This window comes from Streptomyces tatrensis (genome assembly GCF_049310065.1).
Classification (GTDB): domain Bacteria; phylum Actinomycetota; class Actinomycetes; order Streptomycetales; family Streptomycetaceae; genus Streptomyces.
This window is the reverse complement of the sequence record NZ_JBMDLB010000007.1, coordinates 961,374-1,419,023: the sequence shown is the minus strand read 5'-3', so window position 1 is coordinate 1,419,023 and position 457,650 is coordinate 961,374. Positions and strand designations below refer to the sequence as shown.

The 457,650-nt window shown below is 71.6% G+C and carries 389 protein-coding genes, 4 tRNA genes, 17 pseudogenes and 3 riboswitches (2 of these 413 running past the window's edge); of the genes and pseudogenes, 214 read left to right on the top strand and 196 right to left on the bottom strand.

Annotation, left to right across the window (positions count from 1 at the left end; genetic code table 11):
* The 6 genes from ACODT5_RS10220 to ACODT5_RS10195 form a co-directional block, all read right to left on the bottom strand.
* Positions 1-511, bottom strand: partial view of a MaoC family dehydratase gene (locus ACODT5_RS10220; protein ID WP_053681718.1) — the 5' portion only. The gene continues 2 nt to the left of window position 1, outside the view; only the first 511 of its 513 coding nucleotides appear in the window; it begins with the start codon at positions 509-511; its stop codon straddles the left edge of the window (only 1 of its three bases is visible, at position 1).
* 5 nt (positions 512-516) lie between these two features.
* Positions 517-1,491, bottom strand: a complete 975-nt coding sequence (locus tag ACODT5_RS10215) for an HpcH/HpaI aldolase/citrate lyase family protein (RefSeq protein ID WP_422518854.1) — start codon at positions 1,489-1,491, stop codon at positions 517-519.
* Positions 1,488-3,584, bottom strand: a complete 2,097-nt coding sequence (locus ACODT5_RS10210) for a protein meaA (RefSeq protein ID WP_422518853.1) — start codon at positions 3,582-3,584, stop codon at positions 1,488-1,490. Before ACODT5_RS10210 ends, ACODT5_RS10215 begins: the two co-directional genes overlap by 4 nt.
* A gap of 31 nt (positions 3,585-3,615) precedes the next feature.
* Complete coding sequence (ccrA, locus tag ACODT5_RS10205) at positions 3,616-4,953, bottom strand: crotonyl-CoA carboxylase/reductase (RefSeq protein ID WP_422518852.1); 1,338 nt, start codon at positions 4,951-4,953, stop codon at positions 3,616-3,618.
* Between the two features lie 414 nt (positions 4,954-5,367).
* Positions 5,368-6,201 carry a TetR family transcriptional regulator gene (locus ACODT5_RS10200; protein WP_422518851.1) on the bottom strand — a complete coding sequence of 278 codons (834 nt, stop codon included), beginning with the start codon at positions 6,199-6,201 and terminating at the stop codon, positions 5,368-5,370.
* Positions 6,202-6,388: 187 nt separating this feature from the next.
* Positions 6,389-8,221, bottom strand: coding sequence for a 3-hydroxyacyl-CoA dehydrogenase family protein (locus tag ACODT5_RS10195; RefSeq protein ID WP_422518850.1), 1,833 nt, complete (start codon positions 8,219-8,221; stop codon positions 6,389-6,391).
* 515 nt (positions 8,222-8,736) lie between these two features.
* Between ACODT5_RS10195 and ACODT5_RS10190 the strand changes: the two genes are divergently transcribed.
* On the top strand, positions 8,737-9,309 hold the full coding sequence (locus tag ACODT5_RS10190) for a HEAT repeat domain-containing protein (RefSeq protein WP_422518849.1): 573 nt from the start codon (positions 8,737-8,739) through the stop codon (positions 9,307-9,309).
* Here ACODT5_RS10190 and ACODT5_RS10185 read toward each other — a convergent pair.
* The 3 genes from ACODT5_RS10185 to ACODT5_RS10175 all read right to left on the bottom strand — a co-directional run bounded on the left by ACODT5_RS10185 (position 9,287) and on the right by ACODT5_RS10175 (position 11,984).
* Positions 9,287-9,799: a RidA family protein gene (locus tag ACODT5_RS10185; RefSeq protein WP_422518848.1), complete on the bottom strand. Its 513-nt coding sequence runs from the start codon at positions 9,797-9,799 to the stop codon at positions 9,287-9,289. The genes ACODT5_RS10190 and ACODT5_RS10185 overlap by 23 nt on opposite strands.
* Positions 9,800-10,022: 223 nt before the next feature.
* Positions 10,023-11,627, bottom strand: coding sequence for an alpha/beta hydrolase (locus ACODT5_RS10180; RefSeq protein ID WP_422518847.1), 1,605 nt, complete (start codon positions 11,625-11,627; stop codon positions 10,023-10,025).
* Positions 11,628-11,750: 123 nt separating this feature from the next.
* Positions 11,751-11,984: a hypothetical protein gene (locus ACODT5_RS10175; RefSeq protein ID WP_422518846.1), complete on the bottom strand. Its 234-nt coding sequence runs from the start codon at positions 11,982-11,984 to the stop codon at positions 11,751-11,753.
* A 152-nt stretch (positions 11,985-12,136) separates the two neighbouring features.
* Between ACODT5_RS10175 and ACODT5_RS10170 the strand changes: the two genes are divergently transcribed.
* The 6 genes from ACODT5_RS10170 (at position 12,137) to ACODT5_RS10145 (ending at position 19,134) form a co-directional block, all read left to right on the top strand.
* On the top strand, positions 12,137-13,744 hold the full coding sequence (locus tag ACODT5_RS10170; RefSeq protein WP_422518845.1) for a hypothetical protein: 1,608 nt from the start codon (positions 12,137-12,139) through the stop codon (positions 13,742-13,744).
* 223 nt (positions 13,745-13,967) lie between these two features.
* Positions 13,968-14,411 (top strand): SRPBCC family protein, encoded by a 444-nt coding sequence (locus ACODT5_RS10165; RefSeq protein ID WP_385382781.1) that lies wholly within the window; start codon positions 13,968-13,970, stop codon positions 14,409-14,411.
* A 205-nt stretch (positions 14,412-14,616) separates the two neighbouring features.
* Positions 14,617-15,450, top strand: coding sequence for a M55 family metallopeptidase (locus tag ACODT5_RS10160; protein ID WP_422518844.1), 834 nt, complete (start codon positions 14,617-14,619; stop codon positions 15,448-15,450).
* Between the two features lies 1 nt (position 15,451).
* Positions 15,452-16,825 carry a M20/M25/M40 family metallo-hydrolase gene (locus ACODT5_RS10155; protein WP_422519618.1) on the top strand — a complete coding sequence of 458 codons (1,374 nt, stop codon included), beginning with the start codon at positions 15,452-15,454 and terminating at the stop codon, positions 16,823-16,825.
* Positions 16,822-18,867 carry a prolyl oligopeptidase family serine peptidase gene (locus tag ACODT5_RS10150; protein WP_422518843.1) on the top strand — a complete coding sequence of 682 codons (2,046 nt, stop codon included), beginning with the start codon at positions 16,822-16,824 and terminating at the stop codon, positions 18,865-18,867. The genes ACODT5_RS10155 and ACODT5_RS10150 overlap by 4 nt, the downstream gene beginning before the upstream one ends.
* 33 nt (positions 18,868-18,900) lie before the next feature.
* Positions 18,901-19,134, top strand: coding sequence for a LapA family protein (locus ACODT5_RS10145; RefSeq protein ID WP_243341673.1), 234 nt, complete (start codon positions 18,901-18,903; stop codon positions 19,132-19,134).
* A 28-nt stretch (positions 19,135-19,162) separates the two neighbouring features.
* On the opposite strand, the gene ACODT5_RS10140 is transcribed toward ACODT5_RS10145, so the two are convergent.
* A complete protein-coding gene (locus ACODT5_RS10140) occupies positions 19,163-19,738 on the bottom strand; it encodes a hypothetical protein (RefSeq protein ID WP_422518842.1) in 576 nt (191 codons plus the stop codon).
* A 243-nt stretch (positions 19,739-19,981) separates the two neighbouring features.
* Positions 19,982-21,472 (bottom strand): oxidoreductase, encoded by a 1,491-nt coding sequence (locus ACODT5_RS10135; protein ID WP_422518841.1) that lies wholly within the window; start codon positions 21,470-21,472, stop codon positions 19,982-19,984.
* 149 nt (positions 21,473-21,621) lie between these two features.
* On the opposite strand from ACODT5_RS10135, the gene ACODT5_RS10130 reads away from it, so the two are divergent.
* Positions 21,622-22,521: an arginase family protein gene (locus ACODT5_RS10130; protein WP_422518840.1), complete on the top strand. Its 900-nt coding sequence runs from the start codon at positions 21,622-21,624 to the stop codon at positions 22,519-22,521.
* 94 nt (positions 22,522-22,615) lie between these two features.
* Here the strand turns inward: ACODT5_RS10130 and ACODT5_RS10125 are convergent, their stop codons facing one another.
* Complete coding sequence (locus ACODT5_RS10125) at positions 22,616-23,167, bottom strand: DinB family protein (RefSeq protein WP_422518839.1); 552 nt, start codon at positions 23,165-23,167, stop codon at positions 22,616-22,618.
* A 113-nt stretch (positions 23,168-23,280) separates the two neighbouring features.
* Between ACODT5_RS10125 and ACODT5_RS10120 the strand changes: the two genes are divergently transcribed.
* Complete coding sequence (locus ACODT5_RS10120) at positions 23,281-25,251, top strand: DUF5107 domain-containing protein (protein WP_422518838.1); 1,971 nt, start codon at positions 23,281-23,283, stop codon at positions 25,249-25,251.
* 97 nt (positions 25,252-25,348) lie between these two features.
* Here ACODT5_RS10120 and ACODT5_RS10115 read toward each other — a convergent pair whose 3' ends face one another.
* The 4 genes from ACODT5_RS10115 to ACODT5_RS10100 form a co-directional block, all read right to left on the bottom strand.
* Complete coding sequence (locus ACODT5_RS10115) at positions 25,349-28,624, bottom strand: hypothetical protein (RefSeq protein ID WP_422518837.1); 3,276 nt, start codon at positions 28,622-28,624, stop codon at positions 25,349-25,351.
* Positions 28,625-28,738: 114 nt separating this feature from the next.
* Complete coding sequence (locus ACODT5_RS10110) at positions 28,739-29,245, bottom strand: dihydrofolate reductase (protein WP_422519617.1); 507 nt, start codon at positions 29,243-29,245, stop codon at positions 28,739-28,741.
* A gap of 56 nt (positions 29,246-29,301) precedes the next feature.
* Positions 29,302-30,099 carry a thymidylate synthase gene (locus ACODT5_RS10105; protein ID WP_243341679.1) on the bottom strand — a complete coding sequence of 266 codons (798 nt, stop codon included), beginning with the start codon at positions 30,097-30,099 and terminating at the stop codon, positions 29,302-29,304.
* Positions 30,100-30,152: 53 nt separating this feature from the next.
* Entirely contained in the window at positions 30,153-30,599 is a 447-nt protein-coding gene (locus ACODT5_RS10100) for a nuclear transport factor 2 family protein (protein ID WP_422518836.1), read from the bottom strand.
* A 112-nt stretch (positions 30,600-30,711) separates the two neighbouring features.
* On the opposite strand from ACODT5_RS10100, the gene ACODT5_RS10095 reads away from it, so the two are divergent.
* Positions 30,712-31,281 carry a PadR family transcriptional regulator gene (locus ACODT5_RS10095; protein WP_422518835.1) on the top strand — a complete coding sequence of 190 codons (570 nt, stop codon included), beginning with the start codon at positions 30,712-30,714 and terminating at the stop codon, positions 31,279-31,281.
* Positions 31,268-32,065: an SGNH/GDSL hydrolase family protein gene (locus ACODT5_RS10090; RefSeq protein WP_422518834.1), complete on the top strand. Its 798-nt coding sequence runs from the start codon at positions 31,268-31,270 to the stop codon at positions 32,063-32,065. Before ACODT5_RS10095 ends, ACODT5_RS10090 begins: the two co-directional genes overlap by 14 nt.
* A 23-nt stretch (positions 32,066-32,088) precedes the next feature.
* Here the strand turns inward: ACODT5_RS10090 and ACODT5_RS10085 are convergent, their stop codons facing one another.
* Entirely contained in the window at positions 32,089-32,949 is an 861-nt protein-coding gene (locus ACODT5_RS10085) for a class I SAM-dependent methyltransferase (RefSeq protein WP_422518833.1), read from the bottom strand.
* Between the two features lie 213 nt (positions 32,950-33,162).
* On the opposite strand from ACODT5_RS10085, the gene ACODT5_RS10080 reads away from it, so the two are divergent.
* The 3 genes from ACODT5_RS10080 (at position 33,163) to ACODT5_RS10070 (ending at position 36,267) form a co-directional block, all read left to right on the top strand.
* Entirely contained in the window at positions 33,163-33,735 is a 573-nt protein-coding gene (locus ACODT5_RS10080; RefSeq protein WP_422519616.1) for a TIGR03086 family metal-binding protein, read from the top strand.
* Positions 33,736-33,832: 97 nt separating this feature from the next.
* Positions 33,833-35,107 carry an aminotransferase class I/II-fold pyridoxal phosphate-dependent enzyme gene (locus ACODT5_RS10075; RefSeq protein WP_422518832.1) on the top strand — a complete coding sequence of 425 codons (1,275 nt, stop codon included), beginning with the start codon at positions 33,833-33,835 and terminating at the stop codon, positions 35,105-35,107.
* 59 nt (positions 35,108-35,166) lie between these two features.
* Complete coding sequence (locus ACODT5_RS10070) at positions 35,167-36,267, top strand: MBL fold metallo-hydrolase (protein ID WP_422518831.1); 1,101 nt, start codon at positions 35,167-35,169, stop codon at positions 36,265-36,267.
* Positions 36,268-36,640: 373 nt separating this feature from the next.
* On the opposite strand, the gene ACODT5_RS10065 is transcribed toward ACODT5_RS10070, so the two are convergent.
* Together ACODT5_RS10065 and ACODT5_RS10060 are read right to left on the bottom strand one after the other, a co-directional pair.
* Entirely contained in the window at positions 36,641-37,264 is a 624-nt protein-coding gene (locus ACODT5_RS10065) for a DedA family protein (RefSeq protein WP_422519615.1), read from the bottom strand.
* A 5-nt stretch (positions 37,265-37,269) separates the two neighbouring features.
* Positions 37,270-38,055 carry an MBL fold metallo-hydrolase gene (locus ACODT5_RS10060; RefSeq protein WP_422518830.1) on the bottom strand — a complete coding sequence of 262 codons (786 nt, stop codon included), beginning with the start codon at positions 38,053-38,055 and terminating at the stop codon, positions 37,270-37,272.
* Between the two features lie 307 nt (positions 38,056-38,362).
* Between ACODT5_RS10060 and ACODT5_RS10055 the strand changes: the two genes are divergently transcribed.
* From ACODT5_RS10055 to ACODT5_RS10035, 5 genes and pseudogenes are all read left to right on the top strand, one after another.
* Complete coding sequence (locus ACODT5_RS10055) at positions 38,363-38,767, top strand: hypothetical protein (protein ID WP_422518829.1); 405 nt, start codon at positions 38,363-38,365, stop codon at positions 38,765-38,767.
* A 158-nt stretch (positions 38,768-38,925) separates the two neighbouring features.
* On the top strand, positions 38,926-41,007 hold the full coding sequence (locus tag ACODT5_RS10050; protein ID WP_422518828.1) for a phage holin family protein: 2,082 nt from the start codon (positions 38,926-38,928) through the stop codon (positions 41,005-41,007).
* 114 nt (positions 41,008-41,121) lie between these two features.
* The gene (locus tag ACODT5_RS10045; RefSeq protein WP_422518827.1) at positions 41,122-41,571 is read left to right on the top strand and encodes an SRPBCC family protein; all 450 of its coding nucleotides are present in this window, start codon (positions 41,122-41,124) and stop codon (positions 41,569-41,571) included.
* Positions 41,572-41,682: 111 nt separating this feature from the next.
* A pseudogene (locus tag ACODT5_RS10040) lies at positions 41,683-42,743 on the top strand (ATP-binding protein).
* Positions 42,686-44,467 (top strand): annotated as a pseudogene (locus ACODT5_RS10035) (vWA domain-containing protein). Before ACODT5_RS10040 ends, ACODT5_RS10035 begins: the two co-directional pseudogenes overlap by 58 nt.
* A gap of 21 nt (positions 44,468-44,488) precedes the next feature.
* Here ACODT5_RS10035 and ACODT5_RS10030 read toward each other — a convergent pair.
* The gene (locus tag ACODT5_RS10030) at positions 44,489-46,063 is read right to left on the bottom strand and encodes an RNA polymerase sigma factor (protein WP_385376681.1); all 1,575 of its coding nucleotides are present in this window, start codon (positions 46,061-46,063) and stop codon (positions 44,489-44,491) included.
* A gap of 213 nt (positions 46,064-46,276) precedes the next feature.
* Entirely contained in the window at positions 46,277-47,038 is a 762-nt protein-coding gene (locus ACODT5_RS10025) for a methyltransferase domain-containing protein (RefSeq protein ID WP_422518826.1), read from the bottom strand.
* A gap of 113 nt (positions 47,039-47,151) precedes the next feature.
* Positions 47,152-47,251: riboswitch (ZMP/ZTP riboswitch) on the top strand.
* Between the two features lie 28 nt (positions 47,252-47,279).
* Here ACODT5_RS10025 and ACODT5_RS10020 point away from each other — a divergent pair.
* From ACODT5_RS10020 to ACODT5_RS10010, 3 genes are all read left to right on the top strand, one after another.
* Complete coding sequence (locus ACODT5_RS10020) at positions 47,280-48,170, top strand: bifunctional 5,10-methylenetetrahydrofolate dehydrogenase/5,10-methenyltetrahydrofolate cyclohydrolase (protein ID WP_422518825.1); 891 nt, start codon at positions 47,280-47,282, stop codon at positions 48,168-48,170.
* 135 nt (positions 48,171-48,305) lie between these two features.
* Positions 48,306-49,832, top strand: coding sequence for a peptide MFS transporter (locus tag ACODT5_RS10015; protein ID WP_422518824.1), 1,527 nt, complete (start codon positions 48,306-48,308; stop codon positions 49,830-49,832).
* A gap of 184 nt (positions 49,833-50,016) precedes the next feature.
* Positions 50,017-50,439: a hypothetical protein gene (locus tag ACODT5_RS10010; RefSeq protein WP_422518823.1), complete on the top strand. Its 423-nt coding sequence runs from the start codon at positions 50,017-50,019 to the stop codon at positions 50,437-50,439.
* Here ACODT5_RS10010 and ACODT5_RS10005 read toward each other — a convergent pair.
* Positions 50,425-51,261 (bottom strand): helix-turn-helix domain-containing protein, encoded by an 837-nt coding sequence (locus ACODT5_RS10005; protein ID WP_422518822.1) that lies wholly within the window; start codon positions 51,259-51,261, stop codon positions 50,425-50,427. The two genes, ACODT5_RS10010 and ACODT5_RS10005, sit on opposite strands and share 15 nt — an antisense overlap.
* Positions 51,262-51,299: 38 nt before the next feature.
* Positions 51,300-53,099 (bottom strand): hydroxysqualene dehydroxylase, encoded by a 1,800-nt coding sequence (locus tag ACODT5_RS10000; RefSeq protein WP_422518821.1) that lies wholly within the window; start codon positions 53,097-53,099, stop codon positions 51,300-51,302.
* Positions 53,100-53,380: 281 nt separating this feature from the next.
* Here ACODT5_RS10000 and ACODT5_RS09995 point away from each other — a divergent pair, with 281 nt between their 5' ends.
* Positions 53,381-53,686, top strand: coding sequence for a 4a-hydroxytetrahydrobiopterin dehydratase (locus ACODT5_RS09995; RefSeq protein ID WP_383954560.1), 306 nt, complete (start codon positions 53,381-53,383; stop codon positions 53,684-53,686).
* A gap of 23 nt (positions 53,687-53,709) precedes the next feature.
* A complete protein-coding gene (locus ACODT5_RS09990) occupies positions 53,710-54,462 on the top strand; it encodes a class I SAM-dependent methyltransferase (protein ID WP_422518820.1) in 753 nt (250 codons plus the stop codon).
* Between the two features lie 57 nt (positions 54,463-54,519).
* Here ACODT5_RS09990 and ACODT5_RS09985 read toward each other — a convergent pair whose 3' ends face one another.
* From ACODT5_RS09985 to ACODT5_RS09950, 8 genes are all read right to left on the bottom strand, one after another.
* Positions 54,520-54,960, bottom strand: a complete 441-nt coding sequence (locus tag ACODT5_RS09985; protein WP_422518819.1) for an RICIN domain-containing protein — start codon at positions 54,958-54,960, stop codon at positions 54,520-54,522.
* A 7-nt stretch (positions 54,961-54,967) separates the two neighbouring features.
* On the bottom strand, positions 54,968-55,816 hold the full coding sequence (locus ACODT5_RS09980) for an aldo/keto reductase (RefSeq protein WP_422518818.1): 849 nt from the start codon (positions 55,814-55,816) through the stop codon (positions 54,968-54,970).
* 152 nt (positions 55,817-55,968) lie between these two features.
* Entirely contained in the window at positions 55,969-56,742 is a 774-nt protein-coding gene (locus ACODT5_RS09975; RefSeq protein WP_422518817.1) for an ABC transporter ATP-binding protein, read from the bottom strand.
* Positions 56,739-59,678, bottom strand: coding sequence for an ABC transporter permease subunit (locus ACODT5_RS09970; protein WP_422518816.1), 2,940 nt, complete (start codon positions 59,676-59,678; stop codon positions 56,739-56,741). The genes ACODT5_RS09975 and ACODT5_RS09970 overlap by 4 nt, the downstream gene beginning before the upstream one ends.
* Positions 59,679-59,694: 16 nt before the next feature.
* On the bottom strand, positions 59,695-60,960 hold the full coding sequence (locus ACODT5_RS09965; protein WP_422518815.1) for an ABC transporter substrate-binding protein: 1,266 nt from the start codon (positions 60,958-60,960) through the stop codon (positions 59,695-59,697).
* Positions 60,961-61,104: 144 nt separating this feature from the next.
* Entirely contained in the window at positions 61,105-62,928 is a 1,824-nt protein-coding gene (locus ACODT5_RS09960) for an AMP-dependent synthetase/ligase (protein ID WP_422518814.1), read from the bottom strand.
* A 143-nt stretch (positions 62,929-63,071) separates the two neighbouring features.
* Positions 63,072-63,719, bottom strand: a complete 648-nt coding sequence (locus ACODT5_RS09955; protein ID WP_422518813.1) for an NADPH-dependent F420 reductase — start codon at positions 63,717-63,719, stop codon at positions 63,072-63,074.
* Positions 63,720-65,085: 1,366 nt separating this feature from the next.
* A complete protein-coding gene (locus ACODT5_RS09950; protein ID WP_422518812.1) occupies positions 65,086-65,937 on the bottom strand; it encodes a LysR substrate-binding domain-containing protein in 852 nt (283 codons plus the stop codon).
* 163 nt (positions 65,938-66,100) lie between these two features.
* On the opposite strand from ACODT5_RS09950, the gene ACODT5_RS09945 reads away from it, so the two are divergent.
* The 3 genes from ACODT5_RS09945 to ACODT5_RS09935 all read left to right on the top strand — a co-directional run bounded on the left by ACODT5_RS09945 (position 66,101) and on the right by ACODT5_RS09935 (position 68,018).
* The gene (locus tag ACODT5_RS09945; RefSeq protein WP_422519614.1) at positions 66,101-67,162 is read left to right on the top strand and encodes a bile acid:sodium symporter family protein; all 1,062 of its coding nucleotides are present in this window, start codon (positions 66,101-66,103) and stop codon (positions 67,160-67,162) included.
* 9 nt (positions 67,163-67,171) lie between these two features.
* A complete protein-coding gene (locus ACODT5_RS09940; protein ID WP_422518811.1) occupies positions 67,172-67,603 on the top strand; it encodes a (2Fe-2S) ferredoxin domain-containing protein in 432 nt (143 codons plus the stop codon).
* A 145-nt stretch (positions 67,604-67,748) separates the two neighbouring features.
* Positions 67,749-68,018 carry a hypothetical protein gene (locus tag ACODT5_RS09935; RefSeq protein ID WP_422518810.1) on the top strand — a complete coding sequence of 90 codons (270 nt, stop codon included), beginning with the start codon at positions 67,749-67,751 and terminating at the stop codon, positions 68,016-68,018.
* Between the two features lie 89 nt (positions 68,019-68,107).
* Here the strand turns inward: ACODT5_RS09935 and fdhD are convergent, their stop codons facing one another.
* Positions 68,108-68,941 (bottom strand): formate dehydrogenase accessory sulfurtransferase FdhD, encoded by an 834-nt coding sequence (fdhD, locus tag ACODT5_RS09930; protein WP_385376626.1) that lies wholly within the window; start codon positions 68,939-68,941, stop codon positions 68,108-68,110.
* 205 nt (positions 68,942-69,146) lie between these two features.
* Here fdhD and ACODT5_RS09925 point away from each other — a divergent pair, with 205 nt between their 5' ends.
* Positions 69,147-70,088, top strand: a complete 942-nt coding sequence (locus ACODT5_RS09925) for a beta-ketoacyl-ACP synthase III (protein WP_243338920.1) — start codon at positions 69,147-69,149, stop codon at positions 70,086-70,088.
* Here the strand turns inward: ACODT5_RS09925 and ACODT5_RS09920 are convergent.
* Positions 70,075-71,283, bottom strand: coding sequence for a low temperature requirement protein A (locus ACODT5_RS09920; RefSeq protein ID WP_422518809.1), 1,209 nt, complete (start codon positions 71,281-71,283; stop codon positions 70,075-70,077). The genes ACODT5_RS09925 and ACODT5_RS09920 overlap by 14 nt on opposite strands.
* Positions 71,284-71,492: 209 nt before the next feature.
* On the opposite strand from ACODT5_RS09920, the gene ACODT5_RS09915 reads away from it, so the two are divergent.
* Together ACODT5_RS09915 and ACODT5_RS09910 are read left to right on the top strand one after the other, a co-directional pair.
* Entirely contained in the window at positions 71,493-71,957 is a 465-nt protein-coding gene (locus tag ACODT5_RS09915) for a hypothetical protein (RefSeq protein ID WP_422518808.1), read from the top strand.
* A gap of 174 nt (positions 71,958-72,131) precedes the next feature.
* Positions 72,132-72,216: transfer RNA gene (locus tag ACODT5_RS09910), tRNA-Leu, on the top strand.
* Positions 72,217-72,542: 326 nt separating this feature from the next.
* Here ACODT5_RS09910 and ACODT5_RS09905 read toward each other — a convergent pair.
* Positions 72,543-74,189, bottom strand: coding sequence for a penicillin-binding transpeptidase domain-containing protein (locus ACODT5_RS09905; RefSeq protein ID WP_422518807.1), 1,647 nt, complete (start codon positions 74,187-74,189; stop codon positions 72,543-72,545).
* Positions 74,174-74,482, bottom strand: coding sequence for a hypothetical protein (locus tag ACODT5_RS09900; protein WP_422518806.1), 309 nt, complete (start codon positions 74,480-74,482; stop codon positions 74,174-74,176). Before ACODT5_RS09900 ends, ACODT5_RS09905 begins: the two co-directional genes overlap by 16 nt.
* Before the next feature lie 373 nt (positions 74,483-74,855).
* Between ACODT5_RS09900 and ACODT5_RS09895 the strand changes: the two genes are divergently transcribed.
* Positions 74,856-75,077 (top strand): helix-turn-helix domain-containing protein, encoded by a 222-nt coding sequence (locus ACODT5_RS09895; RefSeq protein WP_422518805.1) that lies wholly within the window; start codon positions 74,856-74,858, stop codon positions 75,075-75,077.
* Here the strand turns inward: ACODT5_RS09895 and ACODT5_RS09890 are convergent.
* From ACODT5_RS09890 to ACODT5_RS09875, 4 genes and pseudogenes are all read right to left on the bottom strand, one after another.
* Positions 74,999-75,211 (bottom strand): hypothetical protein, encoded by a 213-nt coding sequence (locus tag ACODT5_RS09890; RefSeq protein ID WP_422519667.1) that lies wholly within the window; start codon positions 75,209-75,211, stop codon positions 74,999-75,001. The genes ACODT5_RS09895 and ACODT5_RS09890 overlap by 79 nt on opposite strands.
* Before the next feature lie 221 nt (positions 75,212-75,432).
* A pseudogene (locus ACODT5_RS09885) lies at positions 75,433-76,245 on the bottom strand (IS5 family transposase).
* Between the two features lie 287 nt (positions 76,246-76,532).
* The gene (locus ACODT5_RS09880) at positions 76,533-77,348 is read right to left on the bottom strand and encodes a triphosphoribosyl-dephospho-CoA synthase (RefSeq protein ID WP_422518804.1); all 816 of its coding nucleotides are present in this window, start codon (positions 77,346-77,348) and stop codon (positions 76,533-76,535) included.
* Between the two features lie 3 nt (positions 77,349-77,351).
* On the bottom strand, positions 77,352-78,311 hold the full coding sequence (locus tag ACODT5_RS09875) for an intradiol ring-cleavage dioxygenase (RefSeq protein WP_422518803.1): 960 nt from the start codon (positions 78,309-78,311) through the stop codon (positions 77,352-77,354).
* Between the two features lie 178 nt (positions 78,312-78,489).
* Between ACODT5_RS09875 and ACODT5_RS09870 the strand changes: the two genes are divergently transcribed.
* Positions 78,490-78,723: a hypothetical protein gene (locus tag ACODT5_RS09870; protein ID WP_422518802.1), complete on the top strand. Its 234-nt coding sequence runs from the start codon at positions 78,490-78,492 to the stop codon at positions 78,721-78,723.
* A gap of 104 nt (positions 78,724-78,827) precedes the next feature.
* On the opposite strand, the gene ACODT5_RS09865 is transcribed toward ACODT5_RS09870, so the two are convergent.
* Both ACODT5_RS09865 and ACODT5_RS09860 read right to left on the bottom strand, forming a co-directional pair.
* Positions 78,828-79,238 (bottom strand): DUF1003 domain-containing protein, encoded by a 411-nt coding sequence (locus tag ACODT5_RS09865; protein WP_422518801.1) that lies wholly within the window; start codon positions 79,236-79,238, stop codon positions 78,828-78,830.
* Between the two features lie 28 nt (positions 79,239-79,266).
* The gene (locus tag ACODT5_RS09860) at positions 79,267-80,004 is read right to left on the bottom strand and encodes a pyridoxamine 5'-phosphate oxidase family protein (protein ID WP_422518800.1); all 738 of its coding nucleotides are present in this window, start codon (positions 80,002-80,004) and stop codon (positions 79,267-79,269) included.
* A gap of 183 nt (positions 80,005-80,187) precedes the next feature.
* Between ACODT5_RS09860 and ACODT5_RS09855 the strand changes: the two genes are divergently transcribed.
* Positions 80,188-80,598, top strand: a complete 411-nt coding sequence (locus ACODT5_RS09855) for a nuclear transport factor 2 family protein (protein ID WP_422518799.1) — start codon at positions 80,188-80,190, stop codon at positions 80,596-80,598.
* 73 nt (positions 80,599-80,671) lie between these two features.
* On the opposite strand, the gene ACODT5_RS09850 is transcribed toward ACODT5_RS09855, so the two are convergent.
* The 7 genes from ACODT5_RS09850 to ACODT5_RS09820 form a co-directional block, all read right to left on the bottom strand.
* A complete protein-coding gene (locus ACODT5_RS09850; RefSeq protein ID WP_422518798.1) occupies positions 80,672-81,817 on the bottom strand; it encodes an agmatine deiminase family protein in 1,146 nt (381 codons plus the stop codon).
* Positions 81,818-81,893: 76 nt separating this feature from the next.
* Positions 81,894-82,805 carry an ABC transporter ATP-binding protein gene (locus ACODT5_RS09845; protein ID WP_422518797.1) on the bottom strand — a complete coding sequence of 304 codons (912 nt, stop codon included), beginning with the start codon at positions 82,803-82,805 and terminating at the stop codon, positions 81,894-81,896.
* Positions 82,802-83,842: an ABC transporter ATP-binding protein gene (locus ACODT5_RS09840; RefSeq protein WP_422518796.1), complete on the bottom strand. Its 1,041-nt coding sequence runs from the start codon at positions 83,840-83,842 to the stop codon at positions 82,802-82,804. The genes ACODT5_RS09845 and ACODT5_RS09840 overlap by 4 nt, the downstream gene beginning before the upstream one ends.
* Positions 83,839-84,693: an ABC transporter permease gene (locus ACODT5_RS09835; RefSeq protein WP_422518795.1), complete on the bottom strand. Its 855-nt coding sequence runs from the start codon at positions 84,691-84,693 to the stop codon at positions 83,839-83,841. The genes ACODT5_RS09840 and ACODT5_RS09835 overlap by 4 nt, the downstream gene beginning before the upstream one ends.
* Positions 84,690-85,649 (bottom strand): ABC transporter permease, encoded by a 960-nt coding sequence (locus ACODT5_RS09830; RefSeq protein ID WP_422518794.1) that lies wholly within the window; start codon positions 85,647-85,649, stop codon positions 84,690-84,692. The genes ACODT5_RS09835 and ACODT5_RS09830 overlap by 4 nt, the downstream gene beginning before the upstream one ends.
* Positions 85,646-87,394, bottom strand: coding sequence for an ABC transporter substrate-binding protein (locus ACODT5_RS09825; RefSeq protein WP_422518793.1), 1,749 nt, complete (start codon positions 87,392-87,394; stop codon positions 85,646-85,648). The genes ACODT5_RS09830 and ACODT5_RS09825 overlap by 4 nt, the downstream gene beginning before the upstream one ends.
* Before the next feature lie 121 nt (positions 87,395-87,515).
* On the bottom strand, positions 87,516-88,529 hold the full coding sequence (locus ACODT5_RS09820; protein WP_422518792.1) for an agmatine deiminase family protein: 1,014 nt from the start codon (positions 88,527-88,529) through the stop codon (positions 87,516-87,518).
* Positions 88,530-88,782: 253 nt separating this feature from the next.
* On the opposite strand from ACODT5_RS09820, the gene ACODT5_RS09815 reads away from it, so the two are divergent.
* Both ACODT5_RS09815 and ACODT5_RS09810 read left to right on the top strand, forming a co-directional pair.
* Complete coding sequence (locus tag ACODT5_RS09815) at positions 88,783-89,355, top strand: TetR/AcrR family transcriptional regulator (protein ID WP_422518791.1); 573 nt, start codon at positions 88,783-88,785, stop codon at positions 89,353-89,355.
* Positions 89,352-89,963 (top strand): GNAT family N-acetyltransferase, encoded by a 612-nt coding sequence (locus tag ACODT5_RS09810; RefSeq protein ID WP_422518790.1) that lies wholly within the window; start codon positions 89,352-89,354, stop codon positions 89,961-89,963. The genes ACODT5_RS09815 and ACODT5_RS09810 overlap by 4 nt, the downstream gene beginning before the upstream one ends.
* On the opposite strand, the gene ACODT5_RS09805 is transcribed toward ACODT5_RS09810, so the two are convergent.
* The 3 genes from ACODT5_RS09805 to ACODT5_RS09795 all read right to left on the bottom strand — a co-directional run bounded on the left by ACODT5_RS09805 (position 89,960) and on the right by ACODT5_RS09795 (position 93,687).
* On the bottom strand, positions 89,960-91,639 hold the full coding sequence (locus ACODT5_RS09805; protein WP_422519613.1) for an urease subunit alpha: 1,680 nt from the start codon (positions 91,637-91,639) through the stop codon (positions 89,960-89,962). The two genes, ACODT5_RS09810 and ACODT5_RS09805, sit on opposite strands and share 4 nt — an antisense overlap.
* Before the next feature lie 80 nt (positions 91,640-91,719).
* Entirely contained in the window at positions 91,720-92,439 is a 720-nt protein-coding gene (locus ACODT5_RS09800; RefSeq protein WP_422518789.1) for an urease subunit gamma, read from the bottom strand.
* A gap of 72 nt (positions 92,440-92,511) precedes the next feature.
* On the bottom strand, positions 92,512-93,687 hold the full coding sequence (locus ACODT5_RS09795; RefSeq protein WP_422518788.1) for an agmatine deiminase family protein: 1,176 nt from the start codon (positions 93,685-93,687) through the stop codon (positions 92,512-92,514).
* Positions 93,688-93,786: 99 nt separating this feature from the next.
* Here ACODT5_RS09795 and ACODT5_RS09790 point away from each other — a divergent pair, with 99 nt between their 5' ends.
* Positions 93,787-94,098 (top strand): hypothetical protein, encoded by a 312-nt coding sequence (locus tag ACODT5_RS09790; protein ID WP_422518787.1) that lies wholly within the window; start codon positions 93,787-93,789, stop codon positions 94,096-94,098.
* Here the strand turns inward: ACODT5_RS09790 and ACODT5_RS09785 are convergent.
* Complete coding sequence (locus tag ACODT5_RS09785) at positions 94,064-94,621, bottom strand: TetR/AcrR family transcriptional regulator (RefSeq protein WP_422519612.1); 558 nt, start codon at positions 94,619-94,621, stop codon at positions 94,064-94,066. The two genes, ACODT5_RS09790 and ACODT5_RS09785, sit on opposite strands and share 35 nt — an antisense overlap.
* Positions 94,622-94,706: 85 nt before the next feature.
* Positions 94,707-97,814, bottom strand: a complete 3,108-nt coding sequence (locus tag ACODT5_RS09780) for an NACHT domain-containing protein (RefSeq protein ID WP_422518786.1) — start codon at positions 97,812-97,814, stop codon at positions 94,707-94,709.
* A gap of 123 nt (positions 97,815-97,937) precedes the next feature.
* On the opposite strand from ACODT5_RS09780, the gene ACODT5_RS09775 reads away from it, so the two are divergent.
* The gene (locus tag ACODT5_RS09775) at positions 97,938-99,656 is read left to right on the top strand and encodes a serine/threonine-protein kinase (protein WP_422518785.1); all 1,719 of its coding nucleotides are present in this window, start codon (positions 97,938-97,940) and stop codon (positions 99,654-99,656) included.
* A gap of 508 nt (positions 99,657-100,164) precedes the next feature.
* Here the strand turns inward: ACODT5_RS09775 and ACODT5_RS09770 are convergent.
* Positions 100,165-100,881, bottom strand: a pseudogene (locus tag ACODT5_RS09770) (IclR family transcriptional regulator domain-containing protein); the annotation flags it as partial.
* Between the two features lie 845 nt (positions 100,882-101,726).
* A complete protein-coding gene (locus ACODT5_RS09765; protein ID WP_422518784.1) occupies positions 101,727-102,254 on the bottom strand; it encodes a sigma-70 family RNA polymerase sigma factor in 528 nt (175 codons plus the stop codon).
* A 324-nt stretch (positions 102,255-102,578) separates the two neighbouring features.
* On the opposite strand from ACODT5_RS09765, the gene ACODT5_RS09760 reads away from it, so the two are divergent.
* Both ACODT5_RS09760 and metG read left to right on the top strand, forming a co-directional pair.
* Positions 102,579-104,822, top strand: a complete 2,244-nt coding sequence (locus ACODT5_RS09760; RefSeq protein WP_422518783.1) for a hypothetical protein — start codon at positions 102,579-102,581, stop codon at positions 104,820-104,822.
* Between the two features lie 286 nt (positions 104,823-105,108).
* Positions 105,109-106,824, top strand: coding sequence for a methionine--tRNA ligase (gene metG, locus ACODT5_RS09755; protein ID WP_422518782.1), 1,716 nt, complete (start codon positions 105,109-105,111; stop codon positions 106,822-106,824).
* An 86-nt stretch (positions 106,825-106,910) separates the two neighbouring features.
* On the opposite strand, the gene ACODT5_RS09750 is transcribed toward metG, so the two are convergent.
* Complete coding sequence (locus ACODT5_RS09750) at positions 106,911-108,176, bottom strand: FAD-binding protein (protein WP_422518781.1); 1,266 nt, start codon at positions 108,174-108,176, stop codon at positions 106,911-106,913.
* A gap of 255 nt (positions 108,177-108,431) precedes the next feature.
* Here ACODT5_RS09750 and ubiG point away from each other — a divergent pair, with 255 nt between their 5' ends.
* The 9 genes from ubiG (at position 108,432) to ACODT5_RS09705 (ending at position 116,810) form a co-directional block, all read left to right on the top strand.
* Positions 108,432-109,169 (top strand): bifunctional 2-polyprenyl-6-hydroxyphenol methylase/3-demethylubiquinol 3-O-methyltransferase UbiG, encoded by a 738-nt coding sequence (ubiG, locus tag ACODT5_RS09745; RefSeq protein WP_422518780.1) that lies wholly within the window; start codon positions 108,432-108,434, stop codon positions 109,167-109,169.
* Entirely contained in the window at positions 109,166-110,059 is an 894-nt protein-coding gene (locus tag ACODT5_RS09740; protein ID WP_422518779.1) for a 1,4-dihydroxy-2-naphthoate polyprenyltransferase, read from the top strand. Before ubiG ends, ACODT5_RS09740 begins: the two co-directional genes overlap by 4 nt.
* A gap of 17 nt (positions 110,060-110,076) precedes the next feature.
* Complete coding sequence (locus ACODT5_RS09735) at positions 110,077-111,561, top strand: flavin-containing monooxygenase (protein ID WP_422518778.1); 1,485 nt, start codon at positions 110,077-110,079, stop codon at positions 111,559-111,561.
* 48 nt (positions 111,562-111,609) lie between these two features.
* Positions 111,610-112,080, top strand: a complete 471-nt coding sequence (locus ACODT5_RS09730; RefSeq protein ID WP_422518777.1) for a DUF2834 domain-containing protein — start codon at positions 111,610-111,612, stop codon at positions 112,078-112,080.
* Positions 112,077-112,859, top strand: coding sequence for a 2,3-dihydro-2,3-dihydroxybenzoate dehydrogenase (locus ACODT5_RS09725; RefSeq protein WP_422518776.1), 783 nt, complete (start codon positions 112,077-112,079; stop codon positions 112,857-112,859). The genes ACODT5_RS09730 and ACODT5_RS09725 overlap by 4 nt, the downstream gene beginning before the upstream one ends.
* 111 nt (positions 112,860-112,970) lie before the next feature.
* A complete protein-coding gene (locus ACODT5_RS09720; protein WP_422518775.1) occupies positions 112,971-113,657 on the top strand; it encodes an isochorismatase family protein in 687 nt (228 codons plus the stop codon).
* Positions 113,654-115,594 (top strand): anthranilate synthase family protein, encoded by a 1,941-nt coding sequence (locus ACODT5_RS09715; protein WP_422518774.1) that lies wholly within the window; start codon positions 113,654-113,656, stop codon positions 115,592-115,594. The genes ACODT5_RS09720 and ACODT5_RS09715 overlap by 4 nt, the downstream gene beginning before the upstream one ends.
* On the top strand, positions 115,591-115,725 hold the full coding sequence (locus ACODT5_RS09710; RefSeq protein ID WP_422518773.1) for a hypothetical protein: 135 nt from the start codon (positions 115,591-115,593) through the stop codon (positions 115,723-115,725). Before ACODT5_RS09715 ends, ACODT5_RS09710 begins: the two co-directional genes overlap by 4 nt.
* Entirely contained in the window at positions 115,707-116,810 is a 1,104-nt protein-coding gene (locus ACODT5_RS09705) for a polyprenyl synthetase family protein (RefSeq protein WP_422518772.1), read from the top strand. Before ACODT5_RS09710 ends, ACODT5_RS09705 begins: the two co-directional genes overlap by 19 nt.
* 21 nt (positions 116,811-116,831) lie before the next feature.
* Here ACODT5_RS09705 and ACODT5_RS09700 read toward each other — a convergent pair whose 3' ends face one another.
* Both ACODT5_RS09700 and ACODT5_RS09695 read right to left on the bottom strand, forming a co-directional pair.
* Complete coding sequence (locus tag ACODT5_RS09700) at positions 116,832-118,343, bottom strand: YfcC family protein (RefSeq protein WP_422519611.1); 1,512 nt, start codon at positions 118,341-118,343, stop codon at positions 116,832-116,834.
* Positions 118,344-118,378: 35 nt separating this feature from the next.
* Positions 118,379-119,779 carry a M20/M25/M40 family metallo-hydrolase gene (locus tag ACODT5_RS09695; RefSeq protein WP_422518771.1) on the bottom strand — a complete coding sequence of 467 codons (1,401 nt, stop codon included), beginning with the start codon at positions 119,777-119,779 and terminating at the stop codon, positions 118,379-118,381.
* Between the two features lie 358 nt (positions 119,780-120,137).
* Here ACODT5_RS09695 and ACODT5_RS09690 point away from each other — a divergent pair, with 358 nt between their 5' ends.
* Both ACODT5_RS09690 and ACODT5_RS09685 read left to right on the top strand, forming a co-directional pair.
* The gene (locus ACODT5_RS09690; RefSeq protein ID WP_422518770.1) at positions 120,138-120,722 is read left to right on the top strand and encodes a hypothetical protein; all 585 of its coding nucleotides are present in this window, start codon (positions 120,138-120,140) and stop codon (positions 120,720-120,722) included.
* Between the two features lie 48 nt (positions 120,723-120,770).
* A complete protein-coding gene (locus ACODT5_RS09685; protein ID WP_422518769.1) occupies positions 120,771-121,547 on the top strand; it encodes a bestrophin-like domain in 777 nt (258 codons plus the stop codon).
* A 23-nt stretch (positions 121,548-121,570) separates the two neighbouring features.
* On the opposite strand, the gene ACODT5_RS09680 is transcribed toward ACODT5_RS09685, so the two are convergent.
* The 3 genes from ACODT5_RS09680 to ACODT5_RS09670 form a co-directional block, all read right to left on the bottom strand.
* On the bottom strand, positions 121,571-122,749 hold the full coding sequence (locus tag ACODT5_RS09680; RefSeq protein WP_422518768.1) for an MAB_1171c family putative transporter: 1,179 nt from the start codon (positions 122,747-122,749) through the stop codon (positions 121,571-121,573).
* Positions 122,746-123,303: a toxin-antitoxin system, toxin component gene (locus tag ACODT5_RS09675; RefSeq protein ID WP_422518767.1), complete on the bottom strand. Its 558-nt coding sequence runs from the start codon at positions 123,301-123,303 to the stop codon at positions 122,746-122,748. The genes ACODT5_RS09680 and ACODT5_RS09675 overlap by 4 nt, the downstream gene beginning before the upstream one ends.
* Before the next feature lie 64 nt (positions 123,304-123,367).
* Positions 123,368-124,036: a helix-turn-helix domain-containing protein gene (locus ACODT5_RS09670; protein ID WP_243338946.1), complete on the bottom strand. Its 669-nt coding sequence runs from the start codon at positions 124,034-124,036 to the stop codon at positions 123,368-123,370.
* A 224-nt stretch (positions 124,037-124,260) separates the two neighbouring features.
* Between ACODT5_RS09670 and ACODT5_RS09665 the strand changes: the two genes are divergently transcribed.
* The 4 genes from ACODT5_RS09665 (at position 124,261) to ACODT5_RS09650 (ending at position 129,601) form a co-directional block, all read left to right on the top strand.
* On the top strand, positions 124,261-125,250 hold the full coding sequence (locus ACODT5_RS09665) for an MmyB family transcriptional regulator (RefSeq protein ID WP_422518766.1): 990 nt from the start codon (positions 124,261-124,263) through the stop codon (positions 125,248-125,250).
* 55 nt (positions 125,251-125,305) lie between these two features.
* On the top strand, positions 125,306-126,655 hold the full coding sequence (locus ACODT5_RS09660) for a 6-phospho-beta-glucosidase (RefSeq protein ID WP_422518765.1): 1,350 nt from the start codon (positions 125,306-125,308) through the stop codon (positions 126,653-126,655).
* Between the two features lie 65 nt (positions 126,656-126,720).
* The gene (locus tag ACODT5_RS09655; RefSeq protein ID WP_422518764.1) at positions 126,721-128,799 is read left to right on the top strand and encodes an MDR family MFS transporter; all 2,079 of its coding nucleotides are present in this window, start codon (positions 126,721-126,723) and stop codon (positions 128,797-128,799) included.
* Between the two features lie 142 nt (positions 128,800-128,941).
* Positions 128,942-129,601, top strand: coding sequence for a GOLPH3/VPS74 family protein (locus ACODT5_RS09650; RefSeq protein WP_422518763.1), 660 nt, complete (start codon positions 128,942-128,944; stop codon positions 129,599-129,601).
* 25 nt (positions 129,602-129,626) lie between these two features.
* Here the strand turns inward: ACODT5_RS09650 and ACODT5_RS09645 are convergent, their stop codons facing one another.
* Positions 129,627-130,115, bottom strand: a complete 489-nt coding sequence (locus ACODT5_RS09645) for a nucleotide triphosphate diphosphatase NUDT15 (RefSeq protein WP_422518762.1) — start codon at positions 130,113-130,115, stop codon at positions 129,627-129,629.
* The gene (locus tag ACODT5_RS09640; protein ID WP_422519666.1) at positions 130,112-130,300 is read right to left on the bottom strand and encodes a hypothetical protein; all 189 of its coding nucleotides are present in this window, start codon (positions 130,298-130,300) and stop codon (positions 130,112-130,114) included. Before ACODT5_RS09640 ends, ACODT5_RS09645 begins: the two co-directional genes overlap by 4 nt.
* Positions 130,301-130,346: 46 nt before the next feature.
* Here ACODT5_RS09640 and ACODT5_RS09635 point away from each other — a divergent pair, with 46 nt between their 5' ends.
* From ACODT5_RS09635 to ACODT5_RS09610, 6 genes are all read left to right on the top strand, one after another.
* Positions 130,347-131,858: a recombinase family protein gene (locus tag ACODT5_RS09635; RefSeq protein ID WP_422518761.1), complete on the top strand. Its 1,512-nt coding sequence runs from the start codon at positions 130,347-130,349 to the stop codon at positions 131,856-131,858.
* A gap of 118 nt (positions 131,859-131,976) precedes the next feature.
* The gene (locus ACODT5_RS09630) at positions 131,977-132,156 is read left to right on the top strand and encodes a hypothetical protein (protein WP_422518760.1); all 180 of its coding nucleotides are present in this window, start codon (positions 131,977-131,979) and stop codon (positions 132,154-132,156) included.
* Positions 132,153-132,578 carry a hypothetical protein gene (locus ACODT5_RS09625; RefSeq protein ID WP_422518759.1) on the top strand — a complete coding sequence of 142 codons (426 nt, stop codon included), beginning with the start codon at positions 132,153-132,155 and terminating at the stop codon, positions 132,576-132,578. Before ACODT5_RS09630 ends, ACODT5_RS09625 begins: the two co-directional genes overlap by 4 nt.
* Positions 132,579-133,709: 1,131 nt before the next feature.
* Complete coding sequence (locus ACODT5_RS09620; protein WP_422518758.1) at positions 133,710-134,042, top strand: helix-turn-helix domain-containing protein; 333 nt, start codon at positions 133,710-133,712, stop codon at positions 134,040-134,042.
* A gap of 110 nt (positions 134,043-134,152) precedes the next feature.
* Entirely contained in the window at positions 134,153-135,115 is a 963-nt protein-coding gene (locus tag ACODT5_RS09615) for a major capsid protein (RefSeq protein ID WP_422518757.1), read from the top strand.
* A 60-nt stretch (positions 135,116-135,175) separates the two neighbouring features.
* Complete coding sequence (locus ACODT5_RS09610; RefSeq protein WP_422518756.1) at positions 135,176-135,622, top strand: hypothetical protein; 447 nt, start codon at positions 135,176-135,178, stop codon at positions 135,620-135,622.
* 732 nt (positions 135,623-136,354) lie between these two features.
* Here ACODT5_RS09610 and ACODT5_RS09605 read toward each other — a convergent pair.
* The 9 genes from ACODT5_RS09605 to ACODT5_RS09565 all read right to left on the bottom strand — a co-directional run bounded on the left by ACODT5_RS09605 (position 136,355) and on the right by ACODT5_RS09565 (position 141,499).
* Entirely contained in the window at positions 136,355-136,750 is a 396-nt protein-coding gene (locus ACODT5_RS09605) for a hypothetical protein (RefSeq protein ID WP_422518755.1), read from the bottom strand.
* Positions 136,751-136,833: 83 nt separating this feature from the next.
* Positions 136,834-137,052 (bottom strand): hypothetical protein, encoded by a 219-nt coding sequence (locus ACODT5_RS09600; protein ID WP_422518754.1) that lies wholly within the window; start codon positions 137,050-137,052, stop codon positions 136,834-136,836.
* Between the two features lie 386 nt (positions 137,053-137,438).
* On the bottom strand, positions 137,439-137,912 hold the full coding sequence (locus ACODT5_RS09595) for a hypothetical protein (RefSeq protein WP_422518753.1): 474 nt from the start codon (positions 137,910-137,912) through the stop codon (positions 137,439-137,441).
* A gap of 77 nt (positions 137,913-137,989) precedes the next feature.
* On the bottom strand, positions 137,990-138,214 hold the full coding sequence (locus tag ACODT5_RS09590) for a DUF397 domain-containing protein (protein ID WP_422518752.1): 225 nt from the start codon (positions 138,212-138,214) through the stop codon (positions 137,990-137,992).
* A gap of 52 nt (positions 138,215-138,266) precedes the next feature.
* Positions 138,267-138,491: a hypothetical protein gene (locus tag ACODT5_RS09585; protein ID WP_422518751.1), complete on the bottom strand. Its 225-nt coding sequence runs from the start codon at positions 138,489-138,491 to the stop codon at positions 138,267-138,269.
* Positions 138,492-138,771: 280 nt separating this feature from the next.
* Positions 138,772-139,602, bottom strand: coding sequence for a helix-turn-helix domain-containing protein (locus ACODT5_RS09580; RefSeq protein ID WP_422518750.1), 831 nt, complete (start codon positions 139,600-139,602; stop codon positions 138,772-138,774).
* Positions 139,602-140,120, bottom strand: coding sequence for a DUF6879 family protein (locus ACODT5_RS09575; protein WP_422518749.1), 519 nt, complete (start codon positions 140,118-140,120; stop codon positions 139,602-139,604). The genes ACODT5_RS09580 and ACODT5_RS09575 overlap by 1 nt, the downstream gene beginning before the upstream one ends.
* Complete coding sequence (locus ACODT5_RS09570) at positions 140,107-140,298, bottom strand: hypothetical protein (RefSeq protein WP_422518748.1); 192 nt, start codon at positions 140,296-140,298, stop codon at positions 140,107-140,109. The genes ACODT5_RS09575 and ACODT5_RS09570 overlap by 14 nt, the downstream gene beginning before the upstream one ends.
* 109 nt (positions 140,299-140,407) lie before the next feature.
* Entirely contained in the window at positions 140,408-141,499 is a 1,092-nt protein-coding gene (locus ACODT5_RS09565; protein WP_422518747.1) for an ATP-dependent DNA ligase, read from the bottom strand.
* Positions 141,500-141,574: 75 nt separating this feature from the next.
* Here ACODT5_RS09565 and ligD point away from each other — a divergent pair, with 75 nt between their 5' ends.
* On the top strand, positions 141,575-142,594 hold the full coding sequence (ligD, locus tag ACODT5_RS09560; RefSeq protein WP_422518746.1) for a non-homologous end-joining DNA ligase: 1,020 nt from the start codon (positions 141,575-141,577) through the stop codon (positions 142,592-142,594).
* 28 nt (positions 142,595-142,622) lie between these two features.
* Here the strand turns inward: ligD and ACODT5_RS09555 are convergent, their stop codons facing one another.
* Positions 142,623-144,059, bottom strand: a complete 1,437-nt coding sequence (locus tag ACODT5_RS09555; protein ID WP_422518745.1) for a S41 family peptidase — start codon at positions 144,057-144,059, stop codon at positions 142,623-142,625.
* Positions 144,060-144,303: 244 nt separating this feature from the next.
* Here ACODT5_RS09555 and ACODT5_RS09550 point away from each other — a divergent pair, with 244 nt between their 5' ends.
* Both ACODT5_RS09550 and ACODT5_RS09545 read left to right on the top strand, forming a co-directional pair.
* Positions 144,304-145,194, top strand: coding sequence for an alpha/beta hydrolase (locus ACODT5_RS09550; protein WP_422518744.1), 891 nt, complete (start codon positions 144,304-144,306; stop codon positions 145,192-145,194).
* On the top strand, positions 145,191-146,639 hold the full coding sequence (locus tag ACODT5_RS09545; protein ID WP_422518743.1) for a DHA2 family efflux MFS transporter permease subunit: 1,449 nt from the start codon (positions 145,191-145,193) through the stop codon (positions 146,637-146,639). Before ACODT5_RS09550 ends, ACODT5_RS09545 begins: the two co-directional genes overlap by 4 nt.
* On the opposite strand, the gene ACODT5_RS09540 is transcribed toward ACODT5_RS09545, so the two are convergent.
* The gene (locus ACODT5_RS09540; RefSeq protein ID WP_422518742.1) at positions 146,602-147,330 is read right to left on the bottom strand and encodes a TetR/AcrR family transcriptional regulator; all 729 of its coding nucleotides are present in this window, start codon (positions 147,328-147,330) and stop codon (positions 146,602-146,604) included. The two genes, ACODT5_RS09545 and ACODT5_RS09540, sit on opposite strands and share 38 nt — an antisense overlap.
* Positions 147,331-147,431: 101 nt before the next feature.
* Here ACODT5_RS09540 and ACODT5_RS09535 point away from each other — a divergent pair, with 101 nt between their 5' ends.
* A complete protein-coding gene (locus ACODT5_RS09535) occupies positions 147,432-147,686 on the top strand; it encodes a WhiB family transcriptional regulator (RefSeq protein WP_422518741.1) in 255 nt (84 codons plus the stop codon).
* A 31-nt stretch (positions 147,687-147,717) separates the two neighbouring features.
* On the opposite strand, the gene ACODT5_RS09530 is transcribed toward ACODT5_RS09535, so the two are convergent.
* The 6 genes from ACODT5_RS09530 to ACODT5_RS09505 all read right to left on the bottom strand — a co-directional run bounded on the left by ACODT5_RS09530 (position 147,718) and on the right by ACODT5_RS09505 (position 152,334).
* Positions 147,718-148,482: a hypothetical protein gene (locus ACODT5_RS09530; protein WP_422518740.1), complete on the bottom strand. Its 765-nt coding sequence runs from the start codon at positions 148,480-148,482 to the stop codon at positions 147,718-147,720.
* Positions 148,479-149,624 (bottom strand): hypothetical protein, encoded by a 1,146-nt coding sequence (locus tag ACODT5_RS09525; protein ID WP_422518739.1) that lies wholly within the window; start codon positions 149,622-149,624, stop codon positions 148,479-148,481. The genes ACODT5_RS09530 and ACODT5_RS09525 overlap by 4 nt, the downstream gene beginning before the upstream one ends.
* Positions 149,617-149,928 carry a hypothetical protein gene (locus ACODT5_RS09520; RefSeq protein ID WP_422518738.1) on the bottom strand — a complete coding sequence of 104 codons (312 nt, stop codon included), beginning with the start codon at positions 149,926-149,928 and terminating at the stop codon, positions 149,617-149,619. Before ACODT5_RS09520 ends, ACODT5_RS09525 begins: the two co-directional genes overlap by 8 nt.
* A 106-nt stretch (positions 149,929-150,034) precedes the next feature.
* Entirely contained in the window at positions 150,035-151,009 is a 975-nt protein-coding gene (locus tag ACODT5_RS09515) for an acyl-ACP desaturase (RefSeq protein WP_422518737.1), read from the bottom strand.
* Positions 151,010-151,175: 166 nt separating this feature from the next.
* Positions 151,176-151,415 carry a hypothetical protein gene (locus ACODT5_RS09510; RefSeq protein WP_422518736.1) on the bottom strand — a complete coding sequence of 80 codons (240 nt, stop codon included), beginning with the start codon at positions 151,413-151,415 and terminating at the stop codon, positions 151,176-151,178.
* 67 nt (positions 151,416-151,482) lie between these two features.
* Positions 151,483-152,334, bottom strand: a complete 852-nt coding sequence (locus ACODT5_RS09505) for a helix-turn-helix domain-containing protein (protein ID WP_422518735.1) — start codon at positions 152,332-152,334, stop codon at positions 151,483-151,485.
* Positions 152,335-152,546: 212 nt separating this feature from the next.
* Between ACODT5_RS09505 and ACODT5_RS09500 the strand changes: the two genes are divergently transcribed.
* Positions 152,547-153,014 (top strand): ATP-binding protein, encoded by a 468-nt coding sequence (locus ACODT5_RS09500; RefSeq protein ID WP_385371605.1) that lies wholly within the window; start codon positions 152,547-152,549, stop codon positions 153,012-153,014.
* Between the two features lie 90 nt (positions 153,015-153,104).
* On the opposite strand, the gene ACODT5_RS09495 is transcribed toward ACODT5_RS09500, so the two are convergent.
* The 3 genes from ACODT5_RS09495 to ACODT5_RS09485 all read right to left on the bottom strand — a co-directional run bounded on the left by ACODT5_RS09495 (position 153,105) and on the right by ACODT5_RS09485 (position 155,923).
* A complete protein-coding gene (locus ACODT5_RS09495) occupies positions 153,105-154,745 on the bottom strand; it encodes an ABC-F family ATP-binding cassette domain-containing protein (RefSeq protein WP_422518734.1) in 1,641 nt (546 codons plus the stop codon).
* Between the two features lie 184 nt (positions 154,746-154,929).
* Positions 154,930-155,346: a spore wall synthesis regulator SsgD gene (gene ssgD, locus ACODT5_RS09490; RefSeq protein ID WP_422518733.1), complete on the bottom strand. Its 417-nt coding sequence runs from the start codon at positions 155,344-155,346 to the stop codon at positions 154,930-154,932.
* A gap of 277 nt (positions 155,347-155,623) precedes the next feature.
* Positions 155,624-155,923, bottom strand: a complete 300-nt coding sequence (locus ACODT5_RS09485) for a YciI family protein (RefSeq protein WP_422518732.1) — start codon at positions 155,921-155,923, stop codon at positions 155,624-155,626.
* 26 nt (positions 155,924-155,949) lie between these two features.
* Here ACODT5_RS09485 and ACODT5_RS09480 point away from each other — a divergent pair, with 26 nt between their 5' ends.
* Entirely contained in the window at positions 155,950-156,630 is a 681-nt protein-coding gene (locus tag ACODT5_RS09480; RefSeq protein WP_422518731.1) for an endonuclease V, read from the top strand.
* A 31-nt stretch (positions 156,631-156,661) separates the two neighbouring features.
* Here the strand turns inward: ACODT5_RS09480 and ACODT5_RS09475 are convergent, their stop codons facing one another.
* Positions 156,662-157,867, bottom strand: a complete 1,206-nt coding sequence (locus ACODT5_RS09475) for a saccharopine dehydrogenase family protein (RefSeq protein ID WP_422518730.1) — start codon at positions 157,865-157,867, stop codon at positions 156,662-156,664.
* 194 nt (positions 157,868-158,061) lie between these two features.
* On the opposite strand from ACODT5_RS09475, the gene ACODT5_RS09470 reads away from it, so the two are divergent.
* The 7 genes from ACODT5_RS09470 (at position 158,062) to ACODT5_RS09440 (ending at position 166,111) form a co-directional block, all read left to right on the top strand.
* Positions 158,062-159,045: an IS481 family transposase gene (locus ACODT5_RS09470; protein WP_422518729.1), complete on the top strand. Its 984-nt coding sequence runs from the start codon at positions 158,062-158,064 to the stop codon at positions 159,043-159,045.
* Between the two features lie 209 nt (positions 159,046-159,254).
* Entirely contained in the window at positions 159,255-159,680 is a 426-nt protein-coding gene (locus ACODT5_RS09465) for an MmcQ/YjbR family DNA-binding protein (RefSeq protein WP_422518728.1), read from the top strand.
* A 104-nt stretch (positions 159,681-159,784) separates the two neighbouring features.
* Positions 159,785-160,966, top strand: coding sequence for a CaiB/BaiF CoA transferase family protein (locus ACODT5_RS09460; protein WP_422518727.1), 1,182 nt, complete (start codon positions 159,785-159,787; stop codon positions 160,964-160,966).
* Positions 160,966-161,433: an LLM class flavin-dependent oxidoreductase gene (locus ACODT5_RS09455; protein ID WP_422518726.1), complete on the top strand. Its 468-nt coding sequence runs from the start codon at positions 160,966-160,968 to the stop codon at positions 161,431-161,433. The genes ACODT5_RS09460 and ACODT5_RS09455 overlap by 1 nt, the downstream gene beginning before the upstream one ends.
* Positions 161,434-161,446: 13 nt before the next feature.
* Positions 161,447-162,589: an acyl-CoA dehydrogenase family protein gene (locus tag ACODT5_RS09450; RefSeq protein ID WP_422518725.1), complete on the top strand. Its 1,143-nt coding sequence runs from the start codon at positions 161,447-161,449 to the stop codon at positions 162,587-162,589.
* An 82-nt stretch (positions 162,590-162,671) separates the two neighbouring features.
* A complete protein-coding gene (locus ACODT5_RS09445; protein ID WP_422518724.1) occupies positions 162,672-163,886 on the top strand; it encodes an acetyl-CoA C-acetyltransferase in 1,215 nt (404 codons plus the stop codon).
* Between the two features lie 53 nt (positions 163,887-163,939).
* Positions 163,940-166,111 (top strand): 3-hydroxyacyl-CoA dehydrogenase NAD-binding domain-containing protein, encoded by a 2,172-nt coding sequence (locus ACODT5_RS09440; protein WP_422518723.1) that lies wholly within the window; start codon positions 163,940-163,942, stop codon positions 166,109-166,111.
* A 73-nt stretch (positions 166,112-166,184) separates the two neighbouring features.
* On the opposite strand, the gene ACODT5_RS09435 is transcribed toward ACODT5_RS09440, so the two are convergent.
* Positions 166,185-166,874: a maltokinase N-terminal cap-like domain-containing protein gene (locus ACODT5_RS09435; protein WP_422518722.1), complete on the bottom strand. Its 690-nt coding sequence runs from the start codon at positions 166,872-166,874 to the stop codon at positions 166,185-166,187.
* A complete protein-coding gene (locus ACODT5_RS09430; protein WP_422518721.1) occupies positions 166,837-167,613 on the bottom strand; it encodes a MerR family transcriptional regulator in 777 nt (258 codons plus the stop codon). The genes ACODT5_RS09435 and ACODT5_RS09430 overlap by 38 nt, the downstream gene beginning before the upstream one ends.
* A gap of 120 nt (positions 167,614-167,733) precedes the next feature.
* Here ACODT5_RS09430 and ACODT5_RS09425 point away from each other — a divergent pair, with 120 nt between their 5' ends.
* From ACODT5_RS09425 to ACODT5_RS09410, 4 genes are all read left to right on the top strand, one after another.
* Positions 167,734-169,590 (top strand): AMP-dependent synthetase/ligase, encoded by a 1,857-nt coding sequence (locus tag ACODT5_RS09425; protein WP_422518720.1) that lies wholly within the window; start codon positions 167,734-167,736, stop codon positions 169,588-169,590.
* Positions 169,591-169,710: 120 nt separating this feature from the next.
* Positions 169,711-171,393, top strand: a complete 1,683-nt coding sequence (gene aspT / locus ACODT5_RS09420; protein ID WP_422518719.1) for an aspartate-alanine antiporter — start codon at positions 169,711-169,713, stop codon at positions 171,391-171,393.
* Between the two features lie 45 nt (positions 171,394-171,438).
* Positions 171,439-173,142 carry an aspartate-alanine antiporter gene (gene aspT / locus ACODT5_RS09415; RefSeq protein WP_422518718.1) on the top strand — a complete coding sequence of 568 codons (1,704 nt, stop codon included), beginning with the start codon at positions 171,439-171,441 and terminating at the stop codon, positions 173,140-173,142.
* Positions 173,143-173,221: 79 nt separating this feature from the next.
* Positions 173,222-174,880: a bifunctional aspartate transaminase/aspartate 4-decarboxylase gene (locus tag ACODT5_RS09410; protein ID WP_422518717.1), complete on the top strand. Its 1,659-nt coding sequence runs from the start codon at positions 173,222-173,224 to the stop codon at positions 174,878-174,880.
* A 104-nt stretch (positions 174,881-174,984) separates the two neighbouring features.
* On the opposite strand, the gene sph is transcribed toward ACODT5_RS09410, so the two are convergent.
* On the bottom strand, positions 174,985-175,974 hold the full coding sequence (sph, locus tag ACODT5_RS09405; protein ID WP_422518716.1) for a sphingomyelin phosphodiesterase: 990 nt from the start codon (positions 175,972-175,974) through the stop codon (positions 174,985-174,987).
* Between the two features lie 141 nt (positions 175,975-176,115).
* Positions 176,116-176,364, bottom strand: a complete 249-nt coding sequence (locus ACODT5_RS09400) for a hypothetical protein (RefSeq protein WP_422518715.1) — start codon at positions 176,362-176,364, stop codon at positions 176,116-176,118.
* 95 nt (positions 176,365-176,459) lie between these two features.
* Here ACODT5_RS09400 and ACODT5_RS09395 point away from each other — a divergent pair, with 95 nt between their 5' ends.
* Positions 176,460-177,323: an oxygenase MpaB family protein gene (locus tag ACODT5_RS09395; RefSeq protein WP_422518714.1), complete on the top strand. Its 864-nt coding sequence runs from the start codon at positions 176,460-176,462 to the stop codon at positions 177,321-177,323.
* A 34-nt stretch (positions 177,324-177,357) separates the two neighbouring features.
* On the opposite strand, the gene ACODT5_RS09390 is transcribed toward ACODT5_RS09395, so the two are convergent.
* A complete protein-coding gene (locus ACODT5_RS09390) occupies positions 177,358-178,878 on the bottom strand; it encodes a M1 family metallopeptidase (RefSeq protein WP_422518713.1) in 1,521 nt (506 codons plus the stop codon).
* 293 nt (positions 178,879-179,171) lie between these two features.
* Between ACODT5_RS09390 and ACODT5_RS09385 the strand changes: the two genes are divergently transcribed.
* The 6 genes from ACODT5_RS09385 (at position 179,172) to ACODT5_RS09360 (ending at position 186,097) form a co-directional block, all read left to right on the top strand.
* A complete protein-coding gene (locus ACODT5_RS09385; protein WP_422518712.1) occupies positions 179,172-179,747 on the top strand; it encodes a cysteine hydrolase family protein in 576 nt (191 codons plus the stop codon).
* An 86-nt stretch (positions 179,748-179,833) separates the two neighbouring features.
* Positions 179,834-180,697 carry an SCO6745 family protein gene (locus ACODT5_RS09380; protein ID WP_422518711.1) on the top strand — a complete coding sequence of 288 codons (864 nt, stop codon included), beginning with the start codon at positions 179,834-179,836 and terminating at the stop codon, positions 180,695-180,697.
* A 145-nt stretch (positions 180,698-180,842) separates the two neighbouring features.
* The gene (locus ACODT5_RS09375) at positions 180,843-183,344 is read left to right on the top strand and encodes a Tex family protein (protein WP_422518710.1); all 2,502 of its coding nucleotides are present in this window, start codon (positions 180,843-180,845) and stop codon (positions 183,342-183,344) included.
* Positions 183,345-183,585: 241 nt separating this feature from the next.
* Positions 183,586-184,107, top strand: coding sequence for a hypothetical protein (locus ACODT5_RS09370; RefSeq protein ID WP_422518709.1), 522 nt, complete (start codon positions 183,586-183,588; stop codon positions 184,105-184,107).
* A complete protein-coding gene (locus ACODT5_RS09365; protein WP_422518708.1) occupies positions 184,097-185,278 on the top strand; it encodes an MAB_1171c family putative transporter in 1,182 nt (393 codons plus the stop codon). The genes ACODT5_RS09370 and ACODT5_RS09365 overlap by 11 nt, the downstream gene beginning before the upstream one ends.
* Positions 185,279-185,317: 39 nt before the next feature.
* Entirely contained in the window at positions 185,318-186,097 is a 780-nt protein-coding gene (locus ACODT5_RS09360; RefSeq protein WP_422518707.1) for an SDR family NAD(P)-dependent oxidoreductase, read from the top strand.
* An 18-nt stretch (positions 186,098-186,115) separates the two neighbouring features.
* On the opposite strand, the gene ACODT5_RS09355 is transcribed toward ACODT5_RS09360, so the two are convergent.
* The 3 genes and pseudogenes from ACODT5_RS09355 to ACODT5_RS09345 all read right to left on the bottom strand — a co-directional run bounded on the left by ACODT5_RS09355 (position 186,116) and on the right by ACODT5_RS09345 (position 191,027).
* Positions 186,116-188,017 (bottom strand): HEAT repeat domain-containing protein, encoded by a 1,902-nt coding sequence (locus ACODT5_RS09355; RefSeq protein WP_422518706.1) that lies wholly within the window; start codon positions 188,015-188,017, stop codon positions 186,116-186,118.
* Positions 188,018-188,045: 28 nt separating this feature from the next.
* Complete coding sequence (locus tag ACODT5_RS09350) at positions 188,046-189,683, bottom strand: ABC-F family ATP-binding cassette domain-containing protein (protein WP_422518705.1); 1,638 nt, start codon at positions 189,681-189,683, stop codon at positions 188,046-188,048.
* 109 nt (positions 189,684-189,792) lie between these two features.
* Positions 189,793-191,027 (bottom strand): annotated as a pseudogene (locus ACODT5_RS09345) (SLC13 family permease).
* Between the two features lie 187 nt (positions 191,028-191,214).
* Here ACODT5_RS09345 and ACODT5_RS09340 point away from each other — a divergent pair.
* Both ACODT5_RS09340 and ACODT5_RS09335 read left to right on the top strand, forming a co-directional pair.
* The gene (locus tag ACODT5_RS09340; RefSeq protein ID WP_422518704.1) at positions 191,215-192,177 is read left to right on the top strand and encodes a GlxA family transcriptional regulator; all 963 of its coding nucleotides are present in this window, start codon (positions 191,215-191,217) and stop codon (positions 192,175-192,177) included.
* A 107-nt stretch (positions 192,178-192,284) separates the two neighbouring features.
* Positions 192,285-192,923, top strand: a complete 639-nt coding sequence (locus ACODT5_RS09335; protein WP_422518703.1) for a DJ-1/PfpI family protein — start codon at positions 192,285-192,287, stop codon at positions 192,921-192,923.
* Here ACODT5_RS09335 and ACODT5_RS09330 read toward each other — a convergent pair.
* Entirely contained in the window at positions 192,898-193,647 is a 750-nt protein-coding gene (locus ACODT5_RS09330; protein WP_422518702.1) for an enoyl-CoA hydratase/isomerase family protein, read from the bottom strand. The two genes, ACODT5_RS09335 and ACODT5_RS09330, sit on opposite strands and share 26 nt — an antisense overlap.
* Positions 193,648-193,819: 172 nt before the next feature.
* On the opposite strand from ACODT5_RS09330, the gene ACODT5_RS09325 reads away from it, so the two are divergent.
* Positions 193,820-194,473, top strand: a complete 654-nt coding sequence (locus ACODT5_RS09325; protein ID WP_422519610.1) for an HdeD family acid-resistance protein — start codon at positions 193,820-193,822, stop codon at positions 194,471-194,473.
* 130 nt (positions 194,474-194,603) lie between these two features.
* Positions 194,604-195,122: an ATP-binding protein gene (locus ACODT5_RS09320; protein ID WP_422519609.1), complete on the top strand. Its 519-nt coding sequence runs from the start codon at positions 194,604-194,606 to the stop codon at positions 195,120-195,122.
* A gap of 45 nt (positions 195,123-195,167) precedes the next feature.
* Here the strand turns inward: ACODT5_RS09320 and idi are convergent, their stop codons facing one another.
* Together idi and ACODT5_RS09310 are read right to left on the bottom strand one after the other, a co-directional pair.
* On the bottom strand, positions 195,168-195,767 hold the full coding sequence (gene idi / locus ACODT5_RS09315; protein ID WP_422518701.1) for an isopentenyl-diphosphate Delta-isomerase: 600 nt from the start codon (positions 195,765-195,767) through the stop codon (positions 195,168-195,170).
* Positions 195,768-195,928: 161 nt separating this feature from the next.
* Positions 195,929-197,161: a methyltransferase domain-containing protein gene (locus ACODT5_RS09310; protein WP_422519608.1), complete on the bottom strand. Its 1,233-nt coding sequence runs from the start codon at positions 197,159-197,161 to the stop codon at positions 195,929-195,931.
* 517 nt (positions 197,162-197,678) lie between these two features.
* On the opposite strand from ACODT5_RS09310, the gene ACODT5_RS09305 reads away from it, so the two are divergent.
* The 15 genes from ACODT5_RS09305 to ACODT5_RS09235 all read left to right on the top strand — a co-directional run bounded on the left by ACODT5_RS09305 (position 197,679) and on the right by ACODT5_RS09235 (position 215,061).
* Entirely contained in the window at positions 197,679-199,481 is a 1,803-nt protein-coding gene (locus tag ACODT5_RS09305) for a DUF5941 domain-containing protein (RefSeq protein WP_422519607.1), read from the top strand.
* Positions 199,478-200,230, top strand: coding sequence for a phosphocholine cytidylyltransferase family protein (locus ACODT5_RS09300; RefSeq protein WP_327256157.1), 753 nt, complete (start codon positions 199,478-199,480; stop codon positions 200,228-200,230). The genes ACODT5_RS09305 and ACODT5_RS09300 overlap by 4 nt, the downstream gene beginning before the upstream one ends.
* Positions 200,218-201,279 carry an iron-containing alcohol dehydrogenase family protein gene (locus ACODT5_RS09295; protein ID WP_422518700.1) on the top strand — a complete coding sequence of 354 codons (1,062 nt, stop codon included), beginning with the start codon at positions 200,218-200,220 and terminating at the stop codon, positions 201,277-201,279. Before ACODT5_RS09300 ends, ACODT5_RS09295 begins: the two co-directional genes overlap by 13 nt.
* Complete coding sequence (locus tag ACODT5_RS09290) at positions 201,257-202,036, top strand: CDP-alcohol phosphatidyltransferase family protein (protein WP_385371499.1); 780 nt, start codon at positions 201,257-201,259, stop codon at positions 202,034-202,036. The genes ACODT5_RS09295 and ACODT5_RS09290 overlap by 23 nt, the downstream gene beginning before the upstream one ends.
* A gap of 35 nt (positions 202,037-202,071) precedes the next feature.
* Entirely contained in the window at positions 202,072-202,953 is an 882-nt protein-coding gene (locus ACODT5_RS09285) for a glycosyltransferase family 2 protein (RefSeq protein WP_422519606.1), read from the top strand.
* Between the two features lie 96 nt (positions 202,954-203,049).
* Positions 203,050-203,979 carry an ABC transporter permease gene (locus ACODT5_RS09280; RefSeq protein WP_422518699.1) on the top strand — a complete coding sequence of 310 codons (930 nt, stop codon included), beginning with the start codon at positions 203,050-203,052 and terminating at the stop codon, positions 203,977-203,979.
* Entirely contained in the window at positions 203,972-204,748 is a 777-nt protein-coding gene (locus ACODT5_RS09275; protein ID WP_385371494.1) for an ABC transporter ATP-binding protein, read from the top strand. The genes ACODT5_RS09280 and ACODT5_RS09275 overlap by 8 nt, the downstream gene beginning before the upstream one ends.
* A gap of 416 nt (positions 204,749-205,164) precedes the next feature.
* Entirely contained in the window at positions 205,165-206,085 is a 921-nt protein-coding gene (gene hpnC / locus ACODT5_RS09270) for a squalene synthase HpnC (protein WP_422519605.1), read from the top strand.
* Complete coding sequence (hpnD, locus tag ACODT5_RS09265; protein WP_422518698.1) at positions 206,082-207,089, top strand: presqualene diphosphate synthase HpnD; 1,008 nt, start codon at positions 206,082-206,084, stop codon at positions 207,087-207,089. Before hpnC ends, hpnD begins: the two co-directional genes overlap by 4 nt.
* 91 nt (positions 207,090-207,180) lie before the next feature.
* Entirely contained in the window at positions 207,181-208,554 is a 1,374-nt protein-coding gene (hpnE, locus tag ACODT5_RS09260; RefSeq protein ID WP_422518697.1) for a hydroxysqualene dehydroxylase HpnE, read from the top strand.
* 119 nt (positions 208,555-208,673) lie between these two features.
* The gene (locus tag ACODT5_RS09255; RefSeq protein WP_388497705.1) at positions 208,674-209,768 is read left to right on the top strand and encodes a polyprenyl synthetase family protein; all 1,095 of its coding nucleotides are present in this window, start codon (positions 208,674-208,676) and stop codon (positions 209,766-209,768) included.
* 115 nt (positions 209,769-209,883) lie between these two features.
* Positions 209,884-211,950 carry a squalene--hopene cyclase gene (shc, locus tag ACODT5_RS09250; RefSeq protein ID WP_422518696.1) on the top strand — a complete coding sequence of 689 codons (2,067 nt, stop codon included), beginning with the start codon at positions 209,884-209,886 and terminating at the stop codon, positions 211,948-211,950.
* 11 nt (positions 211,951-211,961) lie between these two features.
* Positions 211,962-212,642, top strand: a complete 681-nt coding sequence (locus tag ACODT5_RS09245; protein WP_422519604.1) for a phosphorylase family protein — start codon at positions 211,962-211,964, stop codon at positions 212,640-212,642.
* Between the two features lie 5 nt (positions 212,643-212,647).
* The gene (gene hpnH / locus ACODT5_RS09240; RefSeq protein ID WP_422518695.1) at positions 212,648-213,682 is read left to right on the top strand and encodes an adenosyl-hopene transferase HpnH; all 1,035 of its coding nucleotides are present in this window, start codon (positions 212,648-212,650) and stop codon (positions 213,680-213,682) included.
* Positions 213,679-215,061: an aspartate aminotransferase family protein gene (locus ACODT5_RS09235; RefSeq protein ID WP_422518694.1), complete on the top strand. Its 1,383-nt coding sequence runs from the start codon at positions 213,679-213,681 to the stop codon at positions 215,059-215,061. Before hpnH ends, ACODT5_RS09235 begins: the two co-directional genes overlap by 4 nt.
* A 24-nt stretch (positions 215,062-215,085) precedes the next feature.
* Here ACODT5_RS09235 and ACODT5_RS09230 read toward each other — a convergent pair whose 3' ends face one another.
* Positions 215,086-215,907, bottom strand: coding sequence for a tyrosine-protein phosphatase (locus ACODT5_RS09230; RefSeq protein WP_422518693.1), 822 nt, complete (start codon positions 215,905-215,907; stop codon positions 215,086-215,088).
* A 374-nt stretch (positions 215,908-216,281) separates the two neighbouring features.
* Positions 216,282-216,478: riboswitch (cyclic di-AMP (ydaO/yuaA leader) on the top strand.
* Between the two features lie 2 nt (positions 216,479-216,480).
* Between ACODT5_RS09230 and ACODT5_RS09225 the strand changes: the two genes are divergently transcribed.
* The 4 genes and pseudogenes from ACODT5_RS09225 to ACODT5_RS09210 form a co-directional block, all read left to right on the top strand.
* Positions 216,481-217,491, top strand: a complete 1,011-nt coding sequence (locus ACODT5_RS09225; RefSeq protein WP_422518692.1) for a M23 family metallopeptidase — start codon at positions 216,481-216,483, stop codon at positions 217,489-217,491.
* Positions 217,492-217,557: 66 nt separating this feature from the next.
* The gene (locus ACODT5_RS09220) at positions 217,558-218,712 is read left to right on the top strand and encodes a winged helix DNA-binding domain-containing protein (protein ID WP_422518691.1); all 1,155 of its coding nucleotides are present in this window, start codon (positions 217,558-217,560) and stop codon (positions 218,710-218,712) included.
* Between the two features lie 129 nt (positions 218,713-218,841).
* Positions 218,842-219,336 carry a hypothetical protein gene (locus tag ACODT5_RS09215; RefSeq protein WP_422518690.1) on the top strand — a complete coding sequence of 165 codons (495 nt, stop codon included), beginning with the start codon at positions 218,842-218,844 and terminating at the stop codon, positions 219,334-219,336.
* A pseudogene (locus ACODT5_RS09210) lies at positions 219,337-219,609 on the top strand (hypothetical protein); the annotation flags it as partial.
* A 34-nt stretch (positions 219,610-219,643) separates the two neighbouring features.
* Here ACODT5_RS09210 and ACODT5_RS09205 read toward each other — a convergent pair.
* The 3 genes from ACODT5_RS09205 to ACODT5_RS09195 all read right to left on the bottom strand — a co-directional run bounded on the left by ACODT5_RS09205 (position 219,644) and on the right by ACODT5_RS09195 (position 222,701).
* Entirely contained in the window at positions 219,644-220,843 is a 1,200-nt protein-coding gene (locus ACODT5_RS09205; protein ID WP_422518689.1) for a S8 family serine peptidase, read from the bottom strand.
* 244 nt (positions 220,844-221,087) lie between these two features.
* Entirely contained in the window at positions 221,088-221,546 is a 459-nt protein-coding gene (locus ACODT5_RS09200; protein ID WP_422518688.1) for a hypothetical protein, read from the bottom strand.
* A 240-nt stretch (positions 221,547-221,786) separates the two neighbouring features.
* Positions 221,787-222,701, bottom strand: coding sequence for a helix-turn-helix domain-containing protein (locus ACODT5_RS09195; RefSeq protein WP_422518687.1), 915 nt, complete (start codon positions 222,699-222,701; stop codon positions 221,787-221,789).
* A 261-nt stretch (positions 222,702-222,962) separates the two neighbouring features.
* On the opposite strand from ACODT5_RS09195, the gene ACODT5_RS09190 reads away from it, so the two are divergent.
* Positions 222,963-223,145, top strand: coding sequence for a hypothetical protein (locus ACODT5_RS09190; RefSeq protein ID WP_422518686.1), 183 nt, complete (start codon positions 222,963-222,965; stop codon positions 223,143-223,145).
* A gap of 169 nt (positions 223,146-223,314) precedes the next feature.
* On the opposite strand, the gene ACODT5_RS09185 is transcribed toward ACODT5_RS09190, so the two are convergent.
* Positions 223,315-224,649, bottom strand: a complete 1,335-nt coding sequence (locus tag ACODT5_RS09185; RefSeq protein ID WP_422518685.1) for a M20/M25/M40 family metallo-hydrolase — start codon at positions 224,647-224,649, stop codon at positions 223,315-223,317.
* Positions 224,650-224,765: 116 nt separating this feature from the next.
* Between ACODT5_RS09185 and ACODT5_RS09180 the strand changes: the two genes are divergently transcribed.
* Positions 224,766-225,614, top strand: a complete 849-nt coding sequence (locus ACODT5_RS09180) for an MBL fold metallo-hydrolase (protein ID WP_422518684.1) — start codon at positions 224,766-224,768, stop codon at positions 225,612-225,614.
* A 3-nt stretch (positions 225,615-225,617) separates the two neighbouring features.
* Positions 225,618-226,388 carry a class I SAM-dependent methyltransferase gene (locus ACODT5_RS09175; protein ID WP_422518683.1) on the top strand — a complete coding sequence of 257 codons (771 nt, stop codon included), beginning with the start codon at positions 225,618-225,620 and terminating at the stop codon, positions 226,386-226,388.
* A 3-nt stretch (positions 226,389-226,391) separates the two neighbouring features.
* On the opposite strand, the gene ACODT5_RS09170 is transcribed toward ACODT5_RS09175, so the two are convergent.
* A complete protein-coding gene (locus ACODT5_RS09170) occupies positions 226,392-227,450 on the bottom strand; it encodes a PP2C family protein-serine/threonine phosphatase (RefSeq protein ID WP_422518682.1) in 1,059 nt (352 codons plus the stop codon).
* Between the two features lie 357 nt (positions 227,451-227,807).
* Here ACODT5_RS09170 and ACODT5_RS09165 point away from each other — a divergent pair, with 357 nt between their 5' ends.
* Both ACODT5_RS09165 and ACODT5_RS09160 read left to right on the top strand, forming a co-directional pair.
* Positions 227,808-228,701, top strand: a complete 894-nt coding sequence (locus ACODT5_RS09165; RefSeq protein WP_422518681.1) for an SGNH/GDSL hydrolase family protein — start codon at positions 227,808-227,810, stop codon at positions 228,699-228,701.
* A 157-nt stretch (positions 228,702-228,858) separates the two neighbouring features.
* Entirely contained in the window at positions 228,859-230,058 is a 1,200-nt protein-coding gene (locus tag ACODT5_RS09160) for an MBL fold metallo-hydrolase (protein ID WP_422518680.1), read from the top strand.
* A 149-nt stretch (positions 230,059-230,207) separates the two neighbouring features.
* On the opposite strand, the gene ACODT5_RS09155 is transcribed toward ACODT5_RS09160, so the two are convergent.
* Entirely contained in the window at positions 230,208-230,633 is a 426-nt protein-coding gene (locus ACODT5_RS09155; protein WP_422518679.1) for a hypothetical protein, read from the bottom strand.
* Positions 230,634-230,929: 296 nt separating this feature from the next.
* Between ACODT5_RS09155 and ACODT5_RS09150 the strand changes: the two genes are divergently transcribed.
* From ACODT5_RS09150 to ACODT5_RS09125, 6 genes are all read left to right on the top strand, one after another.
* Positions 230,930-232,699, top strand: a complete 1,770-nt coding sequence (locus ACODT5_RS09150) for a sensor histidine kinase (RefSeq protein ID WP_422518678.1) — start codon at positions 230,930-230,932, stop codon at positions 232,697-232,699.
* A gap of 38 nt (positions 232,700-232,737) precedes the next feature.
* Positions 232,738-233,196 carry a roadblock/LC7 domain-containing protein gene (locus ACODT5_RS09145; protein WP_422518677.1) on the top strand — a complete coding sequence of 153 codons (459 nt, stop codon included), beginning with the start codon at positions 232,738-232,740 and terminating at the stop codon, positions 233,194-233,196.
* A complete protein-coding gene (locus ACODT5_RS09140) occupies positions 233,193-233,612 on the top strand; it encodes a DUF742 domain-containing protein (RefSeq protein WP_422518676.1) in 420 nt (139 codons plus the stop codon). The genes ACODT5_RS09145 and ACODT5_RS09140 overlap by 4 nt, the downstream gene beginning before the upstream one ends.
* Positions 233,590-234,291 carry a GTP-binding protein gene (locus ACODT5_RS09135; protein ID WP_422518675.1) on the top strand — a complete coding sequence of 234 codons (702 nt, stop codon included), beginning with the start codon at positions 233,590-233,592 and terminating at the stop codon, positions 234,289-234,291. The genes ACODT5_RS09140 and ACODT5_RS09135 overlap by 23 nt, the downstream gene beginning before the upstream one ends.
* Entirely contained in the window at positions 234,209-234,760 is a 552-nt protein-coding gene (locus ACODT5_RS09130) for a GAF domain-containing protein (protein ID WP_422518674.1), read from the top strand. The genes ACODT5_RS09135 and ACODT5_RS09130 overlap by 83 nt, the downstream gene beginning before the upstream one ends.
* A 74-nt stretch (positions 234,761-234,834) precedes the next feature.
* Entirely contained in the window at positions 234,835-235,248 is a 414-nt protein-coding gene (locus ACODT5_RS09125; RefSeq protein ID WP_422518673.1) for an MmcQ/YjbR family DNA-binding protein, read from the top strand.
* Here the strand turns inward: ACODT5_RS09125 and ACODT5_RS09120 are convergent.
* Both ACODT5_RS09120 and ACODT5_RS09115 read right to left on the bottom strand, forming a co-directional pair.
* The gene (locus ACODT5_RS09120; RefSeq protein WP_422518672.1) at positions 235,235-236,134 is read right to left on the bottom strand and encodes a transketolase family protein; all 900 of its coding nucleotides are present in this window, start codon (positions 236,132-236,134) and stop codon (positions 235,235-235,237) included. The genes ACODT5_RS09125 and ACODT5_RS09120 overlap by 14 nt on opposite strands.
* Positions 236,135-236,175: 41 nt before the next feature.
* Entirely contained in the window at positions 236,176-236,880 is a 705-nt protein-coding gene (locus ACODT5_RS09115; RefSeq protein ID WP_422518671.1) for a transketolase, read from the bottom strand.
* A gap of 155 nt (positions 236,881-237,035) precedes the next feature.
* Here ACODT5_RS09115 and ACODT5_RS09110 point away from each other — a divergent pair.
* Positions 237,036-237,112: transfer RNA gene (locus tag ACODT5_RS09110), tRNA-Pro, on the top strand.
* A 29-nt stretch (positions 237,113-237,141) separates the two neighbouring features.
* Here ACODT5_RS09110 and ACODT5_RS09105 read toward each other — a convergent pair.
* From ACODT5_RS09105 to ACODT5_RS09085, 5 genes are all read right to left on the bottom strand, one after another.
* A complete protein-coding gene (locus tag ACODT5_RS09105) occupies positions 237,142-238,542 on the bottom strand; it encodes a tyrosine-type recombinase/integrase (RefSeq protein WP_422518670.1) in 1,401 nt (466 codons plus the stop codon).
* A gap of 915 nt (positions 238,543-239,457) precedes the next feature.
* Positions 239,458-239,865 (bottom strand): DUF3052 domain-containing protein, encoded by a 408-nt coding sequence (locus tag ACODT5_RS09100; RefSeq protein WP_422518669.1) that lies wholly within the window; start codon positions 239,863-239,865, stop codon positions 239,458-239,460.
* Between the two features lie 859 nt (positions 239,866-240,724).
* On the bottom strand, positions 240,725-241,870 hold the full coding sequence (locus ACODT5_RS09095) for a glycine amidinotransferase (RefSeq protein ID WP_422518668.1): 1,146 nt from the start codon (positions 241,868-241,870) through the stop codon (positions 240,725-240,727).
* A 417-nt stretch (positions 241,871-242,287) separates the two neighbouring features.
* Positions 242,288-242,986: a HalD/BesD family halogenase gene (locus ACODT5_RS09090; RefSeq protein ID WP_422518667.1), complete on the bottom strand. Its 699-nt coding sequence runs from the start codon at positions 242,984-242,986 to the stop codon at positions 242,288-242,290.
* A 14-nt stretch (positions 242,987-243,000) separates the two neighbouring features.
* Complete coding sequence (locus tag ACODT5_RS09085; protein WP_422518666.1) at positions 243,001-243,543, bottom strand: EF-hand domain-containing protein; 543 nt, start codon at positions 243,541-243,543, stop codon at positions 243,001-243,003.
* A 207-nt stretch (positions 243,544-243,750) separates the two neighbouring features.
* Here ACODT5_RS09085 and ACODT5_RS09080 point away from each other — a divergent pair, with 207 nt between their 5' ends.
* The gene (locus ACODT5_RS09080) at positions 243,751-245,157 is read left to right on the top strand and encodes an NAD(P)/FAD-dependent oxidoreductase (RefSeq protein ID WP_422518665.1); all 1,407 of its coding nucleotides are present in this window, start codon (positions 243,751-243,753) and stop codon (positions 245,155-245,157) included.
* Positions 245,158-245,272: 115 nt separating this feature from the next.
* Here ACODT5_RS09080 and ACODT5_RS09075 read toward each other — a convergent pair whose 3' ends face one another.
* Positions 245,273-246,403: a site-2 protease family protein gene (locus ACODT5_RS09075; RefSeq protein ID WP_422518664.1), complete on the bottom strand. Its 1,131-nt coding sequence runs from the start codon at positions 246,401-246,403 to the stop codon at positions 245,273-245,275.
* A 239-nt stretch (positions 246,404-246,642) separates the two neighbouring features.
* The gene (locus tag ACODT5_RS09070) at positions 246,643-247,197 is read right to left on the bottom strand and encodes a nucleoside-triphosphatase (protein ID WP_422518663.1); all 555 of its coding nucleotides are present in this window, start codon (positions 247,195-247,197) and stop codon (positions 246,643-246,645) included.
* A gap of 116 nt (positions 247,198-247,313) precedes the next feature.
* On the opposite strand from ACODT5_RS09070, the gene ACODT5_RS09065 reads away from it, so the two are divergent.
* The 7 genes and pseudogenes from ACODT5_RS09065 to ACODT5_RS09035 all read left to right on the top strand — a co-directional run bounded on the left by ACODT5_RS09065 (position 247,314) and on the right by ACODT5_RS09035 (position 253,375).
* Positions 247,314-247,766 carry a YbhB/YbcL family Raf kinase inhibitor-like protein gene (locus ACODT5_RS09065; protein ID WP_422518662.1) on the top strand — a complete coding sequence of 151 codons (453 nt, stop codon included), beginning with the start codon at positions 247,314-247,316 and terminating at the stop codon, positions 247,764-247,766.
* 442 nt (positions 247,767-248,208) lie between these two features.
* Positions 248,209-248,577, top strand: coding sequence for a VOC family protein (locus tag ACODT5_RS09060; RefSeq protein WP_422518661.1), 369 nt, complete (start codon positions 248,209-248,211; stop codon positions 248,575-248,577).
* Positions 248,578-249,718: 1,141 nt separating this feature from the next.
* The gene (locus tag ACODT5_RS09055; protein WP_422518660.1) at positions 249,719-250,237 is read left to right on the top strand and encodes a YbaK/EbsC family protein; all 519 of its coding nucleotides are present in this window, start codon (positions 249,719-249,721) and stop codon (positions 250,235-250,237) included.
* 30 nt (positions 250,238-250,267) lie between these two features.
* Entirely contained in the window at positions 250,268-251,467 is a 1,200-nt protein-coding gene (locus ACODT5_RS09050) for a pentapeptide repeat-containing protein (protein ID WP_422519603.1), read from the top strand.
* Between the two features lie 17 nt (positions 251,468-251,484).
* Positions 251,485-251,730 (top strand): annotated as a pseudogene (locus ACODT5_RS09045) (histidine phosphatase family protein); the annotation flags it as partial.
* Positions 251,634-251,984 carry a histidine phosphatase family protein gene (locus ACODT5_RS09040; protein ID WP_422519602.1) on the top strand — a complete coding sequence of 117 codons (351 nt, stop codon included), beginning with the start codon at positions 251,634-251,636 and terminating at the stop codon, positions 251,982-251,984. The pseudogene ACODT5_RS09045 and the gene ACODT5_RS09040, both read left to right, overlap by 97 nt.
* 854 nt (positions 251,985-252,838) lie before the next feature.
* The gene (locus ACODT5_RS09035) at positions 252,839-253,375 is read left to right on the top strand and encodes a hypothetical protein (protein WP_422518659.1); all 537 of its coding nucleotides are present in this window, start codon (positions 252,839-252,841) and stop codon (positions 253,373-253,375) included.
* 41 nt (positions 253,376-253,416) lie between these two features.
* On the opposite strand, the gene ACODT5_RS09030 is transcribed toward ACODT5_RS09035, so the two are convergent.
* The 6 genes from ACODT5_RS09030 to dhaM all read right to left on the bottom strand — a co-directional run bounded on the left by ACODT5_RS09030 (position 253,417) and on the right by dhaM (position 259,916).
* A complete protein-coding gene (locus tag ACODT5_RS09030; protein WP_422518658.1) occupies positions 253,417-253,725 on the bottom strand; it encodes a hypothetical protein in 309 nt (102 codons plus the stop codon).
* Positions 253,726-253,941: 216 nt separating this feature from the next.
* The gene (locus ACODT5_RS09025) at positions 253,942-255,978 is read right to left on the bottom strand and encodes a serine/threonine protein kinase (protein WP_422519601.1); all 2,037 of its coding nucleotides are present in this window, start codon (positions 255,976-255,978) and stop codon (positions 253,942-253,944) included.
* 546 nt (positions 255,979-256,524) lie between these two features.
* Positions 256,525-257,976, bottom strand: a complete 1,452-nt coding sequence (locus ACODT5_RS09020; RefSeq protein ID WP_422518657.1) for an RNB domain-containing ribonuclease — start codon at positions 257,974-257,976, stop codon at positions 256,525-256,527.
* 265 nt (positions 257,977-258,241) lie between these two features.
* Positions 258,242-259,213, bottom strand: coding sequence for an aldo/keto reductase (locus ACODT5_RS09015; protein WP_422518656.1), 972 nt, complete (start codon positions 259,211-259,213; stop codon positions 258,242-258,244).
* A 39-nt stretch (positions 259,214-259,252) separates the two neighbouring features.
* The gene (locus ACODT5_RS09010) at positions 259,253-259,537 is read right to left on the bottom strand and encodes an HPr family phosphocarrier protein (protein ID WP_422518655.1); all 285 of its coding nucleotides are present in this window, start codon (positions 259,535-259,537) and stop codon (positions 259,253-259,255) included.
* A complete protein-coding gene (gene dhaM / locus ACODT5_RS09005) occupies positions 259,521-259,916 on the bottom strand; it encodes a dihydroxyacetone kinase phosphoryl donor subunit DhaM (protein WP_422518654.1) in 396 nt (131 codons plus the stop codon). The genes ACODT5_RS09010 and dhaM overlap by 17 nt, the downstream gene beginning before the upstream one ends.
* A gap of 57 nt (positions 259,917-259,973) precedes the next feature.
* Between dhaM and ACODT5_RS09000 the strand changes: the two genes are divergently transcribed.
* The 7 genes from ACODT5_RS09000 (at position 259,974) to ACODT5_RS08970 (ending at position 270,112) form a co-directional block, all read left to right on the top strand.
* Positions 259,974-260,750 (top strand): IclR family transcriptional regulator, encoded by a 777-nt coding sequence (locus ACODT5_RS09000; protein WP_422518653.1) that lies wholly within the window; start codon positions 259,974-259,976, stop codon positions 260,748-260,750.
* Positions 260,751-261,120: 370 nt separating this feature from the next.
* On the top strand, positions 261,121-261,891 hold the full coding sequence (locus tag ACODT5_RS08995) for an MIP/aquaporin family protein (RefSeq protein WP_422518652.1): 771 nt from the start codon (positions 261,121-261,123) through the stop codon (positions 261,889-261,891).
* Positions 261,888-262,886 carry a dihydroxyacetone kinase subunit DhaK gene (gene dhaK / locus ACODT5_RS08990; protein WP_422518651.1) on the top strand — a complete coding sequence of 333 codons (999 nt, stop codon included), beginning with the start codon at positions 261,888-261,890 and terminating at the stop codon, positions 262,884-262,886. Before ACODT5_RS08995 ends, dhaK begins: the two co-directional genes overlap by 4 nt.
* 129 nt (positions 262,887-263,015) lie before the next feature.
* Positions 263,016-263,639: a dihydroxyacetone kinase subunit DhaL gene (gene dhaL / locus ACODT5_RS08985; protein ID WP_422518650.1), complete on the top strand. Its 624-nt coding sequence runs from the start codon at positions 263,016-263,018 to the stop codon at positions 263,637-263,639.
* A complete protein-coding gene (locus ACODT5_RS08980; protein WP_422518649.1) occupies positions 263,639-265,324 on the top strand; it encodes a phosphoenolpyruvate--protein phosphotransferase in 1,686 nt (561 codons plus the stop codon). The genes dhaL and ACODT5_RS08980 overlap by 1 nt, the downstream gene beginning before the upstream one ends.
* Before the next feature lie 360 nt (positions 265,325-265,684).
* The gene (locus tag ACODT5_RS08975; RefSeq protein ID WP_422518648.1) at positions 265,685-267,532 is read left to right on the top strand and encodes a glycoside hydrolase family 18 chitinase; all 1,848 of its coding nucleotides are present in this window, start codon (positions 265,685-265,687) and stop codon (positions 267,530-267,532) included.
* Positions 267,533-267,745: 213 nt separating this feature from the next.
* On the top strand, positions 267,746-270,112 hold the full coding sequence (locus tag ACODT5_RS08970; protein WP_422519600.1) for a chitinase C-terminal domain-containing protein: 2,367 nt from the start codon (positions 267,746-267,748) through the stop codon (positions 270,110-270,112).
* A 95-nt stretch (positions 270,113-270,207) separates the two neighbouring features.
* On the opposite strand, the gene ACODT5_RS08965 is transcribed toward ACODT5_RS08970, so the two are convergent.
* Positions 270,208-270,522, bottom strand: a complete 315-nt coding sequence (locus ACODT5_RS08965) for a hypothetical protein (protein ID WP_422518647.1) — start codon at positions 270,520-270,522, stop codon at positions 270,208-270,210.
* Positions 270,519-271,091, bottom strand: coding sequence for an RNA polymerase sigma factor (locus tag ACODT5_RS08960; RefSeq protein ID WP_422518646.1), 573 nt, complete (start codon positions 271,089-271,091; stop codon positions 270,519-270,521). Before ACODT5_RS08960 ends, ACODT5_RS08965 begins: the two co-directional genes overlap by 4 nt.
* Positions 271,092-271,379: 288 nt before the next feature.
* Between ACODT5_RS08960 and ACODT5_RS08955 the strand changes: the two genes are divergently transcribed.
* The 3 genes from ACODT5_RS08955 to ACODT5_RS08945 all read left to right on the top strand — a co-directional run bounded on the left by ACODT5_RS08955 (position 271,380) and on the right by ACODT5_RS08945 (position 274,201).
* A complete protein-coding gene (locus tag ACODT5_RS08955) occupies positions 271,380-271,682 on the top strand; it encodes an ArsR/SmtB family transcription factor (RefSeq protein WP_422518645.1) in 303 nt (100 codons plus the stop codon).
* Positions 271,679-272,071, top strand: a complete 393-nt coding sequence (locus tag ACODT5_RS08950; RefSeq protein WP_422518644.1) for a VOC family protein — start codon at positions 271,679-271,681, stop codon at positions 272,069-272,071. The genes ACODT5_RS08955 and ACODT5_RS08950 overlap by 4 nt, the downstream gene beginning before the upstream one ends.
* A 237-nt stretch (positions 272,072-272,308) precedes the next feature.
* Positions 272,309-274,201: a hypothetical protein gene (locus tag ACODT5_RS08945; protein WP_422518643.1), complete on the top strand. Its 1,893-nt coding sequence runs from the start codon at positions 272,309-272,311 to the stop codon at positions 274,199-274,201.
* A 64-nt stretch (positions 274,202-274,265) separates the two neighbouring features.
* Here ACODT5_RS08945 and ACODT5_RS08940 read toward each other — a convergent pair whose 3' ends face one another.
* On the bottom strand, positions 274,266-275,342 hold the full coding sequence (locus ACODT5_RS08940; RefSeq protein WP_422518642.1) for an NUDIX domain-containing protein: 1,077 nt from the start codon (positions 275,340-275,342) through the stop codon (positions 274,266-274,268).
* A gap of 262 nt (positions 275,343-275,604) precedes the next feature.
* Here ACODT5_RS08940 and ACODT5_RS08935 point away from each other — a divergent pair, with 262 nt between their 5' ends.
* A complete protein-coding gene (locus ACODT5_RS08935) occupies positions 275,605-275,757 on the top strand; it encodes a hypothetical protein (RefSeq protein WP_422518641.1) in 153 nt (50 codons plus the stop codon).
* On the top strand, positions 275,754-276,332 hold the full coding sequence (locus ACODT5_RS08930; RefSeq protein ID WP_422518640.1) for a universal stress protein: 579 nt from the start codon (positions 275,754-275,756) through the stop codon (positions 276,330-276,332). Before ACODT5_RS08935 ends, ACODT5_RS08930 begins: the two co-directional genes overlap by 4 nt.
* Here the strand turns inward: ACODT5_RS08930 and ACODT5_RS08925 are convergent.
* Positions 276,298-276,933: a LysE/ArgO family amino acid transporter gene (locus ACODT5_RS08925; RefSeq protein WP_422518639.1), complete on the bottom strand. Its 636-nt coding sequence runs from the start codon at positions 276,931-276,933 to the stop codon at positions 276,298-276,300. The two genes, ACODT5_RS08930 and ACODT5_RS08925, sit on opposite strands and share 35 nt — an antisense overlap.
* A 70-nt stretch (positions 276,934-277,003) precedes the next feature.
* On the opposite strand from ACODT5_RS08925, the gene ACODT5_RS08920 reads away from it, so the two are divergent.
* The 5 genes from ACODT5_RS08920 (at position 277,004) to ACODT5_RS08900 (ending at position 281,548) form a co-directional block, all read left to right on the top strand.
* Positions 277,004-277,900 carry a LysR family transcriptional regulator ArgP gene (locus ACODT5_RS08920; protein WP_422519599.1) on the top strand — a complete coding sequence of 299 codons (897 nt, stop codon included), beginning with the start codon at positions 277,004-277,006 and terminating at the stop codon, positions 277,898-277,900.
* An 88-nt stretch (positions 277,901-277,988) separates the two neighbouring features.
* Positions 277,989-278,381 (top strand): TOBE domain-containing protein, encoded by a 393-nt coding sequence (locus tag ACODT5_RS08915; protein ID WP_422518638.1) that lies wholly within the window; start codon positions 277,989-277,991, stop codon positions 278,379-278,381.
* Positions 278,382-278,646: 265 nt separating this feature from the next.
* Positions 278,647-279,735 carry a magnesium and cobalt transport protein CorA gene (locus ACODT5_RS08910; RefSeq protein ID WP_422518637.1) on the top strand — a complete coding sequence of 363 codons (1,089 nt, stop codon included), beginning with the start codon at positions 278,647-278,649 and terminating at the stop codon, positions 279,733-279,735.
* A gap of 120 nt (positions 279,736-279,855) precedes the next feature.
* Positions 279,856-280,482, top strand: a complete 627-nt coding sequence (locus tag ACODT5_RS08905; protein WP_422518636.1) for a GNAT family N-acetyltransferase — start codon at positions 279,856-279,858, stop codon at positions 280,480-280,482.
* A 259-nt stretch (positions 280,483-280,741) separates the two neighbouring features.
* Complete coding sequence (locus ACODT5_RS08900; RefSeq protein WP_422518635.1) at positions 280,742-281,548, top strand: chitosanase; 807 nt, start codon at positions 280,742-280,744, stop codon at positions 281,546-281,548.
* Here the strand turns inward: ACODT5_RS08900 and ACODT5_RS08895 are convergent.
* Entirely contained in the window at positions 281,496-282,953 is a 1,458-nt protein-coding gene (locus tag ACODT5_RS08895) for a glycosyltransferase 87 family protein (RefSeq protein ID WP_422518634.1), read from the bottom strand. The genes ACODT5_RS08900 and ACODT5_RS08895 overlap by 53 nt on opposite strands.
* Before the next feature lie 114 nt (positions 282,954-283,067).
* Between ACODT5_RS08895 and ACODT5_RS08890 the strand changes: the two genes are divergently transcribed.
* Together ACODT5_RS08890 and ACODT5_RS08885 are read left to right on the top strand one after the other, a co-directional pair.
* Positions 283,068-284,270 carry a molybdopterin-dependent oxidoreductase gene (locus ACODT5_RS08890; RefSeq protein WP_422518633.1) on the top strand — a complete coding sequence of 401 codons (1,203 nt, stop codon included), beginning with the start codon at positions 283,068-283,070 and terminating at the stop codon, positions 284,268-284,270.
* The gene (locus ACODT5_RS08885) at positions 284,267-284,692 is read left to right on the top strand and encodes a hypothetical protein (RefSeq protein WP_422518632.1); all 426 of its coding nucleotides are present in this window, start codon (positions 284,267-284,269) and stop codon (positions 284,690-284,692) included. The genes ACODT5_RS08890 and ACODT5_RS08885 overlap by 4 nt, the downstream gene beginning before the upstream one ends.
* Positions 284,693-284,704: 12 nt before the next feature.
* Here the strand turns inward: ACODT5_RS08885 and ACODT5_RS08880 are convergent.
* Positions 284,705-285,573, bottom strand: a pseudogene (locus ACODT5_RS08880) (AraC family transcriptional regulator).
* Positions 285,574-285,659: 86 nt separating this feature from the next.
* On the opposite strand from ACODT5_RS08880, the pseudogene ACODT5_RS08875 reads away from it, so the two are divergent.
* Positions 285,660-286,773 (top strand): annotated as a pseudogene (locus ACODT5_RS08875) (serine hydrolase domain-containing protein).
* Positions 286,774-286,832: 59 nt separating this feature from the next.
* On the opposite strand, the gene ACODT5_RS08870 reads toward ACODT5_RS08875, so the two are convergent.
* From ACODT5_RS08870 to ACODT5_RS08860, 3 genes are read right to left on the bottom strand one after another with little or no spacing between them, the layout of a single operon-like run.
* Positions 286,833-287,534 carry a class I SAM-dependent methyltransferase gene (locus ACODT5_RS08870; protein WP_422518631.1) on the bottom strand — a complete coding sequence of 234 codons (702 nt, stop codon included), beginning with the start codon at positions 287,532-287,534 and terminating at the stop codon, positions 286,833-286,835.
* The gene (locus ACODT5_RS08865; RefSeq protein WP_422518630.1) at positions 287,531-288,154 is read right to left on the bottom strand and encodes a TIGR04282 family arsenosugar biosynthesis glycosyltransferase; all 624 of its coding nucleotides are present in this window, start codon (positions 288,152-288,154) and stop codon (positions 287,531-287,533) included. Before ACODT5_RS08865 ends, ACODT5_RS08870 begins: the two co-directional genes overlap by 4 nt.
* Positions 288,151-288,903, bottom strand: a complete 753-nt coding sequence (locus ACODT5_RS08860; RefSeq protein WP_422518629.1) for a glycosyltransferase family 2 protein — start codon at positions 288,901-288,903, stop codon at positions 288,151-288,153. The genes ACODT5_RS08865 and ACODT5_RS08860 overlap by 4 nt, the downstream gene beginning before the upstream one ends.
* A 204-nt stretch (positions 288,904-289,107) precedes the next feature.
* Between ACODT5_RS08860 and ACODT5_RS08855 the strand changes: the two genes are divergently transcribed.
* Positions 289,108-289,815, top strand: coding sequence for a response regulator (locus ACODT5_RS08855; protein WP_422519598.1), 708 nt, complete (start codon positions 289,108-289,110; stop codon positions 289,813-289,815).
* A complete protein-coding gene (locus tag ACODT5_RS08850) occupies positions 289,812-290,957 on the top strand; it encodes a sensor histidine kinase (protein WP_422518628.1) in 1,146 nt (381 codons plus the stop codon). Before ACODT5_RS08855 ends, ACODT5_RS08850 begins: the two co-directional genes overlap by 4 nt.
* Positions 290,958-291,030: 73 nt before the next feature.
* Here ACODT5_RS08850 and ACODT5_RS08845 read toward each other — a convergent pair whose 3' ends face one another.
* Positions 291,031-292,035 (bottom strand): NAD-dependent epimerase/dehydratase family protein, encoded by a 1,005-nt coding sequence (locus tag ACODT5_RS08845; protein ID WP_422518627.1) that lies wholly within the window; start codon positions 292,033-292,035, stop codon positions 291,031-291,033.
* A gap of 272 nt (positions 292,036-292,307) precedes the next feature.
* Here ACODT5_RS08845 and ACODT5_RS08840 point away from each other — a divergent pair, with 272 nt between their 5' ends.
* Positions 292,308-292,661 (top strand): DUF805 domain-containing protein, encoded by a 354-nt coding sequence (locus ACODT5_RS08840; protein WP_422518626.1) that lies wholly within the window; start codon positions 292,308-292,310, stop codon positions 292,659-292,661.
* A gap of 245 nt (positions 292,662-292,906) precedes the next feature.
* Entirely contained in the window at positions 292,907-295,126 is a 2,220-nt protein-coding gene (locus ACODT5_RS08835; RefSeq protein ID WP_422518625.1) for an NADP-dependent isocitrate dehydrogenase, read from the top strand.
* A 138-nt stretch (positions 295,127-295,264) separates the two neighbouring features.
* Here the strand turns inward: ACODT5_RS08835 and ACODT5_RS08830 are convergent, their stop codons facing one another.
* Positions 295,265-295,684 (bottom strand): hypothetical protein, encoded by a 420-nt coding sequence (locus tag ACODT5_RS08830; protein WP_422518624.1) that lies wholly within the window; start codon positions 295,682-295,684, stop codon positions 295,265-295,267.
* A 333-nt stretch (positions 295,685-296,017) separates the two neighbouring features.
* Here ACODT5_RS08830 and ACODT5_RS08825 point away from each other — a divergent pair, with 333 nt between their 5' ends.
* The 4 genes from ACODT5_RS08825 to ACODT5_RS08810 all read left to right on the top strand — a co-directional run bounded on the left by ACODT5_RS08825 (position 296,018) and on the right by ACODT5_RS08810 (position 301,739).
* The gene (locus ACODT5_RS08825; protein ID WP_422518623.1) at positions 296,018-297,733 is read left to right on the top strand and encodes a glycoside hydrolase family 71 protein; all 1,716 of its coding nucleotides are present in this window, start codon (positions 296,018-296,020) and stop codon (positions 297,731-297,733) included.
* 104 nt (positions 297,734-297,837) lie between these two features.
* Positions 297,838-297,979: riboswitch (cobalamin riboswitch) on the top strand.
* A 43-nt stretch (positions 297,980-298,022) separates the two neighbouring features.
* Positions 298,023-299,801: a ribonucleoside triphosphate reductase gene (locus ACODT5_RS08820; RefSeq protein WP_422518622.1), complete on the top strand. Its 1,779-nt coding sequence runs from the start codon at positions 298,023-298,025 to the stop codon at positions 299,799-299,801.
* The gene (locus ACODT5_RS08815; RefSeq protein ID WP_422518621.1) at positions 299,798-300,421 is read left to right on the top strand and encodes an anaerobic ribonucleoside-triphosphate reductase activating protein; all 624 of its coding nucleotides are present in this window, start codon (positions 299,798-299,800) and stop codon (positions 300,419-300,421) included. Before ACODT5_RS08820 ends, ACODT5_RS08815 begins: the two co-directional genes overlap by 4 nt.
* 91 nt (positions 300,422-300,512) lie before the next feature.
* The gene (locus tag ACODT5_RS08810) at positions 300,513-301,739 is read left to right on the top strand and encodes an aminotransferase class V-fold PLP-dependent enzyme (protein ID WP_422518620.1); all 1,227 of its coding nucleotides are present in this window, start codon (positions 300,513-300,515) and stop codon (positions 301,737-301,739) included.
* A 9-nt stretch (positions 301,740-301,748) separates the two neighbouring features.
* Here the strand turns inward: ACODT5_RS08810 and cobF are convergent, their stop codons facing one another.
* The gene (cobF, locus tag ACODT5_RS08805; RefSeq protein WP_422518619.1) at positions 301,749-302,501 is read right to left on the bottom strand and encodes a precorrin-6A synthase (deacetylating); all 753 of its coding nucleotides are present in this window, start codon (positions 302,499-302,501) and stop codon (positions 301,749-301,751) included.
* An 18-nt stretch (positions 302,502-302,519) separates the two neighbouring features.
* Here cobF and ACODT5_RS08800 point away from each other — a divergent pair, with 18 nt between their 5' ends.
* The 4 genes from ACODT5_RS08800 to ACODT5_RS08785 are packed head-to-tail and all read left to right on the top strand — an operon-like array spanning position 302,520 to position 305,782.
* Entirely contained in the window at positions 302,520-303,275 is a 756-nt protein-coding gene (locus ACODT5_RS08800; protein ID WP_422518618.1) for a (Fe-S)-binding protein, read from the top strand.
* Positions 303,272-304,759 carry a lactate utilization protein B gene (locus tag ACODT5_RS08795; RefSeq protein ID WP_422518617.1) on the top strand — a complete coding sequence of 496 codons (1,488 nt, stop codon included), beginning with the start codon at positions 303,272-303,274 and terminating at the stop codon, positions 304,757-304,759. The genes ACODT5_RS08800 and ACODT5_RS08795 overlap by 4 nt, the downstream gene beginning before the upstream one ends.
* Entirely contained in the window at positions 304,756-305,388 is a 633-nt protein-coding gene (locus tag ACODT5_RS08790; RefSeq protein WP_422518616.1) for a LutC/YkgG family protein, read from the top strand. The genes ACODT5_RS08795 and ACODT5_RS08790 overlap by 4 nt, the downstream gene beginning before the upstream one ends.
* A 4-nt stretch (positions 305,389-305,392) precedes the next feature.
* Positions 305,393-305,782: a VOC family protein gene (locus ACODT5_RS08785; protein WP_388496957.1), complete on the top strand. Its 390-nt coding sequence runs from the start codon at positions 305,393-305,395 to the stop codon at positions 305,780-305,782.
* Between the two features lie 8 nt (positions 305,783-305,790).
* Here ACODT5_RS08785 and ACODT5_RS08780 read toward each other — a convergent pair whose 3' ends face one another.
* Complete coding sequence (locus ACODT5_RS08780) at positions 305,791-306,318, bottom strand: DUF309 domain-containing protein (RefSeq protein ID WP_422518615.1); 528 nt, start codon at positions 306,316-306,318, stop codon at positions 305,791-305,793.
* 118 nt (positions 306,319-306,436) lie between these two features.
* On the opposite strand from ACODT5_RS08780, the gene ACODT5_RS08775 reads away from it, so the two are divergent.
* Positions 306,437-306,510: transfer RNA gene (locus ACODT5_RS08775), tRNA-Pro, on the top strand.
* A gap of 108 nt (positions 306,511-306,618) precedes the next feature.
* Here ACODT5_RS08775 and ACODT5_RS08770 read toward each other — a convergent pair.
* The 4 genes from ACODT5_RS08770 to ACODT5_RS08755 form a co-directional block, all read right to left on the bottom strand.
* A complete protein-coding gene (locus ACODT5_RS08770; RefSeq protein WP_422518614.1) occupies positions 306,619-308,172 on the bottom strand; it encodes a fused MFS/spermidine synthase in 1,554 nt (517 codons plus the stop codon).
* Between the two features lie 88 nt (positions 308,173-308,260).
* Positions 308,261-309,496 (bottom strand): PP2C family protein-serine/threonine phosphatase, encoded by a 1,236-nt coding sequence (locus ACODT5_RS08765; protein WP_422518613.1) that lies wholly within the window; start codon positions 309,494-309,496, stop codon positions 308,261-308,263.
* Between the two features lie 147 nt (positions 309,497-309,643).
* Positions 309,644-312,178: a phosphoinositide-specific phospholipase C-related protein gene (locus ACODT5_RS08760; RefSeq protein WP_479685664.1), complete on the bottom strand. Its 2,535-nt coding sequence runs from the start codon at positions 312,176-312,178 to the stop codon at positions 309,644-309,646.
* 257 nt (positions 312,179-312,435) lie between these two features.
* Positions 312,436-314,073 (bottom strand): phosphocholine-specific phospholipase C, encoded by a 1,638-nt coding sequence (locus ACODT5_RS08755; protein ID WP_422518611.1) that lies wholly within the window; start codon positions 314,071-314,073, stop codon positions 312,436-312,438.
* A gap of 612 nt (positions 314,074-314,685) precedes the next feature.
* On the opposite strand from ACODT5_RS08755, the pseudogene ACODT5_RS08750 reads away from it, so the two are divergent.
* Positions 314,686-315,657: pseudogene (locus tag ACODT5_RS08750) on the top strand (ABC transporter transmembrane domain-containing protein); the annotation flags it as partial.
* 634 nt (positions 315,658-316,291) lie between these two features.
* Here the strand turns inward: ACODT5_RS08750 and ACODT5_RS08745 are convergent.
* The 4 genes and pseudogenes from ACODT5_RS08745 to ACODT5_RS08730 all read right to left on the bottom strand — a co-directional run.
* Positions 316,292-316,735 (bottom strand): annotated as a pseudogene (locus ACODT5_RS08745) (type III PLP-dependent enzyme domain-containing protein); the annotation flags it as partial.
* A gap of 78 nt (positions 316,736-316,813) precedes the next feature.
* Positions 316,814-317,578, bottom strand: a complete 765-nt coding sequence (efeU, locus tag ACODT5_RS08740; RefSeq protein ID WP_422519597.1) for an iron uptake transporter permease EfeU — start codon at positions 317,576-317,578, stop codon at positions 316,814-316,816.
* A gap of 39 nt (positions 317,579-317,617) precedes the next feature.
* Positions 317,618-318,322 (bottom strand): annotated as a pseudogene (locus tag ACODT5_RS08735) (SRPBCC family protein); the annotation flags it as partial.
* A 251-nt stretch (positions 318,323-318,573) separates the two neighbouring features.
* Positions 318,574-320,208 (bottom strand): matrixin family metalloprotease, encoded by a 1,635-nt coding sequence (locus ACODT5_RS08730; protein ID WP_422518610.1) that lies wholly within the window; start codon positions 320,206-320,208, stop codon positions 318,574-318,576.
* A 424-nt stretch (positions 320,209-320,632) separates the two neighbouring features.
* On the opposite strand from ACODT5_RS08730, the gene ACODT5_RS08725 reads away from it, so the two are divergent.
* Positions 320,633-321,661 (top strand): neprosin family prolyl endopeptidase, encoded by a 1,029-nt coding sequence (locus ACODT5_RS08725; protein WP_422518609.1) that lies wholly within the window; start codon positions 320,633-320,635, stop codon positions 321,659-321,661.
* On the top strand, positions 321,648-321,944 hold the full coding sequence (locus tag ACODT5_RS08720) for a hypothetical protein (RefSeq protein WP_422518608.1): 297 nt from the start codon (positions 321,648-321,650) through the stop codon (positions 321,942-321,944). Before ACODT5_RS08725 ends, ACODT5_RS08720 begins: the two co-directional genes overlap by 14 nt.
* Here the strand turns inward: ACODT5_RS08720 and ACODT5_RS08715 are convergent.
* From ACODT5_RS08715 to ACODT5_RS08655, 13 genes are all read right to left on the bottom strand, one after another.
* Positions 321,941-323,248 (bottom strand): Ig-like domain-containing protein, encoded by a 1,308-nt coding sequence (locus ACODT5_RS08715; RefSeq protein ID WP_422518607.1) that lies wholly within the window; start codon positions 323,246-323,248, stop codon positions 321,941-321,943. The two genes, ACODT5_RS08720 and ACODT5_RS08715, sit on opposite strands and share 4 nt — an antisense overlap.
* 42 nt (positions 323,249-323,290) lie before the next feature.
* On the bottom strand, positions 323,291-324,244 hold the full coding sequence (locus ACODT5_RS08710; protein ID WP_422518606.1) for a WD40 repeat domain-containing protein: 954 nt from the start codon (positions 324,242-324,244) through the stop codon (positions 323,291-323,293).
* Complete coding sequence (locus tag ACODT5_RS08705) at positions 324,241-325,965, bottom strand: hypothetical protein (protein ID WP_422518605.1); 1,725 nt, start codon at positions 325,963-325,965, stop codon at positions 324,241-324,243. The genes ACODT5_RS08710 and ACODT5_RS08705 overlap by 4 nt, the downstream gene beginning before the upstream one ends.
* Before the next feature lie 2 nt (positions 325,966-325,967).
* Positions 325,968-330,605 (bottom strand): hypothetical protein, encoded by a 4,638-nt coding sequence (locus ACODT5_RS08700; RefSeq protein ID WP_422518604.1) that lies wholly within the window; start codon positions 330,603-330,605, stop codon positions 325,968-325,970.
* Positions 330,602-334,165: a hypothetical protein gene (locus ACODT5_RS08695; RefSeq protein ID WP_422518603.1), complete on the bottom strand. Its 3,564-nt coding sequence runs from the start codon at positions 334,163-334,165 to the stop codon at positions 330,602-330,604. Before ACODT5_RS08695 ends, ACODT5_RS08700 begins: the two co-directional genes overlap by 4 nt.
* Positions 334,162-336,828, bottom strand: a complete 2,667-nt coding sequence (locus ACODT5_RS08690) for a DUF6603 domain-containing protein (RefSeq protein ID WP_422518602.1) — start codon at positions 336,826-336,828, stop codon at positions 334,162-334,164. The genes ACODT5_RS08695 and ACODT5_RS08690 overlap by 4 nt, the downstream gene beginning before the upstream one ends.
* 223 nt (positions 336,829-337,051) lie before the next feature.
* Entirely contained in the window at positions 337,052-338,002 is a 951-nt protein-coding gene (locus ACODT5_RS08685) for an MvdC/MvdD family ATP grasp protein (protein WP_422518601.1), read from the bottom strand.
* Complete coding sequence (locus ACODT5_RS08680) at positions 337,999-338,763, bottom strand: hypothetical protein (protein ID WP_422518600.1); 765 nt, start codon at positions 338,761-338,763, stop codon at positions 337,999-338,001. The genes ACODT5_RS08685 and ACODT5_RS08680 overlap by 4 nt, the downstream gene beginning before the upstream one ends.
* 8 nt (positions 338,764-338,771) lie before the next feature.
* Positions 338,772-339,863 (bottom strand): hypothetical protein, encoded by a 1,092-nt coding sequence (locus ACODT5_RS08675; RefSeq protein ID WP_422518599.1) that lies wholly within the window; start codon positions 339,861-339,863, stop codon positions 338,772-338,774.
* A 60-nt stretch (positions 339,864-339,923) separates the two neighbouring features.
* Positions 339,924-343,748, bottom strand: a complete 3,825-nt coding sequence (locus tag ACODT5_RS08670; protein WP_422518598.1) for a hypothetical protein — start codon at positions 343,746-343,748, stop codon at positions 339,924-339,926.
* Between the two features lie 3 nt (positions 343,749-343,751).
* Positions 343,752-347,333: a PLL family lectin gene (locus tag ACODT5_RS08665; RefSeq protein ID WP_422518597.1), complete on the bottom strand. Its 3,582-nt coding sequence runs from the start codon at positions 347,331-347,333 to the stop codon at positions 343,752-343,754.
* A 49-nt stretch (positions 347,334-347,382) separates the two neighbouring features.
* Entirely contained in the window at positions 347,383-348,459 is a 1,077-nt protein-coding gene (locus ACODT5_RS08660; protein ID WP_422518596.1) for a ferritin-like domain-containing protein, read from the bottom strand.
* Between the two features lie 65 nt (positions 348,460-348,524).
* Positions 348,525-349,265, bottom strand: coding sequence for an AfsR/SARP family transcriptional regulator (locus ACODT5_RS08655; protein WP_422518595.1), 741 nt, complete (start codon positions 349,263-349,265; stop codon positions 348,525-348,527).
* A gap of 202 nt (positions 349,266-349,467) precedes the next feature.
* Between ACODT5_RS08655 and ACODT5_RS08650 the strand changes: the two genes are divergently transcribed.
* The 3 genes from ACODT5_RS08650 to ACODT5_RS08640 are packed head-to-tail and all read left to right on the top strand — an operon-like array spanning position 349,468 to position 352,572.
* Positions 349,468-350,331, top strand: a complete 864-nt coding sequence (locus ACODT5_RS08650) for a hypothetical protein (protein ID WP_422518594.1) — start codon at positions 349,468-349,470, stop codon at positions 350,329-350,331.
* 46 nt (positions 350,332-350,377) lie between these two features.
* A complete protein-coding gene (locus tag ACODT5_RS08645; RefSeq protein ID WP_422518593.1) occupies positions 350,378-351,607 on the top strand; it encodes a neprosin family prolyl endopeptidase in 1,230 nt (409 codons plus the stop codon).
* A 47-nt stretch (positions 351,608-351,654) separates the two neighbouring features.
* The gene (locus ACODT5_RS08640) at positions 351,655-352,572 is read left to right on the top strand and encodes a YncE family protein (protein ID WP_422518592.1); all 918 of its coding nucleotides are present in this window, start codon (positions 351,655-351,657) and stop codon (positions 352,570-352,572) included.
* 38 nt (positions 352,573-352,610) lie between these two features.
* Here ACODT5_RS08640 and ACODT5_RS08635 read toward each other — a convergent pair.
* The 5 genes and pseudogenes from ACODT5_RS08635 to ACODT5_RS08615 all read right to left on the bottom strand — a co-directional run.
* Positions 352,611-353,006 (bottom strand): annotated as a pseudogene (locus ACODT5_RS08635) (agmatine deiminase family protein); the annotation flags it as partial.
* Between the two features lie 31 nt (positions 353,007-353,037).
* Positions 353,038-353,400, bottom strand: a complete 363-nt coding sequence (locus ACODT5_RS08630; protein ID WP_422518591.1) for a helix-turn-helix domain-containing protein — start codon at positions 353,398-353,400, stop codon at positions 353,038-353,040.
* A 115-nt stretch (positions 353,401-353,515) separates the two neighbouring features.
* Positions 353,516-353,686: pseudogene (locus tag ACODT5_RS08625) on the bottom strand (YnfA family protein); the annotation flags it as partial.
* A gap of 97 nt (positions 353,687-353,783) precedes the next feature.
* Positions 353,784-354,017: a hypothetical protein gene (locus tag ACODT5_RS08620; RefSeq protein WP_422518590.1), complete on the bottom strand. Its 234-nt coding sequence runs from the start codon at positions 354,015-354,017 to the stop codon at positions 353,784-353,786.
* Positions 354,014-355,177 carry a tyrosine-type recombinase/integrase gene (locus ACODT5_RS08615; protein WP_422518589.1) on the bottom strand — a complete coding sequence of 388 codons (1,164 nt, stop codon included), beginning with the start codon at positions 355,175-355,177 and terminating at the stop codon, positions 354,014-354,016. The genes ACODT5_RS08620 and ACODT5_RS08615 overlap by 4 nt, the downstream gene beginning before the upstream one ends.
* A gap of 88 nt (positions 355,178-355,265) precedes the next feature.
* On the opposite strand from ACODT5_RS08615, the pseudogene ACODT5_RS08610 reads away from it, so the two are divergent.
* Together ACODT5_RS08610 and ACODT5_RS08605 are read left to right on the top strand one after the other, a co-directional pair.
* Positions 355,266-356,168 (top strand): annotated as a pseudogene (locus ACODT5_RS08610) (ABC transporter ATP-binding protein); the annotation flags it as partial.
* 275 nt (positions 356,169-356,443) lie between these two features.
* Complete coding sequence (locus tag ACODT5_RS08605; protein ID WP_422518588.1) at positions 356,444-357,028, top strand: DUF6434 domain-containing protein; 585 nt, start codon at positions 356,444-356,446, stop codon at positions 357,026-357,028.
* Here ACODT5_RS08605 and ACODT5_RS08600 read toward each other — a convergent pair.
* Entirely contained in the window at positions 357,009-358,244 is a 1,236-nt protein-coding gene (locus ACODT5_RS08600; RefSeq protein WP_422518587.1) for an MFS transporter, read from the bottom strand. The two genes, ACODT5_RS08605 and ACODT5_RS08600, sit on opposite strands and share 20 nt — an antisense overlap.
* A gap of 126 nt (positions 358,245-358,370) precedes the next feature.
* On the opposite strand from ACODT5_RS08600, the gene ACODT5_RS08595 reads away from it, so the two are divergent.
* Together ACODT5_RS08595 and ACODT5_RS08590 are read left to right on the top strand one after the other, a co-directional pair.
* Entirely contained in the window at positions 358,371-359,123 is a 753-nt protein-coding gene (locus ACODT5_RS08595) for an AraC family transcriptional regulator (RefSeq protein WP_385368435.1), read from the top strand.
* 100 nt (positions 359,124-359,223) lie between these two features.
* Positions 359,224-360,975 (top strand): FAD-dependent monooxygenase, encoded by a 1,752-nt coding sequence (locus ACODT5_RS08590; protein WP_422518586.1) that lies wholly within the window; start codon positions 359,224-359,226, stop codon positions 360,973-360,975.
* Here ACODT5_RS08590 and ACODT5_RS08585 read toward each other — a convergent pair.
* Positions 360,972-361,538, bottom strand: a complete 567-nt coding sequence (locus ACODT5_RS08585; protein ID WP_422518585.1) for a dihydrofolate reductase family protein — start codon at positions 361,536-361,538, stop codon at positions 360,972-360,974. The genes ACODT5_RS08590 and ACODT5_RS08585 overlap by 4 nt on opposite strands.
* Positions 361,539-361,601: 63 nt before the next feature.
* Between ACODT5_RS08585 and ACODT5_RS08580 the strand changes: the two genes are divergently transcribed.
* Positions 361,602-362,651 carry an enoyl-CoA hydratase/isomerase family protein gene (locus ACODT5_RS08580; RefSeq protein WP_422519596.1) on the top strand — a complete coding sequence of 350 codons (1,050 nt, stop codon included), beginning with the start codon at positions 361,602-361,604 and terminating at the stop codon, positions 362,649-362,651.
* Between the two features lie 96 nt (positions 362,652-362,747).
* Here ACODT5_RS08580 and ACODT5_RS08575 read toward each other — a convergent pair whose 3' ends face one another.
* Both ACODT5_RS08575 and ACODT5_RS08570 read right to left on the bottom strand, forming a co-directional pair.
* Positions 362,748-363,365, bottom strand: a complete 618-nt coding sequence (locus tag ACODT5_RS08575) for a DinB family protein (protein ID WP_422518584.1) — start codon at positions 363,363-363,365, stop codon at positions 362,748-362,750.
* A 17-nt stretch (positions 363,366-363,382) separates the two neighbouring features.
* Positions 363,383-363,595: a VOC family protein gene (locus ACODT5_RS08570; protein ID WP_422518583.1), complete on the bottom strand. Its 213-nt coding sequence runs from the start codon at positions 363,593-363,595 to the stop codon at positions 363,383-363,385.
* On the opposite strand from ACODT5_RS08570, the gene ACODT5_RS08565 reads away from it, so the two are divergent.
* Positions 363,588-364,265: a TetR/AcrR family transcriptional regulator gene (locus ACODT5_RS08565; protein ID WP_422518582.1), complete on the top strand. Its 678-nt coding sequence runs from the start codon at positions 363,588-363,590 to the stop codon at positions 364,263-364,265. The genes ACODT5_RS08570 and ACODT5_RS08565 overlap by 8 nt on opposite strands.
* A 56-nt stretch (positions 364,266-364,321) precedes the next feature.
* Here ACODT5_RS08565 and ACODT5_RS08560 read toward each other — a convergent pair whose 3' ends face one another.
* Entirely contained in the window at positions 364,322-365,248 is a 927-nt protein-coding gene (locus ACODT5_RS08560) for an SDR family oxidoreductase (RefSeq protein ID WP_422518581.1), read from the bottom strand.
* Positions 365,249-365,483: 235 nt separating this feature from the next.
* On the opposite strand from ACODT5_RS08560, the gene ACODT5_RS08555 reads away from it, so the two are divergent.
* Positions 365,484-366,707, top strand: coding sequence for a cytochrome P450 family protein (locus ACODT5_RS08555; RefSeq protein WP_422519595.1), 1,224 nt, complete (start codon positions 365,484-365,486; stop codon positions 366,705-366,707).
* Here ACODT5_RS08555 and ACODT5_RS08550 read toward each other — a convergent pair.
* Both ACODT5_RS08550 and ACODT5_RS08545 read right to left on the bottom strand, forming a co-directional pair.
* Positions 366,684-367,754 carry an alpha/beta hydrolase gene (locus tag ACODT5_RS08550; protein WP_422518580.1) on the bottom strand — a complete coding sequence of 357 codons (1,071 nt, stop codon included), beginning with the start codon at positions 367,752-367,754 and terminating at the stop codon, positions 366,684-366,686. The genes ACODT5_RS08555 and ACODT5_RS08550 overlap by 24 nt on opposite strands.
* 174 nt (positions 367,755-367,928) lie before the next feature.
* Positions 367,929-368,501: a DoxX family membrane protein gene (locus ACODT5_RS08545; protein ID WP_422518579.1), complete on the bottom strand. Its 573-nt coding sequence runs from the start codon at positions 368,499-368,501 to the stop codon at positions 367,929-367,931.
* A 291-nt stretch (positions 368,502-368,792) separates the two neighbouring features.
* Here ACODT5_RS08545 and ACODT5_RS08540 point away from each other — a divergent pair, with 291 nt between their 5' ends.
* Positions 368,793-369,575 carry a hypothetical protein gene (locus ACODT5_RS08540; protein WP_422518578.1) on the top strand — a complete coding sequence of 261 codons (783 nt, stop codon included), beginning with the start codon at positions 368,793-368,795 and terminating at the stop codon, positions 369,573-369,575.
* Positions 369,572-370,591, top strand: coding sequence for a metallophosphoesterase family protein (locus ACODT5_RS08535; RefSeq protein WP_422518577.1), 1,020 nt, complete (start codon positions 369,572-369,574; stop codon positions 370,589-370,591). The genes ACODT5_RS08540 and ACODT5_RS08535 overlap by 4 nt, the downstream gene beginning before the upstream one ends.
* Before the next feature lie 67 nt (positions 370,592-370,658).
* Here the strand turns inward: ACODT5_RS08535 and ACODT5_RS08530 are convergent, their stop codons facing one another.
* From ACODT5_RS08530 to ACODT5_RS08515, 4 genes are all read right to left on the bottom strand, one after another.
* On the bottom strand, positions 370,659-372,254 hold the full coding sequence (locus ACODT5_RS08530; RefSeq protein WP_422518576.1) for a molybdopterin-dependent oxidoreductase: 1,596 nt from the start codon (positions 372,252-372,254) through the stop codon (positions 370,659-370,661).
* 42 nt (positions 372,255-372,296) lie between these two features.
* Positions 372,297-372,584 (bottom strand): hypothetical protein, encoded by a 288-nt coding sequence (locus ACODT5_RS08525; protein WP_422518575.1) that lies wholly within the window; start codon positions 372,582-372,584, stop codon positions 372,297-372,299.
* A 222-nt stretch (positions 372,585-372,806) separates the two neighbouring features.
* Positions 372,807-375,143: an alpha-N-acetylglucosaminidase gene (locus ACODT5_RS08520; RefSeq protein ID WP_422518574.1), complete on the bottom strand. Its 2,337-nt coding sequence runs from the start codon at positions 375,141-375,143 to the stop codon at positions 372,807-372,809.
* A gap of 110 nt (positions 375,144-375,253) precedes the next feature.
* Complete coding sequence (locus ACODT5_RS08515) at positions 375,254-376,975, bottom strand: ricin-type beta-trefoil lectin domain protein (protein WP_422518573.1); 1,722 nt, start codon at positions 376,973-376,975, stop codon at positions 375,254-375,256.
* A gap of 192 nt (positions 376,976-377,167) precedes the next feature.
* Between ACODT5_RS08515 and ACODT5_RS08510 the strand changes: the two genes are divergently transcribed.
* Positions 377,168-377,812, top strand: a complete 645-nt coding sequence (locus ACODT5_RS08510) for a TetR/AcrR family transcriptional regulator (protein WP_422518572.1) — start codon at positions 377,168-377,170, stop codon at positions 377,810-377,812.
* Positions 377,813-377,867: 55 nt separating this feature from the next.
* Positions 377,868-378,908, top strand: coding sequence for a serine/threonine dehydratase (locus ACODT5_RS08505; protein ID WP_422518571.1), 1,041 nt, complete (start codon positions 377,868-377,870; stop codon positions 378,906-378,908).
* A gap of 55 nt (positions 378,909-378,963) precedes the next feature.
* Here ACODT5_RS08505 and ACODT5_RS08500 read toward each other — a convergent pair whose 3' ends face one another.
* The gene (locus tag ACODT5_RS08500) at positions 378,964-379,413 is read right to left on the bottom strand and encodes a universal stress protein (protein WP_422518570.1); all 450 of its coding nucleotides are present in this window, start codon (positions 379,411-379,413) and stop codon (positions 378,964-378,966) included.
* Positions 379,414-379,626: 213 nt separating this feature from the next.
* Between ACODT5_RS08500 and ACODT5_RS08495 the strand changes: the two genes are divergently transcribed.
* Both ACODT5_RS08495 and ACODT5_RS08490 read left to right on the top strand, forming a co-directional pair.
* Complete coding sequence (locus ACODT5_RS08495) at positions 379,627-379,983, top strand: hypothetical protein (protein WP_422518569.1); 357 nt, start codon at positions 379,627-379,629, stop codon at positions 379,981-379,983.
* Between the two features lie 48 nt (positions 379,984-380,031).
* Positions 380,032-380,994: a universal stress protein gene (locus ACODT5_RS08490; protein WP_422518568.1), complete on the top strand. Its 963-nt coding sequence runs from the start codon at positions 380,032-380,034 to the stop codon at positions 380,992-380,994.
* A 60-nt stretch (positions 380,995-381,054) separates the two neighbouring features.
* On the opposite strand, the gene ACODT5_RS08485 is transcribed toward ACODT5_RS08490, so the two are convergent.
* The gene (locus ACODT5_RS08485; protein ID WP_422518567.1) at positions 381,055-381,717 is read right to left on the bottom strand and encodes a response regulator; all 663 of its coding nucleotides are present in this window, start codon (positions 381,715-381,717) and stop codon (positions 381,055-381,057) included.
* Positions 381,692-382,864: a sensor histidine kinase gene (locus tag ACODT5_RS08480; RefSeq protein ID WP_422518566.1), complete on the bottom strand. Its 1,173-nt coding sequence runs from the start codon at positions 382,862-382,864 to the stop codon at positions 381,692-381,694. The genes ACODT5_RS08485 and ACODT5_RS08480 overlap by 26 nt, the downstream gene beginning before the upstream one ends.
* A gap of 175 nt (positions 382,865-383,039) precedes the next feature.
* Between ACODT5_RS08480 and ACODT5_RS08475 the strand changes: the two genes are divergently transcribed.
* Positions 383,040-385,310: an MMPL family transporter gene (locus ACODT5_RS08475; protein ID WP_422518565.1), complete on the top strand. Its 2,271-nt coding sequence runs from the start codon at positions 383,040-383,042 to the stop codon at positions 385,308-385,310.
* A gap of 54 nt (positions 385,311-385,364) precedes the next feature.
* Here ACODT5_RS08475 and ACODT5_RS08470 read toward each other — a convergent pair whose 3' ends face one another.
* From ACODT5_RS08470 to ACODT5_RS08460, 3 genes are all read right to left on the bottom strand, one after another.
* Positions 385,365-386,858 carry a hypothetical protein gene (locus tag ACODT5_RS08470; protein WP_422518564.1) on the bottom strand — a complete coding sequence of 498 codons (1,494 nt, stop codon included), beginning with the start codon at positions 386,856-386,858 and terminating at the stop codon, positions 385,365-385,367.
* A gap of 2 nt (positions 386,859-386,860) precedes the next feature.
* Positions 386,861-386,933 (bottom strand) — tRNA-Cys (locus ACODT5_RS08465).
* An 88-nt stretch (positions 386,934-387,021) separates the two neighbouring features.
* On the bottom strand, positions 387,022-388,113 hold the full coding sequence (locus ACODT5_RS08460; protein WP_422518563.1) for an ABC transporter ATP-binding protein: 1,092 nt from the start codon (positions 388,111-388,113) through the stop codon (positions 387,022-387,024).
* A 396-nt stretch (positions 388,114-388,509) separates the two neighbouring features.
* On the opposite strand from ACODT5_RS08460, the gene ACODT5_RS08455 reads away from it, so the two are divergent.
* The 5 genes from ACODT5_RS08455 to ACODT5_RS08435 all read left to right on the top strand — a co-directional run bounded on the left by ACODT5_RS08455 (position 388,510) and on the right by ACODT5_RS08435 (position 395,751).
* On the top strand, positions 388,510-389,844 hold the full coding sequence (locus ACODT5_RS08455) for an ABC transporter substrate-binding protein (RefSeq protein ID WP_422518562.1): 1,335 nt from the start codon (positions 388,510-388,512) through the stop codon (positions 389,842-389,844).
* 50 nt (positions 389,845-389,894) lie between these two features.
* On the top strand, positions 389,895-390,947 hold the full coding sequence (locus ACODT5_RS08450; protein WP_422518561.1) for a carbohydrate ABC transporter permease: 1,053 nt from the start codon (positions 389,895-389,897) through the stop codon (positions 390,945-390,947).
* Positions 390,944-391,819, top strand: a complete 876-nt coding sequence (locus tag ACODT5_RS08445) for a carbohydrate ABC transporter permease (protein ID WP_422518560.1) — start codon at positions 390,944-390,946, stop codon at positions 391,817-391,819. The genes ACODT5_RS08450 and ACODT5_RS08445 overlap by 4 nt, the downstream gene beginning before the upstream one ends.
* Before the next feature lie 103 nt (positions 391,820-391,922).
* Positions 391,923-394,946, top strand: a complete 3,024-nt coding sequence (locus ACODT5_RS08440; RefSeq protein ID WP_422518559.1) for an alpha-mannosidase — start codon at positions 391,923-391,925, stop codon at positions 394,944-394,946.
* Positions 394,947-395,076: 130 nt separating this feature from the next.
* On the top strand, positions 395,077-395,751 hold the full coding sequence (locus ACODT5_RS08435; RefSeq protein WP_422518558.1) for a DUF4328 domain-containing protein: 675 nt from the start codon (positions 395,077-395,079) through the stop codon (positions 395,749-395,751).
* A 34-nt stretch (positions 395,752-395,785) separates the two neighbouring features.
* Here the strand turns inward: ACODT5_RS08435 and ACODT5_RS08430 are convergent, their stop codons facing one another.
* Complete coding sequence (locus ACODT5_RS08430; protein ID WP_422518557.1) at positions 395,786-396,499, bottom strand: alpha/beta fold hydrolase; 714 nt, start codon at positions 396,497-396,499, stop codon at positions 395,786-395,788.
* Positions 396,500-396,727: 228 nt separating this feature from the next.
* Between ACODT5_RS08430 and ACODT5_RS08425 the strand changes: the two genes are divergently transcribed.
* The 4 genes from ACODT5_RS08425 (at position 396,728) to ACODT5_RS08410 (ending at position 401,752) form a co-directional block, all read left to right on the top strand.
* Positions 396,728-398,761: an oxidoreductase gene (locus tag ACODT5_RS08425; RefSeq protein WP_422518556.1), complete on the top strand. Its 2,034-nt coding sequence runs from the start codon at positions 396,728-396,730 to the stop codon at positions 398,759-398,761.
* A 58-nt stretch (positions 398,762-398,819) separates the two neighbouring features.
* A complete protein-coding gene (locus ACODT5_RS08420; RefSeq protein WP_422518555.1) occupies positions 398,820-399,236 on the top strand; it encodes a PaaI family thioesterase in 417 nt (138 codons plus the stop codon).
* Entirely contained in the window at positions 399,233-400,528 is a 1,296-nt protein-coding gene (locus ACODT5_RS08415; RefSeq protein WP_422518554.1) for an MFS transporter, read from the top strand. Before ACODT5_RS08420 ends, ACODT5_RS08415 begins: the two co-directional genes overlap by 4 nt.
* 123 nt (positions 400,529-400,651) lie before the next feature.
* On the top strand, positions 400,652-401,752 hold the full coding sequence (locus tag ACODT5_RS08410; RefSeq protein ID WP_422518553.1) for a glycoside hydrolase family 18 protein: 1,101 nt from the start codon (positions 400,652-400,654) through the stop codon (positions 401,750-401,752).
* 4 nt (positions 401,753-401,756) lie between these two features.
* Here the strand turns inward: ACODT5_RS08410 and ACODT5_RS08405 are convergent, their stop codons facing one another.
* A complete protein-coding gene (locus ACODT5_RS08405; protein ID WP_422518552.1) occupies positions 401,757-402,569 on the bottom strand; it encodes a DeoR/GlpR family DNA-binding transcription regulator in 813 nt (270 codons plus the stop codon).
* Between the two features lie 127 nt (positions 402,570-402,696).
* Here ACODT5_RS08405 and galT point away from each other — a divergent pair, with 127 nt between their 5' ends.
* The 3 genes from galT (at position 402,697) to ACODT5_RS08390 (ending at position 405,858) form a co-directional block, all read left to right on the top strand.
* Positions 402,697-403,764: a galactose-1-phosphate uridylyltransferase gene (gene galT, locus ACODT5_RS08400; protein ID WP_422518551.1), complete on the top strand. Its 1,068-nt coding sequence runs from the start codon at positions 402,697-402,699 to the stop codon at positions 403,762-403,764.
* Entirely contained in the window at positions 403,761-404,927 is a 1,167-nt protein-coding gene (gene galK / locus ACODT5_RS08395; protein WP_422518550.1) for a galactokinase, read from the top strand. Before galT ends, galK begins: the two co-directional genes overlap by 4 nt.
* Before the next feature lie 88 nt (positions 404,928-405,015).
* The gene (locus ACODT5_RS08390; protein ID WP_422518549.1) at positions 405,016-405,858 is read left to right on the top strand and encodes an alkaline phosphatase family protein; all 843 of its coding nucleotides are present in this window, start codon (positions 405,016-405,018) and stop codon (positions 405,856-405,858) included.
* Between the two features lie 75 nt (positions 405,859-405,933).
* Here ACODT5_RS08390 and ACODT5_RS08385 read toward each other — a convergent pair whose 3' ends face one another.
* From ACODT5_RS08385 to ACODT5_RS08375, 3 genes are all read right to left on the bottom strand, one after another.
* Entirely contained in the window at positions 405,934-407,118 is a 1,185-nt protein-coding gene (locus ACODT5_RS08385) for a cytochrome P450 (protein ID WP_422518548.1), read from the bottom strand.
* The gene (locus tag ACODT5_RS08380) at positions 407,108-407,815 is read right to left on the bottom strand and encodes a cyclodityrosine synthase (RefSeq protein WP_422518547.1); all 708 of its coding nucleotides are present in this window, start codon (positions 407,813-407,815) and stop codon (positions 407,108-407,110) included. Before ACODT5_RS08380 ends, ACODT5_RS08385 begins: the two co-directional genes overlap by 11 nt.
* Positions 407,816-408,072: 257 nt before the next feature.
* Complete coding sequence (locus tag ACODT5_RS08375; protein WP_422518546.1) at positions 408,073-409,701, bottom strand: carboxylesterase/lipase family protein; 1,629 nt, start codon at positions 409,699-409,701, stop codon at positions 408,073-408,075.
* 297 nt (positions 409,702-409,998) lie between these two features.
* Here ACODT5_RS08375 and ACODT5_RS08370 point away from each other — a divergent pair, with 297 nt between their 5' ends.
* The 6 genes from ACODT5_RS08370 (at position 409,999) to ACODT5_RS08345 (ending at position 415,092) form a co-directional block, all read left to right on the top strand.
* The gene (locus tag ACODT5_RS08370; RefSeq protein ID WP_422518545.1) at positions 409,999-411,180 is read left to right on the top strand and encodes an ABC transporter substrate-binding protein; all 1,182 of its coding nucleotides are present in this window, start codon (positions 409,999-410,001) and stop codon (positions 411,178-411,180) included.
* Position 411,181: 1 nt separating this feature from the next.
* On the top strand, positions 411,182-412,060 hold the full coding sequence (locus ACODT5_RS08365) for a branched-chain amino acid ABC transporter permease (RefSeq protein WP_422518544.1): 879 nt from the start codon (positions 411,182-411,184) through the stop codon (positions 412,058-412,060).
* The gene (locus ACODT5_RS08360; RefSeq protein ID WP_422518543.1) at positions 412,057-413,109 is read left to right on the top strand and encodes a branched-chain amino acid ABC transporter permease; all 1,053 of its coding nucleotides are present in this window, start codon (positions 412,057-412,059) and stop codon (positions 413,107-413,109) included. Before ACODT5_RS08365 ends, ACODT5_RS08360 begins: the two co-directional genes overlap by 4 nt.
* A complete protein-coding gene (locus tag ACODT5_RS08355) occupies positions 413,106-413,879 on the top strand; it encodes an ABC transporter ATP-binding protein (RefSeq protein ID WP_422518542.1) in 774 nt (257 codons plus the stop codon). Before ACODT5_RS08360 ends, ACODT5_RS08355 begins: the two co-directional genes overlap by 4 nt.
* Complete coding sequence (locus ACODT5_RS08350) at positions 413,876-414,583, top strand: ABC transporter ATP-binding protein (RefSeq protein ID WP_422518541.1); 708 nt, start codon at positions 413,876-413,878, stop codon at positions 414,581-414,583. Before ACODT5_RS08355 ends, ACODT5_RS08350 begins: the two co-directional genes overlap by 4 nt.
* Before the next feature lie 80 nt (positions 414,584-414,663).
* Positions 414,664-415,092 carry a protein-tyrosine phosphatase family protein gene (locus tag ACODT5_RS08345; protein WP_422518540.1) on the top strand — a complete coding sequence of 143 codons (429 nt, stop codon included), beginning with the start codon at positions 414,664-414,666 and terminating at the stop codon, positions 415,090-415,092.
* A gap of 409 nt (positions 415,093-415,501) precedes the next feature.
* On the opposite strand, the gene ACODT5_RS08340 is transcribed toward ACODT5_RS08345, so the two are convergent.
* A complete protein-coding gene (locus ACODT5_RS08340) occupies positions 415,502-415,903 on the bottom strand; it encodes a hypothetical protein (protein WP_422518539.1) in 402 nt (133 codons plus the stop codon).
* 167 nt (positions 415,904-416,070) lie between these two features.
* Here ACODT5_RS08340 and ACODT5_RS08335 point away from each other — a divergent pair, with 167 nt between their 5' ends.
* The 6 genes from ACODT5_RS08335 (at position 416,071) to ACODT5_RS08310 (ending at position 422,926) form a co-directional block, all read left to right on the top strand.
* A complete protein-coding gene (locus tag ACODT5_RS08335; protein WP_422518538.1) occupies positions 416,071-417,615 on the top strand; it encodes a phage tail sheath family protein in 1,545 nt (514 codons plus the stop codon).
* Between the two features lie 25 nt (positions 417,616-417,640).
* On the top strand, positions 417,641-418,159 hold the full coding sequence (locus ACODT5_RS08330) for a phage tail protein (protein ID WP_422518537.1): 519 nt from the start codon (positions 417,641-417,643) through the stop codon (positions 418,157-418,159).
* 3 nt (positions 418,160-418,162) lie between these two features.
* Positions 418,163-418,888 carry a hypothetical protein gene (locus tag ACODT5_RS08325; RefSeq protein ID WP_422518536.1) on the top strand — a complete coding sequence of 242 codons (726 nt, stop codon included), beginning with the start codon at positions 418,163-418,165 and terminating at the stop codon, positions 418,886-418,888.
* Positions 418,889-419,388: 500 nt separating this feature from the next.
* The gene (locus ACODT5_RS08320) at positions 419,389-419,796 is read left to right on the top strand and encodes a hypothetical protein (RefSeq protein ID WP_422518535.1); all 408 of its coding nucleotides are present in this window, start codon (positions 419,389-419,391) and stop codon (positions 419,794-419,796) included.
* A complete protein-coding gene (locus ACODT5_RS08315) occupies positions 419,793-421,055 on the top strand; it encodes a Pvc16 family protein (RefSeq protein ID WP_422518534.1) in 1,263 nt (420 codons plus the stop codon). Before ACODT5_RS08320 ends, ACODT5_RS08315 begins: the two co-directional genes overlap by 4 nt.
* The gene (locus ACODT5_RS08310) at positions 421,052-422,926 is read left to right on the top strand and encodes an ATP-binding protein (protein WP_422518533.1); all 1,875 of its coding nucleotides are present in this window, start codon (positions 421,052-421,054) and stop codon (positions 422,924-422,926) included. Before ACODT5_RS08315 ends, ACODT5_RS08310 begins: the two co-directional genes overlap by 4 nt.
* Positions 422,927-422,951: 25 nt before the next feature.
* Here ACODT5_RS08310 and ACODT5_RS08305 read toward each other — a convergent pair whose 3' ends face one another.
* From ACODT5_RS08305 to ACODT5_RS08255, 11 genes are all read right to left on the bottom strand, one after another.
* Positions 422,952-426,623: an eCIS core domain-containing protein gene (locus ACODT5_RS08305; RefSeq protein ID WP_422518532.1), complete on the bottom strand. Its 3,672-nt coding sequence runs from the start codon at positions 426,621-426,623 to the stop codon at positions 422,952-422,954.
* 4 nt (positions 426,624-426,627) lie between these two features.
* Complete coding sequence (locus tag ACODT5_RS08300) at positions 426,628-429,372, bottom strand: DUF6519 domain-containing protein (protein WP_422518531.1); 2,745 nt, start codon at positions 429,370-429,372, stop codon at positions 426,628-426,630.
* A 1-nt stretch (position 429,373) separates the two neighbouring features.
* Positions 429,374-431,581: a phage tail protein gene (locus tag ACODT5_RS08295; RefSeq protein ID WP_422518530.1), complete on the bottom strand. Its 2,208-nt coding sequence runs from the start codon at positions 431,579-431,581 to the stop codon at positions 429,374-429,376.
* Complete coding sequence (locus ACODT5_RS08290; protein WP_422518529.1) at positions 431,578-434,148, bottom strand: putative baseplate assembly protein; 2,571 nt, start codon at positions 434,146-434,148, stop codon at positions 431,578-431,580. The genes ACODT5_RS08295 and ACODT5_RS08290 overlap by 4 nt, the downstream gene beginning before the upstream one ends.
* A complete protein-coding gene (locus ACODT5_RS08285; protein ID WP_422518528.1) occupies positions 434,145-436,610 on the bottom strand; it encodes a baseplate J/gp47 family protein in 2,466 nt (821 codons plus the stop codon). Before ACODT5_RS08285 ends, ACODT5_RS08290 begins: the two co-directional genes overlap by 4 nt.
* Before the next feature lie 83 nt (positions 436,611-436,693).
* Positions 436,694-437,104, bottom strand: coding sequence for a GPW/gp25 family protein (locus ACODT5_RS08280; protein WP_422518527.1), 411 nt, complete (start codon positions 437,102-437,104; stop codon positions 436,694-436,696).
* A complete protein-coding gene (locus ACODT5_RS08275) occupies positions 437,101-437,418 on the bottom strand; it encodes a hypothetical protein (RefSeq protein ID WP_422518526.1) in 318 nt (105 codons plus the stop codon). Before ACODT5_RS08275 ends, ACODT5_RS08280 begins: the two co-directional genes overlap by 4 nt.
* Complete coding sequence (locus ACODT5_RS08270) at positions 437,418-437,924, bottom strand: phage baseplate assembly protein V (RefSeq protein WP_422518525.1); 507 nt, start codon at positions 437,922-437,924, stop codon at positions 437,418-437,420. Before ACODT5_RS08270 ends, ACODT5_RS08275 begins: the two co-directional genes overlap by 1 nt.
* Positions 437,924-439,060 carry a hypothetical protein gene (locus ACODT5_RS08265; protein ID WP_422518524.1) on the bottom strand — a complete coding sequence of 379 codons (1,137 nt, stop codon included), beginning with the start codon at positions 439,058-439,060 and terminating at the stop codon, positions 437,924-437,926. The genes ACODT5_RS08270 and ACODT5_RS08265 overlap by 1 nt, the downstream gene beginning before the upstream one ends.
* A gap of 21 nt (positions 439,061-439,081) precedes the next feature.
* Positions 439,082-439,387 (bottom strand): LysM domain-containing protein, encoded by a 306-nt coding sequence (locus tag ACODT5_RS08260; RefSeq protein ID WP_422518523.1) that lies wholly within the window; start codon positions 439,385-439,387, stop codon positions 439,082-439,084.
* Position 439,388: 1 nt separating this feature from the next.
* Positions 439,389-440,045 carry a hypothetical protein gene (locus ACODT5_RS08255; RefSeq protein ID WP_422518522.1) on the bottom strand — a complete coding sequence of 219 codons (657 nt, stop codon included), beginning with the start codon at positions 440,043-440,045 and terminating at the stop codon, positions 439,389-439,391.
* 246 nt (positions 440,046-440,291) lie between these two features.
* On the opposite strand from ACODT5_RS08255, the gene ACODT5_RS08250 reads away from it, so the two are divergent.
* The gene (locus tag ACODT5_RS08250; protein WP_422518521.1) at positions 440,292-441,098 is read left to right on the top strand and encodes an AfsR/SARP family transcriptional regulator; all 807 of its coding nucleotides are present in this window, start codon (positions 440,292-440,294) and stop codon (positions 441,096-441,098) included.
* A gap of 48 nt (positions 441,099-441,146) precedes the next feature.
* Here ACODT5_RS08250 and ACODT5_RS08245 read toward each other — a convergent pair.
* Together ACODT5_RS08245 and ACODT5_RS08240 are read right to left on the bottom strand one after the other, a co-directional pair.
* Positions 441,147-441,444 (bottom strand): annotated as a pseudogene (locus tag ACODT5_RS08245) (IS982 family transposase); the annotation flags it as partial.
* 1 nt (position 441,445) lies between these two features.
* Positions 441,446-441,556, bottom strand: a pseudogene (locus ACODT5_RS08240) (IS982 family transposase); the annotation flags it as partial.
* 770 nt (positions 441,557-442,326) lie between these two features.
* Between ACODT5_RS08240 and ACODT5_RS08235 the strand changes: the two are divergent.
* Positions 442,327-442,719, top strand: a complete 393-nt coding sequence (locus tag ACODT5_RS08235; protein ID WP_422519594.1) for a transporter associated domain-containing protein — start codon at positions 442,327-442,329, stop codon at positions 442,717-442,719.
* Here ACODT5_RS08235 and ACODT5_RS08230 read toward each other — a convergent pair.
* Positions 442,640-443,185 carry an EF-hand domain-containing protein gene (locus ACODT5_RS08230; protein ID WP_403720095.1) on the bottom strand — a complete coding sequence of 182 codons (546 nt, stop codon included), beginning with the start codon at positions 443,183-443,185 and terminating at the stop codon, positions 442,640-442,642. The two genes, ACODT5_RS08235 and ACODT5_RS08230, sit on opposite strands and share 80 nt — an antisense overlap.
* A gap of 731 nt (positions 443,186-443,916) precedes the next feature.
* Here ACODT5_RS08230 and ACODT5_RS08225 point away from each other — a divergent pair.
* Positions 443,917-444,219, top strand: coding sequence for a hypothetical protein (locus ACODT5_RS08225; protein WP_422518520.1), 303 nt, complete (start codon positions 443,917-443,919; stop codon positions 444,217-444,219).
* A 458-nt stretch (positions 444,220-444,677) separates the two neighbouring features.
* Here the strand turns inward: ACODT5_RS08225 and ACODT5_RS08220 are convergent, their stop codons facing one another.
* Positions 444,678-445,763, bottom strand: coding sequence for a TerC family protein (locus ACODT5_RS08220; protein ID WP_422518519.1), 1,086 nt, complete (start codon positions 445,761-445,763; stop codon positions 444,678-444,680).
* Positions 445,764-446,009: 246 nt separating this feature from the next.
* On the opposite strand from ACODT5_RS08220, the gene ACODT5_RS08215 reads away from it, so the two are divergent.
* The 4 genes from ACODT5_RS08215 (at position 446,010) to ACODT5_RS08200 (ending at position 452,109) form a co-directional block, all read left to right on the top strand.
* A complete protein-coding gene (locus tag ACODT5_RS08215; RefSeq protein WP_422518518.1) occupies positions 446,010-446,240 on the top strand; it encodes a hypothetical protein in 231 nt (76 codons plus the stop codon).
* An 854-nt stretch (positions 446,241-447,094) separates the two neighbouring features.
* Positions 447,095-447,505 (top strand): hypothetical protein, encoded by a 411-nt coding sequence (locus ACODT5_RS08210; RefSeq protein ID WP_422518517.1) that lies wholly within the window; start codon positions 447,095-447,097, stop codon positions 447,503-447,505.
* Positions 447,506-447,512: 7 nt separating this feature from the next.
* A complete protein-coding gene (locus ACODT5_RS08205) occupies positions 447,513-448,460 on the top strand; it encodes a hypothetical protein (RefSeq protein ID WP_422518516.1) in 948 nt (315 codons plus the stop codon).
* A 49-nt stretch (positions 448,461-448,509) separates the two neighbouring features.
* A complete protein-coding gene (locus ACODT5_RS08200) occupies positions 448,510-452,109 on the top strand; it encodes a CHAT domain-containing protein (protein WP_422518515.1) in 3,600 nt (1,199 codons plus the stop codon).
* Between the two features lie 116 nt (positions 452,110-452,225).
* On the opposite strand, the gene ACODT5_RS08195 is transcribed toward ACODT5_RS08200, so the two are convergent.
* Entirely contained in the window at positions 452,226-453,419 is a 1,194-nt protein-coding gene (locus tag ACODT5_RS08195) for a tetratricopeptide repeat protein (protein WP_422518514.1), read from the bottom strand.
* A gap of 1,162 nt (positions 453,420-454,581) precedes the next feature.
* Between ACODT5_RS08195 and panD the strand changes: the two genes are divergently transcribed.
* Positions 454,582-455,001: an aspartate 1-decarboxylase gene (gene panD / locus ACODT5_RS08190; protein ID WP_422518513.1), complete on the top strand. Its 420-nt coding sequence runs from the start codon at positions 454,582-454,584 to the stop codon at positions 454,999-455,001.
* Positions 455,002-455,015: 14 nt separating this feature from the next.
* Positions 455,016-455,378: a GNAT family N-acetyltransferase gene (locus ACODT5_RS08185; RefSeq protein ID WP_422518512.1), complete on the top strand. Its 363-nt coding sequence runs from the start codon at positions 455,016-455,018 to the stop codon at positions 455,376-455,378.
* 498 nt (positions 455,379-455,876) lie between these two features.
* On the opposite strand, the gene gndA is transcribed toward ACODT5_RS08185, so the two are convergent.
* Positions 455,877-457,322 (bottom strand): NADP-dependent phosphogluconate dehydrogenase, encoded by a 1,446-nt coding sequence (gene gndA / locus ACODT5_RS08180; protein ID WP_422518511.1) that lies wholly within the window; start codon positions 457,320-457,322, stop codon positions 455,877-455,879.
* Positions 457,323-457,529: 207 nt separating this feature from the next.
* On the opposite strand from gndA, the gene ACODT5_RS08175 reads away from it, so the two are divergent.
* Positions 457,530-457,650, top strand: the 5' end (the start) of a protein-coding gene (locus ACODT5_RS08175) for a transglycosylase family protein (RefSeq protein WP_422518510.1). The gene runs 1,133 nt beyond the window's last position; 121 of the gene's 1,254 nt are visible here — the first part of the coding sequence; the start codon lies at positions 457,530-457,532; its stop codon lies beyond the right edge, outside the window.

Here is a 457,650-nt window from a genome sequence, read left to right as displayed (position 1 = left end):
ACTTCCCCTGTTCCTTCAGCGTGGGGCGGCCGGGCTGCTCGCCGCCGCGCTCCTTGATGTACGTCTCGGTCGGGACCATCACCTTGCGCCGGAAGACGCAGACGAGGGTGCCGTCCTGCTTGTAGCCCTTGGTCTCCACGTAGACGATGCCGCGGTCGTTCTTCGACTTCGACGGGGTCTTGTCGAGGACCGTGGTCTCGCCGTAGATCGTGTCGCCGTGGAAGGTCGGCGCCACGTGACGCAGCGACTCGATCTCCAGGTTGGCGATGGCCTTGCCGGAGACGTCCGGCACCGACATGCCCAGCAGCAGGGAGTAGATGTAGTTGCCCACGACCACGTTCTTGCCGAAGTCGGTCGTGTTCTCCGCGTAGTTGCTGTCCATGTGGAGCGGGTGGTGGTTCATGGTCAGCAGGCAGAAGAGGTGGTCGTCGTACTCGGTGACCGTCTTCCCGGGCCAGTGCTTGTAGACCGCGCCGATCTCGAACTCTTCGTAGGTGCGTCCGAACTGCATGGTGCCTAGCCCTCCGGGATCTCGAACTTGGTGGTGCGCTGCATGCCGGCGGCGCGGCCCTTGCCCGAGATGACCAGTGCCATCTTGCGGCTGGCCTCGTCGATCATCTCGTCGCCGAGCATCGCCGAGCCCTTCTTGCCGCCGGCCTCGGAGGTGCACCAGTCGTACGCGTCGAGGATCAGCTCGGCGTGGTCGTAGTCCTCCTGGGAGGGGGAGAAGACCTCGTTGGCCGCGTCGACCTGGCCGGGGTGCAGCACCCACTTGCCGTCGAAGCCCAGGGCCGCGGCGCGCCCGGCGACCTCGCGGTAGCCGTCGACGTTCTTGATCTGGAGGAAGGGGCCGTCGATCGCCTGGAGGTCGTGCATGCGGGCCGCCATCAGGATCCGCATCAGGATGTAGTGGTAGGCGTCCGCGCCGTAGCCGGGCGGCTGCATGCCCACGACCAGGGACTTCATGTTGATCGAGGCCATGAAGTCGGCCGGCCCGAAGATGATGGTCTCCAGCCGCGGCGAGGCGCCGGCGATCTCGTCGACGTTCACCAGGCCCTTGGCGTTCTCGATCTGCGCCTCGATGCCGATCTTGCCGACCTCGAAGCCCATCGTCTTCTCGATCTGCGTCAGCAGGAGGTCCAGCGCCACGACCTGCTGGGCGTCCTGGACCTTCGGCAGCATGATGCAGTCGAGGTTCTGGCCGGCGCCCTCGACGACCGTGATCACGTCGCGGTACGTCCAGTGCGTGGTCCAGTCGTTGACGCGCACCACGCGGGTCTTGCCGGTCCAGTCGCCCTGGTTCAGCGCGTCCACGATCGTGTGGCGGGCGCCCTCCTTGGCGAGCGGGGCGCAGGCGTCCTCCAGGTCCAGGAAGACCTGGTCGGCCGGGAGGCCCTGGGCCTTCTCCAGGAACCGGGGGTTGGAACCCGGCACCGCGAGGCAGGAGCGGCGCGGCCGCAGCCGGTTGACCGGGGAAGAGGGCGTGGTCATGCGGGGACCTCCGTGCTTGCAAGGGTGTCAGTGTCGATGATCTCGTCGGCGTCGCCGAGCGGGTGGAGCTTGTTGGCCCTGCGGATCTCGTCGACGATTTTGCCGATGATCTCCGTGATGCCGAAGTCCTTCGGGGTGAAGACCGCCGCCACCCCGGCCTCCTTGAGCGCCACGGCGTCGGCATTCGGAATGATGCCCCCGAGGACGACGGGGATGTCACCCGCCCCCGCGGCGCGCAGGCGTTCCAGCACGTCAGGGACGAGCGCGCTGTGCGAGCCGGACAGGATGGACAGTCCCACGCAGTGCACGTCCTCGGCCAGCGCCGCCGAGGAAATCTCCTCGGGGGTCAGCCGGATGCCCTGGTAGACCACCTCGAAGCCGGCGTCGCGGGCCCGTACGGCGATCTGCTCGGCGCCGTTGGAGTGTCCGTCGAGGCCGGGCTTGCCGACCAGCAGGCGCAGCCGGCCGGAGCCCAGCTCGTCGGCGGTACGGGAGACCTTCGCGCGGACGAGGGCCATGGGGGTCCCCTCCTCGGCGGTCACGGCCACCGGGGCCGAGGAGACCCCGGTCGGAGCCCGGAACTCGCCGAACACCTCGCGCAGCGCGCTCGACCACTCGCCGGTGGTGACACCGGCGCGGGCGCACTCCAGGGTGGCCTCCATCAGGTTCTCGTCCCCGGCGGCGGCCTCCTTCAGACGGTCCAGGGCCTGCCGAGCCGTGGGGAAGACGAACGGGTCGCCGCCGCCCTGCCGGTCCGAGGACTCCTGGCGCTCGGCCTTCCAGCGGCCGATGCGCTCGACGGTCTGGGCCTCCAGGGCCCCGTCCACCGTCATGATGGCGCCGTCCAGGTCGGCGGTGAGGGGGTTCTCCTCGGTCTGCTGGAAGCAGTTGACGCCGACGATCTTGTCCTGGCCGTCCTCGATCCGGGCCCGCCGCGCGGCGTGCGAGGAGACCAGCTCGCCCTTGAGGTACCCGGACTCGACGGCCGCCATCGCGCCGCCCATCTCCTGGATCCGGTCGATCTCGGCCAGGCACTCGGCCACCAGGGACTCGACCTTGGCCTCGATCACGTGCGAGCCGGCGAAGATGTCCTCGTACTCCAGCAGGTCGCTCTCGTGGGCCAGGACCTGCTGGATGCGCAGCGACCACTGCTGGTCCCAGGGCCGGGGCAGGCCCAGCGCCTCGTTCCAGGCGGGCAGCTGCACCGCGCGGGCGCGGGCGTCCTTGGAGAGGGTGACCGCGAGCATCTCCAGGACGATCCGCTGGACGTTGTTCTCCGGCTGCGCCTCCGTCAGGCCCAGGGAGTTGACCTGGACCCCGTAGCGGAAGCGGCGCTGCTTGCCGTTCTCGATGCCGTAGCGCTCGCGGGTGACCTGGTCCCAGATGCGGCCGAAGGCGCGCATCTTGCACATCTCCTCGATGAAGCGGACGCCCGCGTTCACGAAGAAGGAGATCCGGGCGACGACCTCGCCGAACCGCTCCGGCGGGACCTGGCCCGAGTCGCGCACCGAGTCCAGGACCGCGATGGCCGTGGACATCGCGTACGAGATCTCCTGGACGGGGGTGGCCCCGGCCTCCTGCAGGTGGTAGCTGCAGATGTTGATCGGGTTCCACTTGGGGATGTGGTTGACCGTGTACGCGATCATGTCCGTCGTCAGGCGGAGCGAGGGCCCGGGCGGGAAGACGTGCGTCCCGCGCGAGAGGTACTCCTTGACGATGTCGTTCTGGGTGGTGCCCTGGAGCTGGGCGATGTCCGCGCCCTGCTCCTCGGCGGCCACCTGGTAGAGCGCCAGCAGCCACATGGCGGTGGCGTTGATCGTCATCGAGGTGTTCATCTGTTCCAGGGGGATGTCCTGGAACAGCCGCCGCATGTCGCCCAGGTGGGAGACCGGGACCCCGACCCGGCCGACCTCGCCGCGGGCGAGGATGTGGTCGGGGTCGTAGCCGGTCTGCGTCGGCAGGTCGAACGCGACCGACAGGCCGGTCTGGCCCTTGGCGAGGTTGCGGCGGTACAGCTCGTTGGACGCCTCGGCCGTGGAGTGGCCGGCGTACGTCCGCATGAGCCACGGACGGTCCTTCTGGCGCTCTGTCATCTCAGGCTGTCCCTTTGGCCTTTGAGGGGTCTCAGATGTTGCGGAAGCGGTTGATCGCGTCGAGGTGCGTCGCGCGCATCTCGTGGTCCCGGACGCCGAGGCCTTCCTCGGGGGACAGGCAGAGCACGCCGACCTTGCCCTGGTGGAGGTTGCGGTGGACGTCGTAGGCGGCCTGGCCGGTCTCCTCCAGGGAGTAGACCCGCGAGAGCGTGGGGTGGATCTTGCCCTTGGCGACCAGCCGGTTGGCCTCCCAGGCCTCGCGGTAGTTCGCGAAGTGCGAGCCGACGATCTTCTTCAGGGACATCCACAGGTACCGGTTGTCGTACTCGTGGTTGTAGCCCGAGGTCGAGGCGCAGGTGACGATCGTGCCGCCCTTGCGGGTGACGTACACGGAGGCGCCGAAGGTCTCGCGGCCCGGGTGCTCGAAGACGATGTCCACGTCCTCGCCGCCGGTCAGCTCGCGGATGCGCTTGCCGAGGCGCTTCCACTCCTTCGGGTCCTGGGTGTGCTCGTCCTTCCAGAACTTGTAGCCCTCGGCGTTGCGGTCGATGACCGCGGTGGCGCCCATCGCCCGGCAGATGTCGGCCTTCTCCGGGGAGGAGACCACGCAGATCGGGTTGGCGCCGCCGGCCAGCGCGAACTGGGTGGCGTACGAGCCGAGCCCGCCGCTGGCGCCCCAGATCAGGACGTTGTCGCCCTGCTTCATGCCGGCGCCGTTGCGCGAGACCAGCTGGCGGTACGCGGTGGAGTTGACCAGGCCGGGGGAGGCGGCCTCCTCCCAGCTGAGGTGGTCGGGCTTGGGCATCAGCTGGTTCGACTTGACCAGCGCGATCTCAGCCAGGCCGCCGAAGTTGGTCTCGAAGCCCCAGATGCGCTGCTCGGGGTCGAGCATCGTGTCGTTGTGGCCGTCGGAGGACTCCAGCTCGACCGACAGGCAGTGGGCGACGACCTCGTCGCCCGGCTTCCAGGCGTTCACGCCGGGACCGGTGCGCAGCACGACGCCCGCGAGGTCCGAACCGATGATGTGGTACGGCAGGTCGTGGCGCTTGGTGAGCTCCGAGAGGCGCCCGTAGCGCTCCAGGAAGCTGAAGGTGGACACCGGCTCGAAGATCGAGGTCCACACGGAGTTGTAGTTGACCGAGGAGGCCATGACGGCCACCAGGGCCTCGCCCGGGCCCAGCTCGGGGAGCGGGACCTCGTCGAGGTGCAGGGACTTGCGGGGGTCCTTCTCACGGGTGGTGAGCCCGGCGAACATCTCCGTCTCGTCCTTGTGCACGGTGATCGCGCGGTACGAGTCGGGGAGCGGCAGGGCAGCGAAGTCGGCGGCCGTCGCGGCCTGTGACTGGATCGCGTCCAGGATGTCCTTCACGGTGTTGCCTCCGGCCGTGCGCTGATGAGGGTGCGCTGAGGGAAACGGGTTGCGTGGAATGGCGAAGCGGTGTGGTGAGCGGTGCTGCTCGGGCGCCGTCGATTCGGCTGGGGTGGAGCTGCGCGTTGCCTGTGGTGGGGCGGTGCGGGGGCCTGGTGACGCAGGCATCCGGGGCGCGTTCCGTGCCGAGTGGGCTGGACCGCGGGGACATCCGGACGAGATTCAACGTATGGCACCCCGTGTCACTCAGCAAGGCACCGCGTGCCAAAACTTTCTCTCATTTGCCGATTGACCTGCACGGATGAGCGATGATCGATCAGAGTTACCCGCGAGTAGGGGCAACTCGGACAAACGAAAGCGGCCGCCCCCGGAAGGGGAGCGGCCGCTGTGACCTGTGTCGCGTCCTGTTGTCGCCTACTTGTTTCTGAGCGCCTCTTCGATGGTCCGCATGACCTCGTCCAGCGGGGCGTCCGTACGGGCCACCGCGACCAGCACCTCGCCCTGCGTGCGCACCGTGGCGGGCGCGGCGGCGGGCTCCGGCGCCGGCGGCGGAGCCGTGCTCAGCGTGCGCCCCGCGCCGATCCCGGAACCGAAGGTCTTGCGCACGATCGAGAAGGCGTGGTCCAGCTGGGCCTCCACGTCGCCCTGACCGCCCGCCCGCAGCCAGCGCCGCAGCACGTGGTTGTGGGCCGTGACCACCGCCGAGGCGGCGACCTCCGCCAGCAGCGGGTCGTCGTTGCCGTCGTGGTGGTCGGTCTCGTCGAAATGGGCGAGCAGGTAGCGGGTGAACAGCCGCTCGTAGCGGGCGACCGAGGCGATCTCCCGCTCCCGCAGCGCCGGCACCTCGCGGGTGAGCCGGTAGCGCTCCACCGACACCGCCGGCGAGGCCGCGTACATCTTCATGACTTCCTTGATCCCCCGGCACACCGTGTCGAGCGGGTGCTCGTGCGCCGGGGCCACGTCGAGGACGGCCTCGGCGCGGGTCAGGGTGTCGTCGTGGTCCGGGAAGATCGCCTCTTCCTTGGACCGGAAGTGCCGGAAGAAGGTCCGGCGCGCGACCCCGGCCACCGAGGCGATCTCGTCGACCGTCGTGGCCTCGTACCCCTTGTTCGCGAAGAGCTCCATGGCGGCCGCCGCGAGCTCGCGGCGCATCTTGAGCCGCTGCGCGGCCGCCTTGGTACCGGCCGGGGTCTCCGGGGCATCGGAGACCGCGGAGGCGCGGGGTGAGGTCTTGGCGGGCTGGGACATAGAGCGAAAGTACTTCATTCGCGCGGGAGAGCGCTCCCGAGGGGGGTGGGACGGGAAGGGATGCGGGGGAGGGCCGGCACTGGGCACACAGTGCTCTTCGGGAGGGTTCGTCCGCCGTGAGGGTCCGGCGGACCCGAGCAGCCCTCCCCACGCATCCTGCTCTTGGGGCTCCTGCGCCTGCCGCGGATTACCGGCGGGGGGCGTACTCACGGAATCCGCGGCCGGTCTTCCGGCCCAGGCAGCCCGCCGCGACCAGGTGCTCCAGCAGCGGGGACGGGGCCAGGCCCGGGTCGCGGAACTCCTTGTGCAGGACCTGCTCGATGGCCAGCGACACGTCCAGGCCGACGACGTCGAGGAGCTCGAAGGGCCCCATCGGGTAGCCGCCGCCCAGCTTCATCGCCGCGTCGATGTCGTCGATGCCCGCGTAGTGCTGGTCGACCATCTTGATCGCGTTGTTGAGGTACGGGAACAGCAGCGCGTTCACGATGAAGCCGGCCCGGTCCCCGCAGTCCACCGGGTGCTTGCGGACCTGCCGGCAGATCCCGCGGACCGTGGCGTGCACGTCGTCGGCGGTCAGGACGGTCCGGACCACCTCGACCAGCTTCATCGCCGGGGCCGGGTTGAAGAAGTGCATGCCGATCACGTCCTCGGGCCGCGAGGTCGCGCGGGCGATCGCGATCACGGGGAGCGAGGAGGTCGTGGTGGCGAGCACCGCACCGGGCTTGCAGGCCTTGTCCAGCGCCCGGAACAGCTCCTGCTTCACCTCCAGGTCCTCGGCGACGGCCTCCACGGCCAGGTCCACGTCGGCGAAGGCGTCCAGCGAGCCCGCCGCCGTGATCCGGTCGACGGTGGCGGCGGCGGCCTCGGCCGTCAGCCGGCCCCGGTCCACCGCGCGGGCCAGCGACTTCCCGATCGCGGCCTTCGCCGCGTCCGCCTTCTTCTGGCTGCGGGCCGCCAGCACCACGGGGAAGCCGGCCTGCGCGAAGACCTGCGCGATGCCGCTCGCCATCGTGCCCGAGCCGGCCACGCCGACCGAGTTCACCGGACGGCTCGCCCGGACCAGCTCCCCGTCCGGCGGGGTCTGCAGGTCACGCACGACGACCTGGCTGCCCGGAGCCTCGTACGTGTAGAAGCCGCGCCCGGACTTCTGCCCGGTCAGGCCCGCCTCGGCGAGGTGGCCGAGGATCGGGGCCGGGGCGTGCAGCCGGTCGCCCGAGGAGGTGTACATGGCCTCCAGGACCGTGCGGGCGGTGTCCACGCCGATCAGGTCGAGCAGCGCGAGCGGGCCCATCGGCAGGCCGCAGCCCAGCTTCATCGCCGCGTCGATGTCCTCGCGGGAGGCGTACTTGGCCTCGTACATGGCGGCGGCCTGGTTGAGGTAGCCGAACAGCAGGCCGTCGGCGACGAAGCCCGGGCGGTCGCCGACCGCGACGGGCTCCTTGCCGAGCTCGCGCGCCAGCGCGGTGACCGCCTCGACGGCCGGCGGGGCCGTCAGCACGCTGGAGACGACCTCGACCAGCTTCATCGCCGGGACCGGGTTGAAGAAGTGCAGGCCGACCACGCGCTCCGGGTGCTGGGACTCGGCGGCCATCCGCGTCACCGACAGGGCGTTGGTGCCGGTGGCCAGGATCGCGGTGGGCCGGACGATCGCGTCGAGCTCGCGGAAGATCCGCTGCTTGAGCTCGTAGGACTCGGGGACCACCTCGATGACGAGGTCGGCGTCGGCGGCGGCGCCCAGCTCGGAGAAGGTGCGGAAGCGGGCGAGCACCGCCTCGCGCTCCTGCTCGGTGAGCTGCTCGCGCACCACGGAGCGGGCGGTGGCCGCCGCGAGGGCCGCGGTGGCCCTGCGGGCGGCGGCCTCGCTGACGTCGATGCCGATGACCTCGCGGCCGGCCCGGGCGAGGACCTCGGCGATGCCGGAGCCCATCGTGCCGAGACCGACGACGGCGATGGTCTGCAGGGCCGGGCGGGCGGGCTGGGAGGAGGGGGAGGGCTGACCGGACGTGGACGGAAGGTCCATCGCGGGACTCCAGTGGAAGAGGGTGACGACTGAGGGGAGCACGCGGCGCACGGCGCGCGCGGAGGCCGTACGGACGTCCGTACGGAGACTCCGAGCCGAAGGGCATGCGGAGAACCGTGCGGAAGCCGTGCGGAGAAGCCCGGGGCTCCCCGGGAAACCGGGGATCGCGGCGGAACAGGGGGAACCCTGAGGAACCGGGGAACCCGGCAGTGAGAAGCCCGTGGGGCGCAAGCGGCGGAGCCCTGTCCCGGGGTCACGCCGTGAGGTGGTGCAGAAGTCGTGCAGAACCGACTGGCACGAGGTGGCTGCGTCACCAGGCCGCCCTCGTACGTGTTGTAGGGACAGTAGCCCGTCGCCAACTGGTCCGCCAGAGCGCGCAGATGTGACCTGTACCGCCCAAATGTACCGATCATCGATCATCGATCAACCGGCTGTTCGAAGGCCCGCCCGCGGGGCGGTCACGCGTGTCGGGGAACCCGGCCCCGGCGGCCGACGGGGCCCCCTAGGGTGGCCGGGTGAACGACGTGTTGGAGCGCCTGCGGGCGGAAGCCGCGCAGGCACCGGAGTACGAGGCGCTGCTCGCGGCGGACCCGGACGGGCTGGCGGCCTCCCTGACCTCCGCCGGGCTGCCGCTGTGGGCCCGCGAACTGGCCGCGTACCGGCTGGGGCTGGCCGGCGACCGGCGCGCCTTCGAGGCCCTGGTGCTGCTGCTGAACCACCGGGACCCGCCGCGCTGCGAGGCCGCCGCGCAGGCGCTGGCCGTCCTCGGGGACCCGCGCACCGCCCGCGCGGCGGCGGCGCTGGCCACGAACGAACTGCGCACGGCCTACGCCCTGCACCCGGTCCGGCTGCTGGCGGCGCTGCGCGCCCCGGAGTCAGCCCCGGCACTGATCCGCACGCTGTCGCGGCTGCTCGCGCCGCACGACCCGTACTGGCGGGTGGCCCTGGCCTGTGTGGAGGGGCTGGGCGCGCTGGCGGACCAGCGCGCCCGGGAGGTCCTGACCCGGGCCCAGTCGCACCCCCGGCTGGCGGTGGCGGCGACGGCGGCCCTGCGGGGGCTGGACCTCAGCGACCGAAGCCGGTCTTGAACCCGGTGCCGAAACCGGCTCCGGATCCGGTCCGGAACCCGGTCTCCTCGGCCGCGGACCCCGACCCGGTCCCGGTCCGCTCGGGGAGCACGGCGAAGGCCTCGATCTCCATCAGCAGTTCGGGCCGGAACAGCGCCGCCACCTGGACCGCCGAGGAGGCCGGGAGGCGGTCCGGGGCGATCAGCTCGTCACGGGCCTCCCGTACCGCGGGGAGGTGGGCGACGTCCGTGACGAAGTACGTCAGCTTCACCACGTCGTCGAAGGTGGCCCCGGCCGCCGCCAGGCACAGCCGCAGGTTCTCGAACACCTGCCGGGCCTGGGCGGCGGCGTCGCCCTCGCCGACCACCTCGCCCTTCTCGTCGAAGGCGCACTGCCCGGACACGGCGACGAACCGCCCGGTGCCCCAGACGACGTGGTTGTAGCCGGTGCCCGGGGCCACGCCCTCGGGAGCGGCGACGCGGGTGAGGTGGTTGTCCTGTGAGGTGCTCATGGGCACGATCTTGCCCGCTGTGGCGCGGGCCTGACCGACAAGCTCCGAAAGAGACGGCCTAGGCCGTCTCTTTCGGAGCTTGCCGGGTCCGCGCCGTCCGGCACCGCACCTCGCCGCGCTGCCGGGGCACCCGAGTACGTCCAGTACGCGGGAGCCCCGGCAGCGCGCCGAGGCACGGCACCGGACGACGCGGACCTGACCGACAAGATCCGAAAGAGACGACCTAGCCCCGGAAGCCCAGCAGCCCGTGGAGCGCCGCACCGCCCGCCGACGGCGGGACCGCGCGGGTCGCCGGGATCGGGGTGGGGGCCGGCTGGGCGGGGCAGACGGCGTCCGCGGCCTTGCCCGTCAGCAGGTAGGCGGACAGCTTCTCGTCGAGGCACTTGTTGCCGCTCAGGGCGATGCCGTGGTTGCCGCCGCCCTCCTCGACCACCAGCGCCGAGCCCGCGAGCTTGCGCCGCATGCTCACCGCGCCCTCGTACGGGGTCGCCGCGTCCTCGGTCGCCTGGAAGAGGAGCGCCTGCGGGAGCGCCGAGTTGGTGACGTCCGGGGCCTGGAGCGGCTCGGTCGGCCAGAACGCGCACGGGGCGTTGTACCAGGCGTTGTTCCAGGTCATGAAGGGCGCCTTGGCGTGCGTGCGCCACATGTCGGCCCGCCACTGGTTCCAGTTCCTGGGCCACGCCGAGTCCCGGCACTGCACGGCCGTGTAGACGCTGTAGCTGTTGCTCGCCGAGGGCTCCACCGCGCCGAACTTCTCGTACGCGGAGACCAGCGGCTTCGGGTCACCGTCCACGGAGTACGCGGCGAAGGCCGTCGCGAGGTGGGGCCAGTAGCCGTTGAAGTAGCCGCCCGGCATGAAGGTGTCCTCCAGCTCCGCCGGGCCCACCTTGGCGCCCGCCGGGGCGGTGCGCAGCGCGGTCCGCATCTCGTACCAGCGGGACTCGACCTCGGCCGGGTCGGTGCCCAGGTGGTACGTGGAGTCGTACTGGGCCACCCAGGCCAGGAAGGCCTTGTGGCGGGAGTCGAAGGCCTGGTCCTGGGCGAGGTTGTCCTCGTACCAGACCCCGGCCGGGTCGACGACGGAGTCCAGGACCAGGCGGTGCACGCGGTCGGGGTGGAGCTTGGCGTACACCGCGCCCAGGTAGGTGCCGTAGGAGTAGCCGAAGTAGCTCAGCTTGTCCGCGCGCAGGGCGGTGCGCAGCACTTCGATGTCACGGGCCGCCGACACCGTGCCGATGTACGGGAGTACGTCGGCGTGCTTGGTCTGGCAGGACTCGGCGAAGGCCTTCACCCGCTCCAGGTTGGCCCGCTCGGTCTCCTCGTCGCGCGGTACGGAGTCGGGCCGTACGGGGGTGAAGTGGCCCGCGCCGCAGTCCAGGGCGGGCTCGCTCTTGCCGACGCCGCGGGGGTCGAAGCCGATGACGTCGTACTGGCCCGCGACCTCCTTGGGCAGCGCGGAGGCGATGAACCCGGCCAGGGTGCGTCCGCTGCCGCCGGGCCCGCCGGGGTTGACCAGCAGCGGGCCCTGGGAGCGGGCGGCCGTGTGGGGGACCCGGGTCAGGGCGAGGGAGATCTGCCGGCCGGCCGGGCTGTCGTGGTCGAGGGGGACCTTGAGGGAGGCGCACTGGAGCGTCGGGTAGCGGGAGGTCGCGCAGCCGGACCACTTGAGCGCTTCGGCGGCCGGAGCGGGCGCCGCCGCTGCCGGGGCCGCGGCCGTGACCGGGCTCGCCAGGGCGGCGGCGAGGGTGGACACCGCCAGCAGGACGGCGGCGCGCCTCAGGGCGGGACCGGGCTTGTTCTTCATCGGGTGCAGCATCGGATGCAGCATGGGGCCTCCCAGCCGAGGGTTCTGGGCGGAATCGTCCCGGAACCTGCGCTCGGAAAGGGGGATTGGGGCCCCGATTGGCCCGATGTGATGACCCTTCAGTCGGTCGTACGGTCGTACGGGTGCTCAGAGCAGGCTGAGCTGGGTCGCCCCGGGCGTGGGCGCGGGCCCGTCCGGCCGCTCCGGTACGACGATCCGGCGGGCCGGTTCAGGGCCGCCGGGGCCGATGCCGAATTCTGCGGCAAGCTCGTGGACTTGGCGGGTAGCCAGCTGTTGATTCGATTGTTGGTCGTGGTTGTTCATCGAGTAGCTCATACGGGTGAACGTGGGGCCCTGTCGGCCTGCGGTCTTGGTGAACACGTCAGTCTCGTTGGAGAGCGTCAGTGCCGTTGTGGGGGATGGAGAGGGGGCGGCTGATGGTACGTGGTGGGGGTCGGCGGAAGCGTGAGCTGCGGACGCTGGCCGCCCCGTTCGCGGTGTCGGCTCCTGCGGGTGCACGTATCCGGGATCGGTTGCGGCTGACCGTCGCCGATGCAGAGGTTCTGCGGATGGTCGGCGGGCATCTGGGCCGCTATGCCCGTGCTGATCTGGCTGAGCGTGTCCGCATCGGCAGAGTGCCGGTGAAGGAGAACGGGCGGGCAGATCGCAAACGTGCGCTGACGAGGGTGTCGTCGTCCCGCTGGGCGGGCGCGATGACCCGCATGTCGGAGGACCAGTACCAGCTCTCCCTGCGCTGCCTCTTCGATGAGCGAACCTCGCTGCGTCGGGTCATCACGAAGATCAGTCAGCGTCTGGCCGTGCCCTGTGGTCGGCGTGTGGGTGGTGTTCGCGGTTATCCGAGCCGGGCCGAGCGGGCGCAGAAGCAGTGCCGGTTGCAGGTCCTCACGACGCGGCTGGCGGGGGTGGAGCGGCGGATCGAGGCCGGGCATCCGACGATTGTGGTCGGCGGCCGTCGCATGGCGAAGGTCCGGCGCAACCTCGCCGGCGCCGGGCTCACCGAGGCCCAGTGGCGGGAACGCTGGGACGCGCAGCGCATGTTCCTGACCGCTGACGGGGAGTCGGGGGCGCCCTACGGGAACTACACGATCACTGTGGACCCGGCCGATGGGACGGTCGCGATCGTCCTGCCCGAACCGCTCAGGCACCTCGCCAACGCGCCGCGCGGCCGGTATCGGCTCGCCTGCGCCGTCAGTTTCAACCACCGACAAGGCGAATGGCTGGACCGGGTCACGGCCAACCGTTCTGTGCGCTACGACATCGTGTGCGACCCGGAACGCGGGCGCTGGTACCTCGACGCCTCCTGGTCGACGTCGGTAGCGCTTCTCCCGACCTCTGCCGAGCTGGCCGCAACCGGCGTCCGTCTCCTCGCCGTGGACCTCAACGCCGGCCACCTCGCCACCTGCGTCATCGATGCACACGGCAATCCGGTCGGCCGGCCGATCACCGTAACCACCGACCTGACCGGCCCCACATCCCAACGCGACGGACGCCTCCGGCAGGCGATCAGCGACCTCATCCGCCTCGCGAGACTCCACGGCTGCGCCGGTCTGGCGATCGAGAACCTCGGCTTCACGGACGCCCGAGCCATCGGCCGCGAAACCATGGGCCGGGGCACGCGCGGTAAGGCGTTCCGGCGCACCGTCGCCGGACTGCCCACCGCACGCTTCCGCGAGCGGCTGTCCGGCATGGCCCACCACGCCGGACTCGTCGTGATCGCGGTCGACCCCGCCTACACCAGCCGCTGGGGCGCCCAACACTGGAAGCAGCCGCTTCAACAGCAATCGAAGACCACGATCGTCACCGGCCACCATGCGGCCTCGGTGGCGATCGGCAGACGTGCTCTTGGGCACGGGACACGGCGTCGGCCAGGTGTGACCGCACACGACCAGAGGATCGTCGCGCGGAGAGCTACCGGCCAGACCGTCACCGTACCGAGGGCACGCGGGAACACGAGCCCGCCCAGGACCGCAGGCACACCCCACCAAGGTGGCAAGACCTGCCGGGACCGAAGCGACCAGCTCGCACTGTTCCCCGTCTCCCAGGACCGTTCGGGGAGACAACCGGCCAGCCCGGTATACGGCGATGTGGCCAGCAGTGGCCGACATCGCCAGGAACGGTGATCATCCGCTGGTACCAGGTGGGCGGCTACGAGCCGCCCGCGTACATCCGCTTGCAGCTCGCCCCCAGCCGTAGAACAAACGCTCCCGTGATCGTGCGGGCCGTCGTCCGTGGCCCCGAGGACCGCCCGCCGCGCACCCCGCCCCCGCGACCCAGATTTGGGCGCCCGCCCCGGAGGTGGTTGGCTTCGCGGTGACGAGCGAACACAACTGCTGGAGGAACGCCATGGCGCAGGTCGAGGCCACCACGGAACGCATCATCGGGGCGGACGCGGAGACCGTGTTCGACGCGCTGGCCGACTACACCGGGACCCGGGGCAAGGTGCTGCCCGAGCACTTCAGCGAGTACGAGGTGCGCGAGGGCGGCGACGGCGAGGGCACCCTCGTCCACTGGAAGCTCCAGGCCACGAGCAAGCGGGTCCGCGACTGCCTGCTGGAGGTCACCGAGCCCACCGACGGCCAGCTCGTGGAGAAGGACCGCAACTCCACCATGGTCACCACCTGGACCGTCACCCCGGCCGGCGAGGGCAAGTCCAAGGCCGTCGTCACCACCGTGTGGAAGGGCGCCGGCGGCATCGGCGGCTTCTTCGAGCGCACCTTCGCGCCCAAGGGCCTGGCCCGCATCTACGACACCCTCCTCGCCAACCTGGCCGCCGAAGTCAAGGGCTGAGCAAGGCCGTTGCCGGTGGGTAGCCCGTGAGTTGCCGGTGGGGCCGGGGATCGGGCCTCACCGGATCGGGTGAAATGAGCCCGCCCGCGACCGGGCGCCCCCCGTCCCGGACCGACCCGACACGGCCCGGGCGTGGCCACGAGGTCCGGCGGGGGCCGGAGGGCTAGGGTGGGGCCCTGAGCGCTACCGACCGCCCGGGGGCCCGATGAAGATCCTCATCTCCGCCGACATGGAAGGCGCCACCGGCGTCACCTGGCCCGCCGACGTGCTGCCCGGGACTCCGCAGTGGGAACGCTGCCGGACCATGTTCACCTCCGACGTGAACGCCGCCGTCCTCGGTTTCTACGACGCGGGCGCCGACCAGGTCCTCGTCAACGAGGCCCACTGGACCATGCGCAACCTGCTGCTGGAGCGGCTCGACGCGCGCGTCGAGATGCTGACCGGCCGCCACAAGTCCCTCTCCATGGTCGAGGGCGTCCAGCACGGGGACGTCGACGGCATCGCCTTCGTCGGCTACCACACGGGCGCCGGCGCCGAGGGCGTGCTCGCCCACACCTACCTCGCCAACTCCATCACCGGGGTCTGGGTCAACGGGACCCGAGCCAGCGAGGGCCTGCTCAACGCGCACGTGGTCGCCGAGTACGGAGTCCCGGTCGTCCTCGTCACCGGAGACGACCTGACCTGCGTCGACGCCGCCGGCTACGCCCCGGACGCGGTGACCGTCGCCGTCAAGGACCACGTCTCGCGCTACGCCGCCGTCTGCCGCACCCCGGCCCGTACGGCCGCCGACATCCGGGCCGCCGCCAAGGAGGCCGCCGCCCTCGCCGTCCGGTACGAACCGGTGCGGGGCGGGCCGTTCGCGGTGGAGCTGGAGTTCGACGCCGAGCACCTCGCGATGGCCGCCACGGTGGTGCCCGGAGTCGAGCGATCGGGTGAGCGTAGGGTCGGGTACACGAGCGGGACGATGTACGAGGGGATCCGGACCTTCAAGGCGGTCACCACGATCGTCTCGGCAGCGGTGGAGGAGCAATATGGCTGACATGTCCGGTCCGGGTGGACCCGGGAGCGGCCCCGCCGCCCCTGCCGCCCGCGTCACCCCCGTTGACGGGGTGGCGCTCGACGAGGCCGTCGAGTTCACCTCCGGCCTGATCCGCATCGACACCACCAACCGCGGCGGCGGCGACTGCCGGGAGCGCCCGGCCGCCGAGTACGTCGCCGAGCGGCTGGCGGACATCGGGCTCGAGCCCGCGCTGCTGGAGCGCACCCCCGGCCGCACCAACGTGGTGGCCCGGATCGCCGGCAGCGACCCGACCGCCCCCGCCCTCCTGGTCCACGGCCACCTCGACGTGGTGCCGGCCGAGGCCGCCGACTGGAGCGTGGACCCCTTCTCCGGCGAGGTCCGGGACGGGGTGGTGTGGGGCCGCGGCGCCGTCGACATGAAGAACATGGACGCGATGGTGCTCGCCGTCGTACGGGCCTGGGCGCGGGCCGGGGTGAAGCCGCGGCGGGACATCGTGATCGCCTACACCGCCGACGAGGAGGACAGCGCGATCGACGGCTCGGGCTTCCTCGCCGACCACCACCCCGCGCTCTTCGAAGGCTGTACCGAGGGCATCAGCGAATCCGGTGCCTTCACCGTGCACGCCGCCCCCGGGCAGGCCCTCTACCCGATCGCCGCCGGCGAACGCGGTACCGCCTGGCTGAAGTTGACCGCGACCGGCACCGCCGGGCACGGCTCCAAGCCCAACCGGGCGAACGCGGTCAGCCGGCTCGCCGCCGCCGTCGCCCGCATCGGCGAGTACGACTGGCCGGTGCGCCTCACCGACACCGTCACCGCCTGCCTCACCGAACTCGCCGCCCTGCAGGGCATGTCGGTCGACCCGCGCGCCCCCGGATTCCAGCTCGACCAGATCCTCAACAAGCTCGGCCCGGCCGGCGCCCTCGTCGAGGCGACCGTCCGTAACAGCGCCAACCCGACGATGCTCAGCGCCGGTTACAAGCTCAACGTCATCCCGGGCACCGCCACCGCGTACGTGGACGGCCGGATGCTGCCCGGCGGCGAGGACGAGTTCACCGCCACCCTCGACGAGCTCACCGGGCCCGACGTGCGCTGGGAGTTCCACCACCGGGAGGTGGCCCTCGAAGCCCCCGTGGACGGGCGGACGTACGGGATCCTGCGCGAGTCCGTCGAGGCCTTCGACCCCGAGGGGCACGTGGTGCCCTTCTGCATGGCGGGCGGCACCGACGCCAAGCAGTTCTCCCGGCTCGGCATCACCGGCTACGGCTTCTCCCCGCTCAAGCTGCCGCCCGGCTTCGACTACTGGTCCCTCTTCCACGGCGTGGACGAGCGGGTGCCCGTCGACGCCCTGCACTTCGGGGTCCGCGTCCTCGACCGAGCCCTGCGCGCCCTGTGAGAACCCCGCGCGGCGACGGCACCGCCCCCTACGGCAGCTGGCCCTCGCCCATCGGCGCCGCACTCGCCGCCTCCCTCGACGGGAGGCCGGAGTACGTCGGCGCGATCGGCGCCGAGGTGTGGTGGACGGTGCCCCGGCCGGCCGAGGGCGGCCGCCGCGCCCTGGTCCGCCGGCCCGCGGACGGCGGGCCCGCGCTCTGCGCGCTGCCCGCGCCGTGGAACGTGCGCAGCCGGGTCACCGAGTACGGCGGCCTGCCCTGGGCGGGCGCCGAACGGCCCCTGGACGGACCGCTGGTGGTGTTCGTCCACTTCGCCGACCAGCGGCTGTACGCGTACGAGCCGGACGCGCCCGGCAGCCCGGCCCCGCGGGCGCTGACCCCCCTCTCGGCGGTCGGCGGCGGGCTGCGCTGGGCCGACCCGGTGCTGCGCGAGGGTGAAGTCTGGTGCGTGCTCGAGGAGTTCACCGGAGCCGGGCCGACCGATGTGCGCCGCGTACTGGCCGCCGTACCGCTGGACGGGTCGGCCGCCGAAGACCGGTCCCGGGTGCGGGAGTTGACCGACGACCGGTACCGGTTCAGCTCCGGGCCCCGGCTCTCCCCGGACGGGCGGCAGGCGGCCTGGCTGGTGTGGGACCACCCCCGGATGCCGTGGGACGGCACCGAGCTCCGGCTCGCGGAGGTCACCCCGGACGGCCGGCTCGCGCGGGCCCGTACCGTGCTCGGCGGACCCGAAGAGGCCGTCGCCCAGGTCGAGTGGACCACCGGCGGAAGCCTCCTCGCGGTCAGCGACCGCGGCGGCTGGTGGAACCCGTACCGGGTGGACCGGGACACGGGCGAGGCCGTCAACCTGTGCCCCCGGGAAGAGGAGTTCGGCGGGCCGCTGTGGAAGCCCGGCCTGCGCTGGATCGCGGCGCTCCCCGACGGACTGGTGGCCGTCCTGCACGGCCGGGGCTCCTCGGTGCTCGGCGTGCTCGACCCGGAGAGCGGGGACCTGGTCGACGCTGCCGGGCCGTGGACGGCCTGGCAGCCGACGCTCGCCGTCAGCGGCACCAGGGTCTACGGGGTCGCGGCCAGCCCGCGCAGCGCGTACGAGGTGGTGGAGCTGGACACGGCCACCGGGCACGCCCGGGTGGTGGGCGGCCGGGGCTGCGCGGAGGCGGAGGGCTGGGTGGGTGTCGCCGGTGAGGCCGGGTCCGCCGACCGGGCGGACGCCGCGTACTACCCGGAGCCGCAGAGCAGGACCTTCTTCGGCCGGGGCGGCCGGGAGATCCACGCCCACGTGTACCCGCCGCACCACCCCGTACTGCGTGCCAGGGCCGACGAGCTGCCCCCGTACGTGGTGTGGGCGCACGGTGGCCCCACCGACCACGTGCCGCCCGTACTCGACCTGCACATCGCCTACTTCACCTCCCGCGGCATCGGCGTCGTCGAGGTCAACTACGGCGGCTCCACGGGCTACGGGCGCGCCTACCGGGAACGGCTGCGCGAACAGTGGGGCGTCGTCGACGTGGAGGACTGCGCCGCGGTGGCGCGGGCCCTGGCCGCCGAGGGCACCGCCGACCCGGACCGGCTCGCGATCCGGGGCGGCAGCGCGGGCGGCTGGACGGCGGCGGCCTCGCTGGCGTCCACCGACCTGTACGCGTGCGCGGCGATCATCTACCCGGTACTGGACCTGACGGGCTTCGCCGCCGAGACCCACGACCTGGAGTCCCGTTACGTCGACGGCCTCGCCGGCCCCCCGCAGACCCTGGCCCTGCTCAGCCGCGAGCGCTCCCCGGTGTCCCGCGCCGACCGGATCACCGCGCCGTTCGTCCTGCTCCAGGGCCTGGACGACCCGGTCTGCCCGCCGGCGCAGGCGGAGCGGCTGCTGGCCGCGATGCGGGGGCGGTCGGTACCGCACGCGTACGTCGCCTTCGAGGGCGAGGGGCACGGCTTCCGGCGCGCGGACACGATGGTCCGGGCGCTGGAGGCGGAGCTGTCGCTGTACGCGCAGGTGTTCGGGTTCGAGCGGGAGGACATCCCCCGTTTGGCCCTGTCCGACTGAGTCCCCGGGCCGCCGCGAGCGGACGATGGGGGCATGAGCTCCCACACGTCCAAGAACCGCGGCAAGGGCCGCGGGTCGATCACCCCGGGCCGCGCCGGCATTGCCGCGCTCGCGGTGCTCACCCTGGTGTTCATCTTCGAGAACACCCGCTCCACCAAGATCCGCCTGCTGATCCCGCAGGTGACGATGCCGCTGTACGTCGCCCTGCTGATCGCGGCGGTGCTGGGCGGGCTGTGCGGGGCCTACTTCGCCCGGCGCCGCAAGTAGCGGGAGCCGCGGGGGCCCGGGGCCGCGATCAGCCCGGGTGGACCCAGACGCGGAGCGGGCCGATGGCGGTGAAGCCGTGGCGCAGCGCCGTGTCGAGGTCGTCGCCCGACTCGTAGCCGACGACCGCGAGGCCGGGCCAGAGCGAGGCGGTCAGGGTCAGCGCGCCCGTCCAGGCCTCGTCGTCCGGGGTTGCGTCGGCACTGAACACGTTGGAGATGCCCACCACCTCGCCGGTGCGGTTGACGGCGGCTCCGGCGAGGATCCGCCCCTGGGCGTCCCGCCCCGCGAGGAAGGCGATCGCCGGGGTCCCTTCCGCCTCCGCGTCGAGCAGCCCCGGGTGGAACAGCCCGGTGCTCTCCTCGCCGTCCCAGGCCGTCTCCCACGCCTCCAGCTCCTCGGGGCCGGCGATCCGGCTCCACTCCAGGGCCGGGACGGCGCCGGGAGCGCCCGCCGCGCGGTGGATCCACTCGGCGCCGAAGAGCACCTCGAAGCCCGCCGGGGCCAGGTCGAGCACGGCGAAGCTGTCCTTGACCGAGGCGTGCGGCGCGGCGGTGTCGATCCCGGCGAGCAGGGCGGCCGTGTCGGTGTCCCGGGTGAGGGTCACGGCGTCCGGATAGTAGAGCGGCGTCCGGCGCGGGCTGCTCCAGGCCCGGTCGGTGAAGCCGCCGTCGCGGCAGACCGCGGCGCACCACGCGGCGTTGTTGTACGCGGCCGCGAGGAGCAGTTCTTCGGTGTTCGGGGGTGATGATCACATCGGGATCCTGCCACAGGCCCCGGTCCCGGGCGATGCGATAAGTCCCGTACCTCCTGAGGGAGGCGCGGGCCGGCCGCGGCCCGTGCGGGCGCGTCAGTTCCTGTTCAGCGTACGGGAGATGCCGGCGACCACGGTCGTGGTGAGGAGCCAGCCGACGGCGATCAGCAGGTACGCCAGCCACTGCGTCAACCCCGTCCAGTGCCAGGCGCTGCGCTGCCCGAAGTCGCCGATGGGGAAGAGCAGGTCGACGGTGTAGATGAACGGATTGAACGGGGCGCCTTCCCCGGCCTTCGTCTGGACCGGCGAACGGGTGCTGAACGCCAGGCCGCAGAGCAGGCAGAGCGTGGTCATCCACACGGCGGACAGCCAGGGCCGGTAGCCGTAGCCGACGGCGGCATCGAGCAGGTACCCCCACAGGCGTCCGAGCGGGTTCAGGGTGCGGCGGTGGTGGCGCTGCTTCTCCAGCAGCACCCTCCGGGCGATGTCGTCGTGGCCGGCCTGGCGGTAACAGGCGGCGAGCTGTTCGTACGGCTGCGGTGCGTAGCCGGGGTTCCGGCGGATCCACGCGACCCGGTGGGCCACACCCTCGTGCAGGGGCGTCCGGTCGGAGCGCAGGGATCCGTAGACGAAGCCGTCCAGGAGCACCACCTTCGGCCAGCTCTGCTCACGGTCGTGCAGGACGGCCGCCGTGGCGCCCTGGAGGTCCACCGCTCCCACGGGCTCGGCGGCGAGGCCGAATTCGAAGGTCCCCACCTGCATCCCGACGCCGAACAGCGCCGTGTCCCTGCCGCCCAGGGTGGCTCCATCGAGCGTCAGCAGATCCGATATCCGCGCACCCCGCAGCCGCACGGTTCCCGCCGCGCTGAAGCCCTCGGACAGGTTCACCACCGTGGCCGTCACGTTGTCCGCGGCCAGCGCCGTGCCGCCCGGGTTCTCCAGGCGCGCGCCCCGCATGAACAGGCCACCGGGCAACTGTGCGCCCAGCAGCCGCACCCCACCGCGGGTGGTGAAGCCCTTCTGGCAGAAGACCCCGCCGCCCATGATCAGGCCCCCCGCCCACACCGCCCACGGCCCGGACGCCGATATCCGCGCCCCGTTCAGGTCCAGCTCCCCGGTCACTCGGGCGTTCATGAGCGAAAGACGGCTCGATTCCATCACGCACCCGTTCAGGTCGAGATGACCCTCGATCCGGGCCAGTTCGGCGTCCACGCCGGGGACCCGGCTGCCCGTGATCCGCACCGTCCGCGCCGAGACCGAGCGGAGATCGACCTCCTGCTCCAGCCGGCATTCCCGCAGCCAGAGCAGGTGGCCGATCTCCGCACCCGCCAGGTCGAGGCGGCCGGTGATCCGCGCCCCGGCGAGACACAGGGCGGGGACACTGCTCGACCGCTCCGTGTTGCCGCCCAGCAGGAGGGCGGCGACCACCTCGGCGCGGACCGTGCGTTCGGGCCCCCACTGGTCTCCTCGGGCGGGATCGTCCTCCTCGGGCGCCCGGGTGCGCAGATCCACCCACCGCCCTTCGGAGAAGGCGTCCCACAACGCACGCTCGGGCGGGGTGAGTTCGTCGTAGTTCAGCACCGCCACAGGCTACGAGTGGATCACGGGCGCCGCGTGTGAGGGAGATGATCCCGCGGTACCGGTGTGATCACGGTGGCGCCCGGCCGGACCGCGACCCCGGGCGATCGCGGCCGAAATGCCTCCTCCCGGGGCCCCGCATCGCACAGGATGAGTGCATGCGAACCCTCGTGCTCCTCGACGCACCGTCCAACCTCGGGCTCCGCCCCCCGGCCCCGGGCGCTGTTCCAGGTGTCTACAAACTGGCCGGGGCCCTGCGCGAACAGGGCCTGCTGGCCCGCCTCGGCGCGCGCGAGGGCGGGGTGGTCGTCCCGCCGCGCTACGACCGCGGGGACTGGAAGGAGGGCGACGGGGTGTTCCACGCCGGGCCGCTGGCCGCCTACACCGTCGCCCTCGCCGACCGGATCGAGCACCACCTGCGCTCCGGGGAGTTCCCCGTCGTCCTCGGCGGCGACTGCTCCATCCAGCTCGGCGCATCCCTCGCCATGCGGCGCCTCGGGCGGTACGGCATCGCCGCGATCGACGGCTCCGCCGACTTCCGCCACCCCGGCAACGAGGCCGTCAACGGGCCCGTCGGCGCGGCCGGCGGCGAGGAGCTGGCGCTCGCCACCGGCCGTGGCCAGGCGGACCTCGCGGACCTGGAGGGCCTCGGGCCGTACGTGCGCGACGAGGACGTACGGCTCTTCGGACTGCGCGACGGGGACCCGGACCTCCCCGAGCTGCGCGCCGCAGGGATCTTCGCCGCCACGGTCGGGGCGATCCGCGACCGCGGCGCCGGGCCGGTGGCCCGTACCGCACTGACCGGGCTGCAGCCCCCCGCCACCGCCGGGTTCTGGGTCCACCTGGACGCCGACGTACTGGACCCGTCCGTGATGCCGGCCGTCGACAGCCCGGACCCCGGGGGCCTGATTCCCGACGAACTCGCCGAACTGCTCGGGGTGTTGATCAGTTCCCCGCGCTGCGTCGGGCTCAACGTCACCATCTACGACCCGGACCTGGACCCGGACGGGCGCGCGGGCGCGCTGCTCGCCGACCTGGTGGCGGGGGCGTTCGCGTAGGCCGTCCCTCAGTCCGGATCCCGCCGGGCCCGCGGGCTCGTGCGCCGGCGGGCTCCCCGGACTCCCGCGCCCGGGGGCCCCGGGCGCCGGCCCGTCAGACCCCGATCGCGCCGTCGATCCGTTCGCGCAGCAGGTCCGCGTGGCCGTTGTGCCGTGCGTACTCCTCGATCATGTGGATCAGCACCCAGCGCAGCGAGACCTCGCCCCGCCACGCGTCCTTCCCGGAGACCTCCAGGTCGGGCGCCCGCTCCGTGAACCCCTCCGCGAACTCCACCTCCGCGCGCCACGCCTCCCAGGCTTCCCGGATCACCCCGGGCGCGGACACCGCGCCGTCGAAGTCCCCGTCGGGGGCGGCCGCGGACCAGAACAGGAGCGGAACCTCCTGCCCGTCCAGCACCTGACGGAACCAGCGGCGCTCCACGTCCGCGAGGTGGCGGACCAGGCCCAGCAGCGACAGCGTGGACGGCTCCACCGCCCGCTCGGCCAACTCCGGTCCCAGGCCTGCGCACTTGAGCCTGAGCGTCGTGCGCTGCGCCCCCAGCATGTCCACGAGCATCCGTCGTTCGTCGCCCGTCGTCGGCCCCGTGAACCGGTCCTCGGACTCTTCCCCGTCGAAGAACCGACCTCTTCTGATCACGTCACTCATGAGGTCCATGATCGGACAGCGGCCCGCGCCGGAGAAGGTTTTGCGTAATCCTGACCGGTGGTGATCCGCCGAATCCCTGTGCACCGGCGCCCGTGGCGTGTTCCATTTCCCTCATGGCCACCACCGTCCGCCGCTCCGTACTGACCCTTCCCGCAGCGCCGTTGGGTCCCGAGAACCCGCTGCCCGCCCTCCGCGAATCCGGCGGGGTACACACGCTGGACGAACGCTCCCGCGAGGGCCTGCCGCGCGACATGGCACGTCAGATCGGGTACGAGCCGCTGCGTTCCCTGCTCCCCGTCCGGATCCGGGACGGCTACCAACGGCGGCGCACCGAGCAGGACTTCGAGACGATCGTCATCGAGAACGCACACCTGCGCGTCACCGTCCTGCCCGGCCTCGGCGGCCGGATCCATTCGCTCGTCCACCTCCCCACGGGACGCGAACTGCTCTACCGCAACCCGGTGTTGCAGCCCGCCAACTTCGCGCTGAACGGCGCCTGGTTCTCCGGCGGCATCGAGTGGAACCTCGGCGCCACCGGCCACACCACCCTGTCCTGCGCCCCGTTGCACGCCGCGCTCGTCCCGGCGCCCGACGGGGGAGTGATGGTGCGGCTCTGGGAGTGGGAGCGGCTGCGCGACCTGCCCTTCCAGGTGGACCTGTGGCTGCCCGAGGACTCGGAGTTCCTCTACGTCGGCGTCCGCGTGCGCAATCCGCACGAGCGGCCCGCACCCGTCTACTGGTGGTCCAACATCGCCGTGCCCGAGGAGGCCGGCACCCGCGTCCTGGCCCCGGCCGACGAGGCCTGGCACTTCGGGTACGAGCGCTCCCTGCGGCGCATCCCCGTACCCGGATGGGAGGGCGCGGACCGCACGTACCCGCTGCGCAGCACGTACCCCGCCGACTTCTTCTACGAGGTCGAAGCCGGGACCCGGCCCTGGATCGCCTCCCTCGACGCAGACGGGCGCGGACTCGTCCAGACCTCCACGGCCCGGCTGCGCGGCCGCAAGCTCTTCGTCTGGGGCGCGGGCGAGGGCGGCCGGCGCTGGCAGGAGTGGCTGACCGAGCCCGGCACGGCCGGGTACGCGGAGATCCAGGCCGGGCTCGCCCGCACCCAGCTCGAACACGTACGGCTGGAGGCGGGCGCGGAGTTCAGCTGGCTGGAGGCCTACGGGGCCCTGTCCGCGGACCCGGTGGCCGTGCACGGGGACGACTGGGCGGCGGCCCGCGCCGCGGCCGGGACGGCGCTGGAGTCCGCGCTGCCCGGGGCGGCCGTGGACGCGGCGTACGAGGCGTGGCGCGGGTGCGCCGACACCGAACCGGGGGAGCGGCTGGCGGCCGGCTCGGGCTGGGGCGCGCTGGAAGTACTGTGCGGGGGCCACAAACTGCCCGGCACCCCCTTCGCGGAGGACACCCTCGAAGAGGACCAGGCCCCCTGGCTGGAGCTGTGGCGCACCGGGGTCTTCCCCGCCCCGCGCCGGGTGGCCCCGCCCGGCCCGAGCCTGGTCGCCCCGCACTGGCGGGACATGCTGGAGACGGCCCCGGCGGACCCGCTGACGGAGTACCACCTCGGGGTCGCCCAGTGGCACGCCGGGGACATCGCCCAGGCGGTACGGAGCTGGGAGCGCGGGCTGGCGCTGGCCCCCTCGCGGTGGCCGCTGCTGAGGTGCCTGGCGGTCGCCGACGACCTGGCCGGCGACCCGGCCCGGGCGGCCCGCTGGTACGCCGAGGCCTTCGAGGACCTGACCGATGAGAGCCGGGGCGGCACGGGGTGGCTGGCCGCGGAATCGGCGCTGGGCCGGGAGGCGCTGGCCTCCCTGCTGGCGGCGGGGCTGCTGGCGGAGGCCCGCTCGGTGTGGGACCGGCTGCGCCCCGCGCTGCGCGAGGAGGGCCGCTTCCGGCTGTCGGCGGCCCGGCTGCTCGCGGCGGAGGGGCACGTGGGCGCGGCCCGGCGGGTCTTCGAGGAGGGCTTCGAACTGCCCGACCTCCGCGAGGGCGAGGAAACCCTCTCGGAGGTCTGGGCCACCCTCACGGACCGCCCGCTGCCGGCCGCGTACAACTTCCGGATGCGCCCGCCGGGGGACTGAGGCCGGGGGTGCGTCTGCGGTGGCGGCTCCTCGACGCGAACAGCCCCCGGGCCGGCCGTGTGGCCGCCACCGGGGGCTGTTGCGTCGAGCGGGCGGGTCAGCCGGCTACCGGCCCCCTCGCAGCGCTCGTCGCGGTGCCGGTCAGGTGACCGGTCCGGTAGGCCGTCACCTTCACGGTGATGCGCTTGCCGCGCTGCGCACTGGTCGGGGTGAAGGTGGTCCGGGTCGCGCCGGTGATCAGCTTGCCGTCCGCGTACCACTTGTAGGCGTACGAGCTCGGTGTGGGAGTCCACGTGCCGCGGCTCAGGGTCAGCACGCTCCCGACCTTGGCCGTTCCCGTGATGGAGGGGGCCTTCGTCGCCTTGGGGGCGACTCCCTTGACGAGCACGGCGGCGCTGGTGGCCTTCGCCGCCGGGTGCCCGGCCTTGCGGGCGGTCACCACCACGGTGAGCTGCTTGCCCTGCAGCGTGGAGGTCAGGGTGTACGACGCGGCCGTGGCACCCGAGATCGACTTGCCGTCGGCGTACCACCTGTAGGTGTGGGAGTCGGCGACCGGCGACCAGGAGCCGGTCGTCGCCGTCACCGTGCCACCGACGACCGCGGTGCCCTTGACGGTGGGGGCGGCTGTCGAACGGATCGGTGCGACGACGGTGACGGTGCCCTTGACCCACTCGTCGCCGCGCGCAGTCACTCTCACGGACAGCGGGCCGAGCGGGGCCTTCGTGAGGTCCAGGGCGACCGTCATGCTGCGCCGGTCGGAAGCGATGGAGACGGTTGTCGACTGGACTCCGAAGCTGTCGTTGGTCACCTCGACCGAAACGTCCTCGTTCAGACCGGTGCCCGTGACGGTCATGGTGACCTTGCCCCGGCCTACCGTGGACGGCCCCACCGTGCTGGGGGCCGGGTCCTCCTGACCGCAGGGGGAGTGGGAGCACGTGGCTTCGACCCGTACCGCGGTGGAGGCCTTCGCGGGCTTCTCCGGCAGACCGATCACGATCGTGCTCGGCCGGGAAACCTTCGGAGGGGCGGCAGCTGCCAGATAGCAGGAGTAGTACTGGCCTCCCCAGCACCTGCTCTGCAGATCCGAGCGGTCGTACAGCCAGAGCGTGGGCGACTGCTCCAAGGGCTCGGCGGGGGTGAACCGCAGGTCGAAGTAGTCGCCCGTCACGGTCGGGAGCACGGCGCAGATCGCCGTCTTCTGCTCGCTCAGGGTGCCGGTCAGCGGCCCGAACCCGTTGCTGACGTCCGAGACCTTGACGCACTCGTTGGCGGGCCCGGCCGCCGTGCCGATGCGCAGCGTGTCCAGCCGGTAGGCGGGTGCCGCCGTCTTGCCCTCCGGAACCTGTACGAGGACCTGGTAGCGGGTGGAGCCGGTGACGGCGCAGCCCGCGTCGAAGTAGTCGCAGACGCCTTCGCCGTTCGCCTTGAAGCCGAGCAGGTGGACGGAGCCCTGCGCGTCACGGGCGTTCAGGTGCAGGGTGTCCGCAGCGTCGGCCGTGGTCACCTGGTGGCACAGGAACGTGCCGGGCTTGGCCGGTACGCCGCCGGTGGACGGGCCGCCCACTGCGGTGGCCGGGGTCGGGACGCAGCCGCGCGCGGTGGAGGTGACGTCGAGGCGGGTCAGGGCGAACTCGGCGGGCACGTTCCGGCTCTGCACCAGGGCAGTGTGCGCGACCTTGGCCGTCAGGGAGCAGGTGGAGAAGGAGCCGGAGGCCGTACTCATGGAGCAGACCGGCTTGCCCTTCGCGTCGAGGACGTTGACGGTCACCACCGAGTCACCCGAAACCCGCTGGATCTGGAGGAGCTCGTTCGCGGAGTGGTCCCCGGCCGCAATGGACAGGCAGTCGGCGAACACCTCCGCGCTGGTTTTCACGCTCATCCGGACCGGCTTCCCCGTGAAGTCGCCGGGCAGGAAGGTGCGGCAGGCGCTCGGTGCGTCCGTGCGGTGGACGACGAGACGGTAGACGTCGCTCTCCGCGGTTGGGTCGAGCTTGGAGACGAGGGCTCGGTACGGAGCGGTGCCGCCCAGGGCGCAGCTGCCGTCCTTCAGAACGTTCTCGCGCTCACAGAAGGCGGCCCCCTTGGAGTCCACGACGGTGATGGATGCGGCACCGTCGGACAGGACGGCGATGTGGGCCCCTTGGGGTACCGGGAGGTTCAGGCAGTCGACCTCACCGGGTGTGGCGAATGTGCCCTTCTGGTCGCGCGCCAGCGCGACCCCGTTCTCACAGCCCGCCGTGGCCGTGCGGGACAGGATCCGCACGGCGTGCTCCGTGAGCAGGATGTAAGGGGTGCCGGCGGTGAGCCGGCAGTCACGCCCGGCCCCGCAGACGGTGGATCCGTTCGCCGCACGCACTCTGATGGAGGAGGCCCCGCCCTGCGCATCGATGGCATCGGCGTCGTAGCGTCCGGTCACGGCCGGGGTGAACGTCCTGCACCCGGTCAGGGGGGCTCCCTGCGCGGGCGGGGAGCTGTACGCCGTCGCGGCGACCGGAACGCAGCCCTCGGGGTTCGACAGACGCCGGACCTTCAGGCTGTAGGGGCCGGGGGAGGCGACCTCGGTGAGGACGCGGTAGCCGCCCGTCCCTGCGGGCAGCACACACTCAGCGCTGTCCTCACAGATGCGCTTGCCGGTGCCATCCGTGATCCAGCGCACGAAGCCTTCTCCGCGCTCGGTCAGCCGGAAGTCCGTGGTGATCCGCTCGCCGGGAGCGGCGGTGAAGGCGTGGCAGATGATGCCCAGACTGTCCGTGGCGGTCCCTGTGGTCGGGGCGGAGTCGTAGCGGGTGCCGGCAACGGCCGGACATCCGGGAGCGGTCATCAACGGGACGAGGGCGACACGGTTGGTGATGGGCTCCCAGTGGCTGTTGTGGACCGAGAGCGTGTACGTACCGGCCGCGAGCTCGCACCAGGAGTGGGTCAACGGTTCCCCGCAATCGACCCGGCTCTCGCCGGAGCTCAGCGAAGCGTAGGCGGACTGGTGGGACACCAGGAGCCGGTGCATGCCCGGCTTCCTCACGACAACCGTGAAGCAGGCGGTGGCCTGGGACCCGATCGTGGCGCTGCCGACGGCGCTGCCGGGGTCACCGAGCGGCGCGAGCGCGAGCGGCGTGCAGTCCTCCTCGGCCGAACCCGCGGAGACCGGAACCGGCGCCGCGACCTTGTCCGTGCGGACCGTGCCCGCCGGGGGGCGCACCGGGTCGGCCTTTTGCGCGGGTGCGGGGTCGGCCTTCGCGGACGCGGTCGCGGGCGGCGTCGCGGCGAACGCGTTCGCGGCCGGGACGGCGGGCGTCAGCAGCGCCGCCAGCAGAGCGGGGACCAGCAGGGTCCTCGCGGATCTGAACCGTGCACGCGAACGCGCGGAGTTGGGCACTTCGTTCCCCCCGGAGCGATGTCGGCCATGTGAGCGTCACATGGGCGGCACACTCTACGGTCAGCCTCCGACAGGCCTTGCACCGCCATCCCCCCAGGTGAACGGGGCCTTCGCCTACCGGGTGTAGGTGCGGATGCGGTAGCGCAGGCCGGTGACCGAGGACTGCCAGCCGCCGTCCTCGGTGACGGCCCACGCCGGTTCCAGCTCCGGGGCGTGGGTGTCGCCGACCACCTTGGTGTCGACCTCGGTCACCGAGAGCATGACGGCGCGGGCCAGCGCGCCGCGGTAGACCTCTCCGCCGCCGATCACCCAGCAGGCGGCCGCGGAGTCTGCCGCGTCGGGCCGCGCCGCAGCCAGCTCCAGGGCCTCGTCGATGGACCCCGCGCGCTCCGCGCCCTCGGCGGCCCACTCGGGATCGCGCGTCACCACGATGTTGCGCCGCCCGGCCAGCGGACGGAACCGTACCGGGAGCGAATCCCAGGTCTTGCGGCCCATCACCACCGGATGGCCGAGGGTGGTGGCCTTGAAGTGGGCCATGTCCTCGGGCAGCCGCCAGGGAATGCCGTTGTCCGCGCCGATCACGCCGTCGGGGCTCTGCGCCCAGATCAGCCCGACGTTCATGCCGGCGTTCGGGCCGGCGTTCATGTCGGCGTTCATGCCGGCGTTCGTGTCGGGGGTCATACCGCTACCGGGGCCTTGATGGCCGGGTGGTGCTGGTAGCCGGCCAGCTTCACGTCGCCGTAGGCGTAGTCGAAGAGCGAGTCGGCCCGGTGCAGCTTCAGCTCGGGGAACTCGAACGGGGTGCGCGAGATCTGCTCGGTCACCTGGTCGACGTGGTTGTCGTAGATGTGGCAGTCGCCGCCGGTCCAGATGAAGTCGCCCGGCTCCAGGCCGGCCTGCTGCGCCACCATGTGGGTGAGCAGGGCGTAGCTGGCGATGTTGAACGGTACGCCGAGGAACAGGTCCGCGCTGCGCTGGTACAGCTGGCAGGAGAGCTTGCCGTCGGCCACGTAGAACTGGAAGAAGGCGTGGCACGGGGCGAGCGCCATCTTGGACAGCTCGGAGACGTTCCAGGCGGAGACGATCATCCGGCGGGAGTCCGGGTCGCGGCGCAGCGTGTCGAGGACCTCGGTGATCTGGTCGATGTGCCGGCCGTCCGGGGTGGGCCAGGAGCGCCACTGGGCGCCGTAGACCGGGCCGAGGTCGCCGTTCTCGTCGGCCCACTCGTCCCAGATCGTGACGCCGTGCTCGCGCAGCCAGCCGACGTTCGACTCGCCGCGCAGGAACCACAGCAGCTCGTACACGATCGACTTGAGGTGCACCTTCTTGGTGGTGACCAGGGGAAACCCCTGCGACAGGTCGTAACGCAGTTGGTGCCCGAAGACACTCCGGGTGCCGGTGCCCGTCCGGTCGGCCTTGGCCGTCCCGGAGGTGAGCACCAGCTTCAACAGGTCTTCGTACTGGGTATCCGCCACGGGCACCGAGTCTACTGGGCTGCCGCCGGAGGTCCTGTCAGCCGGTGGGCCGGTCAGCCGGTCACCACGCCGTCGGTGAGCAGGCCGGCCAGGACCGCCTCACCCACCGCCACGACCGCCGTCTGGGGGCGGAGCATCACGGTGATCTCGTCGATCAGGCCCTCGGGCGTGAGGTGCAGCATGTCGATCCCGTGCACCTGCCGGTCGCCCACGGTGGTCCGGAACGGCAGTACGGTCGCCGGTCCCTCGGCTCCCTCCGCCCCGAAGGGGACGCCCGCGGACTGGACGCTGCCGTCGAAGTGGCCGACGTAGTGGAATCCCTCGAACGTGCGCAGGAGGACCCGGAAGAGGGCCAGTACCGCCGGCTTGCCCTCGAAGGGCTTCGACTTCACCGGGCTGTTGAGCCGGACGTCGTCGGTGAACAGCGCGTCCAGTGCGGCGAGGTCATGGCCGGCTACGGCGGCGCGGAAGTGGTCGGCCGGGCTGGTGTCGGTACTCATGAGGGCTCCTCGATAGTCACCGATGTGATTAGTCAGTTTCTTGACTATCATGGTCCGGGCGCCCTGAGGAAGAGGGCGCCGTGAACGGACACGGACCCGAGGAGACCTCCCGATGGCTTTGCGTCACGCCGTACTGGCGGCGCTGCTCGACGAGGAGCTGAGCGGCTACCAGCTGGCCAAGGCCTTCGGCACGGGCGTGGCCAACTTCTGGCACGCCCTGCCCCAGCAGCTCTACGCCGAGCTGGCCAGGCTGGAGCGCGAGGGCTTCATCGCGGGCCGCGAGGTCGTCCAGGACACCCGGCCGAACAAGCGGCTGTTCCAGGTCACCGACACCGGACTGGCCGAGCTGGAGCGCTTCACCGCCGCCGAGACCAAGCCCTGCGTGATCCGCGACGACCTGCTCGTGAAGGTCCAGGCGGCCGAGTACGTCGACACGGGGGCGCTGATCGCGCAGCTCGCGGAGCGGACCGCCTTCGCGACGGCCAAGGCGGAGCTGTTCGAGAAGCTGCTGCGCGCGATGCGCGGCGAGCACACGGAGGAGGAGTTCCTGCGCCACGGCGCACGGATCGGCCCCTACCTCACCTGCCTGCGCGGCTTGGAGTTCGAGCGGGCCAACCGCGCCTGGTACGAGCGCACCACGATCATTCTGAACGAGAGGCGGGCATCCCGTGGAGAGCAGTGAGCAGCGACGGCCGACCCGGTACGTGGCGCTCGGCGACAGCCAGAGCGAGGGCGTGGGCGACGGCGACGACCGCACCGGGCTGCGCGGGTGCGCCGACCGGCTCGCCGAGATGATCGCCGTGCACGAGCCCGACGTGCTCTACGCCAACCTGGCCGTACGGGGCCGCCTGGCGGCGGGGGTCCGCGAGGGGCAGCTCGGGCCGGCCCTCGCGCTCCGCCCCGACCTGGCCACCGTGGTCGCCGGGGTCAACGACGTGCTGCGGCCCCGCTTCGACGCCGACGAGGTCGCCGGGCACCTGGAGGCGATGTTCGCCGCGCTCACCGCGCAGGGCGCCCGCGTCGCCACCGTCACCTTCCCCGACATCGCCAAGCTCGTCCCGCTCGCCAAGGGAGCGGCCCCGCGGGTCACCGCGCTCAACGAGCGCATACGGCGCGCGGCGGAGCGGCACGGGGTGGCCGTCGCGGACTTCGAGCGCCACGAGGCCTCCACCGACCCCCGGATGTGGAGCGCGGACCGGCTGCACGCCGCGCCGTCCGGCCACGCGATGATCGCCGCCGGCGTCGCGCACGCCCTCGGACTGCCCGGCAGCGACGACGCCTGGACCCGCCCGCTGCCCGGCCCGCCGCCCGCCGCTCCTGCGGGCCTGCGGGGCGTCGCCGGGGAGCTGCGGTGGGCCGTGGGCTTCGCCGGGCCCTGGATCGGGCGCCGGCTGCGCGGGCGCTCCTCCGGAGACGGCCGTACGGCCAAGCGGCCCGAGCTGCTCCCCGTACGCCTGGCGGCCTGAACCGGAAGGCACCCCCGCAGGGGTCAGGCGCGGCAGATGATCTCGCCGTTCAGTACCGAGAACCAGGCGTCCGGCTCCGCGCCCCAGGCGTGCCAGGCCTCCGCGACGGCCGCCAGCTGCGCCTGCGTCGCGTGTCCGCCGCCGGTCGCGATCCCCGCGTAGGCCGAGGCCGTCGTACGGTCCGCCCACAGCGCGGACCACCAGGCGGCCTCCTCCTCGGTCGCGTAGCACCACGAGGTCGCCGTGCAGGTCACGTCCGTGAAGCCCGCCGCCCGCGCCCACGCGCGCAGGCGGCGCCCGGCGTCCGGCTCGCCGCCGTTGGCGCGCGCCACCCGCCGGTACAGGTCCAGCCACTCCTCCAGCCCCGGGGTCGCGGGGTACCAGGTCATCGCCGCGTAGTCCGCGTCCCGCGCCGCGACGATCCCGCCCGGCCGGCACACCCGGCGCATCTCGCGCAGCGCCTGCACCGGATCGCCCACGTGCTGCAGCACCTGGTGGGCGTGGACCACGTCGAAGGAGTCGTCGGGGAAGTCCAGCGCGTGGACGTCGGCCGTGGCGAACTCGATGCCGGTCAGCCCGCGTTCCCGCGCGTACGCGGCGGCCTGGTCGATCACGTCCCGCGCCGCGTCCACCGCCGTGACCCGGCCCTGCGGCCCCACCAGCTCCGCCAGGTCCGCCGTGATCGTGCCCGGGCCGCAGCCCACGTCCAGGACGCTCATCCCGGGGCGCAGCTCGCCGATCAGGTACGCGGCGGAGTTCTCGGCGGTGCGCCAGCGGTGCGAGCGCAGCACCGACTCGTGGTGGCCGTGGGTGTATACGGCGGTCTCGTGCGCAGCCGCCGTGTGAGCGGCATCCGTGGCGTCTGTGGCGTCCGTGGCGTTCATGGGACATGGCTCCTTCGTCGTCGAAGTGCTGTCGAAGTGCTGTCGAGGCGTTGGATTCACCGTAAGGGATCAGTTCGGCATCTGAGATATGCGTTTTGACATGTGGACACCATCCTTGCCTGCCAAGGGGATTGGGTGAGCGGGTGGCAGGGCGTGGTGGGGGCGAGGACAGTGATTCCGGAGGAACGAAGGACGGTGAGACGGATGTCATCCATGCCGGACCCGCTGCTCGAGCGGCACGCCGAGGCGCTGCGGCTCTTCGGCCAGTACGTCCACGCGGTCTCGGACGCGCAGTGGGACGCGCCGACGCCCTGCAGCGAATGGAGCGTGCGCGACCTGGTCAACCACGTCACCGCCGAACAGCTGTGGATACCGCCCCTGGTGACCGACGGCCGCACCGTCGAGGACATCGGGAGCACCTTCAACGGCGATGTCCTCGGCACGGACCCGGCCGCCGCCTGGGACGAGGCCTCGGCCGCCGCGCACACCGCCTTCGAGATCCCCGGGGCGCTGGAGCGCACCGTCCGGCTCTCGTACGGGCCCGCGCTCGGATCGGCGTACTGCTCGGAGCTGACCGCCGACTGCGTCGTCCACACCTGGGACCTCGCGCGGGGCATCGGCGCCGACGGCCGGCTGCCGGACGGCCTCGTCGAGTTCTCCATCAAGGAGGTCATGCCCTACGCCGACGGGCTGGCCGCGAGCGGCATGTACGCCGCCCCGCTGGCGATCCCGGCCGGGGCGAACGCCCAGACCCGGCTGCTCGCGCTGCTGGGGAGGGACGGCTGACGCACAACGGGCGATCGTGGACGAATAACCGTATAAAGGCATGGGTCGGGAGTAGGAGCGCGGAGACGGCAGGGAGAGGTGGCGCGCGGTGTCGGGGATGCAGCGCACGACGGCCGAGGGCCGGGGCCCGGTCCGCTACGGCCCGCCCCCGCCCCAGCCCGGCCTGCCCGTCCTGCCCGAACTCACGGCCGTCCTCGCGGCGGCCGCCTGGCGTTCGGCCCCCGAGCCGGCCGGCGGGGGAGTGCCCGTACGGGCCGCCGCGGCCCGCCACTGGGGCCGTCGGGGGCTGCCCACCGACCCCGACCACGTGGCCGCCGGACCCGGCGCGCCCGCCCTGCTGCTCGCGCTGCTCGGCGCCTACGGCGGCGACGTCATGCTGCCCCGGCCGTGTCCCGCCTGGTGGACGCCGCAGGTCCGGCTGCTGGGACGGCGGGCCTACCACGTCCCCACCCCGGCCGAGTGCGGCGGCGTACCCGACCCGTACGCCCTGCTGGAGACCGTGCGCCGGGTGCGCGCCGAGGGCGGCGACCCGCGGGTGCTGCTGCTGTCCGTGGCCGACGACCCGACCGCTACCGTCCCGCCGCCCGAACTGCTCCGGGAGGCCTGCGAGGCCGCCGAGTCCGCCGGGCTGTTCGTCGTCAGCGACGAGACCTGGCGCGACACCGTCCACCGTCCGGCCCACGGATCGGCCCACGGAGGCCCGGGCTCCCACGGCTCCGGCGGCTCCCACGACCGGCTCGTCGTGCTCAGCCCAGCCGAGATGCTGCCGGACGACACCGCGGTGCTCCTGGACCTCTCCGGCGCGCTGCTGCCCGCCGGCTGGCCCGCCGCCGTCATCCGCTTCCCCGGCACCCCGCACGGCACCTGGCTGCGGGCCCGGACCCTGGACGTGCTCACCGCCACCGGCGGGCTCGTCGCGGGCCCCGTCGCCGGGGCGGCCGCGCACGCCCTCGACGAGCCCGCCGCCGTCGCGGGACGCACCGCCGCGGCCGCCGCCCTGCACGGCGCCGTGGCCCGGGCCGCACACCGGGAACTGCTCGCCGCCGGGGCGCTGGCCCGGCCCCCGCAGGCCGGCCGCCACCTCTACGCCGATCTGACGCCGCTGCGCTCGGGGCTCGCCCGGCAGGGGGTCGCGGACGCGATGGAACTGGAGGACTGGCTGGGCGGACGGCTCGGCGCGCCGACGCCCGGCGGGCAGCGGTTCGCGGACGAGCCCGTCGCCCCGCGGGTCCGGCTGTCGACCGGACCGCTGCTCGGCGCCACCCCGGAGGAGCAGCTCGCCGCGCTCACCGCGACCGACCCCCTCGCGCTGCCCCACGTACGGGACTCCCTGGCCCGGCTTCGGTCGGTCCTGGCCGGGCTGTCCGACTGAGACCCGCCCGCGAACCCGCCCGGAAATACCGAATGCCGCCGGTGAACGGAGACTTCTCGATGAGGGATCAGACGGACGCCCCCTCGGCTTCCCGGGCCGAGGTCAGGGCCGACGTCCGGGCCGAGACCGGCTCGGACGTCCCGGCGGCTTCCCGGGCCGGTGCCGACGCCGGTACCGGCGTCCGGCACGCGCGGCCACGGCCGCTCGGCGAACACCGGCTGTGGCCGCGCTCGTTCGCGGACCGGCTGACCACCCCGCTGCCGGGGCTGCGCGCCTTCGCCCGGCTGGCCCGCGAAGGCGCCTTCCGGCCCGGTCCCGAAGGGCTGCGCGGCATCCCCGACCTGCCGTACGCGCCCGCCCCGCTGCCCGCCGTGGCCGCCGGGACGGTGTCCGCCACCTGGGCCGGACACGCCAGCTGGATCCTGCGGATCGGCGGACTGACCGTCCTGACCGATCCCGTCTGGTCCCGGCGGATCCTCGGCACCCCGGCCCGGATGACCCCCGTCGGGGTGCGGTGGGAGGAACTGCCGCCGGTCGACGCCGTGGTGATCAGCCACAACCACTACGACCACCTCGACGCCCCCACCCTCAAACGCCTCCCGCGCTCGACACCGCTCTTCGTCCCGGCCGGTCTCGCGCGCTGGTGCCGGCGGCGGGGGTTCACCCGGGTCACCGAACTCGACTGGTGGGAGTCGGCCGAACTGGGCGGCGTACGGTTCGAGTTCGTGCCGGCGCACCACTGGTCGAAGCGGTCGCTGCTGGACGCGTGCCGGACGCTGTGGGGCGGCTGGATGCTCAGCGCCACCGCCGCCGGGGGCGGGCCCGAGAAGAAGGTCTACTTCGCGGGCGACACGGGCTACGGGCACTGGTTCGGCGAGATCGGGCGGCGGCACCCCGGCATCGATCTCGCGCTGCTCCCGATCGGGGCGTACGCCCCGCGGTGGTGGCTGCGGGACGTCCACGCGGATCCGGAGGAGGCCGTGCAGGCCTGCCTGGACCTGGGGGCGGTCCGGATGGCTCCGATGCATTGGGGGACCTTCGTGCTCTCCTCGGAGCCCGTGATGGAGCCCTTGCAGCGGGTCCGGGCCGCGTGGGCCCGTACCGGGCTGCCCCGGGAGCACCTCTGGGACCTCCCGGTCGGGGCGTCCCGGGCCCTTTAGCCGACGGCTGAGAGTGCCCGCTGCGCGGAGCGAAGTCCCCGCAGCGACCTTTGCCGCTGCACGGAGCAGAGTCCCCGAGCGGCCCTTGCCGCTGCGCGGGGCCAAGTCCCCGCAGCCCCCTTTGCCGCTGCGCGGGGCGAAGTCCCCTACCCGCCCTTCCACCGTTCCCCGGGCTCCGCCCGGACCCGTCCTGGGGCTCCGCCCCAGACCCCGGTCCTCAAACGCCGGACGGCTGAAAGCGCCCCGTGTCGGCCTGCACGTGAATGCCGTGGTCTGGGGAAACCAGCCCCGCCGGCGTTTGAGGCGCGGGGGTCCGGGGGCTGGTCCCCGGGAACGGCGCCGCACATGGCATCGGGTTCCCCGACCGGCCGGGTCAGCCGCCAGGTCGGATGCGGCGCCACAGGGCCGGGGCCGCGCTGATGAGGACGGTGAGGGCCACCGCCAGGGCCACGCCCTTCCAGGGCTCCGCGAAGAGGGAGCCGCCCACGATGCCGATCAGGCCGTACGTCGCCGCCCAGGCCAGGCAGGCGGGGCCGTCGCCGCGGGCGAACCGGCGCAGGGGGAGCTCCGCGAGGAGGCAGGCCAGCATCACCGGGATGCGGCCGCCCGGGAGGAGGCGGGAGACCACCAGGACCAGGACGCCGTGCTCGTCGAGCTTGCGCTGCGCCTGGGAGAGGCGTTCCGGGGTCGCCCGCCGGCGCAGCGCTTCGAGCCAGCGCGATCCGTTCCGGGAGTGCACCCCGCGCCGGCCCAGCCAGTACAGCGCCAGGTCCCCGGCGAAGGCGGCCAGCGAGGACACCCCGAAGACCAGCAACAGCCCGAAGGGCAGCGAGTCCTGGTGGAACGCCACCACCGCCGCCGTACTGACCAGCGCGCCCGTCGGAATGACCGGCACCAGCGCGCCCAGCGCCACCAGCACGAAGAGGGTCGGATAGCCGATCGCCTGCTGGGTGGATTCCGGCGGCACCTGCGCGGCCGCCTCCGCGAGCTGGGACAGGGCCCTCACGGCAGCCGCACCCGTTCACCGTGCGCGGGCACCCGGACCGTCACCTTCGGTGCCTCCCGCCGCGCACACCGTACGAACTCCTCGCCCGGCGCGTGGAACTCGTGCGGCCGCACCATGTCCATCCCGATCGGCCAGTACGTACCCCAGTGCACCGGAACCGCCGCCGCCGGCGCCAGCAGGGCCAGCGCCCGCGCCGCACCCGCCGCGTCCAGGTGCCCGGGACCCAGGTAGGGCCCCCAGCCGCCCACCGGCAGCAGGGCCACGTCCACCGGTCCGACCTCGTCGGCCATCGAGTCGAACAGGCCGGTGTCCCCGGCGAAGTAGGTCCGCGACGAGCCCTCGATCACGTACCCGAGCGCGGGAGCGACCCGCGGTCCGAACGGCAGCCGCCGCCCGTCGTGCCGCGCGCCGACCGCCCGGACCCGTACGCCGCCGTCCCGTACGCCGTCCCCCACCGTCACCGTGTCGCCCGGCGCCACCTCCGTGACCTCCAGCCCCCGCACCCCGGCTATCCGCGCCAGCCCCGGCACCGCGCCCGGCGCCCCGCGCGGCACCAGCAGCCGGGTGCCGCGCGCGAGGCGCGCCAGCGAGGGCAGGTGCAGATGGTCGGCGTGCAGGTGCGAGACGAGCACCGCGTCGGCGACCGCCGCCTGGGGCGGGGGCACCGCCCCGCGACGGCGCCGCAGGTGCGCCAGCCGGCGTGCGAAGAGCGGGTCCGTGAGCAGCCGGACACCGGAGTCCTCGACCGTGCACGTCGCGTGGCCCCACCAAGTGATCTCCACCGGCCCCTGATCTCCTCCCTCGTCCCGCTTGCCACCGGGTCCCGTCCGAGCCTAAAGGCTGCCCGCCCAAACCGCCCGGAACCAGGAAACCGGGCTGGGCCGTCTCTTCGGATCTTGCCTGGCCCGCGCCGCCCGGCACCGCGCCTCGCCGCACTGCCGGGGCACCCGAGTACGTCCAGTACGCGGGAGCCCCGGCAGCGCACCGAGGCACGGCACCGGACGACGCGGGCCTGACCGGCAAGATCCGAAAGAGACGGCCCCCACGCCCCCTCCTCCCCGGCGCCGGATCGGAGTAGGGTCGGGCGGCATGGATGAGCTGCGCGTGGCCGCGATCGCCAGCCTGGCCCCGCTGGAGGATCTGGACGCGGATCCCTTCGCCGTCGACACCCGGAGCCAGCACGCCATGTGCGCCCGCTGGGCCGCCGACCGGGGCTACGTGGTGACCCGCCAACTGTTCGTCTACGGGCTGCGCGCCGACCACTGCGGGCTGTGGAGCGACATCGACGCCGGGCGCGTCGACCTGTTCGTCACCGCCAACCACCGGGTGCTGACCCGTGCGCTGCGCTCCGTGGGGGAGTTCACCGCGGAGTGCGAACGACGCGGCGTACGGCTGGAAACCGCCGGTCTCGACGAGCCGCGCTACACCTCCGCGATGAAGGCCGAGGTGCACCGCCGGCTCTCCATGCCGACCGCCGGATACGACGGCACGTAGCCCCCGCTCACCATCGCCGGCCCCCCCGCCGCGCCCCCCGTACGCACATCCGCCGCCCGTGTCACCCGGCCGGTCGGGCGCCGCTGTGCGAGCCTGGACAGCGTGGGGACGGGGGCCCGTCGGCGCGGTGCGGGCCACGGTGGTGAGGCGGGTTCGGCGTGTTGCGAGGCCGGTGGCGGAGTACGGGCGGCGCCCTGGTGCGGGTGGTCATCGTTTGGGCGGTGTCCACCCTCACCATGCTCGCCCTGGCCGGAATCCTCCCCGACTTCAGGCTCCAGGCGGGCGCGGGCGGCGACCGCGACAGCATCACGCAGATAGGCCTGACGGCCGCCCTCGGCGCCGGCGCGTTCGGTCTGCTGAGCGCGCTGGTGTGGCCGGTTCTCGTACGCGCCCTGCTGCTCGTGCCGGCCCTGGTGCTCGGCCTGCTCGTCTTCTTCCTCAACGGCTCGCTGCTGCTGATCGCGCTCAGCCTGATCCCGGCCGGCCGCGGCGAGGCGGACCCCGAGACGGCGGTGGTGGTCGCCGCCGTGATGTCCGCCGTCGCCTCCGCGACCTCCACCGCGCTCGCCGTCCGGGACGACGAGGCCTACCGGCGCCGGCTCTACCGGCTCTCCGACCGCCGCCGGCGCCGCCAGCGCCGCGAGGGCCTGCCCGGGGCCGACGAACGCACCCCCGCCGTGGTGTTCCTGCAGCTCGACGGGGTCGGGTACGAGGTGCTGCGCCGCGCTGCCGGCAGCGGCCTGATGCCGACGGTGGCCGAATGGCTCGACCGCAGCCACCGCATCACCTCCTGGCGCACCGACTGGTCCAGCCAGACCGGCGCCAGCCAGCTCGGCATCCTGCACGGCTCCAACTTCGACGTGCCGGCCTTCCGCTGGTACGAGAAGGACACCGGCGAGGTGGTGGTCTGCAACCGGCCCACCAGCGCCGCCGAGCTCCAGCGGCGGGCCGTCGAACGCACCGGGAACGGGGGCCTGCTCACCCTCGACGGGGCCAGCCGCGGCAACCTCTTCAGCGGCGGCGCCGGCCAACTGGCGCTCGTCCTGTCCGTCTCCGCCCGGCGCAGCCCCCACAACCGCTCCCGCGCGGGCTACTTCGCGTACTTCTCCGACCCGGCCAACGCGGTCCGCACGGCGCTCTCCTTCGTCGCCGAGGTGGCCCGCGAGATCACCCAGTCGCTGCGCGGCCGCCTGCGCGGGGACCGGCCGCGGGTCGCCCGCGGCGGGCTGTACCCGCTGATCCGGGCCTTCGCGACGGTGGTGGAGCGCGACGTCGTGGTCGCCGCGGTGATCGGCGACATGCTGGCCGGGCGCGCCGCGGTCTACGCGGACCTGGTCGCCTACGACGAGGTCGCCCACCACTCCGGCCCGCGCTCCCGGGACACCGAGCAGGTGCTCGCCCGGCTCGACCGCAGCCTCGCGCTCATCGCCCGGGTCGCCGAGCACGCGCCCCGGGAGTACCGGATCGTGCTGCTCTCGGACCACGGCCAGAGCCCGGGGGAGACCTTCCTGGCCCGGTACGGGCTCACCCTGAAGGACCTGGTCCGCGCGGGCTGCGGGCTGCCCGTGTCCCGGAAGGCCGGCCGTACCCACAGCGGCTCCGAGGCGCGGGCCGCCGTACTGGCCGCCCTGCACCGGCCGGTGGAGGAGACGGACGAGGAGGTGCGCCCCGGGGCGGGGCCGGACCCGGTGGTACTGGCCTCGGGCAACCTCGGGCTGATCTCCTTCCCGGACCTGCCCGGCCGGGCGTCGAGGGAGCGGATCGAGCGCGCGCACCCGGCGCTGCTCCCCACCCTGGCGAACCACCCCGGGGTCGGGTTCCTCCTCGTCGACGGGACCGTCCTGATGGCGGACGGGGCCGAGGCGCGGCTGGACGAACCGGGCGCGGCGGAGGCACTGCTGGCCCCCTTCGGCCCGGGCGCGGCGCGGGCGGTCCGGCGGACCGACACCTTCCCGCACGTGGCCGACGTGATGGTGAACTCGGCCTACGACCCGGAGACGGGTTCGGTGCACGCCTTCGAGGAGCAGATCGGCTCGCACGGCGGCCTGGGCGGGGAGCAGGGCCACCCCTTCCTGATGTGGCCGGTGGAGCTGTCCGAGCCGGTGTACCGCCCCGACGGGGAGCTGGTGGGTGCGGAGGCCGTCCACGAGGTCCTGCGCCGCTGGCTCACCGAGGCGGACGGCCCCCAGGTCCCGGTCTCCCCGGAGATCTCCGTCGCCCCGGGCACGGACCCGGCCTAGACCGTCCCGCCGAAGACATCGCGCCGAAGGCATCGCGTTGAAGGCATCGCGCGGCCGCCCGGCCGGGGCGTACGTTGGAAGCAGAGTCCATCAGGGGGGCTCCAAGGGGTCGCCATGTCCGCGATCAGCAAGAGCATCGACATAGACCGCAGTCCCGAGGACGTCTACTCGTACATCACGGACCCCACGCACCTGCCGGAGTGGCAGGACAGCGCCGTGTCCGCGGTGCCGATGGGGGACCTCCCCGTCCACGTCGGTTCGAAGGTCCTCGTCACCCGGCAGATCGGCAGGCGGCGGGTCCCCACGACCATGCAGGTCATGGAACTCGACCCGCCGAGGAGCTGGCACTTCCACGGCCTGGACGGGCCGGTCCGGCCGGACGTGCGGGGCCACATCGAACCCCTCGACGGCGGCGCCCGCTCGCGGGTGACCATCGCCGTCGACTTCGAGGGCCACGGTCTGGGCAGGGCGCTGGTACCGCTCGCGGTCAAGCCCATGGTCCGCAAGGAGATGCCGCGCAGCGAGGAGAAGCTGAAGCACCTGCTGGAGCACTCCGCTGCCTGAGCACAAGGGGCGGAGGGCCATCGGAGGCACGGAAAAACCGGGTGCTCCGGGACATGCGGTGTGTTCACACTGGGCGCACCGCATACCCGGACCCCTAAGGACACCCCTCCCGTGCAGGCCGCCGTCACCGTCACCCCCGCCCAGCTCCCCGACCTGCTCCTCGGGCTCGCCACCGTGCGGCCCGTGTTCCTGTGGGGCGCGCCCGGCATCGGCAAGTCCTCGCTCGTGCGCAAGTTCGCCGACTCGCTGGGGCTGGGGTGCGTGAGCCTGCTCGGTACCCAGCTGGCGCCCGAGGACCTGATCGGCGTACCGCAGATCCGTGACGGGCGTTCGGTGTCTGCCCGCCGGAGGCCATCGCCCGCGAGGAGCCGTACTGCCTGTTCCTCGACGAGCTCAACGCCGCGAGCCCGGACGTGCAGAAGGCCTTCTACTCGCTGATCCTCGACCGGCGGATCGGCTCCTACGAGCTGCCCGCGGGCTCCATGGTCATCGGCGCGGGCAACCGGGCCACCGACAACGCCCTGGCCCGGCCCATCGCCTCCGCGCTGGTCAACCGGCTCACCCACGTCCACCTGACGGCCTCGGCCGGCGACTGGCTGGTCTGGGCGGGCGAGAACGGCATCCACCCCTGGGTGACCGACTACCTCACCGACCGCCCCGACCACCTCTGGTCGCAGCCGCCCAAGAGCGAGGAGCCGTTCTCCACGCCCCGCTCCTGGCACATGCTCTCCGACGCCCTGCACTCCTTCGGCCAGGACCTCGACGAGCAGACCCTCGGCGTGCTCGCGCACGGCACCCTCACCCCCGCGCACGCCGTCTCCTTCCGCGGCTACGCCAAGATCGTCCGGCACACCTTCGGCATCGACGCGGTCATCAAGGGCGACGCCTCCTGGCCCGCCCGCACGGAGGACCGCGACCTGCTGTACTACCTCGCCGAGGCCTTCCGGGGCCGGCTGGTCAAGGAACTGCCGACCCGCAAGGAACACGTCTCGCCGGGCGTCCGCCAGACCGCCTACCGCGCGAAGTCCCTGCTCGTGCAGCTCGCCGAGATCTCCGTGGAGGTGGCCCAGACCGTCATCGCCGACGACGTCGACGGCCTGCCGGTGCTGCCCGCCTGGTTCCTCATCGAAGCCGCCCGCGACATGCCGCGCCTGGTCGAGGCCCGCCGGTGAGCAGCAAGGCCAAGCAGGGCAAGGAGCCCAAGCCCGACCCGGCCACCCTCGCCTACGAGGCGGGGCGGGCCGCCGTCCGGCAGAACCCCGCGCTGAACGCCGTGTCCGCCACCCACTGCCGCAGCCCGAAGTGCGCGCACTGCGCCACCGCCGGGCTCGCCGTGGTCACCTCCAACGGGGTGATCCACGCCCACCCGACCCGCCCCCATAGCCCTTCGGGCATGGGGGGACCCCCGGCCGAGCCCGCCGAGTGGGCCTGGGCCCTGGCGCACGGCCTGCTCCACCTCGGCTTCGGGCACGTACCCGCCGCCAAGGAGGACGACCGGCCACAGCCCGACCGCGCCGAGACCGCCGCCCGCTGCGTCGTCGTCAACCGCTTCCTGCAGAACTTCCCCGTCGGCCGGGCCCCCGACCGGCTGCCCGACCAGTACCCCGGCGGCGACGAGGAACAGCTCGCCCGCGCCTGGCGGCAGGACGGCGTCCCGCCCCGCTACATCCTGGAAGCCTGGTCGCACTGGAGCGCCGTCCCCGACTGGCAGACCGGCTTCGCCCACGCCCTCACCCGGTCCGTGTCCGCCACCATGGACCTGGCCGGCGGCGTGAAAGCCGCCGGCCCCAACCGTACGAGCCCTGAACTGGCTCGTCTCCTCCTACCGTTCCTTGGAGAGGTGGCCATAATCGGCCGCATCGCCACGAGCCAGGCATTTCCGCCTGGTGCCCCGCGAACGGTCTTCGGGGCGCAGGGGCCGGGTTCGAGCTCGGCGTACTCGCGTCTTGTCCGCTTGCTGCGGTGCGCGGCATCCTCGCAAGTCCGGTAGTCCCTGCATGCCGTGGCCATTGGCTGGGGCCCGCGGGGTAGCTCTCTCTGCGCGATCCATCTGGTCGTGCACAGTCACACCTACGCGATAACAGCCGAAGCCTGGAACCACGATCGCTAGACAGCGTAGCGCCGAAACCGTTGCCCCACTTGACCAAGCGTGGCCAACGGTTCACGGAGCAAGAGCCGATCTGCTGACCCACCCGTCCACCGACCTGGACGAGTTCTACCGCGGCGGCCTGGTCCAGGGCTTCGACCTGCACGGATACGGGGAGCGCGGACTGCTGCCCGCCGGGCTGGTGCAGGAGATCCGGGCGCTGGCCCACCCTCCCCCATAGCCCTTCGGGCATGGGGGGACCCCCGGGTGCCCTGGGACGCGCGCCTGGCCCGCTGGTTCGACGAGTACGTGCCCCGCCCGGAGCCGGTACGCAGCTTCGCGCGCCCGGCCCGCCGCCAGGCCTCCACCCCGGACATCCCGCGCGCGGGACGGTACTTCCCGCTCGAGGAGACCGCCCGCTGCACCTTCGGCGTGGTCCTCGACACCTCGGGGTCGATGGACACCGCCCTGCTCGGCAAGGCGCTCGGCGCCATCGCCTCGTACGCCGAAGCCCGCGACGTGCCGGCCGCCCGCGTCGTGTTCTGCGACGCGGCGCCGTACGACGCGGGCTATCTGCCCCCGACCGAGATCGCGGGCCGGGTGAAGGTGCGCGGCCGGGGCGGGACCGTGCTGCAGCCGGGCATCGACCTGCTGCTGCGGGCGGAGGACTTCCCGCCCGGGGCCCCGGTCCTGGTGATCACCGACGGCTGGACCGACACCCTGCGGATCCGGCGCGAGCACGCCTTCCTGGTTCCGCAGGGCGCCTGTCTGCCGTTCACGCCCCGCGGGCCGGTCTTCCGACTGGCCTGAGGGGCGTGCGACCCGACTTTTTTAGTCGAGGTAGTCGCGCAGCACCTGCGAGCGCGACGGGTGACGGAGCTTCGACATGGTCTTCGACTCGATCTGGCGGATGCGCTCACGGGTGACCCCGTACACGCGGCCGATCTCGTCGAGGGTCTTCGGCTGGCCGTCGTTGAGGCCGTAGCGCATGGAGACCACGCCCGCCTCGCGCTCCGAGAGCGTGCCCAGGATGGACTGGAGCTGCTCCTGGAGGAAGGTGAAGGAGACCGCGTCGGCCGGCACGACCGCCTCGGAGTCCTCGATGAGGTCACCGAACTCGCTGTCGCCCTCCTCACCCAGCGGGGTGTGCAGGGAGATCGGCTCGCGGCCGTACTTCTGGACCTCGATGACCTTCTCGGGGGTCATGTCGAGTTCCTTGCCCAGCTCCTCCGGAGTGGGCTCCCGGCCGAGGTCCTGGAGCATCTGGCGCTGGACGCGGGCCAGCTTGTTGATGATCTCGACCATGTGGACGGGGATGCGGATGGTGCGCGACTGGTCGGCCATGGCACGCGTGATCGCCTGCCGGATCCACCAGGTCGCGTACGTGGAGAACTTGAAGCCCTTGGTGTAGTCGAACTTCTCCACGGCGCGGATCAGACCGACGTTGCCCTCCTGGATCAGGTCCAGGAAGAGCATGCCGCGGCCGGTGTAGCGCTTGGCGAGGGAGACCACGAGGCGGAGGTTGGCCTCCAGCAGGTGGTTCTTGGCCCGGCGGCCGTCCTCGACGAGGATCTCCAGCTCGCGCTTGAACGCGGGCTTGTGGTCCTCCTCCTCTTCGAGCTTGTACTCGGAGAAGAGACCGGCCTCGATGCGCTTGGCGAGCTCCACCTCCTGCTCGGCGTTGAGCAGCGGCACCTTGCCGATGAGCTTGAGGTAGTCCTTGACGGGGTCGGCGGTGGCACCGGCGACCATGACGGTCTGCGCCGGGGCGTCGTCCTCGTCGTCGTCGGACAGGACGAAGCCGGCGCTGCCGCCCGTCTTGGGCGTCTCCTTCTCGTCGCCCTCGTCCAGGTCCTCGGCCGCCCAGTCCTCGCCCTCGGCCACGGGGGCGTCGCCCTCGTCGCCGTCCTTGGCGGTCTTCTTCGTGGCGGCCGTCTTCTTCACGGCGGTCTTCTTCACGGCGGTCTTCTTGACCGCACGCTTCTTCGGCGCGGCGGCGGCCTCGGCCGCCACCTCCTCCTCGGTCCCGGAGGCCGACGGATCGGATATCGCCGCGGCGGGGGTGGTGGCAGCCGTCTTGCGCGCACCGATGAGGCGCGGCGGGGCGGCGGCCTTCTTGGCGACGGTGCGCGCCGGGGCGGCGGCCGCCTTGCGCGCCTTCTTGGCGGGAGCCTTCGTGGCGGGGGCGGCGCTGACGTGCAGCGCGACGCCCTCCTCGTCCAGGACCTGGTTCAGGCTGCGCAGGACCCGCTTCCACTGGTCCACCGGGATGCGGCCGGCCTCGAAGGCCTGGCGCACGTCATCACCGTTGATGTGACCCTGCTCGCGGCCACGCTCGACAAGCGCGACCAGGGCCTCGGATTCGGCGATCTCCGTGGGGAACGTACGGGACGGGCTGAGCGACACAAGGAGCCTCTCGTTGCGAACAGATAAGGGGTGGCGGGACATCATCGCGCGAACTCGGGAAACAGACCCGAGGGGGGTCTGTATTCCGGGCCGCACGAGGACACCTGTCGGTTCATCGCATGCCCGAGTAGATTCGTTACGCGCTGAATTGAGTGACCTGCGCCACGCTGTGACCGGGGAGCCGGTCGCGGGTGGTCGCGTCCGCCCGTTTTGTCAGCCCGTTTTGCGGGCCTCGATGAGAAAACGGGCGGTGTGTGCGACGAACGGGCCTTCGCGCTCGATCTGTTCGTGCAGCTCGCGCAACCGGTCCCGATGCTGCCCGACCGTGAAGCCCGGCACCATCCAGATCACCTTCCGTAGAAAGTAGATCACGGCTCCGATGTCGTGGAACTCCGTCCGCAGCCGCTCGGAGCGCAGATCGATCACCTCCAGTCCCGTCTTCGTGGCCTCGGCGACCGCGTCGTCGGGGTGCCGGCCCCGCCGGACCTCCTCCGGTTGCGGTCCCAGGAAGTACTCCACGAGCTCGAAAACGCTCGCCGGGCCGACCTGCTGGGAGAGGTACGTGCCGCCGGGCTTCAGCACCCGCGCGATCTCCTCCCACCAGATCGTGACCGGATGCCGGCTGGCGACGAGCTCGAAGGCCTCGTCGCCGAACGGCAGCGGCGGCTCGTCGGAGTCCGCGACCACGACCGCGCCGAGCGGGTGCAGCAGCCTTGTCGCCTTGTCGATGTTCGGCGGCCAGGACTCGGTGGCCACCGTCAGCCGCGGCAGGGGCCCGGCTCCGGCGAGCACCTCCCCGCCGCCGGTCTGGATGTCCAGGGCGGAGCCGGCCTGCGCCAGGCGCCGCGCCAGGAGGCCCTGGTAGCCCCAGGAGGGGCGCTGCTCGGTGGCGCGGCCGTCGAGCCAGGAGAAGTCCCAGCCGTCCACGGAGACCGATTCTGCTTCCGCGACGAGATGGTCGAAAGTGCGCGTCATGTCTCGATCGTCCCAGGTCCGGCCCCGGTCATCCACCGGATTGCCGGGGCCGGGGCGCCCTCCCGGCCCGCCGGACCTGTCGGGAGGGGGGCCGCGGGGGTCGCCTACACTGGGCGGCGGGCCGTGACTGGCGTTCGGGTGGATCACCACCGGGGAGCGGCCCGGCGTACTCCCGTATCCGTACGCCGACTGCCGCGCGCCTGGGCGAACCGCGATCCCGCAGCGACGCTCAGGAGCCCCGATGACAACTCAGACGACTGCCCAGCCGGCACGGACCGCCACGCTGATGGACGGCACCGCCCTCGCCCGCCGCATCTCGGAGCAGACCGCCGAGTACGCCGCGAAGATCACCGAGCGCACCGGCACCGCGCCCTGTCTGGCGACCGTGCTCGTCGGCGAGGACCCCGCGTCCGTCACCTACGTCCGCATGAAGCAGAACCGCTGCGCCAAGGCCGGGATCACCTCCCGCCACGTGGAGCTGCCGGCCAGGGCGACCACCGAGGAGCTCGTCGCCACCCTGACCGCGCTCTCCGAGGACCCGGAGATCAGCGGCATCCTGCTCCAGCACCCCGTCCCGCACCACATCGACGAGCGCGCCGCCTTCGAGGCCATCGCCCCGGGCAAGGACGTCGACGGGGTCACCATGCACTCCTTCGCCGCCATGGGCTTCGGACTGCCGGGCTTCGTCTCCTGCACCCCCGGCGGCATCATGCGCCTGCTGGCGGCCTACGACGTGGACCTGACCGGCAAGCACGCCGTGGTCGTCGGCCGCAGCGCGATCCTGGGCAAGCCCGCCGGGATGCTGCTGCTCGAGCAGAACGCCACCGTCACCTACTGCCACTCGCGCACCGTGGACCTGCCGTCCATCGTCCGCCAGGCGGACGTGCTGGTCGCCGCCGTCGGCAAGGCCGAGTTCATCCGCGGCGAGGACATCAAGCCGGGCGCCGTGGTCCTGGACGCCGGCTACAACGAGGGCAACGTCGGCGACGTCCACTTCGAGTCGGCCGCCGCCCGCGCCTCGCTGATCACCCCGGTACCGGGCGGCGTCGGCCCGATGACCATCGCGGTGCTGCTGGAGCAGACCGTCCAGGCCGCCGCAGCGCAGGCCGGCCTGGCCCTCGCGGACCTCTGACCCGGTCCGCACCCCTGCCGCAAGGCGAACGCCCCGGGCCCTTCGGTCCGGGGCGTTCTGTTTCCCCCGGTAACCGGCCGAAAGGACGATCCGGGTCCGGCCCGGGAGGGCTCCACTGAATATGTGAAGCCTTCGATGGATATGCAGAAGCCCCCGGCGTCGGACGCAGCACCGGACGCGGCGGCGGTGGGCAGGAAGCGCCACCCGCGCGGGCTCGCCACCCTCGTCCTCGCCGAGCTGTGGGAGCGCTTCAGCCTCTACGGCATGGTCGCCATCCTCGTGCACTTCCTCGCCGCCTCCCGCGGCCACGGGGGCATGGGCCTCCACGAGGGCACCGCGGAGGCCGTGGAGGGGGTTTACATGGCCATGATCTCGTTGCTGGCGCTCCCCGGCGGCTGGATCGCCGACCGGTTCCTCGGCGCCCGGCGGGCCGTCCTGTGGGGCGGTGTGGTCATCATGGCCGGCCACGTCCTGATGGCCGTCCCGAACCCGGTCTTCGTCTGGCCCGGCCTGGTCCTCATCGTCATCGGCACCGGGCTGCTCAAGCCGAACATCTCCGCGCTGGTCGGCCGGCTGTACGCCGCCGACGACGACCAGCGGCGCGACGCCGGCTACTCGATCTTCTACATGGGCATCAACCTCGGCGCCGTCATCGCCCCGCTCGTCGTCGGCTACCTCGGCGAAGAGGTCAACTGGCACCTCGGCTTCGGCGCCGCCGCCGTCGGCATGGCCCTCGGCCTGGTCCAGTACGTCCTCGGCGGCCGCCACCTGTCCGAGCAGCTGCGGGCCGAGCCCGTGGTCCGGCTCACCGCTGCCGAGCGGACCAAGATCCGCAAGTCCTCCTCGTACGGCCTGGTCTTCACTGCCGTACTGATCACCCTGCTGGTCGCCGCGCACGCGCTGAGCATCGACAACATCACCTTCGTGCTGACGATCGTCGCCGTGGTGGTCCCGGCGGGCGTGCTGCTCTCGATGTACCGCAGCCCCAAGATCGACCGGGTCGAGAAGACCCGGCTGCGGGCCTACGTCTGGCTCTTCCTGGCCGCCACGCTGTTCTGGCTGGTCTACGACCAGATGGGCAACGAGCTGAACCTGTTCGCCGCCCAGAAGACCGACCTGTCCCTGCTCGGATGGCACATCCCGGCGAGCTGGACCCAGTCGCTGCCCTCGCTGTTCGTGATCATCCTGGCCCCCGTCTTCGCCGCCTTCTGGGTGCGCCGGGGCAAGCACATGAGCACCCCGTTCAAGTTCGGCCTGGCCCTGCTGCTGACCGGCGCCTCCTTCGTGGTCATGTCGGGCGCCGCGGCCATCGCCTCCAGCGGGGTCAAGGTCTCGCTGATGTGGCTGGTCGGCGTGTACGTGATCCAGGTGATGGGCGAGATGTGCCTGAGCCCGGTGGGCCTCTCGGTCACCACGAAGCTCGCCCCCCGGGCCTTCACCAATCAAATGATGGGCGTATGGTTCCTCGCCGCCGCCACCGGAGACGCGATCGGCGCGCAGCTGCCCCGGCTCGACGCGGTGATCGGCCAGAGCTGGAACTTCCTGTGGCAGGGCGCCATGGTGATCGCGGCGGGCGCGGTGATGGTCTTCTTCACCAAGCGGCTCAAGGTCCTGACGGGCGAGGCGGCCGCGGCCCGCGAGACGGTGGCGGTGGCGGCCTGAACCGGGGCGCCCGAACCGGTTCGGCCCGGTCGCCAGTGCGCGCATTACCTGCGAGGTAATCGACCCCGTGGGGCTCCGGCGGCACAGTGGAGTCATCGGGTTCCGGGGCCGCGCACTCGGCTCCGGGGCCCGGGTCGTCCGTACTCCACCAGCGCAATCGACCCTCGACGGAGGCTGATCCGCCATGTCCGCAACCCTGCTCACCGCCGTAGCCCGCACTGCCGTCCCACAGACCGCGCTACGCCGGTTCCTCGCCCTCGACGCCGTCGTCACCAGCGGCAACGGGCTCGCCTACGTCGCCTTCTCCGCGCCCCTCGGCCGGCTGCTCGGCATCGACCAGGGGCTGCTGCTGGGACTCGGGGTGTTCCTGCTGCTCTACGCGGCGGGCGTCGGCCTGCTGGCCTTGCGCCGGCAGCCCCCGGTCTTCCCCGTCAAGCTCGTCATCGAAGGCAACTACGCCTGGGCCGCGCTCAGCCTCGTCTCCCTCGTCGTCTGGTTCACGCCCACCACCGCCGGGGCGGTGTGGATCCCGGCGCAGGCGCTCACCGTCGGCTCCTTCGCCCTCTTCCAGCAGCTCGCGCTGCGCGCGGGCTCAGGGCGCCAGTGACCGCAGGTACTTCACCGTCGCCGGGTCGGCCGGCAGGAGCGTCTCGATGGCCAGCTCGGCGACCGTCACGTCCATGGGGGTGTTGAAGGTGGAGATGGAGGACACGAAGGAGAGCAGGTGCCCGTCGTGCTCGATCCGCAGCGGGAGCGCGAGGTACGCCACGGCCTCGTGCGGCCCGTCCGCGTCCAGACCGGCCGCGTGCCGCTCGCCCTCGATGGTCCCCGCCGCCGCCGCGGGCAGCGGATAGGCGGCCACCTCCTCGTACAGCGCGCGCAGCGGCGCCGAACGGGCCAGGGCGATCTGCCGCTCCATCTGGGCCAGCAGGTGTCCGCGCCACTCGCGGAAGTTGCGGATCCGGGGGGCGAGGCCCTCCGGGTGCAGGGTCAGCCGCATCACGTTGAGGGGACCGGCCAGCAGGTGCTCCGGCATGCCCTCCATCAGCATCAGGATGCCCCGGTTGGCGGCCACCACGTCGTACGTGGCGTCCACCACCAGCGCCGGATACGGCTCGTAGCCGGTCAGTAGCCGCTCCAGCCCCTCGCGCAGCACCTCCATGGAGGGGTCGCTGAGCGGGGTGTGCGCGTACCGGGGTGCGTAACCGGCCGCCACCAGCAGGGCGTTGCGGTCCCGCACCGGGACTTCCAGGTGGTCCGCGAGCCGCAGCACCATCTCCTCGCTCGGCCGGGACCGGCCCGTCTCCACGAAGCTGATGTGCCGGGAGGAGGAGTCGGCGCGGCCCGCCAGATCCAGCTGGCTGAGACCTCGCCGCTCCCGCCAGTTGCGCAGCAGGTTGCCCACCGTCAAGGGCGCAGCAGTCGTCATGCCTCGACGTTAGCCCAGCCGGACGCCCCGCGGCCGGGTCACCCCACGTCGAAGACGTTCCGCAGACCGAGGCGGTAGCGCCACAGGTCGTGCCGCTTGGCGGACTCCACCTCGGGTGCTCGGTACAGCGACCGCACCGTGCACCGCGCGGCCTGCGAACCATCCCTGTCCAGGAGGGAGTTGACCGCCGCCCGGGCCGAGGCGTTCGCCCCCTCCATCGTCGCCAGGTCGATGTCCACGGACACGTAGTCCCCGCTGAGGAAGAAGTTCGGGATCCGGGTGCCCGCGCTCGGCCGGTTGTGGAAGGTCCCGGTCGGGTGGATCAGCAGCTCGTCCTGGTTGGTCGGATGCGGGGTGCCGGTCCCCTCCACCCCCGGGTCCAGGAACCACGAGTGCAGCTTCCCGTCCGACAGCACGGTCTTCCCGGTGTCGTTGAGCGAGGCCTTCAGCTGCGCCCACACCTCGCGGGCGACCTCCTCGCGGGTGCACTGCTTGGCCGTCTTCCCGTAGAGGATCCCCGGCTTGTCCCACTCGGAGATGTCCACCGACAGGCAGTCCACGGCCGCGCCGTCCCCGTAGTCGGCGGGGAAGTCGCGCGACGGCCAGTGCTCTGCCTGCTGGATCGCCGTCAGCGACCAGGGCGAGTCGATGCAGTTGAGGTGGCCGTGTACGAGGGGTGCGCGCTCGCTGAGGTAGAACTGGATGCCGGTCATCCAGTCGGTCCGCAGCAGGTCGCACCGCCCGAGCATCGGGTCGGCCGCGCGCAGCGCGGGGCTCCAGGTGCGGCGGGCGTGCTCGACGGGCAGCGCACTGACGTAGTGGTCGGCGGTGACGGTCCGCACGGCTCCGGCCGGGTCCTCGACGAGGACACCGCTCACCCGGCCGTCCCCGTACCGCACTTCGCGCACCGTCCACCCGATCCTGAACTCCACGCCCAGCGAGCGCAGATGGGCCTCCCACGGGTCGATCCACGCCTCGTTGGTGGGCAGGTTCAGGATCCGGTCCGGAGGGCCGTCGGCGCCGCGGCCCAGCAGGTTGAAGACAAAGGCCTCGCCGAGCGTGCCGACGGTACGGGTCGAGGCCTCCTCGGCCTTGGTGGCCACGATGTTGCGGGTGACGCCGATCGCGAGGATCCGCTGGTACTCGCTCGACATCCGCGCGGCCCGGGTGAACTCCCACCACGGCGTGCGCTCCCACTGCCCGTCGCGCCGCTCGTCGCAGCTGGTGAGGAAGACCAGGGCGCGGTCGACGAAGTACGCCGTCTCGTGGAGCGGGAGGCGGACCAGCGACTGGAGGATGCCGGTGAGGGCCCGGCGCAGCTCGTCGGGCGTCAGCTCGGCGGGGGAGTGCTCCGGCCAGGGGATGGGCGCGCGCAGGTCCTCGCGGCCGGCCGCCCGGGCGAACATCATCTCGCGCGGGGCGACCAGGTTGTCCCAGACGCCGTTCGCGTTGCCGGGGAAGGGGATACGCCGCATCGTGTCCGGCAGGTTGTGGTAGATCCCCGGGATGAAGCGGAAGCCGTGCTCGGCGGGGAGCGGCCGGCGGCCGCCCCGGGCGCTGCCGGGGACGTCCATGCTGCGGGCCTTGCCGCCGAGGGCCCGCCGCTCGTACACGGTGACGGCGTAGCCGCGTTCGGCCAGTTCGTGCGCGGCGGTGAGGCCGGCGACCCCTCCGCCGAGGACGGCCACGCGGCGCGCGTCGGCCGCCGCCGCGGCGGGCCGGGGGGTGGCCGCTGCGGTCGCGGCCTCGGCCGGGAGGGTCCCGGCGGCCGATAACGCGCCCGCGGTGGCGGCGGCCCCCGCGATGAAGGTGCGCCTGGAGTTTCCTGTGCGCGTCACGGTGATGCTCCCTCGATGTCGTCGGCACCCGGCGGTGTCACCGGCGGTCTCACCGGTGGCGTCACCAGTGATGCCACCCGTCGTATTACCGGCGGTAACAGTCACGTCCGGCGCAGGAGCATAGGGGCGGCGCGGTGGCCACGGAAGGCAGGGAAGCACCCGCACGCACTATGGCGCGAAACCTTCCCTCCCGCCCGAGCTGTGGGAACCTTGACTCCACGTCAGGTCAATCGGGCAGTCGTGTACGCCGTGTACGTCGTCTACGGGGAAGGAGCCTGCGGGTGTCGAGAGAGCCGCTTTCGCAGAAGGAGATCGAGGACCGGCTGAGGGAACTCCCCGGCTGGGCCTTCGAGGACGACCGGATCATCCGGACCTACCGGCTGGGCAGCCACTTCGCGGCGAGTGCGCTGGTCAGCCACATCGCCAGCGTGCAGCAGGAGTTGAACCACCACTCCGACCTCACCCTCGGCTACAACACGGTCCGCCTCTCCGTGAACACGCACGACGCCGGAGACTCCGTGACCGACGCCGACTTCGCCCTCGCCGAGCGCGTCGAATCCCTGGCCCCCGCCCACGGCGCCGCCTGATGCCGGAAGCACCACCCATGCCCATGCCGAGACCGCTCCTCGACTACGACGCCGAAGCCGAGGCCTACGACGCCACCCGCGGCGGGGTCCCGCGCGCCGAGGCCGCCGCCGCGGCGGTCCTCGGCCTGCTCCCGCCGGACACCGTCACCCTGCTCGACCTCGGCTGCGGCACGGGCATCGTCACCACCCGCATCGCCGCCGCCCGCCCGGGGCTGCGCGTCCTCGGCGCGGACGCCTCGTACGGGATGGCCGCCATGGCGCGCTCCCGGGGGGTCCCGGTGGTCCTCGCCTCCGGGACCCGGCTCCCGTTCCGCCCGGGTTCGCTCGACGCGGTCAGCGCGGTCTGGCTGCTGCACCTGCTGCGCTCACCGGGCCTGGTGGCCGCCGTGATCGCGGAGGCCGGGCGGGTGCTGCGGCCCGGCGGGGTGTTCGTCACCACCGTCGACAAGGACGTCGCCCACGACGTGGGCAGTGACATCGACGCGGTGCTCGCCGAGCACCTCACCGCCACCCCCGCCGACTCCGCCCAGGCCGTCACCGGCCACGCGGCCGCGGTGGGCCTGTACCCCGCCGGCGAAACCCTCTTCACCGGCCACGGCCAGGGCCGCACCCCGCGCGGGGCCGCCGAGGCGCTGCTCGCCGGCCGGTACGCCTCCCGGGTCCACCCGCGCGGCATCACCCCGCGCGAACTCGCGGACCGGCTGGAACTCCTGCCCGGACCGGACACCCCGCGCGCGGAGCCGACGTACCGGCTGCGCGGCTTCGTACGGGCCTGACGGGCGGGCGGGGGACAGGGGGCTTCGCTGCCCCCGCCCCCTGTCCCCGCCCACGCCTCAGGCGGGTTCCAGGCGCCACCACTGCGCCGGGGAGTCGGTGTCCTCGCACTGCCGGGCCCGGCCCTCCGCGTCCGCCTCCAGCGGCAGACCGCTGATGGCGGCGATCAGCGAGACCACGCCGGGATCGTCGAGGTGCTCCTCCACGACCCACTCCTGCGCCCCGAAGGCGTTCGCCCTCCACACCTGGACCCGGGTGCCGCTCTCGGTCGAGGCGTTCGCGACATCGAGCCGCTTGCCGTTGTGGACGCTGACCAGGTGGAAGATCCCGCCGCCGCTGTGCACCGGGGTGATCTCCCACCGCCGGGCCGCGGCCGGCTCGCCGTCCGGCCCGACCCAGACCCGGTTGCCGCCCTCGACCTGGAGCAGCAGCCCGCTGGCGGCATTGCGGATCAGGTACACGCCGTCGGGCGCCTTCGTCCCTCTCGTCGGCTCGCTCACCGGCGGCTCAGTAGTCGAACTCGGCCGGGTCGGGACCGATCCGGCGGCCCGCCGAACCCGCACCGAGCGCGTCCAGCGCCGCCACGTCCCCGGCATCCAGCTCGAAGCCGAAGACGTCCAGGTTCTCCCGGATCCGCGCCGGGGTCACGGACTTCGGGATCACGACGTTGCCCAGCTGGAGGTGCCAGCGCAGGACCACCTGCGCGGCCGAGCGGCCGTGCTTGGCGGCGATCGCGGTGACGGCGGGCAGGGTGAGCAGGTCCTTGCCCTGGCCGAGCGGGGACCAGGCCTCGGTGGCGATGCCCAGGCGCGCGTGCAGGGCGCGCAGCTCGGTCTGGGGGAGCAGCGGGTGCAGCTCGATCTGGTTCACGGCCGGCACCAGGGAGCTCTCGGCGCCGAGCCGATCCAGGTCGGCGGGGCGGAAGTTGGACACGCCGACGGCCTTGGCGCGGCCGCTCTGCGCGATCTCCTCGAAGGTCTTCCAGATGGCGAGGAAGTCGTCGCGCATCGGGCGCGGCCAGTGGATCAGGTACAGGTCGATCTCGTCGAGGCCCAGCTTGGCGAGCGAGGCGTCGAACTCGCGGAGCACGTTGTCCCGGCCCCAGGTCTCGGACTTCCCGTTCCACAGCTTGGTGGTGACGAAGAGCTCCTCGCGCGGCACCCCGGCGGAGGCGATGGCCTTGCCGGTGCCCTCCTCGTTGCCGTAGATGGCGGCCGTGTCGATGCTGCGGTAACCCGCCTCCAGAGCCGTCCGGACGGCCTGCTCGGCCTCGGCGTCCGGAACCTGCCAGACGCCGTAGCCGAGCTGGGGCATGAGCGTGCCGTTGTTGAGCTTGATGCCGGGGACCTGATTCACGTCGGTCGTTCCCTCTGGTCGTCGCTGGTGCGGGTGCTGAATGCCGTACGGACACTGGTGCGCATGCCCGTACGACCGGCGACAACCGGGCCCCGGCGTGGCCTATTCCCGCCGTACGGGTGAATTCGTACGGCGGAAACAAACGCGCGGCGCTACGCCCCCAGGTACGCCTCCCGGACCAGCGCGTTGGCCCGCACCTCGGCGGCCGTGCCCTCGGCGAGCACGGTGCCCAGGTCCAGGACCACCACCCGGGTGCAGAGGTCCATCACGAAGGCGACGTTGTGCTCGACCAGCAGCACCGCGCAGCCCTCCTCCCCGGCCAGCCGGCGCACGACCGCCGCCAGCTGCTCGCGTTCGGGCGCGGACATGCCCGACGCGGGCTCGTCCAGGAGCAGCACCCGGGGCGGATCGGCCACGGCGCGGGCCAGCTCCACCATCCGGGCCCGCCCCACCGGCAGACCGCCGGCGTACGCGTCCCCGAGCGCGCCGATGCCGCAGTCGGCCAGCACCTGCGCGGCCCGCTCCCGCCGCTCCCGCTCCCGGCGGCGCCGGGTGGGCGAGGCGACCAGATCGGCGGCGAAACCGCCGCCCCCGCCCCGCCACTCCTGCGCGACGAGGACGTTGTCGGCCACGCTGAGCTGCCCGAACAGCTGCTGGCGCTGGAAGGTCCGGCGCATCCCGTGCCGGGCCCGCCAGACGGGGGAGCGCCGGGTGACGTCCACCCCGTCGAGCAGCATCCGGCCCTGGTCGGGCCGCCGGATCCCGGACAGCACGTCGAACAGGGTGGTCTTCCCCGCCCCGTTCGGCCCGATCAGCCCGCACACCTCGCCGGCCCGGATCCCGAGGTCCACGCCCGTCAGCGCCCTGACCCCGCCGAACCGGACACTGACGCCGCGGGCCTCCAGCACATAGGGGTCCTCTCTCATGTCGCCATCCCCAGGTAGGCCTCGGTCAGCCGGTCCGCCTCCACCTCGGAGCGCGGGCCGCACCAGGAGACCCGGCCCTGCGAGAGGTAGGCGACGGTGTCGGCGATCCCGAGGATCTCGGCCGCCTTCTCCTCCACCAGCAGTAGCGCGGTGCCGGCGGCGCGGAGCTCCATGAGGAGCCCGTACACCTCGTCCACCACGCGCGGGGCGAGCCCGAGGGAGGGTTCGTCCGCGATCAGCACTGCGGGTGGTCGCTGCAACAGCGGTGCGAGGGCCAGCATTTGCTGTTCCCCGCCGGACAACGACCCGGCGGAGAGGGTGCGCCGCTCGCGGAGCCGGGGGAACCGGTCGTAGACGGCGTCCCGTTCGTCCGCGTTCCCCAGGTAGAGGGCGAGGTTCTCCTCGATGCTGAGCGAGGGGAAGATCCCCCGGCCCTCGGGCGCGAGCAGCACTCCCGCCCGGGAGCGGCCGACTGCGCCGTCGCGGGTGGCGTCCCGCCCGCCCACGTGGACGGTCCCGCCGGCGACGGCCAGCGCTCCGGCCGCCACCCGGCAGGCGGTGCTCTTCCCGGCCCCGTTGGGCCCGAGCACGGCGAGGATCTCCCCGCGCCGCACGACGAGGTCCACCCCGTGCAGGACGAGCCCCCCGTCGTACCCGGCGGTGATGCGGCGCAACTCCAGCGCGGGCAGCTCCGCGGACGGCTCCGCCGGTGGCGCCGGGGTGCCCCCGGCTGCGGGTGCTCGCCCTGCGGGCGGCGGTTCCCCCCAGCCCCCGGCGAGATCAGCCTCGCCGGCGTTTGAGGCGCGGGGGTCCGGGGGCGGAGCCCCCGAGGGGTCCGGGCGGAGCCCGGTTTCGGGAAGGGGCGGGGTGGGGGAAAGCCCCGCAGGGCCAACCCCGACTCCGCCGCCGACCCGAGCCGCGGGAACGGCTCCGGCTCCGGCCCCGGCTCCGGCACCGGCGGCCAAGGCGACGGCCCCGGCCCCGGCGGAGGCCAAGGCAACGGCTCCGGCTCCGGCGGAGGCCAAGGCAACGGCCCGCCGCCGGGCCAGCCGCACCGGCACCGCCGCGCAGTACCCGTCGGGATCGTTGGCCAGGGCCAACCCCGCCAGGCCGAACAGGATCACCGGCAGGTGAGCCGACTCCGTCACGTAGTCCGCCATCACCCGCGGAGCGACCGCGAAGACCAGCCCCGCCACCACCGCGTACTGCGGCCTGCGCACGCCCGCCGCGACGACCACCGCCAGCCACACCAGCCCGGTCATCGCCGTGAAGTCCGTAGCGGTGATGCGGGTGTTGTACGAGGCGTACATCACGCCCCCGAAGCCGGCCAGCCCCGCCGACAGCGTGAACAGCAGCAGCTTCGTCCGCAGCACGGACACCCCGGAGGCCATCGCGGCCGCGGGGGCCGACCGCACGGCGAGCATCGCCCGGCCCGAGGGGGAGTTCCGCAGCGCGCTCAGCCCGGCGGCGACCGCCGCGACCAGGACGAGCAGGGCCACCCCCAGCGCCCGGTCGTCGGACAGGTCCACCGGCCCGATGACGGGGCGCGGGATCGACCACCCGGAGTCCCCGTTGCGCAGCCACCGCATCTGGAAGAGCACCTGGTCCGCCAGGAAGGCCAGGGCCAGCGTCGCCAGCGCCAGGGAGCGCCCGCCGAGCCGTAGCGCGGGCAGTGCGACCAGTGCGCCCAGCAGGGCGGCCACGCACGTGCCGACCGCCAGCGCCGCGAAGAACGGCCAGCCGCGGCTCATCAGCAGTCCGGCCACCAGCGCGGCCCCGGTCACGAAGGTGCCCTGGGCCAGGGACACCATCGCCCCGAGCCCGGTCACCACGGTGAAGGACATGAACACCAGGGCCAGCGCGAGCCCTTGGGCGAGGAGCCCGCTCCAGAAGGGGGTGGTCACGGTGTAGAAGGCCGTGCCCAGCAGGACCGCGCCCGCGGCCCACACCCCCCAGCGCCGCATCCACGGGGCCCCGGCCAGATGGTCCGGCGAGGCCACGTCCACGGCGGCGGTCCCGGCGGCCCGGGCCCGCCGGGTGAGCACCAGCAGCCCCCCGAAGAGGATCAGGAAGGGTACGGCCGTCCTGAAGCCGGTGATGGAGTCGGCGAAGGACGCGTAGCCGACGACCAGGTTCTGCAGGACCCCGAGCCCGAGCCCGCCCGCGAAGGCGAGCGGGACGGAGGCGAACCGCCCGATCACGGCCGCGGTGGCCGACACGAACAGGAACAGCGTGAAATCGTGCGCGGACAGCCCGAGCAGCGGGGTCGCCAGGACCCCCGCCAGCCCGGCCAGCCCCGATGCGATCATCCACGCCACCGAGGACAGCCGGTCGGCGTCGATCCCGCGCAGCTCGGTGAGCGAGCGGTTGTCGACGGCGGCCCGCAGCCGCAGCCCCAGCCGGGTGTGCCGCATCAGCACCCACAGGGCGACGGCCACCAGGGCCGTGGCCACCCAGGTGATCAGCTGGTCGGAGTCGATGCCCACGTCGGAGGTGAGCTGCCAGGAGACGGCGGGGCTCGGCCCCACCCCCGGCAGCCCGAACTGGTTCTCCGCAGGCTTGAGCGGCGCTCCCGCGTCCGTCAGGAGCTCCACCGTCCAGAGCCCGGCCGCCGGCAGGGCCACCAGGAGCCCGATGGTGGCCACGATCTGCGCCGTCTCGCCGACCTGCGCGAGCCGACGGAACATCAGCCGGTCCAGCGCCCACCCGAGACCGGGCGCCAGGACGAGGACCACCAGCAGCGCCGCCGGGACGGCCGGCCAGCCGAGCCCGGAGTGCAGCTCGTAGAAGGTGAGCGCGCACAGGTAGGCGGTGGCCCCGTGCGCGAAGTTGAACAGCCCGGACGCCGAGTACGACAGCACCAGCCCGGTGGCCAGCAGTGCGTACAGGGCGCCGGACACCAGACCGCTCAGTACGAAGGCGAGCAGATCTCCCATTCGGTTTCCCGTACCCCTACTTGAAGGGGATGGGCTCGTAGCACTTGAACGGTACGGAGACCTCGTACGCGCCGTTCCTCAGCTGGACGAGCGCCCCGCAGCCGAAGCTGTCCTTCTGGCCCTTGGGCTCCGCGCGGTTGCCGACGAGGGTGTCGGTGTCGGAGAAGCCCTGCGCGGCGGCCTGGAAGGACTCGACGGTCAGGCCCTTGCCCGCCTTCTGCGCGATGGACACGAACAGGTCGGCCGACATGTACCCGGTCATCATGTGCATGTTGAGCGGCACGTCCAGCCCGCCCGACGCGGCCTTGATGTCGGCCTTGAACTGGGCCATCTTCGGGTTCGTCGACTCGAACGGCTCGAACTGGAGCAGGACGTGCACGCCGTCGAGGGCCTGCTTGGTGGCGTCCTTGGCGAGCAGACCCGGGTCGTAGTCGGTCGGGTCGGAGAGCAGGCCCTTGTACCCGCTGCGCTTGAGCGAGGTGAACAGCCCGATGTTGTTGGGGGTCTGCATGACGGAGACGACCGCGTCCGGGGCCTTGCCGTCGTTGCTCTCGAGGATCTCCTTGACGTACGCCGACCAGTCGCTCGGCACGGCGGTGCCGGGCACCGAGGCCTTGGCGTAGGAGACCTTGAACCCGGCGCTGGTGAAGCCCTGCTGGAAGGTGCGCACGCCGAACTTTCCGGCGTCGCTGTCGTTGGCGATGATCGCGACCGACTTGCCCGCGGCGCCGCCGAGGATCTGGCCGATGCCCTCGGGCCAGGTCTGGTTGATGGTGCCGCCGGGGGTGGGGACGAGGCAGCCGTTGAACCCGTAGATGTACTTGGGTCCGCAGAAGGAGGGGAGCGTGCCCCAGCCGAAGGTGGGTACCTTCTCCTGCTCCAGGAAGTCGGCGCCGGTGAAGGTGACCGAGCTCATGGGGGCGATCGCGAAGACCTTGTCCTGCTGGACGAGTTTGCGGGCCGCGGCCAGGTTCTTGGCGGGGTCCTGCCCGTCGTCCTCGGCGCCGATGTAGTCGATCTTGAGGCCGTTGATCCCGCCCTCGGCGTTGGCCCTCATGTAGCGGGCCTTCGCCCCGAGGTCGGTGGCCTTCTTGCTGTAGCCGCTGGCGCTGGTCATCGACACGATGCCGCCGACCTTGACCGAGTCGGCGGTCACCCCGCGGGAGTTGCCGCCGGCCACTCCCGGCTTGTCGGTGGAGGCGCCGTTGGAGGCGGAGTTGCAGGCGGAGACGAGCGCGAGCGCTGCCGCCGCGGCGGCCAGGGTGCGGATCGGTCGCAACATGTGTGGATCCCCTCCGGTCGGAATCCCCGCATTCTGTGCGCGACCTGACGCATCGTCAATATCAACGACAAGTAAAGTGACGGCCCGTCAGGTAACGGTTCGGACTGTCGGCGTGATCGCGCAGCACCGTGCCGGTGGCGTCCGTCAGGACTGGTAGAGGGCCGCCACCTCCTTGGCGTAGACCTTCTCTATGGCCCGGCGCTTCAGTTTCAGCGAGGGCGTCAGCAGCCCCCGCTCCTCGGTGAACTGCTCGGCCAGGACGCGGAACGTGCGGATCGACTCGGCCTGGGAGACCAGGGTGTTGGCCGCCACCACCGACCGGCGGACCTCCGCCGTCAGATCGGGGTCCAGCACCAGGTCCGCCGCCGGCAGCTGGGGGCGGCCCCGCATCGCCATCCAGTGCGCGACCCCCTCCATGTCCAGGGTGAGCAGGGCCGCGATGTACGGCCGGTCGTTGCCCACCAGCACGCACTGGGAGACGAGCGGGTGCGAGCGGACCCGCTCCTCCAGGGCGGCCGGGGCCACGCTCTTGCCGTTGGAGGTCACGAGGATCTCCTTCTTGCGCCCCGTGATCGTGAGGTACCCGTCCGAGTCGAGACGGCCCAGGTCCCCCGTCGCCAGCCAGCCGTCCCGCAGGACGGCCTCCGTGGCGGGCGGGTCGTTCAGGTACCCGGAGAAGACGTGCGCGCCGTACAGCCAGATCTCCCCGTCGCCGGCGATGTGCACCGTACCGCCGGGGATCGGCTGCCCGACGGTGCCGTACTTGACGGCCCCGGGCGGGTTCGCGGTGGCCGCCGCGCAGGATTCGGTGAGCCCGTACCCCTCGAAGACCGTCACCCCGGCGCCGTCGAAGAACAGCCCCAGTCGGCGCGACATCGCGGAGCCGCCCGACATGGCGTGCCGCACCCGGCCGCCCAGCGCCTCGCGGACCTTCCCGTACACCAGCTTCTCGAAGAGCTGGTGCTCCATGCGCAGCTTTGCCGAGGGCCCCGGCCCGGTGCCGAACGCCTTCTGCTCGCGCGCCTCCGCGTACCGTACGGCCGTCTCCACCGCCCGGTCGAAGGGCCCCGTCCGGCCCTCCGTCTCCGCCTTGCGGCGGGCGCCGGCGAAGACCTTCTCGAAGACGTGCGGCACACCGAGCACGAACGTGGGCCGGAACGCGGCGAGGTCCGGCAGCAGTTCGGCCGCCGCCAGCACCGGCTGGTGCCCCAGCTTGACCCGGGCACGGACGGCCGCCACCTCCACCATCCGCCCGAAGACGTGGGCGAGCGGCAGGAAGAGCAGGGTGGACGGCTGCTCACCGGGCCCGGCCCGGAAGACGGACTCCCAGCGGGTCACCATCGTGTCGGCCTCGAACATGAAATTGCCGTGGGTCAGCACACAGCCCTTGGGGCGTCCGGTGGTCCCCGAGGTGTAGATGACGGTGGCCGTCGCATCGGGCGTCACGGCGCCGCGGTGGCGGTGCACGACGTCCTCGGCGACCTGGAGCCCGTCCTCGACGAGCCCGTCCACGGCGCCCGCGTCCAGCTGCCACAGCCGGCGCAGCACCGGCAGCCGGTCGATCACCGACCCGACGGTCATGGCCTGGTCCTCGTCCTCCACCACACAAGCCGTGCACTCGGAGTCGTAGAGGATCCAGTGCACCTGCTCGGCGGAGGACGAGGGGTAGACGGGGACCGGCTGGGCGCCGATCGCCCACAAGGCGAAGTCGAAGAGCGTCCACTCGTACCGGGTACGGGACATGATCGCGACCCGGTCCCCGAAGCGGATGCCCTGCGCGAGCAGCCCCTTGGCGAGCCCGAGCACCTCGGAGGCCAGTTCGCCGGAGGTCACGTCCTCCCAGACCCCGCCCGACTTGCGGCCGAGCACGACCCGGCCGGGGTCCTCGTGTGCGTGCTGGAAGACGGCGTCGGCCAGACCGCCGACGGGTGAGCCCGTGACGACCGGTGGGACGGTGATCTCGTGCAAGGCCCGCTCCTCTCCGTACGGCGCGGCGACGCTATCCCACGCCCACGCACTGGTGATCACGGAAGGGAGACCTCCACAAGACCTCCCCAGCGGCGCGCCCGGGGCGCGTCCTGAGCGCCTCCTGAGCGCGTCAAGGGCGCGTTCTAGGCGGTGACCACGGAAAGGTTGAAGTCCACCGGGCCGAGCACCCCGTAGAGGCGCAGCCACAAGGCCATCAGTGCTTCGGTGGCGCGGGCGCTCGACAGGTCGCCGAGATCGGTGATCTGCTCGGGCGCCCAGCCGAAGGAGCGCAGCAGCGCGGTGGTCTCGGCCTTGGCGTCGGCGTCGTCCCCGCTCACGAACACGGTGTGGTGGCCCGGCACCCGGCCGGGCTCGACCATGACGGCGTTGTTCATGGTGTTGAGCGTCTTGACGATCCGCGCCCCGGGAAAGGCCTTCTGGAGCTGCTCGGCGACGCTGTGGCCGTCCGGGGTGACCACCTTGGGCGGGAACCCCTCGGAGAAGTCCAGCGCGTTGGAGACGTCGACGACGGTCTTCCCCCGGAGGTTGCCGGCCCCGGCGGCCTCCAGCACGGCGAGCGAGACCAGCCCGCCGGTCGCGTTGACGACGAGCTCGGCGGTGGCGGCGGCCTCGGCGAAGGTCCCGTGGGCACCGCCCGTTCCGGCAGCCCACCGTGCGGCATCGGCGTTGTCCGCCGTACGGGACCCCATCGTGACCTCGTGCCCGACCTCCACGAGCTTCCCCGCCAGCCGCTGCCCGACCTCACCCGTCCCCAGCACCGCGATCTTCACGTGGGTCCCCCTGCTCGTTCCGTACGAATTCCCGCCGAACCACGACTGGTTGGCGTACGCAGACCCTAAACGCACGCCGCCGCGAACGGCAGCACATCCGGCCCGCCGGGGCGTCCTGGCTCCCAGGCCGGGGGATCCTCGGGGCGGGCTTGGGGCGGCGATCGACTCCATCGCGGAGGCGCCCGGCCAGCGGCGTACGGCCACGGCGTCCGGGCGGCTCCGCCCGGGCCGGCCGGCTTGGGCCGTCGGCGACGCTCACCGCGGCGGGCGCGGCGGGCGCGGCGCCGCGGAGGGCGCGGCGGGCGCGGCGGACTCGACGGGCGCGGCGGGCGCGGCGCCGCGGAGGGGCCACGCCCGCGGGGCTCCCGCGCGGACGCGTACCCTGCGGGGCCGGTCCCCTACCCGCCCTTCCACCGTTCCCCGGGCGCTGCCCGGACCCGGTCGGACGACTGGAGATTCCCCCCGTGACTCCGCCCCGGCCTCCGGCCCGGCCCCGGCCTCCGGCCCGGCCCCGGCCTCCGGCCCGGCCCCGGCCTCCGGCCCGGCCCCGGCCTCCGGCCCGGCCCCGGCCTCCGGCCCGGCCCCGGCCTCCGGCCCGGCCCCGGCCTCCGGCCCGGCCCCGGCCTCCGGCCCGGCCCCGGCCTCCGGCCCGGCCCCGGCCTCCGGCCCGGCCCCGGCCTCCGGCCCGGCCCCGGCCTCCGGCCCGGCCCCGGCCTCCGGCCCGGCCCCGGCCTCCGGCCCGGCCCCGGCCTCCGGCCCGGCCCCGGCCTCCGGCCCGGCCCCGGCCTCCGGCCCGGCCCCGGCCTCCGGCCCGGCCCCGGCCTCCGGCCCGGCCCCGGCCTCCGGCCCGGCCCCGGCCTCCGGCCCGGCCCCGGCCTCCGGCCCGGCCCCGGCCTCGGGCCCCGGCCTCCGGCCCGGCCCCGGCCTCGGGCCCCGGCCTCCGGCCCGGCCCCGGCCTCGGGCCCCGGCCTCCGGCCCGGCCCCGGCCTCGGGCCCCGGCCTCCGGCCCGGCCCCGGCCTCGGGCCCCGGCCTCCGGCCCGGCCCCGGCCTCGGGCCCCGGCCTCCGGCCCGGCCCCGGCCTCGGGCCCCGGCCTCCGGCCCGGCCCCGGCCTCGGGCCCCGGCCTCCGGCCCGGCCCCGGCCTCGGGCCCCGGCCTCCGGCCCGGCCCCGGCCTCGGGCCCCGGCCTCGGGCCCCGGCCTCCGGCTACGTGGCTTCGGTGCCGTGCCCGGCCCCGGCTCGTGGTCCCGGATCTCGGATGGGGGTCCATTCGCCTCCGGCACTTTGGTTCCGCCCCGTCTGCGCGGCCCCCGGCGCCTTGCGTGCGGCCCCGGCTGCGAAGCCGTGCCCCCCGCTGCGCGAGCCCCCTACGCCGCCCGCGTCAGGCGGTCCGCGCCCGACAGGATCGCCGCGGCCAGGGCTTCCGCGGCGGCGGAGCCGCGGGCGCCCCGCAGGAGGGCGAACTCCACCGTTCCAAGGTCCGGGAGGCCGCCGATGCGGACCAGCCCCGGCGGGATCAGGCCCCGGGTGTGGGCCATCACGCCCAGTCCCGCCCGCGCCGCCGCGATCAGGCCGCTCAGGCTGCCGCTCGTACAGGCGATCCGCCACGGCCGCCCGTCCGCCTGCAACACGTCCAGCGCCCGCGCCCGCGTGATCCCCGGCGGCGGGAAGACGATCAGCGGCACCGGCCGGTCCGGGTCCACCCGCAGCCCCTCCGCCCCGATCCACACCATCCGGTCCCGCCACACCAGCCGGCCCCGCTCGTCCCCGTCCCCGCGCCGCTTGGCGAGTACGAGGTCCAGCCGCCCCGCGTCCAGCCGCTCGTGCAGGGTCCCCGACAGCTCCACGGACAGCTCCAGCTCCACCTCGGGGTGCTCGTGCCGGAAGGCCTCCAGGATTTCCGGCAGCCGGGTCAGCACGAAGTCCTCCGAGGCGCCGAAGCGCAGCCGGCCCCGGATCCGGGTGCCCGCGAAGAAGGCAGCCGCGCGCTCGTTCGCCTCCAGGATCGAGCGGGCGAAGCCGAGCAGCGCCTCGCCGTCCTCGGTGAGTTCCACGCTGTGCGTGTCGCGCAGGAAGAGGGGCCGGCCCGTGGCCTCCTCCAGCCGGCGCACGTGCTGGCTGACCGTGGACTGGCGCACGCCGAGCCGGGCGGCGGCCTGCGTGAAGCTCAGGGTCTGGGCGACGGTGAGGAAGGTGCGCAGCTGAACGGGGTCGTACACACCGCCCACCCTACTCCCGCTCATCACGTTCCGTGATGACAGTGAGAGCGGTGTACGGGTTTCCCGATCACCACCCCGCCCCCGAGAATGAGAGGGATCAGTCGAGGCCGGTCCCGCCCCGCCCCGCCCCGCCTCCCGCCGACCTCAGCAAGTGAGCATCCCCATGCGCCGCCCGCACCTCCCCGCCCGGCTCCCCGTGGACCCGTTCATCATGGGTCTGCTCGCCACCGTCGGCCTCGCCGCCCTGCTGCCCGCCCGCGGCGCGGCCGCCTCCGCGGCCGAGGTCACCTCCACGGCGGCCGTGGCCCTACTCTTCTTCCTCTACGGCGCCCGGCTCTCCACCCGCGAGGCCCTCGACGGCATGCGCCACTGGCGGCTCCACCTCACCGTGCTCGCCTCGACCTTCCTCCTCTTCCCCCTCCTGGGCCTCGCCGCGCACGCCCTGGTGCCCAGCGTCCTCACCCCGCCGCTCTACAGCGGCCTGCTCTTCCTCTGCCTGGTCCCCTCCACCATCCAGTCCTCCATCGCCTTCACCTCGATCGCCCGCGGCAACGTCCCCGCCGCGATCTGCGCGGGCTCCTTCTCCAGCCTCATCGGCATCTTCCTGACCCCCCTCCTCGCGGCCGGCCTGCTCGGCAACAGCGCGGGCGGCTTCTCCTCCGACTCGCTGGTGAAGATCGTCCTCCAGCTGCTCCTGCCCTTCCTCCTCGGTCAGGCCCTGCGCCCCTGGGTGGGCGGCTTCCTCGTCCGGAACAAGAAGGTGCTCGGCCGCGTCGACCGCGGCTCGATCCTGCTCGTCGTCTACACCGCCTTCAGCGCGGGCATGGTCGCCGGGATCTGGCGCCAGGTCAGCCTCCCGCGCCTCGGCGGGCTGATGGCCGTGGAGGCGGTCATCCTCGCCGTGATGCTGGCGGCCACCTGGTACGGGGCACAGCGCCTCGGCTTCACCCGCGAGGACCGGATCGCCATCCAGTTCGCGGGGTCGAAGAAGAGCCTGGCCGCCGGACTCCCCATGGCCAGCGTGCTGTTCGGCCCCCAGGCGAGCCTCGCCGTGCTGCCGCTGATGCTCTTCCACCAGATGCAGCTGATGGTCTGCGCGGTACTGGCCCGCCGCCGGGCACGGGACCCGCAGGCCCCACAGGCCACGGAGCGGCCCGAACGCGCCGCCGGGCATGTGGCGGAGGTCTCGCACGGCCCCCAACACCCGGTCCCGCAGGCCCGGTAACGTGCGGCGGTGACCTGGATACGCCCGCTCTCCGCCCACGCCCCGCGCCCCTGCACCCTGGTGGTCTGCCGGGGCTGCTGCTGCGGCGACCCCCGCAAGAACCCCGGCACCGACCACGCGGGGCAGCTGGCCCGGCTGCGCGAGGCCGCGGCGGCCTCCGACGGGCGCCTGGCCGTCCGTACGAGCGACTGCCTCGGCCCCTGCGCGCAGGCCAACGTCATCGTGGTCCAGCCCACCACTGAGGCCCGCCGCCGGGGCGCCCGGGCGGTCTGGTTCGGCTGGGCCCTGGACGACACCGCCACCGACGAGGTCATCGCCTGGGCCGAGGCGGGCGGCCCCGGAGCCACCCCGCTCCCGGCGACCCTCGACCTCCACCGCATCGACCCCCCGGAGCCGAAGCCGGCCGAGCCCGCCTCCCGCCGCGGCCGCCGCAAGCGCTGACCGGGGCGCAGGACGGGGGTGCGGCATGGGGGCGGAGTAAGGGCGGAGGGGGTTCGGGGGCGGAAAGCGTTAGAGCGAGGAAATGTCCGGTTCTTCTAGGTTCTGGGTGTCAGCAAGAAACCCCGAACCACCAGGGAGCCCCCTCATGAAGCTCAGCAAGCGCATCGTCGCCGCCTCCGCCGCCGCCCTGCTCGCCACCCTCGCCATCGGCGGGGCCGCCCACGCCGCGGACAACGGCGCCGGCTCCGCGAAGGACGGCTCTTCCCACAGCCGCACGATCGAGGCCCCGGCGGGCACCCCGCACGTCGCCGCGAAGAAGATCGAGCCCGCGTCCAAGGACAACCCGTACAGCCAGACCATCAACGCCCCGGTGGGCACCGAGCGCACCGGCGCGGGTCACCTGGCCGACAAGTAGCCCGTGCGGGGCAGGGGCGGGGTCCGCGCGTCGGCCCCCGCCCCTCCGTCGGCCCCCGCCCGCCCCGTCGGCGCCCGCCGGCCCGCGGCTCACGCCGTCAGGTCGATCCGTTCCTCGCCCGCGTAGATGTTCATGTCCCCGCCCCGCAGGAACCCGACCAGCGTCAGCCCCGACTCCAGCGCCAGGTCCACCGCGAGCGAGGACGGAGCGGATACGGCCGCCAGTACGGGGATGCCCGCCATCACGGCCTTCTGCGCCAGCTCGAACGAAGCCCGCCCCGACACCAGCAGCACCGAACCCGCCAGCGGCAGCCGCCCGGCTTGCAGCGCCCGCCCGACGATCTTGTCCACCGCGTTGTGCCGCCCCACGTCCTCCCGTACGTCGATCAGCTCGCCCCCCGCCGAGAACAGCCCGGCGCCGTGCAGGGCGCCCGTGCGCTCGAAGACCTTCTGCTCCGCGCGCAGCAGGTCCGGCAGCTCCCCGAGGACGCGCGCGCCCACCCGTACGGGATCGTCCGCGAGCCCCGGGAACCGGGTCGCGGTGCGCACCGCGTCCAGGCTGGCCTTCCCGCACAGGCCGCACGAGGAGGTGGTGTAGACGTTCCGCTCCAGCGTGATGTCCGGCACCGGAACTCCGGCGGCGAGCTGTACGTTCACCACGTTGTAGGTGTTCGTTCCGTCCTCGGCGGCGCCCTCGCAGTAGGTCACGGCCCGGACGTCCGAGGCCGAGGCGAGCACCCCCTCGCTGGCGAGGAAGCCCACGGCCAGCGCGAAATCGTCACCCGGGGTGCGCATCGTGATGGCCAGCGGTTTGCCGTTCAGCCGTATCTCCAGCGGCTCTTCGGCCACCAGCGTGTCCGCCCGGGCCCCTGCCACGCCGCCCCGGATCCGGACGACGCGACGGCGTTCGGTGACCCGTCCCATGTGATCAGCCCACCTGTTCTGTTCTTGCCGTACACCTGGAACACCCATTCTCCAGGATCGGCTCCGGGCCCCTTCCCCGGCTGGAGGACCCTCGGGAAGCTCCAAATTCCGGGCACTGAATCCTGTCGGGTCACGCGCCCTTGTACCCATCAGTAGCAGGCAAAGCTGGTAAATCCTGACTGCCTTACAAGGGGGGACCCCGCCCATGACCGGTTCACGCGTGGTGGCGCTAGGGCACTACCAACCCTCGAAGGTGATCACCAACGAGGACCTCGCCGCCATGGTGGACACCAACGACGAGTGGATCCGGTCCCGCGTCGGGATCAAGACCCGGCACATGGCCGGACCCGACGAGCCGGTCGACGAGCTGGCCTACCAGGCCGCGGGGAAGGCCCTCGCGAGCGCCGGCCTGACCCCGGACGACATCGACCTCGTCCTCGTCGCCACCTCCACCGCGATCGACCGTTCCCCCAACATGGCCGCCCGTGTCGCGGCCAAGCTGGGCATGGGCTCCAGCCCCGCCGTGATGGACATCAACGTCGTCTGTTCGGGCTTCACCCACGCCCTGGCCACCGCCGACCACGCGATCCGGGCCGGCGCCGCCACCCGGGCGCTGGTCATCGGGGCCGACAAGATGACCGAGATCACCGACTGGAGCGACCGCACCACCTGCGTCCTGACCGGTGACGGCGCCGGCGCGGCCGTGGTCGAGGCCTGCGAGGAGCCCGGAATCGGCCCCGTCCTGTGGGGCTCGGTCCCCTCGATGGGCAACGCGGTCCGCATCGAGGGCTCGCCGCCGGTCTTCGCTCAGGAGGGCCAGTCCGTCTACCGCTGGACCACCAGCCAGCTCCCCCCGCTCGCCCGCAAGGTCTGCGAGAAGGCCGGGATCACCCCCGAGGACCTGGCCGCGGTCGTCCTCCACCAGGCGAACCTGCGGATCATCGAGCCGCTCGCCGCGAAGATCGGCGCCGTCAACGCCGTCGTCGCCCGCGATGTGGTCGACTCCGGCAACACCTCGGCCGCCTCCATCCCGATGGCCCTGTCCAAGCTGGTCGAGCGCGGCGAGATCCCCTCCGGGGCGCCCGTCCTCCTCTTCGGCTTCGGCGGCAACCTCTCCTACGCCGGCCAGGTCATCAGCTGCCCGTGACACCGGGGCCGGAGCCCGTGGCGGTCCCCGTCGCGGGCTCGGCCGCCTTCGGGTCACCCGCCGGGTCGGTGCCCGTGGCGCGGGACTCCGCCGCCAGCGCGGCCACGAGCACCAGGACCAGCGCCGTCAGCTGCCAGACCGCGCCGATCCGCATGCCCGCCGCGGCGGTCGCCAGTACGGGTACCACCGCGAGCGCGCGGAACCGTACCGGCCGGATCCCCAGCACCAGCCGGAAGGCGACGTCCCCGGCCAGATAGCAGGCGACCCCGCCCGCGAGCGCGAGGGCGGGTCCGGTCGGCAGCTGCTCGCCCAGGTGCCCGATGCTCTTCTTCACGCCTGCCGAGAAGGCGGCGATGCCCAGCAGCATCGGGATGAAGCAGTAGTAGTACGCGCGCAGCGCCAGCTTGAAACGCCGGTCCGGGGGACAGCCCGCGAAGACGTGCTCGGCGCGCCCCTCGTCGCGCACGAAGTACATCCACCACAGCGCCGCCCCGACGGCCAGCGTCAGGAACGCGCCGACGATGATCCCGAAGGTCAGCGGCAGCGAGCCCACACCGATGCCGACCGCGATGATCGACTCGCCGAACACGATGATCAGCAGCAGTCCGTGCCGTTCCACGAAGTGCGCGGCGCCGATCCCGCCGAGCTGCTCCTCGATGGTCGTCCCCTCGGCGGCTTCGGCCCCGGAGGCCGTCGCCCGCCGCGAGATGGCGGGCGTGACGAACTGGAACAGAAGCGCCAGCCCCCACAGCCCGAGGGCCGCCGCCCCGTCGAACCGCCCGGCGGCCGTCACCGAGAGCGCGGACAGCGCGTTCGGCAGCGCGAACCACAGCACCCCGCGCCCGTGGGCCTGGCTGTACAGCGCACTGTGCGTGATCACGACGACCAGGTAGCCGAGCCCGAAGGCGACCCCGCCGTCCCCGAAGGCCGTCGGCACGGCCAGGGCGCACACCAGGAACGCCCCCATGGCGAGCAGGATCAGCAAGCGGCGCACGGGCCGGTCGGGCGGCACCTGATTGGTCAGGTACGCGTAGCCGCCGTACATCCAGAACAGCACCGTGAAGATCAGCAGCACCCGCCCGGCACCGCGGAGGGTGAGGTCGTCCGCGAGCAGCACCGTCAGCTGGGTGATGGTGAAGACGAAGACGAGGTCGAAGAAGAGCTCCAGCGTGCTGACGCGATGCTCGGATTCCATATGTGATTCCCCCTGGACTCAAACATGCGGCGCCCATCCGATCGCCTCGTGACGCCGCTGTCCAACGGGTATCAGCATTCGGGAGGCCCCGGTGCTCCGTCGTGCGACTTGAGAGGTACGGCGATCCCGCCCGGCGGGCTGACGGATCGGCGCGCGAGGACTCGGAGGATGGAAGGACGCAAACCGCCAGCAAGAGGAGCAAGTTCCGCATGAGTCGCAAAAAGGTAGCCCTGATCACTGCCGGGACCGTCGCCGGCATCGGGATCGCCGCGGCGATCGCCGTACCGGCCGCCAACGACTGGCTCGCGAACCGGCACCAGCAGACGAGCTCCTACGCGACGGGCGCCGAGGCGAAGGCCGCGCGCACTTCCGTCCCGCGCTGGCTGGCGGACGACGCGAAGTCGGTCTCGTACTCGATGAAGACCACGGGCGGCGAGCGCCTGCTGAAGGCGACCCTCCCGGGCGGCAAGCCCCCGGCCCGCTGCGAGACGGTGCCCGCCTCCCAGGCCAAGGAGATACAGATCGGGGCGGCCTGGTTCCCGAAGGACGCCCGGGGCAAGGCGAGCCTGCGCTGCGGTACGTACTACGGCTACATGGACGGTGGCGACACCTTCTACGCCTGGCAGCACCAGGAGGACCTGGTGGCGGGCGAGCGCACCAATGCCGCTCCCTAGGCCCCAGCTCGCGAGACGCGTCGTCTCGACCGGGCCCGCGCACCGGGCCCGGGACATGCCTGCAGGTCAGCGCGGCGCGTCGGACTCGGGCCGGGCGAAATGCCTGGTCGGAACCCCGCCGAACCTTTGCTATTGTTGTCCATGTCGCCGCGGGAAACCGGGGCCGACCACCTAGTCCGGGTGGCGGAATGGCAGACGCGCTAGCTTGAGGTGCTAGTGCCCTTTATCGGGCGTGGGGGTTCAAGTCCCCCCTCGGACACAGAGGTCAACCGACCAAACAGAGCCGGTCAAAGCGACGTAATGTCGCTTTGACCGGCTCTGTTGTTGTGCGTGAACGTGATCTGGCCCCCTGCGAGTCGCAGGGGGCCAGATCTATTTTTCCTGCTCAGGTGGGGTGTGGGGGGTGGGGCGCCAACGTCAGCCCTCCCGGCCACGCGAACCACGTCCCCACGGGCCGCCCGCCGGCGCTCAGCCCTGCGGCTCCGGCGGGGGCGCGTCCGCCGCGTGCGGGCTGCGCGCGGCCGAGTCGGCCCCCGCCTCGGCCCGTCCGGCCGTCTCCGCGCTGCCGACCGGACCGTCTCCGCCCTACCGTGCGTTCAGCACGGACGCGACGACGTCGCCCGCCGGCCCGCTGCCGTAGCCGCCGGACTGGACGACCGAGCCGGCGGCCAGGTCGTCCGCGTAGCCGGTGAACCAGCTGTTGGAGTCGCTCTGCCCATCGACCTCGGCCGACCCGGTCTTGGCTCCCTTGTCGCCGCTGACCGCGGACATCGCCTTGGCGGCGGTGCCGTCGGTCGCGGCGGCGCCCATCACGCTGCGCAGGGTGGCGGCCATGTTCCCGGGCAGCGGCTGGGCGGTGGTCAGCTCGCCCTTGATCATCTCCCTGGGCACGATCACCGGCTGGCGGAACGCGCCGTTCTTCACCGTCGCCGAGAGGGAGGCGACGCTGAGGGCGTTCATGGTGACCTTGCCCTGGCCGATGTAGGAGGCGGCCGTCTCGGGGCCCTTCGAGACCGGGATGCCGGCGTCGGTGGAGACGATCCCGATAGACCACACCCCGCCCAGGCCGAAGTACTTGCGGGCCGTCCGGCTCAGGGCGGTGTCCTCCACGCCCTTGGCGTTCAGCGGGCCCAGCGCCTTCATGAAGAAGGTGTTGCAGGAGCGGCGGAAGCTGTCCCGGAAGGTGCCGTTCGCGATGGAGAAGTTCTTGTTGTTGTGGAAGGTCGTGCCCGACCAGGTCACCTCCTTCGGACACTCGACCGGGGAGGCCGGTCCGCCGACCAGGCCGTGCTCCAGCATCATCGCCGCGGTCACGACCTTCATCGTGGAGCCGGGGGCCTGCGCCCCCTCCATCGCCACGTTGAACCCGCCGGCCGGGCTGTTGGCGACCGCGCTGATCTCGCCGGTGCTGGGCCGGACGGCGACCACCGAGGCCCGGTCGTACTTCTTCACCGCCTGCTCGGCGGCGGCCTGTACGTCGGCGTCCAGCGTCGTCTGGACCTTCTTCGTCTTTCCCTTGACGAGGGTGAGCAGCGTCCGGTTCGGCGCGTCGGCGTCGGCCGGCTCGATCCAGGTCTCGACGCCGGGCTCGGCTGCGGCCCCGTCCGCGTACCGGGTACGCAGGGTGTCCAGCACGGGGGCCAGCGACGGGTACTTCTCGGCGGTCAGCTCCCGGCCCTCGCGGTCCAACGCCTGGATCGAGCCCCTCTTCGCCTCACCGGTCCGCAGGGTCGCGCCCTCGATCAGCTTCGGGTGCAGCACCGCCGGCCGCCAGTCCACCAGCGCCCGCCCACTGCTCTTGCCCCGCACCACGGTCAGCTCCGAGGCGTACGCCAGCTCCTTCTCGTGCCCCTTAAAACTGATGGTCGCCTTCACCGTGTACGACACCGTGGCGCCGCTCGCCGCGCCCGGCGTGACCACGGCGTTCTCCACGTGCCCGGTCTCCCGGAAGCCGCGCAGCGCCTCCGCGGCCGCCGCCGGGTCGTCGGTCAGCGTCCCCGCCGCGTCCGCGTCCCCGCGGGCCCACGCCGCCAGGAAGTCCCGCGATGTCCGCTCGACCTCCTCGGCCGTAACCTTCCCGGACCCGGACGCGTTCAGCGCCGCGGCGTCCGCGCCACCGAGGCCCGCACCGTCCGAGTCCCCGCCCAGCAACTCGTAGCCCGCGAACCCCACCCCGCCCGCCACCAGGACGAACACGCCGCCGACGAAGGCGGTCTTCACTCCGCTGCGCATGGTGCAGCCCCTCCCCTGACGTCCAGGTAGACAGTGTGGCTGGTGGAAGCGAAGTGCTGGGCGTCGGTGTCGACGTGGTCACTGCCCACGGGCCGCACGTCCACCCGCGTCGGCGCGACGTTGTGGTCGCCCACCATCACCCGGAAATGGGTGCCGTTGGACACCTCCACCCAGGCATCCGGCACCGCGCCCGCGACGACAGCCGCCCGCGCGGCCGGCGCGGCGATGGCCGCGACCGGAGCCACGGCGGTCCCCACGATCCCGAGTGCAACCGCCGCACCGATGACGGTCATCGCCGTTCTGAACCCCTTCACACATCCCCCTGTACAACCTGCTCGACTGCTGCCTGCTGGAACCTTCGGGGACTCTGACCTGCGAGGCATGCCGAAGGTTGTACGCCGGATTCGCAACGAGGCCGGCATTCACCTCGTCAGAGGAGCAGCAACCCTCGTGATCTGCGCCAGCACCTGGCTGTCACTCCGCTGACGCAGCAGGCCGGGGCGATGACCACGACCGTGCCTCGCCACGGCCGAGCTGGCATGGACCGACCAGCCCCCAGCCGCATCTCGGCATCCCGTAGCGGAGAGATCGGGATGCCGAGCACCTGGCTCTCCGCCACGTGAGAGACCTGCTGCAACGACTGGGGCGGGCGGGCGGAGGGTCAGGTTGATCGGGGCGGAGCTGGAGAAGCTGCTGTACACACGGCCGGTACCAGACACCCTTGAGGAGCAGCTCGCTGCGCTGCTCAAGTGGGCGAAGAGTTCCAAGCAGGTGGTGGCGCGGGAGTTGGGAGTGTCCCGGCGCACGGTTCAGCGATGGACGGCCCAAAGAGCGTTGGCACGGGCCCGGTGGCAGCCGCTGATGCGGGCGAGGTCGATGCCGAGGTAGTCGGCCCAGGCCTGCGCGTCCTCCTCGCCGGCGACGACTCCGTACAGCTGTGCCTCTTCGTCCACAGTCCATTCGGCCCCGGGGAACTCCCGGGCGGTCGCGTTGTCCTCAGCCCAGAAGCGGACGAGGCCCACGGCGGCCTCCGCCCGCCTCTCGATGCTGCGGGCGCTCCTGCCGGGGCCGGGGTTCAGCTGTAGGGGGTGAGGCGGCCGAAGCGCTCCAGCAGGGTACGGGCCGCGCGCGGGCTCAGGCCGAGGCCTGCGGCGGCCTGTTCGTCGGTGGTGTCCTGGTCGGCGTCCCGGGCCGCCCAGTAGCCGACCTGGGCGGCGGTGACTTCTAGGCCGTTTCTTTCGGATCACCTCGCTGACCAGATGAAGATGGCGGCGGTCTTGGCGTAGCGGGTGGCCAGGCCGCGCCACTGCTTGAGCTTGTTGATGCAGCGTTCGACGGTGTTGCGCTGCTTGTAGGCCTCGCGGTCGAAGGCCGGCGGACGTCCGCCGCGGCTTCCGAGCCGTTTGCGGTTGGCGGCCTGGTCGGCGGGCTGCGGGATCACCGCCCGGATCCCACGCCGCCGCAGATGACGGCGGATCGCCCGGGACGAATACGCCTTGTCCGCCAGGACCACGTCCGGTGTGACCCTGGGTCGGCCAGTCCGTCGGGGCACCCGTAACCGGGCCATGACCTGCTCGAATGCGGGCGCGTCACCGGCCTGTCCCGGCGTGAGAACGAAGGCGAGGGGCCGGCAGCGGCCGTCAGTCGCGAGGTGGATCTTCGTGGTCAGCCCGCCGCGGGAGCGCCCGAGGGCATGGTCGGCCGGCTCGCCGGCCGGGACCCCTTTTCACGGGCCCGGCGGCGTGCTGGTGGACACGGACGATCGTGGAGTCGACCGCGACGACCCAGTCGAGGTCGCCCTCGGCGTCGGCCCGGGCGAGCAGGGCGGTGAACACCTTCTCCCACGTCCCTCCGAGGCCCACATTCGCAGCCGGTTGTGGGCGCCCTTCCACGACCCGAAGTGCTCGGGCAGGTCCATCCACGACGTCCCGGTGCGGTACTTGAACGCGATCGCGTCGATCACCTGCCGGTGGTCCCTCCACTGCCCGCCCCGCTTCGGCGTGCGGTCCGGCAGCAACGGCTCTATGCGCGCCGACTGGGCATCAGCCAACGACATACATCAACCAACGATCCGATGATCTGAAGGAAACGGCCTAGGGGCATGCCCACCGGCCAACATCGGCCAGACGGGGATGTTGGACCCCTCCTCGAAGCTGCTCGCGAGATTGAGCAGATCGCAGAGCTGTGGCAAGAGCTAGCGGCCGAGCCCTTCGGACACCCTGCCATCCGAGAGTCCCGGCAGGAGACCCTGTCGGACCCCGCGCCCAACGAATCCGCCGAGGAGCTGGACGCTGGGAACGTCCTGCTCCTGCTGGTCAGGTGGGGTGTTGGGGGTGGGGTGGATCAGGCGCGCGGGCGCCCGTTTTCGCCGAGGGACTCCAGGAACAGCGCCGCCCCCAGCAAGTGGGCGCTCCCCCTGGGCCGGAGTCCGAGGGTGCGCAGGCGGTGATCGAAGACGTGCACGGCCTCGTGGCCGCCGGGCGTGCCCGTTCCGCTGTGCTCGATGATCTCCCGGGCGCCGCTCTGCACCGTGCGCAGGCCGTGCGGGCCGGCCGCGTGAAGCAGACCGGTGTCCTGGAGGGTGGTCATCACCGTGAGCAGCGCATCGAGGCGCGCTTGTGGTTCCCGCGCACCGCGGTGGCGCGCCGTACACAGCGTCGTCAGCGCCTTGCGGACATGCGGGAAACCGGCCCGCGCCTCACCCCGGGCGCCCGCCGCCCCGTACCGGGCCGATGCGGCCGAGCCCGCCGAGGGGCGGTGCGGGGCCTGGCCGTCGGGGATCGCGGCCAGTTGCCCGGCGAGGGCCGGCAACTCGCTCGGTTCGGCGGCCGGGGCGAGAGCGGCGGCCGTCACCAGGAGGCCCAGCGGCCAGACCGCCCCGTGATGGAGGGCCGTGCCGCAGGTGGCCCGCGACATGCAGCGTTCCGTGGAACGGCCGATGGCCCCGATCTCGGCCCGCAGTGTGCGGCTGGGTTCGCCCGTGCGCCGGGCTGCGGCCGCCATCGCCGCGAGGCCGGGCACCAGCGAGCGGGCAGACCAGCGTTGAGCGCCGAAGTCTGCTTCGCGGGTGTCGGGCAGGCCTGGTTTCGGGGTCAGTTCGGCCGTGGCGACGAGCGCGTCCGCCGCGGCCCGTGCCAGCGCCTCGTCCTCGCGACGCATCGGTCAGGAGGCGGTGGGAGGTGAGGCGGAGGGCTGGGGAGCGCCGCTGGGGGGAGCTCCCGTGGGGGCACCGCTGGGCGGCGTACCCGTAGGGGCACCGCTGGGGGGCGTGCCTCCGCCGCCACCGCCCGCGCCGGTGTTCTCGGCCTCCGGGTCGATGCCGAGGACGATCGTGCTCGCGTATCCCTTCGACGGGTCCTTCGCGTGGAGCGGCTCCAGCGTCAGCAGTCCGCCCGCCGCGCCCTTGCCGTCGTAGACCATGTCGTCGTCGAGCTTCGTGTACGAACCGGAGTGTCGCGCGTACGGGTCGAGCGAGAACACCGCCTGGGCCGTGGCGTCGTCGAAGAAGAGCTGGCACGTGTGGTTGGTCTTGCCGCCCTCGTAGGTGCCGTCCTCCTTCTGGCCGCCGGTGTGCACCTTCACGTGGATGTGGCAGGTGCGCGGCGTGTACCAGCCGGGGATGATCGTCTCGAACTTCACCACCCCGTTGGCGTTCGCGATCTGGTAGCCGCGCAGATACGTCTTGTCGTTGGAGGAGGAGCCGTCCTCGCTCTCTTCGGGAGCACCGCCGCCCGGATTGGCAGTGGTGTAGCCGGAGTAGTAGCCCCAGGCATCGCAGTGCCAGATCTCGACCGCCGCGCCCTTGACGGGATTGCAGGAGTCCGTCGTGTCCTGGACGGTGATGTTCAGGCTCAGGGGAATGCCCTTCTTGCCTTCGGTGATGTCCTTGCGAACGAGCGCGCCGTCCAGGTAATACGGACCCTCCGTGGCACTCGACGTCAGGACGCACTGGCCACCCGATACGGCCGACGATGCCGTGGCGGCTTCCGCGGCCCCGGCGCTCTGTACGCCGAAGGCATTCCAGCCGGCCGCGCCGACCGCGCCGACCGCGACCACGGCGCCGCCGCCGAGGGCCATCGCACGCCGCCTGGTCAGGCTCTTGTCCCCGTGTTGTGGTGTCATGCGCCGCACGCTAGGCGGCGAATCTGGGCCCTTGCCGGGTCTGGGCTGTCAGCAGCCTGTGGGCAGGCCTCTACGGGGCCCGCGGACCCCTCGGGTTTTTCGCCCGCGCATTCGGGCAGGGGCGGTATGAGACCCGTTGCAAGCGTCGGCCCGGCTGTGGAAGGGAGGCGACGTCCGCATGACCGAAGGCGCCATGCCCTACCTTTCCCCGGCCCGGGTCACCGTGCTCGGGGTGCACCCCGGTGACCCGCCGTTCCGCATCGTGGAGATCGATGGCCAGCTTGCCGGCACCGCCACGTCCATGACGGACGTCGTCCTGACCGCCGCGGCGGCCGGCATCACGATCCACGACCTGGACGACCCCGGCGAGATCCGTTGGGTCGGAGGCGGGAGGTACCACTGGGCCGGGTGATCCGGTGCGTTTGCCTCGTGGGGTGCGGTCATGCCGAGCCGGAGCAGGCGTCCCTGGGACCGCTTCGACCGGCTCTGTCGTCGTATGCGGACGCCCCCTGGTGGTCACCGGCCGCCGTCGTCGCCGTTCGCGGCCAGGCGGCTGTGGAGTTCCGTGGTCATGGTGTGGATCGCCCGGGTCAGGTCGGTGTTGGTCTTCAGCTCCAGCTCGGACTCGATGAAGTCGTGGTCGGCCTTGGCCTGCTGGAACGCGGCGGCCCGGTTCTGGCCGATCATGACGAACGTGGACAGGAAGATCGCTTCCAGGGAGACCACGAGGGTCAGCGTCGGCCAGGGGGAACGCTCGACGAACAGCATCCACACCGCGAACCCCACCGCGTGGATGTAGACGAACATCATCGACCCGGCGAACTGCGTGATCGCGTCCGCGATGCGCAGCTGCAGGTCGGCGGCGCGGCGCGCCCGGTGTGCTTCGACGACCGGGTGGTGGCGCCCGGTGCCTCGGGGGCGGCTCATGGCCGGCTCCGTAGGGTTCGGCGGGCGCTCACCTGGTGGTAGGTCCCGCGGGCCGGGTCAGTCGCTCGAGGTAGGCGGGCAGGGTCACTCCCGGGGTGATGTCCTCGGCGGGGACCGGAGCGCCGTAGCTCCGTAGCAGCGGGACCTGGCCCGACCAGTGGGGGAGGCCCGCGTCCCCCGGTTCGTCGTTGGGGCCGCCCGCGCGGGACTTCGCGGAGACCTCGTTCAGGTCGAGGCGCAGGACGGCGACCTCGTCCAGCTCCTCCGCGCTCGGCGGGCGGGTGTCCGAGGACCGGCCGGGAACGACGTGCTCGACGATCGCCCTCAGCGCCCGGCCCTTCTCCTCGGGATCGCCGACCCGGTGCGCGACGCCGTGGGCCACGACGGAGCGGTAGTTCACGGAGTGCCGGAAGGCGGACCGGCCCAGGATCAGCCCGTCCAGGTGGGTGACGGTCACGCAGACGTCCAGGCCGGCGCCGTCCGTCTCCGGGCGGTCGGTGTCGGCCGCGGCCAGTCGCATGGGCCGGGAATCCACCGAGCCGTGCAGGTACAGGTGCTCGCCGACCCGGGCGTAGAGGGTGGGCAGGACCACGGGCCTGCCGTCGCGGACGAAACCCAGGTGGCAGACGAAGGCCTCGTCGAGGATCGAGTGGACCAGGTTCCGGTCGTAGGACGCCCACTGCCGCATCCTGCCGGGGATCGTCCGCTCGGTCGGCGCGTACGAGCCCGTGGGGGCGGCGGGAGCTCGGTCGGGGGTGATGCTCATGGGGCCTCCAGGCGAGGGGCGGGGTGTCCGCGCCTGCCAGTAGAACGCGCCCTCGCATCCGGGCCCGGTCCGCCACGCGTCCGGGGCAGTGGCGCCGGCGGTGACGGGACCGCCCGGGCCATTGCCCTGGTGGCGGGGGTAGGCGAAGATCGGCCGGGAATCTTCGCCCTCGGGAGGGTACGCGTGTCCGAAGTCAAGGCCGAGCTGGACCGGTTGATGAGCATCTTCCTCGGGGCGTTCACCAACGCCGGAGGCGGGCGGCCGGATCTCGACGCCATCCGGGAGGTGTTCATTCCCCAAGGGATGATCATCAAGAACGTCGGGGCAGAGCCGGTGATCTACGACCTCGACGGCTTCATCGAGCCGCGGGAGAAGATCCTCACCGACGGGACGCTGACGGAGTTCCGCGAATGGGAGGTCGCCGAGCGGACCGAGGTCTTCGGTTCGGTCGCGCACCGGTTCAGCGAGTACCGCAAGTCCGGATACCTCGACGGAACGTGGTTCGAGGGCACCGGCCACAAGACCACCCAGTACGTACGGACGCCCGAGGGCTGGCGGATGAGCGCGATGGCCTGGGACGACGTGGCTCCGTAGCCCGTAGCCCGTAGCTCCGTAGGGCGATCCGGTCCCCCGCGGGCGGCGGGGGACCGGACGTGCGGGGGAGCGGTTACGCGACCGGCTGCTGCTGGGTCACGCAGTGGATGCCGCCACCGCCCGCGCCGAGGCTGTCGGTGTTGAGCTGCTCGACGACCCGGCCCGGGAAGGCCCGCTGGAGGGTGAGCTTGGCCGCGGCGTCCGCGGTGGCGTGACCGAACTGCGAGGAGATCACGGCGCCGTTGCACACGTAGTAGTTGACGTACGAGGCCACGAAGTCGGGGCTGGTGGAGCGGATCCTGTCGTAGTCCGGGCCCTGGAGCTTGGTGACCGCGATCGGGCCGCCGAGCGCGCTCGTGCTGGTGGACAGGATCTGGTACTGCCGGCGCGCGTCGTTCGACCAGGCGTCGGTGTCGCTCGCCAGCGGCATCTGCACCATCCCCTTCCCCGCCTCGAGGAACCGGGACGTGGCGTCGACGTGGTCGTCGGTGATGTCCCGGCCGAGGACGCCCTTGAACCAGATGACCTTGGAGGCGCCGAAGGCCGCGCACATGGCGGCCTCCAGCTGGGCCTGGGTCTTGCCGGGGTTGCGGTCCGGGTTGATCAGGGAGCTGCGGGTGGCCATGAGCGTGCCGGCGCCGTCCGCCTCCACCGCGCCGCCCTCGCCGGTGAACCCCGCGGCGGCGAAGGCCACTCCGGCGTAGGCGGCGACCCGTCCGGCGACCAGCGAGTCCCTGGCGTGGGTCTGCTGGTTGCCCCAGCCGTTGAAGTTCAGGCCGACCGCGTCCAGGCCGCCCGCCCCGTTGGTGCGGAACACCGGGCCGCTGTCGCGCATCCAGCAGTCGTCCACCGGGATCGAACCGATCACCGTGACCGCCGAGCCGCAGGCGCTCTTCGCCTTCGACACGCTCGCGGAGTTGGCGCACATGACCACCGGCTCGTACTTCGCGATGGTCTTCGCGATGAGCGCTATGTTCGCCTGCACGCCCGAGAGCCCGCGGCCCCAGATGGCGGAGCTGTCGGGCCACGCCATCCACGTCCGGGTGTGCCGGACGGTGTCGATCGGTACGGCGAAGCCCGCGGCGGCGTTCGCCGCCGAGGGGCGGAGGGCCGCGAACGCCTCCCCGCCGACCGCCGCCAGCGCGGCACCGGCCGCGGTGGCGCCCGCTGCCGTCAGGAACCCTCGTCTGTCCAGCCTCCGTGCGACGTGCTCGTTCATCTCTGAACTCCGTTTCGTCATACGTGGATGTGTGATGGACCGCCGGGCCGTGGGAGCCGCCGCCCCCACGGCCCCCTTACAGCGCGCGACGTGCGGCGGCGATGCCCCGGGGATCCCACCCCGGGCGGGGAACGGACTCCAGGAGCAGGCGCGTGTAGGGGTGTTGGGGGTCGGCGAGCACCTGCTGCGTCGGGCCCGACTCGACGATCCGGCCGCTGCGCATGACGATCACGTCATCGGTCACGCAGCGCACGACGCCGAGGTCATGGGTGATGAACAGGTAGCCGATGCCGGTCTGTTCGCGGATGTCGAAGAGCAGGTTCAGGATCTGCGCCTGCACCGAGACGTCCAGGGCGGCCACCGCCTCGTCGAGGACGAGGACGGCCGGCTCGACCGCCAGCGCGCGGGCGATCGCGACGCGCTGGCGCTGTCCTCCCGACAGCTGCCGGGGCAGCGCGTCCGCCTCGCGGGAGCCGAGGCCGACCTGCTCGAGCAGTTCGGTGATCCGGTGCGCGTGGTCCGCGCCGGGGAAGTGCAGCGCGAGGGTCTCCCGCAGGGCGGCGCCCACGGTCGTGCGCGGGTCCAGGGACAGGAAGGGGTCCTGGAAGACCATCTGGACCTCACGGGCCCGGGCGAGGCGGCGCGCCTTGCCGCGCGCGTGCTCGCCACGGTCACGGCCGTGGATCAGCACCCGGCCCTCGTCCGCGTGTTCCAGACCCACGACGATGCGTGCCGTGGTCGTCTTGCCCGAACCGGACTCGCCGACGATGCCCAGGGAGCCGCCCTCGGCCAGCCGGAACGACACGTCGTCCACGGCCCGGACGCTCCCGTAGGTCCGGTGCAAGCCCAGGACCTCCAGAACGGTCTTGGCCGTGCCCGTCGAGCCGGCCGTGCCCGTCGTGCCCGTCGTGCCCGTCGTGCCCGTCGAGCCGGCCGTGCCGGTCGTGCCCGTCGTGGTGTCGGCGCTCGCGCCGATGGGGGTGCTCATGGGTGGAGTTCCTTCCGTTCCCGCTCGGCGATCAGCTCGCCGTGGTGGCAGGAGGCGAGCCGGTCCGGCTCCCCGGCGACCGGGAGCAGGGCCGGTGCCTCACGCGTGCACACGTCGGTCGCGAGCACGCAGCGCGCGGCGAAGGGGCATCCGCTCAGCTCCTCCCGCAGGCTCGGCGGCCGGCCTTCGATCGCGGCGAGCCGCCCGCGGGGCGCGTCCAGGCGCGGGGTGGAGTTCAGCAGGGCCGCCGTGTACGGGTGGCGGGGCCGGGCGAACAGCTCGGCGGCCGGGCCCGTCTCCACGATCCGGCCCGCGTACATCACGTACACCCGGTCGCTGATCGCGGCGGCGAGGCCGAGGTCGTGGGTGACGAACAGCAGGCCCGTTCCGAAGCGTTCGCGCAGATCGCCGAGGAGGCCGATCACCTCGGCCTGCGTGGTGACGTCCAGTGCCGTGGTGGGTTCGTCGGCGAGGATCAGGGCCGGATCACCCATCAACGCGGCCGCGATCACGACCCGTTGCAGCATGCCGCCGGACAGCTGTCCGGGGTACTTGCGCAGGGCGCCGGCCGTGAGGCCGACGGCCTCCAGCATCGCCACCGCCCGGTCCTCGGCGACCGCCTTGCTCGCCCTGGCGTTCAGCCGCAGGCTCTCGGTGAGGAAGTCCCCGACGCGGCGCATCGGATTGACCGCCGCCCGGGGGTCCTGGAAGATCATGGCCGCCGTGCTGGTGCGCAGCACCCTCAACTGCCCCGGGGACATGGTGAGTACGTCGTCCCCGGCCACCCGGACCTCACCCTCCGTCCGGGCCCCGTCGGGCAGCAGCCGCAGCACGCTGCGCGAGGTCAGGCTCTTGCCCGAGCCGGACTCGCCGACCAGGGCCACGGTCTCCCGGGGGCCGACGGTGAGCCCGACGCCGTCGAGGACGGGCCGTACGGCGCCCGGCAGGTGCAGCCGCAGGCCCTCGATCTCCAGGGTGTTCAACAAGGCGGGCGGTGTGGATGACGGCGTCGACGCCGGTGCTTCCGGTGCCTTCATCGGGCTCTCCTTGCGACCTTGTCGGCCCAGGACTCGCCGACGACGTTGAAGGCGACCACGGTCAGCACGATGGCCGCGCACGGCACGATCGACGCGAGCGGGTAGCCGGCCTGGACGGCGGCGTTGCCGTCGAAGACCATGCGGCCCCAGTCGGGGGTCAGGGCCGGTACGCCCAGCCCGAGGAAGGCGAGGCCGGCCAGGTCGATCAGGGCGTAGCCGAAGTTGATCGCGGACTGCGCGAGGACGACCGGGGCGATGGAGGGGACCACGTGGCGCAGGCAGATCTGCGCCCCCGAATGTCCTTGCACCCGGTACGCCTCCACGTACGGGCGGGTGCGCTCGGCCAGCACGAGGGAACGCGTCAGCCGGCTGACGTAGGGCAGGTAGGCGATGGCCAGGGCGATGACGGGGGCGAGCAGCCCCTCGCCGTAGACCGAGACGATCAGGATGGCCAGCAGCATGCCCGGGAAGGCGAAGACCAGCTCGGTGCTGCGGGAGAGCACCGAGTCCAGCCAGCCGCCCCGCCAGGCGGCGGCGGTGCCGATCGCCACGCCGGCCACGGTGGAGAAGGCGACCACGCCGAGCGGGCCGAGGAGCGAGGTGCGGGCGCCCAGGACCATCCGGGAGAAGGTGTCGCGCCCGGAGGCGTCGACGCCCAGGAGGTGATCGGCCGAAGGGCCCGCGAGGGCGTTCGCCAGGTCGACGGAGTTGGGATCGTAGGGCGCGATCCAGGGGGCGAACAGGGCGACGAGGACGACGACGGCGACGAAGCCCGTACAGAACAGGGAGAGGGGGGCGCGGGAGGTCCGGAGCCGGGCGAGGCCCGGCCGGCGCACCAGGACGGAGCTCACGAGGCCTTCTTCGCGGGGCCGAGGGTGACCCGGGGATCGACCAGCGGATGGAGCAGGTCGACGACGAGGTTCACCGTCATGAACAGCGCGACCATGATGAGGGAGATGGCCTGCACGGTGGGGAAGTCCTTGGTGGTGGTGGAGAGTTCGAGGAGCTGGCCGATGCCGCCCACACTGAAGGCGGACTCCACCAGGACGGTGCAGACCAGCAGTGTGGAGACGATGAGCCCGCCGGTGGTGAGCACGGTGCCCAGTGCGTTGCGGAAGACGTGCCTGCGGATGACCTGGCGGGCGGACACGCCACGGCTGCGGGCGACCGTGACGTGCTCCTGGCCGAGGACTTCGAGCATCGCGGCCCGGGTGACCCGGGCGAGCATGCCGATCAGGTAGAGCGCCAGGGCGATGGCGGGCAGGGTCAGGTGCCACAGCATCTGCCCGAAGCCCTCGCCGGCGCCGCCGGTGGGGAACCAGCCCAGCTTCACCGCGAACAGGCCCTGCAGCAGCACCGCCGCGACGAACGACGGCGTGCCGATGGCGACGGTGGTGGTCACCAGGATCGCGGAGTCGGCGGCCCCGCCGCGGACGGCGCCGATCCAGCCGAGGAGCAGCCCGAACACGAGGACCAGTACGAGCGCCATCGAGATCAGCATCAGGGTGTTGGGCAGCCGGTCCGCGAGGAGCCGGGACACGTCGGTTCGGTACGTGATCGAGCGGCCGAAGTCGCCCTGGACCACCTGGCCGAGCCAGTTCAGGTACCGCACCGCGAAGGGGTCGTCCAGGTGGTAGTGCTCGTTGATCGCCTGCAGGGCCTCCGGGGAGGCCGAGCGGCCGCCCAGGAGGAAGCTCGCCGGATTGCCCGGAGCCAGGTACAGAGCGCCGAAGATCACGAAGGAGGCGCCGAGCAGGGTGGCGGCCATTTCGGCCAGCCGCCGTACGGCGAAGCGCAGGAAGGTCATCGCGCGGCCGCCCCGACGTCGGCGGCCCACGGGTAGTAGAGGTAGGAGATGGTGGTGGGCGCGCCGGTGATCCGCTTGTTCAGGAAGACCGCGGTCGGCCACTCGGCGACCGGGATCCACAGGAGCTGGTCGGCGGCCCTCCTCTGGAGTTCGGCGGCCGCGGAGAAGCGCTTGGCCGGGTCGTACGCGGAGCGGGCCTTGTCGGTCAGCGCGTCGTAGGACTCGTCGCTGTAGCCGGCGTAGTTCTGGTAGGCACCGGTCTGGAAGTTGCTCAGCAGGTCCATCGGGTCGGTGATGGAGTCGTAGTACGTCAGCGGGAACATGTCGAGGCCCTCGCGCGCCGCGGGGTCGGTGAACAGCGAGGTGAACGCGTTGGGGGCGATGGTCTTCAGTTCGACCTTCAGGCCGATCCTGGTGCCGGCGTCCTGGACCGCGGTGGCCAGCAGCGAGACGTCCAGGCCGATCGAGCTGGTGGCGATGGTCACCGTCTTGCCGGTGGCGCCGGCCTCCTCGACCATCCGCTTGGCCGCGTCGATGTTCTGCTCGGGGGAGGGCAGGCCGTCGAAGGCGGACGCGCGGATGGCGGCGGGGGCTCCGGCCCAGACCGCCTTGGTGGTGAGGGAGGTGGTGACCGTGCCCGCGCCGCCCAGGCCCGCCTTGACGAAGCCGCGGCGGTCCAGGGCCAGGGACAGCGCCCGGCGGACGCGGACGTCGCCGAGCGCGCCCTTCATGCTCGTTATGTTGACGTTGACGGTGCTGAGGCCCTCGCCGAAGTAGAGCGTGCCGGCGCCGCTCGCGCGCAGCCGGTCGTAGCTCTCGGTGGGGATCAGGTAGCCGCCGTCGGCCTCGCCGCTCAGCAGGGCGTTCGTACGGGCGTTGGGGTCGGTCAGGAAGGTGAAGACGGCCTTCGCGGACTTGGCCTTGGTGCCCCAGTAGCCGTCGAAGCGCTGGAGCTCGATCGACTGGCCCTTGTTCCAGGTGCCCAGCTTGAAGGGGCCGGTGCAGTCCAGGCTGCCGGTGGTGCCGTAGTCCTCGCCCGCCTTCTCCACCCCGGCCTTGGAGGCCACGACGCCCGCGGCGGTCGCCATGTACTGGGGGAACTGCGAATCGGGCTGCTTCAGCTTGACCGTCACCTGGAGCGGGCCGGTCTTGGTGATGGCCTCGACGTTGGAGAAGTTGCCGTTCCAGGCGGCCCCGTTGTCCGGGTCCATCTGACGGCCCAGGCTGTAGACCACGTCGTCGGCGCTCATCGTGCCGCCGTCGTGGAAGCGCACGCCGGGGCGCAGGTCGTAGACCCACGTCAGGTCATTGGGGTTGGTGGCCTTCTCGGCCAGGCCCGGAGCCGTCGTGAGCTGCGGGGTCCACCGCATCAGGCTTTCGCAGACGTTCGACAGGATCGTGTTCGCCGGGTAGTCGAAGGCCGAGATGTAGTCCAGCGTCGGCGGTTCCGCGTAGACGGCCCAGGTGAAGGAGTCGAGCTCACCCGCGGCGGCGGGGGTGCCGGCGGACAGCTTGAAGGACGCGCCCTTCTGGCTCCCGTCGCCCTTGGGCGGGCCGGAACAGGCGGCGACCAGGCTGAGGGCGGCCAGCGTGGCTACGGGCAGCGCGTACCGGCGGGACCGGCGGGGGGCGGACCGGCCGGCGGTGGAGACGCCGGCGGCGGTGGTGTGGCCGGCGGTGGCGTGACCGGCGCCGGCGTGACCGGAGGACCTGGCGGCTCTGGACCAGGGAAGGGATCTGGGCATCGGTGCTCTCTCTTCCATGCGGGGCGGGGAGGTACGGGCAGGCGGCGAGCGGGGCGAGGAGGGAGGCTCGGGGGGCTCGGTGCGGGCCGCCGGCCCGGGCACGGCGAAGGGGGCGAGCCGGTCAGACGGTGCGGCCGGCCGCGGGGATCTGCTGGGTGATGCAGTGCACGCCGCCACCGCCGTACGCGATCACGCGCGAGCGGACTCCGACGACCTTGCGGCCGGGCAGCGCGGACGCGATGACGGCGAGCGCGCCCTCGTCCTCGGAGGTGCCGGCGACCGGGACGACGACCCCGCCGTTGGCGATGTAGAAGTTCAGGTAGCCGACCTCGGTCTCCTTGCCGTCGACCTCGACGAGGTTGCTCTGCGGCAGGTCGATGATCGTGAAGGGGCGGCCGGCGGCGTCGGTGGACCCCTCGAGGACGGCGCGGTTGACGCGCATGCGCTCGTAGTCGGGGTGGGCCGGGTCGCTCGGGAGCTGGACGACGACGGTGGCGGGGGCGACGAAGGCGCAGACGCCGTCCACGTGCCCGTCGGTCTCGGTGTCCAGCAGGCCGCCGTACGGCAGCCAGATCACCTTGGTGACGCCGAGGCGGGCGATCAGCTCGGCCTCGATCTCCGCCTTGGTCATGTCCGGGTTGCGGTTCGGGTGCAGCAGGCACTGCTCGGTGGTGATCAGCGTGCCCTCGCCGTCGACCGTGATCGCGCCGCCTTCGAGGATCATCCGGGAGTCGACGCGGTCCACGCCCAGGTGCGTCAGCAGGGCCGCGGCGATCTTGTCGTCGGTGTCGTAAGGGAAGTGCTTGCCGCCCCAGGCGTTGAACCGGAAGTCCACGCCCGCCCGCCGGCCGTCCTGCCCGAGCACGAAGATCGGCCCGGAATCCCGGAACCAGGAGTCGTCCAGCGGGAGCTCGATCACCTCGACCCCCTCACCGCACAGGGAGCGGGCCTCGTCGCCGCTGCCCGGCAGGGCGACCATGGTGACCGGTTCGAAGGCGGCGATCGCGTTGGCGACGTGGGCGTACTCGACCTTCACCTCGTCGAAGACGTCGCCCCACAGCTCCTGCCGGGTCGGCCACGCCATCAGACAGCCCTCGTGATCCGTCCACTCGGCCGGCATGCGGAAACTCGTCATGATCCACTCCTGTTTGAAAATTCAGTCAGTGTTTACAAGGGGTGCCCGCATCCTCCACCGAACTGAAAATTCAGTCAATGGTTCTGGCCAAGCTGATGCGGAATCGGTCACACCGCGTGTCGAGCGGCGTGGGGAGAGGGCTTGGAGGGCCTCTGAATCGGCATGATCACGGCGTTATCGCCGGAAACGGGTGCCTGATGTTACGGTCAGGAAAAGCCCCAGGTGACGGACTCGACGGGTAGAGTGACCCTTCGTGTCAGACCGTCGAACGGAAATACTCAGAGCCGCCACGCGAGTGATCGCGCGACGCGGCGTGCGCGGGCTCCGGGTGGGGGAGCTTGCCGCCGAAGCGGGCGTGTCCACCTCGCTGATCTACTACCACTTCACCGACCGCGCAGGGATCCTGCGCCGCACGCTGGAATTCATCAGCGACCGCGCCGATCGCTACACCGCCGAACGCGAGGACGGCTCGGACGATCCGGAGAGCCCCCGCGACGAGCTGAAGCGGACCCTGCTCCTCGAACTCCAGGACACCTCGGAGGTACGGGAGAACAGCACCGCCTGGGGTGAGCTGAGGGCCAGCGCCGTCTTCGATCACGACCTGCGCGAGGACGTGGCCAAGGCCACGCACAGCTGGGTCCACGAGATCTCCTACCTCCTCGCCCAGGCCCGTCCCACCGGTACGGCCCCCGAGCACGCGGCCGCCGCCGAACGCCTGACGGCCCTCCTCGAAGGCCTCAGCGTCCGGTGGCTGAGCGGCTCGCTGCCCCTGGACCACGCGCGCCGGCTCCTCGCCGACGCGATCGAAGGGGAACTGGCCGCATGACCGTCCGGGCCGCCGGAGCGGTGATCGTGGACGCCCTGGAGCTGGTGTCCGACCCGGAACGGGCGGCCCGGTTCGCCGCGTCGGCGCACCGGATCCTGGCCGAGCTGGTGGCCGGGGGAGCCGCGCTCGGCTGGGTCGAACCACCCGGGCCGGACGAGGTGGCGCAGCTGCTGGACCGCGTCGTGGCCGCCGTACGGGCCGGGGACGCGGGACTGCGCGGCGCCTGCGTCGGGGACCGGCTCGTGGGGCTCGGGTACTGGCAGCGCTACGCCCGCCCGACGCACCGGCCGCACGCGGACCTGGAGAAGCTCGCGGTCGCCGCCGGGGCCCACGGGCTCGGGATCGGCCGGGCGTTGACCGCGGCCCTCGTCGAGGACGCCCGCGGGGCCGGGATCGAGGTCCTCACGCTGGATGCGCGGGGCGACAACACCCGGGCCCTCGGGCTCTACGCCTCCCTGGGCTTCACCGAGTACGGGCGGCTGCCCCGCTTCGTCGCCGTCGGCGAACGCCGCTACGACAAGGTGTTCTGCATGCTGGACTTCCGCCAGGACGCTCCGGGGGACGGGGCTCAGGCCGCGGCCCAGGCCGCGGCCCGGGCCGGGGCCTAGAGGAAGTAGAGCCTGCTCAGGGATATGGAGTCGGCCGGCTCGGAGACCAGCGGCTCCCCGTCGAGGGACACCAGGCCCGTGCCGGGATGGACGTCGACGCTGCCGGTGCGGCTGTTGCGGAGCATGTGCTTCGGCCCGATGCCGCGGGTCCCGCGGACCGCGACCCTGCGGCGCCGGGTGGGCATCATGTCGCCGTTCTGGACGGCCGCTTCCGCGACGAACGCCACGGATATGTCGGCCGCGGTGGCCCCGTACGAGCCGAACTGCGGCCCGAGGACCAGCGGTTCGCAACGGTCGGTCGACGCGTTGGGGTCACCGGTGACCCCGTACGCCGGGAAGCCGCCCTTCAGGACCAGTTGGGGCTTGGCGCCGAAGTACTCCGGCCACCACATCACCAGGTCGGCGAGCTTGCCGACCTCGATGGAGCCGACCTCGTGCGCCAGGCCGTGGGCGATGGCCGGGTTGATGGTCAGTTTGGCCATGTAGCGCAGCACGCGCTCGTTGTCGTCGCCGCTCTCCGCCGTGCCGTAGGAGCCCTCGCCGTCCAGCGGGCCGAGCTCGGCCTTCATCTTCCCGGCCATGGCGAAGGTGCGGCGTACGGTCTCGCCCGCGCGGCCCATGCCCTGGGCGTCGGAGGAGGTGATCCCGATGACCCCGAGGTCGTGCAGGAGGTCCTCGGCACCCATCGTCCCGGCGCGGATCCGGTCGCGTGCCATGGCGGCGTCGCCGGGCAGGTCGACCTTCAGGTCGTGAGCCGAGACGATCATGCCGAAGTGCTCGCCCAGCGCGTCCCGGCCGAAGGGCAGGGTGGGGTTCGTCGAGGAGCCGATGACGTTCTCGACACCCGCCATTTTCAGGACGTTGGGGACGTGGCCGCCGCCGCAGCCCTCGATGTGGAAGGCGTGGATGGTCCGGCCGTCCAGCACCCGCAGGGTGTCCTCGACGGACAGGCACTCGTTCAACCCGTCCGTGTGCAGGGCGACTTGTACGTCGTGCTCCTCGGCCACGCGCAGGGCGGTGTCCAGGGCGCGGGTGTGTGCGCCCATGTCCTCGTGGACCTTGAAGCCGGACGCTCCGCCTTCGGCGAGGGCCTCGATGAGCGGGGCCGGGTCCGAGGAGGAACCGCGGGCCAGGAAGCCGATGTTGACGGGCCAGGCGTCGAAGGCGTTGAAGGCGTGCTTCAGCGCCCACGGGGAGTTGACCCCGACCGCCCAGACCGGGCCGAACTCCTGGCCGATGATCGTGGTGACCCCGGACGCCAGCGAGGCCTCCATGATCCTGGGCGAGAGCAGGTGGACATGGGTGTCGATGGCGCCGGCCGTGACGATCATGCCCTCGCCGGAGACGATGGTCGTCCCCGTACCGACCACCACGTCCACCCCGTCGAGGGTGTCGGGGTTGCCGGCCCGGCCGATCGCGTGGATCCGCCCTTCGCGGATGCCGATGCTGGTCTTGCGGATGCCGAGGACTGCGTCGATGACCAGGGCGTTGCTGATGACGATGTCGCAGGTGTCGCGGACGGCGGCGGCCTTCAGGTGCAGGCCGTCTCGGGCCGTCTTGCCGAAGCCGGCCAGGAACTCGTCCCCGGGCTTCTGCGAATCGGACTCCACGCGGACGATGAGCCCGGAGTCGCCGAGCCGGATCCGGTCGCCCGCCCGGGGGCCGTGGACGGTCATGTAGTCGTGCGGGTCGGTGCTGTCCGCCGGGGCGGCGCCCGGGCGGCCGTGGCAGCCCGCGGAGTCGAAGACGCTGCCGCTCATGCCTGCTCCTGTCCTTGTGCGTGGTCCTCGTACGAGGTGAGGTATCCCGTGGCCCAGGCCTTGGCCAGGGCGGCCTCGCGCGCGCCGGGCGCGTCCAGGGGGCCGTCGACGAGACCGGCGAAACCGATGGCCACGCGCGCCCCGCCGATGGGCAGCAGCTCCACCAGGACGGTGGCTCCCACGTCGAAGCGGACCGAGGAGCCGGCCGGTACGGCGAGGCGCGTCCCGTAGGCGGCGGCGCGGTCGAAGGCGAGGCGCGGGTTCGACTCGAAGAAGTGGAAGTGCGAGGTGACGCTGATGGGCACGCTCGAGGTGTTCCGCACGGCCAGCCGCACCGTCGGCGCGGCGGGGCCGTAGCCCTCGCCGGCCCCGGGCAGGCCGGCGCCCGGGGCGTCGGCCCCGAGCGAACCCTCCTGCCGGAAGGGGTCGTCGATGACGCAGAGCCTCGTACCGTCGTCGAAAACGGCCTCGACCTGGATCGAGGTGACCACGTCGGGGACCCCGGGCAGCACCTCTTCGGCGCTGAGCACGTGGCGGCCCGCCGCGATCGCCTCGGCCAGCCTGCGGCCGTCCCGCGCCGCCTCGCACACCGTGTCGGTGATCAGCGCGGTGGCCTCGGGGACGTTGAGCTTCACGCCGCGCGCGCGGCGGGCGCGGGCCAGTTCCGCCGCCGTGAAGATCAGCAGCCGGTCCCGCTCGGTCGGTGTCAGTCGCATCGCATACGGCCTCATCTGTGAAGGGCGGGGCGGGCCGCCCCGGTGTACTGCCGGTGCCGGTACCGGCGGGGGCTACGGGAGCGGTTCGGCCATCGTCGAGCAGTGGATGCCGCCGCCCCCGGCCATCAGCCGGTCGACGTTGATCTGCACCACGGTCCGTCCGGGGAAGGCGGCCGCCAGGGCCCGCTTCGCCGCCGCGTCCTTCGCCGCGTCCCCGAACTGGGCAGTGATGACAGCCCCGTTGACCACGTGGAAGTTCAGGTACGAGTCGACGAACTCGGGGTTCTTCGAGCGGACGGTGTCGGGACCGTCGACCTTGATGACGGTCAGCCGCCGGCCGCGCGCGTCGGTGGCGGCGGAGAGGATGGAGAACTGCTCGCGGGCATCGCGCGCCCATACGTCGTCGCGGCCCGCCGGCGGCACCTGGACCATGACCACGCCGGGGCGGATGAAGCGCGAGGTCACGTCGATGTGGTCGTCGGTGATGTCCTTGCCCTTGATGCCGGGCACCCAGATCATCTTGTCGGCGCCGTACGCGTGCAGGACGGCGTCCTCGACCTCGGCCCGACTCCAGCCCCGGTTGCGGTTCTTGTTGACCAGGCTGCTCTCCGTGGCCATCACGGTCCCGTCGCCATCGGTCTCGATCGACCCGCCCTCGCCGACGAAGTCCGTCTTGCTGAAGGGCAGATGGCGCTCGTAGGCGATGCTCTCCGCGACGTGGGCGTCGTAGGCGTGGGTCTGCTTGTTGCCCCAGCCGTTGAAGTTCAGGCCGATCGCGTCGAGCCCGCCGCGGCCGTCCCGGCGGAAGACCGGTGCGATGTCGCGCATCCAGAGGTCGTCGGTGCCGACGGCGGTGGTCACGGTCACGCCGGGGCCGCACCAGGAGCGGGCGGTGGCGGCCGTGGAGGCGTCCGGCGCGCACGTGGTGACGGGCTCGTAGCGCGCGATCGTCTTCGCGATCAGCGCGATGTCCTCCTGGACCCCGGTCAGCGCGCGGCCGCCCCAGATGGACGAGCGCGAGGGCCAGGACATCCAGGTGCGGGCGTGGGGGACGTCGTCGAGGTCCACCCGCCAGCGCTGCACCGCCTTGCTCGGCGACCGGAGCGCCCCCGGGGTCGCGACGGCCGCGGTGCCGAGCGCGACGCCTGCCGCTCCGAGTCCGGCGGCCCCGAGGACGATCCTGCGGGAGGGCGAGGAGCCGAAGAACCGGCCGAGGAAGGAGCGGCTGTCGTCGGGGGAGTCGGGCATCGAGGAGCCTCCGGATCAGGTGGGGGTGCGGCGGGCGGGCCGGGAGGGGCCATGGCCAGAACTCTGTCACTGACTGAAAATTCAGTCAAGGCGCGGGGCGTGCGTGATCCCTGCGGGGCGGGGGAGGGTGTCCTGCGGGGCCTGCGGATCAGGCTGTCCTACGAGGCCTGCGAGGCCTGCGAGGCCTGCGAGGCCTGCGAGGCCTGCGAGGCCTGCGAGGCCTGCGAGGCCTGCGAGGCCTGCGAGGCCTGCGAGGCCTGCGAGGCCTGCGAGGCCTGCGAGGCCTGCGAGGCCTGCGAGGCCTGCGAGGCCTGCGAGGCCTGCGAGGCCTACGAGGCCTACGAGGCTACGAGGCCTACGGGTCATGCCGGGTCGGCTACGGGCGGGCGAGGCGGTCCAGCTCGGCGTTGATGGACGACACCATCAGCTCACGGGCGTGCGTCAGGGGCAGGCTGCCGCTGAGCCAGCGCGAGCTCAGCCCCTCCACCAGGGCGGTCAGCCGCTCGGCGGCACTGGAGAGGGCGGCGGCCGGGGCCATGGGGCGGACCTGCCCGAGCAGCTCGCTCACTTCCTGGATCCACACGCGGGTGGCGCCGGCGAGGTCTTCCCGCAGGTCGGGGTCGAAGACGGCGCTGGCGCGCAGCTCTCCCCAGGCCGTGCTGTTCTCGCGCACCGCGGGGTCGTCCTGGAACTCCAGCAGGAGCGTCTGCTCCAGCTCGCCCCGGGCGTCGAGCGGGGGATCGGCGGGGTCCCGGTCCGTGGTGTAGCGGCCGGCGCGGTCGTTGATGAACTCCAGGGTGGCGCGGAGGATCCCCGCGCGGTCCTTGAAGTGGTAGTAGATCAACGCCGTGGACACCCCGGCCTCGGCCGCGAGCTCCTCCACGCGCAGGCCGCGGACGCCGCGCCGGGCGATGACCCGCGCGGCGCCTTCCATGATTGCCGTTCGACGATCAGCCACGGTTCGACACCTTACCCGGAGGGTGGGTGCCGGAGCGGGCCGGGACTGACCGAAGGTCTGGTCAGTGCCCTTGGGAGACCGTGACGCGGGAGGGCAGTGAGGCGATGCCCTCGAGCATGCTGGTAGGCAGATCGATCTCGAAAGCCTCCAGGGTGACGATGTCCGCCAGTGTGGAGACGTCCAGGCCGGGCGTGAGCGCCCCCGAGTACACACCGGAGACGAGGCCGGGGAAGGCGTGCGGCAGCCGGTCGAGCACCAGCTGCGCCGCGGATACGCCGTCGTCGTCGAGGAGGGTGAGGGCGGTGACCTGTGCCAGGACGACGTCAGGGGGAAGGGCCTCCACGGAGACGGCCTCCAGCGACAGGGTCCGGAGCGCGGGCAGCTCTGCCATCTCCTGCCAGTCCTCGGCGGAGATCCGGTCGGACAGCTGGGTGAGGGACGTCAGGGCGGCGAAGCGGGAGAGTCCCTTCGAAACGCCGCCGTAGAGCCACAGGTGGGTCAGCGTCGACTGCCGGTTCAGCGGGCTCAGGTCCATGGTGGTCGAGCCCTCGATGGCCAGGCGGCTGATCGGAAGCTCGCCGAGAGGGGAAAGGTCCGTGAGCGCGGGGCAGCCGAGAGCCGAGAACGATGTGAGCTCCGACTGGGCCCGCAGGAATTCCAGATCCCTCAGCGGGTGACTCGTCAGCCGGAGCTTCGTGATCTTGTTTCGGGAAAGGTACGACGTGAGCGCCTCCACGGACACGGCGCTCCTGACGTCCAGCGACTCCGCGCGGAGGTTCAGGCGCTCCAGATGGAGCAGCTGTGCGTCGGAGGTGATGCTGTAGTCGAGATCGTCCGGGTCGAGGTGTGCGATGACCTCATCCGCGTACACGGCGCTGTCGAACCGCGACCAGGCCCACATGAGCTGGCTGCGCACTCTGAGGGAGGGGTGCCCGGAATAGCCGGCCAGGAAGGGTATGGCCGCATCGGACAAGACCCTGGAAGCAGCGATGACGGTGTAGTAGCAGGCCGATTCGTCCAGGCCATCGGGGCCGGGCAGGAGGTCCAGGATCAGTGGACCCAAAGTGCCCAACGCGCGGGCATTGAACTCGTCGCGCGGCGTGATCAGCCTGGTGGTGCGTTCCTCCACCGCCTCGCGGACCTCCGGCTCCAGCGTCGTGGCGTGCTCCAGGCATGCGGCGGCGAGGAGGTACACGCGGCGGTCTTCGGTGCGGTCGCCGAGGCTCAGCAGGCCCTCGAAGAGGGTCACCCGCTCGCGGGGCCGGGCCAGGGCTACCGCCATGCGGATGACGTCCTCCCACTGGTCGTCGGCGGCGTGGCCGTCGAGCAGGCCGAAGTCGCCCTCCTCCACCGCCGCCCGCGCGCCCAGGAAGTCCTGGAAGGTGCGGTGGATGAAGTCCACCGTCCCCGGGGTCGGTTCGCGGAGCAGGCCGCTGCGCTGGAGGAAGTGGTCGAAGACGGCTGACGGATCACCCAGCGCCGCCGCCTCAGGGACGGCGGGGAGGGCCCGGCCGATGATGTCCTCGGCCTGCGAACGGTCCATCTCCGTACGGCCGTTCTTGATCAGCCAGTACGCGAGCCGTTGGAGGAGTTCGAGCTGCGGCTCTTCCCGGAGGTCTGGGACGTTCATGTCCCGCTCGCGGTCGCGGCGGCTGATCAGCATCGAGAGGGCTGCCTCGTACAAGTCCTTACGGCCGTGCGGGAGGTAGCCACGTCGATCGCGTTGGAGCGCGCAGATCAGGCCGCACATCAGGGGGTTGGTGGCCAGCCTGCCGAGGTCGGCCTTCGTGCGGACGGCGGTGAGGAGCTGGGCCTCGTACGCATCGAGTTCGGCTGCGGACTCGGCCCCGTCGCGGGCGGCCGCGTGCCAGCGCTTGATGAAGGTGGCCGTGTCGGCTCGCCCCATGGAGGACAGGGCCAGTTCGCCGAACCCTTCTTCCGTGAGCCAGTCCTGACCCACGGCCGACGGGCGGGAAGTGACCAGCCAGCGGTTGTCGCCGTCGTACGTGTCGATGAGGTCCCGCAGCCAGCGGCGGGTCCGCTCCCGCTCGGGCTCCGGGATCTCGTCGATGCCGTCCACGAGGATCAGCCCGCGCCCGGCGGAAAGCACCCGGTGTTCCCATCCGGCCGGCTGGGAGCCGGCGAGCGGGCAGCCGATCGCGGCGAGGAAGTCCTTGGGGGCGGGTAGCCGTTCGCCGTGGCGGGTGAGCGTGCGGAGCGGGAGTACGAAGGGGATCCGGTCGCGGAGGTATTCCGGCCGGTCCGGGCGCTCCTGCTGGGCGGCGGTCACCGCCAGCCACTGGACGAGCGTGGTCTTGCCGGAACCGGCCTCGCCCCGCAGGAGGACACGGGGGACGCGGGCCAAGGCTTGATCCGCGGGCTGAGGTTGCTGGGTCCGCCGTAGCGCGAGGAGGAAGTCCTCCGCGGTCTCGTGAGCGTCCCAGGAGATCTCCGTGCGGCCCAGAGGCTCCGCTTCCAGGCTCAGGTAGGCCACGTCCAGCGGCCAGCGCGTCGGTGAATTGCTGAGGTCGATGCCGTAGATGGTGAGTTTGGAGTGCTTCTTGGCCACGTACGGCAGATACGTCGCTTCGAATGCGACGTCCGCCGCCTCGGGGAGTGGAGTGCGTCGGATCAACTCATCGGTCTTTGATGTGAGTTCATCGACCGCCCGGGTCTGGCTGACCAGCGCGTGCGCCGCGAAGGTCTTGCGCTGGGTGAAGAACTCCAGGATGTGGAGGGAGGCGACGGCGAGCAGGGCCTCGTAGAAGTGCGTGGCGTCGGCGGAGAGGTGGCGCTCCGGGCGGTCCGCCGCGCGGCGCAGTTCGCGGGCGAAGGCGTCCGGGCCGAGGCGGACGGCGTCGACGTCCGTGATCGTGAGGTCGCCGAGGGCGTGCAGGGTGGTGGCGAGGGCGTCGGTGACGGCTTCGCGTTCGTCCGCCGGGATCCGGCGTTCGCCCGTGCTCAGGGCCTGCTGGACGAGGGTGGCTGCCAGGGTGCGTACGTCGGACTCGGTGAGGGTGCGCTTCTCGCCCTTGAAGGAGACGTACCCGGAGAGCCGGACCGGTTTGTCGACCAGCCCCGCCCCGGGGGCGTCGGTGACGAAGAACTTCCTGATGAGCGGGCCGATCACTGCCGTCGCCAACTTGAGCCCGATGGCTGTGGGTTCCACGTTATCCCCCCCCGTAGAGCTGTGCCGGTGCCGCCCGACGCGATTCTAGAGTGCGCTGGGCTCGGGCCGCCGGGAGAGCGGGCTACGGCATCATGGCCCGGGGATCGGGTGAGGGGGAGCGCGGTGGCACAGGACGAGGTGCGCGGCAGTGTCGTGGTGGCCGGGCGGTACCGCCTGGAAGACCGGCTGGGCCGGGGCGGGATGGGTACCGTCTGGCGGGCCACCGACGAACTGCTCGGACGTCCGGTCGCCGTCAAGGAACTGCACGCCGGTGAGGGCGACGGGGACGGCGTGGCCGCGGGTGCGCTGCGCGAGGCGCGGGCGGTGGCACACGTGCGCCACCCCCACATCGTCGTGGTCCACGACGTCGTCGAACACCAGGGGCGTCCCTGCATCGTCATGGAACTGGTCGACGGCGGTTCGCTCGCCGACCTGATCTCCGCCGGGAAGACCCTCACCCCGGTCGAGACGGCCAGGACCGCGCTCGCCCTGCTCGGCGCCCTGACCGCGGCGCACGGCCGGGGCGTGCTCCACCGGGACGTGAAGCCGGCCAATGTCCTGATGGAGTCGGGGACCGGCCGGGTCGTGCTCACCGACTTCGGCATCGCCCGGATCTCCGGGACCACCACCATCAGCCAGACGGGCGCCTTCGTCGGCTCGCCCGAGTACACCGCTCCCGAGCGGATGCGGGGAGCCGAGGCCGGACCGGCCGCCGACCTGTGGTCGCTCGGCACGCTCATGTGCACCGCGCTGACCGGGGAATCACCCTTCCGCCGCGATTCACTGGGCGGCGTCCTGCACGCCGTCGTCTCCGCGGAGATCCGTCCGCCCGCCCAGGCCGGGCCGCTGCTGCCGGTCATCCTGGGACTGCTGGAACGCGACCCGGAGCGGAGGATGGCGGCCGCAGAGGCGGCCCGGCTGCTGTCGGCTTACCTGGCCGGGGGCAGCCCCGTGCCCGACGGCGGCAGCCCCGTACCGGCAGACCGTGTACCGGCAGACCCCGTGCCGGCAGACCCCGTGCCGGCCGACCGGGCGCCGACTTCGCTGCCCGCCTCCGTCTCCGCCTCCGCCTCCGAGGGGCTGACGGCCCCCGCCGTGGCTCCGCGCCCGACTGCCCGGCAGCGCGTCGCCGTCCGGCCGGGCCTGCGCCTCGGGCTGGTCGTGGCCGCCTCCGCCGTGTTGGTGGCGGCCGGGGTCGTGGTGGGCGTCGACCCGCTGCGTTCGCTGCTCGGTGGGGAGGATTCGGGGAACGGGTCGCGGAGTGCGGTGACCGTCCCCGAGGGCTCCGCGACCGCGACCGTGACCGCTACCGCGACCCCGCCCTCGATCCCGAACGGGGCCGGCTCCACCCCGAGTGCGGTGGGCGTGGCCCCGAGCGGGCCGCCCTCCGGGTACCGGGCCGTCGCCGACCCGCAGGGCTTCGCCATCGCCGTGCCCGAGGGGTACCAGCGGGCCACCGACGACCAACGGGTCTTCTACGTCTCCCCGGACGGGTCCTTCCGCATCGGGATCCGGGTGAAGATGCCCGTGCCCGGCGGTCCGCTCGGCGTGATGCGCAAGGCCCACGGCGACGGCTCGGACACCAACCCCGGCTACCGCGCCGGCACGGTCGTCGCCACGACCCACCACGAACTCCCGGCGGCACTCTGGGAGTTCACCTGGGACGGTTTCACCCCGGCCGAGGGGGCCCGGCACACCTACGACCTCTGCTGGGACCAGAACGGCCGGATGTACGACATCTGGGTCTCCGCGCCGGTGGGTGAACTCGCCGAGGCCAAGCGGCACTTCGACACCGCCGTGGCCACCTTCGTGCCCGGCGCGCCGGGCTCCGTCGCCCCCTGAGCACCTGCCCCGTTCAGGTCCGCAGCACCACCAGGCCGTCGAGCCCGTCGGTCGTCCGCAGACTCCCGGGCACCAGCGGGGCGAAGGTGCGCGGGAGTGCCAGACCCGGGGCTCCGCCGCCCTCGGGGGCGTCGAAGAGGTACGCAGCCTCGGAGGCGCTGTCGCTGACCAGATGGGGCCCGTCCGCCCCGGCCGTGGCCCGCGTCAGCGGGGTCCGGAAGAGGCTGCGCAGCTGGCGCAGGGTCTCCGCCGTGACCGGTACCGGCATCGGCAGCGCCTCCGGATCCCCCGGGCCCCGCGAGGGAACCGGGCCGGCCGCCCCGTCGTCGGCCCGGCCGGCGCCGCCCGGGCCGCCGGCCGCGAACGCGGCGTCGAAGGCGTCCGTACCGTCCGAGTTGCTCGTGCCGCCAGTGCCGCCAGTGCCGGCAGCGCACCCGGCGCCGCCCATGCCGTCAGCGCTGTCCGTGCCGTCCGCACCGCCCGTGCCGTCCGGCGGGATCGCCCCCGCCAGGAGCAGGGCCAGAAGCACCGGAACCGCCTTGAGGCGGAGCGCCTCGGTGGCCCGGCCCAGCCGGTGCGCGTGCCCGCCGGGCAGCGACAGCGCGAGGCTGCCGGCGGCGCCGAGCGCGAGCGGCACCGCCGCGCACACCACACCGGGGGCGTACTCGCGCAGGTCGAAGACGGGAGCCCCCGGGGCCACCGCGTCGAGCGCGCTGAACAGGGCCCGGCTGTCGGTGATGGTGCGCTCGGTGAGCCGGGCGGGCCGGTGCCGGGCCACGTGGTCGGCGCGGCCGTCGTGGTCGAGCTGGCTCAGCAGGCACTTGCCCACCGCGCTGGCGTGCGCCGCGTCCCGGAAATCCACCCACTCCCGCACCGGCGGGGCGCCGGGCCCGTCCGCCATCTGGGTGATCCGGACCTCCCCCTCCGCGTACCGGCTCAGGTACACGGCCGCGCCCGCGCTGTCCCGCGCCAGCGCCAGCGTGCGCTGCAACTGGGCCGCCAGGCCCCGGCCGCCCGGGGCCGCGAGCCGGTCGAGGGCCGGCCCGGGGGCGTAGACCCCGACGCCGGACCGGTACGCGTACCCCTCCTCGCAGAGCATCGACAGCAGCGGCCCGAGCTCCGCCTCGGCCAGACCGGCCTCCCGCCCGAGCCGCCCGGACCGTACGCCGAGCGGCCGCCGCTGCAGGACCCGTACGACGGCCAGGGCGCGCCGTGCCGCCGCCAGGGCCTCGCCCCCGCCGGGCTGGACGACGGTCCCGCGGGCCGCCGCCGTCAGCGCGGGGTGGCGCAGCGGACCCACACCCAGCCGCGCCGGCCGCGGGGGGAGGGGAGGGGGCTGCGGAGCGGCCGCGGGCGGCCGGAACGCGTCCAGCGCCCGGGACACGCCCGGCCTGGGCAGCGGCACCGGGCCCAGGTCGGGGTCGTCGAGCTGGTCGATGTAGCGCAGGACGGCCGCCTGCGCGCACAGCCGTACCTCGCGTAGCTCCCGGCGCCCGTTCGGCCGGAAGCGGCGCCGGCCCAGCTCCCGGGCCCAGACCCGGGCGTCGTGGTGCTCGCCGCGCCGCGAGTGGTCGAGGAAGAGGCAGTACGCGGCGTGCGCGGTCCGGCTGCGCCCGGACCCGGCGGCGAACTGCCACCAGAACCGGGCCCCTTCGTGCAGCCCCGCCAGGTGCAGGAGACAGCCGAAGACCACGGCTCCGGGCAGGTCGGCGTGGCCGCCGCTCTCGAAGGCCTCGAGCCGCTCCCGGGCCCCGGTGGCGCACACGGAGGCCAGGCAGGCCGCCTTGAGGTCGCGTCCGGCCCGGTCGGCGTCCAGCGGCAGATCGCGCAGGGGGTCGCTCCAGCCCAGCGTGCGGCGCCGGGCATGGGTTCCGCCGCGCCGGGGGGTCGGCGGCGCGGATGCCGCCGCCCCCGGGGCCGCGGTGTCGGCGCCCCGCAGCAGCCGGGCCTCCGCCGCGCCCAGGTCGTAGTGCGGATAGCGGTCGCGCACGCTGGCCCGGGCCAGGAACTGCTCCAGGGAGCGGGGGAGTCCGCCGTCCTCGCGGCGGGTTCCGCGGCTCGTGTTGCGGCTCATGACTCGGCCGACGTGTCGAGCAGCCGGGCGAGGCGCCGCTGGGCCTGGCCGAGCTGCGAGCAGACCGTGGCCTCGTCCACACCCATGATCGCGGCGGCTTCGCCGGGGGTGCACTGGAGCCCGTACCGCAGCAGCACGGCGTCGCGCTGCCGTTCGGCGAGCCGGGAGACGGCGGAGTAGAAGCGGATGGTGTCGGTGAGCACCTCGTACTGGTCGGCTTCCCCGTGGGCCTCCTTGAGCGCCGCCTCGAAGGCACTGGTGTCCATCGGCTCAGGGCAGGTACTGCGGAGGAACTGGCGGTCGATCAGCCGCTGTTTGAGGACGGTCCACGCGTAGGCGTCGAGCCGGTCCATGTGCAGCATCCGCAGCCAGTCGGCCATGATCGAGTCGAAGGCGGCGTCGACGGCTTCCTCGGCGGCCGCGTCCGAGCCCAGTTGCAGGTACGCGAACCGCATGTAGGCCGGGCGCCGGTCGGCGTGGAAGGCCCAGTACGACAGGCGCGCCGTCGAATCCCACTGGCTCATGGGCGCCGGCCGCCGTCGTCGGCTCGGCAGACCCACGGCCCCGCCACCGGACTCCTCCGGAAGACCGCTGCCATCGCTCACCGCTCCACCCCATCCCGTGTGCGGGGCAAGGAAATCAGCGCGGGCGCACTCGGAGGGCGCAGAGACGAAAGCTGGAAGAATTACGTTCGGTGATGATCGCGCGATGATCGATGCCGATCGCCCACCCGCCCAACCAGCGCAAACGCATATGCCGTTCTCCCGTGCGTCCGTTTCGTTCTCCGTTCGTTCTCCGTCGAAGAGCACGGCGTGTGACCATCCCAAGATTCACTCGTTTGTCGGAGGGTGGGTACAACACAGCGATTCGGCTCCACCGCCGTGGAGCAGGCCGAGGCCGTCCTCGTCGAGCACTACCCCCAACTGGTACGGCTCGCCTACGTGACGCTCCCGGTCACCCTGGGCCGCCATACGCGGGTACTCCTCGCGCACAAGGCGGTCCAGCGAGCACTCCCGCGCGGCGGGCGAGGCAGTACCCAGGCTCCGGCCGGGCCCGACGGGCCGGGCGGCCCCCTGACCGAGGTGCGCGTACGGGTCCTGCGCGCGAGCCTCGCTCCGTCCGGCCGGGCGCGTCTCGCCGCGGCCGGGCTCGGGTGGCCACCGGTGCCGCCCTTCGTCTGGGGGCTGCGGCTGTGGCCCCCGGCGGGCGGGATCGACGAGCCCGCCCGGGCGCTGGGCGCGGCTCCGGGGCCGGTCCGGGCCGCGTTCGTCCTGCACGGCATGGACGGCCTGCCCGAGGAGGCGGTGGCCCGGCTGCTCGGGCAGGCCGGGGTGCCTGACCCGGCGGACGCCGTGCGGGAGGCGCTGGCCGCTTGGGGGGAGTGGGCGGGCGGCGCCCCCGGGCGCTCGGAAACGGGCCCGGGCGCCGGGCCGTGGGCGCGGGAGGCGCGGTCCGCGACGGAGGCGGGAACGGTGCGCGGAGGCGCTCCGCCGCCGGGCAGCGGAGCGTGGGCCGGGCCCGTGACGGGGGCGACGGGCCGTGGCGGCTTCCACGGTGCTGCCGGGCATCCCGGCGGGAACGCCGGTGGCGAAGCGGGCGGGAACACCGCTGGGGAAACGCTCCTGCGGGGGCCGGACGGCGTCGGGTCCGATGCCGCCGTGGTCAGCGCCCGCCCCACCGACCTGCTGCGCCGGCGCCGCCGGACCCGGGCCGGCTGGACCGCCGCGGCCGCGCTGGCCCTGGCCGCCGGGATCCTCGCGGCCGACGGGTCCCCGCCCCGCCCCGAAGCCTCGCCGCTCGCCGGACCGGCCGTCGCCGGGGCGCTGGACCCCGCCCGGCTGGTCCGCGTTCCCGCCGAGGCCTGGGCGGACACCGCCCGCGTCGACTTCACCGCCTGGCCCGCGCGTGGCGCCCGTACCGCCGACCGGGGCCTGCTCGCCCGCGCGCTGGCGGCCTGGGCCGCCCGGCCCCGGGAGGTGGCGGTGACGGCCGCGCCGGGGACGGCCACCGACGCACCGCTGCGCGCGCCGCAGCTCCTGTACGCGGGCGACGTCGCCGGGCGGGCCGTGGTGCTGCTGCTCGACGGGGACCGGGTGGTGCGCTACGGAGAGGCTGCCGACGGGCCGCGCGGGCGGGAGCTCGCGTTCGCCCGTACCGACGAGGCGAACGTGACCACCGCCGCCGCGCTGACCCTGAGCCGCTCCCCCGGGACCGGGACCGGGACCGGCAAGAGGGCCGCGGACGGGGGCCGGGCCAGGTACCTGCTCGCGCCGTGGATCGCCCGGGCCGCCGCCCGCGACCTGCTCCGGACGGGGGAGGAGGCCAGGCCGCTGGCCGTCTCCGCCGACGGGGTCACCGAGGAGACCCCGGTGCCGCGCATGGACGGCGCCGACGGTGCGGACGGCGCCGGTGGGGCCGACGGCAGAGCCTGCGGGGCGTGGCCCGTGCTGGAGCTGACCTCCTCCGCCCGCATCGTGGAGAAGCACGCCTTCGTCCTCGCCGACCTGGGCGCGCTGACCCCAGTACACCTGACCTACACGCCGCTGCCCGACGGTCCCGCGGCGGTGGCCGCACGCCAGCCGCGCGAGGCCACCGGTCCGGCCGCGCGGGCGGCGTGGGCGCCGGTCGCCTGCCGGCTGCGGGAGCACCGGTCCGGCGGGGTACGGGCCGTCAACGTCTGGGACTTCGCCGGCTCCGAACTCCCCGACGGCGCGGGCCGGGCCGTCTGGACCTGCACCCGGGCCTCCGGCTGGGCCGGTCCGGGCGACGTCCTGGTCCAGCTGCGCCTGCCCGCCGGACCCCCGCAGGACGTGGCGCGGTCCCGCGGGACCGCCGCGTGCGGACGGTTCGGGCAGCACCTGCTCGCGGGCACCCGGTGGAGGTCGCCGGCCGGCCGCTGGTACCTGCTGGCGGCGGGCAGCCGGGAGGTCACGGGCATCACGGCGGCCGGCGCCGTCCGCGCGGAGGCCGCCGGCCGGACCCTGACCGTCCCCGTCGCCGGGCCGCAGGTCCCCGCCGCCACCCTGACGGGCAGGCTCGCGAGCGGCGGCCGGATCACCGCGATCGACGGCGCCCGCGGCGGCCGCGACTGACGGCGCACCGCCGGCGCCGTCCCGCGCGGCTCCGTCCGAGGTCCCCGCGGGCGGTGCCCCGCCGGGGTGGACGGCGGTTCGGGGGCTGCCCGGCCCGCTGTACCATGGCCGCAGCGCGAGGGCCGTGACGCAGTGGTCACAGTCCTCGCTTTTGCTTTGCACCCCTCAGTTCTGCGCTGTACCCCCAGTCCACCCCGAAGAAATGCGGGGCGTGGCGTTTCGGCGGTTCGATACGATGAACCGCACGTCACGTCGTACCGGCATATACGAAATGGAGCATCCGAGGATGGCTCGACACCTGATCACCAGCGCGCTTCCCTACATCAACGGGATCAAGCACCTGGGCAACATGGTCGGGTCGATGCTTCCGGCGGATGTGTACTCCCGGTACCTCCGCCAGCGCGGCCACGACGTCCTCTACATCTGCGCCACCGACGAGCACGGCACCCCCGCCGAGCTCGCCGCGAAGGCGGCCGGCCTCTCGGTCGCCGAGTTCTGCGCGCAGGCCCACGACGCCCAGAAGGCGGTCTACGACGGCTTCGAGCTGTCCTTCGACTACTTCGGCCGCAGCTCCTCGGAGCAGAACCGCGAGATCACCCAGCACTTCGCGCGCCAGCTCGAGAAGAACGGCTTCATCGAGGAGCGCGCGATCCGGCAGGTCTACTCGCCGGTCGACGGCCGCTTCCTGCCGGACCGCTACGTGGAGGGCACCTGCCCGCACTGCGGCTACGACAAGGCCCGCGGCGACCAGTGCGAGAACTGCACCCGCGTCCTGGACCCCACGGACCTGATCGAGCCCCGCTCGGCCATCTCCGGCTCCACCGAGCTCGAGGTCCGCGAGACCAAGCACCTCTTCCTCCTCCAGTCCAAGCTGCAGGTCGAGGTCGAGGCCTGGGTCGCGGAGCACGAGGAGGAGTGGCCGCAGCTCGCGTCCTCCATCGCCCGCAAGTGGCTGACCGAGGGCCTGCACGACCGCGCCATCACCCGCGACCTCGACTGGGGCGTCCCGGTCCCCGCCGACACGTGGCCCGAACTGGCCGCGGACGGCAAGGTGTTCTACGTCTGGTTCGACGCCCCGATCGAGTACATCGCCTCCACCAAGGAGTGGGCGGACGCCGACCCGGCGAACCGCGACTACAAGTCCTGGTGGTACGAGGCCGAGGACGTCCGCTACACCCAGTTCATGGCGAAGGACAACGTCCCGTTCCACACGGTGATGTTCCCCGCCACCGAGCTCGGGGTCCGCGAGCCGTGGAAGATGGTCGACTACGTCAAGGCCTTCAACTGGCTGACGTACTACGGCGGAAAGTTCTCCACCTCGCAGAAGCGCGGCGTCTTCACCGACCAGGCGCTGGAGATCCTCCCGGCCGACTTCTGGCGCTACTTCCTCATCGCCAACGCGCCCGAGTCCGACGACTCCTCCTTCACATGGGAGCACTTCGCCGCCACGGTGAACAAGGACCTCGGCGGCACGCTGGGCAACTTCGTCAACCGCGTACTGACCTTCTCCCGCAAGAAGTTCGGCGACGAGGTCCCCGCCGGCAGCCCCGCCGGCGAGGTCGAGGCCAAGCTGGGCGTGCAGATCGCCGAACTGCTGGCCGAGTACGAGGGCCACATGGACGCCCTCCAGTACCGCAAGGCCGCGGCCGCGCTGCGCGCCCTGTGGTCGGCCGGAAACGCCTACCTCGACGAGAAGGCCCCCTGGACGGAGGTCAAGACCGACCTGGACGGCGCGGCGCTCACCCTGCGCACGGCGATGAACCTCATCCACCTCTACTCGGTGGTCTCCGAGCCGTTCATCCCGGCCTCGGCGCGCGCCATGCGCTCCGCGTTCGACCTCGCCGACGACACGGCCACCTGGGTCACCCCGGAGCAGGCCGCGTCCCTCGACGCGGTGCCGGCGGGCACCCCGTTCACGGTTCCGGCGGTGCTCTTCCCGAGGGTCACCGAAGAGGACCTGGAGTCGTACCGCGAGCGCTTCGGCGGCAACCCGGAGGCCTAGCCCGACCGGCCTGGTCCGACCGGCCTTCCAAGCGGCAACTCACGCAGGGGCGCGACTCTTCGGGGTCGCGCCCCTGCGCGCTTTCCTCACGGGCGCACGCCACCGAAGGCCCGCGTGTTGAAGCGGGTCAGGGCGTGCTCCTCGCGCAGCGATTCCAGCCGCCGCAGCGCGTCCGCACCGTAGAACCCCTCCAGCAGCTCCGCGTCCAGCTCGTGGGAGCCGTACAGGTACGGGCGGCCCTTCGCCTGTGCGCAGGCCGCCAGCAGCTCGCGCAGCACCCTCCCGGTCTCGGCCACCGCGTGGGAGTCGGACTTCTCGATGGTGGTGAACACGCCGATCCCGTACTGGACCGGGGTGCCCAGGGCCGGTGCGAAGACGAACGGCGTCGCCGCTTCGGGACGCTTGATGACCAGGAAGTACAGACTGATCAGGTTGTCCGCGAACGGGGACTCGCGGGTCAGTTCCTCCAGCGTCTTCGTGATCCCCTCGAAGCCCGCCTCGTCGAAGACGTAGTCGGCCCAGAGGTTCACGCGGGATTCGTCCTGGAGGACGGGCAGGAGGTGCTGGTCGACCTCCTGGTGCAGCAGCAGGGAGTAGTCGGGTGCGGGCAGCACGGTGCCCGGTTCGCGGGACTCCGCGACTTCCGCGGCCTCCGCCGCGAAGGAGACCTGCGAGAACCAGGAGGCCCGGTCGTACATGCCGAAATAGCCGGAAACCGCGGGGTCGCCGGCGACGCCCTTCATGAATTCCGCGAGATCCGATATTCCCGTGTGCGGAATCCGGGAGACGGGTGTGACCGCCCGGTACGGCACGGTGCGGAGCACGGCGGTCCGGATGAAACCGACCTGGCCCAGGCCGCCCAGGGCGAACCGGAACAGCTCGGAATTCTCCGTTCGGGAGCACGTGCGTGAGCGTCCCGTTCCGTCGACGAGATCGATCTCTTCCACTTGGTCGATCTGAAGGCCCGACCGCAGGGAACCGTGCCCGAAACCGCCGATGGACAGCGTCCCGCCCACCGTGAGATTCAGATAGCTGGGCAGGACCGGGTTGGCGCGTCCGTGCCCGTTCAACCATTTCTCCAGCGCGTGCCAGGTCATTCCGCTCGGAACTTCCACACGGTGTTCTTCACCCGTGAACCGAGGTTCCGCGTCCTCGCGGAAATTGTCCAGCACGGTCCCGGACGCGAGCGTCTGGGTGTTGCACGAGCGGCCGGCGCCCCGTACCGCCGTGTCCTTGCCGGATGCGGCCGCCGCGGCCATGAGGTCGCCGATCTCTCCGTCCGCGCCTTCTCGCACCACCTTTTCGGGCGTGATGGAGAGGGACCGCCCGAAATCGGTGCTGAATGTGCTCATCGTGCACCACCTTTCCCGGATTCAATCCGGGTTACGCCGCAGGGGCGGCTCCTGCCAATTGACCGGCAGGCTGCTGGAGTTGGAGAAGCCAGGGGAGACTAACACGACAGCGGGCCCGCACCGGAAGGCCGCGAACCGGTCGTAAAGGGGCCGCAAGACCCGGGCTATAGGGATGCTCCATGCGCGCTCTATCGACTCCTGTCACGCTCCTGGAAAGGTTGACCGCAGTGCGACTGATGGGCGGAGGTAACTGCTTTGCTTACACGCAGTGGAGAAAAGGACAGGTCGGAAATCCGGCAGGACTTCATCTCGGATTACGACGGGCTCGCCGATGAGTGGTGGGATCCCAGGGGCGCCCTCGCGCCGCTGAGCTGGATCGCGAAGGCTCGCGCCGAATTCGTCCCCGCCGCCCGGAACGATCAGGCCGCCCTGCTCGACATCGCCTGTGGCGGGGGGCTGTTCGGCCCGCACGCGGCGGCCAAGGGCTACCGCACGGTCGGCGTCGACCTGTCGGAGATGTCGCTCCGCGAGGCGCTGCGCCACGGGTTCGACGAGGTCGTCCGGGCCGACGTGGCCGAACTGCCCTTCGACGACGAGTCGTTCGACGTGGTCACCGCGGGGCAGTGCCTGGAGCACGTACCGGATCCGTACGCGGTGGTGGCCGAAGCGTGCCGGGTCCTGCGACCCGGAGGCACGCTGATCGTCGACACCATCGCGGACACGCGGGTGGCCCGGCTGGTCTCCATCACCCTCGCCGAGAACCTCCCCCTCCCCGGCCGGCCGCCCCGCGGCACCCACGACCACCGGCTCTTCGTCAACCGCGACCGCCTGACCCGGGCGGCGCGGGAGAACGGAGTCGAGCTCGAACTGCTCGGCCTGCGCCCGCGGATGCGCGAGATGGCCCGCTTCGCGGCCGGCCGGATCGACGAGGTGAGCATGGTGCGCACGAAGTCCACGGCCGTGCTGTACCTGGGCGTGGGGTCGAAGACATGACCCTTCAGCAGCAGCCGGTGCAGTACGTCGCCGTGCGGAGCTGGGTGGCCGGCGCACGGCTCAAGACCCTGCCCGTCACCTTCGCCCCGCTCGCGGTGGGCCTCGCCATCGCCCACGAGGCCGGCACGGTCGACTGGTGGCACGCCGCCCTGACGGCCGTGCTCGTCCTGGGCTTCGTCCTGGGAACCAACTTCTTCAACGACTACAGCGATGGGATCCGGGGCGTCGACGACCACCGGGCGGGCCCGGCCCGGCTGGTGGGCTCGGGACAGGCCACGCCCCGGCAGGTCTTCCGGCACGGACTGGTCCTGTACGCCGTCGGGGCCCTCGCCGGGCTGGTCCTGGCCGTGCTGGTCTCCTGGTGGGTGCTCGCGCTGACCGTGGCCCTCGCCCTCGGCGGCTGGTTCTACACCGGCGGCGCGCGGCCCTACGGCTACCGCGGGTTCGGCGAGATCAGCATCTTCCTCTACCACGGCGTGGTCTTCGTGTGCGCCCCCGCCGCCATCCAGCTCGGCCACGTGCCCCCGATCGCCCTCGCCGCGTCCGTACCCCTCGGCTTCCTCGCCTGTGCGCTGCTGACCACGAACAACCTCCGCGACATCCCGACCGACGCGGCCGCGGGGAAGATCACCCTCGCGGTGCGGATGGGTGCCGGACCGACCCGGCAGCTCTACGTCCTCTGCGTCGCCGCGGCCTTCGTGTTCGCCCTACTCCTCGCCTCCGCCCGGCCCGGGGCGTTCCTCGTCCTGGCCGCGGTCCCGGTCGCCGTCCGGCCCGTGCGCCGGGTGCTGGGCGGAGCGGGCGGCCGCGACCTGATTCCGGCGCTGGAGGACACCTGCCTGCTGCTGCTGGCGTTCGGGGCCCTGCAGGCGATCGGGCTGGCCCTGTGACCTCCATGAGGGAATCGATGAGACCCGACCACGAAGTCCTCGTCATCGGCGCGGGGTTCTCGGGCATCGGAGCCGCGCTCGGCCTGCGCCGGGCGGGCATCGACGACTTCGTCGTCCTGGAGGAGCGGGACGACGTGGGCGGCAGCTGGTACGCCAACAAGTACCCCGGCGTCGCCGTGGACATCTCCGCCTTCTCCTACTCCTTCGCCGCCGAACCCTTCGCGTCCTGGTCCCGGGTCTTCCCGCCGGGAGAGGAACTGAAGGCGTACGCCGACCACTGCGTCGACGCGTACGCCCTGCGGCCCCACCTGCGCTTCAACTCCAGGGTCGAGCGCGCCTCCTACAGCGAATCGGCGCACATGTGGAAGGTGGTCCTCGGCGACGGCACCTCGCTGACGGCGCGCTTCGTCATCTGCGCCACCGGGTGGCTCACCAAGCCCAAGACGCCCGCCATCGCCGGTCTCGACACCTTCAAGGGCGACCTCGTGCACACGGCACAGTGGGACCGGTCCCTGGACCTGGACGGCAAACGGGTGGGGGTCATCGGCACCGGGGCCTCGGCGGTGCAGATCGTCCCGGAGATCGCCGACCGCACGGAGCGGCTCCACGTCTACCAGCGGACCCCCATCTGGCTGCTCCCGAAGCCGGACTTCGCGGTGCCGGAGCCCCTCCGCCGGCTCTTCCGCAAGGTTCCCGCGACGCAGCGCACGATCCGGCTGCTCACGGACGTCGTGACCGAGGTCAGCTTCGTGATCGCCATGGTCCACTACCGGCGCTTCCCCTTCCTGGCGAAGGCCGGGGAAGCGGCTTCGAAGCTCTACCTGCGGCGCCAGGTCAAGGGCGACCGCACCCTGATGGAAAAGCTGACGCCCTCCTACCGGGTGGGCTGCAAGCGGCCGTCGCTGAGCAAGGGCTACTGGCGCGCCTTCACCCGCGAGAACGTCGAGCTCGTCACCGAGCCCATCGAGGAGGTCACCCCGTCCGGCATCCGCACCACGGACGGCGAGGAACAGGACGTCGACGTGCTGATCCTGGCCACCGGATTCCACGTCCTCGACAACCTGCCCCCGTTCCCGATGCGCGGCCAAGGAGGCCGGGACCTCAAGGAGTTCTGGAAGACCGAGCGGTTCCAGACGTACGAGGGCACGTCGATCAAGGGCTACCCGAACCTGTGGTTCATCGTCGGCCCCTATTCCTTCACCGGCGGGTCCTGGTTCGGAATGATCGACTACCAGGTGACCCACGCCCTGCGGGTGATCGGCGAAGCCCGGCGCCGCCGTGCCACGGAAGCGGCCGTCCGCCCGGAGAAGCACGACGGCTCCTTCCGCAGGAACCTGCGCCGCATGCGCAACACCGTCTTCCTGGACCCGAGTTGCCAGGGAACGAACAGCTACTACCTCGACGAGCACGGGGACGCGCCGGCCGTCCGCCCCGCCTCCACCTACGAAGCGGCCTGGCGGGCCCGGCACTTCGACCTGGACGACTACAGCTACGAACGATGACCCGGCGGCCGCCCGGCCGCAGGAGACACCCATGCCTGGGAGGCAGTTGTGACGCGTTTGAGTGAGGTGCGCGGAAAGGACCGCGCGCTGTGCTTCCTGTACGGGGCGTCCGCCCTGATCGGTCTGTGCGTCATGGGGACGATGGCCGTCACCTTCGTCGTGCAGAACGCCGACGCCGGCGCGATGGGGGTCGTGGAGAACTTCCTCCGCGACTCGACGACCAATCTGGCGTCCCAGTTCGTCTACATGGACCTGGTCCTCGTCTGGGCGGCCGTCGGCGCGTACATGATCGTGGAGGGCCGGCGGTTCGGCATCCGGCACGTGTGGGCGTACATCGTCGGGGCCCCGGCGATCGCCCTGATCGTGACCTACGGCCTCTTCATGCTCGTGCGCCAGCTGAAGATCGCGGCCCTGCGCGAGGTGGAGGGGGAGCGCGGGAACGCCGAACGGTCCTTCGCGGCCGAAGAGTTCGCCGACGTATCCGTCCTGCGTCCCACGGCGACGACGGCCACGCAATGAACGACGGGACGGCCCGCAAGGTGGCCGTGGTGACCGGCGCGGCCGGCGGCATCGGGTCGGCCGTGGTCCGCCTGCTCGCCGAGCAGGGCAGGGTGGTCGCCGCCGTGGACCTGGACACCGTGCAGCTGTGGGAAACGGTCGAGAAGCTCGCCGCCGAAGGCCTGTCCGTCCAGGGCCACCCGGCGGACGTGACCAACAGCGCCGACGTCGAAGCCGTGATCGAAGCGGTGGAGCAGCAACTGGGCCCCATCGACTACCTGGTGAACGCCGCCGGCGTGCTCCGCCTCGGAGAGGTCGCGGACCTGAGCGACCAGGACTGGTACCTCACCTTCGCGGTCAACGCGAACGGGGTCTTCTTCGCGTCCCGCGCGGTGGTCAGCCGCATGATGGCGCGCCGCAGGGGCTCGATCGTCACGGTCGCGTCGAACGCCGCGAGCACCGCCCGCTCGCACATGGCCGCCTACGCCGCGTCCAAGGCGGCGGCGATCGCCTTCACCAAGAGCATGGGCCTGGAAGCCGCCCGCTACGGCGTCCGCTGCAACGTGGTCGCCCCCGGCTCCACGGACACCCTGATGCTGCACGGCATGCACCCCGACGGGAGCGCGGTCGCCGCCTCGGTCAAGGGGGACCCGGACGCCTACCGGACCGGCATACCGCTGGGAAAGGTGGCGAGGCCGGAGGACGTCGCCCACGCCGTCCTCTTCCTGCTGTCCGACGAGGCCGGGCACATCACGCTGCAGGGCCTCACCGTCGACGGCGGCGCGACCCTCGGGGTGTAGCCCCCTCGGCGAGCCCGCCCTCCTCCTACCCGCTCCCGCTCCACCGCCGGCGCGGCCCCCGTCCGGGGCCGCTCCGTCCACCGACCGCATCCCGAAAGGACCGGCCAGCGCATGGCAGGACTGCCTTCCATCGATCCCTACCCGATGCCCCTGCCCGGTGACTTCCCTCCCTCGGTGGTCGGCTGGCAGGTGGACCCGCGGCGTGCCGTGCTGCTCGTCCACGACATGCAGGAGTACTTCCTGCGGCCGTTCGCCCAGGGAACCTCGCCCCGGGACCCCCTCGTGAGCAACGTGATCCTGCTGCGCGAACGCTGCGCCGAACTCGGCATCCCCGTCGCCTACACGGCGCAGCCCGGCGGGATGACAACCGAGGAGCGGGGCCTGCTCGCGGACTTCTGGGGCCCGGGAATGCGCACCGCGCCGGAGCACCGCCGACTGGTCGCGGGACTCGAACCGGCCCCGGACGACTGGATGTTCACCAAGTGGCGCTACAGCGCCTTCTTCAACTCCGGCCTCCAGGAACGGATGCGGTCCGAAGGCCGCGACCAGCTCGTCATCTGCGGGGTCTACGCGCACGTGGGGGTCCTGATGACGGTCGTGGACGCGTTCACGCGCGACATCCAGCCCTTCCTGGTGGGCGACGCCGTCGCGGACTTCTCCGCCTCCTACCACCGGATCGCCCTGACGTACGCGGCCGAGCGGGCCGCCGCCGTCGTCACCACGGCCTCCCTGTGCGAGGCCCTGGCCGCCGTACCGACAGAGGCGCTGGCCGCCGTACCGGCAGGGGAGCGCCCGTGACCGGGACCGGCCGGACCGCGGCCGGTACGGGCGCCGCCGTGGCCCCGGACCTCCTCGCCCGGGTCCTGGACGGCTCCGTGGGGCCCTTCGCCCTGCTGTACCGCCCGGAATCCACGACTCCGGGCACCCTGGAAGTACTGCTGGGCCATACGGCCACCTGCGCCACGCTGGCCGACCTCCCGCTCACGGAGCCCACGGACCCCACCGGTACCGCCACGGACCCCGCGGCCCCGGCCGGCGGGGGCGAGCTGCTCGCCCTGGTGCCGTACCGGCAGATCACCGAGCGCGGGTACGCCGCCCTCGACGACGGCGAGCCGCTGATCGCACTGACCGTCACGGACCGGCAGAACCTCCCGCTCGCCGCTGCCCTGCGCCGGCTGCCCGACGATCCGGTCAAGGTCGAAGCCGAGGAGTTCGACCTCTCGGACGAGGCGTACGCGGACCTCGTGCGCCGGGTGGTCGCCGACGAGATCGGCAGCGGCGAAGGCGCGAACTTCGTGATCAAGCGGACGTTCACGGCCTGGCTTCCGGACTGCTCGGTCGTCGGCGCCCTGTCCTTCTTCCGCCGCCTCCTCGAACGGGAGGCGGGGGCCTACTGGACCTTCCTCGTCCACACCGGCGACCGGATGCTCATCGGCGCCACCCCCGAACGCCACATCAGCGTCCGGGGCGGCACCGCGGTGATGAACCCCATCAGCGGCACCTACTGCTACCCCCCGGGCGGCCCCACCCTCGACGGCGTCCTGGCCTTCCTGACGGACCGGAAGGAAGCCGACGAGCTGTACATGGTCGTCGACGAGGAGCTGAAGATGATGTCCCGCCTCTGCCGGTCCGGCGGGCGGCTCATCGGCCCCTACCTCAAGGAGATGACCCGGCTCGCACACACCGAGTACCTCATCGAGGGCAAGACCGACCTGGACGTCCGCGACATCCTCCGGGAAACCCTGTTCGCCCCGACGGTGACCGGCGCACCGCTGGAGAACGCCGCCCGGGTGATCAGCCGTCACGAGACCACCGGACGCGGCTACTACAGCGGTGTCGCCGCCCTCATTGGGAGGGACGGCTCGGGCGCCCCGAGCCTCGACTCCGCCATCCTGATCCGCACGGCCGACATCGCCGTGGACGGCCGGCTGCGCCTCGGCGTCGGAGCCACGCTGGTACGCCACTCCGACCCCGAAGCCGAGGCGCGCGAGACCCGGGCCAAGGCGGCCGGGCTGCTCGCGGCCCTGACGGGCCCCGCCGCCAACCGCTTCGCCGGCCATCCCGAGGTTCGCGCCGCGCTGGCCCTGCGCAACGAGAGCGTCGCCGGGTTCTGGCTGGACGACCCGGGCGGCCGCAACGGGGCCGCCGCCGAGCTGGCGGGGCGCCGGGTCCTCGTCGTCGACGCCGAGGACACCTTCACGGCGATGCTCGCCCAGCTGATCGACTCCCTCGGCGCGGAGGTCACCGTACGGCGGTTCGACGAGCCGTACGACACCGCGGCACACGACCTGGTGGTCCTGGGCCCCGGACCGGGCGACCCCGGCAACCTCGCGCACCCGAAGATCGCGCACCTCAGGGCCGAGGTGTCCAGGCTGCTCGCGGGGGAGCGGCCCTTCCTGGGGGTGTGCCTGAGCCACCAGGTACTGAGCGGGTTCCTCGGGCTCGGCCTGGTCCGCCGCGAGGCACCCAACCAGGGCGTGCAGCGCGAGATCGACCTGCTGGGCGGGCGCGAACGGGTGGGCTTCTACAACACGTTCGCCGCCCGGGCCGAGACCGACGTCCTCGACCATCCCGAGTACGGCCGGGTGAGCGTGAGCCGGGACCGGGACACCGGAGAGGTGCACGCCCTGGAGGGCCGACGCTTCGCCTCCGTGCAGTTCCACGCGGAGTCCGTCCTGACCCAGGAGGGCCGGCGGATCCTCGGCTCGCTGCTCGGCGGGCTGCTGCGGCCGTGAACGCGAACGGGACCACCGGCGAGGCCGCCCGCGCGGGCAACGCGATGCCGCGGTCACCGGACGAGAACGACCTGTACGAGCAAATGGCCCGGCCGCACGGCGCCCGGCCCCTATGGGAGGAGACAGCGTGAACCGTCTGGATGTGAAGCCGAGGATCCGCCTCGATGTACCCGGCCTGCTGGAGCGGGGGCGCACCCTGTCCACGCCCGCGCTGCGCGAGGCCGTGGAACGCCTGGCACCGCCCATGAACACCATCGCCGCCTACCACTTCGGCTGGATCGACGCCGCGGGCAACCCCTCGGACGGCGACGGCGGCAAAGCCCTCCGATCCGCCCTCGCGCTGATCTCCGCGGAAGCCGCGGGCGCCCCGCCCGAGGCGGGGGTGACCGGGGCGGTCGCCGTCGAGCTCGTGCACAACTTCTCGCTGCTGCACGACGACTTCATGGACGGCGACGAGCAGCGCCGCCACCGCGACACGGTCTGGAAGGTGCACGGCCCGGCACAGGCCATCCTGGTCGGCGACGCGCTGCTGGCGCTCGCCAGTGAGGTGCTGCTGGACCTGGGCACCGACGAGTCGACCCGCGCCACCCGCCGGCTGAACACCGCGACCCGCAAGCTGATCGACGGCCAGGCCCAGGACATGGCCTTCGAGCAGCGCGACCGGGTGACGGTCGCCGAATGCCTGGAGATGGAGGGCAACAAGACCGGGGCGCTGCTCGCCTGCGCCGTCTCCATAGGCGCCGTACTGGGCGGCGCCGACGACGCGACCGCCGACGCCCTGGAGCGCTACGGATACCACCTCGGCCTCGCCTTCCAGGCTGTCGACGACCTGCTCGGCATCTGGGGCACGCCGGAGCAGACCGGAAAGCAGGCGTGGAGCGACCTCAAGCAGCGCAAGAAGTCGCTGCCGGTGTGCGCTGCGCTCCAGGCCGGCGGGCCGGCCGCGGAGCACCTCGCCGAACTGCTCGCCGCCGACGCAGCGGCCATGGCGGCCGCCGGAGCCGCCGGTCACGCGCCGGACGAGCTCTTCGACGAGGGGGAGTTCGCGCTCCGGGCCGCCCTGATCGAGGAGGCCGGAGGCCGCTACTGGACCGTCGACGAGGCGAGGCGGCAGTACGACACGGCCCTCGAAGCCCTCGACACGGTGTTCCTGCCCGAAGAGGTCCGCGAACAGCTCACCGCCCTGGCCGACTTCGTCGTCGTCCGGCGGCACTGACGGGACGGTGGGCCGGCGTCGTCACATCGCGGCGCCCAGGGCCAGGAACCCGCAGATCAGCACGAAGAGGATGCCGAGCAACGGCCAGACGAAGCGCAGGTACTTGTCGTAGCCGACCTTGGCCAGCGCGACACCGCCGATGGTGACGGCCGTGGTGGGGACCCAGAGGTTCATCCACCCGCTCGCCGACTGCCAGGCCGTCACCATCAGCGCGCGGGAGACGCCGGCGAAGTCGGCGAGCGGGGCCAGGATCGGCATGGTGAGCGTGGCGTGCCCGGAGGTGGAGGGGATCAGGAAGGCGAGCGGGAGGTTCACGAGGAAGACGAGGATCGCGAAGACCCCGGACGAAGTCCCCTTCACCACGCCCTCGATGGAGTGCAGCACGGTGTCGGTGATCTTCGAGTTGTTCATGATGACCGTGACCCCGCGCGCCAGCATGATGACCAGGGCGGGCGAGATGAAGTCGGCCGCGCCCTGGATGATCGTGGAGCTGAGCTTGGCCTCGCCCATCCGGGCGACCAGGCCGATCAGCACGGCCGCGCAGATGAACAGCGCCGCCAACTGGGCGAAGGACCAGTCCAGTTCCCAGGTGTACGGGGTCGCGTCCGCGTCGCCGGTGAGCGCGCTCGACCAGGGCACCACCGAGAAGATCATGAAGGCGAAGACGAGGACCAGCAGGACCAGCACGGTCTTGTGCAGCCCGGTCAGCTCCGGTTCCACCTCGTCGGCGTCGGTGGCCTTCTGTTCCCGGTCCCCGGGCAGGAACCCGCAGATCGACTTGGAGGGGTCCTTCTGGACCCGTCGCGCGTACCGGATCACGTAGAGCACGGTCACGGTGGTCAGCACGATCCACATGAGGAACCGCAGCCCGATCCCGTCGCCGAGCGAGATGTCGGCCGCCGAGGAGGCCACACCGGTCGCGAACGGGTTCACCGTCGAGCAGAGCACGCCGACGCCCGCCCCGAGGATGGCGGCGCCGACGGCGACCAGCCGGTCGTAGCCGAGGGCCAGCATCATCGGCACGAGCAGTCCGTAGAACCCGAGGGTCTCCTCCGCGAAGCCCTCCACGGTGCCCAGGATCGAGAAGACCACCATCACGGCCGCGATCAGCAGCGCACCGCGGTCGCGCAGCCGGTGGGCGAGGCGGGCGATGCCTCGGTCGAGGGCCCCGGTGGCGAACACCACGGTGATGAAGGCGCCGATGGCGAGCACGAAGAGGAACACGCCCGCGCTGCCGTACAGATCACCGCTGAAGGTGGGCCCGACCTCGCCGGTCTTGGGGTCCTGGAGGCCGTAGAGCCCGTTGACGGGGGAGAGGAACAGGTCGTTCAGGCGATCGGTGAAGCTCTGGGTGCCGTCGACCCGGTGGTAGGTGCCGGAGACGGGCGAGCCGCTGTCGTCGCGGTCGTACTGCCCGGCCGGGACGAGGAAGGCCAGCAGCCAGATCGCGACGGTGACGATGGCCAGGATGGTCAGCGCGCTGGGGAAGGAGAACTTCCGCGCGGGCGCAGGCTCCTCCGGCGGATCCTGCACGGTCGGGATCTGGGGCGGGGCCGGGGGCGTGGTGGTCACTGTTCGCCTCCCGAGGACTTCGGGGCCCGGGCCGCGCCGAAGTCCGCCGCGTACTCCCGGACGAAGGCGGCCATCGCCACCACCGTGTTGCGCACCTCCGACAGCAGCACCCGCTCGTTCGGCGCGTGCAGGTTGCACATGCTGTCCTGAGCGCCGAACAGCAGCACCTCCGCCCCCGGAGCCGCCCGCGCGAGGCCGTTCACCAGCGGGATGGAGCCGCCCGTGGCCACGTAGGCCGCCTCGGTGCCCCAGGCCTCCTTCAGCGCGGTCAGCGCCGCCCGGTACGCCGGCCCGCCCGTCCGCGCCTCGAAGCCGGGGCCGGTGTCGCCCGGGGTGACGGTGAGCGGGATCCCGAAGGGGCGCTGCGCGCGCAGGTGCTTCACGAGGGCGGTCCGGGCCTCCTTCGGGTCCTGGAGGGGATGGAAGCGCAGGTTCAGCTTGGCCCGCGCGTACGGGACCACGGCGGAGGCGGCGCCCGCCACGTCCGGGGCGTCCAGCCCGATGACGGTGACGGCGGGTCCGCTCCACAGCCGCTCGCCGAGCGAGCCGGTGCCGATCAGCGGCATCCCGTCCCGGACGGAGGCCAGCTCGCGGAACTCCTCCTCGGTGTAGGTCGTCCCCTCCCAGGGATCGCGGCGCAGCCCGGGCACCGCCACGTCCCCGTGCTCGTCGTGCAGGGTGGCCAGCGCCCGCAGCAGGACCAGCAGGGCGTCGGGGGCGGCTCCGCCGAACTCCCCGCTGTGCCGCGCCTCCGCGAGGGTGCGCACCTCCACCACGACCTCGCAGGCCCCGCGCAGACCGGTGGTCAGGGTCGGGGTGCCGGGCCGCAGGTTGCCGAGGTCGGCGATGACCATCGCGTCGCAGGCGAACCGGTCGGGATCGGTGGGCGGGTAGTCGTCGAAGGGGCTGCCGTACTCCTCCTGCCCCTCGATCACCAGCTTGATCCCGACGGGCGGGCGGCCGCCGTAGACCCGGAGCATGCCCAGGTGCGCGATCACGTTCGACTTGTCGTCGGCGATCCCGCGCGCCCGCAGGGCTCCGGGGACCCCGGGGACGGGGGTCGGCTCGAAGGGCGGGGAGAGCCACAGGGTGGGGTTGCCGGCGGGCTGCACGTCGTAGTGCCCGTACAGCAGGACGGTCGGTGCGTCCGGGTGCGGGGGCGGGATCTCCCCGTAGACGACCGGGGCGGTGTCGGGGAGGTCGATCCGCTCGATGGTGGGGACGCCCGCCTCGCGCAGCAGGGAGACGATCAGGTCGTGCGCCTCCAGGACCGGCTCCGGCGGGTATCCGGGGAAGGCGACCGAGGGGATCGAGGCGAGCCGTTCCAGGTCGGCCCGGAGGCCGTGCATCAGGGCGTCGACCTGTGCTTCGAGGGTCTGCGAGCCGTCCGCGTCCACCTGACACCGTCCCTGTGCTCCCCGGGGCGACCCCGCTGAGCTGCGGGATCGGGTTCTCCGATCATCGGCGGGGGGAGCGGGCCGCGCCGTGGCGGAGTGGGCCGGGCGGGTGAACGCGGACCGCGGGGGCGGAGGGGAGGGGAGCGTAGCGGCGCGGTGGGGTGGTGCGCGCCGGCACGCCCGCCGGTACGGGTCCGGGGCCGGTCCGGGCCGGGCGGGCGCCCGGCCGGGACCCGGTGTGGCTCGAAGTGGGCTGCCGAGGGCCGATCTTGACCTGTCTGGCGCGTATCGAACCACCGCCGTGATCGTTTCTTCAGGCATAGCCCTCATCCCTGCTGCTGAATCGGGAGAACGCGCGGTGACCGCTTGGCAGTACTTCGCCGGGGCCGGCCTGGTGGCGGCGCTCTGCCCGCTGCACGGTCATGTGGCGGTCGCCGGGGACGGCCACGGGCGCGGCGCCCGGGTCGACCTGTGCGTTCCGGCCGGGTCGCAGCCGAGGCCCCCGGCGGCGCCGCCCCCGGTGTCGGCGCCGGGCCCGGCTCCGGCCGTGCGGCCGACCGCCCGGGTGCTGCTGCCCGGGCCGGCCGCGCCGACGGTGCGCCACCCGGGGGCGGGGCCGCTCGACCCCGCGCCGCCCGGCGCGGCGGCGGAGCCCGCCCCCGGGCCGACGGCGCAGGCAAGGCCTGCGCCGGCGCAGCCGCGGGTGGCCGCGGTGCGGGCGCCCGGGGTCACGGAGGCGGCTCCGGGCGAAGCGGTGGCTCCGCACCGGGGCGCAGCGGGGACCGGGGCGGTGGGGCGCTTCCACGTGCGCCCATACCACTCGGCGGCCCTGGCGCGGCGCGGCCCGGACGGCATGTCCACCCTGATGCTCATGGTCGTCGTCACGACCCCGGCGGTGCTCGCGGCCGTCGCGCTGCGGCCCCGTTCCAGGAGCCGCGGCTAGACACGCCCCCACGTCCAGTCCGCTCATCTCGACCTACGGAGAACCCTCGTGTCCGAATGGCTGGTCCTGGCCATCGCCATGGCGCTCGTCTGCGCCCTCGTCCTCGCCTTCACCGCGATCCGGCACCGCCGGGTCGCCGACGACGAGGACACCAGCGAAACCCCCGACGTCCTCGAGTACATGGTGATGATGGTCGGCGTGGTCTACGCGATCGTGCTCGGCCTGGCCATCGCGGGCGTCTGGGAGGCGCGCGGCGCCGCCGAGGACAGCGTCCGCCGTGAGGCCCAGTCCCTGTACGAGGTCACCCAGCGGGCCGACGTCTACCCGGCCGCCGTGCGCGACCGGATCCGCGGCGAGGTCGACGCGTACGTGTCCCACACCGTCAGCGTGGACTGGCCGCGGCTGACCTCCGGGGCGCCGGTGTCCCCGGAGGGCGGCGAACTGCTCGGCAAGCTGCGCAGCGGCGTCACCCACCAGAGCCCGGGCAACGAGCTGCAGGCGCAGGCCTACCAGCCGCTGCTGGACCACATCGCGGCCGCCGACGACGCCCGCCACGAGCGGACGCAGACCGACGAGTCCACGCTGCCGGGGGTGGTCTGGCTGGGGCTGGTCGCGGGCGGGCTGGTCACCGTGGGGCTGATCTTCACCCTGCAGATCCGGCGTTCCGGACGGGAGCTGCTGCTCGCGGGGCTGTTCAGCGCGCTGATCGTGTTCCTGCTGTTCATGGTGTGGAGCTTCGACGCGCCCTTCGGGCGGGACGGGATCGACTCGGCGGCGCCGTTCCAGGATCTCTTCCCGTCCCTGTCACTGGCCGCCGGGAGCTGATCACCGGCCCCGCCGGGCGGGGCTCAGCGCCCGGACAGCGCCGCCTGCCGGCGGCATTCGGCCACCACCGGCGAGTTCCGCAGGGCGTGCGAGATCCGTACGAGGTCGCGCGGACCGTCGGTGGCCGGCGGCGCCCCCTCCTCGCTGGCCCCGATGACCCGTCCCTCGGGGTCGGCCCCGCGGGCGCGCACGGCGGCGGCGACCATGGCCGCGTCGGCGACGGCCCGCGCGGTCTCCTCGTCGGCTCCGGCGGCGAAGGCCCGCGCGAGGGCGTCGTCCCGGTGGGACTGGTCGAAGTACGGGCCGAGGTGCAGGAAGCCGTCGTGGATGTCCGACTCGCGCTGGATCATCCGCAGCTCGAGGGCGGACCACCAGGCCATCCGCACGCTGGGGACGCCCTTGGGGCCGTAGATGCGCACCTCGCGCCAGAGCGTGCCCAGCCGCCGGTACGTGGACCAGTACTGCCAGCTGTCGGACAGCCGCTGCAGCACCAGGGGCAGGACGAAGCCGACGGCGCTGACGTTGGCTCCGATGGAGGCGACGGGCGGTGCCACCGAGGTGCTCAGCCAGTCCAGGTCGTGGCCGGTCCAGCGGGCCACGACGGCGGTCATCTTGGTGGCGTCGTAGCAGAGGTTGAAGACGTACCCGATGACGATGATCACGAGGCCGACGCGGAGCCAGCCGCGCACCTGCAGGGACCAGCGCCAGCACATCGCGACCATCACGAAGGCGGCCACGTTGTGGGCCACCAGGTAGAGGGCGATCATCTCCCGGATGAAGAGGGTGTTGGCGTAGTGGGTGTCGAAGTCCCGCAGCCGCTCGACCGGGGTGTCACCGAGGACGAACAGCACCGTCAGCGCCACGATCACGGCGGAGTAGCCGAGGATCCAGGCCCGCGAGACGCGCCGGGTCTCCTCGGGGGGGCCGCCGCGCCAGTTGACGATCAGTACGAGGCAGGCGGCGCTGAAGGCGGTGATCAGGCAGTAGACGAACAGGGCGGTGAAGTTGGTTATGCCAGTCCAGCGGTTGACCGCCTCGATCGTGGGCGGGGCGGCGAAGGTGAAGATGGCGCCGGCCAGGGTGAGCAGGGCGCAGACCGATCGCAGGAGCGGATCGCGCCAGTTGGTCCGTAGCGCCGGCAGTTTGAAGGCGAGTGCGATCGCCATCGCGGCTGCCGGTGTGTAGTAGTCCTGGCCTTTCAATGGTCGTTCCTGTGCCCCCGGTATCCGAGCGCGGCCTCGATGCGGCCGGCCAGTTGGTCCCGCTGTGCCGGCGCCCGGTGGCCGGCCGATCCGGCCAGCCAGGTACGACAGCGGCTGCCCAGCAGCAGGCCGAAGGATTCGGCCTCGGTCTCCTCCTGGACGTCGGCGCGGGTGCGCGCGGCGACGCGGCGCACGGTCTCGCCGATGTCGGCACCGTCCGACAGCAGTCGCGCGGCGACGGCGGCGCCGTCGACGTGGTGGCTGCAGTGACCGGCCTTCATGTGCCACAACTCGTGCCCGAGGATCACCAACTGGTGGTCGGGTGCGGTGCGTTCCTCGATGACCACCAGATCGCGGTCCGCCATGTCGAGCCACAGGCCGCTGGCCGTCCCCGGCGGGAACGAGGCCATCCGGAACTCCACCCGGCGGCCGCGGTGCTTGCTCATGCCCTCGCAGAGGGCGGCGTAGAGGTCCACGGGTTCCACGGGAGCTGTCAGGCTGATGCCTGCCACCAGCTCCCCGCACAACCGCCGCTGCTCTCTGCCTATGCTCACCGTTCTCCCCGTCGGCGCGGATCCGGATCAGGACTCAAGGATCAGACCCAGACTTTCGACTGGGTCAGGATTCGTTCGGTTTGACGCTTTCGAGAAGCATGTCCAGCCATTCGGTCACCTTGTCCCGGTGCTTGTCGCTGGGCAGTTGGGCGGCACGCCAGGCGATGCCCCGTACGCCGTGGTTCTGGAGAAGTCTTGCCAGCGGATCGCCTGCCGAAGCGGCCGGGGCGGGTGCGGTTTCCCGTGCGCGGCCCGCGAAGTCCTGGAGCAGCTGTTGCTCGGTGCGCTGGAGGGCGTCCGTGAGCGCGTCCGCGTCGTGGGCGGTGAGGAATCCGGCATGCACCCCGAAGAAGCGTTGGATCGCGTCACAGTGTTCCATGGTCGGCCGTCTGTCGCCGTTGATCAGGGCCCCGGCCTGCTGGCGCGACATGGCGGCGCCGTCGGCGATCTCCTGCTGCGTGTAGCGGCGGCCGTTGGGCTTGACGCGGGTGCGCCGCAGGAGGTCGAGGCGCTGGAGGAACCGGGTCTGGAGATCGGGCTCACCGGCGGGCCGGCCGTCCAACAGGCTCCGCACCACGTCGGCGGGTACGCCCGAGGCCTCGGAAAGGCGGCGCAGGTCGAAGACTTGGTTCAGGTCGCGGCCCAGCTTGCCCGCGAGTTCTGCGACCCGCGTGACGGTGGCTGCCAGGAGCGTGTTGGCCACCGCGACGGGAGCCGGGAAGCCGTCTGTCACCAGTGGTTCTCCTAGATCGCGCGAGGTCGGGGTGCGGGCACGTGGTCGGCTCCAGGAATCTATCCGGTCCCTGTCCGTACGGCTAGAACGTGCCACATCTGTGGCGGGATCGAGCTGCCCAGAGGCTGGAATTGCCACAATAGTTGACACTCGAATGAAGTCGGTAGCAGGATCGCCACACGGAAATGAAGATCCAGACCGTAATAAAGAGGGGGGAGCTCTCGGTGCCACATCTCGCAGCGGTGGGCCCGTCCGAAGGGCTCGCCCACATCGGTGGGGAGCGCCTCGCGGGCGAGGAGTCCGCACGCGGCGCCGTGCGGTCGGAGCGACGCAAGGAGATTTTGCGCCAGCGCCGGGAGGAACTGGGGTTGAGCCAGGAAGACCTGGCGGCGCGTCTGCGCATCAGCGTGCGCGCGTACGGTAACTGGGAGCGCGGCCTGGTCAAGGAGTGGACGGACCGCAAGCTGCTCGCCCTGGCCGAGGCCCTGGAAATGAGCGAGCGGCAGTGCTTCTGGCTCTTCCGGATCATGGTCGACCGCGACCCGCCGCCCACCTGGCGCGCGGCCGAGGACAACCGGCTGCCCGACGATCCGGCGCAGCGCGACTACCTCTGTGACTACGCGGCCCTCATGGAGGCCGTGCCCTACCCGAGTTTCCTCGTGGACCACCGCTGGGACGTGGCCCTGACCAACTCGGCCTTCGACCGGCTCTTCCAGTCGGTGCGCCCGCATCCGACCGCCCTGCCGGACGACAACTTCCTGCGCTTCGTACTGTTCCACCCGGACGCGGCGGCCGTCCTGGAGGACCACGAACCGGCCTGGTGCGTACCGCTCCTGGCCCGCTTCGCGACCGCGCTGGCCGCCGCCCCCGACGACGAGGGGCTGCGCAGCATCCGTCAGGAAGTGGCCCGTGACCCGTTCATGGAGGCCGCCTACCGGTACGGAGTGCCGCACTGGCTGACGACCCACGGGGCCGAGGCCGCCGAACAGGACGGCGCCGTGCGCACCGTGCGCCACCCGGACCCGGGCTGGGGCCTGGTGCGCTGCCGGATGGTGGCCGAATCCGGCCCGATGCTCGACGGCATGGGACTGACCCGGATGACACTGGTCCTCTCGACGCCGCAGGGCCGGCCGACGGGTCCGCTGCCCGGCGGTCCGGGCGCGCAGCCGCACCAGGTGCCGCGGCTGAGGGCCGTGCCGTCGCCGGTGGACTGATCCGGAGGGGGACACTGGTGCCACGAAACGTGGCACTGCGAAAGGCGGTAAGGGCGTGCGGCTGACGATCCTCGGCGGGGGCGGATTCCGGGTACCGCTCGTCTACGGAGCCCTGCTCGGCGATCACGCCGAGGGCAGGGTGTCGCACGTGACCCTGTACGACGAGGACTCCGGCCGGCTCCGCGCCATGGCCCGGGTGCTCGCGGACCAGGCCGCCGGGATCGCGGACGCCCCGGCCGTCACCGCCACCACCGATCTCGACGAGGCCCTGCGCGGCGCCGACTTCGTGTTTTCGGCCATTCGCGTCGGGGGGCTCGAAGGGCGGGCCGCCGACGAGCGGATCGCCCTGGCCGAGGGAGTGCTGGGCCAGGAGACGGTGGGCGCCGGCGGGATCGCGTACGGCCTGCGGACGGTGCCGGTGGCCCGCGAGATCGCGCGCAGGGTGGCCCGTACCGCCCCCGATGCATGGGTGATCAACTTCACGAATCCGGCCGGGGTGGTCACCGAGGCCATGGCCGAGGAGCTCGGAGACCGGGTCATCGGCATCTGCGATTCGCCGGTCGGGCTCGGGCGGCGGATCGCCCGGCTGCTCGGCGCCCGGCCCGAGGACGCCTGGATCGACTACGTCGGCCTCAACCACCTGGGCTGGGTGCGCGGGCTGCGGATCGGCGGGCGCGACGAACTGCCGCGGCTGCTGGCCGACGCGCAGGCGCTGGAATCCTTCGAGGAGGGCCGGCTGTTCGGCGCCGAGTGGCTGCGCTCGCTCGGGGCGATCCCGAACGAGTACCTGCACTACTACTACTTCAACCGCGACACGGTACGGGCGTACCAGGAGGCCGAGCAGACGCGCGGGGCGTTCCTGCGCGACCAGCAGCGGGGGTTCTACGCCGAAGCAGGGCGGCCGGATCAGGCACCCGGGGCGGCGCTGGCCGCCTGGGACCGCACCAGGGCCGAGCGCGAAGCGACGTACATGGCCGAGAACCGCGAGGTCGCGGGCGTCGGCGAGCGCGAGGAGAGCGACCTGGAGTCGGGCGGGTACGAGAAGGTGGCCCTCGCCCTGATGCGCGCCATCGCCCGGGACGAGCGCGCCACCCTGATCCTCAATGTCCGGAACCGCGGGACCCTGTCGGTGCTCGACGCCGAGGCCGTCATCGAGGTGCCCTGCCTCGTCGACGCCAACGGGGCCCACCCGGTCGCCGTCGACCCGCTGCCGCTCCACGCGGTGGGTCTGGTGACCTCGGTCAAGGCCGCCGAGCGGGAGGTCCTCGCCGCGGCGGCGAGCGGATCGCGGGCGGACGCCGTCAAGGCCTTCGCGCTGCATCCGCTGGTGGACTCGGTTGGGGTGGCCCGGCGGCTGGTGACCGGGTACGCGGCGGAGCATCCGGGGCTGGCGTACCTGCGCTGAGGGCTCCCGCCCGGATGGGCTAACGCCGCATGCGGCCGGGCGGGGGCGCTGTGAGAGTGCGAGGTGTGACCACAGCCGAAGGTGCAGCCCCCGCCCTGTCCGCCGCGGCACCACCCGTGCTCGACCGGCGTTCGCGCAACATCGTGTTCGGCACGATCATGCTCGGCGTGCTGCTGGCGGCCCTGGACCAGACGATCGTGGGCACGGCGCTGCCCACGATCGTGGCGGACCTCGGCGGCGGGGACCACATGTCCTGGGTCGTGACCGCGTACCTGCTCACCGAGACGGTCGCGACCGTGCTCGTCGGCAAGTTCGGCGACCTCTTCGGCCGGAAACTGGTCTTCCAGGTCTCCGCCATCGTCTTCATCACCGGTTCGTTCCTGTGCGGCCTCGCGAGCAACATGACCCTGCTCATCGTGTGGCGCGGCATCCAGGGCATCGGAGCCGGCGGGCTCATGGTCACCGCGATGGCCCTCATCGCCGATGTGGTCCCGCTGCGCGAACGAGGGAAGTACCAGGGCGCGATCGGCGCCGTCTTCGGCGTCGCTACGGTCATCGGGCCGCTGCTCGGCGGACTCTTCACCGACCACCTGACCTGGCGCTGGGCGTTCTACGTCAACGTGCCGATCGCGATCCTGGTCGTGGTGGCGGCCGCGAAGACGATCCCCTCCGTACGCGCCGTCGGCAAGCCGGTCATCGACTACCTGGGCATCGCGATGGTCGCGATCGGCGCGAGCGCGCTGATCCTGGCCACCAGCCTGGGCGGGAACGAGTACGCCTGGAGCTCGCCGCTCATCGTCGGGCTCTTCGCCGGCGGTGTCCTGGCACTGGCGCTGTTCTGCCTGGTGGAGACGCGTGCCGCGCAGCCGATGCTGCCGATGCGGCTGTTCCGCAACCCCGTCTTCTCGGTCTGCTCCGTCCTCAGCTTCGTCGTCGGCTTCGCCATGCTCGGCGCGATGACCTTCCTGCCGACGTACCTGCAGTACGTGGACGGGGATTCGGCCACCGTCTCCGGCGTACGGACGCTGCCGCTGGTCATCGGCCTGCTGATCGCGTCGGTCTTCAGCGGCAACGTCACGAGCAAGACCGGGCACTACCGGATCTTCCCGATCGTCGGCTGCGCCGTGATGGGCCTCGGGCTCTACCTGTTGTCGCTGATGGGGCCGCAGTCCGGCGCCTGGCTGGAATCCCTGTACATGTTCGTCCTCGGCACCGGCATCGGCCTGTGCATGCAGGTGCTGACCATCGCCGTGCAGAACACCGTGGACTACGCCGACCTCGGCACCGCGACCTCGGGCGTCACCTTCTTCCGTACCCTCGGCAGCGCCTTCGGGACCGCCGTCTTCGGCACGATCTACGCCAACACCCTGAAGCCCGCGCTGGCGAAGGGGGTGGAGGAGGCCGCGCGCGCCACCGGCCAGGACCCGCAGCAGCTGGGCGCGGCGGCGCAGAGCCCGCAGGGCGTGCACGGGCTCGACCCGGCGGCGGCCGGGCCGATCGTCAACGCGTACGCGGACACCCTGCACACGGTGTTCCTGTGGACCGTGCCGGTGGCGGTGGTCGGATTCGTCGTCGCGCTGTTCCTCAAGCAGGTCAAGCTGCGCGACAGCGCGCGGGCCGGTTCCACGGACATGGGCGACGGCTTCGGCTCGCCCGCCACGGCCTCCGGGGACTCGGCGAAGCTGCTGGAACTGGCGGTGGGCAAGCTGGTGCGGAGCATGGGGCCGGAGACGGCCCGCGGAATCGTGAACTCCTCGGACACCCGGCTGGACATGGCGGGTGCGTGGGCGGTGATGCAGGTGGACCTGATGACCCGCACCGTCGGCTACGCGAGCCTGGGACTCATCGCCTCGCGCCGGCACCTGCCCCCGGAGGTGCTGCTGCCGGTCTTCGAACGGATGGTGGACGAGGGCTACATGACGCGGCAGAACAACTTCTACACGCAGACCCCGGCGGGGGAGCGGGAAGCGGGCGTCATCTCGGACGCGTGGGCCACGTGGCTCGGCGACCAGCTGGAGAAGGACCGGGGCCGTCCGCGCAGCGCGGAGCTGCGGGCCGCGGCGGACGCGATCGCGAAGCGGCTGCTCGCGGAGGACCTGGGCGACGGGAACTTCGCCCCGCGTGCGATGGCGGGGCGGCCTTAGGCGCCGTCGGCGCTGGTACCGACGGCGGTGCGGGTGCGGTGCGGTGCGATTTTGAGCCGATCTGGGAACCGGTGGAACGCCGGTGCGTGCGCGGACGTCTGATCATGAGAAGGCGGACGGACGATCTGCGGGGGAGCTGGGCATGACGATCACGCTGGCGGAGGAGATCACGCTGCTGTCGCTGGACGACGCGTCCGGATCGGTGAAGCAGCGGCAGTCGGTGGGCTGGGCCGTGGCGGGCGGGATCCTGCTGGAACTGGTGCTCGCGGAGCGGGTGGTGGTGACCGGCAAGTACCTGGAGCTGGTGGACACCTCGCCCACCGGCGAGGAACTGCTCGACGGCCGGATCAGGTTGATGCAGACCTGGATGCGCGGCCGGAGCAAGCGCCGGGTGACCGACTGGCTGACGAAGGATCAAGCCAAGGCCATAGCCGCGGCGGTGGAGCGGCTGAGCGGGCGCGGCGTGGTCGTGGAGGAGCGGCGCAAGGCCCTCGGTGTGTTCCCGGTGCGGCGCTTTCCCGAGGCCGACGGCACGATCGAGCGCGCGCTGCGCGAGCGTCTCGCCTCCGTCGTCCTCAAGGACACCGAGCCGGACGAACGCACCGCGAGCCTCGTCGCCCTGATCCACGCGGCCAAACTGCACGGGCTGGCCTTCCCGGGCGGCCCGCGCAAGGAGGTCGCCGCGCGCACGGCGGAGATAGCCGGCGGGCAGTGGGCGGCCGAGAGCGTCCGCTCCGCCATCCGCGACATGCAGGTGGCGGTGGCTGCGGCCACCGTGGTGACGGTCGCCGCGGTCGGCTAGGTCGGTCTGGGGCCCCGCTTCCGGATCACGGGGTCGTGGCCGTCGGGTAGTCGTACGAGGGCACGTGGGGAAGGGCCGGGGTGAGTTCGGGCCGCCAGGCGCGCAGGGCCGCCGCGGACGGGGCGTAGAGGGCCGCCGGGATCTCGGCCGGGGCGAACCAGGACCAGCGGGCGATCTTGTGCGGCTCGGTGACCGTGGCGGTGCCCTCGGCTGCCGAGGTGACGGCCGCGGCCGTCAGCTGGGTCAGGCCCGAGTCGGCGTCGAGCAGGACGGAAACGATCCGGATGTCCTCCGGGGCGGCCCGCAGTGCGGTCTCCTCGGCCAGTTCGCGGGCGGCGGCCTGCTCGAAGCCCTCGCCGGGGTCGACCTTGCCGCCGGGCAGTTCCCAGCGCCCGTCGTGCGCCTGGCCGAGCAGCACCCGGCCGTCGTGGCCGACCACGACCACGCCGACTCCGACGACGGCGTGGGGGCGGGGGACGGCGCGCCCGGTGGCTTCGCCGGTTTCCGTACTCATGGGCTTCCTTGGGTGGATCGGGGCGCCAGCACCGCGGCGAGGTCGTAGCCTACGACCTCCTCCAACTGGGCGTACGTGCAGCTCCGCGGCTCCCGGTCCGGCCGCATGCGGCGGAACTGCGCGGTGTGCCGGAACCGGTCGCCCTCCATGTGGTCGTAGGCCACCGCGTACAGGACCCCTTCCAACGGCTCCCGAGAGGCGGGAGCCGGGGCATGGAGGGAAGATCCGCACATGGGCCACGTACGTCTGCTGGGGGCGCTGCGCGAGTCGAAGGGTCGGGACTGGTCTGACTCCTTCGACGGCCAGGAGAAGGATGTAGAGAGCGTAGCCGCCAGGCATCGCGGAACCCTGGTGGAGATCACCCGGGACCGGGACGTGTCCGGCCGTGAGGTGCGCCTGTTCGACCGCCCGGACCTCGGGCCGTGGCTCAAGAAGCCGGACCTGTACGACGGCATCGCCGTCCAGAAGATGGACCGGCTCACCCGCCGCCCCGTGGACATCTACCTGTTCTTCGAGTGGGCCAAGGAACACAACAAGTTCCTGGTCACTGGTGATGGCGTTGACACGAGGACGAAGGCAGGGAAGGCGCACGCTGAGCTTCTGGCCATGGTGGGCGGCTGGGAGTGGGAGGCGATCCAGGAGCGGAACGCGGACTCGCGGGCGCGAGCCCGGGAGGCTGGCCGCTGGCATGGCGGAACGATCCCGTATGGCTACCGGATCAGCAGCAGTAAGGGGAACTGGCGGCTCGTCCCGGACACGGTGCCGCTGTTCTCCACCGTTGCCGACCGTAGGGCCTGGTCCCCGGTAGATGTCATCCATTGGATGATCGAGATGTTCCTCTTCGGGGAGGATGGTAGGGGTGGCTGGTCCTACCTCCGCATCGCTGCCTGGCTCGACAAGCACAACGTGCCCACGTCCACGGGCAAGGGCCAGTGGAACCACCGCACCGTCAAGAACATGCTCGGCTCGCGCGTGAACCTCCTCGGGGAGGATAGCCACGGGAACGTAAGGGCTAAGCCGCTGGTGGCGATGGGCATATTCCAGCAAGTACAGAAAGAGCTAAAGGCGCGAGCTCGGAGTATTAAGCCGCCACGCGCTAACGCTAACCCTCTCGCTGACGTTATCTGGTGCGTTGAGTGCGATAAGAAGTTTCACTTCCTGCCGCAGCCGGACTATGCGGACGGAAGGCCGCATCTCGGCCGCTACCACTGCAACACGTTGAACTGCCCGGTTAAGACGCTCGCAGCCACTGAGGTGTGGGAAGTGATCAACGCCTACATGCGGCTGATGGGCTCGGGAGTGGAGCGGCACGTTCTCGACGTCACTCCGGGTGTGGACTACACACCTGAGATCAATGGCTTGAAGGCCCGCATCAGCCGTCTACGGCGCCAGGATGAAGACGGGGACTGGGAGGACGACCGGGACGGTTACAGGCGGCGTCTGGGGGAGCTGAGGGGCAAGCTTCGGGAGCTGGAGGCAGAGCCGATCGTTCCGCAGGGCGAAGCGTGGATTCCTACAGGCGAGACCTACCGCGACTTTTGGAAGCGGGCCACCCTTGGTGAGCAGGGGGCGGAGCTTCGCCGTATCGGGGTCAAGATCTACGTCGATACGAGGAAGCCGAAGGGAATCGGTACAGGACGGCTGAGGGTTGAGGCGCCCTCCGGTTGGTTGCGCTGGCAGTTGTTGGAGAAGCCAAGAGGGCGGACTCCGTCCGGACCTGCGAAGGCGTCCAAGGCTGCATGATCCACCTGACGCCTCGTAAGAGCCTTTGGTCCTGGCCGGCCGGGACCTTCGCGGCGTAGCCACCACCGCGACGCGAGGGACGATGGCCCGGCATTGAGGCGACCGGAAAGAAGCAGTAGTGCCCCTGGACAATCACCACAAGGTGCGTAGCGCCACCGTAGGCAACACCGGCACCGTGTTCCACTCGGGCCTGTCCCAGGCCCAGGCTGAGGAGCTGCGCCATGCGCACCACGTCGGCCCGGACGTGGACGCTGCGGACGGCACCTGGTACGCGATCACCGAGGAGGGGGCGCAGTGAGCCGACTCTTCGCCAAGTGGAAGTTCCCCAAACCCGCGCAGGCCACGGACCGCAAGGAAGCCTTGTCTGCGGACTTCCAGCTCTTCATGCATGCCGCCAACAACATGAACTCAGTCGGCCACGTCCACCACGCCACCGTGAGCGATGCAGTCAAGGCCACAGGGCAAGTCTCGGCGACGCTGTACCGCTCCATAGCCAAGTTGGTCACTGCGGGCGCCCTGGCGCCGGAGAGCAGCCCTCAGGCCCTCGTGGTCAATGCCGGGTGGATGCATCACGAGATCGGCAAGCGGCAGGCTCGCGCCTGCCCCCCTGGCTGCCACGGCGAGTGGTACGAGGACGGTACCTGGTTCGACCCGAAGCAAATGGAGACCGGCACGGTCACCAGCGCCGACTGGGCCCGATCCATCCGTTCTCACATTTGAGAAGACGATCTAGAAAAATCCTTGGGGTTACTGGGCTCCGTAGAAGATTCCCTTCTCTATGAGGGGACAGGCGACCGAGGAGGGAGCTTGGCCTAGTCCCGAGGAAGGGGCGGAGGCCATCCGGAGTCCCTAATCTTCTCCGGTGGGCCTACGAAGATCAGCCCAGTACGACCCTTAGCCAAATGACAGACCCTAGCCCCCTCCCTTGGGGGTCGGGGTCTTTGTCGTTTCACCACGGGAGCGCCAAGCGGGAGTGGTGGGGTCGGTTACCGCATCTACGGGGCAAGGCCTATCCAGAGCAAGCGAACGACGTACTCAGTGACCGAGGCCATGCCGGAACCTTGCCCAGGTTCCAGGGTTGGCCATCTATGTAATAAGCGAAGATGGGGTGGTGGAGATCACCACTCACATTGCAGGTAAATCCCAAACCACTCGGTTATGTACTTAGTGAATCAGGACACCGAACCCCTTGGCCAAGGAGCTAAGGGGTTCTTTCATTTCCCCATCCACTTGCCATGTGGCAAGTGGATGATCAGAGGGGTGCAGGTCGCACCCCGTTAGTGGACCGGAGTAAGCCGGTCCTGAGATTGGCGGTATGGATGAAACAGCTCGTGTGTGAGGACCCTGAGAGCCCGCGACAGGCGCGGAGGTGGGAGCAGGTCAAGGCAGCGTATGCGCGGGCGGGAATCTGCCAGGCATGCGCCGGACAGGCTGCTTACGGGCATCAGCTCGGATTCTCCCGCATCAACCCACCTTGCCGCCTCTGTGGGTCGATCGTGGAGACCTTTCCTCACATAGTCGCCGCGAACGGCTGGAAGGCGATTTACGACCCGTCCGGGCGCCCCGGGCGCCCCAGTGCCGGCGACCGCGTAGCGCGGGCGTAGAAACCCGACAGGAAGGCTTACTTCATGGATCTCAAGACTCCCCTTTGGGAGCTGCCGCCGAGCGAACGTAAGACGCTCCTCCGACTCCGTTGGATCGAGAAGTGCACCAAGAGGAAGGACAGCAATGCCTGAGCACCACGATGGAACGTTCCGAGACATCTATTACGGAAACTGGACCCGCTAGCTAGCGGGTCCTTTTTCATTGCCCACCAACTTGACGACCGTCAAGACGATTGGAGACCACGTTGTGAATATCGACCTGACTAAGGCGCGCGCCAAGCGCCACGCGAACGGCTGGACCGTAGCTTACACCGCTAAGCGAATGGGCGCCTCTGAGTCCGCCCTGTGGCGTTGGGAAGCCGGGGAACGACGCATCAGCCTTGAGAACTATCTCAAGCTGTGCCGTGCCCTCCGAATCCCGTTTAGCGACCTCATGGCCGACTGCCCGGAGGATTTCCATGGCGAGCTTACGGCCGCCGAGATTACCCGCCAGCGCCACACCCTCGGAGAGCAGGAAGGTCACTTTCTTACCGCTACCGGCGCCGAGGCTGCGGAGCTGGCCGAGCGCGTCAAGCGATGACCTTGGCCGCACACTTTAGGGCCGTCCCTGACGGCCTACTCATCTTCACCGCCATCCACTGTTTCACGGCCGCCGCCATGGCGACCTTCCTCATTTAAGGAGCAATGCTTATGTCTATCTCGACTGGCACCAATAAGGTTGGCATCGTAGATGCCATCGCCACTAACGCTCTCGTGGCCCTTCGCAAGAAGGTCGTACTTCCCGGACTGATGTACCGGGATGTCACCGGCGATTTCATGGCCGGCTGTGGCTCGACCGTGGACGTTCGGGTACCTTCCATTCTTAAGGCTAAGAGCCTGGAGCGAGGTAAGAAGGCTACGTGGACCAACCTTGACGAGAAGCTGATCCCGGTCATTATCGACAAGCATCTGTATGAGGGTGTGAAGACTGACTCTTGGGATGCGACTCTGGATATCGAGTCCTACTCGGTACAGGTCATTAAGCCTGCCCTTGATGCTGTGACGGATGGCATGGAGGACTATGCGGCTGCCCTGATTCAGAAGGTCATCGACTCTGACGGCACTGTCAAGGATGGCCAGGGTCAGACCGTCCCGAAGGCTGTCGAGCTGAAGAAGGAGGCTGACGCGGATTCGCTGCGGACTGCCCTGACCGCCGTGGCGAAGACGATGACCGACAACAAGGTTGGCCTCACCGGCCGAGTTCTCGTTATCGACTCCGAGTTCATGCAGCTGCTCCAGAACACGAACGAATTTGTTCTCGCGGACCAGTCCGGTTCTAGCGTCATCCTGTCGGATGGCGCCGTGGGCCCTGCCGACAACCATGTTGGCCGATTCCTTGGCTTTGACATTTACCTTTCGACGTATGTCGAGGGTGCATGCGCTTTCACTAAGGAATCCTTAGCCCTGGTGAACTCTGTCCCACAGGCCCGGGAGGCCGAGGTAGGCAAGCGTGTGGCCGAGGACGGTTACGTGATGCGCTATTCCGTGTCGTGGGTTCACGACGAGTTCTCTAACGTGGACTCGATCGACACCTTCGCCGGTGGCGCCATTCTGGATGCGACTCGTTCTGTGGGCATCAAGTTCGCGGAGGATACTCCGGGGCGCAAGCAGTAAGACGTTTACGGGGCCCCGTTCCGCGGGGCCCCTTTTCTCGACACAGAAGGGATAGAAGGCGTGGATATCGACAAGGTGATGGAGCAAGCCGAGCAGGCCCGTGAAGCAATGGGCCCTGTGGAGGTAAACCCGTCCGCCGGCACTGAGAGTTCATCGAATAGCGGGGAGGACTACAAGGCCCTCTACGAGGCTCGCACAGCCGAGCTTCGCAGCCTGGAATATCAGTTTGACAACTGGTCCACTCAGGACGCCAGGAAGGCCGCCGCAGATAAGTACGACCTCCCTTCGGGCGCATTGGATCTGATTACCGAGTTCGATGAAGGAAAGATTGAGGAGCAGGCTCGTTCGCTTGCCGCTCTTACGGCACCGACACCCGCCCTAGCCAGTCCTGCCAAACTCGCACCTACTGGAGGGTGGGAGCCCGCACCGCGTATAGGAAACCTGTCTGGCTTGCTTACCGGGGAGCGCAAGCCCACCAACCCGCGTGGGGCTCTCCGTAATGCATAACAGTCACTATCGGACAACTTGCCGTCGCCCTGGGTGCCACTTTGAGTGGCCGGGCCGTAGCAGTAATCAGAGCCGCTGTTGCTCCTATATCTGCAACAAGTGGCGCGCCGAGTATAAGCATGCCATTCGGGCCGATGATGCGACCAGAGAGACGTTCCTAGTGCGACTCGTGCCCCTACTGGACGCTCGGGCCACACCTTCGGATAGGATTGCCGAAATGCCAGACGATCTCTGGAAATGGTGAAAGGTGATATGGAACGTACGCCATCAGCTGTTCAGTGAATCACGCGCTAACAGCTCAAGAAGACATTCAGCGATTGAACGCACATAGCGTCACGCATACGGGCCCACCTGTACAGCACCCCATACACACACCCCTATCCCTATAGGGCATGGGTAGTGCATAGGGGTAGGCGTAGGCACACACGCTCACTGAATCAATGAAACAAACAACAATCAAACGATTCATTGAAGCGAAGCGTTAAAAGCAACGCATTGAAACGTGATTCAAATGCGATAACCAACGCATCGTCGTTGACTCGCCTCACATGTCCCCGACTAGGGCAAGGGGTGGGGGGTGCCCCCTTGATCACCAAGAACCCCAGCCGCGCAGTGATAGCAGCCGGCCTTGGCCCGGGGTTACCAACATGAGCCGTAGCCCCGCAGTAACACAGGGTGAGTGACTTGGATCACGAAAAAGCCCCTCCGAAGAGGGGCTTCGCCACGGAGAGGCTAGGACTCCGCCTCCACCTTCGCCTTCGCCGCCGCCGCAGCCTCCACCAGCTTCGCCAACGCGCTCGCCACCGCAGCCTTCATCTGCTCGTCGGCGCGTCGCGAGGGGTCCGGGGCCAGGCCAAGGCTGGCGAGGAGACCATTCACCGTGTCGCCCAAGCCGGTCCCCCCGGCCCCCAGGCTGCCAAGGAGGTTATCCACCGTCTTGCCCAAATCGTCCCCGGCCGTGGAAGGCAGTAGGCCATTGACGATGGAGTTTGTGCCCGGCCCCACGCCCTCCAACGCGCCAGTATTAGGGTCCGTCGGACTCAGCGCGGGGGCAAGGATCTGGTTCGTCCCGCTGAGCGTGGCAGGCACCAGGCCTTCCGATGGCTCCGATTGCTGATTCTCCACCATGTCACTGCTCCGATCGTTCAGGGCTTCCAGCGTCTCACCGATGAGACTCCCCCACCGTGCGAACAACAAAAAGGGCGACCCGGTCACGGCGGCAACTCCGCCCACGTGTCCGGGCCTCCCCCGCGCCACTCGAAGAGCGCTTCGTCCGTGAGGTTCACGGCGTCCGGGTCAGGGTGGCCGGCCTCCCGCAGGAACTCGACCACGTCACTCGCCTGGTAGGCGGTCCCGAGGATCTGCCCGTCGTACCGGACCTTCCGCCACCCGCGTTTGTCCGGCGGATACACGACTACGCGCCTCTGCATGACCCCAGCCTCAGGCGGGGGCGGCGCACCCGCATCCCGACCTTGAAGGAGAAACAACCGTGCCTCATCAGTCCAACAACCCGAGTACCCACCGCTGGGGCTCCCGCTCCGGGCCCCGTCCCGGAGACTGGCCTTCGGCTGTACGCAAGGCCGTGTGGAGCCGAGACAACGGGCTCTGTGTCCGCATCTGCTATGACACCGGGCTGCCCTGCTACGACGCGGGCGACGCTGTAGACCACATCAAGCCTCTGTCTCAAGGTGGCCGCAGCATCCGTGACGAAGCCCCTGCTCCCTTCGAGGGGCTGGGCTCTTTCCTGTTTCGAGTTGGGTACGCAAAGGCTCAGGTGGCAGAGGGCCTGACGTGCGATGTTCCGAATGCCCCTCCCTCAACTCTTCCTTGTGAGCGGACAGGACAGGTGGGGTTCATCTCGGTTCGGGGAGCAGGCCACGACGGCGACGGAGTGGAATACGGTCCCCTTGATGTAGTGGCCCAGGGATACATCCCCACCCCACGCCAGTCGCTCGACAGCGGACTTCACCAGGACCACTAGCCGGGTTGCATCCGCGTCTTGAGATGAGGCGAACCGTGGCGCGAACTCCGCGAGTTGGAGGCCAAGCCATTCGCCGGCCTCCTTCGGCTCCTCCCACGTTCCACGCACCAGAGAAGCGGGCTTCATCAGCCAGTGTGCTGTCTGGATCGGCGGCATGCCGGAGCTTGGGAATTCGGCAACAGCTTGCCGGTATCGGTCGATGACCTCTTGTGGGCTGCCAGCGGTCGGAGGCAGCCCCGGAGGGTGTCGAACCCCTTCCTTGTCGAAGTCCTTCTTCTCTCCGAGCCATGCGTAGCCGTGGTGGTGCACTGCCCTGCTCCGATCCTGGGAATGACGACGGCCCCACCCGTCGGCGAAGAGGGCAGGGCCGTCAGTTCAGGTGGTGCCTACGCGGAGAGGTCGAAGCGCACGGGGTTGATACCCGCCGCGTTCAGCTCCTCCGTGGTGAAGCGCAGCGGCTGCACATCCGGCCGCTTGCTGTCACCCAGGGCCCACGCGTCGGGGCCGATCTTGGCGAGGGTCACGCATGCCTCGCCGTCCGGGTGGGTGCTGCCTCCACACGCCTTCGAGAAGGAGGCGGTGTCGATGTTGAGCGCGTACAGGTCGGTCATCGTTGCCCTTCCTGATCTACTGACGGCCCTCATCGAGGCCGTCTCCCGCCCCTCAGTGGGCGGAAGTCTTCGTGACCCTGAGGGTCTCGGCTATGCGCTCCACCACGTCAGCCGGGAGCATCCCCAGGTGGACGTACGGGAGGCCGTTGTAGGTGACCGTGGGCCGTATGCCGCTCCATGCGGCCTCTGGGATGTCAAGGGCAGCAAGGGCTGCCCGGAAGGATTCGGCGGCGTCGGTGGCCCGCGTACGGCCGTCCCGCCATACCTGCATCTCCATCAGGCGGCCACCGTCCGTGGGCCCGGGCACTTGTTGTGCCTGTAGCTGACGGCGGCGGGCGCACCGGACGTGCGGTCAATGGCTGCCCGGCGGACAGGTTCGAGCGGCTCAACCTTGCGCTTGCAGGCAGAGCACTCGTTACCGGGGGCGAAGGTCAGGTACTCCCACTCGTCCCGATCAAGCTTCGGGGCTTCTGTCTTCTTCGCCCTTGCCATGTCGCACCCCTCGCGGTCGCCGTCGCTGCGTTGGCAGCAATAGTGACCAGCAGGGATAGGCGTTCCTAGCCTGTTTCCTGTTCCGTCAAGAATCCGTCTCGGATGCTCTCGACGAGGGTCCGCATTCCGTCGCCGGACAGGGCGACTTGCTCGAACCCTTCGAACTTGCGGACGTACATTTCAACGTCTCGTGGGTCCGTTACGACTATCTCGGCGTGGACGGTTTCGACGGTCACCATCCGATCGTCACGGACAACGAAGGCGTGGTTCGCGATGTCCGTCTGCGGGGCGGACAGCGGTACGACCCTGATGTCCACGTGCGCCAGACGGGACACGGAGACGATGCGGTCGAGCTGTGCGGCCATCATCTGTGGTGGCACGATCCGCCACCGGAGCACGGATTCGGTGATGACGAAGCGGAGCTTCTTCTTGCTGTCGAACAGCACGGCTTGACGCTCAAGGCGTCCGCTGATGGTTCGGGTGAGGGCGTCCTCGCTCAGGTCGTGGCGTTGGAGGATGGCCCGGATGTACTCGGGTGTCTGGAGCAGCCCGGGGACTAGGGCAGGCTGGAACAGCCGCAGTACGGCCATCTGCGCTTCCAGAGCCTTCGCCGCCTGCTGGCCCTTGTGAATGCCGGCTCGCTTGAGAAGCCGCCACGCGGTGGCCTCCGTGGTGGCGGCGCGGGCGGCTTCCGTGTACTCGGCCTTGATGGCGTCCGAGACGCCTATGGCGGTGAGGATGCGTTCCACGTCGGTGGCGCTCGGGAGGAGGTTGGCGTTCTCAATCTTGGAGAGCTTGGACGGGGACATGAGGGCGCTACGGGCTACTGCCTTGGCTTCCTTCCCGGATGCCTCTCGCAGTGCCCGCAGCGCGGCCCCAAGCTGTGCTTTGTTCACTAGCCGTACTTGGCCCACCAGTCGGTGAACGGCTCCGCGTGGGCGAGTGCCAGTTCCCGGTAGGCGACGAAGCGGTCAGCCTCTGTCGCGGGCAGTACCTGAGCTCCCTGGTAGGCGCCGTGGTCGTCGTAGCTCATGACGGCCGTGTCCGTGGAGTCGAAGAGCCAGAAGTCCGGGACGCCTTCGAGGGGGTTGGGAGCGTCCGTGACGTCGAGGATGAAGAACTCTTCCCCGCCGGTCATGTTCGTCCGGTAGCCCCATCCCAGTTCGAAGCGGAGGTACTCCGTGAGCGGTCGCCGGAGGACGTGCACGCGATACACCCGCTTGCCCTCGTGGGCGAGGCCGCGCAGCTCCGCGACCCATGCGGCGTTGTAGCCCTCGGGCTGCGGCTGACCGGCCTGGAAGGCCCGGTAGGCGTCCACGTTTCCTGAGCTGCTGTAGTCGTCCAGGGTCTCCAGGCGGAAGGCTTCGTGCTGGAACCGCTCGAAGAGTTCGGCGAGGGTGCTAGATGAGGCCATCGGCGATGGCCTTCTTGATCAGCTCGACGGGGATCTCCACGACGGTTTCGTGAGCGGGAATCTTGAGGCCGTGGTCAGTTGGCGTCTCACCCTGAACAAGGAACGTGCCCCGGTCGGTCGCGTAGATCGTCGGGCAGTCCTTGATGTCACAGGTGCTGATCAGCTTGGTCACCTTCATGGCTTCCGGTTCCCCTCTCCCGCGCGGCGGAGTGCCGCGTTTGATGCTCCCGAGTGGATGACCTCAGGGTCAAGCGATCACAGTTGAGAGAACGGGAAACCGGTCGTGTCTAGCTGTTCTTGATGCCCAACACCTCGTCCAGGTCGTAGCCCACCACTTCCTCAAGCTGGTCGTAGGTGCAGCTCTCGGGGGTGCGGTCGGGCCGCCAGCGGCGCCACCGGGCCGTGTGCCGGAACCTTCCTCCTTCGCCACCGTCTACGCTGTTGGTAAGGGTGTCGTACGCGACCTCGCAGACCCACTCGGGGCGCAGCGGCACCCAGGACAGGTCCTTCTTTCCCGTCCAGCGGCTCTGCGCCCCGGGCAGCCGGGCGCTCTCGTGCGCGGACTCCTCGGCCCAGGCGGCCCACGGGTGCCCCTCGGGGTCGGGCATCCGGAGCGGTTCGAGCTCGTCGATCAGCTCGGCCCGGCGCTTCATCGGGAAGGCGGCGCAGACGCCCACGTGCTGGAGGGTGCCGTGGGCGTCGTACAGCCCCAGGAGCAGCGATCCGACAATCGGACCGCTCTTGTGGAAACGGAAACCCGCGATGACGACGTCGGCCGTACGCTCGTGCTTGATCTTGAACATGAGGCGGGCATCGGGCCGGTAGGGGAGATCGAGGGGTTTGGCGACGACCCCGTCGAGCCCGGCGCCTTCGAATCGTTCGAACCACTCCCGCGCGAGCACGGGGTCGGTGGTCGCGGGTGCGAGGTGTACGGGGGGCCGAGCGGTGGAGAGCATGCTGGTCAGGGCGGCACGGCGGACGGTGAGCGGCGCGTCGAGGAGGGCTTCGTCGCCCAGCGCGAGCAGGTCGAAGGCCACGAACGAGGCCGGGGTCGTCTCGGCGAGCAGCTTCACCCGGGAGGCCGCGGGATGGATCCGCTCGCTGAGCCGGTCGAAATCGAGCCGCCCGCCCTGGATGACGACGATCTCCCCGTCGACCACGCAGCGGTCGGGAAGATTGGCCTTCAGCGCTTCCACCAGCTCGGGAAAGTACCTGGTCAGGCTCTTTCCGGTGCGGCTGCCGAGCTCGATCTCGGCCCCGTCCCGGTGGACGATCGCGCGGAAGCCGTCCCACTTGCCCTCGTACTGCATGCCCGGTGGGATCGCGGACACGGATTTGGCGAGCATCGGCTTCACGGGTGGCATGACCGGCAGATCCATGTCTCCGATTCTGGGGCGCCGGGCCCGGGCCCGCTCGGTGTGCGGGGCCGCGCGGGTCCGCCTACCGTGGCGCACATGGGTGCAGCGGGCAAAGCGATCGAGCTGGAGGTGGGCGGCCGGGCCGTCCGGCTGTCCAGCCCGGACAAGGTGTACTTCCCCGAGCGCGGCCTCACCAAGGGGGACGTGGCCGCCTACTACCTCGCGGTCGCGGACGGGATCACCCGCGCCCTGCGGGACCGGCCCACGACCCTGGAGCGGTTCCCGGACGGGGTGGAGGGCGAGTCCTTCTTCCAGAAGCGGGCCCCGAAGAACCTGCCCGACTGGATCCCCACCGCCCACATCGCCTTCCCGAGCGGCCGCACCGCCGACGAGATCTGCCCGACCGAGCCGGCCGCCGTCCTGTGGGCCGCCAACCTGGGGTGCCTCACCTTCCACCCCTGGCCGGTCCGGCGGGCGGACACCGACCGTCCCGACGAGCTGCGCATCGACCTGGACCCGCAGCCGGGCACCGACTACCACCACGCGGTCACGGTCGCCCACGAACTGCGCGTCCTGCTGGAGGAGTTGGGTCTGCGTGGCTGGCCCAAGACCTCGGGGGGCCGGGGCCTGCACGTGTTCGTGCCGATCGCGCCGCGCTGGACCTTCACGGAGGTCCGCAGGTGCGCCATCGCCATCGGCCGGGACCTGGAGCGCCGGATGCCGGGGAAGGTCACCACCGCCTGGTGGAAGGAGGAGCGCGGCGAGCGGATCTTCGTCGACTACAACCAGACGGCGCGCGACCGCACCATCGCCTCGGCCTACTCCATCCGCTCTCGCCCGCACGCCCCGGTCTCCGCGCCGCTGCGCTGGGACGAGCTGGACGAGGCGGAGCCGCGCGACTTCGACATCGTGACGATGCCGGCCCGCTTCGCCGAACTGGGCGATCTGCACGCGGACATGGACGATCATGCCTTCGCCCTGGACGCCGCGCTGGAACTGGCCGACCGGCACGAGCACGACCACGGCCTCGGCGACATGCCGTACCCGCCGGACTATCCGAAGATGCCGGGCGAACCCAAGCGGGTCCAGCCGAGCCGTGCGAAGCACGAGGACTGACGGGAGTTCCACGGACCCCGGAGACGGCCTAGGCCCGGGGAAGGCGGCGCAGGGCGGCGGTGAAGGCGGAGTCGCGGTGTGCGTCGAACTCCTCCTGCGTGAAGACGGGGGTGGTGACGTCGACCGGGATGCCCGGACCGTCGAAGGTCTTCCCGGTGCGGGTCAGGAACTGCTCGTTGGGCAGGCCGAGTTCCCAGCCGTTGGGGAGGATGCGGCCCAGGACGTCGGAGAAGACCCCCTGGGTCGGCCGGCCGATGCGCACCGTCCTGCCCGGACGCTCCATGAGGGCCTGGGTGAAGGTCTCGCCCGCGCTCACGGTGGAGCCGCCGGTGAGCACGGCGATCGGCCCGGTGTAGCGGGGTCCGCGCGCGGGCTGGACGTAGAGGGGCTGCGGGCGGGTGAACCGGGTCGCGTCGGCGGGGTCGTTGCGCACGCGCTTGGCGTAGGCGAAGTACGGGCGGTCCGTGAGGCGGGCGGCCAGGCGCAGGCCCAGCTCGTGGGAGCCGCCGCCGTTGATCCGCAGGTCGATGACCAGGCCGCGCAGGCGGGCGGTGCGCTCGGCGGTGAAGACGCTCTCCAGGACGCGGTCGAGCTCGGCGCTCTCGGAGGCGAAGTCGCCGCTCTCGGTGTAGCCGCCGAAGCCTGAGAGGCGCAGGTAGCCGCGGCCGTCGGGGAGTTCGGCGTAGGAGATGCGGCCCTGGGCGAACTCCTGCGGGGCGTGTCCGCCGAGGTCCACCTCCTGGATGTAGGCCTTGACGCGGGTCTCGAGTTCGAGGGTCGGCATTTCGGTGCCCGGGCGGACCTCGCCGAAGAACCGGCCGTCGCCGAAGAGGTGGACGTGTGCGTCGTGCAGGGGGGCGAGCATCTCCTTGAAGACGGCGAAGAGTTCGTCCTCGGTGGTGCCGGAGTGCACGCGGGGACGGTGGCTCTCGCGCACGGCGTTCCAGTCGACGCCCTTGGCGGCGAAGAAGGGGTAGTTCTCCGCGAAGGTCTGCCAGAACACGTCGAAGGTGGCGACCGGGTCCGCGGCAGGGCCGGGCTCCTGGGCCTCGCGGCACCGCTCGGGCAGGGCGGCGAGGCGGCGGGTCGCGCGGTCGCCGACCGAGCCCTCGACGTGCACCGATCCGGGGCGCACGGTGAGGACCTCGCCGTCCTCGGTGGCGTAGCGGAAGGCGGCGGCGCTCCCGCTGTCCGGTACCCGCCGCGCACTCGCGCCGGGCAGGCAGCTGATTCCGGTGACCTGGTACTCCTGGAGCCGTCCTGACTCCACGCGGAGCACGGTGCCGTAGCCGTCGAGCTGCCAGATCCCGACCGGCCCGGCGGGCGGGCGGCCCGCGGTGGCGGTGGCCGCGGCGGCGGGGCCGGCGGTGGTGACCACGAGGGCGAGGAGCAGCGCCGCCGCGGCCGCGCGCCGGTGCGTGCCCGTGCCCGTGCGTGCCTGTGTGTGCGTGCCTGTACCGGTCATCGTGCTGTCCCCGTTCGCCGAAGTCCCTTGACTCGCATCAGGATCCGGGGCGCCCGGGGGTCGGGGACATCCGGCAGCCCACCCGGCCCGAGGTGGGGCTACCCCCCGAATCCGGCAGGTAGGACCGGTCCGTGGCGAAGGCTCAGAACAACACGAACGATCGTGCTAATATCTCCTCATCGTCCTGACCCGCCAGCGCCGTCTGGCCACTCTGCGGAGATCCGGAGAACCGGGCATGCACCCCATGGCTTCACTCCTGAGCACGACCCTCAACATCACCGCCCGGGTCGCCCCGGGCCCGGTCGGGCGGGTGGCGTTCGCGCTGTTCGTGCGGCCGCTCGGCCGGCCGAAGGTGAAGCCGGGCGAAGCGGAGGTCATGGCCCGGGCCGTGACCGGCCGGCTCCTCGTGGACGGGATACCCGTGACCACGTACCGCTGGGGCGACGGCGACCGGCCGGTTCTCGTCGTGCACGGCTGGACCTCGCGCGCCTCGCGCTTCGCCGGGTTCGTCGAGGCGCTGCTGGCCGAGGGCAGGACCGTGGTCTCCTTCGACGCGCCCGGTCACGGCGCGTCCGGCGGCCGGGCCACCACCATCCACCGCCAGCGCGAGATCATCCGCCAACTGCACGCGCAGTACGGGGATTTCTCGGCCGTGCTGGCGCATTCCTTCGGGGTGGTGTCCACCTTCTTCGCACTGCGGGACGGGATCCGCGCCGACCGGATCGTGGGTATCGGAGCCATCGCCGACTTCGACTTCCTCGCCGAGCGGTTCCGCGCGATGCTGGGCGTGAACCAGGCCGTCGAGGACGCCATGCGGCGCCACGTCCAGCGCCGGCTCTTCCCCTCCGAGCCCGACATCTGGCCCCGCTTCGACGCGCGGCGCCACCCCGAGGAGATCCCCTCGGAGATCCTGCTCGTGCACGACGCGGACGACGACACCGCGGCCCCCGGCCAGTCCCGCGCCCTCGCGGCCGCCTACGGGGAGCGGGCCCGCCTGATCGAGACGAGCGGACTCGGCCACCGCCGCATCCTCCTCGACCCCCATGTCATCGCGACCACCGTCGAGTTCCTCGGCGCGGCCCCGTCGCAGACCCGCGCGGCGAGCCCGGCCGATGCCGCCGGAGCCACCCGATGACCTCCACCCACCCCGAACCCACCGCGCCCGGGTCGGCCCCCGTGCCCGATTCCGGATGGCAAGGCGTCGAGGGCGGCCCCGGGGCCGGGCGGGTGCTCGCGCCGGCCAGTGCCGTCACCTTCCTCGCCTTCCTCGACGCCACCGTCGTCAACGTCGCCTTCCCCGACCTGCGCCGGGCCTTCCCCGACGTGTCACTGGCCCTTCTGACCTGGGTCGTCAGCGCCTACGCCGTACTGTTCGCCGCCCTGCTCGCCGCGGCCGGACGGCTCGCGGACACCCTCGGCCGACGGGCCCTGTTCCTCGGCTCGACCCTCGCCTTCACCCTGACCTCGCTCGCCGCCAGCGCGGCCCCCACGGCCGAGCTGCTCATCCTGGCCCGCGCCCTCCAGGGAGCGGCCGCCGCCGGGATGATCCCCGCCGCGCTGGGCCTCGTACTCGCCCACACCCCGCCCGCCCGCCGGGCAGCCGCCCTCGGTGTCTGGTCGGCGGCGGGCGGACTGGCCGCAGCCGTCGGCCCGAGCATCGGCGGACTGCTCGTCGAATGGTGGGACTGGCGTGCGATCTTCCTCGTCAACGTCCCGCTCGGCCTGGCCGTCGCCTGGGCCGCCGCCCGCGTCGTCCCCCGGGAGCCCCGCACCGGACGCCGGCTCCCCGACCCCGTTGGTACGACCGCACTCGCCCTCGGCATCGGGGGAGTGGTGGCCGGGCTCTCCCAGGGCGCGGAGTGGGGCTGGACCGATCCGAAGGTGCTCGCCCTGGTCGTCGGCGGCGCCCTGGCGGGCACCCTCGCGCTGCGCCGCTCGCGCAGCCATCCCGCCCCGGCCGTCGACCGGGACCTGTGGCGCGACCCGCTGTTCGCCCGCGCCAACACCGGCGCCCTGCTCTTCGGCGTCGCCATGTACGCGTGGCTGCTGGCGGGCCCGTCCTACCTCATCGAGCGCTGGGACTACTCGGTCCTGCAAGCCGGCTTCGGCGTCACACCGGGCGCCGTCCTCGCCATGGCCGGCGCGCTCTTCGTCGGCCGCCGGGTCCCCGCCCGCCTCCAATGGGCCGCCGTCACCGCCGGGTCGCTGCTCTTCGCCGCCAACGCCCTGCTGCTGTGGGGCTGGGTCGGGGAGTCGACCTCGTACGCGCAGATCTTCCTGCCCGCCGGACTCCTCGGCGGTCTCGGCATCGGAGTCGTGCTGACCGCGCTCTCGACCGCGGCCTCGGCCGGCCTCCCGCCGCAGCGCTTCGCGGCCGGTACCGGCCTGCTGATGACGGCCCGCCAGCTCGGCGGGGCACTCGGAGTCGCCGGTACGGCGGCCCTGCTCACCGAAGGCGGCTCCGGCGACCACTGGCGCGGGGTCTTCCTGCTGATCGCGCTCTCCGCGCTCGCCGCCACGGTCGCGGGCGCCGCGATGCGGCTCAGCGGCCGGGCACGGCCGGCGCGGCCGGGAGGCTGACGGCCGGGGCGTCGTCGGCGGAGAAGCCGAAGGCCGGGAAGGCGAGTACGGGCGGCCGCTCCGGGAGTTCCTCCGGGGCGGCCGTCGCCGCGCGCAGCCGGGCGAGGATGCCCCGCGCGGCACGGCCGTAGGCCGCGGTGTCCTGGTGCAGCACGGAGTGCGCGTTGGCCAGCTCCATCATCGCCATGATCTCGAAGGCGAGCTGCTCCACGTCCGCGACGCCGGCCGGCTCGCGGAACCCGCCCGCCAGCCTGGCCTCGTCGAGCAGCCGCTCGATGTACCGCCTCCATTCGCCGTTGATCTTCGCGATCTCGTCGCGGACGGGTCCGGGGCGCGAGTCGAACTCGGCGGAGGCGGAGTAGAAGAAGCAGCCGCCGGGGAAGACCCGGCTGCCGGAGTAGTCCAGCCAGCTCTCGCACAGCCGCCACACCTTGGCGAGCCCGGCGGGCTCGTCCCGTACGGGCCGCACGACCTGCTCGACGAAGACGGACCGGGCGGCGTGCACGGTGGCGAGCTGCAGCTCCTCCTTGGAACCGAAGAGGGCGAACACGCCGCTCTTGCTCAGCCCCAGGTCCGTGGCGATCTTCCCCAGGGACAGCCCTTCCAGGCCGTCCACCGAGGCGATGCTCATCGTCCGTTCCAGGACTGTCCGCCGCGTCTGGTTCCCGCGCTCCACGCGTCCGTCTGCCATGCCGTCATGCTACCGAAGTCATCGCACGCACGGTCGTTCACTCTACGGCTGTTGATCAGGCGTTGATCGGACGTCCATCGCCGCCGGACAGGCTCTGCGGCATGTCGATGAACACCACCGATACCGATACCGTCACCGCCGTCCCGGCCTGGTACGACCTCGCCCTCTGTGCCCAGACGGGCCCGGGCTTCTTCTTCCCGGAGCCCGGCTCCTCGCTGCGCGACGCGAAGCGGCTGTGCGGGGCCTGCGAGGGGCGCAAGGCCTGCCTGGACTACGCCATGGCCAACGACGAACGCTTCGGCGTCTGGGGCGGCCTGTCCGAAGCAGAGCGCCAGGCCCTGCGCCGGCGGACCTGACCGCCCCGCGGCCCCCGGCACGGAGGCGGCGTCATCCCAGCAGCTCCAGGATCCGCGAGGTCCCGGCGCCGCCCGGCTGTGCGGGCGGCCGGGGCTCGGGATCGGCGAAGGCGATCGTGTGCGCGACCGCCTCCAGGATGGCGGTGTACGCATCGGCGTGCTCGGTGGCCGCGCTCGTGAGGTCGAGCAGCAGCAGGTGGCGTCCGTCGGGATGCGCCGTGACGGCCCTGGCCTGGAAGAGCCCCCGGTCGGTGCCGGGGACGGGGAGGACCCCGCAGACCAGGGCGCACGGGAGGCCAGAGGGCAGGTCGAGGAACCTGCGCGTCGAGCCGCTCCCGTGGGCGGAACCGGCCAGGGCGAGGGCCGCCCGTGCCACACCGGCCCCGGCGCCGGCGTCGTCGGCGAGCCGGACGGCGAGGGAGAACAGCGAGGTGGACACGGTCTCCGGGCCCTCGGGGTGGAGCCCGACCGCGGTGTGGACGAGGTGCAGGCCGGGCTGACCGGCGAGTTCGTCGAGGCGGTCCATCAGCCGGCCGAGCTGCGACCCCGCACCGGCTGCGGGACCCGCACCCGCTCCGGGACCCGCGCCCGTGCCCGCAGGGATGCCCGTGCCCGCAGAGACGCCCGCGCCCGCAACGACACCCGCACCCTCCCCGGCGCCGCCCAGGGCCCCCAGGGCCCCCAGGGCCCCCAGGGCTTCGGCGACCTCCTCCAGGGCGCCCCGGTCCTCGGGGCCGATGTCGTGGAACCCGGGCGGCAGCCGGAACCAGACCGGCGGTACGGAGCGGTGCGTCACGGCTGCACCAGCGTCCAGAGACGGGCCGACCTCGCGGCCGTGGACGGACCGTCCTCCACGGCGATGCGGGTGCCGTCCACCGCCGTGGAACCGCGGTCGACGGTTTCGTCGTCGCCGGTGTAGTCGGCGGCGGCCGTGGCGGCTCCGGTGCCGGCCACGGCCACCCCCACCCGCTCCCTGACCTCGGGTGTCGACGACCGCAGGGCCCAGGCGGCGAGCGGGCTCTCCACCTTCCGCAGTTCGTCGGCCGTGTTCCACGTCGTGCGGGCGAAGGCGCCCGCGCCCGGGGAGACACCCGCCAGGGCGCCGGCCTCCGGGACCGCCATGGCCGCGCGGGCCGCGACCGTACCGGCCCTCGCGCCCGTGGCGACGGCGGCCACGCCGGGGACGGCGCCGAGGCCGTCGCCCAGCAGCGTCACGCTGTTCTTCCAGAACGCCGCGTCGAACTTGCCCCGGGTGAAACCCTCGGTCAGCGGCTTGCGGAAGCCGGGGTCCGCGAGGTGCGCGGTCAGGGCGGCCAGCGAGAGCCCGCCCGCGACCAGCATGACCGCCATCCCGGCCGGCGGGAAGAAGAGCGCGATGCCCGCACCGGCCGCTCCCAGGATCGCCGCCGCGTTCGAGAGGGCGTCCGCCGGATTGTCGACGATCTTGTTCCAGACCGACTCCAGCACCCCGGGTTCCTTCGGCGCCAGCCGCTGCACCGTCGCGGTCAGCGCGTCCGCGACCCGGCGGGCCGCCGCGGTGTGTTCCGAGGCCAGCTCACCGGCCAGCCGGCGGGCGTCGGTCAGAGCCTCTTCGGTGGTGGCCGCGGCGGCCCGGGACGCGTAGCGGGCGGCCAGGGTGCGGTGGGAGGTCAGGGTGTCGTGCCAGCCGGCCAGCCGGCGCGCGGCCTCCGCCAGGGAGGTGTGGGCCGCGTGGAGGTGGCGGGGGAGCTCCCGGGACAGCGAGGCGCGGAAGGCGGTGGCGGCCTCGCCCTGCCAGGCCGAGCTGTGGGAGACCAGGGCGTCGACGACGCGGGAGGTCTCCGCGAGGCTGTCCGCCGAGGAGCGGAGCTTCTTCACCAGGGCCAGGACCGCGACCGGGCTGCCCGGGGCCGGGTCGAAGCCGAGGGCGGAGTAGTCGGCGGCCGGGGAGTCAGCCACGGGTCTGCGCCGCCTGCCGGAAGGCCGCGCGGATGGCCTCGTCGAGCTCCGCGTACTCGGCGGCACTGCGGCGCACGCCCTCGCGTACGGTCTTGATCCGCCCGGCGAGCTCCTTGGTGCCGTGGCCCCATCTGTCCTGGAAGCCGTCGCACGCCGCGTCGAGGTCCGCCGTGCCCAGCTGGTCGGCCCGTACGTGGTCCAGCTCCCGCCGGGCCTCGCGCAGGGCGGTCAGCGAGGTGTCCAGGGCGTTGGTGAGGCGGGCCAGCTGGTCGATCTCGACCTGGAGCGGCGTCATGGCGGTCATGACGCGAAACCCTGGCAGAGCGGGGCTCTGCCAGGGCAATCGTCGTCACCCGCCCGAGCGAGCGGAAACCGGTCAGTCGTGGCGCGGGGGCCGGATCAGGCCTTGATCAGGCGGCCTTGCGGGCCGCGATGCGGGCCGCGCGGGCGGCCAGGCGCTCGTCGAACTTGCGGGCCTCGGAGTCCAGGCCGTTCATGAAGAGGCCGAGCTCTTCCTGGGCCTTCTGTCCGTCCGGGCCGAGGCCGTCGATGTCCATGATCTTCAGGAAGCGGATCACGGGGCTCAGTACGTCGTCGTGGTGGATCCGCAGGTTGTAGACCCCGCCGATCGCCATCTGCGCGGCCATCCGCTCGAAGCCGGGCATCCCGTGTCCGGGCATCCGGAAGTCGACCACGACGTCGCGCACGGCCTGCATCGTCAGGTCCGGGGCGAGCTGGAAGGCCGCGCCCAGGAGGTTGCGGTAGAAGATCATGTGCAGGTTCTCGTCCTGCGCGATGCGGGCCAGCATGCGGTCGCAGACCGGGTCACCGGACTGGTGGCCGGTGTTGCGGTGCGAGATGCGGGTCGCGAGCTCCTGGAAGGCCACGTACGCCACGGAGTGCAGCATCGAGTGGCGGTTGTCGGACTCGAAGCCCTCCGACATGTGCTGCATCCGGAATGCCTCGAGCTTGTCCGGGTCCACGGCGCGCGAGGCCAGCAGGTAGTCGCGCATCACGATGCCGTGGCGGCCCTCCTCGGCGGTCCAGCGGTGCACCCAGGTGCCCCAGGCGCCGTTGCGGCCGAAAAGGGAGGCGATCTCGTGGTGGTAGCTGGGGAGGTTGTCCTCGGTCAGCAGGTTCACGACGAGCGCGATCTTGCCGATCTCGGTGACCTTCGACTGCGCCGGGTCCCAGGCTTCGCCGTCCTCGAAGAAGCCGGGGAAGTTGCGGCCGTCGCTCCACGGGACGTACTCGTGGGGCATCCAGTCCTTGGTGACCGTCAGATGGCGGTTGAGTTCCTTCTCGACCACCTCTTCCAGCGCGAACAGCAGCTTGGCGTCCGTCCACGCCTCCGAGCTGCCGAGGTGGGGAGAGGTGATCGTCACGGGTACTCCTGAGTGCAAAGCGAATTACCTACGGTTCCGTAGCCTACGGAGTCGTAGGTTAAGCGCGGCATCAAGACCAGCCAAGCCCCACGGGTTGCTCTGTCCGGTTACGTCCCGTTATTTGCGCAGTTTGAAGGGGGCGTGGCGTGGCCTGAAGGGACCAAAGTCACGCGAGCAGGTGGTCCGCGGCTCCCGCCTTGACGGCCGAGATGAGCGCACGCAGCGCATCGATCGAGTCGGTGACGTAGGCGCCGGACCCGGTGGTTCCGATGTACGCCTTCCCCTCGGCGTCCCGCCCGAAGCGGAAACAGTTGGCCCCCTCGCTGCAGAATGCCTCGTCCCAGGCGATGCCGGACGTAGCCGACGGGGTCGCCGGGGTGGTCGCGGTCGTGGTCGTCGTGCCCATGTCGTTCTCTCGTCTCCTCGTCGGATCCGGCTCGGTGGTCAGTCAGCCGGTCGGCCGGTGGCCCCGGTCAGAGGGTCTGTGCGATGGCGCGGATGAAATCGCGGGAGTCGCGGGCCGGCAGTGCCAGGGAGCGCAGCCGCTCCAGCAGGCCCCGGTAGCGGAGCAGCTTCATCTGCGAATCCAGCAACATCGATCCGTGCGAACTGTCCAGCTGTACGGTGTCCAGCTCGCTGATCGTGGCGGCCGCGTACGTGAAGGACTGGCCGGCGCCGGGGAACCCGCCGGCGGTGAACGGAATCACGCGCACGGTCGTACGCGCCCGCTCCGACTGCTCCAGTATGTGTTCGAGCTGCGCCCGGGCCACCTTCGGACCGCCGAACTGCATGCGCAGCGCCGCCTCGTGCACGACCGCCTCGTACAACGGCGGTGCCTCGCGCGCGAACACCTGCTGGCGGTGCATCCGCAGGGCGAGCCGCGCCTGCAGGTCGGGTTCGGGCAGCGGCGGGTCGGCGGTGTCGAAAACGGCCCGCGCGTGCGCCTCGGTCTGCAGCAGCCCCGGTATGTGCGTGGTCACGGCGGTGTGCAACTCGACCGAGTGGTGCTCCAGTTCGCAGATGTCCAGGAGTGCGGGCGGCAGCATCCCCCGGTGCTGCTCCCACCATCCCTTGTCGCGCTCCTGGGCCATCGAGGCGAGCAGGTCGACCAGCCCCGTGTCGGGGCAGTCGTAGTTGAAGGCGAGGGTGCGGACACGCTCGGCGCTGATCGCGATCCGGCCGGATTCGATGTTGGGGATCCGGGTGCGGTCCACTCCCATGAGCGCCGCCGCCTGTTGCACCGACATGCCCGACTGCTCGCGGAGTCTGCGCAGCTCGGAGCCCAGGCGCTGCTGGCGCGCGGTCGGCGTACTCCTCGGTGGCACGGGTCCCCTCTCCTCCGGCCGGGGCATGCGGGAGCGCCCTCAGGAGTCCGGAAATGGCATGAGAAATCAGCAAGTCGTCGTACAAGTAGTAGCACTGTGCACCACGTTGCGCTACGGTCGGTAGCGCAAGTCTCACACGGGGCGACCTCCAGCTCTTGTATGACCACACGGCCGTCCACTCATTCAGCACCTCAGAACCTTGGAGCAGCACGATGACGGGCACTCTCCGTGGCCTGCGGTCGGTCCACGAGTTCCGGCAGGCCCCGCCAGGGGCGGAGAAACTGAGCTACTCCATAGGTCTGCCGGGCGGCGCCCACTGTGCGGGCAGCGCCCGTGGCGCCCTGCGGTCCCTGCTCGACCGGCACGGACTGCCCGACCTGTGCGACAACGCGGCCCTCGCCGCCTCCGAACTGGTGGCCTGCGCCTACCGGTTCACGCCCGACAAGGAAATGGTGCTCAAGGTCCGCTGGCAGTTCGACGCGCTGCGGATCGTCGTCTTCGACCAGCACCCGGCGCACTCCTCGCCCGAGGCGAGCGAGGAGTGCCGGCGCCGGCGGAGCCGCGGGATGTGGCTGCTCGCGGCGGTGGTCGAGTCCTGCGGCGGGGACTGGGGGCTCACCCCGGTGCTCACCCCGATGGGAGGCACCAAGTCATGGGCGTTACTGCCCATGCCGCGTTAGCCGCCGCCCCGCTCACGCCCTGCTCACGCACCCCGCTCACCCGCCCTGCTCACGCACCCCGCTCGCGCGCCTCCGTTCACCCGCCCCCGCTCACTCGTGCCACAGCGACCGGCGGACCTCCTCGGCCGTGGTCGGCCGTAGTCCGTCGTCGAGCAGCAGCCACCGCGTGATGCCGATCGATTCCAGGAACGGCACGTCATGGCCGGCCACCACGAGCGCCCCCTCGTAGGAATCCAGGGCGCCGGTCAACTGCCGTACGGATCCCAGGTCCAGGTTGTTCGTCGGCTCGTCCAGCATGAGCAGCTGCGGGGCCGGCTCCGCGAGCAGCAGCGCCGCCAGCGTCGCCCGGAACCGCTCGCCGCCCGACAGCGTGCCGGCCGACCGGTCCGCCCGCGCACCCCGGAACAGGAAGTGCGCGAGCCGCGCCCTGATCAGGTTGTTCGTCGCGTGCGGGGCGAACCGCGCCACGTTCTCCACGACCGAGCGCTCGTCGTCCAGTACGTCGAGCCGCTGCGGCAGGAACCGGGCCGGGACGTGGGTCACCGACTCGCCCGACAGCGGGGCCAGTTCCCCCGCGATCGTGCGCAGCAGGGTGGTCTTGCCCGAGCCGTTGGCCCCCACCAGCGCGATCCGCTCCGGACCGCGCAGCTCCCACTCGCCCGGGATCGCTGCGCCGTGGACCGGGTGCAGCCCGCTCAGGGTGAGCACGCGGCGGCCCGGCGGGACCTGGGTGGCGGGCAGATTGATCCGGATCTCGGCGTCCTCGCGCACCGCCAGCTCCGCCTGGTCGAGGCGTTCCTCCGCCTCCGCCAGCTTCTCGGTGTGCATGATGCGGTGCTTGCCCGCCGACTCCTGCGCCGCGCGCTTGCGGGCACCCATGACGATCTTCGGCTCGCGCTTGGTGTCGAACATCTTCTGGCCGTACCGCTTGCGCCGGGCCAGTTTGGCGTGCGCCTGCGCCAGTTCGCGCTTCTGCCGCTGTACGTCGCCCTCCGCGACCCGGACCATCCGCTCGGCCGCCTCCTGTTCGGCCGCCAGCATCTCCTCGTACTCCGTGAAGTTGCCGCCGTACCAGCGGATTTCGCCTTCGTGCAGGTCGGCGATCTGGTCGACCCGGTCCAGCAGCTCCCGGTCGTGGCTGACCAGGAGCATCACCCCGGACCAGGATTCGACGGCCGCGTACAGCCGTCGCCGGGCCCGCAGGTCGAGGTTGTTGGTGGGCTCGTCCAGCAGCAGGACGTCCGGACGGCTCAGCAGCAGAGCGGCCAGCCGGAGCAATACGCACTCCCCGCCCGACAGTTCGCCGGTGGTGCGGTCCAGGCCGATCCGGCCGAGACCGAGCTGGTCCAGCGTGGCGAGGGCCCGCTCCTCCACGTCCCAGTCGTCGCCGACCGCCGCGAAGTTCGCCTCGGTCGCCTCGCCCGCCTCGATGGCGTGCAGGGCGGCCCGGGCGGTGCGGACGCCGAGCGCCTCGTCCACCCGTAGGGCGGTGTCGAAGGTGACGGTCTGCGGAAGCCGGCCGACGGTGCCGGACACGGCCAACTGGCCGTCGCTCGGGGTCAGTTCCCCCGTGATGAGTTTCAGCAGGGTGGACTTGCCGCTGCCGTTGCGCCCGATCAGGCCGGTGCGGCCGGGGCCGACGGTCAACTGGAACCCCTCGAAGACGGGCGTTCCGTCGGGCCAGTCGAAGGACAGGTCGGAGCAGGTGATGAACGTGGGAGCAGGACTCATGGAGGCCTCCAGGTTGCGTGAGTGGTGAGTGCAACGCGGGGGAGACACAGGGGACCGCGGGTGAGGGCGGTAGTCGGTGTCTCGGACCTCAGAGAAGCAACGTCCTGCTCCGTTTCGACGGCGATGGGGCGTCCACGAAGCTACGGCGTCACCGGAGCGGCCGGCAAACGAATTAAGCGGGGCGTCAGCAGGAGCCGCCCATCAGCTCCGCGAGGCTCTGGTCCATGTCGAGGTACAGGTGCTCCAGGCCGGGCGGCACGATCGTCGAGGCCCGCTCCAGGAAGCGGTGCAGCTCGGCCGTCACCATCAGCACGATCGCGACCCCCTCGGGGGCGTGGAACTCCACGCTGGTCCGCTCGACGTCGTACGGGCGCACGCGCACGTCCCCGTAGCCGGAGGGGCGGCGCAGCCCGGACTCCAGCAGCTCCCGGGAGAACGTCCACGAGACCTCGATGCCCTCCAGGGTCGCGGGCGCGGGGAAGGCCATCCGGACGGCGAAGGGATCCGACCGGTCGTAGCAGAGCGTGACCGGTACGGTGTCGACCTTCGGTGCGGTGGCGACCAGTCGGGCCTGCACGGCCTGCTCGATGACAGTGATCAAGGCTCGCTCCCTTGCGGCGGATCTCGTGCCGGACCGCGGGGTGGGCGCCCGGCAACGGGATAGACGCGCGATCGGGCGGATCCGTGCACGCGACCTGGAGTGAGCTGTGTCACCGAATGGCTGGAACACGCCTGTGTGATCGCACAGGGTGATGGGTGGCACAGGCATCCGAGGCCTGTCCGCAGGCCCCGGAGCCCTCACAGTACGGCTGGTTCCCGCTCACTCCACAGGCCCAAAGCGCGCTCCGGACCCCCGCTGCGGCCCCGCTCGCCCCCCGCTACACCACCGGGCTCTCCCGCACCGTCGCCAGGTCCGCGGAGGTCTTCGTCGCGAGGAATTCGGTGATGCGGTAGGAGCAGACGCCCGCCACCGTGAAGGGATCCTCGGCCGCGATCTTCTCGATCTCCTTGCGGGAGATCCCGCCGGCCAGGATCACGCCCCCGTCGCGCGGGACCTTGCGGCCCGAGGCGAGGAAGATGCCGGCGGCGTAGTAGCCGTCCAGCCAGGCGATGTGCGCGTCCATCTCCTCTTCGACGGCTTCGACGGGCGCGGTGTAGGTGAGCTCCATGACGAACATGATCGCCAGGCTACTCTCGCACCACTATGACGAGTGCGAAGATGCCCGCCGACGAGGCCGAGGCCAAGGCGATACAGGACGAACTGCGCGACCGGGTCGTCCTGGCCGAAATCGGACCCCCGCCCGGCGAAGGGCTGATCGCCGGTGTGGACGTGGCCTACGACGACGAGCGCGACCTGGTGGCCGCCGCGGCCGTCGTGCTCGACGCCGCCACCCTGAAGGTCGTCGAGGAGGCCACCTCCGTCGGCCGCGTCAGCTTCCCCTACGTCCCCGGCCTGCTCGCCTTCCGCGAGCTGCCGACCGTGCTCGCCGCACTGGAGTCACTGACGGTCACGCCCGGCCTGGTCGTCTGCGACGGCTACGGGCTGGCCCACCCGCGCCGCTTCGGGCTCGCCTGCCACCTCGGGGTGGTCACCGGACTGCCCGCCATCGGCGTCGCGAAGAACCCGTTCGCCTTCACCTACGAGGAACCGGGCGCCCGGCGCGGGGACCTCTCCCCGCTCCGCGCGCCGGACGGCGAGGTCGTCGGGCGGGCGCTGCGCACGCAGGACGGGATCAAGCCCGTGTACGTATCGGTGGGCCACCGGGTCTCCCTGGACAACGCCTGCGCGCACGCCCTGGCGCTGAGCCCCCGCTTCCGGATCCCCGAGACCACCCGGCACGCCGACTCCCTGTGCCGGCGGGCCCTGCGCGAAGCCACCGCGTAGGACCGCCCGCACGGATGCCTCGTACGGCGCCTCAGTCGGAGGATGCCACCCGGAAACGGATGCCCGCCTTCCGGAGCCGGTCCAGCAGGGCGTCGCCCATGGCCACGGCCGTGGTCAGCTGGCCGGAGAGCTCGGGCAGGGCGTCGTAGGCGAGGCAGAGCGCGGACTCCGCGAACATCTTCGCGGTCTCCCCGTACCCCGGGTCGCCGCCCGAGACCTCGGTGAAGACCCGGCGGCCGCCGCCCTCGCCCACGAACCGCACGCTGAACCAGCTGCGCGCCCGCCGCTCCGCGTCCGGGCCCTGGCCCGGCTCCCAGCGGCCGGCGAGCCACTGGCGCACCGGCGGGATCTGCGCCAGGGCGGCCACCCCGCCGACCGCCGCCGTACCGCCCACCGCGACGGGCAGGTGCCGTACGGAGGCGTAGTGCCGGTAGCGGAAGTCCGGGCCGTACCGCTCCAGCGCCGCCGCCGAACGGGCCACGACCTGGACGTCCAGGACGGGCAGCGGCAGGGCCCAGGTCCCGGTCTCCCGGCTGAACCGCGGTGCGCCCACGGGCACCCGTACCCGCCGGCCCAGCAGTCGGGGCTCGTGCATCCGGCGCGCGCGGGCGGCGGCCAGGTTCTGCGGTCCGCGGCCCAGCGCGGTGAGCACCGTGGTGAAGGTGCCGCCCGAGAACAGGGCGTTGGAGCGCACGAACGCGTCCACGGTCAGCGGGACCCCGGCCGGCAGCTGTGCGACCGTGAAGTACGCCCCGAGGTCGGCCGGGATCGAGTCGAAGCCGCAGGCGTGCACGATCCGGGCGCCGCTCTCGCGGGCCCGCGCGTCGTGCTCGACGTACATCCGGTCCACGAACTCCGGCTCGCCGGTCAGGTCCAGGTAGTCGGTGCCCGCCTCGGCGCAGGCGGCCACCAGCGGGGCCCCGTACAGGACGTACGGCCCCACGGTCGTGGCCAGCACCCGGGTGGAGGCGGCCAGTTCGCGCGTCGCCGCGGCGTCCTGGGCGTCGGCGCGCAGCAGCGGCAGGTCCGCGCAGCGCGGGTCGAGCGCGGTCAGCCGCTCGCGCAGCCGCTCCAGCTTCGCGAGGTCCCGCCCGGCGAGGGCCCAGCGGCAGTCCGCGGGGGCGTGCGCCGCGAGGTACTCGGCGGTCAGCGCCCCCACGAATCCGGTCGCGCCGAAGAGCACGAGGTCGTACTCCCGTTCCGCGGTGCGCGGTTCGTGCCGGACAGCTGCGTTCATCGGGAGCCTCCCAGACGGTGTCGGTGGTGGCTGAGGCTAGCGGGTGTCCGTCCCGCGCCGGACAGCGCCTCCGGGCTCGTCGCGGCCTAGGTGTATTGATCACGAGCGTTGTTAACAGGGCCGGGTCTTGATCATGGCGAAGACCTCCGGTGTGGTGGAGGTGTCTAGGCTCCACACCACGTACGGAGGTCTTCGTGTCCCACCGTAATGCCCGGCTGACCGTTCACGGCAGGCGGATCCTGGTCGAACGTGTCCTGGCCGGGCGGCCGGTCGCGCATGTCGCCGCCGAGATGGGCATATCCAGGCCCACGGCCCACAAATGGGTCCGCCGCTGGCGAACTGAGGGCCAAGCTGGACTCCACGACCGTTCCAGCCGCCCGCACACGACACCGCACCGCACTCGCCCCGCGGTCGAAGCCCGGGTCTGTGACCTGCGCAGAACCCGCAAGCTCGGCCCTGCCCGGATCGGCCCGATCCTGGGCCTGCCCGCCTCGACCGTCCACCGGATCCTGACCCGTCACGGCCTGGGCCGCCTGGCCTGGCTGGACCGGCCCACCGGCCAGCCGATCCGCCGCTACGAACGCGACCGGCCCGGCGAACTCGTCCACGTCGACATCAAGAAGCTCGGCAACATCCCCGACGGCGGCGGCTGGCGCGTGGTGGGCCGAACCGCAGGCGACCGAAACCGGCAGGCCACCACCGACCAGCGCAGAAGCAGCACGCCAGTGATCGGCTACTCCTACATCCACTCCGCCGTCGACGACCACTCCCGTCTCGCCTACAGCGAAGTCCTGGCCAACGAACGACAGGAAACCGCAGCCGGTTTCTGGCAACGGGCAAACGCCTTCTTCGCCGCCCACGGCATCACCGTCGAACGCGTCCTGACCGACAACGGCTCCTGCTACAAGTCCAAGCTCTTCACCCAGACCCTCACCGAGGCCGGCATCACCCACAAACGGACCCGGCCCTACCGGCCACAGACCAACGGCAAGGTCGAGCGCTTCAACCGGACGCTCGTCGAGGAGTGGGCCTACCTGCGGCCCTACACCTCGAACCATGAACGGACCGAAGCCCTGGCAGACTTCCTCCACAACTACAACCACCACCGCTGCCACACCGCACTCGCCGGCAAACCACCCATCAACCGAGTGAACAACCCTGCGGGTCAATACACCTAGGCCGTCTCTTTCGGATCTTGTCGGTCAGGTCCGCGTCGTCCGGTGCCGTGCCTCGGCGCGCTGCCGGGGCTCCCGTGTACTGGACGTACTCGGGTGCCGCGGCAGTGCGGCGAGGTGCGGCACCGGACGGCGCGGGCCCGGCAAGATCCGAAAGAGACGGCCTAGCGTGGGGTGGGACGGTTTGCGCGAGCGCGTGCGGCCTGCGACGAGTGGAGGTTCCCGTGAAGGCTGGGGTGCGCAGGTGGGAGGCGGTCCGGGAGTTCGCGCTGGGGCTGCCGCAGGCGCGGGAGGAGTTCCCCTGGGGTCCTGAGGACTGCGTCGTGAAGGTCAACAAGAAGATCTTCGTCTTCCTCGGGAACACCGACGGCCCCTCGCCCGGGATCTCCGTGAAGCTCAAGGACGAGGCGCTGCACGGTCACGCCATGACCGCGCCCGGTGCGGAGCCGACCGGGTACGGGCTGGGGAAGGCCGGCTGGGTCTCCGTGCCGCTGGGGGAGAAGGGGGCGCCCTCCGCCGAGGTGCTGTGCGAATGGGTGGAGGAGAGCTACCGGACCGTCGCGCTGAAGCGGGACCTCAAGGAGCTCGACGCGCGGGGAGCCGGGTCCGCCCCCGCGGGAAACGGGCCAACCGGCTAAGCGCTTGCTCTTGTGCTGAGTGGAACAGGTTCCTAGCATCACTGGTGTTACATCAGTTGTGTCACACAGTGGCGGCAGTGGTGCCACCGGATGCTGGGGGCTCGATGGCAGTGACAGGGAACGTGACGGGGAGCGTGCCCGGAAGCGGCGGGGGCCCGCTCGCGGGCGTGCGCGTCGTCGAGCTGGCGGGCATCGGGCCGGGCCCGTTCGCCGCGATGCTCCTCGCCGACCTCGGCGCCGACGTGGTGCGGGTGGACCGCCCCGGCGGCGGCGGACTGGCCGTGAACCCGGCCTACGACATCACCAACCGCAACAAGCGCTCCGTCCTCGTCGACCTGAAGTCCGCCGACGGCCCGGCCCGCGTCCTGGACCTGGTCGAGCGCGCCGACGTGCTCATCGAGGGCTTCCGCCCCGGGGTCGCCGAACGCCTCGGCGTGGGCCCGGCCGACTGCCACGCCCGCAATCCCCGGCTCGTCTACGGCCGGATGACCGGCTGGGGCCAGGACGGCCCGCTCGCCCACACCGCCGGGCACGACATCGCGTACATCGCCGTCACCGGCGCCCTCGGCATGATCGGCAACCCCGGCGAACCCCCGGCCGTCCCCGCCAACCTGGTCGGCGACTACGCGGGCGGTTCGCTCTACCTCGTCATCGGCGTCCTCGCCGCCCTCCAGCACGCCCGCACCCCCGGCGGCGCCGGCCAGGTCGTCGACGCGGCCATCGTCGACGGCACCGCCCACCTCACCGCCATGATCCATGGGATGATGGCGGCCGGCGGCTGGCAGGACCGGCGCGGGGCCAACCTGCTCGACGGCGGCTGCCCCTTCTACGGCAGCTACGAGACCTCCGACGGCGGGTACATGGCGGTCGGCGCGCTGGAGCAGCAGTTCTACGACACCTTCGTGGAGCTCCTCGGCATCAAGGAGCAGGCCCCCGCCCGCAAGGACCTGGCCCGCTGGGGCGAGCTCCGCGAGGCCGTCGCCGCGCAATTCAAGTCCCGTACCCGCGAGGAGTGGACGGCCGTCTTCGCGGGCACCGACGCCTGCGTGGCGCCCGTGCTCTCGCTGCGCGAGGCCCCGCACCACCCGCACCTGGCCGCCCGCGGCACCTTCGTCGAGGCCGCCGGGATCACCCAGCCCGCCCCCGCGCCCCGCTTCTCCGCGACCCCGGCCACCGTCGTGGGCGGCCCCGCACTGCCGGGCGCGCACACGGAGTCGGTGGCGGCCGACTGGGGTGTACCGGGGCTGTTGGGCAAGGAGCCGTTGGGCAAGGAGTCCGACGCCTGATGGAACTCTCGATGATGCTCGACCACTCCGCGGACCCGCGCCGCGCCGCCGACGCGGCGGCCGGGCTGGAGGCGCCCGGGCTGGGACCGGCCAACGTGCGGATGACGGCGGAGATCGCCATCGGCGAGGACGCGGCAGCCGTACGGGACCTCGCCCGGCCCCAGATCGCCCTGTACGTCGGCGGCATGGGCGCGGTCGGCAAGAACTTCTGCAACGACCTGGCCGTCGCCTGCGGGTACGGGGACGAGGCCCGCAAGATCCAGGAGCTCTACCTCTCCGGGCGCAAGCGCGATGCGGCCGCCGCCGTACCGGACGAGCTGTGCGAGCTCACCACACCGTGCGGGCCCGAGGGGTACGTACGCGAGCGCGTCGAGGCCCTCCGGGCCGCCGGGGTGACCATGCTCAACGTCACGCCCGTGGGCCCTGATCCGGCCCGGCTCGTCACAACCGTCAAGAACTGGCTCTAGGGGGCCCTCACTTATGAAACGCCAGCTCTTCGACGCCGACCACGAGGCGTTCCGCGAGACCGTCCGCACCTTCCTCACCAAGGAGGTGCTGCCGCACTACGAGCAGTGGGAGAAGGACGGGATCGTCAGCCGCGAGGCCTGGCGGGCCGCCGGCCGGCAGGGCCTGCTGGGCCTGGCCGTCCCGGAGGAGTACGGGGGCGGCGGCAACACCGACTTCCGGTACGCGGCGGTGATCGCCGAGGAGTTCACCCGGGCGGGCGCCGCCGGACTCGCCATCGGCCTGCACAACGACATCATCGGGCCGTACCTGACCTCCCTGGCCACCGAGGAGCAGAAGCGCCGCTGGCTGCCCGGCTTCTGCTCCGGCGAGATCATCACCGCCATCGCGATGACCGAGCCCGGCGCGGGCTCCGACCTCCAGGGCATCCGGACCACCGCCGAGGACGCGGGCGACCACTGGGTGCTCAACGGCTCCAAGACCTTCATCTCCAACGGCATCCTCGCCGACCTGGTGATCGTCGTCGCGAAGACCACCCCCGAGGGCGGGGCGCACGGCATGTCCCTGCTGGTCGTGGAGCGCGGCACCGAGGGCTTCGAGCGCGGCCGCAACCTCGACAAGATCGGCCAGAAGGCGCAGGACACCGCCGAGCTGTTCTTCAACGACGTGCGCGTCCCCAAGGAGAACCTGCTCGGCGAGCTGAACGGTGCCTTCGTCCACCTGATGACCAACCTCGCGCAGGAGCGGATGGGCATCGCGATGGCCGGCATCGCCGCCGCCGAGTACCTGCTGGAGATCACCACGCAGTACGTGAAGGAGCGCGAGGCCTTCGGGCGGCCGCTCTCCAAGCTCCAGCACATCCGCTTCGAGATCGCCGAGATGGCCACCGAGTGCGCGGTCACCCGTACCTTCCTCGACCGCTGCATCACCGACCACTCCAACGGGGAACTGGACCACGTCCACGCCTCGATGGCGAAGTGGTGGGCCACCGAACTCCAGAAGCGGGTCGCCGACCGCTGCCTGCAACTGCACGGCGGATACGGATACATGACCGAGTACCGGGTCGCGCGGGCCTTCGTCGACGGCCGCATCCAGACCATCTACGGCGGCACGACCGAGATCATGAAGGAGATCATCGGTCGTTCCCTGCTGGCCTGACCTCCGCAGACCTCCCCCTGCATCCTCCCTGCATCCTCCCTGCATCCTCCCCCTGCCTCCGCACCCCCGAAAGGCTTGACCAGTGAGCACCGAAGCGTACGTATACGACGCGATCCGCACGCCGCGCGGACGGGGCAAGGCCAACGGCTCCCTGCACGGCACCAAGCCGATCGACCTGGTCGTCGGCCTCATCCACGCCCTGCGCGAGCGCAACCCCGGCCTGGACCCCGCCACCATCGACGACATCGTGCTCGGCGTCGTCAGCCCGGTCGGCGACCAGGGCTCCGACATCGCCCGGATCGCGGCGATCGCCGCCGGGCTGCCGGACACCGTCGCGGGCGTCCAGGAGAACCGCTTCTGTGCCTCCGGCCTCGAAGCCGTCAACATGGCCGCCGCGAAGGTCCGTTCCGGCTGGGAGGACCTGGTCCTCGCGGGCGGCGTGGAGTCCATGTCCCGCGTCCCGATGGCCTCGGACGGCGGAGCCTGGTTCAACGACCCGATGACCGGCTGGGACACCGACTTCGTCCCGCAGGGCATCGGCGCCGACCTGATTGCCACGATCGAGGGATTCTCCCGGCGTGACGTGGACGAGTACGCCGCCCTGTCCCAGGAGCGGGCCGCCGCCGCCATCAAGGACGGCCGCTTCGCCAAGTCGATCGTCCCGGTCACCGACCGCAACGGCCTGGTGGTCCTGGACCACGACGAGTTCGTCCGCCCCGGCACCACCGCCGACACCCTCGCCCGGCTGAAGCCCTCCTTCGCCGACATCGGCGAGCTCGGCGGCTTCGACGCCGTCGCCCTGCAGAAGTACCACTGGGTCGAGAAGATCGACCACGTCCACCACGCGGGCAACTCCTCCGGCATCGTCGACGGCGCCTCCCTCGTCGCCATCGGCTCCCGCGAGGCGGGGGAGCGGAACGGCCTCACGCCCCGCGCCCGGATCGTCTCGGCCGCCGTCTCCGGCTCCGAGCCCACCATCATGCTCACCGGCCCCGCCCCGGCCACCCGCAAGGCCCTCGCCAAGGCCGGCCTGACCATCGACGACATCGACCTGATCGAGATCAACGAGGCCTTTGCCGGCGTCGTGCTCCGCTTCGTCAAGGACATGGGCGTCTCCCTGGACAAGGTCAACGTCAACGGCGGCGCCATCGCGCTCGGCCACCCGCTCGGCGCCACCGGCGCGATGATCCTCGGCACCGTCGTCGACGAACTGGAGCGCCAGGACAAGCGCTACGGCCTCGTCACCCTCTGCGTCGGCGGCGGCATGGGCGTCGCCACCATCGTCGAACGCCTCTGAATCCCGTCCTGCATCCCCGCCCCCCTGGACCTTCCGAAACGAAAGCAGTGACCATGAGCGAGTCCACCACGATCCGCTGGGAACAGGACGAGACCGGCGTCGTCACCCTGGTCCTCGACGACCCCAACCAGTCCGCCAACACGATGAACCAGGCCTTCAAGGACTCGATCGCGGCGATCGCGGACCGCGCCGAGGCCGAGAAGGACTCCATCCGCGGCATCATCTTCGCCTCCGCCAAGAAGACCTTCTTCGCGGGCGGCGACCTGAAGGACATGATCCGGCTGCGCCCCGAGCACGCGCAGCTGGCCTTCGACACCGGCACCGCCATCAAGGCCTCGCTGCGCCGCATCGAGACCCTCGGCAAGCCCGTGGTCGCCGCCATCAACGGCACCGCCCTCGGCGGCGGTTACGAGATCTGCCTGGCCTCCCACCACCGCGTGGCCCTCGACGCGCCCGGCTCCAAGATCGGCCTGCCCGAGGTCACCCTCGGCCTGCTCCCGGCCGGCGGCGGCGTCACCCGCACCGTCCGCCTGATGGGCATCGCCGACGCGCTGCTGAAGGTGCTGCTCCAGGGGACCCAGTACAGCCCCCAGCGCGCCCTGGACAACGGCCTGGTGCACGAACTCGCCGCCACGCCCGAGGAGATGCTCGCCAAGGCGCACGCCTTCATCGACGCGAACCCCGAGTCGAAGCAGCCGTGGGACGTCCCCGGCTACAAGATCCCCGGCGGCACGCCGTCCAACCCGCGGTTCGCCGCCAACCTCCCGGCCTTCCCGGCCAACTTGAAGAAGCAGCTGAACGGGGCCCCGTACCCGGCGCCGCGCAACATCCTGGCCTGCGCCGTCGAAGGCGCCCAGGTGGACTTCGAGACGGCGCTGACCATCGAGGCCCGCTACTTCACCGAGCTCGTCACCGGGCAGACCGCCAAGAACATGATCCAGGCGTTCTTCTTCGACCTCCAGGCCGTCAACGCCGGACGCAGCCGCCCGCAGGGCGTGGCCCCCCGCAAGGTCACCAAGGTGGCCGTCCTCGGCGCCGGCATGATGGGCGCCGGCATCGCCTACTCCTGCGCCCGCGCGGGCATCGAGGTGGTGCTGAAGGACGTCACCCCCGAGGCCGCCGCCAAGGGCAAGGCGTACTCCGAGAAGCTGCTCGACAAGGCCCTGTCCCGGGGCCGCACGACCGAGGCCAAGCGCGCCGAGCTGCTCGCCCGGATCACCCCGACCGCCGAGCCCGCCGACCTGGCCGGCTGCGACGCCGTCATCGAGGCCGTCTTCGAGGACACCGCCCTGAAGCACAAGGTGTTCCAGGAGATCCAGGAGTTCCTCACCCCCGACGCGCTGCTCTGCTCCAACACCTCCACGCTGCCCATCACGGGCCTCGCGGAAGGGGTTTCGCGGCCCGCCGACTTCATCGGACTGCACTTCTTCTCGCCCGTGGACAAGATGCCGCTGGTCGAGATCATCAAGGGCGAGCGCACCGGCGACGAGGCCATCGCCCGCGCCTTCGACCTCGTACGGCAGATCAACAAGACCCCGATCGTGGTCAACGACTCGCGCGGGTTCTTCACCTCGCGGGTCATCGGCCAGTTCATCAACGAGGGCGTCGCCATGGTCGGCGAGGGCATCGAGCCCGCCTCGATCGAACAGGCCGCGGCCCAGGCCGGATACCCGGCCAAGGTGCTCTCCCTGATGGACGAGCTGACCCTCACGCTGCCCCGCAAGATCCGCAACGAGACCCGCAAGGCCTTCGAGGCCGAGGGCCGGGACTGGCCGGAGCACCCGGCCGACACCGTCATCGACCGGATGGTCGACGAGTTCGGGCGCCCCGGGCGCAGCGGGGGCGGCGGGTTCTACGCGTACGACGAGGCGGGCAAGCGCGCCGGGATCTGGCCGGGGCTGCGCGAGCACTTCACGAAGGCCGGCCAGGACATCCCGTTCGTCGACATGAAGGAGCGGATGCTCTTCTCCGAGGCGCTGGACACCGTCCGCTGCTTCGACGAGGGGGTCCTGACCTCGTGCGCCGACGCCAACATCGGCTCCATCATGGGCATCGGCTTCCCTGCCTGGACCGGCGGCGTGATCCAGTACATCAACGGCTACGAGGGCGGTCTCACGGGCTTCGTGGCCCGCGCCCGCGAGCTGGCCGAGAAGTACGGCGAGCGCTTCACCCCGCCCGCCTCCCTGGTGGCGAAGGCCGAGCGGGGAGAGACGTACGCCGACTGAGCGGACTGATCTGCTCGAACGGCCCGGGTGCGGTCCCGGGGCATCGCGCCCCGGGACCGCACGCCGGTGCGGATCAGGCGGTGGCCCGTCCGGCTGCGATCTGTCCGGCGGTACGCAGCTCCGCGAACAGGCCCCGGTACGAGGCGCCGTCCGGTGTGGTCCAGCCCGCGGTGAGCCGGCCCACGGCCCCGGCGGCATCCGCCGGCCCGGTGTCCCCGGGCCGCAGGACGCGCGTCAGGGCGACCACCGGGCCGCCCGGCACGCGCACGTCCGTGCCCCGCGCGGTGTCGGTGATTTCCAGCCGGGCCTCCGGGAGGACCGCCGGGAGTTCGGGGCCCTCGAACCGGGCGGTGACCGAGGGGTCGGCCACCCCGCTGTCGCACTGGTCCTGCGCCACCGCGCGGCCCTGGATCAGGGCGAGCAACTGGCCCACGAGCACCGGGTCGTGGGCACCGTCGTAGATCCACCGGGTGCCGAGCACCCCGTGTTCCGAGGTGCCCACCAGACCGGCTCCGGCGCCGTCGAGCGGGGCGCCGCGGTAGGTGAGGGGCACGAGGTAGGAGGTTTCCCGGCCGCCCGAGGTGTCGGTGAGCACCATGAACTCGATGCCGACCTCACCCTCGGGATCATCGAGCCGGAACCCGCCCGAGCGGTCCAGCTCGGGAGCGTGTCCGGTGGACGCGTACCACGGCCGCGTCGGAAGCCAGGCAGTCAGAAGCTCCGTCTTACCGGGCTTCATGGTGGTCTTGTAGATCATCGCCATGGCCAGAACCTACCGGTTCCGCGACGAAGGCCGCCCGCAATTCCTCCTTCAGCGAGCGCTGGAAAGCGGTCACCAGGGCCTGCACCACCATCGGCTGCATGTGCGCGGACAGCGCCTTCATCGACTCCACCCGCTCCGGATCGCTCTCGCCCTCCGTGAACGGCCCCCACACCTCGTCCCGGAACAGCGCGGTCAGCTGGTGCGCCGCCGTCCGGGCGTGTCCGAGCAGCACCTCGCGCGCGACCAGGATCGTCTCGTGGGCGATCGGCACGTCGAGCAGCGCGACCCCGAGCCGCAGCAGCCCCATGTCCACCCGGAAGCCCTCCGGGGTCGGCGTCAGCACGTTCATGGCCGTCAGCCGCCGGATGTCGGTCTCCGTCAGGGAGCGCCCGGCCCGCTTCTCCAGCTCCGCGCGCGAGGAGTCCAGCGCCGCGTCCGGGGCCCAGGTCGCCACCAGCGCGCGGTGGATGGCCAGATCGTGCGCGCTCAGGTCGTCGGGCAGGGCTTCGAGGTAGCGCTCGATGGCGGAGAGGGTCATGCCCTGGTGCTGCAACTCCTCGATGAGCGCGAGGCGGGACAGGTGTTCCGGGCCGTACCGGCCAACCCGACGGGGTCCGATCACGGGAGGGGGCAAAAGTCCGCGGGTGCTGTAGAACCGTACGGTGCGGACGGTCACACCCGCCCTGGCCGCCAGTTCGTCGACGGTCAACGACGCCGGCTCCGGTGCCTGGGTGGTCATGGGCTCTCCGCCTTGCTCTCTGATCAGCGCGTCTTGAGACCGCACAGCTGAAGTTCGCCACCGTTCGTGTTCAACAGTATTGCTGTCGCACCAACGATGTGAAACGGCCAGGAGCTGCCCATGCCCACGAAACTGCGACTGCCCGCACCTCCCGAAGAGCTCACCCTGCCCGCCCTGCTGGCGCGCAACGCCGCCGAGCACGGCGCCCTTCCCGCCCTCTCGTGGCGCGAGGGCGACGACTGGACCACCCTCAGCTGGTCGGACGTACGCCGCAAGGTGGCCGTCCTCGCCGCCGGTTACGCCTCCCTGGGCGTAGAACGCGGCGAGCACGTCCTGCTGATGATGGGCAACCGCCCCGAGCACTGGCTCAGCGACCTCGCCCTCGTCCACCTCGGCGCCGTCCCCGTCACCGTGTACGGGACCTCCGCGCCCGAGCAGATCGCCCACATAGCCCGCCACAGCCGGGCCCGGCTCGCCGTGGTCGAGGGGGCCCGGGAGCTGGCCCGGTGGGAGCCGCTGCTGACCGACCCCGGGACCCCGCTGGAACGGCTGGTCGTGGCCGAGGCCGCCGAAGCCGGCCCGCACTCGACCTACGGGTCGGTGTACGCCGGCGGCGCCCGGCTGCACCGCTCCGAGGCCTTCGAGAAGGCCTGGCGGGAGTCCCGCTCCGAGGACCCGCTGACCGTCGTCTACACCTCGGGCACCACCGGCGACCCCAAGGGGGTGCGCCTGACCCACCGCAACATCGTGCTCCAGTCCGTCCGCCTCGACCGGCACATCGAGCTGCCCGAGCACGCCGAGCACCTCTGCTACCTGCCCTTCGCGCACATCGCCGAGCGGATCCTCGGCATCTACCTCCCGCTCCTGCGGGCCGCACACGTCCGGCTGTGCGCCGACCCGGCCGCCGTGTCGGTCGCGGTGCGCGAGCTGCACCCCGTGCAGTTCTTCGGCGTGCCGCGGGTGTGGGAGAAGCTGGCCGCCTCCGTACGGGCGGTCCTCGGGCGGCTGCCCGAGGAGCAGCGCCGCGCGATCGAAGCCGCCAACGACCTGGCGCGGGAGCGGGCGGGCCACCGGGAGCGCGGCGAGGAGGTCCCGGCCGCGCTCGAAGCCTCGTACGCCGGGGCCAAGGAGCGGGTGCTGGACCCGCTGCTGACGCTGGCCGGGATGGACCGCCTGATCTGGACGGCCAGTGCCACCGCGCCGATGCCGATCGACGTGGTGCGCTTCTGGGCGGGCTGGGGGATCACGATCATGGACGCCTGGGGGCTGACCGAGACCTCCGGCGTGTGCACGGTCAACACCCCGGACGGCTTCCGGCTGGGCTCCGTAGGGCGCCCGATCCAGGGGCTGGAGCTGCGGATCGCCGAGGACGGGGAGATCTTCACGCGCGGGGAGACGGTCTTCGGCGGGTACCTCCTCCCGGACGGCTCGGTGGAGAGCGCCTCCGACGCCGCGGGCTGGTTCCCGACGGGGGACATCGGGCGGCTCGACGAGGCGGGGTTCCTCTGGCTGACCGACCGCAAGAAGGAACTGATCATCACCTCGAACGGGAAGAACGTCTCGCCCGCCCTGGTGGAGAACACCGTCAAGGAACACCCGCTGATCGGGCAGGCCCTGGTGCACGGGGACGGCCACTCCTACCTCGTCGCCCTCCTCGTCCTGGACCCCGAACTGGCCCCGGCCTGGGCCGAGGCCCACGGCATCGAGGCCGCCACGCCCGCGGAGCTCGCCGCGCACCCGGCCGTGCGGGAGGAGGTCGCCCGGGCCGTCGAGGCCGCCAACGCCCGGCTCAACCGCACCGAGCAGATCAAGCGCTACCGGCTGCTGACCGAGGAGTGGGGCCCGGAGTCGGGGGAGCTGACCCCGTCCCTGAAACTGCGCCGCCGGGTGATCCGGGAGAAGTACGCGGAGCTGATCGACGGGCTGTACGCGAAGTCGCACGAAGCCCCGCGCTCCGGGCCGCACGAAGCTTCGTAGAAAGGTCCGTCACACGAACGGCCCTGCCCGGTGAGCGGATGGACGCTCACCGGGCAAGGGTGAGGGAATGTGCATATGCCTTGAATTCGCCACGCCGCCCGGCAAGGGCGGCTGATCGCCATGGGTGTGCTGCAAGACCACCCCGAACTCGCTCTGTTCCTCTGCCTGGCGGCCGGATACCTCGTCGGCAAGATACGCGTCGGCCCGATCACCCTCGGCGGCATCTGCGGCACGCTGATCGTGTCGCTGCTGCTCGGCGCCTGGGCCAAGATCGAGATCGACGCCGATGTGAAGACGATCTTCTTCGCGCTCTTCATCTTCGCCCTCGGCTACATGGCCGGCCCGCAGTTCTTCGCCAACCTCAACCGCAAGAGCATGCGCTTCTTCGCGCTCTGCTTCATCGAGCTCGTCAGCGTGCTCGGCCTCGCCTACCTGCTGGCCAAGGCCTTCGACCTCGACGTCGGCACCGCCTCCGGCATCCTCGCCGGCGCGGCCACCGAATCCGCCGTGGTCGGCACCGCCACCGAGGCGATCGGCAAGCTGCCCGACCTGACCGCGGAGCAGATCTCCACGTACCAGGGCCACGTGGCCACCGCGTACACGGTCTGCTACCTCTTCGGCCTGGTCACCATCGTCATCTACACCAGCCAGATCATGCCGATGCTGCTCCGGATCAACCTGGCGGACGCCTCGCGCGACCTGTGGGAGAAGATGCGCGGCGGCGGCTCCGGCGGACTGGAGAGCGACGAGCGCCAGGCGATGCCCGGCCTGGTCGGGCGCACCCACCTGGTCACCCTCGCCGACGGCCGCACCGTCGGGAACCTGGAGGCGGCCTTCGGCGGCGGTGTCACCGTGGAGGCCGTCCGGCGCGGCTCCAAGGACCTCACCCCCGCCCCGGACCTCGAACTCGTCCTCTCCGACCTCGTCCTCGTCGTCGGCCGGCGCTCCGAGGCCATCGCGGCGGGCCGGGCCATCGGCCCGGAGACCCCCGGCATCCCGGGAGTGGACACCCCGCTGGCCACCCGGCAGGTCGCCATGACCGACAAGTCGGTCGCCGGCAAGTCGCTGGAAGAGATCCGGACCACGCACAAGGAGTTCGGGCGCAGCGGCGTGTACGTGACCGACGTGCTCCGCGGCGAGCAGCACCTGCCCGCCAACCCGGACACCATCGTCGAGCGCGGTGACGTCATCACCCTCGTGGGCGCCCGCTCGGGCCTGAACCGGATCGTCGCGAAGATCGGCACGGTGGCCAAGAACGACGCCACCGACTTCATCTACCTCGGCCTCGGCATCGCGATCGGCTCGCTCATCGGCCAGATCGTGGTCCGCCTCGGCGGGGTCCCGCTCTCGCTCGGCACCGGCGGCGGCTGCCTGATCTCGGGTCTGCTCTTCGGCTGGTTCCGCTCCCGCCGGCAGACCTTCGGCGCCTTCCCGCCGCAAGCCGCCACCACCATCAAGGACATGGGGCTCGCGGTCTTCATCGCCTGCACCGGGCTGACCTCGGGCCCGCAGGCCTGGCCGCTGCTCAAGGAGTACGGGGCCCTGCTGCCGTTCGCCGGGATCGCCATGGTCCTCGTACCGGCCACGATCTCGCTGGTCGTCGGACGCAAGCTCCTGAAGATCGAGAAGCCGTTGCTGATCGGCGCCATCGCCGGACAGCAGTGCTCCACACCGGCCATCACCTCGGTCACGCAAGTGGCCCAGAGCTCGGTGCCGATGCTCGGCTACACGATCACCTACGCGCTGTCCAACTTCCTGCTCCCACTCACAGGGCCAATCCTCGTCGGGATCCTAGGCGCCTGACGCCCCCTCCCCGCCCGCCCCCAACCCCACCCGGACGGCGCCCACATGATCGATTTCCTGAACAGGAACATCTTCCAGCCACACCCGGAACTCCTGGTCTTCATCACCGTGGCGCTCGGCTTCCTCGTCGGGAAGCTGCGCTGGAAGGCCATCGGGCTGGGCGCCGTCACCGGCTGCCTCATCGTCGGACTCGTCTTCGGTGCCCAGTTCAAGATCACCATCGACGGGACCGTGAAGAACCTCTTCTTTACGATGTTCCTCTTCGCCCTCGGCTACAAGGTCGGCCCGCAGTTCTTCCGCGGCCTGAAGAAGGACGGTCTCCCGCAGGTCCTCAACGCGGTCATCGTCTGCGTCACGGGCCTGCTGGTCTCCTGGGGGTTCGCCGTCATGCTCGGCTACGGGCCGGGCCTCAGCGCCGGCCTGCTGGGCGGCGCGCTCACCCAGTCCGCCGTCATCGGCGTGGCCCAGGACGCCATCGGGAACCTTCCCGGCCTCTCGGCCGACCAGATCAAGGAGCAGCAGGACTTCGTCGCCGTCGGCTACGCGGTCACCTACCCGCTCGGCACCATCCTCTGCGCGATGCTCCTGGCCAACGTGCTGCCCCGGCTCTACCGGCGCAACCTGGCGGCAGAGAGCGCCCAGATCGCCAAGGAGATGGACGCGCCCAGCGACAACCCCGACCTGCACGAGGGGTACTACGAGATCGTCCTGCGGGCCTACACCATCCAGCGCCCCGATCTCGTCGGACGGACCATCGACGACTTCGAGAACCAGCAGAAGGCGCTGGGCCACCGCATCTACCTCACCCGGGTCCGCCGGGACGGAAAGATCCTCGAGCACACCCAGCAGACCACCCTGCTCGAAGGCGACGTCGTCGCCGTCAGCGCCCTGCGCGGCTCCCTGGTCGACTTCGACGCCCGCACCCACATCGGCCCCGAGACCGACGACGTCGAACTCCTCGGCTACCAGACCGAGACGCTGCACGTGGTCGCCTCCGAGAAGGCGCAGCTCGGCAAGACCATCGCGGAACTGCGCGCCGAGCCCTTCATGGTCGGGGTCTTCATCGACAAGCTCTACCGATCCGGCACCGAGTTCCCCTACCGGCTCGCCACCCAGCTGGAGCGCGGCGACACCCTGATCCTGTCCGGCCCGAAGCGGCTGGTCGACCCGGCCGGCAGGGCCATCGGCAAGCCGGTGCCCACCAGCTTCGCCACCGACATGATCTGGGTGGGCCTGGGCATCTTCCTCGGCGGCTGCCTGGGCATCCCGGCGCTCACCGCGGGCGGGGTCCCGATCTCGCTGTCCACCTCGGGCGGCGCGCTCATCATGGGCCTGGTCTTCGGCTGGATCCGCGGCAAGTACCCGACGTACGGCAACGTTCCGCCCGGCGCCCAGTGGTTCATGGACACCCTCGGGCTCTGCCTGTTCGTCGCGGTCGTCGGCATCAACGCCGGGCCCAGCTTCACCAGCGGACTGGCCACCGCGGGCTGGGGGCTGCTGCTCTTCGGAGCCATCGCCACGCTGATCCCGCTGCTGGTCGGCTTCTTGGTCGGCCACCACGTCCAGAAGATCCGCTTCCCGATCCTGATGGGCGTCCTCGCGGGCGGCCAGACCACCACGGCAGCGATCGGCGCGGTCAACGAACAGTCCAAATCGCAGGTGCCGACGCTCGGTTACACGATCCCCTACGCGATCAGCAACGTGCTGCTGACCATCTGGGGCGCCGTCATCGTCATCCTCAACCACTGACGCGAAGCCCCCTCGAACCAAAGATCCCTCGAAGTAAAGCCCCACGAACCTAAGCCCCCTCGAACTAAAGGAAGTCACCGTGCCGAAGACCACCTTCAGCCGCGAGGAGATCCAGTCCTTCGCGCAGCTCAGCCCGTTCGAGCTGAAGGACAAGTTCATCCAGCTCGCCCAGGCCGCCCAGGCCGACAAGCCCGGCCAGAAGGACACCACCGCCCGCGCCATGCTCAACGCAGGCCGCGGCAACCCGAACTGGATCGCCACCGGGCCGCGCGAGGCCTTCTACGCGCTGGGCTACTTCGCACTGGACGAGTCCCGCCGGGTGTGGACCGCCGACAACCTCGGCGGGATGCCGGAGAAGAAGGGCATCGGGGAGCGGTTCGAGTCCTGGGCCCGGCGCCACCCCGACCTGCCGGGCGTGGAGATGCTGTCCGCCTGCGTCCAGTACGCCCTGAAGCGCTGGCCGTTCGACAAGGACTCCTTCGTCCACGAGCTGACGGACTCCATCACCGGCGACAACTACCCGGTGCCGGACCGGATGCTGACGCACGCGGAGCACATCGTGCGCGGCTACGTCGCCGACGAGATGTTCGGCAAGAAGCCGCCGGAGGGAAACAACCTGTCGCTGTTCGCGACCGAGGGCGGCACCGCCGCCATGTGCTACATCTTCGACTCCCTGATGAAGAACGGGGTCCTGAAGAAGGGCGACAAGATCGCCCTGATGACCCCGGTGTTCACGCCGTACATCGAGATCCCCGAGCTCGACACCTTCGAGTTCGAGGTGGTCAACGTCTCCGCGAGCCTGTTCGCCGAGACCGGGGTGCGCCAGTGGCGCTACCCGGAGGAGGAGGTCGCCAAGCTGGCCGACCCCTCGGTGAAGCTCGTCTGCCTGGTGAACCCGTCCAACCCGCCCTCGCTCGCGCTGAGCGACCGGGTGGCGAACCAGATCAAGGACATCGTCGCCACCACCAACCCGAACCTGCTGATCGTCACGGACGACGTCTACGGCACCTTCGTGCCCGGCTTCCGCTCGATCGCCGCCGACCTGCCCCGCAACACCCTGCTCGTGTACTCGTACTCCAAGCACTACGGCTGCACCGGCTGGCGGCTCGGCGTCATCGGGCTGCACGACGACAACGTCATCGACGACATGGTCGCGGCCTTCCCCCAGGACCAGAAGGACCGCCTGGCCAAGCGGTACGGCACCCTCAGCCTGGAGCCGGAGAAGATCCGCTTCATCGACCGGCTCGTCGCGGACTCCCGTTCGGTGGCCCTCAACCACACGGCCGGCCTCTCGCTGCCGCAGCAGACGATGATGGTGCTCTTCTCGCTCTTCGACATGCTGGACGAGGGCCAGGCGTACAAGGAGCGCATCCGCCAGATCGTCCACCGCAGGCTCGACCTGCTGCTGGAGGGCGCCCAGATGAAGATCTCCGAGGACGACAAGCGGGCCGGGTACTACATCGAACTCGACCTGCTGGCCGAGGCGGAACGGGTCCACGGCAAGGACTTCGCGGACTTCCTGGAGAAGAACTACGAACCGGTCGACCCGCTGTTCCGGCTCGCCGAGCAGACCTCCGTCGTCCTGCTCAACGGCGGCGGCTTCGACGGCCCCCAGTGGTCGGTGCGCGTCTCGCTGGCCAACCTCGACGACCTGGACTACCTGAAGATCGGCCACCACCTGCGGGCGATCTTCAACGACTACGCGAGCGAGTGGGAGCGGGCGAAGGCGAACGGCTGATCGGCCCAGGCCCGGGAAAAGGGGTGTGCCCGCCGGATCGCGGCGGGCACACCCCTTTCGCCTTGGCGGATCAGCGCCGGATCAGCGCCTGGATCAGTGCCGGGTCAGCGGCCGATCAGCGGGTAGTGGTCGGAGAGGTTGTTGTACGTGTAGGAGGTGCCCCAGCTGGAGACCGTCCAGGGCGCCGACTGCTCCAGCACCACGTTGTTCTCCCAGTTCGCCGGGCGGGCGTTGCCCTTGCGGTAGAGCACGTAGTCCAGGTCCTCGCGCGGGTCGGTCGGGTAGCGGTACTTCGCTATCGAGTTCAGCGCGGTGTCGAAGGAGTACGGGTGGCCCGTGCGGGTGTCCGAGCCGGCCAGGTCGGCGTTGGCCAGCATGGTGGCCAGCTCCGGGGTGCGCGAGTCGACGTTCAGGTCGCCCGCCACGATGACCTGTTCGGCCGCCGGGATGTTCTTGCCGTCCAGGAACGCGTCGATGGTGCGGAACTGGCGGGCGCGCATCTCGGCCGCCTCGCCCGCGCCGCAGCCCGGGTCGGTGGACTGGGCGTGCGTGCCGACCACGTGGACCCTGGTGCCGTTCACGTCCAGCACGACGTAGGCGAAGCCCTTGTTGGACCACCAGTCGGCGCCGCAGGCGTCCTTGAAGACCACCTGCTCCTTGCGCACGATCGGCCACTTGCTGACGATCGCGACGCCGCCGTCCTCCGGGGTGGTGGAGGAGTAGGCGCCGCCCGTGGCGTCCCAGCCGGTCTTGCTGCGGCCCACGACGGGGGTCTGGTACGGGTACTGCGCGGCCGAGTTGGCCTTCAGCGCGTCCGAGGCGCCGTTGTCGAAGGCCTCCTGGAGCACGACCACGTCGTGGCCCTTGTACCAGGAGGCCTTGGGGATCTCCGCGGCCCGGTGGTCCTGGCCCCAGTTGGGGTACAGGCTCTTGCTCATCAGGAACGCGTTGTACGACAGGACGCTGAGCCGCGGCGCGGCGGCGCTCTCGGCGGCGGTGGCGGCCGGAGACGTCGTCGCGACCAGCGATCCGACGGCGATCGCGGCGACGGCCGCGGCGGCGGCGCGGGCCCTGCGGGGCTGGATCTGAGGCATGGAGGTTCCCTCGTTCCTGTGGGGGAAGATCGGCTCCGCCATCCAAGCAGCCAGGGTTACTTCGCGGTAACACCTGTGACACGGGTTTCTGGACGCAGGGGGTACATCTTCGGCGTTCCGGGCCGGTCCCTCGCCGGTCCCTCAGCCTGCCCGCCGGTCCTCGTCCTGCGCGGAGGTCCAGGTGAAGCCGCCCAGGCCGCCCGGCACGTCCGCGTCGGAGGTGTCGGGGGAGCCCGGGGCGTCCTCCCGGTGCCGGCGGAACCGCAGCAGGAAGTACGCCGCCGCGAACAGTGCGAAGAGCACCGCGAAGACCAGGGCCAGTGTCACGGCCGTGCCGGCCAGCATCCAGGGTGCCAGGGACTTCAGCACGGCCTCGGGGGACAGGTTCATGGCCGCAGGATGCACCGTCCACAGGGTCCGGCGGAAGCCACCGGCCCCCCTGCATACTGGGAGAACGGCAGTTTCGGCACTCTGGGGGCACACGGATGAGCACGACGGAGCGGCGCGACCCCGAGCCCCCGCCGCCCGGGGGAGTGCTCTGGACCATCGCCGGAGACGTCCGCGCGCTGCTCATGCTGCCCGCCGCCTTCACCCTGCAGGTCGCCCACCCCGCCATCGGCGCCGGGGTCGACGAGCACTCCGTCTTCCGCACCGACCCCTGGGGCCGCGGCGAGCGCTCCCTGCGCTCCGTCCAGCTGTGGGTGTACGGCGGGGCCGACGCCGCGGCCGAGGGGCGCCGGGTGCGCCGCCTGCACAAGGAGATCCAGGGCACCGACACCCGCGGGCGCCGCTACCACTCCCTGGACCCGGCCTGCTACGCCTGGGTGCACGCCACCGGCTTCCCGATCTACCTCTACGCCGGGCGCTACCTGCTGCGCCCCTTCACCCCGGCCCAGGAGCGCCGGCTCTACCGGGAGTGGCTCCAGGTGGGCCGCATCCTCGGCCTGCACGACCGGGACATGCCGCAGAGCATCGAGGAGTACTGGCCGTACTACCACCGCATGCTGGCGGAGGAGATCGAGCCCACCAAGGTCGTCCGCGAACTCCTCGCCACCGACGCGCCCCTGCCCCGCCCCGCCGGAGGCCCGCTGCCGGTCCGGATCCTGCTGCACCTGACCTGGCCCGTCCTGCGGGCCGCCTTCCTGCACTTCCGGGCCTTCGTCACCGCCGGCTACATGCCGCCCGAGGCGCGCGCCGCCATCGGCCTGGAGTGGACCCCGGCCCAGGAGCGCCGCCTGCGCCGCTTCAGCACGGCCGTGCGTCTCCTCGTACCCCTCCTGCCGGAGCGCCTGCGCTACCTCCCGATCGCCCGCGCGGCCCGGGCGCGCGTACGCGCCGCCGCCCGCTGAGGGGCGACGGCGCGCAGCGTCACGGGGCGGCGGGTCAGTGGTCGTGCACGGTGTTCGTCACGGCGATCTTCTTCCAGGACTTCGGCTCGGCCGCCGGCTTCGCGGCCGGCGCGCGCAGGGTGCGGGCGCCCGGCAGGGTGGTCGCCTTCACCGGGTTCAGCGCCGAGGCGGCCGGCTTGCCCGGGGTGTACAGCCAGGTCTCGAAGAGCTGCGCGAGCGGCTGGTTCGAGACCTTCTCGGCGTAGCGGACGAAGTCGCCGACCTTGGCGTTGCCGTAGGCCCGCTCGGTCGGCCAGCCCTTCAGGATCTGGAAGAACTTCTCGTCGCCGATCGTGTTGCGCAGCGCCTGGAGGGCGATCGCCCCACGGTCGTAGACGGCTCCGTGGAACTGGTTCTCCGGACCCGGGTCACCCGGCTTGACCTGCCAGAACGGGTCCTCGGCCGCCCGCAGCCCGTACGCCCAGTCGGCGAGCTCCTGCGCGGTGCCCTCGCCCTCCTTCTCCGACCACAGCCACTGGCTGTAGCGGGCGAAGCCCTCGTTGACCCAGATGTCCTTCCAGCCGTCGACGGACACGCTGTCCCCGTACCACTGGTGGGCGATCTCGTGCACGACCACGGACACGTTCGCGCCGTTCGCGAACTGCCGGGGGCTGTAGAACGGCCGGGTCTGCGTCTCCAGCGCGAACCCGCTGGGCACGTTCGGCACGTACCCGCCGAGCGCGTTGAAGGGGTACGGACCGAAGACCCCCTCCAGCCACTCCGCGACCTCGCCGGTCCGCTCCACGCTGGCGCGCGCCGCGCCCGCGTTGTCGCCGAGGTCCTGGCTGTAGGCGTTCAGGATCGGCAGCCCGCTCGTCGTCTTGTCGGTGGTGATGTCGAACTTGCCGATGGCGAGGGTGGCGAGGTACGTGGCCTGCGGCTTGTTCGAGCGCCAGTTGTACCGGGTCCAGCCCAGCCGCGAACTCTGCGACTGCAGGACGCCGTTGCTGATGGCCTGGGTGCCGTCGGGCACGTTCACCGACACGTCGAAGGTGGCCTTGTCGAGCGGGTGGTCGTTGCTCGGGAACCACCAGACCGCCGCATCGGGCTCCTGCGCGGCGACGCCGCCGTCCGGGGTGCGCTGCCAGGCCGACCAGCCGTCGACCTTGAACTCCGAGGGCTTGCCCGCGTACTTGACGACCACGCTCGACTGCTTGCCCCGCTGGAGCGGGGAGGCCGGGGTGACCTCGAGCTCCGAGGTGCCGGACTTGGCGAACTTCGCCTTGACCCCGTTGACCCGGATCTCGCTGACGTCCAGACCGAAGTCGAGGTTGAAGCGGGACAGGTCCTGCTTGGCGGTGGTGAGCAGGGTGGCCGTGCCCTCCAGCAGGTCGGTCTTCGGCTGGTACTGGAGGCGCAGGTCGTAATGGGACACCTCGTACCCGCCGTTGCCGCTGGCCGGGTAGTAGGGATCGCCGATACCCGGTGCGCCCGGAACGGAACTCGCCGCCGACGCCGGGATCACCAGCAGAAGGGAAGCGGCGAGCACGCTCGGGGCGATGACTTTGCGGTGCACCTTGAACTCCAAGTGGTAGGGGAGTGGCTTCCGTTCGACCGTATTCACGCCCGGCGCCCCGCGTCATGTCTACGGCCCCTCCTGTCACACGATCGCCACGCGTCTGAAAGACGCCCGTGCGGAACGTGTCGTTCCGGGGGTCTCGACGCCTCGCGCACCACTCCTGGCCTGCGCCGATCGATGTCCGGATCTGCGGGTCGGCCGTCATTGCCCGTGCGTTCGCGGCGTCCTAGCGTTGTCCTCGTGGCCCCCGATACGGCCGCACACCCCACCCTCGTGAGAACGGCACCCCCATGGCTACCACCACGCTGCGTCAGCTCAACGGCTTCGACGAGACCCCCGCGACCTTCGAGGACGCGGTCCTGGTCCTGGTCGACTACCAGAACACCTACACCGGCGGCGTCATGGAACTCGACGGCTGGGAACCCGCGCTGGCCTCCGCCTCCCGGCTCCTCGCCCGGGCCCGCGAGGCCGGCACCCCCGTCGTCCACGTCCGGGACGGCGGCTACGGAGTCGACACCGAGCCGGGCACCCTGCACGCCTCCGTCGCCCCCCGGGCCGGCGAGGCCGTCGTCACCAAGTCCGTCCCGAACGGCTTCCACCGGACCGACCTCCACGAGATCACCGAGGCCACCGGCCGCAAGAACCTGATCATCGCCGGGTTCATGACCAACATGTGCACCCTGTTCACCACCGAGGGCGCCTTCCTGCACGGCTACGCCCCGACGGTCGTCGCCGACGCCTCGGCGACCCGGGCGCTGGAAAGCCCGGCCGGCGCCCTGACCGCGCGCCAGATCCACCAGGCGGCCCTCGCCACGGTCACCGAGCTCTACGGGGTCGTCGTCGCGACCGGAGCCGAGCTGAAGTAATGCCGGACCGCGCCTCTCCGGCAAGGCCCTGCCGGAGAGACGCACCGCTCTTCTCTCCATACCAAGCAGTCGTTAGCCTGCACGCCATGACACTTCCGGCGCACGCCGCCCGCAGCTGCTGGCACGGGGCGATCAACCCGCTGCACTCCACCGTCTACTTCTCGCCCGACCTCGGCAAGGAGTTCGCCGCCCTCGGGATCACCGACCCCAACGCCGTCAACCTCGCCTCCCGCTCCGCCGCCATGGGCGCGGTCGGCGCGGGCACGGTGTCGGCCACCTTCTACAACTACCGCCACGACCTCGTCGCCCGGCACCTGCCCGCCGTCTGGGAGACCGCCACCCCCGAGCGGGTCCTCGCCGCCCGGCTGCGGGCCGCGGACAGCACCCTGCGCCGGCTCCTCGGCGAGGAGACCATCGCCTCCCCCGGGATCGCGGAGGCCGCCGGGCTCGCGATGCGCGCGACCGAGGCCTGCACCCGGCACGCCCGTACGCTCTACTCGGCCCACGCGGACCTCCCCGTACCCGAGGAGCCGCACCTCAAGCTGTGGCACGCCACCACCCTGCTGCGCGAGCACCGCGGCGACGGGCACCTCGTCGCCCTGCTCACCCTGGGCCTGGACCCGGTCGAGGCCCTGGTCAGCCACACGGCCAGCGGCCACGGCATGACCCCGAAGTACGTCAAGTTCATCCGGGGCTGGGACCAGTCCGACCTCGACGCGGCCGCGGACCGCCTGCGCGAGCGCGGCCTGCTCGACGCGGCCGGCGAGCTGACGCCCGAGGGCGCGGCGCTGCGCGAAGCGCTGGAGACGGAGACCGACCGCCTGGACGAGGCTCCGTACGAGCACCTCGGCGCGGCCGGAGTCGCCCGGCTCGCGGAGCTCGGCGGCGGCTTCACCGTCCAGGCCTTCGTCGCCGGAGCCTTCCCCGGGGACCTCATGGGCAAGGCCTGAGACCCGGACCGGGCCCGGCTCCCGACGTCCGCGGCCGCCACCTGCCACAATTGGCAGCCTTCCGACGCAGCACGCTGCAGGCTGCACGCAGTACGCAGCACGGACCAGCAGCACGAACACGTACGAAGGCAGGCGGGACCGCACAGTGACGATGTCCATCGAAGGCAGGATCGCCGAGGAGCTCGGCGTACGGGAGCGGCAGGTCAAGTCCGCCGTCGAGCTGCTCGACGGCGGCTCGACCGTGCCGTTCATCGCTCGCTACCGCAAGGAAGCGACCGAGATGCTCGACGACGCCCAGCTGCGCACCCTGGAGGAGCGCCTGCGCTACCTGCGCGAGCTGGAGGACCGGCGCGCGGCGATCCTCGACTCCGTACGGGAGCAGGGCAAGCTCGACGCCGAGCTGGAGGCCCGCATCAACGCGGCCGACACCAAGGCGCGGCTGGAGGACATCTACCTCCCCTTCAAGACCAAGCGCCGCACCAAGGCACAGATCGCCCGCGAGGCCGGCCTCGCGCCGCTCGCCGAGGGGCTGCTGGCCGACCCCTCGCAGGAACCGGCCGCAGCGGCCGCCGCGTTCGTCGACGCGGACAAGGGCGTGGCCGACGCGGCCGCCGCCCTGGAGGGCGCCCGCTCCGTCCTCACCGAGAAGTTCGGCGAGGACGCCGACCTCATCGGCGAACTGCGCGAGCGCATGTGGGGCCGCGGCCGGCTCGCCGCGAAGGTCCGCGAGGGCAAGGAGGAGGCGGGCGCCAAGTTCGCCGACTACTTCGACTTCACCGAGCCGTTCACCGCCCTCCCCTCGCACCGCGTGCTCGCCATGCTCCGCGGGGAGAAGGAGGACGTGCTCGACCTCACCCTGGAGCCGGAAGAGCCGAGCGAGACGCCCGGCCCCTCCACGTACGAGGGCATGGTCGCCCGCCGCTTCGGCATCAACGACCGCGGCCGCCCCGGCGACAAGTGGCTCGCCGACACCGTCCGCTGGGCCTGGCGCACGAAGATCCAGGTGCACCTCGGCATCGACCTGCGTTCCCGGCTGCGCGCCGCCGCCGAGGACGAGGCGGTACGGGTCTTCGCGTCCAACCTGCGCGACCTGCTGCTCGCGGCACCCGCCGGCACCCGCGCGACGCTCGGGCTGGACCCGGGCTTCCGCACCGGCGTGAAGGTCGCCGTGGTGGACGCCACCGGCAAGGTGGTCGCCACCGAGGTGATCTACCCGCACGTGCCCGCCAACAAGTGGGACGACGCGCTGGCCAAGCTGGCCCGCCTCGCCAAGGAGCACGCGGTCGAGCTCGTCGCCATCGGCAACGGCACCGCCTCCCGCGAGACCGACAAGCTCGCCGCGGACCTCATCACCCGCAACCCCGAGCTGAAGCTCACCAAGGTGATGGTCTCGGAGGCCGGCGCCTCCGTGTACTCGGCCTCCGCCTTCGCCTCGGCCGAACTCCCGGACATGGACGTGTCGTTGCGCGGCGCGGTCTCCATCGCCCGGCGCCTGCAGGACCCGCTCGCCGAACTGGTCAAGATCGACCCGAAGTCGATCGGTGTCGGCCAGTACCAGCACGACCTGTCCGAGGTGAAGCTCTCGCGCTCGCTGGACGCCGTGGTCGAGGACTGCGTGAACGGCGTCGGCGTCGACGTCAACACCGCCTCCGCGCCGCTGCTTTCGCGGGTGTCGGGCATCAGCGGCGGACTCGCCGAGAACATCGTGGCGCACCGCGACGCCAACGGCCCCTTCCGCAACCGCAAGGGGCTCAAGGACGTGGCCCGCCTCGGCCCGAAGGCGTACGAGCAGTGCGCGGGCTTCCTGCGGATCCGCGACGGGGACGACCCGCTGGACTCCTCCAGCGTGCACCCCGAGGCCTACCCGGTGGTCCGCACCATGGGCAAGACGGCGGGCAGCGAGGTGGCGGCCCTGATCGGCAACACCGGTGTGCTGCGCTCGCTGCGGCCGGAGCAGTTCGTCACCGAGGCCTTCGGCCTGCCGACGGTCACGGACATCCTGCGCGAGCTGGAGAAGCCGGGCCGGGACCCGCGGCCCGCGTTCAAGACGGCGACCTTCAAGGAGGGCGTCGAGAAGATCGGCGACCTGGCTCCCGGGATGATCCTGGAGGGCGTGGTCACCAACGTGGCCGCCTTCGGCGCCTTCATCGACATCGGCGTCCACCAGGACGGGCTGGCGCACGTCTCCGCGCTGTCGAAGAACTTCGTCAAGGACCCGCGGGACGTGGTGAAGCCGGGCGACATCGTCCGCGTCAAGGTCATGGACGTGGACATCCCGCGCAAGCGGATCTCGCTGACGCTGCGGCTGGAGGACGAGGCGGAGCGGGGCGGCGCCGACGGCGGCGCCCCGAGGCAGCGCGAGGAGCGGGGCGAGCGGCGGGGCGGCGGCCGGCCCCCGCAGCAGCGCGGCCCGGCCGGCGGCCAGGGTGCTCAGGGCGGCGGCGAGCGCGGCCAGGGCGGCCAGGGCGGCTCCCGCGACGGCGGCAAGGGCCGCCGCCAGGGCGGTCAAGGCGGCCAGGGCGGCGGCGGCCAGCGGCAGGGCGGCCAGGGCGGCGGCGCTCCGGCCCCCGCCAACAGCGCGATGGCCGACGCGCTGCGCCGCGCGGGGCTCAGCGGCCCCGACGAGCGGGGCGGCCGCAAGCGCTAGCCATGCGTGGCAGTGCGTGCCGGATTGGCTGAATAGGCACCCGACATGGGGACATACCTTGCCAACTCATCCGGGTGATCTGTAGGGATGACGGAACGCCCGTTCGTCTTGCGGCGAGCGGGCTTCCGCATTTCCCCCTCAGGACCGCACTCCCGAGGCCGCCTTGAAGGCTAAGGACGTCATGGCCCAGCCCACGCACGCCTACCACCGTTGCCCGAGAAAGGGTCCGAAGAGGGAACACATGCGCCACCCTCAGCCCAGTCTGCGCAGACGGTGCGAGGCGATTCTCGGCCGTCTTGAACTGACACACCCCTTCTCGCTCGACGGTCTGTGCGAGCGGATAGCCGAGCAGCGGGGCCGCCCCATCCGGCTCCACCCGCTGCCCAAGGAGGCCGCGGAGTCCGGCGTGTGCGGACTGTGGGTCGGCACCGCCGACGTGGACTACGTCTTCTACGAGGCCCAGACCACCCCGCTGCACCGGGAGCACATCGTGCTCCACGAGATCGGCCACATCCTCTTCGGGCACCACTCCCTCGAAGCCGGTGAGGCGGACGGATCCGTTCCCACCGTGCTCGGGCGCACCAACTACACCACCCGCCAGGAGCGGGAGGCGGAGATGCTCGCCAGCATGATCCGCATCCGCACGGGGACCCGAGGCCCGCACCCCGGCCACGGGGCCGCAGGCCGGGACACGCTCGAACGGCTGGAGTCCGCGATGGGCTACGAGCGGCGCGGGCGGGGGCCGGTCCACCGTGGCCTCTGACCTGATCGCCTTCGGCGACGCGCTCGCCGTCCCCAGCGTCGTCTGCCTCTGGGTCGCCGTCCTGCTCCGCGCGCCCGGCGCCCTGCGCGCCCCGCACCAGCGGGGCCTGTGGCTCGCCGTCGCCACCGCCGCGGCCGCGATGACCCTGAACCTCCCCGACGTCGTCGCCTACGCCATGGGCCGCGACCCGGGCTACGCGCACACCATCGGGCTGGTGCGCAACCTCATCGGCGTCCTCTCGGCCGGCGCCGTGCTCTACTTCGTGGCCGCCGCCACCCGGGGCCGCCGGCTCCAGATCGCCTCCGGCGCCGGCACGGTCCTGTGGCTGACCGTCCTCGTCGCCCTGGACACCGCGGCGCCCGACCACGGCACGCACACCATCCCGCCCGCAGGCGACCCGGTGCCCTCTCTCACGTACTGGCTGGTGCTGATCTGCGCCCACCTGCTCGCCAACACCATCTGCGTATCCGTCTGCTGGCGCTACAGCCGTCGCGCCGAGAGCCGGGGCCTCGCCGCCGGACTGCTGCTCTTCGGCCTGGGCACCGCGCTCGCCGGGGTGTTCTGGTTCGTGTACCTGCTGAAGGCGCTGTTCGGCTTCACCTGGGCGATGCCCGCGAACCCGCTGCTGATGAACGTGCACGGGCTGCTCCGCGCCGCCGCGATCCTCGTCCCGACCCTGTTCACCTTCCGCCGCACGGCCGCCGACATCGCGACCGCCTGGCGGCTGTGGCCGCTCTGGCGCGACCTGGTCCACGCCGTCCCGCACGTCGCCCTCAACAAGCCGCGCGCCGGCCGGGTGCTGGAGTTGCTGTGGCCGCCGGTCCCGCGCAACCTGCTCGTCTACCGCAAGGTCATCGAGACCCGCGACGCCATCCTGATCCTCGGGGAGTACGTCGCTCCGGGCGTGCCGGAGCTCGCGCGCAGCCACGTGGCCGACAGCGGAGTACCCGAACAGCGGGCCGGCGCGGCCGCGCTGGCCTGCGTACTGAAGGAGGCGCGGCAGGCGAAGCTCGCCGGGATCCCGCAACAGCGGTCCGAGGAGAACGCCTTGGAGCTGCCCGCGGCCCTCCAGACCACGGCCGGGGGAGGAGACCTGGAGGGCGAGGCCCGTTTCCTCGTGAAGGTCGCCCAGGCCTACGCCTCACCGGCCACCGCGGGCTTCACCCCGTGACCTCCGCACCACGCTCGACCGCCAGGAAGTGAACGTCTCTTGACCACCACCGTACTGATCACAGGGGCCAGCGCCGGACTCGGCGCCGCCTTCGCCCGCGGCTTCGCCGCCAAGGGCTGCGACCTCGTCCTCGTCGCCCGGGACAAGGGCCGCCTCGAAGCCGTCGCCGCCGACCTCGCCCGGGAATTCGGCTCCGTCTGCGAGGTGTTGCCCGCCGACCTGCTCGACGCGGCCGGGCTCGGAGCCGTCGCCGAACGGCTCGCCGACCGGGCCCGGCCCGTCGACATCCTGGTCAACAACGCCGGCTTCGGCCTCCCCGCCCCGTTCCCGTACAGCCCGGTCGAGGACGAGGAGCGGATGCTCGACCTGCTGGTCAAGGTGCCGCTCCGGCTCACCCACGCGGTGCTCCCGGGCCTGCGCGAGCGCCGCCGCGGCGCCGTGCTCAACGTCTCCTCGGTGGCCGGACTGCTCCCGACCGGGACCTACGGCGCCGCCAAGGCCTGGATCACGGCCTTCAGCGAGTCGCTGCGCGTGGACATGGAGCCGTACGGGGTCCGCGTGCTGGCGGTGGTGCCGGGATTCACCCGCACCGAGTTCCAGGAGCGCGCCGGGATGGACGTCAGCGCCCTGCGCGACGCGGTGTGGCTGGAGCCGCACGACGTGGTGGCCAAGGCCCTGAAGGATCTGGCCCGGCGCCGCCCGGTGAGCATCACGGGCCGGCGCTACCAGGCGTACGCGCTGGCCGCCCGCCACCTCCCGCGCGGCTTCGTGGCCCGGAAGATGGCCCGCACGCGCAGGCCTCCGGCGGACGCGGGATAAGCCCCGCCGACCCGGCCGTCAGGGACCGCCGATCCGGTCCAGCGCCGCCCGGGCGTCCCGGAGCAGCTCCTCGTCCATGCGGAAGCTCGCCCCGTACCGGCGCGGCGGCCCGGCCGCCACGGCCCGCAGCACGGGCAGGGCGGCCGCCGCGGGCGGGCCGACCGCCCCCAGCGCGCGCACGGTCCGCAACGTCAGCTCGGTGACGCGGTGTTCGGCCAGCGGCGCCAGCTCCGGCAGCAGCGCCGCGACGGCGGGGGCCGGATCGCCGGTGATCCGCCACCAGGCTTCGGCAGCGTCGACCCTGCTCCACTCGCCCGGGAGGCCGAGCAGGGCCCGCACGGAACCGGCGTACGGGGCTACGAGCGGCCCCAGGTCGGCGAGGTAGCGCAGCACCGGACGGCCGAGTCCCGCCCGGGCCGCCGATCCGCAGACCCGCAGCGCCAGTTCGGCATCGCCCGTCACCCGCCAGTGCGCCCAGGCCGCGGTCTGCGAGCCCTGCCACGGCTCCGGCGAGCGCTCGGTGCCGACGCCGAAGCGCCACGGGCTCGTCTCCCCCCGGGCGAGCGCGGCCAGCGCCCCGGCGGCGGCCGAGGCGGCCGGTCCGATCCGCCCCAGGGCTTCGGCGGCGGGCCGGGCGGACGCGGTGTCCAGGAGGTCGGCCAGCTCCGGCACGGCGGGAGCCGCGGCGGGGCCCCACTGGGCGAGGGCGGCCAGGATCTTGCCGGTGAGGAGGGACCCGGGGTCGTGGACGAGCCGGTCCCGGAAGTCCGGCAGCAGATCCGAAGCCCAGGACACGGGCAGCGGTCCGACCTCCAGGAAGGAGTGCCCGAACTGCTCCCGGTGCAAGGACACCGCTCGGGGATCCCCGATGTGGACCAGTGTCCGTACTGCGAAGGGCGCGCTCCAGGGGCCGAGGGCGGGGGGCCTCTCGAACGCGCGGATGATCCGGTCCGCGTACGGGGCCGCCGCGGACCCGCACCGGGCGAGTTCCCTCAACGCCTGGTGCGCCACCTCGGGTTCGTCCTCCAGTCCCGCGGCGACCGACTCCCAAAGGTGCTCCTGCGGGTAGCGCCAGTAGCGGAGCTGGCCGCCGGCCGCACGCACGGCCTGAGCCCGCAGGCCCGGGTCCCGGTGTCGGGCCAGGCCGTCCACCAGAGCCCGTGCCTCGCAGCGATGGGCCGTGAGGTGATCCGCGTACTGCTCCACCGGCGGGTAGGCGTCCGGCCACCAGGGCACCACGGGCAGCCGGCCCGTCCCGACCTCGGTGAAGGCCCCGGCGATGCGGCTGCCCGTGCCCTCCGCGCCTCCCGGGGCGGCCGTCAGCAGCACGGCCCGCGCGGCGGCCAGCCGAACGAGGGCGTCCCGGTGGTCCAGCCAGGGCCGCAGCCACTCCGCGACCGCCGGGTCGCCGGATCGCGAGAGCGTTCCGATCGCGAGGAGCTGGGAAACCAGCGCTGTCGGATCCTGCTCCGCGCGGGCCTGCCGCCGGAGCGCGGGCAGCGTCGCCGGATCCCCTCCCCCGAGCCCGCGCAGCAGCCAGGCCGCGGCGGCCCGGACTTGCGCCGCCGGGTCCGAGACCAGCAGGGCCACCTGGGGCTCCCGGGCCGCGAAGGCGAGGAAGGACGGCAGGTGCACGCCGACACGGCGCTCACCGATGCTGTGGGCGCGCCGGGCCAGCAGTTCCAGGACCAAGGGCCGCCGGTGCGCGTCCAGCCGCGGAAGCAGCTCGAACAGCCGCTGGGTGATCTCGACGAACAGCGGCTCGTCGCTGCGCCAGCCGATCAGCTCCTCCAACTGCGCCCAGGAGGAGCGGCTCAGTTCCGGTATCAGCAGTCCGCGCAGCAGGCCGGGAACCTGCTCCTGCCCGGCCGCCACCCCTTCGAGCTGGTGCCAGGGCGTCCCGGCCCCCCGTTCGTCCATACCGGGGAGCCTATGCCGGGCCGGAGCCTCAGAGCTCGGTGACCTTGCCGTCCGCGACGTGCAGGCGGCGGGTCACCTGGACCGCGTCGAGCATCCGGCGGTCGTGGGTGACCAGCAGCAGGGTGCCCTCGTACGCCTCCAGGGCGGACTCCAGCTGCTCGATCGCCGGCAGGTCGAGGTGGTTCGTGGGCTCGTCCAGCACCAGCAGGTTCACCCCGCGCCCCTGGAGCAGCGCCAGGGCCGCCCGGGTGCGCTCGCCGGGGGAGAGGGTGGCCGCCGGGCGGGTCACGTGCGCGGCCTTCAGGCCGAACTTGGCCAGCAGGGTGCGGACTTCGGCCGGTTCGGTGTCCGGGACGGCCGCGCAGAAGGCGTCGATGAGGGGTTCGTCGCCGAGGAACAGGCCGCGGGCCTGGTCGACTTCGCCGACCCGGACGCCCGAGCCGAGGGTGGCGGAACCGGAGTCCGGGGCGAGCCGTTCCAGGAGAACGGCCAACAGGGTGGACTTGCCGGCCCCGTTGGCGCCGGTGATGGCGACCCGGTCCGCCCAGTCGATCTGCAGGCTGGCCGGTCCGAAGGCGAAGTCCCCGCGCTGGACGACCGCTTCGCGCAGTGTGGCCACCACGGAGCCGGAGCGCGGGGCCGCCGCGATCTCCATGCGCAGCTCCCACTCCTTGCGCGGCTCGTCGACCACGTCGAGACGCTCGATCGCGCGCTGCGTCTGGCGGGCCTTGGAGGCCTGCTTCTCACTCGCGTCGGCGGCGGCCTTCCTGGCGGACTTGTCGTTGTCGGTGGCCTTGCGCTTGGAGTTCTTGACGCCCTTGTCGCTCCAGCCGCGCTGCATCGCGGCCCGGTCCTCCAGCGCGGAGCGCTTGTCCGAGTACTCGTCGTACTCCTCGCGGGCATGGTTGCGGGCCCGCTCGCGCTCCGCCAGGTAGGCGTCGTAGCCGCCGCCGTAGAGGTTGATCTGCTGCTGGGCGAGGTCCAGTTCGAGGATCTTGGTGACGGTGCGCGTGAGGAACTCGCGGTCGTGGCTGATGACGACCGTGCCGGCGCGCAGCCCCTTCACGAACTGCTCCAGGCGCTCCAGACCGTCGAGGTCCAGGTCATTGGTGGGCTCGTCGAGCAGGAAGACGTCGTAGCGGGACAGCAGGAGCGAGGCGAGCCCGGCGCGGGCGGCCTGGCCGCCGGACAGCGCCGTCATCGGCAGGTCGAGGCCGACGGACAGCCCGAGGTCGTCGGCCACCTGCAGGGCGCGCTCGTCGAGGTCGGCGCCGCCGAGGTTCAGCCACCGGTCGAGGGCGTCCGCGTACGCGTCGTCCGCGCCCGGGGTTCCGTCCACCAGGCCCTGCGTCGCCTCGTCCAGTTCCGCCTGCGCGGCGGCCACCCCGGTACGCCGGGCCAGGAACTCGCGGATGGACTCGCCCGGGCGCCGCTCCGGCTCCTGGGGGAGGTGCCCGACGGCGGCGCCGGGCGGGGCGAGGCGCAGCTCACCGGTCTCGGGGGTGTCCAGCCCGGCGAGCATCCGCAGCAGGGTGGACTTCCCGGCGCCGTTGACGCCGACGAGGCCGATGACGTCGCCGGGCGCGACGACGAGGTCGAGATCGGCGAAGAGCGTGCGCTCACCGTGCGCGGCGGTGAGCTTCTTGGCGACGAGGGTTGCAGTCATGATGCCCCGATCCTATCCGCGCCCCGCCCGTCCGGGTCCCGGGGCCGGGGCGCAGCGGCGGCCGGCCCGGAGGTTCACGCGCCGACGAGCCGCAGGGCCGCCCACGGGCTCACGCGCCGACGAGCCCCAGGGCCGCCCACAGGCCCGTCACCGCCGCGGCGAGGGCCGGCACGGTGGTCAGCAGGCCGAGCCGGGTGAAGTCCCCGAGGGTGACGCCGTCGTACCTGTCCGCGTGCAGGATCCGCCGCCACAGCAGCGTGGCCAGGGAGCCCGCGAAGGTCAGGTTCGGTCCGATGTTCACGCCGATCAGTACGGCGAGCACCGGCCCCGCGCCGCCCACCGCCGCCACCGGGAGCAGGGCCAGTACCGCGGGCAGGTTGTTGATCAGGTTGGCGAGTACGGCGGCCACCGCCGCCACCGCGAGCAGCGCGGGCAGCGAGTCCCCGGCCGGGGTCACCCACTCCAGCCCGGCCCCGAGCCCGTGGTCCACCACCGCGCGCACCACCACCCCCAGCACGAACAGGCAGAAGGCCGGCGCCGTCGAGCCCAGGATCGCCGCCGGGGTGGTCTCCCGGCGCCGCAGCGCCCGTACGGCCAGGACCAGCGCGCCCGCGAGGGCCGCCCAGGCCGGGCTCGCCCCCGCGAAGGAGGCGAGGGCGAAGCCGGCCAGGGTCAGTGCGAGCACCCCGGCCGCGAACCGGGGCAGCGGCGCAGGCTCCCCGGCCTGAGGCTTGTGCTCCGGGGCCGCCGCCAGGTCGCTGCGGAAGAAGCGCCGGAACACGGCGTACTCCACGCCGATGGCCGCCAGCCAGGGCAGGGTCATGAGCGCCGCGAACCGGGTGAAGGACAGCCCGCTCGCGGCGAAGGCGAGCAGATTGGTGAGGTTCCGACCGGCAGGAGGAGCGAGGCGGAGTTGGCCAGGTGCGCGGTGGCGTAGACGTGCGGGCGCGGCCGGGCCCCCAGCCGGGAGGCGGTCGCCAGGACCACCGGGGTCAGCAGCACCACGGTCGCGTCCAGGCTCAGCGCGGCGGTGACGACCGAGGCGACGGCGAACACCCCGCCGAGCAGTGCCACGGGTCCGCGCCCCGCCGCCCGCCGGGCCACCATCGCCCCGGCGGCCTCGAACAGCCCCTCGTCGGCGCAGAGCCGGGCCAGCGCCAGGATGACCGCGAGGAACCCGACCACGGGCAGCAGCTCGCGCGTCTGCGCCCACGCGTCGGCGGGCGGTACGACGCCCAGGACGACGAGCAGCCCGGCGGCGGGCACGGCGGCCGCGGCCTCCGGCAGCCCGCGCGGGCGCAGGACGGCGAAGGCCAGCACCCCGAGGAGGAGGGCGACGGCCAGACAGGCGGCGACGGGGTACAGGACGGGCTCCGGAGCGGGTGGGAAGGAAGGGGAGGGGGTCGCGACGGCGGGGCGCCGGACCGGTGGAGACACAGGGCCACGACAGGATCGCACCGGGCCCCGCATGGCCGGATAGGTGGGGTACCCGTCATTGCTGTCATCGCGCGGGGTGCCACACGATGGGGCCATGTCGCCGCGAAACGTACTGGTCGTCCTCTACGACGGCGTGCAGAGCCTGGACGTCACGGGACCGATGGAGGTGTTCGCCGGCGCGGACCACCACCCCGGACCGGCGCGGTACCTGCTCCGCACGGTCTCACCGGGCGGCGCCCCGGTCCGTACGAGCAGCGGACTGCAACTGGTCCCGGACGGGGACCTGGAGAGCGAGCGCCCGGGCGCCGGGACCACCCTGCTGGTGCCGGGCGGCCGGTACGCGGGGGACTTCGCGCCGGAGATCACGGACTGGCTCCGCGCGCACGGCGGGTCAGCGGAGCGGCTGGTGTCGGTGTGCACGGGTGGCCTGCTGCTGGCCGAGGCCGGGCTGCTGGACGGACGGCGGGCGACGACGCACTGGTACGCGTGCGAGCGGATGGCCCGGGACTACCCGGCCGTCACCGTGGAGGCCGACCCGATCTACGTCCGCGACGGGCCGGTGTCCACCTCGGCCGGGGTCACCGCGGGCATCGACCTCGCGCTGGCGCTGGTGGAGGAGGACCACGGGCCGGAACTGGCGCTGTCCATCGCGCGGCACCTGGTGGTCTTCCTCCGGCGGCCCGGGAACCAGGCGCAGTTCAGCGCGCACCTCGCGGCGCAGACGGCACGGCGGGAGCCGCTGCGGGAGGTGCAGCACTGGATCACGGAGCACCCGGGGGAGGACCTGAGCGTCGAGGCCCTCGCCGCACGGGCCGCGCTGTCGCCCCGGCACTTCGCGCGGTCCTTCCAGGCGGAGACGGGGGTGACGCCGGGGCGGTACGTGGAACGGGTACGGGTCGAGCACGCGCGGCGGCTGCTGGAGGAGGGCGGCGAGGGCATCGCCCAGATCTCCCGCGCCTGCGGCTACGGAAACCCGGAGGCCCTGCGCCGCGCCTTTCTGAAGACCCTGGGCCAGCCCCCGGCCGAATACCGCCGCCGCTTCGGCGCCGCCCGCTGACGCCCGACCGCACCCCGCCGACCTCCGACCCCTGACCCCTGACCTCTGACCCCTGATCCCTGACCTCTGACCCCTTGCTCCACCCCACCAACAGCTCCGGAGGAGCCATGCAGATCGCCGTACTGCTCTTCGACGGGTTCACCGCCCTCGACGTCATCGGTCCCTTCGACACCCTCGGCCGCCTCCCGGGCGCCGAGACCGTGTTCGTGGCCGAGCGGCCGGGCCCCGTACGGGCCGACCAGACCTCGCTCGCGCTCATCGCCGCGAAGGGGCTCGACGAGGTGACGCGGCCGGACATCGTCCTGGTGCCCGGAGGGCCGGCGACCGACCGTGAGATGAAGAACCCGGTGGTCCTCGACTGGCTGCGGACCGTGGACGCCACCAGCACCTGGACCACCTCGGTCTGCACCGGCTCGACCCTGCTCGCCGCCGCGGGCCTGCTCGACGGGCGCCGGGCCACCTGCCACTGGCTGTACCTGGACCGGTTGCCCCCGTTCGGGGCGGAGCCCACCGGGGAGCGGGTGGTCTTCGACGGGAAGTACGTCACGGCCGCGGGGGTGTCCTCGGGGATCGACATGGGGCTCGCGCTCCTCGGCCGCATCGCGGGAGACGAGTACGCGCAGACCGTGCAGCTGATGACCGAGTACGACCCGCAGCCGCCCTACGACGCGGGCTCCCCCGAGAAGGCGCCCGCCGAGGTCGTCGCGCGGCTGCGCGGGCTCACCCCGCCGGGGGAGTCCAGGTGAAGGCGGGCGCGCGGCGTTCCAGGAACGCGGCGACCCCCTCCGCGACGTCGCCGCTCGCGGCGGCCTGCGCGGCCCAGTAGGCGTCCCGGTCCGTGCGGCCGTCCGCGAACTCCTTCGCCGAACTCTGCGTGAGCTGGGAGCGCGTGGCCAGGATCCGCGCGAACTCCGCCACCCGCTTGGCCAGTTGCCCCGCGGGCAGCAGCTCGTCCAGCAGTCCGGTGCGCAGCGCCCGCTCCGCGTCGATCAACTCGGCCGAGAAGAGGAGGTACTTGGCGGCCGCCGGGCCCACCAGCGAGGCGAGGCGCCGGGTGGAGGAAGCCGGGTACACGATGCCCAGCTTCGCCGGCGTCACCCCGAAGGAGGCGCCCTCCTCAGCGAAGCGCAGATCGCAGGCGGCGGCCAGCTGACTGCCCCCGCCCACGCAGAACCCGCGGATCGCGGCGAGCGTGGGCTTGGGGAAGGCGGCGAGCGACTCCTCCGCCGCCACGGCCAGGGCCTGCGGGTCCTGGTCCCCGGTCAGCGAGGAGATGTCGGCCCCCGCGCAGAAGGTCTCGCCGGCCCCGGTGAGGACGAGCACCCGTACGGCGGGATCCGCCGCGTGCCCTGCCAGCAGCTCCGGCAGCCCGCGCCACATGGCGGCCGTCATGGCGTTGCGCTTGGCGGGGTGCGAGATCACGACGGTGGCGACCCCGTCGGCGACGGAGGAGAGGAGGGCTGCGTCCATGCGCCGGATGCTATCCCGGACGGTCGTACCTATGATCAAGAGACCGGTACCCGGCAGCTCGGTGGACCGGCAGGCAGTCGCGGGGTCCGAGGGTCCGTCGGGGGCAGCTGAAAGGGTGGCGTCCATGGGCGCAGACCGTGCCGAGCGTGCGGACCGTACGGGTCCACAGGACATGAAGGCCGACAAGAAGAAGGTCAGCCGCAGTTTCGCGTGGATGGCCCTGCTCGGGGCGCTCCTGGTGGTGGCCGGGCTGGTGGGCCTCGTCTACACCGGTGTCGCGACCCTGACCACGATGTTCCTCTTCGGCTGGCTGTTGCTGTTCGGCGGTGCCGTGGGCCTGTTCCAGGCGATCCAGTCCCGCAAGAGCAACTACTTCTGGCTCGCCGTCATCGTCGCCGCGATCAACATCGCGGCCGGTTTCGTGATCCTGCGCCGCCCGGAGGCGAGCGCGGAGGCCCTCACCATGTTCGCCGCGCTGCTGTTCCTCATCGGCGGGGTGTTCCGGCTGGCCGGCGCCGTCGTGGTGCGCGGCGCGCACCTCGGGCTGACCCTGGTCCAGGGCGCCTTCGGCATCCTGCTGGGCCTCCTGATCCTCGCGAACTGGCCCGGCAGCAGCCTGTACGTGATCGGAGCGTTCTTCTCCCTCGCGCTCCTGTTCGACGGTCTGAGTCTGATCGCCGTGGGCATGGGAGCCCGCCGCATCCTGGGCTTGGTCAGGGACGACGAGGTTCCGGTGACATCGGCAGGGGCGGGGGTGGCCGCGCCGGAGACGGGCGAGGCGGCCGAGAAGCAGCTCCCAGAAGATCAGGAACGGTCGAACAACTGACTCTGTCATACGCCAGCGGTCAGAAAGTGTCCGATTGATGCTGACTTCTGGTCAGTGGTCGGGCCCGGAGCGGTCCGGTCCCCACTCTTGACGTGTGCAGACGATCGAGCGTGAAGACGGGGGCCGGGAGATGGATGTGAGCGGGAGCGTCCCGCCAGTCAAGGGGGAGGAGCCGGAGGTCACGGCCGCCCCCCTCGCGTACGAAGGAGTGTGGCGATTCACGGCTCCCGCAGTAGAAGAATCCGTTCCGCAGGCCCGTCGTGCGGTCCGTGACCTGCTCGGCCGGCAGGAGGTGCCGGCGGACGGGGACCTGGTCTACTCCCTGCTGCTGATCGTCTCCGAACTGGTGACGAACTCGGTCCGGCACGCGGCCCTGCTCTCGCCCGAGGTCGCGGTGGAGGTCGCCATCGGCCGGGAATGGGTACGGGTGGCCGTCGAGGACAACCACCCGTACCGCCCCAAGGCGCTGGAGGCCGATTTCGGCCAGACCGGCGGCCGGGGCCTGCTCCTCGTCCGGGAGGTCACGCTGGAGGCCGGCGGGGTCTGCGACGTGGAGCACACCTCCACGGGCGGCAAGGTGATCTGGGCGGCCCTGCCGCTCACCACGGCCCTCGCGTCGCCCGCCGCCATCCCGACCTCGGCGATCTGAGCCCGCCCGGGGCCGCGATCACCCAGGGCCGGCCGCCACCGGCTGCTACCAGCCCGCCGCGTCACCCGTCAGCTCGCGGATCGCGGGCCGGGCCGCGTCCAGCACGGTGGTGAACCAGGCCGAGAACGGGACCTCGGCGTGCCGCTTCGCGAGTTCCTCCGCGGTCACGAAGGCGGTGTCCGCGATCTCCTCCGGATCGGGCCGCACCGACCGCTGCGCGAGTCCCACGAACAGGTGGTTGTACTCCTGCTCCACCAGACCCGACGCCGGGTCGGGATGGTTGTAGCGCACCGTCCCCGCCTCCGCGAGCAGCGAGGGCGACAGCCCCAGCTCCTCGTGGGTCCGCCGGGCCGCCGCCGCGAACGGCGACTCCCCCGGGTAGGGGTGGCCGCAGCACGTGTTCGACCAGACACCGGGGGAGTGGTACTTCCCGAGGGCGCGCTGCTGGAGCAGCATCCGGCCCTGCTCGTCGAAGAGGAACACCGAGAACGCCCGGTGCAGCTGACCCGGCGCCTGATGGGCGGCGAGCTTCTCCGCCGTACCGATGGTGTTGCCGGACTCGTCGACCAGTTCGAGCATGATCGGTTCTTGAGCGCCGGCGCCGGTGGTCGCGGTGTTCGCGGCGGTGGCTGGTGTGGTCGGCATACCCATCCTTCGCTTCGGACTTCGGCTTTCAGTCTGCCGTACAAATGGGGATTGCCCCCACTTCGGTGATCCGCGCATGTCCGCCCCCCGCCGCGTGATATGCGACGGGGGGCGGAACGTGCCGATCGGTCAGTTCATCCGGCCGCGGGCCGGATCCCGGATCAAACCCCGAAGGGGGACGGGTACTTGATCGTGCCCGCGGGAACCGGCACCGAATCGTCGAGCACCAGCGCCATCATGGCTTCGTCGGGCACCTCGAAGGGAGCCTTGATCCCGAAGCGCGAAGCCGGCGCGAAGCCGAAGCGCGCGTAGTACTCGGGATGCCCGAGGACCAGGACGAGGTTCTCCCCGTGCTCCGCCGCCGCCGCGAGCAGTGCCCGTACGACCGCGCTGCCGGCGCCCGAGCGCTGGAGCGCGGGAGCGGCGGCCACCGGGGCGAGCGCGAGCGCCGCCGCTCCGTCCACCTCGCACCGGGTCAGCAGGGCGTGCGCCGCGACGGACCCGTCCGGGCCCTCGGCCACGTAGGAGAGGCCGGGCAGCCAGGAGCCGTCCGTGCGCAGGGCGTCCACGAGGTCGGCCTCGGCCGGGGTCCCGAAGGCGGCCGAGTTCAGCGCGTGCACGGCGGCCGCGTCCCCGTCGGTCTCGGGACGGACGGACCAGTCGCCACCGTCCCCGGCCGTCACCGGCCGCAGGACGTAGGCGGTGTACCCGTACTCGTGCCCGTACCGCGCGCGGACGTCGATCTCCTCGCGTACGAAGCCCAGCGCGGCCGCGGCCTCGGGCCCGGCGGGCTCCGGAGCCCCGGCCACCCGCTCGCCGAGCGGACCGTAATAGGCGGCCCAGTCGGAGTCGGGCTGCCGGTGCACGCCGAGCACCCGGTACCCGGCGGCCTGGATGGCGGCCAGGTTGCGGGCGGTGGAGCGCAGCGCGTAGTGCGGGTCCCAGAAGGCGCGCACTCCGGCGGAGGGTTCGTCGACGGTCCACTCGCACTCGCTCAGCACCAGGGTGCCGCCGGGGGCGAGCAGTCGCTTCCACCGTGCGAGCGCGGTGGCGAAGCCGATGTTGTACGCGGAGCCCTCGGCCCAGACGAGGTCGAAGGAACCGTCCGGATGGGCGAGGTCGCCGATGTCCGCCTTGACGGCGCGGACGCGGTCGGTGAGCCCGCGGGCCGCGGCGGCCGTACGGAGCTCGTCGAGGAAGCCGTCATTGAGGTCGACGGCGGTGACGTCGGCCCCGTGGCCGCCCGCCTCCGCGGCGAGCAGCAGGGCGCTGGGGCCGGGACCGCAGCCCAGGTCCAGGGCGCGCGGCCGCTCGGGCAGCGGTCCGCACAGGGACAGCAGGTGGCGGGTGGTCGCCTCGGAACCGGGGGACTGCCGGGGCAGGCCCCGGTGCAGCGCGAAGAACGCCTCGAAGAAGAGGTCGCTCTGCGTGCCGAAATCGGTGGTGTGGGAGTTGCTGGTGTTACCGGTGTTGTCGGTCAACGTGAACCCTTGAAAGGGGGCTCCGGCCGACGGGGGTGATCGGTGGGATCAGACCCGGCCGGACGCCCGGAAGGAGAGGGGGATGAACCGGAGTGCGCTGCGCTGGGCGGCGACGCCTGCGACGGTCATCAACCCCACCTCTTTCTTTCTTTCGTCACATCACATGTGACATTCGGGCGATTGGGACGCTTTAGCGAAACTCGTACACGTCTGCGGCCAGCTTAACAGCAGCGGTGCCGACAGCGGTTTGTGATCGCTCCTCCCGATCGTCAATGATGATCGGCACAGGGCCGTCAGGCCCGTGATTTTCGGCTTATCGATGCGTAAACAGGCGGTGAACCCCTGCTTCCGTTCATCCGATAGCCTCTGCCGACGGACCGCCGTCCCACCCGGCGCCCGTTACCCGTGTGCGTGCAAGGAGTGAGTTCGTCTGCCGACCGTCATCCTTACCGGCCCGCCGGTGCCCGGATCAGCGCTCGCCGACGAGCTGCGCTCCCTCGGCTTCGAGGTCCGCCCCGCGGCCACCCCGTCGGACACCGCCGCCGCGCTGGAGCTCGTACCCGCCGACCAGCGGGTGGCCGTCGTGGACGGGGACTTCGTCGGACACGTGCACGCGCTGCGGCTCGCGCTGACCGATCCCCGGTTCGACGCCTGCGCCGTCACCGGAGCCCTCGCCGTGCAGCCCGGCGCCCGCGCGGCCCTGGACCGGGCCGCCGCGCTCGATGCGGCCCCTCCCGCGGGCGACGGCCCGTACCCCGACCGGCTCGCCGCCGCCGTCGAGGCCGCCGGCACCTCCGTGCACCGCCCCGAGCTGGGCACCCTCGTCGCCGCCGTGCCCGCCACGGCCGCCGAGCGCGCGAGCGCCGCCGCCGCCGTCGCGGCCGTCGACGAGGAGGCCGTCCGGCTGCGCACCGCCGTGAAGTCCCGCGACGGGTTCTTCACCACCTTCTTCATCAGCCCGTACTCGCGCTACATCGCCCGCTGGTGCGCGCGCCGCGGACTGACCCCCAACCAGGTCACCACCGCCTCGCTGATCACCGCGCTGATCGCGGCCGGCTGCGCCGCCACGGGCGACCGCTGGGGCTACGTGGCCTCCGGCGTGCTCCTCCTCGTCTCCTTCGTCCTGGACTGCACGGACGGGCAGCTCGCCCGCTACTCGCTCCAGTACTCGACGATGGGCGCCTGGCTCGACGCCACCTTCGACCGCGCGAAGGAGTACTCCTTCTACGCGGGCCTCGCGCTCGGCGCGGCCAGGAACGGCGACGACGTCTGGGCCCTGGCCCTCGGCGCCATGATCCTGATGACCTGCCGGCACGTCGTGGACTTCGCCTTCAACGAGGCCAACCACGACGCCACGGCGGCTGCGACATCTCCTTCCGGGAGCCCCACCGCGGCCCTGTCGGCCAAGCTGGACAGCGTCGGCTGGACGGTCTGGGTCCGGCGCATGATCATCCTGCCGATCGGCGAGCGCTGGGCCATGATCGCGGTCCTCATCGCCTTCACCACCCCGCGGATCGTCTTCTACGCCCTGCTGGTCGGCTGCGCCTTCGGCGCCCTCTACACCACCGCCGGCCGGGTCCTGCGCTCGCTGACCCGCAAGGCGAAGCGGACCGACCGGGCCGCCCAGGCGCTGGCGGACCTCGCGGATTCGGGCCCGGTCGCCGAGCTGATCATCCGCCTGACGCCCCGCCCACAGCGGCTGCCCCTGCTGTTCGCAGCCTCGGGTGCGGCCCTGATCGTGGCTGCCGCCTGGATCGAGCCCTTCGGCTCCTGGACAGTTGTCTTCGCCGGGTTCCTCTACGCCGTCGTGAGCGGCAGCGCGGTCGCGCGGCCCCTCAAGGGCGCCCTGGACTGGCTGCTTCCGCCATTGTTCCGCGCCGCCGAGTACGTGACGGTCCTCGCCCTCGCCGTCAAGGCGGACGTCCCCGGGGCCCTTCCGGCGGCATTCGGACTGGTCGCGGCGGTCGCCTACCATCACTACGACACGGTCTACCGCATCCGCGGTGGCACCGGCGCGCCCCCGCACTGGCTGGTGCGGACGATCGGCGGGCACGAAGGCCGGATCCTGTTGATCACGGTCCTGGCCTCCGTCCTGGCGTCGCGCGCCGTGGACTTCCCCGTCGCGCTCACGGCCCTCGCCGTGTTCGTGGCACTCGTGGTGCTCGTGGAGAGCATCCGCTTCTGGGTGTCCTCCGGGGCACCCGCCGTACATGACGAAGGAGAACCAGCATGATCGGCCTCGTCCTCGCTGCCGGAGCCGGACGCCGCCTGCGTCCCTACACCGACACCCTGCCCAAGGCCCTCGTGCCCGTCGGACCCGAAGGGGCCGAGGAGAGCATCACGGTGCTCGACCTGACGCTCGGCAACTTCGCCGAGGTCGGCCTGACCGAGGTCGCCATCGTCGTCGGCTACCGCAAGGAAGCCGTGTACGAGCGCCGGGAGGCCCTGGAGGCCAAGTACGGCGTCAAGATCACGCTGATCGACAACGACAAGGCCGAGGAGTGGAACAACGCCTACTCCCTGTGGTGCGCCCGTGACGTCCTCAAGCAGGGCGTGATCCTCGCCAACGGCGACACCGTCCACCCCGTCTCCGTCGAGAAGACCCTGCTCGCCGCCCGCGGCAAGGGCCAGAAGATCATCCTCGCCCTCGACACGGTCAAGAGCCTGGCCGACGAGGAGATGAAGGTCATCACCGACGGCGAGAAGGGTGTCCGGCGCATCACCAAGCTGATGGACCCGGCCACCGCGACCGGTGAGTACATCGGCGTCACCCTCATCGAGCCGGAGGCTGCCGAGGCGCTGGCCGAGGCCCTGAAGACCACGTTCGAGCGCGACCCCGACCTCTACTACGAGGACGGCTACCAGCAGCTCGTCAACGACGGCTTCACCATCGACGTGGCCCCCATCGGTGACGTCAAGTGGGTCGAGATCGACAACCACGACGACCTCGCCAAGGGCCGGACGATCGCATGCCAGTACTGACGAGGCTCATCCCCTCCCCCCTCGTCGTCGACATCAGCCGCGGCGCCCTGGACGACCTCGCCGGCCTCCTGGCCGACCAGCGGATCTCCTCCTCGGGCAAGCTGGCCATCGCGATCAGCGGCGGCTCCGGCGCGGTGCTCCGCGCCCGGCTGGAGCCCGTGCTGCCGCACGCCGACTGGTACTCCGTCGTCGACGGGACCATCGACTCCGCGGTCAAGCTCGCCGACGACATAAAGGGACGCCGCTACGACGCCGTCGTGGGCCTGGGCGGGGGCAAGATCATCGACGTGGCGAAGTACGCCGCGGCGCGGGTCGGCCTGCCCATGGTGGCCGTCGCCACCAACCTGTCGCACGACGGCATCTGCTCGCCGGTGTCCATCCTGGACAACGACAACGGCCGGGGCTCCTACGGCGTGCCCATGCCGATCGCGATGGTCGTCGACCTCGACGTGATCCGCGAGGCCCCGGCGCGGTTCGTCCGCGCGGGCATCGGCGACGCGATCTCCAACATCTCGGCCATCGCCGACTGGGAGCTCTCGCACAGCCTCAACGGCGAGCCCGTCGACGGCCTGGCCGCCGCCATGGCCCGTACCGCGGGCGAGTCCGTACTGCGCCACCCCGGCGGCGTCGGCGACGACGAGTTCCTCACCGTGCTCTCCGAGGCGCTGGTCCTCACCGGCATCGCCATGTCCATCAGCGGGGACACCCGCCCGGCATCCGGCGCCTGCCACGAGATCAGCCACGCCTTCGACCTGCTCTACCCGGGACGCTCCGCGCTCCACGGCGAGCAGGTCGGCATCGGCGCGGCCTTCGCCATGCACCTGCGGGGGGACACGGACAAGTCCGGGCTCTTCGTCCAGGTGCTGCGCGGTCACGGGCTGCCGGTGCTGCCCGAGGAGATCGGGTTCAGCGTGGACGAGTTCGTCGCGGCCGTGGAGTACGCCCCCCAGACCCGTCCGGGACGCTTCACGATCCTGGAGCACCTCAACCTGTCCGCCGCCGAGATCAGGGACGCTTACGCCGACTATGCCAAGACCATCCGTAGCTGAACTCCGGCCCGTCGTTCACCCGGCGGGCGTCAAGGACCGGGTCAGCGGCGAGCACTGGGGCGGGCGCCTCTACATGCGCGAGATCTCCCTGCGCATCACCCGCCTCCTGGTCACCACGAAGGTCACGCCGAACCAGCTGACCTACGTGATGACCCTCGCCGGAGTCCTCGCCGCCCCGGCCCTGCTGGTGCCGGGCGTCTGGGGCGCCGTCCTCGGCGTGGTCGCGGTCCAGATGTACCTGCTGCTCGACTGTGTCGACGGCGAGGTCGCCCGCTGGAAGAAGCAGTTCTCGCTGTCCGGGGTCTACCTGGACCGGGTCGGCGCCTACCTCTGCGACGCGGCGGTGCTCGTCGGCTTCGGCCTGCGCGCCTCCGACATCTGGGGCACCGGGCGCATCGACTGGCTGTGGGCCTTCCTGGGCACCCTCGCGGCCCTCGGCGCGATCCTGATCAAGGCCGAGACCGACCTGGTCGGCGTGGCCCGCCACCAGGCCGGCAAGCCCGTGGTCCAGGACGCGGCGGCCACCCCGCGCTCGTCCGGCATGGCGCTCGCCCGCAGGGCCGCCGCCGCGCTCAAGTTCCACCGCCTGGTCCTCGGCATCGAGGCCTCGCTGCTCATCCTGGTGCTGGCCGTCCTGGACCAGGTCCGCGGCGACCTTTACTTCTCCCGCCTCGGCGTCGCGGTGCTCGCCGGCATCGCCCTGCTGCAGACGGTGCTGCACCTGGTGTCGGTCCTGGCCTCCAGCAGGCTCAAGTGACGGCGCCGCTGCGGCTGGGCGCCGTGATCATCACGATGGGCAACCGCCCGGACGAGCTCAAGGCACTGCTCGACTCGGTGGCCCGGCAGGACGGGGCCCCGGTCGAGGTGGTCGTCGTGGGCCAGGGCGTAGGGCTCCCCGGCCTGGCGGACCCGGCCGCGGGCGTGCGGACCGTCGAGCTGCCCGAGAACCTGGGCATCCCGGGCGGCCGCAACGTCGGCATCGAGGCCTTCCGTACCGCCGGCGCCGAGGGCTCGGACGGCTCGGACGGCTTCGACGTGGACGTCCTGCTCTTCCTGGACGACGACGGACTCCTGGAGCGCACCGACACCGCCGAGCTGTGCCGACAGGCCTTCACCGAGGACCCCGAGCTGGGCATCGTCAGCTTCCGGATCGCCGATCCGCAGACCGGCGAGACCCAGCGCAGGCACGTCCCCCGACTGCGGGCCGCCGACCCGATGCGCTCCTCGCGCGTCACCACCTTCCTGGGCGGCGCCAACGCCGTCCGCACGAAGGTGTTCGAACAGGTCGGGGACCTCCCGGGGCAGTTCTTCTACGCCCACGAGGAGACCGATCTCGCCTGGCGGGCGCTCGACGCCGGGTGGCTGATCGACTACCGGGCGGACATGGTGCTCCTGCACCCGGCGACGGCCCCCTCCCGGCACGCGGTCTACCACCGTATGGTGGCTCGCAACCGGGTGTGGCTCGCACGCCGCAACCTGCCCGCCCCGCTGGTCCCGGTCTACGTGGGCGTATGGCTCCTGCTGACGCTGCTGCGCAAGCCCTCGGGGCCCGCGCTCAAGGCCTGGTTCGGCGGCTTCAAGGAGGGCTGGACCACCTCCTGCGGTCCCCGGCGCCCCATGAAATGGCGTACGGTCTGGCGGCTGACCCGGCTGGGCAGACCACCTGTCATCTGACACGTCCGGGTCTGAGACCATGGCGCGATCACGAACCGATCGACTCAGGCCCGATGCCACCCTCTCCCGCATCATGAAGACGGAAAGTTTCATCTTGTGAGTGACACAACCCAGGACGGAGCCCTTGCCACGAGCAAGCGGCCGTCCGAAGACGCCGGGCTGAGCCCCGCGGAGCTCGCCAGGAAGTACGGCCTGTCCGTCAGCGGAGCCCGGCCGGGCCTGGTCCCGTACGTGCGCGAGCTCTGGGAGCGGCGCCACTTCATCCTCGCGTTCTCCCGGGCCAAGCTGATGGCCCAGTACAGCCAGGCGAAGCTCGGTCAGATCTGGCAGGTGGCGACCCCACTGCTGAACGCGCTGGTCTATTACTTGATCTTCGGGCTGATCCTGGACGCCGGCAAAGGCATCGCCAAGCAGGACTACATCCCCTTCCTGGTGATCGGCGTCTTCGTCTTCACCTTCACGCAGTCCTCGCTGATGGCGGGCGTCAGGGCGATCCCGAGCAACATCGGCCTGGTCCGCGCCCTGCACTTCCCGCGCGCCTCGCTGCCGATCTCCTTCTCGCTGCAGCAGCTCCAGCAGCTGATGTTCTCGATGATCGTCGTGTTCGTGGTCGCGATCGGATTCGGCAACTACCCCAGCCTGTCGTGGCTGCTCGTTATCCCGGCGCTGTTCCTCCAGTTTGCCTTCAACACCGGCCTCGCCCTGATCTTCGCGCGGATGGGTTCCAAGACCCCCGACCTCGCGCAGCTCATGCCGTTCGTCACGCGGACGTGGATGTACGCCTCCGGCGTCATGTTCTCGATCAAGACGATGCTCGAGGACAAGCCCGCGTGGATCGCGGACGTGCTGCAGTGGAACCCGGCCGCGATCTACATGGACCTGATCCGCTTCGCGCTCATCGACGGGTACGGCCGGGAGAACCTGCCGCCCCACGTCTGGGCCTTCGCCGTCGGCTGGGCGGTCCTGATCGGGTTCGGCGGATTCGTGTACTTCTGGAAGGCTGAGGAGCGTTACGGCCGTGGCTGAGAACAACCAGGGGCACATCCCCACCGTCATCGCCGACGACGTGCACATCGTCTACCGGGTCAACACCGGCAGCTCCGGCAAAGGCAGCGCCACGGCGGCGCTCAGCAAGATACTCCGCCGGGGCGGCGACGGACCGGGCGTCCGCCGGGTCCACGCCGTACGCGGGGTCACCTTCACCGCGTACCGCGGCGAGGCCATCGGTGTCATCGGCTCCAACGGCTCCGGCAAGTCCACGCTGCTGCGCGCCATCGCGGGTCTGCTGCCCTGCGAGTCCGGCAAGGTCTACACCGACGGCCAGCCGTCGCTGCTGGGCGTCAACGCGGCCCTGATGAACGACCTCACCGGCGAGCGCAACGTGGTGCTCGGCGGTCTCGCGATGGGCATGACCCGCACGCAGATCCAGGAGCGGTACCAGGGCATCGTCGACTTCTCGGGAATCAACGAGAAGGGGGACTTCATCTCCCTGCCGATGCGCACCTACTCCTCCGGCATGGCCGCGCGCCTGCGCTTCTCCATCGCCGCGGCGAAGGACCACGACGTCCTGATGATCGACGAGGCGCTGGCCACCGGTGACCGGAAGTTCCAGGTGCGTTCCGAGGCGCGCATCCGCGAACTGCGCAAGACGGCCGGAACCGTCTTCCTCGTGAGCCACAACAACAAGTCCATCCGCGACACCTGCGACCGGGTGCTGTGGCTGGAGCGGGGCGAACTCCTGATGGACGGTCCCACCGAGGAAGTCGTCTCGGCGTACGAGAAGGCGACCAGCTGACGGCCCCCACCGACGGCCGGCACCGACGGCCCCCACCGCGTCCGGCGGCGGGGGCCGTCGCATGCCGTACGGGCCCGGCGCGCACGGCGGCCGCCTTTTCGCGCGGTGGCGTGCGGGCGACATTGTGCGGTGGACCGAATACCCGTCGAGCCCCTGCGGCGTTGTACAGCGTAAGCTGGGCCGGGCCCCAATCGCGGGCAAGAGGGGGCGATTCCCCCGCAGGTGAATAGCCCAGGACGCCCCGGTGAAAACCCGGCGGCGTGTCCGAAATAGGATGTATTGGGTTGGCAGTGTAGAACGGGAGATGTGACGGCAATGGCTACGGGAATTCTCCGGCCCCCAGGCACGACGGCCGTTCCCGCCGCGGGCGGCGGGCGGTGACCCCGGGGCACGGCACCAGCCCCCGGCCGCACGAGCTGCCCGACGCCTCCGGCTCCTTCCCCGCCCACCCGGGCGCCACCACCCTCGGCAAGGCGCGCTCCGAGAACTTCCCCGTCGCCCCCGCCTTCCTGCCCCGCGCCTGGCGCGAGGGCCTGATGGCGGTCTACGGGTACGCCCGCCTGGTCGACGACATCGGCGACGGCGACCTCGCCCCCGGTGGCCACGACGCGGTGCTGCTGGGCCTCGACCCCGCCGCCACGGACGACCGCATCGCCATGCTCGACGCCCTCGAAGCCGACCTGGGGCGCGTCTTCGGCGGTACCGACGGGCCCCCGCGCCACCCCCTGATGCTGGCCCTGCAGCCCGTCGTACGCGCCCACGGGCTCACTCCCGAATCGTTTCTGGGGCTCATCGAAGCCAACCGCCAGGACCAGCGGGTCGCGCGCTACGCGACGTACGGCGACCTCCTCGGCTACTGCGAGCTCTCCGCCAACCCGGTGGGCCGGCTCGTGCTGGACCTCACCGGCACCAGCACCCCCGAGCGGATCCGCCGCTCCGACGCCGTCTGCACCGCCCTGCAGATCGCCGAACACCTCCAGGACGTCGCCGAGGACCTCGCCCGGGACCGGATCTACCTCCCGGGCGAGGACATGCGCCGCTTCCACGTCACCGAGACCGACCTGAAGGCCCCGTCCGCGGGGGCGTCCGTACGCGCCCTCGTCGCCTTCGAAACCGAACGGGCGCGGGAACTCCTCGACGAAGGCACGCCGCTCGTGGGCAGCGTCCACGGAAGGCTCCGGCTGCTGCTCGCGGGCTTCGTGGGAGGAGGACGCGCCGCCCTGCGAGCCGTCACCGCCGCCGGCTTCGACGTCCTTCCCGGCCCGCCCAAGGCCACCAAGAGCGGCCTGCTCCGCGAGGTGGCCGCCGTCCTGCGCACAGCGCCGAGAAAGGGGTGAGCCCGACCGTGGAGGGCCCCACACACGCGTCCGCACCGGGCGCGCCGACAGCGATGTCCGCACCGCCCGCCGTGTCTTCACTGATCTCGGCTGCCTACAGCTACTGCGAGGCCGTGACCGGCTCGCAGGCGCGCAACTTCGCCTACGGCATCCGACTGCTGCCCGCCGACAAGCGGCAGGCGATGTCCGCGCTGTACGCCTTCTCCCGGCGGGTCGACGACATCGGCGACGGCACGCTGCCGCACGAGGTCAAACTGGCCCGGCTGGAGGAGACCCGCACCCTGCTCGGCCGGATCCGCGCCGAGGAGATCGAGGAGGACGACACCGACCCGGTCGCGGTCGCCCTCACGCACGCCGCGCGCCGCTTCCCGATCCCGCTCGAAGGGCTCGACGAACTCATCGACGGCGTCCTCATGGACGTCCGCGGCGAGACGTACGAGACCTGGGACGACCTCAAGGTCTACTGCCGCTGCGTGGCCGGGGCCATCGGCCGGCTCTCGCTCGGCGTGTTCGGCACGGCCGGAGCCGGCGGGCTCGGCGCACACGACGCCGCACGGGCCGGCGAGTACGCCGACACCCTCGGTCTCGCCCTGCAACTCACCAACATCCTGCGGGACGTTCGCGAGGACGCCGGCACCGGCCGCACCTACCTGCCCGCCGAGGACCTCGCCAAGTTCGGCTGCTCCGACGGCTTCCGCAGCGCGCAGATGCCACCCGGCTCCGACTTCGCCGGACTCGTCCACCACGAAGTACGGCGCGCCCGCGCCCTGTTCGTGGAGGGCTACCGGCTGCTTCCCCTGCTCGACCGGCGCAGCGGCGCCTGCGTCGCGGCCATGGCCGGCATCTACCGGCGCCTCCTCGACCGCATCGAGCGCGAGCCGGAGGCGGTGCTCCGCGGCCGCGTCTCGCTGCCGCCGCACGAGAAGGCGTACGTGGCCGTCCGCGGCCTCTCCGGCCTGGACGCGCGGACCATCGCGCGCCAGAGCACCAGGAGGCGGCTCTGATGACGGCGGGCCGGCGAGCCGCGGCGCTGCGGCGGACGGGAGCAACCCCGCGGCGCCCGGCGGCGTCTGTGGGAGCGACGGAGGAGGACGCATGACCGCGCACCACGCCGTGGTCGTCGGCGGCGGGCTCGCCGGCGTGACCACCGCGCTGGAACTCGCCGACGCGGGCCTGCGGGTGACCCTGCTGGAGGGCCGGCCCCGCCTCGGCGGCCTGGCGTTCTCCTTCAAGCGCGGCGAACTGACCGTGGACAACGGCCAGCACGTCTACCTGCGCTGCTGCACCGCCTACCGGTGGTTCCTCGACCGCGTCGGCGGCGCGGACCTGGCGCCCCTGCAGGACCGGCTCGACGTACCCGTGCTCGACGTCGCCCACCCCGGCGGCCCCCGGCTCGGCCGGCTGCGCCGCAGCGCCCTGCCCGTACCGCTGCACCTGGCCGGCTCGCTGGCCCGCTACCCGCACCTCTCGCTCGCCGAGCGGGCCTCCGTCGGGCGCGCCGCCCTCGCGCTGCGCCGCCTCGACCCCGCCGACCCGGCGCTCGACGGCGTGGACTTCGCGACCTGGCTCGGCCGCTACGGCCAGTCCCCGCGCACCATCGAGGCGCTGTGGGACCTCGTCGGCATCGCCACCCTCAACGCCACCGCCGGGCAGTCCTCGCTGGGCCTGGCCGCCATGGTCTTCAAGACCGGCCTGCTCTCCGAGAACGGCGCGGCCGACATCGGCTGGGCCCGCGTACCGCTCGGCGACCTGCACGACACCCTCGCCCGCAAGGCCCTGGACGCCGCCGGGGTGCGCACCGAACTGCGCACCCGGGTCACGGACATCTCCCGTACGCCCGAGGGCGGTTGGCGGGTGGCCACCGAGGGCGGCTCCTTCGACGCCGGCACCGTCGTCCTCGCCGTCCCGCAGCGCGAGGCGCACGGGCTGCTGCCCTCCGGGGCGCTCGCCGACCCCGACAAACTGCTCGACATCGGCACCGCGCCGATCCTCAACGTGCATGTCGTCTACGACCGCAGGGTGCTCAAGCAGCCCTTCTTCGCGGCCCTGGGCTCGCCGGTCCAGTGGGTCTTCGACCGCACCGACTCCTCCGGGCTTCCCGACGGCGGCCAGTACCTGGCGCTGTCCCAGTCCGTCGCGCACGAGGACATCGACGAACCCGTCTCGGTCCTGCGCGCCAAGTACCTGCCCGAGCTGGAGCGGCTGCTGCCCGCCGCCCGCGGGGCCAAGGTGCGCGACTTCTTCGTCACCCGGGAGCGCACCGCGACCTTCGCCCCCACACCGGGCGTCGGCCGGCTGCGGCCCGGATCCCGGACCGACACGCCGGGGCTCTACCTCGCCGGTGCGTGGACCGCGACCGGTTGGCCCGCGACCATGGAGAGCGCCGTCCGCAGCGGACTGAGCGCGGCCCGTGCCGCGCTCGTCCCGCTGGGCCGCCACCGCGAACACCCCTTGCAGGAGGCGGTATGACCACCACCGGCACCGCAGCACCGCACAGTTCAGCACCGCACAGCTCAGCACCGCACAGCTCAGCACCACGCACCGCGGCACCAACCGCCGCCGTACGTACAGGAACCAGAGGAGAGCCAGTGAACCCGGGGAATCCGGCCGTCGAGAACACGGACGCCAGTGCGGGCCCGGCCGGCGGGGAGAAGGCGGACACGCTCGCCCTCCTCGAACGAGGCCGTACGCTCTCGACGCCCGTGCTCCGCGCCGCCGTGGACCGGCTCGCCGCGCCCATGGACACCGTCGCCGCCTACCACTTCGGCTGGATCGACGCCCACGGCAACCCGGCGGACGGCGACGGCGGCAAGGCCGTGCGCCCCGCCCTCGCCCTGCTCTCGGCGGAAGCCGCCGGCGCCGCAGCCGAGGTCGGCATCCCCGGCGCCGTCGCGGTCGAGCTCGTCCACAACTTCTCGCTGCTGCACGACGACCTGATGGACGGCGACGAGCAGCGCCGCCACCGCGACACGGTGTGGAAGGTCCACGGACCCGCCCTCGCGATCCTGGTCGGCGACGCGCTGTTCGCCCTGGCCAACGAGGTGCTCCTGGAGCTCGGCACGGTCGAGGCCGGCCGCGCGGCCCGCCGTCTGACCACCGCGAGCCGCAAGCTCATCGACGGCCAGGCCCAGGACATCTCCTACGAGCACCGCGAGAGCGTCACCGTCGAAGAGTGCCTGGAGATGGAGGGCAACAAGACCGGCGCCCTGCTCGCCTGCGCGGTCTCCATCGGCGCCGTGCTCGGCGGCGCGGACGACCGTACGGCCGACAAGCTGGAGGAGTACGGCTACCACCTCGGCCTCGCCTTCCAGGCCGTCGACGACCTCCTCGGCATCTGGGGCGACCCGGAGTCCACCGGCAAGCAGACCTGGAGCGACCTGCGCCAGCGCAAGAAGTCGCTGCCGGTCGTCGCCGCCCTCGCCGCCGGCGGACCGGCCAGTGAGGAGCTCACCGAGCTGCTCGCCGCCGACGCCAAGAGCAACGACTTCGAGAACTTCTCCGAGGAGGAGTTCGCGGCCCGCGCCGCGCTCATCGAGGCGGCCGGCGGCCGCCGGTGGACCGCCGACGAGGCGCGCCGCCAGTACGAGATCGCCATCAAGGCCCTCGACGACGTGGACATGGACCAGCGCGTGCGCGACCAGCTCGTGGCGCTCGCCGACTTCGTCGTCGTGCGCAAGAGGTGATCGCCACCCGTACGCGCATATGAATCGCGAGTCGCCGGCCGGTACTGCCTGCCAGTAGTACCGGCCGACGGCGAACCCCAGGACAGCAGAGGACACTGCACACAAAGGGGAAGCCATGACTGCGACGACCAACGGCGGCGCCCATGCCTGCGGCGCCGACCCGAACGAGCCAGGCCCCGGGCCCGGCTCCGGGCCGCCGGGCCCGGTCCCGGGCTCCGGCCCGGACCCCGGCCCCGCCGGGCTGCGCGGGGTCCGCGAGGCCACCGAGCGGGCGGTCCGCGACCTGCTGGAGCGGCAGGACGAGGCCGGCTGGTGGAAGGGCGACCTGGAGACCAACGTCACCATGGACGCCGAGGACCTGCTGCTGCGCCAGTTCCTCGGGATCAGGGACGAGGCCACCACCCGGGCCGCCGCCCTGTTCATCCGCGGAGAGCAACAGGACGACGGCACCTGGGCCACCTTCCACGGCGGCCCCTGCGACCTCTCCGCCACCATCGAGGCCTACGTGGCCCTGCGCCTCGCCGGAGACGCGCCCGACGCCCCGCACATGGCCCGCGCCTCGGCGTGGATCCGGGCCCACGGGGGACTCGCCGGTGCCCGCGTCTTCACCCGCATCTGGCTGGCCCTGTTCGGCTGGTGGAGCTGGGACCACCTGCCCGAACTCCCGCCCGAACTGCTGTTCCTGCCGCCCTGGGTGCCGCTGAACATCTACGACTTCGGCTGCTGGGCCCGGCAGACGATCGTCCCGCTCACCGTGGTCTCCGCACTGCGCCCGGTCCGCCCGGCCCCCTTCGCCCTGGACGAGCTGCACACCGACGCGCGCACTCCGTACCCCGCCAAGAAGCTCGCGCCGCTGGCCAGTTGGAACGGCGCCTTCCAGCGCATGGACAAGGCCCTGCACGCCTACCGCCGCGTCGCCCCGCGCCGGCTGCGCGCGGCGGCCATGGCGAGCGCCGGACGCTGGATCGTGGAACGGCAGGAGAACGACGGCTGCTGGGGCGGCATCCAGCCGCCCGCCGTGTACTCCGTCATCGCCCTGCACCTGCTCGGCTACGACCTGCGCCATCCCGTGATGCGCGCCGGACTGGAGTCCCTGGACCGCTTCGCCGTCTGGCGCGCGGACGGAGCCCGCATGATCGAGGCCTGCCAGTCCCCGGTGTGGGACACCTGCCTGGCCGCCATCGCGCTGGCCGACGCGGGACTGCGCCCCGACCACCCCGCCCTGGTCAAGGCCGCCGACTGGATGCTCGGCGAGGAGATCGTGCGCAGCGGGGACTGGGCCGTGCGCAGGCCCCAACTGGCCCCGGGCGGCTGGGCGTTCGAGTTCCACAACGACAACTACCCCGACATCGACGACACCGCCGAGGTCGTCCTCGCCCTGCGCCGCGTCAAGCATCCCGACCCGGCACGGGTGGAAGGGGCCATCGCCCGCGGAGTGTCCTGGAACCTCGGCATGCAGTCGAAGAACGGGGCCTGGGGCGCCTTCGACGCCGACAACACCAGCCCCTTCCCCAACAAGCTGCCCTTCTGCGACTTCGGCGAGGTCATCGACCCGCCCTCGGCCGACGTCACCGCCCACGTGGTGGAGATGCTCGCCGTCGAGGGCCGGGCGGGCGACGCGCGCACCCGGCGCGGCATCGCCTGGCTCCTCGAGGAACAGGACCCGAACGGCGGCTGGTTCGGCCGCTGGGGCACCAACTACGTCTACGGGACCGGCTCCGTGGTCCCGGCCCTGACCGCCGCCGGCTTCGCCCCCTCGCACCCCGCGATCCGGCGGGCCGTGCACTGGCTGGAGTCCGTACAGAACGAGGACGGGGGATGGGGCGAGGACCAGCGCTCCTACCAGGACCCGTCCTGGGCGGGGAAGGGCGCCTCGACCGCCTCGCAGACGGCGTGGGCGCTGATGGCCCTGCTGTCGGCCGGGGAGCGCGACGCGCCGTCCGTGGAGCGGGGGATCGGCTACCTCGTCTCCACCCAGCGCTCCGACGGCACCTGGGACGAGCCGTACTTCACCGGGACCGGCTTCCCCTGGGACTTCTCCATCAACTACCACCTGTACCGCCAGGTCTTCCCGCTCACCGCGCTCGGCCGCTACCTGTACGGAGAACCGTTCGGCCCCGGCGGGCGGTACGCGGATCCCGCCGCCCTCCCGCACACGGCCCCGTCGACCGGGGAGGCCTGATGGAAGGCCTGATGTCCGACGGCCCCGCCGCGGCCCCGCCGCCGCTGCTGATCGCCTGCGCGCTGCGCATCGAGCGGACGGCCCTGCGCAGCACCTCGTACCGCACCGGGCGGGACCGGGGCGCGCCCGAGTGGTACGAGGTCCTGCGCACCGGCATGGGACCGCGCGCGGCCGAGCGCGCCGTCGGCCGGAAGCTGGCCGAGCCGGAGCTGCGCGGCGCCGCCGTGCTCGCCACCGGATTCTGCGCCGGGCTGCTGCCCGGCATGAGCCCCGGCGACCTGATCGTCGCCGAGGAGACCCGGGACCCGCGCGGCACGGTCGCCTGCGCCGGTACCGCCCTGCTCGCCGAGGCGCTGGCCCGGGCCGTACCCGGCCGGACCGTACACCTCGGTGCACTGACCGGATCCGATCACGTCGTCCGGGGCCAGGAGCGCGCCGAGCTGCGCGCCGGCGGCGCCGTCGGGGTCGACATGGAATCGGCCGCCACCCTGTGGACCGCGACCCGGGACGGGAGCGTCCCGGGGGTCCGGGACCGTCCGGTTGCGGCCGTCCGGGTGATCGTGGACGCTCCGGAGCATGAGCTCGTCCGCATCGGCACCGTTCGCGGGGGAATATCGGCCTTTCGCGTACTGCGTGCCGTACTGCCCGCGTTTTATGAATGGCACCGTTCTTTGCTGCTCCCCCGGAGGTGAGCCAGATGGCCATGCCACTGCGACAGACGATCAGGGTCGGGACGTACCTGCTCGAACAGAAGCTCCGCAAGCGTGAGAAGTTCCCGCTGATCGTCGAGCTGGAACCGCTCTACGCCTGCAACCTGGCCTGCGAGGGGTGCGGGAAGATCCAGCACCCGGCCGGGGTGCTCAAGCAGCGCATGCCCGTGGCCCAGGCGGTGGGCGCCGTGCTGGAATCGGGCGCGCCGATGGTGTCCATCGCGGGCGGCGAGCCCTTGATGCACCCGCAGATCGACGAGATCGTGCGCCAGTTGGTGGCCAAGCGGAAGTACGTCTTCCTCTGCACCAACGCGATGCTGCTCCGCAAGAAGATCGAGAAGTTCACGCCCTCTCCGTACTTCGCCTTCGCCGTGCACATCGACGGACTGCGCGAGCGCCACGACGAGTCGGTGGCGAAGGAAGGCGTCTTCGACGAGGCGGTCGAGGCCATCAAGGAGGCGAAGAAGCGCGGATTCCGGGTGACGACCAACTCCACCTTCTTCAACACCGACACCCCGCAGACCATCATCGAGGTCCTGAACTACCTCAATGACGATCTCCAGGTGGACGAGATGATGATCTCGCCGGCCTACGCCTACGAAAAGGCTCCGGACCAGGAGCACTTCCTCGGTGTCGAACAGACCCGCGAACTCTTCAAGAAGGCCTTCGCGGGCGGCAACCGGCGGCGCTGGCGGCTCAACCACTCCCCGCTCTTCCTGGACTTCCTGGAAGGCAAAGTCGATTTCCCCTGCACCGCATGGGCCATTCCGAATTACTCGCTCTTCGGCTGGCAGCGCCCCTGCTATCTGATGAGCGACGGGTACGTGCCCTCGTACCGGGAACTGATCGAGGAAACCGACTGGAGCAAGTACGGCCGCGGGAAGGACCCGCGCTGCGCGAACTGCATGGCGCACTGCGGATACGAGCCCACGGCCGTCCTGGCCACCATGGGGTCGCTGAAGGAGTCGCTGCGGGCGGTCCGCGAGACCGTGGGGGGCGGGAGCCGGGACAAGTCGGCATGACCGGCTTCGACCTCGCCGCCCTGCTCGCCGAGCGGGGCGGCGAGCGGTACGAACTGCACGCCCGCCACCTCAACCACCAGCTGCCCCGGATGCTCCACACCATCGGCTTCGACAAGGTCTACGTGCGGGCCGAGGGGGCCCACTTCTGGGACGCCGAGGGCAACGACCACCTCGACATGCTGGCCGGCTTCGGGGTGATGGGCCTGGGGCGCCACCACCCGGTGGTCAGGCAGGCCCTGCACGACGTGCTGGACGCCCAGCTCGCCGATCTCACCCGCTTCGACTGCCAGCCGCTGCCCGGACTGCTGGCGGAGAAGCTGCTCTCCCACAGTCCGCACCTGGACCGGGTCTTCTTCGGCAACAGCGGCACCGAGGCGGTGGAGACCGCCCTGAAGTTCGCCCGGTACGCCACCGGGCGGCCCAGGGTCCTCTACTGCGACCACGCCTTCCACGGGCTCACCACGGGCTCGCTCTCGGTCAACGGCGAGGCCGGCTTCCGCGACGGCTTCGCGCCGCTGCTGCCGGACACCAAGATCGCTCTCGGGGACCTGGAGGCGCTGGAGCGGGAGCTGAAGAAGGGGGACGTGGCGGCCTTCGTCGTCGAGCCGATCCAGGGCAAGGGGGTGCTCGCCGCCCCGCCCGGCTTCCTGCTCGCCGCGCAGGAGGCGCTGCACCGGCGGGGGGCGCTGCTGATCGCGGACGAGGTGCAGACCGGCCTCGGACGGACCGGCGACTTCTACGCCTACCAGCACGAGGCCGGGGTCGAACCGGACCTGGTCTGCGTGGCCAAGGCCCTCTCCGGCGGCTACGTGCCCGTCGGCGCGACCCTGGGCAAGGACTGGATCTTCAAGAAGGTCTACTCCTCCATGGACCGGGTGCTCGTCCACTCCGCCAGCTTCGGCTCCAACGCGCAGGCGATGGCGGCCGGGCTCGCCGTCCTCTCCGTCATGGAGGACGAGCAGGTGGTGGCCCGTGCCCGCGCGATGGGCGACCTGCTGCGCGGGCGGCTCGCCGCGCTCGTGGACGAGTACGAACTGCTCCACGAGGTACGGGGACGCGGGCTGATGATCGGCATCGAGTTCGGCCGGCCGTCCTCGCTGGGGCTGCGGAGCCGCTGGAGCATGCTGCAGGCGGCGCGCAAGGGGCTGTTCGCGCAGATGGTCGTGGTGCCGCTGCTGCAGAAGCACCGGATCCTCACGCAGGTCTCCGGCGACCACCTGGAAGTGATCAAGCTGATCCCGCCGCTGATCGTGGACGAGGCGGACGTCGACCGGTTCGTCGGCGCCTTCCGCGCGGTCATGGACGAGGCCCACGGTGGTGGCGCGCTGATGTGGGACTTCGGCCGGACACTGGTGAGGCAGGCCGTCGCCAACCGCTGAGGCGACGGCCCGGCTCGCGGGGCGTCAGTCCAGCAGGCGGTCGCGGAGCACGGCGAGGGTCTCGGGCGTGAGCCCGAGGCCCTCGGCGAGGTAGCGCTCCACTCCGCCCCACTCCTGGTCGATGGTGTCGAAGGCCGTCGTCAGATACGGGGCGCGGGCGTCGAAGAGCGGGGCGAGCAGCTCCATCACCTCGGGGGCGCGGGCCTCGGGCGAGTCGCTGCCCCGGCGGACCCGGTAGCGGTTGTGCGGGGCGTTCGACTCCAGGTAGTCCGCGAGGATCGCCTCCCGCTCGACGCCCAGCGCGAGCAGGGTGACGGCGATCGACAGGCCCGCCCGGTCCTTCCCGGCGGCGCAGTGCATGAGCGCCGGGACGCTGTCCTCGGCGAGCGCGTGCACCACCCGGCTGTGCTCGGCGGTACGGGTCCGGATCATCGTCCGGTACGAACGGGACATCCGCGCGGCGGCCTTGCCCTCGCCCAGGATCTCGCGCAGCTGCGCCAGGTCCCCTTCGCGGACCATCTTCCAGAACTCGCTGCCGTCGGCCGGATCCGACAGCGGAATGTTGACGTTGAGCACCCCGGGCAGCTCCACGTCCGCACCCTCCAGCGCGTGGTCGGCGCCGTTGCGGAAGTCGAAGACGGTGTGCAGTCCGAGCGACCCGAGGAACTCCGCGTCGCTTTCGGTGGCATGCGCCAGATGTCCGCTTCGGAACAGTCGTCCCGACTTGACCCTTCGGCCGTCCGCGGCCGGCAAGCCGCCCACGTCGCGGAAGTTGCGCACTCCGGTCAGTGCCGGCTGCGGCGCAACCGGATCGGTGTGGGGGCTCTGGGGTATCTGCTGGGTCACAGGGGGGCTCCTCCGTGTCGTCCGGTCGCTTGTCATGGCTCGTCGTGGCTCGCGCAGCTCGCGCGGCCCGCGCGCCTCGTCCTCACTCGTGTCCGAATTACGCTACTTGCTGGCAACTTGCCATAGCGAGAGGCGAGATCGGACACGTCCCCGTGAGCCAGATCATACGGTGACCGTGAGTGCCTGATCGCGAATGGCGAATTCCCCTGTCCGGGCGGCTGTTGGGGGAGGGGAATGGACACAGGGTGACCGTAATTCCGCCGGTCCATCATCACTGGGAATCCATCGGGGAATTCGGGACTTGTTCCGCGCGGCCGCGCTCGATTACCTTCGCGATCGATCCGGATGGACCGCCTAATCCTGCCGCCGTCCGGAAACCGCACCCGACTATTCACGCGCGCGGCAGGAGCGGGGGAACCAGGTAAGCCGCTGTTCCGGAGCTCCTCAGGGATCTTTACAACGGGACAGCTCGGGGTGAAGCCGTGCATGTGCTGTTCATCGGCGCATACACCGCCGGACATCTCCAGTCCGAACCCGACAGCTCACCTCGCAGGCGTCGGAGAGGAATTCGCCATGTCCGGAACGGGTAAGCACCGCCGTCCCAAGTCCCGCTCGATATCCCGCGGGTTCGCCGCCGCGGGCACCGGTGGCGCGGCCCTCGCGCTTCCGCTGCTCGGCGCCACCGGCGCCCACGCCGCCGGTGTCCCGGCCGCCGCGCCCGCCGCCGCCCCGGTCCAGGCCCCGCAGGCCGTGGCCGCTCAGGCGGTGTCGGCCTTCCGGGCCGCGCCCGTCGCCGTGCAGGCAGCTCCCACCGTCTACACCGTGGTGCCGGGCGACTACCTCTCCAAGATCGCCGAGCGCCAGCACCTCACCGGCGGCTGGGAGCAGCTCTACGCGGACAACCTCGAGGCCGTCGGCACCGACCCGTCGCTGATCCACCCGGGACTCAAGCTCACGCTCGGCGCGAAGGGCGCGGCTCCGGCCGCGGCGGCCGAGTCCGCGCCGGCCGAAACGCCGAAGCCGGCCAAGAAGTCCGCTTCCTCCGGTTCTTCCACTTCCGGCGATTCGTCGGATTCCTCGGACTCGGATTCCTCGGACTCGGATTCCTCGGACTCCTCTGACGAGGCAGCCGCGCCCGTCGCCGAGGCGCCCGCCAAGCAGCAGGGCGGCTCCGCGTCGACCGGCTTCGTCGCCCCGGTCGCCGGCGGCCCGTCCACCGCCTACAAGACCGCCGGCTCCATGTGGTCCAGCGGCTACCACACTGGTGTCGACTTCACCGTGAGCACCGGCACCACCATCAGGGCGGTCGGCGCCGGCACCGTGGTCTCCGCCGGCTGGAGCGGCGCGTACGGCAACGAGGTCGTCATCCGCCACACCGACGGCAGGTACAGCCAGTACGCGCACCTCTCCCAGCTGTCCGTCTCCTCCGGCCAGAGCGTCACCGGCGGGCAGACCATCGGCCTCTCCGGCTCCACGGGCAACTCGACCGGCCCGCACCTGCACTTCGAGATCCGCACCGGGCCCTCGTACGGCTCGGACATCGACCCGCTGGCCTACCTCCGGTCCAAGGGCGTCAGCATCTGAATCCGAGGCGCTGTCGGAGGTGCCGGTTAGGCTGCCCGTTTCGACAGGGGACGGGACGGTCGTGGCATGAAGGTCAGCGCAGGGGAGCTCAACCGCTCCACGCTCGCACGGCAGTTGCTGCTGCGGCGCGAGGTGATGGACGTCGGCGACGCGGTCCGCCGGGTGGTCGCCCTGCAGGCGCAGCACGCGGCCTCGCCGTACCTCGCGCTGTGGAACCGGCTCTCCGGCTTCGACCCGGCCGACCTCGACGCCGCCTTCACGGGGCGCGAGGTCGTCAAGTCGACGCTGATGCGGCTGACCCTGCACGCCGTGCACGCGGAGGACTACCCGGCCTTCCGGGAGGCCGTGCAGCCTTCCGTACGGGCCGCCCGGCTCGGGACCCGCTTCACGGACTCCGGGCTGACGGCCGCGGACGCCGACGTCCTGGCGCCGGAGCTGCTGGACTTCGCCGACCGGCCCCGTACGACGGCGGAGTGCGAGGCCTGGCTCGGACACCGGCTGGGAGCGGCGCCGCAGCCCGGAGCGTGGTGGGGGCTGCGGCAGTACGCGCCGCTGCTGCACGCGCCCACCGCCGCGCCGTGGTCGTTCGGGGAGCGTCCGTCCTACGTCGCGCCCGCGCGCCGGCCCCGCACGGTACCGGCGGACCCGGAGGCCTCGGAGGAATCCCTGCGGACGCTGGTCGTGCGCTACCTGGAGGGTTTCGGGCCGGCGTCGGTAGCGGACGTGGCGCAGTTCTCCCTGGTCCAGCGGGCCAGGGTCCGCCAGGCGCTGCGGGCGCTGGAGCTGTCCGGGAGGCTCGACCGGCTGACGGGGCCGGACGGCGAGGAACTGTTCGACGTCCAGGGCGCACCGCGTCCGGAGGAGGACGCGCCGGCGCCGCCCCGGCTGATGGCCATGTGGGACAGCGTGCTGCTCGCGTACTCCGACCGGAGCCGCATCGTCCCGCCGCAGTACCGCACGTTCGTGGCGCGGATGAACGGCGACACCCTGGCGACCCTGCTGGTCGACGGCCACGTCGCCGGCGTGTGGCGCCCGGCCGGCCCCGACGGCGGGATCGAGGCTACCGCCTTCCACCCCCTGCCGGAGGACGTCTGGGAGGCCCTCGCGGTGGAGGCCCGGGCGCTGACGGCCTTCCTGGCCGCCCGCGAACCGGAGGTCTACCGGCGGTACGGCCACTGGTGGAGCAAACTGCCGAGCGCCGAGACCCGGCTGCTCGCCTGAACCGTGGGGCCGGGACCGGAGGGGGGTCCCGGTCCCACCCTTGTCGCTCGGTCGGGGGGCGCGCGGTGCGAGCCGGCCGAGTCCTCCATGCGCCCCGCACCGCGTGACCCGTCGGCATAGCCTGCGGCGATGACCGAACCGGCTGTCATCTGGGTGAACGACGGGATGTTCCCCATCACTGGGGGCTCCGACCGCAGCGTCGAGTCAGCGGACTGGTCCAACCCGCTCGCCGCTCCCATGAGCCACGGCGCCTACATCCTCACCGGCATCCACACCGGACGCGTGAACGTCCGGACCCGGATCACCTCCACCCCACCACCCGCAGACACAGGGGAATGGGAAGAGGTGGTCGAAGTCAGCGTGCACGCCGAGGAGGTCGACCTCGCCCTGAGCTACTTCGGGGGTGAGGGGCCGAGCGAACCGCCTGCCCTCAGCGATCAAGGCCCCGGCCGGTACCGGATACGGGTACACGCCCGAGGGCGCAGCCTCGAACCGGACGGCGTCAGCGAGGAACCCATCGAGGACTACCTCATCACCGCCTGGCCCCAACAGCCGGCAGCCTCCACCGTCCTGCGGACCAGCCAACGAATCGAAGAGCGGCTCCGCCACGCTGGTCGGGCCTGACTCGGCTACGGGTGCCGGGCCCTGGAACTCGCGGACTCGGCGGCGGAAGCGGCGCCGGTCGCAGGTCCCCGGCTGACGGCGTTCCTGCGCGGTCAGCAGGCCCGCGGCGCGGCCGTGATTCGAGCCTTGAAGGAGTCCATCCGTATCCAGCCACCCGGCCGGCGGCAGCGGCAAGGCCGCTTGCACTCCTACGCGGTACTCGCCCAGCGGCAACACGCCCATGGCCGTGTCGAGGCCGCCTGCGACTCCTGGGGCCGGTTTCTCGACGAGTACGCGCGACCGAATGCGGGTCAGGTACCTCGGACGGTCAACGATGACGCCGCTTGACGATCACCGTGGCGACGAGGCCGAGGCTCACGGCGGCGAAGGCGCCGAGGGCCGGCCACTGCCAGGGGAGGCCGGATTCCGCATCCGCGGCTTCCGCCCGGAGCGGCGCCGCAGCTGTCGGATCGGTACTGGGGGTGGGGGCCTTCGCCGGGGCCGCCGGGGCCAGGGGGTCGACCTCGGGCGCTCCCGGGTCTCCCTCGTGGTCGAGCAGCACCTTGCGGGGGCGGGCTGCTCCGTAGCCGAGCCAGTTGCTGCGCTCGGAGCCGTCAATGGGGCCGCCGGCGGTCTGGATCAGGACGCGGGCCACCTGGTTCGCGGTCCAGTCGGGGTGGGCCGACCAGACGAGCGCGGCGGAGGCTGAGGCCAGGCTGGTCGCGTACGAGGTGCCACCGTTCCCCACGCACCAGCCCTTGTTCTCCTCGCAGCGGATCTGGACCTTGCTGCCTATGGAAACCAGGTCCGTGTCGGGCCCGTGGGAGCTGAACGGCATGGCCTTGCCCGTCTCGTCGACGGCTCCCACGCCGATGACTCCCGGCAGCGCGGCGATGGCGTTGGACCAGTTCTTGCGCCCGCCCTCGTTGCCCATGGCGGCGAAGATGAGCGTGCCCTTGCTCTGGGCGTACTCGACGGCGGGCTTGATCTTGTCCATCGGCCAGTCCGGAGTCACGCCGATGGAGAGGTTGATGATCTTGGCGCCGTTGTCGGCCGCGTACCGGATTCCCCGGGCGGCTTCGGACGCGACGGCGAAGGCCATGGGGGTGCCGACGCTGGTGCGGATGGGCAGCACCTTGGCGCCGGGAGCCAGGCCCTTGGGGCCGCCTGACGAGCCGTCGCCGACGATCGCCGCGGTCATGCTGGTTCCGTGCCCGACGAAGTCCTCGTGCGGCGGGTACGTGATGTCCGGGCGCTCGAAGGGCGGTTCCATGTAGGACACGCCGGGAAGCACGGACGAGCTCTTCCAGCCCGAGCCGTCCTTGACGCCGCTGTCGATGACGGCCACCGTGACGCCGCTGCCGTCCGCGACCTTCCACATCTCCCGGGCCTTCATCTTCGTGAGGTAGCCCCACGAGTCGGTATCGGCGGCCGCCGGCATCACCGTGCCCGCGCTGACCGTCAACGCCGCGACGACGACTCCCGCCGCCCTCAGCCACGACCCATGTCGACGTACGGTGTCCTGCATTTTCTCGCCCCTTTGTGTCCATGCGCTGCACATCTCGCGCGGACCCACCCCATCACACTGCCTGTCATCGGACGTAATCGATGTCAGAACCGTCGGAGAGGATCGGGGTGTGGCCTTGGAATCCTTTGTGCTCTCGATGGCCGACGGCCGGTGGTGTCCAGCGGTCGTGGTGGGCTTGCCCACCCATGGAGATCGTTTCCCGGTTGCCGCCCGGCCAAGGTGTTCGTGGCACCGGGTTCAGGCGCTACGCGTTGCCACGGATGTCGCGGACGACGTGTACTCCGAGCGGAGGCACCTCGTAGTGGAGGCGCAGGCCCGGATTCCGCTCCGGGGCGAGCCAGCCGTATGCCCGCAGGGCCCGTTCGCTGCCGAGTACGGTCGTGGGCAGGTCGAGAAGGGCCTCACCGGACTCGGCCGTGATCCTGAGCAGCAGCGGAGCGTTCTCGGGACGTTCGCCCAACTGCCATCCAGCGCCGAGGAGTTCCGTCTCCGCGCCGCCTTCTGCGCGGACCTCCAGGGAGCTGAACAGCCCGCTCGGCCCCCGCACCACACCCGGGTGCCAGACGACCCGACCCTGCTGCCGACGCAGCACCTCGGGCTCGACCACGAAGGGCAGTGGCCGCCCGGTCTGAGCCTCGCCGATGAACCTGATCAACTGCAGGCCCAGCGGACGTACCCAGAACTGCAGCCAGGCGCCGTCCACTCGGACATCGCCGAACTGCCCAGTCGGAAAAGGGATGGGCGGCGCGGCTCCCATTCTCCCAGTGAAGGATCCACCTTCCGTCCTCCTTCACTGTCACCTGCGGCTCTCCGCCGTCCGCCGCTCAGCGGGGCTCCGTCGGCGGTGCGGCGGCCGATGGTCTGGTCACGGTGGCCGGCGGGGAGGCCGGCCGGGCCAGGATCTTGCCGTCTGGCCTGTGGGTTCGGCCGGATGGCTGAAGTGCTAGATCGCGTCAATGTCGTCGATGACGTTGAAGACCCCCCTCGTCACGAACTCCGGCGTACCCGAGTAGGGCGCCTCGGTCTCGAATGATTTGAGGACGGACGTGACGAACTCGGTGAGCGCATCGACGGCGCTCGCGGCCTGGTGCGCCCGAAACGCCCCGAGGGTGGCGAGTCTGCGGATGGTCGAGTTGTGCGAGGTGCCGAGCCCGAAGGCGAGGATGTGTGGGTGGTGCCTCCAGTCCACCGCGGTGAGCGCATCGTGCTCGGACTCCCAGGTCGTTCTGTCCGTCGGTTCACCGTCTGTGATGAAGAAGGCGACGGGCCTGTAGAGCCGATGTCCCTGTGCCTTGAGGGCGGTCACATCCTGCTGGATGGTGCTGCGAAGCAGCGCCAGGGCCGGGCCGTAGGCGCATCCGCCGTAGGCCTGGAGGGGCGGGATCGTCGCGGGGTCCGTGAAATCGCCCAGTGGGGTGACCACTTGTGCCCTGTTCGCGAAGGCGATGACGCAGACGCGCGTCATGGAGCTCAGGAGGCGGCTGTCGAGCAGCGTCCGGGAGAGCCGCAGCAACGCCTCGTTGAGCGCAGGCACTTGAGGGGCGAGAGATGAGGAGACGTCGCAGACCACGTAGAGGGGGAGGGTCGGGACGGAGATGGCGAGCGGTTGGTAGTGCGTCGGTCGGTACGTGCTCTCGTTGTCGGCGTCCGCCTGCATCCACGCTTCGTGGAGCGGCTCCACAGGCGCTTCACAAGCCTCGGCCAGAGCCACCACCTGAGGCCAGCTGGGGAAGCGGTCGCCGTTGAGGATGTGCGTGACGGTCGAGGCGGAGCAGTGCATCTGCCGGGCGAGCTGGACTCGGGTGGGCTTGCCCGCGGCACGGTGAAGTGCCCGTAGGCGCAGCGCGAACCTGTGCACAGGATCATGCTCCGGATCCAGCCTCGGCGGCTTCCGCGGCATCCCGCTCCCCCTTGCGGCCTGGCGTCGATGACACCTCCGGCGTTGTCCGTCATTGTCCGTGACCATCCACCGATGTCGCCGGGAAATGCGCGGAAGGAGCCGGCGGACCCGTCGAAGCGCAGCCGTTGTCGCTAGGGGCGTGGGACCTAGGAGCAGGCGGAACACTGCCGTCGGGGAGGCCTTCTGTCCCCACCGAGATTTCGGCCACTGGAGGTTCTGATGACATCGGCGAAGTACATGCTCCTGACGATCGGGCTGCTGGGAGCGGCCGTCGCCGGCTTGACGGCGGGCATCGTGATGTACGCACTGGGCGCCGTCGTCCTGGCCGCCGTGGGGACGGGAGCCGGTGCCTGCGTGGCGGTGGCGGGGCTGTTCTTCGCCGGGGTAGCCGCGTTTCGCTGAGGCGACCAGAGCTCTATGGCGGGGCGCTCCCGTTGACCAGGCCCGTACTCGTGGCCTCGGCCGGTTCGCGGGCCGCCACGAAGGGGAGCCCACTCGCTCCGCCGGCGGCGTGGAGGCGCTCCTGCATCGTGAGGAGGTCATCGGGGGAGGGCTCATCGTTCGGGCACGCTCAGGTGGCCAGTCTGACGACTGCTTCGAGCAGGCATCGGCCGCCGAACATCACGTCGCTCACCCGGGCGTGCTCGTCGACTCCGTGGATCAACCGCATGATGTCGGCGTCGCTCGCCGACGGGAAGAATCCGATGACCTTCGTTTCGGGGAACGCGCGGGCGTCCGTGGAAGCGGAGTTGATGTACGGAAGGACCCGCGCGCCGGCCTCCTGGCCCGCCACCACGAGGTCCAGCACTCCCAGGAGTTCCGGGTCGTCGTGCACTCCGGCACTCACGCGCCCCTGGAGCAGGCTGACTTCGACCCCGCTGCCCACCGCCTCCTGCACTTGGGCCGCCCATTCCTCGGGGCGTTCGCCGGGTAGCAGGCGCCCGTCGAGTACGACGGATGCATCGGTCGGCACGACGTTCAGGCGCCGCCCGCCGGACAGCAGGGTCGGGGTCGCCGTGTTGTGCAGCCCGGCGACGACGAACTCGCGCAGGAGGGGGTCGATGGGCAGGCTGCGGGCGCCTTCCCAGGTCGGCTCCGCCGCCAGGCGCCGGATTCGCTCTCCCGCGTCGCCCGGGTGGAGTTCCGCCAGTGTGTGGAGCATGCGGCGCGAGGTGGGCTGCAGGATCGACGGGGCCGCGAAGTCGCGGAGTCGCACCAGGGCTTCGGCCAGCCTGAAGACCGCCGCATCAGGACGCGGGAGGGAAGCGTGGCCGCCCTCGCCGGTCGCGGTGATCCGCATCCTGGCGCTGCCCTTCTCCGCGACCTGCACCGTGTAGACGGGGCCGCCGGGTGTGAGGAAGCGCTGTCCGCCGCCCTCGTTGAACGCCACCTCCGCCTCCACGAGCGAACGGTGGTGCTCCCACAGCCAGTAGGCCCCCAGCCTGCTTCCCGCTTCCTCGTCGGCCGTGACGACCATCAGTACGTCACGGCGCAGCGGCACCCGGTGCGCTGCCAGCAGTTGCACGATGAGCAGGCTCGCCGCGATCTGCCCCTTCATGTCCAGCGAGCCCCGGCCCCAGACGCGGCCGTCCGCCACTTCACCCGAGAAGGGGGGCCGGCTCCACTTCTCGGCCTGGGCACCCACCACGTCCGCGTGCCCGAGCAGCATCAGCGGCGGTTCCTCGCCCGAACCCGGCAGCCGGGCGACCACGTTGGCCCGACCCGGCTCGGACTCCAGCACGGTGTGCCGGATCCCGCAGCGGTGCAGCTCGCGGGAGAGGTACCGGGCGACCGCGATCTCGTTCCCGGGTGGGTTGGACGTGTCCAGGCGTACGAGGTTCGAGAGGTGGCCGACCAGATGCTCCTCCTCATCGGCCCAGTCGAAGGGCAGCTCGAACGGGGCCATCACTCCTCCTCCTCCTCCTCCTCCTCGGAGACGAAAACCTAGCGAGTGCTCGGTAGGTTACGTTACAGTTCCGCGATCTAGAGGGCGTGCGATCCGCGATCGGTCTGGAGGCTTGAATGGCGATGTGGCGCATCGGCACCACGACGATTCACAAGGTGCTGGAGGCGGAAGTGGCCGTTTCCCCCACGGTCGCCCTGCGGACGGACGACACCGCGCTCCTGAAGAGGTACCCCTGGCCCGGCCCCGGCTACAGCAAGCCGGACGGCTCCTTCGTGATCTCGGTGCACGGGCTGGTCGTGGACACCGGCACGCGCCGCATCCTGGTCGACACGTGCGTGGGCAACGCCCGGGCCTCGGTACCGATGCTGCGCATGCTGGACACGGGGTGGCTCGAAGAACTCACCGCCCTCGGATACCCTCCGGAGTCGATCGACACCGTCGTGTGCACCCACCTCCACTTCGATCACATCGGGTGGAACACCCGCCTGGTGGAAGGGAAGTGGGTACCGACGTTCCCTCGTGCGCGCCATCTGGTCACACGGGTGGAGTGGGACCACTGGTCCGGCGAAGCCGACGCCGGCCTCGAGGACACGATGCAGCCGCTGGTCGGTGAGGGCCTCGTCGACCTCGTCGCCACCGACCACCAGGTGTGCGACGGCGTGCGCCTGGAAGCCGCTCCCGGGCACACCCCCGGTCAGGTCGCCGTCGTGGTGGAATCCGGGGAGGAACGCGCGGTGATCACCGGCGACCTCGTGCACCACCCCGTGCAGTTCATCGAACCCGACGTACCCAGCCTCGCCGACGCCGACGCCACGGTGGCCGCGGCGACCCGACGGGCATTCGTCACGCGGTACGCGGACACCGGAACGCTCGTCATCGGCACGCACTTCCCCTCCCCGACGGCCGGCCTCCTGCGGCGCGGCGGCGACGGGGCCGTGCGGTTCGTCGCGGACGACCGGCGGTGAGCCGTGGACTTGCGAGCCGTACCCGGTGACTTCGATGACTTCGAGACGCGCGTCGCGGAGGCCCGGCAGGCCACCATGACGGGCTGGGACTTCAGTTGGCTGAAGGGCCGGGCGGACGGCGAGGGCCCCTCCTGGGACTACGAGCAGCAGGCCCGCGCCCTGCTCCCGCGGGCTCGAAGCCTCCTGGACATCGACACCGGCGGCGGGGAACTCCTGGCCTCGTTCGCCCCGCTGCCACCACGGACCGCGGCCACCGAAAACTGGATGCCCAACCTCCAGGTGGCCCGGCAACGCCTCTCCCCGCTGGGCGTGGAGGTCCACCGGGCGGCGGGCTCGGTCCTGCCCCCCGGGCGCTTCGACCTGATCTTCAACCGGCACGGACTGCTGGACGCGGCAAGCATCCGCGCCGCGCTCGCGCCCGGCGGCCGGCTCCTCACCCAGCAGGTGGGCAGCCGCAACCAGCTCGAACTGAACGAGGCCCTCGGCATCCCCTCGCCGGCCGGTTCCGGCAGCTGGACCCTGGCCGTCGCCGTAGCGGCGCTGGAAGGCGCCGGCCTTCACGTGAGCACGGCGCGAGAGGAGATGAGCCCCTGCACCTTCCGTGACATCGGAGCAGTGGTCTTCCAACTGCAGGCCATTCCGTGGCAGTTCCCCGGATTCGACCCGGCCGGGTACGAACCCGCTCTGCGCCGGCTCGATCGGCACATCAGGATCGCGGGCGGATTCACCGCGCACGATCACCGGTTCTTGATCGAAGCCCACGCGCGGAGTTGACGATCAGGTGACCGGCGACGGATGTCGTCGGTCGATGAGGATCATCGCCACGTCGTCCGTCAAGAGGCCCTCGGTATGGCGGATCAGTGCCCGGTGCAGTTCGTCCAGGAACTCCTGCGGGGAGGTGTCCGCGGGTATCCGCTCCATGGTCTCCGGCAGGGGGAAGAACTCGTCGGCACGGTTGCGGGCTTCGATCACGCCGTCGGTGTAGAGCAGCAGCCGGTCACCGGGCAGGAACGGGTAGCTCTCGGCCTTGGCGGGAGGACCGTCCACGAGGTCTTCGAGACCGAGGGGCGGCATGGGCGAGGCCGGCATCAGGGTCCGAACCCTGCCGTGGCGCAGCGCCAGCGGGGGAGGATGGCCGCGGTTGACCAGGTGCACCACCTGTTCGTCCGGCACCTGGGCGATGAGCGCGGTGGTGAACCCCTCCAGGAGCACTTCGGGAAGTTCTGCCTGGGAGTAGGTGCCGGCGACGGCGGCCTCGCGCCGCAGCGCGGCCGCGCAATGGTTCATGACCTCCTGCAGTTCGTCCTCGTAGTGCACGGCCTCCCGGAACGCGCCCAGCGCCACCGCGACCGCGCGTATGGCGGACAGCCCTTTCCCCCGGACGTCCCCCACGATCAACCGGACGCCGTAGCGCGTCTGTACGGCCTCGTACAGGTCTCCGCCCACCTGCGCTCCCGTACCGGCCGCCAGGCACATGCTGGCCGCCCGCACCGGGCCCAGGAGCTCGGGGACGGGCCGCAGGACGACCTCCTGGGCCGCCACCGCGATCCGGCGCACCTGGTCGAGTTCGCTCTGCCTGCGCGCACGTACCGCCTTGCTCAGGGTGACGCTGGCGACGGACACCACGATGATCCCCAGGAAGTTGCCGATGATCAGCTGGGTCTGGGTTCCCCACGACTGGTTGTACGTCGCGGAGGTCGCGTTCACACCCGCGGCGAGGGCCGCCGCGGACAGCGTGCCCACCGGGCCCGTCGTCAGCGCGGCCAGCGCCGGCGTCGTGGTGAGAATGGGGCCGGTGACCAGATCGTGTGCGGGCGAGAGCTCGATGCCCAGCACGCCGAGCGCGATCGCGAAGGGCGCGCACTGGGCCAGTGTGAAGAGGAGTGCGCCGTGGCCGCCCGCTCCTGTTCGAGAGATCCGAGAGATCCGAGAGATCCGAGAGATCCGAGAGATCCGAGAGATCCGAGAGATTCGAGGAACTCGCGAAGACGGTCCTGGTCGAACGGGCGGGCGCGGATGTGACCCCATGGGACCAGCCTGCCTCGCGGAAGCCGTTACGGCCTCCCGGAAACCCCTGACCACCAGGGCCCTTGCCTCCTTGGGCCACAGGCCCCGGTCCCGGCTGCCTTATTCCCCGCCCGGGGGGTGGTGAAGATCACGGTCAGTAAGGCCCTGGCTACGGTCGCGTAGGTCATGATCCGCGGTGAAGTATGGGCTCCCGTGGCAGCGACGACGACATCCAAGACCAAGACCATTGGCTCGTACGCGGCGCTCGGGGACAGTTTCACCGAGGGCGTGGGGGACCCGGGACCGGGGGACACCTTCCTCGGCTGGGCGGACCGACTGGCCGTCCTTCTGGCCGACCGGCGCGAGGAACGGCACGAGGAGCTCGGAAACCCCGGCGACTCCGGCACCTCCGGCGGGCCCGGTGGCTCCGGCGCGGACGCCGGCTCCGGCGGGTTCCGCTACGCGAACCTGGCCGTACGGGGCCGGCTGCTGGACCAGATCGTGGCCGAGCAGGTCCCCCGGGCCAAGGAGCTCGCACCGGACCTGGTGACCTTCTGCGCGGGCGGCAACGACATCATCCGACCCGGCAGCGATCCGGACGATGTGGCCGAACGGTACGAGGCGGCCGTGCGCGACCTCACCGGATCCGTCGGCCTGGTCGTGATCACCACCGGCTTCGACACGCGCGACGTGCCGGTCCTCAAGCACATGCGGGGCAAGATCGCGACGTTCAGCGCGCACGTCCGGTCGATCGCCGACCGGTACGAGTGCCCCGTACTCGACCTCTGGTCGCTGAAGTCCGTACAGGACCGGCGGGCCTGGGACGACGACCGGCTGCACCTCTCGCCCGAGGGGCACACCCGGGTGGCCCTGCGCGCCGCCCAGGTGCTCGGCCTCGACACGCCGGCCGACCCGGACCAGCCCTGGCCGCCGATGCGCCCGCGCGGATCGGTGGACACCACCCGCGACAACATCCACTGGGCGCGCGAGCACCTGGTGCCGTGGATCGGCCGGAGGCTGCGCGGCGAGTCCTCGGGGGACCACGTGGAGGCGAAGCGGCCGGACCTGCTGCCGCTGTAGAACCGGCCCTGTAGCCGCTGTGCGAGGGGCGCCGGGGCGGCCGGGAGGGGCGGGGGCGCGCCCGGAGCCGCGTAACGGAATCCTTGGGGGGTGTCATGCGTTGGGATGGTGGTAACCATGAGAACGCCCTGCCCGCACCCCCCACACTGGAGGCGCCTTGACCGGCTCCCGTCCCTTGCGTCCACGGCTGCGTGCACTGCGGCCCGAAGCCTTCGGCGCGGACCCGTCCGGTGCCCGGCTGGAGCGGATCCGGCGTTCGCCGAACTTCGCCGACGGAGTGTTCCAGAACCCGGCCGGGACCCGGACCAGACCCTCCGGGTCCATGGCGGAGTTTGCCAAGATCTACTTCCACAAGGAGCAGCGGCTCCGGCGTAGCCCCGGCGCCCCCATCCCGGTCTACCCCACGACCCTCGCGGAGCTGTCGAAGCCGCCGGTCAGCGGCCTGCGGCTGACCTGGATGGGCCACTCCAGCGTGCTCGCCGAGATCGACGGGCGCCGGGTCCTCTTCGACCCGGTCTGGGGCGAGCGCTGCTCCCCCTTCCCCTTCGCCGGGCCCAAGCGGCTGCACCCGGTACCCGTACCGCTGGCCTCGCTCGGCGAGGTGGACGTGGTGGTGATCTCGCACGACCACTACGACCACCTCGACCTGCCGACCATCAAGGCCCTGGCCGGCACGGACACGGTCTTCGCCGTCCCGCTGGGCGTCGGCGCGCACCTGGAGCGCTGGGGAGTCCCGGCCGACCGGCTGCGCGAGCTCGACTGGAACGAGACCACCAAGGTCGCCGGCCTCTCGCTCACCGCCACCCCGGCCCAGCACTTCTGCGGGCGCGGCCTGCGCAACCAGCAGTTCACCCTGTGGGCGTCCTGGGTCGTCGCGGGCGACGAGCACCGGATCTACCACAGCGGGGACACCGGCTACTTCTCCGGCTTCAAGGAGATCGGCGCGGCGCACGGGCCCTTCGACGCCACGATGATCCAGATCGGTGCGTACTCGGAGTTCTGGACCGACATCCACATGACGCCCGAGGAGGGCATCCGCGCCCACCTCGACCTCCAGGGCGGCGCCCCGCGCGGGACGATGCTGCCGATCCACTGGGGCACCTTCAACCTGGCCCCGCACCCGTGGGACGAGCCCGGGGAGGGCACGATGACCGCCGCGGCCGTGGCCGGGGCGGCGATCGCCCTGCCGGTGCCCGGGCAGCCCTTCGAGCCGGGCGCGGCCGACGCGCCGAGCGCGCCCTGGTGGCGGCCCTTCGTGGCCGCTGGCTCGCCCCCGCCGCTCACGGCGGCCCGGCCCGCCGCGGCCGAGCGGCCGGCGGCCGTGACCCGCGAGGAGCCGGAGGCGGTGGGCTCCTAGGCCCGGGATGCCGGAGGGCCGTAGGGCCGGAGGCGTGCAGGCCCGGCAGGCCGTAGGCCGCAGGACCGTAGGCCCGGAACGTGAGCGGAGCGGTACCTCCCGGGTGGGGAGGTACCGCTCCGCGGTGTTGTCAGGGCGCCGCCGGGGAGCTACCGCTTGTGGCCGTGGCGCACGTCCAGGCACAGCGCCCAGACGTCCGAGTAGCTGCCGGGGGAGGGCGTGCCCCCGCTGTGGGTGGCTGCCGTCCAGTGCGACGGGTTGGTTCCGCCGTCGGCGACGGGGGTACCGGTGGCGTCGCTGGGGAAGCTGCCGTTGAGGTGGGGGCCGCCGGAGGTCGCCTTGCTGAAGTCGGTCGTGGTCACGTTGCCGCCGCTGACGGCGGCGCCCCCGCTGACCAGCTGCCCGTCGGTACGGGCGCAGCCGGCCGTCGCCGTCTGCCCCGTCGAGGCCGTGTTCGGGCCGCTGACCTCGGCGAACCTCACCGTCGTGGAGACGTGCTTGAGGTCGATGCCGCCCGCGCCGCAGATCGCGTACGCGCTGCATCTGCCTAGGTAATTCTTCGATTTGAGTTGCATATGTCGAAGTCGAATGGCTGGCTCCGCGGTCAACGGGCCGCCGCTGTGGGGCGGGAGGGGAGCGAGGTGCGGACGGGGCCCCGGCAGGCGGCGCGTGCCCGCCGGACGCCGGGGAGTGCGCGCTCCCGGCGCATTCGGGCTGTCGTACGAGCGCTCCATCGGGAGCGGGAAGCACCCGGGCGAAGTTTCCCAACTGGCCGTCCTGGGGCCGAGCGTGCGGTCTAGCGTGGGTATCCGGTGATCAACACCGGATCCCGGGAAGCCCGGGGGCCGGGCCCCACATACCGAGGACGCCGATGTCCGGACTCCGCGCCGCCCGCCACTCCCCGTCGAGACATGCCGTCACCGGTCCCGGTCGGCAGATACGGCCCCAGCTGATCCGCGCCGCCCTGCTGCCCACGCTCGCCGCCGGGCTCAGCGGCGCCGCCGCGGTCATCTTCGCGCTCCAGCTCGGCGGCGGCGCGGGCGCCCGCGACCCCCGGCTGTGGCCGGTGCTCAGCGGCTGCGCCCTGCTCTTCGCCGGCGCGCTCGCGGCCGCCCTGCTCGGGGCCCAGCGCGCGGCCAAGACCGTGCGCGACCGCTGCGAGGCGCTGCGCCGCTCCAGCGTCCGGGGCCGCCAGGAACTGCACTCCACCGCCGACCGGCTGGAGCGCGGCGAGCTGCCCGCCCGCCCGGTGCGCGGCGGGCCGGCCGCGCCGTCCTTCGGTCCCGAGACGGCGGGGATCGACGAGTTCTGGCTGCTCTCGCAGGAACTGCGCGGCGCCCGCGAACAGGCCCACGCGACCCTGGTCCGCCTCGGCGCCCCCGTCGCGCCCTCCGACAGCGACCGCAAGGTCGAGGTCTTCGTCAACCTCGCGCGCCGCCTCCAGTCCCTCGTCCACCGCGAGATCGCGCTGCTGGACGACCTGGAGGACACGGTCGAGGACCCGGACCTGCTCAAGGAGCTCTTCCACGTCGACCACCTCGCCACCCGGATCCGGCGCCACGCGGAGAACCTCGCGGTGCTCGGCGGAGCCGCCTCGCGCCGCCAGTGGACCCGGCCCGTCGACCTGAGTGAGGTGCTGCGCTCCTCGGTCGCGGAGGTCGAGCAGTACACCCGGGTCAAGGTGGTGCCCCCCGCGGGCGGTTCCGTACGCGGCCACGCCGTCGCCGACGTCGTGCACCTGCTGGCCGAACTCGTGGAGAACGCCACCGTGTTCTCCGCCCCCGACACCGATGTCGTGGTGCGCGCGGAGCGGGTCACGGCCGGGATCGCGGTCGAGGTGGAGGACCGGGGCCTCGGCATGCCGCCCGAGGAGGCGCACCGGATGAACGCCCTGCTCGGCGACCCCGACCAGATCAGCGTCCGGCAGCTGCTGGCCGACGGGCGGATCGGCCTGTTCGTCGTCTCGGCGCTCGCCCGCAGGCACGGGATCGCCGTCGAGCTCAAGTCGAACATCTACGGTGGCGTGCTCGCCGTACTGGTCCTGCCCCAGGAGCTGTTGGGGGCCGAGGCGCCGAGCGCCGCCGAGGCCCTGGGCGGCTCCCGGGCCACCTCCTGGGGGACCGGCGAGGGGACGGCCGCCCCACGGCTGGAGCCGGTACGGATGACCCTGCCCGCGCCGGAGCCCTCCGGCGCCCCGCCGGTGGTACCGGGCCGGGCCGCCGGCGCGCCGGGCAGGCTGCCCCGTACGGGGCCTGCGGGTGCGGAACCCGTGCGTGCCGAACCCGTGGGTGCGCCGGTGAGGGCGGCGGCCACGGCGATGGCGCCGACGGCCGCGGCCTCCGCGGGCGGGGCCTCCGCGGGCGGGGCCTCCGCGACCGGGGCCTCCAGGCTCGCGGAGGCGCCGGACGGCATGGTGGCCCCGCTCGAGCCGCCGCTGCCCGTGCCCGCCGCCCGGGACAGCGGAGAACGCCCGCCGCTGCCCCGGCGGCGGGCCCAGGAACACCTCGCGCCCCAGCTGCGCGAGGCTCCCGTACCCCGCCCGGGCGGTCCCGAGGGCGCCGAGCGGCCCGTGCACGACCCCGGCCTGATGGCCGCCTTCCAACGGGGCTTCGGCCTCGCCCAGTCGGAGCACCAGACGTGACCCCGGCCTCTCACCCGACAGCGAAGGAGCGCACCCCCATGGGCGGCGAAGTGGCGACCACGATCAGTACGACCACGATCAGTACGACGACCACGCGGCTCTCGGACCTCGACTGGCTGCTCAGCGGTCTGGTCCAGCGGGTGCCGTACACGCGCAGCGCGGTCCTGCTGACCGCCGACGGGCTCGTGACCTGCGTGCACGGGCTCGACGCCGACAGCGCCGACCACCTGGCGGCCCTCGCCTCCGGGCTGTACGCACTGGGCCGCAGCGCCGGTTCCCGGTTCGCGGAGGGGGCCGAGGTCCGGCAGGTGGTGGTCGAGCTCGACACTGCCCTCGTCTTCGTCTCGGCGGCCGGATCCGGCACCTGCCTGGCCGTACTGGCCGACCGGGAGGCGGACGCGGGCGTGCTCGGCTACGAGATGGCCATGCTGGTCAAGAGCGTCCGCCCGTACCTCGCGGCCCCGCCGAGGCGGCCCGCCGCCGACGCGGAGCGATGAGGGCCCGTGCGAGGGGGGCAACGGCACCGGGGGGACCGCGAGATGCACCGTGGCTGGACGATTCGGCGGGCCGGGTCATCCGCCCGTACACCGCGAGCGGGGGGCGGACGCGACCGTCCGTCGCCCTCGACCTGCTGTCACTGGTGACGGCGACCGGAGTGCGCCCGCGCGCGCCGCTCGGCGCCGAGCACGCCCTCGCGCTCCGGCTGTGCGCGGGCTCGGCCGCGGTCACCGTCGCCGAGGTGGCGGGACACCTGAGGCTGCCGGCGGTGGTGGTCAAGGTCGTCCTCGGCGACCTGATGGAACACGGGGCCGTGACGGTACGGGCACCCTGCTTCCCGACCGGCGGCACCTTCGCCGACGACGACCAGTCCCTGCTCCGGGCGGTGCTCGATGGCCTGCGCAAACGGCTCTGACCCGGCCGCCCACGGATCCTCCGCGACCTTGAAGATCCTGGTCGCGGGCGGGTTCGGGGCGGGCAAGACCACCTTCGTGGGCGCGGTGAGCGAGATCGAGCCGCTGAGCACGGAGGAACTGCTGAGCGGGCTGAGCGAGGCCGCCGACCCGCTGGACGGGGTCGAGGCGAAGACCACCACGACCGTGGCGATGGACTTCGGCCGGCTCACCCTGGACCAGGGACACGTGCTGTACCTCTTCGGCACCCCCGGACAGCAGCGTTTCTGGTTCCTCTGGGAGGAGCTGTGCGCGGGCGCGCTGGGCGCGGTGGTGCTCGCCGACACGCGCCGCCTCGACGACTGCTTTCCCGCCGTGGACTTCTTCGAGCGGCGGGGGATCGGCTTCGTGGTCGCCGTCAACGAGTTCGACGGCGGGCACGGCTACACCGCCGAGGAGGTGCGGGACGCCGTGGGGCTCGGCCCGGACGTGCCCGTCGTGCGCTGCGACGCACGCCTGCAGAGCTCCGCGACGGGGGTGCTGGCAGCCCTGGTCCACCACCTGCTCGGCGCGTCGCACCGGACGCGTACGACGTACCCGACGACGTGGGGGAGACACCATGACCTACTACGAATCGACCGGACACCTGCTGCTCACCCCGGTGGACCGGGAGGCGCCCGCGCGCGTGCTGAGACTGCGTGAACTGGGCCTGGGGGAGCGGGTGGACGGTGAGCTGGACGCCTTCGCGCGGCGGGTCGCGGACAAGCTCGCCGCACCGTACGCCGGCATCAACTTCATCAGCGAGGAACGGCAGTTCTTCGCCGGCCTGCACCACGCGCCCGAAGCCCCGGCGAGCGGCTATCCGGCGCGGGCGCTCCCCCGGGACCACGGGTACTGCCCGCACGTGGTGGTGCGGCGGCGCGCGCTGGTGCTGGAGGACGTACGGGACTTCGCGCGCTTCGCGGGCAACGCCGTCGTGGACGAGAGCGGGGTGCGCTCCTACGCGGGCGCGCCGCTCACCGACCGGCGCGGGATCGTCCTCGGGACGGTGTGCGCGGTGGACGTGGTGCCGAGGCGGTGGGGCCTGGCGGGGCTCGCGACGGTGAAGGCGCTGGCGGCGGAGCTGGTGGAGCTGGTGCACGACCGGGAGGACCTCGCGGCCCGGGGGTGAATGTCAGTGCCCGGGTCTACGGTCGGAGACGAGGGACGGCACCGGAGCAGAGCGGACCGGAGAGGAGTCGGGGGATGGCCACGACGGCGGAGGACGTCCGGAAGATCGCGCTGTCACTTCCGGACAGCAGCGAGAAACTGGCCTGGGGCATGCCCACCTTCAGGGTGGGCGGCGGAGCGAACGGCAAGAGCGGCAAGAGCGGGAAGATCTTCGCGGCGCTGGCCGACGACGACACCTCGATCGGAGTGAAGTGTCCCCAGGAGGACCGCGCCGAGCTGATCGCGGCGGAGCCGGAGAAGTTCTTCATACGGCCCGGCCACGACGACAACTACGCATGGCTCCGGGTCCGGCTCGCGGTGGTGGAGGACACGGCGGAGCTGCGCTCGATCCTGACCGACTCCTGGCGCCAGGCCGCCCCCAAGCGCCTGGCGGCGGCCCATCCGGAACTGGACCGCCCCGCGCCGAAGGGGCCGGTCACCGCGGAATGAAGGCGGCGATCCGCGCGCGCAGCGCGGCCGGGTCGAGTCCGTGGGCCGCCGTGTGCTCCTCGACCGTGCCGTAGCGGCGCAGCTCGGCGCGGCCGACCCCGAGGCCGAGCACCCGGTGCGGGACCGCTTCGAGCGCCTGGTTCGCGGCGGCCGTGGAGGTCCCGGCGAGGTACGGCTCGACCAGCACCACGTCGGCCGGGCCGTGCCCGACGGCGGCGCGCAGTGCCGCGTCGTCGAAGGGCCGTACGGTCGGCGCGTACAGCACGCTCACCTCCGTGCCCTCGGTCGCGGCGAGGACGTTGTCGAGCAGGGGCCCGACGGCGACGACGACGCCCGCACGGCCCTCCCGTACGGTCTGGAAACCCGGGCCGGTGACGGGGTGGGCCGTCGTGTTCGACTGCCCGGAGAGCCGTACGTAGACCTTGTCGTCCCCGGCGGAGTAGGCGTGGCGCAGCAGCGCCTCGGCCTCGTCCGGGTGGCCCGGGACGTGCACGGTCCAGCCGTCCAGGGTGTCCAGCAGGGCCACGTCGCCCGGCGCCATGTGGGTGAACCCGCCGGCCGGCCAGTCGTAGCTCGCGCTCGCGCTGACGAGCACCCCGCCCGTGCCCTGGTGTCCGAAGTCGAGCTTGACCTGCTCGAAGGGCCGCTCCACGAGGAAGCTGGCGAAGGTGTGCACCACCGGGCGCAGCCCGGTGAGGGCCAGGCCGCCGCCCACGCCGACCAGCAGCTGCTCGCGGATGCCGACGTTGATGACCCGGTCCGGATGGCGGTCCTGGGCAGGACGGAAGCCGTCCATGGTGATCTCGGCCAGCACGAGGGCCAGCCGGGGATCCTCGTCGAGCGCACGCGATGTGACTGAAATGAACCGTTCGCGCATGGTGTCCATGTCTCCCCCTCGAAGGCGGCCAGTGCTCCGTCAGTGCTTCTTCAGCGCTTCTTCTCGACCCGGGCGACCACGACGTGGGGCCGGCCCGGATGAGGTGTGGTGTACGCCGTGTGCAGCGCCGCGTGGTCCCGGCCGTCCACGGTGACCGCCGACCAGCCGGCCGCCTCGAACCGGGAGGCGATGCCGCCCCGCCAGCCGTGGGTCGCGGAGTCGTTGTCGATCACGATCGAGTGCAACCGCTCCAGACCGGCCGGGCCGGCGTACGCGATCGCCTCGTGGTTGCTGCCCTCGTCCAGCTCGGCGTCCCCGATCAGCACCCACACGGCCGGGTCGCTGAGCCCTTGGGCCCGCAGCCCGAGCGCGCTCCCGACGGCGAGCGGCAGCCCGTGCCCGAGGGAGCCGCTGCCGATCTCCACGCCGGGGATCAGGGTGCGGTCGGGGTGGTGCCCGAGGGGCGAGTCGTACGCGCCGAACCCGCTGAGCCAGCCGACGGGGAAGAACCCCTTGGCGGCGAGCACGGCGTAGTAGGCCATCGGCCCGTGCCCCTTGGACAGCAGGAACCGGTCCCGCCCCGGATCCCCGGCGCTGCCTGGCCCGACCCGCAGGACCCGGTCGTAGAGCACCCACAGCGCGTCGAGCGTGGAGGTGGCGGCGGGACCGTGCTTCTCGGCCCCGGTCATGAGGGCCATCAGGGCCCCCAGGTCTTCGTAGCGGAAGCGGGCGTCCGCGGCTGCTGTCGGCGTCATGGACCGATCGTGCAACCTCAAGCGCCGTTGAGGTCAACCCCTCCTCGCTCCACCCCGCCCCGCCGCGTACAAGAAAGGTGCGCGCGACCACCTCCGGAAGTGCGGTATCGTTCTCCTGCACGTTCAACCAGGGGAAACCCCAGGTCAACGGGCATCGGGACGTGGCGCAGCTTGGTAGCGCACTTGACTGGGGGTCAAGGGGTCGCAGGTTCAAATCCTGTCGTCCCGACCATGCGGAAACGCAGGTCGGAGGCCGTTCTCTCATCCATGGGAGGACGGCCTTTTCCATGCCCGGAATGCTGGTGGTCGCATTGTGGTCGCACGCCCGCTTTGGGGTTGGTTGGCGTTGGGGTGGAAGCCGGTTGGGGCGGGGGAGCGGAGCCGGTTGAGGGCTTCGCGTAGGTGCTGGATGTGGTCGCGTGGTGGTCGCAGCCGTTGCAGCCAGGCCCGTCGGTCGTTTCGCTTCTGGGCCCGGGTGAGGGTGTGGTCGATGGTGTCGACGGCTTCGCGGGCGGCCTGTTGGGTGAGGTGGCTGTAGACGTTGGCGGTGGTCGAGAGGGTGGAGTGCCGCAGCGTCTTGGAGACCACGGTGAGCGGGACGCCGGCGGTGATGGTGATGGTTGCGGCGAGGTGCCGCAGGTCGTGAACGGTGATCTTTGGGACGCCGGCTTCGTCGGACAGCTTTCGGAGCCGGTCGAGTACGCCTTGCGGACGGAGTGGCCGGCCGTCGGGTCGGCAGAACACGAGTCCGGCGAACGGATCGCCTGGATCGCTGCGTGGGAGGGCCCTTGATTGGAACCGGTGTTGGAGTGCGGTGGCGACGCGGGGTGAGATGGCCACCCAGCCCCGGCTCGAGCGGGTCTTCGGCGTGGTGAGGGCGAGCCGGTTGTTGTCGATTGCGGAGAGGGTGCAGCGTACGTAGAGGACACCTTCCGTCAGGTGGACGTCGTCCCAGTGGAGGCCGAGGGCCTCTCCTTTGCGCATGCCGGTGCCGATGAGGAACTCGAACAGGTCGGCCATGTCCGGGGCTGCCTGATGGCAGTGCTGGAGGAAGCGGACGGCCTCGTCGGCGGTCCAGATCCGCCGCTCCGGCGACGGTGGACGGTGAAGCGCCGGGGGGCTGGCGGGGTTGTGGGCGAGGCGGTGTTGGCGGAAGGCGTCGCCGAGGGCGCTGGAGAGGGTGGCAAGGCACCGGTAGAGGGTGGTCTCTCCGCGGCCTGCGGCGAGCTCGCTGGTGACGAACGCGGCGATGTGCCGGTGCCCGAGCTCGTCCAGCTTCAGGGTGCCGAAGGCGGGCGCGAGGTCGTTGTGGACGTAGTCCCGGTATCGCGCCATGGTGGTCGGCTTGAGCACGAGCGCCTTGGCGGCCAGCCAGGCGGTCAGGTAGTCGGCGACGCTCTGGTTCGGGTCGGCGTTGAACCCGCCGGCCTCGCCCTCCAGGAACCTCCGCAGCGCCCCTTCGGCCGCGTCGTGGCTGTCGAATCCGCCACGGCGGACGGTCGTCCGGTGCCGGCGCGGTGCCGGGACGTCGACCGCGAAGGTCCACGTCCCGTGGTCACCGTCAGCGACCAGGTGGGGGCAGTGCGCTCCGAGCTGGTGACGCAATGTGTCCCGGCAGCCACATCTGCGGTAGATGCGGCCGCGGTCGCCGGTGGTACGCATGGGGATCGCCTCCAGGAGGCGGAGGAAAGGTCGACACCTCCAGTCTCGTGCGACCACCCGCGACCACCACGACCCACGCGCCCCCTGTGACCTGCGCTTTCCCCTTGTCTCTGCGTCAAGGGCAGCATTCAGCTGGCGAGGCGGTGGTGGGTTCGTGGGATCAGCTGGTTGTGTCAGTACCGGACTGTTCGATGGGGTCTCCGAGCCGGGCCCGGGGTTGTGAGGTCACCGATCCGTCGAGCGCGGCGAAGGTCGTGGCCGCATTTTTTACACGTCGAGCCTGGACCAGTGGGTAGGCGAGGAGGTTGAGATCTGCCAGGGCGGCCGCGTGGGTGAGGTGGCTGGGGCCGGGCCGAAGGCCGGGTCCCAGCCACCGAGGGTGCGGGGGTTTCCCTGCCGCGGCGGCACTGCGGACGAGTGAGGCCTGTACGCTCACGCTCGCCGAGCGCACGCCCCCTGGGCTGCGGCCGTGCCTGCCGTGAGGGCAGCGGCAGTAGCCGAGGTTTGGCCCGCCCGGACCCGGGCTGGTTGTGAAGCGGGGGCCGTGGCTCCCGAAGCTCAGCGAGCCGCTCGCTGCGCCGCCCGCATCGTCGGCTCAGTGTAGGTCTGCATTCGGAATGTCCTGTTCCGAAGTGGCGACCTGGACTTTTCCGGCTTTCTCATTCGTGGGACACGACACTTCTGTCTCACGATCTTGGCCCGTGGCGCCCGGTTGGGATGCCGGTCCACTTCAGATTGGCCAGCCGCTTCTGGGCGGTGTTCGCTCGTGGTCCGGTGGCGGCCATTGGGACTGGAGCAGCCGTTGGCGCTGAGATCAATCTGAATGACGGAGGACCCCGGCGGTCACCGCCGGGGTCCTCCCTCAGGCTTCCCGCCGAGCAGGGCTGGCAGGGCGTGTGCTGGTGGTCAGGCCGCTCATCGCCTTGTCTTGGGGGACTTCGGCGACACCAATTTGATACCCGCCCAATCCTTGCCAACGCCGGTGTTGAGGATCTGGGCAAGGCCTGCGGTGCTGGCCGCCTCGGCAATATCGCTCGCCTCGACGTAGCCGGCTCGGCCTGTCCTCGGGGTGATCACCCAGATGACGCCGTCGTCGGAGAGCGGCCCGATCGCGTCGACGAGGGCGTCGGTCAGATCGCCATCGCTCTCCCGCCACCACAGGAGGACTACGTCCACCGCTTCGTCCGCGTCCGCATTCAGGAGTTTGTTCCCCGATCGCTCCTGCACGGCGGCGCGGACGTCATCATCGACGTCTTCAGCCCATCCCAGTTCCTGTACCACCATCTGGGGCTCGATGCCGAGCCTGTCAGCTGCGCCGACCATGCCCGTTTCTCCAGCTGTTACCACGCTTCCATCTCCCTCTCGTCAGGCGCCATGGCCCGGGGGCCCAGACCCAGGTTCAGCGCAGCGAACCCGCGTCGCATCCCAAACACGCAGTGGTTCACCCAGGCGATGTCAACGTCGCCTCCATCGCACCCGGTCGCGCAACGACCGGCATCCCGCCAGGCGCGAGCTCGACGACTACGTCGGCGCCCGGGCTGGGTCGGTCAGGCGTGCGGCGTGAAGAGTTCGAGCGCCGAAGGCGATCACTGTGCTAGCCCGCCAGTCCCAAGGCCGGAGACTTCCTGACCCCGATCTCTTCCTCCCTGCCAAACAGTGGTTGCAGTGAGTCCAGGTCGCCGGGCGGGGGTTCGCCGTCGAGAGCGCCGCGGCTGGGCGTAGACCGCCCTCACGTCCTGGTCGAAGTCGGCGTAGAGCAGGCGCGTCAGCTCAAGCCGTGACTCGTAGATGACATGGTCACGCATCGTGGAGGACCAGTACGTCCCCGAGCAGTGCTTCTGGTCCTGCCGCCAGCGAAAGGTTCGCCACGGCATCGAAGGCTCGAAGACATCGGCGCCGGTAGCGGGCCAGGGCCGGTCGTCGTCGATCTGGCCGTCCACGTGGCGGAGCCTCATCGAGACCTCGCCAAGGACATACGACATACCGCACCCCCGAGCAGCAAGAACGGGGAGATGAGCCCCCGAACCCGACCAGCTGAGACATCTCCACGATCACGGCGGAGAACATCGCTGCATAGATCGAGACCGGGATCAGCACTACTACGAGCGAACGACTCAGACAGGAGTTCGTCTCACTGTCCTGTCCCTTGGGCCAGAAGAAGGCCACCATCAATGAGAAAGGGTCATCGGAAATACGAACCTACACTCAGTTCAGGTACTCCCCAGGGCCGCCGTCGCGCACGGTGTCGAGGGTGAAGCAGTGCAGGCCTCCGCCGAAGAGCCGGCGGTGGCGGTGGCGTACGGGAACGACTGTGAAGCCGTTGGATTCGAGGGTGCCGCGGAGGCCGGTGGCGGCGGTGTTGACGAGCGGTGGTCTCGTCGACGGACAGGACGTTGAGGTCGATGTAGGGGCTGGTGAGCAGCAGGTCCTGGGGCAGGTAGGAGGGGAAATCGGCAGGGTCGGGCTCGGGCGGGACGATGAACTTCCAGCCTTGCAGGGGCCGGGGCAGCAGCTCTCGTACGCGGTCGTGGCGGGCGAGGAAGACTCCTGGGCGCAGGGCGAGGAGGGTGGCGTCGATGTGGCTGTCGGCCATCCGTTCCACCCGGTGGACGGTGAACCGCCCGCGCAGATGGCGTTCGAGCCAGTCGGCGGCCGACCGGTGGTTGGCTTGGGCGGTGTTGACGATCAGGTCGCGGCCCAGCCGCATGACCTGTGCTCCGTCGAGCATCATGTCGTGTCCCGCGTCGTACGGGCCCGGACGTGCGTACGGCACGGCGCCGGCTCCGAGGGCGGCTGCGGCGTGACGGGCGTAGGAGAGGTCGAAGGAGGCGTCCGTCAGGCTGGGGCGCGGCATCGCCGTCCAGCGTGCGCCGGCGTCGAAGCAGCGGCGGAACAGCGGGGCCAGCAGGCGGGTCTCCAGGCAGCGGGAGCGGACCATGGGCGGGGTTTCGATGATCTCGTCGCCGACGATGAGCGTGTTGTCGCGGATGTTCAGCGCGGGTGTCGGAATGGCGCTCCAGCCGGGGCCGGCGATGGGCCCCGCGTCCGGAGGGAGGGCGAGCGGGCGGTGGACTGTGACCCCGAGCGAGACCAGGGTCTCGGCCAACCCCTCTACGTCCTCGATGAGTTCCTCGACGTACTGAGGATGGACCGCCCGGCGCTCGGGTGCCTCCCCGGCCGCCAGGCGCGGGTAGTGCCAGCTGTCGTAGTGCAGGAGGTTTTCCTGTTGAAACAGTTCGAAAGTGAGGTCGCGGTCGTGGCCGGTGTAGCCGGTGCCCGATCCGACGATGACCTCACGCAGCCGAGTGAAGCCGTCGTAGCTGTTCAACCGCACTGCTTGCCTCTTCCACCCGTACCTCCCCGATCGGCCTAGGGCCTGTCGTCAAACTCCCGTCTGCCTCGCGCCGCCTGGCACGCGCTCTCGCCGCACCGAACGGAAGTCAAGTACGTCCAGTACGCGGGCTTCCGCCCGGCACGCCGAGAGCACGCACCAGACGCCGCGAGGCCGCCCTTCGGGCGACGATGGGAGTTTGACGACAGGCCCTAGCCCTACCCCGTGGCCGACATGCGCAGGCGGCGCCGATGCCGGTGGCACCCGATCGGAGGAGCCGACGAGGCCCGGGGCCCCCGAGAGACGGTGTGGATGACCGCGACCCTGCCGCAGAGCCGCCCGGAGTGACGTGCACGGCAGCCGGGCTGCGCCGCGCCGCCAGCCTCCGGCAGGCGATGCGTCCTGCCTGACCGCTCACTCCACGCGATCGCCGCCGGCGCTCTCGTCCTCGTACAGAAGCTGGGCGGAAGGCGAACGAGGGGCCTGCCGTCCCGGGACGGTGTAGGCGAAGTTCAGGACGGTACGGCGGACGCCGGGCCGGGTCAGGGGGCTGACGCGGTGCGCGGTGGTGTCGGCGCGCAGCAGATAGGCGTCGCCGGCCCGGTGGTGGCGGCGGTGGACCGGCGTGTTCGCAGGCAGGGGCAGTGCAGTGGTGTGCGGGGCGTACTCGAGCAGGCCGCCGTCGCCGGGGTCGGCGGGAGCTTCGAGAAAGAGGACCAGGGCGTACGGGTAGTCGTCGGTGTGCTCGCCGTGCGTGTCGCCCGGGTGGTGGAGGATGTTGATGACGTGGCGCTCGGTGACGTCGCGGACCTCCATCACGGGTTCTCCCGTGATGGAGGAGAGCAGGGCGAGCAGGTCGGGCCGTAGGTAGAGGTCGCCGATGAAGGGCGACTCGGCGGCCAGGGCGGAGCCGCCGATCGTGGTCATGTGCCGGGGCGAGCCGCCCATGCACTCCATCGCGAAGTCCCGCCGCCTGGCATCGGCCTCCAGCCGGGCCAGCTCCGTGCGGAGCCTTGCCAGGCCGGACGGCGGGAGGAGGCCCGGCAGCGGGAGGTAGTTGTGAGCGGCGAAGCGTCGCGCGGTGTCCGCGGGGAGAGTGGGAAGGCGGAGCACGTCCGGCGTTCCGCTCAGACCCGGCCCAGGATCCTGTTACCGGGTGCCGAGGCCTTGGTGGAGGTGAAGAACTCCATGGCGGCCTTCAGCCACTCGTCGAGGGTGAGTTCGCCGTTGCCGTCACGGTCAAGTGTGCGGAAGATCTCCTCCGCCTCGGCGGCCGGAACTCCGATGGCGCCGTAGAGCTTCTTGAACTCGCTCAGGTCCACGACGCCGTCGTCGTCGCGGTCGGCGAGGGCGAGGTCGGCTTCGACGGAGGGACGGACCATGTCGGAGATCTTCGATGGGTCGGGTGACTGGGCGAGTCCGGTGACGAAGGCGTCCCGGGACACCCGACCGCCGCCCTCGGCGGGGACGAGGCGGGTGATGGACGTCCAGTAGTGCGCCTTGGAGTCGCGCAGTGCACGGGACTTGGGAGAGTCGGCCGGCTCGCCGACGCCCTCGATCAGCCGGTCGGCGAGGGCAGTGAAGTCGGCCTGGGAGATGTATCCGTCGCGGTCGGTGTCCAGCAGGTCGAAGCGGTGCTCGAACTTACGGCGCAGCAGGTCGGCAGTCATGGCGTCACTCCGTCGTGTCATCGGGATCCGTGTGCACCCGTGGTCTACCGGAGGCGTTCGCGCCGACCGGGCAGCCACACGGCCATGTCACCTGGGTGGAGGGCCAGGTTCATCGCAGGACCGATTCTTCAAAGGCGGTCTTCCGACCGGGCGGAGCGGTGCTGTTCACTGGCCGCGTCATGCTGCCCCTGTTTCCAGGAGGTCTTCATGCACGACGAGCGACCGGGCACCGAGACGGACGTCCTGGTGGTCGGAGGCGGCCCCGCAGGCGCGACGGCCTCCGCCCTGCTGGCGCGACAGGGGTACGACGTGACCCTGCTGGAGCGGTCCCGGTTCCCCCGCTACCACATCGGCGAGTCGCTGCTGCCGTCCTTGCTGCCGCTGCTGGACCTGCTGGGCGCGCGGGAGGTGGTCGAGCGGCACGGCTTCGTCCGCAAGACGGGCGCGTACTACGACTGGGGCGGCCAGGAGTGGGCGCTGCGCTTCGGCGGGCTCGGCCGGAGCGCGGAGTACAGCTTCCAGGTCGTCCGGTCGGAGTTCGACCAGGCTCTGCTGGACCACGCGCGTGCCCAGGGCGCACGGGTGCACGAGGAGGTCACGGCCCGGACGGTCGACTTCCGCGACGGGCGTGCGTCGGCGGCCGCCTGGACCTCGGCCGACGGCACGGGAGGCGTGATCTCGTTTCGGCACCTGGTGGACGCCTCGGGCCGGGCCGGGCTGCTGTCGGCCCGGCAGCTGCGGTCGAGGCGGTTCCACGATGCCTTCCGTAACGTCGCCACCTGGGGGTACTGGCACGGAGCGGCACGCATCGGGGCGGCCCCGGACGGTGCGATCTGCCTCTTCTCCTTACCCGACGACGGCTGGTTCTGGGCGATTCCCCTCCACGACGGCACCCTCAGCGTCGGCCTGGTCACCGACAAGGAGTCCTTCACCACGGCCCGCCAGGCGCTCGGCGGCACGGAGGCCGTCTACGCGGACCGGCTGCGCCGGTGTCCCGCCCTCGCCCGCCTGCTCGCCGGGGCAGACCTCGTCACTCCCCTCCGGGTGGAGAGCGACTACTCGTACGCCGCCGACCGCTTCTGCGGACCCGGCTGGTTCCTGGCCGGCGACGCGGCCTGCTTCCTCGACCCGCTGCTGTCGACCGGAGTACACCTGGCCATGTACAGCGGCCTGCTGGCAGCGGCCTCGATCGCCGCCGCGCAGCGGCAGGACGTCGCAGAGGCCGAGGCGGTGGCCTTCTACCAAGGCGCCTACCGTCACGCGTACGAACGCCTGCTCATCCTCGTCGGCGCCTTCTACGACATCCACCAGGGCCGCGATGCCCACTTCCGCCGCGCCCAGACCCTCAGCCACCGCGACCAGCGGCCCCTGAGGCTGGACGAGTCCTTCCTGCACATCGTCACCGGCGTCGAAGACCTGCATGACGCCCAGGACGACACCGTCGCCCGCCTGTTCGCCGCCCTGCGAGAGCCAATCGCGGGACACCGCAAGGTGGGCTTGGGCGGGCACGGCGCGAGCCTGATGACCCCATGGCCCACCGCCCCGGATCAGGCGGTGGCCGGCCTCCGCCTGGTGTTGGAGCCCCACCTCGGCCTACAGCGCCAGGAGGACTGACTGGAATCGAAGGAGCCCTTCGCCGCTGCGTTCGAACACAGTTGTGGCGCCTCGAGCATGAGGATGCCCTCAGGGCTGCCCAGAACTCGTCGGCCGGGACCACGGCTGCGACGGCTCAGCTGGCCCCTTGGCAACGCAGAGCGTGTCGCTGCATCAGCCGGGATATGTCCTTGGCGGTGACGATCCCCACCAGATGGCCAGCGTCCACCACGAGGATGGGCATGCCGGTCCCTGGGCCGAGCCTGTCGAGAACCTCGCTCAGAAGCTCGTTCGGTGCGGCGGTCGCACACTGCGCGAGCGCCGTCGCCACCTCGCGTACGCGTAGCGCCTCCCGGTGTGCTCCCGGGATCGAGGCCAGCCGGCGCACATGCACGATTCCGCTGGGACGGCCTTCGAAGTCGAGCAGGGGCAGGGCGGAATGCCGGGATTTCACTGCCACCTCGTCGATGAAACGCTGGACGGTCAGCCAGTCGGGACCGGTGGCCACCGGGCTGGACATGGCATCGGCCACGCGCACACCCTGTACGGCCGTGTGGAGAACGGCGTTCTGCCGTTCCGCGCCGGCGACGACCGTGATGAAGAGGCCGACGAGGACGAGCCACAGCCCGTCCGGCGCCCCGCGCAGGAAGGAGATCCATCCGACGGCCGCCAGCAGCACTCCTGTGACCTGACCGCTGCGGGACGCTGCCCGGTCCGCACGCTGCCGGTCTCCGGTGCGCCACCACAGCAGCGCCTGCAGCACCCTTCCGCCGTCGAGCGGTGCGGCGGGCAGCAGGTTGAACGCGCCAAGGAACAGGTTCGCCCAGCCGAGCCACACCAGGACGGCTGCGGGTAGCGTCCAGCCGAGCAGCGCGTCCAGCCCGATTCCGGCTCCGAGCGCCACGCCTCCTATGGCCAGGCTGGCGAGCGGCCCGCTGACCGCCACCGCGAAGGCGGCCGCCGCGGTCTGTGGTCGCCCCATTCTGGTCATCCCGCCCAGCGCCCACAGCGTGACGTCCTGTACCGAGATCTTCCTCCTGCGGGCCGTCGCGGCGTGTGCCGTCTCGTGGAGCAGCAGGCTGCCCATGAGAAGTGCCGCTCCTACGACACTGGCGACGGCGTACACGGCATCCGAGCGTCCCGGAGCCATCGCGGGGAGGGCCTGGCGGCCGAGACCGTAGGCGAGCAGCACCGCCAGCAGCGGAACGCTCCAGTGCATCCGCAGCGGTACCCCGACAACACGTCCGACACGGACGGAGCCGTTCATCGTCGTCTCCTGCCGGCTCGGCAACCGGTCCATCCGAGCAGGCCCTGCCACCTGCACTCCGTGAACCGACCGTCGCGGCACTCACCCACAATTGTCACTCTCAAACCGCCGCATGATGCACAGGTGGTAACCGGCGGGCGCTCCGGCTCTGAGCGGGCGGCGGTGGCCGTCCGGCGATAGGTCCTGTCTGCCGGTGACTTGCGCGCCGATGACGTCCGGCGGGGTGACCCGCCGTGTTCTCAGAAATGAGAAGGTGGCCGTTCGGGTGTCCGGGGCCCCTGCAGCCGGGCCGCGAGCTCCTCGGGCATGCCGTCTCGGTTGGCCGGGGTGAGGTGGACGACTTCGATGTCGGCGCGCCGCTTGAGGGCGTCGGTGAACGGATCGCGGTGCGCGTGGACCGTGGCGACGATGTCGAAGTCCGCGGTGAACAGCGTGATGACGGCGTCCCGGAACGCTGTGCACGCCAGTTCCATCCGACCCAGTTCGTCGATGAGTACCAGCCGCCCTGTCGCCTCCTCGGCTGCTGTCGGCCGTAGCGACGGCAGCGCCAGTCGTTCCATGACGCCCAGGTCTACGCCGTATTGCCCTACCTGCGGCGGACCGGGGAGGCCGACATGGGCGAGCACCTCCCGCCGGCCTGCCAGGGTCTCCAGGACAAAACCGACCCGGGTGCCGGATTGCCGGATCTCCTCCGTGGTGAAGCCGGTGGCCGAGTGGGCGGGAAGCAGCGCAGCCAGCCGGCGGAGGGCGGTCGTCTTCCCCGCGCCAGGGCGGCCCTCCAACAAGATCCTCATCGGCATGATGCCATGTTCACCCCTGCTCCCGGAGGCGGGCCGGGTGAGATCGGCCGAACGGGGGATTTGGCGTGCGGACCGGTGCCGGCGCCGCTGTTGCGGGTATGGCGGCGCGCATGAGCGGAATTGAACTCAGCAGCACCGCGTTCGACGATAAAACGGTGATCCCCCGCCGGTACAGCGGGGAGGGGGAGAACATCTCACCGCCCCTGACCTGGTCGGGGGTGCCCCAGGAGGCCAGCGAGCTGGTGCTCCTGTGCGAGGACCCGGACGCGCCAGGGGCGACCTTCCTGCACTGGCTGGTGACCGGCATCGATCCGGGGACGACCGGGGCGGCGGAGGGTCAGAAACCCCACGGTGGCCTGCCGTGGCCCAACGGCTTCGGGCGCGTGGGCTGGGGAGGGCCGATGCCTCCGCCGGGGCACGGGCCGCACCGGTACTTCTTCCACCTGTACGCCCTGTCTGAGCCGCTGCCGCTGCACGACCGCCCGGGCGTCGAGGACGTGCACCGTGCCCTGAAGGGTAGGGAGCTGGCCTCCGGCACCCTGGTCGGGACCTATCAGCGCTGAGCGCGTCGCCGCTGGGCGTAGCCGTGGGCGCCGTACAGCCGGACGAACCGGGCCGCGCCGACCGTCCTGCGGTGTACCAGGCCGCGGGCCCGGCGCTCGTACCGCTCGACGCACTTCTGTCGGGCATCCCGAGGGTTTCGTCGTCGAGTACGACCTTGGCATCGCCGACGCCGTGCCCGGCCAGCCGCATGCGGACCTCGTCGACCAGGTCGGGCCAGCGCTCGACGTGGGGCTGCTGCAACGACTGGCGGCAGCCCACCATTGAAGCTCCGCCATCTTGAAGTGGCTGGTCAGCGGGGTGGGCGTGACCTCGTTTCCGGATTCTCGTGCTGGTCGTGGGCGCAGTCTGTGTTGCAGATCGTCCGGCGGGGTGGGGTTGCCGATGAGTTCACCGTCCTCGAACGGTCTACTCAGCGACACGACCGTTCTCGACAGGAGTGCCATGTCCACCATCCAGCCAGTGATCATTACTGCCGACCAGGACGTTCTGCTCGGCTTCTATACGAAATTGTTCGGCGCTGAGGAGATCTTCCGGGTACCGGCGGAAGGCCCGGCCTTCTACCTCGGCTTGCGCATCGGCGACACCGACCTCGGGCTGGTGGCCAAGGCGGACCCGGGGACTGGGACGCCGCCGCGGATCCTGCTCAGCATCGGTGTCGACGACGTCGACGAGACACTCGGCCGGGTGGAGGCGCTGGGCGGCTCGGTCCGCAGCGGCCCCAACGACATGCCGTGGGGGCAGCGCGTCGCCCACATCCAGGACCCCGACGGCAACCCGGTGAACCTCACTCAGCCGATCCCGGCCCAGTGACGCAGTTCCGGGGGCATGTGCTGATCGTGGGCTACCTGCGGTAGAGATCATGGACCTCGATGAGGCCGGGCGGCAGATCGGCAAGGACCTCCCAAACCCGTACGTTGATCGTATCCGCGGGCCACCGCGACCCGCGGCGGCGGTGCGTGGGTCGGTCCATGCCGCCTCGCCTCACCGAGTGCCTGATGACAGGACAGAGTCCGCTCGCTGGAGAACAGTTGGGGACCACACGGTGTGCGCGATGGCACACGATCGAGCCTCTTGTGCACAACTTGCGCCCCAACTAAGTCTGTTATATCCAGAAAATACTCCCGGACCTCTGGGGGTCAAGGGGTCGCAGGTTCAAATCCTGTCGTCCCGACTGTGCGGAAACGCAGGTCGGAGGCCGTTCTGCCAGATACTGTCGACGGCCGAGGAGCATACCCCGACCCACGGGTAGTCCGAGATGATGCCCAGATGCTCGGACGGAGCAAGCTGCTTGCAACGCTCGTCCAGCCAGTTGGCGAAGCCAGGCCCAGCCTCGCCGGCCGCAGGACGTCGTAATTGTCGACGTCCTGGCCTAGCTTCTTATTCGCCAGTGAAGAGGAGCGGATCCTCCAGGCCACCGAGGCGTAGATGGCTCTGACCGAGCAGAAGTCCAGCCGGGCCGCGGTTGAGCCGGTTGATGAACGCCAGCGTCAGACGATCCATTCAGGCCTCTTCCAGTCAGCGACTGACGGGTGCTCACCAAGCTTAGCGTGCAGGATGATTCGTCTCGCGCGTCGCGGTCAGCCTCACAGAGGGGCAGCTGGCGGCTGCCCCTGCGGGCAAGCTCCGGCAGCCGGTGGCGTATGGGGCGGCGGAGCCGCCGCCCAGTGCCTACCGGGGCTGGTGGAATTGATCGGACTGCAGCCGAAACTCCGATCCCACCGCGCTAAGGAGCCGGGCACCCGGGCCCGGATGCCTTGCCCAGGCCCTGGATATGCGGCTCCGCCCAGGCTCCGGGTCAACTACTTGGAGTATGGCCCCGCCCGGAGAAGCTGCACCCAGGCGCAGGCTCCACCGTCTTCGGCAGGGCCGTTCAGCGGATGCGCCCCGGGCAGGGTCGCCTCAGACTGGTGATGGAAGTCCGACTTGGTGAGCAATGGAGCCAGTGGGCACCATGCCAAAGGTCGTGATCAACATGCCTGAGGGACCGAATTCCGAGATCATCCGCTACTTGAACGATAAGCATGCTGTCGGGTGGGCGCTGATCGATCACGAGCCGCGGTCCACGGCGGCCGCCCGGGCAGACGTACTGGTGGGCGGACACGGGCTTAAGAGCTCTGAGATCGTCAAAGTCGTCCTGCTGTGCAAGAGTCCGCGTCTCGGCCGTAAGCAGTGGTCTCTTGTTGTGCTTCCAGCCAAGCAGTACATCCGGATGGAGTTGGCACGCGACGAGTTCGGAGGCCGCGTGCGGCTCGCCACGGAATCCGAAATTAAGGAGCGAACGCCCTGGTGTCAGCTGGGCTGCCTCCCAGCGCTCGGCGGTCTGCTCCAGGTCCCGCAATACGTCGATCCGCGTGTGCTGAGCGGCGAAGCCGTGGTGTTTCCTGCCGGTGTGCCGTCCCAGTCGATCAGGCTTGCCATAAACGATTTAAAGGTCGTGGAGACAGACCTGACCGTTGCGATGCTTTCCTAGTCAGCAGAAGACAGCGTCTCCGGTGGCGTGATGATGAACTCCAGAAGGATCCAGCGACGCGGCGTCATCGCCCTGTCTGTGATAGGTGTTCTAGTTGTCCTGGCTATCGCCTTCGCGATATTCGAGCCGCAGTGGATTCTCGAACGGACAACCAGCTCAAAAAGGCTCGACGCTATGACTGTCGATCAGTTACTGAAGGCCCAGAACGATGTCCGGGCGACTTTGTTGCAGGCGATCGCCGGGGCCTTGTTCCTGCTCACCGCGGCGTTCGCGTGGCTGGGATTCAGGCTGAACAGCGAAGGACAAGTCACTGAGCGGTTCTCGAGAGCAGTAGATCAACTGGGGAACAGCGACAGTCCGAGCGTCAGGGTCGGCGGCATATTCTCCCTCGACAGAATCGCCAGAGAGTCGAGCGCGGACCGGCCTGCCATTGTCGAACTACTCTCCTCCCATGTGCGCTCCCACGTCGCTCGGGGGTCGCACACCGAGGCGCCAGATCAGTCGACCGATCCGGGTACGCCGCCGACGGGACAGCCCAGTCGTCCGCCACCGGATGTCGCGGCAGCCCTCATAGTGCTGGGTCGTATCGGGAGGTACGGCAAGTCCGAAATTGCGCCAGGGATCAAGGCATCGGCGCTCGACTACGCGGATCTTCGCGGAGCAATCCTGCCGTACGCGAACCTGAGAGGAGGTTATCTTCGCGGCGTGGATTTCGGGCGGGCCGATCTTCACAATGCCGTACTCGCCGACGCGGACTTGCAGGAGGCGAAACTTCAGCGGGCAAACCTCCGGGGTGCCGACCTGAGGCGCGTCAACCAGGGAGTCGGGGGCCGACCGAGGCCGCTCTATCTGCAGTCGGCCGACCTGCACGGGGTAATTCTTGAGCGCGCACACATCGACAACTCCCAGATGGAGGGAGCGAAGGTTGGGACTGCGGAATGGAATGGGCGCGCAGCGAATCTCCGGGGTGCGCATATGAGGGAGGTCAGAGCTTCGCATGCATGGCTCGAAGGGGTGGACCTTTCGGTCGCAGATCTCCGCTTTGCTAATCTGGTAGACACGCATCTCAAAGGAGCGATCCTCGTCGGCGCACATCTGCAGGGTGCCGACTTCACCGATGCTCACGACCTCGATTCCGCGAACCTACTGAATGCCGAGATAGACAGCAGGACAATTCCACCGAATGTGGACTTCGAGTGGGGTGACCGTGTCAAACACGTCCCCAACTGAGGGGAACGCTCGGATCGGTGGGCAGCTCGCAGGGCCTCGGGTTGAGGGCAGGGCTTCGGCGTACGGCGGCGGCCTCACCCGCGTTCAGCAGCCCGCTGAGCCGAGCCATGCGGACCGCCGAACTGGCGGGCCTGACCGGCGTCAGGCCTGATCCAGACCTGGTGGAATGGGATTACGGCGGCTACGAGGGCCTGACCGCGGCGCAGATCCAAGAGACGACGCCGGGCTGGGACCTGTGGCGGGACGGCGTCGTTCCCGGCGATGTGGCCCACCCCGGCGAGGAGCTCCGGCAGGTGGCCGCGCGCACGGACGCGGTGCTGGGCCGGTCCGGCCGCTGCTCGTCGAGGGCGATGTCGCCGTCGTCGCCCATGGCTATCTGGCGCGCCTGCTCACCGTGCGCTGGCTCGGCCTCGACGCTTCCGCCGGCCGACTGCTCGGCCACCCGCACCCTGGGACCCTCAGCTTGCTGGCCACCGAGGACGGGCAGCCCGTCATCTCCGCCTGGAATGTGGCGTAGCGGCGGGTGACTTGGCAGTGTCGTTCACGAGCGGTCGCTCACGATCCGCCCTGCTTCGGCGTTTTCTGGCGGGCCTGCTCCATCAAGCGGTCCTCCCCCACCGGGAAGCAGGGTGGCGTAGTCGTGTGACGCCCGGTTTGTGATCACCGGAGGCCGAGGAGTGCGAGGGGGCGACGGACGTCACGGGCGTTGCGGCGGAGGCCGACTGCGATGTTGTTCTCTCCGGCTGCCCTGAGTGCGCCGATGGCGAGGCAGCGCCAGGTGGCCATGGCGCGGGGCGCGTTGCCGGTGCGGACCTGTGAGGCGTCCTCGGCAGACGATCATGATGTAGTGGGCCCGGCGGCCCATGAGGTAGTCGGCGTGCTCGCGCTGGGTGTGCATCGAGTCGCTGGTGACCCGGCCCCGGCCAGGTCGGTGACGGTGTCCAGCAGCGGCTTGAAGCAGCTGATCTCGTTCGTCTTCTCGTCGACGTCCAACTGGGCCAGGACCAGGCCGGTGGTGTGCTCGAGTGCCGCGAGGAGGTGGATCTTCCGGGTCCTTCGCTCTGGCCGCGCCGCGCAGACTCTTGCCGTCCACGGTCAGGCCGCGCAGCCGGTGGCCTCCGCCGCAGGCGGCCCTCTTCGTGGAGCCGGCCGGGCTCGTCGTGGCCGCTGCGGCGGCAACATTGGAGACACCCTTGCTGCCGACCGACGATCCACCCATCCTCGGGCCACGGCCGTGCACCGGAGAATGGCCACTTTGGTGCTGACCTGGGCCTTGCGGCCGGGGCTCAGAACGTCGCCGGGCGGACGTATCGGGAGCATGGCAAGGAGCGCAATCTGCGCCGGCTCGCCACGGCGCGTGGCGTTCCCGACTTGCGGAGCCTCGACACCGGCCGCTCCCGTACGCTGCCCGTCGCGGTGTGGGAGGGCCTGCTCGCATCCGGCCCCTTGGACCTCACGCCGTTCCGTTCGCCCAGCGCCGACCACTGGCGCAGCGGTGGCAGCCTTCCACTGGGTGTCCTGGGGAGGCGCAGATCTACGCCACGAACGCGGGATCGAGGCCTCGCGGCGAGCGACGACCTCCTGACCGTGTCCGACCTGCTGGCCCGTGACGACTGGGACTGGTGCAGCAAGTGCGGCGGCTACGCCGTACGCCGACTGACCGACACTCAGCTCTCCTATTACCGTGCCGCCCACTGCCTGCACGACATCGCAGGGCAGCTCGACGACGAGCGTACACACCGCGGCTCCGTCGACCCAGATGCCCTGATCAAGCAGCTGGAAGAGCTCGCGGACTGGGAGCCCGGCGGGCACGAGGACTGCGACTGGGACGGCTCCTGGCGTTGGCATGAGGTCATCCGCGACCTGCGACGCCGAGCCGAAAGGAGGCAGCGCCACACCGCTTCCTGAGCCGCTTTCCCCCTGGCGGCCGTCTGTGCCGCGGCTACGCGTCAAGACGTTGGGGTGGATTCTTCGAACGCGGCGCGGTCGTAGAGCCGGTGGGGCCACTCGTTGGCGTCCGGTGCTGGTTTGGTCTTGAGAACGAGGTTGGGGCCGGTCTCGATGAGGTGGAGGAGTGTCCAGGCGACTCCGTAGCAGTCGTCGGGGCCGAAGCACGTGACGAGGGCGGCCGCTTCCTCTCCCGTCACCGGCTTGCCGATCGCTTCGAGCTGGGTGACGCGCCGGTCGATCTCTTCCTCCTCGGCGTCCCAGTCGGGCAGCGGGCCGTTGGCGACGAAGGACTGGACTTCTGGTCTCATTCCCGAATCATCGGCACTCTTGCCTGGCCCGACAAGCTTTTCTGGCAGGCCAGGATGCGCTTTCCATGGTGATCGGCCTGGTGGGGAAGGCCTCTTGCTCATCGTTGCGCGCCGGACATACGCGGCGGCTCGCCAGGCGGGTGGCTTCGACGTAGTTGTCGCCTTCGTCCGTAAAGAGGTGGGTGACAGACGGTAGCTTGCACCGCTCTGAGCGGTTCACGGAGTGCAGGTGCCAGAGCCGATGAACTGCCGGTCGTTGGTGTACGCGTTGTGGACGGCGACGGTCCAGCGGGTGTAGTTCCAGCTCTTGTTGCTGTTGAACTCCGCTGTGAGCTTGCGGCAGACGGCCTCCTCTACAGCGCCTTTGAGGTTGGACTGAGAAGCGCGGCTGGCGAAATGGTTGTTGGGGTCGTCGGTCCATACGTATGCGGCGTTCTCGACGGGATCGAAGCCCAGGTTGATGCCGTCGCCTGTGCTGAGGGGGGATTCGTTCGTCTCCGAGGTGTTGGCGTTCCAGGTAGCGGTGATGGCCTTGACCGTGGCGTCGGCGACGCGGATCTCTTCCTTGTCGCTGCTGGGGAGTTCCGCGGTCGCCATGCCTTCTTCGTCGCCGTGCCATTGGCCGGCGATCTCGGTGAAGCAGCCGTTGGTGGCCTCTCCGTAGCCGATGGCCGGCGCCTCGATATCGCCGTCGGATGTCTTCCAGTGGATGGTGAAGCGGCCGTAGGGCCAGGTGGCGGGGTTGCCCTTGAGTCGCTGTGCGAGGGCTGTGCAGGCGGCCATCTGCCCAGCCCGGCGGAACACGTCCTGGTAGTTCTCGGGAAGCTGGGGGACCGGTCCGCCGGTAACGATCACGGTCTGCGCGCGCTGGTTGAACGTGATCGTGGGCTTCATGAAGTCCATGTCCTTGGTGGCCAGCATGGAGGTCATGTGGTCGCGGATCGCCTGCTCAGCGTCCTGTTCCTCGGGAGTGCTGGCGCGGGCGCTGGTCCGCCATTCGTCAAGGTGCGGCTGGGACTCGTCACCGGCTCGGGTGTAGGCGGGGTGGGGCACTCCTGCCAGTGGATCCATGGGGATCCTGATGGTTCGTGGATCGACCGGAGGCGTGGTCCTGGTTGCGTCTGGGGCGGTGGAAGCCGTAATTGCGGTAGGTGTGTCGGAGGGCGCCGCAGGGATGACCGCGCTCTTGGGCTTGGCGTCCGGGTCGACCTGACCCTTGGCGTCGAACGCGAGGATGCCAGCCGCGATGGCGGCGCCGGCGGCTGCCGCGGCGACGAAGATGATCAGCGTTCGCTTTCGGGCGGACGCGGTCGGGTTCTGCCAGGCAGGGTCTTCCACGCTGGGCACGTGCCACTCGGTGGCGACGAAGTCGGGATCCCCGATCGGCTCCAGCCGTGCGTCGGCGGTAAGTACCTGGGTCGCTTGGGCGGAGAGAAGGCGGGCACACTCCTCCGCCGCCGAGTCGGAGGTTGTTCGCTCGCCGGGGCCTTTGGCGAGCGCCTTCTCCACGGTTGCGCGTAGTCCCTCGGGGAGCCCATCGAGGTCGGGTTCCGCGGACATGACGCGGTAAGCGACCACGTCGGGGGCTCCAGCGCCGAAGGGAAGGCGGCCAGTGGCGGCGTATGCGACGAGAGCGCCCCAGGCGAACACGTCGCCTTCGGGGCCGGCGGTGCCGGTGCGGTAGTGCTCGGGGCTGATCCAGCCGGGGGTACCGGTCATGACGCCGGTTCGGGTCACGGAGGTGCCGTCGGAGGCGTGGGCGATGCCGAAGTCCAGGACGCGGGGCCCGGCGGGGGTGAGGATCACGTTCTGCGGCTTGACGTCCCGGTGGACGACACCAGCGGCGTGGATTGCCGACAGGGCCCGGGCGGTGCCAGCGGCGAAGGCGTACAGGGTGCCGCCGGTGAGCGGACCATGGGCGGCGAGGTGCTGGTTGAGGGTCAGGCCCGGGACATACATGGTGGCCAGCCAAGGGGTCTCCGCGTCGGGGTCGGCCGAGAGCAGCGGTATGAGACATGGCCCTTGGACGCGGGCGGAGAGCTGGATCTCGCGGCGGAAGCGGGCACGGAACTCGGGGTCCTCGGCCTGAGCGGCGTGGACGACCTTGACTGCGACCCGTACTCCGGCCGGGTCGAGGCCGGCGTGCACGGTGCCCATGCCGCCCGAGCCGAGACGGCCGATGATCCGGTAGGGGCCGACCCGTGTGGGGTCGCCGGGGCGGGCGGGCTGTAGCCGCCCGCCGGAGAGCGCCATGCTCACAGGCGTCCGTTCCTCTTCTGCGATGGACCTCGATGAGGCCGGGCGGCAGATCGGCAAGGACCGCCCGAACCCGGCGGTTGATCGTATCCGCGGGCCACCGCGACCCGCGGTGGTGGTGCGTGGGGCGGTCCATGCCGCCTCGCCTCGCAAGGTTCTGATGGCAGAGCAGAGTCCGCTCCTTGGAGACCAGTTGGGGACCATACGGCTTGCGCGATGGCGCACGATAGCGCTCCCCACGCACAACTTGCGCCCGGATTAAGTCTGTTATGTCCAGACAATCCCGGTGGCCCGCACATCTGGGGGTCAAGGGGTCGCAGGTTCAAATCCTGTCGTCCCGACTGTGCGGAAACGCAGGTCGGAGGCCGTTCTCTCATGAATGAGGGGGCGGCCTTTCGTGCGTCCGGGGCCATGGTGGTCGCAGTGTGGCGCTGTCTCCCGCCTCTATCGCCTGGATACCCGGGCCTCGCGGGCGGTCGTCTTCACTGGCGCGACCCGCAACTCCCAGCTCGGCGAATACCGCAGTGCGCGGGTGAGGGGCCGCTACACCACTCTGAAGAGGACCTTCTGCTTGCCGACAAAGAACGGGTCTGCGCGTTTGAGCTCGGCGCGGATGCTCGCGCCCAGCTTGAGGGGCGTGTCGGACGTGATCTTGCCCATGACGGCGGGCTCCGCCAGGTGCGCCGTGCCCTCCTTCGGACTGCCGACTTCCTTTTCGGTGTTGATGATCGTGACGTCGAAGACCTCGCCCACGCGGTTCTTCAACATCGCGGCCTCTGCCAGGTCCACCGAATCACGGTCGGCCACCTTCCCCTTCCCCCGCTCCATGTCGCAGGGCAGGCAGTACAGGGCCTCCAGCACCCAGTCCGGCGGGGCCTTGTTGGCGCACGCGGCCACGCACAGTTCACTGGCGTACCGGTCGACCAGGCGCCGGAGCGGAGCCGTGCAGTGCGCGTAGGGGGCCGCGATGGCCGCGTGGGTCTTGTCGGCCGGGATCTGGTGGTCGCGGAAGACGGTGTACTTGGCCCTGAGCAGCATCGCCGTGGCTTCGCTGAGGAAGGCCATGTGCTTCTGGTCGTTCGGATCGAGCTTGCGTACCAGCTGGGCGTACGAGACGTTGGCCTGCCAATCGATGCCTAGTGACGTGGCGATGGCGTGCACGCGCTGGACCTCGTTCTGATCGGACGTCTCCTTCTGCGTCCGCAGGATCCCGGTACCGCTGTCCAGCATGATCTGGGCCGCCGCCATCCCGGTCATGAGGGAGATCTGCTCGTTCCAGCCCTCCACGGGCAGCGTGGCCACGTAGCTCAGCCGGAACGTTCCGTCCTCGAGGGTGACCTCCTGGTCCGGCAGGTTCAGCGAGATCCCGCCGCGTTCGGCCTCGACGGCCTCCCGCAGCTTGCCGATCTCGCGCAGCAGCGCGATGGGCTCCTCGGCCGTTCCGGCGTCGATGGCCTGCTGGACGCCCTGGTAGTGGAGCTTCGCCCGGCTGCGGACCTTTGCCCGGCCCACGGACGAGGCGGTGACCTTGCCGTAGGCGTCGAGGTCGTGCTGCCACAGCAGGGCCGGCACGACCTGGTCGGGCAGCAGGCTCGCCGGTCCCTCGGAGATGACCGGCGGATACAGGGGGACCTTGAGGTCGGGGAAGTACAGCGTCTCGATCCGGTCGTGGGCCTCGGCGTCCAGCGGCCTGCCGGCCTCGACGAAGGCGGCCACGTCGGCGATGGCGTAGTGCACGCGGTAACCGCCGCCGGCCCGCCGCTCCAGGTACATGGCCTGGTCGAGGTCCTTGGACGTCGGCGGGTCGATCGTGAACAGCGGCAGGTCGGTGCGGTCCTCGGCGGGCGGCTGCGGTTCGGCCACGGGCTGGTCGGCCGCCGCGAGCACGCGCTTGGGGAACTTCGTGGGGATCTTCAGTTCCGTCCGGAGTTCCTGCAGCGCGGAGAGCAGGGCGGCCTGGGCCTCGTCGGACATGTGCATCTGGCGGCGTCGCATACCCCGAGCGTAGGTCTGGGGCCGCGGGCGGGCACGGTGAGCGTGTCCGGTCGGGGGAGGCCGTGCAACTGCGATGCCGTCGGGGGAGGGGCAGCGCGGCCTCGGGCGACGGGCGGACGGCCGGAAGGTGACCGTCGCGTGAGGGCTGAGGCGTGTCCGCTTAGTGGGTTGGTCGCTCGCCCGCGGGCGGTCAAGGGGGCGCAGGTTCAAATCCTGTCGTCCCGACCATGCTTCATGCAGGTCGGGGGCCGTTCTCTCATGCCTCCTAGTTCCACGGGAGCCGGGACCTGTGGGACCAGTAGGTGTGCGAGGTCTCGGTGATGCCCGAGAGCTGGGCGAGTTGGTCGGTGCTGAGCTGCACCTCGGTCGCCAGCAGGTTGGCGGTGAGGTGCTGGGTCGTGGCGGCGCCGGAGAGGACGATGCGGGCCCAGGGCTGGTGGAGCGCCGCGGCCAGGGCCACGGCGTCGCACGGAGCGTTCGTCGTGTCCGTGAGCGAGGCGAGGACCGGGTGGACGGGCTGCGGCCGGGCGAGACGGCCGTTGGCGAGGGCCTCCTTGACGATGACGGTCAGGCCGGCCTCGTGCGCTTCGGCCAGGGCCGGCCCGGCGGAGGTCTCCAGCAGGTTCCAGGTCGCCTGCACGCTGCGGAACAGCGGTCGGCCGTCGACGGTGAGATCCAGGGCGGCACGGATGGTGTCCCGCTGGCCGGGCCCGCTCGTCGTCAGGCCCACGGTGACGCCCGCGGTCGCGAGCGCGGCGAGCCGGCGGTGCAGGGCGGTGTCGGTCAGGGCCGGGCTGTCGGGGGTGACCGAGTGGACCTGGTAGAGGTCGAGGCGGCTGCCGAGCCACGACCGGGTCTCGGCGACCTGCCGGTCGTAGGAGCGGACGCTGTGGTCCTTCACCTCGGGGACCGGGGCGTGGGTGTTCCAGGAACCGGTATAGGTGTAGCCCCACTTGCTGCCGACGAGCAGGTTCCGCGAGGGCCTGCGGCTGGCGAGCCAGTTGGAGAGGAACTCCTCGGCGTGACCGTAGGAGCGGGCGGTGTCGACGTAGCGGATCCCGCGGGCGTGGGCCAGGTCGAGGAGTTCGTACGTGCGCCGGCGCATCGTGGCGAAGGTGCGTGCGGCCGGCAGGTCGCGTTCGCGTCCGAGGGTGATGTAGCCGGGCCGGCCGACTGCGGCCAGGCCCAGTCCCATCCGTTCGACCGGCGACTGGGGACGTGGGGGAGGTACGGGCATGGCCGGCGGCCCTTCCGGTGGGGTGGCGGCTGGGCCGTGCTACTCGGCGGTGGCGAGGATGTCGGCCAGCGCGGTGACGGCCTCGTGCGCGTCGGAGCCTTCGGCGCGCACGGTCACGGTGCTTCCGGCGGTGGCGCCCAGGCCCATCACGGCAAGGACGCCCGTCGGGTTGACCGTCCTGTCGCCGTAAACGAGCCGTACGGAGCTGGCGAAGCCCGCGGCCGCCCGGGCCAGCTTGCCCGCGGGGCGGGCGTGCAGGTTGGCGGGCAGGACGACGGCGATCTCGTGGTCCGTCGGGGCGGCGGTCTCAGAACTTGACTGCATGGCGAGCCTCCTTGGCTGCGTTGTGAACCGTCTCCAGGTCGGCCCCGGTCGAGGCGGTGACCACGGCCGCGACGGCTCCCTCGACGAAGGGCGCGTCGACGATCAGCACGTCGGTGCGGGGGTGGTCTTCCAGAACGGTCTTGGCGGTCAGGACGGAGCTGCCGAGGTCGGGGAGTACGAGGACGCCGCCGCCGCGGTCCGCCTTCAGGATCGCGGCGAGGACGAGGTCGTAGCTGGTGCCGATCCGGCCGTCCTCGGTGCCTCCGGCGGTGGCCACGGGGACGTCGTCGGAGCCGATCTGCTCCAGCAGCAGGCGAAGGCCCGCCGCGAGCTCGGCGCTGTGTGAGACGAGTACGATGCCGACAGGTGTGGTGCTCATGAACAATGACACTAATTCTCGAAACGCGATTCAGCAATGCTGAACGAGGAGTAACTTATGGTTCAGGCGGTACAGCGGGCGGCCCGCATCTTGCGGGAGCTCGCGACCACGGGGCCCCGGCTGGGTGTGACCGAGCTGGCCGACCGCCTGGGCGTCTCCAAGCCCACCGTCCACGGTCTGCTCCGCACGCTGGAGGCCGAAGGGATGGTCGTCCAGGACAAGGACTCCTCCAAGTACCAGCTCGGCCCCGCCCTCGTCCGGCTGGGCAATGCCTACCTGGACACCCAGGAGCTGCGCACCCGCTCGCTGACCTGGGCGGACCAGCTCGCCATCCGGACGGGTGAAGCGGTGTGGGTGACCGTGCTCACCGACGACCACGTCCTGGTGGTGCACCACGCGTTCCGTCCGGAAGGCGCCGTGCAGATCCTCGAGGTCGGCGCCACCATCCCGTGGAGCACCTGCGCCCTGGGCAAGGCCATCGTGGCCTGGGTGCCGCCGGCCGTGCGCGAACACCTGCTCGCCGGGGAGCTCGCGGTGCTCACCGGTGCGAGCGTCGGCGACCGGCAGCAGCTGGCGGACCAGCTGGACGAGGTCCACAGGACGGGCTACGCGATGGAGGACCAGGAGTCCGCCATCGGTGACGCGGGCATCGCGTCCCCGGTGTTCGACCGTTCGGGCGAGGTCGTGGGTGCCATCGGGATCGTGGGTCCCGTCGAGCGCCTGCTGGCGGAACCGGCGCGCGAGGAACTGGCGGTCGCGGTCCGTGAGACCGCCCGCAACCTCTCGCGGGACCTGGGCGCGCCCAGGGGCGGAGCCCGGCGCACAACCGCCTGACCTTTCGGCGCCCCGGTTCGCACCGCGTACCCGCTCGACGCTCCTTACGCCGCCCGCATCCGATCCAGGCCCGTCCAGGAAGCCCTCGTACGCCTTCTTTCAGGCGTCAGGCCGTCCCGGGCGGGTTTTTGCGTTGCCGGGTGCGGGCGGTGGCCCGAGGCCTCTTGACAGGCTCGAAACGCGGGCTTAACTTCCGAACAACGTTCATCAATGATGAACCTCGATTCCCGGAAATGCTCTCCGGTTCCCCCTGAGCCGGCCGCCAGGCTGGTGACCCCGACCCCCCAGCCTGGCGGCCACCTCCCCTTGATTCCCGCTCCGCGCGGAGGAGGTGAGACGCCCCATGCGCCGCTCGGCGCCGGGCGCCATCATGGAAGAGAACACTTACCCCCAAAAGCTCCTCGCCGAAATGCTGGGCACCGCGATGCTGGTGTTCATCGGCGTCGGATCGGTACCGGCGACTCTGATCATCGGCGGTGAGGCCCCCTTCACCATGGCCGAACTCGGAATGATCTCGCTGGCGTTCGCCACGGTCGTCATCGCCCTCGTCTACGCGATCGGCCACATCTCCGGCTGTCAGATCAATCCGGCGATCACCCTCGCGCTGGCCGTCACCAAGAAGATGCCCTGGCGGGACGTCCCCGGGTACATCGCCGCCCAAGTGGCCGGCGCGGTACTGGGGTCCCTGGCCATCGTCGGCGTACTCGGCCGCGAATCCGTGGACGTCGGCCTGGGCATCGCCTCCTACAGTGCCCGGACGAGCAGCGGGCAGGCGTTCTTCGCCGAAGCCGTCGGCACGTTCATCCTCGCCTTCGTCGTCTTCGGCGCCATCGACCGAAGATCCGCCGGCGGCTTCGCCGGTCTCGCCATCGGCCTGGCCGTGTTCGCCATCATCATTCCGATCGCGCCCGCCACGTCCGCCGCCATCAACCCCGCCCGTGTCATAGGTCCCATGCTCACGGGGCAGGTGTTCGGGGCAGAGATCAAGTGGGACCAGCTGCCCGTCTATCTGGTCGCCGAGATCGCCGGTGCCGTCCTGGCCGGGTTCCTGTACGCCTTCCTCAATACCCGCCGTTCCGAGGCCGCCCGGGCCGAGCCGTCGGTCGCTCCGGCCCCGGCCGTTGAAGGAGTCCTGTCGTGAAGAAGCTCATCAATGCTCCCGAGGCGGTGCTCGGCGAGGCCATGGCCGGCATGGCCGCCGCCCATCCTTCGCTGGTGGTCGACGCGGAGAACAAAGTGATCCGCCGGGCGGGCGGCATGCGCCTCGGCAAGGTCGCGCTCCTGTCCGGCGGCGGCTCCGGGCACGAGCCGCTCCACGGCGGCTTCGTCGGCTTCGGCATGCTGGACGCGGCCTGTCCGGGAGAGGTGTTCACCTCACCCGTGCCCGGTCAGATGGTGAGTGCCGCCCAAGCCGTGGACGGTGGTGCGGGCGTGCTCTTCATCGTGAAGAACTACACCGGAGACGTCCTCAACTTCCAGATGGCCGCGGAACTGGCCACCGAGGAAGGCGTCCTGGTCGAGACCGTCCTGGTCGACGACGACGTCGCGGTCAAGGACTCCACCTGGACGGCGGGACGCCGCGGGACCGGCGCCACCGTCTTCGTCGAGAAGATCGCCGGGGCTCTCGCCGAGCAGGGGGCCGACCTCGCCGCCGTCGCGGACACGGCCCGGCACGTGAACGCCTCCTCCCGCTCGTTCGCCGTCGCCCTGACCGCCTGCAGCACCCCCGCCTCCGGCAAGCCCGGCTTCGACCTGCCCGAGGACGAGATCGAGGTCGGGGTCGGCATCCACGGCGAGCCCGGACGCAGCAGGGAGAAGATCCGGCCGGCCAGGGAGATCGTGGCGACCGCCCTGGAGGCGATCCTCGACGACATGCCGCTGGCCGACGGGGACGAGACCATCGTCATGGTCAACGGCCTGGGCGCCACACCCCTGCTGGAGCTGTACGTGGTCTTCAACGACGTCGCCGCCGCGCTCGGCGCCCAGGGCATCGTCATCGCCCGCAGCCTCGTCGGGAACTACATCACCAGTCTCGACATGGCCGGTGTTTCCATCACGGTGTGCAAGGCCGATCCCGCCATGCTGGCCCTGTGGGACGCGCCCGTCAGTACTCCCGCCCTCCGCTGGGGAATCTAGAACCGGGTGGGTCCGTCCACGTGAGGGTTCGGACCCACCCGCCCCGTCATACCCCCGAGCAACGACCCCGGTCATACCCCGAGCAACGCCCCCCTCGACCAGCGCGACCCCCTGAGAACGGAGATTTCCGTGGACACCGACCTTGCCCGCACCTGGGTGCAGGCGATCGCCTCCGCCGTGGAGAAGCAGCAGGACCAGCTGACCCAGCTCGACTCGGCCATCGGTGACGCCGACCACGGCGTCAACATGCACCGCGGGTTCTCCGCCGCCACCAAGGCCCTGGCCGACTTCGAGCCGGACACGGTGGGCGACGTGCTGGTCAAGACCGGCACCACCCTCATCTCCAGCGTCGGAGGCGCCTCCGGCCCGCTCTACGGCAGCGCGTTCCGCGCCATCGGCAAGGCCCTCGACACGCCGACCGTCGAGGCGGAAGCGTTCGCGGAAGCCCTTGCGGCCGGCCTGGACAGCGTACGGAAACTCGGTGCGGCGGCGCCCGGGGACAAGACCATGATCGACGCCTACACGCCGGCGCTGGACGCGTTCCGCCAAACGGTCCGGTCCGGCGGTGACTTCGCCGCAGCGGCCCTCGCGGCCGCCACCGCCGCCGAAGAGGGCATGCAGGCCACCACGCCCATGCAGGCCCGCAAGGGACGCGCCTCCTACCTCGGCGCCCGCAGCATCGGCCACCAGGACCCCGGTGCCACCTCCACCGCGCTGATCTTCCGCGCCCTGGCCGAAACGGTAACGCCCTGATGATCCGCCGCAGTTACTCCGGCCGCCCGGCCTCCGGAGGTACGGCTCTGGGCGTCCTGCACCGTACGGACCGCCCGCTCGACAGGGTGGTGCTGCCGCGCCGCAGCGCCGGCGACCCCGTCCAGGAGGTGACCGGCGCCTTCGACGCCGTCGCCGGTCAGCTGATCGCCCTGTCCACCACCCTGCGCGAGCAGGGCAAGGACGAGCAGGCCGACATCATGGAGGTCAACGGCTACATCGCACTCGACGAGGACCTACGGGGGCAGGCGGTCGAGCGGACCCGTCAGGGGTTGCCCTCCTCCGTTGCCGTCCGCCAGGCCGTCGACACCTACGCCGCGGTCATCGGCTCGCTCGACGATCCCACGCTCGCGGAACGTGCGGCCGACGTGCGCCAGGTCGGCCGCCGGGTCCTGGCCCACCTGCACGGCGACACCGCCCCACTGCCGGACCAGCCGCTCGTTCTGGTCGCCCACGAGATAGGCGCGGCGGACCTGCTCGAACCCGGACAGACCGTGATCGCCGCCGTCTCCGTCACGGGCGGCCCCAATTCGCACGCCGCGATCATCGCCCGCTCCCTGGGGATCCCCCTCCTCCTGGCCGTCGACCCGGGGTTCCTGGAGCTGCCCGACGGCCAGGAGGTGCTCCTGGACACCGAGGGCGCCGCGGCGGTCACCCACCCCGGCGAGGACGAACGCGCGGCAGCCCTGGCAGCGATGGACGCGGCACGGAGGCTGCGGGCAACGCTCGCCAAGGAGCGGCACCTGCCCGCCGAGACGCTCGACGGGCAGAGGGTCACCCTGCGCGCCAATGTGGCCACGCCCTCCGAGACGCGCAGGGCGCTGGAGTCGCATGCCGAGGGGGTGGGCCTCCTCCGTACCGAACTCCCGTTCCTCAACGCCCGTACCTGGCCGACCCGAAGCCAGCACGCGGCCGCCATCGGTCCGGTGCTGCGCGCCCTCGAGGGGCAAGTGGTCGTCGCCCGCACCCTGGACTTCGCGGACGACAAGCTGCCCCCCTTCCTCGCGGAGGGCAACGGGGAGCAGCGGCTGGGCCGGGGCCTTCCGTACATGCTCGCCGAACCGGACGCCTTCGCCGACCAGTTCCGCAGTCTGCTCGCCTCGGGCAGCGGAACCGATCTGCGCATCATGATCCCCATGGTCGCGGATATCCACGAGTTCCGCGCCTGCCGAAGGCTGCTCGCCGCCGCCGCCGACGAGCTGGGGGTGTTCGCGCCGCCCCTGGGCATCATGGTCGAGCTCCCGGAAGCGGTCGCCGCAGCCGATGAACTCGCCCGCGAGGCCTCGTTCCTCTCCATCGGCAGCAACGACCTCACCAGCCAGATCCTCGGCATGGACCGTCGCGACCCGGCCGCCACCCCGGCACTCGCCGCCCACCCCGCGGTGCTCCGCGCCATCGCGCAGGTCGTCACCGCGGCACGCCGCCATCATCGGCACGTCTCGGTGTGCGGTGACGCCGCCGCGCACCCCTTGGTGACGCCCCTCCTCATCGGGCTCGGCTGCGACTCCCTCTCCGTCTCACCCGCGGTCCTCGACGAGGTCCGCGCCCGTATCCGCCGGCTCAGCCATCAGACCTGCGCCGCCGTGGCCGCCACTGCCCTGTCCCGGGAGAGCGCCGAGGACGTGTGGGAGCTCGTACGCCGGCACTGCCTGCCCACACTGCCCTGACCCGTGCCGTAGTGCCTCTGTCGTGCGTCCGCGCCTCTGCGCGTCCGTACGTCCGCGTCCGTACGCCCCTCCCCGGGTCCGTACGGCGCCGAACCCTGCTCCGGAGCACCACCCGCAGCAGGGTTTCGGCGCGCCCGCGTGGCCGTGTTTGCGCGGGCATTCCTGCCTTCTTGATTCTCAAGTAGCTCTGAATATCGGTCAGTTGGGCGTTGCGGAGTAAGACATTCTGTTAATGGTCTGGACCTCTTGACTGATTGGTCCAGACCTTTCTAGTCTCGCCGCAGCGCCATCGGCAAAGGCCGCACAGTGCGCATCACGGACCACCCCCATGAGTTGCCGTCCGCACCTTGAGGAGCACCGTTGAACCCCCAATCCACCCCGAACCGCAGCCGGTTCAGATCCAGGACCCTCGCGGGCCTGGCCGCGCTGCTGCTTCCGCTGGCCGCCGTGGTCGGCCTCGCGGCACCCGCGGAGGCCGCCACCTCGGCGACCGCCACCTTCAGCAAGCCCTCCGACTGGGGCTCCGGTTTCGAGGGCAAGTGGACGGTGAAGAACACCGGAACCACCGCCCTGACCTCGTGGACCGTCGAGTGGGACTTCCCCTCCGGCACCACCGTCACCTCCGCCTGGGACGCCGTCGTCACCAGCTCCGGCAACCACTGGAGTGCCAAGGACAAGGGGTGGAACGGAAGCCTCGCCCCCGGCGCCTCTGTCACCTTCGGCTTCAACGGCACCGGTACCGGCTCGCCCAGCGGCTGCAAGCTCAACGGCGGCTCCTGCGACGGCACCACCACCCCCGCCGACAACGCCCCCTCCGCCCCCGGAACCCCGAGCGCCTCCGACATCACCGACACCTCGGTGAAGCTGTCCTGGGCCGCGGCCACCGACGACAACGGCATCAAGGACTACGACGTCCTGCGCGACGGCACCAGGATCGCCACCGTCACCGATCGGGCCTACGCCGACACCAGTCTCACCGCCGGCACCGACTACTCGTACACGGTCAAGGCGCGCGACACCGCCGATCAGACCGGGCCCGCCAGTGAGGCACGTTCCGTACGCACCACCGGCGGCTCCACGACGCCGCTCCCCGGCTCCACCGTCAAGCTGGGGTACTTCGCGAACTGGGGCGTCTACGGGCGCAACTACCACGTCAAGAACCTGAAGACCTCCGGCTCCGCCGGCAAGATCACCCACATCAACTACGCCTTCGGCAACGTCAAGGAAGGCAAGTGCGTCGCCGGTGACCCGTACGCCGACTACGAACGGTCCTACACGGCCGAGGAGTCCGTCGACGGGGTCGCCGACGTCTGGGACCAGCCGGTGCGCGGCAGCTTCAACCAGCTGCTCAAGCTGAAGAAGGCCTACCCGGACCTCAAGGTGCTGTGGTCCTTCGGAGGCTGGACCTGGTCCGGAGGCTTCGGCAAGGCAGTGGAGAACCCGGACGCCTTCGCGCAGTCCTGTTACGACCTGGTGGAGGACGCACGCTGGGCCGGTGTCTTCGACGGCATCGACCTGGACTGGGAGTACCCCAACGCCTGCGGCCTGACCTGTGACACCAGCGGCCCGGACACCTTCAAGGCCATGATGAAGGCCATGCGCGCGAAGTTCGGTGCGAACAGCCTGCTCACCGCGGCCGTCACCGCCGACGCCTCCGAGGGCGGCAACATCGACAAGGCCGACTACGCGGGCGCCGCACCGTACATGGACTGGTTCAACGTCATGACCTACGACTTCTTCGGATCCTGGGCGGACAAGGGCCCCACCGCCCCGCACTCCCCGCTCACCGCCTACGACGGCATCCCGAAGGCCGGCTACAACTCCGCCGACGCGATCGCCGAGTACAAGGCGAAGGGCGTTCCGGCCGACAAGCTCCTCCTCGGGATCGGCTTCTACGGCCGCGGCTGGACCGGCGTCACTCAGGCCGCCCCCGGCGGGACCGCCACCGGGGCCGCCGAGGGCACGTACGAGAAGGGGATCGAGGACTACAAGGTCCTCAAGGCCTCCTGCCCCGCCACCGGCACGGTCGCAGGCACCGCCTACGCCCACTGCGGCACCGACTGGTGGAGCTATGACACCCCGGAGACCGTCACCTCCAAGATGGGCTGGGTCAAGGACCAGAAGCTGCGCGGAGCGTTCTTCTGGGAGTTCAGCGGCGACACCGGCGACGGTGAGCTGGTCGGAGCCATCAACAGCGGCCTGAAGTAGCCGATTCCGGCAGCGGCGGTCCGCCCCGCCCGCCCTCGAGCGGGCCGTCGCTGCCGGTCCCCCCTCGCGCACCGATCCCACGTGCGCCGACGCTCCCTCCTGGAGGAACGAGTGTTGATCCGATCCAAGGCCGCGCAGCGCCCCACCGCCGCAGGCCCTCAGGCGTCCGGCGGCCGGGTGGCCCTGGCCGCCGGCGCCGCGGCCGCGGCCGCGATGGCCGGACTGCTGGTCGCCGCCACCCTGGGAGCCGCGCCCTCGCTGGCCGCGGCCCCCGCCGACAACCAGTCGTGCCGCCCCGACGGCATGTACACCACGCCCGGCGTGGACGTCCCGTACTGCACGGTCTACGACACCGAGGGCCGCGAGAAGATGGGCGCCGACCACCAGCGCCGCGTCATCGGCTACTTCACCGGCTGGCGCACCGGCAAGGACGGCACCCCGGCCTACCTGGTGAACAACATCCCCTGGGACAAGGTCACCCACCTCAACTACGCCTTCGGTCACGTCGGTTCCGACAACAAGCTCTCGGTCGGCTCGGACGGCGCGGACAATGCCGCCACCGGGATGACCTTCCCCGGTGTCACCGGGGCGGAAATGGACCCGGACTACGCCTACAAGGGCCACTTCAACCTGCTGAGCAAGTACAAGAAGCAGTACCCGGACGTCAAAACCATGATCTCGGTGGGTGGTTGGGCCGAGACCGGCGGATACTTCGGTGACGACGGCAAGCGCGTCGGCTCGGGCGGCTTCTACTCGATGACCGTCAACGCGGACGGGACCGTCAACCAGGCCGGCATCGACACCTTCTCGGACTCCGCCGTCGCCTTCGTCAAGAAGTACGGCTTCAACGGCGTTGACGTGGACTACGAGTACCCGACCTCGATGAAGGACGCCGGTAATCCGCTCGACTGGTCGATCGCCAACGACAAGCGCGGCTCACTGGTCAAGGGCTACGCGGCCCTGATGAAGACCCTGCGCGAGAAGCTGGACCGTGCGGGCGCCGCCGACGGCAAGCACTACCTGCTGTCGATCGCCTCGCCGTCCTCCGGCTACCTGCTGCGCGGCATGGAGACCTTCCAGGTCACCCAGTACCTGGACTACGTCAACATCATGTCCTACGACCTGCACGGCGCCTGGAACAAGTACGTGGGCCCGAACGCCTCGCTCTTCGACGACGGCAAGGACGCCGAGCTCACGGCCGCCAACGTGTACGGCACGGAGCAGTACGGCGGCATCGGCTACCTCAACACCGACTGGGCCTACCACTACTTCCGCGGAGCGATGCCGGGCGGGCGCATCAACATCGGCCTGCCCTACTACACCCGTGGCCACAAGAACGTGCAGGGCGGCACCGACGGCCTGTGGGGCACGTCCTCGACCAGCACCTGCCCGGCCGGCTCCGGCCTGACCAGCTGCGGCGACGGCGCCTCCGGCATCGACAACCTGTGGCACGACAAGGACACCAACGGCGTCGAGTCGCCGGCCGGTTCCAACCCGATGTGGCACGCCAAGAACCTGGAGAAGGGGATCGTCGGCGACTACGTCACCACGTACGGCTTCCCCGCGAACACCACGCTGACCGGCACCTACGCCCGCAAGTACGACTCGACCCTGGTCGCGCCGTGGCTGTGGAACGCGCAGAAGAAGGTCTTCCTCTCCACGGAGGACGAGCAGTCCGTGGCCGCCAAGGCCGACTACGTCATCGACCAGGGCGCCGGCGGCACCATGATCTGGGAGCTCGCGGGCGACTACCGCTGGGACGCCACCGCGAACGGGGGCAGCGGCCAGTACGTCTCCGGCTCCACCCTGACCGCGTTGATGTACGACAAGTTCAAGAACGCCACGGCGTACAACGCGACCCGCTCGACCATCGCGCTGCCGCAGCGGACCCTCCCGATCGACGTGACGTTCACCGGCTTCGCCCTGGGCGACTCCAACTACCCCATCAACCCGAAGATCCGCATCGTCAACAACTCGACGGTGAGCCTGCCGGGCGGCACGGAGTTCCAGTTCGACTACGCCAACTCGGCCCCCGGCAACGCCAAGGACCAGTCCGGCTTCGGCCTCAAGGTGATCCGCCAGGACCACACCGCCGCCAACAACATCGGCGGCCTCAAGGGCACTTACAACCGGGTCTCGGTCAAACTGCCGTCCTGGCAGGTTCTGGCCCCCGGCGATTCGGTGGAGATCGACTTCACCTACTACCTGCCCGTGTCGACTCCGGCCAACTGGACGGTCGACATCGGCGGCACCCCGTACGGCCTGACCGGCGACCTGACCCGCGGCACGGCGGCCGGCACCAGTCCGTCCCCGTCCTCGACCGGGAGTCCCTCCAGCTCCGGTTCGCCGTCGCCCTCCCCGTCTCCGAGCGGCAGCCCGTCCGGCTCGCCGTCCTCCTCCCCGTCCCCGACGGCCGGCACCTGCACGGCGCCGAGCTGGAAGGCCGACACCATCTACGCGACCAAGGGCTTCCAGGTCTCCTGGAAGGGCCGCACCTACACGAACAGGTGGTGGAGCCTGAACGAGGACCCGTCCACCACCGCCCCGGACGGCGTCTGGGTCGACAACGGACCCTGCTGATCCCGAACGCAGGTCGCAGATCGCAAGTCGCAGGTCGGAGGCCGTTCTCTCGTTCGCGGGAGAACGGCCTTTCGCGTGTCCGGGGCTGTCGTCGGCTACTCCGTGGTCTTCGTCGGCGGGTGTGGCTTGGTGAGGGTGCAGGTGCCGTCCGTGCACTGGCGTTGCAGGCGGCCGCGGGAGATGGTTTGGGCCAGGCCGACCATCCAGCACGTGGGGCAGCCGCGGAAGGCGATGAGGGCCGGCGGGGCCGCCAGCAGAGCGAGCGGGCCGACGGTGGGTACCAGGGCGATCGAGCCGATGATCAGGCCGAAGCCGAGGGCGCCGCGCGCCAGGTGGCGCGGAACGGACCTGCTGGCGAAGTTCGTTGCGGGCGCCGTGGGTGGTGCGGGCTTCACGGTGTTCGTGTTCACCGTCGTGGGTCTCCTTCGACTGGGTGGTCCATCGCCGCCAGGGAGTCGCGCAGTGCGGCGCGGGCTCTGTGCAGGCGCGATTTCATCGCGGCGGTGCTCAGGCCGAGGGCGTCGGCGACGGTCCTGCCGGGCAGGCCCTGGACGTCACGCAGGATCAGGACCTGCCGCTGGTCACGGGGCAGGGCGCTGAGCGCGGCCGCGACCCGCTCCGCCTCCAACCCGCGCAGCACGGCGTCCTCGGCGGACCGTGCCGCGGACGCCGGCCGGGCCGGCGCTTCCTCGGCTCGCGGGGCGAGCAGCCGTATCTGCCGGAGGCATTCGTTGCGCACGATGCGGAACATCCAGGAGGCGAGGGCGCCGGTGGCCCGCAGGGTGCCGATCTTCCGGTACAGGATGATCAGGGCCTCCTGCGCGGCGTCCTCCGCGTCCTGCGGCGAGGCGCAGAGCGACAGGGCGAACTTCTGCACATGAGGCTGCGACTCCAGGACGACGGTGGTGAGTGAGGTGACGTCGCCGTCCTGAGCGGCCTTGATCAGCCGTTCGTCCGGCCAGCGGAAGCGTTGGTTCATGTAGTGCTCGTTCCAGTCGTTCCCGGAAGGTGTCCCGTGCCGGGCCCTGGTCAGATCCGGCTCTTGTAGCGCCGCAGCAGGTGCCGGCTGCACGCGCCCACGAGCAGGGCTGCGATCACTACGAGGCTGGTGATCATCATGGGTGTTTCCTCCTGGTCCTGCCGGCCCGTTCGGCCGGTACGCGGACAAGAGGCGGGGAGGTCCGAAAAGGATTCGCGGCCGGGCGAAGTCCTCGTCGAAGGCTGCTTCGACTTGATAGGCAAGTCGTTGCTTGCCTATCCTGTGGTGGTGGCCGACGAACTCTTCAGAGCTTTGGCCGACCCGACCCGCCGCACCATCCTCGACGAGCTCGCGGAGAAGTCCGGGCAGACACTGTTCGAGATCTGCTCGCGGCTGACGATGAAGCACCAGCTCGGCATCTCGCGCCAGGGGGTCTCCCAGCACCTCGCCGTGCTGGAGGCCGCCGGACTCGTCGAGACCAGGCGGGAGGGCCGGTACAAGTTCCACGACCTGAACACCGTCCCGCTGCGGCAGATCGCCGAGCGATGGCGCATGCCCGACCCGTCCGGACCGGAAGAGAGCACCCCATGAAGATCCACCTGACCAGCGTCTTCGTCGACGACCAGGCCGAGGCCCTGCAGTTCTACACCGAGATCCTCGGGTTCGTGAAGAAGCACGACGTCCCGCTGGGCGGGCCGGACCGGTGGCTGACCGTGGTCTCGGCCGACGAGCCCGGCGGCACCGAACTCCTCCTGGAGCCCGCCGGCCACCCGGCCGCCAAGGCCTACCGCGACGCGCTCGTCGAGGACGGCATCCCGCTCGCCCAGTTCGCCGTCGACGACGTCAAGGCGGAGTACGAGCGCCTGCGCGGCCTCGGCGTCCGCTTCACGCAGGAGCCGCTGGAGATGGGCCCCGTCACCACCGCCGTCTTCGACGACACCTGCGGCAATCTCATCCAGCTCGCGACCGAGCCGAAGTAGTCGGCCGCCACGCCGGCCGCCACGCCGGTCGCGGGAGGCTCGCGGCCTCCGTTTGGTGCAGCAAAATCTTCGATGAACCGTCAAAGCCATCCAGCCGGTCTTGAATCAGATCATTTGGGGTCAAGGGCGGTGTCGGCGTGGTGATGTCCACTCAGATATTGCTGTGCCAGTGCGAACCGCGTGCCCTACTCTGCGGTGATCCACGCCTGGACATCAGCAGAAGGACTCACCGTTCCCATGACTCGCCGAAGAGCCGGTGCACGAGTGCCCCGCGCGCTCACAGCCATCCTCACGCTCGTCCTCCCGCTCACGGCGGCAGATCTGCTCTCCGCACCGGGCGCGGCCGCAGTGACCCTGACCAAGCCCGAAGTCACCAGCTCCGGAGCCTTCGAAGGCAACTGGGCGCCTTCGGCCGAGGGCAACAAGCCCATCCCTTGCGACGGGTTGATGGGCAACGGCGGTCTGACCCTGACTGCAGGCCTGCGAGACGTCGACGGTGGCACCGTCACCCCTCGGTTCGTCGTCACCACCGCCGCGGGCGCGTCAGTACCGGTTTCCAACGTCACCACTGTGCCCAGCGGCGGCACGGCGACCGCAACGGTCCTCGCCAAGAACCTCCCCTCCGGCACTTACAAGTGGAAGGTCCGCGCAAGAGACCAGGAAGGCACGTACAGCGCCTACACCGGAGACTGCGCCTTCAGGGTCGACGCGAACGCGCCCAAGAACCCCGTCACCGTCACCAAGGAGGACGGCACCGCCCTCACCACACAGCAGGCACGCACCAAGGTGCGCCTGAAGTTCAAGAACCCGTCCACCGACCTCGCCGGGTTCTGCTGGTCCATGGACCGCCCCCTCTCCATATCCAGCACTCCTTGTGCCGGAGCCAACTGGATCCCCCTCGCCAAGGGCGTCACGGAAGCCGCCGTCGAAGTCACCCCCACGGTCTGGCCCCAGAGCACCCTGTACGCCCTCGCCTTCGACAAGGCGGGCAACCACTCGCCGATCGGCGGTGGTGCCGAGGCCACGGTGCTGAAGACGGACCCGCCATCCTTCGTCTACCCGGCCGGGCAGACTCCGCTGAACCGTGCGCACAGGGACCTCCTCGGCGATCTCAACGGCGACGGCTTCGTCGACCTGCTCGGTCCCGAAGCGGACGGCGGCCTGCGCTTCTACGCCGGCAATGGAGCCGGCCGTGTGCAGATGCGCGTCGTCGCCGACTCGGGCTGGAAGGGTGCGCTGATCGCGCACGGCGGTGACTTCGTCGGTTTCGGCGGCCCCACGGCCAGCCCCGACGGCTACGAGGACGCCATTGCCCGCTTGAGCGACAACAAGCTCTACATCTATCCCGGCAACGGGCTCGGCGACCTCTCGCACGCCACCCGCCAGGAGCTGACCCCGCCTCCCGGCCTCGGCCCCAAGGGCTGGGGACGGCTGCAGCAGATCATTGCCCCCGGCGACTTGGATCAGCGCACCGCTGACGGCTTCAGGAAGGGCAATGACCTGGCCGTCATCGAATGCGTGGACGATGCCTGCTCCGCTGCCCGCCTGCGCATCTATTCAGGCCGGACCCTGTCCGATGGCGGCGCGAACCAGACCAAGCCCTTCGACTTCCAGGACCCCGGTTTCACCGGCAGCGACAGCTGGAAGAACTACACGATCCTCGGCATCGGGGACCAGAACGGCGACGGAGTCCAGGACATCCTCGCCCGCAACAAGGTCGACGGGAACCTGTACCTCTATGCCGGCAAGATCGGCACGGACGGCACGTTCGGTCTCGCGCCCCGCGCCGCCTACGCCACCGGGGGATGGCAGCCCGCCAACCGCCCGCTGATCGTCAGCCGCGGCAATGCCCAGGGCACCGTCGTCAGCAAGACGATCACCGACGAAGGCCAGGTCATCAAGTACGACCAGTTCCAGCCCAAGGCGGGCGACGGGCAGGGCGACCTGTGGGCCACCACCGCGGCCGACTCCAAGCTCGTGGTCAACTACGTCACCAGCACGGGTACGGCGGCCACCACCACCTGCCCCACCGGCTGCCTGCTCTTCTATCCGGGCGGTCCCACCGGTCTCAAGGCGCCGCTGCTGGTCGGCGCGAGCGGCTGGGCCACCAGAGTCACCAACCTCTTCTGAGCTGACCCACTCCACCTGAACGCGGCGCCGCCGGTCGATCCGGCGGCGCCGCGTCATGTGCTGATCACCGCGATGGCCCCCGGGTCTGATCCACCACTCGGCCGGCATGCAGTTCGAGGGGGCCGTCCGGTGCGGCCCGGGCCGTGAGGCAGGCCTCGATCTGGCGGCGGAGCGCCGGTTTGGCGAACCTGCCCAGTGCGGCCGGGGGGACCGTGCGCCAGGCGAGGAGCTCCGTCCCGGGCAGGCGGATCCGGGCCAGGGTGGCGGCGTCGAGGGTGCCGCCGTCGTAGAGGAAGCGGACCCGGGCCGGATAGCCCGACCGGTGCGACCAGTTGACGGCGAGCAGCCTGCCCGGGGCGAGGTCGAGGCCGAGCTCCTCGAGGACCTCCCGGCGGGCCGCGGTGCGCGGGATCTCGCCGAGGTCGCTGTCGATGCCGCCGCCGGGCAGGTTCCAGTGGTCCGGATCGCCGTACGCGGGCCGCACCAGCAGGACCCCGCCCCCGGAGTCGGTGAACAGCACGCTCGCAGCCGTGAGCGCCTTGGGGCGGGCGGCGCGGTGGCCGGCGGTGTCGTAGGCACCCGCGTGTTCCAGCTCCGCCCGGCGGGCCGGGTCCAGGCCGGCCGGGGAGCCGGGCTGCGGGACGCCGCCGATCAGGTGCGCGAGGGAGCCGGAGTGCAGGGCGGCCAGGGCGGCGCGCAGGCGGGATGCCCTGCTGGTGTTCAGCGCCTCGTAGGCCTCCTCCGGGGTGAGCCAGCGCGCCTCGGTGACCTCCCCGTCAGGGAAGGAGATCGCGGCGGCCTCCTCGGACGTGAGCGGTCCGACCAGGTGGACGTGGACGACGAGGGAGCGGCCGAGGGGCCCCGGCGGGCGGGAGTCCACGGCGAGCAGCCGCCCGACCGGCACGCTCAGGTCCAGCTCCTCCTTCAGCTCCCGGGCCAGCCCCTCCTCCGGGGTCTCGGTGTCCTCCACGGTCCCGCCCGGGAGCTCCAGCTCCTCCTTGTACGAGGTGGTGAGGACGAGGACCCGCCCGCGGGAGTCCAGCACGATCCCGGTGGCGGCCACGAGGGGGGAGGGCTGGGCGGCGTAGTAGGCGCGGGCCGACTCGGTGTACGGGGGTGGGGTCGGGGGCTGATCCGGCACGGGGGCTCCTGGAGGTGCGGGGAGATGGCGTACGAGCTGGGCGAGGGCTGGGCGGGAGGTGGGCGCGAGGTAGGTGCGCGGTGGGTGCGAGGTGGCGGGGCACGGTGATCCGTACCCACTCGGGGAGGGTCCATGGGGTGGACCTCGGTGGCCGGTGGCAGACCAGATGCGCGGAATTGGCTCTGCTAGGCAGGCCAATCAGTCTCCAGACTGGAGGCCGGCACGCAGGAATTGGCCTGGTGCTCGACGGGAGGAGATCTTCATGTCCAGCGAGTTCACCGTCCTCGGCGACCGCGCCGAGCGGGCCCTCCAGCAGAGCCACGAGCGGCGGAACCGCGCCGGGCTGCCCGGCCTTCCGGCCCTGCGCGACTGGGTCCACAGGCTGGTCAGGGCCGTGCGGGAGCCGAGCCGATGAGCCGGGTGGTGGTCGGGGTGAGCGGCTCGCTCGGCAGCCTTGCCGCCCTGCGGGCGGGGGCCGGGGAGGCTCGGCTCGGAGGGCGGGAACTGGTGGCCGTAGTGGCCTGGTCGCCCCCAGAGGGGGAAGGGATGTTCGCCCGGTTCCCCGACCCGGCGTGGGCCGCGCTGTGGGCGGCGGAGGCCGCCGCGACCCTCGACCGGGCCTTCGAGGAGGCCTTCGGCGGCGACCCGGCGGACGTGCCCGTCGTACGCCGCCACGTGCTGCGGGGCGACCCCGGCCGGACCCCGTGCGAGCCGGCCGGACGACCGGACGGCCTGCTGGTCGTCGGGGGCCGGCCCGGCCGCCGCTACGGGGGCCGGGTGGCGCGCGTGCTGCGCGGCCGCGCGGCGTGCACGGTGCTGACCGTGCCCGCACCCGTACTGCCGGGCGCGTGGCTCAGGCGGCTGCGCCGGGCCGGGCCCGCGGACTTCGGGGCCGGAGCAGCGGCGGGCGCGGGGGCGGGCGTGGCGGGGCACGCGGCGCGCGGGGTGGCCTGGTTCAGGCCCGGGCGAGGAGCAGGCCGCCCATCGTGACCATGGTCGCCGCGACGAGCCCGTCCAGCGCCCGCCAGGCCGCGGGCTTGCCGAGCGGGCCGCTGAGCAGCCGGGCGCCGTAGCCGAGCGCGCCGAACCAGGTGAGGCTCGCCAGGACGGCCCCGGCGCCGAAGGCCCAGCGCAGGTCGCCGCGGTCGGCGGCGATGGACCCGAGCAGCAGCACGGTGTCGAGGTACACGTGCGGGTTGAGCCAGGTCATGGCCAGGCAGGTCAGCACGGCGCGCCGGGCGGAGGCGGCCCCGGCGGCCCCGCCGGGGGAGTCCGCGGCGAGGGCGGCGCCGGGGTCGGGGCGCAGTACCCGGCGGGCGGCGAGGGCGCCGTAGCCGATCAGGAAGGCGCCGCCGACGAGGCCGACGAGGGTGAGGGCGGGCGGCCAGGCGGTGACGAACGCGCCGACGCCGGCCACGCCGAGGGCGATGAGGGCCGCGTCCGAGAGGGCGCAGATGGCGACCACGGCGAGGACCGATTGGCGGCGTACGCCCTGGCGCAGGACGAAGGCGTTCTGGGCGCCGATGGCGACGATGAGGGAAAGACCGGTGCCGAAGCCGGCGAGGGCCGCCGTGATGATGCCGTGTGTCATGTCTTCGACCGTAGGCAGCGGCACGGCGAGGAGTACAGCTAAAGATTCTTACGTACCATTAGCCCGCGTGATGGATGAACTGCCTGTCGACCAGGTCCGGACCCTGCTCGCGGTGATCGACGAGGGCACCTTCGACGCGGCGGCCGCCGCCCTGCACGTGACCCCGTCCGCCGTCAGCCAACGCGTCAAGGCCCTGGAGCAGCGGACCGGGCGGGTGCTGCTGATGCGCACCAAGCCCGTACGGGCGACCGAGTCGGGGGAGGTCGTCGTGCGCTTCGCGCGCCAGCTCGTCCGGCTGGAGCGCGACGCGCGGGCCGAGCTCGGCATGGCCGAGGGCCTGGGGCCGCTACGGCTGCCGATCGCGGTCAACGCGGACTCGCTGGCCACGTGGCTGCTGCCCGCGCTGGCGGGGGTGCCGCAGGATCCGCCGGTCTGCTTCGAGCTGCACCGGGAGGACGAGGCGCACGCGACCGAACTGCTGCGGGACGGGCGCGTGATGGCGGCGGTCACCTCGCAGCCGGCGCCCGTGGCCGGGTGCACGGTGCGCAGGCTGGGGGTCGCGCGGTACCTGCCGGTGGCGAGCCCGGCCTTCGCGGCGCGGCACCTGCGGGAGACGGTGGAGCGGGACCTGCGCAGGGCGCCGGTCGTGGTGTTCGACCGGCTGGACCTGTTCCAGGACGAGTTCGTGCGGCTGGTGACGGGAGACGAGGGCGCCAGGGCTTCGGAGGTGCGTCATTACGTGCCGACGTCGGAGGGGTTCTGCGACGCGGTGGTCTCCGGGCTGGGCTGGGCGATGCTGCCGCAGGCGCAGGCCGGCCCACGGGTGGCGGCGGGGGAGCTGGTGGTGATCGCGCCGGGGCGGACCCTGGACGTACCGCTGTACTGGCAGCAGTGGAAGCTGGACTCGCCCGCGCTGTCGATGGTCGCGGAGGCGGTCGCGCGGGCGGCGGCGGAGGCGCTCGACTAGGCCGGGGCGAGCCGTACGGGGCCCTGCGGGAGCCTTGCCGGCCCCCTGGCCTGCGGGGACCTGGCGGGGGAGGGCTTAGGCTGCGGGCATGGAGTCCTACACGATCGGCCAGGCGGCGCGGCTGCTCGGCGTCAGCGTAGACACGGCCCGGCGGTGGGCCGACGCGGAACGGTTCCCGACGCGTCGGGACGGTACCCGCCGGATGGTCGACGGGCCGGACCTGGCGGCGTTCTGCGTGGAGGTCGCGCAGGAGGGCGGCGAAGGCGGGGAGGCCGCGTACACCTCGGCGCGCAACGCCTTCCCCGGCATCGTGACGGGCGTGAAACTGGGCACGGTCGACGCACAGGTGGAGATCCAGGCCGGACCGCACCGGGTCGTGTCGCTGCTGACCCGGGAGGCCGTGGAGGAACTCGGCCTGGAGGTCGGCGCGAGGGCGACGGCGCGGGTGAAGTCCACGAGCGTCTTCATCGACCGGGCCTGAGCGGCGGTTGCCCGCGCCCAGCGTGCCGGGAGCGGTGTCCGGGAGCGTACGTACGCCTCGTCCCCGGTGCTGCCGAGTCCTACGGGGCGGACCGGCTGCGCGCGCCCTCGTCCGGCGACCCGGCCCGCCCGGCGTGCGGAGATCGGCAGCCGCAGGGTCCCGGGAGCCCCGGAGCCCCCGAGCCCGGTAGCCCTGTGGTCCCGCGGTCCGCGCGCCGATGGCACACTGGCCGCTGTTCCGCCGAAGGGGAGTACGTTCGTTGTCCATGTTCAGCAACCTGCGCCGGGTCGTGCGCCGCAGCTACCGGCGGGCCGTCGACCTCAGCCACCCGGCCCGCTCCCCGCTCGGCAGTGCCGTCGTCAACTGCATCGTGTACCGGGAGGGCGTGCGCCAGGACAGCCACGGCCACGCCGATGTCGGCGAGGCGCTGCGCCGGGTCCGCAAGACGGGCGAGGGCTTCGTCTGGGTCGGCCTGCACGAGCCCTCGCAGGAGGAGTTCGCCGGGCTCGCCGAGTTGCTCGGCCTGCACCCGCTCGCCGTCGGGGACGCGGTCCAGGCCCACCAGCGGCCCAAGATCGAGCGCTACGACGAGACCCTCTTCGCCGTGTTCAAGACGGTGCGGTACGTGGAGCACGAGGAGCTGACCGCGAACAGCGAGGTGGTGGAGACCGGCGAACTCATGGCCTTCGCCGGCAGCGACTTCGTCATCACCATCCGGCACGGCGGCCGGGGCACCCTCGGGTCGGTCCGCGAGGAGCTGGAGGCCTTCCCCGAGCACCTGGCCAAGGGGCCGGTCGCCGTCCTGCACGCACTGGCCGACCACGTGGTCGACGAGTACGTGGCCGTGACGGACGCGGTGCAGAACGACATAGACGCCGTCGAGACCATGGTCTTCAGCGAGCACGGGGGCCGCGGGGACGCCGGCCGGATCTACCAGCTCAAGCGCGAACTGCTGGAGCTGCGCCGGGCGGTGGCCCCGCTGGGCCGGCCGCTCCAGCAGCTGAGCACCCTGCCCATTCCCGTCATCCCGCCGGAGATGCGCACCTACTTCCGGGACGTCGCCGACCATCTGACCCGTGCCACCGACCAGATCGGCGCGTACGACGCCCTCCTCGACTCGATACTGCAGGCCCATCTCGCGCAGGTGACCGTCGCCCAGAACGAGGACATGCGCAAGATCACCGCGTGGGCGGCCATCATCGCCGTCCCCACGATGGTCTGCGGGGTCTACGGCATGAACTTCGAGCACATGCCCGAACTGAAGTGGACCTACGGATATCCCTTCGTGCTCGGTGTGATGGCCGTCGCGTGCTTCGTCATCCACCGCGGCTTCCGGCGCAACGGCTGGCTCTGACGGCGTCCGGGTGCCTCTGACGGCGGCCCGCCGGCCGTCGGAAAACCGGGTGAGGGTGCCCGACCCCGCCGGTAGGGTCCGCGTGTTGGCGCGCAACCACGAGGAACGGGCAGGTCGGACATGCAGCAGGCGGACACGGACGCGGTGGCGACGGCGGAGCTGGCCGGTGAGCGGGTACGGCTGGAGCCGCTGGAGCTCCGCCACCACGACGGCCTGTGCGAGGCGGTCCGCGACGGCAGCCTGTGGGAGCTCGCGGTGACGATCGTCCCGCACCCGGACGAGGTACGGGGCTTCATCGAGGACGCGGTCGCGGCGCGGGCGGCGGGCACGCAGATCCCGTACGCGACGGTGGACGCGGCGACGGGCCGGGTCATCGGTTCCACCCGGCTGATGGTGATCAACACCGCGAACCGGCGGCTGGAGATCGGCTGGACCTTCCTCGCCGCGTCCTGGCAGCGGAGCGGTGCGAACGCCGAGGCGAAGCTGCTGATGCTGACGCACGCCTTCGAGGCGATGGGGATGAACCGGGTCGAGCTGCTCACGGACGTGCGGAACGAGAAGTCGCGGGCGGCGATCACCCGGATCGGCGCGCAGCACGAGGGCGTGCTGCGGCACCACATGGTCATGCGCGACGGCTGGATCCGCGATACGGCGGTGTACAGCATCACGGGCCCGGAGTGGCCGGACGTGAAGCAGGGCCTGCGGTCCCGCCTGGCGGCTCGCGCCACCGGCCGATCCGAAGGCTGAGCGGAGCCCCCCTCCGAGCCCCCCTCAGAGCGCCCCGGGCAGCGTGCGCTGCCCGGGGCGCAGCCGTGTCCGGCGACGGCGGCCTCGTAGGCCGGGGTCGGGTGGCCGTCGGCGCTGCCCGGCGGGAGCGGATCCAGCCAGGGCCTTGAGGTGGCGAGACATCTGGTAGTAAAGTTTCCTAACGAAGTCGCCCGAGCATCAACTCCCTCATGGAGGCACTGTGTTCACCCCCCACCACAAGCGACTGGCCGTAAGTACCGTGCTCGGCGCCGCCCTTCTCGCCGTGCCCGTCACCGCCCACGCGACCGCCACCACCCCCACCGCGGCCCCGGCCGCCGCGCAGGTGTCGGCCGCCGCCGTCGGACTCGACGACCCGGCGAAGAAGGACATCGCCATGCAGATCGTCTCCAGTGCCGAGAACTCCTCGCTGAACTGGAAGGCGCAGTACAAGTACATCGAGGACATAGACGACGGCCGCGGCTACACGGCCGGCATCATCGGCTTCTGTTCCGGCACCCACGACATGCTCGAACTCGTCGAGTACTACACGCAGATCAAGCCCGGCAACGTGCTCGCCAAGTACCTCCCCGCGCTGCGCAAGGTCGACGGCAGCGATTCGCACGCCGGCCTCGACCCCAACTTCACCAAGGACTGGGTGAAGGCGGCCTCCGACTCCGCCTTCAAGAAGGCCCAGGACCACGAGCGCGACCGGGTCTACTTCAACCCGGCGGTGAAGCAGGGCAAGGCCGACGGGGTCGGCGTGCTCGGCCAGTTCACCTACTACGACGCCATCGTCATGCACGGCGACGGCACCGACTCCACCAGCTTCCGCAACATCCGCAAGCGCGCCCTCACCAAGGCCAAGCCCCCGGCCCAGGGCGGCAACGAGACCACCTGGCTCAACGCCTTCCTCGACGCCCGGGTCTGGGCGATGAAGCAGGAGGAGGCGCACAGCGACACCAGCCGCGTCGACACGGCCCAGCGCGTGTGGCTCAAGAAGGGCAACCTGAACCTCAACACCCCCCTGGACTGGAAGGTTTACGGGGACCCCTTCCACATCGGCTGACCGCGCCGAGGAGCGTGAGGCGGCGGTCCGGGGCGAACTCCCCTCCCTCCCCGGGCCGTCGCCCGGCCCGCCGCCGCAGCGCCCACCCCACGAGCACGGCCGCCCCCGCCAGCCCGTACGCCACCGGGATCGTCGCCCCGCCCAGCACGCGCACCGAGACGTACGCCGCCGCCCCCGCGAGCGCCACCCCCAGCCACTCGGCGCGGCCGTCCAGGGCCACCAGCGCGATCAGCAGCAGCGCGTACCAGGAGTACCCCGGAGTCATCAGCAGGAACGCCGTACCCGTCACCAACAGGGCCGCGCTCCAAGGCTGCCCGGGATCCCCGCGCCGCCAGACGTACACCGTCACCGCCAGCATCCCGACCGCGACCGCGGGCACCGACCAGGAGTCCGGGAGCACGAGGCGCAGCAGCGCGTAACGGCCGCCCGCGCCCGGGTCCTCGTACCCCTCCTCCTCGGCGTAGCCGCCCAGGTAGCCGAAGACCGACGCGCGCGAGACCAGCACGTACGGCAGGTACGCCAGCCCCACCACCGCGGCCGCGGGCAGCAGCAGCGCCGCCGCGTCCCGCCACCGCCGTACGCCGGCCAGCGCGCCCGGCAGCAGCACCGCGGGCAGCAGCTTCGCCGCGATCGCCAGCCCGAACAGGGCTCCGCCGAGCGGGCGCCGGCGCACCACCACCCCCAGCGCCGCCACCGACAGCAGGACGGCGAGCACGTCGACGTGCGCGTTGTTCACCGCTTCCACCGCCACCGCCGGACACCAGGCCCAGTACGCGGCGGTACGCAGCCGCGCGCCCCGGCGGCGCTGGACCAGCAGCAGCGCCCCGGTGACGGCGAGCGCCAGCAGGGCCCCGCCGGCCTGCAGGGCCTTGTGCCGCACGCCCGCCGGAGACAGGGCGTGCACCAGAGCGAACCACCACTCCGCGACGGGCGGGTAGACGGTGTGCACCGTGGGCCGGTTGATGCGGGTGCACACCCCGGGCTCCACGGCCACCCGGTCGGGCCCGGCGCAGGCGGCCCCGCCGCGCGGGAACAGCCAGTCGTCGCGCAGGGCGCGCAGCGCCGGATCGGCGGGGGCGTGGTCGTACGGGGAGATCCCGGCGGCCTGCACCCGCCCGTCCCAGGCGTAGCGGAAGGAATCGGTGCTGGTCAGCGGCGGCCCGGAGAGCCCCGCGGCGCAGACGGCCAGCGCACCCGCCAGCACGAGCGGGACCACGTACCGCCCGGGCACCCGCCGCAGCGACCAGGCGGCCGCGCCGAACAGCGTCCAGGCGGCCGCGTACCACCAGGTGAGCCGCGCCGGGTCGGCGAAGTAGCCCTCCTCGCGGACGGCGGGCACGAGCACGGCGGTCAGCGCGGCGAGCAGCAGCACGGTGAGGAGGGTCCGGGCGCGGGGGTGGTCCATACGGGCCAGCCTGGCAGCGCGGGGCGCCGCCGGGCGGGCGACCCGGCCCGGCGTCCGCGTTTCGTAAGGTGTCGGGGAGCCCGCGCGGGGCCCGGCGGCGCTCTCATGGAGGACATGACTCCGCCCGTGCCGCCGCCGGTGCCCCCATCCGTGCCGCCGCCCTCCACCCCACCCGAATCCGGCCCCCGCTTCCCGCTGCGGCCGCCCTCCTTCGGCGGCCGGCTGCACGACGCCCGCACCGCCACCGCCCTCGGCCGCTGGCTCGGCGCGGCCTTCGCCGTCTGCTTCCTGACCGGCCTGATCAGCCACTACCTCCAGCACCCGCCCGGCTGGGCCGCGGACTCGCTGCCCAGCCGCCCGGTCTGGGGCTACCGGCTCAGCCAGGGCCTGCACATCGCCACCGGGCTCGCGGCGATCGTGCTCCTGCTCGCCAAACTGTGGACCGTGTACCCGAGGCTCTTCGTGTGGCCCCCGGTGCGCAGTGTCCGGCACGGGCTGGAACGGCTGTCGGTGGCCGTGCTCGTGGCCTCCGCCGTCCTCCAGGTCTTCACCGGGCTCCTCAACATCGCCGAGTGGTACCCGTGGCCGTTCGGCTTCATCCAGACGCACTTCGCCCTCGCCTGGGTGGTGACCGGCTCGCTCCTCCTGCACCTCGCCCTCAAAGCCCCCGAGATCAAGGCCCATTGGAGCCGCCGGTCGCCAGGAACGATCCAACTGCCCGCCCAGGACGGCCCGGACCGGCGCTCCCTGATGCTCGGCGTCGGCGCAGCCGTCGGAGCCGTCACCCTCACCACCGTCGGCCAGTCCTTCACCCCGCTGGGGCGCCTCGATCTGCTCGCGCCCCGGCACCCCGACCACGGACCCCAGGGGCTCCCGGTCAACCGCACGGCCGCCGCCGCCGGAGTGACCGAGCGGGCGGTACGGGACTGGCGGCTGGAGGTGCGCGGCCCCGCCCCCTACACCCTGACGCTCGATCAACTCCGCGCCCTGCCCAGGGCGCAGGCCCGACTGCCGATCGCGTGCGTGGAGGGCTGGAGCGTGGAAGCGCGCTGGAGCGGCGTCCGGATCCGCGACCTGATGGCACGGGCCGGCGCCCCGTCCGGGGCGGGCCTGAGGGTCACCTCGCTGGAAAGGGGCGGCGCCTACCGGGTGATGGAGATGGGCCGCGACTACGCCGAGGACCCGCTGACCCTGCTCGCGCTGGAACTGAACGGCCAGACCCTGACCGCCGACCACGGCTACCCCGCGCGCATCATCGCGCCGAACCGGCCCGGAGTCCTCCAGACCAAATGGGTCGCGCTGCTGGAGGTCCTGTGAAGAGCGTGCGGCTGCTGCTGGGCGGCGCCGGACTGCTGCTGATCGCCATCGGCGGCCGGCTGCTGGCGGACCTGCCCGACCCCCTCGACGTGCTGGTGTGGATGGGCGGGGCGCTCGTCCTGCACGACGCGATCATCGCGCCCCTCGTCCTGGCGGCCGGCTTCGCGGTCGCCGCCGTGCCCGCGCGGGGCCTCGTACGGGGAGCCCTGCTGACGGCGGGCGTGCTCGTACTGGTCACCCTGCCCCTGCTGCTGCGCCCGGGAACGCCGCCGAACCCGTCCGCCCTGCCCCTGCCGTACGGGCGGAACCTGCTCCTGGTGCTCGCCGCGGTGGCCGTCGCCGCCGGGGTGATGGCAGTCGTGGGACGGCGGCGGCGCGCACGGCCCGGTCCGTCCGAAGCCGCCGCGCGCAGTGACGAGTGACCCGGCGTGCCGTCAGCCGCCGCCCCGCTCGACCGGGATCCACAGCTGGGAGTCGGTCTCCGCGCCGATCTCCACCGGCCGCGTCCGGAGGAACTCCGGTCCCGGCCGGCTCGTGTACGGGTTCGAGGGGAACCACTGGGTGAACACGTCCCGCCACAGCTCCTGGAGGGAGCCCGGGTAGGGCCCGCGGTTGTCGAAGACCGCCCAGGTCCCGGCGGGCACGTCGAGGGCGTCGAGCTCATCGGCGACCGTCCGCGGGCCGGTCGCCACGCCGACCCAGTAGTCCACCTCGGCGCCCTCCTCCCGGCTGTCGGTCAGGTGCACCACCGCCGAGAAGATCCCCTCCGGCTCCCGGCCGGCCAGCGCCTTCATCCGTACGACCGTGCGCTCGTCCAGGCTCGCCACGTGCGCCGTGGCGGCCGCGTTGGGCCCCTCGTGCACGAGCGGCACCCGGGCCTTCCTGCCGAGGACCCGGAACGGTTCCTTCTCCACGATCCGGTACCGCATGGTCGTGCTTCCCTCGACGACGACACGGAAGGACATGCGGGGCTGCGCCGTGAGCACGGCGCCCGTGCGCCGCGCCTCGCCCGGCCCGATGCCGTGCACCGAGCGGAACGCCCTGGCGAACGCCTCGCCCGAGCCGTACCCGTACCGCACCGCGACATCGAGCAGCGTCAGCTCCCCGGCCAGCACCTCCGCCCCGGCGAGCGTCATCCGCCGGCGCCGGACGTAGACCGGGAGCGGCATCCCGGCGAGCGCGGAGAACAGCCGCCGGAGTGGTACTCCGACACCGCGGCGATCCTGGCCACCTCGGCCATGTCGATCTCCTGGTCGAGGCAGGACTCCAGGTGCTCCAACGCCTGGTTCAGCCGCTCCAGCACGCCGTCCGTCCTTCCCTGCCCACCCGACACATCCCGTGCGGGAATTGTCGGGCGGCGAGCCGTGGCGCTGCCCGAGGCTTACGCCCATGAACGACATTAAGGGATATTGCGAGCCGCGGTTCGGTGCGGTCCACGAAGCACTCGCGGGGCTGCTGGCCAAGGGAGACGTGGGCGCCTCGGCGGCCGTTTACCTCGACGGCGAGCCGGTGGCCGACCTCTGGGGCGGGTACGCCGACGCGGACCGTACCGTCGGCTGGGAGCGGTCCACCCTCACCTGCGTGAACTCGACGACCAAGAACATGACGGCCCTGTGCGCGCTGATCCTGGCGGACCGGGGCAGCCTCGACCTGTCCGCTCCGGTCGCCGCCTACTGGCCCGAGTTCGCCGCGGCGGGCAAGGAGGGCGTGCTGGTGCGGCACGTGCTGTCGCACACCGCGGGGCTGCCGGACGCGTCCGGGCCGATGACGGTCGAGGAGCTCTACGACGGGGAGCGCGTGACGGCGGGGCTGGCCGCGCAGGCGCCCGCATGGGAACCGGGCACGGCCGCCGGCTATCACGCGCTGACCTTCGGATTCCTCGTGGGCGAGCTCGTCCGCCGCATCACCGGCCGCAGCCTCGGCGAGTTCTTCGCGCAGGAGGTGGCCGGGCCGCTGGGCGCGGACTTCCACATCGGGCTCCCCGCCGAGCACGATCACCGCGTCGCACCGCTCATCGCGCCGCCGTCGCTGACCGACGACCACGCCGCCAGTGCGCCGCCCGGACCGGACGGTGCACGCCGGGAGGGCGCCGGCATCACCGTCCGGGTCAGGGACGTCAACTCTCCTGCCTGGCGCCGTGCGCAGATCCCCGCGGTGAACGGTTTCGGCCACGCCCGCTCCGTCGCCCTGGTCCAGTCGGTCCTGGCGAACCGGGGGACGGCCGGCGGTGTGCGACTGCTGTCCCCCGAGGGCTGCGAGCCCGCGTGGCAGGAGGTGTTCAGCGGCCCGGACCGCGTCCTGGGTACGCCGATGTCCTGGACGGCGGGCTTCGGGAAGTTCGGCAACACCTTCGGGTGGGGCGGCTGGGGCGGCTCGCTGGTCGTGAGCGATCCCGACGCACGGATGACGGTGGCCTACGTCATGAACCAGATGATACCGCGACCGGCAGGAGGACGACCGCGGCATGGAGATCGTCATGGCCGCGTACGCCGGGCTGGGCTGACCCGGGCCGGGCCGACGCCGGTCCGGCCTGACCCCGGGCCGGGCTGACCCCGGACCGCGCTACGGGGCTGCGGCCCCGCGCGTCAGTACGGTGAAGGGCCGGCCCGCCGCGGTCCAGCGGCCGGCCGGGGTCCAGCCCGCGTCCGCCGCGTGCCGGGCCAGGGCCTCCGGGCCGACGCGGGCCCAGGGGAACGGCGCCCCGAGGCCGCCCCGGCCGTCGGCCACCCGGACATCGCAGCGTTCGTCCACGTCGGCCCCGGCCTCCGCCTGCACGCACTCCACGATCAGCGAGCCGCTCGGCGCGAGCACCTCGGCCGTCCGGCGCAGCAGCGCCGCGGGGTCGCCGCCGATGCCGATGTTCCCGTCGATGAGCAGCGCCGTGTCCCAACGGCCTTCTCCGGGAAGGGTGTCGAAGACCGACCGGTGCAGGGCCGTGCCGCCCGTGCGGGCGGTCCGGGCCACCGCCTCCGGGCTGACGTCGATGCCGAGGGCCCGGTGCCCGCGTGCGGCGAGCGCGGACACCAGCCGGCCGGGGCCGCAGCCGATGTCGAGGACGGCTCCCCGGCAGCGGCCCAGTACCGTCCGGTCGGCGTCGTCCGGTGCCTCGCACCAGCGCTCCACGTCCAGCGGGAGCAGCCACCCGTCGCCCCGGCGCAGGTAGAGCGGCCCGCGGCCACTGCGCAGGGCCACCGTGTACGGGTCCGCGGACCAGGCGGCGACCGGACTGCCGGCCCGGGCCGCGCCCGAGGTGAGCGTGGTCATCGCAGGACCGGCCGGGTGATGCCCGCCAGCCGCGCGGCGAAGGCGCCCGCCGGAGCCCCGGCGGCGACCAGACGGGCGTCCTCGGCGGTGTCGACGTCGCGCAGCAAGGGCAGCCGGCCGGTGCGCAGCCCGGCCGCGCGCAGTCGTTCGTACTGGACCGCGCCCGTTTCGGGGACCGACATCGGTACGCCGCGCAGCAGTGCGGGGTCCGGGACGGCCAGTCCGAGCGCCCAGAAGCCGCCGTCGACGGCGCGCCCGAACCAGGCCCCGTACGCGGACCAGTCGACGTCCAGCAGCTCCGGCGTGACCTGCGGGGTGTCCATGCCGATCAGCAGCGCGGGGCCGTCACAGGCCCCGAACGCGGCGGCGAGCCGCAGGTCCAGGCTCCCGCCGCACTGCGGGAGCACCTCGAAGCCGGGCGGCAGCCAGGGGCCGGGCCGGCCGTCCAGGACCAGGACCCGGCGCCGCGCGGGGGCCGCGGCCACGGCGGCCAGGGTGTCGGCGAGCGCGGCCTCGGCGAGCGCGGCCGCCTCGACCGGGGTGAACGGCGGGGTGAGTCGGGTCTTGACCCGGCCCGGGACCGGCTCCTTCGCGATCACCAGCAGGGTGGTCGTACTCATCGGGCACCGCCGGAGGGCGTGCGGCCGGAGGGTGCACCGCCGGAGGGCGTGCCCGCGCCGGCCCCGCCGGCAGCCCGGGCGTCGGGCGGCTGCGCCAGGACCCGGCTCATGTCGCGCACCGCCTGCCAGGTGCCCCGCCAGGTGCCCGTCACCTTCGACTTCCCCGAACGCGGCAGGTACGGCACGTCCACCTCCCGGATCCGCCAGCCCGCGTCCGCGGCCCGGACCACCATCTGCAGCGGGTAGCCGGAACGCCGGTCCGACAGGTCCAGCCCGAGCAGGCCCTCCCGTCGTGCCGCCCGCATCGGGCCCAGATCGCGCAGCCGCAGCCCGGTCCGGCGGCGCAGCAGCCGGGCCAGCGCCAGGTTTCCGGCGCGGGCGTGCGCGGGCCAGGCGCCGCGGCCCCGCGGCCGGCGCCGGCCGAGCACCAGATCGGCCTCGCCCGCGGCGACGGACGCCACGAAGCCGGTCAGCAGCCCAGGGTCGAGCGAGGCGTCGCAGTCGCAGAAGCAGACGACGTCCGCATCCGAGGCGAGCAGCCCGGCGTGGCAGGCGGCGCCGAAACCGCGCCGGGACTCGCTGACCACGGTCGCGCCGAGGGCCCGTGCGAGCTCGGCGGAGCCGTCGGTGGAACCGTTGTCCACGACCAGGGCCCGCCAGCCGGCCGGGATGCGCGCGAGGACCCAGGGCAGGGCCTCGGCCTCGTTCAGACAGGGAAGTACGACGTCTACCGTCACGGTTTCGCTCACGGTTTCACCGTAGGAACCGGGGCCGCGCAAAAGGGCCGTGGACTCCTTACGAAACGCGGACGTCGCCCCCACGGACGCGGTCCGGGGTCCGGTCCGGCGCCCGTGGGTGGGAGGCTGGACGGTATGAGCGGTGACGGCGTGAGCAGCGGCAGCAGTAGTGGCGGCGGTGGCGGTGGCGGTGGTACGGAGCCGGCGCCCGCGCGGATCCTGGTCGTCGACGACGACCCGACGGTGGCGGAGGTCGTCACCGGCTACCTCAGGCGCGCCGGCTACACCGTGGAGAGCGTCGCCGACGGCCCGGCGGCGCTCGCCCACGCCGGGCTCGTCCGGCCGGACCTGGTCGTACTGGACCTCATGCTGCCGGGTCTGGACGGGCTGGAGGTGTGCCGCAGGCTCCGCGCGACCGGCCCGGTACCCGTGATCATGCTGACCGCGCGGGGCGACGAGGACGACCGGATCGCCGGACTGGAACTGGGCGCCGACGACTACGTCACGAAACCCTTCAGCCCGCGCGAGCTGGTCCTGCGGGTCACCTCCGTGCTGCGGCGCGCGGCGGCCGCCGGGGCCGCGGCCGCCGCGGGGGCCGGTGCGGCGGAGGCCCGCCTCAGGGGCGCCGGGATCACGCTCGACCCGGCCACCCACCGGGCCGCGAAGGACGGGCGCGAACTGGCGCTCACGGTCCGCGAGTTCGACCTCCTCGCGCACTTCCTGCGGCATCCGGGCCAGGCGCACGGGCGGGAGGAGCTGATGCGCGAGGTGTGGGGCTGGGACTTCGGGGACCTGTCGACGGTGACCGTGCACGTACGCCGCCTGCGCGCCAAGGTCGAGGAGGACCCCGGGCGGCCGAAGCTGATCCAGACGGTGTGGGGCGTCGGCTACCGCTTCGAGCCGGGAGAGGTGGCCGCGGCATGAAGGACATACTGCTCATCGCGCTGTTCGCGTTCGGTGGGGCCGTGTGCGCGGGGGCGCTCGGCGCGCTCGTGCTGAGGCTGGTGCGCCACCGGTCGGTGGCGGTGTCCCTGACCGTGATCGCCGCCGTGACGGTCACCGCGATGCTGGCCGGGACGCTCGCCGTGGCCCAGGCGATGTTCCTCTCCCGGCACGACCTCGGGGTGGTCACCCTGGTCGTGGCGATGGCCGCGGTGGTCTCGCTGGCGGTGGCGCTGCTGCTGGGGCGGTGGGTGGTGGCCCGCAGCCGGGAACTGTCCCTGGCCGCGCGGGACTTCGGTGACGGAGGCAGCTTCGCGGCGCCGCCGGGGCTGGCGACCGCGGAACTGGCTTCGCTGTCCCGGGAGTTGGCTGCGACCAGCGAGAAGCTGGCGGTGTCCCGGGAGCGGGAGCGGGCGCTGGAGACCTCGCGGCGGGAGCTGGTGGCCTGGATCTCGCACGATCTGCGGACCCCGCTGGCGGGGCTGCGGGCGATGTCCGAGGCGCTGGAGGACGGCATGGCGGAGGATCCGGCGCGGTACCACCGGCAGATCCGCACCGAGGTGGACCGGCTGAACTCCATGGTCGGGGACCTCTTCGAACTGTCCCGCATCCACGCGGGGGCGCTGGCGCTGAGCCCGAGCCGGATGTCCGTGTACGACCTGGTCGGCGACGCGCTGTCCGGGGTGCACCCGCTGGCGCGGGAGCGCGGGGTGCGGCTCGACGGCGGAGCGGTGGACCGGGTGCCGGTGGAGGTGGACGGCAAGGAGATGACGCGGGTCCTGGCCAACCTGCTGATCAACGCGATCCGGCACACCCCGGCGGACGGCACGGTGGCGATCGCGGCCTCCGTACGGGCGGACGGGGGAGCGGTGGTCGTCTCCGTGACGGACGGCTGCGGCGGCATCCCGCCGGAGGACCTGCCGCGGGTCTTCGACACGGGCTGGCGGGGCACCCCGGCGCGGACGCCTCCGGCGGGGGTGGCCTCGGTACCGGCGCCTCCGGCCGGGGCCGGGCTGGGGCTGGCGATCGTACGGGGCATCGTGGAGGCGCACGCGGGGCGGGCGGCGGTGCGGAACGTTCCCGGAGGGTGCCGGTTCGAGGTGACCCTGCCGGTGCCGGCCTGAGGCCGGGCACGACTCGTTCAACAGTCGGCCAGGAAGGGGACATGGCCGCGACCAGCCTTTCTGCCGGCTGCTCTCAGGCCTGCGCGAAGTCCCGCATGCCCGTCGTGAAGTCGGTGCGGGGGCGCCAGCCCAGGTCCGTGCGCAGGCGGTGGGAGTCGGCCGTGATGTGGCGGACGTCGCCCAGGCGGAACTCGCCGGTGACGACGGGGGCGGGGCCGCCGTGGGCCGTGGCCAGGGCGGTGGCCATCTCGCCCACCGTGTGCGGGGTTCCGCTGCCGGTGTTGTACGCGGTGCACGCGCCGAGCGGCGTCGAGGCCTCCAGGGCCAGCGCGTTGGCCTCCGCGACGTCCGTCACGTGGACGAAGTCCCGCCGCTGGCCGCCGTCCTCGTACACCTGCGGGGCCTCGCCCCGCGCGAGCGAGGAGCGGAAGAAGGAGGCCACGCCCGCGTACGGGGTGTCGCGCGGCATCCCCGGGCCGTACACGTTGTGGTAGCGCAGCGACACCGCCCGGCCGTCCACGCACCGCGCCCAGGAGGCCGCCAGGTGCTCCTGGGCCAGCTTCGTCGTCGCGTACACGTTGCGCGGATCCGTCGGGGCGTCCTCGGCGACCAGTCCGGGTGCCAGCTCCGAGTCGCAGACGGGGCAGTGCGGTTCGAAGCGGCCGGCGGCGAGGTCGGCGGCGCGGCGCGGGCCCGGGCGGACCACCCCGTGGTGCGGGCACTCGTACCGGCCCTCCCCGTAGACCACCATCGAGCCGGCGAGGACCAGGTCCCGGACCCCGCCCTCCGCCATCGCGGCCAGCAACACCGCCGTGCCGAGGTCGTTGTGCGAGACGTACGCCGGGGCGTCCGCGAAGTCCTTGCCGAGGCCGACCATCGCCGCCTGGTGGCAGACGGAGTCCACCCCGCGCAGGGCGGTGCGTACGGCCTCGGGGTCGCGGACGTCGGCCCGCACGAACTCGGCCCCGTCCGCCGGGGGGACGAGGTCCAGGACGAGGGGGTCGTGGCCGTGACGGCGCAGAGTGGTAACGATGTGGGAGCCGATGAACCCGGATCCGCCGGTGACGAGTACGCGCATGGGCCGGGACGCTACGGACTTCCGGGTGCGGTGGGGGGCTCCCACGCCCTGGCGTAAGACTTCCGTCACCTCATTTCGCCACGGTCCGCGACCGTCCGGGGGCAGTGAGTCCCAAGTGGCGCCCGGTACCGGTGCGTTTCGGCGGCGGAGCGACGAAAAGTGACCCTTTTGGTGCCTTGCCAAGTGGCTTGACCGCAACGTAAGCGGGGCATAAGTTCTGCCCCGGCTCGCTCCGTCCGGGTGGGCCGGAACGTCGTCCTCAGGGGGGACCCATGCACTACTTCACCGATGTAGTCAAGCGGTACGCCGACTTCAACGGCCGAGCCCGGCGCCAGGAATACTGGATGTACATCCTCTTCTACGCGGCGCTGGTGATCGTCGCCCTGATCATCGACTTCGCGGTCAGCACCTACCCGCTGTTCTACCTGCTCGTCGTGCTCGGCCTCTTCCTCCCCACGCTCGGGGTGGGCGTGCGCCGGCTCCACGACCAGGACAAGTCCGGCTGGTGGGTGCTGGTCGGCATCATCCCCTTCGTCGGCTGGATCTGGGCGATCGTCCTGATGGCCACCGAGGGCAACCCGAACCCGAACCAGTACGGCCCGAGCCCGAAGGCCGTCAACGCCTGAGCAGGTCCGTGACCGGTAGTGCCGAGCGCCGCCCCTGGCTGGAAACAGCCGGTGGCGGCGCTTTCGCCGTTTCCGGCCGGGTCCGGCGGTCCGCGGTGGCCCCCGGCGGTCCCCGGCCACCGAGCGTGACGTGTGTCTCGTACGGGCTTGCGCCGGGGGGCTGTCCAGACCGACCCGATCACGAGATATCTTGATGTCGAGCAATGTTGCAGACGAGAGACGCAGACTGTGGAGCGGAGCATCCGGTGACTGACTCGACCATCATCTACACGCACACTGACGAGGCCCCGGCCCTCGCGACGTATTCGTTCCTGCCTGTGATCCAGGCGTACGCGTCGACGGCCGGTGTGAATGTCGAGACCCGTGACATCTCCCTGGCAGGCCGGATCATCGCCAGCTTCCCCGAGTACCTGGAAGAGGGCCAGCGGATCGCGGACGCCCTTGCCGAGCTCGGCGAACTGGCGAAGACCCCGGGCGCCAACATCATCAAGCTGCCCAACGTCTCGGCGTCGATCCCGCAGCTCAAGGCCGCGGTAGCCGAGCTCCAGGGCCAGGGCTACGCGCTTCCGGACTACCCGGACGACCCGAAGAGCGACGAGGAGCGCGAGAACCGCGCCCGCTACGACAAGATCAAGGGCAGCGCCGTCAACCCGGTCCTGCGCGAGGGCAACTCCGACCGCCGCGCCCCCGCCTCGGTCAAGAACTACGCCAAGGCGCACCCGCACCGCATGGGCGCCTGGGTCTCCGAGTCGAAGACGAACGTCGCCACCATGGGCGAGAACGACTTCCGCTCCACCGAGAAGTCCGCCGTGATCGCCGAGGCCGACACGCTGCGCATCGAGTTCGTCGACGCCGACGGCGCCGTCACGGTGCTGCGCGAGTCCGTACCGGTCCTCGCGGGTGAGGTCGTGGACGCGTCGGTCCTGCACGTCGACGCGCTGCGCACCTTCCTGAACGACCAGATCGAGCGCGCCAAGGCCGAGGACGTCCTGTTCTCCGTGCACCTCAAGGCCACGATGATGAAGGTCTCCGACCCGATCATCTTCGGCCACGTGGTCCGCGCCTTCTTCCCGAAGACCTTCGCCCGCTACGGCGAGACCCTGGCGGCCGCCGGCCTGTCCCCGAACGACGGCCTCGGCACCATCCTGAACGGCCTGGGCGCGCTGCCCGACGCCGACGCGATCAAGGCCTCCTTCGACGCCGAGATCGCCGAGGGTCCGGCCCTCGCGATGGTGGACTCCGACAAGGGCATCACCAACCTGCACGTCCCGTCCGACGTCATCGTCGACGCCTCGATGCCGGCCATGATCCGCACCTCCGGCCACATGTGGGGCCCGGACGGCGCCGAGGCCGACACCCTCGCGGTCCTCCCGGACAGCAGCTACGCCGGTGTCTACCAGGTCGTCATCGACGACTGCCGCGCGCACGGCGCGTACAACCCGTCCACGATGGGCTCGGTGCCGAACGTCGGCCTCATGGCCCAGAAGGCCGAGGAGTACGGCAGCCACGACAAGACCTTCGAGCTGGCCGCCGCCGGCACCGTCCGCCTCGTCGACGCCTCGGGCGCCACGGTCCTGGAGCAGGAGGTCGCCGCCGGCGACATCTTCCGCGCCTGCCAGACCAAGGACGCGCCGATCCAGGACTGGGTCAAGCTCGCCGTCACCCGCGCCCGCGCCACCGGCGTCCCGGCCGTCTTCTGGCTCGACGAGGGCCGCGCGCACGACGCGCAGCTGATCTCCAAGGTCAAGACGTACCTCGCCGACCACGACACCGACGGTCTGACCATCAAGATCCTGTCGCCGGTCGAGGCCACCGCGTACTCCCTGGAGCGCATCCGCCGCGGCGAGGACACCATCTCGGTGACCGGCAACGTGCTGCGCGACTACCTGACCGACCTGTTCCCGATCCTGGAGCTGGGCACCAGCGCCAAGATGCTGTCGGTCGTCCCGCTGATGAACGGCGGCGGCCTCTTCGAGACCGGCGCCGGCGGCTCCGCCCCGAAGCACGTCCAGCAGCTCGTCAAGGAGAACTACCTGCGCTGGGACTCCCTCGGTGAGTTCCTCGCGCTGGCGGTCTCCTTCGAGCACCTCGCCACCACCACCGGCAACGCCCGCGCCCAGGTGCTGGCCGACACCCTGGACCGGGCGACGGGCACCTTCCTGGGCGAGGACAAGTCGCCGAGCCGCAAGCTGGGCGGCATCGACAACCGCGGCAGCCACTTCTACCTCGCCCTGTACTGGGCGCAGGAGCTGTCGCGCCAGACCGAGGACCCGAAGCTGGCCGCCGCCTTCGACCCGCTGGCCAAGACGCTGGCCGAGTCCGAGGAGAAGATCGTCGGCGAGCTCATCGCCGTCCAGGGCGCCCCGGCGGAGATCGGCGGCTACTACCAGCCCGACGCCGCCAAGGCCTCGGCGATCATGCGGCCGTCCGCGACGCTGAACGCGGCGCTCGCGATCCTCGGCTGAAGTCCGCCAGGGCAGGACTGAGTTCCGTCAGGACTCGGTTCCGTCAGGACTGAGGTCCACCGCTTCCACGGGTCCGCCCCGGTCGGCAGTCGCCGACCGGGGCGGACCCGTTTCCGCGCCCGGTCACAGCGCGCCCGGTCACAGGGGGTGCACCTGCTCCGGTGCGAAGGCCAGCGGGTCGCGTCCGGCGGCCAGGACCCGCAGCCCGGGGGCCACGGCGAGCAGCTCGCGCAGCCAGTCCAGGGCCTCGGACGCGAGGTGCTCGCAGCCGTCGAGGACGAGCAGCATGTCGCGCTCCGCCAGCCACGACGCCGCGTTCGACGTCCCGCACGGCAGGAACGGCATGCCCGGTACGCAGCCCAGTGCGGCGGTCAGGTCGCGGACTCCGAACCGTCTGTCCATGGACACCACGGCCACACCGTCGTAAAAATTGGACGCGAGCCGTTGCCCGATCTCCCGCACCAATAGGCTCCGGGGCTCGCGGAACCGTCCGGTGACGGTCAGCACTTTGCCCCGCCGCACGGCGGTGAAAAGACGGGACAGCTCCGCGGAGGTCACCGGAAACGTACCGGCTCCTCTGGAATCCCTCATCGACACGATGCCCCCCTGCATGCGTGACCTGCGGCAAGAGGGTCGTTTCAAGCCGCATGAAGACGATTATGCGCCATTTCTCGCTAAAGGCCAGTGGAACTCCCTATTCCGGTGAAAAGCCCGTGGCGCCGGTGATCGCAGGAGTTGTACAGGTCACACGCCTTTGTCCAGCGATGGCGAAGAGATGCCTCATGTCCCTTCTCCCGGGGAACAGTTGTCCGGGGGCCCGGAATCCGCTGTACTGCTGCTGTGCCGCCCGATGTACGGGCATGGCGCGGGCATATTCGGGGGAGGACCAGCATGAGTGCGGACCGGCGTCGGTCAGGGCGCGGCACGAAACCCGCGTCGCACCGGCGCCGTGCGGGCTTCCGGCGTCGAAGACCCCTGCTGAGCCTCCTCCTGTCCGCCTTCCTCCTGGCGGGAGTCTGCGCCGCGACGGGCCTCGCCTGGGAGCCCCGTACCGTCGCGGACGCACGGGCCCGTTCGGCGCCCGGCCCGGCCGACACCCTGCCCGGAATCCCGGGCGGCAGCCCCGCGCCCACCACATCCGGCCCCGCCGCCACCGGCCCGGGCACCACCGCCCCGCAGAGCCCGACCGGGCGCGCTCCGGACCCGAAGGCCCAGGGGTCCGGCGCGGACGGCGGAGCGCGCCCCACCGGAGCCCTGCCCTTCGACCTGCCGCAGCCGGCCGCCCTGCGCTCCGGCGCCGCCGGCAAGAAGCTGGTCTTCGCCCACTACTTCACCCCGTACCCGCTCTCCCTGGACAACGCGCCCGCCGAGGTCGACTACTACACCCGCAACTACCTGAAGCCGGACGGCGAGAACGGCAAGCACGAGCGCTACGGCGGCCTGCTGCGCGACCGGCCGCTGCCCGTCGCGCCCAAGGCCGGGGACTGGGAGCTCGCCAACCTCCAGCAGGAGGTCCGCACGGCCCGCGCCGCCGGCATCGACGGATTCACCCTCGACCTGCTCTCCCTCTCCGGGAAGAACCTCGAACGCTGCAAGCTCCTGATGGAGGCGGCCCGTTCGGTGGACCCGGCCTTCAAGGTCATGCTGATGCCCGACATGACCTCCCTGGACACCGACGACCCGGTCGTGCTCGCCGACCTCCTCGCGGACCTCGGCAAGACACCCGCCGCCCACCGGCTCCCCGACGGACGGCTGGTCGTCTCGCCGTTCAAGGCGGAGCAGCAGAGCGCCGCCTGGTGGACCCGGGTCATGGACGTCCTGAAGTCCCGGCACGGCATCCGCACCGCCTTCGTCCCGCTCTTCCTCGACTTCGGCGCGCACAACGGCGCGTTCGAGTCGATCAGCTACGGATTCTCCGAGTGGGGCAGCCGCAGCTACGTCGGCCAGGAGAGCTCCACGCGCGACGTGCGGCGCGCCCACGCCGCGGGCAAGATCTGGATGCAGCCCGTCTCCGTCCAGGACGCCCGCCCCAACCAGGGCATCTATGACGAGGCGGGCAACACCGCGACCCTGCGCGCCACATGGAACCGCGCCATCGAGGACGGGGCCGACTGGGTCCAGCTCACCACCTGGAACGACTACAGCGAGGGCAGCCAGTTCGCGCCCTCCCTGCACAACGGCCATGCCTACCTGGACCTTTCCTCGTACTACCTCACCCGGTTCAAGACGGGCGGCTGGCCGAAGATCGTCCGGGACACGCTGTACCTCAGCTCGCGCACCCAGTTCGCCGCCGCCGACCCGAGCGGCGGCCAGTCCCTCGTGATGTCGCTGCGCGGCGGCAGCGCCGCGGCCCGGGACACGGTGGAGGTGCTGAGCTTCCTGACCGCGCCCGCGAGCATCCGTACGGCCGTGGGAGCGGCCGGGGACACGCACGCGGCCCCGGCCGGGGTCCACTCCGAGCTGCTGCCCCTGAGCCCGGGCACCGGCTCGGCGGCCGTGGTGCGCGACGGCAGGACCGGGGCCCGGGTGGAACTGGGGTACCGGGTGGACCGCACGGTGGAGGTGCAGGACCTCCAGTACCAGGCCGCCAGCAGCGGCCGGAGCTGAGCCCGCCGGGCCCCTGCGGCTACTCTCCGCAGGGGCCGAAGTCCCTTCGTTCGGGACCTTCGTCACCCCATATGTAGTGGTGGCGCGCTGTGGTCATATCCATATGTAGTGTTGGTCTTGCCGGTTCGGCGGGGCCTCTCCCCGACCGAGGCAACAGGGAACCCGGTGGGAATCCGGGACTGCCCCGCAACGGTCAAGTCCGCCACGGCGGACCAGTCCGACACCTGCCGGCACGGGCGCTCGAAAGCGCCCGCCATTCTTCCGTGCCGAGCCTCGTGGGAGGGCCGCCGTGACTGCTGTCGTCGATGCCGTAGAGACCGTGACCGAATACCTGGACCGCCGGGACTGGCGGGTGAACGCCAACGCCAACCAGGGCTATTCACTCGGCGGGCTCATCCTCAACGCCGCCGGCAAGGTCACGGCGAACTACTGGCTGGAACAGGTCTATCCCGCTGCCGTGGCCCGCGCCCACCGCGAGGGCGACCTCCACATCCACGACCTGGACATGCTCTCCGGCTACTGCGCCGGATGGTCCCTGCGCACCCTGCTCACCGAGGGGTTCAACGGGGTCCCCGGCCAGATCGACTCCGCCCCGCCCAGGCACCTGTCCTCGGCCGTCGGCCAGATCGTGAACTTCCTCGGCACCCTGCAGAACGAATGGGCGGGCGCCCAGGCCTTCTCCTCCTTCGACACCTACCTCGCGCCCTACGTCCGCCTCGACGCGCTGACGTACGACCAGGTCAGGCAGTGCGTCCAGGAGCTCGTCCACAACCTCAACGTCCCCTCGCGCTGGGGCACCCAGACCCCCTTCACCAACCTCACCTTCGACTGGACCTGCCCCGAGGACCTGCGCGAGCAGGTCCCGGTGGTCGCGGGGGAGGAGGCCGGATTCACCTACGGCGAGCTCCAGGCCGAGATGGACATGATCAACCGGGCGTACATCGAGGTGATGACGGAAGGCGACGCCACCGGGCGGGTGTTCACCTTCCCCATCCCGACCTACAACATCACCAAGGACTTCGCCTGGGAGAGCGAGAACGCCGAGCGGCTCTTCGCGATGACCGCCAAGTACGGGCTCCCGTACTTCCAGAACTTCATCAACTCCGAGCTCGAACCGAACATGATCCGCTCCATGTGCTGCCGGCTCCAGCTCGACCTCACCGAGCTGCTCAAGCGCGGCAACGGGCTCTTCGGAAGCGCCGAGCAGACCGGCTCGCTCGGCGTGGTCACCCTCAACTGCGCCCGCCTCGGGCATCTTTACGCGGGCGACGAGGAGCGGCTGCTGGCCGAGGTGGACCGGCTGTGCGAGCTCGCCAAGGACAGCCTCGAACTCAAGCGGACCACCGTCCAGGACCTGATCGACGGCGGTCTCTTCCCCTACACCAAGCGGTACCTGGGCACCCTGCGCAACCACTTCTCCACCATCGGCGTCAACGGCGTCAACGAGATGGTCCGCAACTTCAGCCGGGACGCCCACGACATCACCGCGCCCGAGGGTCACGCCCTCGCGGTCCGCCTCCTGGACCGGGTACGGGCCCGGATGGTCGACTTCCAGGAGAGCACCGGCCACCTCTACAACCTGGAGGCCACCCCCGCCGAGGGCACGACGTACCGCTTCGCGAAGGAGGACCGGGCCCGCTTCCCCGGCATCCTCCAGGCCGGCACCGACGCCAACCCGTACTACACCAACTCCTCCCAGCTGCCCGTCGGATGGACCGACGACCCCTTCGAGGCGCTGGAGCGCCAGGACGAACTGCAGGGCAAGTACACGGGCGGCACCGTCCTGCACCTGTACACCCCCGAGCGGATCCCGACGGCGGGGGCCTGCCGCAAGCTGGTCCGGCGCTCGCTGGAGACCTTCCGGCTCCCCTACCTGACGGTGACCCCCACCTTCTCCATCTGCGCGGACCACGGCTACCTGGCGGGGGAGCAGCCCCACTGCCCCACCTGCGGCGCGGAGTGCGAGGTGTGGACCCGGGTCATGGGCTACCACCGCCCGGTGTCCTCCTTCAACATCGGCAAGAAGGGCGAACACGCCGAGCGCGTCCACTTCAAGGCGGCCGTGTGAGCCCCGCCGCGCATCCGGACGAGGTCGTCCGCATCGGCGGCTGGTCCCGGCTGTCCACGTGCGACTGGCCCGGCCGGCTGGTCACCACCGTCTTCTGTCAGGGCTGCCCCTGGAGGTGCGGCTACTGCCACAACCCCGGCCTGCTGCCCGCCCGGGCCCCCGCCGCCGTCTCCTGGGACGAGGTCCTCGGCCACCTCGCCCGCCGGACGGGGCTGCTCGACGGGATCGTCTTCTCGGGCGGCGAACCGCTGCTCCAGCGCGGTCTGCCGCAGGCCGTACGGGAGGCCCGCGCGCTGGGCATGGAGGTGGGCCTGCACACCGGGGGAGCCTTCCCGCGGCGCCTGGCCCGGCTGCTCGACGCCGGCCTCCTCGACTGGGTCGGCTTCGACGTCAAGGCCCCGCCCGGCCGGTACGAGAGGGTCACCGGCATCGGACACGCCGCCGCCTCGGCCGAGCGCAGCCTGCGCCTCCTGCTCGCCTCGGGGGTGCCCCACCAGCTCCGCACCACGGTGGACCCGGCCCTCCTGGACCCGCCCGCCATGGCCGACCTGGACGCCTGGCTCGCGGACCTGGGCGCGGGGGCCACACACCGCCAGACCGTGCGCCCGCCGGCGGCCTGAGCGCCTCGATGGCCGGAGGAGGGGCTGTCGCTCCGGTGGGCGGCGGGGCATGATCGGGCCGACAGCCGCGCCGCACCCACGGAGGTCCCACGTGACCCAGCCCGCCGAGCCGACCGACCGCGCCGACCGCGTCGACCCCGCCGACGCCGCCGGGCGGGCCGGGTCCGCCTCACGCAGCGGGTCTCTCCGCCGTCCCGCAGAATTCCCGGGCGGACGTGAGCTGTTCCGGCTCTCCGAGGCCGTCAGCCACCTGAACCACGGGTCGTTCGGAGCGGTGCCGATCCCCGTCCAGGAAGCACAGGCCGCCCTGCGGGCCGAGGCGCACGCCGACCCCGACGCCTTCTTCATCGGCGCCCCCGACCGGCTCGTCGAGGCCAGGACCCGGATCGCCGCCCGGCTCGGCGCCGATCCGGACGGGCTCGCCTTCGTGACCAACGCCACCGAGGCCGCCAACACGGCCCTCGACGCCGTGGAGTTCGCCCCCGGCGACGAGGTCCTGGTCACCGACCACGGCTACGGCACGGTCGTCGCGGCCGCCGCCCGGCGCGCCCAGCTCACCACCGTGGCCCTGGGCACGGACCTCCCCGACGAGGACGCCGTACGGGAAACCGTGCTGGCCGGGGTCACCCCGCGGACCCGGGTCGCCGTACTCGACCACATCAGCTCGCCCACCGCCCGGCTCATCGCCTCGCCCCGGCTGCTCGCCGAACTCGCCGAGCGGGGCATCACCACCATCGTGGACGGCGCCCACGCGCCCGGCATGATCCCCGACCCCCTGGGCGGGGGCGCGGACTTCTGGTTCGGCAACCTCCACAAATGGTCCTACGCCCCGTCCGGCACCGCGATCCTGTCCGTGGCCCCGCAGCACCGCGCGCGGATCCGGCCACCGGTGCCCTCCTGGGAGGACCACCACGGCTACCCGCGCTCCGTGGAGAACCGCGCCACCTTCGACTACACCGGCTGGCTCGCCGCCCCGGAAGGGCTCGACCTGCTGGAGGAGCTCGACGCCGCGAAGGTACGGGCCCACAACAGCGCGCTGGCCGCCTACGGCGCGGCCCTGCTCGCCGAGATCCCCGGAATCGCCCCGCTCCCGCACACCGAGGGCCTCGCCCTGCGCACGCTCCGCCTGCCGCCCGGGGTGGCCGAAACCCCGGCCGCCGCCGGCGAGCTGCGCGAGCGGATCGCGGCCGAGCAGCGGATCCGGGTGCTGATCTGGCCCTGGCCGGGCGGCGGCGGGATCCGGGTGAGCGGGCAGATCTACAACCGGGCCGAGGAGTACGAACGGCTCGCCGAGGTGCTGCCCGCCTACCTTCCCTAGACGAAGGGCTCAGCCGCGCCGGAGCAGGTACGTGTCCATGATCCAGCCCTTGCGGGCACGGGCCTCGGTGCGCAGCTCCTCGATCCGGTTGGCGACCTCCGCCAGCTTCCCCGAGACCAGGATCTCGTCGGGGGTGCCGACGTACGCACCCCAGTAGATGTACAGGTCCTGGTCGAGGTGGGCGGTGAAGGCGTGCCGGGCGTCCAGCATCACCACCACGTCGTCCACACCCTCCGGCCAGCCCTCCGCGAGCCGGCGCCCGGTGGTGATCTGGACCGGACGGCCCACCCGGTTGAGGTTGGTGCGGTGGCGGGCCAGCAGCGAGGAGATGCTGCTGATGCCGGGCACCACCTCGTGCTCGAAGGCGACCCGGCCCTTCTCCAGCACCTCGTCGAGGATCGCGAGCGTGGAGTCGTAGAGCGAGGGGTCGCCCCACACCAGGAACGCGCCCGTCTCGCCCTCCGCCAGGTCCTCCGCGATGAACCGCTCGAAGAGCTCGGCCCGCGCGCTGCGCCAGCCGTCCACCGTGGGGGTGTAGTCGGAGGGCGTCCGGTCGCGGTCGGGATCGCGGCCCTCCACCAGCCGGTGTCCGGGGCGGGCGTGCGCGTCGAGCATCGCGCGCCGCAGCCCGGTCAGATCCGCCTTCTCCTCGCCCTTCTCCAGGATGAGGAATGCGTCCGCCGCGCCGATCGCCCTGACCGCCTGGAGGGTCAGGTGGTCCGGGTCGCCCGCGCCTATGCCGATCACTGAGAACTTCTTCACCGGGCTATTCTGCCCGTCATGCGCGCCGCCCTGTTCGTCACCTGCGTCAACGACGCGCTCTACCCGCGCACGGGCATCGCCGTCGTCCGGCTCCTGGAGCGGCTCGGGGTCACCGTGGACTTCCCCGCCGCGCAGAGCTGCTGCGGCCAGCCGCAGTACAACACCGGCTACCGGCGCGAGGCCGAACCACTGGTCCGGCGTACCGCCGAGGCCTTCGCCGGGTACGAGTACGTGGTCACCCCGTCCGGTTCCTGCGCGGCCATGGTCCGCTCCCACTACCCCCGGATCGGGCGCGCGGCCGAGGCGGAGGGGCGGGGCCCGGGGCTGGCCGCTCTCGCCGAAGGCCTCGTACCCCGCGTGTACGAGCTCACCGAGTTCCTGGTCGACGTGCTCGGGGTGACGGACGTCGGCGCGTACTTCCCGCACACCGTCACCTACCACCCGTCCTGCCACGGCCTGCGCGCCCTCGGACTCGGGGACCGGCCCCGGCGGCTGCTCGCGGCCGTGCGCGGTCTGGAACTGCGCGAACTGTCCGGCGCCGAGGAGTGCTGCGGCTTCGGCGGGACCTTCGCCGTCAAGAACCCCGACGTATCGGCCGCGATGGGCACCGACAAGACCGCCCACGCGGTGTCCACGGGCGCCGAGGTGCTCTGCGGGGCCGACAACTCCTGCCTCGCCCACCTGGACGGCATCCTGCGCCGCCAGGGCGCCCCGCTGCGGTCCCTGCACCTCGCCGAGATCCTGGCCGCGACGGAAGAAGAGCCACTCGTATGACGGGCACCTACCTGGGCATGCCGGCCTTCCCCGACGCGGCCCGCGAGGCCGTACGGGACGAGGTGCTGCGCGCCAACCTGCGCCACGCCACGCACACCATCCGCGACAAGCGGGCGCGGGCCGTCGCCGAACTGGAGGACTGGGACCGGCTGCGCGCGGCCGGCAAAGCGGTCAAGGACCACACGCTGGCGCACCTCGACCGCTACCTGCTCCAGCTGGAGGCCTCCGTCACCGCCGCGGGCGGCACCGTCCACTGGGCGGCCGACGCCGAGGAGGCCAACCGCATCGTGACCGGCCTGGTCCTGGCCACGGGCGAGAAGGAAGTCGTCAAGGTCAAGTCCATGGCCACCCAGGAGATCGGCCTGAACGAGGCCCTGGAGGCGGCCGGGATCGCCGCGTACGAGACCGACCTCGCCGAGCTCATCGTCCAGCTCGGCCACGACCGGCCCTCCCACATCCTGGTCCCGGCCATCCACCGCAACCGCGGCGAGATCCGCGACATCTTCGCCGCGGAGATGGGCGGCTGGGGCCGTCCGGCCCCCGAGGGACTGGGCGACGACCCGCGCGAGCTCGCCGAAGCCGCCCGGCTGCACCTGCGCGAGAAGTTCCTGCGGGCCAAAGTCGCCGTGTCCGGCGCCAACTTCATGGTCGCCGAGACCGGCACCCTGGTCGTCTTCGAGTCCGAGGGCAACGGCCGGATGTGCCTGACCCTGCCCGAGACCCTGATCTCGGTGGTCGGCATCGAGAAGGTGGTCCCCACCTTCCGCGACCTGGAGATCTTCCTCCAGACACTGCCCCGCTCCTCGACCGCCGAGCGGATGAACCCGTACACGACCATGTGGACCGGACTCGGGCCGACGAACGGGTCCGACGGCGACGGCCCCTCCGCCTTCCACCTCGTCCTCCTCGACAACGGCCGCACCGACACCCTCGCCGACGAGGTGGGCCGCCAGGCCCTGCGCTGCATCCGCTGCTCCGCCTGCCTCAACGTCTGCCCCGTGTACGAGCGCGCCGGCGGCCACGCCTACGGATCCGTCTACCCGGGCCCGATCGGCGCCATCCTCAGCCCCCAGCTCCGGGGCACCGGGAGCGAGATCGACGCCACCCTGCCCTACGCCTCCACCCTGTGCGGGGCCTGCTACGAGGTCTGCCCGGTCGCCATCGACATCCCCGAGGTACTGGTCCACCTCCGCGAACGCGTGGTCCAGGGCGGCCCGGTGACCCGCGAGGGCATCCGGGTCCGCATCCGCCCCGCCGACGGCCACACCGCCGAACGCGCCGCGATGCGGGCGGCCCGGATCCTCCTCGACCACCCGGGCGCACTGCGCGCGGGAGAGCGGCTGCTGGCCCGTGCCCGGCGGCTGCGGCCGCGCCGGCTGCCGGGGCCCGGGCGGGCCTGGACCGACAGCCGGGAGCTGCCGGAGCTCCCGGAGCGCTCGTTCCGCGACTGGTGGGCGGCGCGCGAGAAGGAGGCACGCCCATGAGCGCCAAGGACCTCATCCTGGCCCGCATCCGCCGGGCCCTGCCCGAGCCGCGCCCGGACACCGCGATCCCCCGGGACTACCTCGCGGTCCACGGCGCCCGCACCCCGGCCGAGAACGCGGACCTGCTCGCCGCGAACCTCACGGAGTACCGCGCCAGGGTCCACCGGGTCGACGAGGACGGCATCGCCGTGCTGCTGATGCGGCTCCTCGCCGAGCGGGGCTCCGAGTCGGTCCTGGTACCGCCCGGGCTGCCCCCGTACTGGACGGCCGCCGTCGACGCGACCCGGATCCACGACCGCGCGGCCTCCACCCCGTACCAACTGGACGCGGTGGACAGCGTGGTGACCGGCTGCGCCCTGGCCATCGCCGAGACCGGCACGATCGTCCTCGACGGCGGTCCGGAACAGGGGCGGCGCCGGATCACGCTGATCCCGGACCACCACATCTGCGTGGTCCGGGTCCCCGACCAGGTGGTGGACTCCGTCCCCCGCGCGCTGCCGCTGCTGGACCCCACCCGCCCCCTCACCTGGATCTCGGGCCCCTCCGCCACCAGCGACATCGAGCTGGACCGGGTGGAGGGCGTACACGGTCCCCGCACCCTGGAGGTGGTCCTCCTCGGCGCACAATGAGGGCATGTCCTCCCACCTCGCCCTCACCGCCCTCGTGGTCCACGACTACGACGAGGCCATCGACTTCTACACCCGCGCGCTCGGCTTCGACCTCGCCGAGGACACCGTGCGCCCGGACGGCTCCCGCTGGGTCGTGGTCCGTCCGCCGGGCGCCAAGGAGTCCGCCCTCCTGCTGGCCCGCGCCAAGGACGACGCCCAGCGCTCCCGCGTCGGCGACCAGACGGGCGGCCGGGTCGGCTTCTTCCTCTACACCGACGACTTCGCCGCCGACCACGCCCGGATGACGGCCGAGGGCGTCCGCTTCCTGGAGGAGCCGCGCCACGAGACGTACGGCTCGGTCGCCGTCTTCCAGGACCTCTACGGCAACCGCTGGGACCTCCTCCAGCCGGCGTAGCCGCGCGCTCAGGCCGGCCCGGGCCCGCCCGTGAGGTGCGGGGCCTCGGCCGCCGCGCCGACGACCGCGCCGGCCTCCACCCGGGCCGCCAGCTCCCGGGCCCACCGGACGAGCCCGGGGACGTCCATCCCGTGCGCGGACCAGGCTTCGGGAGCGTCCGCACCGCCGGCTCCGTCCCGCCCGGCCAGGGCCAGGGCCAGGGCCTCGGCTCCGCGGCGCAGCAGCCGGGCACCGCCGACCGCGTTCCCGCGCGCGGCGTGCGTCAGCCCGACCGCCAGCTGTGCCAGCGCCCGCCACAGCGGAGCCTCGGCATCGGGCCCGGACTTCCAGGCGTCCTCGAAGACCTCGTGCGCGTGGAAGGGCATCCCGGCGTCCAGCAGCAGCTGCGCCTGCGCCACCGTCTCGCCGGGCGTGCGCACCACTCCCTCGGGCTGCCGCTCCACCCCTTGGGCGTCGTAGGGCAGCGGCCGCCCCAGCCCGTCCCTGGGCCGCGCGTTCCGCGCCCGCCCCTCACCGTCCCGATCCCGTGCGTTCACCCTTCCATCCTCGCTTCATCCCCTTCCCACCGATAACCGGTGCATGGACACCCCTCGGTGTGGGGTAATGTTCTGCATGTGCCGCCGAGACGGGGGAAACCCCAGATCAGAAGCACATCGGGACGTGGCGCAGCTTGGTAGCGCACTTGACTGGGGGTCAAGGGGTCGCAGGTTCAAATCCTGTCGTCCCGACTTTGCTTTATGCAGGTCGGAGGTCGTCTTCTCAGAAATGGGAAGGCGGCCTTTCGTGCGTTCCGGGGCCGTGGTGGGCGTTGCGGGGGGACACGGGGGTCTCCGAGCTCACCGGCTGCCGCGTGACCCGTAGGGCTGGAGGAGCTGGTCGACGGGGGCGTGGTCGTCCGTGAGCGGTCGGGCATCGCCGATCCACGACCTGAGGGCGTCGCCGGTGGTGATCTTCCAGCCGGGTTGCCGGGCGTCGAGCGCCGCCTGGGCCGCGGGGGCGTCGACCGGTCGGTTCGAGGCGAGCACCACCAGATTGCCGCCCTTGGGGCCGGTCGTCGGTTCGAGGCCGATGTCGGTGGGCCTGCCGACGAGGGCGACGTGGTCGAAGCTCCTGCTGAGGGTGGCCACTTCGGCACGGGCGAAGGCCAGACCGCCGTGGTCGATGAGGTTGGCCACGTACAGGCCGTCTTCGTCGAGCACCCGCCGTACGTCGGTCATCGCTTCCACCGTGGTGAGGTGCCACGGCACGCTGACGCCGCCGAAGGCGTCGCCGACGATGAGGTCGCGACTGCCTGCGGCCAGTCGTCGCAGGCCGATCCTGCCGTCCTCGACGCGTACGTCGATGCCGTCGGCACCGCCTTGTGAGCGCAGACCCAGTTGGTCGCGGTCGATGCGCACGACCCCGCTGTCGATCTCGGACACACCGCTGCGCGTCCCCGGTCGCGTGGCCGCGAGGTAGCGGGGATAGGTGAGCCCGCCACCGCCCAGGTGGTGCGCGGTCAGTGGCGTGTTTCCGGGAAAGGCGGCATCGACCACCGACGCGATGGCGCGCACGTACTCGAACTTGAGCGAGGTCGGGTCGTCGATGTCGACGTAGGAGTGGCGTACGCCGTCCAGGACGAGGGTGCGACCGCCGGCCCGGTCGGGGTCCGCGAGGACCCGGGCGCAGTGGTACCGGGTCTCGGTGTCGCAGCCGCCGGGCGCGACCGCGGTGGCGAGGCCGCCGGCGATGACCACGAGTGCCAGGGCGGGCGTACCGCTCCACCCGCGCGTTCGCCACTCGACCAGCGCCGAGCCGGCCACCAGCAGGGTGCCGAGGCCGATCAGGATGCCGCTGACCGGCAGCCGCGACACGAGGACGAAGCCGGTGAGCAGCGTGCCGACGATGGCGCCGACGGTCCCGACGCCGGACAGCCGGCCGACGACCGTGCCGGTTTCGGCGAGGCTGGTGAGGCGCAGCTTGGTCACGATGGGCGTCACCGCGGAGAGCAGCGCGCCCGGCACGAGGATGGTCAGCGCCGCGATCAGCAGGAGCAGCGCCGGCGCCCACTCCGCGCTGGTGCGGAGCACGGCGGGGGTGAGGGCGACGACCGCTCCGGACAGCCCCAGCGAGGGGCCGATGAGCCGGCGTGCGTTGACCTGGTCGGCGAGGCGCCCGCCAAGCCAGGAGCCGGCGGCGATCGCGGTGAGGGCGATGCCGATCACCATGGTGCTGGTCTCGAGGGTGAGGCCGAGGTAGGGAGCCAGCAGCCGCAGGGCGACGATCTCCACCACCAGGACCGCGGCCGACGATCCGAACACGAGCACGGCAGCGGTACGGGGGCCCAGGCCGTGGTCGTCGGGCGTGCCCGTTTCCACAGGCGGGGAGGACGAACTGGTCACGGCCGACATCCTTGCACGCGACTCGTCGGCGCATCGCGGAAAGCCTGATCCGACGGGGAAGCGCGGTTGACGAGACGGGTGTTGGGGTGGTCGGCCCCTACGGACGGGGGCGGCCGTCGTGCGCTGCGGTGACGGTCTGGTCCGCGCCTTCGGCGGGGTGGGACGGCCGGTGGCGCAGGCGTGCGGCGAGTACGGCCACATCGTCCTCGGCGTGTTGGGCGTCGAGCCCGGCGCAGACCGCGTCCACCACCTCCGAGAGGCTCGTCCGGGAGCCCAGCCGGAGGGCGGCCAACCTGGCCAGCGAGGTGTCGATGTCCTCGCAGCGCCGTTCCACGAGGCCGTCCGTGTAGAGCAGCAGGGTCTGGTCCGCGGTGATCGGCCGGGCGAGGGCCTCGTAGCCGCCGGCGCCGGTGCCCAGGGGCGGGCCGACCGGTACGTCCAGGAGTTCGCCGGCGCCGTCGCCGGTGAAGAGGGCGGGCGGCAGGTGCCCCGCGCTGGCGTAGAGGGCCATGCCCCGGGCCGGATCGATGCGGACGAGCAGGCAGGTGGCGGGCCTGCGGGTGTCGTCCGACGCGGACAGGGAGTCCAACTGGCGCAGTACCCGGTGCGGGGCGAGATCGGTGGAGGCGACCTCGCGCAGCACGGACCGGTAGGCGTTCATGTCGACGGCGGCCTCCAGGCCGTGCCCCATCACGTCCCCGACGGCGAGGAGGGTGCGGCCGAAGTGCAGCCGGATCGTCTCGAACCAGTCGCCGCCGACCAGGGCGCGGGCCCCGGCGGGCAGGTAGCGGCTGGCGATCTCCAGGTTGGGGTGGGGCCGGCCCGGTTCCGCGACCAGGGCCCGTTGCAGGTCGAGGGCGGTCTTCTCGGTCGCCGCGAGGCGCCGGGCGTGCCAGAGGTGGATGGCGGCCAGGCGCGCCGCGAAGTGCAGGGTCGCCAGCTCGTGGTCCCCGTAGTCCCCGCGCGTCCGGGCGGTGAGGAGCTTGCCGTACAGCTCGCCCCGGGCGGTCAGCGGTACCGAGGCGAGGTACGTGCGGGCGGCCCCGGCGCCCGCGGTCCACGTTTCCAGGGGATGGTCGCGGTCCAGCGCCCGGACCAGCGGCGCGCTTTCGACGGCGGACCCGTCCAGGAGGGCCGTCGCACCGGCCACCGCCACGCGTTCGGCACGGGCGCCCCGGCGGATCAGGTCCACCGCCGCGGCGTCGGACAGCGTACGGAACAGGAATCCGGCCAGCTCCCGGCAGGTCTGCCGTTCGTCGGGGGAGGTTCCGATCTGCTCCAGGGCCTCCTCCATGGAGCGCAGCCGCGCCTCCAGCCCGCCCTGTTCCGACACGTGCCTCCTCCGCCCGCCACCCGCCACCCGCAGCCCTGCTGCCGTGGAAGGCATTTCATCAGCCCGCCCGCCCTGTGGGCGCCAACCTGGCGGGTGTTGCCGTACGGGTACTCCGTCCGGCAACACCCGCGGTGTGCTGAGCCCGGGTCAGAGCCGGAACGGGTTGGTGTTGCGGGCCGCGAGCAGGAACCACGCCGTGGCACCGGTGTGCAGCGAGGCGTAGTAGAGGTCGCCCATGCCGGTGTCGAGGCCGTCGCGGGAGGCCGCCACGATGCCGTAGCCGTCGTGGTGGGGGGCCTCGCGCTGGGCCAGTTCGAGGCTGCCCGCGAACGCGGCGGCGGTGGGTGCGTCGGAGGCCCGCCCGCGCACGTTGAGCGCGGTCAGGAACTGGGCCGTGCCCTCGAACCACACCTTGCTGCGGTCCGCGCCGCTGAACGCCATGCCCTGGTAGGGGCCGTCCTGCGCGGAGTGGTGCTCCAGTCCCCAGTCCAGGGCCCGGGAGTGGTCCTCGTCGAGGGTGGCGAGGTAGCTCCACGCCTGGATGTCGGCGGGCACGACCTCGTCGTTGCGGTGGACGCCGTCCTCGGTGGTTCCGGTCCACAGCCGGCCGTCGTCGGCCTGCATGCTGTCGACGAAGGCGAAGGCCTTCTGCGAGCGGGTGGACCACTGCCCGTCGCCGGTGAGCTGGGCGAGCATGGCGAAGAAGGCGCCGGCATCGATGTTGTGCTCGGTGGCCTTCCACGTCAGCTTCCGGATCAGCTCCCCGGAGTCGTCGTGCAGGTAGCCGCCGGTGTACCCGCCGGCGCCGCGCTCGTCGGCGGCGTTGCTCTGGATCCACTGCGCGGCGCGCAGCGCCCCGTCCAGGTACCGCTGGTCGCCCGTGGCCTCGTACAGGTGCGACCAGGCCATGCCCACCCAGGCCATGTTGCCGGTGTAGGTGGCGAATCCACCGATGTACGGGGTGCCCTGCCGGGTGATGAAGGGGTTGGGGAGGTAGGACGCGCGCAGACGGCCGTCACCGGCCGGGTCGAGCGCCTGGGCCTCCAGCAGGACGTTCCCCAGGGTCCTGGCCCTGTCGATGTCGGGTCCGTAGCCGCTGTTGATCAGGGCGATCACCATCAGGGTGTCGTCGTAGACGAAGCTCGACTCGAAGCCGTTCTCGCCGAACTGCCCGTCGGGGGCGAAGTGTCCGCCGGTGTAACTGCGCGGGAGGCCGTGCGAGACGGGCGCCGGGTACTCGTTCATCTTGGACCGCAGGAAGGAGAACGCCTTGTTGGTCGCGGTCTTCCCGATCGCCGGGAAACCGGTGGGCGGGGCGGGGGCGGGGTCGCGGGGGCCGGAGGCGCCGACGGTGTACGCGTAGGTGTCGATCTCCTCGACGGCCCGCATCGTGGACCCGCCCAGCGGCAGCTCGTAGAAGTCCACGGCCACGTAGTTGGGCTTCTTGCGGGCGGCGGGGCCGCAGTAGTCGCGGGCGCGTTCCACGAGCTTGTCGCCGTTGTCGATGGCGGCGGTGATGACGGTGGGCGCATCGCGGAACTGGTTCATGACCATCAGGGGCTGGAAGTCGGCCCCCGGCCCGGCCGTCGTGGTCAGCGGGCGGTTGTCCCAGCGGGTGTAGCAGTCCCAGTTGCCGCCGAGGGCGCCCAGGCTCCAGTAGTTCTCCACGGTCCACTTGTCCTGCATGGCCACGCCCCCGGGCGTGGCCGCGGCGCTGGAGAAGATCAGGAGCCGCTTGCCGCTGGTGCGCATGGCGCCGAGGGTGGGCCAGCCGTTCTCGGCGACGCCCTGTGCGGCCGGATCGAAGACCAGGTCCTTGAGGCCCGGGACCTCGTTGATGACGTTGTCGAGGAGCGCCCGGTCGGTCACGTAGTCCTCGAGGAAGATCGTGACGACGGGCTTCGGGCCGTCGGCGGTGTTCATGGACGTGACGAGGTTCGCCATCAGGTCCTTGAACCTCATCGGCTCGGAGCCGACCCCCATGCGGCTGGCGCTCTCGAGGTCGCAGTTGCCGCCGTGGCACAGGACTACTTCGCCGTTCCACACCGCGACGTCGAGCATCAGGCCGCGCACGCCGTCACCGAGCTGCTGGTTGAGCGAGCGGCTCTGGTTGACGGCGAGGGCGCCGCCCTCTCCGTAGCTGTTCCACGCGTTGTGAGCGGTGAGGAAGGTCGCCTCGTCGAGGCGGGGGTCGGCGGGGGCCGTCCCCTTGGTGAGGCTGGTCTGGGTGAGGTACCACCGGGTGGACGCCCCGGCGTCCGGGCCGACGGTCAGCCGCTCCTCGTGGCCGGTGCCCGGCGAGCGGAGGTAGCTGCTCCGGCCGGGGACCCGCACCCGGTAGACGTCCGTCCCCAGTTCGTCGAAGAGCCAGTCGGTGCGCTCGTCCGCGCAGGACAGCAGCTCCGTGGTGAGCCCGTCGGGGGTGCGGCCCAGGCAGTACGCGCCGTTGACGTTGCTCTTGATGTGGTAGCCCTCGCCGCCAGGCTCGATCCACCATTCCTGCTCGCTGTCGCGCTTGTAGCGCTCCTGACGGATGGCCTTGGTCGCGGCCATGTCGCCGTTCTCCACGGCCACGGACAGGCCGGAGGCCACGCTCTGCATCTGGAGCGGTCCGTACTTGTTCGGCGGCCCCTCCGCGGCGACGGCGACGCCCGCGTCGGGCGCCACCAGCCCCGCCACCACGGTCGCCAACGCGACCAGGAGGCCGGTCAGTCTGTGCCTTCCGGGTCTACTGGGCCTTGTGGGCCCACTGCCGCCGAAAGCCGCCCTGGGTTCCACCGATGTACCCGCTCTCGCATGCCGTGCCCGTGAGGGCTCGGCTGATCTTCGTCAACTCAGGGTGTGAGCAAATGAGCTTCGGGTTGCGAAGGTGCGACGGCAGGACGGGATCCGGGGAAACGCAGGGCGAACACGCGGCGCCCTCCGCGGGGAGGGTGCCGTCAGGAGGACTGCTCCGTCAGGGTCGCCGGGTCGGACAGGCCCGCCGCGCCGGTCTCCACCTTGCCGGCGAAGCGGCGCAGGAAGCCCGGGGTGCCGGACGCGGTGACCGTCACGTCGTACCAGCGGCGGGTGTTCTTCAGCGAGACCGTGTGCTTCACGGTGGCGCCCTTGGCGACGGTGAGGCGCTTCGGGCTGCCGCCGTAGGCGTTGGCGACCGTGAGCGTGGCGGTGGGGCCCGCGGCATTGGTGAGCGTGAGGTCCAGGTTCCCGGTGGCGGCGTTGTGGCGGGCGGTGACCTCGGGGCCGGGGGTGGTGCCGGGGTTGCGGAAGCCGCGCAGGAAGCCGTTCGGTCCGTGCACGGTCAGGTCGGTGGACCCGGCCGAGTAGGCGGTGTTCCAGGTGTCCGCGATCGACTTGCCGGCCTCGGTGGTGTAGGTCCAGGGGGCGTCGGTGCGGTTGCCGGAGGTGACGTAGAACTGAGCGCCCAGCGCCGGGCCGCCGCTGAACGTCAGCCGGAACCTGCCGTCCGCGACGAGCGCGGCGCCGTCCACGTACGGGGCGTACCCCAGCGCGCGCGTGGGGCGCAGCCCCTTCTCCTGGCGGGGCATGGTCCCCTGGGCCGGCGGGGTGGCCCGGAAGTCGGGGTGGCGCTCGCGGTCCGGCGGGAACCAGCCGTCGGTCTCGGGCAGCGGGGCCGGGGCGGTGTCCTTGCGGGCGAAGTCGAAGGCGGAGGTGAGGTCACCGCAGACGGCACGGCGCCAGGGCGAGATGTTGGGCTCGTGGACGCCGAAGCGCTGCTCCATGAAGCGGATGACCGAGGTGTGGTCGAAGGTCTCGGAGCAGGCGTAACCGCCGGTGCTCCAGGGGGAGACCACGAGCATCGGCACGCGCGGGCCCAGCCCGTAGGGTCCGGCCACGTACCCGGCCTTGCCCGGGAACACGTCCAGGGCCGTCGGCGTGGTCGACAGGCCCTGCGCGGCACTGGCGGGCGCGTACGGCGGGACGACGTGGTCGAAGAAGCCGTCGTTCTCGTCGTAGGTGATGAACAGCGCGGTACGGGCCCACACGTCGGGGTTGGCGGTGAGCGCGTCCAGGACCTGGGAGATGTACCAGGCGCCGTAGTTGGAAGGCCAGTTGGAGTGCTCGCTGAAGGCCTCGGGCGCCGCTATCCAGGAGATCTGCGGGAGGGTGCCGCCCACCACGTCCGCGCGCAGCTGGTCGAAGTAGCCTTCGCCCGCCTTGGCGTTCGTGCCGGTGCGGGCCTTGTCGTACAGGGCGCTGCCGGGCTGGGAGTCCCGGTAACTGTTGAAGTAGAGGAGCGAGTTGTCGCCGTAGTTGCCGCGGTAGGCGTCGTCGATCCAGCCCCAGGATCCGGCGGCGTCGAGGCCGTCGCCGATGTCCTGGTAGACCTTCCAGGAGACCCCGGCCGCCTCCAGGCGCTCCGAGTAGGTGGTCCAGCCGTAGCCGGCCTCGGCGTTGTTGAGGACCGGGCCGCCGCCCTGGCCGTCGTTGCCGGTGTGGCCCGACCAGAGGTAGTAGCGGTTGGGGTCGGTGGAGCCGATGAACGAGCAGTGGTAGGCGTCGCAGATGGTGAACGCGTCCGCCAGGGCGTACGCGGTTGAGGGGTGACTGAGCACCCCACAGCGAGCCCGGGGTTCCGGTAAGGGAGCGTCTCTGATGAGCTTAGGGTTCCTGGGCGGGCCTGAGCTTCAGGCCTACGCGGAAGGCGGCTTGTAGTGCTGGGCAGGGTGTGGACGCCTGCCGTGTGTGCCGCGTGTCCGTGCCGCTTGCTGCGGCTCGGGTGCTCATCGTGTGCGGTGCCTGCCGCCTGTGCCGCCGCTGGGTGCGGCGATTCGGTGGCTACAGCTACCGCCCCGCCGGACGCTTTCCGCCCGGTGTGGACCCGGGTGGGGCGGGGACCCCGCGTCGCTTCCTGGGCACGGGGCGGATTCTCGCAGGCCCGACTCCATGCGACGGACCGTTCTGCCCCGTACAACGAGGGCTCAGCCACGAGGACACGGCCGAAGTTGCGATCAGCGGATCAGCGGATCGCTCATGAAACCCAGGCCAACCGACCAACTGCACGCGGCCCTGACGTGACGCCGGCGCGTACACCAGGCGAACGGCGGTCGGGTTTCGCGCCCAGGTCGGCCGGTTTTGGGCTACCGGAAGAAAAGCCTTGGACCGCGTGGGCGCCCGTGCGGGACACTCCGCTTTCCTACCAGACGGTCCGAGAAGGCAGGGTTGGGATGGGATCGCCCGAATCGCACGAAAGTTCACTGAACGCGAGTCCACCGCGCAGGAGTCCGGTGCTCCTCGCACTTCGCCACTACGGGCGGGAACTGCTCCGCCAGCGATGGCTGACCGCGCCCGCGATGCTGCTCCCGGCGCTGGGCAACATCGGCATCCACTACATCGCGCCCCTGGTCGTCGCGAAGCTCGTCGGCCGGATCGCGGGCGGCGAGCCGGTCGCCGGGGGCGTCGGCGGCACCCTCGGCTGGGCGATGCCCTACGTCCTCGGCTTCGCCGGGGTCCTGCTGCTCTCGGAGGCGTTCTGGCGCCTCGGACTGCACTGCCTCAACCGCCTCGACGCCCGCGGGATCGAGCGGCTCTACGTCACCGGAATGGACGAACTGTTCGCCAAGGACGCGGCGTTCTTCCACGACAACTTCGCCGGATCGCTGACGAAGCGGGTCCTGAGCTTCGCCTCCCGCTTCGAGGAGTTCGTCGACACGCTGACGTTCTCGGTCATGGGCAGCTTCGTGCCCCTGCTGTTCGCCTCGGTGGTGCTGTGGCAGTACGACCCGCTGCTCGTCGTCGGGCTCCTGACGATGATCACCATCACGGGACTGGGCGTGGCGCCCCTGATCCGCCGCCGCCAGGCGCTCGTCGCCCGGCGGGAGGAGGCGATCGCCCGGGTGTCGGGCCACGTGGCGGACAGCCTGATGAACATGGACACCGTCCGGGCGTTCGCCGCCGAACCGCGCGAGGCCGCCGAACACCGCACCCGGGTCGCGGAGTCGAGGAAGCTCACCCTGCGCTCGTGGGACTACGGCAACCTGCGCATCGACACGCTGGTCGCGCCGCTGTCCGTGGCGACCAACGTGCTGGGGCTGATGCTCGCCATCGTGCTCGGCGGGGGAGCGCACGGGGTGGAGGCGGTCATCGTCGCCTTCACCTACTACGCCAGCGCGACGCGGATCATGTTCGAGTTCAACCAGCGCAAGGATGGGCCGAGCAGGACCCGCTGCGGCGCGAGGCCAAGGGCTACGACTACCTTCCTTTTCCTGTCCCTTATTTCCCCCAAGTGCGCCTAAAATCTGCAAGGTTTGCAGTTGACCAGTTGCTGTGTGGCTTGGTGCAGGGGTGGGTGTGGTCGGGATCGGGTATTCCGCTTCCTGGAGTTGGGAGAAGGCCAGCCTCATCTCATAGGCACCCCTGGATCTTGCCGCTGAGTCTCAAGTAGCACAGGCTGTGGCCGGTTCCAATCAGACGAATGCTGACTCCACGCTGAGTGAGCTGACGGACAGTCGGATCTGTCGGCGCGGGATGGTCCAGCCCCACGGGCGGGCAATACGTGATGCTTGAGGGTCGCCGTTCTGCCCCCCAGCGGCGGCTGCGGGCGGCTATGGGGTCTTTCTTGGAGGCCATTGCTGTCCGTCAAGGTGCTCAGGGGCTCCGGAAACCGTCGTTGTGGGTAGTCGACAAGACTCTGGATGCGCTTGTCGTGGCCTCAGGCCGGCTGGCGGTCCCGCGGGAACTCCCGAAGCTGGAGTGGCCGGCGGCGAGGTCGGCCTGGAGGACTCCGCCCCTTCCATGGGAATTGGTCGAAGAAGCAGAGAGGGAAGAGGCCGGGGGCCACTGGGAGACGGCGACGATGGTGCAGGGCTGGTCGTGGCCCTTGGCCGCCGGGGTGCGCATGTCGTGGGTGCCGCCGCGGACGATGGCGAACTCCTCGCCGTGGCTGTGCTTCACGTCCAGCACCTCCGTTGCGTACCAGCCGCAACACGCGGTCACGGCGCGCCCCGGCTCGATGCGCAGGGTGAGCCCCGGGGTGGGAGTCGGCAAGGCGGGCCAGGCCGGCGCCGTACGCCGTCCAGCCGAAGCGGCGCTCGGGGGCTGCGTAGTCGACGCTCATGCCGCCGCCCATGTTCACCTCGGGGAGGGCGATCCCGGGGCAGGTGGCGAGGTCGGCGGCCCAGGTGACGATCGATTCGGCTACCGCGAGCTGCTCCGGGCGTCGAGGCCGCTGGCCAGGTGAGCGTGCACGCCCGGCAGCGCACTACTTGGGGCGAATCCCGGGCTCCCGGGCTTCTGGGGCGCCGAAGCCCGAACTCGGGCCGCCTCCTTGGCGGAGCGGTCGCACGACTTGGATCGTCAGCCTCTGACTGCCGGCGCCGCCGTAGGGGTGGGGCAGCGAAGGAAGAGGTGGAGGGCCGGAAGAAGGTAGAGGGCCCAGAAGGTGGCCTGCAGGACGCTGGGGTTGGGCTGGAAGTTGAAGATGCCCTTGAGGAGGGTGCCGTACCAGCTGTCGGGTGGGATGGTGGCGCTGATGTCGAAGAGGCGGGTGTCCAGGCCGGGAAGGATGTCGGCTTCCTGGAGGTCGTGGATGCCGTTGGCGAGGACGCTGGCGGCGATGATGACGAGCAGGGCGCCGGTCCAGGTGAGGAACTTCGCGAGGTTGATCCGCAGGGCGCCGCGGTAGAACAGCCAGCCGAGGGCGACGGCGGTGAGCAGGCCGAGGAGGGCTCCGGTCAGCGGGCGGGCGCCGTCGCCGGATGCCTGGACGGCGGACCAGATGAACAGGGCGGTTTCCAGGCCCTCGCGGCCGACGGCGAGGAAGGCGGTGGCGACGAGGGCGCCGGTGCCGATGGCGAGGGCCTGGTCGAGTTTGCCGCGGAGTTCGGCCTTCAGGTGGCGGGCGGTGCGCCGCATCCAGAAGACCATCCAGGTGACCAGACACACGGCGAGGATGGACAGGCCGCCGCCGAGCATTTCCTGGGCCTCGAAGGTCAGTTGGGTGGAGCCGAATTGCAGGAGGGCTCCGACACCGAGGCTGAGCGTGACCGCGATCCCGACGCCGGCCCAGATCGGCGGCAGTTTGCTCCGGTTGCCGGTCTTGACCAGGTAGGCGATGAGGATGCAGACGACGAGGCTGGCTTCGAGGCCCTCGACGCGTTCTCATGCGGGCTGGCGTCGTCGGGGTCGGCGGGGCGGAGGGGCTTCGTACTCTTCCTCGTCGGCTTCTACTTCGCCTTGTTCCTTGCCCTCTGCCTTGTCCTCTTCGTACTCGTCTTCCTCTGCCTCTTCGGCTTGTTCTTCTTCGAGGGCTTCCTTGTGGGTCCGGGCGACCTCGCCGTCACGGATCTCGCCGCGCCAGCCCTCTGGTTCGTCGGTGGTGAGCATGGTGTGGCGCAGGAAGTTCTTGAGGTCAAGACGCAGCTGGCGGCCCTGTGCGCGGCACAGGTTGCCGGTCTTCTCGAACAGCCCGGAGGGGTGGTACTCGACGACGATGACGATGCGGGTCGGTGACGGGGCGAGTTCGTGGAAGGTCACGCAGCCTCGGGTGGTTCCCTTGGCGCCGAGGGAGGTTCACGCGATGCGGTCGTCGGGTACTTGTTCCTGAACGGTGGCTTTCCAGCCTCGTGCGGAGGGGCCGACCTTCACCTTCCAGCCGCTCGTGGTGTCGTCATCGCGGGAGACGTCGCGGACGCCTTAGGCGAATCCGCTGAAGTCCTCGTGGGTCCAGTGGTCGTAGACCATGCGCAGCGGCAGGCCGACATCGATCGCTTCGACGATGTTGACGACCTTGACGCCGCCGCTCTTGCGCCCGGCGGCCTTGCCGCCGAACGCCTGGGCGACGGTGTCGGTGACCTCGTCCTTGAGGTGCGGCGGTACGACGGGGTGCACCGTGCGCTCGAGCAGGCCGTAGCGCTCCAGCATGCGCAGGTTCTGGGTGAGCATCTCCCGCGCCAGGGGGTCCGCCGCGCCTGAGGTCGGCGTCCTCGGGCGAGCCGCTGTACTGCTTGGTCACCATCGGGTTCCCCAGTCAACGAAAAGTGCGTTCTCCCACGTCAGCAGCCACTCTCCTACGGTTTCAAAGTAACCGCAAGAGAGTGGCTAGCCAGGTGCGGAGGCTACTTGTAGTACCGCATCAGCTCCCCGTTGCCGCGCATGTGGTACAGCTGGGTGCTCGAACTCGCGATCATGACCGGGATCGGGCGGCCCGGCAGCCGGATGTGGGCCATCTGCTCCACCCCGCCGCTCGGCGGGTACCGGAACATCTCTCCCGTGTCGAGGAGCTGGTACACGTTCCCTGCCGAGACGCTGATCTCCAAGGTTCGCAGGTCGGTGTCGACCGTTTCCCAGGACGTTCCTCCCAGGTGCCGGAGGATCTGTCCGTCGGCCAGCCGGAACTGGTACATGACTCCGCCGCCGGCGTCGATCCGCGTGGCGCCGCTGCCCGCGAAGGCGAGGAGCTCCCAGCCGGTCAGAGGCGTTCCGGTGTACCGGAAGATCGCGCCCGTGCTGTGCCGCTGGTACAGCTGGTTGCCGTCGGCCACGATCTGCACCGTGAAGGGGTTGTTGTCCAGGAGTTGCCACCCGGTCATGGGAGTACCGGTGTACCGGAAGACGGCACCGGTGTTGTGGCGCTGGTAGAGGTTGCCTCCCGACGCGGTGAGCTGCGCCGTGGCAGGGTTGGCGTTCAGTTGCTGCCAGCCGATCAGGGGGGTGCCGGTGTACCGGAAGATCGCGCCACTGGTCTGGTGCAGCTGGTACAACTCGTCGCCGTCGGCGACGATCTGTACCGTCGCGGGGTTCGCGTCGAGCGCCACCCAGCCGAAGGGCGTTCCGGTGTACTCGAAGATCGCGCCCGTGCTGTGGCGCTGGTACAACCGGCTCCCTGTCGCGGCGAGCTGACTGGTGGCCGGGTTGCCGTCGACCTGCTGCCAGTAGAGGCTGCGGGCACGGCTCTTGTCGTTCGCCGTCGGTACCCGCCTCAGGGTGTTGGGCCCGAACTGGGACCACATGACGTCATGCGAATCGTGTTCGCCGGCTGCGTGTCGCAGGCCGATGAGGTGACCGACCTCGTGGAGGGCGACGCTCTGCACGTCGAAGCAGGCGAACTCGGCCCCGATGCGCCACTTGTGCTCTTCGTTGTCGAAGTGGAGCGGTCTGGGACGGACGTCTGGGTTGGCGCATCCCGGCGGTGGACCGGAATGTGCGTGGGTGCTGCCCACCATGTCGGGATAGTCGGGATCGTTGGCGGGAACCCAGCTGATCAGGATGTCGGGGTCCGCCCCGGAGGACACCTCCTGGAACGTGAGGGGGAGGAGCGCCTGCCACGTCGCGAACGCGGCCCGCACAGCGGTGAACTCGTTGTCACCCGGGATCTGTGCCGTCCCTCCGTTGAACGCGTAGGTGAGGTGGTTCTTGTCCCAGGCACACTGGCTGCCGTTGGGCTGGTAGATGGGGCTTCCGGCCGCGCGGAAGATGTCGTTGCGCATGATTCCGCAGCGGGACTTCAGCATCGCACCGCGCGTCGGTTCGTCGAACGCTCCCGTCGACGTGAGGGCGCTGTGCTCCTGGAACCAGGCCAGGGCGAGTGAGGTGATGGGGTCGAGGCGCCCCGCTTCGTAGGAGCGCGCGGGAAGATACCCGTGCTGCTCCAGGAACATCTGGACGTACTCGAAGCCGTCCTGCTTCTGGCCGGGTCTGGTGGTGGCGACGCCGGCAACCGTGGGTCTCGGCTCGGTCTTGTGCTGTCCCATGGCGTACTCCTTCGGTATCGATGACAATCGAACCGAGTCCTGCAGGAACGGGTACACCTTCAGTCTCCTGCGGGGTGAGAACCCTTGCAATCCGGTGCAAGCGCGCTGGCCCACGGAGTCTGCTGAGACCTGGCGCGCGGCCCCTGGGAAACGCGCGTAGGGTGAAGAAGGGGCACAAGGAAGACTCCGCCGCTGACGGCCGACTTCCCCGCACCGATTCCTCTCCGTCGCACCGAACCAACTCCGTTGCCCTCTCCTGGGCGCGCCTGCTGATGTGCGGCGGATGCGTCCGAAGGCGTGCGCCCGTCGGCCTTCGGACGCAAAAGCCTTGGCCACGAGGAGAGAACGATGGAATCGGGCAGGATTCAACGCAACCCCGACGCACCGGAGAACCACGACGCCCACCGGCGACGAGCTCGACTGGGTGCCCGTCGAGTGCAAGGACGAGCCGCCTTACATCGATGCGGCGGAGGTGCCGCATGACGCCGACCGCCCCTCGTCCCCGCAGCCCTTCGAATCGCCCGAGTACCAGGGCGAATCGGGCCCTCCCGGCACCGTCCCGCTGCTGCGCAAGCCGTTGGACCGGATCACTCCGACGGGCACCCTGCAGGACTACCTGTCGAAGGGGGGACGGGCGAAGCGTTCCACGCCGCCCGACGACCCAGGCTTCGCCGCGCCGCGTGCCGCTGTTCCCGTGCACAAGTACGCCCACGCCGCCCAGAGTGTGATCAATCACGGCACCGAGGGGGTCATCAACACCTGGAAGCCCTACGTCCAGTGGTCGAACGAGTTCTCCCTGGGCCAGCTGTGGGAGGCGCGGGGCACGGGGTACGGGACCGACATGCAGACCGTCGAAGTGGGTGCGCAGATCTTCTACGACCTCTACGGTGACTGGCATCCGCACCTGTTCATCTTCTACACCACCAACAACTACAAGTCGATGGGGAACTACATCGGCGGTTACAACAGGGACGTCAAGGGCTGGGAGCAGCTGTCGAGCACGGTCTACCCCGGTATCCGCAGGGCGGAGAGCGTCTACGGCGGGGTCCAGTACGACCTGGCCATCAAGGTCATGCTGTACTCCGGCAAGTGGTGGATCCGGATCGGTAGCGAGTGGATGGGCGGCTACCCGACCAGCCTGTTCAACGCCGCAGGGCTGCGCGACAGCGCGGCGTCCGTGGACTGGGGTGGCGAGATCGTCGACGACGTCACTTACCACCCCGAGGCCACCTGGACCCAGATGGGCAGCGGCCACTTCCCGTACGAGGGCTGGTCCCGCGCGGCCTACATGCGCAACCTGACGTATCAGTCCGACGCGGCCGGCACGATGAAGCCCGTTGTGGGCTATCCCTCGGTGACGAACCCGAACGCCTACCAGATCAACAGCGACTTCACCGGAACGTCGACCTGGGGATCGCACTTCTACTGGGGAGGCCCGGGTGGAGTCGAGTGAGGTCCCGGCACCGGACGACCGCCCGGAGGTGATCCCCTCCGAGGTCGATCCGGACGTCGAATGCGTCCGGATCGACCGGGCGGGCGACCGCGCCGGACCACCACCGTCCCCCGACCGCGAGGATCCGCCGGGGCCCCCGTCGGCACCGGCCGTGTCGGGGAGGCGGCTCTGCCCCGAGGGCTACCTGCCGCGGCGGCGGCACCGGGACTACACGCTGGACGGCAAACGGATCGTCAGCGACTCGCCGCCGATCCCCAACCCCGAGGATCCGCAGACCCGTTAGACCTCGGGCGGTGTCCCGCCGCCACGCAGGGGAAGAGCCGTCGTGCACGGGCTGTGCGCGTCGTCCCCTTCGTAGGCGGCGACGATCTCCTGAGCGCCCGCAGACGGGATCGTGGTGCGCAGGGTCGCCAGGCCCACTTCGTCCAGGAGGGCCGTGCCGAGGAGCAGCCCGTTCGCCGTGAAGGTCACGTGCCCCCGGGGCGGGGGTCCGCCGGGGGCGGCCGGGGCGACGCGGACCGTCAGGGCCGTGAGTCCGTCGGCGGCGGCCGAGGGCGTTTCCTCCGTGATCGGGGCGTAGGAGCGGATGCCCGCCGGGGCGACGGAGAGAGTGCCGTCGCGGGCGAGGCGGAAGCCGCTGCAGACACCGTGCGCGGTCCGGGGCTGGTAGCCGGGCGCGGGAGCGAGGACGGCGGTCAGTTCGCGAGGGGTACGGGGCTCCCCGCCGTCGAGAGCCGCGAGGCCGAGGAGATCGCTGTCCGCTCCGGCCGCGGACAGCACCACCGGGAAGCCGCCCACGACGAGAGTGTGCGTGCCGCGTCCCGTCAGGAACCTGTCGCAGGACGCGTCGTAGTCGACGGTCCCGTCGGCGCTGACCGTGTACGAGAAGTCGGCGGCCAATCCGGGGGCCGCGTGGAAGACGTACCCGGCGGCCGGCAGCAGCGTGAGCCGGTGCACGGTGCTGGGGGACAGGAAGGTGCCCCTGCCGACGTCCGGAACACCGACCGGCAGCAGGCCGTGGGAGAGGGAGCGGCCGTCGACGGTGACGGTGCGCCCCTGGACCGTCAGGGTGCTTCCCGCGGCCTCGGCGACACCGGCGGCCTCCGTCTCCAGGGCGAGTTCGACCCGCCCGTCGGGGGTGACGGAGAAGTCGAGGCTCCCGTCGGCGATACCCGCCTCGACCCGCAGCCGGTACGTCGCGGCGGGCAGCAGCCGCAACTCGTGAACCCGGTCGGGGGCCAGGGGGACGCCGCCCGGCAGGCCAGGGGTGAGCGGATGGTCCAGGGCCCGGGCGTCGAGGGTGACGGGCACGCCCCGTACGGTCAGGCGATGCCCGCCGCGGCCGTCGAGGAAGGTGTCGTGCTCGGGCGCGAAGTCGAGGGTCCCGTCCTCGCGCACGTCGAAGGCGACGCCGGATGTCGTGCCGTCGCCCAGGCCCAGCCGGTAGCCCGTGCCCGCGGGCAGCGGGACCTCCGGCGGCGGTACGGCCGCCCCGTCGACGAGGCCGTCCCCGGTCCAGTGCCCGTCCCGGCAGACCGCGACGAGGGGGAACGTCAGCTGTGAGGTGTCGAGCGTGATGGACGGCATCGGCTCTCCCGGAGAGGGGCGGACAGGGCGTCAGGAAGCGGCTCAGAACGGAGTGGTGCCGTGGATCTCCAGCCGCGGCACGAGTGCGATCCGGGTGCGCGTACGGGCCGGCCGAAGCGGCACCCCGGTGACCCGCTCCCACCGCAGGAGCCACCCGTCCCAGCCGGCCGAGAGGAGTTCGGACTCGTCCCGCGTCGCCGCCATGGACCAGATGGCGGCCTGGTGGGCCGCCAGGACCGGGCCGACGCGCTGGCCGGTCCGGTCCCAGCGGTGAAGGGTTCCGTTCGAGCAGGCCGCCGCGACTTCGCCGTCCCCGGTGAGCAACAGGCACCGCACCGGCGCCCCCGCCACGAGCGGCGCGCCGACGCGCCGGCCCGAACCCCGGTCCCACCGGCGCACGGTGCCGTCCTGGCCGCCGGAGGCGAACTCCCGCCCGTCGGGGCTGATCGCGAGCACCTGCACCGGACCGTCGTGTCCGCGCAGCGGCTCGCCGAGCGGCGTACCGTTCGTACGGTTCCAGCGCCGTACGGTGGCGTCCTGACCGGCCGTGACGAACACGTCCTCGTCGGGCGTGAGGGCCACCGCCCGTACCGCACCGACGTGTCCGCGCAGCGGCTCGCCGAGCGGGCTCGCGGTCGTCCGCTCCCAACGGCGGACGGTCCCGTCCCGGGACGCGGTGACCAGCTCCAGGGCATCGTGTGTGCGGGCCAGGCCGAGGATCGGGCCCTGGTGGGCGGTGAAGCGCTGGGCGAGCGCATGGCCGGTCAGCCGGTCCCAGCGCCCCACCGTGCCGTCGGCACCCGCGGTGACGACCTCCCGGTCGTCGGGCGTCAGCACCATCCCCCAGACCGTCCGGTCGTGCAGGTGCAGCGGGCCGGCCAGGGGTAGTCCGAGCAGCCGGTCCCAGCGGAACATCTGCCCGTACGTGTCCAGTCCGACGATCTCCGCGTCGTCGGAGGTGAGCGCGATCCCGGCCGGAAAGGCGTTGATCTTCACGGGGTCCCCCTCGGCGGTACGGCCCCGTCGAACGCAAGGGCACTGGAGGCCTCGCCCCGCCCCGCGCGGACGCGCCGGCCCACCCACTGGAAGACCCGGCCGTCCTCACCACGGGCGACCACCGGGACCCGGGTGACCGTCACTCCCGACCGGGGCACCTCCTCGTCGCGGAAGAACACCCGCTTCACCTCCGGCTCCAGGATCCGGCCGACCGCCTTGACCTGCGGCATCCGACTGCCGTCTGACCGGAACCGGGGGACCTGCCCGCGCCGCAGGCACACGGCCGCGGAATCCGCCCGGAGCGGTACCGGCACCAGCGGGATCCAGTGTGCCGGCACCGGGGTGAGCAGTCGATAGGCGAGCGCCGCCGGGTCGGTCGGCGGCGTCTGCGGATCCGCGTCGGGCGGCTCGTCGGCCCGCACCCGCGGTCTGCCGGTGGCGCTCTGCACGATCCGCTCGATCGCGAACCCCAGGTTGGCCATCTCGTCGCGGGCGAACAGCACTTCTTCGAGGGGCGTGCCCTCCAGCCGTGCCGAAGCCGTCGGCAGCAGCGGCAGCAACGGCGGCCCCGGTTTGCCGTCATGGGCGTTCGTCAGCCGGAACACCGACCAGTGACCGTCCTCGGCCGGGTCGAGCGTGGTCGTCTCCTCGAAGGTGTCGACGACCGTGAGCCCGGCGATCCGGTGCAGCGCGCCCGTGTCCAGCTCCAGCGGGATCATCCAGTGGTCGTTGCCGTAGACGTTCGCGAACTCCACGACGAGGAGCCGGGCCAGGTCCGGCACCCCTGCCCCGATGGCGGGCAGGTTGACCGTCGTGTCCTCGAACTCCCACCAGCGCTCGGCCGGCATGCCCGGATACGTGACCCGGGTGGGCAGCACCTCCTTGGTCGTGCCGCCGTTCGGCTCGGGCAGCGGCGTAGTTCCGGAGTCGAGGTCGAAGTGGTACGCGTCGGCGGCGCCACCGGTGTACTCGGGCGCCGTCAGCGTCACCGGCCGACCGCCCGGGGCGGCCATGACCGCGAACCGGTGTTCGAGCCGCTCCCGTGCCCAACTCGACGGCACCGGCGGCCCGTACCGCTCCCCGAACCACTCCAGCCACAGCTCTGCCGCCCGGTCGAACGAGGACTGCTGCGCCCCGGTCAGCCCCGGTGGCCGCCAGCCGCCGGCCAGATGTCCGGCGAGGGCAGCCCCGTCGGGCGCACGGTCCGCGAGTACGTCGCGCAGGGCCCGGCCGGCCGGGTCGCGGCGCAGCGGATCCTCCTCCGGGTTCGCGGGCGGCTCGGGCAGCGGCGCCTTCGCCAGCACCGCGACGTCGATCCGCTCCAGGACGGCGCCCGAGAAGCTCTGTGTGCGGAGCGTGTCGAGGAAACGCCGGCCGGCCCGTGCGGAGGCCCGCAGCGTCAGCCCTTTCGCGGTCTCGCCCGCCGCCGCCCCGGCCTCCGCCAGATACTCCAAGGGCACTCCCTTCTGCAGGGGTACGGCCGTTCCGTCACCGGACGGCTGGAAGGCGGTGAGGGGTGTGCTCTCGGTGTCGATCCGGCACCACACCGGTGAACCGCCGTCCTCGCCCGTGAACTCTGCCAGCTGCCACTGCCTGGCGAGGAGGAACAACGGGTCGGACACCCCGGCCGACAGCGCCTCGTCGAGCTGACCACCGGTGCCGCTGGGCCGGGCCACCGGCTCCAGGCGGTGGTACTGGCCGAAGGCCATGACGTCGAACATCGTCAGGACTCCTTCTTGATCAGCTGCGCCACGATCTTGGCCATGTCCGTCCGTTTCAGCAGGTCCTTGACGTGCACGCTGGGCGCCGTCCCCATCGCCCCCTCGGGCAGGTAGGCGGCGGGGAGGTAACGCCCCAGCCAGCCCAGCGCGTCCAGGTCCACGAGCCGCAGCTTCGCCAGGTCGAACGCCTCGCCGACGGTGGCGGCCAGCACGTCCGGTGTCCACGGTGCGCCGATCACCGGCGGCACTGCCAGGAGCACGGCCTGCGGGGCCCGCGCCCCCGGCGCGTCGTAGTGGAACGTGGCGCCCGCCGTGTGCCGCTGAGCCGGGATCAGCTCCGACCACGCGTCGACCGCCAGCACCGCGGCGTTGCCCGCCGTGAGGGGCTGGACCGGGCCGTGCACCACCAGTCCCGTAGCCGGCTTCTCCTCGTCCTCGGGCCTGCGCCGAGCACCCACCCAGCGGTCGCCCGTCGCGAAGGGCACCTGCCCGATCCGCAGGGCGTACCCGGCACCCGTCGCCGCCGCCCCGGTGTGCAGCAGCAGATCCGCCAGGGCGCCGGTTCCCGGCCGTACAGTGCCCATCAGCTCCACCCAGTCGCCCGGCACCAGCAGGGTGTCGCCCCCGCGGTCGAGCCCCGGGCCGAACGAGTCGTCCACCGTCGCGCCATCGGGGGGCGCCGACAGGCCCACGGCCCGGAAGCCGGGGCCGAACACCGCCTCCAGGACCGCTGCCGCGGCACCCGGCCCGCCCCGCTCCGTCTCCTGGCGGGCGAGCGTCAGCCGCTCCTGGGCCACGCGCAGGGCGGCGGCCAGCTGGTCGGCCTGCTCCCCGGCCGGACCGGTCGGCGGTCCGGTCACCCCGTAGGCGGCGAGCGCGTCCAGATCCTCCACGGCCACCGCCGCCCGCAGGCCGTCGAACGCCTCCTGCGCGCGGGCCGTGAACTGCGGGTCCGCCGCCGGCCCGGGCGGGTTGTGGGCGGATGCAAGCTCGGCCGCGGTGCCCGGCCTGGCGGCCGCGAGCACTCCGGCGACCGCCGTGCCGAGCGCTTCCACCTGGGCGATGTCCAGGGCCGTGCGGGCCCAGCCCGATGCCCGGCCCGGGCGCAGGACGGGGATGGCGTCGGTGGTCACGTTCGACGGCCGCTGCGGCAGCAGTTCGCGTTCCAGTACGGTCCGCAGCCTGCCCGTCGCCGCGAGCGCCACCACGTCCAGGGCGCAGTACCGGGTGAGCGGCCACGCGTGCTCGGTGACGGTGGCCGTGCCGCCCCCGTCCGTCTGGCCCGGCCGCAGCCACGCGGCCCGCAGCCTGATCCGGCCGGTGGCCCCCAGCTGGTGTCCCGCCCAGGTGTCGAGCCGTGGCTCGGCCTTGGCACGCGGCCGTACGATCTGCTGCGCGCCGTCCCAGCCCGCCGCGCGGGCGGCCCCCTCCGGCACGACGACCAGGACCCGGTGGCTCACCGGGACGCCCCGCCGTGGAGTGTCGAGGATCTGGGGCCGCGGCGGCGGCTGCCCGCCCGCCGCGAGCGACGCCAGCGTGGCGCCGGCCCGGTCCGGATTGCCCTGGGTCAACTGGTGGACGCTCTCGGCGAGCAGCAGGTCTGCGACCGCGTCCAGGTCGTCGCGGAGGGAAACTAGATGGCGCCGTACGGCCTTCTCCTCCGGCCCGGTCATCGGCGGGTTGCCCGAGTGGGCCCGCAGATGCGCGACGACATCGTTCTCGGACACGTCGGCGAGCCGAGCACCGTCCGTGACGTCGTGGGCGCCGATGAACTCCTCGGCTCCCGTTGCCGTGTGATGGACGCTCTGCACCGACCACTTGGCGCGCAAAGGCGCGATGAACCGGTCCAACTCCAAGGGCGCGTCGGGCCGTTCGCGTTCGTCGTGGAGCCGCCGTTCGAGCCGGTAGCCGAGCAGCGCCCCGAGCGGCTGGCCCTGGGCGATCCCGTCGAGGACGCTCATGGCCACCCGCATCCGCCGCGAGGACAGGTCGACGGCGAAGGCACCGGGGTCGGTGGGGTGTGACAAGGCGCCACTGTGCAGGACGGCCGCTGTGGCGGCCTGCGGCAGCGAGGGCGCGAGCACCCAGCCGCGGCTACGCGGGACGGAGCGCGGCGACAGGTCCTCCACCCAGCCGTACGCGCCCAACTGAACCCCGGTCGGACGGCGGCCCGGGCTGCGCAGTGCGAAGAGCCGGGCGGTGGCGAGGGAGCCGATCCAGGCGTCGAGCCGGTGGGAGACGAGGTCGAGGCACTCGCCGAGCAGCCGCTCCATGGCGGCGAAGGGGTCCTCCTTGCGATCCCCCCAGGTCTTCACCCGGCCGGCCAGGTACTGCAGGGCGGCGTCGATCTCCGCGAGACGCACGCTCCAGGGCCGTTCGGTGCCGAGCAGTGCGAGGACCCCGTTGCGTTTGGTCGCCGCATCGGTGACGAGCCCGGCCATCGAGGCACGGGCGCCGGTGATGGCCTGCAGCACCGTCGTGGCCCGGGCGGAACCGCCGTCGGCGTCGGTCCCCGGGACGGACAGCGCCATGATCTTGCCCAAGGCGAAGGGACGGGCGAGCAGACCGGCTCCGCTGACGGTGCTCAGCTCGTGCTGGGGGTTGAGCATGACGTCGGCGAACCGCAGCCGGGGCCAGGGCGCGTCCGGGTCGCGGACGCCGGAGGCGGCACGCCCGTACTCCAGGTTCGCGGTGTGCCGCAGAAGTGCCTCCAGAAGGGTGCGGGTCTCCTCCTTGCGGATCACCAGCCTGTGCACCTCGAAGCGTTCAACGACTTCGTTGAGGAAACGCCTCAGGTCTTCGGCCGGGTCGACACCCTCGGACAGCGTCGCCGGACGGACGTACGGCAGCCACAGACGGGTGGCCGCGCCGTTGACGTGGTGGCTGATGCGCGGGCGGTAGCCGATGCCCAGAGCCGTGTTGAGGGCCCGGGAGTGCAGGTCCTCAGGGGTGTCGCCGACGCAGTACCCGGTGCTGCCGAAGCTGATGCCGCCCATGCTGAGCGAGAGGTCCTTGAAACAGGCCAGGAGCCCGCCTTGGACGGACCGCACCGACACCGTCCCCGACACCGGCGCCATCCCCAGGGCGCGCAGGACGTCCCGCTCCGGCTTGGGCAGCGCGAGGGTCTCTCCGGGCTGGTCGGGGCCGCCGACTCGGGGAAGGGTGCTGACGCCGACCTCCCAGAAGGGGCGCAGTACGCCCACGACCCGGTGCAGCCCTGTCAGGCCCGGTGGCTCGTGCTGCGGATCGGGCCGCCAGCGCGCGGTGGCGGTGACGGGAAGCAGCCCGTACGGCTGCCGGCCGATCCGCAGCACCGGCAGCGGACCGCGGGCCCGTACGTTCTCGAAGTAGTGGCGGCGCAGCCAGGACCGGTCGACGGTGAGCTCCGTGCCTCCCCGGTCCTCCTCCAGGAGTTCGTCGAGATAGAAGTCCCCGGTGGCGCTCCACATGGCCAGCTGCAGGTTGCGTGCGTCGGCCTGCTCCGGTTCGTCGGCCCCGGGCAGGGCCGTGAGGGCGGACACCGGCAGGCCGAACGCGGCGGCGACGCGGCTGCAGTTCGCCCACGTGTCCGGCGGTGCGGCAGGGGTGGAGGCACCGAGCAGCCGGTCCACGTCCGGGGGCGCCGGTGCGGAGCCGTCGCCGTCCTGGGTGTTGTTGGTCGCCGTGCCCTGCCGTACGAACGCGGCCTCGCCGTCGCCGTCCCGGCCGGAGAGCAGCCGGGCGAGCCGCCCCGCCGAGGCCTCGGGGCCGAGGGAGCCGGACACGCCGAAGGCGACCACCCGCGTCAGCAACGGCTCCCGGGCCGGGACGTAACCCTCCCCGCCCAGTAGCACGGTGACGGCGAGCCCCTTCCTATCCGCCTCCTCGAACTCCGTCAGCCAGCGCAGCGCCGGGTCGAGGTGCGGACCGCCCGGCGCGGGCTCGGCATCCGGGTCCGGCCCGAGCTGCACCACGTCCGGGACCGGCTTGCCCTCCTTCTCGCCGACCAGGACATCGCCCTGGTACGCCCTCACGACGAACAGGTCCGGCAGTGTCGAGGCGGTCGCCGCCCGGTTCCAGCCCCGCCCGCGAACCGGCACCTCGGGCCAGGACGGCTCCGGATCCGGAGCGGCGTCGGGCAGCGGCGTCGGGGGCCTGGTGTCCGACACGGGCGTGAGCAGCCGTACGAGCCAGCGCGCCCGCTGTGCACCGAGTGCCCCCGACAGCTGCCCCCAGGCGGCGAGCAGCAGCCGGGCCCGGTCCCCGTCCGTGTTGTCGGTGCGGCCGGCCCGCCACACCGTCCGCCAGTAGCGGCGGCCCTGTTGCACCTCGCCCTCGGTGGGGTGAGGCTCGTGCGACTCGACGTGGATGTCGTCGGGGAAGATCCGCACGAGCAGTCTGTCCTGACCTCCGTCCCGCCGCAGCCGGGTCTCCAGGCGTACGGGCAGGAGCACCAGCGGTACTTCGGGATCGAGACCGGCGAGCAGCGGGGCGAAGCCCCTGTCGGCGATGGTGCGCACGCCCTCGTCCAGGGCGCGCCGGGAGGCGCCGAGGCGGTCGAAGGCTGTCTGCCGGTCGGTGGCGGTGGTCCGGGCGCCAAGGAGGGCACGGTGCTCCTCGGCCTCGGCCACGGCCCGTCGCAGTGCGCCGAGATCGGTCATCTGTCGTTCTCCTCGGGGGTCAGGAGTCGCGCGGCGGGCAGGACGACCCTGACGGGCTGTTGGAAACACTGGCGGGCGGTCCCCGCGGCGCTCGCACCCCACACGAGACCGGCATGCTCGACGTTGGGCCGCAGGTTCCCCGGGGCGTGGGTCGCGACCAGATACGCCTCCTTGGAGTCGAAGAGATGACTCCAGTTGAGGTTGTTCCAGTCGTCCGCCGTGCTGGGGGTTTTGGGCGGCGGGTCGTAGCGGCCGCCCCAGGATCCGGTCGCCGGAGGGTCGGTGAGCGCACCCGCGGGCGGGTCGTCGAGCCCGAACCGGGGCTCGGTCGGCTGCTCTGCGATGACGAAGCACCAGGGTGAGGAGAGGAGTTCGGCCTCGGTGAGGTCGAATCCGACCACGGCCGTGTCGGGATCCAGGCCGCCGCGGAAGATCGGATGCCTGGCCTGGGCCTCGTCGGGATGGGTGGGAGTGGTGTCGGGCAGCGGAGCCGCGTAGATGATCGCACCGGGGTAACGGCGCAGCAGGGCGCTGCGCAGCAGCAGGACGACCCGGTCGGGCGGGGCGGTCAGATGCGTACCGAGCTGCAATTCGCGCTTCCACTGGTGCAGCGGCGGCAGATCCGTTCCGTGGCCCCAGAACGAGGCGAAGTACGTGCCGCGCTGGTCGGTCGGGTACTCGCGCCAGCGCAGCTCGCGCGCGAACTCGTGGTTGGCGCCGACCATGTAGGCGGCGACGAACTGGGCGTTGGTGAGGGTGAGCACCGCCGTGTCGGCCGGAACGTGCTCCAGACCGCCGAGCATCCACTCGGTGGACTGCGCCGACAGCGGGGGCCACATGGCGTCGGTGAAGACGGGCGCCCACTGCACCGGAACCTCCGGATCGGTGCCCGCCGGCCGCTCGACCAGGGCGTCGACCACGGCGGGCACGGTGACGGCGGGGTCGGTCAGCTCCACGATCTTCTGCTGGGTCTGCTGGGCGGGGAATGTGTCCCGGGGCGGGATCGGCGGCGCGTCCGACGGGCCGGTCACCCGGTCGTGCGCCTGGACCACCATGTCCTTGACGTGCTCGGGCCGGGCGTCGAGCACGGCGGGCGCGGGCAGCAGGTCGTTCTGCTGGGAGAGGAGGCCCGGGTGGGTGAAGACGCCGAGGCCGAGCCCTCCGCTCTCGTGCCACTTGTCGACGAGGGGCTTCAGGTCGGAGGGCTCCCAGGGCTCCTGCTCGGGGCCGGGGCCCTCGGCGGTGACCCGGAGCTCGCCGGAGCAGTCCGCCCACCAGAGCTCGGTGGTCGGCTTCTTGTCGTCCCAGTCCCAGCTGCCCGGGCAGTTGCCCCGGAACGTGCCGTGGTGTGCGGCGGACTGCCAGGTGCCGGTGAAGACGCCGTCGGAGCTGATGTTGTCCGGGCTCCAGGTGCCGGTGCACACCCCGCGCCAGGTGCCCTGCTCCGAGCCGGACTCCCACGTCCCGGTGTACAGGGCGATCCAGGTCGGGTCGCCGCCGCCCTCGCCGGGGTAGTTGCTCCACGTGCCCTCGTAGCTGCCCTTCCAGCGGCCCGACCGTCCGGTACCCGTGTCCCAGGTGCCGGTGCAGGTTCCCCTCCAGTCGCCCGCAGGCTCGCCCTCGGGCGCCCCGGTCCACGGCCCGTCGAACGCGCCGGTGAACCGCCCCCGCGCCGTGCCGGCGTCCGCCGCGTCCGTGAAGAGCCCGAGTCCGGCCGGACCGCTCCGGCCGGTGGGGAACACCAGGTCGCCGTGCGGGGTGACCCTCGTCCGTGCGAGGAAGTCCTCGGGTGCCGTCACTTCGGGCAGCGCCGACAGCCGGAAGGCACGGTTGAGCGCGACTCCGGCGAGCGGGGGCGTGGCGGCGAGCTGCTCGGTGGTGACCGTGCGCTGCACGGAGCGCCGGGCCGCGTCGTCCGCGACCTGCCGCCAGGCGTCCGGCGCCCCGTCGTCGGGTGCGAAGACCTTTCGTACGGCGTCGAGCCGCTCCGGGGCCACGACCCGATCCGGTGCGACGGCGAAGGCCACCGCGCCGTCGGGATCGCGCCGGGGCACGGCGAGCCCGGTGGTGGAGGCGGCGACGGAGGCGAGAACCGTGGCGAACGGCTGCTCTGGTGCGTCCGCCGCCCGGCCCGCGATGAGTCCCACCCGACGGCTGAGGGCGCCCATCGGGCGAACCGCGCGGTGGAATGCGGTGGTGGCCATGGCGTTGGGGAGCAGGCTCGCCCGGATCGACGACCACAGGGTGGTGTCCGCGGTCAGCGCGAGGCGGCTCTGCAGCGGCGTCGCCAGCCGCATGACCTCGTCGGCGGAGAGCGGTCGTACGTGCCGCAGATGCAGCCGGCCGCCGACCAGCCGGGCGAACCGCGCCAGGTCGAGCAGGCGGTTGGCGGCCCGTACGTCGGCGAGCTGCCGCCACGCCGAAGCCATCAGCTGCTCCTGCTCGGCCTTGACGGCCCGGGCGCCGAGCCCCGCCGCGACCCGCCAGCGCGGGTCGAGGTTCAAGGTGTCGAGCCAGCCGGACGACACTGGGTCGGCCTTTTCCCTGAGCGCGTGGAATCCGCCGTACAACGGGGGCAGGACGTCGGGGTCCTCGTCGCCCTCGCCGTCCGCCAGCGGCACCAGTGCGGCCGCCAGCTGTTGCCGCCACTGCGCGCTCGGCGGGCCGATGGGCCATGGGTCCCGCGCCGGGGTGAGGGGGGCGCGCAGGGCGCTCTCCACCTCCTGGACGACTCCCCCGGGGCCGGTGGCGAAGAGCCCGGGGCGGCTCACGTCGAGCGGCCGGCGGCCGGCCCTCGGGGGCAGCGGTCGGGCCCGCAGCCGGTCGGCTAGCGTCTCGAAGTCGCCGCCCTCACCGGTGGAGAACGTCCACGAGAAGTAGACCGGCAGCGGCAGGTCCCCCTGGCCGCTCGGGGTCCAGGCGGGCGCGAGGTTCCCGCCGGCGGTCTTCTCGCCGAGCCCGGCCAGGCGTCCCACCTCGAACGAGGGGACCAGACAGGCGGTGTAGCTCGTGTGCGGCAGCAGTCGGCGAGGAGCGAGCAGCCGGGACACCGACCGGCGGGGGTCGGTCTCGTGGCCCGGCAGTGTTTGTGCGTGCGCCCACAGGTGGAGCGTGGCCGGATCGGGCAGTTCCTTGCCGCGGACCGACAGCACCGGCAGCGGGATTCCTGGCCTCCGCTCCGGCCGCCCGGCCGTGAACGGTACGCAGACCAGGGCGAGCCACGGGCGCAGGGAGCCCGCGGAACCCGGCGCCAACGGGGTGAAGAGCCAAGGCAGTTCGCTTCGCTCGAACTCGACCATCGGGAATTTGGTGGTCTCCGCGTCGGGGGTGCCCGGCAGCGGGAAGAGCCGCACGATCTCCTTGGGGTCGATCCCCCGTACATCGCCGGGCCCGTACAGGTGCACCGGGGGCACCGGAACCGGCCGCACGGGACGGCCGTTCACCGACGCGGTGGCCATGAGGGAGCCCCGTACGGGCGTGGTGCGGTGCAGGTCGTCCTGGTCGGCCAGCGAGGCGGCGGCCCCGGCCCGGGCCCAGGACGCGAAGGTGTACGTGGTCATGGCCTCACCTCGTAGTCGGGCACGACCTGGTACAGCGCGGACCGGCCCGAGACGGTCTTCAGCAGGGCGGTGGATTGGGTGAAGGTGACTGTCCGGGGGAACTCCGCCTCCTTGAGCGTGCCGGTGTGTACGACCGCGTACCCGCGCTCCTTCAGGACCGGCTTGACCGGCGGGGTCGCGTACCGGCTGCGCAGTGCGTGCACGAGGCTGCGGCCCACCGCCCCGAAGGGAAGTGCGGCGGTCAGGGCGGCGTCGGAGATCAGCCAGGGGGCGGTCGGGGAGATGACAGGGCCGCCGAGCCACTTGGTCTCGTACTCCACGTCCACGGAGTAGCCGGGGGCGGCCGTCGCGCTCGCCGGCGGGGTCAGCTCGCTGCCCGAGCGCAGCCGCTCGAAGGCCGGCTGGGTGAGCTTCTGGTCGTCCGTGAGGTCGAAGAAGTCGGCCCGGGCGAAGTCCTCCTGGACCGGCTGCACCGTGCCGGCCCCGCCGGAGAACGCCACCGTCACGCCGAACTTGGTCGGCCGGGGGAGCCGGCCCGGTCCGAACCTGACCACCTCGGTGTCCAGCGGCACGGTGCGCTGGCTGAACCGCAGCCGGCCGAGCGGGTGCAGCAGGCGACCCCCGGTGACATCGTCGGCGCGCAGAGACACCATGGTGCGGGCGCCGTCCGGAAGGACAGGCTCCCAGCTGTGGGGGTTGTCCAGGGCCTGCTCCAGGAGCCGACACACGTCCGGCGGCGGCGGGACCTTGGCCTCGCCGGTGCAGTTCCAGTGCTCGTCGAAGGGGAAGCTGACGTCGAAGAAGAGGAAGGACACACTGGCCCGGCCGGCGATGTGCCAGCAGGGCGTCGGCCCGTCCACGTGGACACGCAGCCCGACCGAGCAGAGGGTCTTGCCGGCGAAACGCAGGGCGAACGAGCCGCCGAGGTCGAGGAGCACGCCGAAACTGGGCTCCCAGCGCACCAGCGCGTCGAAGGAGAGCCGCCCCGACACGCCGGTGCTGCGGGAGCCGATGACGGCGGACAGATCGGCGCCGGCCTGGACGGTTCCGGGGGTGAGTGCGAAATAGCCGGAGAAGACGATCTTCAGCAGTGGGCTGTCCGCGATCGAGATCGTCAGACGCTTCGGTGTGGGGAAGCCCGCGGGCGGGGTGAACCGGGGGTGGAAGCCGCCGGCGCTGAGGATGAAGGTCGCGTCCTGCCCGCTCTTCGCGCGCAGGGCGAGGCCGCCCTCGATCGAGGAGGTCAGCAGCCGGGAGCCGGCCAGGCTGGCGTTGATCTCCACCAGGCCGTTGGCGGCGTCGACGACACCCGCGACGGAGGCCCGGAGATCGAGGATCGGCGCCTGGGGGGCGGGCAGCGCGACCCTGAGCCGGCCGAGGATCCCCACCACACCGCTGGGCAGCTCCAGCACCACCCCGACATCGGCGGTGAGGAAGGACACCGGGCGGCCCCAGCCGACCCGGAACATCGGCCCGACGACCGTGCTCCCGGAGCGGGCCGGGAACACCGCGCCCAGCGAGGTCAGGATGCGCGGCGCCGCGGCGGCGGCGTCCGCGGGGAAGAGCAGGTCGTCCAGATGGCCGGACTGGACGACCTCCGCGAGACCCGCCCGGTCGAGCGCACGGCCGACGCCGAGCAGACCGCCGACGGCGTTCAGTGTGAAGGCGAGGCCCAGCTCGATGGCGGGGGTGAACGCGGCGCTCATCACGACCAGGACCGACACCGGGCGGGTGTCCAGGATCCCGAAGGCCTGCACCTCGATGACGCCCAGGCTGAACGAGAGCGCCCCGCGGTACTGGCCGTCGTGCTCGGCCAGGAACCCGCCGCCCTTGGCGGGGCCTGCGGCGAGGGTGAGCCCGACGCCCTTCGGCGCCACCGGGGCGGCCGTGTACCCCCCGCCCGCCGGGCGGACTTCGAGGCCCACGCCGTCGACCGCCGCATCCGCGAGGCCTAGCAGCGAGGCCCGGAAGGACACGTCGAGCCGGAGCCCGCCGTCCCGGGCAGACACGTACAGCGAGGGCGCGCGCAGCCCGGACGGCGCCCCTTTCAGGGGGAGCGCGATCCCCTTGCCGGCTCCGCCGCCCTCCAGGCGCAGCCCGTCCTTGCCGAGCCTGGCACCCAGGCGGCTCTTGAGGACGAGCCCGCCGGGGACGAGGAGCTTCAGCAGCTCGTGGTCGGTGAGCGCGAGGTCGAGGCCGTCGGCCCCGAAGGTGAGCGATGAGGTGTCGGGTGCGGCGGAAGGGAGGGAGAGGACGAGACTGATGCCGTCGCGCACGGCCAGACCGGGTACGAGGGGGAGCGCGCCGGTCAGGACGAGGGAGAGGCTGATCGTCTGCGGCAGGGCTGCCGCGAGCGGATCCTGCACCGTGGACGGGCCCGCTTGGAGGACGCCGTCGATGGCCAGCGTCCATGCCGGCGGAGTCTGCCTGACGGCTGTGCGCAGCAGGTCGACGAGGACCGGCCACACGTCCCCCGCAGGGGACGCGTGCGGCAGGGCGAACCGTACGAGCAGCGCGTCCGCGGTCAGCGCGTCGCCGGGCAGACCGAGCGCATGGGCGAGGCGCTGTCTACGGGCGTTCTGGGGGAGGCCGGTGAGGAGCGGCAGCACGGGGTCGAGCCCCGCACGGAGCTCGGCCGCCAATTGCACCAGTGGGGTTGCCATCAGCGGGCCGTGGAGAGGTGGGGGACGTTCATCTGATCGGCGCCGTTCTCCGCCCGCGGGCCGCAGGAAGGTGCTGCCACCAGGGCGGATGGGGATGGTGAACGCCCCGACGCTATCGCCGTCCGGGGTGTGCGGCGCCTCCGCGAACCGCTGGGTGGGGCCGGTCCGGTACGAATTCACCCGACCAGCACAGACGGACGGCCGCAGCGGACGCGGCGGTGTCTCACCAGGCCCCCGGCGAAGTCTCCGACGGCGTTACCCTTCCCCGGGCGAGCGCTCGCGCGATCGAACGCGCGATCGGCTGGCCGGTGTGCTCTTCGTAGAAGCTGAAGGCCGGACTGGGATTCACCTCGAAGCAGTAGACCTCTCCCTGGTCCGTCAGGGCGAGGTCGATGCCCGCGAGCGTGAGCCCGAGCCGAGTGGCGAGCGTCGAGCACCGTTGTGCCAGCTCCTCCGGCAGGTCCCAGGGAGTCAGTTCCGTCCGTCCGCCGTACCGGTGGGCGTAGCGGTAGTCGATGCGGTCGGTCTCGATCCGGGTCGCGAACAGCTCTCCGTCCACCGCGTGCACCCGGACGTTGACACCCCGCACGTAGCGTTGGAACTGCACCGGGCACGCGCGGATGAGCGGAAGGCGGTCGACGGCATCGTCGTCGAGCGGGCGGACGATCGACCGTATGGAGCTGATCGACTTGTAGACCACGGAGCCGTGGCGGGACAGGAACGCCCGGACGAGATCCGGATCGTTGGTGACCAGTGTCTCCGGGACGCGGAACCCCGCGTCGGCGATCAGTTGGGCCTGATACGGCTTGGACTGGTTGGACGCAGTCGCGGCCGTCCGGTTCATCACGCATCCAGGCGCGATCTCGATCCAGTTGCCGAGGACCTCGTGCCACAACGCGCAGTGCCGCACCGTCTCTTCGCTGGCCCCCTCCATTTCCGGCAGCATGCGCCAGTCCATGAGCCGGGTGTAGATGCCCGTCACGCTGGAACAGTCGATGGACCGACCGTTGTCCAGCAGACGCCCGTGGACCCCGGCGCCGTCGACCTCGATGTCCAGCGGGGTGTCCAGGAAGTGTCGTTGGTGCAGCATCGTGTACGGCAGGTCCAGCTGCTGGAGCGCCTCCGTGATCAGCACGATCGGCAGCTCGCTCGCGATGCCGCAGAGGACGATCACCGCGGCCTCGCCGGCAGACGGGTGAGGTGCTCGTGCAGGGATTGCAGGAGTGTGCCTCCTCCGACACGCAGATCGGGGAGGGGCGTGGCCCCGGCGAAGCGTGCTTCGCCGCCGTCGCGGAGGTCCAGGTCGATCCCCAGGAGGTCGGCATCGGCCAGCCGGGCGAGCCGGACGCAGGCGGGGACCAGGTCCCGTAGGCGCTCGCCGCCGAAGACCTGCCCGCCCAGGACCACCACGCTGTGGATAAGCGTGCCCTCCGGTTCGTGCTGGGGCTCCCGAGGACCGTCGACGTGAGCGTCCGCGCGGGGCGTGCTGGACAGCGAGAGCGAGGACACCGGCAGTCCCGCCCCGGCTGCGAGCACGGTCCACTCGGCGGCGGAGCGCCATGCTCCGGACAGGCCGCGTGTGCTGGGCCGGTTGACCGTGACGGGGGCTATGCACCTGAGCCAGCTGAGCAGGAGGGCGCTCATCTCCTCCATGGCGTAGGAAGTGTCGGCCGGTGAGGCGAACAGGAGATGGTCGACCGGTGCGTAGGACAGACGGTTGAGTACTCCGTCGATGTCGCCGCTGGCGAGGGTGCGCCCGTCGGGCAGACCGATCTCGAAGCTCGCCCGGTCGTCGTCGACGCGATGCGCGGACCGTGCCGAGCGGGTCAGTGTCTGCGGAGCGACGAGCTCGATCGGAGCGAGACCGCGCTTCCTCAGACCCGAGTACGCCCACCGCGCCGCCTGGTCCTCCGGATCGCACAGCACGAGCCACATGGCGGCCGCTACCGATCGCTCTGCTTGTCGAAGTCCTTGCCGTCCTTTCCGTCCTTGGCGTCCTTGGCCTCCTTCGTGTACTTCGCCTCCTGGCCGGCCCGGTTCTCCCGGTCCAGGGCGCTCGTCGACAGGTCGGGCCGAAGCTCGGGGCTGATGAAGTGGACGAGCTCGGAGACCGTCCGCTCGAGGCCGGCCAGTCGTTCGCCGACACCCCCTCCCATACCGCCCGGCATCTGCTGGAAGCGCTCGGTGAGCGTCTCACCGGCCTTCATATCGAGTTGGCCCTCTTTCCCCTTCTCGCCGCCCTTGTCTCCCTCCTTCTCCTTCACCGTCTCTTTCTCCGTCTTCTTCGAGCGGACCAGGAGAAGTGTCCTGTCCTTGACTGTCCGGTCCCCGACGTCGATGACGTTGCACTTCAGCGTGTATATGGCTTCGGCACGGTACGGACCGTCGGAATGGCCGATCGGGGCGACTTTGATCTCGATGCTTCCGCACTCATTGGGCGGGATGCTGGACGGTCGCCTTACCAGCGTGAAGCCGGCGCCCATGTCGGTCCCGATCGGGTCCCTGAACTCCAGCGCCGCGGTGCCCACATTGGCGATGTTCGCCACGATGTTCTCGAGCGGTCGACCCGACAACGCGTGGCGCCCCAGGCTCCGCTGCGGCATGGAGACCCGCGGCTGAAGTGTGTCCTTCGCGAGGTCCGACGTCACCCACACGAAGCCGAGCTCCTCCGGATCGTTGTTCGTGATCCGTACGCGCCACAGGCGGTCGTCCTTCTTGGAGATGAGCAGCTCCACCCTGAAGATGTCGTTGCGTTCACGGGTCCAGGAGGCCGTGCCCACTTGATTTTCGGACTCGTCGTGGACCGCACCCTCGCTCGGGGAGCGTGGCACGGTCGCGATCTCACCGGTACCCGCCCGCAGTTCGATGGTCGGCGCCGCCCCGCCGAGCGGCTCGCAGCCGGAACCCACCGCGATGAGACGGAGGAACATGGTCGTCGCCTTGTCGGACACGAGGAACGGGATCAGCCCGCTGGTCGCCCGGGAGGCGAGCCGCAGCGGTCCGTCCTCGGGGAACATCTGGAATACAGGGTCCATTTCTTCACCCGCTTTGCTCGATGGGACGCAGGCCCGCGCGGGGCACGACAGACATCACCGTCACCAGGTCCCCAGCGGAACGATGTCGGCATAGACCAGCCGTCCGGGGCCGTCGACCACCGTGCCGGTCTCGTTCGTGGTGGACGGATGCGTCTCGAACTCCTGGACGACGATGCGCAGGGGACGCCCGCCGCTGCCGGGGATGTCCAGCTCGCGGATCTGGCCGAGCCCTGCGGAGGTACGGAAGATGGTGGTCCAGCCGGCGCTGCCGATGCCCGCACCGTCCGACGCCACGCCAGCCTCGTCACCGGGTGCGGGGACGTCCGTGTGCTCGTACGCTGCCTGCGCCTGCGCGGTGCCGGCGCCGTCGCGGACCTGGAGTGCGGTTCGGACGATGTTCGTCCGGGGGCCGGCCGGCCCGAGCCCGTCGACGACCACACTGGCGCGCCCCGACGTCCGTGTGACGACGAGCCGCCGGTGGGGAGGGAGCTGGAGGGGCTCCGTCTGGACGGACGGGGAGAGGCGCGGCACGCCGGGGGCGGTGTGGGGCTGGTAGCGGGCCAGCGCCAGCCGTACGAACGGGAAGTAGGAGGCCGCCACGACCGGGGACAGGTCGATGTCGGCGTACCAGCGGTCGCCCTCCTCGTCGAACTGCACGGGATACGCGATCGTGCCCAGCGTGCGCTGCAGTTCCGGGAGTTCCACCTGTTCGGCCTCCGGTGCGTTGACGTGGTCCTCCGTGAGGATCGTCGGCGGGGTTCCGGTGTTCCAGATCGGATCTCGTCCCGCGACGCTGACGTACCGGAGGGTGTCGGCGGGGGCCGACGTGGTCGGCCAGGTGAGCACGGCGAGTGACTCCTCGTCCCCGGATGCGAACCAGGGTCGTTCGAGGAAGACCCGCAGGATCCCGCCGTGGCGCCACCGCGTGATCGACCGCTGCCCGTCGGTCGTCTGCGTCCAGCGGAACGCCGGGACGGCGTACTGGAGCTTCGGAGCGGGCGGTCGCGCGGAGCTGGGCACGTCCGTGGTTTCCAGGACTCCCTCGGCGAGGCAGGCGTGGGGGTCGGCCGCGACGGCCCGCGGGAAGCAGTCCTGGAAGCGCGAGACACCGGTCAGGCGGTAGGTGACGTGGCGGCGGCGGGTGTCGCCGAACTCCTGACGGATCACCGGGAACGCCTCGTGCGGCCCCAGGTGCTGGACGTCGTACGAGCCCACCAGCGCCTTCCGCTTCTGGAGGGTCGGCGGATCCGGCCGCACGTCGTCGTGGTCGGTCCATTCCGCGCGCACGTCGAGACGGCCGGTGCTGGGGATGTGGACCTGCAGCGCGTTGGTCCGCAGTACGGCGCTGGTGTCCCCGCTGTCCCGCTGGGCGTCCAGCCGCCCTGCTGGGTCAGTCAGAGGCCGCAGCACGGCGTGGACCAGGGTGACGGTCCGCGGCGGGGTGATGAGGCGGCTCCTCCCCTGGACGATGTGCTGGAACGTCGCGGGGTCGCTGGGGTTCACCCCCAGCCATCCCGCGATGCCGAACAGCTGGACATCCCGGGTCTTCGGACAGGACGCGATGTCGAACGTCACCTGCTCAGCGGGTCCGAGGGCGACCGTGAGGATCCGATGGTTCAGGGACCTGCTCACGGTGCAGCCCGAGGGGGCGTCCACCAGGCGCAGGGCTATCGACTGCAGCGCGGGCCAGTCGCCCCGCCAGACGGCGATCATGCGCGGGTCGGAGATCTCTCCGGGGCTGCCTGTCGTCGGGTCGATCGGCCGTGGCCGGGCGTTCAGGGCGATGTGGGTGCTGCCTGAGTCAGCCAGCCATGGCAGAGTGGCACCGGCCGCGGGGAGGATCACGTAGGGCGCCGGGCTGCCGGCATCGGCTTCGACCACGACCGCCCCGGCGATGTCGCGGACGTCGCGGTCCGCCCGCTTGGCGACCTCGAAGAGCCGCCGCACCTCGGTGGCGGGGGCGTCGGGGCCCAGCGCGGCGTCGAACCTTCCCTCGTGCTGCAGGGCCAGTTCGAGCGAGGACTTGGGAGCCAGCAGGATGCGCAGGTCGAAGGCACGATGCCCGTGCGCGGTCGCGTAGTCGCCGACCGAGGTGTCGCGGTCGCTCCGGATGACCATGCGGTCCTGCGTCTCGCCGTCCGCCAGCCGACGCGTCGGTACGAGTTCGGGCGGCGGCAACGGTTCGAAGCGCTGGTGGGTGAAGATCTCCGTCTGCTCCTCGGCGGCACCCGCCTCGTCGAAGCGCAGCCCGCCGCCGGAGAGGTCGGCGATCCTGACCCGCAGCCGGTAGTCGCGGCCGAACCGGAGCCGCGGCAACGACCCCGGCTCGCATTCGACGACCGCGTCGAACGGCGCGGCCGCCGCCTCGGTGAAGGTGTCGCCGGTGTCGACGACCCTCTCGGGCCGCTGGGCCACGAGGCTCCATCCGGCCCACCGCGCCACGGCCTGGTGGATGTACAGTGCGTCCTGCGCACCGGCGCCCGTGGTCGCCGGTGCGGGTCGAACGTAGCCCTCTTCCAGCAGGCCGCGCGGGCCGCCGCCGGAGGATTCCTGTCCGATCGGCACTCCGCCGATCGTGTAGCGGACCCTCCGCCGGCACAGCGAGTACCACTGCTCGGCCGCCACGTCCAGGATGTCCACCCGGTAGCCACCCAGGAGGGAATCGGCCGTCAGCGGAGTGGAGGTCAGACCGTCGGCGGTCGCCCGCTGCTGCGCCCTCTTCAGCTGTTTCCGGTGCTCCTGCTCGCGGTCGCGTTCGACGAGCGCGAATCCCGTCGAGCGCAGGGCGGGCAGGGCGCCGACCCAGGCCCCGGTCTCCGACGGTGGCCGAGTACGGTCCGAGGCGGCGGCGCCTACCATCCGCAGGGCGGCGCCGTCCACGTCGAACGGCATCACCTCGTACCGCGCGTTGCCGGAGGGGGCCACGCCGGTACCGGTCAGAGGCAGCATCCCCTTCTTGAACTCGGTTGCGTTCGTCCCGGGGAGGGACGCGGCCACGAAGCGCTTTCCGTCGAGGAAGTAGGCCGTCCACGGGGACAGGTCGTTCTGCGTGGCGCTGCTCCAGCCGGTCGGTGCGGAGCTGTCCGGATTCGGCCAGCGGGGGACGACCCGCAGCTCCTTCGGAGCCTGCGCCAGCTGGGCGGCCGGTACCGCCAAATCGATCAGCAGGCCGAGCGCCCGGAGCAGCAGGGGGTGGTCGGCGAGTCGGGCGACGGTCTCGTGGAAATCGCGCTCCGCCGCCGTGGATTCGTGTGTCAGCGGGGTGAAGTCCTCGTGGTCACGCCGGTAGAAGGCGTAGGCCTGGGCGAGGGCCGACCCCCGTGGGGACACCTCCGACGGTTCGCCGTCCGCCGGCAGCAGACCCGTCTGCCACGTCTCGCTGATGCGTCGGAGCGCCGCGCGGAGCTCGGAGTTGACCTCCGGCGCGTCGCCGCTGTGACTCAGGTGCGTTCGGGCGGTGGCCGTGTACACGCCGCGCACCTCCGCGGCGGCCTCGGACGCCGGGAACTCATGCACCCCGCGTGCGCCGTAGGAGGTCGGCTCGTAGGGGCGTACCAGCGTGCCGGCGGCGAACAGCGCGCGCCAGGCGGCCAGCTGCTCCGTCGTCGAGAAGGTGATCTCCTTCCCTTCGGCGGTGATGTGGGGCACGCGGCGCGACGTGAGGAGCTGCGATCCGCGGAAGACGTCGAACCGGACCGCCGACAGCCGCTGCGGCCAGCTCTGCATGCCGAAGTCCGACACCTTCGACATCGTCGCGGGGCCGAGAAGGCGGGGCGTCAGCAGCACCGACAGCAGACCCATTGTTTCGGACCCGCCGGTGAGCGGCACGGCCCTGGCCGGCATCGCGGTCCAGACGAACTGTCGTTGCGCTTGGGGGACGGCCATGGGTTACTCCGCTGCGAAGGCGCGGCAATAGGTGTGCCACGGGAACGACTCGCCCTGGGGCCCCAGCGCGTCCTCGACGGACGAGGCGTGCAGGTCCGAGGACGAGGCCGACAGGGCCTGCTCCGGGGTGAAGGCGAGGCTCGGGCCCTTGAAGCTCTCGCGGCATTCGAGTGTGACGGAGGTCGACCAGAAGGTCAGGTCGACCGTGATGACGAGCTTGGCCGAGCCGTGCAGTTCGTTGCTCTCCACGTTGTACGTGAGGCTGAGCGTCAGCTCCACGGAGACCCTGATCAGACCCAGGACCGACACGCTGCCGCCGATCCGCAGGTAGCCGGTGATTTCGATGGATCCGCCCTGTTTCACGAACACGACACCGCCGAAGACGTGTACTTCGCCACTCGCGACCCCGAAGTCCATGGCGACGCCGGCCCCGAACTCGATGCCGCCCACGAACCGTTGCAGGCCGTCGTCCGCACCCCCGGCACTGATGCCGAGCTCCAGGTAGCCGCCGCCGCCGAAGCCGGACACCGTCACCAGGAACGGCCGTTCCCGGGTGGCGAAGCTGAAGTCGATCAGGATGGGCCGGTTCTCCATCGACAGGGTGAGGCCGATCTCCAGAGTGAGGTTCTGGACGCAGAACACCCCCATGGGGACCGTGGGTACGGTGATCGCGTACGCCGCCTTGATCCGCGCCGCCGACACGTCGATGCGCGGCCCCGTGTTCCCTGTCTGCGGGATGAGGTCCATCAGCGTCTTGACGAAGTTCAGCTTTCCCGCGAGCCGGGCGTCCGCCAGGTCGAACGTGAGGCCGGGGCCCTCGCCGGAGTTGGCCGTGAAACGCACCCACCGGAACGTGAGGACCACCAGGGCGCCGTTGCGCGAGGGGATCTCCAGCGCGAAGTCCGTGATCTCACCGGTCGTACGCAGTTCGGGCCGACCGCCGACGACCTTCGACGCGACTTCGAGGAACACCGACGAATCCGCTCCCGGATGGAACGGCTCCACGGGCTGCGACAAGTCCTCCCTCCATGTCAGCGTCGCCGAGGGGGCGTTGGCGAGGTCGGACCAGGTGATCTTCGGAGGGGTGCTGATCACGGCGATGACGTCGCGGAGGGGGACGACGCCGAACAGCTTGGCGTCGGCGTCGAAGAGTTTCTTCGGATCCGTGGGGAAGGGGGCACCGACCGTCGGCCCCATCGTCCGCGAGATCTCGCTCACGGTCATGTTCGGGGCGGCGAGCATGCCCGTCCGTGCCCCGGCCGCCGCGAAGTTCAGCACCTTCCGTTCCAGGAGCGTCAGCAACACCTCCGGTGGCTGGGCACCCGTCCCGGTCTGGAGGAACGCCTTCGAGAACTCGGCGGGAACGGACGGCGCGGACCCGAGCAGCTGACGTACCGCCGGCAGTGCCACCTGGAGCCGCGTGACCTGCGGGTGGAAACCCACACCACTGGCGGAGGGACGTGCCCCGACGCCGCCGAACGACATGGCGTGCACCTCCTGGACGGCGCCCTGGAGAGGTTGCGACGCCGACTGCATGGCGAGCGGGATCCGGCGTCCCACGTCCGACGTCGGGCGCCCCAGGTCGCGCCGGATACCGGAGCGCGGACCCCGCGCGTACTCCGCGTCGAGAGCCGTGGCGCTGGACGTGCCGGTCGCAGCGTTGTCGACGAACAGCAGCGGCAGCCGCAGGTCGACCAGGTCCCGGCCCGCCCGTGCGCGGACGGTGAACTCGACCGTCGCACCGCCCTGCGTGGGCCAGAAGGCCTTGCCGGACAGCCACTGCGGCGTGTCCAGATCCGTGATCTGCAGGGGTTCGAGGGTGACCTGCTGGAAGGGGAACGCTCGCTCGTGCCGGCCGCCGGCGCCGATCCCGTAGGTGCGGGTCGGTTCGGTGACGATCAGCACGCGCTTCTTGCGCAGCGCCGCTACGCGGGGGTCGCCCACGTCGAAGCGCCGTTCCGTCATCTCGACGTATGACGCGCGGTGTCCGAACGGGAACAGCGCACCGCGCTGAAGGACCCGGACGTAGTAGTCGCGCCCCATGGAGGCCAGGTGGGTCCAGTCCAGCGCCGACCAGCTCACCGAGGCCTGGAACCACGCCCCGTAGGAGCTCAGGATGAGGCGGTCCACCGTCACCGGCTGGTTGGCGGGCAGCGCCCCGAGCGTGGCGATGTTGCCCACGTACGGCCCCAAGGGGGTCGACAGGGGAGCCGTGTCGGGCAGGGCCTGGTAGGGCCGTACAGTGAAGGGCTCCCCCTCGGTGGGTCCGGTGATGCGGCTGTGCCAGAGCTCAGTGGTGCACTGGTCGCTCGCGGCGGGCAAGGCGCGGTGGATGCGGTGCGTGCCGCCCGGCAGGGCCAGCAGCAGGCGCGTGGGCAGCTCCAGCCTGCTCGCGCCCTGCGCACCGGTGTCCGGACCGGCTACGAGGGTCAGCCTTCGCATGGCGTCCAGCACACCGTCGACGGTGAGCGGCACGACCGCCTCACCGATGGCGAAGTCCAGACGCGAAGGGCCTGCCAGCCGGGCCTGGCTGGTCGACCCGGACTCAAGCACCGTCTCGGAGACGTGCTGCGGAGGGAACTCCACGGTCAACCGGGCACCGGAGCTCGCGGCCAGGACCTCGACCACACCGTCGGCGCGCACGCGTTCCCGCAGACCGGTGCCGCGCACGGTCAGCGCGACAAGGTCCTGCGGCCGCAGGGCGTGATAGCCCTCCGCCTCGGCCCAGATGTCGACCAGCTGCCAGTCGGACCACGTGCGGTCGAACCACCGGTGCATCAACGCCACGCCCGCCCACACGGCGAGCACGTCGGTCCGCCCGTCGCCCGAGGACACCGCGGCGAGGCGGGTGGCGGTGTCCCGACCGTCGGCGAGGTCCCCTCCCAGGTCCTCCCAGCTCGCCGGATCCGTCCCCCTGCTGTGCCACAGCCCCTTGTGGCCGACGGTGAAGAGGTCCCGTCCGGCCGCTGCGAACCGAGCGGATGGCTCCCCGTCCTCGGGCGGACCTCCGAGCTCGTCCCATTCGGCGGACCAGCCGTCGGAGTAGCTCCGGCGCAGGAAGCGGTGCCGCTGTACATCGGACACGACGAGATCGAACCGGTCGGGTGCCACGGAGACGGCCTGGAGCGGGCCTGCTGCCCGGAGGCCCGAGCGCTGCGGGGTCGACCCGCCGTCCGACTGCCAGTGCACGATCTCCGAGCCGTCACTGCCGTGGAAGAGGACGTGCAGGCCGTCGGGGTCGGTCGCCGCGGCCGTGCAGCCGTTCGTCGCCGCCCGCTCGGTGAGTACCCCTCGTGACGTCCACGGCGCCCACTTCTCGTCGGCGAAGCGGCGGTGCCGCAGCTCGCGCCCGCCTGCGAGGGCGAACACCTCGATCCGGCAGGGTCCGGACGACGTGGCGGTGAGCCAGTCGGAGGTGGCCGGCGGGCCGGCCGACGACCATGGACTGCCGAGGGCGTGCCACGGACGCCATGTCCCGTCGAACGTCCTGTGCCACACACTGCCGTCGTCGGCGCCGAGGAAGATGTCGAGCCGACCCGGTTCGGGGGAGCAGGCGGCGAGCGCCTTCACTGTGTAACGCTTCATCGGTCATGACCTCGTCCGGAGAGGAGGGGCGGCAGTTTCAGGACGCGCCCTACGTGTCCACGTAGCGGAACTCTGGTCCGTAGGTATTGCCGCTGCCGTCGGGCAGTGCCGTGCCCATCAGGGCCACCGCCGGCTCCTCAAGGTCCCGCATCTTCTTCACGGCCTTGCCCAGCAGAGCCGTTGCCTGGGCCGGCACGTCCTGCTGCCACGCCTGTTCGATGAATCCCAGCATGGCGCTGTAAGCCCCGTTGACTTCGTCGAGGCGGTCCAGCGTTTCCTGCCCGGGCGCCGAAGGGCCTTCGCGCGGCCAGCCGCCGCTGGGAACGACGCCCATGAGGAGGCGGGGCGGCAGCGGTATCTCGGGTCCGATGAAGTCCCACCTCTCCGGGTACTCGTCGGGTACCTTCGCCAGTTCGCGCCCGCGGCGGATCTCGCGGAAGGCGTAGAAGTGGGCGAGCTCGCCGCTCTCCTTCGGGTGGGGGTTCTCGGGTGAGGCCGAGGTGCCCTCGCCCTGTTCCTTGATGACGGCGATTGCGGACTCGACGGCGGTCAGCGTGCGGAGCTCCTTGAGAGTGTTCCCCGCGCCGTGATGCCCCATGTTCTTGATCACCTGCCGGGCGCCGGTGATCAGTTCGGGATGGCTCCGGAACGCTGTCTGGATCGCGGTGTAGAAGGCCCCGATCGACGTGTGCGCCGCCTTGCTCTCCACGAGCGGGTCGTCGGGTTCCTCGATGCGTGCGTACAGATCCAGCGACTCCTCGGTCAGTCCGCTGAGGAAGACGGTGAGGCCGGGCCGCACGCCGCCCGGCAGGGGACCCGGATATTTCGGCACGGTCCTGAAGTCGGCGAGCCGGGGGGACCCGCCGATGGTGGTGAGCAAGTTGCACGCGATGCCCAGGTGCGACATCTCGTCGAAGACGATCGTCCGCAGCGCTTGGTGGACGCGTTCGTCCGGACCGGGGTCGACGATCGACCACATTCCGCACAAGTACGGCGGAAGGGTGGCGAGTTCCAGCAGGATCGCCTGCTGCAGCGATTCCTTCAGCCAGTCGGCTCCGCGGACTTCGACGGGCTGGTCCATCAGTTCGACGATCCGGTTGCTCTCGTAGTCGAGAACGGTGGTCATGGAGTACCTCCATCCGGACACGTTCCACGCGGTCTTGAGGGTAGGCAGGCCCCGTCACTCCGCCGTCATCGCTGCGTCAGCGGAATCATCCGGGAGAACCCGAGGGACGGCTCGACGCCGAGTTCCTCGCGGAGCAGCCGCCGGAACGCGTGGTAGTGCCGCACGGCTTCGATCACGTTGCCCTCGGCGAGGTGCGCGGACACCACGGCCCGATGAGCGCTCTCACGCAGCGGCTCGATGCGTATGCTCGCCAGCGCGGCTTCCAGGGCGAGTGCGGGCATGCCCTGCCGTGCCAGCTTCTCGGACAGGGCGTCGAGTGCGTGCAACCGCAACTGGCGCAGCCATTCCCGTTCGGGGACGACCCAGTCGTCGTCCCAGCCGGGCAGCAGATCCCCGCCGTTCAGCAGATCCCCGCCGTTCAGCAGGCCCACCGCTGCGGGACGGTCGAGGAGGGGTTCGGGGCCGTGCAGCACGCCGAGCGCGGTGTCGGCCAGGGCGCGGACGTCCACGCTCACCGTGTCGGCCATGGCCATGCCCTCCCGCGTGCAGCGGATGAGCGCCTGATCGCCCCGGGGTATTTTCCACAGCGTCGTGCGCAGACTTCCTCGCGCGCGCTCCTCCGGCACGTCGGGCCACAGGGTCCCCGCCAGGACCGAGCGGCTGACGCGTCCGCGCAGTCCGACGAAGGCGAGCAGGCGCTGGGCGTTGCCGCACAATTCGACGGGCTCGGCATTGAAATCCAGCCGGAACTGTCCGAGCAGCTGTAGCCGGGGGCGCCACAGGGGAGGGGAGGGGAGGGATTGCATCGGCCTTCCCGCGGGTTGAGTTCGCGTGAGCGGACTTCGCGCTCCACAGCCGCCTCCAATCGTACGTCAGGCAGGTGGCACCGGCTCGTCGACGCGCCTTTCCGGGGGTGGCGCAAGCGGGTGTCAAGGGGCACCCTGAAGAGGGGTGGCCTATTCCGATTCCGGGCGACTCCGGTGCGTGTGCACAACGGGAGGTGCCGTCATGGCGCAGAACATGATGAAGGGTCAACAAAACGACCTCGGAACGCTGATGGAGCGGGCCGCGAAGCGCGGCTCGACCGTGCCATTCGAAGGCTTCAGTCGCGACGACGCGAATATTCCGGGAAATTTCCTGGTGGTGGATTCAGGAGATTCCGTATTCTCCTTCGCCAAATCCGACATCATGGAAAAGGAAAAGATCGGAGAAGACCAGATCAGGGTGTGGGTGCGGACGGGGGCGACGGGTTTCCGCATGAACCGGATAAGCGCTGGTGGATCGAAGTCCCCCTTCGACGTGGAAATGGAACAGATGGCACCGCCGTCGTCCCCCGAGCTGCTCGGCATGCCGAGACCGGCCGGAACGCCGCCGACCGCTGAGCACATGGAAATGATCGCTCCACCGTCGGCCGTGGAGACGCCCGGCGCCCCAGGCCGCGCCGAACCGACCGTGGTGCCGGAGGGGGTTCCCAAGTCCATGATGCCTCTGCTCTCCTCCGTCGCCCACTACTGGACGGAGAGTTGCGTGGGCGGCGACTCGTACCCCAACAACTGCGCGCATTTCCTCTCGGACGCGTTCATCCGCGCGGGGTACACGGAACTCGTCGTCGCCAACCCACACATACACGCCCGCTGCGGCACGTGGGCCCACCGCCCCGTCCGGGCCCGGGACATGTGGTCGTGGTTCCAGTCCAAGGCGATACGTCACAGCCGGACGCCGGCTCCCCACACCGGGTGGTGGGCGGTCTTCCAGCTCGACGAGACCGTCTACTGGGGCGGCCACGTCGTCCTGTTCGACTCCGACACGTGGACGTTCTACGGCACCGGCAGCTGGCACGGTACCTGGCACCAGTACCTGTATCAGTGGTAGGTCCATTCGGACCGGTCCTCCGCAGCCCTGCGAAAGAAGTCCGGCCATGGCTGTTCACACTGCTCTTCCCACATTCTCCACCTTCGTGGAGTCCTTGCACGCCGCCGAATTTGAGACGTACCAGTCCCGTCCGGACAGTAAGGTGAAGGACGTCGAGGCGTTCGAGGGAATGCGTCGCTATCTCATCGAGCGGAACGCCGGAATGGTGGCGGCGTACTCCTTTGCGGAATCCGATGACGACATCGTGGACTGCGTACCCACTGAGCGGCAGCCAGGCTTGGCGAAGACCGGGGCCAAGCTGCTGCCGACGCCCGATCCGCCGCCCGAACCCCAGGGGTACGAGGGTCCCCCGGAGTTCGTCACCGAGCCGCCGCAGTCGCCCCCACCGCAGTTGAGGCCCGACCGCCGAGACCGCTACGGCAACCAGATGCTGTGCCCGGAGGACACCGTCCCCATCCTGCGGCTCACCCTGGAACAGCTCGTCAGGTTTCCCACGCTGGAGGACTTTCTGCGCGGTGGTCTGGAAGTACGGCGGGACGAGGAGGGTGTGGCACACCCGTTCGGGAAGATCTGGGGCAACGCGTACGACAGTCGCGACAACCACGGTGGTGCCAGTGGGGTCAACGTATGGGCGCCCCTGGTGTTCGGCGTCGAGTCCTCGGCGTCGCAGCAGTGGTACACGTCGGGCGCCCATTCGAGCCCCTTCCAGTCCGTGGAGTGCGGCTACCGGCTGGGTCCGCCCTTCGACAACAAGCCGCGGCTGTTCGTTTTCTACACGCCGGACACCTACACCTCCATCTGCTACAACGACTGGCATCCCGGTACGTGGGTGTACCGGACGGGCGCCCCGCACGTCCTCGGTACGGTGCTCACGGCTTCCACACCGGGTGCGCCCGTGCAGTACCGCATGGGCTTCTTCCTGACCGGTGGCGCGTGGTGGTTCAGCATCGGCGGCGACTGGATCGGCTACTACCCGGCCACGCTGTTCGGTTCCGGCATGCTGGCGACCAAAGCTGCCAGCGCCGGTTTCGGCGGCGAGGTGGGCGGGGTCGGGTCGTTCCCCTCGATGGGCTCGGGCAAGAAGCCGCCCGCGGGCTACGGCCACGCCGCGTACCAGCACGACGTGATCACCGCCCTGCCCACGGGCGCCGAGGCCGCCAACCTGACGCCCGAGCCCACCTCCGTGAACTGCTACGGCATCGAAGTGACGAACCACTCCGGTTCGTCGTGGGGCAGTTACCTCTTCTTCGGTGGCCCGGGCGGACTCAACTGCTGACCCTGGACCGCGGCCGCGGGCCGCTCGAACACGAAGGTCATGTAGTGATGAACATATCCCACACTGAACAACTGCGTGTCGTAGCCAGAATCCCGGTGGGAGCGAAGCCGGTTGGTGTGGCGGTGGATGTCCACAACCACGTCTTCGTCACCAACAGCGGTGCCAACACCGTGTCGGTGATCGATTCATTGACCAACACGGTGAGCACCACCATCAACGTCGGGTTGCGCCCAGAGGGCGTGGCAACCGATCCTCAATTCGGCGTCTGCGTGGCCAACGGCGGCGACAACACCGTGTCAATGATCAACAGATTCAACGCCGTCATCGCCACCATCCATGTCGAAGGCCTGCCCATCCCACCACCCAACACGACTGGGGTGGCGGTCGATCACATTCTGAGTCGCGCCTACGTGGCCAACCGTGGTAGCCACAGGGTCTCGATAATCAAAATCAGCGGCGAGCTGCCCTCCTTCGCCCCCGACTTCATCAATGTCCCTGGTCCCTTTGGTGTGGCGGTTGATCCGGTAAGTCACCGCGTCTACGTCACGCAACCCGGATTCAAGACAGTGTCGGTGATCGACCCTGCAACCGACGGGATCATTGCGACCCTCCCGGTAGGACTGCAGCCCACCGGTATCGTGGTCGACGCCCTGAGGCGTCGTGTCTACGTCGCCAATTCAGGAACCGACACCGTGTCTGTGATCGATATCGCTACCGGTGGCGTCGCTCATGTCAACGTCGCTGCAGGCCCCATGGGCGTAACGGTTGACTCCCGAGGCAACGTCTACGTCACCCAATTCGACGGCACGGTGAACGTCGTCGATGCCACGTCCGGCAGTGTGAGCGCCACCATCCCGGTGGGATCCCAGCCGAAGGGCCTGGCCTTCGAGCCCCACAGCGATCGCGTCTATGTTGTCAACAGCGGCGACGCCACCGTATCGGTGATCGATCTCGCCGCCGGTTAGAAGTCATCTCATGTGGGCTCCGGAGGTGAGCCCCGCCGTTACGCGGCGGGACTGCCGGGCTGGTCGTGGGTGGAGCAGTGGATGCCGCCACCGCGTCGTTGGCGACGTAGAAGTTGGCGTACGTCGATACGAAGTCGCCGCCCTCCTGTGATCCTGTCCAGGTCGGGCTGCGGCAGGTCGATGACTTCCAGGCGCCGTCCCCGGGCGTCGGTCGCCTTGGTGAGAACGGATTTCGCCTGGTCGGCCGAGCGGGACCAGGAGTCGGCGGGCATACCGGGGAACGCCTTGTGCAGGAGGACCACACCTGGCGCCGTGAATCGTACAAGGCTGTCCACGTGTGCGTCGTTGATCTCCTCGCCGCGCACGCCGGCCAGCCAGATCACCTTCTCGATGCCCAGGGTCTGCTTGAGTTCGGCTTCGATCCGGTCCCGGTTCAGCCGAGATCGATGTGCACCTGAGTCGACTTCACGCGAGCCGTGACCGTGATCCCAGGCGCCAGCTGCAGTCATCGACAGCTTCACGGGAGACCAGCGAAACCACGCGGTGCGGGCTTGCTTGGATCTCCACCTGCGCGATCACATCATCGGCCCGCACCGCGGTCACGATCCCGGTCAGGGAATTCCGTACCGACGTGACGATCTCGCTGCCCGGGGTTTCCGCCTCGGCAGCCCGGCCACGGACGAATGCGGCGAGTGCGACTCCGTCGATCAGGCGATTTCCCGAACCATCCCGCTGCGTCGGCAGACGCCCCTTATCGGCCCAGCGTCGGACGGTCTCCGGACTCACACCGAGCAGACGTGCTGCTTGACCAATGCTGTAAAACGGCATGCGGGCACCGGTGCGAACGGCTGCTTCCGCCGCGAGCTCGGTAGGTAGCCGGCGATGAGACAGGCCCTCCGGCAGAGCCGGGGAAAGGCATGCGGCTCCAGCGTCCCAAGGGCGTGTCGTCGGACTGGAAGATGGCCGCCACTCCGTACAGGCCGAGTGCGATGACGCCGGCACCGATCCAAATCCAGCCCTTGTGCTCGCGGATGCCCTGCCAGATCAGCCAGGCGCCGCCGATCTCGAAAAGGGCGGCCACGGCGAACAGGGCGACGGAACGAGCGACGGTCATACCCGCGGCCCTGACGGCGGCCCGCGCCGCTGATCTGCACGGGTCTGGTGCCCACGCGGCGGTTCTCCTCGGCGAGGCCGTTGAAGGGTATCGGGCATCACGGGTTCTCGGTACAGGCGGTCAAATCGTCACAGCCCGCCTCGACGCCTGCGGCCAGGGCGGCGCGCATGGTGGTGAGGTCGACAAACGTCGCGTCGACCTCGGCGAGTTTCGCGGCAGCCCGCTCATGGATTCCGGCGACGGCCGCCGTGCCGGTGGCAGTCGTCCTCCAGCAGCTCGGCGACCTCCTCCAGCGTGAAGCCGAGGCGGCTTTGGTGTGTGCGGGCGTCATGCGGCCAGGCCGGCGTTGAGGAGTTTGGCGGCTGTGCCGATGGAGCCGGGCATGAGGTGGCGGTAGGTCTTGAAGGTGATGTCGATGTTGTTGTGTCCCATCCATTCGGCGACGTCGGTGATGGGGATGTTGTGTGTGAGGCAGTTCGAGGCGAAGAAGTGGCGGAGGCTGTAGATGACCATGCCTTCGGGTATATGGAGTTCGCCTCGTCTCCTGAGCCGCTGCCACTGGTTCTGGAAGAGGTAGGGCTGGAAGGGACGGCCGGAGTCCTTTGGATGGCGCAGTAGGTAGCCGTCGGTGGTGCCGTGCTTCTTGGCGTAGGACTCGATGGCGTTCTTGGTCCGCTGGGGGAGCGGGACGTCGCGGTGTTCGCCGATTTTGCGGTGCTTGAGGCGGTCGTACTGCTTGGTGGACTGGTTGACTTGCTCGCTGACGCGGTAGACGTCGTCGGCCACGATGTTGTTGATGTTGACCGCGGCGGCCTCGCCGTTGCGTAGACCGCAGCCGCTCATCAGTTCCACCATGAGTTGAAACAGGTCATCTCCGGTGCCGCGCAGGGTCCGGAGTTGGGCAGGGGAGGGGATGGCGGCGCGTTTGGGGTCGTACTGAGGTGGGCTGACGCCCAGGAGAGGGTTGTCGTCGTAGAGGCCCAGGCGATGTGCGTCGAGGAGGATCGACTTCAGCTTGTCGTACGCATTGGACTGTGTCGCCAGCCCTGTTCCGTTGCGCTCCATAGTCCGGATGAAGTTGTCCACGACCCTGGGGTCGAATGTGCTCATCCGCCGGGTTCCGAGGGCGGGGTGGATGTGGTGCTGGAGGAGTGAGTCGAGGCTGACGAGTGTCGCGGGACCGAGGTGACGCTGACCGGCCTTCCACTCGGCGGCGTACTCCTTGAAGCGCATCTGGCCGTACTTCTCGATCCGCTCGGCCTTCGCTTGGCTCGCCTGATTCACAGGGGCGGCCTTCTTCGCTTTGTAGACGTCGGTCAGTCGGTCGATGGCCGAGTCCGAGGTCAGGAAACCCGACTCCTCGACCTGGTTTCCGCCGGCGTCTCTGTAGCGGACCTTGTAGAAGTGCGGGCACTTCGCCCACCGGGACGTGGGGTGCTCGCAGTCCTTGAAGAAGGAGCCCATCCCTCTGGCGAGCTTCTTGGTTGCCATGCGCCTGGATTCCTCGGATGCCGATGCTGACACTTTGCTGACCTCCAGCGACCCGAAGGGTGCCTGACCTGCGGAAACATTCCCTTGCATGGTTATCGAGTTCAACCAGATCTACCGCCGCATGGAGAGCTCGATGACGGAGGCCGCGCAGTTCACCGAACTGCTGCTGACACCGCCGACCGTGCTCGACCCGGTGGAACCGGAGCCGCTGCGGCGCGCGCCGACCGCCGATGTGCGGTTCGAGCGGGTGACCTTCGGCCACGAGGGCGGCAAGCCCCTCTTCGACGGCCTGGACCTGGCCGTGCCCGGCGGGTCGAAGCTCGGTCTCGTCGGCCGGTCCGGCGGGGGCAAGACCACGCTCACCCGGCTGCTGCTGCGGATGACGGACATCGACGGCGGCCGGATCCTGATCGGCGGGCAGGACATCGGCCGGCTGCGCCAGGCCGACCTGCGCAGCCTGATCGCCTACGTCCCCCAGGACCCGGCGATGTTCCACCGCACGCTGCGCGACAACATCGCCTTCGCCCGCCCGGACGCCACCGACGCGGAGATCCGCCGTGCGGCCGAGGCCGCGCACGTCACGGAGTTCGCCGACGGGCTGGCGGACGGCTTCGACACCATGGTGGGCGAGCGCGGGGTGAAGCTGTCCGGCGGCCAGCGCCAGCGGGTCGCCCTCGCCCGGGCCATCCTGCGCGACGCGCCGATCCTGCTCCTCGACGAGGCGACCAGCGCACTGGACTCCGAGAGCGAGATCCTGGTCCAGGACGCGCTGTGGCGGCTGATGGACGGACGGACGGCGCTGGTGGTCGCGCACCGGCTGAGCACGGTCGCCACCATGGACCAGCTCGTCGTCCTCGACCACGGACGGATCGTCGAACAGGGCACGCACCACCAACTGCTCGCCGTGGACGGCGCCTACGCGAAGCTGTGGCAGCACCAGTCGGGCGGCTTCATCGACGACACCACCGCGTCGCGGGCCGACCTGCGCTGACCGGGGGAGGAGCGGGTGCCAACGCCGGGAGGAGTGGTGCGCGCTCGTCGCCCACCTCGCCGGACGCCGAAATGGCCCGGCGCGGGTTCACCGGCCTCGACGGGCTCGGCGCGGCGGTCCCGAGGTTCTTCGCCCTGGACGTCCTGCGGGGGCGCGAACGCCGCAACTCCGGAGTCCGTTGACGGCTTGAGGGTGCGGGAAGGCGCGGGAGCGCGCGCGGGATGGCGTGGGAGCTCTCGGGATGGCGCGGGAGGTGAGCAGTTTAGGATGGGAACATGAGTGCGAACGAAGGTGAAGTGCGGCCCGCTCCGAGTCCGGATCTGAGCGGGGCGGAGCTGGCTCGCTGGTACTGGACGCTGGCCGAACTCACCGCGCTGGCGGGCCGGATGGACCTTCCCGCCGGAGGTGGGAAGGCGGCGGTCACGGCGCGGATCGCCGCCGCGCTGGACGGGCTCCCGGCCCCGGAAGCGGCCCACCGCCGGCCCGCCCGCGGTGCGGGCCGGCAGCTCGCCGCGCCCGTGGACGGCGCCAGCGTGATCCCGCCCGGGCAGCGGTGCAGCCAGGTGTTGCGGGAGTACTTCGTCCGGGAGATCGGGCCCGGCTTCCACTTCGACGCCTTCATGCGGGACTACGTCGCCCAGGGCGCGGGGCGCACCCTCGCCGAGGCCGTCGCCCACTGGCACGCGACCCGGGGGGAGGCGGCGCAACCCCGGGAGATCGGGGCCCAGTTCGAGCTGAACCGGTTCCTCAGGGACTGGCACGCCGGCCACCCGGAAGGTACCCGCCCGCAAGCCCTGGCCGCCTGGCGGGCCCACCGCTCCAGCCCCCGGGAGGCCGCCGTCACCCTCGGGGGGCAGTGAGCTCCGGCTCTGCGGCATCCGGCTCTGCGGCATCCGGCTCTGCGGCATCCGGCCCCGCGGGCTCCGGCAGGCGCCGGGCCAGGGCCCAGGCCAGCAGGGGGAGTGCGGCCAGCGGGAGCAGGGCCGTGTGTACCGAGGCGGCGTCGGCCGCCGTGCCGATCAGGGGGCTCGCGAGGCCGCCCACGCTGACGGTCAGGCCCAGGGTGACCCCGCTCGCGGTGCCCATGCGGTTCGGCAGGTAGTCCTGGCCAAGGGTGACCTGGAGCGAGAAGGGCACGTACAGGGCGGCCGCGGCCAGCGCCGCACAGACGTACACCAGCGGCAGCGGCAGGAAGAGGATGCCGGCGACGGCCGGCGCCACCGCCGCGTAGGCGCGCTGGACGGTGGTGACCCGCCCCCAGCGGGCGGCCAGCCGGCCGCCCAGGAGGGTGCCGCCGGCGCTCCCGGCGAAGAGGGCGAACAGGGCCACCGCGCCGGCGGTCTCGCCGCCGCCGCGCTCACGGACGTACAGCGCGATGAAGGTGCTCAGGCCGGTGAAGACCACCGAGCGCACGACGACCACCAGGGAGAGCCGCAGGAAGGCCCGCCAGTCGTCGCGGGGGCGCCGGGCCGGCGCCGGGGGCGGGGTCGCGGCCGCCCGGCCGGTGGCCGAACGCCGCGCGGACGGCGGGCGGTTGAGGAACACGCCCAGCGCCGCCGGGGCGGCCAGCAGCCACCACCCCGCCGGGCCCGGGAGCGCCAGCGCGCCGACGACCAGCAGCGGGGCGCACGCGAAGCCGATGTTGCCGCCGAGCGCGAACCAGCTCATCGCACCGTGCCCGGGTCCGCCCACCGTACGGACCAGCCGGGCGGCCGCCGGGTGGTAGGCGGCGACGCCCAGGCCGGACAGGGCGACGGCGGCGAGAGTGGCGGCGTACCCGGCGTCGAGTCCGACCAGCGCCACGCCCAGCCCCACGGCGGCGGTGGCCAGCGGGATGAGCCAGGGCATCGGCCACCGGTCCGCGAGCGCTCCGAACAGCGGCTGGACCACGGAGGACAGCAGCGAGGCGGCCAGCACGATGCCGGACGCGGCGGCGTACCCGTACGAGCGCTCGGAGACGAGGAACGGCACGAGCGCGGCGACGGCGCCCTGGTAGACGTCCACACAGGAGTGGCCCGCGGCGAAGGCGGCCGTACGGAGCCGGGTCGGCCCGGGCGCCGAGACCGGCGTGGGCATGGGCGTGGGCATGGGCGTCGGGACAGGGGACGAAGGCTGGGACTGGGACTGGGGCGGTCTCATGGAGGTCACCGGTCGAGAATCGCCCGTGCCGCAGGCGGCCCGCTTCCGATAAATTGCCGGATGATGCAGAAAATCCGCCACACCCCGCGCGCGGCGACGAGCATGCGCGAGCTCGACACCCACCACGGCATCGATCCGCACCGCCACGACGACCACCAGATCTGCTACGCGGGTTCCGGGGTGCTGTCCGTGACCACCGACGCGGGCACCTGGGTGGCCCCGACCACCCGCGCCCTGTGGATCCCGGCCGGAACCGTGCACGAGCACCGCGCCTTCGGCCGCGTCGACCTGCACAGCGTGGGCCTGCCCACCCGCCTCAACCCGCTCTCCCTGTCGGCCCCCGCCGTGCTCGCCGTCGGCCCCCTGCTGCGCGAGCTGATCCTCGCCTACACCCGGGCCCCGCAGGACGACAGCGCCGAGCGGCGCCGGATGCTGGCGGTGCTGCTCGACCAGCTGCGGGCCTCGCCGCTCCAGCCGCTGCACCTGCCCGCTCCCTCCGATCCCCGGCTGGCCGCGGTGTGCGCACTGCTGCACGCAGATCCGGCGGACCGGCGCGGGCTCGCGGAGCTCTCCGCGCAGGCCGGGGCCGGGGCGGGGGAGCGGACCCTGAGCCGGCTGTTCCGCGCGGAGCTGGGCATGACGTTCCCCCAGTGGCGGACCCAGCTGCGGCTGCACCACGCGCTGCGGCTGCTGGCCGTGGACACCCCCGTGACGGCGGTCGCGCACCGCTGCGGCTGGTCCTCGACGAGCGCGTTCATCGACGTGTTCCGGCGGGCCTTCGGACACACGCCGGGGGTGCACGCCAAGGGAGGCTGACCGACCCCCTCTGTCCGACCCCTCCGTCTGGCCGTCCGCGCCCCGCCGGGTCAGCATGGGAGGAGGCAACCGGCTCGGGGCCAGGCGGTCGGGAGGACCCATGGCGCACACCCCGACGACCGACGTGCTGATCGCGGGCGCCGGTCCGGTCGGCCTCAGCGCGGCCGCCGAACTGCGCCGGCACGGCGTGAGCTGCCGCCTCGTCGACCGGCTGCCCGCCCGCCTCCCGTACGCGAAGGCGGTCGGCATCCTGCCGCGCACGCTGGAGATCTGGGACCGGATGGGCCTGGCCCGCACCGTCATGGAGGCCGCCGTGCCCCTGCGCGGTCAGCTGATGTACGTCAACGGCACCGAACGCGCCCGGATCGAGCTCATGCTGCCCCCCGAAGTGCCGTACCGGTTCGCCGCGCTGCCGCAGTACGAGACCGAGCGCATCCTCGAAGAGCACCTTGCGGCGCTGGGCACCGTCATCGAACGGGGCACCGAACTGCTGTCGTTCACCCAGGACGGGGACGGGCCCGGAGGCGGGGTCACCAGCCTCCTGCGCACCGCTTCCGGCGGCGAGGAGGAGCTGCGCACCCGCTACCTGATCGGCTGCGACGGAGCGCACAGCACCGTGCGCAAAGGGCTCGGACTCTCCTACGAGGGCGGGGCCTTCGCCGAGGAGTACATGCTGGCCGACGTCGTGAGCGACTGGGACCTGCCCGAGGGGTACGGACTGCGGTCCATGCACCAGGGCACCGACGGGTCCACCGACGACGTGCTGGTGTGCATCCCGCTGCCCGGCAGGGGCCGCTACCGCATGTCGATGCTGGTCCCGCCCGAACTCTCCGCACAGCCGGCCTCCGGACCGGCGGGGGGCTCGGCAGGAGGCCCCGGAGCGGGCGACGGCGTGCAGCACGGGCTGGAGGGCGGCCGGGTCCCCGAGCTGTCCCACATCCAGGCCGTCGTCGACCGCCTCGCCCCGGCCCCCGCCACGGTCTCCGGCATGCGCTGGTCCTCCGTGTTCCGCATCAGCCACCGCATCGTCGACCGCTACGGCGACGGCCGCGTCTTCGTCGCGGGCGACGCCGCGCACATCCACCCGCCCACCGGCGCCCAGGGCATGAACACCGGGATCCAGGACGCCTGCAACCTGGCCTGGAAGCTCGCGCTCGCCCTGCGGGGGTCGGCCGGACCCGCCCTGCTCGCGAGCTACGACGCCGAGCGCCGCCCCGTCGGCGAGGAGGTCGTCGGCCGGACCGTGCGGCACGCGACCCAGGGCATGGAACACGAACAGGACGACGTGCGGACCGTGTTGCTCCGCCAGGCCCAACTCCTCGTCGGCTACCGGGAGGGACCGCTCGCCGGCAGTCCGTTCGGCCCGGCCGGCGCACCCCAGTCCGGTGAACGGGCCCCCGACTGCTCGGGGTTGACCGTGCCCATTGCCGCCTACCCCTCACGGCTGCTCGACGTCCTGCGCGGGCGGGTCGGCCACGTGGTGATCCTGTACGGGGCCGACGGCGCGGCCCTGGCCGAGGCCGCCGAACAGGCCGTGACCGCGGGGTCGGCACTGGCGGAGGGCGGCGCGGACGGGAGCGGCTCCCTCGGCCCGCCGGCCCCGGCCGTTCTGGCCGTCCTGGCCCGCGAGGCCGCACTCGACGCCGCCGCCGGCCTGCCCGTCGCCGTCCCCGGATACCGGGACGCCGCAGGCGAGTTCGCCCGGCTGTACGGCGCCGACGGCCCGACCGGATTCCTCGTACGCCCGGACGGGTACCTCGGCGCCCGCTTCCCGCTGTCCGGCACGGCGGCGGCCCTGTCCGGCTACCTCGCCTCGCTGTCCGCCCCACCTGCCCCGGCGGGGACGGCCTAGGCGCGCGAGTACCGCAGCAGCACCACCCCGGTTCCGAACGTACGGGTCTCCTCCAGCCGGAGCGGGACCAGGCCGTCGGAGGGCGGGAAGAGGGGGTGGCCGCGGCCGATGCGTACGGGGTGCACGTAGATCCGGTACTCGTCCACCAGGCCGTGGCGCAGGAACGAGGCGGCGAGGTCCGCCCCGCTCAGGGTCAGGTCACCGCCCGGGGCGGCCTTGAGGGCCGCGACCTCCTCCGGGACGACCTCCCGCAGCACGGTGGCCTTCGGGTCGGCCTGCTCGGCGGCCAGGGTGCGCGAGTACACGTACTTCCGCGCTGAGCGCCAGATGCCCGCGAAGTCCTTCTCCACCGCGGTCGCGGCCGGATCGGCGCCGGCGGTGGGCCAGTAGGCGTCCATCTGCTCGTAGGTGACGCGGCCCATCAGCATGCCGCCGACCGACCGGACTTCGTCGTTCATGTGCTGGTGCAGCTCTTCGTCGACGAGGCCCCAGTCGAGCTGCCGCTCCGGGCCCTCGTAGTAGCCGTCGAGGGAGACCTGCGACATCAGGATGATCTTTCCCATGACGGACCAGACTACGCGCCGTCCATACTGGACGGCGTGAAGAGCGAAGCCGACACCGCAGCCATGGCCGACACCCCCGACACCGTCCTGTGCGCCGTCGAAGGCCGCACCGGGGTGATCACCCTCAACCGCCCCAGGGCCCTCAACGCCCTCACCCACCCCATGGTGCTCCGCATCACCGAGGCCCTGACCGGCTGGGAGCGGGATCCGGGAGTGGAGCAGGTGCTCATCCGGGGCGCGGGCGAGCGGGGGCTGTGCGCCGGCGGGGACATCCGGGCCTTCCACGACGACGCCAAGGCCGGGACGCGGGCCTCGGCCGCCTTCTGGCGCGACGAGTACCGGCTCAACGCGTACATCGCCCGCTACCCCAAGCCCTACGTGGCCCTCATGGACGGCATCGTGATGGGCGGCGGAGTCGGCGTGTCCGCCCACGGCAGCGTCCGCGTGGTCACCGAGCGTTCCCGCGTCGCCATGCCCGAAACCGGCATCGGCTTCGTCCCGGACGTCGGCGGCACCCACCTGCTGGCCCGCGCCCCCGGCCTGCTCGGCACCCATCTCGCCCTCACCGGCACCGCGGTGGGCGCGGCCGACGCGCTGCTGTGCGGGCTCGCCGACCACTTCGTCCCCGCCGACCGGCTGCCGGCGCTGACCGCCGAGCTCGCCGGGGCCCCGGCCGGGGAAGTGCTGGCGCGGTACGCCGCCGAGCCCGGGCCGGGGGTGCTGGCCGGGGCGCGGGGCTGGATCGACCACTGCTACGCCGCCGCCACCGTCGAGGAGATCGTGGACCGGCTGCTCGGCTACGGGGACCCGGAGGCCAAGCAGGCGGCCGAGACGGTCCTCACCAAGTCCCCGACCGCCCTGAAGGTGACCCTGGAGGCAGTGCGCCGGGCCGCCGCGCTCGGCGCCCTGGAGCCGGTGCTGGAACAGGAGTTCCGGGTCTCCTGCAATGCGCTGACCTCGCCCGACCTGGAGGAGGGCATCCGGGCGCAGGTCGTCGACAAGGACCGCACCCCGCGCTGGTCCCCGGCCACCCTCGGCGAGGTCACCGAGCAGGAGGTGGCCCGCTTCTTCGCCCCGCTCGCCGGGGAGGGCCCCGCGCTCGCCGCGGGGTGAACCGTCCACGGCGCGGGGGCTGTGTGTCGGAGCCCCCGCGTCAGGGTCCCCACGTCAGGGTCCCCACGTCAGGGTCCCCACGTCAGAGTCCCCGCGTCAGAGTCCCCGCGCCCGGTACAGATCACGGATCAGGGCGATCTCGGCCCCGTGGTGCAGCAGTTCCTGGTTGACCCACCAGGCGATGTCGACGAACGGCTCCTCCGCGTCGCTGCCGTGCGGGTAGGTGCAGTACCCCACGGTGTCCAGAGCGGCCTCGTCGACGCTCAGCAGCGCACCGCGCCAGGCCGCCGCGGCGGAGCCGAAGGCGGCGACCGCCTCCGAGGCCCCGCCCTCGACGCGGTGGTCGGCCCGGGTCAGCCGGCGGCTCCCGGCGGTGTGGTCGGCGCGCAGGGCGAGCATCTCGGTGAGGTGGCTCAGGCGCCACGCGATCGTGGTGAACGGCGGCGGCCAGGGGTGCGGATAGGCCGCGGCATCCCGCCCCCAGTCGCCCGCGCCGGCCAGTGCGGTCGCCCGCGGACCGGGCCCGTCCGCGCGGCGCCGCACGGACCAGCAGTCCGGGACCGGTTCCCAGAGGTACTCCTCGTCCGTCATGGGGCCGACCTCGGTGTCCGTCCCGTCGCCGCTGTCCATGACGGGGCCGGCCATACGGTCGCAGAGGCGGGTCCGGGCGAAGTCGAACTGGGCCAGCAGGGGGACCAGGCGGGGTGGGGTCACGGGAGCGTGCTCCTGTCCTAGGCGGTGGTGGCGACGACGGGGTCGGCGGCGTCGGTGGCCGTGTCGGGCGCGGTTTCCACCCAGTCGACCAGCTCGATGATCACACCGTTGGGGTCGGACACCAGGAACACCCGCTCGCCCCAGGGCTCCACGCGCGGCTCCATGACGATCGGGACGCCCTCGGAGCGCAGCCGTTCGTACTCTGCGGGCAGGTCGGCCACGGTGACCACGGACCGGAGCGGCGCGGGCGACCCCGTCCGCACGTTGGAGCTGCTGTGGCGCGAGCCGGGGCAGGGGGCGCGGTCGGGACTGGCCGCGCTGACGATGCGGGCACTGGCCCAGCGGCTGGGGGTCACCCCCATGACCCTCTACACCTACGTCCCCGGCAAGGCCGAGCTGCTCGACCTGATGCTCGACGCCGTCTACCTGGCCATGGAGCGCGGCGGGCCGGCCCCGGACGGAGCCTGGCGGGAGAGGGTCGCCCGCGTCGCCGAGGAGAACCGCGCGCTGTTCCTGCGGCACCCGTGGATCGGCGAGCTGTCCGTCACCCGCCCCCCGCTGGGCCCCGGGGTGATCGGCAAGTACGAGCACGAGCTCGCGGCCTTCGACGGCATCGGCCTCACCGACGTGGAGATGGACGCGGCCCTGACCCACCTCCTCGGCTTCGTCCACGCGCAGGCCCTGGCCGCCGCCGACACCGCGGCCCACAACGCCCGCCTGAGCGACCAGGAGTGGTGGGAGCTCAGCGCCCCGCTGCTGGAGCGGGCTATGGACCCGGAGCGCTACCCCCTCGCCGGGCGGGTCGGCAGCGCGGTCGGCGGGTACAGCCCCGGGACCGTGTGGGACTTCGGCCTGCGCTGCGTCCTCGACGGGATCGCCCGGCTGCTGGAGCGGGGCTGACCCGGGCCGGCGCGGGCGGGATCGCTTCGGGTCGGGCCCGATCCGAAGGGTCCGCCCTACCGGTAGCCGGTGGGGTCCGCCGGGAGGTCCGGGTCCTGTACCTCGACCATGTACCGCCAGGCGTCCGGCCGGCTGCCGTCCACGTCCGTGAAGCCGTAGACCTGCGCGAGCTGCCCGCTGGAGAGCGACTGCCCGTTCCAGCGGGGCAGTTGCGGGTCGGAGGCCAGGGCCGCGACCGCGCGGCCGACGTAGAACGGGGTCTCCGAGATGCCGAAGTGCGGGACCATCTTCAGTGCGTCCCGCCAATTCGCCTCGGTGACGCCGAAGTTGTCGAGCATCATCTCCGACCGGAGCCAGCCCGGGGTCAGCGCCACCGCCGTCGCCCCGCGCGGGCCCACCTCGTGTCCGAGTGCGAACGCCATGCGCAGCACCGCCGACTTGGCGATGTCGTAGAAGAAGGAGACCCGGTAGCGGCTCGCGTTGTACTCCGCCGTGCCGTCCGTCATCTCCACCACCAGCCCGCCCGGTTCGCGCAGCAGCAGCGGGAGCGCGTAGTGGCTGGTCACCGCATGGGTCTCCACGGCCAGTCGCAGCAGCCGCAGCCCCTTGTCCAGGTCGTGCTCCCAGACCGTGCTCTCCCACTCGAAGAGCCGCTCGCCGCCCCAGATGTCGTTCACCAGCACGTCGAGCCGGCCCTGCTCGGCGTCGATCCGCCCGACCAGGGCCTCGACCTGTTCGGGCACCAGGTGGTCCGCGACCACCGCGATGCCCCGGCCGCCCGCCGCCGTGACCAGCTCGGCCGTCTCCTCGATCGTCTCGGGCCGGTCGTACTCCGAGCGCCTGCCCCGCGTACTGCGCCCGCTCACGTACACGGTCGCGCCCCGCGCCCCCAACTCGACCGCGATGCCCCTGCCCGCGCCCCGGGTCGCCCCGGCCACCAGGGCCACCTTGCCTTCGAGAGTCCGCTGCACTTCCTCCGCCATGACCGCGACCCTACGACGCCCGCGTGCGGCGGGCACGGTGCGGCGCGCCTGCGGATCACCTCTTCGAGGCGGGTACGGCCTTGAACAACCGGCCCCCGAGGCCGCACTGTTGGCCGAGATCCGTTCGTATTGTCAGGAGACAGGCTTGTCCACCGACCCCGCGCAGGCATCCGAGCCCACGCCCTCGTCCACACCTCCGTGCACACCCGCGTCCACGTCCGCGTCCCCGCACGTCATCGACCCCGCCGGCGGCTGCCCGCACGCCCTCAACGCCCGGCTGCGCGCCCGCGGGGCCGTGGCCGAGGTGGTGCTTCCCGGTGGTGTGCCCGGCGCGGTCGTCCTCGGTCACGAGGCGTTGAAGGAGTTCCTCGGCCACCCCGATGTGGCCAAGGCCGCCCGGCACTTCCCCGCCCTGCACGACGGCACCATCGCCCCGGACTGGCCGCTGCGCGTCTTCGCCAACGCCCAGGGCATGCACACCGCCGACGACGCCGACCACCGCCGGCTGCGCTCCCTGGTGGGCAACGCCTTCACCGCCCGCCAGGTGGAGCGGCTGCGCCCCCGGATCGAGGAACTGACGGCCGGCCTGCTGGACGACCTGGACCGGGCGGCGCAGGCGTCCCCCGACGGGGTGGCGGACCTGCGCACGCATTTCGCGCTCCCGCTCCCGATGAGCGTGATCTGCGAGCTCCTCGGCGTGAACCCCGAACACCGGGGGCGGCTGCACGAGCTGTCCAACACCGTCATCGTGGCCACCGAATCCACCCCGGCCGAGGTCATGGCGGCCGTGCGCGAGCTCGTCGAGCTGATCGGGGCCATCGCCGCCACCCGCCGGGCCGATCCCGGCGAGGACCTGACGAGCGCGCTGATCGCCGCCCGCGACGGTGACGGGGACCGGCTCAGCGAGGCCGAACTCACCGGCACCATGCGGCTGATGCTGGTCGCGGGCCACGAGACCACGCTCAACCTGATCAGCAATGCCGTCCGCGCCCTGTGCACCCACCGCGACCAGCTCTTGCTGGTCCTGGAGGGGAAGGCCACCTGGTCCGACGTCGTCGACGAGACCCTGCGCTTCGACGGCCCGGTCAGCTGGTTCCCGTTCCGCTACCCGACCCGCGATGTGACCATCGACGGGACCCTGATCCCGCAGGGCACCCCGGTCCTCGCCGGCTACACGGCGGCCGGCCGCGACGAGGCCTTCCACGGTCCGGACGCCGACCGCTTCGACCTGACCCGCCCCACCGCGGCCCGTCACCTCTCCTTCGGACACGGCGCCCACTACTGCGTGGGAGCCCCGCTCGCCCGGCTGGAGGCCACCATCGCCCTGGAAACCCTCTTCACCCGCTTCCCGGACCTGGACCTGGCCGTCCCCGAAGCGGAACTCCCGCACCAGCGCAGCTTCATAGGCAACAGCGTGGAGTCGCTTCCGGTCCGCCTACGGGGTCTCGCCGGGCGGTGAGATCTCCGTGCTCAGCCACCCCAGGGCGTCGGGGTACATCGCGATCCAGGTCTGGAAGTTGTGCCCGCCCTGCGGGCGGACCAGGGTCTTGATCCGGACCCCGGAGTTCTGGGCCGCCTCGGTGAAGTCGGTCAGCTGCTGCGGCGGGCTGTCCTTGTCCTGCGCGGAGGTGGCCAGGAACAGCCCGACGTCCGTGTTCTTTTCGTGTCGGACCAGCCACATGGGGCTGTTGCGTTCGCGCAGCACGGGATCGGACAGCACCTCCGGGTCGCCGGTCAGCGGATCCGGGTCCAGGGCGGCGCCCGCCCGGAACGCCTTCGGGTACTGGAGCGGCAGCTTGGCCGCGCAGAAGGCCCCGGTGGAGATGCCCATCAGCCCCCAGCCCCGGGGCTCGGGGAGCGTGCGGAAGTTCTTGGCGATCAGGTCCGGCACGTCCTGCGCGAGCCAGCTCGCCACCTTCCGCTGCGGGGTGTCCGTGCAGTCGGTGTTCACCCCTCCGGGGTACAGGTCGGGGATGACCAGGATGAACGGGTGCGCCGCGCCGAGCTGGACGAGCTGCTCCAGCGCTCCGGGCATGTCGCCGATGTCGATCCAGGAGCGGGGCGAGCCCGGGTAGCCGTGCAGCAGCATCAGCACGGGGAACCGGGTCTTGTCCGCGCCCGGTGCGTCGTACTCCGGGGGAGTCCACACGATCACCTGGCCGGCGAGCTTCGAGTGGGAGCCGCGGAAGAAGGTGGTGCGGGTGCCGTCGCCACTGGGGGTGAACTTGGCCCGTCCCAGCGGCGGCCCGGTCATGGAGGAGTCGTTCTGACCGGTGTCGGTGCCCAGCAGGTCGTCCCAGGAGGAGTAGAGGCCGTAGCTCCCGTTGATCCAGGTGGCCACCACGCAGATGGCGGTGAGCTGGCACAAGCCGATCATCAGCAGCCGGGCCGGCCAGCGCACCCAGCCGGGCCCGGGGATCCGGTTCCACAGGAGCAGCGCGGCGAGCATCGCGAGGGCGGTGACGACGATCAGCGTGACGAGGAACGACGTACTGGTCAGCTCCACTGCGCCGGCTCCTGACGTACGACGGAATGATGGAGAATTCCGGACAATACGCCAAATCTACGATGTACACCGCCCGGGGGAGCGGGCGGTGCGCATCGTGTCGGGACCGGGGAGGGGGTGCCGGGACCGGGGGAGATGGGTCCCGGGAGGTGAGTGCCGTGCCGGGAGCCGGTCTCAGATCAGGAAGCGGTACCGGCGGACCAGCGCGGTCCGGCGCCAGGCCCGGCCGAGTCCGAAGTGGTTGTCCGCGGCGGTCGTGGCCACGACCGCGCCGGCCACCGCGAGGATCCAGTGGTCGTCGGTGACGGGGTTGGTCGCGGGCAGCATCGTGACGAGCCACATGAAGCCCATCATCATCGCGCAGGACACGGCGGCGATCCGCGTGCCGATGCCGAGGAGGAACGCCAGGCCGATGCCGAGCAGGCCCGCCATGAAGATCAGGTCAAGCCAGCCGGCGCCGGCTACCGAGTCGAAGGCGTGAGCGAAGGGGCCCTTCGTCCCGTGCAGCAGGAACCCTTCGGTCGGCGAGCCTCCGTTGATGACGGACTTGGCCGAGGGGGTGCTGAATCCGAGCCCGAACAGCTTGTCCAGGAAGGGCCAGATGAAGGTCCACGCGACCAGGACGCGGAGGGCGGCGAGGGCGATGCGGGCCGGCAGGGCGAGTGTGGGACCACTCTCACCTCCGGTCGCCCCGGCGGCCGGGTCGGTCGCGGTGATCTTGCGTGAAGGGGTGAGCAGAGTGGCCATGACGTGCACCTTTGTCCGTTGCCAGGAGATTGTGAATGCATTCACAATCTACGATCCTTATCTGGCGTGAACGAACGGCGAAGATCCCGAACCGGGGGGTCGGAAGACCTCGCAGGTCAGGACCTTCGTCCTGGGGTAGATTCACCGCCTGTTCACCTGCGCGGTTCCGGGGCTTTCGGGCGGGCTGGTGTCGTATGAGGCATGATCGACGGGGATATGCGGAAACTGCAGAAAACGCAGAAAGCGACGAGTCGCCGGATTCGTTCCGGAGTGCGGGCCGGGATGTCGCCGGTGGCGCCGTCGCGCGCGGGCTACCAGGTCAAGCTGCTCGTCGACCCGGAACGGGTGCTCGACGCCGACGGCCTGCCCACGGCCGCCGCGGCCGCCGCGCTGTCGCTCGGCGCACCCGGCCGCACGGAGGTCGCCCAGTACGTGGACGACGCCGGGCGCAGCCTGAACGGGCAGGGCTGGATCGTCCGCATCCGGCGCCACGACGACGAGAACCGGATCCGCCTCGCCTACAAGGCCCGCTTCGACATCGAGGGCGACGGTACGGACCCGGCCGCCGTGCGGCGCGTCATGGACCGGGCATCCGGACACAACTTCTGCGCGGCCGACGGCAATTACACCGTCCAGGTCAACCTCAGCCATACCCGCGCCACCCTGGACTTCACCAACAAGAAGTGCCGGCCGGTCCCGGGGCTGGCACCCGGCGAGCTGCCCGGGCTCGACGCCTCCCGCGCCCTCGTCCTGGACCGCCTCCCCGGGAAGCTCGCCAAGTGGGGTGCGAAACCTGCCGGTTGGGCGGAGTCGGTCGCTGCTTCATCCCGACTCCACGGTCCCGTAAGACAGGCCAACTATCCTGGCCGGATGCTCGATCACGCGATGGAGACGCAAGTCAGCCGGCTGCGGACCGCCTCCGGCGAGCTGGCCTGGTTCGCAGAGATCACCGCCAAGGGGCGCACCCTGCGCGACGCGGTCGAGCTGCGTTCCGACCTGATGGGCAAGCTCCGCGCCGAGGGCTGGCTGCTGGAGCGGGACGCCTTCAAGACCGAGCTCATCCTCGGCCGGTGAACACCTCCGCGCCCGCGCCGATACGCGTGGCCCACCTGGCCGACCTGCACATAGGCTCCGCCCTGCGCGGCCTGGCCGACTACCCCGGGGCGCCCGCGATAGACCGGCGCGAAGCCCCGTACGAGGCCCTGAGCGCGGCCGTCCACCGCATCGCCGGGGGCGGCTACGACGCGGTGCTCATCGCCGGGGACGTCTTCGACCGCCGCCACGCCGACGCCCGGGCGCTGGCCGCCTGCCAGGACGCGCTCGGCGCCTTCCACGAAGCGGGCCTGCGCACGGTGGTGGTCTCGGGCAACCACGACGCCGAGACCACGCTGCCGCACAAACTGAACCTCCCGCCCTCGGTGCGCTGGCTCGGCGCCGACGCCCCCGAGTCGGTGACCTGGCCCGACCTCGGCATCACCGTCCACGGCCAGTCGGTGGCGGTGCCCGACGAGCGCCGCGACCTCGCGGCCGGCTTCCCCCGCGCGATACCCGGCGCCGTCAACATCGGGCTGCTGCACACCAGCCTGCACGGAGCCTGGAGCCGCAGGATCTGCGCCCCGGCCGACCCGCGGACGCTGGCCCGCGCCGGCTACGACTACTGGGCGCTGGGCCACGTCCACCACCGGCTGGTCCCCGGCGCCGGCGCCTTCGCCGCCTACCCGGGCAACACGCACGCCCGCGGCCCCGGCGAGCCCGGCGGCCGCGGTTTCACCGAGCTGCTGATCGAAGGCCCCGCCGCGTACCCGGGCCCGGGCGGCGGCGACCGCCGCCGGATCCGGATCCTCCCGGTGGACACCGCCCCGGTGCGCTACGAGACGCTCCACCTCCCGTACCCGCAGACCGCCGAGGCCGACCTGAAGGACCGGTTCGCGGCCGTCCCGGAGCAGCCCGGAGGCGGCGCCGTCGTCTGGACCCTCAGCGCCGCCACCCCGCCCGGCCTCCTCCACGAGGCCCGCGCCCTGGCCGGCCCGGCCGCCATGGTCTGCCCGGCCGAGGGCCCGCACACCGGGGGCCCGGCCGTAGCCTGCTGACCCGGCCAGGTCGGCAGGACACGGGACGACGCCGGCCTGACGAGCGGCACGATCCGAAAGAGACGGCCTAGCCCCGGACCCGGACCGTCACCGCGTGCCAGCCGGTGGCCCCGTCGGGGAGGGTTCCGGCGCGGTCCCCCGTCTGTACGGCGCCGGTGCGGTCCGTGGCGCGGACCTCCAGGGTGTGCCCGCCCGGAGCCGCCTCCCAGGGCCACACCCACTGGCGCCAGGTGTCGTCCCCGTCCGCCGCCGCGAGCCGGGCCTGGCGCCACGGGCCCGCGTCCACCCGTACCTCGACCCGCGCGATGCCCCGGTGCTGCGCCCACGCCACTCCGGCGACGGCCACCCGGCCCGCCGCGACCTCGGCGAAGGGGCGCGGGGTGTCGATGCGCGACTGGGTCTTGACCGGAGCCCGCTGCGCCCAGGAGCGGCGCACCCAGTACGCGTCGTACGCGGCGAAGGTGGTCAGCCGCAGCTCGCGCAGCCACTTGCACGCGGAGACGTACCCGTACAGGCCCGGCACGATCATCCGGACGGGGAACCCGTGCCGGAAGGGGAGCGGCTCGCCGTTCATCCCCACGGCCAGCAGCGCCTCGCGGCCGTCCATCACGGCCTCGACGGGGGTGCCGAGGGTCATCCCGTCCACCGAGCGCGCCACGAGCTGGTCCGCCCGGCCGCCCTCGGACGGCGGTCGAACCCCCGCCTCGCGGAGCAGATCGGCGAGCCGCACGCCCAGCCAGCGGGCATTGCCCGCGTACGGGCCGCCGACCTCGTTCGACACGCAGGTGAGGGTGACGTCGTGCTCGACCAGGGGGCGGGCCAGCAGGTCGCGCAGGCCGAGGTCGAGGGGCCTGGAGACCCCGTCCCCGTGTACGCGCAGCCGCCAGGTGTCCGCGTCCACGCGCGGGACGACCAGCGCGGTGTCCACCCGGTAGAAGGCCCGGTTGGGGGTGATGAAGGGGGTGGTCCCCGGGATCCGCAGGTCCGACCCGGCCGGTACCGGCGGGGCCGGCACGGCGGGCGGCGGAAGGACGAGCCCGGCGCGCGAGGCCGTGGCTCCCGCGTCCCCGAAGGCGCCGAGCCGCCGACCGGCGTACCCGGCCCCGGCCGAGAGGGCCAGGGTGGCGAGGGCGAGGCGGCCGAAGCCGCGCCGGTCCATGGCGGCGGGCGGGCCGGCTCCCGAGGACCGCGGGTGGGGCCGGGGGACGGCTCTGACCAGCAGGTACACCACTCCGGCGGCCACGACCCCGCCCACCAGCGAAGGCAGCGCGTCCTGCCAGGCCGCTTCCGGGCGGCCGAGCGCGGCCACCGCGCCGAGCACGCCGAAGGCGGCGGCGAGCGCCGTGCCCGCGGCCGGGCGGCGTACGGCGAGCAGCCCGGCCACGATCGCCGCCGCGGCCAGCACGGCGCCGATGCCCAGGGTCAGGACCAGTTTGTCGGCCGTACCGAACTGGCGGATCGCCCATTCCTTGACGGCGGCGGGGGTCGCGTCGACCACGGCCCCGCCGACGGCGGTGACCGGTGCGGCCTCGGGGCGTACGGCCGCCGCGGCCAGCTGGGCCAGAGCGAGCCCGGCGAAGGCGGCGAGCAGTCCGCTGACGGCGCCGAGCGCGGCCCGGCCCGGCCGTGCGGTGCCGGCCCGCCCCGCTTTCGTACGGATCATGTGGAGTCACCGCCCGCCCCGCTCGGTGGGATGTGCCCCCGGTTACCAGGGTGCCTCCGCACCGGGGGTCCGCGCCTCGGGTGAGCGGGTACCCGGCCCGCTCCACGGCCGTCGTTTGCGCAGTTCCACGATCCCGTCGGTGAGCCGTTCCCGCAGATCGGAGCGGCGGCGCAGCTGTAGATCCCGGTCGGCGGACGGCCGTAACCGGCCGGTGGCGGGCGGACCGGCGGGCAGGCCGGCGGGCGTGGCGGCGGGCATGGTGCCCCCGCCGGTGAGGAGCGTCAGCAGCTCCAGCGTCGATGGCGTGCGGTGCGGGTCGGTCTCGGACATGGCGGGCGTCCTTCCGGCGATGGCGGCGTCGGAAAGGGCGGCCGTCGGATGGTGTTTCCGTGACCGCCCCTGATCCGTTCCCGTCAGTTTCCTTCAGTCAACCCGGTGCCGCGCTTGAGCGGCGGCCGATCGCCCCGGTTGTCCCCCGGGCGGGTGGGGAGCATCCCGCCCAAGGGTGAGCGGCGCTTCATCGGGAGATCTCCACCCGCCGTGTGGTGTAGGTCAGTTGACCTCGGGGAGAGTGGCGGCGATGCCGGTCGCCAAGACGTACGGGTCACCGCTCGGCCGCGCCGGGTGGCGGGTGGTGAGCCGGGCCCAGTCGTCCTCGAAGGCGTGCCAGTCGATCGCCCTCGGCGCGGCGCGCCGCACGAGGGCCTCCTCCAGCGAGGCGAAGTAGGAGGTCCAGCGCCGGGCGTACAACTCGCTGATCAGGCCGCTCCATTCACGGTTCGCGTAGTCGTGCAGGAAGCCGCCCTCGCTGGTGCTCTGGCGCCCCCACACGCTGAGGATCGAGCGGGCGTCGTACTCGTACCGGTCCTGCTCGGCCTCGTCCGCGCCGTGCGAGCGGGCCGCCGACAGCCAGGAGCCGAGCAGGAAGTTCGGATCGGAGCCGACGAGCGCGTCCAACTGCTTCTCGCGGTGGGCCCAGTCGGCGGTCAGTTGCCGGAACAGGGCCAGGTCCTTGGCCTCGTAAGCCGCCTTGATCTTGGGCAGCAGCACCCGCGAGTGGTTGGCGAGGGCCTGCCGGGTGGTGTCCACCAGGTCGAAGCGGTAGGCGCTGGAGCCGCGCAGTCGCGGGTCCACCTCGAGCAGATGGTCCAGGGCGCGGCGCACCGAACCCGCCTGATACCGCATCGCCTTGGGGCTCCAGTAGGCCGATCCCACCGCCGTCAGGCTCGGCCGGGCGGTGAACAGGCTGTCCTGGGACTCCGACCACAGCCCCGAGGAGGTGCTGTACGGGCCCTTGCGCAGCTCCTCCCAGGCCGCGGCGGCCGCGGCGTCCGGGGCCCCGTACCGGCGGCCCGCGAAGTCCGCGAACCACTTGCGCTGGTCGATGGGGCCGGGCTCCCATGCCAGGTCGGTGAAGAGGTCGAAGGCGGCCGGGTTGGTCCCGGTGGCCTCGGGGAGGTAGGCGATGCCGGTGAGCGCGCTGTCGGGCTTCGCGCTCCAGGCCTGGAAGCGGTCGATCCACACCGAGGTGTTGGCGCCGATCGTCGTGTGCCCGCCGAAGTTGTAGATCGAGCCGATGGCGTACGAGGTCCCGCCCCAACGGGTCTCGCGGTCCAGCCGGTTGTACCGGTCGGAGAGCCCGTCCAGGATCAGCAGCTTCGAGGTGTCCACCCCGGCCAGCAGCTCCTTGGTCGGATCGTCCTGCCAGCCCAGCACCGCCCACAGCGCCCCCGGGTGCGCCGCCCACAGGGCCTGCTGCACCGCCCCGGCGGCCGCCTTCACGTCCACGGAGCCGGTCTGCCCGCCCTCGTGCAGCGGGCTCATCCGGTACATCGTGCTGTCCCCGAACACCGCGCGCTGCTCCGCGTAGTACGCGGCGGCCAGCCGGGCGAAGGGCGGCGAGACCGGGTCCAGCCAGTCGGGCCGGTCGAAGCCCGCCCAGTCGCCCTGCGGAACCGTCACCGCGCCCGGATTGCGCCCGGCGAAGGACGGCGGCACCGTCCCGAAGTAGCCCGGCAGGACCGGGGTCATGCCGAGGCTGCGCAGCTGTTCGGCGATCCTGCCGCCCAACGTGGCCCGCCCGCGCATCAGTTCCTCGGACACCGGGCCGCCGAAGCCGCTCAGGTTCTGCAGCAGCCACCAGCTCTGGTGACCGGGGCCCGGGATCCACTCCCGCATCTCCTCGGCGGTGTAGCCGAACCGCTGGAGCGCCCGGTAGTACGGGTACTCGGCACCGACCTGCACGAACACCTCGTTGATGCCGTGCAGCGCGAGCAGGTCGATCTGGCGCTGGTGCTCCTCGAAGGTGCGGTACGGACCGGAGTACCCGTCGTCGGTGTCGTTGAGCGCGTACCGGTGCGCCACCCGCGCGCTGCGGGTGACCGGGGAGGGCACCGCCGGCAGCTCGGCGGGCAGCACGCCGATGCTGTCGCCGGGCCAGCCGATGTCGGCTCCGGCGACGTGCTGGAGGTACCAGCCGACCCCGGTGAGCAGGGTGGCGCCGGTGGAACCCCGGACGGTGATCGCGCCGGCGGTGCCGGACACGGTGAAGGTGTCGGGCCCGGCTCCGGGGTCGGACACCAGCGTGAACTGCCCGGCGTGGCGCGGCAGCAGCCGCTGCAGGGAGGCCCGCGCGGGGCCGGCGTCGAAGGCCCGCGGCCGGGCCGTGGGCGGGGTCGCGGACGCAGCCGCGGGCGGCGTCGCCGTGTGCCCCGCGCCGGACCGGGCAGGGTTCCGGGCCGCGGGAGCCGTTGCCCCCGCCGCGGGATCCGTCGCTCCGGGGGCGGCCCCGGCGACCGCCAGGGTGAGCAGGACCGCGGGCAGCGCGGCCAGGGTGACCCGGCGGCGCGCCCGCCGGGCCCGGCCGTCGCGTGGGATGGGGACCGGCATGCGCGTCGTCCTCGTCTCGGCCGGCTCCGGCGCTGCGGCCGGCCCGCTCGGCTCGGTGGGTGGGTGCTTCCTCGTCTGATGCCTCGTCGGCTTCCCCATGGGGCGGGCCGTCAGACCGGCAGGGCCCAGGCCTGGTCGACCTGGTGGTCGCCGCAGGGCGTCAGCCGCAGCCGCTCGGCGGGGGTGCCCGGTTCGACGGGGACCGCCGCGGGCGCCGGAGCCGTCAGGCAGAGCCCGCTCGCGTCCTCGACCAGGGTCCCGTCACGGCGGGGCGTCCAGCTCTGACCGGGCTCGCGGCGCCGCTGGTCGCCCGAGCAGTCGGCCAGCTCCACGAGGCCCTCCTCGCCCGCCGACAGGCAGGCGCCGGCCAGGCGCAGGCTGCCGTACCGGCCCAGGGTCCAGCGCTGGTCGGGTGCTCCCGTACAGGCGGCCATCACGACGGCGCCGACGCCGGTGGTGTTCGCCCCGTCGGCGCAGGCGGCGGTCGTGCCGGTGCCGCGGCCGGCGATCTGCCCGGTGGGCACGGGCTCGGCGCAGCCGGTGCGCGGGGTGAGCCGCCAGACACCGGTGTCGTGCGCGGCCAGCGTTCCGGTCAGGGCGTCGGACACCTCGCGGGTCTCACCGGTCCACAGGTTCTTCGCGTCGACGGTGCACGAGCCCAGCCCCAGCCCGAGCTCGTCGAGCGGTACGCGGATCTCGCGGGCGGCGGCGGACCGGTTGAGCACGGCGACCGCGCGGTCCCCGTTCGCCAGCGGCCGCACCAGGATGTCGAAGGTGGCGTTCGAGGAGACCACCGCGCCCTGGACGCCCATCGGGTCCTGGTCCAGCGTGATCAGATCGGTGTTGCCGAGGGCGGCGAGCCCGTCCGGGGTGAGCTCGGAGACCTGCGAGGACAGGATGAACGGCGCGGCCATCATGGCCCACAGGCCGACCTGGCTGCGGCTCTCCGCCGCGGTGAGCCCGGGGGCGCCGGCGATCAGGAAGTCGGGGTCGTTCCAGTTGCCGGGGCCGGCGTAGCGGCCCAGCCAGCGGTTGTAGCCGTAGTTGCCCATGACCGAGCTCCAGCGCGAGGTGTCCGGGGCGGTGGGCTTGTAGACCTTGATGTCCCGGCCCTCGCGCCACAGCTGGCCGGTCTCCCCGACCCAGTCGATCACCTTGTGCCAGTCGGAGCCGCCCCACTCGCCCTGCTGGAAGTAGGCGGGCGCCGACGCGGACAGCACCATGTCGCGGCCGCTGTCGCGCAGCGCCTTGGCGACGGAGTTGTAGGCGTCCCGGTAGGCCTGCTCCTTGGTCTTCCCCTCGGGGATCCAGAGGTTGCAGCCGTCCATCTTGACGTAGTCCACCTCCCAGGAGGCGAACTGCCGGGCGTCGCGGGCGTAGTGGTCGGGTCCGCCGCCCTCCGGGGAGCCGCTGCCGGGGTAGCGCTCGCAGGTGAGCGAGCCGGCGTCCTGATAGATGCCGAACTTCAGCTTCCTGGCGTGCAGGTACGCGCCGAGCCAGGCCATGCCGTGCGGGAACTTCTGCGTGTCGACGACCAGATTGCCCTCGGCGTCACGGCTCTTGGTCATCCAGCAGTCGTCGATGGTGACGGTGTCGTAGCCCTTGGCGGCCAGGCCGGTGGCCACGAGCGCGTCCGCGTTCGCCACGACCTTGGCCTCGTCGATATCGCACATGTAGTGCGCCCAGTTGTTCCAGCCCATGGGCGGGGTGAGCGCGAGCGGGGTGTCCGAGGTCGCGTGGGGCTCGGCCGCCGCAGGCGCGGGGCAGAGCGCGAGGGCGAGCAGGGCGGCCGCGGTCAGACAGGGGAGCGACGCACGCAGGCGAGGCGGCACGGAGTCTCCTTGACGTGGGGGCTGTCGAGGGCTCAGTGCAGCGGTGTGACTACCCGCTGTCAACATAAGTCGGGGGTTATTGATCAATGACCAGCAATATGGGTGTAGTCGAGTGCACATGAAGGGGTTGATACGCCGTACGGTACGGCGTTCCGTACGGCGTATGTGCCGATGGCTGATACGGTGTATCTCATGCCGAGAAGATCAGCCGCCCTGGACCGTGCCACGCCCGAGGCGATTGCCGTCGCCGCCCTGCGGATCCTCGACGAGCAGGGGCCCGCCGCGCTCAGCTTCCGCGCGCTCGCCGAGCGGCTCGACGTCTCGCACGCCACCGTCCAGCGCCGCTGCACCGACCTCGCCGGCCTGCTCGACCTGTGCACCGAACACCTCGCCGCCCAGCTCCCCGGGATTCCGGCCGCGGTGGGCTGGGCCGAAGCCACCGAGCAGCGGTTCACCGCCCTCTACCGGCTCCTCGCGGACCACCCCGGGCTGATGATCCTGCGCGGCGGCCGCCCCTGGCTCGGCCGGCAGCTGCTCGCCCGGCTCGTGGAACCGGCGCTCGCCGACAGCGTGGCCGCCGGGATGACCCCCGCCGAGGCGATGACCGCGTACCGGCGGATGTACCTGCTGACCCTGGGCAGCGCGGCCTTCGTCGACCACCGGGACCCGGCCGCCGCCACCGCGGCCTCGCGCGCGGCGCTGGCCGCCCTCGACCCGGCCGAGTTCCCCGTGCTCTCGGCCGGACTGGCCGACGTACTGCCCGCCCTGACCGACCACGAGGTGTACTACGGCGCCCTGCGCCAGCTGATCGAGGCGAACCGGCCCGCCGGGGCCTGACGCGATGTCCGCACGCCCACATGTCCGCATGTCCGAACGACAGGAGTACGGGTCCATGGAACAGCAGCTTGACGCGGTGCAGCTTGACGCGGTGCAGCTCGAAGCGGCGCCTCTCGACGCGGCGACACTCGACGCGGCGACACTCGACGCGGCGACACTCGACGCGGCGACACTCGACTACGCCGCCGTGCGCGCCGCCGCAGGCCGGATCGCCGGGGCCGTGCGGCCCGTCACGGTGATACCGGCGGGCGGGGGGATCTCGTACGCCCTGGAGTACCTCCAGCACACCGGCTCCTTCAAGGCGCGCGGTGCCCGCAACTTCCTCGCCGCCCACCGCGCCGCCGGCACCCTCCCCGACGCCGGGGTCACCATCGCCTCCGGCGGCAACGCCGGACTCGCCTGCGCCTGGGCGGCCCTCGCCGAGGGCGTACCCGCCACCGTGTTCCTGCCGGCCACGGCCCCGCGCGTGAAGGTGGAGCGGCTGCGCGGGTACGGGGCCGACGTACGGCTCGTCGGCGACCGGTACGCCGAAGCGCTCGCCGCCTGCCGGGAGTTCGCCGCCGGGAGCGGGGCGCTGAGCAGCCACGCGTACGACCACCCGCTCATCGCCGCGGGCGCCGGGACCCTGCTCGACGAGATCCGCACCGCCCTGCCCGGCCTGGACACGGTCGTCGTCGCGGTCGGCGGGGGCGGGCTGTTCGCCGGCATCGCGACGGCCGCGCGGGAACACGGCGTACGGGTCGTCGCGGCCGAGCCGGAGAACTGCCGGGCCCTGAACGCGGCCCTGGAAGCCGGCCGGCTGGTGGACGTCCCCGTGGACTCCGTGGCCTCCGACTCGCTCGGAGCCACCAGGGTCTCCGCGGACGCACTGGCCGCCGTGCGGGAACCGAACGCCACATCGGTCCTGGTGCCCGACGCGGCGATCACCGCCGCCCGGCGCGCGCTCTGGGACGAGCACCGCATCGTCGTCGAAGCGGGCGCGGCCACCGCCCTGGCGGCCGTACGCACCGCGCCCGGGCCGCTCGGCGAACGGGTCGCCGTGGTGCTCTGCGGGGCCAACACCGACCCGGCGGACCTGGGCGCCGCACCGTCCTGAGCGGCCGGGCGGCGGCCGCCGTCGCCGAGCCCTTCTAGCGCTCAGCCCTCAGCCCTCAGGCGGAGCCGTCCTCGCGGACCACGACGACCGTACTGGCCGCGTACTGCACCACCTGCTGGCTCACCGAGCCCAGCAGCGCGCCCTTGATGCCGCCGTAGCCGCGGGTGCCGACGACCGTCAGCGCCGCGTCCTTCGAGGCCTCCACCAGCACCTGCGCGGGCGAGCCCTGCTCCACCCGGCGGAAGACCGGAACGCCCGGCGAGGTGCCGACCGCCTCCGCCACGGTGTCCGCGAGCTTCTGCCGGGCCGCGTCCTCCGCGTGCACCAGCTCGGTCTGCTCGGCCGGGCTGACGCCGAAGGGGTTGGTGTTCCACTCCCAGCTCATCACGGCGTGCACGCGGCCGCCGATGGCCTTCGCCTGGGCCGCGGCCCAGCGCAGGGCCTGCTTCGAGTGGTTCGAACCGTCCACGCCGACGACGATCAGAGGCTCGGTGTTCTGGCTCACGGTGGTTCCTCACGCTTCGTCCGAATGATCGTTCTCATCCCTGTATACACGCCGCACCCGGTCCGACCTCGAACGACGATCGTTGCGCGGACCGAAGACTTTGGAGAACAGCAGGGGCCCGCCCCCGCTTGCGAGAGTCGGGAGGACGGGCGGGAGCCGTCCGACGGACGGGCCGTGGGTCACGGCCCACTGCAGGAGAACGAGGAGTTCGACGTGGCGCGACGCAATGGATGTCTGATCGGCTGTGCGGTGGCCGGGGTGCTGGGGATCGGACTGCTCGTGGCGCTGCTGTTCGGGGTCGGCAAGGTCATCGACGCGGCCGACAAGACCCTCGTCGACCAGAAGGTGTACGAGGCCGTCAAGGTCGGCGACTCCGAGACCGAGGTGCGCGCCAAGCTGCCGACCGGCGAAAGCTTCGTCACCTCGGCCCTCAAGGACGGCGGCCCCGTCGTGCCCGCCGGCAGCCAGTGCTCCTGGTACCTGTCCGACTCCGGGAACGGCGATACGGTGCTGCGCTTCTGCTACAAGGACGGCAAGCTCGCCGAGAAGGCCGACTACCGCATGAAATAGGGCCTTCGGCCCCTGCCCGCCGGGTCCGGCCCGCCGGAGGGTGGAGGCATGCAGACCTACTCGGCCGGTCCCGTCCCCGCCAGCCCCGTCCTGGCCGCTGTGGACGGCTCGGAACACAGCCTGAGGACCCTGGACTGGGCCCTCGACACCGCCCGCACGCGCGGGGCTGCCCTCCACGTGGCACACGTACGGCCGGAGGCCCTGCGCGTCCACGCCCCCGGGGAGGCCCTCGTACCGCCGCTCGACCGGGACACCGATCCGGTGCTGGAAGCGGTACGGGCGCGGCTGGCCGGGCGGGACGGCCTGCCGCCCGTCACCTACGTCTCCCGCGACGGGAACCCCTCCGCGACCCTGACCGAACTGGCCGCGGGGGCACAGCTCCTGGTCATGGGCTCGCGCGGACTCGGCGGCTTCGCCAGCCTGTTGCTCGGCTCCAACAGCCGCATGTGCGCGGCCCGGTCGCCCTGCCCGGTCGTGGTCGTCCCGCACACCGCGCGGCTGGTCACGGAGGGTGCCGGAGCGGAAGTCCCGGGCGGCCAGGGCAGGGTGGTCCTGGGCCTGGCGCCCGACGAGACCTCCGAGGACGCCGTCGACTTCGCTTTCGCGGAGGCCAGCCGCCGGGGCGCGGTGCTCCAGGTCGTCTCCACGCACCTGGTCCCGCTGTCCTCGCTCACCCTGGTCGGCTCCCTCGTCGCGGAGCGCGGCGGCGGCTACCCGCCGGGCACGGCCGGCGCCGAGGCCACCGAAACGGCAAGGGAACTCGCCGAGAACCAGCGCACCCGCCTCCAGCCGTACCTGACCAGGCACTACCCCGACGTCACGGTCGAAGCGGTGGTCGCCCCCGGCGACCCGGCCGGCCGTCTGGTCACCGCCTCCCAGCGGGCCGACCTCATCGTGGTGGGCCGCCACCGCCGCCGCCTGCGGGCGGGCTCCCTGCTGATGGGCTCGGTGTCCAACGCGGTACTGCTGCACGCGTTGTGCCCGGTGGCGGTGGTTCCCGTACGGGGCTAGTGCTACGGCCGGTCACAGCACTAGGGCGGGTATCGAGTCCGTCCCGGTCCCGGCCTCGGCTCAGGTTCCGGGGAGGATGCGGCGCGTTTCGTAGGCCCACATCGCGATCTCGACCCGGTTGCGGGCGCCGAGTTTGGCCATCAGGCTGGCCAGATGCGTCTTCACCGTGCTGAGGCTGATGTGCAGTGCATCGGCGATCTCGGTGTTGGTCAGCCCGCGGGCGACGGCGAGGAGCACCTGCTCCTCGCGGGCGGTGACGTGGGAGACCGGCTGGGCCGCGGGCCGGCCGGCGGGCAGGTCCGCGAATGCCTGGAGCAGACGGACGGTGACGCTGGGCGCGATGAGCGCCTCACCGTCGGACGCCGACCGTACGGCCTGCGCCAGAAGGTCCGGTCCCGTGTCCTTGAGGAGGAATCCGCGGGCGCCGGCACGCAGTGAGCCGTAGACGTATTCGTCGAGGTCGAACGTGGTGATGACTACCACGGCCAGCGGGTCGGCGACGCCCGGGCCGGCGACCAGCCGGGTGGCCTCGAGCCCGTCGAGTACGGGCATGCGGATGTCGAACAGGCAGACGTCGGGGCGTAGTTCGCGGGCCAGACGTACCGCTTCCCGCCCGTCGGCGGCCTCGCCGACCACCTCGATGCCGGGCTGGGCGTTCAGCATGATCCGCAACCCGGTGCGGATGATCGTCTGGTCGTCAGCGACGAGGACCCGAATGGACACCGCTCCCGCTCCTCGCTCTCGGCAGTTCGGCTTCGACATGCCAGCCCCGGTCGGTACCCGGGCCGGCTCGTAGTGTGCCGCCCAGCAGGGTCGCGCGCTCGCGCAGTCCGGTAAGTCCGTATCCGTCGCGACCCCGGCCGGTGCGCCGGCCGTTGTCGCGCACGCTCACCCGTACGGTGTGCCGTTCCGCGGCGACCCGAACGACGAGCTCGGTCGCGTCGACCGCATGGCGCAGCGCGTTGGTCACCGACTCCTGAACGATCCGGTAGACGGCCGCGTCCACGGCCGGGGGCAGCGCGTCCAGTTCGCCGTCGAGCCCCAGGTCGACCCTGAGGCGACCACCCGGGGTGCGCACCAGGCGCTCCAGATCCGCGACTCCGGCAGGGGGCGCCAGCTCGGCGCCGACCCCGCGGTCGCGCAGCGCGGCGACCATGGCGCGCATTTCCTCCAGCGTGCGCGCCCCTTCCTCCTCGATCCCCTCCAGCGCCTCGACGGCGGCGGACGGGTCGGTGCCCGCGAGCACCCGGCCCGCCTGGGCGATGATCACCATGGCCGACACGTGGTGGGCCACCGTGTCGTGCAGTTCCCGGGCGAGCTGTTCGCGCTCGCGGGAGCGCACCTGCTCCAACAGCCGCTCGCGAGCGGTCACCCGGAACCGCACGGCAGCCCCGACCACGCCGGGCAGCAGCAGGAAGACGAAGCCCCCGACCTCTTCGACGACCGGGGTCTCGTACGTGACGGTCACCAGGGTGCAGGCCGCGAGGATCACCGCGCCACCGAGCACGATCTCCCGTCCCGATCCCCACCGGGGCAGCGCGTACACCAGCACGAGCACGACCATGCCGGTGTCCAGGCCGACGGGCTCGGGCGGTGCGGCGACGAGCGAGACCACTTGAAGCAGGATCACCGAGCCGAACGCCAGCTTGACCATCGCCAGCGGGCGGGTCCGGCGCCACAGGGGCAGCAGGCACAGCCATACGGCGAACACCACCGCCACCGGCCGCCACACGACGTTCTCGCGCAGGGTGGCCTCCAGCGCCACACCGGCAAGGCCCGCGGCGAGCAGCGCCCAGTCCCGCCGCACCCGGGCGGGCGCGTCGGGCGGCCGGGGTTCGGTCCACAGGGTTCGCAGGTCGTCTCGGAGCACGGTTCTCAGCCTAGGGACCGTGGCGTGCCGCGCATCGGCCGAAAGGACTGGTCGTCACTCCGCCCCGGGGCCGAGGGATCCGCGGCCCCGGGGCCGATGCCGCGGAGCGCCGTGGCGGCGAGCCTCGGCATCGACGGCCGTACAAGGACGGCCGACACGGTGGTTGGAGGACCCGATGCTCTCGAAAGCCCTGTTGCGCCTGGGCGCAAGCGCCGCTCGCCATCCCTGGCGGGTGATCGCGGCATGGCTGATCGCCGCCACGCTCGCCGTTCTCGCCGCCGTCGCCTTCGGCGGGCGGACCGCGGACTCGATGACCGCTCCGGGGCTGGACTCCCAACGGGCCGCGGAACTGATCGAGCGGGCCCGCACCGGCCAGGAGGGGATGACCGCCCAAGTGGTCGTCACCCCCCTCGACGGCGGTGCGACGTTCTTCGACCACGGCAGCGCGCGCACCGCTCTCACGCGGCTGCAGACCGAGGTGGAGCGGCTGCCGCACGTGCTCGGCACGAGCGACCCGGCGGGGGCACTCGACACGGGCGGGGACACCGCCGTGCGCGGCGGCCTCGTTTCGGCCGACGGGCGGATCGCGGTCGTCCGGGTGCAGTACCCCGACCAGAGCCGGCTGTCGGCCGAAGACCTCGACGCCCTCGTCGATCTCGGCGACCGGCTGCGCGCCGAGCTGCCCCTGCGCATCGAGATGGGCGGGAACCTCTTCTACGCCTTCTCCGAGCCCGACGGCGGCGTGAGCGAGCTGATCGGCCTCCTCGCCGCGGCCGCGATCCTGTTCCTGGCATTCGGTTCGCTCGTCGCCGCCGCGCTGCCGATCGGCATGGCGGTCTTCGGGCTGACCGTCGGGGTCGCCACGATGACGGTACTGGCGGGGGTGACGGAGGTCCCCACCTTCGCACCGGTCCTGGGCAGCATGGTCGGGCTCGGAGTGGGCATCGACTACGCGCTGTTCGTGCTCGCCAGGCACCGGGAGTACCTCGCGTGCGGGCTCGATCCGCAGGCGGCGGCCGGACGGGCGGTGGCAACGGCGGGGCGGCCCGTGGTCTTCGCCGGCGGCACCGTCGTCGTGTCGATCCTCGGCCTGGCGGTCGCGAACGTGCCGTTCATGACGGTGGGCGGGGTTGCCGTCTCGATCGTCGTCCTGATCATGGTGCTCGCGTCGGTGACGCTGCTGCCGGCCTTCCTCGGCGCCGCCGGCCCGCGCCTGGCCCGGGCCGGCCGGATCGGCCGGGCTCTGCAGACCAGGAAGCCGGGCCGACTGGCACGGCGGCGGGACCCGGCGGCAGGCGCCGCCCACGCCGCCGGGTGGCGGCGCTGGATCGGGCACGTCAGCCGGCACCCGGTGCCGTACGCGGTCGGCGCGGCGGGGCTGCTGCTGACCGCGACGCTGCCCGTGCTCGGCCTGCGCGTCGGCCTGCCCGACGACGGCTCAATGCCCCACAGCCGTACCGAGCGCCGCGCCTACGACCTCGTCGCCGAGGGGTTCGGCCCGGGCACCAACGGTCCCCTCGTCATCGCCGCGGACCCCGCCGGTGATCCGGGAGTGCTGGACCGACTCGTCGGGGCGGTCGCGGCGGATCCGGGCATCGCATCCGTCGCGCCGACGCACATCGATCGGGCCACCGGCATCGCGACCCTCGTGGTGTTCCCGACCACCAGCCCTCAGGACAAGGCCACGGCGGACACCATCGCCCGGCTGCGCACCGGCGTGCTGCCCACGGCGATCGGGCACGGCCCGGCCAGGGCCCACGTCGGCGGCGCCACCGCGAGCCTGTCCGATGTGGGCCAACGCACCAGCGAACGCCTGCCGGTGTTCGTCGCCACCGTGCTGGCGATGTCGTTCCTGCTGCTGATGCTGGTCTTCCGCTCGATACTCGTACCGCTCAAGGCGGTACTGCTGAACCTGCTGAGCATCGGCGCGGCCTACGGCATCATGGTCGCGGTCTTCCAGTGGGGTTGGGGAGGCGCACTCATCGGGCTGGAAGCGACGGTTCCGATCGTGTCGTTCATCCCGATGTTCCTCTTCGCCATCCTGTTCGGCCTGTCGATGGACTACGAGGTGTTCCTCCTCTCCCGCGTACGCGAGGAGTACCTGCGCACCGGCGACAACGGCACGGCGATCGTCGAGGGCGTCTCGCGCACCGCCGGGGTCATCACCTCGGCCGCCCTCATCATGGTGGCGGTCTTCCTGTCCTTCGCCGTCGCCGAGGACCCCTCCACCAAAATGTTCGGGCTCGGCCTGGCCACCGCGATCTTCATCGACGCCACGGTCGTACGCATGGTGCTGGTTCCGGCGACCATGACGCTCCTCGGCCGGACCAACTGGTGGCTGCCGAAGTGGCTGGACCGGATGCTTCCCCGCGGCCCGGTCGGCACCGACGACACCGACGCGGAATCCACGGGCGAGGCCCCGCATCCACGGCTGGGTGACCGTTGACCCAACTCCTGCCCGCCCTTGGCGTCCGGCACCTCAGCGCGTCCGCCCCAGTGCCTACGGCAATGCGGTCGCTCTACGGGTGTCTGCGATCAGGGGCGCGAGCCGGGCGGCGGCGGCGACCGGCAGGCGGGCGGCCTCGGAGTCGATCCAGTCGAGGACGGCCCCGCGCCGCTCGGTGTCGCACTGCGAGAGGTGGAACAGCAGGTGCCGCCAGGCGCGGGCCGTCCGCTTCGCGGTGGCTCCCCGGCGGCGCGCCTCGGTGAACGATGCACGGGCGAGGGAGTCCCAGCCGGCCTGCGGGACGACGCCGAACTCCCGGACCAGCGGCGCGAGATTGCCGGCGGTCAGGATCCGGACCTGCTCGACCATCGCGGGATCCTTGGTCAAGGCTGGTGAAGGCGGTGGCTGTTCGGGCCGGTGGCCGGGGAGCGGGAGGGCTGTGCGCTCGACGCGAAGCCGCTCGAGGCACAGCCGCTCGAAGCCCTCGCGGTCGTCCGCCCGGGCCATCTTCCACAGAGCCGCGAAGTTGATGCCGTAGTAGCGCGCGTACGGAGTCCCGTACAGCAGCTCCGCGCTCGCGCGCGCGGCGGGGAGCACGCTCGCGGTCGTGGTCCCGGTGTAGTTGTCGGCGTAGGGCTGCAGGGCGAAGGAGGCGCGCAGTCCGGCCCGGCCGGCGAGCGCGGTCAGCTCCGTGAGGAGTCGGGGTGGCGGGTCGGCTCCGGGGAAGGACTCCAGGCCGAACGCGGCGAGCCGGCGCAGCGCGGCGCGCGCGGATTCCCGTACCTCGGGTGTGTCCGGCGGTACGTCGGCGGCGTGCGGCCGGAGCCCTCGGGCGAATTCCGCGCCGAAGAGCGGTCCCGCCAGGCCGGTCAGGTGCTCCGCCGAGGTGGCGACACCCCGTTGGACGAGCACGGCCGCGGGGGCGCGCAGGGCGGTGGCGACCAAGGCGCGCACGGACGCGGGCACCTGCGTCCCGACGGGCAGACCGGTCTCCCGGGCTTCCTCGGCGGTGACCGGGGCGACGGGCGCGTCCACATCGCGGAGTCCGGAATCCGGGTCGAGCCGGGCCAGGCGGCGGCTCACCAGTGCGGCCAGTTCGTGGTGCGCGGGCCGGGCCGCGCGGCGGGCCTGATCCTGGCGCAGCCGGGTGTGCGCGGGGGAACCGGGAGCACCGCGCTCGGCCACCATCGACGCCGTGGTGCGGTGGACCAACCCCGATAGCCGGGGCGGAAGTTCGCGACCCGAGATCCGCTCCACAAGGGCCCGGCGCAGGATGGCCGCGTGGGACCGCGGGTCGCGGTGCCGACCGGTCAGGGGGTGGGCCGCCGCGAGGGCCGCGTACCGGTCGAGCAGGGCGGCGCCCTCCGCGAGGGTGGCGTCCACGCCGCGCAGCCAGTACGCGAGGAGCTCGTCCTCGAAGGGGCGCCACACGGTCAGGGCCTCGCGCTCCGCGGCGAGGGCGGGCTTCGGCCGTCGCCGTGCGAGCAGCCGTGCCACCTCGCCGGCCGTTCGGACCTGCGTCGCGTACGGGATCGTGTTCTCGGTCATCGTCGGCGTGGCAGGTCCTGCCCCTGCGCCCTCCGGCTGTGCAGGCCAGTGCTCTGGCTGCTGAGCTACACGCCGTGGCAGGGAACCTATCCCGGCCGAGGGCGTGGGCGCCACGAGATTGCCGGGGCGTCCGGGGCAACCAGGCCCTGTCGGGCCGGGCGGATCAGTCGGGGAGGCGTTCGCCCGTTGTCGGGTGGAAGAGGTGGACGGCCTCCTGGCGGGGGATGCCCCGGATGGTCTTGCCGCGCAGGCCCTCCTCGCGGCCGTACGTCCGTACGGTCAGCGGCTGGGTCCCGCCGTTGCCCAGGTCGAGGTTGCCGTACGCGAAGCCGTCCGAGCCGAGCTCCTCCACCGAGTAGAAGGTGACGGGCAGGCCCTTGTCGCTGTGTGCGGCGTGGAAGTCCAGGTGCTCCGGGCGGATGCCCAGGGTCACGGTGGTGCCGGCGGCCGCCTCGCGGGCCGCGCGGCTGATCTTGACCGTGGAGCCGCCGAAGCGGATGCCGTCCCCGTCGAGCGGCAGGTCCAGCAGGTTCATGGCGGGGGAGCCGATGAACCCGGCCACGAACTTGTTCGCCGGCCGGTCGTACATGGTGCGCGGGGAGTCGCACTGCTGGAGGAGGCCGTCCGCGAGGACCGCGACGCGGTCGCCCATCGTCATGGCCTCGACCTGGTCGTGGGTGACGTAGACGGTGGTGGTGCCCAGGCGGCGCTGGAGGTTCGCGATCTCGGCGCGGGTCTGGACGCGGAGTTTGGCGTCCAGGTTGGAGAGCGGCTCGTCCATCAGGAAGGCCTGCGGTTCGCGGACGATCGCCCGGCCCATGGCCACGCGCTGGCGCTGGCCGCCGGAAAGGGCCTTGGGCTTGCGGTCGAGGTACTCGGTCAGGTCGAGGATCTTCGCCGCCTCCTCGACCTTCTTGCGGATGGTCTCCTTGTCCACCTTGGCGATCTTCAGGGCGAAGCCCATGTTCTGAGCGACCGTCATGTGGGGGTAGAGCGCGTAGTTCTGGAACACCATCGAAATGTCCCGGTCCTTGGGCGGCAGGTGCGTGACGTCGCGGCCGCCGATGGAGATCGAGCCGGACGTGACCTCTTCGAGGCCGGCGAGCATCCGCAGGGTGGTGGACTTGCCGCAGCCCGAGGGGCCGACGAGGACGAGGAACTCGCCGTCGGCGATGTCGAGGTCCAGCGATTCGACCGTGGGGCGGTCGGCGCCGGGGTAGGTGAGGCTCGTCTGGTGGAACGTGATCTCAGCCATGGCTGTCAATCCCTCTTTCACCGGCGGTACGTGCCGGACGATCCGTGTGGGTGGGGTCGGCAGGAGTGGCGGAGCTGTATTGCGGTACGCGGGATAAACCGCATTAGTGCCAGTTTTGGTTGACCGGTGATAAGAAGTCAACCTTCTCGGGTCGATCACCTTCGTTATCGAATCGATATCGCGCCAGCGGGCATCAGGACTAAAGCGCATCAGTGCAGGTCAGGGTGGTGGTTAGGGAGTGACTTTCGGACTGTTCGGACCCTCGCTGTCGTAATTCGGGACGTACGGGTACCTGTCTCCAGGGACTTTGGTCATATTGACGGAATCTTGATTTCGGGTGAGTTTGGGCCCAGTGATCCGGCGACGAGGCCGGAACTCCCCCTGAAGGCGGCGACGATGACCCGTAAGAACGTGACCCGTATAGCCATCACCACGCTCGTGGCCGGCACTTTCTTCGCGACCTCCGCGTGCGGCATGCGCGGTGGCGCCGGAGACGTGAAGGAGGGGGAGAAGACCGGCAAGGTGGCCGGTCAGATCACGTTCCGCACGCTCCAGCTGAAGCCCATGTTCACGTCGTACGTCCAGGGGGTCATCGACGCGTTCGAGAAGCAGTACCCGGACGCGAAGGTCAAATGGGAGGACGTGCCGGGCGACGGCTACAACGAGAAGATCGTCGCCGACGCCCAGGCCGGCGCCCTCCCCGACGTGGTCAACCTCTCCACCGACTCCTTCCAGCTCCTCGGAGACCGCGGCATGCTGGCGGACGTGGCGAAGCTCGACCCCGAGGTGGCCAAGGACTATGTCCCCGGCGCCTGGGAGCAGTTCAAGCTGCCCGGGAAGGGCGAGAGCGTGTTCGCGTACCCCTGGTACGTGACCCCGGAGATCCTTACCTACAACAAGGAGCTCTTCGAGAAGGCCGGTCTCGACCCGGCCGAGCCGCCGACCAGCGTCGAGCAGTTCTTCGACTACGCCGAACAGATCGCGGCCAAGTCCGGGGGCAAGTACTCCGCCTTCATGGCCGACCCCAAGGGCCGGCTGCCCGGGGACTGGCAGAAGATGGGCGTGCCGATCCTGAACGAGAAGCAGGACCAGTTCACCTTCGACACCGACAAGGCCGTCGAGTGGGTCGAGCGGATGAAGGACCTGTACGCCAAGGGCGCCATGCCCAAGGAGTCCCTGCTCAAGCAGGACGACATCAACCAGCTCTACGGCGGCGGCAAGATCGTCTTCGGCCCCGGCTCCCCGGGCTTCGTCAAGGACATCAAGCAGAACGCCCCGCAGATCTACGCGAACACGCAGGTCGCGAACGCCGTCACCGGGCAGCTCGGCCACATCGGCATCTACGCCCAGTCGCTCGGCATCAAGAAGGACACCCGGCACATGGACGCGGCGACCGAGTTCGCCAAGTGGCTGACCAACGGCCCCAACCAGGTGGAGTTCTCCAAGCACGCCACCATCTACCCGTCCAACGCCACCGGCCTCGCCGACCCCTTCTTCGCCGACAAGGGCGACGGCAAGGACGCGGAGACGCTGGCCCGCGCCGTAGGCGCCGAACAGCTCAAGACCGCCGGCCTCGACGCCAACACCCCCGTCCAGTGGACCAACCAGGTCGGCGACGTGGTCGTGCGCGAGATGCAGAAGGCCATCAAGGGCGAGCAGGACGCCAGGACGGCGGTGAAGAAGGCGCAGGAGGAGGCGAACAAGCTGCTCGCCAAGTCGGCCCGGCAGTGACGGCGTCAGCGGAGAAAGGAGAGGCAGGCGCCATGAGTGCCAGGAGTCCCATGAGCCCATCCTCAGGGCCGGAGCTGCGGGATGAGCCCGGCCCGGCGGCACCAGCGGCCCCCGGGGGCAAGGCCCCGCGGAGCAGGGCCACGGCCGAGAAGGCGATGCAGGCCAAGAAGGCGGTGCAGGCCAAGAAGGCGAAGCAGGCCAAGAAGGCCATGGAAGCCGAGACCGGGCTGCGCCACCGCAAGTGGTGGACCCCGTACCTCTTCCTCGCTCCGGGCCTGATCATGGTGACGATGTTCAGCCTCTGGCCGTTCGTCAACACCGTGATCCTCTCCTTCACCGACGCGCAGATCCTGCGCGGCGGCGGGTTCGTCGGCTTCGACAACTACACCCGCGCCTTCGCCGATCCAGACTTCTGGGTAGCCACCGGCAACAGCGTGCTGTACCTCGTGGTCGTCGTCCCGTGTCTGGTGTTCCTGCCGCTGGCCCTCGCCGTCCTCGTACAGACGAAGGTCCCCGGCATCGGCTTCTTCCGCTCGGCGTTCTACACCCCGGTGATCGCCTCGGCCGTGGTCGTCGGCCTCATCTGGCAGTGGGTGCTGCGCAGCGACGGCCTGGTCAACACGCTGTTCCAGAAGCTGAGCATCATCTCCGAGCCGATCCCGTTCCTGACCGACAGCACCATGCTGCTGGTCTCCGCGATGATCGTGACCGTGTGGAAGGGCCTCGGCTACTACATGGTCTTCTACCTCGCGGCCCTCGGAAACGTCTCCACCTCGCTCTACGAGGCCGCCGCGCTCGACGGCGCGGGCCCGGTCCGCCGCTTCTTCAGCATCACCGTCCCCCAGGTGAAGCCGATGATGCTGCTGGTCGGCACCCTCTCCGCGATCTCCGCGCTCCGCGTCTTCACCGAGATCTACATCCTCGGCGGCGAGAGCGGCGGTCCCGGCGGCGGCGCCCGCACCCTGCCCTTCCTCATCCGGCAGGTCGGCCTCGGCTTCTCCGGCGAGACCGGCTACGCGGCCGCCATCTCCATCCTGTTGTTCCTCCTGACGCTGGTCTTCAGCCTGCTGGGCCGCCGTCTCTCGAAGGGAGACGAAAGTTGAGCACCCTCGCTTCCCTCGGCAGCAAGTCGGGCAAGCGCGTCGGATCCGACGCGCGGCGGTACTGGATCGGCCTCGCCGGCCGGTACGCCACGCTCCTCCTGATGCTCGTGATCATGCTCGGACCGATCGTCTGGCAGTTCCTGACCTCGATCCGCGGCCGCACCGAGAACGTCTACGACGGGGTGCTGCCCTCGCAGCCCACCCTCGACAACTACTTCCGGGTCGCCGAGTCGTTCCCGCTGTTCCAGTACGTCGGCAACACCCTGACGGTGGCGGTCCTCGCCATCACCTCGAACATGCTCTTCGCGGCCATGGGCGGCTACGCCCTCTCCCGGGCCGCCTGGAAGGGCCGCAAGATCGTCTTCACCGTGCTGGTGGCGACGCTGATGTTCCCCTTCGAGTCCGTGATGATCTCGATGTTCCTCACGGTCCGCGAGATGGGCCTGGTCGACACCCTCATCGGTGTGTGGCTGCCCGGCGCGGTCTCCGTCCTCAACATCATGATCATGCGATCGGCCTTCCTCTCCGTCCCCAAGGAGGTCGAGGAGGCCGCCGTCCTGGACGGCGCGAACGAGTGGACCCGCTTCACCCGGGTCTTCCTCCCCGCCGCCAAGGGAGCCCTGGCCGTCGTCTGCATCACCAGCTTCATGGGCGCCTGGGACGACTTCCTCTGGCCCCTGCTGGTGCTGACCAACAGTGACAACTACACCCTCCAGCTCGGCCTGAAGACCCTGGCCGGCGCCACCACCGTCAGCGACCAGCGGATCATCGCCGCCGGTGCGATGGCCGCGCTGATCCCGATGATGCTGCTCTTCTTCGCCCTCCAGCGCTTCTTCTTCAAGGGCGTCGGCGAGGGAGCCATCAAGACGTGAGGGGGCCGGGCCGGGCCTCCCCTCCCGAACGAACGAACGAACGAACGATCGACCGATCGACCGACCGCAGGATCGCAGTCCACCCCACCCTGGAGCAGCCGTCATGCACGACGACCGCAGCATCACCGAACACCGCCTCCGCCGTGTCCTCAAGGAGCGCATCAAGCCCGCCGTCCACTCCAGCCCGGTCCCGCTGACCGTGGAGCGCTGGGAGGCCCCCGGCGAGCCCGTCCCCGTCGCCGAGGGCCTGGCGGCCTCCTACGAACCCTGCGCCATCGGCGACATGTGGGGCCCGGCCTGGGGCACCACCTGGTTCAAGGTCACCGGTACCGTCCCCGCCGACTGGGCGGGCCGCACCGTCGAAGCCGTGCTCGACCTCGGCTTCGACCGGATGATGCCCGGCTTCCAGTGCGAGGGCCTGGTCCACCGCGCCGACGGCGGGGAGGTCAAGGCGCTCAACCCGTACAACGACTGGGTGCGCGTCGCCGACCGCGCGGCCGGCGGCGAGCGCGTCGAGTGGTACGTCGAAGGCGCCTCGAACCCGATCCTCGTCGACCACTCGGTCACCTACGAGGGCGATAAGCAGACCAGCGGCGACCAGCCCCTCTACCGGCTCGCCCGGATGGACCTCGCCGTCTTCGAGACCGACGTCTGGGAACTCGTACAGGACCTCGAAGTCCTCTACGACCTGATGACGCAGCTCGACGAGCGCGATGCCCGGCGCTACGAGATCCTGCGCGCCATCGATTCCGCACTCGACGCGGTGGACCTCTGCGACGTCGCCGGCACCGCGGCCGACGCCCGTGCGCGGCTCGCCGCGGTCCTGGCCGCCCCCGCCAACTCCTCCGCGCACCGGATCAGTGCGATCGGCCACGCCCACATCGACTCCGCGTGGCTGTGGCCGCTGCGCGAGACCGTGCGCAAGGTCTCGCGGACCACGTCCAACATGCTGGGCCTGATGGAGGAGCACCCCGAGTTCGTCTTCGCCATGTCCCAGGCGCAGCAGCTCGACTGGATCAAGACCTACCGGCCCGAGCTCTTCGAGCGGGTCAAGAAGAAGATCGCCGACGGGCAGTTCGTGCCGGTCGGCGGCATGTGGGTCGAGTCCGACACCAACATGGTCGGCGGCGAGGCCATGGCCCGCCAGTTCCTGTACGGCAAGAAGTTCTTCATGGACGAGTTCGGCATCGAGACGAACAACGTCTGGCTGCCCGACTCCTTCGGCTACACCGCCGCCATGCCGCAGATCGTCAAGCTCTCCGGCTCCAAGTGGTTCCTGACGCAGAAGATCTCCTGGTCCCAGGTCAACAAGTTCCCCCACCACACCTTCTGGTGGGAGGGCATCGACGGGACCCGCGTCTTCACGCACTTCCCGCCCGTCGACACCTACAACTCCGACCTCGGCGGCGCCCAGCTGGCGCACGCCGCCCGCAACTACCAGGAGAAGGGCCGGGGTTCGCGCTCGCTGGCCCCCTTCGGCTGGGGGGACGGCGGCGGCGGCCCGACCCGCGAGCAGCTCGGCCGCGCCAAGCGGCAGCGGGACCTGGAAGGCTCCCCGCGCGTGGAGATCGAGCGCCCCGACGCGTTCTTCGAGAAGGCGCACGCCGAGTACGAGGACGCGCCCGTCTGGGCCGGCGAGCTCTACCTGGAGCTGCACCGCGGCACCTACACCTCCCAGGCCAAGACCAAGCAGGGCAACCGGCACAGCGAATCACTGCTGCGCGAGGCCGAGTTGTGGGCGTCCACGGCCGCGGTGAAGGTCCCCGGGTACGCGTACCCGTACGAGGACCTTGAGCGGATCTGGAAGACCGTACTGCTCCACCAGTTCCACGACATCCTTCCCGGTTCCTCCATCGCCTGGGTGCACCGCGAGGCGCGCGAGACGTACGCCAGGGTGCGGGAGGAGCTGACGGCGATCACCGTGGCCGCGCAGACCGCCCTCGCGGGGGAGGGCGAGGAGGAGCTCGTCTTCAACTGCGCCCCGCACGCCCGGCGCGGGATCCCGGCCGGCGGGGCGGGCCTGCCGACGGCTCCCGAGCAGCCCGTCGCGGTGGAGGAGCGCCACGGCGGCGGGCACGTGCTCGCCAACGGGCGGCTCCTCGTGGAGATCGACGGCCGCGGGCTGATCGTGTCCGCCTACGACCTGGAGGCCGGGCGGGAATCCGTCGCGCCGGGGGCCGCCGCGAACCTGCTCCAGATCCACCCCGACTTCCCGAACATGTGGGACGCGTGGGACATCGACGAGTTCTACCGCAACAAGGTCACCGACCTGGTGGACGTGGACGCGCTGGAGGTCACGCAGGCCCGGCCCGATTCGGTCGCCGTACGGGTGGCCCGCTCGTTCGGCCTGTCCCGCGTCGTCCAGACGATCACCCTGCGGGCCGGGTCCAAGACGGTGGACATCGTCACGGACGTGGACTGGCACGAGACGGAGAAGTTCCTCAAGGCGGCCTTCCCGCTGGACGTCAAGGCCGAACGCTCCGCCTCCGAAACGCAGTTCGGACACGTCTACCGGGCCACCCACACCAACACCTCTTGGGAGGCCGCGAAGTTCGAGATCTGCGCCCACCGCTGGATCCACGCCGAGGAGCCGGGCTGGGGGGTCGCGGTCCTCAACGACTCCACGTACGGGCACGACGTGACCCGCGACATGCGCCCCGACGGCGGCCAGACCACCACCGTCCGCCTCTCCCTCCTGCGGGCCCCGCGCTACCCCGACCCGGAGACCGACCAGGGCGCGCACACCCTGCGCTTCTCGCTCGCCCCGGGCGCGGCCGTCGGCGACGCGGTCCGCGAGGGCCACGCGCTGAACCTGCCCGAGCGCGTGCTCCGCGGCGCGGGCCCGGTCGCCCCGCTCGTCGCGGTCGACACGGACGCGGTGGTGGTCGAGTCGGTGAAGCTCGCCGAGGACCGCAGCGGCGACGTGATCGTGCGCCTCTACGAATCCCGGGGCGGCCGCGCGCACGCCACCCTGGCGGCGGGCTTCCCGCTGTCGGCGGCGGTCGAGAGCGACCTCCTGGAACGCCCCCTGGAGGGCACGGCCGTCTCCGCCCCCGCCCCGGACGGGACGATCCCGCTCACCCTGCGCCCGTTCCAGATCGTCACGGTCCGCCTCCACCGGGCCTGACACCACCGCCGCAGGGCGCCCCCGCGCCGGGGCGCCCTGCGGCGCGGGCCCACCGGTGCCGTATGTTCTGCCTTCCCGCCCCAGCAGGCGGGTTTCCGCATGCCAACGCACCCGTGGGGGGTCCCTCGTCATGTCCGCCGGTCCCGGTTCCGCAAGACTGTCTCCGCTCGGCGCGCCTCCGGCGCGCTCGCTGCTCCGCTCGCCGAAGGGACTGGCCACGGCTCTGACCGTGCTGCTCGGCCTGTGCGCCCTGACCCGGCTGCTCGCCGTGGCCGCCGGGGTCAACCGGTACTTCCGGCTGGACGAGTACACCGAGCCCGTGGGGCTGGGACACTCGGGGACGCTGCTCACGATCTCGGTGAGCCTGTTCATGACGGCCATGATCCCCACAGCGGTGGTCTTCATCGTCTGGTTCCACCGGGTCCGGGTGAACGCCGGGGTGTACGCGCGGGGAGCCGTCCGGGGCGGTGCGGGCTGGGCGATCGGAGTCTGGTTCATTCCGGTCGTGGGCTGGACCGTCCTGCCCTGCCTGATCGCGATGAAGGTGTGGGCGGCCAGCGCGTCGAGGCTGCCCGGCAAGGCCGCGCTGACCTCACCCGCCCCCGTCTTCATCTGGGCCGGAACGTTCGGAGCGGCGATGGTGGCGTCCGTCGCCGCCAACCGGTCCGCAGCCACAGCTCTGAGTGACGACGCCGTGCGCGACGCCGTCCTGTTCGGTGCGGCCTCGGACCTGATCTACGCCGTGGCTGCGGTGGCCGCCATCCTCTTCGTGCGCCGCCTCTCGGCCCTGCAGTCGGCAGCCTGAGCGACGCCCCGGCCGGTGGTACTGGCCGCCGGGGTCATTCCGCGAGGAAGGCCGAGACCGCCGCCGTGAACTCCCCGGGCGCCGCCGCGTGGATCAGGTGGCCGTAGGGGAGGGTGATCAGGCGGGCGTCCGGGATGCGGCGGACCAGCTCGTCGAAGGAGGCGGGCGCCAGGTGGCTGGTGGGGCCGCCGTACACGACCAGGGTCGGGGCCGTGATGCGGGACAGGCCCTCCAGCCAGGCCGGGTCCGGGCGGTCGAGCTGGGGGCGGACCGCGAGCACCATCGCCCAGTCGAAGGAGAGTTCCCCCTCGGGGCGTACGGGGGCCACCGCCTCGCGGGGGAGCGGCGCGGGGGCGTCCTCCAGGACGAGGCGGCCGACGCGGTGCGGCTGCGCGGCGGCGACCAGGTGCGCGACGACACCGCCCATCGAGTGACCCACCAGGTCGACCCGGTCGAGCCCGAGGGCGTCCAGGAAGCCCAGTACGTCGTCCCGCATGAGCGGGAGCGAGTACGCGGACGGCCGCGCGCTGGCTCCGTGGCCGCGCAGGTCCAGCGCGAACACCCGCCGCTCCCGCGCGAGTTCGTCCCGTACGGGCGCCCAGTCGGCGGCGCTCTCGCCCAGCGCGGGGAGCAGGAGCACCGGCGGTCCGGCCGGGGGCCCGGTGACCTCGTAGGCGAGGCGCACTCCGCCGTTCACCGTCACGGTGTGGTGCTCGGTCGGCCGGGTGGTCCTGGGCTTCCGCGTCATCCGCCAGAGGGTACCCGGGGAGTGCGGGTGCCCCGCCCTCGGTGATCACCCGGGCCGTGAACTGCGCCACAGGCGTCGGCGGACGCCGGCGGAAGGGGCCCGTGGTCACCGGGATCCCCGGATTTCCGGGGCGCGGGACCCGGCGCTCGCTTATGCACCTAGTTGCACAATAAGCGCTTGCTCAGCTAGAACAGATTCATCACCCCCCGCGCGAGGAGGCACACCCCGATGAGTCCGCAGAGTTCCCAGAGCCGGTACCCGCACCTGCTGAGCCCCCTGGACCTCGGCTTCACCACCCTGCCGAACCGCGTGATCATGGGCTCCATGCACACCGGCCTCGAAGAGCACGAGCGTGGTTTCGAGCGCCTCGCCGCCTTCTACGCCGAGCGCGCCCGCGGCGGCGCCGGCCTGATCGTCACCGGCGGCATAGCCCCGAACGACGCCGGCCGCCCCTTCGAGGGAGGTGCCCGCCTCACCACCGAGGAGGAGGCTGCCGAGCACCGGGTGATCACCGACGCGGTGCACGCCGAGGGCGGGAAGATCGCGATGCAGATCCTCCACTTCGGCCGCTACGCCTACCACAAGGACCTGGTCGCCCCCAGCGCCCTCCAGGCCCCCATCAGCCCCTTCGTCCCGAACGCCCTCACCGACGCCGAAGTCGAGCGCACCGTCGAGGACTTCGTCCGCGCCGCCCGCCTCGCCAAGCTGGCCGGCTACGACGGCGTCGAGATCATGGGCTCCGAGGGCTACCTGGTCAACGAGTTCATCGCCGCCGCCACCAACAAGCGCACCGACCGCTGGGGCGGCGCCTACGAGAACCGCGTGCGCTTCCCGCTGGAGATCGTCCGCCGCACCCGCGCGGCCGTCGGCGAGGAGTTCATCCTCGTCTACCGCCTCTCGATGCTCGACCTGATCCCCGGCGGCTCCACCCTCGACGAGGTCGTCCACCTCGCCAAGGAGATCGAGGCGGCGGGCGCCACCATCATCAACACCGGCATCGGCTGGCACGAGGCCCGCATCCCCACCATCGCCACCTCCGTCCCGCGCGGCGCCTACACCTGGGTCACCAAGCGGCTGATGGGCGCGGTCTCCGTCCCCCTCGTCACCAGCAACCGCATCAACACCCCCGAGATCGCCGAGGAGTTGCTCGCGGACGGCCGCGCCGACCTGGTCTCGCTCGCCCGACCCTTCCTCGCCGACGCCGACTTCGTCGCCAAGGCCGCCGCCGGCCGCTCCGAGACCATCAACACCTGCATCGGCTGCAACCAGGCCTGCCTGGACCACACCTTCAGCGGCAAGCTCACCACCTGCCTGGTCAACCCGCGCGCCTGCAACGAGACCGAACTCGTCCTGTCTCCCACGCAGTTGAAGAAGCGCGTCGCCGTCGTCGGCGCCGGCCCGGCCGGCCTGGCCTGCGCCGTCTCCGCGGCCGGACGCGGCCACGCCGTCACCCTCTACGAGGCCTCCGGCCACATCGGCGGCCAGCTCGACATCGCCCGCCGCATCCCCGGCAAGGAGGAGTTCGAGGAGACCATCCGCTACTACGGCACCCAACTGGCCGAGCACGCGGTCGAGGTCAAGCTGAACACCCGCGCCGACGTCGAGACCCTGAGCGGCTACGACGAGGTCGTCGTCGCCACCGGCGTCACCCCCCGCACCCCCGACATCGAGGGCGTCGACGGCCCCAACGTCGTCAGCTACCTCGACGTCCTGCGCGACGGCGCCCCCGTCGGGCAGCGCGTCGCCGTCCTCGGCGCCGGCGGAATCGGCTTCGACGTCGCCGAGTTCCTCACCGACAGCGGCGAAGGCGCCTCCCAGGACCCCGAGGTCTACTTCCGCCACTGGGGCGTGGACACCGCCTACACCGGCCCCGGCGGCCTCACCGCCCCCGAGCGGCCCGCCCCGCCGCGCCAGGTCCACCTGCTCCAGCGCAAGGCCACCAAGGTCGGCGCCGGGCTCGGCACCACCACCGGCTGGATCCACCGGGCGGAGCTCAAGCACCGCGGGGTCGTCTCCGTCGCGGGGGCCTCGTACGACCGGATCGACGGCGAGGGCCTGCACATCACGGTGGACGGCGAGCAGCGCCTCGTACCCGCCGACACGGTGGTCCTGTGCACGGGCCAGGAACCGCGCCGCGACCTGTACGAGGCCCTGCGCGCGGCCGGCATCGAGGCGCACCTGATCGGCGGCGCCGACGTGGCCGCCGAACTGGACGCCAAGCGGGCCATCCGCCAGGGCACGGAGCTGGCCGCCACGCTCTGAGGCGCGCCTGGCTCAAAGGGAGTTGTGGCGGTCCGGGCCGGGCCGCCACAATCACCCCGTGACGACGCTGACACCGGCAGACGCGGACAAGATCCTCCACGACAACTTCGCCCCCTGGGTGCTCGCCCTCGGACTCACCGTCCAGGAGACCGGCGAGCGGCACGCCGTACTGCGGCTGCCCTGGTCCGACGCCCTCGCCCGTGACGGCGGGGGCCTCAGCGGCCAGGCCCTGATGGCCGCCGCGGACACCGCCACCGTCATCGCGATCTCCGCCGCACGCGGGGCCTACGGCCCGATGACCACCGTCCAGCAGTCCACCAGCTTCCAGCGGCCGGTGGTCGGCGCCGACGTGCTGATCGACGTACGGATCACCAAACTGGGCAAGCGGATGGCATTCGCCGACATCACCATGACGCCCGAGGGCGCCGAGGAACCGGCCGCGAAGGCCTCCACGGTCTACGCCCTGCTGGGATGACGGGCAAACGCACCGGACTGATCCACAACCGCTCCTTCACCGTCTTCTGGCTCGGCCAGGCCCTGTCGGTGCTCGGCGGCTCGGTATCGCTGCTCGCGCTGCCGCTGCTCGTCCTCAAAGCCACCGGATCCCTGGTCGAGCTGGGCCTGATCACCGCCCTGTCCGGGGTCTTCGCCCTCGCCACGGGAACCTTCGCGGGCCACGTGGTGGACCGGGTGGACCGCCGCCGCCTGATGATCGGCTGCGACCTCGCACGGGCGCTGCTCCTGCTCTCCGTGGCGCTGGTGTGGTCCCTCGGCGGCCCGCGGATCTGGCTGCTGTACGTGCTGACCGCGCTGGTCACCGTACTGAAGACGCTCTTCGACGTGGCCTACGTGAGCGCCGTGCCCTCCCTGGTCGAACCGGCCGACCTGGCCGCCGCCAACGGACGGCTGATGGGCACCTTCGCCCTCGGCACCCTCCTCGGCCCGGTCGTCGCCGGCCTGCTCGTCGCCGGGGTCGGCGGGCCCTGGGCGCTGGGCCTGGACGGGGCGAGCTTCCTCGTCTCGGCGGTCAGCCTGCGCTGGGTCCGCTTCGGCGTACGGGGAAACCCTCCATCGCCCCGGCCGGAGGCGGGCACCTCCCTGCGCGAGGTGTTCGTGGTCGGTTTCCGCTTCCTGTGGGCACACGCCCTGCTGCGCCCCCTGACCGTCCTGCTCACCCTCCTGACCTTCGTCACGGTCGGCGCCACCGACCTGCTGATCTTCCGCCTCCAGGGCGACCTGGGCCGCGACCCCGCGACCGTCGGCTACGTGGTCGCAGTGAGCGGCATCGGCGTCGTCTGCGCCTCCTTCGCCGCCGGGCCGCTGCGCCGGACCCTCGGCTTCGGCCCGTGCTGGCTCGGCGCGACCGCGCTGATCGGCGTGGCGGTGGCGGCCATCGGAGTCAGCCGCAGCGTGCCCGTGATCGCGGCGATGGCAGCCCTCTTCATGTTCGGGCTGACGGTGGGCGGCATCTGCTCCATGACCCTGCGCCAGGAAGTCACCCCGGACCACCTGCTCGGGCGGGTCACCTCCGCCTTCTGGACGGTCCACAACGCCTCGGGCCCGCTGGGAGCCGCGGCACTCACCGCCCTGGCGGCCCGGCACGGGGTCCCACCGACAAGCCTGGCCGCAGGCGCCCTCTGCCTCCTGATCGCCACCGCGGGCCTCCTGACCCCCCTCCGCTCCGCCCGCCCGAACCGGCCGGTGGGGCCCGGTCGGCGTTCGCAGTCGGGCGCTGGTGAAGCCAGGGACTCCGTACGGGAGACGTGAGGAGCGCGCCGGCGCCCTTCCCGGACGGCGCGGCGCGCACGCTCTTGTCGAGTTGGTCCGTACCTGCCACCCTGGCGGCGGCCGCCACCCCCCACGCGGGCCACTCCCTCCTCGGAGGCATTGATGCGTCACAGACTGCTCGGTGTTCTCGTCCTGCTCCTCGCACTCCTCCTCCCCGTCCCCGCCGCGACGGCGACCGGCGCCACGGCGAGCGCAGCCGCCGCGACCGGCCCGCAGGTCTACGGTGCCTGGCACTGCAGCAACGACGCGTGCACCTGGGGCACGGTCCGCACCGTCGCGGAATTCGACTCGGTGAACCACTGGCTCATCGACCGCGGTGACGGCCGCCCCTCCGTGAACCTGGTCGTCCTGAGCTTCGTCGAACCGCTCAAACTGCTGCACCGCACGAACGACGCCACCACCGTCGACGGACTCCCGCGCGGGATGACCCCGGAGATCGTCCAGTACTTCACCTCGCGCGGCATCCGCGTGATGCTCTCGATCGGCGGCATCACCTACACCGACGAGTGGGACGCCGCGCTGACCGAGAACGCCCCGCAGCTCGGCCTGAACGCCGCCGAGGCCGCGACCCGGCTCGGTGTCGGCATCGAGATCGACTACGAGCAGAACACCAACCCGAACCTGGCCGGCCTGCAGACCTTCATCGACACCTACCGGTCCCGCCATCCCTACGACGCCTCCGGAGCCGACCACCGCGCGCGACTCACGATCGACACCGCCGCCGGCGACCGCTGGCTGATCGGCATCAACCGCAAGGCGACCGCCGATTGGCTGCGTACGGAGGCCCCGGTGCTCGACTACGCCAACGCCATGGTCCCCGCCCGCCAGCCCTCCACCTCCGGCGCGATCGCCAACTGGCAGGAGCACCTCGACGGCAAGCCCACCTACTCGCCGCCCGTACTGCCGCTGGCACCGGCCAAGTTCACCGCGGGTCTCTACATCAGCGACCAGACGAAGTCGCTCCCCGAGTGCACCGCCTTCGCGAACTCCCTGCAGAAGTCCACCGGTTCCTTCACCCAGAGCGCGGCGCCGCACGGCGCGGGAACCACGGCCGGCCTGCTCGGCTACATGTTCTGGGCAGCCGAGAAGCCCTCGACCCGGGGGACGGGCACCCTGCCGCCGAACACCTGTGAGGGCGGGGTGGGAGCCGGCGCCACCGCCTACTCCATCCCGCTGCCGATGCCGCCCCTGCGCCAGAGCTGACCGCTCACCGCTGCTCCTCGCCCGCGACGACGAGCTCGCCCACCTCTTCCGCGAGGGCGGCGCGGGCGGGGGCCGGCAGGCCGGCGTCGGTGATGAACCAGTCGGCCTGGTGGAGCGCGGCGAAGCCGCTGAGGCCGACCACGCCCCACTTGCTGTGGTCGGCCACGACGGCGACCCGGCGCGCCGAGGCGACCAGGGCCCGGTTGGTCTGGGCCTCCATGAGGTTCGGGGTGGTCAGCCCGGCGCCCTGCGCCACCCCGTGCGCGCCGAGGAAGAGCAGGTCCACGTGGAGGGAGCCGATCGCCAGGTCGGCGAGCGGTCCGACCAGGGCGGCCGAGGGGGTGGGCGAGCCGCCGGTGAGGAGGAGGGAGGGGGCGTCGGCCCCGCGGCTGCGGCCGTCGGACCACACCAGCTCCGCCACCGGGAGGGAGTTGGTGACGATGGTGAGCCGCGGGACCCCGAGGAGCCGGGCGGCGACGGCGTGGGTGGTGGTGCCGCCCGAGACCGCGACCACACTGCCCGGTTCCACCAGGGTCGCGGCCGTGTCCGCGATGGCCGCCTTGGCCTCGCCCTCCAGATCCGACTTGGCCTCGAAGCCGGGCTCGTGCCCGCTGGTCCCGGCCGGGGCGACGGCTCCGCCGTGGACCTTCTCCACGACCCCGAGCCGGGCGAGGGCGTCCAGATCCCGGCGGACGGTCATGTCCGAGACGCCGAACTGCCCGACCAGGTCCGCGACCCGCACCGCGCCCTCGCGCCGGACCGCGTCCAGGATGAGGGCACGTCGCTGGTGGGCCAGTTGGGCAGCCTGCTCGGCCACGGGGCACTCCCGGGAATCGGCGAAACCGGTCAGAAGGCAGCAAGATAACACGGCCATGTTGTCGGAGTCTGGTGGAAAGTCTGGCGAGGGGTGGTGGAAAATGTTCGAGAGTGTTTATTCTCGGCGGGTGAAGAAGACCCTCGCGAAACTCGCGGACGGCCGCGAACTGATCTACTTCGACACCGACGAAGGTGCCGTCCGCGACGCCCCCGACCTGCGCCCGCTCGATCCGGTGGACAGCCGGCCGGAACTGCGGCGGGACGAGGCCACCGGTGACTGGATCACCATCGCCTCCCACCGCCAGAACCGGACCTACCACCCGCCTGCCGGCGAATGCCCGCTGTGCCCCTCCCGGGTCGGCCGGCTCAGCGAGATCCCCGCCGCCGACTACGAGGTGGCCGTCTTCGAGAACCGCTTCCCCTCCCTCGCGGGCGAGGCCGGGCGCTGCGAGGTCGTCTGCTTCACCCCCGACCACGAAGCCGGCTTCGCCGACCTCACCCCGGCCGCCGCCCGGCTGGTGCTGGACGCGTGGACCGACCGCACCGCGGAACTCTCCGCCCTCCCCGGCATCGAGCAGGTGTACTGCTTCGAGAACCGGGGCGCCGAGATCGGCGTGACCCTCGCCCACCCGCACGGCCAGATCTACGCCTTCCCCTTCGTCACGCCGCGCACCGCCAAGATGACCGCAGCGGCGCGGGCACACCGCGCCGCCACCGGCCGCAACCTCTTCGAGGACCTGCTGGCCGGCGCCCGCGCCGCCACCGAGCGGGTGGTGACGGCCGGGGAGCACTGGACCGCCTTCGTGCCCTACGCCGCCCGCTGGCCGTACGAGGTCCACCTCTACCCGCACCGCCGGGTCCCCGACCTGACCTGCCTCACCGAGGCCGAGCGGGCCGAGTTCCCCGAGATCTACCTCGACCTGCTGCGCCGCTTCGACCGGCTGTTCCCCGTACCGGAGCCGGAGGCAGCGGCGGAACGGCCCCAGGGGCCCGCGCCCACCCCGTACATCTCCGCGTGGCACCAGGCGCCCCGCACCCACGGGGAGGAACTGGCCCTGCACCTGGAGATGTTCACCATCCGCAGGACCCCCGACAAGCTCAAGTTCCTCGCCGGGACGGAGTCCGGGACCGAGGCCTTCATCAACGACGTGGCCCCCGAAACGGCCGCGCGACGCCTGCGGGAGGCCCTCGCGTGAACCGGACCGAACGGGCCGAGGACACCTTCGCGAAGCTCTTCGGCGGCTCCCCCGACGGGATCTGGGCGGCGCCCGGCAGGGTCAACCTGATCGGTGAACACACCGACTACAACGACGGGTTCGCCCTCCCCATCGCCCTCCCGCAGACCACCCTGCTCGCCGCCCGCGCCCGTACGGACGGGCGACTGCGGCTGCACAGCGCACAGGGCGACGGCCGGACCATCGAACTGAACGTGGCCGCCCTGGCCCCCGGGGCCGTGCCGGGCTGGGCCGCGTACCCGGCCGGGGTGGTCTGGGCCCTCGCCGAGGCGGGACACGCGGTCGGCGGCGCGGACCTCCACTTCGACAGCACGGTGCCCACCGGCGCGGGCCTCTCCTCCTCCGCCGCGCTGGAATGCGTGGTCGCCGTCGCCTACGACGAGCTGTACGGACTGCGGCTGCCCGGGCCCGAACTGGCCCGGATCGCCCAGCGGGCGGAGAACGCCTTCGCCGGCGTCCCCTGCGGGATCATGGACCAGATGGCCTCCGTGTGCTGCACCACCGGAGCCGCGCTCCACCTCGACGCCCGCACCCCGGAGCGCCACCGGCAGGTACCCCTCGACCTCCCGGGGCAGGGGCTCGGACTCCTCGTGATCGACACCCGGGTCTCCCACGACCTGGGCGACGGGGCGTACGCGGCCCTGCGCGCGGGCTGTGAACGGGCGGCCGGGCTGCTGGGCCTGCGCGCCCTGCGGGACCTGCCCGCCGCAGACCTCGCGGGGGCGCTGGGCGAGCTCCCGGTGGAACTCGTACCGCTGGTCCGCCACGTGGTGACCGAGAACGGCCGGGTCGCCGAGGCCGTCGCCCGGCTCCGGGCGGACGACGCGGCCGCCCTCGGGCCGATCCTCACCGCCGGCCATGCCTCGCTCCGCGACGACTACCGGGTCTCCTGCCCGGAGACCGACCTCGCCGTGACGGCCGCGCTGGACGCCGGGGCCCTCGGCGCCCGGATGACGGGGGGCGGCTTCGGCGGCTCCGTCATCGCCCTGGTGGAGGCGGGCCGCGAGGACGCGGTGGGCGACCGCGTCACGGCCGCGTTCGGCGCGGCCGGCCACCGGCTCCCGCGGCTCCTCACCGTCACCCCGGCGAAGGGCGCGCACCGTATGCCGGTGGAGTCCCGGTAGCCCTGGTAGCCCTGCGCTCAACCGATCACCCGCTTCCGCGCCCACTCACCCATCCACCCATCCACCCACGGACCCCCTGGACCCCTCCATGCCCACGCAACACGTTCTGGTCGTCGGCATCGACGGCGTACGGCTCGACCTGCTGGCCGAGCTGGACACCCCCCACCTCGACGAGATCGCCGACGCGGGCTTCCTGGCCCCCGTCGAGATCGACGAGGCCACGCCGACGATGTCCGGGCCCTGCTGGGCCACCATCGCCACCGGGGTCACCGTGGCCAAGCACGGGGTCTGGGGCAACCGCCTCGACGGCAACCGGCTCGACGTCTTCCCGGACTTCACCACCCGGCTGGCCCTCGAATGCGGCCGGCGGACCTTCGCCGCGGGCGGCTGGGCCCCCCTCTTCCTCGCCCAGCAGGGCGGCCCGCTCTTCACCGCTCCCAGCCGGCTCAGCTACATCGCTCCGCGCGCGGACACGCCGGAGGGCTGGGAGGAGGTCGACGAGGCGGTGACGGCCGAAGCGGCGCGCGTCCTCGGCTCCGGAGAAGACCTCGACGCCTCCTTCGTCTACCTCGGCGCCGTGGACGAGACCGCCCACTTCCTCGGCTGCGGCCCGGAGTACCGCAGGGCGATCGAGACGGCGGACCAGCGCCTGGGCCGGTTGCTCAAGGCGGTCGGCGACCGCCCGGGCCACCCCGGGGAGGAGTGGACGGTCATCGTGGTGACCGACCACGGCCACCGCGACGAAGGGGGCCACGGAGGGCGCAGCGAGCTCGAGCGCACCGCCTGGGTGGCGGCGAGCGGCCCCGGCCTGATCGCGGGCGCGACCCCGCCGGTGGTGAGGCACACCGATGTCGCCGCCCACGTGTACGCCGCGCTGGGCATCGGCCTGGACGCCCACTGGACCCTGGACGGCGCCCCCTTCACCGCGTGACGCGGCACGGTCCGCCAACGGCGAGCGGCCCCGCCCGGAAGATCCGGGCGGGGCCGCTCGTCCGTTGCGGCGCTGCTACCAGAGGACGGGGAGCCGCTCCGGGAGCCGCTTCATGAACCGGGTGCGCCAGACGAGCTGGTCGACCGGCACGGCGAGCTGGAGGCGGGGCATCTTCTCCAGGAGCACCTCGATGGCGATCTCGGCGTGCCGCTTGCCGAGCGCGGTGGCGGGGCAGTAGTGCTGTCCGCCGCCGAAGGAGAGGTGGGTGGCCGCGTTCTCCCGGTCGATGTCGACGACGTGGGGGTCGCTGAACACGGCCGGGTCGGTGTTGGCGGCCTCGACCAGGACGAGGAGGAGCTCCCCCTTCTTCACCTCGACGTCCCCGAGGGTGAGGTCTTCGAGGGCGAGACGGGGCAGGCCGTCGGCGATCGAGAGGTTGACCCGCAGGAGTTCGTCCACGGCGCCGGGGATCTTCTCCGGCGACTTCTGCAACTGCTCCCACACGTCCGGGTTCTGGAGCAGGGAGAAGATCGCCATCGTCAGGAAGCCCATGGTGGAGATGACCCCGGCGCCGAACAGGGTGACCCCGACCGTGGCGAGCATCTCGTCGGTGAGGTGGGCGTACTGGGGGTCCGTGCGCAGGGCCGCCAGCTCGGCGACGAGCCCGGTGGTGGCGGGGTCGTCGAGGCGCTCGACCATATAGGCCATGTCCCGGTCCCAGTTGAGCTTGGCACCGGTGACGGGGCAGGCCGAGTTCATGAACGCGATGTCGAGGCTGGACGCCAGGCGCGGGGCGTCGGCCTGCGGGATGCCGAGGATGCGGCAGTGCAGGTTCTCGGCGTACGGGTTGGTGAACTGGCTGCGCAGGTCGACGGGCGCACCGTGGGAGAGGAGGTCGTCGACGAGGGAGGAGGCGTGGCCGCGCATCCAGTCGGTGAGGCCGTCGGTCTTGGGGTTGATCGCCTTGAGGACGGCCTTGCGCAGGCCGGCGCCGGTGATGTTGCCCATGTTGTTGACGACCTCGGGCGGGATCGTCAGCGCGTACTGACGGGGCACGCCGGGCGCGGAGGTGTCCTTCAGGCTGAACCTGGGATCCTCGAGGACCTGCTTGCACAGCTCGTACGAGGAGACGAGCCAGGCCTCGTCGCCGGCGATCGTGCGGACCCGCTTGACCGGCTCGTCGCGCAACTCCTCCACCTGGTGGGGGAGCTGGTCGCCGCGCGCGGAGAACGGGAAGTCGAGGAGGGTCTCAGTGGACATCGGTTGATCCTTCGGCGGGGGTGATGACGGCGTGGCCCTGGTTGCGGGACGCGCGCAGACCGGAGCCGCGCGAGTAGAGCAGTTCCGCCATCGGCAGGAGCTGGTGGTAGCAGTTCAGGGAGGACGGCACCCCGAGAATGGCCGGGGTGTCGAGGAAGAGCGGAGCCTCGGCGCAGACGTACTCCAGGCAGACCTCGCGCTGCCGGGTGGTGGCGGTCTTCCCGCCCAGCACCTTGGAGGAGAGGAACGCGTCGACCAGGGAATTGCAGGTGCTGCGGAATTCCGGGTCGGTGTCGAGCAGGTTGTACAGGTGGCTGTGGAGCCTGCGGTAGGCGGGGATGTCGGTGAGGGCCGACATGGGGCGGGCGCGCAGGCGCTCGCCGCTGGGGTCGGCCTCGGCCGCCGCGTTGTTGACCTTCGCGCGGACGCCGCGCAGGTTCTTGACCGCCTTGCGCCGGGCTTCGTCGGCGTCGTAGCCGAGGGCCTCGTACATCTCGGCCACGTGCAGGTCGGTGTAGATGATGTCCACCTGCGCGAAGTTGCGCAGGCCCCACTGGGCGAGGTCGTTGACACGCTGGGCGGAGAAGTAGCTGTTCCCGGGCGAGATGCCGATCACGGCATGATCGCCTTCGGTGTGGATCACCTGGCAGTGCGGGGTGAACGGCCTGACTGTGAAGACTTCGGTCGCTGTCGTCAACAGGAGTCGGTCCTTCGCGCCGCAAGTCCCATGGGGCCCTGTGCCCCGGGTGTGGCGGCGACGTGACGGAAAGCTACCGGATCCTCACGTGCGGACCTATGCCTTCCGGCCGGTAACTCACCTGGTGGACACCACCGTTGCCCGAGGCGACGAGCGTGGACCCCCTTCAGCAGCTCGAAGAGGTGCCTGCCGGCCCGGGCCGGAGGCCCGTCCGAGGGGGTCACCGGCCCGCGCCGGGGACCCCCTCGGACGGGTGGTCAGCGCCCTGCCGGATGGTGCAGCCGCCGCCAGTAACCCGCGAGGTCGCCGACGGCGGTGGTGACCGAGTCGAGGGCCATCGTCGTGCGGGTGTCCTGGTCGTAACGGCCCCATTGCGGCATGGGATTGTGGTTGGGATCACCGGTGCGGACGAAGGAGATCCAGGCCGTGTGCATCGTCGAGGCGAGACCGTCACGGACCCTCGGGTTCAGCCCCGCCAGGAAGGGCGCCTGCGACCACTTGTCGAAGTTGTCGAACACGAACGGCAGCTCCAGGCAGTGCGCCGCCGCGAGTTGACCGCCGTGCGCGGGCGTCGGAAGGTTGAACTGGTACGCCCAGACCGGACGCCCGCGGGCCGCTCGCCGTTCGGCCAGCGCCACGGCGGGCATGCGGAACAGGTCGTCGGTGATCAGGTCCATCAGCACGTCCACGGGGCGGGCGCCCGGCCGGGCCTCCTCGTACGCGGTGTACGCCTGCTCCGCCCGGTTCCCGAAGGTGTCCCGGGCCCTGGCGACCACCTGCTCCCTGGTCGCGGCGGCGTACGGCGCGCTCAGCGCGAAGGCGAAGTTGGCCTCCTCCCTGGTCCAGCCGATCAGGACGTCGATGTCCGCCCCGCCTCCGCCGAGCAGCAGGTCCGCGGGGTCGCGGTCGAGGGTGACCCCGTCGAGCACCGGCAGGAACGGGGTCGACCAGTAACCCCACCGTCCGGTGCGCCCGAACATCTCGAAGGTGGCGGCGATCAGGCGCGGCCAGGGCACGGCCCGCAGTTCCGTCACGTCCCGGGCCCCGAGGATGTCCAGGAAGGCGGCGGTGCGTTCGAGGGATTCGGCGCGCGTGGGGATCTTCAGCCCGAGCGGCGGGCTCTGCAGGATGGCGCGCCGGAACAGCGGGCGGCCCTTGGGGCGGACGCCGGCCAGCGCCGCGACCGACAGCGCGCCGCCGGACTGGCCGGCGAGGGTGATGTCGTCGGGGTCGCCGCCGAACGCGGCGATGTTGTCCCGTACCCAGCGCAGTGCGGCGAGTTGGTCGGTGAGCCAGAAGTTCCCCCCGGCGCCGTCCTCGCCGAAGTACAGGTAACCCAGCGGCCCGAGCCGGTAGTTGATCGTCACGACGACGAGGTCGCCGTCGCGCGAGAAGGTCTCGCCGGAGTAGCCCGGCATCGATCCGGATCCGGAGATGAAGCCGCCGCCGTGGATCCACACCATGACCGGCCGCTTGGCGTCGTCGGTTCCGGGTGTCCAGACGTTGAGCGTGAGGCAGTCCTCGTCGAAGGGGGGCGAGCCGTGGGTGCCGAGCACCTGGTCGCCTCCCTCCCGGTAGGGCTGCGGGGCGCTCGGGCCGAAGGCGGTCGCGTCGCGGGTGCCCTGCCAGCCGGGGTGGGGGCGGGCCGGCCGCCACCGGAGGGCGCCGACCGGCGGCGCCGCGTAGGGCACGCCCTTGAACACGCAGAGGCCCCCTTCGGTGCTTCCGCGCAGTCGGCCCGAGGGCAGTTCCACGACGGGGGAGGGCTCGGCCGAGCGCGGGGCGGCCTGCGCCGCACGCCCGCCCGCGACCCCGGAGAGCAGTGCGCCGCCTGCCAACACCCCGCTGTTCTTGAGGACTTTGCGCCGTGATGGATCGTCGGTCATGGTGCTTCACTCCCTGGCTGATCGTCGGCCCGTCGCCGGAAAGATGTATAGCGAGAATTTGACGGGGGTCAGTATTGCTCCATGTCCGGGGTGCGGGTCAAGGGGTGCGGGGCAGGTGTGGGCGCATATCTTGCGAAGTATTGACGGCCGTCGTAAAAGCGCGATAGACACGTGTCACTTCGGTCGGCTCTCAGGTCACCCCTGAGAGCCGGACCCTTCGCGCCTGGGGCTCCCCAAGGCGGTCCCCATCAGCAACATCCCGCCCTCCAGGGCCGGTTGACTACGTACGGAGTTCCCATGGCAGGTCGGTTTCGTCCCCTTGGTCTCGTCGCCGCATCAACGGCGCTCTTGCTGACCACGGCATGTGGTGGTGCGAGCCTCGGGACCGGCGAGGACAAGCAGAGCGGGCCCGTGAAGATCGGGCTCCTCGTCCCGCGGTCGGGGACCTACAAGGCGCTGGGCGACGACATGAAGCAGGGCTTCGAGCTCTACGTCGCGCAGCACGGAGGCAAGCTCGGCGGTCGTGAAGTGGAGATCGTCGTCGCGGACGAGGGTGAGACGGCCGACTCGGGCAAGGCGGCGGCCGAGAAGCTGGTCAAGCAGGACGGGGTGCTCGCCGTGAGCGGGGTGGTGAGCTCGGCCACCATCAACGGGGTCAAGGACCTGTTCGAGAGCGGAAAGGTCCCGCTCGTCGGCTCGAACGCCTCACCCACGACACTGACCGGGACCAAGTACATCTGGCGCACCTCGTACGTCAACGACGAGCCGGGCAAGGCACTCGGCAAGCACGTGGCCGAGCGGGCCGGCGGACCGGTCTTCCTGATCGCCGCGGGATACCAGGCCGGCAAGGACGAGGTGGAGGGCTTCAAGTCCACCTTCCTCCCGGCGGGCGGCAAGCCGGCGGGGGAGGAGGTCTACACACCGTTCCCGGGGACCAAGAACTTCCAGCCGTACCTCGCGCAGATCGAGAAGTCCGGCGCGAAGGCCGTCTTCTGCTTCTACGCCGGCGGTGCGGCCGTCGACTTCGTCAAGCAGTACCGGGACTTCGGGCTGGCCGGCAGGATCCCGCTCTACGCGCCCGGCTTCCTCACCGAGGGAGGCGTGCTCAAGGGGCAGGGAGACGCGGCCAACGGCATCTTCACGGCGCTCAACTACGGCGCGGACCTCGACAACGCCGCAAACAAGCAGTTCGCGCCGGCGTACACGGCCGCCCACGGTGCGGCCCCGACCACGTACGCGATGGCGTCCTGGGACGCGGCGCAGGTCCTCGACAAGGCGATCGAGGCAGCCGGTTCCAACGGTTCCGCGGTGACCTCCGAATCGGTCAACGCGGCCATCGCCCAGGTGGGGGACATCGACAGCCCGCGCGGCACGTGGCGGTTCAACAGCGGCGGGACGCCCGTCCAGCCCTGGTACCTGCGCGAGGTCAAGCAGGGCGTCAACACCGTCAGTTCCGAGCTCGGCAGACTGGGCGGCTGACATGTCCGGATGGTTGGACGGCAACTTCGTCAGCGTCATCGACGGGGTCGCCTTCGGTCTGCTGCTGTTCACGATCGCGGTCGGACTCTCCCTGGTCTTCGGCATGATGGACGTGCTCAACCTCGCGCACGGCACGCTCTACCTGGCCGGGGCCTACGTCGCCTACGCACTCTCCGACGGAACCCTGACGGGTCTCCTCCTCGCCCTGCTGGCGGGCGCCCTGGTGGGCACCGCGGGCGGGGCCGCGCTGACCTTCCTCACCCAGCCCCTGGCCCGCCGCGGACACCTCGACCAGGCCGTGCTGACGCTCGGCATCACCTTCATCGTGGCCGACCTCCTCTCCGCGGCCTTCGGCGCGGACGTACTGCCCACGGACCCGCCCACGGCCCTGCGCGGGACGGTCGGCCTCCTCGGCCACGCCTATCCCGTCTACCGATTGGTGTTCATCGCCGTCGCGGCCGGCCTCGCACTCCTCGTGTACCTCGTCTTCGAGCGCAGCTCGCTCGGAGCCCTCGTACGGGCCACCGTCGCCGACCGGGACATGGTCCGCGCGCTAGGTGTCGACATCCGCAAGGTGCTCTACGGAGTCTTCGCGTCCGGCGCCGCCCTGGCAGTCGTCGGCGGAGTCCTCGGGGCGCCGATCCTCGGCCCCGGGCCGGGCGTCGACGAGACCGTGCTCGTCCTCTCGCTCGTCGTCGTGGTCGTGGGGGGCCTCGGATCGGTGCGCGGCGCACTCGCCGGAGCACTCCTGATCGGCCAGGTGCAGACCCTCGGGGTGGCGCTGCTCCCGGAGTACGCCCCCTTCCTCCTCTTCGGGACCATGCTGCTCGTCCTCGTGGTCCGCCCGCACGGCCTCGTCGCATCGGCGGTGCGCGCATGAACCCGTCCGCAAAGACCGGCACGGCAGAGGCAGGCACGGCAAAGGCAGGCACGGCAGAGGCCGGCACCTCGACCGCCGGCACCGCGGCAAGGCGGCGGCTGCCGGCCGCCACCGTGACCGGCGCCCTCGCCCTGGCCCTCGCCCTGGCCCCCTTCGTGCTCGGTTCGTACGCGATCGGCACCCTCTCGCGGATCCTGGTGTTCGCCCTCCTCGTACTGAGCGTGAACCTGCTCACCGGCCTGACCGGGCTGCCGACCCTCGGCCAGTCCGCCTACTTCGGCGTGGGCGCCTACACGGCGGCGATCGTGGCGACACGCATCACCGACATCGGGCCGCTCCAACTCCTCATCGCCGCGGGCGTCTCCGCACTCGTCGCCGTGCCGACCGGATGGCTTGCCGTGAGAGCCCGCGGCGTGGTGTTCCTGATGCTCACGCTGGCCATCGGCGAGATCGTCTACAGCGCCGCCGTCAACTGGAAGTCACTGACGAACGGCACCGACGGGATGTCCGGCATCCCGCCCGTCGTACCCCTGCCCGGCCTGCCCGCCCTGGAGCTCGACGGGCTGGTCTACTTCTACGTCCTGGCTGTGTTCCTGCTGCTCTTCGCTGCGGTCTCCCGCCTGGGCTCGACCTCGTTCGCCCTCGCCCTGCGCGGCATCCGCGACAACGAGCCCCGCATGCGGGCGATCGGCTACCCCACCCAGCGCTACGCCCTGACCGTCTACTGCGGCGCCGGGGCGCTGGCCGGAGCCGCCGGGGCCCTGTGGGTCTCGGTGCAGCGGTTCGTCTCGCCCGGCGACGCCGGCTTCGAGATCGCCGCGCTGGCCCTGCTGGCCGTCGTCATCGGAGGCTCCGGCTCGATGCGGGGGGCCTGCGCCGGCGCCGCGCTCGTCTGGCTCACCCGCGACTACCTCGGAAACCTCGAAGCCGTCGCCGGACGCGGTCCCCTGCTGCTCGGACTGCTCTTCGTCATCGCCGTCTACACGCTGCCCCGAGGACTGGCCGGCGTACGCATCCCGCACAGGCTCACCCGAAAGAGGACGGCGTGACGGACCAGGACCACGGTCTACTCGAACTACTCAACGTATCCCGGCACTTCGGCTCATTCCGCGCCCTGGACGAGGTCGACCTGACCGTGCGGCGGGGCGCCCGGCACGCGGTCATCGGCCCGAACGGTGCAGGAAAGTCAACCCTGTTCGGCCTGATCTCGGGCACCCTGCCACCCACCGCCGGAACCATCCTCGTCGACGGGCAGGACGTGACCCGGCTGCCCGTACACCGCCGGGTCGGCCTCGGCGTCGCGGCGACCTTCCAGCACTCCAGTCTCTTCATGCGCGAGACCGTGCTGGAGAACGTCCTGCTCGCGGTGGTACGCCGAGCCGCTACCCGGGGTGCCTCCCGAGCCACTTCCCGAGCCGCTTCCCGGGGCGCGGCGATCGCGCAGGCGCACGAACTGCTCGACCGGGTGGGCCTGCCCACCCGGCACGACCTCCCGGCCGCCGAGCTCTCGCACGGCGAGCGGCGCCAGCTGGAGGTCGCGGTGGCGCTGGGGACCGAACCCCGGCTGCTGCTCCTGGACGAGCCGGCCGCCGGCATGTCGCCGGCGGAGACGGCGCGGCTCACCGAGCTGATCGCCGCCCTGCCGGCGGAGGTGACCGTACTCCTCATCGAGCACGACCTCGACATGGTCTTCGAACTCGCCGACACGGTGACGGTCATGCACCTCGGCAGGCACCTGATGACCGGCTCCCCGGACGAGGTGCGTGCCTCCACCGAAGTCCAGACCGCCTACCTGGGCACCACGGAGGTCACCTCGTGAACCCGCTCCTGCGCATCCGCGCACTGCGCTCCGGCTACGCCGGGGGCGTGGTCCTCGGCGGTGTGGACCTGGACCTCGACACGGGCGGAACGCTCGCCCTCCTCGGACGGAACGGAGTCGGGAAGACCACTCTCATCTCGACCGTCATGGGCCTCGTCCGCCCCTACGAGGGCAGCGTCCGCCTCGACGGCCGCGAGCTGGCCGGAGCCCGCGTCGACGTGATCGCCCGCGCAGGCGTCGGCGTCGTCCCCCAGGGGCGCCGGGTCTTCGCCCCGCTGACCGTCGACGAACACCTGACGATCGCCTCGCGGCGCCCGGCGCGCGGCCCCTGGACCAGGACCCGCGTACTCGACCTGCTGCCGCGGCTGGGTGAGCGCCTGGGACACCGCGGTGACCAGCTCTCCGGCGGAGAACAGCAGATGCTCGCGATCGCCCGGGCCCTGCTGGGCAATCCGCGCCTCCTGCTCCTCGACGAGCCGTCCGACGGCCTCGCCCCGTCGATCGTCGCCCAAGTGGGCGAGGTGATCCGCGAGGTGAGCGCACAGGGCATGTCGGTCGTCCTCGTCGAACAGAACCTGACACTCGCCCTCTCCGTAGCCCGAAACGTGGCAGTCATGCAGAAGGGAGTCATGGTCCACCAGGCCCCCACCACAGAACTCGCCTCCCACCCCGAAGACCTACGCCGCCTCCTGGGCGTCGACTGACGCGGCGGCCGAGCCGCCCGCCCAGCACGGGGAGGCAGCTTCGCTGCCCTGATGTGTGGGCGTGCCCCTAGGCTCGAGCCATGAGCCGTGCGTGGGAGCCCTCAATGCCGGGGGTGCTGCGACTGCCGTCGGGCCGGCTGGTCCGCGGACGGGGGCTGAGACGGCCGGCTCCGTCCGGCCCGGCGCCCGATTTCGGGCTGTACCTGCTCGGCCGCCGCCCGGCGGCCGTGAGGTGGGAGAGCCGGTGGCTGCGCTGGCCGGACTTCTGGCTGCCCAGCGACCGGGCCGGGTTCGCCTCCGCGCTGGGGGAAGCCCTGGCGCGGGCGGGGAGCGAGCGTGTCGAGATCGCGTGCGGGGGTGGGTACGGTCGCACCGGGACGGCAATGGCGTGCCTCGCCGTGCTCGACGGACTCCCCGCGGAGGAAGCGGTCGGCTTCGTACGACGGAACTACACCCACCGGGCCGTCGAGCCCCCTTGGCAGCGGCGGTTCGTCGCCCGCTTCGGGTAGCCCTGGACGCGGCAGCCGCCCGGTCAGGGCGGCATCTCCCGGGGCAGCCCGAACGGGACCCGCGGCAGCACCCGGCGGACGTCGAAGCCCAGGGGACAGCTGACCGGACGGGCGAATCGTTGTAGGCTCCGCAGACCGCCCTTGACCTGCGTGAAGCAGGCAGGGAGCAGACACATCGGGAGTATTCGCATGCTTCGCACCATGTTCAAGTCCAACACCTAGCCTCTGGGCATCCGCGCAGGTCAGGGCGGTGATGGGCGGGCCCAGGTCAGCAAACGGTCAGCATGGGACCAGAGTGTGTGTCCTGCTTATGCTGAGCGTCTGCGGTCGCGGCGCCGGAAGGCCGCCGCCAAGGGGCGTGACCCGCTTGAACGAAGAGGCCCTGAACGCCACCTTCAGGTGCCTTCTCCTATGCCGAACGGCAGGTGAGGATCTCCACGGTCACTGCCGCCGCACCCTCGTTCGTCAATGCCACCTCGCGCGTGGCGGCGTCAGGGAAGAGATGCGTGAGGACGCTTTCGTTGGCGATGAGCAGCGAGTCGCTGACTGTGATCGTCGTGTTGGTCTTCAGCTTCGCCTTCACCTGCGCCGGCTTACCCGTGGTGGTGTTCCGTACGGTCACTGCGAACAGCACCATGGTGCCTGCGGGCAGCGGCACCTTCTCGTTGTCCTTGTCTTCCCCAGAGTTGTTGCCGGCCTTCGCGAGGGAGACGGAGCTCAAGGTGTACGACTGCGGCTCCAGGCTGAGGCTCAGCGGCAACGAGGGTCCGCCCGCCACCTTGACCGCCGCGGTTACCGATACCTGCACCATCACGACCTCCTTCGACCTTCTGCCTGGGCCGACCATGCCAAGCGACTGTCAACGTGGTGTCACGCCGCCGTCACCGCCGTGGCGGTGACTCGTACGTGATGGCGCGGTGACGTGGCTCGGACACCATCGGCGGTCCGTGGCGTCCGTCGTCGAAGGGCCAAACAGCCATGCCGGTGCAAGTCAGCCACCCTGGCGTCTACATTCACGAGGTCACGGGCGGCAGCCGCGCGATCGTCGGCGTTGCCACCGCCATCACCGCGTTCGTGGGACGGGCGCTCCGCGGTCCGGTCGACGAGCCGGTGGCGATCTCCTCGTTCGGCGAGTTCGAGCGGATCTTCGGCGGGCTGTGGCGGCTCAGCGGACTCGGCTACGCGGTGCGCGACTACTTCCTCAACGGCGGCGGAACCGCTCTCGTGGTACGCCTCGATGTCGACGCCAAGCGGGCGGAGCTCAACAAGGACGGCCTGAGCCTCATCGCATCCACCCCCGGCGCCTGGGGCAACAAGCTCCATGTGAAAGTGACGCACCCGCTCGTAGCGGATGGGGCCCAACAGGTTGCCGACGCGCAGGGTGAGGGCGTCACTCACGATTCACTGTTCAACCTTGTCGTCACGGATACGTCCACCAAATTCAGGGAAGAGTTCCTCAATGTGACCGCGGTTCAGGGACCGCGCCAGATGGCCATCGTATTGCGCTCCTCGCAACTGATCCGCGACAGCAAGCTGTTGCCGACCGTGGTCCGGCCGCCCGAGGGGGAGTACGAATTCGGTGACTCCGCCGGAGGCGCTGACGGTGATCCATTGACCTTCTCCCGCTACACCGATGGTGAAAAGGAGGGGAAGAAGGGTCTCTACGCACTCGAGAAGGCGGATCTCTTCACTCTGCTGTGCCTCCCGCCCTCGACTCCCGGTGACACCACGATCCCGGAACTCTGGGGACCTGCGCTGAAGTACTGCGAATTCAAGCGCGCCTTCCTGATCATGGACCCTCCGCCCGCCCTTGAAACGGCGGAGAAGGGGGTGCTCAGCTGGCTGGATGATCTTGCCCTCAAAGGCGAGTTCGCACGCAACGGTGCCCTGTATTTCCCACGGATCCACCGCCCCGACCCACTTCGCGGCGGTGTCGTCGACGAGTTCGTGCCCTGCGGCGCAGTGGCGGGGGTGATGGCCCGCACGGACGTCTCGCGCGGGGTCTGGAAGGCGCCGGCCGGAATCGACGCCGGGATCGCCGGTGCCAGCGGTCTCGCGGTGACTCTCACCGACACTGACCAGGACAAGCTCAACCCCAAGGGCATCAACTGTCTGCGCACCTTCCGGGACGTCGGCTCCGTGATCTGGGGCGCCCGTACCCTGCGCGGTGCCGACGTATTCGCGGACGAGTACAAGTACGTGCCCGTGCGAAGGCTCGCGCTGTTCCTGGAGGAGAGTCTGTTCCGAGGCTCCCAGTGGGTGGTCTTCGAGCCCAACGACGAGCCGCTGTGGGGGCAGATCCGCACATCGCTCGGCGCCTTCATGCAAGATCTGTTCCGGCAGGGCGCCTTTCAGGGTGCGAGCCCGCGCGACGCCTATTTCGTGAAGTGCGACGCCGAGACGAACACGCAGTACGACATCGATCGCGGCATCGTGAACATCCTCGTCGGCTTCGCCCCCCTGAAGCCGGCGGAGTTCGTCATCATCAGCATCCAGCAGAAGACCGCCGGCTCGCCGGCCTGATCCGGACTCGGCAGGAGGGACGGAGATGACCGAAATCACGGTCAGCGCAACGCGGTTCGACCCGTACAAGAACTTCAAGTTCCGGCTGAAGTGGGACGGGCGCTATGTGGCCGGGATCAGCAAGGTCAGCGCGCTGAAGCGCACCACGGAAGTGGTGACCCACCGGCACGGCGGGGATCCGAGCAGCAGCCGCAAGTCGCCCGGCCGCTCGGAGTACGAGGCCGTCACGTTGGAGCGGGGCGTCACGCATGACCGGGACTTCGAGGCGTGGGCCAACAAGGTGTGGAATTTCGGCAGCGGTCTGGGCGCGGAGACCTCCCTCAGGGACTTCCGCAAGGACGTGATCCTGGAGCTCTACAACGAGGCCGGGCAGCTGGCAATCGCCTACAAGATCTTCCGGTGCTGGGTTTCGGAGTTCCAGGCGCTGCCCGAACTCGACGCCAATGCCAACGCCGTCGCCATCCAGACCCTGAAGCTCGAGAACGAGGGCTGGGAGCGCGATCTCTCGGTCACCGCTCCTGTCGAGCCGTCCTTTACGGAGTGACGCGTGCCAGGTCTGAGCGACCCCGCGCGTCTGCTGGCGGCGTGGGAGCATGCGGTGTCCGTCCCTGCGGCCGCCCGTGGCGCGGTGCTGGTCTGCCACGGCGGGTTCGCCGGGGATCTGGAGTCAGTGCTCGGCCTGTCGGTGGGTGAGGTCGGCGTGCTGGCCGGGCGGCTGTACGCGGAGGAGTTCAGCGAGACGGTCGAGGCGCTGCTGCCGTGTGCGGGATGCGGCGAGGTACTGGACGTGCGGCTTCCGCTGGCCGCCCTGAGTGCGGTGGCGCCCGGGCGGGACTGCCGGGTGCTGACACCGGACGGAGGTGAGCTGACGGTACGGGCACTCACCACGCGGGACCTGCTCGCGGCCGGCCGTGCGGCCGAGCCGGCGGCCGAGTTGTTGTCGCGGTGCGTGTCCGATGCCGAGGGAGTGCCAGTCGACCCGGCAGCTCTGATGCCAGAAGTGGCGGCCGAAGTGGACGCTGCGGCCGAGCGGCTGGCCGGTGCGGCCGCCGCCGTGGTCCGAACCGGCTGTCCGGACTGCGGAGCCGAAGCCTTGGTGCCGGTCGACATCGGGGCGCTGCTGTGGGAACGGGTGGCGAGTGTCGCCTCGGCCCTGATCTCGGAGGTGGCCGCCCTGGCCGCCGCGTTCGGCTGGCGGGAGGCCGATGTGCTGGGGCTGTCCCCGGTCCGGCGCGGCATGTACCTCCAACTCGCGCGCGGGGGTGCCGCGTGACCGGCTTCTTCACGCGCATGGGTGAGCGCGCGCTGGGTGTCGAGGGAGCGATGCGCCTGCGACTGCCCGAACGCTACGAGGCGTACGCCGAACCGGTGCTGAGGCCGGCGGCTGAGCCCGCGCCGCTCCCGGAACGCGCGCACGAGGTCCTGGCCGCCCTGCGGCCGTCCGTTCCGGAACCGGCCCCGGTTCCGTCCGGCGAGAGGCCGGCGTCCCCCCGCACCGCGGGCCCTGAGCCCCTTCCGGCCGCGGTACGTCGAAGGGAGGAACCCGGGCCGGCGCCCGCGGCGAAGATCGCCGACACGCCGAGGCCATTGACCGCCCGGCCCGTCGACCGGGCTCCGGGAGCCTCGGACCGTAGGGAGACCACCCGCCAGGGACCCCTCCCGGCGCCGACGGCCCCTTCCGCGCCCCTACCGGTCGAGCGTGCCGCGCCCGAGCCGTCCGGATCAGCGCCCGCGGACCCCGCCGGGTCCAGGCCCGAAGGCGCCCTCCTGCCGTTGCCGACACCAGGCCGTACCGCGCCCCTGGACCTTGCGGCCCTCCTGCGTCTGCACGTGCTGCCCGCACTGGCCGGGCACGGTGTCGTGGAGCCGGGTGAAGTCCCGGTACTCGTCGAGCCTTCGTCGGGCCACGCGTCGGCGCGTGCGGCGAGCACCCCGGCCGCGGGTACGGCGGCTGTCCGGCCGGGGCGGATGAGCGTTCGGCAGTCAGGTCCGGGCACGGCCGCCGAGTCGCGGCTCTCGGGGCGAGGCGCGCCCGCCGACGTACACGTACACATCGACCGGATCACCGTCACCCGGGCCGCACCCGCCGCGCCTCCTCCGACTCCGCCGCCGGTCGCTCCCCGCCCGCGGCCCGGCTCCGACCACGCCGCCTACCTCGCCCGCCGCAAGGAGCGGCGATGAGCAATCCGCTCGTGCTCGCGGCCGTCACGTCCACCATCTGCTACATGCTGCAAAGGGCTGTCGATCAGAAGAGGCCGGGATCCGTGGGAGGCCCCAACGTGACGACCAGCCACCCGGCGAAACTGGGCGGCACCAACCTCGCCACCCACAGCGGCATCAACGTCTACTGCTTCCACGCCACACCCCAGACCACGGGGAGCGTGGCCGTTCTGCCGACCCGGCGTTCCGACGGCTCACTGATCGCTCGCCCCGCCGCCGCTCTCGATCTCCACTACCTGATCAGCTGCTACGGGGACGACGAGGAGCTGGAGCCACAGCGGCTGCTGGGTGTGGTGGTGAGCGCCCTCACCTCCACCCCGATCGTTCCCCGAGGCCTGGTCACGGCGGCCGTCAAGCACTACAGCGATTCCGGAGCCGGAGGAGGCTGGCCCTTCCTGGCCAAATCCGACCTCGACGAGGCAGTGGACCTGGTGAACCTGTCGCCGACCGCACTGTCGCTGGAAGAGACGTCCAACCTCTGGGGGCTGTTCGACACTCCGTACCAGCTGTCCGTCACCTATCTGGCATCCACGGCGGTCATCACCTGCGAGTCGCCCCCGAAACTGGCGCCGCCGGTACTGAGCCGCAAGGTCGGCGTGCAGTCCATCGGCGCGCCGCGGCTGGACTCGGTTTCCATCGCAGGCGAGGGTGCGGCGGCCGTCACGGGGGCGGACCTCGTGCTGCGCGGCAGCCGACTGCCGGGGCCCGGGATGCGGATCAGGATCGGGCCGGCCGAGCTGAGCCCGGCGCCGGGGGTGTCGGACACCGAAGTGCGCGCCGAGCTGACCGCCGAGGTTCCCGCCGGGGTGCACGCCGTACAGATGACGCACCGCTCCGCTCCGGGGCCGGACGATGACCCTCCGAGTCGAGTGGTGGCCTCCTCGAACGCCGTTCCGCTCATGGTGCGGCCAACGGTCGTGAAAGTACTTACCGGTTCTCCCACCGTGCTCACCGTCGCCCCGCCGCTGCGGAAGGGCCAGCGGGTGACCGTGCTGCTGTCCCGCCGCTCCGGCGGCGACCCGGACGATCCCTCGGACCTGGCCTTCGACCTGCCGCTGGTGGAGCAGGCCTCGCAGAAGGATCTGGCCCTGCCCGACGATGCCCTCCTGCCGGGCATCTGGCTGGTACGCGTCCGGGTGGACGGAGCCGACAGCCTGCCCGAGCTTGTCGGCAAGACCTTCGGCCGGCCCGAACTCGTCGTCGCGGCGCCGCCGCCATGACGGCCACCGATGAGTGGGAGCAGGACAACCGGGCCGCCCTCGTGGCTGAACTCGGCGTGATTCGGGCGAGATTGCGTGGCGAGGACACCGGCGAGTCGGAGACGGTCGCGAACGAGGCGAGAGCGCGGATCGCCGGGCCGACCCTGCTGGACGACGTCACCCGCGGCTTCGGCCTCAGCGACTTCGAACGGGCAGTGCTGCTGCTTGCCGCCGGTCCGGAGTTGGTCGCCGACACCGCCGACGACATCGCGGTGGTCGGCGGGGACCCGCGGCCGACGTTCGCACTGGCCATGTCCTGCCTTCCCGCTCCGCATTGGAGCGCTCTGACACCCCTGGGCCCGCTCCGCCGCTGGCACCTGATCCACTTGACGGACGTGTCGTCGCCGACGCGCAGCCCCCTGCTGGTGCCCGAGCGGCTGCTGCACCACCTGGTCGGAGCCGGCCACCTCGACACTGAACTCGCGGCGGTGACCCGAGGGGTCACCGCACCGTACGAACTGACCGGCGCACTGCGCAATGCGGCGGACGAGACCGCGCAGGCCTGGGCCGAGGGGCGGATCGTCGTGCTGAGCGGAGCTCAGCGGGCGAACTTCACGGCGGTGGCGGCGGTGGCGGCGCAGACCGCCGGCGGCCAGCGGCTGCACGTGGTCGCGGTCGAGGACGTGCCACGCCGTGCCGAGGAGCGGGAGCGGTTCCTGCGCCTGATGGAACGGGAGTCGGTTCTGTCGGGATGCGCCTGGGCGATCGACTGCGAGGATGCCCGGGGAGAACACTCCGGTGCGCTGATGCGTGCGCTGTCGGCCCTGGACGTACCGGCGGTGGTGTTCGGGGGCGACGACGTGCGGGTCCCGGGCGATGCCCTGACGATCGTCCTGCCACGGCTCGGCGTGCCCGAGCGGGTGGCGGCCCTGAGTGCGGCGCTCGGTCGGCACTGCGGGCCGGAGTCCGTGCCGGCGCACGAAGCGGCGGCCGCCGCGGCGGGCGTCTTCGACCTGTCGGTCCCGGACATGGAGTCGGCGGCCGAGGACGTCGCGCGCGGGGCGGAGCTGTGGACCGCGTGCCGGCTGCGGGCCCGGGCCGGCTTCTCCGGTGCGGCCCAGGTCGTCGAACCCCGTGCGGACTGGTCCCATCTGGTACTGCCCGAGGGACAGTTGGATCAGCTGCGCGCACTGGTGGGGGCGGTACGGCATCGGAGCCGCGTGCTCGACGACTGGGGTTTCGCCGCGTCCTCGACGCGCGGACTGGGTACGACGGCGCTGTTCGCGGGTCCCAGCGGTACGGGGAAAACCCTAGCCGCGGAGGTCGTGGCCAAGGAGCTGGGCCTGGACCTGGTGGTCGTCGACCTGTCGCAGGTGGTGAACAAGTACATCGGTGAGACCGAGAAGAACCTCGCGCGGATCTTCAACGCGGCCGAGGACAGTGCCGCAGTGCTGCTCTTCGACGAGGCGGACACGCTGTTCGGGAAGCGGACGGAGGTGCGCGACAGCCACGACCGGTACGCGAACCTGGAGGTCGGCTACCTGCTGCAGCGCATGGAATCCTTCCGGGGGCTGGCCGTCCTGACCACGAACGCCAAGGGGGCGCTCGACCAGGCCTTCCTGCGACGCCTGCGGGTCGTGGTGACCTTCCCGTACCCGGACCCGGCGGCCCGCGAGGCGATGTGGGCCCGCGCCTTCCCGGCGCGCACCCCGACCGAGGGCCTCGACCCCCGCCGCCTGGCGTCGGTGGACCTCGCGGGCGGCGCGATCGCGGCGGCGGCCTTGACGGCGGCGTTCCTGGGCGCGGCGCGGGGCGGGGTCTCGGGTGAGGACGTCGCGGCGGCGACGCGCTGGGAACTGGCCAAGAGCGGCCGCACGGTCGCGGGGCGCTGACTGCAGCATAAAAGTGAGCGGCTGGTCAGGTCGGGATCTGGGCGAGTTTGCGTTTCGCGAGGAACTCGTTGATGTCCTTGAGCTGAAGTGCAGCTGCATTTCTGATGCCCTTCTCGGTCGGCAGTGCTTCCTTGCTTCCCCGTAGGACTCCGTGGTTCTTGTAGTCGATCGACACCGCGTCGACGGTGCGCCGCACAGCGCCCTCCGCGAGCATTTTGAAGGCCCGCCGTGCGTTGTCTGCTGGGGTGCCCCGGCCTGGCAGTGTTCCGCTCTCGGTACGGATCGCAAAATTCTTCAGAAGGCGCTGATCCGACCCCAGACCGACTTCCTTGGTGGTCTTGACGTTCTTGGTTCTGGCGCGGTTGGTCTTGTCGTTCGCAGCTTGCTTGTAGATCAGGATGGTGTGCATGTGGGCATATTCCTCCTTGGTCACCCAGTTCTTCTCTCGATCCCCCGCACTGGAGAAGTGCGAAAGGATCACGGAGTCCACGTAGCTGCGCGGGATGACGTGTTCCGACTCGAGTTCCCAGAGCTCGGCGTATGCGGGATTCCCGGAACGCGGCCGAAATCGCTGCGGCTGCGAGCCGTGCCGTGCCACACCTCCAAGGTTGGGCGGGTCACCCAGGGCACTGACCAGGAGGCCGGGAGGGTTACGGATCAGGCGGATCATCTCGCGGATGATCCGCCGTCGTTCGGTCGCTGTGGCGGTCGCCGGAAGTGCACGGTACTGGTCGTCGAGAGCCCTTAGCTGGTCAAGGTTGCCGACCGGCTGTGCCTTGGCAGACGCCACCATGAGGCGGCCCTGACTATCGGGGTAGACCTCATGGTCCTCGCCGGCGAGGTCGAAGTGCTCGTGGAGTGCCTCCGGCTTCTGGCCGCCTGCCCCGGCCGGGGCAGGCGCGCCGCCGGCGCCGAGGGCGTTCAGGACCGGTGCCCCGATCCGCATCGCCTGCGTGAACAGCCATTCCACCGCCTGGTCGATGAGCTGGCGGACCTGGCGGATGATGCCGACGATCGCCTCCGGCACGTTGCCGATGCCCACCTGGCTGGCCAGGAAGCCGATCGCGATCGGCACCGCGTTCGCCAGGCCCTTTTCGATCATCGCGGCGCCGGGGTCGATCCGGCCCGCCGCCACCTCCGCGAACGTGGTCACGTACTGGTCGACGATCTCCAGGATGTCCCGCAGGTACTCGATCGCCGACTGCACTGCACGGAAGAAGGCGATGAAGCTGTTCACCACGGCCATCACACCGGTCGGGTCCAGCATGGACAGCAGCTTGGCGACGACGCCTTCGATGATCTCCTTCGTGATCCAGTCCCGGGCCATGCCCAGCACCTTGTCCCACAGACCGCTCAACTGGCCGGCCAGGAAGTCGGCGATCGCGGGGGCACCCCGCGTCTGGACATCGGCGATGAAGGACCACGCGCCCGTCAGTACGTTCACCGCACCGCGGATCGCCGCGACCCGCTCGGGCCCGATGTGTTTGCCGAGTTTCTGCCAGAGCGTCTCGACGCCCACGCCGAGGACTTCGAAGATCAGTCCCAGGATCGATTTGAAGGTGATCTCGGTCGGGATGGTGATGCCCAGTTGGCCCAGCCCGCGGAACAGCCATTTCACCAGGCCCTGGACGAGATAGGTGCCGATGTGGTCGAAGAAGCGCATGAAGCCTGTCTTGAGCGCCTCCAGCATGTGCAGCAGGAAGGCGACCGGATCGCGCTTGATGTCCTTGATGGCACGACTGACGTTGGCGACGATGCGCGCGAGCAGGTCGGTCGGGAAGTTCATCAGCTTCAGGACGAGCCCCACGACGACCTCGACCACGACGCCGACGAACTCGACGATGCGGCCCAGCGGTTCGCCGAATTTGGCGGTGACCCGGATGAACGCACCGATCGGGTCCAGCAGATCTTGGAGCTGGAGCGTGTCCCAGACCCCGCGGAAGGTCGAGGTGATCAGGTCGACCGAGACGCCGAGCCGCGCCATCTCGCTCTCGATGCGGGCCGCGGCCTCCGCGATGACGCCCGACGAGGCGAGTTGCTCGTACGTGGCCTCACCGTCGGGCAGCAGGGTGATGAAGCCCTTGATGAGGTTCTGGGCGTTGCGTTCGACGGCCTCGCCGGTGAACGGGTTCTTGCCGAGGATCACCGTCAGCAGGTGGAAACCCGGGATCTTGTGGGCGTACTGCGAGAGCCAGCCGAGGAGCGCGTCCTTGACGAGGGAGAGGACCTTGCCGATGACGGTGCCGGCGAAGTCCCCGATCCGGCCGACCAGGGCGAAGGCCCGGCCTGCCAGCGCCTTCAGATTGGTGAGCAGGTCGGGGAGGTTCTGCGGCTGGATCGCGGCCCAGGCGTCCCGGAACAGGGCCCGCAATTCGCCGAGGATCCCGGTGAACGTGGCGGCCTGCTCGTCCAGCCAGTCCGCGGTCTTCTGCAGGGTTCCGCGTTCCTTCATCTGCGCCAGCGCGGACTCCTTGCCGATGAGGCGAAGGAAGTCCTCGAGGATCTCGACGGTCTGGGCCTCGACCGGCCGGTCGCGCAGTGGGTCGTAGTGCAGGACCTTCTTGGCGAGCTCCCAGATTGGCTTGAACTGCGGTGTCTCCAGCAGGGGTTCGACGATGGCGGCGGCCGCGGTGCGGATCAGCTCCATCACACGGGCGGCGACCGCCCCGATGAACGCGCGGATGTCGGTGAGGACGGCGCCGAGGTGCCGACGTACGACGGCGAGATTGGCCTCCGGGCCTTCCGTGAGGTGGATCTCTTCCCACGCCTGGGCGATTTCGTGTGAGAGGCGGGCGGCGGTCAGATTGTGCTGGGCGAGCCCCTCGATCAGCAGCGAGAACACGTCGCCGATGACTCCGGCGGCCTTCATCACCTCTCCCGCGACCGGCCCGAAGGGGCCGAAGGAGAGGAGCTGGGTGACGAGTTGGTCGCGGTCGAGCTTGACGGGCGCGTTGGTGAGGAGGTCCTTGCCTGTGATCAGCGTGAGCGTGGTGTAGCCGGGCAACGCGCGGACCGGCACCGTCAGGAACTCGGGCAGCGGGACGCCCCCGCCCGCACCGGCGTCCGTCTGACGCATGACGGTGCTCCGGGCGACGGCGGAGGAGTTCTGCTGCGCCACGTGGGTGGCCTCGTGGGCCATCAGCCGTACGTCGTACGGGGATTCGCGGTCGCCGAGGTAGATCGAGGAACCGGAGGTGAAGGCGCGGGCCTGCAGCGCGGCGGCCGCCGCCGCGGCCTGTGGTCCGGTGTGGACGCGTACGGCGCCCAGGTCGACGCCGATGTGCGGCTCGATGTGGGCGCGCAGGGACGGGGCGAGGGGGAGGCCCGGGCCGTGGCCGCCGCCCTCGATGACCCGCTGCACACCGGCGGGGACGGTGCCCCGGCCGGTGCTGGTGCCGGCGGCGGCCGGCTTGCGCAGGACCCCGGCGGGGCCTGGCGGCCTGGCGGCGTGCTGCACCGGCCCGCCGCCGGCCACGCGTGCGGCCACGGCGTCGGCCTGCCGCTCACAGGGGTCCCCGGGTGTACTCAGGCTCAGCTTCGGCTGCACCGTGTGGTGGGTGTGGACGGGGAGTTGGGCGACGTCGTGCGTCCCCCGCGCGCCGGTTACGTTCCGCGCGGCGGCTTTGGGCCTGCCGTCCGGCCCGTCGCCCTCGCGGTCACGCCTCCGGTCCGCCCGCGAGCGGGCGCTGGTGGCCACCCGGTCAGTCCCTCGCCAGCCAGAACCACTGCTCGAACCGGCTGCCGGTCACCTCGTTCTCGGTGGTTGGCGTGAGTCGCGTGTACTCCCCGTCCAGGAAGGCGTTCACACGCCCGTTCAGATGCTTCGTCTTGTCCTCTTCGGCGATGACGGCCCAGCCGTCGATCTGGAACCGGCCTTCGATGGGGCGGTCCCAACTCATGTACTCCTCAAGCTTCACGAAGTGGTAATGCAGCCACCGTTTCATCGTGTCGGGGTCGCGAGGTGCCCAAAGGATCGTGGTGCCCTCAGCTGAGACGTCCGCGTCCAGCATGGTGGAGCGAAATGCGATGGGTTGCTCCAGGAGGGTCCGGTCCTGCCCCGGCATGTGCTCCACGTCAGACCACAACTGCGGTGCTTCCCCTGACAGAGGCCAGGGGAACTCGAGGATGACGCGCACAACGGGCTTGGGGCCCCGCCTGTTGGACAGGCTCTTCGGGTCGACCTCTTCACTGACGTTCACTTGGATGCCGTTGGACAGCTCGTCGAGACTCACCCGGTCGTCGTTCAGAAAAGGTCTGGCGCCAAGCCGGAAAATCAGGTCCCTGATGTGCAAGCCTTCCGAGGTCTGGCTGCCGTTCGAGGGTGGTGCCGCCTGGGCGGTCACCGTGACGGGTGCCCTCGTTACGTCCTCCGCCTGGCTGATGGACAGAACGTCGGAGCCGTCGGCGCCGAAACTCGGCTGCCACCAAAAGGCGGCCGAGCCGTCCTTGGCCGTCACTCCGGTGGCCGTGGCCGAGGCGCCCGTGAGGTCGCTCGGGTGGGCGCCTGCGGAAGGGGCCTCGTCGACGAGGGCGCCCGTGGTCGCCGCCGCCGTCACCTTGGCTCCCTTGACCGGGCCGCAGGCGGAATCCACGATGACCCGGACTCGCTGGGGGAGGACCTTGTCTGCCGACGGCAGTTGCTGACCGTCGCCGCCGAGCAGGCGCAGCTTGCGCGCCTGGACGAGGCCGTCCAGCGCTTCCTTCACGGTCTTCGTGTGTTTGAAGGCCGTGCACCCCTCCGGCGGATCCCACGCCACGCCCTCCGCTTTGCTCATCCGCCCCGTCACGATGACCTTGACGTCGGTTCCCTGGCCACTGTCGTTCAGCCGCTGCGCCTCCAGCGTCTGCGTGTTGCTTCCGGCAGGGTCGAGCGTCCACCAGACCGAAGCCACGCCGTCCTTGTCGGTGAGGGTCGGTTCGCCGGGGGCTAGGGCGGCGCCGGGCTTCGTCCGCACGCTGCCCTTCTTGGGGGTGAAGAGAACCGGCGCTCCTTCGACCGGCAGGTTGCCGTTGCGCACCACCACCCGGACGGACTTGGCGAGTTCCTTGCCCGGGATCGCCTCCTGGCCGTCCCCGCCGACCAGGTCGATCGTCGTCAGCTGGGTCAAGGTCGGTGCGATGGGCCGGCAGTCGGACTCCAGCGTCCACGTGCTGACCCCGCCGGCGGGCGTGTCGCGCTTCAGGATGGCCAGCGGCGTGACATGCCGCGCCGGGCCGTGGGGCGGCAGGTACATCGGGGCGTTGGTCGACTTCGGCTTTTTGGGCCATTCCAGCGAGCCGTTCGTCGCGTTGAGGCCGTACGCCAGTCGGGCGGTGCGTGCCGGGATCAGCCAGTAGTCTCCCGTCTCCAGGGCCGCCTCGGCATCGAAATCGATCCAGATACCGTTTTCCAGAGGCGCGTTGGGGGTCGTGACGGTGGTTGGCCCGCCCTCCCACCTGCGGACGATCGGAGCCCTTCCCAGCGAATCGATGTCGCCGACGCCGCTCCCGCTCAGCCAGACCACGGGCAGCCGCAGGCCCTTCGGCTCCTTCACCCTCGCCAAGTATCCGGACTGTCCGCATAGTTGCCGTGCAGGACTGGTGACCTCGACGATGTCGTCGTGACCGATGGAGAGTTCCTCGTCACGGCCGACCCGGTCTACGGTCAGCTCGGCGTCCACCCCCGCCGGCAGCGCCGTCTTGCTGATCCCGACGAGTGAGGCGGTCACGCTTCCGTTCTCCCGTGACCACAGAAAGGTCTTGGCCTTCTCGTGGATCTGCACGCGATAGAGCTGGTTCTCGAGCCGCGTGTAGCTGCCGGCAGCGGTGATGGCGCACGGGTCGTTGCCGGGCGCCTCGGCTTCGACTGATGCCGCCATCAGGCCCCGAGCCGGTGGTTTCCCCGTCGCGCGGTGCAGATTCGAGCACACCGTCGTCTCGTTCTGCACTTCCCTGTATGTGACCTGCCAGACGGTCCGGTCCCGGGTCGTCGTGTCCGGGCCGCCGAGAGCCGATTCACGTAGCCCCTCCACCTCGTCGACCGTCACATGGTGGGCGTGTACGTTGAGGTAGAAGGCGTGGCGGGTATCCTTCGTCGGCTCGGCCAGACCAGGCGTCTCACCGATCGTGGCACGGTCCGGCTGGTTGTTCAGCGGGATGCCCTCGCCCTCCCCGTGGGCCTCCACCAGAACTCCGTCGACGTACATGCGCCCGGGGGAGATCCGCAGGTCCTCCCAGGGCGTTCCCTTCGGGGGATTGCCGTCCTTGTCGGTGATCCTGAAGGCGTTTCCCGCCGCCGGCGCCCCCGAGCGGCCGAAGGTGTCGAGAGCACGTGTCTCGTCATGGTGAGCGGTGATCTTGGTCTGTTCGTTCCAGTCCGCGTCCAGCAGCGCCCGCCCCTGCTGGAGCAGCACGGAGCGGAAGCGTGCCCGCGCGTCGAAGGTCCACCGGCTGAAGTCGCCTTGCATTTCAGCTCCCACACATCCCGATCTCAAGCTGGACAGGTAGATACGGCGCGAGCGCCCGGGCCGCCGCGGCGACCCGCAGCGGCCGTCTGAGGTGATGGTGGACGCCCATCTCCGCCCCGCTCTCCCCGCCGGTGCGGATGGCCTCCGGGCAGCCGCGCGCCAGCGCGAGGTACACCGGCGAGCCGGGGTCCAGCGAGGCGTACACCGGCCCGGACGCCACGCCGCCCGCCGCTGCGGGTACGCATCGGTAGCGCCGGGGAGTGCGCGAGCCCGGACCGCTGTAGCTGAAGCGCAGGCAGCCGGTCTGTCGGTGCTCCGCGATGACCGTGCCGTCGAAGACGCAGCTGCTGCCGTCCAGGGAGCGGACCGTGACGTCGCCGCGAACGGTACTGCCCTCGAAGGAGGCGTGCGCGGCGGGCCCGGTCACATCCCCGTGTACCGCGCTGGCGCTCAGGCAGACGAACGGCGCCGTGCCGCTCAGGCCGATGCCGTTCAGCACACTGCGGATCACCCTGGTCTGCAGCTCGCCGTTGCCGCCGGCAGAGCCCTCGTCGACCCGGAGCCGACCGGTCAAGGTGCACTGGCTGATGCTGAGCGCGCCGAGCCGCCCCGACGGGACCACCAGGTTTCCTTCGAGCGCCAGCCCGTCGAGGACCACCGAGGAGCCCTCGGCCCCCCTGATCGTCAGATCACCGATCAGGTGCGGGCGTACGCCCTCCGGGGTGTACTCACCGGGCGTCGGGGCGTGCACTTCACCATGTGGTGAGTGTCCCTTGGGCCAGCCGGCAGCCACGAGCACCAGCCGGGCACCCGCCGGGAGGCTGACCTCCAGTCCGTGCTCCTTGTACGTCGCGCTGTCGGCGATCGACACCACGTAGGTGCTACCGGCCGCTGTCGCCTCGCCCGCGGTATTCCAGGTGGCCTCGGCCGCCCGGAGCCCGTCCGCGACGGTAGCCACGTCGTTCGGGCCGGGCGCTCCTGACCGTACGGAGGTCTGGCCCAAGAGTCGCTCCCCACCGCTCCCAGCGGCACGGCAGCGGTCCATGGCAAGCGCCGTCTCGTGCGTCGCGCTCCGGTCGTGACTGCCCGCTCCGACGTCGGCGAGTCCGCCGTACGCGTACCGGACGAACACCCCGCCGCGAGGGTGGTAGACCGCGCAGTTCTTGTAGCAGGTGAGGGTTCCCGCTACCGGATCCACGAGGACCTGCACCGCCGGACCTGACTTCAAGTCCTCAAGACCGCTGACCTTGACTGCCTGTGGGGGGAGATCGGTTCCGGTCTTCCCGATGCGGATGCCGAGGGGGAGGGAGCCGGCTGCGGCGTTCGGCTCCCGGGCAGCCCGCAGCAGGGCGAGCAGCCGTCTCGGCCGCAGCGGAACCGGCAGATCGGCCTCCTCCGCGAGGTGTTCGATCCCCCCTGACGACTCGTCTCCTGCAGGGAAGGCGAAGAGCGGCGACTCCCGGCGGAACGGGTCGAAGGTATACCCGTCGCCTGACATCCTGCGCCGCGCGTGTGACCAGCCGCCTGCCGTGCGGGTGGGCTGCTCGGAGGTGTCCGGGCTGCCCGGGGCGCCGATCTCGTACACCCGGAGCGGGTAGAGGAAGACGCCGACGGCCGGAATTCCGTAGCGTCCGCGCCCGGAGGCGATACGTCGGACTTCGGCGGTGTGCGCGAGCGGGTCCAGCCCGGGCGTCAGGGAGCGTGCGCCGGCGAGATCGAGCCCGGAGAGCTCGGCGCGCGACGCGTCCCGTACCGAGGCCGTCGCCGGACGTTCGGTACGGACATGGTTGACGTGCGTGCTCGTAGCGAGCAGACGGTAGAACTCCACTGCACGCGCGGGCCACCCGGTGACGTCCCGGGCCACCTGCTCCAGTACGCCGATGGTTCCCTTGCGCCTACGGTAGGCCGCCGTGTTCGCGACCAGCGCGCGCGGGCCGGCCTCGCGCCCCAGGCCGGTGGGCAGATCGTCGAGCCCGACCAGGTCGGCCAGGTACGGCACAACCCAGTCGGCGCAGGTCTCGATGAACCAGGCGTCGTAGAGGTCTTCGAGGTCGGTTTCCAGGAGGGCCAGCTCACCGGAGACGGCGCCGAGCAGCGACCGCACCAGGCCGCCGGCCTCCGTATCGCGGGCCAGGAGATGAGCCGGCAGCCGGGCCAGGAGGTACTCCAGCGGCTGCGCCGGGTATGCGGAGAGTTCGGTGGCGCTCACGGCATCACTCCGATCGTGATCGCACCGGGGTCCAGGGTGAGGAGTTGAGCGGGCAGCAGCCCCGCTCCCGCAGGCTCCCGGCGGGCGGGCTCGGCAGTCAGGACGGAGGCCCGGACGGTGGCGTTGCCCGGCAGCCGCCACAGCCGCGGCATGGTGCAGGCCACCACCCCGGGGGTTCGGCGGATCGTCACAAGGGTTCCTGCGGCGGTGACGGGCTCGGTGAACTGGCGGGTGGCGGGTGCGTACGCCCCCTTCAGCGCGGCACGGACCGACCCCTCGACGGTGGCGCGCTCGTACGCGGGGTCGTGCCGCAGCTCGACACCGAGGCCGAACCACAGGAGATCGCCCGCGAGGACCTCCAGCCTGGTGCCGGGGTCGCGGGCCGCTTCGAGTGCGGTCCGCAGATCAGCGAGCAGACCGGTGGACGGGGCGCTGCCGCCGGTTCCGAGGACACTGACGACGACCGCGGTGGAGGTGCCTTCCCAGATTCCGTCGGCGCGCGCCTTGCCGACGCCGGCGTAGCCGGAGGCGAAGTCCTCGTGGTCGGCGACCGACACGGCCCGGTCGAGGGTGCGGACGCGCAGTGGGGCGTTGCGTCGGGCGTCGGCGGGGTTCTCCGGCGGTGCCCAGTCGCGCGCGGGGGTGGGGTTGACGACCGACCGGATGCCCAGGGGGCGCTGGGTGAGCAGGGTGAGCTGTCCGGCCGCGGCCGCTCCGTCGGCGCCGATGCCGACGCGGTACGTGGCGACGACGTTCTCGACTCCGCTCGGGAGGCGGGCGCCGTGTGTACCGTCGCCGAGCACCAGACGGACCCCGCCGTCCTCCTCGCTGCGCAGGGTGTGCACCCTGTCGGTCCCGGTGGCGGTGTCGAGCGAGGGGGTCTCGGCCCAGGCCACGCCGTCCACGCGCAGCTCCAGAGCGGCACGCGCACCGACGGCGTTCGTGGCACGGACGTGGGTGAGCGGGGTGCGGCGGGGCCGGAATCGCGGGAACGGCACCCGGCCGTCACCGCTGCCGAGGACCTCGGTGACGGTCTCGCCGTGCGTGGCCGTGACGACGTTCGCCAGTACCCGCAGTGAGCGCGGGTCGAATTCCTGCGAAAGGTCGCGGTCGAGCGTGACGGTCATGGTGGGTTCGACACCGGCCGGAACCTCTTTGTCCAGGCACGAGACGACGACCGCGCGCTCGCGCAGCGGCGGAAGCTCCAGCGCCGCCGTCACCGCCGACGGCCCGGTGGGTGCGCTCCCGTTCGGATGTCCCGTGACGATGACGGTCTTCCCGACGGGCAGCAGCGGGTCGGTCCTTACCAGGTCCAGTTGGCTGCCCTTGACCTCCGCAGTCCGCGGTTTGCTCTGGGCAGGCAGGTGCCGCGATACGCAGTGCGCCAGGGTGGTGCGGCGCCCGAACAGGCTCAGGCCTTCCGAGGTGTCGAGGATGGCGCGTGTGATGCGTCCGCTGACCCCGTAGCGGGCGTCGCCGCCGGACTCCACGCCGACAACCCTGTACAGCTCGCGCATGCCTTCGTAGGCGAGTACGAGCCAGGAGGCTTCGGCCACCTGCTTGTGGTCACCGCCGGTGAGGCGTGGGTGGTCGCCGTCCAGCTCGATCACGATGTCCCCCATCACATGCGGGTCGGAATCGGGCGCGAGAACCCCGAAGTACTCCCATCCGACGGTTTTGGTGCCGCACCCCGTGATGCCCGGCGGGCCCGTTCCGTCGGAACGGCACAGCAGACCGGCGTCGGGGGCGTTCCATCCGAAGAGGTTGGCGCGCTCGTCGAAGGTGAAGACCTCGACCTCACGCTCCGCCACGAACGGCTCGGGAATGTCGATGTTCCCGAGCCTGGGCCGCACGCGCAGGTGCGTCCAGCCGGTGTGTCCGTCCGGTTCCTCGGCAACAGATTCGACGATCCGGAAATCCCAGTGTTCGTCTCCGTGTTTGTCGAACCGCTCGCGGCCGACGACGAGCAGTCCACTGCCCGGGCGTACACCCGTCCCGGTGGCCCGGACCCAGATGTCGGTGGTGCGCGCCGCCAGGACTTGGGGGACGGAGGGTACGAGGGGGATGGCGTTCCAGCAGGCGCGGGCCTGGAGCTCCTCGGACGTCTCGAAGGTCTGCGGCAGCTGGCCGGCAGCGGGCACGGACTGCACGGGGATGCCGGCGGGCACAACCGCGTGGCGAGGCGCACCCGGTGTGTCCTCGACCGTGAAGGCGAGGTCGGCGGAGGCCGCGACGCCGGGCCGCAGCTCATGGCCCAGCGTACGGGCCAGCTCGCGGACCGAACCCAACTCGACGGCGGTGCGCAGGAATCCCTCGTTGGCGATCCGCTCGGTGTAGAAGGAGACGACATCCGCGACGTACGCCCAGGTGTCCAGCAGCGCGACGACTGCGTCGCCCCCGTCGTAGCCGGTCTGTGCCGTCGCGGCGCGCATCCGGCCCAGCGAGTCCGCGTGGGTGGCGATGCGCCAGTCGAGGGCGGGGCGGCGCGGGAGGTTGTGGACGCGCGGCGCGGCCGGTTCCAGGGGGTCGCAGCCGCAGGCGGCACGGCATCCGCAGTCGAGGCTCACCGCTCACCCCGTACCCGGCAGGTCAGCCGCCCGTTCTCCGGATTGCTCGGATCGCTGTCCGCACGCAGCACCTCGCGGGAGGCGGCGTCGATACGGCCCCGCTTCACCTCGTCCGCGGGTGGCAGGCCCATGCGCCGGAAGCGCAGTTCGCGATCCTTGTCGTCGCCGATGTCCACCCAGGCCACGCCCGGCACGGCCATGGCGGTGGCGACGACATCGGACAGGAACAGTGGTGTGCCGAAGGTGAAGTTGTCCGGGTGGAAGAAGCCCCGGCTGCCGTCGGGAAGCCGCCCGACCGAAAAGGCGCGGGCGATCGACGCGGCGACGTCGCCGCGCCGGTGGCCGGGCAGGATGCACACCTCGATGACGATCTCCAACGGTACGTAGACCGGCCGCGCCGCCTCCACATCAACCCCGGCCATCCGGTGGGTCTCCAGCAGAGCGGCGACCTCGTCCGGCACGGACGGATCATTCGCGAGCGCGGCCAGCGGATCCACGGTCACCTCCTGGGCGTACCAGGACCCGGTCCACCGACGGCGGGCGACCGCCCGCTGTACGCCGGGATGCCGCATGGCCACGTCCGCGTAGTCGGATGAGGTGACCGCCCGCAACTGGAAGCGGAAGGCGTGCGGGGCCAGTTCGCGTACCTCGGCCAGTGTCTCCGGGTCGGCGCCGCCTGCCGCTGCCAGCGGGTTGCCGACCTTGACGCCGTCGATGGGGGTGTCGGAGCCGGGGTGGGCAAGCAGTGTGCCCAGGGTGTCCGGGCCGATGTTGCCCACCGTGCCACCGCCGATCCGGTACGTGGCGTGGAGCTCGCTGCCGGTTGCCGGGCGACGGCTCGGCGTACCGACTCCGAAGCGGAGCCGTGCGGTGCCGTCGTTCTCCGTCTCGACGGTGAAGGTGGCGGCGAGGCGGTCGCCGGACAGGAGGTCTGCTCCGGGCCGCCATACGCGCAGGCCGTCGTCGACCTTGATCTGGGCCTCGGCCCGTTGGGGGTCGGGCCGCAGAACGGCGCTCGCGCTGCGCTGCCGCATCGGGCTACGGTCCGCCCAGGCGAGGCCGGTGTGATTGAGCCGGGGGCGTCCGCGGCTGCCCGGCTGGAATTGCCGCAGGCTCTCCCGCCCGAGGGTGCCTCCGTGGTCCGCGACCACCACATTGGCGCGGGCCTCGGCCACGACCACCGGCTTGCCGCCGTCTCCCCGCTCACCGGTGGTGACGGGCAGCGGCACCCGCAGCGCGTCCGCACCGGCCCAGTGGATCTCCAGCACCTCCATGCCGGGGTATAGCGGATCCAGGTGCGGAACGGGGTCGCGGTCCAGCAGGACGGCCTGACGCCGGGCGGGGGACCCTGCCCGGCCGTCGTGGTCCCGAGGACCGAGGATCAGTACGTCCCCGGCACGCAGCAGCGGTGCTTCGGAGGGTCCGTAGGCGAGGAAGGCCGAGGTGGAACCCGCGGGCAGGCAGTGCTGGGCGTCGCCCCAGGAGTGGAGGGCGATCCTGTTCCTGGCCTGGGTGATCTCCGCCGGGGCGCAGGTCTCGAAGACGATGGCGCCGGCCTCCAGCGCGTCGGGGACGGTCCGCAGGACGGCGCCGGCGTTGTGGGCCTCGGTGACGGGGGTACCCATGGGCAGGAAGGACGATGCCCCTTCGGTGTTGAACGCCAGCCAGACGCGGGCGCTAAGACCCTCCCGCATGCGGTAGTCCAGCAGGCGGGCGTGGCGCCGCACCGAGGTGCGTCGGCGCGCCGTGGCCAGATATGCCTCGGCGGCGATGCCGTCCTGCCAGGCGGCGAGGCGGTCCCCCACGGCGGCGAACAGCTCGACGAGGGTGACGGCCGGGTCGGCCGGGCTGTGGTCGGTCCAGCCGGGGATCAGCGTGCCGAGCCGGTCGAGCAGCCGGGTCCGCAGGGCGTCGTAGTCGCGCGCGAGGTAGTCGAGTACCGGGGAGGCCGCGAGGACGGGTGGGCACTCGATGGTGGTGGCGCAGTCGAGTTCGGACGGGCAGTCGACGGTGAAGGTGAACGGCGCGCGGGCCAGCGGTTCGTCGAAGAGGGGCGGCGCCCCCTGGCCGTTCTCGGCGGTCAGCGCGAGCACGTAGGTCGACCAGTCCCCGCTGGAGGAGGTACGGACGACCAGGATGCGGTCCGGGCTGCCGGTGCTCGTGGCATTGGTCACGAGCAGGCGGTCCTCGACCGTGACACCGGCGGGCAGCACACCGCCACCCGTGATCGCGGTCGCGAGATACGCCCATTCGACGCGCACCGGGTTGATCCCCGGATCTGGCCGCACCCCGCCCAGCACGCGAACGGTCCCGGCGTGCAGCGCATTGGCGGCGGGGGCGTGCAGCAGGCGCACGAGCAGCGTGCGCTGCCGGAGCGCGCCGGCCACATGGCCGGGCGTACCAGGGGCGTTGGCCAGTACCTCGACGGAGTCGATGCCGTTCCAGGCCTGCGCCTGGTCCATGACGAGCGTGCGACGGGCGTCCCGGTCCACTGCGGCGGCGAAGGCCCCAGCCGTAAGGGGCGGCCCCCCGTCGTACGGCGGGCTCACGGCGGGCCGCCCGGGGTGCCGCCCGGGGTGCCGCTGACCGTGACGGCCCGCGGCGGACCGGCCACGGCGCCGGCTCGCAGCGGCGAGTAGACGACGGTCACATGAAGGGTGGACTCCTCGCCCCGCGCCCGGACTTCCTCGACCCTGAGCAGATCGCCGAGCCATTGCTGCAGGCATCCGTGGACGAGCGCCTGCGTGGCGCCCGCGAGTTCGTCCCCGGCCGGCGCGAAGACGAGGGCGTTGACGCCGCTGCCGAAGTCCGGCCGGTTGATCCGTTCCCCCGGCCTGGTGAACAGCACCGCTTCCACCAGCCCGCGCAGATACGCCTCGTCGTCGGACCGCAGGATTCGGCCACGCCGGTCCAGGCTCAGGGGAAAGCCCAGGTGGGCCGGGCCGCCCCGGGTCACGTGAGCCTCACCCTCGGCTGGGCGGTGACGACGGTGAGCGGCCCGCCCGTCGGCACGCACGTGGCGAAGCCACCCTGGATGACCAGGGGCTGGCCCATCGAGGTCACCCGGACGCTGCCGGCCGTCCAGGCCGCTGTGACGCATGGCCCGCCCGAGACCGGCGGGAAGGGGCAGCCGGCGACCATCCACGGTGCGGCCGTCGTGACAGCCGCCGCGCCGGAGAAGCGTACGCGCGGGCTGGGCATGGTCGGCTGCGCCTGCCCGCCGTGCACGCACAGCACACTCGCGCCCTGCTGCACTCCCGGACCCGGCATCACACCACCTCCAAGGCGCCGTTGTTGACCGATACGGTGGCGGGGGTGAGCTTCACACTGGACGCGCCGATGGACAGTTCGATGCCGCCGGCCGTGCAAGCGATCTTCATCGGCACGACGGCCGCGGGCGCTCCGACCTCGATCGTCAGCCCGCCCGCCCCCGGTAGATCGCTGAGCGTGATCGTGACGGAGTCGGTCTTCCACACCTTGACCTGGGGCAGACCCGGCAGCGGAGCCTTCTCGAGGAAGGCCCAGGTCGCCCCGGCCAGAATCGGGAACTGAGAGTTGCCCGCCTCGAACTCCACCCACACGGACGCGCCCAACGGGGGTGCCGCGAAGAAGCCCACGCCCGGCCCGGCGTACGGCACGCACGCCTCGGCCCAGGCCAGCTTGCCGTCACCGAGCACCGCGGGGACCGATACCTGGACCCGCCCGCGCACCTGCGGGTCGACGTTGTTGACGACCTTGCCCCGGTACTTGCCGTAGAAGCGCGGCATCTCCTCCATCAGACCACCCCGCCCACCGGAATCACCGGTGTCAGCGCGCCGTGACCGTCCCTGGCCAGGACGAACGAGGCCTGGTAGCCGCCGGGCGCCAGCTCGTGCCTGACCTCGCGCACGTACCAGAGTCCGTCGTGCGACCAGCCGGCGCCGCGTACTCCCACGAGCGCGCGCGGGCGCAGCACCCCGCCGTAGCGGACCCCGTCCAGCCGGCCCTCGGCGATCACGGCGTCGAGTGACCTCTCGACCTGCGCACGGGCCTGCGAGTACGCCGCGACCGTGCTGCTGGTGGCCCCGCGCAGCCGACGGCTGCGGGTCTGGCCGATGTTGGCCGCGGCGAACGGCACGGCGGCGAGCGGCGGGCGCAGTCCGGCGGGCACCATCACCGGGACGGCGAGCCCGGTTTGACGGTCCATCACGGAACCGTCGATCGCCACCGGGCTCAGGGCCTCCGTACGGAAGTTGATCTCCGTCACGTTGGTCTGCGGCCCGAGGTCCACCGAGAGCGCGGGCTGTGGTGGACCGGTGCGCACGGCGGGCCCCCAGTAGAAGGTGCTGGTGCCCGGCGCCGGCCCGGGCGTCGCGTACGTGACATGACCGTGATCGCGGGCCAGTGCCACCAGGTGTGCCAGATCGGTGCCGTGCTGCGTCGGCACCCGGTCGATGGGCAGCGGCGGATCGAGGACGGGCGGCGGCACGACTTTGGGCAGGATGCCTCGGGTGGCGTACGGGGTGAGGATGCGCAGCACCTGCGTGTGGGCGTCCATCGCGGGGTGCTCGATGTCGCGTTCCTCCCGATCCAGCAGGTACGAGATGTCCTCGCCGGTCACGGTCAGCGTCGCCGCTCCCGGGCTGTCCCCGGGGACCAGCCGCACCTCGGTGACGATTCCGTCGGAGAGTACGAAGGGGACGGCGCCCAGGTGGACGACCACCACCACGCGCGAGAAGGCGGCCAGCGGGGGGCCGGTCAGCCCGACGACGTCGAAGGCGCCCGCCGTGGCGGACCTTCCCGCGTCGAGGGTGAGGGTGAAGGCCGATCGCTCCTCGTCGTTCTCGGTCACCACGACGGAGCGCAGCCGGGCCGTCAGTGGTCCGGGCAGCGGGACGGGCAGGGTCCGGCCGGCAAGTACGGTCAGCCGCATGCCGAGAGAGGGCACTGGGACTCACACCCCCGGAATCGGAATGACGAGCAGTGCACTCTCGGCGTCGGGGCCGACCAACTCATCCGGGTCGAGGGCGCCGTTGGCGTCGGCGATGAGCCAGAACGCGGTGGGGTCCCCGAGGTGGCGCGCCGCGATCAGGTCCATCCGGTCGTCCCGGGCGACCTGGTGCAGCGCCAGTACGGGCAGCCTCTGCGGGTCCGGCAGGGGGCGGCGGAGCAGGTAGCGCACCTCGCGAGTACCCCCGACGCCGTCGATGACCGTGGCCGTCGCGATGTCGATGCCCGCATAGCGGCTCAGCCCCGGCATCTCAGGCCCCCGCCGCTGTCGTCAGCGTGGAGACGGCGCCGGTGACCGATGCCGCCGAGGCCATCGTCTCCTTGAGTACCTGGTGGACCAAGAACAGCGCGTACCCGGGATCGGTCACCGGAAGATCCTGGTACGAGAGGACCTGCGCGGAGACCTCGACCGATGCCCGTGTCGGATTCAGTGCCGTGTCAAAGGCCTGCTCGGTGATGGACAGGCTCTCCAGCCGGATGGGCACCACCCTCGCGGGCCCCCAGACCAGCAGCGTCAACGGCCCCTCGGGTGGCAGGACGGCGATGGTCCCGGCAAGCAGCTGGAGGGAGTTGGCGATCACCAGTTGGCTGCTCGGGTACAGGAGCATCTCAAGTGCTGCCAGCTGTCCGGCGATTCCGGTCGCCGCGGCCAGCGGGTCACCCGTCTCGAGTTGGTCGGCGGCGTCCACTTCGACCGTCATGGTGATCGACTCGACCGGAGCTCCCCAGATCCGGTGCGCATCCGCGGGAGCGACCGCCTTGTCCTGGGGCGCGGAGCGCGGGCGTACGGACCGGGTCACCGAGTCCGGGTTGTACTGGAAGATCACGATGCGCGCGAGCGGGTTCGTACGAGCGACGGCCACGATGGCGCCACGCAGCGTGCGCGGACTTCCCGGAAAGGTCCCCATGGCTCAAAGGTCCACACCCTGCGTCACGGTGGTGTCACCCGTCCATCACCGGCATCGCCGGCCGTCACCCTGGTCACTCCGGGTTTCACCCGCCTGGCCAGGGTGTCACTGTCGTTTATTCAGGAGGACCTCGGCATCTTCGACCGAAGAGGACGCGACGAACTGGCGCGCAGCGACGGCCGCGAGCCCCTGGCGGGAAGGAAAGCGATGACCGGTGCGCAGGGAGAGCCGAGCGTTCGACCTCGGATGAGCGCCCAAGGGGGTGCGGTCCGGCCACGACGCCCCCCGAGCCCCGCCTGCCGGCTGGTCGGCATCACCCTCTCGGGCGGCTTCCGGCTCCTCCTCGAGGACCGCGAGGTCGAACTGCCCGGTGGTGCACAGCGCCTGGTGGCCCTGCTGGCCTTGCGCGGCCGGATCAGCCGCAGCTCTCTCGCCGGCACGCTCTGGCCGGACACCGACGAGCATCGGGCGCTCGCCCGGCTGCGCACCGCGATCTGGCGCGTCAACCAAGCCGTACCGCACCTCGTCGCCAGCGTCGGCAGTCAGATCGATCTCAGCGCACACGCCGAGGTGGATGTCCGCGACCAGATCGATCGCTCGATGGACGTACTTCGCGGCACTGCTGCCGATCCGGGCCTCTGGGCGGAGAGTGTTCCGCCGGGGGACCTCCTGCCGGACTGGCAGGACGAGTGGCTCATCGACGACCGTGAGCGTCTGCGTCAGTTGCGGCTGCACGTCCTGGAGGGCATCGCCGGACAATTGTGCGAGAAGGGGCACTTCGGCCTGGCGATCGACGCGGCGCTGACGGTGCTGCGCGCCGACGTCCTGCGGGAGAGCGCGCACCGGGCGCTGCTGCGCGTGCACCTGGCGGAGGGCAACATCGCCGAGGCCCGGCGGGCCTATCAGGCTTGTGTGGAGATCTTCGAGCGCGAACTCGGCGTCCGCCCCAGTCCGGCGACGAGCGATCTCCTATCGCCCCGCCCGTCCGTCATCGCGGTGCCCAGGCCATCGCTGAGCTCCCATAGGCCCCCGCTTGGGGCTCGGCGCCACTGACCCGGCAGTCGTGCCCTAGATGAATGAGTCCGAGGAGTGTCGTTGCGGTCAGTGATCGTAGGCGGTCAGTGACCGTTTCGCGGGTTGATCGGTTTTGTTGTTGTGCCAGATCGCCGCTGTGAGGGCGAGGGTCCGGCACAGGATGCGGACTGCGACCCCTGCCGGCTCTTACCGCCGTGGCGTTCCAGGTCAAGCTGCCCTTTGAGGGTCTGGTTGATCGACTCGCGATGACTTGCCGCAGCGGTTTGAACAAGTGCGCGCCGGCCCGCTCGGCCTCCCCTTTGCGGGTCGGCCGCAGCAACTCCAGGTGACGCTCGGTGAGGTCATGCTCGAAGGCACGACCGAAACGCTGACATCACCACGAGCGTGACCAGTTCAGCGTCACTGAGCGTGGGCGTGATCCCGACGGCGGGACGCCACGGGGCCAACCATGGCGAAGCCTTCAACTCGTTGTCGATCCGGGCATGGAGTGCTGTCGCGAGGGTGTACCAGGTCCGTCTTCACACACTGACACATGCGAATGGTTGTAATCTGTGGAGACCGCCCTTGACCTGCAAAAAAGCAGGCAGGGAGCAGACAAATCGGGAGTCTCCGTGCTTCGCACCATGTCCAAGTCCCACATCTGACATCCGGACGTTTTCGCAGGTCAGCGTGGTGCTGTCGGGGTCCAGGTCAGCAAGTAGTCAGCATCGGTCCCAATCATGTCCCGCCGTTGCTGATCTCGGTGACCGCAGGGGCGAATGTCGGCGGCCTCCCTTCTGCAGCGGAGGCTTGGCTCTTACCCTGCTGGTCACAGCAGGGTCTTCGCGTTCTGGTGGTAGGCCCGTACCTGGCCCGAGACCTTGGACCGCCGGTTGCTCGTGGCCGCCAGATGAACCGACGAGCCCGCAGGCCCGCGAGTGTCCCTGCGCCGTCTTGGGTCACCCCGCGATCCAGCACTCAGCGGCGGCGCCATTACCCCGGCTCGAATCCACGGACGGGCTGGAGAAGGCGTCGTATGCGTCGCCGGCGGAGCAGGATGGATCGAGGTGGCATTCGCCCATCTGTTCCGGACTATTACTTTGGGACTGCTGGCACGCGAAAGTGATTTTCCCGGGCCGTCCGCGTGTGGAGCGGGCGCATCGCCAATCTTCGTTTCCTCTGCTAGTGCGTTCACGGCGGAGGATGCCGTGGCGTTCCGTGCTGTGTCCGATGGCCTTGACGGCAGAGACGCCTCGGCTTTCTCGGACTGACGGCGCCCGACGGACCGTGCGAGACCCTGGCCGGCCTGATCGCCGCGCGACTCGAGCGCCTTCCCGTCGAGGGCGACACGGCCACCGTGGACGGCTGGGAGCTGACGGTCCTCGCCATAGAGCACCACCGCGCCGACCGGGTGTCGATCACGGCCCCGGCCGGTTCCACCCAGAGAAGCGCCGATGACCGCGATCCAGCTACTGATCGGCGCGCCTTTGCCCTGATCGCCAACGCTCTTCGTCGGCGCCGAGTTCGCCGTGATCTCCGTAAGCCGCAGCCAGATGACCGCCGCTCCAGAGCCACATCGGTCAATGGACGCCGAGGAAGATGCCGCCCGGGGTGCTCAGATCGTCGTTGTAGAGGTGGAACGCCCGGATGGACTTGGTGACTTCCTGCTGGGAAATGAAGGCGTCACGGTCCAGGTCCAGCCGTTGGAAGACGAGTGGAGCGTCCTCGGGGGAGATCCCCCAGAGGCCCAGGTACCTGGCGAACTCATCCCGGCTGATCTTCTTGTCCCCGTCGACGTCCACGACGTCGAACACGGCCCGCGCGATGTCATCCAGCAGATGGGATCCGTTAGCGCCGAATCCCGCAGCCCGGTTCGCCGCGACGAACTCGTCGAGGGACAGGCGCTCCTGCCCCGGCGTCGCCTGCTGCAGCAGTCCCAGCCACTGTGACCAGTACGCCCGTTCCAGAGAACTGATCTTAGGGTCACCCTTGGCCAGCCCGTAGCCGGTCGCGTACCTGTCCACGATCCGCTCGTGGTCACCCCACCCGACGAAACCGTCCTCGTCGGCGTCCAAGGCCACGAACAACCTCCGCAGCCTGCGGGTGATCGGATCGGCGATGGCCATACGTCATGTCCTTCCTGAAAGGGCGACCGGCCGGGAGCGGCGCCGACGCTCCCTCATTGTGACCGTACCGGCGAGATGCCCGCGGCCCTGCTGCCCTGAGTCATCCCTGATATACCCCCCTACCCCTCCCTGAGATGTGTCAGGTTCTTTTGGCAGGTACTTCCGGAAGGTGCCAGGTTTGAGTGACCGGTACGGACGAAGGGGGTCGCGATGCCCGCGCTGACGTTGTCTTGTCGGACTTCTTACGGAAGCCGTCCAGCATGCGTCGCGACTCAGTGAGCTCCAGGCGCCCGCACTTCCGCGAGCCGGCATGACCGGCTGAGCCGAGCCTGTTGACGTGTCGCTGACGGAGTCTTGACGGGACTCGCCGCACCCTCGTTAGGAGGGCACCAATTGCGTGCTCCGGATGGCTGTCTTCGGCGCAACGGCCGGTAGGTTCCTGCCCGTTCCACCGCCGGGGGATCCGCATGTCACGTGACGAGCCGGAGGGGGCCTTTATGGGACGGGCCCCCGGCGGCGCATCGCTCGTTCCGGCCCCGCCGATCCCACTGATAGGTCTCTCCATGCGTCCCGCCGCCACCCGGCAGGTACCTCCCGTCCGGACTCCGTCGCAGGCTATATCCAGCACCTGGAATCCCTCTTTCGTGTCCGATGCTTGGTCGTGGTTGAACTACAAGCCGATGATGACGGCCGCCAGAGGCGGGCAGCCTCATCGGTCCCTCACACCTCAAGTGCAGGTCGCATGGGTTCCCCGTGATGCTCGCCACCGGCACGCCGCGTACAAGATCCTCGCTGCAAACGACGCGAATCAGGCCGGGGAGCTGGCCGTCCTCACCCGCAACGATGCGGGCGCCGAGCGGAGGGAGTTCGGTGACGCCGCCGTGTTCGTCGACACCGCCCTCGCGCACCTCCTGGGCAAGTCCCGGCAGAGCGTGGTTGCAGGTGCCGGACAGGCGCGCGCACCTCTCCCCGCCGAGGGCGGGGCCGTGGCTGCTCCGAGGTCGGCGGCGGATCCGTCACCGGCTCGGCGGTGAGTCTGCTCCTGCGTCTCCTCGTCGCTGACGATGACGTCGAGTGGGTTGAGGTCAGCGAGTTCGGTTGGGCCGTGTACGGCTGCGGCCAGACAGGTCGGAGAGGACAGGCCGCGTCAGCGTCAGGCGGTGCCCGGCCGCAGCCATCGCGCCGGCCCGGCAGTCAGCCGGGCCGGGAATGCCCATGTCGACCCTGTTCTTGAAAGCTACGGTTGGGTGGCGTGCTCGCCGGAATCAGGCTTGTGCCTGGGATCCAGGCGGTAGTCGGGGCAGTCGCGGTTCTGACATGGGCCCGGTCCCCACACGGGAACGAATACCCCCAGGTTCTTATGGCGGTGGGGTGTGGCCGGCACGGACTGCTGGCAAGTCGGACACATGTACGCTTCAGGCTTGCGCTTCATCTTGACCATTTCTTTACGATATGCCTGTTTTGCCCGGTCGGGAAGTGGTCGGCTTCCGGACTATCCCGAGCGTGGGGGCGCTTCACCCTCTTGATCTGGTGGGCCGGTGGGCGGCTCAGGGTCATCCACCACAGGTGGTGTGCTACGCGCCTCGACCTGATCGGTGGCCTCGGAGGCGTCCCTCTGTTCGTCAGCCTGTTCCAGAACGCGTATCGGGGCCGACCTTCTGAGGCTGAGCACCACGGAGCCCGTCAGGACGACGACAATGACGGCGAGGCTGATCGGTGAGGGGATTTCCGGGATGCTTGGGCTGATCAGCTTGTGTGACGCCTGGAGGATGAGCTTGACGCCGATGAAGGCGAGGATGATCGCCAGGCCCTTGTTCAGGTAGTGGAAGCGGTCCAGGAGCCCTGCGAGCATGAAGTAGAGGGCCCGCAGGCCGAGGATGGCGAACGCGTTGCTGGTGTAGACGATGAAGGCGTCGTCGCTGACCGCCAGGACGGCCGGGACGCTGTCGACGGCGAAGATCAGGTCGGCGGCCTCGATCGCGGCGACCACCGCGAGCAGCGGGGTCGCCACACGCTTGCCGGCTTCCCTGACGAAGAACTTCGCCCCGGCGTATTCGTCGCGCACCGGGATGATCTTGCGGAGCAGCCGCACGGCGAAGCTCTTACCCGGGTCGAAGCTGTCCTGCTCGTCCTTGAGGAGCTTGTACGTGCTGTAGAAGAGCACTGCCGCGAACGCGAACAGCACGGCGGTGAAGCGGCTGACGACGGCCACGCCGAGGGAGAGGAAGATCCCGCGGAAGACGAGGGCGCCGATGACGCCGAAGAACAGCACGCGGTGCTGGTAGGCCCTGGGTACCTTGAAGTAGGCGAAGATCACGGCGAAGACGAAGAGGTTGTCGACCGACAGGCTCTTCTCCAGCAGCCAGGCCGTCGTGTACTCGGTGCCGGCGGTCGTGCCGAGGACGAGGAAGACGACCCCGCCGAAGATCAGGGCGAGGCTCACCCACAGGCCGCTCCAGGCAGCGGCTTCTTTGAAGCCGATGACGTGCGCGGTGCGGTGGGACAGCAAGTCGATCGCCAGCGACACCACCACGGTCGCGGCGAACGCCCCCCACAGCCAGAGCGGGACCTCAAGCACGCCGAACACCCTCACCTCGGCCCGCGCGAAATGCGTAGGCCTCTTTATCGCAGTGTGCGGCTTCGCGCCCGCTGGGGCACGCGGAACGGTCTCGGTACCCGTCGTCGGCGCAGCGTGCGTCCGCCCCGGCCCTCGGGTGCAGGCCGGGGCGGACGCACGCATGATGGGGGGTGGGGTAGCGGTTCCTCAGGGAGGCGCCTGATGGCGGGAAGCCACCACTTTCACCTTGATGCCAGGGGCCACTCGGTGACCGTGAACGTCCACAGCGGCCATCCGGGACTGGTCGAGCTGCTCGTCGACGGCAAGGAGACCGGCCGCTCCTCCCTGCATGGGAACCGCCCCGAGGTCGTGAGCGGGGAACTGCCCACAGACCCACCCGCGTCCGTCACCGTCCGCGTCACTCCCGGACCTGGCACGCCCCGCTGTACCGCTGTCATAGACGGAACGAAGATGATGATGTCCCCGCGTGCCTTCTGAACCGGGGGGGCGATGCGACGGCAACACCGGGCCCAGTACGCGGGGGCACGCGGTCCGATGGCGTCATCGGCGGTTGGCGTCGGTAGCCAGTACGGCCCGCCCAGGAGCAGCGACTTAGAGGTCCCCTGTGTCCTCATGTGCCTGATGTGTCGTCAGGTAAGTCGGCATCTGGTCGGCATCGGTCCCCGAACATTTCGAAGTAGCTGTCCGATTCGAGGTGTGGTCGGCGGCGCGACCGCGGCCTGGTTCGAGCGGAAGTGCAGGCGAGGAGCCTTCTCGCCAGCGGGAATCGATGTTCCTTTTTTTATCTTCGATCCGACGCGTGTCAGTGTAGGGTGAGACCGCCCCTGACCTGCAGAAAGCCGGCAGGGAGCCGCCTTCTAGGAGCTCAAATTGCTGCGCACCATGATCAAGTCCCACATCTGACATCCGGACGTTTTCGCAGGTCAGCGCGGTGCTGTCGGGGTGCAGGTCAGCAAGTAGTCAGCATCGGTCCCGATCATGTCCCGCCGTTGCTGACCTCGGCGACCGCAGTGCGCCGAACCGCCATCCGCATCCGAAGGGCCCCACCGCATCCCGAGCCCCTCACGCACCTGACCCTGCGCAGGAAGCGCACCATCCCCCGTAACCCGGGCGGCCAGACCCCCGGGATACGTGACCACGCGAGCATGCCCGGCATGGAGCGCGGGTCGCTGATCTTGATCGGTCTGACCTCTGACCAGCGTCCGGTAGTCCGTGCCGTGACCAATGCGCGCGGATGTGGTGGGCGCTGGCCTCTTGGGAGGAACCGGCGAGCGGTAGAGTCGGGGAACCTGTGGACGGACACCGGCATCGGCGGAGGGCGACAACGGCGCATGACCTACGGCATGTTGGTGGATCCGAGGGCAGGCAGCGAGGGCGCCCCACGGCTGGAACTCCCCGCCGGGACTTCCCTGGACGACGCGGCCGCGGCCCTGGGCCGGCTGCTCGCCGGGGACGAGCGGCTGGACCGGGTCGTCCTGGTCGTCGGCGGCGAGGAGACCGGCGCCACCTCCCGCTCTTACGCCCGCGTCGTCCTCGGGAGCACGTCCCGCGGCCCCGGCGACGAGGCCCGTGCGGCGGTGCCGGGGGAATCCACCCGGTTCAGCGTCATCGCCTTCCGCTGCGATGCCTGCGGGAGCCGCGCCTACACCGCCTTCTACGATGACCGGTACCGGCCGGTGTGCCGGGTGGGCGACCACGGATCCATGGAACTCTCCTCTGCACCCCGCGGGGAACGGGGGTGATCCCGGCGTGAGTCTCGCCCCGGTGATCCCCAAGCCCCTCGACGGCTCCGTCCGCTTCTTCTCGGTGGCCTACCTGCCGACCTACGCTGCCACGCTGTTCGTCCTCCTGCTGATCTGGGCTGGCGCTCCCGGGGTGGACGTCTCCCCGCGGCGCGCCTGGCGCACTGCCACCGGCGTTGGGGCCGGGCAGGCGGTGTGGATCGCCCTCGGCACGACCCTGGTCGCCCTCGTCCTCCAGCCCTTCCAACTTGCCGTGATACGGCTACTGGAGGGCGGATGGCCCGATGCGCTCGGTGCCGGGCCATGCCGCGCGCTGCAACGGCGCAGGAAGGAACGCCTGGCCGCGCGCGCCGAATCGGCCGGCCTGGCGCACGACGCCTCACCCGGACAGGTGCAGCGGGCGGGCGCCGCGGCGGCCCGGCTGCGGCAGCGCTACCCGCTCCCCGAGCACCTGTTGCGGCCGACCGCCCTCGGCAACGTACTGGCTGCGGTGCGGGACACGGCGGGCCGGGAGTACGGATGGGACGCGGCCGTCGCCTGGCCGCGGTTGTACCCGGTGCTCGGCGACCGGGCGCGCGCGGTGGTCGACGACTGCCGCGACTCGCTCGACGGCGCGGCCCGGCTCTGCATCACCGGCGGGGCGACCGCGCTGGTCAGCGCCGCGCTGCTGCTGCGCTCGGGCTGGTGGCTGCTGCTCGCACTGGTCCCGGCCGCGGTGGCGGCGCTCGCCTACCACGGGGCGGTCCAGTCCGCCCTCGGGTACGGAGACGCCGTCCGCGCCGCGATCGAGCTGCACCGCTTCGATCTGCTGGAGGCCCTGCACCTGCCGCTGCCCGACAGCCTGGAGGAGGAGCGGACCCTGGCGCACGCGCTGTGCCTGCACTGGCGCCAGGGCGTGCCGCCGCCCTCCCGATACGAACATCCCCCCGAACCGCCGTCAGCACAGGGGAGTTGAGTGCGCGCAGCGGGCCCCGCCCGGCCCGTGGGGCCGTACCGTGGAGAACATGGGTGACGAGGCGTCCCGCTCGCAACGACCGTCCGGCCGATCCGCTGGCGCATCCGTCGACGAACTGCACAGCCGCGGTCTGCACGAGACCGAGCTCTACCTCCGTACCGGAGACCTCTCCGCTCTGCGACGGGCCCGCGACCTCCACCAGCGGGTCGTGGACGCCGGCTCAGCCCGGACCCACGGGCGGGACGTGCACCTGAGGAATCTCGCCAACGCGGAAGACCAACTGCACCGGCACACCGGCGACCTGCCCGCACTACTGCGAGCCATCGACCTCTACCGGCGCGCACTCGACGCCGCCCCCGAGGGCCGGACGGACATCGAAGGCTGCCGGTACGGCTTGGGCCGCGCCCTGCGGCTGCTGCACCAGCACACCGGGGAGCCAGGCCTGCTGGAGGAGGCCGTCGCCCTGCTCCGCAGCTCCGCGCAGTTGCCGCCGGCGGAGCCCGCCGAACGGGCCGGCCAGTTGGGCGGACTCGCCGAGGCCCTGGACGAGCTGCACGTCCTCAGCGGTGACCCCGAACACCTCCGGGAAGCGATCGCCGTGCTGCGCGTCGCCCTGGCCCACACTCCGCCCGGCAGTCCGCAGGCAGTGGTCCGGCGGACCAACCTTGCCGGGTATCTCGACAGCTGGTACGGCCTCACCCAGGACCGGTCTGCCCGGGACGAGGCGGTGGACCTGCTGCGCAGGATGCGCGAAGAGGTCCTGCGCGACGGCGGAACCCCGCCTTGGCGGCCGACGGTCAACCTGGCCGGGTGGCTGGCGGACAGGTTCCGCCAGGACGGCAGCCTCGGCGAACTGGACGAGGCCGTCGCCCTGCTGCGTCGCGTCCTGGAATCCGAGGCCGACACGCAGGAGGACTTCAACGAGACCTACCGGCTGGTGGTGACGGTCCGGGTCTCGGAACTCGCGCTGCAGCGGGCCGCGCACTGCGGGCAGGTCCGCTGGGCGGACTGGGCCGTGCACACCCTGGTGCAGGCCGTCCGCGCCCTCCCGTACGAGGACATCAACCACGGGGTCGTCCTGTTCGAACTGGGCAAGGCACACGCGGAGCGCTACCACCTCACGGACGACCCGGCCGACCTGGAGACGGCCGTCGCCCGCCTCCGTACCGCCCTCGACGCGTTGGGCATGAGCCCCCACAACGCGGCCAACCGCAGGGCCGCCTCCTCCGATCTCGCCACCCACCTGCTCCGACGCCACGCCCGCACCGGCTCCCCGGCCGACCTGGACGAGGCCGTGGCCCTCCAGCAGGAGGCCGTACGCGGCGCCCGGCCGGACGAGGAGAACTTCCCCGCGATGAACGCGGCCCTCGGCCAGAGCCTCCTGGAACGCTTCCACACCCGGCACGACCTCGGCGACCTCGACCGGTGCGACGACCACCTGCTGCGCGCCCTGGCGCTCCTGCCCGCAGGGGCCCCGAACCGTGCCGCGGTCCTGGCCACCCTCAGCAACGCCCACCTCGCCCGGTACGAGCACACCGCCCACCGCCCGCACCTCGACGAGGCGGTCGCCATACAGCGCGAGGCCCTCGACGCCACCACCGCCGGGGCACTGGAGCGCCCCGCCCTGCTGGGGAACCTCGCCTCCCTGCTGCGCCTGCGCCACGACGCCGGCGGCGGCACCGGCCTCGCCGACGCGGACGAGGCCGTGGGGCTGCTGCGCCAGGCGCTTGCCCTGCGGCCGGAGCGTTCGGACTTCCACCGGACGACCGCGCACCAGCTGGCGGAAGCCCTGCGGTCCCGGGCAGAGACCCTGGGGGGCCTCGCGGACCTGGAGGAGTGCGTCGACCTGCTGCGCACGGTGGTCGCCAGCTTCCCGGCCGGCCAACCCGGACAGATCTCCGCGCGCAGCGCACTCGCGGAGGCCCTGCACGAGCTGTGCCGGGCCACGGAGAACACCGGACTGCTCGACGAGGCCTACGAGGCGGCCCGCGGCGCCGTGGCAGTGGACACCGCGCCCGTGCAGGCGCGACTGCGCGCCCGGGCCACGCTTGGGCAGGTCTGCGGTACGAGGCACGACTGGGAGGGGGCAGAGTACTGGCTGACGGAGGCGGTCCGCTTGCTGCCGCGGCTCGCCGCACGCGAACTGACCCGTACCGACCAGCAGTACGTCCTGGCCCGGGAGCAGGGCCTGGCCGCCGAGGCCGCCGCCTACGCCCTCCAGGTTGGGCGGCCCGACCGGGCCCTCGAAGTGCTCGAACACGGGCGCGGTGTGATCCTCGGCCGGCTCCTGCAGTCCAGGGAGACCGATGTAGCCAGGCTGCGGGAACGCGCGCCGGAGTTGGCCGAGCGTTTCGTCCGGCTGCGCGACGCCCAGGACCCGCAGCCCTCCGGCAACGCCCCGTCCGCGGGACAGGCGGCCGAGCGGATACGGGTCCGCGAGTTCGAATGGGACCTGCTCGTGGCGCAGATCCGGGCCGTGCCCGGCCTGGCCGATTTCCTGCGCCCGCCGACGGCCGGGGAGATCGTGCGCCGGGCCGGAACGGGGGCGGGGGAGGGCGGCAGCCCCGTGGTGGTGGTCAACATCAGCATCCGCTGCGACGCGCTGATCGTGACCGACGGCCGGATCGAGGTGGTGCCGCTGAGGACCACCGTCGAGGAGGTCCACCGCCGCGTCTCCCAATTCCTCACCGCCGTCGACGCCCCGCCCTCCGGCCCGGCGGGCGGGAGCGTGGCCGAGCGGGTGGCACGCCAGGAGAGCGTGGCCGAGCTGCTCGAATGGCTTTGGGACACGGTGACCGGGCCGGTGCTCGACCGCCTGGGCCCCGCCCCGGCCCCCACCGGGGCGGACACGCCGCCACGGCGCGTCTGGTGGTGCCCCCAGGGGCCGTTGGCCTTCCTTCCCCTGCACGCGGCCGGCTACCACGGCCCGCGCGCCACCCCGGACCAGCCGCGCTGCGCCCTGGCCCGGGTGGTGTCCTCGTACACCCCGACCGTCGCCGCCCTCCACCACGCGCGGACGAGGAGGGTGCCCACGGCCCGGACCGCCGCCCGCCCCCTGATCGTCACCATGTCCCGCACGCCGGGGGAGGCGGCGCTGCCGAACGCGGAGGTCGAGGCCCATGCCATCGGGCGGCATCTGACGGGACCAGGCGGCCCCGTCGCCCTTGCCGACGAAGCGGTGACCCGGGACAGCGTGCTGGAGGCACTGCGCCACGCCCGGTCCGCGCACTTCGCCTGCCATGCCGTGACCGACCCGCAGGATCCTTCGGCCTGCCGGATCCTGACGCACGACCACGCGACGCGCCCCTTGACCGTCACCGACGTGGCCGGGCTGCGGCTCGACTACGCGCACCTGGCGTTCCTGTCGGCGTGCGCGACCTCCTCCACCCGGCAGGACCTGGTGGACGAGGCCATCCACATCACCAGCGCCTTTCAACTGGCCGGCTTCCGGCACGTGGTGGGCACGCTGTGGCCCGTCGCCGACGAACTGGCGCCGGAAGTGGCCGAGTCCTTCTACGAGGCGCTCGCCCGACCGGAGTCCGCCGACGACGAGGTGGCCCTCGCCCTGCACGCGGCCGTGACCGCTCTGCACGACCGGTATGCCTGGTTCCCGTCCCTGTGGGCTGCGCACGTCCACGTGGGGGTGTAAGGGCACCGGTCACCCAGAGCCGATCCGGCCTGCGGATCAATACACCTAGGGCCTGTCGTCAAACTCCCGTCTGCCTCGCGGCGTCTGGGGCGAAGACGGGAGTTTGACGACAGGCCCTAGGCCCCGCGCACCGTCCGCAAGTTCTCCCGGGCCTCGGCCGTGCGCGGGTCACCGGGGCCGAACCGGCGCTCGGCCGCGGCGACGACCCTGCGGCACAGGGCCTCTGCCTCCCCCCGGCGGCCCTGACGGTGCAACATCGCGGCGAGGCTGCTGAGGCTGTGCAGGGTATCGGGGTGGTCGGGGCCGAAGAGGTTCGTACGGCTCTCCACCACGGCGAGCATGAGCGCCTCGGCCTCCGCCACCCTGCCCGCGCCGTGCAGCACCGAGGCCAGGTTGTTCTGCGCCAGCAAGGTGTCCGCGTGACCTGGGCGGGTACGCACCCGCTCCTCCACCACGCAGCGGTAGCTCCGCTCCGCCTCGTCCCACCGCCCCAGGTCGGCGAGTACGGCGGCGTGGTTGGCCCGTGCGTCCAGGCTCAGCGGGTCGGCGGGGCCGTAGAGCCGGGCGGCGTCCCGTGCCACCTGCCCGTACAGGCGCTCCGCCTCCTCCGGCAGACGCAGCGCGCGGCAGGTGCCCGCCAGGTCGTTGCGGCTCCTCAGGGTGTCGCGGTGCTCCAGTCCCAGGACCCGCTCACGGCCGGCCAGTGCCTGGCGGGCCAGCCGCTGGGCCTCCTCGGGCCGGTTGCGCCGGAGCGCCAGGCGGGCCAGGTGGGCGAGGCTCCTCAGGGTCTGCGGATGGTCCTCTCCCGAGGTGCGCCCGTACTCCGTCCACACCGTCCGCATCAGTGCGTCCGCCTCCGCCAGTTCGCCCAGTGTCTCCAGCGCCCGGGCCAGGTAGGACGTTGCGGCCAGAGTGTCCGGATGGCCGTGCCCGAGGACGGTCCGGCGGCCGGCCACGACGTGGCGCAGCAGGTCCACCGCCTCGTCCGCGCAGGCCTGCCGCCACAGCACTTCGGCCAGTTCGTAGGCCGCGGTGAGGGTTTCGGGGTGGCTCTCGCCCTTCTGTTCCCGGGCGGCGCTCAGCGTCCAGCGCGCCATCGCCTCCCGCGTCATCCGGAGCTTGACGTCGATGACGGGGATCCCGTCGTGCCCGTCGTAGGTCGTCATGCTGTAGGAGGCGCCCTCGCCCAGTTCCCCGGTCTGTGGAGCGTGCTCGGCGACCTCACCGGCCGTCCCGGCCTGCACGCCCTCCTCCGCGGACCGCCGCCCCAGCCCCAGTCGCCGCCCCAGTGAACGCCATCCACCGCTCATCGTCCGGTCCCCTCCGTCGTACGGCCCCGGTCGTCCTCCCATGGTTGCGCAACGACCGCCGCGGGGACAGGGCCACTACGCCTCCCACAGCACCCCAGGGCGTCGGGGCGGCTTCCTCCAGGACTACGACCTGCAGATCGTCTGTGCGAGGAGCCAACTCCTCCTTGCCATCATGCTTCAGGACAACCCCGTAAACGTGACGGTCCTCGTTCCGATGGTGAGAAGGACCCAGGACAAGTGCCAGGTGGGCGTCTTGAGAACGTCGCCCTTTCGGGGATGCCAGGCGGACTTGGGTGGTTCAGCCAGCTGGCGTGAATGAGGCTCCGGCGTGCATTCGCGGCAGGGGACGGTGCGGGGTTGCTGGAGTGCGCCGAGGGCCTGGTTGAGGTCGATGGGACGCCGCCGGGCTGGCAGCCGATGACGTGGATGAGGCGTGCTCCGGGGCGGTGGGGCAGGTTCTGTACGGGCCTTGACCCCGGATTTTGGACACCGGAGACACTTGGATCTTGATGGTCCAGGAGAACGGAGTCCCCGTGGGGGATGAAGCATTACCCCGCCGGCTGGACGTTGCTCTCCCTGTTCCGCTTCCGGCGGTCTGGCACAAGCCGATTCGATCTCTGGACCCGCGTCTTGATCTTGATGTCATGTCGATGCGCGTGATCCATGAGCCTGCCGCAAAAAGCTTTGGCCGGCGATTTCTCAGGTGTGGGGGAAAGAGTGACCGGAGGGGAGGGGTGAGCGAGGTGGTCTACGAGCCTGGGCAATTCGGCCAGGCGGAAGTGAGCGCTGGCAGCACGGCAACTGGCCCGATGCGGAGGGTGCAACCCGCCTCGCGACGACCGGCCAATTGATCAGGGTGGGAGGTCTGAGGCAGCCCCCGGGGGAGCGGTTCGTCCCGCGCCCCCATGCCTCTGATTGGCCATCAGGTAAGTCAGCATCTGATCAGCATCAGTCCTCAAGCGTTCCAGAGTGGCTGACCGAGTGGACGCCTGGTCGGCGGCGTCACGACAGGCTGGTTCGCATGGAAGTGCAGGCGAGGAGCCTTCTCGCCAGAGGGGGTCGATGTTCCTAATAATCTTCGATCTGACGCGTGCCGATGTACAGTGAAGACCGCCCTTGACCTGCAGAAAGCAGGCAGGGAGCCGTCTTCTAGGAGTCCAAAGTGCTGCGCACTCTGTTCAAGTCCAAGATCCACCGGGCCACCGTCACCCAGGCCGACCTGCACTACGTCGGGTCCGTGACCATCGATGCCGACCTCCTCGATGCGGCGGACCTGCTGCCCGGCGAGCTCGTGCACATCGTGGACATCACCAACGGGGCACGGCTGGAGACCTACGTCATCCGGGGCGAGCGCGGATCCGGGGTCATCGGGATCAACGGGGCCGCCGCGCACCTGGTGCACCCCGGTGACCTGGTCATCCTCATCAGCTACGGGCAGATGGACGACGCCGAGGCGCGCGTGTTCGAGCCGCGCGTCGTCCACGTCGACGGCGACAATCGCATCATCGAGCTGGGTGTGGATCCGTCCGCCCCGGTTCCGGGAACGGACCAGGAGCGCAGCCCCCACGCGGTGGCTGTCTGAGGGGAGTCGGGACGATGGCGCAGACCGGGTCGAGCGAATCGATCAAGATCGTGGACGACCGTGCGGCCGGTCGGCTGCTGGCCGTCGAGGACGGGGCGGTGGTCGGACACATCGCCTACTTCGTGCTCGCCGAGGCGCCCCACGCCCTCGTGGCGGTGCACACGATCGTCGAGCCGGGCCACGAGGGCCGCGGTATCGCCGGGAACCTCGTGAAGAGCTTCTACGGGATTGCGGCCGACGAGGGCGTGCCCGTCGTCCCGCTCTGCCCGTATGCCGCGAGCTGGGCCGTCAAACACCCCGAGCAGGCGCCCGAGGCGCCGGCCGGGGTGGTGGCCGCCGCCAAGGCGCAGCTCGCCTCGGACTCCGACCTCTGGTGAGACCTCTGGTGACTCCGTCCGGCGGCCGGGTCTGACTCTGCTGCACACCTTGCCCCGTGCGCGTGCCGGTCCTCGACGCCCTGCGCGACCGGCAGCACCCGGTGGCGCCGGAGCTGCTGGAGGTGGAGGGGGCCCGTGCGCCGGGGACCGCGTCGCAGGTTCCGGCCGTCGTGCGGGAGGTGCTGTCGGGTTCCCGGCGGGCCCGTCCTGGTCACCATCCGGGTGCCGGTGCTGTCCGGCCCCGCGGCCGCCCTGGGGATGTAGCCCGGCGGGCGCCGGAACCGGGACCGGGGGAGGGTGGAGGTATGACACAGCCTCCCGTCCCCGACCCGGTCCCGGTGCCGAATCCGTTCCCGGATCCGGGGCCGCTGCCCCGGCCCGTGCCGCCGACACCGGGCCCGGTGCCCGAGCCCGACCCGGTTCCGCCGCCGCCCGGCCCCGCGCCGCAGCCCGCGCCGGAGCCGTGGAGCTGACGCGGAGCCGGTCCGGCCCGCCGCGTCAGTCCGTACGGACTTCGGAGCGGTCGCCGCTCCACAGCGTGTGGTACGAGCCCTCGCGGTCGGTCCGCCGGTAGGTGTGCGCCCCGAAGAAGTCGCGCTGGCCCTGGGTCAGGGCCGCCGGGAGCCGCTCCGAGCGCAGGGCGTCGTAGTACGCCAGCGAGGCCGCGAAGGCCGGTACCGGAATGCCCTGGCGGACCGCCGCCACCAGCACCTCGCGCCAGTCGTGCTGCGCGGCGCCGATCTCGTCGGCGAAGCCGGCGTCCGCCAGCAGGCTCGGCAGCTCCGGCCGGGCGTCGTACGCGGCGCGGATCCGGTCCAGGAACGCGGCCCGGATGATGCAGCCCCCGCGCCACAGCGAGGCCACGGCGCCCGGGTCCACGCCCCAGCCGTACTCCTCGCTGCCGGCCTGGATCTGGTGGAAGCCCTGCGTGTACGAGACGATCTTCGAGGCGTACAGGGCCTGCTCCACCTGGGCGGCGAAGGCGTCCGCCGCCCCGGCGGAGAGCGGCTCGGCCTTCGGACCCGCAAGCCCCCGCGCGGCCGTACGCAGCTCGCCGTGGCCCGACACCGCGCGGGCGAAGACCGCCTCGGCGATCCCGGACACCGGCACGCCCAGGTCGAGGGCGATCTGCACGGTCCAGCGGCCGGTGCCCTTCTGCTCGGCGGCGTCGGCGACCACGTCCACGAACGGCCGTCCCGTCGCGGCGTCCGTGTGCGCGAGCACCTCGGCGGTGATCTCGATCAGGTACGAGTCCAGCCGGCCCTTGTTCCAGGAGCGGAAGGTCTCGGTGATCTTCGCGGGGGAGTACCCGGCGACCTCGCGCAGCAGGTGGTAGGCCTCGGCGATCAGCTGCATGTCGGCGTACTCGATGCCGTTGTGCACCATCTTCACGAAGTGCCCGGCGCCGTCGGGGCCCACGTGCGAGGTGCAGGGCGTGCCGTCGGCGGCCTTGGCGGAGATCTTCTCCAGCAGCGGGCCGAGCGAGGCGTAGGACTCCTCGGATCCGCCGGGCATGATGCTCGGGCCGAGCAGCGCGCCCTCCTCGCCGCCCGAGATGCCGACGCCCACGAAGTGCAGGCCCTGCTCGCGCAGCTCCTTCTCGCGGCGGCGGGTGTCCTCGAAGTGGGCGTTCCCGCCGTCGATGATCACGTCGCCCGGCTCCAGCAGCGGGGCGAACTCGCGGATCACCGCGTCGGTCGGCTCACCGGCCTTCACCATGATGATCAGCCGGCGCGGGCGCTCCAGCGCGTCCACGAACTCCTTCGCGGACCCGGCGGCCACGAAGGAGCCCTCGTGTCCGAACTCCTCCACGAGCGCCGTGGTCTTGGCGGTGGTGCGGTTGTGGACGGCGACGGTGAAACCGTTGCGGGCGAAGTTGCGGGCGAGGTTGCTGCCCATCACCGCGAGTCCGGTGACGCCGATCTGGGCCGTGCTGCTGGTCATGTGCGTGCGCTCCTGAGTGCGTCGACAGTGCATTCGATGTGCGGAGGAATGCAGGAACACCGACGCTACCCCGATGGAGATCCTTACCGCTGTCCTACATTCGGCGCGAAACCAACTTCCCCTCGAACGCGTTGTGTTGTTCGCCTTGTCATGCCCCGGTCGTGGCGTTAGGTTGCGAGGTTCCTGATGTCTTCGATGGGGGCTCCCATGGGTGTACGGGGCCGGCACCGCCGGTATCAGCCGAGCAGCATCAACCGTGCTTCGCTCGTCGTCACCGCCGGCGGAGCCGGGATAGCACTGCCCCTGATCGGAGCGGGCACGGGGCATG

What these genes read in the sequence shown, in the direction of transcription:
- ACODT5_RS10215 (WP_422518854.1), bottom strand. Translation starts at nt 1,491, where the DNA reads ATGACCACGCCCTCTTCCCCGGTCAACCGGCTGCGGCCGCGCCGCTCC.
- ACODT5_RS10210 (WP_422518853.1), bottom strand. Translation starts at nt 3,584, where the DNA reads ATGACAGAGCGCCAGAAGGACCGTCCGTGGCTCATGCGGACGTACGCC.
- ACODT5_RS10200 (WP_422518851.1), bottom strand. Translation starts at nt 6,201, where the DNA reads ATGTCCCAGCCCGCCAAGACCTCACCCCGCGCCTCCGCGGTCTCCGAT.
- ACODT5_RS10195 (WP_422518850.1), bottom strand. Translation starts at nt 8,221, where the DNA reads ATGGACCTTCCGTCCACGTCCGGTCAGCCCTCCCCCTCCTCCCAGCCC.
- ACODT5_RS10185 (WP_422518848.1), bottom strand. Translation starts at nt 9,799, where the DNA reads ATGAGCACCTCACAGGACAACCACCTCACCCGCGTCGCCGCTCCCGAG.
- ACODT5_RS10180 (WP_422518847.1), bottom strand. Translation starts at nt 11,627, where the DNA reads ATGCTGCATCCGATGCTGCACCCGATGAAGAACAAGCCCGGTCCCGCC.
- ACODT5_RS10165 (WP_385382781.1), top strand. Translation starts at nt 13,968, where the DNA reads ATGGCGCAGGTCGAGGCCACCACGGAACGCATCATCGGGGCGGACGCG.
- ACODT5_RS10160 (WP_422518844.1), top strand. Translation starts at nt 14,617, where the DNA reads ATGAAGATCCTCATCTCCGCCGACATGGAAGGCGCCACCGGCGTCACC.
- ACODT5_RS10155 (WP_422519618.1), top strand. Translation starts at nt 15,452, where the DNA reads ATGTCCGGTCCGGGTGGACCCGGGAGCGGCCCCGCCGCCCCTGCCGCC.
- ACODT5_RS10145 (WP_243341673.1), top strand. Translation starts at nt 18,901, where the DNA reads ATGAGCTCCCACACGTCCAAGAACCGCGGCAAGGGCCGCGGGTCGATC.
- ACODT5_RS10130 (WP_422518840.1), top strand. Translation starts at nt 21,622, where the DNA reads ATGCGAACCCTCGTGCTCCTCGACGCACCGTCCAACCTCGGGCTCCGC.
- ACODT5_RS10125 (WP_422518839.1), bottom strand. Translation starts at nt 23,167, where the DNA reads ATGAGTGACGTGATCAGAAGAGGTCGGTTCTTCGACGGGGAAGAGTCC.
- ACODT5_RS10120 (WP_422518838.1), top strand. Translation starts at nt 23,281, where the DNA reads ATGGCCACCACCGTCCGCCGCTCCGTACTGACCCTTCCCGCAGCGCCG.
- ACODT5_RS10110 (WP_422519617.1), bottom strand. Translation starts at nt 29,245, where the DNA reads ATGAACGTCGGGCTGATCTGGGCGCAGAGCCCCGACGGCGTGATCGGC.
- ACODT5_RS10100 (WP_422518836.1), bottom strand. Translation starts at nt 30,599, where the DNA reads ATGAGTACCGACACCAGCCCGGCCGACCACTTCCGCGCCGCCGTAGCC.
- ACODT5_RS10095 (WP_422518835.1), top strand. Translation starts at nt 30,712, where the DNA reads ATGGCTTTGCGTCACGCCGTACTGGCGGCGCTGCTCGACGAGGAGCTG.
- ACODT5_RS10085 (WP_422518833.1), bottom strand. Translation starts at nt 32,949, where the DNA reads ATGAACGCCACGGACGCCACAGACGCCACGGATGCCGCTCACACGGCG.
- ACODT5_RS10080 (WP_422519616.1), top strand. Translation starts at nt 33,163, where the DNA reads ATGCCGGACCCGCTGCTCGAGCGGCACGCCGAGGCGCTGCGGCTCTTC.
- ACODT5_RS10075 (WP_422518832.1), top strand. Translation starts at nt 33,833, where the DNA reads ATGCAGCGCACGACGGCCGAGGGCCGGGGCCCGGTCCGCTACGGCCCG.
- ACODT5_RS10070 (WP_422518831.1), top strand. Translation starts at nt 35,167, where the DNA reads ATGAGGGATCAGACGGACGCCCCCTCGGCTTCCCGGGCCGAGGTCAGG.
- ACODT5_RS10055 (WP_422518829.1), top strand. Translation starts at nt 38,363, where the DNA reads ATGGATGAGCTGCGCGTGGCCGCGATCGCCAGCCTGGCCCCGCTGGAG.
- ACODT5_RS10045 (WP_422518827.1), top strand. Translation starts at nt 41,122, where the DNA reads ATGTCCGCGATCAGCAAGAGCATCGACATAGACCGCAGTCCCGAGGAC.
- ACODT5_RS10025 (WP_422518826.1), bottom strand. Translation starts at nt 47,038, where the DNA reads ATGACGCGCACTTTCGACCATCTCGTCGCGGAAGCAGAATCGGTCTCC.
- ACODT5_RS10020 (WP_422518825.1), top strand. Translation starts at nt 47,280, where the DNA reads ATGACAACTCAGACGACTGCCCAGCCGGCACGGACCGCCACGCTGATG.
- ACODT5_RS10015 (WP_422518824.1), top strand. Translation starts at nt 48,306, where the DNA reads ATGGATATGCAGAAGCCCCCGGCGTCGGACGCAGCACCGGACGCGGCG.
- ACODT5_RS10010 (WP_422518823.1), top strand. Translation starts at nt 50,017, where the DNA reads ATGTCCGCAACCCTGCTCACCGCCGTAGCCCGCACTGCCGTCCCACAG.
- ACODT5_RS10005 (WP_422518822.1), bottom strand. Translation starts at nt 51,261, where the DNA reads ATGACGACTGCTGCGCCCTTGACGGTGGGCAACCTGCTGCGCAACTGG.
- ACODT5_RS09990 (WP_422518820.1), top strand. Translation starts at nt 53,710, where the DNA reads ATGCCGAGACCGCTCCTCGACTACGACGCCGAAGCCGAGGCCTACGAC.
- ACODT5_RS09975 (WP_422518817.1), bottom strand. Translation starts at nt 56,742, where the DNA reads ATGAGAGAGGACCCCTATGTGCTGGAGGCCCGCGGCGTCAGTGTCCGG.
- ACODT5_RS09970 (WP_422518816.1), bottom strand. Translation starts at nt 59,678, where the DNA reads ATGGGAGATCTGCTCGCCTTCGTACTGAGCGGTCTGGTGTCCGGCGCC.
- ACODT5_RS09965 (WP_422518815.1), bottom strand. Translation starts at nt 60,960, where the DNA reads ATGTTGCGACCGATCCGCACCCTGGCCGCCGCGGCGGCAGCGCTCGCG.
- ACODT5_RS09945 (WP_422519614.1), top strand. Translation starts at nt 66,101, where the DNA reads ATGCGCCGCCCGCACCTCCCCGCCCGGCTCCCCGTGGACCCGTTCATC.
- ACODT5_RS09935 (WP_422518810.1), top strand. Translation starts at nt 67,749, where the DNA reads ATGAAGCTCAGCAAGCGCATCGTCGCCGCCTCCGCCGCCGCCCTGCTC.
- fdhD (WP_385376626.1), bottom strand. Translation starts at nt 68,941, where the DNA reads ATGGGACGGGTCACCGAACGCCGTCGCGTCGTCCGGATCCGGGGCGGC.
- ACODT5_RS09925 (WP_243338920.1), top strand. Translation starts at nt 69,147, where the DNA reads ATGACCGGTTCACGCGTGGTGGCGCTAGGGCACTACCAACCCTCGAAG.
- ACODT5_RS09920 (WP_422518809.1), bottom strand. Translation starts at nt 71,283, where the DNA reads ATGGAATCCGAGCATCGCGTCAGCACGCTGGAGCTCTTCTTCGACCTC.
- ACODT5_RS09915 (WP_422518808.1), top strand. Translation starts at nt 71,493, where the DNA reads ATGAGTCGCAAAAAGGTAGCCCTGATCACTGCCGGGACCGTCGCCGGC.
- ACODT5_RS09905 (WP_422518807.1), bottom strand. Translation starts at nt 74,189, where the DNA reads ATGCGCAGCGGAGTGAAGACCGCCTTCGTCGGCGGCGTGTTCGTCCTG.
- ACODT5_RS09900 (WP_422518806.1), bottom strand. Translation starts at nt 74,482, where the DNA reads ATGACCGTCATCGGTGCGGCGGTTGCACTCGGGATCGTGGGGACCGCC.
- ACODT5_RS09880 (WP_422518804.1), bottom strand. Translation starts at nt 77,348, where the DNA reads ATGCGTCGCGAGGACGAGGCGCTGGCACGGGCCGCGGCGGACGCGCTC.
- ACODT5_RS09875 (WP_422518803.1), bottom strand. Translation starts at nt 78,311, where the DNA reads ATGACACCACAACACGGGGACAAGAGCCTGACCAGGCGGCGTGCGATG.
- ACODT5_RS09870 (WP_422518802.1), top strand. Translation starts at nt 78,490, where the DNA reads ATGACCGAAGGCGCCATGCCCTACCTTTCCCCGGCCCGGGTCACCGTG.
- ACODT5_RS09865 (WP_422518801.1), bottom strand. Translation starts at nt 79,238, where the DNA reads ATGAGCCGCCCCCGAGGCACCGGGCGCCACCACCCGGTCGTCGAAGCA.
- ACODT5_RS09860 (WP_422518800.1), bottom strand. Translation starts at nt 80,004, where the DNA reads ATGAGCATCACCCCCGACCGAGCTCCCGCCGCCCCCACGGGCTCGTAC.
- ACODT5_RS09850 (WP_422518798.1), bottom strand. Translation starts at nt 81,817, where the DNA reads ATGAACGAGCACGTCGCACGGAGGCTGGACAGACGAGGGTTCCTGACG.
- ACODT5_RS09845 (WP_422518797.1), bottom strand. Translation starts at nt 82,805, where the DNA reads ATGAGCACCCCCATCGGCGCGAGCGCCGACACCACGACGGGCACGACC.
- ACODT5_RS09840 (WP_422518796.1), bottom strand. Translation starts at nt 83,842, where the DNA reads ATGAAGGCACCGGAAGCACCGGCGTCGACGCCGTCATCCACACCGCCC.
- ACODT5_RS09830 (WP_422518794.1), bottom strand. Translation starts at nt 85,649, where the DNA reads ATGACCTTCCTGCGCTTCGCCGTACGGCGGCTGGCCGAAATGGCCGCC.
- ACODT5_RS09825 (WP_422518793.1), bottom strand. Translation starts at nt 87,394, where the DNA reads ATGCCCAGATCCCTTCCCTGGTCCAGAGCCGCCAGGTCCTCCGGTCAC.
- ACODT5_RS09820 (WP_422518792.1), bottom strand. Translation starts at nt 88,529, where the DNA reads ATGACGAGTTTCCGCATGCCGGCCGAGTGGACGGATCACGAGGGCTGT.
- ACODT5_RS09810 (WP_422518790.1), top strand. Translation starts at nt 89,352, where the DNA reads ATGACCGTCCGGGCCGCCGGAGCGGTGATCGTGGACGCCCTGGAGCTG.
- ACODT5_RS09805 (WP_422519613.1), bottom strand. Translation starts at nt 91,639, where the DNA reads ATGACCGTCCACGGCCCCCGGGCGGGCGACCGGATCCGGCTCGGCGAC.
- ACODT5_RS09800 (WP_422518789.1), bottom strand. Translation starts at nt 92,439, where the DNA reads ATGCGACTGACACCGACCGAGCGGGACCGGCTGCTGATCTTCACGGCG.
- ACODT5_RS09795 (WP_422518788.1), bottom strand. Translation starts at nt 93,687, where the DNA reads ATGCCCGACTCCCCCGACGACAGCCGCTCCTTCCTCGGCCGGTTCTTC.
- ACODT5_RS09785 (WP_422519612.1), bottom strand. Translation starts at nt 94,621, where the DNA reads ATGGAAGGCGCCGCGCGGGTCATCGCCCGGCGCGGCGTCCGCGGCCTG.
- ACODT5_RS09765 (WP_422518784.1), bottom strand. Translation starts at nt 102,254, where the DNA reads ATGAGCCAGTGGGATTCGACGGCGCGCCTGTCGTACTGGGCCTTCCAC.
- metG (WP_422518782.1), top strand. Translation starts at nt 105,109, where the DNA reads ATGGCTCGACACCTGATCACCAGCGCGCTTCCCTACATCAACGGGATC.
- ACODT5_RS09750 (WP_422518781.1), bottom strand. Translation starts at nt 108,176, where the DNA reads ATGAGCACATTCAGCACCGATTTCGGGCGGTCCCTCTCCATCACGCCC.
- ACODT5_RS09740 (WP_422518779.1), top strand. Translation starts at nt 109,166, where the DNA reads ATGACCCTTCAGCAGCAGCCGGTGCAGTACGTCGCCGTGCGGAGCTGG.
- ACODT5_RS09735 (WP_422518778.1), top strand. Translation starts at nt 110,077, where the DNA reads ATGAGACCCGACCACGAAGTCCTCGTCATCGGCGCGGGGTTCTCGGGC.
- ACODT5_RS09725 (WP_422518776.1), top strand. Translation starts at nt 112,077, where the DNA reads ATGAACGACGGGACGGCCCGCAAGGTGGCCGTGGTGACCGGCGCGGCC.
- ACODT5_RS09720 (WP_422518775.1), top strand. Translation starts at nt 112,971, where the DNA reads ATGGCAGGACTGCCTTCCATCGATCCCTACCCGATGCCCCTGCCCGGT.
- ACODT5_RS09705 (WP_422518772.1), top strand. Translation starts at nt 115,707, where the DNA reads ATGGGAGGAGACAGCGTGAACCGTCTGGATGTGAAGCCGAGGATCCGC.
- ACODT5_RS09650 (WP_422518763.1), top strand. Translation starts at nt 128,942, where the DNA reads ATGACGATCACGCTGGCGGAGGAGATCACGCTGCTGTCGCTGGACGAC.
- ACODT5_RS09645 (WP_422518762.1), bottom strand. Translation starts at nt 130,115, where the DNA reads ATGAGTACGGAAACCGGCGAAGCCACCGGGCGCGCCGTCCCCCGCCCC.
- ACODT5_RS09635 (WP_422518761.1), top strand. Translation starts at nt 130,347, where the DNA reads ATGGGCCACGTACGTCTGCTGGGGGCGCTGCGCGAGTCGAAGGGTCGG.
- ACODT5_RS09615 (WP_422518757.1), top strand. Translation starts at nt 134,153, where the DNA reads ATGTCTATCTCGACTGGCACCAATAAGGTTGGCATCGTAGATGCCATC.
- ACODT5_RS09605 (WP_422518755.1), bottom strand. Translation starts at nt 136,750, where the DNA reads ATGGTGGAGAATCAGCAATCGGAGCCATCGGAAGGCCTGGTGCCTGCC.
- ACODT5_RS09600 (WP_422518754.1), bottom strand. Translation starts at nt 137,052, where the DNA reads ATGCAGAGGCGCGTAGTCGTGTATCCGCCGGACAAACGCGGGTGGCGG.
- ACODT5_RS09590 (WP_422518752.1), bottom strand. Translation starts at nt 138,214, where the DNA reads ATGACCGACCTGTACGCGCTCAACATCGACACCGCCTCCTTCTCGAAG.
- ACODT5_RS09585 (WP_422518751.1), bottom strand. Translation starts at nt 138,491, where the DNA reads ATGGAGATGCAGGTATGGCGGGACGGCCGTACGCGGGCCACCGACGCC.
- ACODT5_RS09575 (WP_422518749.1), bottom strand. Translation starts at nt 140,120, where the DNA reads ATGGCCTCATCTAGCACCCTCGCCGAACTCTTCGAGCGGTTCCAGCAC.
- ACODT5_RS09570 (WP_422518748.1), bottom strand. Translation starts at nt 140,298, where the DNA reads ATGAAGGTGACCAAGCTGATCAGCACCTGTGACATCAAGGACTGCCCG.
- ACODT5_RS09565 (WP_422518747.1), bottom strand. Translation starts at nt 141,499, where the DNA reads ATGGATCTGCCGGTCATGCCACCCGTGAAGCCGATGCTCGCCAAATCC.
- ligD (WP_422518746.1), top strand. Translation starts at nt 141,575, where the DNA reads ATGGGTGCAGCGGGCAAAGCGATCGAGCTGGAGGTGGGCGGCCGGGCC.
- ACODT5_RS09555 (WP_422518745.1), bottom strand. Translation starts at nt 144,059, where the DNA reads ATGACCGGTACAGGCACGCACACACAGGCACGCACGGGCACGGGCACG.
- ACODT5_RS09550 (WP_422518744.1), top strand. Translation starts at nt 144,304, where the DNA reads ATGGCTTCACTCCTGAGCACGACCCTCAACATCACCGCCCGGGTCGCC.
- ACODT5_RS09545 (WP_422518743.1), top strand. Translation starts at nt 145,191, where the DNA reads ATGACCTCCACCCACCCCGAACCCACCGCGCCCGGGTCGGCCCCCGTG.
- ACODT5_RS09540 (WP_422518742.1), bottom strand. Translation starts at nt 147,330, where the DNA reads ATGGCAGACGGACGCGTGGAGCGCGGGAACCAGACGCGGCGGACAGTC.
- ACODT5_RS09535 (WP_422518741.1), top strand. Translation starts at nt 147,432, where the DNA reads ATGTCGATGAACACCACCGATACCGATACCGTCACCGCCGTCCCGGCC.
- ACODT5_RS09520 (WP_422518738.1), bottom strand. Translation starts at nt 149,928, where the DNA reads ATGACCGCCATGACGCCGCTCCAGGTCGAGATCGACCAGCTGGCCCGC.
- ACODT5_RS09510 (WP_422518736.1), bottom strand. Translation starts at nt 151,415, where the DNA reads ATGGGCACGACGACCACGACCGCGACCACCCCGGCGACCCCGTCGGCT.
- ACODT5_RS09500 (WP_385371605.1), top strand. Translation starts at nt 152,547, where the DNA reads ATGACGGGCACTCTCCGTGGCCTGCGGTCGGTCCACGAGTTCCGGCAG.
- ACODT5_RS09495 (WP_422518734.1), bottom strand. Translation starts at nt 154,745, where the DNA reads ATGAGTCCTGCTCCCACGTTCATCACCTGCTCCGACCTGTCCTTCGAC.
- ACODT5_RS09485 (WP_422518732.1), bottom strand. Translation starts at nt 155,923, where the DNA reads ATGTTCGTCATGGAGCTCACCTACACCGCGCCCGTCGAAGCCGTCGAA.
- ACODT5_RS09480 (WP_422518731.1), top strand. Translation starts at nt 155,950, where the DNA reads ATGACGAGTGCGAAGATGCCCGCCGACGAGGCCGAGGCCAAGGCGATA.
- ACODT5_RS09475 (WP_422518730.1), bottom strand. Translation starts at nt 157,867, where the DNA reads ATGAACGCAGCTGTCCGGCACGAACCGCGCACCGCGGAACGGGAGTAC.
- ACODT5_RS09460 (WP_422518727.1), top strand. Translation starts at nt 159,785, where the DNA reads ATGGCAGTGACAGGGAACGTGACGGGGAGCGTGCCCGGAAGCGGCGGG.
- ACODT5_RS09455 (WP_422518726.1), top strand. Translation starts at nt 160,966, where the DNA reads ATGGAACTCTCGATGATGCTCGACCACTCCGCGGACCCGCGCCGCGCC.
- ACODT5_RS09450 (WP_422518725.1), top strand. Translation starts at nt 161,447, where the DNA reads ATGAAACGCCAGCTCTTCGACGCCGACCACGAGGCGTTCCGCGAGACC.
- ACODT5_RS09440 (WP_422518723.1), top strand. Translation starts at nt 163,940, where the DNA reads ATGAGCGAGTCCACCACGATCCGCTGGGAACAGGACGAGACCGGCGTC.
- ACODT5_RS09435 (WP_422518722.1), bottom strand. Translation starts at nt 166,874, where the DNA reads ATGGCGATGATCTACAAGACCACCATGAAGCCCGGTAAGACGGAGCTT.
- ACODT5_RS09430 (WP_422518721.1), bottom strand. Translation starts at nt 167,613, where the DNA reads ATGACCACCCAGGCACCGGAGCCGGCGTCGTTGACCGTCGACGAACTG.
- ACODT5_RS09425 (WP_422518720.1), top strand. Translation starts at nt 167,734, where the DNA reads ATGCCCACGAAACTGCGACTGCCCGCACCTCCCGAAGAGCTCACCCTG.
- aspT (WP_422518719.1), top strand. Translation starts at nt 169,711, where the DNA reads ATGGGTGTGCTGCAAGACCACCCCGAACTCGCTCTGTTCCTCTGCCTG.
- aspT (WP_422518718.1), top strand. Translation starts at nt 171,439, where the DNA reads ATGATCGATTTCCTGAACAGGAACATCTTCCAGCCACACCCGGAACTC.
- sph (WP_422518716.1), bottom strand. Translation starts at nt 175,974, where the DNA reads ATGCCTCAGATCCAGCCCCGCAGGGCCCGCGCCGCCGCCGCGGCCGTC.
- ACODT5_RS09400 (WP_422518715.1), bottom strand. Translation starts at nt 176,364, where the DNA reads ATGAACCTGTCCCCCGAGGCCGTGCTGAAGTCCCTGGCACCCTGGATG.
- ACODT5_RS09395 (WP_422518714.1), top strand. Translation starts at nt 176,460, where the DNA reads ATGAGCACGACGGAGCGGCGCGACCCCGAGCCCCCGCCGCCCGGGGGA.
- ACODT5_RS09385 (WP_422518712.1), top strand. Translation starts at nt 179,172, where the DNA reads ATGGCTACCACCACGCTGCGTCAGCTCAACGGCTTCGACGAGACCCCC.
- ACODT5_RS09380 (WP_422518711.1), top strand. Translation starts at nt 179,834, where the DNA reads ATGACACTTCCGGCGCACGCCGCCCGCAGCTGCTGGCACGGGGCGATC.
- ACODT5_RS09370 (WP_422518709.1), top strand. Translation starts at nt 183,586, where the DNA reads ATGCGCCACCCTCAGCCCAGTCTGCGCAGACGGTGCGAGGCGATTCTC.
- ACODT5_RS09355 (WP_422518706.1), bottom strand. Translation starts at nt 188,017, where the DNA reads ATGGACGAACGGGGGGCCGGGACGCCCTGGCACCAGCTCGAAGGGGTG.
- ACODT5_RS09350 (WP_422518705.1), bottom strand. Translation starts at nt 189,683, where the DNA reads ATGACTGCAACCCTCGTCGCCAAGAAGCTCACCGCCGCGCACGGTGAG.
- ACODT5_RS09340 (WP_422518704.1), top strand. Translation starts at nt 191,215, where the DNA reads ATGTCGCCGCGAAACGTACTGGTCGTCCTCTACGACGGCGTGCAGAGC.
- ACODT5_RS09335 (WP_422518703.1), top strand. Translation starts at nt 192,285, where the DNA reads ATGCAGATCGCCGTACTGCTCTTCGACGGGTTCACCGCCCTCGACGTC.
- ACODT5_RS09330 (WP_422518702.1), bottom strand. Translation starts at nt 193,647, where the DNA reads ATGGACGCAGCCCTCCTCTCCTCCGTCGCCGACGGGGTCGCCACCGTC.
- ACODT5_RS09325 (WP_422519610.1), top strand. Translation starts at nt 193,820, where the DNA reads ATGAAGGCCGACAAGAAGAAGGTCAGCCGCAGTTTCGCGTGGATGGCC.
- ACODT5_RS09320 (WP_422519609.1), top strand. Translation starts at nt 194,604, where the DNA reads ATGGATGTGAGCGGGAGCGTCCCGCCAGTCAAGGGGGAGGAGCCGGAG.
- idi (WP_422518701.1), bottom strand. Translation starts at nt 195,767, where the DNA reads ATGCCGACCACACCAGCCACCGCCGCGAACACCGCGACCACCGGCGCC.
- ACODT5_RS09300 (WP_327256157.1), top strand. Translation starts at nt 199,478, where the DNA reads ATGATCGGCCTCGTCCTCGCTGCCGGAGCCGGACGCCGCCTGCGTCCC.
- ACODT5_RS09295 (WP_422518700.1), top strand. Translation starts at nt 200,218, where the DNA reads ATGCCAGTACTGACGAGGCTCATCCCCTCCCCCCTCGTCGTCGACATC.
- ACODT5_RS09290 (WP_385371499.1), top strand. Translation starts at nt 201,257, where the DNA reads ATGCCAAGACCATCCGTAGCTGAACTCCGGCCCGTCGTTCACCCGGCG.
- ACODT5_RS09285 (WP_422519606.1), top strand. Translation starts at nt 202,072, where the DNA reads ATGGGCAACCGCCCGGACGAGCTCAAGGCACTGCTCGACTCGGTGGCC.
- hpnE (WP_422518697.1), top strand. Translation starts at nt 207,181, where the DNA reads ATGACCGCGCACCACGCCGTGGTCGTCGGCGGCGGGCTCGCCGGCGTG.
- shc (WP_422518696.1), top strand. Translation starts at nt 209,884, where the DNA reads ATGACTGCGACGACCAACGGCGGCGCCCATGCCTGCGGCGCCGACCCG.
- ACODT5_RS09245 (WP_422519604.1), top strand. Translation starts at nt 211,962, where the DNA reads ATGTCCGACGGCCCCGCCGCGGCCCCGCCGCCGCTGCTGATCGCCTGC.
- hpnH (WP_422518695.1), top strand. Translation starts at nt 212,648, where the DNA reads ATGGCCATGCCACTGCGACAGACGATCAGGGTCGGGACGTACCTGCTC.
- ACODT5_RS09235 (WP_422518694.1), top strand. Translation starts at nt 213,679, where the DNA reads ATGACCGGCTTCGACCTCGCCGCCCTGCTCGCCGAGCGGGGCGGCGAG.
- ACODT5_RS09225 (WP_422518692.1), top strand. Translation starts at nt 216,481, where the DNA reads ATGTCCGGAACGGGTAAGCACCGCCGTCCCAAGTCCCGCTCGATATCC.
- ACODT5_RS09220 (WP_422518691.1), top strand. Translation starts at nt 217,558, where the DNA reads ATGAAGGTCAGCGCAGGGGAGCTCAACCGCTCCACGCTCGCACGGCAG.
- ACODT5_RS09215 (WP_422518690.1), top strand. Translation starts at nt 218,842, where the DNA reads ATGACCGAACCGGCTGTCATCTGGGTGAACGACGGGATGTTCCCCATC.
- ACODT5_RS09205 (WP_422518689.1), bottom strand. Translation starts at nt 220,843, where the DNA reads ATGCAGGACACCGTACGTCGACATGGGTCGTGGCTGAGGGCGGCGGGA.
- ACODT5_RS09190 (WP_422518686.1), top strand. Translation starts at nt 222,963, where the DNA reads ATGACATCGGCGAAGTACATGCTCCTGACGATCGGGCTGCTGGGAGCG.
- ACODT5_RS09185 (WP_422518685.1), bottom strand. Translation starts at nt 224,649, where the DNA reads ATGGCCCCGTTCGAGCTGCCCTTCGACTGGGCCGATGAGGAGGAGCAT.
- ACODT5_RS09180 (WP_422518684.1), top strand. Translation starts at nt 224,766, where the DNA reads ATGGCGATGTGGCGCATCGGCACCACGACGATTCACAAGGTGCTGGAG.
- ACODT5_RS09165 (WP_422518681.1), top strand. Translation starts at nt 227,808, where the DNA reads ATGATCCGCGGTGAAGTATGGGCTCCCGTGGCAGCGACGACGACATCC.
- ACODT5_RS09155 (WP_422518679.1), bottom strand. Translation starts at nt 230,633, where the DNA reads ATGCAACTCAAATCGAAGAATTACCTAGGCAGATGCAGCGCGTACGCG.
- ACODT5_RS09150 (WP_422518678.1), top strand. Translation starts at nt 230,930, where the DNA reads ATGTCCGGACTCCGCGCCGCCCGCCACTCCCCGTCGAGACATGCCGTC.
- ACODT5_RS09145 (WP_422518677.1), top strand. Translation starts at nt 232,738, where the DNA reads ATGGGCGGCGAAGTGGCGACCACGATCAGTACGACCACGATCAGTACG.
- ACODT5_RS09140 (WP_422518676.1), top strand. Translation starts at nt 233,193, where the DNA reads ATGAGGGCCCGTGCGAGGGGGGCAACGGCACCGGGGGGACCGCGAGAT.
- ACODT5_RS09135 (WP_422518675.1), top strand. Translation starts at nt 233,590, where the DNA reads ATGGCCTGCGCAAACGGCTCTGACCCGGCCGCCCACGGATCCTCCGCG.
- ACODT5_RS09130 (WP_422518674.1), top strand. Translation starts at nt 234,209, where the DNA reads ATGACCTACTACGAATCGACCGGACACCTGCTGCTCACCCCGGTGGAC.
- ACODT5_RS09125 (WP_422518673.1), top strand. Translation starts at nt 234,835, where the DNA reads ATGGCCACGACGGCGGAGGACGTCCGGAAGATCGCGCTGTCACTTCCG.
- ACODT5_RS09120 (WP_422518672.1), bottom strand. Translation starts at nt 236,134, where the DNA reads ATGGACACCATGCGCGAACGGTTCATTTCAGTCACATCGCGTGCGCTC.
- ACODT5_RS09115 (WP_422518671.1), bottom strand. Translation starts at nt 236,880, where the DNA reads ATGACGCCGACAGCAGCCGCGGACGCCCGCTTCCGCTACGAAGACCTG.
- ACODT5_RS09105 (WP_422518670.1), bottom strand. Translation starts at nt 238,542, where the DNA reads ATGCGTACCACCGGCGACCGCGGCCGCATCTACCGCAGATGTGGCTGC.
- ACODT5_RS09100 (WP_422518669.1), bottom strand. Translation starts at nt 239,865, where the DNA reads ATGGTCGGCGCAGCTGACAGGCTCGGCATCGAGCCCCAGATGGTGGTA.
- ACODT5_RS09085 (WP_422518666.1), bottom strand. Translation starts at nt 243,543, where the DNA reads ATGACTGCCGACCTGCTGCGCCGTAAGTTCGAGCACCGCTTCGACCTG.
- ACODT5_RS09080 (WP_422518665.1), top strand. Translation starts at nt 243,751, where the DNA reads ATGCACGACGAGCGACCGGGCACCGAGACGGACGTCCTGGTGGTCGGA.
- ACODT5_RS09075 (WP_422518664.1), bottom strand. Translation starts at nt 246,403, where the DNA reads ATGAACGGCTCCGTCCGTGTCGGACGTGTTGTCGGGGTACCGCTGCGG.
- ACODT5_RS09070 (WP_422518663.1), bottom strand. Translation starts at nt 247,197, where the DNA reads ATGAGGATCTTGTTGGAGGGCCGCCCTGGCGCGGGGAAGACGACCGCC.
- ACODT5_RS09065 (WP_422518662.1), top strand. Translation starts at nt 247,314, where the DNA reads ATGAGCGGAATTGAACTCAGCAGCACCGCGTTCGACGATAAAACGGTG.
- ACODT5_RS09060 (WP_422518661.1), top strand. Translation starts at nt 248,209, where the DNA reads ATGTCCACCATCCAGCCAGTGATCATTACTGCCGACCAGGACGTTCTG.
- ACODT5_RS09055 (WP_422518660.1), top strand. Translation starts at nt 249,719, where the DNA reads ATGCCAAAGGTCGTGATCAACATGCCTGAGGGACCGAATTCCGAGATC.
- ACODT5_RS09050 (WP_422519603.1), top strand. Translation starts at nt 250,268, where the DNA reads ATGATGAACTCCAGAAGGATCCAGCGACGCGGCGTCATCGCCCTGTCT.
- ACODT5_RS09040 (WP_422519602.1), top strand. Translation starts at nt 251,634, where the DNA reads ATGGGATTACGGCGGCTACGAGGGCCTGACCGCGGCGCAGATCCAAGA.
- ACODT5_RS09030 (WP_422518658.1), bottom strand. Translation starts at nt 253,725, where the DNA reads ATGAGACCAGAAGTCCAGTCCTTCGTCGCCAACGGCCCGCTGCCCGAC.
- ACODT5_RS09025 (WP_422519601.1), bottom strand. Translation starts at nt 255,978, where the DNA reads ATGGCGCTCTCCGGCGGGCGGCTACAGCCCGCCCGCCCCGGCGACCCC.
- ACODT5_RS09020 (WP_422518657.1), bottom strand. Translation starts at nt 257,976, where the DNA reads ATGCGACGCCGCCAGATGCACATGTCCGACGAGGCCCAGGCCGCCCTG.
- ACODT5_RS09015 (WP_422518656.1), bottom strand. Translation starts at nt 259,213, where the DNA reads ATGCCCGTACCTCCCCCACGTCCCCAGTCGCCGGTCGAACGGATGGGA.
- ACODT5_RS09010 (WP_422518655.1), bottom strand. Translation starts at nt 259,537, where the DNA reads ATGCAGTCAAGTTCTGAGACCGCCGCCCCGACGGACCACGAGATCGCC.
- dhaM (WP_422518654.1), bottom strand. Translation starts at nt 259,916, where the DNA reads ATGAGCACCACACCTGTCGGCATCGTACTCGTCTCACACAGCGCCGAG.
- ACODT5_RS09000 (WP_422518653.1), top strand. Translation starts at nt 259,974, where the DNA reads ATGGTTCAGGCGGTACAGCGGGCGGCCCGCATCTTGCGGGAGCTCGCG.
- ACODT5_RS08995 (WP_422518652.1), top strand. Translation starts at nt 261,121, where the DNA reads ATGGAAGAGAACACTTACCCCCAAAAGCTCCTCGCCGAAATGCTGGGC.
- ACODT5_RS08980 (WP_422518649.1), top strand. Translation starts at nt 263,639, where the DNA reads ATGATCCGCCGCAGTTACTCCGGCCGCCCGGCCTCCGGAGGTACGGCT.
- ACODT5_RS08970 (WP_422519600.1), top strand. Translation starts at nt 267,746, where the DNA reads ATGGCCGGACTGCTGGTCGCCGCCACCCTGGGAGCCGCGCCCTCGCTG.
- ACODT5_RS08960 (WP_422518646.1), bottom strand. Translation starts at nt 271,091, where the DNA reads ATGAACCAACGCTTCCGCTGGCCGGACGAACGGCTGATCAAGGCCGCT.
- ACODT5_RS08950 (WP_422518644.1), top strand. Translation starts at nt 271,679, where the DNA reads ATGAAGATCCACCTGACCAGCGTCTTCGTCGACGACCAGGCCGAGGCC.
- ACODT5_RS08945 (WP_422518643.1), top strand. Translation starts at nt 272,309, where the DNA reads ATGACTCGCCGAAGAGCCGGTGCACGAGTGCCCCGCGCGCTCACAGCC.
- ACODT5_RS08935 (WP_422518641.1), top strand. Translation starts at nt 275,605, where the DNA reads ATGTCCAGCGAGTTCACCGTCCTCGGCGACCGCGCCGAGCGGGCCCTC.
- ACODT5_RS08930 (WP_422518640.1), top strand. Translation starts at nt 275,754, where the DNA reads ATGAGCCGGGTGGTGGTCGGGGTGAGCGGCTCGCTCGGCAGCCTTGCC.
- ACODT5_RS08925 (WP_422518639.1), bottom strand. Translation starts at nt 276,933, where the DNA reads ATGACACACGGCATCATCACGGCGGCCCTCGCCGGCTTCGGCACCGGT.
- ACODT5_RS08920 (WP_422519599.1), top strand. Translation starts at nt 277,004, where the DNA reads ATGGATGAACTGCCTGTCGACCAGGTCCGGACCCTGCTCGCGGTGATC.
- ACODT5_RS08915 (WP_422518638.1), top strand. Translation starts at nt 277,989, where the DNA reads ATGGAGTCCTACACGATCGGCCAGGCGGCGCGGCTGCTCGGCGTCAGC.
- ACODT5_RS08910 (WP_422518637.1), top strand. Translation starts at nt 278,647, where the DNA reads ATGTTCAGCAACCTGCGCCGGGTCGTGCGCCGCAGCTACCGGCGGGCC.
- ACODT5_RS08905 (WP_422518636.1), top strand. Translation starts at nt 279,856, where the DNA reads ATGCAGCAGGCGGACACGGACGCGGTGGCGACGGCGGAGCTGGCCGGT.
- ACODT5_RS08895 (WP_422518634.1), bottom strand. Translation starts at nt 282,953, where the DNA reads ATGGACCACCCCCGCGCCCGGACCCTCCTCACCGTGCTGCTGCTCGCC.
- ACODT5_RS08890 (WP_422518633.1), top strand. Translation starts at nt 283,068, where the DNA reads ATGACTCCGCCCGTGCCGCCGCCGGTGCCCCCATCCGTGCCGCCGCCC.
- ACODT5_RS08870 (WP_422518631.1), bottom strand. Translation starts at nt 287,534, where the DNA reads ATGACCACGCTCACCTCGGGCGCGGCCCGGGCCGGCAGTCCGGTCGCC.
- ACODT5_RS08865 (WP_422518630.1), bottom strand. Translation starts at nt 288,154, where the DNA reads ATGAGTACGACCACCCTGCTGGTGATCGCGAAGGAGCCGGTCCCGGGC.
- ACODT5_RS08850 (WP_422518628.1), top strand. Translation starts at nt 289,812, where the DNA reads ATGAAGGACATACTGCTCATCGCGCTGTTCGCGTTCGGTGGGGCCGTG.
- ACODT5_RS08845 (WP_422518627.1), bottom strand. Translation starts at nt 292,035, where the DNA reads ATGCGCGTACTCGTCACCGGCGGATCCGGGTTCATCGGCTCCCACATC.
- ACODT5_RS08840 (WP_422518626.1), top strand. Translation starts at nt 292,308, where the DNA reads ATGCACTACTTCACCGATGTAGTCAAGCGGTACGCCGACTTCAACGGC.
- ACODT5_RS08825 (WP_422518623.1), top strand. Translation starts at nt 296,018, where the DNA reads ATGAGTGCGGACCGGCGTCGGTCAGGGCGCGGCACGAAACCCGCGTCG.
- ACODT5_RS08800 (WP_422518618.1), top strand. Translation starts at nt 302,520, where the DNA reads ATGCGCGCCGCCCTGTTCGTCACCTGCGTCAACGACGCGCTCTACCCG.
- ACODT5_RS08795 (WP_422518617.1), top strand. Translation starts at nt 303,272, where the DNA reads ATGACGGGCACCTACCTGGGCATGCCGGCCTTCCCCGACGCGGCCCGC.
- ACODT5_RS08790 (WP_422518616.1), top strand. Translation starts at nt 304,756, where the DNA reads ATGAGCGCCAAGGACCTCATCCTGGCCCGCATCCGCCGGGCCCTGCCC.
- ACODT5_RS08785 (WP_388496957.1), top strand. Translation starts at nt 305,393, where the DNA reads ATGTCCTCCCACCTCGCCCTCACCGCCCTCGTGGTCCACGACTACGAC.
- ACODT5_RS08770 (WP_422518614.1), bottom strand. Translation starts at nt 308,172, where the DNA reads ATGTCGGCCGTGACCAGTTCGTCCTCCCCGCCTGTGGAAACGGGCACG.
- ACODT5_RS08730 (WP_422518610.1), bottom strand. Translation starts at nt 320,208, where the DNA reads ATGGGACAGCACAAGACCGAGCCGAGACCCACGGTTGCCGGCGTCGCC.
- ACODT5_RS08715 (WP_422518607.1), bottom strand. Translation starts at nt 323,248, where the DNA reads ATGCCGTCCATCACGCTCGACACCTCACAGCTGACGTTCCCCCTCGTC.
- ACODT5_RS08705 (WP_422518605.1), bottom strand. Translation starts at nt 325,965, where the DNA reads ATGTTCGACGTCATGGCCTTCGGCCAGTACCACCGCCTGGAGCCGGTG.
- ACODT5_RS08700 (WP_422518604.1), bottom strand. Translation starts at nt 330,605, where the DNA reads ATGACCGATCTCGGCGCACTGCGACGGGCCGTGGCCGAGGCCGAGGAG.
- ACODT5_RS08695 (WP_422518603.1), bottom strand. Translation starts at nt 334,165, where the DNA reads ATGACCACGTACACCTTCGCGTCCTGGGCCCGGGCCGGGGCCGCCGCC.
- ACODT5_RS08690 (WP_422518602.1), bottom strand. Translation starts at nt 336,828, where the DNA reads ATGGCAACCCCACTGGTGCAATTGGCGGCCGAGCTCCGTGCGGGGCTC.
- ACODT5_RS08680 (WP_422518600.1), bottom strand. Translation starts at nt 338,763, where the DNA reads ATGTGGCTCGTGCTGTGCGATCCGGAGGACCAGGCGGCGCGGTGGGCG.
- ACODT5_RS08675 (WP_422518599.1), bottom strand. Translation starts at nt 339,863, where the DNA reads ATGGACCCTGTATTCCAGATGTTCCCCGAGGACGGACCGCTGCGGCTC.
- ACODT5_RS08670 (WP_422518598.1), bottom strand. Translation starts at nt 343,748, where the DNA reads ATGGCCGTCCCCCAAGCGCAACGACAGTTCGTCTGGACCGCGATGCCG.
- ACODT5_RS08665 (WP_422518597.1), bottom strand. Translation starts at nt 347,333, where the DNA reads ATGAAGCGTTACACAGTGAAGGCGCTCGCCGCCTGCTCCCCCGAACCG.
- ACODT5_RS08660 (WP_422518596.1), bottom strand. Translation starts at nt 348,459, where the DNA reads ATGACCACCGTTCTCGACTACGAGAGCAACCGGATCGTCGAACTGATG.
- ACODT5_RS08655 (WP_422518595.1), bottom strand. Translation starts at nt 349,265, where the DNA reads ATGCAATCCCTCCCCTCCCCTCCCCTGTGGCGCCCCCGGCTACAGCTG.
- ACODT5_RS08650 (WP_422518594.1), top strand. Translation starts at nt 349,468, where the DNA reads ATGGCGCAGAACATGATGAAGGGTCAACAAAACGACCTCGGAACGCTG.
- ACODT5_RS08645 (WP_422518593.1), top strand. Translation starts at nt 350,378, where the DNA reads ATGGCTGTTCACACTGCTCTTCCCACATTCTCCACCTTCGTGGAGTCC.
- ACODT5_RS08640 (WP_422518592.1), top strand. Translation starts at nt 351,655, where the DNA reads ATGAACATATCCCACACTGAACAACTGCGTGTCGTAGCCAGAATCCCG.
- ACODT5_RS08630 (WP_422518591.1), bottom strand. Translation starts at nt 353,400, where the DNA reads ATGCCGTTTTACAGCATTGGTCAAGCAGCACGTCTGCTCGGTGTGAGT.
- ACODT5_RS08620 (WP_422518590.1), bottom strand. Translation starts at nt 354,017, where the DNA reads ATGACGCCCGCACACACCAAAGCCGCCTCGGCTTCACGCTGGAGGAGG.
- ACODT5_RS08615 (WP_422518589.1), bottom strand. Translation starts at nt 355,177, where the DNA reads ATGGCAACCAAGAAGCTCGCCAGAGGGATGGGCTCCTTCTTCAAGGAC.
- ACODT5_RS08605 (WP_422518588.1), top strand. Translation starts at nt 356,444, where the DNA reads ATGAGTGCGAACGAAGGTGAAGTGCGGCCCGCTCCGAGTCCGGATCTG.
- ACODT5_RS08600 (WP_422518587.1), bottom strand. Translation starts at nt 358,244, where the DNA reads ATGCCCACGCCGGTCTCGGCGCCCGGGCCGACCCGGCTCCGTACGGCC.
- ACODT5_RS08595 (WP_385368435.1), top strand. Translation starts at nt 358,371, where the DNA reads ATGCAGAAAATCCGCCACACCCCGCGCGCGGCGACGAGCATGCGCGAG.
- ACODT5_RS08590 (WP_422518586.1), top strand. Translation starts at nt 359,224, where the DNA reads ATGGCGCACACCCCGACGACCGACGTGCTGATCGCGGGCGCCGGTCCG.
- ACODT5_RS08585 (WP_422518585.1), bottom strand. Translation starts at nt 361,538, where the DNA reads ATGGGAAAGATCATCCTGATGTCGCAGGTCTCCCTCGACGGCTACTAC.
- ACODT5_RS08580 (WP_422519596.1), top strand. Translation starts at nt 361,602, where the DNA reads ATGGCCGACACCCCCGACACCGTCCTGTGCGCCGTCGAAGGCCGCACC.
- ACODT5_RS08560 (WP_422518581.1), bottom strand. Translation starts at nt 365,248, where the DNA reads ATGGCGGAGGAAGTGCAGCGGACTCTCGAAGGCAAGGTGGCCCTGGTG.
- ACODT5_RS08545 (WP_422518579.1), bottom strand. Translation starts at nt 368,501, where the DNA reads ATGGCCACTCTGCTCACCCCTTCACGCAAGATCACCGCGACCGACCCG.
- ACODT5_RS08530 (WP_422518576.1), bottom strand. Translation starts at nt 372,254, where the DNA reads ATGATCCGTACGAAAGCGGGGCGGGCCGGCACCGCACGGCCGGGCCGG.
- ACODT5_RS08525 (WP_422518575.1), bottom strand. Translation starts at nt 372,584, where the DNA reads ATGTCCGAGACCGACCCGCACCGCACGCCATCGACGCTGGAGCTGCTG.
- ACODT5_RS08520 (WP_422518574.1), bottom strand. Translation starts at nt 375,143, where the DNA reads ATGCCGGTCCCCATCCCACGCGACGGCCGGGCCCGGCGGGCGCGCCGC.
- ACODT5_RS08510 (WP_422518572.1), top strand. Translation starts at nt 377,168, where the DNA reads ATGCCGAGAAGATCAGCCGCCCTGGACCGTGCCACGCCCGAGGCGATT.
- ACODT5_RS08505 (WP_422518571.1), top strand. Translation starts at nt 377,868, where the DNA reads ATGGAACAGCAGCTTGACGCGGTGCAGCTTGACGCGGTGCAGCTCGAA.
- ACODT5_RS08490 (WP_422518568.1), top strand. Translation starts at nt 380,032, where the DNA reads ATGCAGACCTACTCGGCCGGTCCCGTCCCCGCCAGCCCCGTCCTGGCC.
- ACODT5_RS08475 (WP_422518565.1), top strand. Translation starts at nt 383,040, where the DNA reads ATGCTCTCGAAAGCCCTGTTGCGCCTGGGCGCAAGCGCCGCTCGCCAT.
- ACODT5_RS08470 (WP_422518564.1), bottom strand. Translation starts at nt 386,858, where the DNA reads ATGACCGAGAACACGATCCCGTACGCGACGCAGGTCCGAACGGCCGGC.
- ACODT5_RS08460 (WP_422518563.1), bottom strand. Translation starts at nt 388,113, where the DNA reads ATGGCTGAGATCACGTTCCACCAGACGAGCCTCACCTACCCCGGCGCC.
- ACODT5_RS08455 (WP_422518562.1), top strand. Translation starts at nt 388,510, where the DNA reads ATGACCCGTAAGAACGTGACCCGTATAGCCATCACCACGCTCGTGGCC.
- ACODT5_RS08450 (WP_422518561.1), top strand. Translation starts at nt 389,895, where the DNA reads ATGAGCCCATCCTCAGGGCCGGAGCTGCGGGATGAGCCCGGCCCGGCG.
- ACODT5_RS08440 (WP_422518559.1), top strand. Translation starts at nt 391,923, where the DNA reads ATGCACGACGACCGCAGCATCACCGAACACCGCCTCCGCCGTGTCCTC.
- ACODT5_RS08435 (WP_422518558.1), top strand. Translation starts at nt 395,077, where the DNA reads ATGTCCGCCGGTCCCGGTTCCGCAAGACTGTCTCCGCTCGGCGCGCCT.
- ACODT5_RS08430 (WP_422518557.1), bottom strand. Translation starts at nt 396,499, where the DNA reads ATGACGCGGAAGCCCAGGACCACCCGGCCGACCGAGCACCACACCGTG.
- ACODT5_RS08425 (WP_422518556.1), top strand. Translation starts at nt 396,728, where the DNA reads ATGAGTCCGCAGAGTTCCCAGAGCCGGTACCCGCACCTGCTGAGCCCC.
- ACODT5_RS08415 (WP_422518554.1), top strand. Translation starts at nt 399,233, where the DNA reads ATGACGGGCAAACGCACCGGACTGATCCACAACCGCTCCTTCACCGTC.
- ACODT5_RS08410 (WP_422518553.1), top strand. Translation starts at nt 400,652, where the DNA reads ATGCGTCACAGACTGCTCGGTGTTCTCGTCCTGCTCCTCGCACTCCTC.
- ACODT5_RS08390 (WP_422518549.1), top strand. Translation starts at nt 405,016, where the DNA reads ATGCCCACGCAACACGTTCTGGTCGTCGGCATCGACGGCGTACGGCTC.
- ACODT5_RS08385 (WP_422518548.1), bottom strand. Translation starts at nt 407,118, where the DNA reads ATGTCCACTGAGACCCTCCTCGACTTCCCGTTCTCCGCGCGCGGCGAC.
- ACODT5_RS08375 (WP_422518546.1), bottom strand. Translation starts at nt 409,701, where the DNA reads ATGACCGACGATCCATCACGGCGCAAAGTCCTCAAGAACAGCGGGGTG.
- ACODT5_RS08370 (WP_422518545.1), top strand. Translation starts at nt 409,999, where the DNA reads ATGGCAGGTCGGTTTCGTCCCCTTGGTCTCGTCGCCGCATCAACGGCG.
- ACODT5_RS08365 (WP_422518544.1), top strand. Translation starts at nt 411,182, where the DNA reads ATGTCCGGATGGTTGGACGGCAACTTCGTCAGCGTCATCGACGGGGTC.
- ACODT5_RS08360 (WP_422518543.1), top strand. Translation starts at nt 412,057, where the DNA reads ATGAACCCGTCCGCAAAGACCGGCACGGCAGAGGCAGGCACGGCAAAG.
- ACODT5_RS08345 (WP_422518540.1), top strand. Translation starts at nt 414,664, where the DNA reads ATGAGCCGTGCGTGGGAGCCCTCAATGCCGGGGGTGCTGCGACTGCCG.
- ACODT5_RS08340 (WP_422518539.1), bottom strand. Translation starts at nt 415,903, where the DNA reads ATGGTGCAGGTATCGGTAACCGCGGCGGTCAAGGTGGCGGGCGGACCC.
- ACODT5_RS08335 (WP_422518538.1), top strand. Translation starts at nt 416,071, where the DNA reads ATGCCGGTGCAAGTCAGCCACCCTGGCGTCTACATTCACGAGGTCACG.
- ACODT5_RS08330 (WP_422518537.1), top strand. Translation starts at nt 417,641, where the DNA reads ATGACCGAAATCACGGTCAGCGCAACGCGGTTCGACCCGTACAAGAAC.
- ACODT5_RS08315 (WP_422518534.1), top strand. Translation starts at nt 419,793, where the DNA reads ATGAGCAATCCGCTCGTGCTCGCGGCCGTCACGTCCACCATCTGCTAC.
- ACODT5_RS08310 (WP_422518533.1), top strand. Translation starts at nt 421,052, where the DNA reads ATGACGGCCACCGATGAGTGGGAGCAGGACAACCGGGCCGCCCTCGTG.
- ACODT5_RS08300 (WP_422518531.1), bottom strand. Translation starts at nt 429,372, where the DNA reads ATGCAAGGCGACTTCAGCCGGTGGACCTTCGACGCGCGGGCACGCTTC.
- ACODT5_RS08285 (WP_422518528.1), bottom strand. Translation starts at nt 436,610, where the DNA reads ATGGACCAGGCGCAGGCCTGGAACGGCATCGACTCCGTCGAGGTACTG.
- ACODT5_RS08275 (WP_422518526.1), bottom strand. Translation starts at nt 437,418, where the DNA reads ATGCCGGGTCCGGGAGTGCAGCAGGGCGCGAGTGTGCTGTGCGTGCAC.
- ACODT5_RS08270 (WP_422518525.1), bottom strand. Translation starts at nt 437,924, where the DNA reads ATGGAGGAGATGCCGCGCTTCTACGGCAAGTACCGGGGCAAGGTCGTC.
- ACODT5_RS08265 (WP_422518524.1), bottom strand. Translation starts at nt 439,060, where the DNA reads ATGCGGCTGACCGTACTTGCCGGCCGGACCCTGCCCGTCCCGCTGCCC.
- ACODT5_RS08260 (WP_422518523.1), bottom strand. Translation starts at nt 439,387, where the DNA reads ATGCCGGGGCTGAGCCGCTATGCGGGCATCGACATCGCGACGGCCACG.
- ACODT5_RS08255 (WP_422518522.1), bottom strand. Translation starts at nt 440,045, where the DNA reads ATGGGGACCTTTCCGGGAAGTCCGCGCACGCTGCGTGGCGCCATCGTG.
- ACODT5_RS08250 (WP_422518521.1), top strand. Translation starts at nt 440,292, where the DNA reads ATGAGCGCCCAAGGGGGTGCGGTCCGGCCACGACGCCCCCCGAGCCCC.
- ACODT5_RS08230 (WP_403720095.1), bottom strand. Translation starts at nt 443,185, where the DNA reads ATGGCCATCGCCGATCCGATCACCCGCAGGCTGCGGAGGTTGTTCGTG.
- ACODT5_RS08210 (WP_422518517.1), top strand. Translation starts at nt 447,095, where the DNA reads ATGACCTACGGCATGTTGGTGGATCCGAGGGCAGGCAGCGAGGGCGCC.
- ACODT5_RS08200 (WP_422518515.1), top strand. Translation starts at nt 448,510, where the DNA reads ATGGGTGACGAGGCGTCCCGCTCGCAACGACCGTCCGGCCGATCCGCT.
- ACODT5_RS08195 (WP_422518514.1), bottom strand. Translation starts at nt 453,419, where the DNA reads ATGAGCGGTGGATGGCGTTCACTGGGGCGGCGACTGGGGCTGGGGCGG.
- ACODT5_RS08185 (WP_422518512.1), top strand. Translation starts at nt 455,016, where the DNA reads ATGGCGCAGACCGGGTCGAGCGAATCGATCAAGATCGTGGACGACCGT.
- gndA (WP_422518511.1), bottom strand. Translation starts at nt 457,322, where the DNA reads ATGACCAGCAGCACGGCCCAGATCGGCGTCACCGGACTCGCGGTGATG.